At 45.1% G+C, this 461,373-nt stretch carries 398 protein-coding genes, 13 tRNA genes, 3 rRNA genes, 1 other RNA gene, 3 pseudogenes and 4 riboswitches (2 of these 422 running past the window's edge); of the genes and pseudogenes, 295 read left to right on the plus strand and 123 right to left on the minus strand.

Annotated elements, in window-relative coordinates; all coding sequences use genetic code 11:
- The 8 genes from CHL1_RS05400 to CHL1_RS05435 form a co-directional block, all read left to right on the plus strand.
- A protein-coding gene (locus CHL1_RS05400; RefSeq protein ID WP_070370156.1) for a phosphoglycerate kinase crosses the window boundary here: on the plus strand, positions 1-287 show its end. Its footprint begins 904 nt before the window's first position; the window shows 287 of its 1,191 coding nt (coding positions 905-1,191); its start codon lies off the left edge, out of view; the stop codon is at positions 285-287.
- A gap of 282 nt (positions 288-569) precedes the next feature.
- Positions 570-1,307, plus strand: a complete 738-nt coding sequence (gene tpiA, locus CHL1_RS05405) for a triose-phosphate isomerase (protein ID WP_148637531.1) — start codon at positions 570-572, stop codon at positions 1,305-1,307.
- 223 nt (positions 1,308-1,530) lie between these two features.
- On the plus strand, positions 1,531-3,066 hold the full coding sequence (gpmI, locus tag CHL1_RS05410) for a 2,3-bisphosphoglycerate-independent phosphoglycerate mutase (protein ID WP_250935129.1): 1,536 nt from the start codon (positions 1,531-1,533) through the stop codon (positions 3,064-3,066).
- Between the two features lie 125 nt (positions 3,067-3,191).
- The gene (gene secG / locus CHL1_RS05415; protein WP_070370159.1) at positions 3,192-3,422 is read left to right on the plus strand and encodes a preprotein translocase subunit SecG; all 231 of its coding nucleotides are present in this window, start codon (positions 3,192-3,194) and stop codon (positions 3,420-3,422) included.
- A gap of 49 nt (positions 3,423-3,471) precedes the next feature.
- Entirely contained in the window at positions 3,472-5,451 is a 1,980-nt protein-coding gene (locus CHL1_RS05420; RefSeq protein WP_070370160.1) for a sodium-translocating pyrophosphatase, read from the plus strand.
- Positions 5,452-5,670: 219 nt separating this feature from the next.
- On the plus strand, positions 5,671-6,321 hold the full coding sequence (locus CHL1_RS05425) for a hypothetical protein (RefSeq protein ID WP_070370161.1): 651 nt from the start codon (positions 5,671-5,673) through the stop codon (positions 6,319-6,321).
- Between the two features lie 15 nt (positions 6,322-6,336).
- Positions 6,337-8,940: an ATP-dependent chaperone ClpB gene (clpB, locus tag CHL1_RS05430; RefSeq protein WP_148637534.1), complete on the plus strand. Its 2,604-nt coding sequence runs from the start codon at positions 6,337-6,339 to the stop codon at positions 8,938-8,940.
- A 238-nt stretch (positions 8,941-9,178) separates the two neighbouring features.
- Positions 9,179-10,276 carry a glycerol dehydrogenase gene (locus CHL1_RS05435; RefSeq protein ID WP_250935131.1) on the plus strand — a complete coding sequence of 366 codons (1,098 nt, stop codon included), beginning with the start codon at positions 9,179-9,181 and terminating at the stop codon, positions 10,274-10,276.
- Between the two features lie 88 nt (positions 10,277-10,364).
- Here CHL1_RS05435 and CHL1_RS05440 read toward each other — a convergent pair whose 3' ends face one another.
- Positions 10,365-11,384: an aldo/keto reductase gene (locus CHL1_RS05440; protein ID WP_070370164.1), complete on the minus strand. Its 1,020-nt coding sequence runs from the start codon at positions 11,382-11,384 to the stop codon at positions 10,365-10,367.
- Between the two features lie 197 nt (positions 11,385-11,581).
- Between CHL1_RS05440 and CHL1_RS05445 the strand changes: the two genes are divergently transcribed.
- Together CHL1_RS05445 and CHL1_RS05450 are read left to right on the plus strand one after the other, a co-directional pair.
- Positions 11,582-12,919: a glucose-6-phosphate isomerase gene (locus tag CHL1_RS05445; RefSeq protein WP_070370165.1), complete on the plus strand. Its 1,338-nt coding sequence runs from the start codon at positions 11,582-11,584 to the stop codon at positions 12,917-12,919.
- Positions 12,920-13,108: 189 nt separating this feature from the next.
- A riboswitch (cyclic di-GMP riboswitch) is annotated at positions 13,109-13,184 on the plus strand.
- 92 nt (positions 13,185-13,276) lie between these two features.
- Positions 13,277-14,716, plus strand: a complete 1,440-nt coding sequence (locus CHL1_RS05450) for a putative bifunctional diguanylate cyclase/phosphodiesterase (RefSeq protein ID WP_250935133.1) — start codon at positions 13,277-13,279, stop codon at positions 14,714-14,716.
- Between the two features lie 41 nt (positions 14,717-14,757).
- Here CHL1_RS05450 and CHL1_RS05455 read toward each other — a convergent pair whose 3' ends face one another.
- Positions 14,758-15,216 carry a LiaF domain-containing protein gene (locus tag CHL1_RS05455; RefSeq protein ID WP_148637539.1) on the minus strand — a complete coding sequence of 153 codons (459 nt, stop codon included), beginning with the start codon at positions 15,214-15,216 and terminating at the stop codon, positions 14,758-14,760.
- 179 nt (positions 15,217-15,395) lie between these two features.
- On the opposite strand from CHL1_RS05455, the gene CHL1_RS05460 reads away from it, so the two are divergent.
- The 7 genes from CHL1_RS05460 to nifJ all read left to right on the plus strand — a co-directional run bounded on the left by CHL1_RS05460 (position 15,396) and on the right by nifJ (position 26,383).
- Positions 15,396-15,902: an HD domain-containing protein gene (locus CHL1_RS05460; RefSeq protein WP_070370168.1), complete on the plus strand. Its 507-nt coding sequence runs from the start codon at positions 15,396-15,398 to the stop codon at positions 15,900-15,902.
- 65 nt (positions 15,903-15,967) lie between these two features.
- Positions 15,968-17,161, plus strand: a complete 1,194-nt coding sequence (locus CHL1_RS05465; protein ID WP_250935135.1) for an isocitrate/isopropylmalate family dehydrogenase — start codon at positions 15,968-15,970, stop codon at positions 17,159-17,161.
- Between the two features lie 192 nt (positions 17,162-17,353).
- Positions 17,354-18,832, plus strand: a complete 1,479-nt coding sequence (gene pap / locus CHL1_RS05470) for a polyphosphate:AMP phosphotransferase (RefSeq protein WP_250935136.1) — start codon at positions 17,354-17,356, stop codon at positions 18,830-18,832.
- Positions 18,833-19,242: 410 nt separating this feature from the next.
- Positions 19,243-19,704 carry an Lrp/AsnC family transcriptional regulator gene (locus tag CHL1_RS05475; RefSeq protein ID WP_148637542.1) on the plus strand — a complete coding sequence of 154 codons (462 nt, stop codon included), beginning with the start codon at positions 19,243-19,245 and terminating at the stop codon, positions 19,702-19,704.
- A 53-nt stretch (positions 19,705-19,757) separates the two neighbouring features.
- Positions 19,758-20,873, plus strand: coding sequence for an alanine dehydrogenase (gene ald, locus CHL1_RS05480; RefSeq protein WP_250935138.1), 1,116 nt, complete (start codon positions 19,758-19,760; stop codon positions 20,871-20,873).
- Between the two features lie 202 nt (positions 20,874-21,075).
- Positions 21,076-22,497 carry an alanine/glycine:cation symporter family protein gene (locus CHL1_RS05485; protein ID WP_250935140.1) on the plus strand — a complete coding sequence of 474 codons (1,422 nt, stop codon included), beginning with the start codon at positions 21,076-21,078 and terminating at the stop codon, positions 22,495-22,497.
- 361 nt (positions 22,498-22,858) lie between these two features.
- Positions 22,859-26,383, plus strand: a complete 3,525-nt coding sequence (gene nifJ, locus CHL1_RS05490) for a pyruvate:ferredoxin (flavodoxin) oxidoreductase (RefSeq protein WP_250935142.1) — start codon at positions 22,859-22,861, stop codon at positions 26,381-26,383.
- A gap of 123 nt (positions 26,384-26,506) precedes the next feature.
- Here nifJ and CHL1_RS05495 read toward each other — a convergent pair whose 3' ends face one another.
- A complete protein-coding gene (locus CHL1_RS05495; RefSeq protein WP_070370174.1) occupies positions 26,507-26,764 on the minus strand; it encodes a hypothetical protein in 258 nt (85 codons plus the stop codon).
- A 218-nt stretch (positions 26,765-26,982) separates the two neighbouring features.
- Here CHL1_RS05495 and dnaG point away from each other — a divergent pair, with 218 nt between their 5' ends.
- From dnaG to CHL1_RS05555, 12 genes are all read left to right on the plus strand, one after another.
- Positions 26,983-28,761: a DNA primase gene (gene dnaG / locus CHL1_RS05500; protein WP_250935144.1), complete on the plus strand. Its 1,779-nt coding sequence runs from the start codon at positions 26,983-26,985 to the stop codon at positions 28,759-28,761.
- Between the two features lie 88 nt (positions 28,762-28,849).
- A complete protein-coding gene (rpoD, locus tag CHL1_RS05505) occupies positions 28,850-29,914 on the plus strand; it encodes an RNA polymerase sigma factor RpoD (protein ID WP_148637578.1) in 1,065 nt (354 codons plus the stop codon).
- Between the two features lies 1 nt (position 29,915).
- Complete coding sequence (locus CHL1_RS05510) at positions 29,916-30,617, plus strand: tRNA (adenine(22)-N(1))-methyltransferase (protein ID WP_250935146.1); 702 nt, start codon at positions 29,916-29,918, stop codon at positions 30,615-30,617.
- Positions 30,602-31,720, plus strand: a complete 1,119-nt coding sequence (locus tag CHL1_RS05515; protein ID WP_250935154.1) for a Nif3-like dinuclear metal center hexameric protein — start codon at positions 30,602-30,604, stop codon at positions 31,718-31,720. The genes CHL1_RS05510 and CHL1_RS05515 overlap by 16 nt, the downstream gene beginning before the upstream one ends.
- A gap of 56 nt (positions 31,721-31,776) precedes the next feature.
- An RNA gene (gene rnpB, locus CHL1_RS05520) (RNase P RNA component class A) lies at positions 31,777-32,116 on the plus strand.
- Positions 32,117-32,399: 283 nt separating this feature from the next.
- Complete coding sequence (locus tag CHL1_RS05525) at positions 32,400-34,247, plus strand: phosphoenolpyruvate hydrolase family protein (RefSeq protein WP_250935156.1); 1,848 nt, start codon at positions 32,400-32,402, stop codon at positions 34,245-34,247.
- A gap of 252 nt (positions 34,248-34,499) precedes the next feature.
- Positions 34,500-35,717, plus strand: a complete 1,218-nt coding sequence (locus CHL1_RS05530) for a Tm-1-like ATP-binding domain-containing protein (RefSeq protein WP_250935158.1) — start codon at positions 34,500-34,502, stop codon at positions 35,715-35,717.
- A gap of 13 nt (positions 35,718-35,730) precedes the next feature.
- Positions 35,731-36,558: a phosphoenolpyruvate hydrolase family protein gene (locus tag CHL1_RS05535; protein ID WP_070370180.1), complete on the plus strand. Its 828-nt coding sequence runs from the start codon at positions 35,731-35,733 to the stop codon at positions 36,556-36,558.
- A gap of 211 nt (positions 36,559-36,769) precedes the next feature.
- Positions 36,770-38,302: an FGGY-family carbohydrate kinase gene (locus CHL1_RS05540; RefSeq protein ID WP_250935160.1), complete on the plus strand. Its 1,533-nt coding sequence runs from the start codon at positions 36,770-36,772 to the stop codon at positions 38,300-38,302.
- Positions 38,303-38,358: 56 nt separating this feature from the next.
- Entirely contained in the window at positions 38,359-42,597 is a 4,239-nt protein-coding gene (locus CHL1_RS05545; RefSeq protein WP_250935162.1) for a 2-hydroxyacyl-CoA dehydratase, read from the plus strand.
- Between the two features lie 293 nt (positions 42,598-42,890).
- Positions 42,891-43,586: a winged helix-turn-helix domain-containing protein gene (locus tag CHL1_RS05550; RefSeq protein ID WP_276495648.1), complete on the plus strand. Its 696-nt coding sequence runs from the start codon at positions 42,891-42,893 to the stop codon at positions 43,584-43,586.
- 9 nt (positions 43,587-43,595) lie between these two features.
- A complete protein-coding gene (locus CHL1_RS05555) occupies positions 43,596-45,347 on the plus strand; it encodes a HAMP domain-containing sensor histidine kinase (protein WP_250935163.1) in 1,752 nt (583 codons plus the stop codon).
- Positions 45,348-45,376: 29 nt separating this feature from the next.
- Here CHL1_RS05555 and CHL1_RS05560 read toward each other — a convergent pair whose 3' ends face one another.
- Positions 45,377-45,910 carry a Gx transporter family protein gene (locus CHL1_RS05560; protein ID WP_250935173.1) on the minus strand — a complete coding sequence of 178 codons (534 nt, stop codon included), beginning with the start codon at positions 45,908-45,910 and terminating at the stop codon, positions 45,377-45,379.
- Positions 45,910-46,254 (minus strand): NusG domain II-containing protein, encoded by a 345-nt coding sequence (locus tag CHL1_RS05565; protein ID WP_250935175.1) that lies wholly within the window; start codon positions 46,252-46,254, stop codon positions 45,910-45,912. The genes CHL1_RS05560 and CHL1_RS05565 overlap by 1 nt, the downstream gene beginning before the upstream one ends.
- A 142-nt stretch (positions 46,255-46,396) precedes the next feature.
- On the opposite strand from CHL1_RS05565, the gene CHL1_RS05570 reads away from it, so the two are divergent.
- From CHL1_RS05570 to CHL1_RS05660, 19 genes are all read left to right on the plus strand, one after another.
- Positions 46,397-47,467, plus strand: coding sequence for an FAD:protein FMN transferase (locus CHL1_RS05570; protein WP_250935177.1), 1,071 nt, complete (start codon positions 46,397-46,399; stop codon positions 47,465-47,467).
- 69 nt (positions 47,468-47,536) lie between these two features.
- The gene (locus CHL1_RS05575) at positions 47,537-48,694 is read left to right on the plus strand and encodes a M20 metallopeptidase family protein (RefSeq protein ID WP_070370186.1); all 1,158 of its coding nucleotides are present in this window, start codon (positions 47,537-47,539) and stop codon (positions 48,692-48,694) included.
- Positions 48,695-48,709: 15 nt separating this feature from the next.
- Positions 48,710-49,375: a class I SAM-dependent DNA methyltransferase gene (locus tag CHL1_RS05580; protein ID WP_250935179.1), complete on the plus strand. Its 666-nt coding sequence runs from the start codon at positions 48,710-48,712 to the stop codon at positions 49,373-49,375.
- Positions 49,376-49,526: 151 nt separating this feature from the next.
- Positions 49,527-49,602: transfer RNA gene (locus CHL1_RS05585), tRNA-Val, on the plus strand.
- Positions 49,603-49,615: 13 nt separating this feature from the next.
- Positions 49,616-49,692 (plus strand) — tRNA-Asp (locus CHL1_RS05590).
- A 422-nt stretch (positions 49,693-50,114) separates the two neighbouring features.
- Positions 50,115-50,190, plus strand: a tRNA-Phe gene (locus CHL1_RS05595).
- A 9-nt stretch (positions 50,191-50,199) separates the two neighbouring features.
- A tRNA-Gly gene (locus tag CHL1_RS05600) sits at positions 50,200-50,274 on the plus strand.
- A 9-nt stretch (positions 50,275-50,283) separates the two neighbouring features.
- A tRNA-Cys gene (locus CHL1_RS05605) sits at positions 50,284-50,357 on the plus strand.
- A 259-nt stretch (positions 50,358-50,616) separates the two neighbouring features.
- A 16S ribosomal RNA gene (locus tag CHL1_RS05610) occupies positions 50,617-52,141 on the plus strand.
- A 104-nt stretch (positions 52,142-52,245) separates the two neighbouring features.
- Positions 52,246-52,321 (plus strand) — tRNA-Ala (locus CHL1_RS05615).
- Between the two features lie 19 nt (positions 52,322-52,340).
- Positions 52,341-52,417, plus strand: a tRNA-Ile gene (locus CHL1_RS05620).
- A gap of 216 nt (positions 52,418-52,633) precedes the next feature.
- Positions 52,634-55,498, plus strand: a 23S ribosomal RNA gene (locus CHL1_RS05625).
- An 89-nt stretch (positions 55,499-55,587) separates the two neighbouring features.
- A 5S ribosomal RNA gene (rrf, locus tag CHL1_RS05630) occupies positions 55,588-55,704 on the plus strand.
- Together the 16S, 23S and 5S rRNA genes with 13 tRNA genes alongside form the textbook arrangement of a ribosomal RNA operon.
- Positions 55,705-55,713: 9 nt before the next feature.
- Positions 55,714-55,788, plus strand: a tRNA-Asn gene (locus CHL1_RS05635).
- A gap of 55 nt (positions 55,789-55,843) precedes the next feature.
- Positions 55,844-55,918, plus strand: a tRNA-Glu gene (locus CHL1_RS05640).
- 20 nt (positions 55,919-55,938) lie between these two features.
- Positions 55,939-56,015, plus strand: a tRNA-Asp gene (locus CHL1_RS05645).
- Positions 56,016-56,315: 300 nt separating this feature from the next.
- Positions 56,316-56,391 (plus strand) — tRNA-Thr (locus CHL1_RS05650).
- 21 nt (positions 56,392-56,412) lie between these two features.
- Positions 56,413-56,497 (plus strand) — tRNA-Tyr (locus CHL1_RS05655).
- Positions 56,498-56,798: 301 nt separating this feature from the next.
- Positions 56,799-56,874 (plus strand) — tRNA-Lys (locus tag CHL1_RS05660).
- Positions 56,875-57,111: 237 nt separating this feature from the next.
- Here CHL1_RS05660 and CHL1_RS05665 read toward each other — a convergent pair.
- From CHL1_RS05665 to CHL1_RS05675, 3 genes are read right to left on the minus strand one after another with little or no spacing between them, the layout of a single operon-like run.
- The gene (locus tag CHL1_RS05665) at positions 57,112-57,378 is read right to left on the minus strand and encodes a metal-sensing transcriptional repressor (protein WP_070369748.1); all 267 of its coding nucleotides are present in this window, start codon (positions 57,376-57,378) and stop codon (positions 57,112-57,114) included.
- Positions 57,379-57,382: 4 nt separating this feature from the next.
- On the minus strand, positions 57,383-57,595 hold the full coding sequence (locus CHL1_RS05670; RefSeq protein ID WP_250935181.1) for a heavy-metal-associated domain-containing protein: 213 nt from the start codon (positions 57,593-57,595) through the stop codon (positions 57,383-57,385).
- Entirely contained in the window at positions 57,570-59,966 is a 2,397-nt protein-coding gene (locus tag CHL1_RS05675) for a heavy metal translocating P-type ATPase (RefSeq protein ID WP_250935183.1), read from the minus strand. Before CHL1_RS05675 ends, CHL1_RS05670 begins: the two co-directional genes overlap by 26 nt.
- 160 nt (positions 59,967-60,126) lie before the next feature.
- On the opposite strand from CHL1_RS05675, the gene CHL1_RS05680 reads away from it, so the two are divergent.
- The 9 genes from CHL1_RS05680 to CHL1_RS05720 are packed head-to-tail and all read left to right on the plus strand — an operon-like array spanning position 60,127 to position 68,852.
- Entirely contained in the window at positions 60,127-60,597 is a 471-nt protein-coding gene (locus CHL1_RS05680) for a hypothetical protein (protein WP_250935185.1), read from the plus strand.
- 24 nt (positions 60,598-60,621) lie between these two features.
- Positions 60,622-61,668, plus strand: a complete 1,047-nt coding sequence (locus CHL1_RS05685; protein ID WP_148637668.1) for a V-type ATPase subunit — start codon at positions 60,622-60,624, stop codon at positions 61,666-61,668.
- Positions 61,669-61,688: 20 nt separating this feature from the next.
- On the plus strand, positions 61,689-63,659 hold the full coding sequence (locus CHL1_RS05690; RefSeq protein ID WP_250935186.1) for a V-type ATP synthase subunit I: 1,971 nt from the start codon (positions 61,689-61,691) through the stop codon (positions 63,657-63,659).
- Between the two features lie 12 nt (positions 63,660-63,671).
- Positions 63,672-64,112: an ATP synthase subunit C gene (locus CHL1_RS05695; protein WP_250935188.1), complete on the plus strand. Its 441-nt coding sequence runs from the start codon at positions 63,672-63,674 to the stop codon at positions 64,110-64,112.
- Positions 64,113-64,114: 2 nt separating this feature from the next.
- Complete coding sequence (locus CHL1_RS05700) at positions 64,115-64,417, plus strand: V-type ATP synthase subunit F (RefSeq protein WP_070369753.1); 303 nt, start codon at positions 64,115-64,117, stop codon at positions 64,415-64,417.
- Positions 64,418-64,429: 12 nt separating this feature from the next.
- A complete protein-coding gene (locus tag CHL1_RS05705; RefSeq protein WP_070369754.1) occupies positions 64,430-65,047 on the plus strand; it encodes a V-type ATP synthase subunit E in 618 nt (205 codons plus the stop codon).
- The gene (locus tag CHL1_RS05710; protein WP_148637671.1) at positions 65,048-66,835 is read left to right on the plus strand and encodes a V-type ATP synthase subunit A; all 1,788 of its coding nucleotides are present in this window, start codon (positions 65,048-65,050) and stop codon (positions 66,833-66,835) included.
- Positions 66,836-66,846: 11 nt separating this feature from the next.
- Positions 66,847-68,229, plus strand: a complete 1,383-nt coding sequence (locus CHL1_RS05715) for a V-type ATP synthase subunit B (protein WP_250935190.1) — start codon at positions 66,847-66,849, stop codon at positions 68,227-68,229.
- A gap of 8 nt (positions 68,230-68,237) precedes the next feature.
- Positions 68,238-68,852: a V-type ATP synthase subunit D gene (locus tag CHL1_RS05720; protein WP_250935192.1), complete on the plus strand. Its 615-nt coding sequence runs from the start codon at positions 68,238-68,240 to the stop codon at positions 68,850-68,852.
- An 84-nt stretch (positions 68,853-68,936) separates the two neighbouring features.
- Here the strand turns inward: CHL1_RS05720 and CHL1_RS05725 are convergent, their stop codons facing one another.
- The 4 genes from CHL1_RS05725 to CHL1_RS05740 form a co-directional block, all read right to left on the minus strand.
- The gene (locus tag CHL1_RS05725) at positions 68,937-69,380 is read right to left on the minus strand and encodes an ACT domain-containing protein (RefSeq protein ID WP_250935194.1); all 444 of its coding nucleotides are present in this window, start codon (positions 69,378-69,380) and stop codon (positions 68,937-68,939) included.
- Positions 69,381-69,390: 10 nt separating this feature from the next.
- Positions 69,391-70,698 (minus strand): phenylacetate--CoA ligase family protein, encoded by a 1,308-nt coding sequence (locus tag CHL1_RS05730; protein WP_250935196.1) that lies wholly within the window; start codon positions 70,696-70,698, stop codon positions 69,391-69,393.
- 47 nt (positions 70,699-70,745) lie between these two features.
- The gene (locus CHL1_RS05735) at positions 70,746-72,416 is read right to left on the minus strand and encodes a glutamine--tRNA ligase/YqeY domain fusion protein (RefSeq protein WP_250935205.1); all 1,671 of its coding nucleotides are present in this window, start codon (positions 72,414-72,416) and stop codon (positions 70,746-70,748) included.
- An 88-nt stretch (positions 72,417-72,504) separates the two neighbouring features.
- Complete coding sequence (locus CHL1_RS05740; RefSeq protein ID WP_070369759.1) at positions 72,505-73,611, minus strand: aminopeptidase; 1,107 nt, start codon at positions 73,609-73,611, stop codon at positions 72,505-72,507.
- A 234-nt stretch (positions 73,612-73,845) separates the two neighbouring features.
- Here CHL1_RS05740 and CHL1_RS05745 point away from each other — a divergent pair, with 234 nt between their 5' ends.
- The 10 genes from CHL1_RS05745 to CHL1_RS05790 all read left to right on the plus strand — a co-directional run bounded on the left by CHL1_RS05745 (position 73,846) and on the right by CHL1_RS05790 (position 83,640).
- Positions 73,846-74,013, plus strand: a complete 168-nt coding sequence (locus CHL1_RS05745; protein ID WP_070369760.1) for a zinc-ribbon domain-containing protein — start codon at positions 73,846-73,848, stop codon at positions 74,011-74,013.
- Positions 74,014-74,163: 150 nt separating this feature from the next.
- Positions 74,164-74,427 (plus strand): GIY-YIG nuclease family protein, encoded by a 264-nt coding sequence (locus CHL1_RS05750; protein ID WP_070369761.1) that lies wholly within the window; start codon positions 74,164-74,166, stop codon positions 74,425-74,427.
- Positions 74,428-74,439: 12 nt separating this feature from the next.
- Positions 74,440-75,480, plus strand: coding sequence for a potassium channel family protein (locus CHL1_RS05755; RefSeq protein ID WP_250935207.1), 1,041 nt, complete (start codon positions 74,440-74,442; stop codon positions 75,478-75,480).
- 29 nt (positions 75,481-75,509) lie between these two features.
- Positions 75,510-76,865, plus strand: coding sequence for a Mur ligase family protein (locus CHL1_RS05760; protein WP_250935209.1), 1,356 nt, complete (start codon positions 75,510-75,512; stop codon positions 76,863-76,865).
- Entirely contained in the window at positions 76,865-77,629 is a 765-nt protein-coding gene (locus tag CHL1_RS05765; RefSeq protein WP_070369763.1) for a cobalamin biosynthesis protein CobQ, read from the plus strand. The genes CHL1_RS05760 and CHL1_RS05765 overlap by 1 nt, the downstream gene beginning before the upstream one ends.
- 23 nt (positions 77,630-77,652) lie before the next feature.
- Entirely contained in the window at positions 77,653-78,696 is a 1,044-nt protein-coding gene (gene mnmA / locus CHL1_RS05770) for a tRNA 2-thiouridine(34) synthase MnmA (RefSeq protein ID WP_070369764.1), read from the plus strand.
- Between the two features lie 73 nt (positions 78,697-78,769).
- Positions 78,770-80,107 carry a phosphoglucosamine mutase gene (gene glmM / locus CHL1_RS05775; RefSeq protein WP_070369765.1) on the plus strand — a complete coding sequence of 446 codons (1,338 nt, stop codon included), beginning with the start codon at positions 78,770-78,772 and terminating at the stop codon, positions 80,105-80,107.
- Between the two features lie 333 nt (positions 80,108-80,440).
- Positions 80,441-82,264, plus strand: a complete 1,824-nt coding sequence (gene glmS / locus CHL1_RS05780) for a glutamine--fructose-6-phosphate transaminase (isomerizing) (RefSeq protein ID WP_250935211.1) — start codon at positions 80,441-80,443, stop codon at positions 82,262-82,264.
- Positions 82,265-82,498: 234 nt separating this feature from the next.
- Positions 82,499-83,467 (plus strand): GGDEF domain-containing protein, encoded by a 969-nt coding sequence (locus CHL1_RS05785; RefSeq protein ID WP_070369768.1) that lies wholly within the window; start codon positions 82,499-82,501, stop codon positions 83,465-83,467.
- 8 nt (positions 83,468-83,475) lie between these two features.
- On the plus strand, positions 83,476-83,640 hold the full coding sequence (locus CHL1_RS05790) for a hypothetical protein (protein ID WP_175440880.1): 165 nt from the start codon (positions 83,476-83,478) through the stop codon (positions 83,638-83,640).
- 186 nt (positions 83,641-83,826) lie between these two features.
- Here CHL1_RS05790 and CHL1_RS05795 read toward each other — a convergent pair whose 3' ends face one another.
- The 3 genes from CHL1_RS05795 to CHL1_RS05805 form a co-directional block, all read right to left on the minus strand.
- Positions 83,827-84,399 (minus strand): hypothetical protein, encoded by a 573-nt coding sequence (locus CHL1_RS05795; protein WP_070369769.1) that lies wholly within the window; start codon positions 84,397-84,399, stop codon positions 83,827-83,829.
- 79 nt (positions 84,400-84,478) lie between these two features.
- On the minus strand, positions 84,479-85,096 hold the full coding sequence (locus tag CHL1_RS05800) for a GTP-binding protein (RefSeq protein ID WP_070369770.1): 618 nt from the start codon (positions 85,094-85,096) through the stop codon (positions 84,479-84,481).
- Positions 85,097-85,114: 18 nt separating this feature from the next.
- The gene (locus tag CHL1_RS05805; protein WP_250935213.1) at positions 85,115-86,665 is read right to left on the minus strand and encodes a PucR family transcriptional regulator; all 1,551 of its coding nucleotides are present in this window, start codon (positions 86,663-86,665) and stop codon (positions 85,115-85,117) included.
- 259 nt (positions 86,666-86,924) lie between these two features.
- On the opposite strand from CHL1_RS05805, the gene CHL1_RS05810 reads away from it, so the two are divergent.
- The 9 genes from CHL1_RS05810 (at position 86,925) to CHL1_RS05850 (ending at position 97,278) form a co-directional block, all read left to right on the plus strand.
- Entirely contained in the window at positions 86,925-87,911 is a 987-nt protein-coding gene (locus tag CHL1_RS05810; protein WP_070369773.1) for a uroporphyrinogen decarboxylase family protein, read from the plus strand.
- 34 nt (positions 87,912-87,945) lie between these two features.
- The gene (locus CHL1_RS05815) at positions 87,946-88,743 is read left to right on the plus strand and encodes a methyltetrahydrofolate cobalamin methyltransferase (protein ID WP_250935215.1); all 798 of its coding nucleotides are present in this window, start codon (positions 87,946-87,948) and stop codon (positions 88,741-88,743) included.
- 41 nt (positions 88,744-88,784) lie between these two features.
- On the plus strand, positions 88,785-89,414 hold the full coding sequence (locus CHL1_RS05820; protein ID WP_070369775.1) for a corrinoid protein: 630 nt from the start codon (positions 88,785-88,787) through the stop codon (positions 89,412-89,414).
- A 287-nt stretch (positions 89,415-89,701) separates the two neighbouring features.
- Positions 89,702-92,011 carry a methyl-accepting chemotaxis protein gene (locus CHL1_RS05825; RefSeq protein ID WP_070369776.1) on the plus strand — a complete coding sequence of 770 codons (2,310 nt, stop codon included), beginning with the start codon at positions 89,702-89,704 and terminating at the stop codon, positions 92,009-92,011.
- A 240-nt stretch (positions 92,012-92,251) separates the two neighbouring features.
- A complete protein-coding gene (locus CHL1_RS05830; RefSeq protein ID WP_070369777.1) occupies positions 92,252-93,151 on the plus strand; it encodes a LysR family transcriptional regulator in 900 nt (299 codons plus the stop codon).
- A complete protein-coding gene (locus CHL1_RS05835) occupies positions 93,148-94,032 on the plus strand; it encodes a LysR family transcriptional regulator (protein ID WP_070369778.1) in 885 nt (294 codons plus the stop codon). Before CHL1_RS05830 ends, CHL1_RS05835 begins: the two co-directional genes overlap by 4 nt.
- A gap of 135 nt (positions 94,033-94,167) precedes the next feature.
- Positions 94,168-94,365 carry a hypothetical protein gene (locus tag CHL1_RS05840; RefSeq protein ID WP_250935217.1) on the plus strand — a complete coding sequence of 66 codons (198 nt, stop codon included), beginning with the start codon at positions 94,168-94,170 and terminating at the stop codon, positions 94,363-94,365.
- Positions 94,289-96,217 carry an oxidoreductase gene (locus tag CHL1_RS05845; protein WP_250935218.1) on the plus strand — a complete coding sequence of 643 codons (1,929 nt, stop codon included), beginning with the start codon at positions 94,289-94,291 and terminating at the stop codon, positions 96,215-96,217. Before CHL1_RS05840 ends, CHL1_RS05845 begins: the two co-directional genes overlap by 77 nt.
- Before the next feature lie 116 nt (positions 96,218-96,333).
- Positions 96,334-97,278 (plus strand): NmrA family NAD(P)-binding protein, encoded by a 945-nt coding sequence (locus CHL1_RS05850; protein ID WP_070369780.1) that lies wholly within the window; start codon positions 96,334-96,336, stop codon positions 97,276-97,278.
- Positions 97,279-97,366: 88 nt separating this feature from the next.
- On the opposite strand, the gene CHL1_RS18485 is transcribed toward CHL1_RS05850, so the two are convergent.
- Together CHL1_RS18485 and CHL1_RS05855 are read right to left on the minus strand one after the other, a co-directional pair.
- The gene (locus tag CHL1_RS18485; RefSeq protein WP_420840493.1) at positions 97,367-97,504 is read right to left on the minus strand and encodes a helix-turn-helix domain-containing protein; all 138 of its coding nucleotides are present in this window, start codon (positions 97,502-97,504) and stop codon (positions 97,367-97,369) included.
- Positions 97,474-98,892, minus strand: a complete 1,419-nt coding sequence (locus CHL1_RS05855; RefSeq protein ID WP_250935229.1) for a CdaR family protein — start codon at positions 98,890-98,892, stop codon at positions 97,474-97,476. The genes CHL1_RS18485 and CHL1_RS05855 overlap by 31 nt, the downstream gene beginning before the upstream one ends.
- A 156-nt stretch (positions 98,893-99,048) precedes the next feature.
- Between CHL1_RS05855 and CHL1_RS05860 the strand changes: the two genes are divergently transcribed.
- The 5 genes from CHL1_RS05860 to CHL1_RS05880 all read left to right on the plus strand — a co-directional run bounded on the left by CHL1_RS05860 (position 99,049) and on the right by CHL1_RS05880 (position 105,756).
- Positions 99,049-100,377 carry an aminomethyl transferase family protein gene (locus CHL1_RS05860; RefSeq protein WP_250935231.1) on the plus strand — a complete coding sequence of 443 codons (1,329 nt, stop codon included), beginning with the start codon at positions 99,049-99,051 and terminating at the stop codon, positions 100,375-100,377.
- Positions 100,378-100,535: 158 nt separating this feature from the next.
- Positions 100,536-102,206, plus strand: a complete 1,671-nt coding sequence (locus CHL1_RS05865) for a formate--tetrahydrofolate ligase (RefSeq protein WP_070369783.1) — start codon at positions 100,536-100,538, stop codon at positions 102,204-102,206.
- A 174-nt stretch (positions 102,207-102,380) separates the two neighbouring features.
- The gene (locus CHL1_RS05870; RefSeq protein ID WP_250935233.1) at positions 102,381-102,863 is read left to right on the plus strand and encodes a nucleoside-diphosphate kinase; all 483 of its coding nucleotides are present in this window, start codon (positions 102,381-102,383) and stop codon (positions 102,861-102,863) included.
- 27 nt (positions 102,864-102,890) lie between these two features.
- Positions 102,891-103,391 (plus strand): GNAT family N-acetyltransferase, encoded by a 501-nt coding sequence (locus CHL1_RS05875; RefSeq protein WP_250935235.1) that lies wholly within the window; start codon positions 102,891-102,893, stop codon positions 103,389-103,391.
- Positions 103,392-103,479: 88 nt separating this feature from the next.
- Positions 103,480-105,756, plus strand: coding sequence for a methyl-accepting chemotaxis protein (locus CHL1_RS05880; protein ID WP_070369786.1), 2,277 nt, complete (start codon positions 103,480-103,482; stop codon positions 105,754-105,756).
- 169 nt (positions 105,757-105,925) lie between these two features.
- Here the strand turns inward: CHL1_RS05880 and CHL1_RS05885 are convergent, their stop codons facing one another.
- The gene (locus tag CHL1_RS05885; RefSeq protein WP_084633443.1) at positions 105,926-107,461 is read right to left on the minus strand and encodes a PucR family transcriptional regulator; all 1,536 of its coding nucleotides are present in this window, start codon (positions 107,459-107,461) and stop codon (positions 105,926-105,928) included.
- Between the two features lie 314 nt (positions 107,462-107,775).
- Here CHL1_RS05885 and CHL1_RS05890 point away from each other — a divergent pair, with 314 nt between their 5' ends.
- The 7 genes from CHL1_RS05890 (at position 107,776) to CHL1_RS05920 (ending at position 118,130) form a co-directional block, all read left to right on the plus strand.
- Positions 107,776-108,537 (plus strand): SDR family NAD(P)-dependent oxidoreductase, encoded by a 762-nt coding sequence (locus tag CHL1_RS05890; RefSeq protein WP_250935237.1) that lies wholly within the window; start codon positions 107,776-107,778, stop codon positions 108,535-108,537.
- A gap of 61 nt (positions 108,538-108,598) precedes the next feature.
- The gene (locus CHL1_RS05895; protein WP_250935245.1) at positions 108,599-109,096 is read left to right on the plus strand and encodes a 4Fe-4S dicluster domain-containing protein; all 498 of its coding nucleotides are present in this window, start codon (positions 108,599-108,601) and stop codon (positions 109,094-109,096) included.
- Between the two features lies 1 nt (position 109,097).
- Complete coding sequence (locus tag CHL1_RS05900) at positions 109,098-111,149, plus strand: aldehyde ferredoxin oxidoreductase N-terminal domain-containing protein (RefSeq protein WP_070369790.1); 2,052 nt, start codon at positions 109,098-109,100, stop codon at positions 111,147-111,149.
- 46 nt (positions 111,150-111,195) lie between these two features.
- Positions 111,196-112,017, plus strand: coding sequence for a formate dehydrogenase accessory sulfurtransferase FdhD (fdhD, locus tag CHL1_RS05905; protein ID WP_070369791.1), 822 nt, complete (start codon positions 111,196-111,198; stop codon positions 112,015-112,017).
- A 250-nt stretch (positions 112,018-112,267) separates the two neighbouring features.
- Positions 112,268-112,828, plus strand: coding sequence for an NADH-quinone oxidoreductase subunit NuoE (gene nuoE / locus CHL1_RS05910; RefSeq protein WP_250935247.1), 561 nt, complete (start codon positions 112,268-112,270; stop codon positions 112,826-112,828).
- Positions 112,825-114,576 (plus strand): NADH-quinone oxidoreductase subunit NuoF, encoded by a 1,752-nt coding sequence (locus tag CHL1_RS05915; RefSeq protein ID WP_276520477.1) that lies wholly within the window; start codon positions 112,825-112,827, stop codon positions 114,574-114,576. The genes nuoE and CHL1_RS05915 overlap by 4 nt, the downstream gene beginning before the upstream one ends.
- 14 nt (positions 114,577-114,590) lie before the next feature.
- Positions 114,591-118,130 (plus strand): molybdopterin-dependent oxidoreductase, encoded by a 3,540-nt coding sequence (locus tag CHL1_RS05920; RefSeq protein ID WP_250935249.1) that lies wholly within the window; start codon positions 114,591-114,593, stop codon positions 118,128-118,130.
- 307 nt (positions 118,131-118,437) lie between these two features.
- On the opposite strand, the gene CHL1_RS05925 is transcribed toward CHL1_RS05920, so the two are convergent.
- Positions 118,438-119,661 (minus strand): MFS transporter, encoded by a 1,224-nt coding sequence (locus CHL1_RS05925; RefSeq protein WP_070371239.1) that lies wholly within the window; start codon positions 119,659-119,661, stop codon positions 118,438-118,440.
- A 103-nt stretch (positions 119,662-119,764) separates the two neighbouring features.
- Positions 119,765-121,783 (minus strand): oxidoreductase, encoded by a 2,019-nt coding sequence (locus CHL1_RS05930; protein WP_070371240.1) that lies wholly within the window; start codon positions 121,781-121,783, stop codon positions 119,765-119,767.
- A gap of 183 nt (positions 121,784-121,966) precedes the next feature.
- On the opposite strand from CHL1_RS05930, the gene CHL1_RS05935 reads away from it, so the two are divergent.
- Positions 121,967-123,532 (plus strand): PucR family transcriptional regulator, encoded by a 1,566-nt coding sequence (locus CHL1_RS05935; protein WP_250935251.1) that lies wholly within the window; start codon positions 121,967-121,969, stop codon positions 123,530-123,532.
- Between the two features lie 263 nt (positions 123,533-123,795).
- Here the strand turns inward: CHL1_RS05935 and CHL1_RS05940 are convergent, their stop codons facing one another.
- Positions 123,796-124,998: an IS110 family RNA-guided transposase gene (locus CHL1_RS05940; RefSeq protein ID WP_187389181.1), complete on the minus strand. Its 1,203-nt coding sequence runs from the start codon at positions 124,996-124,998 to the stop codon at positions 123,796-123,798.
- 304 nt (positions 124,999-125,302) lie between these two features.
- On the opposite strand from CHL1_RS05940, the gene CHL1_RS05945 reads away from it, so the two are divergent.
- From CHL1_RS05945 to CHL1_RS06025, 17 genes and pseudogenes are all read left to right on the plus strand, one after another.
- Positions 125,303-126,793, plus strand: a complete 1,491-nt coding sequence (locus CHL1_RS05945; protein ID WP_250935253.1) for a DEAD/DEAH box helicase — start codon at positions 125,303-125,305, stop codon at positions 126,791-126,793.
- Between the two features lie 30 nt (positions 126,794-126,823).
- Positions 126,824-127,372, plus strand: a complete 549-nt coding sequence (locus tag CHL1_RS05950; protein WP_250935255.1) for an NUDIX hydrolase — start codon at positions 126,824-126,826, stop codon at positions 127,370-127,372.
- A gap of 56 nt (positions 127,373-127,428) precedes the next feature.
- Positions 127,429-127,971, plus strand: a complete 543-nt coding sequence (locus CHL1_RS05955) for an HD domain-containing protein (protein ID WP_070371244.1) — start codon at positions 127,429-127,431, stop codon at positions 127,969-127,971.
- A 502-nt stretch (positions 127,972-128,473) separates the two neighbouring features.
- The gene (locus CHL1_RS05960; RefSeq protein ID WP_250935264.1) at positions 128,474-130,072 is read left to right on the plus strand and encodes an ABC transporter substrate-binding protein; all 1,599 of its coding nucleotides are present in this window, start codon (positions 128,474-128,476) and stop codon (positions 130,070-130,072) included.
- Positions 130,057-131,061 (plus strand): ABC transporter permease, encoded by a 1,005-nt coding sequence (locus CHL1_RS05965; RefSeq protein ID WP_250935266.1) that lies wholly within the window; start codon positions 130,057-130,059, stop codon positions 131,059-131,061. The genes CHL1_RS05960 and CHL1_RS05965 overlap by 16 nt, the downstream gene beginning before the upstream one ends.
- Positions 131,062-131,129: 68 nt before the next feature.
- Positions 131,130-131,945, plus strand: coding sequence for an ABC transporter permease (locus CHL1_RS05970; protein WP_250936236.1), 816 nt, complete (start codon positions 131,130-131,132; stop codon positions 131,943-131,945).
- A 66-nt stretch (positions 131,946-132,011) separates the two neighbouring features.
- Positions 132,012-132,968: an ABC transporter ATP-binding protein gene (locus CHL1_RS05975; RefSeq protein ID WP_250935268.1), complete on the plus strand. Its 957-nt coding sequence runs from the start codon at positions 132,012-132,014 to the stop codon at positions 132,966-132,968.
- Positions 132,958-133,632, plus strand: coding sequence for an ABC transporter ATP-binding protein (locus CHL1_RS05980; RefSeq protein ID WP_250935270.1), 675 nt, complete (start codon positions 132,958-132,960; stop codon positions 133,630-133,632). Before CHL1_RS05975 ends, CHL1_RS05980 begins: the two co-directional genes overlap by 11 nt.
- Positions 133,633-133,856: 224 nt before the next feature.
- Positions 133,857-134,699 carry a phosphate ABC transporter substrate-binding protein gene (locus CHL1_RS05985; RefSeq protein WP_070371248.1) on the plus strand — a complete coding sequence of 281 codons (843 nt, stop codon included), beginning with the start codon at positions 133,857-133,859 and terminating at the stop codon, positions 134,697-134,699.
- Positions 134,700-134,796: 97 nt separating this feature from the next.
- Positions 134,797-135,678: a phosphate ABC transporter permease subunit PstC gene (gene pstC / locus CHL1_RS05990; protein WP_250935272.1), complete on the plus strand. Its 882-nt coding sequence runs from the start codon at positions 134,797-134,799 to the stop codon at positions 135,676-135,678.
- Positions 135,679-136,884, plus strand: a complete 1,206-nt coding sequence (gene pstA, locus CHL1_RS18405) for a phosphate ABC transporter permease PstA (protein ID WP_338078298.1) — start codon at positions 135,679-135,681, stop codon at positions 136,882-136,884.
- 8 nt (positions 136,885-136,892) lie between these two features.
- Positions 136,893-137,651, plus strand: a complete 759-nt coding sequence (gene pstB / locus CHL1_RS06000) for a phosphate ABC transporter ATP-binding protein PstB (protein WP_070371251.1) — start codon at positions 136,893-136,895, stop codon at positions 137,649-137,651.
- 88 nt (positions 137,652-137,739) lie between these two features.
- Positions 137,740-138,401, plus strand: a pseudogene (phoU, locus tag CHL1_RS06005) (phosphate signaling complex protein PhoU).
- A gap of 276 nt (positions 138,402-138,677) precedes the next feature.
- Positions 138,678-139,100, plus strand: coding sequence for a GAF domain-containing protein (locus CHL1_RS06010; protein ID WP_250935275.1), 423 nt, complete (start codon positions 138,678-138,680; stop codon positions 139,098-139,100).
- On the plus strand, positions 139,081-140,943 hold the full coding sequence (locus CHL1_RS06015) for a diguanylate cyclase (protein WP_250935277.1): 1,863 nt from the start codon (positions 139,081-139,083) through the stop codon (positions 140,941-140,943). The genes CHL1_RS06010 and CHL1_RS06015 overlap by 20 nt, the downstream gene beginning before the upstream one ends.
- A 19-nt stretch (positions 140,944-140,962) precedes the next feature.
- Positions 140,963-141,259 (plus strand): GNAT family N-acetyltransferase, encoded by a 297-nt coding sequence (locus CHL1_RS06020; protein WP_070371254.1) that lies wholly within the window; start codon positions 140,963-140,965, stop codon positions 141,257-141,259.
- Positions 141,260-141,551: 292 nt separating this feature from the next.
- A complete protein-coding gene (locus tag CHL1_RS06025) occupies positions 141,552-144,476 on the plus strand; it encodes a methyl-accepting chemotaxis protein (RefSeq protein WP_250935279.1) in 2,925 nt (974 codons plus the stop codon).
- Between the two features lie 95 nt (positions 144,477-144,571).
- Here CHL1_RS06025 and CHL1_RS06030 read toward each other — a convergent pair whose 3' ends face one another.
- Together CHL1_RS06030 and CHL1_RS06035 are read right to left on the minus strand one after the other, a co-directional pair.
- Positions 144,572-145,171: a hypothetical protein gene (locus CHL1_RS06030; RefSeq protein WP_250935281.1), complete on the minus strand. Its 600-nt coding sequence runs from the start codon at positions 145,169-145,171 to the stop codon at positions 144,572-144,574.
- A 136-nt stretch (positions 145,172-145,307) separates the two neighbouring features.
- On the minus strand, positions 145,308-145,571 hold the full coding sequence (locus CHL1_RS06035; RefSeq protein WP_228880467.1) for a hypothetical protein: 264 nt from the start codon (positions 145,569-145,571) through the stop codon (positions 145,308-145,310).
- Positions 145,572-145,965: 394 nt separating this feature from the next.
- On the opposite strand from CHL1_RS06035, the gene CHL1_RS06040 reads away from it, so the two are divergent.
- Genes CHL1_RS06040 through CHL1_RS06050 form a run of 3 tightly spaced genes read left to right on the plus strand, consistent with a single transcriptional unit; the run spans position 145,966 to position 148,028 of the window.
- Positions 145,966-147,018: a GGDEF domain-containing protein gene (locus CHL1_RS06040; RefSeq protein ID WP_228880473.1), complete on the plus strand. Its 1,053-nt coding sequence runs from the start codon at positions 145,966-145,968 to the stop codon at positions 147,016-147,018.
- Positions 147,019-147,045: 27 nt separating this feature from the next.
- Positions 147,046-147,822, plus strand: a complete 777-nt coding sequence (locus tag CHL1_RS06045; protein ID WP_070371259.1) for an HD-GYP domain-containing protein — start codon at positions 147,046-147,048, stop codon at positions 147,820-147,822.
- Complete coding sequence (locus tag CHL1_RS06050; protein WP_148637693.1) at positions 147,798-148,028, plus strand: FeoA family protein; 231 nt, start codon at positions 147,798-147,800, stop codon at positions 148,026-148,028. The genes CHL1_RS06045 and CHL1_RS06050 overlap by 25 nt, the downstream gene beginning before the upstream one ends.
- Here CHL1_RS06050 and CHL1_RS06055 read toward each other — a convergent pair.
- From CHL1_RS06055 to CHL1_RS06095, 9 genes are all read right to left on the minus strand, one after another.
- On the minus strand, positions 148,025-149,626 hold the full coding sequence (locus tag CHL1_RS06055; RefSeq protein ID WP_148637694.1) for a complex I subunit 5 family protein: 1,602 nt from the start codon (positions 149,624-149,626) through the stop codon (positions 148,025-148,027). The genes CHL1_RS06050 and CHL1_RS06055 overlap by 4 nt on opposite strands.
- A complete protein-coding gene (locus tag CHL1_RS06060; protein ID WP_250935282.1) occupies positions 149,619-149,972 on the minus strand; it encodes a sodium:proton antiporter in 354 nt (117 codons plus the stop codon). Before CHL1_RS06060 ends, CHL1_RS06055 begins: the two co-directional genes overlap by 8 nt.
- Positions 149,969-150,361, minus strand: coding sequence for an MnhB domain-containing protein (locus CHL1_RS06065; protein ID WP_250935284.1), 393 nt, complete (start codon positions 150,359-150,361; stop codon positions 149,969-149,971). Before CHL1_RS06065 ends, CHL1_RS06060 begins: the two co-directional genes overlap by 4 nt.
- A 246-nt stretch (positions 150,362-150,607) precedes the next feature.
- Positions 150,608-151,153: a Na(+)/H(+) antiporter subunit B gene (locus tag CHL1_RS06070; RefSeq protein ID WP_250935286.1), complete on the minus strand. Its 546-nt coding sequence runs from the start codon at positions 151,151-151,153 to the stop codon at positions 150,608-150,610.
- Positions 151,150-151,452 carry a monovalent cation/H(+) antiporter subunit G gene (gene mnhG / locus CHL1_RS06075; protein WP_070371266.1) on the minus strand — a complete coding sequence of 101 codons (303 nt, stop codon included), beginning with the start codon at positions 151,450-151,452 and terminating at the stop codon, positions 151,150-151,152. Before mnhG ends, CHL1_RS06070 begins: the two co-directional genes overlap by 4 nt.
- Positions 151,449-151,712, minus strand: coding sequence for an MrpF/PhaF family protein (locus CHL1_RS06080; protein ID WP_070371267.1), 264 nt, complete (start codon positions 151,710-151,712; stop codon positions 151,449-151,451). Before CHL1_RS06080 ends, mnhG begins: the two co-directional genes overlap by 4 nt.
- Positions 151,709-152,200: a Na+/H+ antiporter subunit E gene (locus CHL1_RS06085; RefSeq protein ID WP_250935288.1), complete on the minus strand. Its 492-nt coding sequence runs from the start codon at positions 152,198-152,200 to the stop codon at positions 151,709-151,711. The genes CHL1_RS06080 and CHL1_RS06085 overlap by 4 nt, the downstream gene beginning before the upstream one ends.
- Positions 152,201-152,400: 200 nt before the next feature.
- Positions 152,401-155,268 (minus strand): methyl-accepting chemotaxis protein, encoded by a 2,868-nt coding sequence (locus CHL1_RS06090; RefSeq protein ID WP_250935290.1) that lies wholly within the window; start codon positions 155,266-155,268, stop codon positions 152,401-152,403.
- Between the two features lie 276 nt (positions 155,269-155,544).
- Positions 155,545-158,562 (minus strand): methyl-accepting chemotaxis protein, encoded by a 3,018-nt coding sequence (locus CHL1_RS06095; protein WP_250935291.1) that lies wholly within the window; start codon positions 158,560-158,562, stop codon positions 155,545-155,547.
- Between the two features lie 487 nt (positions 158,563-159,049).
- On the opposite strand from CHL1_RS06095, the gene CHL1_RS06100 reads away from it, so the two are divergent.
- Together CHL1_RS06100 and CHL1_RS06105 are read left to right on the plus strand one after the other, a co-directional pair.
- Positions 159,050-159,718, plus strand: a complete 669-nt coding sequence (locus tag CHL1_RS06100) for a PspA/IM30 family protein (RefSeq protein WP_070371271.1) — start codon at positions 159,050-159,052, stop codon at positions 159,716-159,718.
- 4 nt (positions 159,719-159,722) lie between these two features.
- Positions 159,723-160,511, plus strand: coding sequence for a GIDE domain-containing protein (locus tag CHL1_RS06105; RefSeq protein WP_148637697.1), 789 nt, complete (start codon positions 159,723-159,725; stop codon positions 160,509-160,511).
- 92 nt (positions 160,512-160,603) lie between these two features.
- On the opposite strand, the gene CHL1_RS06110 is transcribed toward CHL1_RS06105, so the two are convergent.
- A complete protein-coding gene (locus CHL1_RS06110) occupies positions 160,604-161,083 on the minus strand; it encodes a YbaK/EbsC family protein (protein ID WP_250935293.1) in 480 nt (159 codons plus the stop codon).
- 406 nt (positions 161,084-161,489) lie between these two features.
- Here CHL1_RS06110 and CHL1_RS06115 point away from each other — a divergent pair, with 406 nt between their 5' ends.
- The 4 genes from CHL1_RS06115 (at position 161,490) to CHL1_RS06130 (ending at position 168,590) form a co-directional block, all read left to right on the plus strand.
- Positions 161,490-163,511 carry a S8 family serine peptidase gene (locus CHL1_RS06115; RefSeq protein ID WP_250935295.1) on the plus strand — a complete coding sequence of 674 codons (2,022 nt, stop codon included), beginning with the start codon at positions 161,490-161,492 and terminating at the stop codon, positions 163,509-163,511.
- 254 nt (positions 163,512-163,765) lie between these two features.
- Positions 163,766-166,309: a bifunctional diguanylate cyclase/phosphodiesterase gene (locus CHL1_RS06120; RefSeq protein ID WP_250935297.1), complete on the plus strand. Its 2,544-nt coding sequence runs from the start codon at positions 163,766-163,768 to the stop codon at positions 166,307-166,309.
- 479 nt (positions 166,310-166,788) lie between these two features.
- Positions 166,789-167,034 (plus strand): hypothetical protein, encoded by a 246-nt coding sequence (locus tag CHL1_RS06125; protein WP_250935299.1) that lies wholly within the window; start codon positions 166,789-166,791, stop codon positions 167,032-167,034.
- Complete coding sequence (locus CHL1_RS06130; RefSeq protein WP_250935300.1) at positions 167,025-168,590, plus strand: DUF4153 domain-containing protein; 1,566 nt, start codon at positions 167,025-167,027, stop codon at positions 168,588-168,590. The genes CHL1_RS06125 and CHL1_RS06130 overlap by 10 nt, the downstream gene beginning before the upstream one ends.
- 27 nt (positions 168,591-168,617) lie before the next feature.
- Here the strand turns inward: CHL1_RS06130 and CHL1_RS06135 are convergent, their stop codons facing one another.
- The 4 genes from CHL1_RS06135 to CHL1_RS06150 form a co-directional block, all read right to left on the minus strand.
- Entirely contained in the window at positions 168,618-169,436 is an 819-nt protein-coding gene (locus CHL1_RS06135; protein WP_243134794.1) for an EcsC family protein, read from the minus strand.
- 104 nt (positions 169,437-169,540) lie between these two features.
- On the minus strand, positions 169,541-170,386 hold the full coding sequence (locus tag CHL1_RS06140) for a MerR family transcriptional regulator (protein ID WP_250935302.1): 846 nt from the start codon (positions 170,384-170,386) through the stop codon (positions 169,541-169,543).
- A gap of 13 nt (positions 170,387-170,399) precedes the next feature.
- On the minus strand, positions 170,400-171,140 hold the full coding sequence (locus CHL1_RS06145; protein WP_070371279.1) for an ABC transporter permease: 741 nt from the start codon (positions 171,138-171,140) through the stop codon (positions 170,400-170,402).
- Complete coding sequence (locus tag CHL1_RS06150) at positions 171,137-171,859, minus strand: ABC transporter ATP-binding protein (RefSeq protein ID WP_250935304.1); 723 nt, start codon at positions 171,857-171,859, stop codon at positions 171,137-171,139. The genes CHL1_RS06145 and CHL1_RS06150 overlap by 4 nt, the downstream gene beginning before the upstream one ends.
- A 190-nt stretch (positions 171,860-172,049) precedes the next feature.
- Here CHL1_RS06150 and CHL1_RS06155 point away from each other — a divergent pair, with 190 nt between their 5' ends.
- Positions 172,050-172,253 carry a CsbD family protein gene (locus tag CHL1_RS06155; protein ID WP_070371281.1) on the plus strand — a complete coding sequence of 68 codons (204 nt, stop codon included), beginning with the start codon at positions 172,050-172,052 and terminating at the stop codon, positions 172,251-172,253.
- 64 nt (positions 172,254-172,317) lie between these two features.
- On the opposite strand, the gene CHL1_RS06160 is transcribed toward CHL1_RS06155, so the two are convergent.
- The gene (locus tag CHL1_RS06160) at positions 172,318-173,748 is read right to left on the minus strand and encodes a GBS Bsp-like repeat-containing protein (RefSeq protein WP_250935306.1); all 1,431 of its coding nucleotides are present in this window, start codon (positions 173,746-173,748) and stop codon (positions 172,318-172,320) included.
- Positions 173,749-174,171: 423 nt separating this feature from the next.
- On the opposite strand from CHL1_RS06160, the gene CHL1_RS06165 reads away from it, so the two are divergent.
- The 3 genes from CHL1_RS06165 to CHL1_RS06175 all read left to right on the plus strand — a co-directional run bounded on the left by CHL1_RS06165 (position 174,172) and on the right by CHL1_RS06175 (position 177,225).
- Positions 174,172-175,221, plus strand: coding sequence for an inorganic phosphate transporter (locus tag CHL1_RS06165; RefSeq protein ID WP_070371283.1), 1,050 nt, complete (start codon positions 174,172-174,174; stop codon positions 175,219-175,221).
- A gap of 30 nt (positions 175,222-175,251) precedes the next feature.
- The gene (locus CHL1_RS06170) at positions 175,252-175,884 is read left to right on the plus strand and encodes a DUF47 domain-containing protein (RefSeq protein ID WP_148637704.1); all 633 of its coding nucleotides are present in this window, start codon (positions 175,252-175,254) and stop codon (positions 175,882-175,884) included.
- An 864-nt stretch (positions 175,885-176,748) separates the two neighbouring features.
- Entirely contained in the window at positions 176,749-177,225 is a 477-nt protein-coding gene (locus CHL1_RS06175; protein WP_070371285.1) for a universal stress protein, read from the plus strand.
- 740 nt (positions 177,226-177,965) lie between these two features.
- Here CHL1_RS06175 and CHL1_RS06180 read toward each other — a convergent pair.
- Both CHL1_RS06180 and CHL1_RS06185 read right to left on the minus strand, forming a co-directional pair.
- Positions 177,966-179,030, minus strand: a complete 1,065-nt coding sequence (locus CHL1_RS06180; protein WP_250935307.1) for a GGDEF domain-containing protein — start codon at positions 179,028-179,030, stop codon at positions 177,966-177,968.
- A 318-nt stretch (positions 179,031-179,348) separates the two neighbouring features.
- A complete protein-coding gene (locus CHL1_RS06185) occupies positions 179,349-181,178 on the minus strand; it encodes an HD domain-containing phosphohydrolase (RefSeq protein ID WP_250935317.1) in 1,830 nt (609 codons plus the stop codon).
- Between the two features lie 303 nt (positions 181,179-181,481).
- Here CHL1_RS06185 and CHL1_RS06190 point away from each other — a divergent pair, with 303 nt between their 5' ends.
- Positions 181,482-182,309 carry a DUF4391 domain-containing protein gene (locus tag CHL1_RS06190; protein WP_250935319.1) on the plus strand — a complete coding sequence of 276 codons (828 nt, stop codon included), beginning with the start codon at positions 181,482-181,484 and terminating at the stop codon, positions 182,307-182,309.
- 175 nt (positions 182,310-182,484) lie between these two features.
- The gene (locus tag CHL1_RS06195; protein ID WP_250935321.1) at positions 182,485-182,802 is read left to right on the plus strand and encodes a hypothetical protein; all 318 of its coding nucleotides are present in this window, start codon (positions 182,485-182,487) and stop codon (positions 182,800-182,802) included.
- A gap of 2 nt (positions 182,803-182,804) precedes the next feature.
- Here CHL1_RS06195 and CHL1_RS06200 read toward each other — a convergent pair whose 3' ends face one another.
- Entirely contained in the window at positions 182,805-183,632 is an 828-nt protein-coding gene (locus CHL1_RS06200; protein WP_250935323.1) for a metallophosphoesterase, read from the minus strand.
- Between the two features lie 205 nt (positions 183,633-183,837).
- Here CHL1_RS06200 and CHL1_RS06205 point away from each other — a divergent pair, with 205 nt between their 5' ends.
- The 17 genes from CHL1_RS06205 to CHL1_RS06285 all read left to right on the plus strand — a co-directional run bounded on the left by CHL1_RS06205 (position 183,838) and on the right by CHL1_RS06285 (position 202,388).
- Positions 183,838-184,335, plus strand: a complete 498-nt coding sequence (locus CHL1_RS06205; RefSeq protein ID WP_070371291.1) for a MarR family transcriptional regulator — start codon at positions 183,838-183,840, stop codon at positions 184,333-184,335.
- An 89-nt stretch (positions 184,336-184,424) separates the two neighbouring features.
- Positions 184,425-185,591, plus strand: coding sequence for an ArsA family ATPase (locus tag CHL1_RS06210; RefSeq protein WP_250935325.1), 1,167 nt, complete (start codon positions 184,425-184,427; stop codon positions 185,589-185,591).
- Between the two features lie 23 nt (positions 185,592-185,614).
- The gene (locus CHL1_RS06215; protein ID WP_250935327.1) at positions 185,615-185,860 is read left to right on the plus strand and encodes a hypothetical protein; all 246 of its coding nucleotides are present in this window, start codon (positions 185,615-185,617) and stop codon (positions 185,858-185,860) included.
- A gap of 36 nt (positions 185,861-185,896) precedes the next feature.
- Positions 185,897-187,057, plus strand: coding sequence for an ArsA family ATPase (locus CHL1_RS06220; RefSeq protein ID WP_250935329.1), 1,161 nt, complete (start codon positions 185,897-185,899; stop codon positions 187,055-187,057).
- Positions 187,058-187,117: 60 nt separating this feature from the next.
- Complete coding sequence (buk, locus tag CHL1_RS06225; protein WP_250935331.1) at positions 187,118-188,185, plus strand: butyrate kinase; 1,068 nt, start codon at positions 187,118-187,120, stop codon at positions 188,183-188,185.
- A gap of 220 nt (positions 188,186-188,405) precedes the next feature.
- Entirely contained in the window at positions 188,406-189,635 is a 1,230-nt protein-coding gene (locus CHL1_RS06230; RefSeq protein WP_228880536.1) for an aminopeptidase, read from the plus strand.
- A 33-nt stretch (positions 189,636-189,668) separates the two neighbouring features.
- The gene (gene phnD, locus CHL1_RS06235) at positions 189,669-191,567 is read left to right on the plus strand and encodes a phosphate/phosphite/phosphonate ABC transporter substrate-binding protein (protein ID WP_250935361.1); all 1,899 of its coding nucleotides are present in this window, start codon (positions 189,669-189,671) and stop codon (positions 191,565-191,567) included.
- A 205-nt stretch (positions 191,568-191,772) separates the two neighbouring features.
- Entirely contained in the window at positions 191,773-191,991 is a 219-nt protein-coding gene (locus tag CHL1_RS06240) for a hypothetical protein (protein WP_070371298.1), read from the plus strand.
- 38 nt (positions 191,992-192,029) lie between these two features.
- Entirely contained in the window at positions 192,030-193,931 is a 1,902-nt protein-coding gene (locus CHL1_RS06245) for a lectin like domain-containing protein (RefSeq protein WP_250935363.1), read from the plus strand.
- A gap of 245 nt (positions 193,932-194,176) precedes the next feature.
- The gene (locus CHL1_RS06250) at positions 194,177-196,819 is read left to right on the plus strand and encodes a cation-translocating P-type ATPase (RefSeq protein ID WP_250935365.1); all 2,643 of its coding nucleotides are present in this window, start codon (positions 194,177-194,179) and stop codon (positions 196,817-196,819) included.
- Positions 196,820-196,986: 167 nt separating this feature from the next.
- The gene (locus CHL1_RS06255; protein WP_148637718.1) at positions 196,987-197,397 is read left to right on the plus strand and encodes a VOC family protein; all 411 of its coding nucleotides are present in this window, start codon (positions 196,987-196,989) and stop codon (positions 197,395-197,397) included.
- Positions 197,398-197,472: 75 nt separating this feature from the next.
- Positions 197,473-198,141 (plus strand): hypothetical protein, encoded by a 669-nt coding sequence (locus tag CHL1_RS06260; RefSeq protein ID WP_250935366.1) that lies wholly within the window; start codon positions 197,473-197,475, stop codon positions 198,139-198,141.
- A gap of 266 nt (positions 198,142-198,407) precedes the next feature.
- Positions 198,408-199,010 carry a hypothetical protein gene (locus tag CHL1_RS06265; RefSeq protein WP_148637720.1) on the plus strand — a complete coding sequence of 201 codons (603 nt, stop codon included), beginning with the start codon at positions 198,408-198,410 and terminating at the stop codon, positions 199,008-199,010.
- 48 nt (positions 199,011-199,058) lie between these two features.
- On the plus strand, positions 199,059-199,607 hold the full coding sequence (locus tag CHL1_RS06270; RefSeq protein WP_148637721.1) for a hypothetical protein: 549 nt from the start codon (positions 199,059-199,061) through the stop codon (positions 199,605-199,607).
- 327 nt (positions 199,608-199,934) lie between these two features.
- Entirely contained in the window at positions 199,935-200,495 is a 561-nt protein-coding gene (locus CHL1_RS06275; protein ID WP_250935368.1) for an RNA polymerase sigma factor, read from the plus strand.
- A 2-nt stretch (positions 200,496-200,497) separates the two neighbouring features.
- Entirely contained in the window at positions 200,498-200,884 is a 387-nt protein-coding gene (locus CHL1_RS06280) for a hypothetical protein (protein ID WP_070371306.1), read from the plus strand.
- Positions 200,885-201,095: 211 nt separating this feature from the next.
- Positions 201,096-202,388 (plus strand): MFS transporter, encoded by a 1,293-nt coding sequence (locus tag CHL1_RS06285; RefSeq protein ID WP_250935369.1) that lies wholly within the window; start codon positions 201,096-201,098, stop codon positions 202,386-202,388.
- 47 nt (positions 202,389-202,435) lie between these two features.
- Here the strand turns inward: CHL1_RS06285 and CHL1_RS06290 are convergent, their stop codons facing one another.
- Both CHL1_RS06290 and CHL1_RS06295 read right to left on the minus strand, forming a co-directional pair.
- Positions 202,436-205,606, minus strand: a complete 3,171-nt coding sequence (locus tag CHL1_RS06290) for a methyl-accepting chemotaxis protein (RefSeq protein ID WP_250935371.1) — start codon at positions 205,604-205,606, stop codon at positions 202,436-202,438.
- Positions 205,607-206,013: 407 nt separating this feature from the next.
- Positions 206,014-209,199 (minus strand): methyl-accepting chemotaxis protein, encoded by a 3,186-nt coding sequence (locus CHL1_RS06295; protein WP_250935373.1) that lies wholly within the window; start codon positions 209,197-209,199, stop codon positions 206,014-206,016.
- A 503-nt stretch (positions 209,200-209,702) separates the two neighbouring features.
- Here CHL1_RS06295 and CHL1_RS06300 point away from each other — a divergent pair.
- The 8 genes from CHL1_RS06300 to CHL1_RS06335 all read left to right on the plus strand — a co-directional run bounded on the left by CHL1_RS06300 (position 209,703) and on the right by CHL1_RS06335 (position 223,492).
- Complete coding sequence (locus tag CHL1_RS06300) at positions 209,703-210,827, plus strand: ABC transporter substrate-binding protein (protein ID WP_250935375.1); 1,125 nt, start codon at positions 209,703-209,705, stop codon at positions 210,825-210,827.
- Positions 210,828-210,830: 3 nt separating this feature from the next.
- A complete protein-coding gene (locus tag CHL1_RS06305) occupies positions 210,831-213,200 on the plus strand; it encodes a bifunctional diguanylate cyclase/phosphodiesterase (protein WP_250935377.1) in 2,370 nt (789 codons plus the stop codon).
- A 71-nt stretch (positions 213,201-213,271) separates the two neighbouring features.
- Complete coding sequence (pdxA, locus tag CHL1_RS06310; protein WP_250935379.1) at positions 213,272-214,276, plus strand: 4-hydroxythreonine-4-phosphate dehydrogenase PdxA; 1,005 nt, start codon at positions 213,272-213,274, stop codon at positions 214,274-214,276.
- 240 nt (positions 214,277-214,516) lie between these two features.
- A complete protein-coding gene (locus CHL1_RS06315; RefSeq protein WP_250935381.1) occupies positions 214,517-217,624 on the plus strand; it encodes an EAL domain-containing protein in 3,108 nt (1,035 codons plus the stop codon).
- Positions 217,625-217,745: 121 nt separating this feature from the next.
- Complete coding sequence (locus tag CHL1_RS06320; RefSeq protein WP_250935383.1) at positions 217,746-220,817, plus strand: EAL domain-containing protein; 3,072 nt, start codon at positions 217,746-217,748, stop codon at positions 220,815-220,817.
- 203 nt (positions 220,818-221,020) lie between these two features.
- Complete coding sequence (locus CHL1_RS06325) at positions 221,021-221,662, plus strand: ABC transporter permease (RefSeq protein WP_250935385.1); 642 nt, start codon at positions 221,021-221,023, stop codon at positions 221,660-221,662.
- Positions 221,659-222,543 carry a glycine betaine ABC transporter substrate-binding protein gene (locus CHL1_RS06330; RefSeq protein WP_250935387.1) on the plus strand — a complete coding sequence of 295 codons (885 nt, stop codon included), beginning with the start codon at positions 221,659-221,661 and terminating at the stop codon, positions 222,541-222,543. The genes CHL1_RS06325 and CHL1_RS06330 overlap by 4 nt, the downstream gene beginning before the upstream one ends.
- 4 nt (positions 222,544-222,547) lie before the next feature.
- Positions 222,548-223,492, plus strand: coding sequence for an ABC transporter ATP-binding protein (locus CHL1_RS06335; RefSeq protein ID WP_250935389.1), 945 nt, complete (start codon positions 222,548-222,550; stop codon positions 223,490-223,492).
- Positions 223,493-223,587: 95 nt separating this feature from the next.
- On the opposite strand, the gene CHL1_RS06340 is transcribed toward CHL1_RS06335, so the two are convergent.
- The 7 genes from CHL1_RS06340 to CHL1_RS06370 form a co-directional block, all read right to left on the minus strand.
- Positions 223,588-224,802 (minus strand): cation:proton antiporter, encoded by a 1,215-nt coding sequence (locus CHL1_RS06340; protein WP_242871609.1) that lies wholly within the window; start codon positions 224,800-224,802, stop codon positions 223,588-223,590.
- Positions 224,792-225,145 carry a P-II family nitrogen regulator gene (locus CHL1_RS06345; protein WP_070371315.1) on the minus strand — a complete coding sequence of 118 codons (354 nt, stop codon included), beginning with the start codon at positions 225,143-225,145 and terminating at the stop codon, positions 224,792-224,794. The genes CHL1_RS06340 and CHL1_RS06345 overlap by 11 nt, the downstream gene beginning before the upstream one ends.
- A 123-nt stretch (positions 225,146-225,268) precedes the next feature.
- A complete protein-coding gene (locus tag CHL1_RS06350; protein ID WP_148637862.1) occupies positions 225,269-225,988 on the minus strand; it encodes an amino acid ABC transporter ATP-binding protein in 720 nt (239 codons plus the stop codon).
- Between the two features lie 9 nt (positions 225,989-225,997).
- A complete protein-coding gene (locus CHL1_RS06355) occupies positions 225,998-226,678 on the minus strand; it encodes an amino acid ABC transporter permease (protein WP_070371316.1) in 681 nt (226 codons plus the stop codon).
- A 186-nt stretch (positions 226,679-226,864) separates the two neighbouring features.
- On the minus strand, positions 226,865-227,650 hold the full coding sequence (locus tag CHL1_RS06360; RefSeq protein ID WP_250935391.1) for an ABC transporter substrate-binding protein: 786 nt from the start codon (positions 227,648-227,650) through the stop codon (positions 226,865-226,867).
- 500 nt (positions 227,651-228,150) lie between these two features.
- Positions 228,151-229,020 (minus strand): CPBP family intramembrane glutamic endopeptidase, encoded by an 870-nt coding sequence (locus CHL1_RS06365; RefSeq protein WP_070371318.1) that lies wholly within the window; start codon positions 229,018-229,020, stop codon positions 228,151-228,153.
- On the minus strand, positions 229,017-230,144 hold the full coding sequence (locus CHL1_RS06370) for a helix-turn-helix domain-containing protein (protein WP_250935393.1): 1,128 nt from the start codon (positions 230,142-230,144) through the stop codon (positions 229,017-229,019). Before CHL1_RS06370 ends, CHL1_RS06365 begins: the two co-directional genes overlap by 4 nt.
- A 221-nt stretch (positions 230,145-230,365) precedes the next feature.
- On the opposite strand from CHL1_RS06370, the gene CHL1_RS06375 reads away from it, so the two are divergent.
- Positions 230,366-230,689, plus strand: coding sequence for a cupin domain-containing protein (locus tag CHL1_RS06375; protein WP_228880596.1), 324 nt, complete (start codon positions 230,366-230,368; stop codon positions 230,687-230,689).
- A gap of 61 nt (positions 230,690-230,750) precedes the next feature.
- The gene (locus tag CHL1_RS06380) at positions 230,751-231,710 is read left to right on the plus strand and encodes a D-2-hydroxyacid dehydrogenase (protein WP_250935395.1); all 960 of its coding nucleotides are present in this window, start codon (positions 230,751-230,753) and stop codon (positions 231,708-231,710) included.
- Between the two features lie 158 nt (positions 231,711-231,868).
- On the opposite strand, the gene CHL1_RS06385 is transcribed toward CHL1_RS06380, so the two are convergent.
- The 3 genes from CHL1_RS06385 to CHL1_RS06395 all read right to left on the minus strand — a co-directional run bounded on the left by CHL1_RS06385 (position 231,869) and on the right by CHL1_RS06395 (position 235,473).
- Positions 231,869-234,388 (minus strand): cation-translocating P-type ATPase, encoded by a 2,520-nt coding sequence (locus CHL1_RS06385; RefSeq protein WP_250935397.1) that lies wholly within the window; start codon positions 234,386-234,388, stop codon positions 231,869-231,871.
- A gap of 107 nt (positions 234,389-234,495) precedes the next feature.
- Positions 234,496-234,592: riboswitch (NiCo riboswitch) on the minus strand.
- Positions 234,593-234,663: 71 nt separating this feature from the next.
- A complete protein-coding gene (gene crcB, locus CHL1_RS06390; RefSeq protein WP_070371323.1) occupies positions 234,664-235,023 on the minus strand; it encodes a fluoride efflux transporter CrcB in 360 nt (119 codons plus the stop codon).
- A gap of 12 nt (positions 235,024-235,035) precedes the next feature.
- Positions 235,036-235,473, minus strand: coding sequence for a fluoride efflux transporter FluC (locus CHL1_RS06395; protein WP_250935407.1), 438 nt, complete (start codon positions 235,471-235,473; stop codon positions 235,036-235,038).
- Positions 235,474-235,573: 100 nt separating this feature from the next.
- Positions 235,574-235,633, minus strand: a riboswitch (Fluoride riboswitch).
- Between the two features lie 141 nt (positions 235,634-235,774).
- A riboswitch (Fluoride riboswitch) is annotated at positions 235,775-235,844 on the plus strand.
- Between the two features lie 88 nt (positions 235,845-235,932).
- Between CHL1_RS06395 and CHL1_RS06400 the strand changes: the two genes are divergently transcribed.
- Positions 235,933-237,612, plus strand: coding sequence for a dynamin family protein (locus CHL1_RS06400; RefSeq protein ID WP_250936237.1), 1,680 nt, complete (start codon positions 235,933-235,935; stop codon positions 237,610-237,612).
- Positions 237,613-237,719: 107 nt separating this feature from the next.
- Here the strand turns inward: CHL1_RS06400 and CHL1_RS06405 are convergent, their stop codons facing one another.
- Positions 237,720-238,001, minus strand: a complete 282-nt coding sequence (locus CHL1_RS06405; RefSeq protein ID WP_250935409.1) for a hypothetical protein — start codon at positions 237,999-238,001, stop codon at positions 237,720-237,722.
- 489 nt (positions 238,002-238,490) lie between these two features.
- Here CHL1_RS06405 and gshAB point away from each other — a divergent pair, with 489 nt between their 5' ends.
- Positions 238,491-239,480 (plus strand): bifunctional glutamate--cysteine ligase GshA/glutathione synthetase GshB, encoded by a 990-nt coding sequence (gene gshAB / locus CHL1_RS06410; RefSeq protein ID WP_250935410.1) that lies wholly within the window; start codon positions 238,491-238,493, stop codon positions 239,478-239,480.
- Positions 239,481-239,535: 55 nt separating this feature from the next.
- On the opposite strand, the gene CHL1_RS06415 is transcribed toward gshAB, so the two are convergent.
- A complete protein-coding gene (locus tag CHL1_RS06415; protein WP_250935412.1) occupies positions 239,536-239,730 on the minus strand; it encodes a type 2 periplasmic-binding domain-containing protein in 195 nt (64 codons plus the stop codon).
- Positions 239,731-240,155: 425 nt separating this feature from the next.
- On the opposite strand from CHL1_RS06415, the gene CHL1_RS06420 reads away from it, so the two are divergent.
- From CHL1_RS06420 to CHL1_RS06445, 6 genes are all read left to right on the plus strand, one after another.
- Positions 240,156-241,199, plus strand: a complete 1,044-nt coding sequence (locus CHL1_RS06420) for a GGDEF domain-containing protein (protein WP_250935414.1) — start codon at positions 240,156-240,158, stop codon at positions 241,197-241,199.
- 16 nt (positions 241,200-241,215) lie between these two features.
- On the plus strand, positions 241,216-241,878 hold the full coding sequence (locus CHL1_RS06425; protein WP_250935415.1) for a Crp/Fnr family transcriptional regulator: 663 nt from the start codon (positions 241,216-241,218) through the stop codon (positions 241,876-241,878).
- Positions 241,879-242,123: 245 nt separating this feature from the next.
- Positions 242,124-242,795, plus strand: a complete 672-nt coding sequence (locus tag CHL1_RS06430) for a uroporphyrinogen decarboxylase/cobalamine-independent methonine synthase family protein (protein WP_250935417.1) — start codon at positions 242,124-242,126, stop codon at positions 242,793-242,795.
- Positions 242,796-242,799: 4 nt separating this feature from the next.
- Positions 242,800-243,510 (plus strand): uroporphyrinogen decarboxylase/cobalamine-independent methonine synthase family protein, encoded by a 711-nt coding sequence (locus CHL1_RS06435; protein ID WP_250935418.1) that lies wholly within the window; start codon positions 242,800-242,802, stop codon positions 243,508-243,510.
- 30 nt (positions 243,511-243,540) lie between these two features.
- Entirely contained in the window at positions 243,541-244,347 is an 807-nt protein-coding gene (locus tag CHL1_RS06440; protein ID WP_250935420.1) for a methyltetrahydrofolate cobalamin methyltransferase, read from the plus strand.
- Positions 244,348-244,636: 289 nt separating this feature from the next.
- Positions 244,637-246,103 (plus strand): S41 family peptidase, encoded by a 1,467-nt coding sequence (locus CHL1_RS06445; RefSeq protein ID WP_250935422.1) that lies wholly within the window; start codon positions 244,637-244,639, stop codon positions 246,101-246,103.
- 46 nt (positions 246,104-246,149) lie between these two features.
- Here the strand turns inward: CHL1_RS06445 and CHL1_RS06450 are convergent, their stop codons facing one another.
- Positions 246,150-247,250, minus strand: coding sequence for a sensor domain-containing diguanylate cyclase (locus CHL1_RS06450; RefSeq protein WP_250935423.1), 1,101 nt, complete (start codon positions 247,248-247,250; stop codon positions 246,150-246,152).
- A gap of 436 nt (positions 247,251-247,686) precedes the next feature.
- Between CHL1_RS06450 and CHL1_RS06455 the strand changes: the two genes are divergently transcribed.
- Positions 247,687-248,244: a DJ-1 family glyoxalase III gene (locus tag CHL1_RS06455; protein ID WP_250935425.1), complete on the plus strand. Its 558-nt coding sequence runs from the start codon at positions 247,687-247,689 to the stop codon at positions 248,242-248,244.
- 151 nt (positions 248,245-248,395) lie between these two features.
- The gene (locus CHL1_RS06460; RefSeq protein WP_228880641.1) at positions 248,396-248,845 is read left to right on the plus strand and encodes an Hsp20/alpha crystallin family protein; all 450 of its coding nucleotides are present in this window, start codon (positions 248,396-248,398) and stop codon (positions 248,843-248,845) included.
- A gap of 74 nt (positions 248,846-248,919) precedes the next feature.
- On the opposite strand, the gene CHL1_RS06465 is transcribed toward CHL1_RS06460, so the two are convergent.
- Both CHL1_RS06465 and CHL1_RS06470 read right to left on the minus strand, forming a co-directional pair.
- Positions 248,920-249,531 carry a 4Fe-4S binding protein gene (locus tag CHL1_RS06465; protein ID WP_250935427.1) on the minus strand — a complete coding sequence of 204 codons (612 nt, stop codon included), beginning with the start codon at positions 249,529-249,531 and terminating at the stop codon, positions 248,920-248,922.
- Positions 249,528-249,860 carry a cupin domain-containing protein gene (locus CHL1_RS06470; protein WP_250935429.1) on the minus strand — a complete coding sequence of 111 codons (333 nt, stop codon included), beginning with the start codon at positions 249,858-249,860 and terminating at the stop codon, positions 249,528-249,530. Before CHL1_RS06470 ends, CHL1_RS06465 begins: the two co-directional genes overlap by 4 nt.
- Before the next feature lie 89 nt (positions 249,861-249,949).
- Here CHL1_RS06470 and CHL1_RS06475 point away from each other — a divergent pair, with 89 nt between their 5' ends.
- The 6 genes from CHL1_RS06475 to CHL1_RS06495 all read left to right on the plus strand — a co-directional run bounded on the left by CHL1_RS06475 (position 249,950) and on the right by CHL1_RS06495 (position 257,063).
- Positions 249,950-250,531, plus strand: a complete 582-nt coding sequence (locus CHL1_RS06475; protein ID WP_250935430.1) for a Crp/Fnr family transcriptional regulator — start codon at positions 249,950-249,952, stop codon at positions 250,529-250,531.
- On the plus strand, positions 250,480-250,605 hold the full coding sequence (locus tag CHL1_RS18490) for a helix-turn-helix domain-containing protein (RefSeq protein ID WP_420840487.1): 126 nt from the start codon (positions 250,480-250,482) through the stop codon (positions 250,603-250,605). Before CHL1_RS06475 ends, CHL1_RS18490 begins: the two co-directional genes overlap by 52 nt.
- Positions 250,606-251,021: 416 nt before the next feature.
- Positions 251,022-252,608, plus strand: coding sequence for a type I restriction-modification system subunit M (locus tag CHL1_RS06480; RefSeq protein WP_250935439.1), 1,587 nt, complete (start codon positions 251,022-251,024; stop codon positions 252,606-252,608).
- Positions 252,608-252,856: a GIY-YIG nuclease family protein gene (locus tag CHL1_RS06485; protein WP_250935441.1), complete on the plus strand. Its 249-nt coding sequence runs from the start codon at positions 252,608-252,610 to the stop codon at positions 252,854-252,856. Before CHL1_RS06480 ends, CHL1_RS06485 begins: the two co-directional genes overlap by 1 nt.
- The gene (locus CHL1_RS06490) at positions 252,853-254,034 is read left to right on the plus strand and encodes a restriction endonuclease subunit S (RefSeq protein ID WP_250935443.1); all 1,182 of its coding nucleotides are present in this window, start codon (positions 252,853-252,855) and stop codon (positions 254,032-254,034) included. Before CHL1_RS06485 ends, CHL1_RS06490 begins: the two co-directional genes overlap by 4 nt.
- Positions 254,031-257,063, plus strand: coding sequence for a type I restriction endonuclease subunit R (locus CHL1_RS06495; RefSeq protein ID WP_250935445.1), 3,033 nt, complete (start codon positions 254,031-254,033; stop codon positions 257,061-257,063). The genes CHL1_RS06490 and CHL1_RS06495 overlap by 4 nt, the downstream gene beginning before the upstream one ends.
- A gap of 185 nt (positions 257,064-257,248) precedes the next feature.
- On the opposite strand, the gene CHL1_RS06500 is transcribed toward CHL1_RS06495, so the two are convergent.
- On the minus strand, positions 257,249-257,749 hold the full coding sequence (locus CHL1_RS06500; RefSeq protein ID WP_250935447.1) for a hypothetical protein: 501 nt from the start codon (positions 257,747-257,749) through the stop codon (positions 257,249-257,251).
- A 364-nt stretch (positions 257,750-258,113) separates the two neighbouring features.
- On the opposite strand from CHL1_RS06500, the gene CHL1_RS06505 reads away from it, so the two are divergent.
- The 8 genes from CHL1_RS06505 (at position 258,114) to CHL1_RS06540 (ending at position 262,419) form a co-directional block, all read left to right on the plus strand.
- Complete coding sequence (locus CHL1_RS06505) at positions 258,114-258,368, plus strand: helix-turn-helix transcriptional regulator (protein WP_228880654.1); 255 nt, start codon at positions 258,114-258,116, stop codon at positions 258,366-258,368.
- A 22-nt stretch (positions 258,369-258,390) separates the two neighbouring features.
- Entirely contained in the window at positions 258,391-259,083 is a 693-nt protein-coding gene (locus CHL1_RS06510) for a hypothetical protein (RefSeq protein ID WP_250935457.1), read from the plus strand.
- A gap of 24 nt (positions 259,084-259,107) precedes the next feature.
- Positions 259,108-259,422 (plus strand): hypothetical protein, encoded by a 315-nt coding sequence (locus tag CHL1_RS06515; RefSeq protein WP_250935459.1) that lies wholly within the window; start codon positions 259,108-259,110, stop codon positions 259,420-259,422.
- A 181-nt stretch (positions 259,423-259,603) separates the two neighbouring features.
- Entirely contained in the window at positions 259,604-259,831 is a 228-nt protein-coding gene (locus tag CHL1_RS06520) for a DUF1659 domain-containing protein (protein ID WP_228880660.1), read from the plus strand.
- Positions 259,832-259,869: 38 nt separating this feature from the next.
- The gene (locus CHL1_RS06525) at positions 259,870-260,094 is read left to right on the plus strand and encodes a DUF2922 domain-containing protein (protein WP_228880664.1); all 225 of its coding nucleotides are present in this window, start codon (positions 259,870-259,872) and stop codon (positions 260,092-260,094) included.
- A gap of 50 nt (positions 260,095-260,144) precedes the next feature.
- Entirely contained in the window at positions 260,145-260,567 is a 423-nt protein-coding gene (locus tag CHL1_RS06530) for a phage holin family protein (RefSeq protein ID WP_338078302.1), read from the plus strand.
- Between the two features lie 17 nt (positions 260,568-260,584).
- Entirely contained in the window at positions 260,585-261,184 is a 600-nt protein-coding gene (locus CHL1_RS06535) for a D-Ala-D-Ala carboxypeptidase family metallohydrolase (protein WP_250935461.1), read from the plus strand.
- Positions 261,185-261,450: 266 nt separating this feature from the next.
- On the plus strand, positions 261,451-262,419 hold the full coding sequence (locus CHL1_RS06540) for an aromatic ring-hydroxylating oxygenase subunit alpha (RefSeq protein WP_250935463.1): 969 nt from the start codon (positions 261,451-261,453) through the stop codon (positions 262,417-262,419).
- Between the two features lie 116 nt (positions 262,420-262,535).
- Here the strand turns inward: CHL1_RS06540 and CHL1_RS06545 are convergent, their stop codons facing one another.
- Entirely contained in the window at positions 262,536-263,039 is a 504-nt protein-coding gene (locus tag CHL1_RS06545; protein ID WP_250935465.1) for a hypothetical protein, read from the minus strand.
- A 254-nt stretch (positions 263,040-263,293) separates the two neighbouring features.
- Here CHL1_RS06545 and CHL1_RS06550 point away from each other — a divergent pair, with 254 nt between their 5' ends.
- On the plus strand, positions 263,294-263,575 hold the full coding sequence (locus CHL1_RS06550) for a type II toxin-antitoxin system Phd/YefM family antitoxin (RefSeq protein WP_228880672.1): 282 nt from the start codon (positions 263,294-263,296) through the stop codon (positions 263,573-263,575).
- Position 263,576: 1 nt separating this feature from the next.
- On the plus strand, positions 263,577-263,903 hold the full coding sequence (locus CHL1_RS06555) for a type II toxin-antitoxin system RelE/ParE family toxin (RefSeq protein WP_250935467.1): 327 nt from the start codon (positions 263,577-263,579) through the stop codon (positions 263,901-263,903).
- A 65-nt stretch (positions 263,904-263,968) separates the two neighbouring features.
- On the opposite strand, the gene CHL1_RS06560 is transcribed toward CHL1_RS06555, so the two are convergent.
- The 5 genes from CHL1_RS06560 to CHL1_RS06580 form a co-directional block, all read right to left on the minus strand.
- Positions 263,969-264,217 carry a hypothetical protein gene (locus tag CHL1_RS06560; RefSeq protein ID WP_070371352.1) on the minus strand — a complete coding sequence of 83 codons (249 nt, stop codon included), beginning with the start codon at positions 264,215-264,217 and terminating at the stop codon, positions 263,969-263,971.
- Positions 264,218-264,442: 225 nt separating this feature from the next.
- Positions 264,443-265,378 carry a diacylglycerol/lipid kinase family protein gene (locus tag CHL1_RS06565; RefSeq protein WP_250935469.1) on the minus strand — a complete coding sequence of 312 codons (936 nt, stop codon included), beginning with the start codon at positions 265,376-265,378 and terminating at the stop codon, positions 264,443-264,445.
- 26 nt (positions 265,379-265,404) lie between these two features.
- Positions 265,405-266,220: a MerR family transcriptional regulator gene (locus CHL1_RS06570; protein ID WP_250935471.1), complete on the minus strand. Its 816-nt coding sequence runs from the start codon at positions 266,218-266,220 to the stop codon at positions 265,405-265,407.
- Positions 266,221-266,356: 136 nt separating this feature from the next.
- Entirely contained in the window at positions 266,357-267,127 is a 771-nt protein-coding gene (locus CHL1_RS06575; protein ID WP_250935473.1) for an FAD-dependent oxidoreductase, read from the minus strand.
- Positions 267,051-268,283: an NADH:flavin oxidoreductase gene (locus tag CHL1_RS06580; RefSeq protein ID WP_250935475.1), complete on the minus strand. Its 1,233-nt coding sequence runs from the start codon at positions 268,281-268,283 to the stop codon at positions 267,051-267,053. The genes CHL1_RS06575 and CHL1_RS06580 overlap by 77 nt, the downstream gene beginning before the upstream one ends.
- Before the next feature lie 115 nt (positions 268,284-268,398).
- Here CHL1_RS06580 and CHL1_RS06585 point away from each other — a divergent pair, with 115 nt between their 5' ends.
- The 24 genes from CHL1_RS06585 (at position 268,399) to CHL1_RS06700 (ending at position 291,052) form a co-directional block, all read left to right on the plus strand.
- Positions 268,399-268,992 carry an SLC13 family permease gene (locus tag CHL1_RS06585; protein ID WP_276520491.1) on the plus strand — a complete coding sequence of 198 codons (594 nt, stop codon included), beginning with the start codon at positions 268,399-268,401 and terminating at the stop codon, positions 268,990-268,992.
- 460 nt (positions 268,993-269,452) lie between these two features.
- The gene (locus tag CHL1_RS06590; protein ID WP_250936239.1) at positions 269,453-270,046 is read left to right on the plus strand and encodes a methylenetetrahydrofolate reductase; all 594 of its coding nucleotides are present in this window, start codon (positions 269,453-269,455) and stop codon (positions 270,044-270,046) included.
- Positions 270,047-270,560: 514 nt separating this feature from the next.
- Complete coding sequence (locus CHL1_RS06595; RefSeq protein ID WP_250935479.1) at positions 270,561-273,485, plus strand: methyl-accepting chemotaxis protein; 2,925 nt, start codon at positions 270,561-270,563, stop codon at positions 273,483-273,485.
- A 328-nt stretch (positions 273,486-273,813) separates the two neighbouring features.
- The gene (locus CHL1_RS06600) at positions 273,814-275,370 is read left to right on the plus strand and encodes a sigma 54-interacting transcriptional regulator (protein WP_250935481.1); all 1,557 of its coding nucleotides are present in this window, start codon (positions 273,814-273,816) and stop codon (positions 275,368-275,370) included.
- Positions 275,371-275,390: 20 nt separating this feature from the next.
- A complete protein-coding gene (locus CHL1_RS06605) occupies positions 275,391-275,744 on the plus strand; it encodes a helix-turn-helix domain-containing protein (RefSeq protein ID WP_476723734.1) in 354 nt (117 codons plus the stop codon).
- A gap of 219 nt (positions 275,745-275,963) precedes the next feature.
- Positions 275,964-278,099 (plus strand): acetyl-CoA decarbonylase/synthase complex subunit alpha/beta, encoded by a 2,136-nt coding sequence (gene acsB, locus CHL1_RS06610; RefSeq protein ID WP_250935484.1) that lies wholly within the window; start codon positions 275,964-275,966, stop codon positions 278,097-278,099.
- A gap of 215 nt (positions 278,100-278,314) precedes the next feature.
- Positions 278,315-278,656: an AbrB family transcriptional regulator gene (locus CHL1_RS06615; protein ID WP_070372177.1), complete on the plus strand. Its 342-nt coding sequence runs from the start codon at positions 278,315-278,317 to the stop codon at positions 278,654-278,656.
- Positions 278,657-278,658: 2 nt separating this feature from the next.
- Positions 278,659-278,952 (plus strand): type II toxin-antitoxin system RelE/ParE family toxin, encoded by a 294-nt coding sequence (locus CHL1_RS06620; RefSeq protein ID WP_070372176.1) that lies wholly within the window; start codon positions 278,659-278,661, stop codon positions 278,950-278,952.
- Positions 278,953-279,127: 175 nt separating this feature from the next.
- Positions 279,128-279,724, plus strand: a complete 597-nt coding sequence (locus CHL1_RS06625) for a GTP-binding protein (protein ID WP_070372175.1) — start codon at positions 279,128-279,130, stop codon at positions 279,722-279,724.
- A gap of 15 nt (positions 279,725-279,739) precedes the next feature.
- Positions 279,740-280,219: a hypothetical protein gene (locus CHL1_RS06630; RefSeq protein ID WP_070372174.1), complete on the plus strand. Its 480-nt coding sequence runs from the start codon at positions 279,740-279,742 to the stop codon at positions 280,217-280,219.
- Positions 280,220-280,478: 259 nt separating this feature from the next.
- Complete coding sequence (locus tag CHL1_RS06635) at positions 280,479-281,096, plus strand: cobalamin B12-binding domain-containing protein (RefSeq protein ID WP_070372173.1); 618 nt, start codon at positions 280,479-280,481, stop codon at positions 281,094-281,096.
- Complete coding sequence (locus CHL1_RS06640; RefSeq protein ID WP_242871626.1) at positions 281,093-282,217, plus strand: uroporphyrinogen decarboxylase family protein; 1,125 nt, start codon at positions 281,093-281,095, stop codon at positions 282,215-282,217. Before CHL1_RS06635 ends, CHL1_RS06640 begins: the two co-directional genes overlap by 4 nt.
- A 16-nt stretch (positions 282,218-282,233) precedes the next feature.
- A complete protein-coding gene (locus CHL1_RS06645; protein WP_070372171.1) occupies positions 282,234-283,037 on the plus strand; it encodes a dihydropteroate synthase in 804 nt (267 codons plus the stop codon).
- A 141-nt stretch (positions 283,038-283,178) separates the two neighbouring features.
- Positions 283,179-283,463 (plus strand): B12-binding domain-containing protein, encoded by a 285-nt coding sequence (locus tag CHL1_RS06650; protein WP_250935486.1) that lies wholly within the window; start codon positions 283,179-283,181, stop codon positions 283,461-283,463.
- Positions 283,372-283,827, plus strand: a complete 456-nt coding sequence (locus tag CHL1_RS06655) for a cobalamin B12-binding domain-containing protein (RefSeq protein WP_250935488.1) — start codon at positions 283,372-283,374, stop codon at positions 283,825-283,827. Before CHL1_RS06650 ends, CHL1_RS06655 begins: the two co-directional genes overlap by 92 nt.
- The gene (locus CHL1_RS06660) at positions 283,824-284,549 is read left to right on the plus strand and encodes a GntR family transcriptional regulator (RefSeq protein WP_070372169.1); all 726 of its coding nucleotides are present in this window, start codon (positions 283,824-283,826) and stop codon (positions 284,547-284,549) included. The genes CHL1_RS06655 and CHL1_RS06660 overlap by 4 nt, the downstream gene beginning before the upstream one ends.
- Positions 284,550-284,654: 105 nt before the next feature.
- The gene (locus CHL1_RS06665) at positions 284,655-285,182 is read left to right on the plus strand and encodes a DUF2284 domain-containing protein (RefSeq protein ID WP_250935497.1); all 528 of its coding nucleotides are present in this window, start codon (positions 284,655-284,657) and stop codon (positions 285,180-285,182) included.
- Positions 285,183-285,316: 134 nt separating this feature from the next.
- The gene (locus CHL1_RS06670) at positions 285,317-285,601 is read left to right on the plus strand and encodes a hypothetical protein (RefSeq protein WP_250935499.1); all 285 of its coding nucleotides are present in this window, start codon (positions 285,317-285,319) and stop codon (positions 285,599-285,601) included.
- 374 nt (positions 285,602-285,975) lie between these two features.
- The gene (locus tag CHL1_RS06675) at positions 285,976-287,178 is read left to right on the plus strand and encodes a DUF924 family protein (RefSeq protein WP_250935501.1); all 1,203 of its coding nucleotides are present in this window, start codon (positions 285,976-285,978) and stop codon (positions 287,176-287,178) included.
- A gap of 91 nt (positions 287,179-287,269) precedes the next feature.
- Entirely contained in the window at positions 287,270-288,106 is an 837-nt protein-coding gene (locus CHL1_RS06680) for a lipase family protein (protein WP_070372167.1), read from the plus strand.
- 31 nt (positions 288,107-288,137) lie between these two features.
- On the plus strand, positions 288,138-288,521 hold the full coding sequence (locus CHL1_RS06685) for a DUF3795 domain-containing protein (RefSeq protein ID WP_250935503.1): 384 nt from the start codon (positions 288,138-288,140) through the stop codon (positions 288,519-288,521).
- 9 nt (positions 288,522-288,530) lie between these two features.
- A complete protein-coding gene (locus CHL1_RS06690) occupies positions 288,531-288,674 on the plus strand; it encodes a hypothetical protein (protein ID WP_250935504.1) in 144 nt (47 codons plus the stop codon).
- Between the two features lie 206 nt (positions 288,675-288,880).
- Positions 288,881-290,869: a serine hydrolase domain-containing protein gene (locus CHL1_RS06695; RefSeq protein WP_250935506.1), complete on the plus strand. Its 1,989-nt coding sequence runs from the start codon at positions 288,881-288,883 to the stop codon at positions 290,867-290,869.
- A gap of 18 nt (positions 290,870-290,887) precedes the next feature.
- Positions 290,888-291,052 carry a hypothetical protein gene (locus tag CHL1_RS06700; protein ID WP_250935507.1) on the plus strand — a complete coding sequence of 55 codons (165 nt, stop codon included), beginning with the start codon at positions 290,888-290,890 and terminating at the stop codon, positions 291,050-291,052.
- 176 nt (positions 291,053-291,228) lie between these two features.
- On the opposite strand, the gene CHL1_RS06705 is transcribed toward CHL1_RS06700, so the two are convergent.
- Complete coding sequence (locus CHL1_RS06705; RefSeq protein WP_250935509.1) at positions 291,229-292,521, minus strand: metallophosphoesterase; 1,293 nt, start codon at positions 292,519-292,521, stop codon at positions 291,229-291,231.
- Between the two features lie 159 nt (positions 292,522-292,680).
- Here CHL1_RS06705 and CHL1_RS06710 point away from each other — a divergent pair, with 159 nt between their 5' ends.
- The 3 genes from CHL1_RS06710 (at position 292,681) to CHL1_RS06720 (ending at position 295,238) form a co-directional block, all read left to right on the plus strand.
- Positions 292,681-292,824, plus strand: a complete 144-nt coding sequence (locus tag CHL1_RS06710; protein ID WP_250935511.1) for a hypothetical protein — start codon at positions 292,681-292,683, stop codon at positions 292,822-292,824.
- Positions 292,809-293,918, plus strand: coding sequence for a GGDEF domain-containing protein (locus CHL1_RS06715; RefSeq protein ID WP_148637774.1), 1,110 nt, complete (start codon positions 292,809-292,811; stop codon positions 293,916-293,918). The genes CHL1_RS06710 and CHL1_RS06715 overlap by 16 nt, the downstream gene beginning before the upstream one ends.
- A gap of 156 nt (positions 293,919-294,074) precedes the next feature.
- Positions 294,075-295,238, plus strand: coding sequence for an MFS transporter (locus tag CHL1_RS06720; RefSeq protein WP_148637775.1), 1,164 nt, complete (start codon positions 294,075-294,077; stop codon positions 295,236-295,238).
- Between the two features lie 71 nt (positions 295,239-295,309).
- On the opposite strand, the gene CHL1_RS06725 is transcribed toward CHL1_RS06720, so the two are convergent.
- Complete coding sequence (locus tag CHL1_RS06725) at positions 295,310-295,969, minus strand: TetR/AcrR family transcriptional regulator (RefSeq protein ID WP_070372162.1); 660 nt, start codon at positions 295,967-295,969, stop codon at positions 295,310-295,312.
- Positions 295,970-296,537: 568 nt separating this feature from the next.
- Here CHL1_RS06725 and CHL1_RS06735 point away from each other — a divergent pair.
- Positions 296,538-297,728 (plus strand): MFS transporter, encoded by a 1,191-nt coding sequence (locus tag CHL1_RS06735; protein ID WP_250935513.1) that lies wholly within the window; start codon positions 296,538-296,540, stop codon positions 297,726-297,728.
- Positions 297,729-297,839: 111 nt separating this feature from the next.
- Here CHL1_RS06735 and CHL1_RS06740 read toward each other — a convergent pair whose 3' ends face one another.
- Together CHL1_RS06740 and CHL1_RS06745 are read right to left on the minus strand one after the other, a co-directional pair.
- Complete coding sequence (locus tag CHL1_RS06740) at positions 297,840-298,232, minus strand: hypothetical protein (protein WP_250935515.1); 393 nt, start codon at positions 298,230-298,232, stop codon at positions 297,840-297,842.
- 366 nt (positions 298,233-298,598) lie between these two features.
- Positions 298,599-299,336, minus strand: coding sequence for a MerR family transcriptional regulator (locus tag CHL1_RS06745; RefSeq protein WP_250935516.1), 738 nt, complete (start codon positions 299,334-299,336; stop codon positions 298,599-298,601).
- A gap of 233 nt (positions 299,337-299,569) precedes the next feature.
- On the opposite strand from CHL1_RS06745, the gene CHL1_RS06750 reads away from it, so the two are divergent.
- Together CHL1_RS06750 and CHL1_RS06755 are read left to right on the plus strand one after the other, a co-directional pair.
- On the plus strand, positions 299,570-300,856 hold the full coding sequence (locus tag CHL1_RS06750) for a 3-isopropylmalate dehydratase large subunit (protein ID WP_250935518.1): 1,287 nt from the start codon (positions 299,570-299,572) through the stop codon (positions 300,854-300,856).
- A 13-nt stretch (positions 300,857-300,869) separates the two neighbouring features.
- Complete coding sequence (locus CHL1_RS06755) at positions 300,870-301,391, plus strand: 3-isopropylmalate dehydratase small subunit (RefSeq protein WP_070372157.1); 522 nt, start codon at positions 300,870-300,872, stop codon at positions 301,389-301,391.
- Positions 301,392-301,530: 139 nt separating this feature from the next.
- On the opposite strand, the gene CHL1_RS06760 is transcribed toward CHL1_RS06755, so the two are convergent.
- Complete coding sequence (locus tag CHL1_RS06760) at positions 301,531-302,055, minus strand: DUF2284 domain-containing protein (protein WP_250935537.1); 525 nt, start codon at positions 302,053-302,055, stop codon at positions 301,531-301,533.
- 113 nt (positions 302,056-302,168) lie between these two features.
- On the minus strand, positions 302,169-303,500 hold the full coding sequence (locus tag CHL1_RS06765) for a PAS domain S-box protein (RefSeq protein ID WP_250935539.1): 1,332 nt from the start codon (positions 303,498-303,500) through the stop codon (positions 302,169-302,171).
- 300 nt (positions 303,501-303,800) lie between these two features.
- Here CHL1_RS06765 and CHL1_RS06770 point away from each other — a divergent pair, with 300 nt between their 5' ends.
- The 4 genes from CHL1_RS06770 (at position 303,801) to CHL1_RS06785 (ending at position 310,551) form a co-directional block, all read left to right on the plus strand.
- Positions 303,801-306,854 (plus strand): methyl-accepting chemotaxis protein, encoded by a 3,054-nt coding sequence (locus CHL1_RS06770; protein ID WP_250935541.1) that lies wholly within the window; start codon positions 303,801-303,803, stop codon positions 306,852-306,854.
- A gap of 142 nt (positions 306,855-306,996) precedes the next feature.
- The gene (locus CHL1_RS06775) at positions 306,997-310,233 is read left to right on the plus strand and encodes a PAS domain-containing sensor histidine kinase (RefSeq protein ID WP_250935543.1); all 3,237 of its coding nucleotides are present in this window, start codon (positions 306,997-306,999) and stop codon (positions 310,231-310,233) included.
- A complete protein-coding gene (locus CHL1_RS06780; protein WP_250935544.1) occupies positions 310,230-310,388 on the plus strand; it encodes a response regulator in 159 nt (52 codons plus the stop codon). The genes CHL1_RS06775 and CHL1_RS06780 overlap by 4 nt, the downstream gene beginning before the upstream one ends.
- On the plus strand, positions 310,360-310,551 hold the full coding sequence (locus tag CHL1_RS06785) for a hypothetical protein (protein WP_250935546.1): 192 nt from the start codon (positions 310,360-310,362) through the stop codon (positions 310,549-310,551). The genes CHL1_RS06780 and CHL1_RS06785 overlap by 29 nt, the downstream gene beginning before the upstream one ends.
- Here CHL1_RS06785 and CHL1_RS06790 read toward each other — a convergent pair.
- The gene (locus CHL1_RS06790) at positions 310,540-311,580 is read right to left on the minus strand and encodes an alpha/beta fold hydrolase (protein WP_250935547.1); all 1,041 of its coding nucleotides are present in this window, start codon (positions 311,578-311,580) and stop codon (positions 310,540-310,542) included. The two genes, CHL1_RS06785 and CHL1_RS06790, sit on opposite strands and share 12 nt — an antisense overlap.
- Positions 311,581-311,906: 326 nt before the next feature.
- Here CHL1_RS06790 and CHL1_RS06795 point away from each other — a divergent pair, with 326 nt between their 5' ends.
- The gene (locus tag CHL1_RS06795; RefSeq protein ID WP_250935549.1) at positions 311,907-313,565 is read left to right on the plus strand and encodes a sensor domain-containing diguanylate cyclase; all 1,659 of its coding nucleotides are present in this window, start codon (positions 311,907-311,909) and stop codon (positions 313,563-313,565) included.
- Positions 313,566-313,618: 53 nt separating this feature from the next.
- On the plus strand, positions 313,619-314,029 hold the full coding sequence (locus CHL1_RS06800; protein ID WP_250935559.1) for a hypothetical protein: 411 nt from the start codon (positions 313,619-313,621) through the stop codon (positions 314,027-314,029).
- Between the two features lie 150 nt (positions 314,030-314,179).
- Here the strand turns inward: CHL1_RS06800 and CHL1_RS06805 are convergent, their stop codons facing one another.
- The 5 genes from CHL1_RS06805 to CHL1_RS06825 form a co-directional block, all read right to left on the minus strand.
- Positions 314,180-314,905 (minus strand): permease, encoded by a 726-nt coding sequence (locus CHL1_RS06805; protein ID WP_250935560.1) that lies wholly within the window; start codon positions 314,903-314,905, stop codon positions 314,180-314,182.
- Positions 314,902-315,384: a permease gene (locus CHL1_RS06810; protein WP_250935562.1), complete on the minus strand. Its 483-nt coding sequence runs from the start codon at positions 315,382-315,384 to the stop codon at positions 314,902-314,904. Before CHL1_RS06810 ends, CHL1_RS06805 begins: the two co-directional genes overlap by 4 nt.
- An 817-nt stretch (positions 315,385-316,201) precedes the next feature.
- Positions 316,202-317,113 (minus strand): chitobiase/beta-hexosaminidase C-terminal domain-containing protein, encoded by a 912-nt coding sequence (locus CHL1_RS06815; RefSeq protein ID WP_250935564.1) that lies wholly within the window; start codon positions 317,111-317,113, stop codon positions 316,202-316,204.
- Positions 317,114-317,193: 80 nt separating this feature from the next.
- Positions 317,194-318,000, minus strand: a complete 807-nt coding sequence (locus CHL1_RS06820; protein WP_250935566.1) for an alpha/beta fold hydrolase — start codon at positions 317,998-318,000, stop codon at positions 317,194-317,196.
- A gap of 427 nt (positions 318,001-318,427) precedes the next feature.
- On the minus strand, positions 318,428-318,814 hold the full coding sequence (locus tag CHL1_RS06825) for a carboxymuconolactone decarboxylase family protein (protein WP_250935568.1): 387 nt from the start codon (positions 318,812-318,814) through the stop codon (positions 318,428-318,430).
- Between the two features lie 82 nt (positions 318,815-318,896).
- Between CHL1_RS06825 and CHL1_RS06830 the strand changes: the two genes are divergently transcribed.
- The 5 genes from CHL1_RS06830 to CHL1_RS06850 all read left to right on the plus strand — a co-directional run bounded on the left by CHL1_RS06830 (position 318,897) and on the right by CHL1_RS06850 (position 322,948).
- Positions 318,897-319,247, plus strand: coding sequence for a MerR family transcriptional regulator (locus tag CHL1_RS06830; RefSeq protein ID WP_338078303.1), 351 nt, complete (start codon positions 318,897-318,899; stop codon positions 319,245-319,247).
- A gap of 108 nt (positions 319,248-319,355) precedes the next feature.
- Complete coding sequence (locus tag CHL1_RS06835; RefSeq protein ID WP_250935569.1) at positions 319,356-320,819, plus strand: helix-turn-helix domain-containing protein; 1,464 nt, start codon at positions 319,356-319,358, stop codon at positions 320,817-320,819.
- 76 nt (positions 320,820-320,895) lie between these two features.
- Positions 320,896-321,528, plus strand: coding sequence for a class I SAM-dependent methyltransferase (locus CHL1_RS06840; protein ID WP_070372142.1), 633 nt, complete (start codon positions 320,896-320,898; stop codon positions 321,526-321,528).
- Positions 321,529-321,573: 45 nt separating this feature from the next.
- On the plus strand, positions 321,574-322,422 hold the full coding sequence (locus CHL1_RS06845) for a prenyltransferase/squalene oxidase repeat-containing protein (RefSeq protein ID WP_250935571.1): 849 nt from the start codon (positions 321,574-321,576) through the stop codon (positions 322,420-322,422).
- A gap of 1 nt (position 322,423) precedes the next feature.
- The gene (locus tag CHL1_RS06850) at positions 322,424-322,948 is read left to right on the plus strand and encodes a GNAT family N-acetyltransferase (protein WP_250935573.1); all 525 of its coding nucleotides are present in this window, start codon (positions 322,424-322,426) and stop codon (positions 322,946-322,948) included.
- Between the two features lie 136 nt (positions 322,949-323,084).
- Here the strand turns inward: CHL1_RS06850 and CHL1_RS06855 are convergent, their stop codons facing one another.
- From CHL1_RS06855 to CHL1_RS06885, 7 genes are all read right to left on the minus strand, one after another.
- Positions 323,085-324,203 carry a tyramine oxidase subunit B gene (locus CHL1_RS06855; protein ID WP_276520479.1) on the minus strand — a complete coding sequence of 373 codons (1,119 nt, stop codon included), beginning with the start codon at positions 324,201-324,203 and terminating at the stop codon, positions 323,085-323,087.
- A gap of 187 nt (positions 324,204-324,390) precedes the next feature.
- Positions 324,391-325,176 carry a DUF6597 domain-containing transcriptional factor gene (locus CHL1_RS06860; RefSeq protein ID WP_250935575.1) on the minus strand — a complete coding sequence of 262 codons (786 nt, stop codon included), beginning with the start codon at positions 325,174-325,176 and terminating at the stop codon, positions 324,391-324,393.
- Between the two features lie 229 nt (positions 325,177-325,405).
- Positions 325,406-326,533, minus strand: a complete 1,128-nt coding sequence (locus CHL1_RS06865; protein WP_228878762.1) for an NAD(P)/FAD-dependent oxidoreductase — start codon at positions 326,531-326,533, stop codon at positions 325,406-325,408.
- Positions 326,526-326,855: a (2Fe-2S)-binding protein gene (locus CHL1_RS06870; protein WP_070372136.1), complete on the minus strand. Its 330-nt coding sequence runs from the start codon at positions 326,853-326,855 to the stop codon at positions 326,526-326,528. Before CHL1_RS06870 ends, CHL1_RS06865 begins: the two co-directional genes overlap by 8 nt.
- A gap of 17 nt (positions 326,856-326,872) precedes the next feature.
- Positions 326,873-328,480, minus strand: a complete 1,608-nt coding sequence (locus CHL1_RS06875) for an FAD-dependent oxidoreductase (RefSeq protein WP_148637802.1) — start codon at positions 328,478-328,480, stop codon at positions 326,873-326,875.
- Complete coding sequence (locus CHL1_RS06880; protein ID WP_070372134.1) at positions 328,467-328,796, minus strand: (2Fe-2S)-binding protein; 330 nt, start codon at positions 328,794-328,796, stop codon at positions 328,467-328,469. Before CHL1_RS06880 ends, CHL1_RS06875 begins: the two co-directional genes overlap by 14 nt.
- On the minus strand, positions 328,796-329,203 hold the full coding sequence (locus tag CHL1_RS06885) for a Rid family hydrolase (protein ID WP_070372133.1): 408 nt from the start codon (positions 329,201-329,203) through the stop codon (positions 328,796-328,798). Before CHL1_RS06885 ends, CHL1_RS06880 begins: the two co-directional genes overlap by 1 nt.
- 542 nt (positions 329,204-329,745) lie before the next feature.
- Between CHL1_RS06885 and CHL1_RS06890 the strand changes: the two genes are divergently transcribed.
- From CHL1_RS06890 to ftsH, 13 genes are all read left to right on the plus strand, one after another.
- Complete coding sequence (locus CHL1_RS06890; protein WP_250935583.1) at positions 329,746-330,303, plus strand: cache domain-containing protein; 558 nt, start codon at positions 329,746-329,748, stop codon at positions 330,301-330,303.
- The gene (locus CHL1_RS06895; protein WP_250935585.1) at positions 330,231-330,641 is read left to right on the plus strand and encodes a cache domain-containing protein; all 411 of its coding nucleotides are present in this window, start codon (positions 330,231-330,233) and stop codon (positions 330,639-330,641) included. The genes CHL1_RS06890 and CHL1_RS06895 overlap by 73 nt, the downstream gene beginning before the upstream one ends.
- Positions 330,638-332,821, plus strand: a complete 2,184-nt coding sequence (locus CHL1_RS06900; protein WP_250935587.1) for a methyl-accepting chemotaxis protein — start codon at positions 330,638-330,640, stop codon at positions 332,819-332,821. The genes CHL1_RS06895 and CHL1_RS06900 overlap by 4 nt, the downstream gene beginning before the upstream one ends.
- A 144-nt stretch (positions 332,822-332,965) precedes the next feature.
- Positions 332,966-333,541 (plus strand): GDSL-type esterase/lipase family protein, encoded by a 576-nt coding sequence (locus tag CHL1_RS06905; protein WP_070372131.1) that lies wholly within the window; start codon positions 332,966-332,968, stop codon positions 333,539-333,541.
- A gap of 21 nt (positions 333,542-333,562) precedes the next feature.
- Complete coding sequence (locus CHL1_RS06910; RefSeq protein WP_250935589.1) at positions 333,563-334,891, plus strand: GNAT family N-acetyltransferase; 1,329 nt, start codon at positions 333,563-333,565, stop codon at positions 334,889-334,891.
- Positions 334,892-335,014: 123 nt separating this feature from the next.
- Positions 335,015-335,272: a hypothetical protein gene (locus tag CHL1_RS06915; RefSeq protein WP_250935591.1), complete on the plus strand. Its 258-nt coding sequence runs from the start codon at positions 335,015-335,017 to the stop codon at positions 335,270-335,272.
- 17 nt (positions 335,273-335,289) lie between these two features.
- Positions 335,290-335,577: a hypothetical protein gene (locus tag CHL1_RS06920; RefSeq protein ID WP_250935601.1), complete on the plus strand. Its 288-nt coding sequence runs from the start codon at positions 335,290-335,292 to the stop codon at positions 335,575-335,577.
- A gap of 569 nt (positions 335,578-336,146) precedes the next feature.
- Positions 336,147-337,229 carry a uroporphyrinogen decarboxylase/cobalamine-independent methonine synthase family protein gene (locus CHL1_RS06925; protein ID WP_148637807.1) on the plus strand — a complete coding sequence of 361 codons (1,083 nt, stop codon included), beginning with the start codon at positions 336,147-336,149 and terminating at the stop codon, positions 337,227-337,229.
- A 244-nt stretch (positions 337,230-337,473) separates the two neighbouring features.
- Positions 337,474-337,911, plus strand: coding sequence for a MarR family winged helix-turn-helix transcriptional regulator (locus CHL1_RS06930; protein ID WP_070372126.1), 438 nt, complete (start codon positions 337,474-337,476; stop codon positions 337,909-337,911).
- 22 nt (positions 337,912-337,933) lie between these two features.
- On the plus strand, positions 337,934-340,321 hold the full coding sequence (locus CHL1_RS06935; RefSeq protein WP_250935603.1) for an MFS transporter: 2,388 nt from the start codon (positions 337,934-337,936) through the stop codon (positions 340,319-340,321).
- 171 nt (positions 340,322-340,492) lie between these two features.
- Positions 340,493-342,049 (plus strand): ABC-F family ATP-binding cassette domain-containing protein, encoded by a 1,557-nt coding sequence (locus CHL1_RS06940; protein ID WP_070372124.1) that lies wholly within the window; start codon positions 340,493-340,495, stop codon positions 342,047-342,049.
- Positions 342,050-342,144: 95 nt separating this feature from the next.
- Positions 342,145-342,717: a TetR/AcrR family transcriptional regulator gene (locus CHL1_RS06945; RefSeq protein WP_250935605.1), complete on the plus strand. Its 573-nt coding sequence runs from the start codon at positions 342,145-342,147 to the stop codon at positions 342,715-342,717.
- A 195-nt stretch (positions 342,718-342,912) separates the two neighbouring features.
- Positions 342,913-344,727 (plus strand): ATP-dependent zinc metalloprotease FtsH, encoded by a 1,815-nt coding sequence (ftsH, locus tag CHL1_RS06950; RefSeq protein ID WP_070372122.1) that lies wholly within the window; start codon positions 342,913-342,915, stop codon positions 344,725-344,727.
- A gap of 219 nt (positions 344,728-344,946) precedes the next feature.
- On the opposite strand, the gene rsmH is transcribed toward ftsH, so the two are convergent.
- The gene (gene rsmH, locus CHL1_RS06955) at positions 344,947-345,996 is read right to left on the minus strand and encodes a 16S rRNA (cytosine(1402)-N(4))-methyltransferase RsmH (RefSeq protein WP_070372121.1); all 1,050 of its coding nucleotides are present in this window, start codon (positions 345,994-345,996) and stop codon (positions 344,947-344,949) included.
- 260 nt (positions 345,997-346,256) lie between these two features.
- On the minus strand, positions 346,257-346,391 hold the full coding sequence (locus CHL1_RS18310; RefSeq protein ID WP_276520480.1) for a hypothetical protein: 135 nt from the start codon (positions 346,389-346,391) through the stop codon (positions 346,257-346,259).
- 306 nt (positions 346,392-346,697) lie between these two features.
- On the opposite strand from CHL1_RS18310, the gene CHL1_RS06960 reads away from it, so the two are divergent.
- The 3 genes from CHL1_RS06960 to CHL1_RS06970 all read left to right on the plus strand — a co-directional run bounded on the left by CHL1_RS06960 (position 346,698) and on the right by CHL1_RS06970 (position 351,154).
- Positions 346,698-348,647: an oxidoreductase gene (locus CHL1_RS06960; protein ID WP_070372119.1), complete on the plus strand. Its 1,950-nt coding sequence runs from the start codon at positions 346,698-346,700 to the stop codon at positions 348,645-348,647.
- A gap of 278 nt (positions 348,648-348,925) precedes the next feature.
- Complete coding sequence (locus CHL1_RS06965) at positions 348,926-350,209, plus strand: carbohydrate-binding domain-containing protein (RefSeq protein ID WP_250935607.1); 1,284 nt, start codon at positions 348,926-348,928, stop codon at positions 350,207-350,209.
- A 198-nt stretch (positions 350,210-350,407) separates the two neighbouring features.
- Positions 350,408-351,154: a thymidylate synthase gene (locus CHL1_RS06970; protein ID WP_228878733.1), complete on the plus strand. Its 747-nt coding sequence runs from the start codon at positions 350,408-350,410 to the stop codon at positions 351,152-351,154.
- A gap of 88 nt (positions 351,155-351,242) precedes the next feature.
- On the opposite strand, the gene CHL1_RS06975 is transcribed toward CHL1_RS06970, so the two are convergent.
- Both CHL1_RS06975 and CHL1_RS06980 read right to left on the minus strand, forming a co-directional pair.
- Positions 351,243-351,506, minus strand: a complete 264-nt coding sequence (locus CHL1_RS06975) for a TetR/AcrR family transcriptional regulator C-terminal domain-containing protein (protein ID WP_250936241.1) — start codon at positions 351,504-351,506, stop codon at positions 351,243-351,245.
- Complete coding sequence (locus tag CHL1_RS06980) at positions 351,412-351,843, minus strand: TetR/AcrR family transcriptional regulator (protein WP_250936325.1); 432 nt, start codon at positions 351,841-351,843, stop codon at positions 351,412-351,414. The genes CHL1_RS06975 and CHL1_RS06980 overlap by 95 nt, the downstream gene beginning before the upstream one ends.
- 158 nt (positions 351,844-352,001) lie before the next feature.
- Between CHL1_RS06980 and CHL1_RS06985 the strand changes: the two genes are divergently transcribed.
- From CHL1_RS06985 to CHL1_RS07010, 6 genes are all read left to right on the plus strand, one after another.
- Complete coding sequence (locus CHL1_RS06985) at positions 352,002-352,733, plus strand: ABC transporter ATP-binding protein (protein ID WP_148637814.1); 732 nt, start codon at positions 352,002-352,004, stop codon at positions 352,731-352,733.
- Positions 352,727-353,257 carry a hypothetical protein gene (locus CHL1_RS06990; RefSeq protein ID WP_250935609.1) on the plus strand — a complete coding sequence of 177 codons (531 nt, stop codon included), beginning with the start codon at positions 352,727-352,729 and terminating at the stop codon, positions 353,255-353,257. Before CHL1_RS06985 ends, CHL1_RS06990 begins: the two co-directional genes overlap by 7 nt.
- A complete protein-coding gene (locus CHL1_RS06995; protein ID WP_250935611.1) occupies positions 353,209-353,736 on the plus strand; it encodes an ABC transporter permease in 528 nt (175 codons plus the stop codon). The genes CHL1_RS06990 and CHL1_RS06995 overlap by 49 nt, the downstream gene beginning before the upstream one ends.
- Positions 353,737-353,895: 159 nt before the next feature.
- Positions 353,896-354,153, plus strand: a complete 258-nt coding sequence (locus CHL1_RS07000; RefSeq protein ID WP_070372113.1) for a hypothetical protein — start codon at positions 353,896-353,898, stop codon at positions 354,151-354,153.
- 19 nt (positions 354,154-354,172) lie between these two features.
- Positions 354,173-354,934: an NAD(P)H-dependent oxidoreductase gene (locus CHL1_RS07005; RefSeq protein ID WP_148637816.1), complete on the plus strand. Its 762-nt coding sequence runs from the start codon at positions 354,173-354,175 to the stop codon at positions 354,932-354,934.
- A 99-nt stretch (positions 354,935-355,033) separates the two neighbouring features.
- Positions 355,034-355,444, plus strand: coding sequence for a DUF3592 domain-containing protein (locus CHL1_RS07010; protein ID WP_070372111.1), 411 nt, complete (start codon positions 355,034-355,036; stop codon positions 355,442-355,444).
- A gap of 94 nt (positions 355,445-355,538) precedes the next feature.
- Here CHL1_RS07010 and CHL1_RS07015 read toward each other — a convergent pair whose 3' ends face one another.
- The 3 genes from CHL1_RS07015 to CHL1_RS07025 form a co-directional block, all read right to left on the minus strand.
- On the minus strand, positions 355,539-356,528 hold the full coding sequence (locus tag CHL1_RS07015) for a 2-hydroxyacid dehydrogenase (protein ID WP_250935613.1): 990 nt from the start codon (positions 356,526-356,528) through the stop codon (positions 355,539-355,541).
- A 69-nt stretch (positions 356,529-356,597) separates the two neighbouring features.
- The gene (locus CHL1_RS07020; RefSeq protein ID WP_070372109.1) at positions 356,598-356,930 is read right to left on the minus strand and encodes a hypothetical protein; all 333 of its coding nucleotides are present in this window, start codon (positions 356,928-356,930) and stop codon (positions 356,598-356,600) included.
- A gap of 271 nt (positions 356,931-357,201) precedes the next feature.
- Positions 357,202-358,140 carry a CHAP domain-containing protein gene (locus tag CHL1_RS07025; RefSeq protein ID WP_250935614.1) on the minus strand — a complete coding sequence of 313 codons (939 nt, stop codon included), beginning with the start codon at positions 358,138-358,140 and terminating at the stop codon, positions 357,202-357,204.
- Between the two features lie 802 nt (positions 358,141-358,942).
- Here CHL1_RS07025 and rsmA point away from each other — a divergent pair.
- Genes rsmA through CHL1_RS07040 form a run of 3 tightly spaced genes read left to right on the plus strand, consistent with a single transcriptional unit; the run spans position 358,943 to position 361,699 of the window.
- A complete protein-coding gene (rsmA, locus tag CHL1_RS07030) occupies positions 358,943-359,836 on the plus strand; it encodes a 16S rRNA (adenine(1518)-N(6)/adenine(1519)-N(6))-dimethyltransferase RsmA (RefSeq protein WP_070372107.1) in 894 nt (297 codons plus the stop codon).
- A gap of 19 nt (positions 359,837-359,855) precedes the next feature.
- Positions 359,856-360,902: an ABC transporter ATP-binding protein gene (locus CHL1_RS07035; protein ID WP_070372106.1), complete on the plus strand. Its 1,047-nt coding sequence runs from the start codon at positions 359,856-359,858 to the stop codon at positions 360,900-360,902.
- Entirely contained in the window at positions 360,899-361,699 is an 801-nt protein-coding gene (locus CHL1_RS07040; RefSeq protein WP_070372105.1) for a hypothetical protein, read from the plus strand. The genes CHL1_RS07035 and CHL1_RS07040 overlap by 4 nt, the downstream gene beginning before the upstream one ends.
- 118 nt (positions 361,700-361,817) lie before the next feature.
- On the opposite strand, the gene CHL1_RS07045 is transcribed toward CHL1_RS07040, so the two are convergent.
- Positions 361,818-362,708, minus strand: a complete 891-nt coding sequence (locus tag CHL1_RS07045) for a fumarylacetoacetate hydrolase family protein (protein WP_250935616.1) — start codon at positions 362,706-362,708, stop codon at positions 361,818-361,820.
- Between the two features lie 385 nt (positions 362,709-363,093).
- Between CHL1_RS07045 and pyrB the strand changes: the two genes are divergently transcribed.
- The 9 genes from pyrB to CHL1_RS07090 all read left to right on the plus strand — a co-directional run bounded on the left by pyrB (position 363,094) and on the right by CHL1_RS07090 (position 369,431).
- A complete protein-coding gene (gene pyrB, locus CHL1_RS07050) occupies positions 363,094-364,020 on the plus strand; it encodes an aspartate carbamoyltransferase (RefSeq protein WP_070372103.1) in 927 nt (308 codons plus the stop codon).
- Positions 364,017-364,451, plus strand: coding sequence for an aspartate carbamoyltransferase regulatory subunit (locus CHL1_RS07055; protein WP_070372102.1), 435 nt, complete (start codon positions 364,017-364,019; stop codon positions 364,449-364,451). Before pyrB ends, CHL1_RS07055 begins: the two co-directional genes overlap by 4 nt.
- Before the next feature lie 13 nt (positions 364,452-364,464).
- Positions 364,465-364,983, plus strand: coding sequence for an amidohydrolase family protein (locus tag CHL1_RS07060; protein WP_250935618.1), 519 nt, complete (start codon positions 364,465-364,467; stop codon positions 364,981-364,983).
- On the plus strand, positions 364,934-365,638 hold the full coding sequence (locus CHL1_RS07065; RefSeq protein ID WP_250935619.1) for an amidohydrolase family protein: 705 nt from the start codon (positions 364,934-364,936) through the stop codon (positions 365,636-365,638). Before CHL1_RS07060 ends, CHL1_RS07065 begins: the two co-directional genes overlap by 50 nt.
- Complete coding sequence (pyrF, locus tag CHL1_RS07070; protein WP_084633717.1) at positions 365,613-366,473, plus strand: orotidine-5'-phosphate decarboxylase; 861 nt, start codon at positions 365,613-365,615, stop codon at positions 366,471-366,473. The genes CHL1_RS07065 and pyrF overlap by 26 nt, the downstream gene beginning before the upstream one ends.
- Positions 366,464-367,165, plus strand: coding sequence for a dihydroorotate dehydrogenase electron transfer subunit (locus CHL1_RS07075; protein WP_250935621.1), 702 nt, complete (start codon positions 366,464-366,466; stop codon positions 367,163-367,165). Before pyrF ends, CHL1_RS07075 begins: the two co-directional genes overlap by 10 nt.
- The gene (locus CHL1_RS07080) at positions 367,158-368,063 is read left to right on the plus strand and encodes a dihydroorotate dehydrogenase (protein WP_148637821.1); all 906 of its coding nucleotides are present in this window, start codon (positions 367,158-367,160) and stop codon (positions 368,061-368,063) included. The genes CHL1_RS07075 and CHL1_RS07080 overlap by 8 nt, the downstream gene beginning before the upstream one ends.
- 26 nt (positions 368,064-368,089) lie before the next feature.
- Positions 368,090-368,665 carry an orotate phosphoribosyltransferase gene (gene pyrE / locus CHL1_RS07085; RefSeq protein WP_148637822.1) on the plus strand — a complete coding sequence of 192 codons (576 nt, stop codon included), beginning with the start codon at positions 368,090-368,092 and terminating at the stop codon, positions 368,663-368,665.
- Between the two features lie 244 nt (positions 368,666-368,909).
- A complete protein-coding gene (locus CHL1_RS07090; protein ID WP_070372097.1) occupies positions 368,910-369,431 on the plus strand; it encodes a type 1 glutamine amidotransferase domain-containing protein in 522 nt (173 codons plus the stop codon).
- 123 nt (positions 369,432-369,554) lie between these two features.
- Here the strand turns inward: CHL1_RS07090 and CHL1_RS07095 are convergent, their stop codons facing one another.
- From CHL1_RS07095 to ltaE, 5 genes are all read right to left on the minus strand, one after another.
- Positions 369,555-370,928 carry a diguanylate cyclase domain-containing protein gene (locus tag CHL1_RS07095; protein ID WP_148637823.1) on the minus strand — a complete coding sequence of 458 codons (1,374 nt, stop codon included), beginning with the start codon at positions 370,926-370,928 and terminating at the stop codon, positions 369,555-369,557.
- 71 nt (positions 370,929-370,999) lie between these two features.
- Complete coding sequence (locus tag CHL1_RS07100; protein WP_250935623.1) at positions 371,000-373,264, minus strand: methyl-accepting chemotaxis protein; 2,265 nt, start codon at positions 373,262-373,264, stop codon at positions 371,000-371,002.
- Between the two features lie 25 nt (positions 373,265-373,289).
- Positions 373,290-373,622: a hypothetical protein gene (locus CHL1_RS07105; protein WP_250935625.1), complete on the minus strand. Its 333-nt coding sequence runs from the start codon at positions 373,620-373,622 to the stop codon at positions 373,290-373,292.
- 378 nt (positions 373,623-374,000) lie between these two features.
- Positions 374,001-375,119: a hypothetical protein gene (locus CHL1_RS07110; RefSeq protein ID WP_148637824.1), complete on the minus strand. Its 1,119-nt coding sequence runs from the start codon at positions 375,117-375,119 to the stop codon at positions 374,001-374,003.
- Positions 375,120-375,215: 96 nt separating this feature from the next.
- The gene (gene ltaE / locus CHL1_RS07115; RefSeq protein ID WP_250935626.1) at positions 375,216-376,247 is read right to left on the minus strand and encodes a low-specificity L-threonine aldolase; all 1,032 of its coding nucleotides are present in this window, start codon (positions 376,245-376,247) and stop codon (positions 375,216-375,218) included.
- A gap of 407 nt (positions 376,248-376,654) precedes the next feature.
- Here ltaE and CHL1_RS18410 point away from each other — a divergent pair.
- Together CHL1_RS18410 and CHL1_RS07125 are read left to right on the plus strand one after the other, a co-directional pair.
- Positions 376,655-377,596: pseudogene (locus CHL1_RS18410) on the plus strand (HD domain-containing phosphohydrolase); the annotation flags it as partial.
- Between the two features lie 183 nt (positions 377,597-377,779).
- Entirely contained in the window at positions 377,780-379,033 is a 1,254-nt protein-coding gene (locus CHL1_RS07125; protein WP_250935630.1) for an HD domain-containing phosphohydrolase, read from the plus strand.
- A 118-nt stretch (positions 379,034-379,151) separates the two neighbouring features.
- Here CHL1_RS07125 and CHL1_RS07130 read toward each other — a convergent pair whose 3' ends face one another.
- From CHL1_RS07130 to CHL1_RS07140, 3 genes are all read right to left on the minus strand, one after another.
- Complete coding sequence (locus tag CHL1_RS07130) at positions 379,152-381,872, minus strand: methyl-accepting chemotaxis protein (protein WP_250935632.1); 2,721 nt, start codon at positions 381,870-381,872, stop codon at positions 379,152-379,154.
- 544 nt (positions 381,873-382,416) lie between these two features.
- Positions 382,417-385,533 (minus strand): methyl-accepting chemotaxis protein, encoded by a 3,117-nt coding sequence (locus CHL1_RS07135; protein ID WP_250935634.1) that lies wholly within the window; start codon positions 385,531-385,533, stop codon positions 382,417-382,419.
- 289 nt (positions 385,534-385,822) lie between these two features.
- Entirely contained in the window at positions 385,823-386,395 is a 573-nt protein-coding gene (locus tag CHL1_RS07140; protein WP_250935636.1) for a GGDEF domain-containing protein, read from the minus strand.
- Positions 386,396-386,634: 239 nt separating this feature from the next.
- Between CHL1_RS07140 and CHL1_RS07145 the strand changes: the two genes are divergently transcribed.
- The 3 genes from CHL1_RS07145 to CHL1_RS07155 are packed head-to-tail and all read left to right on the plus strand — an operon-like array spanning position 386,635 to position 388,217.
- Positions 386,635-386,811 (plus strand): hypothetical protein, encoded by a 177-nt coding sequence (locus CHL1_RS07145; RefSeq protein WP_250935638.1) that lies wholly within the window; start codon positions 386,635-386,637, stop codon positions 386,809-386,811.
- A 20-nt stretch (positions 386,812-386,831) separates the two neighbouring features.
- On the plus strand, positions 386,832-387,575 hold the full coding sequence (locus tag CHL1_RS07150; RefSeq protein ID WP_250935640.1) for an EFR1 family ferrodoxin: 744 nt from the start codon (positions 386,832-386,834) through the stop codon (positions 387,573-387,575).
- Between the two features lie 39 nt (positions 387,576-387,614).
- Positions 387,615-388,217 (plus strand): protein-L-isoaspartate(D-aspartate) O-methyltransferase, encoded by a 603-nt coding sequence (locus tag CHL1_RS07155; protein WP_084633715.1) that lies wholly within the window; start codon positions 387,615-387,617, stop codon positions 388,215-388,217.
- A gap of 55 nt (positions 388,218-388,272) precedes the next feature.
- On the opposite strand, the pseudogene CHL1_RS07160 reads toward CHL1_RS07155, so the two are convergent.
- A pseudogene (locus tag CHL1_RS07160) lies at positions 388,273-390,407 on the minus strand (diguanylate cyclase domain-containing protein).
- 37 nt (positions 390,408-390,444) lie between these two features.
- Complete coding sequence (locus CHL1_RS07165; protein ID WP_070372086.1) at positions 390,445-391,143, minus strand: MBL fold metallo-hydrolase; 699 nt, start codon at positions 391,141-391,143, stop codon at positions 390,445-390,447.
- Positions 391,144-391,378: 235 nt separating this feature from the next.
- On the opposite strand from CHL1_RS07165, the gene CHL1_RS07170 reads away from it, so the two are divergent.
- The 16 genes from CHL1_RS07170 (at position 391,379) to groL (ending at position 411,515) form a co-directional block, all read left to right on the plus strand.
- Positions 391,379-395,128: a phosphoribosylformylglycinamidine synthase gene (locus CHL1_RS07170; RefSeq protein ID WP_250935644.1), complete on the plus strand. Its 3,750-nt coding sequence runs from the start codon at positions 391,379-391,381 to the stop codon at positions 395,126-395,128.
- Between the two features lie 61 nt (positions 395,129-395,189).
- Positions 395,190-395,681, plus strand: a complete 492-nt coding sequence (gene purE, locus CHL1_RS07175; RefSeq protein ID WP_250935646.1) for a 5-(carboxyamino)imidazole ribonucleotide mutase — start codon at positions 395,190-395,192, stop codon at positions 395,679-395,681.
- A 50-nt stretch (positions 395,682-395,731) separates the two neighbouring features.
- Positions 395,732-396,439: a phosphoribosylaminoimidazolesuccinocarboxamide synthase gene (gene purC, locus CHL1_RS07180; RefSeq protein ID WP_070372083.1), complete on the plus strand. Its 708-nt coding sequence runs from the start codon at positions 395,732-395,734 to the stop codon at positions 396,437-396,439.
- 73 nt (positions 396,440-396,512) lie between these two features.
- The gene (gene purF / locus CHL1_RS07185) at positions 396,513-397,901 is read left to right on the plus strand and encodes an amidophosphoribosyltransferase (protein WP_070372082.1); all 1,389 of its coding nucleotides are present in this window, start codon (positions 396,513-396,515) and stop codon (positions 397,899-397,901) included.
- Positions 397,902-397,948: 47 nt separating this feature from the next.
- Positions 397,949-398,995 carry a phosphoribosylformylglycinamidine cyclo-ligase gene (purM, locus tag CHL1_RS07190; protein ID WP_250935647.1) on the plus strand — a complete coding sequence of 349 codons (1,047 nt, stop codon included), beginning with the start codon at positions 397,949-397,951 and terminating at the stop codon, positions 398,993-398,995.
- The gene (gene purN / locus CHL1_RS07195) at positions 398,986-399,618 is read left to right on the plus strand and encodes a phosphoribosylglycinamide formyltransferase (RefSeq protein ID WP_250935649.1); all 633 of its coding nucleotides are present in this window, start codon (positions 398,986-398,988) and stop codon (positions 399,616-399,618) included. The genes purM and purN overlap by 10 nt, the downstream gene beginning before the upstream one ends.
- Before the next feature lie 53 nt (positions 399,619-399,671).
- Positions 399,672-401,201 (plus strand): bifunctional phosphoribosylaminoimidazolecarboxamide formyltransferase/IMP cyclohydrolase, encoded by a 1,530-nt coding sequence (purH, locus tag CHL1_RS07200; RefSeq protein WP_070372079.1) that lies wholly within the window; start codon positions 399,672-399,674, stop codon positions 401,199-401,201.
- 167 nt (positions 401,202-401,368) lie between these two features.
- The gene (gene purD / locus CHL1_RS07205) at positions 401,369-402,625 is read left to right on the plus strand and encodes a phosphoribosylamine--glycine ligase (protein ID WP_250935651.1); all 1,257 of its coding nucleotides are present in this window, start codon (positions 401,369-401,371) and stop codon (positions 402,623-402,625) included.
- A 270-nt stretch (positions 402,626-402,895) separates the two neighbouring features.
- The gene (proC, locus tag CHL1_RS07210) at positions 402,896-403,711 is read left to right on the plus strand and encodes a pyrroline-5-carboxylate reductase (protein ID WP_250935653.1); all 816 of its coding nucleotides are present in this window, start codon (positions 402,896-402,898) and stop codon (positions 403,709-403,711) included.
- 39 nt (positions 403,712-403,750) lie between these two features.
- Entirely contained in the window at positions 403,751-406,354 is a 2,604-nt protein-coding gene (locus CHL1_RS07215; RefSeq protein ID WP_250935655.1) for a glycoside hydrolase family 3 C-terminal domain-containing protein, read from the plus strand.
- Between the two features lie 120 nt (positions 406,355-406,474).
- A complete protein-coding gene (gene tsaB, locus CHL1_RS07220; RefSeq protein ID WP_250935657.1) occupies positions 406,475-407,161 on the plus strand; it encodes a tRNA (adenosine(37)-N6)-threonylcarbamoyltransferase complex dimerization subunit type 1 TsaB in 687 nt (228 codons plus the stop codon).
- Positions 407,158-407,601, plus strand: a complete 444-nt coding sequence (rimI, locus tag CHL1_RS07225; RefSeq protein WP_250935659.1) for a ribosomal protein S18-alanine N-acetyltransferase — start codon at positions 407,158-407,160, stop codon at positions 407,599-407,601. The genes tsaB and rimI overlap by 4 nt, the downstream gene beginning before the upstream one ends.
- Complete coding sequence (locus CHL1_RS07230; protein ID WP_250935661.1) at positions 407,594-408,301, plus strand: TIGR01906 family membrane protein; 708 nt, start codon at positions 407,594-407,596, stop codon at positions 408,299-408,301. Before rimI ends, CHL1_RS07230 begins: the two co-directional genes overlap by 8 nt.
- A 17-nt stretch (positions 408,302-408,318) precedes the next feature.
- A complete protein-coding gene (tsaD, locus tag CHL1_RS07235; RefSeq protein WP_250935663.1) occupies positions 408,319-409,332 on the plus strand; it encodes a tRNA (adenosine(37)-N6)-threonylcarbamoyltransferase complex transferase subunit TsaD in 1,014 nt (337 codons plus the stop codon).
- Positions 409,333-409,568: 236 nt separating this feature from the next.
- Positions 409,569-409,853, plus strand: coding sequence for a co-chaperone GroES (groES, locus tag CHL1_RS07240; RefSeq protein WP_070372072.1), 285 nt, complete (start codon positions 409,569-409,571; stop codon positions 409,851-409,853).
- 30 nt (positions 409,854-409,883) lie between these two features.
- Positions 409,884-411,515: a chaperonin GroEL gene (gene groL / locus CHL1_RS07245; RefSeq protein ID WP_250935665.1), complete on the plus strand. Its 1,632-nt coding sequence runs from the start codon at positions 409,884-409,886 to the stop codon at positions 411,513-411,515.
- Positions 411,516-411,616: 101 nt separating this feature from the next.
- Here the strand turns inward: groL and CHL1_RS07250 are convergent, their stop codons facing one another.
- Together CHL1_RS07250 and CHL1_RS07255 are read right to left on the minus strand one after the other, a co-directional pair.
- Positions 411,617-411,850 (minus strand): hypothetical protein, encoded by a 234-nt coding sequence (locus CHL1_RS07250; RefSeq protein ID WP_070372070.1) that lies wholly within the window; start codon positions 411,848-411,850, stop codon positions 411,617-411,619.
- 41 nt (positions 411,851-411,891) lie between these two features.
- Positions 411,892-413,820, minus strand: a complete 1,929-nt coding sequence (locus tag CHL1_RS07255; protein ID WP_250935666.1) for an ABC-F family ATP-binding cassette domain-containing protein — start codon at positions 413,818-413,820, stop codon at positions 411,892-411,894.
- Positions 413,821-413,968: 148 nt separating this feature from the next.
- Between CHL1_RS07255 and CHL1_RS07260 the strand changes: the two genes are divergently transcribed.
- The gene (locus CHL1_RS07260) at positions 413,969-414,598 is read left to right on the plus strand and encodes a redox-sensing transcriptional repressor Rex (protein ID WP_250935668.1); all 630 of its coding nucleotides are present in this window, start codon (positions 413,969-413,971) and stop codon (positions 414,596-414,598) included.
- Positions 414,599-414,774: 176 nt separating this feature from the next.
- On the opposite strand, the gene CHL1_RS07265 is transcribed toward CHL1_RS07260, so the two are convergent.
- The 5 genes from CHL1_RS07265 to CHL1_RS07285 all read right to left on the minus strand — a co-directional run bounded on the left by CHL1_RS07265 (position 414,775) and on the right by CHL1_RS07285 (position 418,719).
- Entirely contained in the window at positions 414,775-415,155 is a 381-nt protein-coding gene (locus CHL1_RS07265) for a helix-turn-helix domain-containing protein (RefSeq protein WP_026394608.1), read from the minus strand.
- A 129-nt stretch (positions 415,156-415,284) separates the two neighbouring features.
- Positions 415,285-416,115, minus strand: a complete 831-nt coding sequence (locus CHL1_RS07270; protein ID WP_250935670.1) for an FMN-binding protein — start codon at positions 416,113-416,115, stop codon at positions 415,285-415,287.
- A gap of 27 nt (positions 416,116-416,142) precedes the next feature.
- On the minus strand, positions 416,143-417,765 hold the full coding sequence (locus CHL1_RS07275; RefSeq protein WP_250935672.1) for a putative manganese-dependent inorganic diphosphatase: 1,623 nt from the start codon (positions 417,763-417,765) through the stop codon (positions 416,143-416,145).
- Positions 417,766-417,781: 16 nt separating this feature from the next.
- Positions 417,782-417,991, minus strand: coding sequence for an alpha/beta fold hydrolase (locus CHL1_RS07280; protein WP_250935674.1), 210 nt, complete (start codon positions 417,989-417,991; stop codon positions 417,782-417,784).
- Positions 417,979-418,719 carry an alpha/beta fold hydrolase gene (locus CHL1_RS07285; protein WP_250935676.1) on the minus strand — a complete coding sequence of 247 codons (741 nt, stop codon included), beginning with the start codon at positions 418,717-418,719 and terminating at the stop codon, positions 417,979-417,981. Before CHL1_RS07285 ends, CHL1_RS07280 begins: the two co-directional genes overlap by 13 nt.
- 190 nt (positions 418,720-418,909) lie before the next feature.
- Between CHL1_RS07285 and CHL1_RS07290 the strand changes: the two genes are divergently transcribed.
- Together CHL1_RS07290 and holA are read left to right on the plus strand one after the other, a co-directional pair.
- On the plus strand, positions 418,910-421,330 hold the full coding sequence (locus tag CHL1_RS07290) for a DNA internalization-related competence protein ComEC/Rec2 (RefSeq protein WP_250935678.1): 2,421 nt from the start codon (positions 418,910-418,912) through the stop codon (positions 421,328-421,330).
- A gap of 58 nt (positions 421,331-421,388) precedes the next feature.
- A complete protein-coding gene (holA, locus tag CHL1_RS07295) occupies positions 421,389-422,405 on the plus strand; it encodes a DNA polymerase III subunit delta (RefSeq protein WP_148638317.1) in 1,017 nt (338 codons plus the stop codon).
- A gap of 221 nt (positions 422,406-422,626) precedes the next feature.
- Here the strand turns inward: holA and rpsT are convergent, their stop codons facing one another.
- On the minus strand, positions 422,627-422,893 hold the full coding sequence (rpsT, locus tag CHL1_RS07300) for a 30S ribosomal protein S20 (RefSeq protein WP_070372062.1): 267 nt from the start codon (positions 422,891-422,893) through the stop codon (positions 422,627-422,629).
- Between the two features lie 176 nt (positions 422,894-423,069).
- Between rpsT and lepA the strand changes: the two genes are divergently transcribed.
- On the plus strand, positions 423,070-424,875 hold the full coding sequence (gene lepA / locus CHL1_RS07305) for a translation elongation factor 4 (protein ID WP_070372183.1): 1,806 nt from the start codon (positions 423,070-423,072) through the stop codon (positions 424,873-424,875).
- A gap of 63 nt (positions 424,876-424,938) precedes the next feature.
- Here lepA and lsrF read toward each other — a convergent pair whose 3' ends face one another.
- From lsrF to CHL1_RS07325, 4 genes are read right to left on the minus strand one after another with little or no spacing between them, the layout of a single operon-like run.
- A complete protein-coding gene (lsrF, locus tag CHL1_RS07310; protein ID WP_250935679.1) occupies positions 424,939-425,817 on the minus strand; it encodes a 3-hydroxy-5-phosphonooxypentane-2,4-dione thiolase in 879 nt (292 codons plus the stop codon).
- A gap of 2 nt (positions 425,818-425,819) precedes the next feature.
- Positions 425,820-426,818: a dihydroxyacetone kinase subunit DhaK gene (locus CHL1_RS07315; RefSeq protein WP_250935681.1), complete on the minus strand. Its 999-nt coding sequence runs from the start codon at positions 426,816-426,818 to the stop codon at positions 425,820-425,822.
- A gap of 43 nt (positions 426,819-426,861) precedes the next feature.
- Complete coding sequence (locus CHL1_RS07320) at positions 426,862-427,182, minus strand: VOC family protein (RefSeq protein WP_070372059.1); 321 nt, start codon at positions 427,180-427,182, stop codon at positions 426,862-426,864.
- A 26-nt stretch (positions 427,183-427,208) separates the two neighbouring features.
- Complete coding sequence (locus tag CHL1_RS07325) at positions 427,209-427,835, minus strand: dihydroxyacetone kinase subunit L (RefSeq protein WP_250935682.1); 627 nt, start codon at positions 427,833-427,835, stop codon at positions 427,209-427,211.
- A 206-nt stretch (positions 427,836-428,041) separates the two neighbouring features.
- On the opposite strand from CHL1_RS07325, the gene CHL1_RS07330 reads away from it, so the two are divergent.
- From CHL1_RS07330 to CHL1_RS07355, 6 genes are all read left to right on the plus strand, one after another.
- Entirely contained in the window at positions 428,042-428,965 is a 924-nt protein-coding gene (locus CHL1_RS07330) for a sugar-binding transcriptional regulator (RefSeq protein ID WP_250935684.1), read from the plus strand.
- A 176-nt stretch (positions 428,966-429,141) separates the two neighbouring features.
- Positions 429,142-429,909 (plus strand): DeoR/GlpR family DNA-binding transcription regulator, encoded by a 768-nt coding sequence (locus CHL1_RS07335; RefSeq protein ID WP_070372056.1) that lies wholly within the window; start codon positions 429,142-429,144, stop codon positions 429,907-429,909.
- 366 nt (positions 429,910-430,275) lie between these two features.
- Positions 430,276-431,430 (plus strand): uroporphyrinogen decarboxylase family protein, encoded by a 1,155-nt coding sequence (locus CHL1_RS07340; RefSeq protein WP_228879409.1) that lies wholly within the window; start codon positions 430,276-430,278, stop codon positions 431,428-431,430.
- A 28-nt stretch (positions 431,431-431,458) separates the two neighbouring features.
- Entirely contained in the window at positions 431,459-432,091 is a 633-nt protein-coding gene (locus CHL1_RS07345; protein ID WP_250935686.1) for a cobalamin B12-binding domain-containing protein, read from the plus strand.
- Positions 432,092-432,187: 96 nt separating this feature from the next.
- Positions 432,188-433,000 (plus strand): methyltetrahydrofolate cobalamin methyltransferase, encoded by an 813-nt coding sequence (locus CHL1_RS07350; protein ID WP_250935687.1) that lies wholly within the window; start codon positions 432,188-432,190, stop codon positions 432,998-433,000.
- 296 nt (positions 433,001-433,296) lie between these two features.
- Positions 433,297-434,784, plus strand: coding sequence for an FGGY family carbohydrate kinase (locus CHL1_RS07355; RefSeq protein WP_250935697.1), 1,488 nt, complete (start codon positions 433,297-433,299; stop codon positions 434,782-434,784).
- A gap of 256 nt (positions 434,785-435,040) precedes the next feature.
- On the opposite strand, the gene CHL1_RS07360 is transcribed toward CHL1_RS07355, so the two are convergent.
- Complete coding sequence (locus CHL1_RS07360; RefSeq protein ID WP_148638304.1) at positions 435,041-436,039, minus strand: dihydroxyacetone kinase subunit DhaK; 999 nt, start codon at positions 436,037-436,039, stop codon at positions 435,041-435,043.
- A gap of 276 nt (positions 436,040-436,315) precedes the next feature.
- Here CHL1_RS07360 and CHL1_RS07365 point away from each other — a divergent pair, with 276 nt between their 5' ends.
- From CHL1_RS07365 to CHL1_RS07375, 3 genes are all read left to right on the plus strand, one after another.
- Entirely contained in the window at positions 436,316-437,029 is a 714-nt protein-coding gene (locus tag CHL1_RS07365) for a LytR/AlgR family response regulator transcription factor (RefSeq protein ID WP_070372050.1), read from the plus strand.
- The gene (locus CHL1_RS07370) at positions 437,026-437,886 is read left to right on the plus strand and encodes a sensor histidine kinase (protein ID WP_070372049.1); all 861 of its coding nucleotides are present in this window, start codon (positions 437,026-437,028) and stop codon (positions 437,884-437,886) included. The genes CHL1_RS07365 and CHL1_RS07370 overlap by 4 nt, the downstream gene beginning before the upstream one ends.
- 113 nt (positions 437,887-437,999) lie before the next feature.
- On the plus strand, positions 438,000-438,932 hold the full coding sequence (locus tag CHL1_RS07375) for a sugar-binding transcriptional regulator (protein WP_250935699.1): 933 nt from the start codon (positions 438,000-438,002) through the stop codon (positions 438,930-438,932).
- 88 nt (positions 438,933-439,020) lie between these two features.
- Here CHL1_RS07375 and CHL1_RS07380 read toward each other — a convergent pair whose 3' ends face one another.
- Together CHL1_RS07380 and CHL1_RS07385 are read right to left on the minus strand one after the other, a co-directional pair.
- Positions 439,021-440,946 (minus strand): DUF2207 domain-containing protein, encoded by a 1,926-nt coding sequence (locus tag CHL1_RS07380; RefSeq protein ID WP_250935700.1) that lies wholly within the window; start codon positions 440,944-440,946, stop codon positions 439,021-439,023.
- A 95-nt stretch (positions 440,947-441,041) separates the two neighbouring features.
- Positions 441,042-441,599 (minus strand): LemA family protein, encoded by a 558-nt coding sequence (locus CHL1_RS07385; protein WP_250935702.1) that lies wholly within the window; start codon positions 441,597-441,599, stop codon positions 441,042-441,044.
- A 236-nt stretch (positions 441,600-441,835) separates the two neighbouring features.
- On the opposite strand from CHL1_RS07385, the gene CHL1_RS07390 reads away from it, so the two are divergent.
- The 3 genes from CHL1_RS07390 to rbr all read left to right on the plus strand — a co-directional run bounded on the left by CHL1_RS07390 (position 441,836) and on the right by rbr (position 444,950).
- Positions 441,836-442,489 (plus strand): HAD hydrolase-like protein, encoded by a 654-nt coding sequence (locus CHL1_RS07390; protein WP_250935704.1) that lies wholly within the window; start codon positions 441,836-441,838, stop codon positions 442,487-442,489.
- Positions 442,490-442,498: 9 nt separating this feature from the next.
- Positions 442,499-444,280 (plus strand): phosphoenolpyruvate carboxykinase (ATP), encoded by a 1,782-nt coding sequence (locus tag CHL1_RS07395; RefSeq protein ID WP_250935706.1) that lies wholly within the window; start codon positions 442,499-442,501, stop codon positions 444,278-444,280.
- A gap of 73 nt (positions 444,281-444,353) precedes the next feature.
- On the plus strand, positions 444,354-444,950 hold the full coding sequence (gene rbr, locus CHL1_RS07400; protein ID WP_250935708.1) for a rubrerythrin: 597 nt from the start codon (positions 444,354-444,356) through the stop codon (positions 444,948-444,950).
- Positions 444,951-445,023: 73 nt separating this feature from the next.
- On the opposite strand, the gene CHL1_RS07405 is transcribed toward rbr, so the two are convergent.
- Together CHL1_RS07405 and CHL1_RS07410 are read right to left on the minus strand one after the other, a co-directional pair.
- Positions 445,024-446,142, minus strand: a complete 1,119-nt coding sequence (locus tag CHL1_RS07405) for an Ldh family oxidoreductase (RefSeq protein ID WP_250935710.1) — start codon at positions 446,140-446,142, stop codon at positions 445,024-445,026.
- Between the two features lie 32 nt (positions 446,143-446,174).
- Positions 446,175-447,293 carry an alanine/ornithine racemase family PLP-dependent enzyme gene (locus CHL1_RS07410; protein ID WP_250935712.1) on the minus strand — a complete coding sequence of 373 codons (1,119 nt, stop codon included), beginning with the start codon at positions 447,291-447,293 and terminating at the stop codon, positions 446,175-446,177.
- A gap of 306 nt (positions 447,294-447,599) precedes the next feature.
- Between CHL1_RS07410 and leuS the strand changes: the two genes are divergently transcribed.
- Both leuS and CHL1_RS07420 read left to right on the plus strand, forming a co-directional pair.
- A complete protein-coding gene (gene leuS / locus CHL1_RS07415; protein WP_250935714.1) occupies positions 447,600-450,011 on the plus strand; it encodes a leucine--tRNA ligase in 2,412 nt (803 codons plus the stop codon).
- A gap of 5 nt (positions 450,012-450,016) precedes the next feature.
- Positions 450,017-450,481, plus strand: a complete 465-nt coding sequence (locus CHL1_RS07420; protein WP_228879388.1) for a ribonuclease H family protein — start codon at positions 450,017-450,019, stop codon at positions 450,479-450,481.
- A gap of 80 nt (positions 450,482-450,561) precedes the next feature.
- On the opposite strand, the gene CHL1_RS07425 is transcribed toward CHL1_RS07420, so the two are convergent.
- The 3 genes from CHL1_RS07425 to CHL1_RS07435 all read right to left on the minus strand — a co-directional run bounded on the left by CHL1_RS07425 (position 450,562) and on the right by CHL1_RS07435 (position 453,560).
- A complete protein-coding gene (locus CHL1_RS07425; protein ID WP_070372039.1) occupies positions 450,562-451,407 on the minus strand; it encodes a DegV family protein in 846 nt (281 codons plus the stop codon).
- Positions 451,408-451,547: 140 nt separating this feature from the next.
- Positions 451,548-452,684: an MGDG synthase family glycosyltransferase gene (locus tag CHL1_RS07430; protein ID WP_070372181.1), complete on the minus strand. Its 1,137-nt coding sequence runs from the start codon at positions 452,682-452,684 to the stop codon at positions 451,548-451,550.
- A 93-nt stretch (positions 452,685-452,777) separates the two neighbouring features.
- On the minus strand, positions 452,778-453,560 hold the full coding sequence (locus CHL1_RS07435; RefSeq protein ID WP_070372038.1) for a PP2C family protein-serine/threonine phosphatase: 783 nt from the start codon (positions 453,558-453,560) through the stop codon (positions 452,778-452,780).
- Between the two features lie 140 nt (positions 453,561-453,700).
- Between CHL1_RS07435 and CHL1_RS07440 the strand changes: the two genes are divergently transcribed.
- From CHL1_RS07440 to CHL1_RS07470, 7 genes are all read left to right on the plus strand, one after another.
- Entirely contained in the window at positions 453,701-454,111 is a 411-nt protein-coding gene (locus CHL1_RS07440; protein ID WP_148638290.1) for a hypothetical protein, read from the plus strand.
- Positions 454,112-454,183: 72 nt separating this feature from the next.
- Positions 454,184-455,119, plus strand: coding sequence for a tRNA modification radical SAM protein MnmL/YtqA (gene mnmL, locus CHL1_RS07445; RefSeq protein ID WP_070372036.1), 936 nt, complete (start codon positions 454,184-454,186; stop codon positions 455,117-455,119).
- Positions 455,120-455,124: 5 nt separating this feature from the next.
- Positions 455,125-455,928 carry a GTP pyrophosphokinase gene (locus tag CHL1_RS07450; RefSeq protein WP_070372035.1) on the plus strand — a complete coding sequence of 268 codons (804 nt, stop codon included), beginning with the start codon at positions 455,125-455,127 and terminating at the stop codon, positions 455,926-455,928.
- A gap of 82 nt (positions 455,929-456,010) precedes the next feature.
- Positions 456,011-456,748, plus strand: coding sequence for a YebC/PmpR family DNA-binding transcriptional regulator (locus CHL1_RS07455; protein ID WP_070372034.1), 738 nt, complete (start codon positions 456,011-456,013; stop codon positions 456,746-456,748).
- Positions 456,741-457,424, plus strand: coding sequence for a peptidoglycan-binding domain-containing protein (locus CHL1_RS07460; RefSeq protein WP_070372033.1), 684 nt, complete (start codon positions 456,741-456,743; stop codon positions 457,422-457,424). The genes CHL1_RS07455 and CHL1_RS07460 overlap by 8 nt, the downstream gene beginning before the upstream one ends.
- A 132-nt stretch (positions 457,425-457,556) precedes the next feature.
- On the plus strand, positions 457,557-459,050 hold the full coding sequence (locus CHL1_RS07465) for an NAD(P)H-hydrate dehydratase (RefSeq protein ID WP_250935715.1): 1,494 nt from the start codon (positions 457,557-457,559) through the stop codon (positions 459,048-459,050).
- Between the two features lie 191 nt (positions 459,051-459,241).
- Positions 459,242-460,435, plus strand: a complete 1,194-nt coding sequence (locus CHL1_RS07470) for a cation diffusion facilitator family transporter (protein ID WP_070372031.1) — start codon at positions 459,242-459,244, stop codon at positions 460,433-460,435.
- 429 nt (positions 460,436-460,864) lie between these two features.
- Here the strand turns inward: CHL1_RS07470 and CHL1_RS07475 are convergent, their stop codons facing one another.
- Positions 460,865-461,373 carry the end of a recombinase family protein gene (locus CHL1_RS07475; protein WP_250935717.1) on the minus strand. It continues 1,399 nt past the right edge of the window, so only the last 509 of its 1,908 coding nucleotides appear in the window; its start codon lies off the right edge, out of view; its stop codon occupies positions 460,865-460,867.

The raw sequence follows: 461,373 nt of genomic DNA on the forward strand, positions 1-461,373 counted from the left end.
CGGCGGCTAGCTTTACAAAAGCAATTCTGGGCGCTAAAACTGTGATCTGGAACGGCCCCATGGGGGTATTTGAAATGGCGGCTTTTGCCAAAGGAACCGAAGCTGTTGCCAAAGCGATGTCTGATTCTGATGCGATTACCATTATCGGCGGTGGTGATTCCGCAGCAGCAGTAAAAATCCTTGGCTATGAAGAGGGCATGAGCCATATTTCTACCGGGGGTGGTGCTTCACTGGAATTCCTGGAAGGTAAAAAACTGCCCGGAATTGAAATCTTACAGGATAAATAATCAAATAGGTAATTAATAAACTGTCGTGAGCTTCGCTGCCGGTTTGCGCGAAACAATTTCTACACTGTACGGCGAACAGTCTATCGCCTGTTCGCCTACACGTTACTAAATTGTTTTCACGAAGGCAATGAGCCAATCATAAGCTGGCTTGTAGTTGGCGACTGCCTGTGAACCAGAAGAAACTCGCATAGCGATTTCTTCTGGTTGCGAAACCGACATCAAAGCAATATTTGTTCGATTCTTTAAATTACAGCTTAAATAATCAAATCTAAGGAGAAAACGATGCGAAAACCAATTATTGCCGGAAACTGGAAAATGAATAATGATAGTTTCGAAACCGAAAAATTGATGAATACCCTGTTGCCATTGGTGGCCGGGGCTGAAGCGGAGGTGGTTTTTTGTCCCACCTATCTGGGTCTGCAAAAAGCTGTAGAAATGGCGAAGGATTCCAACGTTGGCATTGGCGCTCAAAACATGCACTTTGAAAAAAGTGGTGCTTATACGGGGGAAGTTTCTGGTGAGATGCTAAAGGCCATCGGCGTTAAATATGTCCTCATCGGCCACTCAGAACGGCGGGAATATTTTAACGAAACGGACGAAACCGTTAATAAAAAAGCCATTAAAGCTCTGAGCCTGGGGATTACCCCAATTGTCTGCTGTGGTGAAACCCTGGAAGAACGGGAGAGCGGCAAAGCGGAAGCCAAGGTGGTCGGTCAGATGGAAGAAGGACTAAAAGGCATTGATGACATCACCAAGGTGGTAGTTGCCTATGAACCAATCTGGGCCATCGGCACCGGTAAAACAGCCAGCAAGGAAGAAGCTAACGAAGCCTGCGGATGGGTTCGAAAGACGATTGCCAAAATGTTTGGCGAAGACGCTGCCCAAAAAGTCCGGATTCAGTACGGCGGTTCCGTTAATCCCGAAAACATCAAAGACCTGATGGCCATGGACAACATCGACGGCGCTCTGGTTGGCGGTGCCTCCCTTAAACCGACTTTCTCGGAGATTGTGAAGTTTTAGTTTTAAATCAATTGCGTGGTGCGGGCGATTACTAATCGCCTCGACTAACTAAAAATTTATTGCGATGCCTAACTGATACTCAAACGTCATGCATTATTTCGTAGGGGCGATCATTGATCGCCCGAAACGTCGATGAAATTTCAAACGAACGGAAGTGAACAATGATCGCTTTGATGTCAGTTTTTTATGGAGATAAACTATTTCAACCGAAAGGTGTGATCATATGAATAAAAATTTAACGGCCCTGATTATTCTGGATGGCTACGGTTTTACCAGATGTACCGAGGGCAATGCTGTTGAACAGGCCCAAACTCCGTTTCTTGACACCATCTCCCGGGACTGCCCGCATACCCTCATCACTGCCAGTGGCCTTGGCGTTGGTCTGCCCGAAGGTCAGATGGGTAATTCTGAAGTCGGTCATTTAAACCTGGGTGCTGGCCGGATCGTGTATCAGGAATTGACTCGGATTACCAAGTCCATCGAAGATGGCGATTTTTTTACCAATGAAGCGTTTCTGGCTGGGATTAAATCGGCCAAACAAAAGGGGGGTGCCCTACACCTGATGGGTCTGTTGTCTGATGGTGGGGTGCACAGTCATGAATGTCATCTCTACGCCTTATTGAATCTGGCCAAAAAACAGGGATTAGATCGGGTTTATGTTCACTGTCTGATGGATGGCCGGGATACGGCTCCTGACAGTGGCCTGGGCCATGTCAAGTCATTGGAAGCCAAGATGGCTGAATTGGGAGTCGGCAAAATTGCCACCATCATGGGTCGTTACTATGCCATGGATCGGGACAATCGCTGGGATCGGGTCGAAAAAGCCTATGATGCCATGACCGTGGGTACTGGCAACCATGCCGCCTCAGCCGTCCAAGTCATGGAAGAAACCTATGCTGCCAAGATAACTGACGAGTTTGTGCTGCCGACGATTATTGACACGGCCGAAGATAAAACCATTAAAGGCAATGATACCATCATCTTCTTTAATTTCCGCCCTGACCGGGCCAGAGAATTGACCCGGGCTTTCATCGATCCGGAGTTTAAGGAATTTGAGCGTAAAACCGGCTATCTGGGGCTTTATTATGTGACTATGACCCAATACGATAAGTCTTTTGAAAATGTCGCAATTGCTTATAAACCGGTGACGATTGACAATACCCTCGGCGAATATCTCAGTAATCTGGGTATTTCCCAACTGCGTATTGCCGAAACCGAAAAATACGCCCATGTCACCTATTTCTTCAATGGCGGTCTGGAAAAACAATATCCGCTGGAAGACCGGATTCTGGTACCGTCCCCGCACGTAGCCACCTATGATCTGCAGCCGGAGATGAGTGCCTATGAGGTAGCCGATAAAGCTGTAGCGGCCGTTGAAAGCGAGAAGTATCAGTTGATGATTCTTAACTTTGCCAATGCCGACATGGTCGGACATACTGGCATTTTTGAAGCTACCGAAAAGGCAGTGGAAGTGGTGGATGCCTGTGCCAAAAAAGTCATCGATGCGATTCTGGCAAAAGGGGGGAAGGTGATCGTCACTGCCGATCACGGCAATGCCGAAAAAATGATCGACTACGAAACCCACATGCCGTTTACGGCCCATACCTCCAACCAGGTTAAGTGTATTCTACTGGGTGATGGCGATGTTGCCTTGCGAGACGACGGTCGTCTGGCAGATGTGGCCCCGACGCTACTGGATCTGATGGGGCTGGCTAAACCGGCCCAAATGACCGGAGAAACCCTGATTAAGGAAAAATAAAGCAAAAATGCAAAAACTGTGACCGTTTACATAGGAAAAGTCTCGATTGGGACTTTTTTTATGATTGAAAATGTTTTTTGGTTATGATATTATAACGTGCACGATTATTTACGGAGGTGATACTAATGAAAGAAGCTTTACTGGTCGTTTTACTGATTTCCAGCTTGGTTCTGATTGCAGCAATACTGTTGTCGCCAGGAAAAACAGCCGGGATGTCAGGAGCCATCGCAGGTGGTGCTGAGACCTTATTTGGAAAGAAAAAAGCCAAGGGATTTGAGGGTGTTTTAGAAAAAGCAACCAAAATCTCAGGTGTTTTATTCATGTTGTCGGCATTCGTTTATTCAATCGTATCATAACAGGCATCTGAATTAGAGGGATGCAAAAACTTACAGGGGGAAATTGAGAATGGAATTATTGTTTCTGGCTCCAGCCATTGGAGTCGTGGCGTTGCTTGTTGCGCTTATTTTTGCAAAACGCGTAACTGCAGTTGACGCCGGTACAGACAGAATGAAAGAGATCGCTGGTTATATCCACGAAGGTGCGATGGCATTTTTAAAACGTGAATATAAAATGATCGCAATTTTTATCGCTGTCTTATTTATTATTTTAACCGTTACACCTGGTTTGGGGATTATGACTGCAGTCTGTTTCCTGGTTGGGGCTATTTTTTCAATCCTGGCCGGATTCTTCGGAATGCAGGTAGCCACTAAAGCCAATGTCAGAACTGCCAATGCTGCTAAAACCAGCGGGATGAATAAAGCCCTTTCAGTGGCTTTTTCCGGTGGTGCGGTTATGGGTATGTGTGTAGTTGGTCTGGGCCTTCTGGGTGTTAGTGCACTCTACTTACTATTTGGCGATGTTACTATTGTAACCGGTTTTGGTCTGGGTGCTTCTTCAATTGCATTATTCGGTCGTGTTGGCGGTGGTATCTATACCAAAGCAGCTGACGTTGGTGCGGATCTAGTTGGTAAGGTTGAAGCTGGTATTCCGGAAGATGACCCGCGTAACCCGGCAGTTATCGCTGATAACGTCGGTGACAACGTTGGTGACGTCGCTGGGATGGGATCAGATTTATTTGAATCATATGTCGGTTCAATTATCTCGGCCATCACTTTAGGTGCGTTAGCACTTGATGGTTATGATGGGATCTTATTCCCAATGCTGTTAGCCGCCGTTGGTATTTTTGCTTCAATTATTGGTTCTTTCTTTGTTCGCGGTAAAGAAGGTTCGAACCCGCAGCGTGCCCTGGACATGGGAACCTATGTCAGTGGGATTCTGGTGGTGATTGCGTCTTACTTCCTGTCGAATTATTTTACACAAGGAACTGAGTATGACAAATCATTTATTGCGATCGTTGCTGGCTTAGTGGTCGGGATTGTTATAGGTAAATTAACTGAGTATTATACTTCGGATCATTATAAACCGGTACAACACATTGCCCAGCAATCAGAAACCGGTCCAGCTACTACCATTATCAGTGGTCTGTCAGTGGGGATGAAATCCACCATGTTCCCGATCTTAGCGATGGCCGTTGGTATTTTCGTTGCTTATACTGCTGCAGGTCTGTTTGGGATTGCGTTAGCAGCAGTCGGAATGCTTTCTACTTGCGGCATGACCATTGCTGTTGATGCGTATGGCCCCATTGCCGATAATGCCGGTGGGATTGCCGAAATGGCCGAAATGCCTAAAGAAGTGCGACAGATCACCGACAAACTTGATGCCGTTGGTAACACGACTGCCGCCATCGGTAAAGGTTTTGCCATTGGTTCAGCTGCTCTGACAGCCTTGGCGCTGTTTGCATCCTATGCTCAAACCGTTGGTTTAGAGAGCATTGATATCTTAAACCCCAATGTTATCATCGGGATGTTTATCGGTGGGATGCTGCCATTTTTGTTCTCAGCCTTAACCATGGAAGCGGTTGGTTCTGCTGCCAACGAAATGATCGAAGAAGTGCGTCGTCAGTTCCGGGAATTCCCGGGCATTATGGCTGGTACTGAAAAACCGGATTATGCCAGATGCGTTGATATTTCAACTGCTGCAGCCTTAAAACAAATGATCGTACCAGGTTTAATGGCAGTGGCTGCTCCTTTGGCAATGGGTCTGATCCTGGGTGCGGACGCTTTAGGCGGTTTATTAGCCGGTGCATTGGTTACCGGGGTATTAATGGCTATCTTTATGGCGAATGCCGGTGGCGCTTGGGATAATGCCAAGAAATTCATCGAAGGCGGCGCTCATGGTGGAAAAGGCAGTGATGCTCATAAAGCCGCTGTTGTTGGCGATACCGTAGGTGATCCGTTTAAAGATACTTCAGGACCATCGATCAATATCTTAATCAAATTGATGACCATCGTATCATTAGTATTTGCTCCATTATTCCTAATCTAATAAAAAATAATCTTTCCGTAAAAAAAGAACCTGAATGCCAGACGGCATTCAGGTTCTTTTTGGGTTGGGGCTGAGGTTAAGGGTAAAATAATTGGGTATGCAGTAATAGAAATAAACTTAAATAAAGCTGAGCAAAACAAAAAAATGTAATCTGAAATACATAAATAGATTGACGAATTAAATTTATAATACTATAATTTATTTAAAAGGAGTGATGATATGATAAAAAGTGTATACAGTTTAATGCTATTCGATGAAATAGTTGAGAAGATAGATCAAATCGCCTATGAAAATAATACCAACCGCTCCCAACTGATCAATGATATCCTGGCCGAAAAAATCGGACTGGTGACCCCGGAACAAAAAATCCAGAAAATCCTGGAACAGCTGGATGAAAACTTCAGTGATACCCTGTCAGTGAGCCAAATTAATAAAAACTCCAGTATCCAATTCGGCAAAAGTCTGAAATATAAGTATCGCCCCAAGGTTCGTTACAGTTATGAATTTATCAGCAGTAAGCGGGGCAAGTATGCAGTACTGAAAATCAGCTCCCGAACCAAATCTGAAAATTTAAATGATCATTTTGACGAGTTTTTCAAGCTGATTGCTGACATTGAAAAAGCGCAGCAGGGAGATCATCGGGATTTAGTAGAAAATTTGACAAATCATAAGTTTATTCGGGCGTTTGAGGATGAGGCGGAGTTGACCCAGGATATTGAAACGGTCACTGATAACCTGACCCGTTATCTAAAAATGATCGACCGGGCGATGAACGTCTATTTTTCGAAGGTTGATGAAGCCGGGGTTAAGGATCTCACCAATCTTCTGGAGAACATATATCGTGAAGATTATAAAAAAAATAACCAATAAAAAAGAGGTACAATTATGGATATGAATTTATTCACCCAAAAATCATTAGAAGCAATCAAAACGGCAGAACTGATCGCCGGAGAATACAACCACATGGAAATCGAGCCGGAACATCTGCTGATGGGGTTGATCACTCAGGAAAACGGAGTGGTCGGACGGATCTTTGACCGGCTGGGTAAGAATTCCCACACCATTGCCGAAGAACTGCGTCGGGAAATCGGCAAAATGCCCAGTGTTTCCGGCCCCGGTCGGGAACAGGGAAAGGTCTACATCAGCAGTGACACCGATAAGGTCTTAAACGAATCGTACAAAGAAGCCAAAAAACTCGATGACCAGTATATTTCTGTGGAGTGTATCCTACTGGCGCTATACAGTCTCGGTAAAAAATCCAAGGCTGTGGAAATACTGGAACGTTATGGCATTACCAAGAAAGAAGTCGAAAATATTCTAAAAGAAGTACGAGGCGGCCAGCGGGTGGTTAACGATCATCCTGAGGTTACCTATGAAGCCCTCAGCCAATATGGGCACGATCTGGTACAGGATGCCATTGATAACAAACTTGATCCGGTTATTGGCCGGGATGCTGAAATTCGCCATGCGATTCGGATCTTAAGCCGTAAAACCAAGAACAATCCGGTATTGATTGGGGAACCGGGGGTTGGTAAAACCGCTATCGTCGAAGGTCTGGCGATGCGAATCGTTGCTGGCGATGTACCGGAAGGTCTCAAAGACAAACGAATTATTGCCCTGGATCTGGGGGCTCTAGTGGCCGGAGCCAAATACCGCGGTGAATTTGAAGAACGGCTTAAAGCGGTTTTAAAAGAGGTGGTCGACAGCAACGGCGAAATCGTCCTGTTTATTGACGAGCTTCATAATATTGTTGGTGCCGGTAAAACTGAAGGCGCCATGGATGCTGGCAATATGCTAAAGCCAATGCTGGCCCGGGGGGAACTCCATTGTATTGGGGCTACCACCCTGGACGAATACCGTCAGTATATTGAGAAAGATCCGGCGCTGGAACGCCGCTTCCAACCAGTTCTGGTGGATGAACCAACCGTCGAAGACACTATTTCAATTCTTAGAGGTTTAAAAGATACCTACGAACGTTACCATGGCGTTCAGATTCTCGACACCGCTTTGGTGGCCGCCGCCACCCTGTCCAACCGCTATATCTCGGATCGATTTTTACCGGATAAAGCCATCGATCTGATTGATGAAGCCTGCGCCAAGATCCGCACCGAAATGGACTCCATGCCGGAGGAAATGGACGAGGTGCGCCGCAAAATGATGCAGTTGGAAATTGAAGAAGTGGCCCTCAAAAAAGAAAAAGATACACTCAGCAAAGAACGGCTGGAACGACTCCAAAAAGAACTGGTGGAATATAAAGAGCGCTTTAACACCATGAGTATGCAATGGGAAAACGAAAAGCAGTCAGCCGATACGCTAAAAGCCCTCCAGGAAGAACTCAATCAGCTCACCTACGAGCGGGAAAAAGCCATTCGCGAAGGGGACTACCGCAAAGCCTCCGAATTGGAATATGGCTTAATTCCCGAAAAAGCCGCTAAAATTGAGGAGATCAAACGAAAAGCTGATGAAAAAGGCGATGAAGACAGTCTCAAGCGTGAAAAAGTTACCGAGGAAGAAATCGCTGAAATCATCTCCGATTGGACCAATATCCCCCTTAGTAAGCTGGTCTCAGGCGAGCGGGAAAAACTACTGGCTTTGGAAGATACCTTAAAACAACGGGTTATTGGTCAGGAAGAACCAATCCTGAAAGTGGTTGATGCCATTATCCGTTCCCGGGCCGGGATTAAAAACCCCAACAGCCCGATTGGCAGCTTTCTGTTTCTGGGCCCCACCGGGGTCGGGAAAACCGAGCTGGCCAAGGCGGTTGCCGCCACCCTCTTTGACAGCGAAGAAAATATGATCCGGATTGACATGAGTGAGTACATGGAAAAATTTTCGGTATCCCGCCTAATCGGGGCACCTCCGGGATATGTTGGTTATGAAGAAGGTGGACAGCTCACCGAAGCAGTTCGTCGCAAACCCTATAGTGTAATTTTGCTGGATGAGATTGAAAAAGCCCATAAAGATGTTTTTAATATCCTGCTACAGATCCTCGATGATGGCCGGATTACTGATTCCCAGGGGCGCACCGTCGATTTTAAAAACACCATCATCATCATGACCTCCAACATCGGTTCGGAATATTTACTGGAAGGGATCAATACGTCTGGTGAAATTACCGAAGAAACAGAGGCGGCTGTGATGGAATTATTAAAGAGCTATTTCCGACCGGAGTTTTTAAATCGAATTGATGAAATTGTGCTTTACAAACCACTCAACAAGAAAGCGATCAGCCAGATTGTCACCCTGCTTTTAAACGATTTGCAAAAACGACTGGAAGAACGCCGCATCACGGTTACGCTGACTAAGGAAGCGATCGATGCCGTTATCGACATGGGTTTTGACCCGGCCTATGGGGCCCGACCGCTGAAACGCTACCTGCAAAAACACATCGAAACCATGGTTGGTAAAGAAATTATCAAGGGCAATGTCCACGAAGGTCAGGCTATTACCATCGATGTCGATCCCAACGGGGAATTCTATATGGCCTAAAGTAAAAGAGATCAACTGACCCGCTTCGGGTTGGTTGGTCTTTTTTTGGTGCAGGATGCTTGATTGAAATAGTTATAGCTGGAAACAAAAAATTACCAATTGCATTAAGAACCGGTTAAAAAAATAAAATCAGACCAGAAATAGTATCAGCGCTGGCCTGTTTTTTTTAGATGATAACGAATTCATAGCTGGAATTATTTGATATAATAATAACGAAAAAAATTTTCGGAGGTAGAAAATGCAAAAGATTATTATGTCTCCCAGCCGTTATGTTCAAGGTGCCGGAGAAGTTGGTAAATTGCCGGAACATGTTGGAAAATTTGGAACATCTGCGCTTGTTTTAATGAGCGGAACCATGATGCGAACCAAAGCGGAGGAATTGAAAGCCAGTTTCGAAGCAGCGGGAATTAAATTCACACCCGAAAAGTTTAACGGTGAGTGTTCAAAGGTTGAAATTGCCCGTCTCCAGGAAATCGTCAAAGCCCAAGGTTGTGATGTGGTTGTTGGTATTGGTGGCGGAAAAACCCTGGATACAGCCAAAGCGACAGCCCATTATGAAAAACTGCCAGTCGTGATTGCACCATCCATTGCTTCCACTGATGCGCCCTGTTCAGCTTTATCCGTTATTTATACTGAAGACGGCGTGTTTGATGAATATCTGGTTCTACCTAAAAACCCTGAGATTGTCGTGATGGATACTGACATCATCAAAGCGGCTCCAGCCCGACTTTTTGTCGCTGGGATGGGAGACGCATTGGCTACCTATTTTGAAGCCCAGGCCACCGTGGATTCCAACGGAACCACCATGTCAGGCGCACATCCGACCAAATCGGCACTGGCTTTGGCAAAATTATGCTATGATATTTTAATTGAAGACGGCTTAAAAGCAAAGCTGGCGGTTGAAGCAGCAAGCTGTACTCCGGCGGTGGAAAATGTTATTGAAGCCAATACCTACCTCAGCGGGGTTGGGTTTGAAAGTGGCGGCCTGGCTGCTTGTCATGCCATACATAACGGTTTAACCGTATTACCGGAGTGCCACCATATGTATCATGGTGAAAAAGTTGCCTTCGGAACCCTGGTTCAATTGGTGATGGAAAACCGCTCCATGGAAGATATTGAAGAAGTGATTGATTTCTGTTTATCTGTTGGCTTGCCAATTACGCTGGGTGAACTCGGGTGCACCGAACCAACCCCGGAAAAAATCATGGCAGTGGCAGTTGCAGCGGCAGATCCTGCCGAAACGATTCATAATATGCCTTTTGATGTCGATGCCGACACCGTATACGCTGCGATTATGGCAGCCGATGCCTTGGGTCGCTTATACCTGTGTGACTAAGAAAGCAAAATATATGAAAATAAAAAAGGTCACAATCTCACCAGTTGGGGGATTGTGGCCTTTTTAACAGCGTTGCGGGATGGAGACACTAGAGCAGCGGGTCAAACAGGTCTCGGGTTTTTTTGAGCATATCCCGGATGGGCAGATCATAGGGACACCGGGGTTCGCATTCGCCGCACTGGATACAGTCTGACGCATTGGCAACAAAGCTGCGATAACGATCCAGGGCCCATTCCTCAAGATCGTAGCGGCGGTAATAACCTTCAACAATAAACTGCATTGGGATGTCAATGCCCTGGGGACAGGGGGCGCAATAACCGCAACGGCGACAGAAGGTTTTTCCCAGTGCCTTGGCATCGGCTTCAAGGGTTTCTCGTTCGTCATCGGTCAGCGGCACAAAATCGTTGCCGACTCGGGTATTTTTTAGAACCTGTTTGACTGAATCCATGCCAGGGATCAATACTGAAATATTGGGATTTTCAGCTACCCAGCGCAGGGCGTAATTAGCGTGGATAAAAGCGCCGCCAGCCAGTGGTTTCATAATAATGACCCCGACATTTTTTGATTTGGCTTTTTCAAAGAGCGGTGCTCCACGGTTTTCGACAATATTATAAGGAAACTGAATGGTCTCAAATTTATCCTCATCCAGAGCACGATCGAGAACTTCATAAGAGTGGGAGGTAATGCCGATATGTTTAATCAGCCCCTGTTTTTTACAGTCGACCAGCGCATCATATCCACCCCCGGGACTCATAATAGTTTCATAATCGGTCATCGTTTTGGCATTATGGAACTGATACAAATCGATGGTATCGGTTTGTAACTCGGCCAGACTGGTTTTAACATCAGCCATTACCTCATCATAGCTGAGTTTTGGGGTTTTTGTAGCCAGGTAAAAATGTTCCCGACCCCATTGTTTCAATGCTTCCCCGATCATTTCTTCACTGTTGGTGTAAGCTCTGGCAGTGTCAATAAAATTAACGCCTTCTTCAATAAGGTTTTCAACAATTTCGTCAACTTCCCATTGGTTACAGCGTTGGATTGGAATGCCACCAAAGCCAATAAGGGATACTTCTAATCCGGTTTGTCCCAGTACTCGCGTTTCCATTTTACACCTCTTCTTTTCTTGGTTTTGCCCATTTTATCATATCAAATCACAAAAGTCATCTGTTATGCGGGAATTGGCTCAAAGATCCGTTGCATTTCAACTTTCTTTCAGGTTGGTAGATGAACATTAATTGACACTCCAATCGCTGATGGTGTAAAATGAAAATATGTTAATAGTTAAGAAAGAAGGTAAGAATTATGAGTATTCGTTTCGATCTCTCTTATGCAAATATAGATTCCAGTGAGTTTGAAAGCCGCTATCAACAGTTGGCTCAAGCCAATGATGACTTGAACAATAAAACTGGAGTGGGCAATGATTTTCTGGGCTGGGTGGACTATCCGATCAAATATGATCAGGATGAATTTGTCCGGATTAAAGAGGCTGCCGAAAAAATTAAAGAGCGTTGCGATGCGTTGGTGGTGATTGGTATCGGTGGTTCCTATTTAGGCGCAAAAGCAGTCATTACAGCCCTGACCAGCCCTTTTTACAATGAAGAACCCCGAGCAGTACGAAAAGCCCCTAAAATATATTTTGCCGGTCAGAATATCAGTGGAAAATATCTGGAAAAGTTGCTGGCACTGCTTGCGGATCAGGATGTCTGTGTCAATGTTATTTCGAAATCCGGGACAACCACGGAACCGGCCATCGCCTTTCGGTTTTTCAAACAGTTTTTGGAAGATAAGTATGGCAAAGCGGGGGCACAGGAGCGGATCTTTGTGACAACGGATGCCGCCCGGGGAGCCTTAAAGTTTATGGCTGATGAAGAAGGCTACGAAACCTTCGTGATTCCCGATGATATTGGCGGTCGTTACTCCGTTTATACCGCCGTCGGTTTGCTGCCCATTGCAGCAGCGGGGATTGATATTGATGCGCTGATGGACGGCGGAAAATCTGGCTATGAGGAGTATAACAAACCGGAGTTTGAAAAAAACCCCTGTTTCCAATATGCATTATATCGGAATGTCCTTTACAGCCGCAGCAAGAATATTGAGATTTTAGTGGATTATGATCCCTCGCTGGAGTATCTGGCGGAGTGGTGGAAACAATTATTTGGCGAAAGTGACGGCAAAGATGGCAAGGGTCTTTTTCCGGCTTCGGCGCATTTTTCCACCGATCTCCATTCGCTGGGGCAGATGATTCAGGATGGTCCCAAAAACCATTTTGAAACCGTAATTGTCATCGAAGAAGATCAATCGGATCTCAAAGTTTTCCGGGACGAAAAGAATCTGGAAGGACTTAACTACCTCACCGGCTGGGAAATCGATGCCGTCAATGAAAAAGCCTTTATGGGCACCCTGCTGGCTCATGTTGATGGCGGAGTCCCCAATGGGATCATCCGACTTAAAAAACTGGATGCCTTCCATATTGGCAAACTGATTTATTTTTTCGAAAAAGCCTGTGGCTTAAATGGTTATTTACTGGGGGTTAATCCTTTTGATCAGCCCGGAGTGGAAGCCTATAAAAAGAATATGTTTGCCTTGCTGCATAAGCCTGGTTATGAAGATCTGACTGCCGAATTGGAAGAACGGCTATAGACAATCACAGCGTCCACAAAAGAATCGGCTATTCTTTGCGATAGTGGCAACGAAAGAATGAAAAATTGAATATTTAGCACACGACAGATCGTTACAATTGTGATACAATATTAAAAAAAATAATACAAATTGTCGATTAACGTTCCTGAAAAAACGCCAAAAAATATGGTTCTTCGGCATAAAAAATACTGAATTACAGGGCAAAACTGTTGTGAAATAGTGACGCAAAGCTAAAGGGACTTTCTTAAGTCAGCCAGTTACTCAAATAGATTTAACGATTTAGGAGGTAATGGTGAAGAAATATGACGAAAAAAAGTTTTTAATTCTCAGCTTTGCGTTGTTTTTTTGGTCATGATGATGGGCTTCATTAATTTTGTGGCTTTAACTCAGGAGTCTTACGAGATAATTCTGGGGACGCTTCTCTATGGTCTGGCGTTTATGGGTCTCTTTGTGATCAGTTTAAGCAGTAATCTTGCCATCGGTACCTTTAAAAAAGAAATCCAGCGGCTTAAGCAGCTCCAGGATTTTGATTTTTTAACGGGTTGCCCCAACTGGATCACGTTTAAAAAGGAGTGTGAACGAATCCTGGACACAGATAATAGCCTTGATTATGCGATGGTTATCTTTGATATCGATAAGTTTAAGGCCATCAATGACTTATACGGGCACCAGACCGGTAATGAAATCCTCACTGCTATCGCAAAAATATTAGAAAAGTATCTCAATGAAGAAGAGCTTTTTGCCCGAATGGCCACCGATAATTTTTGTATTTTAATGAACTATGAGGGCTATGGAGAGTTTTCTCAGAGGCTGGAAAATTTAATTCGCAAAATCAATAGTTACTCTCAGAAATTCATCGTCAGCATCTCTATGGGTATCTATCTGATTGGCGAAACGGAGTTGGATATTAGTGCGCTTAGTGATCGTGCCAATATGGCAAAACGGTCGATCAAAGATAATTCCCAGATTAGCTATGCATTTTATGAAGAATCCATGCGGGTTGCACTGATTCTTGAAAATGAAATTGAAAACCGAATGGAAAAAGCATTGGCAAGTGGCGAATTTGAAGTTTATCTTCAGCCCAAATATCTGTTTTCGGACGAACAGATTATTGGTGCCGAGGCGCTGGTGCGCTGGAATGATCCCGAGCGGGGGATGCTGCCACCCAATGAATTTATTCCCTTGTTTGAAAAAAATGGGTTTGTCAAAAAAATTGATACCTATATGTTTGAAGCGGTGTGCAAGCTACTGGCCAAATGGCAAAAAGAAATGGATCAACTGACCAATATGATTATTTCGGTTAATTTTTCCCGGCTTCATCTGGAAAATATGCTGTTACCGGAAGAATTGCTGGCTATTACCAATCGTTATCAGATCGATCCTAAAATGATCGAAATTGAGCTGACCGAAGGTACGATTTTTAATAATGATGTCCAGATGGTTGAGATTATGAATCATTTAAAAGATTTTGGATTTCATATTTCCATTGATGATTTTGGTCGGGCCTATTCATCTCTCAACACCTTAAAAAACCTACCAGCGGATATTTTAAAATTGGACAAGGCTTTTTTCAGCGAATCGACGGATAATGCCCGGGGAGAGAAGATCATTACCAGTATGTTGAACATGGCCAAGGATCTGGATCTGATTACCGTGGCTGAAGGGGTGGAAACCCGGGAACAGGTGGAGTTTCTTAAAGAGAAGGGGTGCGACATTGCTCAGGGATTTTTCTATGCCAAGCCCATGAATGTGTTTGAATTTGAAGATCTTGTTAAAGAAAAACTGAAATCAGCTTAGGCTGGATTTCAGTTTTTTTAAGTGTTTATCGCAGGCGATGATTATTCTGAAGGATTTTCAAAATTCAGACCACCACAGGTAATGTCGGCAAAAACCGAGAGAGCCACTGAATGATCGGGATCGATACAAACCGTGTGATCGGCAATTCCGCCAAATTTACAGGTATCAACAATTTTTAGCCGGAAGTTGTCAGGAACAATGATGTTTAGGCCACCATTAACGATGTTGATATCCATGCGATACGCATCTTTTTCGGTGATCACCTCTGAAAAATCAAGCTGCATGCCCCCAAAGAAGGCTCCGATTTTTATGTCCTGCATCGTTTGCTTTTGGTAATCTTTCATTTTTCCGCCATAGAGAACGGCTTCATCCAGCGATTTGGGACTCTTATCCAGACTGTCTTCAAATGTTTTGGCCTTTTTTATCACACCGGCGTGATAAAGCGCCACGCTGGTGGCCAAAATAACACTGGTTCCGATGAGTATGTTTTTTATCTTCATGATTGATCCTTCCTGTTCTTTTTAATCAGTTTACCATGATTTTAAGAAGAACCGTATCTTTTTTTGTTTTTTTAAAGAACATCTCCGATAATTTTAACTAAAAATAAAGGTATTATGCTATAATATTCGAAGCATCTGTTCAGCATTGCTGAATAAATAAGAGCAAATGAAAGGTCTCAATGGAAACAAAAAAGTATTATGATGAGTTTGAAACCATTGTTGGCGATATTATAACACACAGTGAATTCCAAAAATTAAGAGAAATTGATCACCATGGCAATGGTTTGTATGAACATTCAGTCGCAGTTGGATATTACTCCTATCGCGTAGCCAGATTTTTAGGTATGGATTATGCCTCCATTGCCCGGGGCGCAACCCTCCATGATTTTTTTCTGGAGTCCTGGCAGGGAAAGGTGAAAACCGGAAAGGGCTTGGATCGAATCAAAGAGATGCATGGCTTTTCGCATCCTAAAACAGCCCTGGAAAATGCCGAAAAATATTTTGATATTGATGAACGTCAGGCCGACATGATCGTCAAGCACATGTTTCCACTGACGCCTGTTCCACCAGCAAATTTGGGCAGCTGGGTTGTGACGGCAGTGGATAAATTTGTGGCTACTCACGAACTGGTTTTTAAAAACACCCAGCCCATCAAACGGCTGAAAAGTATGATGTCCAAAGCTTAAGACACTATCTGTTGCCTTAAGAATTATATATGACCCTAATAAATTGATTTGACGGAGGATAGAACTTGATCGAAGAACAAATTGAACGCGCAAAAGCCCATTTTGGAGAGCTGATTAAAGAACAACTGACCCGCATCGAAAAAATGGCGATTCAAAAGGATTTTACTGATTTTACAACAAAAGAACAGATTATCATCGGTGTTGTCGGTGGTGATGGCATTGGGCCATTTATTACAGCTGAAGCCCAACGGGTATTGGAATTTTTATTGGCCGATGACGTTAAAACGGGCAGAATTGTCTTTAAAATCATCGACGGTTTGACCATTGAAAATCGGGTCGCCTGCGGCAAAGCGATTCCGGATGAGGTTTTAGCAGAACTCAAAACCTGTGATGTAATCTTAAAAGGACCAACAACTACCCCCCGGGAGGGTGACCCCTGGCCAAATATCGAAAGTGCCAACGTGGCGATGCGTCGAGAATTGGATTTATTTGCCAACGTTCGACCCGTATCGGTACCGGAAAAGAATATTGACTGGACCTTCTATCGGGAAAACACTGAAGGAGCTTATGCTGTTGGCAGCAAGGGCATCCATGTCAATGATGATCTTGCCATTGATTTCACCGTCACGACCCAGGAAGGTTCAGAGCGAATCATCAAGGCCGCCTTTGATTTTGCGGAAAAATCCGGTAAAAATAAAGTGACCGTAGTGACGAAAGCCAACGTTATCAAAACCACTGATGGTAAATTTTTAGATACGGCTAAAGCGATTGCCAAAAACTATCCAACTGTTGAAATGGATGACTGGTACATCGATATCATGACCGCCAAACTGGTGGATGAAAAACGACGTAGTCAGTTTAAGGTGATGGTTTTACCAAACCTCTATGGTGATATCTTAACTGATGAAGCGGCTGAGTTTCAGGGTGGTGTCGGTACGGCTGGATCAGCCAATATCGGCAAACAATATGCCATGTTCGAAGCGATTCATGGATCAGCGCCACGAATGGTGGAAGAGGGTCGGGGGCAATATGCCGATCCCTGTAGCATTATTCGGGCCGCCGGGATGTTGCTGGTGCATATTGGTTACAATGAAAAAGCTGAGCAGCTTCAAAAAGCTTTGGACATTTGCGGACTGTACGAGAAAAAACTGGTGCTCACCGGACGGGAAACAGGCGCCACGGGTTCAGAGTATGCCGACTATGTCATGGAAACTTTGTCCAATCCCAACCTGGACGCAATTTATGAAAAATTTATATAACTGATGAGGGCGTCTTTTGAGACGCCCTTTTTTTTGCGGCAACGATCAGTTGGATCAACAGCGCTGCGAGCACTTAAAAAACACTCCAGAAAAACTGATACCATTGTCTGCTACTTCCATAAGCGCCTGTCACGGGGCGCTTGTGTTTGAAATGTTATCTCATACAAAATCATATTTATTTAGGAGGCTATCATGCTGGAAAAAATTGATTTAGGTGTAACAATCGACAAAGAAACCTACCGCCAGGAAAAAGAACGACTGACGGTACGGTTAGGTGAACTGCAGCGAACCCTGCACGATATGGGTATTCCTGTCTTAATTCTGTTTGAAGGCTGGGATGCAGCTGGCAAGGGAACCCTGATCAACGAATTGCTGATGCCCATGGATCCACGGTCTTTTCGGGTCCATAATTTCAAAAAGCAGGAGAGTGAGGACGAGATTTTTCGTCCGTTTTTATGGCGTTACTGGACCAAAACGCCGGAGAAAGGTCAGATCGCTATTTTTAACCGCAGTTATTACAGCGACCTGGTCTACCGCAAATCAATTGATGCCTTAAATATGCAGGGGCTGATGAAACAGGCCAATGAATTCGAGCAGGCGCTTTCGGATGATGGGATGATTATTTTTAAGTTCTTTGTTCACATCAGCAAAAAGGAACAAAAAAGACGCTTTAACAAGTTGCTGGGAAATGATGCCACAGCCTGGCGGGTAACCCCTCGGGATAAAAAAGAAAACAAGCATTATGATAAGCTCTATGAAAAGGTCAACCGGGGACTGGAGCTGACCGACAACGACTGTGCTCCCTGGGTGATTATCGAAGGCGAACAAAAAGACTATGCTCTGATCAAGGTTTTCAGTGTCCTGGAAAAACGGCTGGAAAAAGCCATCGAAACGGTCAATAAGGCCCCGGCAATTGAACTTAAACCGTTGATTCATGAAGGTGATATGCCGTTTCAGTCAAAGATTCTCGATGGCATTGTTCTTGATCAGGTCATCAGCGAAGAAGAATATCAGCGCCAGATTAAAGAAGCTCAGAAAAAAATCCGCTTGCTTCAATTCGAGCTCTATCGGCGGATTCCGCTGATTGTCGGGTTTGAAGGCTGGGATGCCGGTGGCAAAGGCGGTTGCATTAAACGACTGACCAGGAACCTTGATCCCCGGGGGTATACGGTGTATCCCACTGCCAGCCCCAGTGATCTGGAACGAAAGCATCATTATCTCTGGCGTTTCTGGCGGGATATCCCCAAAAACGGTCATTTGGGGGTATGGGATCGAACCTGGTATGGCCGGGTGATGGTGGAGCCAATTGAAGGATTTTGTACCCAGGAGGAATTTGACCGGAGTTATCGGGAAATCAATGAATTTGAAAAACAGCTCTCCGATTGGGGAGCGATTGTCATTAAATTCTGGTTGCAGATTGATCAGGATGAGCAATTAAGGCGTTTCACTGGCCGGGAAGAAAACCCTGATAAAGAGTGGAAAATAACAGATGAGGATTGGCGCAACCGTGATAAATGGGAGGTGTATAAAATAGCGGTGGATGAAATGCTGCTAAAAACATCAACGGTCAATGCACCCTGGATTATCGTCGAAGCCCAGAATAAGTATTACGCCCGGATTAAGGTGCTCAATGAAACCATTGCCGCCATCGAAAAACGCTTGAATGATTAACAGGATACCTGGTATAGCGAGAGCATAACCACAATAAATGATAAAACCTCAACCCCGTCACGCCTCTCCATGGTGATCGCTGGACAGGCGTGACAAAATTGTGACATGAAATAAAAAAATAATGAACAAAACAATTATTTATACGACTATTTGGATATTCATACTAAAATTATCCGGGCCTTGGAAATAGTTTTTTAAGTTTTTTTAAATTTTACCTCAGTTTTTCAATGGGATGCTAGAAATAATTAAAAAATTTAAGTGCGGGAACGTTTTGCAACCAGCTTTTATTAATCATTTAAAGTAATTTATTCTTATGACAAAAGGATCTATTGTTATTCATTGAAAACGTTTAATTTACTTGAAAATTCGGATATAATGAGCTCAATAATTTTAGTGGAAAGGAGTTTTAGATGGATTCAATTGATATTGAAATCCTCAAGCTACTGCAAAAAAATGCCAGAGTAACGGCTTCAGATATAGCGAATGAAGTCAGCCTGTCCGTTCCGGCAGTCAGCGAACGCATCAAAAAATTAGATTCTTCCGGCATCATTCAACAGTACACCATTATTATTTCAACCCAGCGAATGAACAAAAACCTGGTTGCCTATATGTTCATATCGCTTAAGCATCCCAACTATATTGAGGGATTTATCGAATTGGTGAAAAAGGAACATGAAATTATCGAATGTGATTATCTGGCCGGAGATTATGATTATTTAATTAAAATTATTACCAAAGATACCCAAAGTCTGGAAGCGGTGCTCAATCGCATTAAAACAGTTCCCGGGGTACAAAAAACAAAAACGATTGTAACCCTATCAACTGTTAAGAATACATACTCCATTCTTCCGACTGAAGATGCGGATGTGTAACGATTTAAAAACTCAGATCACAAATTTATATTAAAAAACAGGAGGTTTTTATCATGATTGTAGGTATTCCAAAAGAAATTAAGAACAATGAGTCTCGTGTATCCGTCACACCGGCAGGTGTTCATGCCCTGGTTAAAAGTGGCCATAAGGTGCTGGTTGAAACCAATGCTGGCTTTGAAAGCGGTATCGCCGATAGCGAATATGCAGCTGAAGGGGCCGTCATTCTGCAACAGGCCAAAGAAGTATTTGATCAATCCGATATCATTGTAAAAGTAAAAGAACCGATCGAGTCTGAATATGAACTGATGAAAGAAGGACAGACCCTATTTACCTATCTACATCTTGCTCCAAACCTGCCTTTAACCGATATACTAATGAAGAAAAAAATCACCGGGATTGCCTATGAAACCGTTCAATTACCGGATCGCTCCCTGCCATTACTGATTCCCATGAGTGAAGTGGCCGGTAGAATGTCAGTTCAAGTTGGCGCAACTATGCTGCAGCGCTATCACGGTGGCGTAGGGATGTTGTTAGGTGGTGTTACTGGCGTATTACCCGCCGAAGTCATGATTATTGGAGCCGGTACTGTCGGGATGAATGCAGCCAAAATGGCCGTTGGTCTGGGCGCTCATGTGACCGTTATTGATATCAGCAAACCCAGATTAACCTATGTGGATGATGTTTTTAATGGTCGTGTTTCCACATTAATCAGCAATCCTTACAACATGGCGGAACTGACCAAAAAATCAGATTTACTGATCAGTGGGGTTCTGGTTGCTGGAGAAAAAGCACCTAAACTGGTTACTGAAGAGATGGTAAAAAACATGAAAAAAGGCTCGGTAATTGTTGATGTCGCCATTGATCAGGGCGGATCAGTCGAAACCATTGACCACAGCACCACCCATGATAATCCCTGTTTTGAAAAACATGGCGTGATCCATTACTCCGTTGCTAACATGCCTGGCGCTGTTCCCCGAACATCGACTTATGCTCTGACCGGTTCGACGCTGCCTTATTTACTGGATATTGTCAACAAAGGACCAGAAGCGGCCATGAAGGAAGACCATGCCTTGTTGTTAGGCTTAAACACCTACAAGGGACACGTTACCTGTAAGGGTGTCGCCGAAGGTTTAAATAAAGAATACGTACCAGCCGAAGATTTACTGTAGAACGGGATAGCCGCTTTAGACTTAAATAACGGCAATAACAATTTTGGCATCAGAAATAACACGAAAAAACATGACATAAAATTTAGCTCATTGGAACAGACAATAAGGGTGACACTGTTACTGGTAATGGTGAAGCCCTTATTTAAGAAAATTCCAGACACGATGTAATCGATAACAAGCTTATAAATTTTAAGGGGGCAATATGAGTTTTTCGGATATCATTTCAGCTGTAAATAATTTTGTGTGGGGACCCGTTATGCTGGCACTGCTAATGGGAACCGGTATTTTTTTAACGGTGCGTTTAAAGTTTAAGCCATGGCTCAACCTGGGTTATGCACTAAAATCGGTTTTTGCGAAACAAGACAAGACCCATAGTGATGATTCGGGCGATATTTCACCGTTTCAATCACTGATGACAGCTCTGGCAGCCACTATCGGTACCGGGAATATTGTTGGGGTGGCTACGGCAATGGTACTGGGGGGGCCGGGCGCTCTGGTATGGATGTGGATTTCAGCTTTGTTTGGATTATCGACTAAATATGCTGAAAGTGTTCTGGCGGTTAAGTATCGGGAAACCAATGCCAAAGGTGAAATGGCCGGTGGTCCGATGTACGCCATGAAAAATGGTTTTAAGAACAAAAAAATTGGTTTGATTCTGGCATTTCTTTTTTCCTTGTTTGCCACGGTGGCATCCTTTGGAATCGGCAATATGACCCAGGCCAACTCCATTGCCGGAGCCGTTAATGGAACCTTTGGGGTGCCTACCTGGATCACCGGCCTGATTTTGATGGCATTGGCATTTATGGTTATTCTCGGCGGGATTAAGAGCATTGGTCGGGTATCCGGGGTCATTGTCCCATTCATGGCCGTCTTTTATGTGATGGCGTCAATTGTAGTTATTATCATCAATTTTGAGAATTTGCCAGCCGGAATTACTGAAATCTTTACCATGGCCTTTTCACCGACAGCAATGGCTGGTGGTGTTGGCGGTACCATTATTGCAACGATGCTGACAGCCATGCGTTGGGGAGTTGCCCGGGGTGTCTTCTCCAATGAAGCTGGTTTAGGGTCGGCACCAATCGCTGCGGCTGCCGCCAAAACCGATCATCCCTCACGACAAGGTTATATCAATATGACCGGAACTTTTTTTGATACCATCGTGGTTTGTACCATTACCGGTCTGGTAATTGCTTCATCCGGGGTGCTTGGGACATTGGATGCCAGTGGTGAAATTCTAATGGGTGCCAATCTGACCATTGCTGCCTTCCAATCGGCATTGGGACCAATTGGCGGCTATATTGTTACCGTTGGCATTACCCTGTTTGCCTTTTCAACCATATTGGGTTGGGAATATTATGGCGAAAAGTCGCTGGAGTATTTAATCAAAGCACCAATTGCGGTAACGATTTATCGGGTTCTCTATTGCCTGGTCGTTTTTGTTGGAGCCACGACGGCCTTGGAAATCGTCTGGAATTTATCGGATGCGATGAACGGCATGATGGCCATTCCCAATTTAATCAGTCTGCTCGTCTTAAGCAGTGTGGTTGCCAAGGAATGTTTTGAGTTTCAGACTGATTTTTTAATACCAGAGAAATTGGCCTTTAAAGAAGCTAAAAAGAAATAGTGAGTCAAGAGCAATTAAAAATTTAAAAAAAGTTATCAATTCACAAAAATTACTGTTGATGAACTGTTAATAAAGATTTTAACAGTTCATCCGCAGCCAATTATTGCGAAGAATTAATTTGTGAGGATAAAAGTTTTCGAATACACAATACTATCCACTTAAAAGAGATACAAACGATAAAAAGGTTAACATTAATCGTTTTCGGGCTAATAAACAAAAAAACGCTGCAAAATTCCGGCAAAAAATTACCTGTATTAAAGTGTATACACTCAAAAACTAATATGATATAATTTCATAGATAAAATTTTGCTATTTAAACCATCAATAAAAACACTTTGTTTTAATTTCAAGGAGGAAAATCATGCCTAAAAAAATGATGACAATGGATGGAAATACAGCAGCTGCTCATGTTGCCTATGCGTTTACTGAGGTTGCAGCTATTTTTCCAATTACCCCTTCATCCCCAATGGCCGAATATGCGGACGTTTGGGCTTCTCAGGGACGAAAAAATATTTTTGGTGAAACTGTCAAAGTTTCAGAAATGCAATCAGAAGGTGGTGCCGCTGGTGCGGTTCACGGTTCGCTGGCAGCTGGTGCCTTAACCACCACCTTTACTGCATCCCAGGGACTTTTACTGATGATCCCGAATATGTATAAAATTGCTGGCGAATTGTTGCCTGGCGTTTTTCATGTTACCGCCCGTACGTTGGCAGCCCAAGCTTTGTCTATTTTTGGTGATCACAGTGATGTGATGGCTTGTCGTCAAACTGGTTTTGCCTTGTTGGCATCCGGTGGTGTCCAGGAAGTAATGGATCTGGCTGCGATTGCTCATCTGGCTGCCATTAAAAGCCGGGTGCCATTTATGCACTTCTTTGATGGTTTCAGAACGTCACATGAGATTCAAAAGATTGAAGTGATCGATTATGATGTCTTTAAAAAGTTGGCCGATTTTGAAGCGATTCAAGAATTCAGAAACCGGGCCTTAAATCCCGAACACCCAGTAACTCGAGGAACCGCTCAGAATCCGGATATTTTCTTCCAGGCGAGAGAGGCTTGTAATCCGTTCTATGATAAGGTTCCAGAAATTGTTGCTGATTACATGGAAAAAATCTCGGCAGAAACCGGTCGGGAATACCACTTATTTGATTATTATGGTGCTGACGATGCCGAAAATATCATCGTTGCCATGGGTTCAGTAACCGATACGATTGAAGAAACGATCGATTATCTATTGAAACAGGGCGAAAAAATCGGCTTGATCAAGGTTCGTTTATTCAGACCGTTTGCGCCGGAATATTTACTAAAAGTATTGCCAAAAACCGTTAAGAAAATTGCCGTACTGGATCGTACCAAAGAACCAGGTTCATTAGGCGAGCCTTTATACCAAGATATCTGCACCGTCTTCTATGGCAAAGAATTCCAACCACTGATTGTTGGTGGTCGCTATGGACTCAGCTCAAAAGATACCACTCCTGCGCAAATTAAAGCCGTTTATGATAATTTAAAACTGGCACAGCCAAAAGATAAATTTACCATCGGGATTGTTGATGATGTCACCCACACCAATCTGGAACTGGGTGAAAACCTGCATACTGTTCCCGAAGGCACCAAAGGATGTAAATTCTGGGGTCTGGGATCTGACGGAACCGTTGGGGCCAATAAATCAGCCATTAAAATTATTGGGGATCATACCGATTTATATGCTCAAGGTTACTTCTCCTATGATAGTAAAAAATCCGGTGGGGTTACCGTTTCTCACCTGCGGTTTGGAAAAAAACCGATTAAGTCAACTTACTTAATTGTAAATTCTGACTTTGTTTCCTGCTCGACCCAAGCCTATGTTCACCAATATGACCTGTTAAAAGGATTGAAAAAAGGCGGAACCTTCCTGCTTAATACAGTCTGGGATGTTGCCGAATTGGATGAAAAATTACCAGCGTCATTAAAAAAATACATCGCTGATAATGACATTAATTTCTATATTATCAATGCGACTAAAATTGCGGAAGAAATTGGGCTGGGCCGTCGTACCAACATGATTATGCAATCAGCGTTCTTTAAACTGGCCGACATTATTCCAATTGAAGATGCGGTTGCCTTCTCTAAAGCGGGGATTCAAAAATCTTATGGTAAAAAAGGTCAAAAAATTGTTGATATGAACAATGCTGCTGTTGATCAGGGGATTGATGCGCTGGTTAAAGTCGATGTTCCGGCTGCCTGGAAAGAGCTTAAAGCTGACGAAGCAACTGAAGAAAATGTACCAGAATTCATCACAAAGATTTTACGTCCGATCAACCGATTGGAAGGCGATGATATTCCGGTATCAACCTTTACTGGCGTGGAAGACGGAACCTTTATGTCTGGTTCTTCAGCCTACGAAAAACGGGGTATCGCTGTTAATGTGCCAAAATGGATTCCTGAAAACTGTATCCAGTGTAATCAGTGTTCATTTGTCTGCCCACATGCTGCCATCCGTCCGGTGTTAGTGGATGCTGGTGAAAAAGCGGCAGCGCCAGAAGGCTTTACCACTGTTAAAGCGACCGGAAAACAATTTGATGGCTTAGAGTACCGAATCCAGGTCAGCACCCTTGATTGTACTGGTTGCGGTAACTGTCAGGATGCTTGTCCGGCTAAAACCAAAGCCCTGGAAATGGAACCAATCGATACGCAGGCAGATCAAATCCCAATGTGGAACTATGCGACCACGGTTACGATTAAAGATAACCTGATGAATAAGGCGACTGTTAAAGGCAGCCAGTTCTGTCAGCCATTGCTTGAGTTCTCCGGAGCCTGTGCCGGTTGTGGTGAAACACCATACATTAAAACCATTACCCAATTGTTTGGGGATCGCATGCTGGTTGCCAATGCTACCGGTTGTTCATCAATCTGGGGAGCATCGTCACCTTCTACACCTTACTGCAAAAATGCCGCAGGAAAAGGACCAGCCTGGGCCAACTCTTTATTTGAAGACAATGCCGAGTATGGCTTCGGGATGATGCTGGCAACTGAAAAAATGGCTGATACCATTGAAAACTATCTAAAAGAAATCATTGCTGGCGATGCTCCAGAAGCTGTTAAAACAGCAGCGCAAGCCTGGATTGACAGTAGAAAAGATGCGGAAGCTTCCAAAATTGCCTCAGCTAAACTGGTTGAAGTCTTAACTGCTTATACACCAAGCGAAGCACTGGCAACCTATGCCAAGTTTATTCTGGACAATCAGTCATACCTGATCAAAAAATCCCAATGGATTTTTGGTGGCGATGGCTGGGCTTACGATATCGGATACGGCGGATTGGATCATGTTTTAGCGTCACGCAAAAACATCAACGTATTCGTACTGGATACCGAAATCTACTCCAACACCGGTGGTCAGGCTTCTAAGTCAACACCAACCGCAGCAGTGGCACAATTCGCCTCCGCTGGTGAACGAATCAAGAAAAAAGACCTTGGTATGATGGCGGCAACCTACGGTTATGTTTATGTTGCTCAGGTAGCCATGGGCGCAGACAAAAATCAATTTATGAAAGCCCTTCAGGAAGCTGAAGCCTATGATGGTCCATCACTGATCATTGCGTATGCGCCTTGTATCAACCATGGTATCAAAGGTGGTATGAGCCGGACCCAAACCCACGAAGCATTTGCTGTGGAATCCGGATACTGGCATCTGTACCGATTCAATCCAACCCTGAAAGAAGAGGGTAAAAATCCATTTATCCTTGATTCCAAAGAACCGGATATGGATAAATTCACCGAATTCCTGGATTCAGAAGTTCGATACACCTCATTAAAACTGACCTTCCCGGAAGTTTCAGCAACTCTTTATGATAAAGCAAAAGAAGAAGCAATGGAACGTTACCTGGGTTACAAACAAAAAGCAGAAATGTAATTAAATTTTTGACACGAGAGACCCGCAGGGTTTTTCGTGTCGATCATAAAAAAGCTCCCGTGGGCAATCCCAGGGGAGCTTTTTTATTGGACTTACCACAAATTGTCGATCGGAAAAGGAACACTATTTGCACTTTTGTGGGGATGGGTGCCGTCTGATAAATCCGTCCAGATCATCTTCCGGGTTATGGACAGTGAGTTCCATTTTGTCCAGATCAAAATCAAAATCGAAGGTTGTGTCTGATTTTAATTCTTCCAGGACATCCATGATTAATTGACCATCTGCGACATCTTTCATACTGAGAACGGCTTTGCCATGATCATCAAAATCGGCAGCTTTTACTTGTTCATGAATGGCTTCGATAATACGTTTCTTTTCCATAAGAACACCTCTTTCTAATATTATTGTGATTATTTTTTTATTACCCAAATATTTAACTATTATCCATCGATAACGATTTTTTAAAAGACTAATGAAACTTTATTTTTGTTTAAATATAAAAATAAAGGATATTAAAACAAGGAGAATTGCATTTTACTTAGAATAGAGATAATAGACCCTTAAAAGTCAAGACTTTAATCTAAAAAAGGAAAATACAAATGACAACTTACTATTCCGAAGAATTGATACAATCTGTCATCGACGCCAATGATATTGTGGATGTGACTTCGGGTTACATGACCTTAAAAAGGGTTGGCAACTCATTCAAAGGAAAATGTCCTTTTCATAATGAAAAAACAGCGTCCTTCACGGTGTCCCGGGAAAAACAGCTTTATCATTGTTTTGGCTGTGGGGCCGGAGGTAATGTGATTACTTTTATTATGGAAATGGAAAAATTGCCTTTTATGGATGCTCTCAAATTTCTGGCTACTCGGGCAAATATGGTTTTGCCGGAAAAACAGAATCAGCAGGAAGACCACCAGGCCTATGAAAAAAAGAAGCGTCTCTATGAATTGCATCGGCAGGCAGCCAACTACTATTATAAGATTTTGAAAAAGAATCCATCGGCTCGGGAATATCTACGTCAGCGCAGGATCAGTCAGGAAACCATCCGAGAATTTGGGCTAGGTTATGCCAGTGAGGACTGGGGCCGATTGACCGATTTTCTGGCGGCCAGCGGATTTTCTCAGGAAGAAATGCTGGCTTCAGGATTGGTATTATCTTCAGAAAAAAATCGCCATTACGATCGTTTTCGCAGTCGGATTATGTTTCCCATTGTTAATCCCCGGGGACAGATTGTCGGGTTTGGCGGTCGTCTGATGGTAACCGGACAAAATGGGCCCAAGTACCTAAACTCCCCGGAAACCCCAATTTTTTCCAAAAGTTATGAGCTTTATAATCTCAATCATTGTAAGAACTTTTTGGAAGATGGGCATATCGTGATTGTGGAAGGTTACATGGATGTGATCTCTTTATATGAAAAAGGGATTAAAAATACCGTAGCAGCATTGGGAACGGCCTTTACCCCCTTTCATGGAAAAATTCTGGAGCGTTATGCCAATGAGGTGATCATTGCCTTTGATGGCGACAGTGCAGGGAAATCGGCAACAGAAAAAGCCATGAATATCTTGAAAAAGACCAACTTAAATGTTAAAATATTAAACTTGCCGAGCAATGAGGATCCTGATTCCTTTGTCCAAAAATTTGGTCAACAGGGATTTTTGGATGCGGTCACCAAGGCCTTAACCATTGTTGAATATGAATTGGGATTACTAAAAAAACACAATGATCTTTCTCAAACCGATGGACGGCTCCGCTATGGCAATGAAGCAATTAACGTACTAAAGCAGCTGGAGACATCACTGGAAGTTGATTACTACAGCAAAATGGTGGCTGGTGAAACAGGAATTAATCAGGAAGTGATAAGACGCGAGGTCATGCGCTCAAAAAAACGGCCGGATAATCCAGTTCAACTGGTTGAATCGACCCATAATGTGGTAACGCCACAAAAAATTCCCAGGGCCTACCAAAATGCTCAGGAAGTGGTGATTCGCTACTGTTTAAAAAACCCGGAAATTATCGATGACGTTCCGATTGACTTTCTGACCGACTCGTTCTATCAGGAACTGATCAGCGTTCTTTTAGAAAAGCGGAAAACCGGCAGCCGGATTGAAGTTAATCAGATGATGTCACATTTTGAAGATTCCAAAGAAGTTAAAAAATTAGTTGAGTTTATGATGAACGAGGATGAAGTCTCCCGGTCAGATTATCACGATGCTTTGGAAATAATGAATCGATTTTATAATGAAGCTCAACTCGACCGACTTTCCGAACAAATTAAGCGGGAGTCAACGACTGGTAATGACGATGAGGTGGCACGGCTCACCAATCAACTCATAGAGATTAAGAAAATGATGAAAGAAAACGGGAGGCACTAAAATGAAACTCGAGAAAGTAAAAACCGACGATGTGATCATCGATATTGACGACGACATCATTGAAATCGAAAAAGTCGCCATTGAGCTGATGCCGGAGGTGCAGCAGCTGTTAAAGCGGGGGAAATCAAAAGGAAATTTAAATAACCACGATTTTGAAGAAATTTTGGATAAGGCGGATCTTGACCCTGAAGAAATTGATTCAATCTATTTGTATCTGCAAAAAGAAGGGATCGAAATCGCTTTTACCGATCTCGAACTGGAAGCCCTGGAAGCGGCGGAACTTGAGGAAGAGAACCAGAAAGAACTTGAACTGGCAGATTCAGTCAGTGTCAATGATCCGGTTCGTTTATACTTAAAAGAAATCGGGAAGGTACCCTTACTGACCGGCGATGAAGAAATGGAATTGGCTCGCCGCATGGAAGCAGGCGATGAGATGGCCAAGAAAGAATTGGCTGAAGCCAACCTGCGACTGGTCGTCAGTATCGCCAAGCGTTATGTGGGCCGGGGTATGTCGTTTCTCGATCTGATTCAGGAAGGAAACCTCGGCTTGATCAAGGCGGTTGAGAAATTTGATTATACCAAGGGTTTTAAATTCAGTACCTATGCTACCTGGTGGATTCGCCAGGCGATTACCCGGGCCATTGCCGATCAGGCCAGAACGATCCGAATCCCGGTACACATGGTCGAGACCATCAATAAATTGATCCGGGTTTCCCGGCAATTGCTGCAGGAATACGGGCGGGAACCAACCCCCGCAGAAATCGGCAAGGAAATGGGTTTTTCTGAAGAAAAAGTTCGGGAAATTCAGAAAATTGCTCAGGATCCGGTTTCTTTGGAAACCCCGATTGGGGAAGAAGAAGACAGCCATTTGGGTGATTTTATTCCCGATGAAGAGGCCCCGGCACCAGCTGAAGCGGCATCCTATGCACTGCTGAAAGAACAGCTGATTGAAGTGTTAAATACCCTGACCGAACGTGAAGAAAAGGTGCTGCGATTACGTTTTGGTCTCGATGATGGTCGGGCTCGAACACTTGAAGAAGTCGGCAAAGAGTTTAACGTCACCCGGGAACGGATCCGACAGATTGAAGCCAAGGCGCTGCGTAAACTCAGACACCCCAGCCGCAGCAAGAAATTGAAGGATTACTTAACCTAAAATGAAGATTAAATTAAGTCCAAGGCTTGAGGTGATTGCCGGTTGTGTGACCGGGGCCTGCTCGATGGCGGATATTGGCACCGATCATGGTTACCTGCCAGCGTACCTGGTAGAAAACAAGGGTGTTTGCAGGGCCATCGCCAGCGACATTAACCAGCAACCACTGAAAAAAGCTCAAAAAATTATCGACGCCCAACAATTACAAAAACAGATCGAGACCCGACTTGGTTCGGGTCTTTCTGTGCTTAAACCTGGCGAGGTTGAGGTTGTTGTTATGGCAGGGATGGGGGGGCTCCTGATCCGGGATCTGCTAAAAGCCCAGCCAGCTGTTGCCAGAGCGGCAAAAAAACTGGTTTTGCAGCCAATGAATAATCAGGCAGTGTTACGAAGATATCTGGAAACAGCGGGGTTTTTAATTACCCGGGAAGAGCTGGCTCGGGAAGGCGATCGGGTTTATGAGATCATTGTGGCCGAGCCGGGAGCGATGATTGTTACCACCCCATTGGAATATGAATTGGGTTTTGAGTATTATAGGCATCAGCATCCTTTGCTGGGTGCTCTGATCGACCGAAAAATATTTTTGGAACAACAGATTGTAACCAGTACCCGGGGAAGAACCACGGCGGTGGCGGCCAAGCAATTTCAGGAAAGTAGTAGGTTTATCGAAAAACTGAATGAGGTGAAAAAATGTCTGTCAAACTAAATCAAATCATCCAGACCATTGAAGCCCTGGCCCCGGAAAGACTGGCTGAAAGCTGGGATAACGTCGGCCTTCAGGTCGGATCGCGGCAACAGTGTATTAACCGGATTCTGTTGACCCTGGATGTTACGGCTGATGTAGTTGATGAAGCGGTTGTAAAAAAAGCCGATCTGATTATCGCCCATCACCCATTTATTTTTAATGGCTTAAAAACCGTATCCTGTGACGGCGAAAAAGGCCAAATGATTGCCCAATTGATTATAAATGACGTCGCTGTTTATGTGGCCCATACCAATTTGGATAAGGCCGCCAAGGGGCTTAACCACTATTTGGCCGAGATTATCGGCCTTGAAAAGATTAAAACTCTGGAACCCTCAAATCCGACGAGGTATTATAAACTGGTCGTCTTTACGCCGGTGGAAGCCAGTCATAAAATCATCGAGGTATTAGGTAAAAACGGTGCCGGGGCCATCGGTGATTACGATTATTGCACCTATCGATCCTCCGGAACCGGTACTTTTCGCCCGAAGGAAGGCGCCAAACCATTTATTGGGGCGGTAGATAAGATGACCAGCGTTTCGGAAGATCGGATTGAAGCCATTGTAGCGGCGCCTGAATTAAAGAATCTGATTGCGGCCCTAAAAAGAAATCATCCCTACGAAGCGATGGCCTATGATGTGATCCCGCTGGAAAATGGGGATTTAATCAATGAAAACGGACTCGGAAAAATTGGGATATTAAGTCAGCCTATCGGAGCCGTCGATTTTATTACCGAAATAAAAAAACGGTTGGATCTCCCCACTTTAAGAGGGGCCGGTAAGGTTCCGGAGATTGTTCGTCGGGTGGCTATCTGTTCCGGCGCTGGAGCGGACATGATCGGCCTGGCCAAAGCCAAAAGAGCCGATGTGCTAATCACCGGGGATCTCAAACATCACGACGGGCAACGGGCTCTGGAAAACAACATCTGGGTGCTGGATGCTGGTCATTACGGCACTGAGAAATGGGTAACCGACTGTCTTAAACAAATGCTGACAGCCGGTTTGGAGGACGCCTGCCCGGAAATGATTGTTGCAGAGTCGTCCCGGGATTTTATTGTGAATTATTAGAGGGTATAGCAAAAAAGGCTTGAAATTTGCGCAAGGACAGTGTATACTACAGTGATTTAGTAAATCAGATAGTCGCACCCGGAGTAATCCGGTTGAGGAAAGTCCGAGCTCCACAGAGCAGGGTGCCGGGTAACACCCGGTGGAGGCGACTCTAAGGCAAGTGCAACAGAAAGTATACCGCCAGCAATGGTAAGGATGAAAGGGTGAGGTAAGAGCTCACCAGCGGTGTGGTAACACATCGGCTATGTAAACCCCACCTGGAGCAAGACCAAGAACGGACTGTAAAAGACGGCTGCTCGTCGTTGTCCTATGGTAGGTCGCTAGAATTTATTGGTAACAATAAATCGAGATAGATGACTATTTAAACAGAACTCGGCTTATAGATTTAGTAAATCACAAATGTAAGTTAAGACTATTGCAGAACTCTGCAATAGTCTTTTTGCGTTTTTTGACCGGGGATTGTATAATGAGAGTAAAGTTTTTAGGTAATTGCGAAACTACCGTGAGCTTTGCGTTCAGTTTCGCACGAAACAATTTTTACACTGTACGGCGGACAGTTCGATGAACTGTTCGCCTACACGTTACAAAATTGTTTGTGGAAAATGCACACAAAGCAATTATTGTTCGGTGTTTTTTCATTTCGCAATTACCTAAGTAAAGTTTTCAGTGGGAGAATACCATGAAGAAAAAAGAAGCCATCGAAAAAATGATCCATAATAGTTTAAAAATGAATAAACCGGTGATTGGGGTGGCGGTGGGGTCTGGTCTTTTTGCCAAGCAGGCGGTTAAGGGCGGGGCTGATTTGTTGCTGACCCTGAGTGCTGGTCGCTTTCGTTCGGCGGGCATTCCGTCGATTGGATGCATGATGCCATTTTCCAACAGCAATGAGTTGGTGTTCGATTTTTCCAGCCGGGAGATACTGCCAAAACTCAAAGATCGGGCCGTGATCTGTGGGATCAATGCCACTGACCCCAATTACTCTCATCAGGAATTGATTCAAAAAGTCCGGGATCTGGGTTTTAGCGGCGTCAATAATTTTCCTACCGTGGGATTGATTGACGGGCAATTCCGGGAATGGTTGGAGGAGAAGGGCCTGGGTTATGACCAGGAAATCGAATTTATGACAAAGGCTGTGGCCGCCGACCTCTTTACGATTGCCTTTGTCTTTAATGAAGAGCAGGCTCGGGCCATGACCCGGGCAGGGGTAGATGTTGTCTGTGCCCATTTTGGTTGGACCCGGGGTGGTGAGAAATCCGGCAAGGTTTTTTCCACCATCAATGAATGCCTGGAAATGACAGAAGCAATTTTTGCGGCCGTCGATGAGATTAATCCCCGCACCTATAAGATGATTTATGGAGGGCCCATCAATTCACCGGAGGATGCCTATTATTTTTATAAAAACTCCCAGACTATCGGTTATATTGGAGGCTCCAGCTTTGAGCGGATTCCCACTGAACTGGCGATTTCGGAAACGACCGACAAGTTTAAAAATTATTATAAATTAAAACAGGAAAATAAGCATTTAAAGAAAGAACTGCTGAAAAAGCGGGGATTTGATGAGATTGTCGGGCAAAGTGTAATCATGCAGGATATGTATGAACTGATCAATAAGGTGGCCGACAAGGATGTTAATGTGCTAATTCAGGGAGAAAGCGGAACCGGTAAAGAGCTGGTGGCCAAGGCATTGCATTTTAACAGTAAACGTTGTCTGGGTCCGCTGATCAAGGTGAATTGCGCCGCTTTGCCACCAAATTTATTGGAAAGTGAGTTGTTTGGCCATGAAAAGGGGGCTTTTACCGGGGCCGATAAACGGCGGCTGGGGAAATTTGAACTGGCCAATAATGGCACCCTGTTTCTGGATGAGATTGGGGAAATGGATGTCGATCTCCAGGCGAAGGTGCTGCGGATTATTCAGCAACAGGAGTTTGAACGGGTTGGCGGCGAAAAAACTATTTTTGTCGATGTGCGAATTGTCTGTGCCACCAATGTCGATATTAAACAGGCGGTGGCGGACAATCATTTCCGGGAGGATCTTTACTATCGGCTGAATGTGGTAGAAATCAATACCCCACCGTTACGGCGGCATACCGAGGACATTCCATTACTTTGCAATCGCTTTTTGGACGAATTCAAAATAAAGTATCAGCTGGAAGAGAAGCGACTGGCCCCGGATGCCATGGCCTATCTGATGGAATGTCCATGGCCGGGCAATGTTCGCGAACTCAAACATGTACTGGAGCGGGCGGTGATCCTCAGTGAAGGCAAATACATAAGGCGGGATGACATGGTGGTGGAAGAATTGCACAAACCAAAATCCGGAAGCAAACCCCAGTCGCTTGAAGTTCATGGGCCGGAGATGCTGTTAACCAGCAAGGAACATCTGGAAAGTAATTATATTCGGGAAATTCTTAAAGCCTGCCAATGGAACCGCACCGAAGCAGCCCAACGAATCGGTATTTCCCGACGAACCCTTTACAATAAAATCATGAAATACCATTTATCCACAGAATCGGAAGGCGCCGATTAAATGACTGGGCAATATTTACTCGATTTGAGAAAATATTGCCCAGTTGATATTTTTATGGGAAATCACTTGCCCATTGATTCATTTTTAATGGCGGCAACAGCGGATTTGAGCGTTTTAATTTTTGGCATAAACCTTGCGTATTTAATAAATTTAAATAATTTATTAAATTCAAAGCGACTTAATAAAATGAGATTTGTTCGCAGTAATAACAAGTCAAATAAGTTAAGTAAAAAATCACAAGGGGGGCATGGAATGAAAAATGTGTTAATCGTCGGAACCTTTGATACCAAGGGTCATGAATTCCAGTTTATTAAGGAATTGATTGAAAAGCAGGGCTTAAGTACCACCACGATCAACTGTGGGGTGATGGGCGAGCCGTTATTTGAGCCGGATATCACCAGTGAAGCGGTTGCTATCGCCGGGGGATCATCTTTAGATGAGTTGCAACAGCAACATGATCGCGGCTTGGGTATTGACGTGATGATGGCCGGGGCTGCAAAAATTACCAGAGAGCTGTATGACCAGGGTAAGGTTGACGGCGTCATCAGTCTGGGGGGATCAGCCGGAACCACTATTGGTACCTTTGCGATGCGAAGTTTGCCTGTAGGTGTGCCGAAGATTATGGTTTCTACCGTGGCTTCAGGTGATACCCGTCCCTATGTTGGTGAAAAAGATATCACAATGATGTATTCAGTGGTCGATATTTCCGGGATCAACAGCATCTCCAATCATATTCTGGCCAATGCCGCCAATGCCATCGCCGGGATGGCCAGCTTTGATATTCCTGAGCTAAAGGAAGAAAAACCCTTGCTGGCAGCCACCATGTTTGGGGTTACGACGCCTTGTGTTACCACGGCCAGAGAATATCTCGAAGATCAGGGCTATGAGGTGCTGGTATTCCACGCTACCGGTGCTGGTGGGATGGCCATGGAAAGCTTGATTGAAGCGGGCTTTATCAAAGGCGTATTTGATGCCACAACCACCGAGTGGTGTGATGAGGTAGCTGGCGGGGTCTTCACAGCGGGGCCAACCCGACTGGAAGCGGCTGCCAAGGCGGGAATCCCCGAGGTCGTTTCGGTGGGGGCACTCGATATGGTCAATTTTGGGGCCATTGAAACCGTTCCTGAAAAATATAAAGATCGTAACCTCTATAAACATAATGCCAGCGTTACCCTGATGCGAACCACCGTAGACGAGTGTTCTCAGATGGGCAAAATCATTGCCAGCAAGTTAAATATGGCCACCGGCCCGGTTGCTTTGTTTATTCCGCTAAAAGGAGTTTCTGCCATTGACGTGGAAGGCGCACCGTTCTATGGTCCGGAAGAAGATGCCGAACTGTTTGCCCAATTGCGGGCCAACATCGACGATCAAGTCGAACTGGTGGAAATGGATACCGATATCAACGACGAAGCCTTTGCCTTGGCAATGGCTGAGAAATTGATTACGATGATTGAAAAAAAGAACGCATAAAGGAGAAACTAACATGGCAATAAAACGAGAAGAAGTATTAAGACGGCTAAGAGAACAGGAAGCTAACGGAATTTCGGTGGTTGGCGCTGGAGCGGGAACTGGGATTTCGGCCAAATGCGCTGAGGCTGGTGGCGTGGATCTGATTATTATTTACAATTCCGGCCGGTATCGGATGGCTGGCCGGGGTTCTTTAGCCGGCCTGTTATCTTATGGCGATGCCAATGCCATTGTTATGGACATGGCCCGAGAAGTGGTGACGATTGTAAAAGATACGCCAGTTCTGGCCGGGGTCTGCGGCACCGATCCGTTTAGAGATATGGAGATGTTTTTAAAACAGGTTAAAGAAGCCGGCTTTTCCGGCGTGCAGAATTTTCCGACCGTCGGCTTAATCGATGGGGTGTTCCGGCAAAACCTGGAAGAAACCAATATGGGCTATGATCTGGAAGTGGAGATGATCAGGAAAGCCCATGAGTTGGATCTGGTCACGACTCCCTATGTTTTTAATGTCGAAGAGGCCGAAAAAATGGCCAAAGCTGGTGCCGATGTACTGGTTGCCCATATGGGACTGACCACTAAAGGGAGCATCGGGGCCGGAACTGCAAAAACCCTGGACGACTGTGTCAAGCTGACCCAGGAGATCTGTGACGCTGGCAAAGCCATTAATCCGGACATTATGGTCATTGTTCACGGTGGCCCGGTGGCTGAACCGGAAGATGCCAAGTATGTGCTTGATCGTACAACTGGCGTTTGCGGCTTCTTTGGCGCATCCAGCATCGAGCGTCTACCAACCGAAATTGCCATCACCAAACAGGTTAAGGATTTTAAAGACATCAAACTGTAAAATTAATTATAGGTAAAAGTAATTGACATTGATAAAAGAAAGCACATACTGTACATAAGCACATGATGTAACAATTGGTCGGTACGGTACTTATGCAATAAACCAGGCGTTGAATAAAAAGTAAATTCTTTTTATTCAACGCTTTTTGTTTTACACTTTCAAACTATTTGGTATAATGATACGAAATGAGTTGATGTCGGGAGAATGGATTTTGGACAACACAAAAAGCATGCAAAATAAGAATTCAGTGTTAACCATCGATTGCGGCACCCGAGGACTTCGGGGCATTATTTTTGATGAGACCGGTAATGAGTTGGCTAAAAGCGAAGAATTATTCAAGGGCTATTATTCGAAACATTTCCAATGGAAAGAAGCTGCTCCAGAAATGTTCTGGAAGGCCCTGGTTAAAGTGATTTCGGAGCTTAAGGAAAACGCACCGGGGCTGTTTTTGACCATTCGGGGAATGACGGTGTCTTGTCAGCGGGATGTGATCACGGTGGTAGATGAAAGTGGTGAGCCGCTGCGCAATTTTATCAGTTGGTTGGATCGCCGGGAATTAGCCGAACCGCTACCCTATCCCTGGCCTTATGCGCTGCTCTTTAAATGTATTGGGTTTAGCACCTACGCCAAATCCTTCAGTCAAACTGCTCATGTCAACTGGATCAAGATGCAGGAACCGGAGATCTGGGCCAAAGCCCACAAGGTCGTTTTTCTTTCGACCTATTTTTTGAGTCGATTGACTGGGAAACTAGCTGACAGTCGTTCCAACACTGCCGGTCATCTGCCCTTTGATACGAAAAAGAAACAGTGGTGTGGCAAGTATAACGTCAAAACGCAGATTCTTCAGGTTGAGCCGGAAAAATGCTATGAGCTGACCGACTCCTGCGAAATCATCGGATATCTGACGGCAACTGCCGCCGCAGTCACTGGCCTGCCAGTGGGTTTGCCGATTGTCGCTTCAGGGACGGATAAAGGCTGTGAAACTCTTGGTGTCGGGGCTTTGACACCGGAGGTCGCCAGTATTTCTCTGGGTACCCAATCAACGGTGGAGGTAACCACAAAAAAATATGTGGAGCTCTACCCCTTCTACCCTTCCTTTGCAGCGGTGGAAAATGACGCATATAATCCCGAAGTGACTATTTATCACGGATTTTGGATGGTCGATTGGTATAACCGGGAATTTCTTGATCAGTCTGATCCCCAAGCGATTCATGAGGTTTTGGAGGGCTATCTGGAGACGACCCGGCCGGGAGCGGATGGCCTGGTTCATCAGCCCTATTGGGGTCGCGAAGCCTTTCGGCCGGAAGCCCGGGGAACCTTTATCGGCTTTAGTGAGGGTCATGACAAGCGACATATTTACCGGGCCATCATTGAAGGTCTGGGCTACGCCCTGCTGGAGGGGGTAAAACGGATTGAACGCAAAACAAAAGTTCCAATTCAGGCTGTTGGGCTGTCTGGCGGGGGCTCCCGCAGTGATGGGGTGGCTCAGATCATGGCCGATATTTTTAATCGGCCGGTGTACCGGGTTCAGACCTTTGAGACAACTGGTTTAGGCGCCGCCATCGCCACCTTTGTGGGCTTAAATCATTATCCGGATATTCACACTGCCAGTGCGGCGATGATTAGAAAATCCCGAGTTTTTGAACCCAACCCGGAAAATGCAATAATCTATACAGAAATTTATAGTAAATTATATAAGCAACTATATCGTCGGGTTAAACCCTTATATCAGTCGTATGATTAAATTCAGATGAGCAAAAGATAAGAACCGACGGGTTAGAGAAGAGGTCATAAAATAAAATGAAAAGCAATTATAAAATGGGCATCGACATCGGCTCCACTACCATTAAGGTGGTGGTGATTGACACAAAAAACGAAATCATCTTTGAAGAATACCGGCGTCATTTGTCAAACATCAAGGTCACCATCATCAATCTCTTAAAAGAAACATATCAAAAACTGGGCGATTTACAGACCCGGGTTTGTGTCACCGGTTCCGGCGGGCTGATGATCTCGCAATGGCTGGGCATTCCCTTTGTTCAGGAAGTAGTCGCCAGTACGCTGGCGGTGGAACGGATTATTCCCAAAACTGAGGTGGCCATTGAGCTGGGTGGTGAAGATGCCAAGATCACTTTTTTTTCCGGTACCATTGAACAGCGGATGAATGGTACCTGTGCCGGGGGCACCGGTGCCTTTGTCGATCAGATGGCAACGCTTTTAAAAACCGACGCTGAAGGACTCAACGAATTATCCAAAACCCACACCATGATTTATCCGATTGCCTCCCGCTGTGGGGTTTTTTCGAAAACCGATATCCAGCCGCTGATCAATGAAGGGGCAGAGAAAGCCGATATTGCCGCCTCTATTTTTCAGGCGGTGGTCAATCAAACAATCAGCGGCCTGGCCTGTGGTCATCCGGTTCGTGGGAATGTGGCTTTTTTAGGGGGGCCACTCTATTTTCTCTCGGAACTGCGACAGCGCTTTATAAAAACCCTGAAACTGACTGAGGAGCAGATTATTTTTCCGGAAAAATCCAATCTCTTTGTTGCCATGGGGGCGGCTTATTCGGCAGAAAAAGAAGCGCCAATGAATTTTTCTGATCTGGTTGAAGCAGTGGAAAATCTTGATGCCGTATCAGAAAATGAAGTCGGTCGGCTGGCGCCGCTGTTTCGGTCACGGGAAGAATTGCAGCAGTTCAAAGAACGACATGATCACAACCAGGTTGCCAAAAAAAATTTGCAAGATCATTCGGGTTGCTGTTTTTTAGGAATCGATGTGGGTTCCACCACTACCAAGGCGGTTGTCATTAATGGTGACGGCGCTCTTTTGTACAGCTACTATGGTGGCAATGAGGGCAGTCCGCTGGCTCAGTCGATCAAAATTATCAAACAAGTCTACGGCTTGCTGCCAGCTGATGTCATAATCGGTAAGTCGACGGTTACCGGTTATGGTGAAAGTCTGATCAAAAAAGCCTTAAAAATCGATATCGGCGAAATTGAAACCATTGCCCACTATAAGGGAGCCAAATATTTTTGTCCCGAGGTTGATTTTATTCTCGACATCGGTGGTCAGGATATGAAGTGCATGAAGATTAAAAATGGTACCATTGACAGTATCATTCTCAATGAAGCCTGCTCATCGGGTTGTGGTTCATTCTTAGAAACCTTTGCCAAATCTCTGGATCTTGACATGCAAGCCTTTGTTGATGCTGCCTTGATGGCAGAAAACCCGGTGGATCTGGGCACCCGCTGCACCGTTTTTATGAATTCCAAGGTCAAGCAGTCCCAGAAGGAAGGGGCTGAAGTCGGAGACATCTCTGCCGGTTTGTCTTATTCGGTTATCAAGAACGCTTTGCAGAAGGTAATAAAAATTCATAACCCCAAAGAACTGGGTGAACATATCATTGTTCAGGGGGGCACCTTTAATAATCTGGCGGTGCTGCGGACTTTTGAAAAGATCACCGAAAAAGAGGTTATCCGTCCGGATATCGCGGGCCTGATGGGCGCCTTTGGTGCGGCTTTGATTGCCCGGGAGAATTATGTCGCCGGGGAACGCAGTAATCTTCTGGATTTGGAAGCGCTGGACGATTTTGCTGTGGAAGTCGGTCACAAACGCTGCGGCGGCTGCAGTAATAATTGTCTGCTGACGATTAACCGCTTTAACGACGGCAGTCGTCATATTACCGGAAACCGATGTGAGATTGGCGAAGGGAATGTTAAAAAGAATGCCGACCTGCCTAATCTTTATCAATACAAGTATCAGCGGATCTTTAATTACCCCTCGTTGTCTGAAGAGAGAGCACCCCGGGGGAGTATCGGGATCCCCCGGGTGTTAAATCTCTATGAAAATTATCCCTTCTGGCATACCTTTTTTACTCATCTGGGCTATCGGGTGGTGTTATCGCCGGAATCCAATCGCAAGATTTACGAAAAAGGCATGGAGAGTATTCCCTCGGAGTCGGTCTGTTATCCGGCAAAACTGGCCCATGGCCATATTCAGGCTCTACTGGAAGCGGGCATTGGCCTGATTTTCTACCCGTGTATTCCTTATGAGGAAAAAGAATTTGAAGATGTTGATAACTGGTACAATTGCCCAATTGTCATGTCCTATCCGGAAACCATCAAGCATAATCAGGATGATGTTCAGAAAGACGGCATTACCTTCTTGAATCCGTTTTTACCCTTTGACAATGATCAGCGTCTGGAAGAACGGCTGGCTGAAATCTTTGGTGTCTACGGCATTAATCGGCAGGAAATTGCTGTTGCTATGAAGGCGGCCATTGCTGAGAAAGAAACCTTCCGTCGGGACATGGAGAAAAAAGGTGAAGAGACCATTGCCTATTTAAAAGAAACTGGGCAAAAAGGTATTGTTTTGGCGGGTCGGCCCTATCATATCGATCCGGAGGTCAATCATGGTCTGGATCATATCATTACCGGCCTGGATATGGCGGTACTTACCGAAGATGCCATTGCCCATCTCTATCAGCCCAAAGCGGATGAGCGTTTCCGGGTGCTGGATCAGTGGAAATACCACAGCCGCTTATATAAGGCGGCCGAGGTCGTCAACCAGCATGATTTTCTAGAACTGGTGCAACTGACCTCCTTTGGCTGCGGACTGGATGCAGTGACTTCGGAGCAAACCCAGGAAATCCTCGAAAGTCATGGTAATATTTATACTCTGATTAAGATTGATGAGGTCAATAATCTGGGGGCCATTCGGATTCGGATGCGATCACTCAAAGCGGCAATGATGATTGAACGGGAGAAAAATAATATTGTGGTGGCACCAACCCCAATGAAACAGCGGGTGGTCTTTACCAAAGCGATGAAAAAGAAACATACCCTGCTGGCACCGCAGATGTCGCCAATTCACTTTGATTTTCTGGAAGAGGCGATGGAAAAATATGGCTATCATATTGAAGTCATGCCCAGTGTGGACAATGCCGCCATTGATGAAGGCTTAACCTATGTTAATAACGATGCCTGCTATCCCACCATTATTACCACCGGCCAGATTATGGCCGCCCTGAAATCGGGAAAATACGATCTTAATAATGTGTCGATATTAATGACTCAGACCGGGGGACCCTGCCGGGCCTCCAACTATGTGGCATTTATCAGAAAAGCCCTGGAATCAGCCGGGATGTCGCAAATTCCGGTTATTTCACTGAGTGCTATTGGTCTGGAAAAGAATCCCGGATTTAAACTCAGTCTGCCGCTGCTGACTCGGCTATTAGTTGGGATTGTTTATGGTGACTTGCTGCAACGGGTTGTCAGTGGCACCAGGCCCTATGAGCTCCATCCGGGATCAACCGAAGAATTGTACCAGCATTGGCGCAAAAAAATAAAAGCAGGCATGAAAAACGGAAATCTCCGGGATTTCAAAGAAAACGTCCGGGCGATTGTCAATGAATTTGATGCCCTGCCCCGAAGCGACAAAAAATTGCCCAAGGTGGCCATTGTCGGTGAAATTCTGGTGAAATACCATCCTACCGCCAACAATAACCTTCAGGCCGTGCTGGAAGCCGAAGGGGCCGAGGTGGTGATGCCAGACCTGATGGACTTTTTCCTCTACTGTTGTTACAACCAGGTCTTTAAATACGAAGAATTATCTGGTAAGCGAAAATCGATGAAGAGCGCCAAACTAATTATTCAGTTGCTGGAGTATTCCCGGAAAAATATGAAACGTGCCTTGGAAGAAAGCGCCCACTTCCATGCGCCATCAACCATTGAGAAGAAAGCAAAAAAAGCTCAGGAACTGATTTCCCTGGGGAATCAGGGTGGCGAGGGCTGGTTTTTGACGGCGGAGATGATGGAGCTGATTGATGATGGGGTCGAAAACATTGTCTGTGTCCAGCCCTTTGCCTGTTTGCCCAATCATGTCATGGGAAAAGGAATGATCAAACCGATCCGTCAAAGATACCCACTGGCAAACATTGCCCCGATCGACTACGATCCCGGTGCCAGCGAAGTCAATCAACTGAACCGCATCAAACTGATGATGGAAACGGCCAAGCGGAATCTGGATCGGAAGAGTTAGCACTAAAAAAGAGAAAGACTGGCTTGATGGCCAGTCTTAATTTTTTGCAAAAAAAAGAACCGCTTCAGAAGAAACAGCTCGTTTTTCTAAATGAAAAAGGGGAGTAATTCATTTAGCGATAAAGGATTATATGTGATAAATTCATTATATGAAGAAGGAACAAAGAATACAATCATTATTTTTTCTATAACGTTTTCAGAATTATGTAATAGTTTACAATTTAATCAAAAATTTACAGAACAGAATTTGCGGATGTGTTATAATTTCATTACACAAAAAATGAAGGAGTCATGATGAAAAAAATACTGATAATCGAAGATGAATTGAATATATATGAACTGATTAAATTTAACCTGGAAACGCATGGGTTTGAAGTCGACGGCGTTCAGGATGGCGGCGAAGCCATTGCAAAGATATTGGAAGTATTGCCGGATCTGATCATTCTGGATCTGATGTTGCCGGGAAAAGACGGCATCAGCATTTGCCGGGAGATTCGTGCCAATAACGTTATTTCCTACATTCCGATTATTATGCTGACAGCAAAAAGTGAGGAATTCGATAAAGTACTGGGGCTTGAAATTGGCGCCGATGACTATATTACCAAGCCTTTTGGGGTCAAAGAACTATGTGCCCGGGTTAAGGCGGTTTTAAGACGGACGGAGATTCTTTTATCCAAGGAGGATGAAGCCATTGTGGTAGGGGATCTTCAAATCGATCCCAAGGCGTTTGAAGTTTATCAAAATGGGGAGAAACTGGCCTTAACCCTTAAGGAATATGAACTGTTGGTTTTTTTGGCCAAACACCGGGGTCAGGTCTTGACCCGGGATCAGCTGCTGGATCAGATCTGGGGTTTTGACTATTACGGAGAAACCCGAACCGTGGATGTCCATATCCGCTATTTAAGAAAAAAAATTGAGGAACAATCTGAAGATGGCAAAAAATATATCGAAACCGTCCGGGGGGTTGGCTATCGCTTTATTGAAAAATAGGAGTCTACAATGAAGAAACGTCTGTCTATTTCACTGACTGTCATTATCATTGTCAGTATCACGATCTGTGGCTTGTTCACGACCATCAGCTATCGTCAAAGTTATTATGCCGACACTGAGAATAACATCAAAAAGAGCAGTAACTATATTATGAATTACCTGTTACCTGACTTTCTGGAAACGGGAAACAAAGAAAATTTGGATAATTTTGCTCAAAGTACCAATGTGCGGATGACAATTATTGACACCCAGGGGGATGTCATCTACGAATCCGTTCAAGGTTTGGGCGCACTGGAAAACCATAAAAATCGACCGGAAATCCATGGCGCAATGGCTGGCCAACAAACGACTGAGGTGCGATTCTCCAACACCATCAAAGACGAAATGATCTATGTCGCTACCCCTTATTTTGATGAAGATAAGGAAGTAGAGGCGGTATTACGAATATCCATGCCGGTTAATGCCATGGATGATGCCATGTTTGAAATGATCAACAATATTATTTTTGTGATCCTAACAACAATCATGGCGACGACCCTGTTGATAAATTACTTTATCAACAGGGAAATGAAACCACTGGAAGAAGCTTCCGTTTTTGCCAGAGAAATTGCCTCAGGCAAATATGGACAGCAACTGACCATGATTCGTGAAGATCAAATCGGAGAGCTGGTGGAATCGCTCAATCAGATGTCAATCCAATTGGACAACTCGTTTACTGAGATGAACCAGAAGAATGCCGAGCTTACGGCGATCTTGTCAAATATGAATCATGGGGTCATTGCAATTGATAAAAAGAACCACATTGTCCATTTAAACGAAGCGGCCCGGAAGGTCTTGCGGATTCCCAGAAACGAACATGTGATTGGACATAATATTCTGGAAGTTTATCGGGAGTCTTTTATTCTGGAACTTATGAATTATCTGGAGAACGATCCCAGTGAAAAATTAAGCTTTGAATCACGGATTCATTCAAATCAGATCTTGCGGGTTTATATTAACCATATCGAAGAAAATAATAGCATCAACGGTCATATTATTATTTTTGAGGATATCACCCTGTTGAAAAATCTCGAAAAAATGCGCCGGGATTTTGTTGCTAATGTGTCCCATGAGCTTAAAACACCGATTACCACCATCAAAGGTTTTATTGAGACCATTCAAGTCAACCACATCACTGATCCGAAAACTCTGGAACGATTTTATTCGATTATTTATGAAGAGAGTGATCGCCTCAGCCGCCTGGTCAGTGATATTCTGGTTTTATCGCAACTGGAAAACAAAGGCGGATTTGAAAGACGGTTCGAATTGCTGCATATTGATATGGAAATCAAGCAGATTTTTGATATTTTAAAGTTGAGCGCCGAAGCAAAGTCCATGGCCTTGGAACTCAACAGCCAAGAATCAATTGAATTGGAATTTGTGGCAGATGAATTCCGGCAGATGATGATCAATCTGATCGATAACGCCATTAAATATTCAGAGCCAGCCAATCGGGTGGAGGTTACCCTTTCGGAACAAGATGAAGTGGTCACTATTCAGGTGCGGGATCATGGCTACGGGATTCCGGAGAAGGATGTAGACCGGATTTTTGAGCGGTTTTACCGGGTGGATAAGAGTCGCTCCAAGGAGAAGGGCGGCACCGGTCTGGGACTGGCCATTGTTAAACACATCGTTCACAACAATCGTGGTACGATTGCTGTGTCGAGTCAGGTAGGCGAAGGAACTGAATTTAAGATTAGCTTGCCGAAATTTAAAGATTGATAAAAAAATAACCGGTCAGTTTTGATCGGCTATTTTTTTTGAGGTAGGTTCAGTTTTGAGAAGATGGTGGTTTTGCCAAGCAGACGCATCAGCTCCCGGGCGGTGACACCAATAAAAATCCCGGTGGGAATGGCCAGTACCATCAGGAATAGAAAATAAAGCAGGAGACTGGTCGTTTGCACAACAATGGCGGCCACGATGACCTGACCGAGATTGTGTGAAATGGCCCCGAAAACACTGACCAGGATAATTGAAATTTTGTCTTTAAAAAAGTGCAAAAGCAAGCTCATGACCAGCAGACTTAAGAGGCCGCCGCCCAGACTGTAGACAATCGAAAAGCCGCCAAAGAGGAAACCCGATAAAAAAATCCGGGCGATCACTACCAGCAGGGTTAGCGGCCAACCCAGAGTCAACAGCGAGACCAGGGTAATAATATTGGGCAGGCCGATTTTGGCTCCGGGAATCGGCAGTGGCAGAGGAATCAAGCTTTCAATATAACTAAGAATCAGCGCCATGGCCACATAAAGACTGAGAATAACCAGTCGGTAGGCTTTTGAAGTCATCAGGAGTCACCAGTGATGACTTCCACAACCAGTTTGTGTGGCAGACAGACAATGGTTTCACCGGGGCTGGAAATAGGATAGGTTTTGACACAAATATGGTCGGGACAGTCGGCCTCCACCATTTTGGCAGTGCCGTCAGAAATTTCAAGTGTATTAAAACCGGTTGCATCAGTAAAGATTTCGGTGCGATCTTCAGAAAGTGGGAAGATGCCAATAACCTCGCCCTGACGGGTGACTCGAACCGAAAGTGGAGAATCGGTTTTATTGATTAAATAAAAAGCGGCAATGCCGATTAAACTGACGGTAAGTAAGCCGACAATGATGATGATTTCATTTTTTTTCATGGAAACCTCGTTAATTTTTAATAAAGAACGCTCTTATTTTATCTGAAAAAAACCGGATGGTAAAGTCTTTACCATTTTTTTATGCTTTTTTTCAGAGTCTTTGGTATAATACATTTATTTGTTAAAGGAACGGGTGTGATAGATGAAGCAAATCAGCAGAAGAAATTGGGGATGGAAAATTACTGCAACAGGGATTGTTTTTTTACTTCTGGTCGGAGGTTTAACGGGCTGCGATCAGGGAAAAACAGTGTCCCGGAGTGATTTTTTGCTGGATACCTTTGTTAGTATCACCCTTTATGGGGAGTCGGATGAACAATTGCTTGATCAGCCATTTGAACGAATTGAAGCATTAAACAGCAGTCTCACTGCCTTTGAAACTGGCAGTGATCTGGGACTGATTAAAGAGAATGCCGGTATCAAGCCTGTTACTGTGTCCGAGGATACTTACCGCATCATTGAAAAGAGTCTGGAATACTCTAAAAATTCCGGTGGATATTTTGATGTGACCATCGGTCCGCTGGTTGATCTCTGGGGGATTCACTCACCAGAAACCAAAGAAGCCCCGACTCAAGAGGCAATTGACGCCGCGAAAGCCAAAACCGATTATAAGAAGATAATCTTAAGTCCAGATGATCAGTCAGTTTATTTAACCGAAGCGGGGATGGCAGTGAATCTAGGGGCGATCGCCAAAGGTTATATTGCCGATGAGGTGATGGCGGTTCTTAAATCTGAAGGGGTGAAGCATGCGATTGTTAATCTCGGTGGGAATGTGCTGGTGATGGGAGGAAAAGCTGATAACAGCGATTTCGGGGTTGGTGTTGAAGATCCCAGAAATCCAGGAAATGGATATTTGGGAGTATTATCCATCAAGGATGGATCGGTCGTTACTTCGGGGGATTATCAGCGCTATTTTGTGGATGCGGCCGGAAACAAGTACCATCATATTCTTGATCCCTTTACCGGCTATCCCGCCAACTCGGGGCTGATTCAGGTCACTGTGGTTACGAATGCCTCCATCGATGCGGATAGCCTATCGACAACGCTGTTTTTATTGGGCTTGGATGAAGGGCTGAAGAAAGTTGAAGCACTGCCGGATGTGGAGGCGATTTTTATCACCAGTGAAAATAGGATTGTGGTTACCAGTGGTTTAAAAGACAGCTTTGTGTTTGATCAAGCGAATTATGGCGATACCTACACCATCACTTTCCGCTGACCATTTTGTGAGCTTGACAGGAGTGCGATGGCGGTAGGCGTAGTAATGAATGAAAAAAGAAGGGCAAGAATGGAAGTTAGTGAGCAATTAAAAATTTATCAAGATGAAGCAAGTAAACTGCGGCGGGATCTCCATCGGATCCCCGAAGAGGGTTTTGATTTACCGAAAACTCAGGAGTATTTGATCAACTATCTGACAGACCTGGGATACCAGCCGGAGAAAGTCTGTGAAACGGGTCTTGTATTATATATTAACGGACAATGCGATGACGATGCGATTGCCTTTCGAGCCGATATGGATGCCCTTTGCATTCGGGAAGAAGCCAATCACGAATACATTTCGAAGCATCCCGGATGGATGCATGCCTGCGGACATGACGGACATATGACGATGAATCTGTTGCTGGCAAAATATTTGGCTGATTTTCCCGAGCAACGAAAAAGAAGTGTACTACTTATTTTTCAGCCCGGCGAAGAAGGGCCCGGGGGAGCAAGACCGATGATTGATGCCGGGATCTTTAACAAATATCCGGTTAAAGCCATTTTTGGTTATCATCTGTTTCCCTTTATTGAAGAAGGTAAACTGGCAACAAAAGCCGGGCCGATGATGGGTCAAAACAGTGAGTTTTTTATCACTGTGCATGGGCTCAGTGGTCATGCTGCGGAACCACAACGGTCAATGGATGCCATTGTTGCCAGTGCGTCATTAATTACCTGTTTACAGAGTATCGTCAGTCGCAACACCAATCCCATGGAAAGTGTGGTGATCTCAATTGGCTTACTCAATGGGGGAACCCGGGTAAATGTTGTGGCCGATCAGGTTAAGCTGGGCGGGACGATCCGTTCATTTAGTGAAAAAAGCCATCAGAAGCTCCATCGACGGATCGAGGAAGTTGTCAAAGGGGTTGAACTGACCCACGGCTGTCATATTGAGCTGGAGTTTGTCGAAATGTACCCGCCAGTGATTAACGATGAACGGCTTTATGAGATTTTTAAAGAGCAGATCCCCCAGGAAAACCGAGTTCGATTTCGAAAAGTCATGTTATCTGAGGATTTTTCGTTTTTTCAGAAAGAAGTGCCGGGTTTATACATCGGCTTAGGAACTGGCAACGAAGAAAAAGGATTTAACAAAAATCTGCATACAGCAGACTTCAATTTTGACGAGCAGGTCTTACTAAGGGGCCTTGACACATCACTACAAATGATCAACTACTCAAAAAAATACTAACACAGGAGAACAAAAATGTACGAAGAATTTGCACAGGTTTACGATGAATTGATGAAAGAAATTGATTATACAAAATGGTCTGATTATATTCAGCGGTTATTTTTAAACAGCAAACGTGAAATAAAAAATGTTATGGAATTTGGCTGTGGCACCGGAAATATCACCTGCAATTTGGCCCAGGCAGGGATCAATATGACAGCAGTCGATTTATCCGAAGCGATGCTGACTGTGGCAGACGAAAAAGCAGACCGCATGGGGCTCAAAAATATTCAGTTCTATTTAGGTGATATGAGCAACTTTCAAATCAATCAAACATTCGATGCAGTTATTTCCTGCTGTGATAGTGTTAATTATTTACCCGATCTGGCAGCCTTACAGAGCTTTTTTCTAAGTAGTTATGAATGTCTGGAAAATGAAGGGATTTTGCTTTTTGATGTCAATACAGTGACAAAATACAAAAAAACCATTATGGATAATACCTATGTCTATGATTTGGATGATATTTTTTGCGTTTGGGAAAACGAACCACATTTTGACGAAAATGCCATGCATTTCAATCTGACATTTTTGAAAAGAATAAGAATGGCACCTATAATCGTCATGAGGAGACCCAGATACAGTATTTCTATACCATTGAAGATATTCATCGCTGTCTGGTCAACATTGGTTTTAAAAATATGAAGTATTATGATTTTGGAACCTTTATGCAAGGCAGCAATGAAGGTGAACGGATTCAGGTGATTGCCGAAAAAAGATAAAATTAAAAAAAACGATAAAAATGGTTGACAATTAGTTTTTACTGCCGTATAATAACGCTTGTATCTCAACTGATGGTCGCATAGCTCAGCTGGGAGAGCACCTGCCTTACAAGCAGGGGGTCACAGGTTCGAGCCCTGTTGCGACCACCATTTTTATACATGCGGCCTGGTAGTTCAGTTGGTTAGAATGCCAGCCTGTCACGCTGGAGGTCGAGAGTTCGAGTCTCTTCCAGGTCGCCATAAGTATTATCCCAATTTCTTTCAGAAATTGGCCAGAAGTTGAGCACAAGCGAGACGACAGTGGTAATACTTACGCATTTTGATTGAAAACTCATCCGACTAGGATGAGAAGAGTTTTCAATTAAAATACGATCCAATAAAAAGCGAATAGCAATTCACTGCTGCCCCAAGGTTAATGGAGTTCTCCAATTATTGGGTAATTAACCACGGCGTGGCAATGTTATGCGTCGAACTTTAAACGTTTAACACAAATGAAAACAAACAACCTATCTTAATTATTTGCCCAGATAGCTCAGTCGGTATAAGTAGAGAACCAAAAATGCACGAATGTAATGAGTGGACATTTTTGTGTGAATCACTTAGTTAGGCAGACAAATGTGTTGCCGAAACGATTGAAGACGAACAAGCCTTTTTTATTACACGCCCAGATAGCTCAGTCGGTAGAGCAGGGGACTGAAAATCCCCGTGTCGGTGGTTCGATTCCGCCTCTGGGCACCACCATGATTAGCGGAAGTGGCTCAGTGGTAGAGCATCGCCTTGCCAAGGCGAGGGTCGCGGGTTCAAATCCCGTCTTCCGCTCCATTTTGATCAGGCGCCATAGCCAAGTGGTAAGGCACGGGTCTGCAACACCCTCACCCCCAGTTCAAATCTGGGTGGCGCCTCCAAAAAAAAACAAAAAAATAGCTTGACATTTAAAAGTAACGACGGTATAATTTAAAAGCTTCTTAAGTGGGAGCAACGGTCATAGAAAAGAGAATAGTACCATAAAACCTGTAAAACAGCCAAAACATCTGCGAGGGATGAATGCGGCTAAATAGAAACAGAGAGATGAACTCTATAAAACATTAACTCGGTAGAGTATAAAATACGCTTTATTCAAAATGAGACAGCATTTAAAAGCCTAACGGCTTTAAATACAAACTTTTTATTGAGAGTTTGATCCTGGCTCAGGACGAACGCTGGCGGTATGCTTAACACATGCAAGTCGAACGAGACGAGATGGAATGACCCTTCGGGGGAATGAAATCTTAGAAAGTGGCGAACGGGTGAGTAACGCGTGGGTAACCTGCCCTATGGAAAGGAATAGCCTCGGGAAACTGGGAGTAATGCCTTATAATACAGTGAAGTCGCATGGCTTAGCTGTTAAACGCTCCGGTGCCATAGGATGGACCCGCGTCCCATTAGCTAGTTGGTGAGATAACAGCCCACCAAGGCGACGATGGGTAACCGGTCTGAGAGGGCGAACGGTCACACTGGAACTGAGACACGGTCCAGACTCCTACGGGAGGCAGCAGTGGGGAATATTGCGCAATGGGGGCAACCCTGACGCAGCAATACCGCGTGAGTGAAGAAGGTTTTCGGATCGTAAAGCTCTGTTATTGGGGAAGAAAAAAAGACGGTACCCAAGAAGAAAGTCCCGGCTAACTACGTGCCAGCAGCCGCGGTAATACGTAGGGGACAAGCGTTGTCCGGATTTACTGGGCGTAAAGGGCACGCAGGCGGTTTTTTAAGTCAGATGTGAAAGGTACCGGCTCAACCGGTGACATGCATTTGAAACTGAAAGACTTGAGTATTGGAGAGGCAAGTGGAATTCCTAGTGTAGCGGTGAAATGCGTAGATATTAGGAGGAACACCGGTGGCGAAGGCGGCTTGCTGGACAAATACTGACGCTGAGGTGCGAAAGCGTGGGGAGCAAACAGGATTAGATACCCTGGTAGTCCACGCCGTAAACGATGAGTGCTAGGTGTTGGGGAGACTCAGTGCCGCAGCTAACGCAATAAGCACTCCGCCTGGGGAGTACGACCGCAAGGTTGAAACTCAAAGGAATTGACGGGGACCCGCACAAGCAGCGGAGCATGTGGTTTAATTCGAAGCAACGCGAAGAACCTTACCAGGTCTTGACATCCTCTGACAATCTGAGAGATCAGACTTTCCCTTCGGGGACAGAGAGACAGGTGGTGCATGGTTGTCGTCAGCTCGTGTCGTGAGATGTTGGGTTAAGTCCCGCAACGAGCGCAACCCCTGTGGTTAGTTGCCATCATTCAGTTGGGCACTCTAAGCAGACTGCCGTGGATAACACGGAGGAAGGTGGGGACGACGTCAAATCATCATGCCCCTTATGACCTGGGCTACACACGTGCTACAATGGTCTGAACAGAGGGCTGCGAAACCGCGAGGTGAAGCTAATCCCTTAAAACAGATCTCAGTTCGGATTGCAGGCTGCAACTCGCCTGCATGAAGTTGGAGTTGCTAGTAATCGCAGATCAGAATGCTGCGGTGAATGCGTTCCCGGGTCTTGTACACACCGCCCGTCACACCACGAGAGTTGGCAACACCCGAAGTCAGTGAGGCAACCGCAAGGAGCCAGCTGCCGAAGGTGGGGTCAGTAATTGGGGTGAAGTCGTAACAAGGTAGCCGTATCGGAAGGTGCGGCTGGATCACCTCCTTTCTAGGGAATACAGGAAGTCATGGTACTATTTTCTTTTGTATGACCATTATGGTTATACAAGACAAAAGCAGAGAGCATAAAAACTAAATAGGTTTTGAAATTGTGGGGGTGTAGCTCAGTTGGGAGAGCACCTGCCTTGCAAGCAGGGGGTCAGGAGTTCAAGTCTCCTCATCTCCACCAAATTTTAAAACAAACAGATGGGCTTGTAGCTCAGGTGGTTAGAGCGCACGCCTGATAAGCGTGAGGTCGGAGGTTCAAGTCCTCCCAAGCCCACCATAAGGATCGTATTTTTCGCCAGAATCCCTGATTGATTTATGGATGAATTCAGTCGAAAAATGCGTTAGTATTTGTACCAGTCACACGCTAACGCTTAGTGACTTACCAAATTTTTATCAAAATTTGGACAAATACGTCGATCATTGAAAACAGCATAGTGTATAAATAAAATTTTGAAATACAATTTCTTTAACACGAAAACGTAACATCAAAAAGGATCAAGAAGAAAAGAGCACAGGGTGAATGCCTTGGCAATCAGAGCCGAAGAAGGACGCGACAAGCTGCGAAAAGCTGCGGGAAGGTGCACATAACCGTTGATCCGCAGATATCCGAATGGGGAAACCCGGCTGGTAGAAGACCAGTCACTGTAACGTGAATACATAGCGTTATGGAGGGAACCCGGGGAACTGAAACATCTTAGTACCCGGAGGAAAAGAAAGAAACATCGATTCCTTGAGTAGCGGCGAGCGAAAGAGGAAGAGCCCGGATTACAACAAATTTACTTTATTAGCTGAACGGCATGGGAAGGCCGGACGCAGAGGGTGAGATCCCCGTAAGTGAAAATAGAGTGAGTGGGTAATCGACGAGTACCACGGGACACGTGAAACCCTGTGGGAAGATGGGGGGCCCACCCCCCAAGGCTAAATACTACTGATTGACCGATAGCGGAAAGTACCGTGAGGGAAAGGTGAAAAGAACCCCGGAAGGGGAGTGAAATAGAAACTGAAACCCTGTGCTTACAAGCAGCCGGAGCGCAAGTGACGGTGTGCTTTTTGTAGAACGGGCCAACGAGTTACGGTATGTAGCAAGGTTAAGTACTTCAGGTACGGAGCCGCAGGGAAACCGAGTCTGAACAGGGCGAATAGTTGCATGCTGTAGACCCGAAACCGTGTGATCTATCCATGACCAGGATGAAGCTTGGGTAAAACCAAGTGGAGGTCCGAACCAGTGTCTGTTGAAAAAGGCTTGGATGAGTTGTGGATAGGGGTGAAATTCCAATCGAACACGGAGATAGCTGGTTCTCCCCGAAATAGCTTTAGGGCTAGCGTTGTAGTAAAGAGTGATGGAGGTAGAGCACTGAATCGGCTAGGGGGCGTAAAGCTTACTGAACCGTATCAAACTCCGAATGCCATCCACTTATATACAGCAGTCAGACTGTGTGAGATAAGTCTCATAGTCGAAAGGGAAACAGCCCAGACCATCCGCTAAGGTCCCCAAGTCCAGATTAAGTGGGAAAGGATGTGCAACTGCACAAACAACCAGGATGTTGGCTTAGAAGCAGCCACACATTTAAAGAGTGCGTAATAGCTCACTGGTCGAGTGGTTGTGCGCCGAAGATGAACGGGGCTAAAATCTGGCACCGAAGCGATGGATTATGGTATTACCATAGTGGTAGGGGAGCAATGTCTTGAGGGCGAAGCTTAATCGTAAGGTTAGGTGGACACAAGACAAGAGAGAATGTTGGCATGAGTAGCGAAAGTGAAGTGAGAATCTTCACCATCGAAAGCCCAAGGTTTCCTGAGGAAGGTTCGTCCGCTCAGGGTAAGTCGGGGCCTAAGCCGAGGCGAGCAGCGTAGGCGATGGACAACAGGTTGAAATTCCTGTACCACCTTTAATTGTTTGAGAGATGGAGTGACACAGAAGGATAAGCGAACCCAGCGGTTGGAAAAGCTGGGCCAAGCGTCAAGGCTGATCAGGGAGGCAAATCCCCTTGATCTTAAGGCCAAGGCGTGACGGGGAACGAAAAATAAGTAGGGAAGTCGCTGATTTCACGCTGTCAAGAAAAGCTTCTATTGAGAGAGAAGGTGCCCGTACCGTAAACCGACACAGGTAGGCGAGGAGAGAATCCTAAGATGAGCGGGAGAAGTGTTGTTAAGGAACTCGGCAAAATGACTCCGTAACTTCGGGAGAAGGAGTGCCCCTTAAGGGGGGGCCGCAGAGAAGAGGCTCAAGCGACTGTTTAGCAAAAACATAGGTCTCTGCTAAATCGAAAGATGATGTATAGGGGCTGACGCCTGCCCGGTGCTGGAAGGTTAAGAGGAGTGCTTAGCGCAAGCGAAGGTGCGAATTTAAGCCCCAGTAAACGGCGGCCGTAACTATAACGGTCCTAAGGTAGCGAAATTCCTTGTCAGGTAAGTTCTGACCCGCACGAAAGGCGTAACGATTTGAGCGCTGTCTCGACAACACACCCGGTGAAATTGTAGTACTCGTGAAGATGCGAGTTACCCGCGACAGGACGGAAAGACCCCGTAGAGCTTTACTGCAATCTGGCATTGAGTTTTGGTAGTACACGTACAGGATAGGTGGGAGGCAAAGAATTTGGGACGCCAGTTTCGAAGGAGCCACCCTTGGGATACCACCCTTGTACTATTGGAATTCTAACGAGTGGCCGTAATCCGGTCATCGGACAGTGTCAGACGGGCAGTTTGACTGGGGCGGTCGCCTCCTAAAAAGTATCGGAGGCGCCCAAAGTTACCCTCAGGATGGTTGGAAACCATCTTTTAGAGTGCAAAGGCAAAAGGGTGATTGACTGCGAGAGAGACATCTCGAGCAGAGACGAAAGTCGGGCTTAGTGATCCGGTGGTTCCGAGTGGAAGGGCCATCGCTCAACGGATAAAAGCTACCTCGGGGATAACAGGCTTATCTCCCCCAAGAGTCCACATCGACGGGGAGGTTTGGCACCTCGATGTCGGCTCGTCTCATCCTGGGGCTGAAGCAGGTCCCAAGGGTTGGGCTGTTCGCCCATTAAAGAGGCACGCGAGCTGGGTTCAGAACGTCGTGAGACAGTTCGGTCCCTATCCGTCGTGGGCGTTAGATATTTGAGAGGAGCTGTTCCTAGTACGAGAGGACCGGAACGGACAAACCACTGGTGCACCAGTTGTTCCGCCAGGAGCATAGCTGGGTAGCTAAGTTTGGAAGGGATAAGTGCTGAAGGCATCTAAGCACGAAGCCCCCCTCAAGATAAGATATCTCACCAGAAATGGTTAAGGTTCCTGATAGACGATCAGGTAGATAGGCTGGATGTGGAAGTATGGCAACATATGGAGCTGACCAGTACTAATCGACCGAGGTCTTGATCCAAGATTTTATACACTGTGCTGTTTTGAATGATCACTGCGTGATCATAAAAGACAATTGATAAATGCAATAATAATTAAATAGTTAATTAATCTCGCGACGATGGCGGAAGGGCCACACCTGTTCCCATACCGAACACAGAAGTAAAGTCTTCCAGCGCCGAAAGTACTTGGTGGGCAACTGCCTGGGAGGATAGGACGTTGCGGGATTTTAAATAATCCTCAGTAGCTCAACGGTGGAGCACTCGGCTGTTAACCGATAGGTTGCTGGTTCGAATCCAGCCTGGGGAGCCATTAAGAAACAAAGCGGGTGTGAAGCAGACCGTTTCATATCCGCTCTTTTAAGCAAGGCCCCTTGGTCAAGCGGTTAAGACACCGCCCTTTCACGGCGGTAACAGGAGTTCGAGTCTCCTAGGGGTCACCAAATTTAATATCCATCCAAGCGGCCTGGTAGTTCAGTTGGTTAGAATGCCAGCCTGTCACGCTGGAGGTCGAGAGTTCGAGTCTCTTCCAGGTCGCCATAAGTTTTATCCCAATTTCTTTTAGAAATTGGTCGGAAGTGGAGCGTGAGCGAGACGACAGTGATAAAACAAACGCATTTTAATTGAAAACTCATCCAATCTGGATGAGAAGAGTTTTCGATTAAAATACGATCCAATTAATATGTCAATACATTTTCATTAGGCTGATGTGGCTCAATTGGCATAAGTAGAGAGCCCAAAATTGACGAGAGTAGCGAGTCAAAATTTTGGTGCGAATCACTTAGTTATCTGTAGTGTATTAGCAGTAAGTAATTCAATGTATCAATACTTTTTTATTAAGCTGATGTGGCTCAATTGGCAGAGCAGCTGATTTGTAATCAGCAGGTTAACGGTTCGAGTCCGTTCATCAGCTCCATTTTTTTGTCAAAATTCGGATGGGAGAATGCCCGAGTGGCTAAAGGGGGCGGACTGTAAATCCGTTGACGACGTCTACGATGGTTCGAATCCATCTTCTCCCACCATAAGTGAGATCCGATTTCAGGATGAAATTGGCTATGCATGTGAGCAGAGCGAATCGTGCATCATCGAACTTACGCATTTTAATTGAAAACTCATCCATATTGGATGAGAAGAGTTTTCGATTAAAATACGATTCTTAGCACAACTTAATTTAATGATCTGACCCATTAGCTCAGTTGGTATAAGCAGAGAACCAAAAATGCACGACCGTAGGGAGTGAACATTTTTGTGTGAATCGCTTAGTCAGGCAAACTTGAGTATTACACAGTCGTTTGAAGACAAACAATAACTAAATAATTTTATGACCCATTAGCTCAGTTGGTAGAGCATCTGACTTTTAATCAGGGTGTCGGGCGTTCAAGTCGCCCATGGGTCACCATTAAAAAAGCTAACCGCATTTATGCGGTTTTTTATTTTTTGTTAATAAAATGGACGGGACTAACTTGATTGTTACATTAGTAAATGAGAATCAAAATTAGAATGATAGTCAAAAGAAAATTATGCAAAAGAACATCTAATCGATCAATAAATAAAAACAAGGTTAGCCTGGGTGTGGGCAAACCTTGTTTTATGGGAATAATAGATATTTGATTAGAGATGTGCTTCAGATTTCTAATTAGCGATAATATTTATCCAGAACAAGCATGATTTCATCAATTTTAGCTTCACCATCACCTTTTTCAAAGGCATCTTTGACACAGGAATTCATGTGCTTTTTTAAAATCTCCAAATTAGTTTTTTTTAGTAGCGCCTGAACAGCCAGTATTTGTTTTGATACATCAATACAATAACGATCATTTTCCAGCATTTTAATAATGCCATCGATTTGACCCCGGGCAGTTTTTAGTAAGTTAAGCTCAGCTGAACGATCCTTAGTTTCCATAGTTTTATGCGGTGATATCAGAGGTTGGATAACCAGCTTCAGTGAGTGCTGTAGTCACTGCGTTCATATCGACATTTTCGGAAGCGGTAAAACTGGCCTGGCCTTCTTCCAGAGAAATCGATACATCTGTGATTCCTTCAAACCCATTTAAAATGCCGTCGACCCGCTTTACACAATGCTGACAACTCATGTCAGCTACTTTTAATAATTTTTTCATGTTTTTTTCCTTCTTTCGTTTCTATCATTTTATTAAGAGGCAGTTCTGCCTTGATAACAGTTTGATTCAATTCATTCTTTCTAATCGGTAAGAGTTTTACTTTAAACGTCTTAAGTGATAAAGCATTGAGAACCACCGATACGGAGCTTAAGCTCATGGCTCCTGCCGCAAACATTGGGTTTAGTTTGAGTCCAAATGGGATATACAAAGCACCAGCAGCGAGGGGAATACCGATTACGTTATAGATAAATGCCCAAAATAAATTCTGTTTGATATTTCGTAATGTTGCCTTACTTAACTGGATAGCGGCGACAATATTCATTAAATCGTTTTGCATCAGAATAACATCGGCCGATTCGATGGCAACATCGGTGCCATTGCCGATGGCAATGCCAACGTCACTTTGGGCCAGTGCCGGTGCATCATTGATGCCATCACCGACCATGATAACCTGATGTCCCTGGGACTGAAGCCGCTTGATCATCGAGGCTTTTTCATGGGGGAGAACATTTGCCACCACATTGTCAATGTTTACCATGCTACCAATCGCCTGAGCAGTACGTTCGTTGTCGCCAGTAAGCATGTAAACATCAATACCCATGGCTTTGAGTTGAGAAACAGCCTGGTAGCTGTTTTCTTTAATAACATCAGCAACGCCGATAATCCCTTTGATAGACTGATTCCAGCCGACCAGCAGGGGCGTTTTTCCCAAATCGGAAAGGCGTAAATAATCTGCCATGATTGATTCGACTGTGAGCCCATTACGCTCCATCAGCTTGATATTGCCAACCAGGATTTTCTTGTCGCCAATCTGTCCCTGTATGCCGAAACCAGAGAGTGATTCAAATGTGTCAGGATAGTCTAAGGACAACTGCCGTGTAGTGGCTTCTTTGATAATCGCTTCACTGAGGGGGTGCTCAGATTTATTTTCCAGTGAAGCAGTAAGTTGTACTAATTGATTCGAATCAATTTCCGGATCATAAAGAATGATATCAGTGACGGATGGCGAACCGATGGTCAGGGTACCGGTTTTATCAAAAACGATGGTGTTGGATTTTCCAAGAATTTCCAGTGCTGGTCCATTCTTGAATAAGATGCCTTTTTCGGCACCTTTTCCGGTTCCAACCATAATTGCGGTAGGGGTAGCAAGTCCCAACGCACAGGGGCAGGAAATAACTAAAACCGATATTGCTGCTGATAAAGCAAAGGACAACCCATAGCCGAGAATCATCCAGATCACAAAGGTGAGTAGCGAAATGCTCATCACTGCCGGTACAAAGAAACGACTGATTTCATCTGCAATCCTGGCAATCGGGGCCTTAGATGATTGGGCTTCTTCAACCAGCTGAATAATTTTGCTGAGGGTCGTGTCCTGTCCGATTTTGGTCGCTTTGAATTCGAAGGAACCGGTTTTATTGATGCTACCGGAAATCACGAAGTCGCCAACCGTTTTTTCCACTGGTAAGCTTTCACCAGTAAGCAGTGATTCGTCGACGCTGGAATGTCCGGTCAGTATTTCGCCATCAACGGGAATTCGCTCGCCGGGACGGATAATCACAATATCATTCACTTGCACGGCATCGATGGCAATTTCGACTTCAATATTGTTTCGTAAAACGCGAGCTTTATCAGGAACCAGGGCAATGAGTTTTTCGATGGCCTGGGATGTTTTTCCTTTGGCTTTTGTTTCAAGAAATTTTCCCAGGGTAATTAATACTAAGATAACGGTGGTTGATTCAAAATAGAGCTCATGCGAATAATGGTGGATCAACGCCATATTATCGTAGGAAAACCCATAGGCCAGGATGAAAAGAACGACTACCCCATAAATAAAGGAGGCGCTGGTACCAACTGCCACCAGTGAATCCATATTGGGAATTCGTTTAGCCAAGGCTTTAAAGCCATTGACGTAAAAATGGCGACACAGAAAAATGACTGGCAGGGTCAAAAACATTTGGGTTAAGGCGTTGAGCAACAAATTCTGTTCACCGGCCAGAAAACCGGGGATCGGCAAGCCGAGCATCGGACCCATCGCCAGATAAACAAGGGGCAGCGTGAAAACCAGCGAGGCGATTAAACGAAATTTGACCGCATCGATCTGACTTTGATAAGCGGGTTGGCCAGTTTCTTTTTTATTGATTGGCGCAGTTTTGTCCTGATCATCCAATTCGGCCCCGTAACCCAGGGCTTCGATGGTACTGATGATCAATGATGCCGGGGCCAGATCAGGGTCATGGTGGACAACCAGTTTTTCATTTGAAAAATTAATGACTGCGGATGTAACACCATTTATTTGACCGACCTTTCGTTCAATGGCACTGGCGCAAGCCGTACAGGTCATGCCGCTGATGTTGAATTGTATTTTGTTCATGGTGACCTCCTGAATAATACACCCCTCATGGGGTGGGGTAAATTCTATAATCATCATACACCCGAATCGGAACAATGTCAACTAAATAAGTAATTTAACGAAATTTGTAATCGGTTGCCAGAAAAAAATAGAGGTTGATAGTATTTTTTAAAGTGCTATAATGAAAATCATAATTAATGGGTATATTAATAAGAAGAAATTAGGACAAAATATTACTGAAAGGAGACTGAACATGCTACATAGTGAAGATGCTGATATTAATGTGGTCATCAGACAAGTCATCAATCTTGATACGAAGGCAGTGCGAATTAAAAAAAATGTTGTGCAACGCGCTGAGCGAATACTGGATCGTACCAAAAATGATATAAAAGAAAAAGAAAAAGCGGAGCTGGATGGCGCTCAGGAATTAGCTAAACAGAACTACCAGCAGGAAATCAACAAAGCCAGGGAAGAACGCCAGAAAATTATTGATGGAATGGAAGAGGAACTTACCAAAATCCGCTGTCGGTATGATGAAAAAAAGAAGATAAGGCCAGGGAAGTTCTGGAAATACTCTTCAAGAAAAAAGTTAGTGATGTTTAAAAGAAAAAAGATCAGCGTCAGGCTATTTTTTTCTGATTTTCTTTCTTGATTTAAAGAAAAGTGTGAGAATCGTATGTCAAAGAGTAAATATGCTTGTATAAGTGCAAAAGCACTGGCAATGAGAGCTCGGAAAATTGATGATGATGATTTTCGTGAGCTTATAAAAGCAAAGGATTTAAAAGAAGTATTTCAGTATTTACGGGACAACACCCATTATGGGGAGTTTCTAAAGAATATGAATATTGACGATCTGCACCGAACTGAGTTTGAAGCGCATTTAAATGATCTTAAGGTTTTGGAAACAGAAAAGCTGATGCATTATTTATCAGGCGATGATAAGACTTATTTTAAGGTGTTTCTGGTACGACTGGAAGTGGAAGCGCTGCGGATTTTAATCCGGGGGATTGCCCGAAATGATGACTTGGAATCTCTTCGGGAATTGATCATCTATTCGCATCAGTATTCAACCGTCCCCTTCGAAAAGTTATTTCGGGCCCGGGATTGGGACGAGTTTAAAAAACTGCTGATCAATACCGACTACTATCGAATTCTGGAAATCTATAAAGATATCAGAATCGATCAGGATTTGGTGATGGTTGAAAAGAATCTGGATCGATATTATTACGATCTGGTTAAGAACCGGCTGCTCAAATTAGATAAGAAAGCCAATCGGGATCTGATTAATGCCCAGCGTCGTAATTTTGATCTATTAAATTTGATTTGGATTTATCGGGGTAAAAAGTTTTATAAACTATCCCGGGAAGAGTTGATAGCATACTCCTTGAGAGGTGGATTGGTATTAAATGAGAAACGATTGGTGTCATTGGTTGAAGCAAAGAATTTTATCGAGATGAAAGAACGAATTGCAGATACCGATTACGCCTTTTTATTTAATCATACCAAGACAATCGATCTGTATATGGAAAGGCGGCAGGAGCGGTATCTTTATTTTATGTATCTCAAGCTTTTTAGTGAAGGAAATGGTAGTCTGGGCCGAGTTGTTGCCTATATTCGGCTGCTGGATTTTGAGATTGAAGATATTACTTCGATCATTGAAAGTAAGCGCTATCAAATGGGAGCAGATGAAACAAAAAAATATTTAATCAGACCCATTGATTAGGGTGTGAAAGGAAGTATTCTATGGCAATTGAAAATGTGATTATGATGGATGTGGTCGGAAAAATCAAGTATGTTGATAAATTCGCCAAAGACATTTTTCTTTTCAATGATATTCAAATCGTCGATGCCATGCAGGAAATTGATTCCGGGCGGTTCATTCTTCCAATACGTGAGGAAAATATGGGTGAGCTGCTGGGATTTGCACAGCTTGTATCCGGCGAGACGATGATGGATGAGAAGAATTTTGTCAAAACAGTCAATAAGTTAAATGAACTCTACAAGGGTTCGCTTAATTTAGACATGATTTCGCTGGCAAAAAGTGAGAATGATCTTGGCAAAGCGCTGGGCAAAGCCCGGGAATTTGACGGCAATCTGGTGGTGGAATACAGTGAATTAAAGCAGGTCAATGATCAGATTGAAGCTTTGGGAAAAAGTAAAATTGCTTATTCCTATCTGGATGAGTTGGATGCAAAGATGAGTGAACTGGATAGTCTGGAGAATTTTTCCTATAGTCTTGGTTCAGTCACCAAAGATAATGCCGTGCGTTTGAAGAGCATTTACAACAGTGTGACCTCGATTGTCTTTCATGTCGGCAACCAGGAAGATAATGAAGAAGTATTTATGATTGTGTCGCCCAAAGATCTGGAGATTGAATCACAGCGGATTTTGAAGGCCCTAAATTTTAAACCGATTGAAGGGTTTGATGGTAAGTATACTGAGTCGCCCAAAGAGATTCTCGAAGCAATTGATGCAGAAATCAAAGCACTGCAAGCCAGAAATGCCGAGTTACTTAAAAAACTAAATATTCATCTGGAAGAAAACCGGGCTGATGCCACCGACAGTTTTAATACTTTGAGTCTTTATGCCAATCTTAGTATTATTAAAAAGTTTATGGCTTTCAGTGATGAAAATTTTTATTTTTCGGGATGGATTTCCAAGCGTGACAAACAGAGGATGGAAGCCATTGCTGCTAAATATCCGGAGATGATTATCATGTTTTCAGACACCAATAAGGGCAGCGGCAAGCCGCCGACGAAAATGAAAAACAACTGGCTTTTTAAACCCTTTGAAAATTTGGTCAAGCTGTATGGAGTACCCTCGTTTAATGAGCTGGACCCAACCCCTTTTTTGAGTTTAACCTATATGTTCTGTTTTGGATTTATGTTTGGTGATGTCGGTCAAGGTCTGGTCTTGGCGGTCGCCGGGTTTATTCTGGGAAAAAGGGGCGTAGAGCTTGGGAAGGTTTTGTTTCGCCTGGGAATTTGCTCCACATTCTTTGGATTTATGTATGGCAGTGTTTTTGGTTTTGAAGAAGTGATCCATGCCGTCTGGCTAAGACCATTCGAGGAGATCAATTCGATATTATTTGTTGCAATTGGAATTGGCATTGGAATGCTTTTTGTGGCCTATGTCTACAGCATTATTAATAAGCTTAGACAAAAAGAAATCAAAGAAGGTGTTTTTGGTAAAAATGGCATCTGCGGTTTTGTCCTCTACGCCAGTTTACTGGCGATTGTCGGGATAAATGTCGCCGGATTTGCAGTGGCAACGGTGCTGACACCAATTTTAGCAATCTTGGCAGTGCTTTTGATTTTTATCGTATTAATAAGGGAACCACTGGCAAATTATTTGCAGAAAAATAGTCATCTTTACGAAGAAGAGCCCTCGGCTTATTATATTGAAAGTGGCTTTGAACTGTTTGAGATGTTGCTGGGGATGTTTAGTAACACCGTGTCCTTTATTCGAATTGGCGCTTTTGCCCTGGTTCATGTGGGGCTTTTCGTAGCCTTTCAGACCCTGGCTGAAATGGCTCATAATGGGGTCATCAGTGTGGGCGTTCTGATTTTTGCCAATATTTTTGTAATTGTTCTGGAAACATTGATCGTCTCGATTCAAGCATTGAGATTACAGTTTTATGAATTATTCAGTAAATATTATACCGGTGATGGGGTTGAATTTCGCCCCGTTGACCTGCAAATTAATTTATTTTAAGGAGAAACGCAAATGAATGTATTAACCTTTATAACCATTGGCACTGCCTTACTTGTTTTGGGAACCATTTCTCTGGGTGTCTATTTTAACTATCACGGATGTGATGCCAAACAGGTAAAACTAAAAAGATTTCTTAAGTTAAATCTGTCAACCTTTATTCCGATGTTGGCGGCCGCCTTGATTGTGATGGCACCTGGGATAGTTGCCGCCGCCACCGGTGGGGAACCGGGCGGAATGACGGATGCTGGACTCGGCTATATCGCAGCAGCACTCTCTACTGGGCTTGCCTGCGTAGGGGCTGGTTATGCGGTTGGTGTGGTTGGCTCGGCGGCTTTGGGGGCTGTTTCTGAAGATCCTAAAATTCTGGGTAAGACACTGATTTTTGTTGGACTGGCTGAAGGGGTCGCCATTTACGGTCTGGTTATTTCAATCATGATTATTGGAAGTCTGTAAGTATGAAATCATATGTAATCAGTGAGAATCGTGATTCCTATTTGGGAATGCAACTGGCTGGTATTGAAGGGGCATATGTAAAAACACAGGCAGAGATTGAGACAGCGTTTAAAGAAGCCTTGAAAGACAAGGAAATTGGGATAATTTTTCTGACCGAAAAAGCATCATTGATGATTACCGATTTGGTATTGGAAGCAAAAAAGAAATACTTTTCACCTTTAATTACGGTCATCCCCGACCGCCACGGCTATTTGCGTAGTGAAGGGATGATTATGAAGTATATTAAAGAATCTGTGGGATTGTAAGGATGTGATAAAATGATTTCAGTAGAAGAAAAACTCCGGGTATTTACCCAATATCTCTTAAGTAAGGAACGAAAATGGGGCAAAGATATCATCTACGATGCCAAGGATAAAAAGAAGGCGCTGCTGGCTGACTCCGAGGAAAAGATAAAAAAAGAAAAGCGGGCCATCGAGGAGCGGAGTTATCATACGATCTTCAGAGATAAAAACAAAATTATTGCCGAAGGTAAAAATAAAGCCAAAACTCTGGAATTGGAAGAAAAGAATCGAATCCTGATGGATTTTAATCAGCTGATCCGGGAAAAAGCCAGTGATTACCTGAGTCAAGAGGTCTATAACGATTATCTGCAGGATTGTGTGGCGCAGATTCATCAGGTTTTTGCCGGTAAAAATAATATTGTCGTTTTTGTCCGGGAAGGCGATTTTAAGCAGCTTAAAACCATCATAGATCAACAATTAACGGATTTTAATGTTGAATACCGGCAGGAATGCACAGATTGCATCGGCGGCTTTATTGCCGAGGATGCCGAAGGCCGACTCCATTGCGATTTTACGGTTGAAAATCTGATCAAAAGTAATTATAAACTCATCGGAATGACTCTGAACGGGTTTATGGAAAAGCAGGTGAGCTAAGTGGCAGTTAAGCAAGAAAATAAAGCAAAGGGCATCATCTCTGCCATTAACGGTCCCGTTATTAAAGGAAAAAATATGACCAGCTTTAAGATGCGGGAAATGGTTACTGTGGGGGAGCAGCGCTTAATCGGCGAAGTCATTGTTTTAGAAGGTGATATCGGGACGATCCAGGTTTACGAAGAAACGGAAGGCCTTAAAACCGGTCAGGAAATTACTCCCACTGGCAGACCGCTCAGTCTTAAATTGGGGCCGGGGATGCTTAAAAATATGTTTGACGGGATTCAGCGACCACTGGAAAAAATTCAGGAGCTTTCACCGATTTTTATCCCGGAAGGCATCGGCCTCTTATCGATCGACGATAAAAAACTTTGGTCGGCAACGCTCACCGTTAAACCGGGCGATTTGTTATTGGCGGGCAGCAGCTTTGGAACAGTTCAGGAGACGCAAGTCATTAAAAACCGCCTACTGGTACCACCGAACCTGTCGGGAACCGTTGTTTCCGTGGTGCCGGATGGCGAGTACACCATTGAAGAGGCACTGGTAACAATTCGCGATGCCAAAAACGAGCTCCATGAACTGAAGATGGCTCATGAGTGGCCAGTGCGGACGCCAAGGCCCAATGCCTATCGGCGGGAAACCCTGGTGCCGCTCATCACCGGTCAACGAGTGATCGATATTTTCTTTCCAATTGCCAAAGGCGGTACAGCGGCAATCCCCGGGGGCTTTGGAACTGGCAAAACGATGACGCAGCATCAGTTGGCCAAATGGTCCGATGCCGATATTATTGTCTATATTGGATGTGGTGAACGGGGGAATGAAATGACCGAGGTTATTGAAGATTTTCCCAAACTAATTGATCCCCGGTCTGGGAAGTCGATCATGGAACGAACGGTTCTGATTGCCAATACCTCAAATATGCCGGTAGCAGCCCGGGAAGCCAGTATTTATACCGGCATTACCATTGCCGAATATTACCGGGACATGGGCTATGCGGTGGCAATGATGGCTGACTCCACCTCCCGCTGGGCTGAAGCATTGCGGGAGATTTCCGGCCGACTGGAAGAAATGCCAGCGGAAGAAGGTTATCCGGCCTATCTGCCGTCGCGAATTGCTGAATTTTACGAACGGGCCGGGAGTATTGAAACCTTGGGCGGTGATGACGGCTCGATCACGATCATTGGCGCCGTGTCGCCAGCCGGTGGCGACTTCTCGGAACCGGTCACCGAAAATACCAAGCGTTTTGTTAATGTCTTTCTGGCCCTGGATAAAAGCCTGGCCTATGCCAGACATTATCCGGCTATTAACTGGCTGGAAAGTTACAGTGGTTATATAAAAATATTATCCGATTGGTATGAGGATAATGTCGCACCGGATTGCATCACGCTGCGAAATAAAATGCTGGAGCTGATGTACGAAGAAAACAAACTTCAGGAAATGGTCATGCTGGTTGGTGAAGATGTGCTGCCGGATGATCAGCGTTGGGTTTTAGAGATTGCCAAAATCATTAAAGTTGGTTATCTGCAGCAGAATGCCTATAATAAAGATGACACCTATGTACCGCTGGAAAAACAGTACGCCATGCTGAAGGCCATTGAATATTTATATGAACGGGGCCGGGAAGGGTTAAAGCTCGGGATTCCTACCTCACAGCTCAAAAATGTGGATATTTTCAGTCAGTTTATAAAAATGAAATACACCATTCCCAATGATGATTTAAGTGGAATTGAGACGCTAAAAGATGAGATTGACCAGTATTATGAAGTGCTCTTTAAAAAATATGAGAATTAAGGGGGAATAGCATGAAAAAAGAATATCTGCAAATCGACAAAGTCGTTGGCCCCCTGATCCAGATTTCGGATGTGGATGACGTCTTTTACGGCGAAGTGGTTGATATTGTCGAAATCAGCACCGGCAATATCAAAAAGGGAAAAGTCATTAAAATTGAAGAAAAAAATGTGATCATTCAGGTATTTCAAAATACCGCCGGTTTAGCCGCCGGAAACAGCATCATCAAGTTTACCGGGGAAGCATTTAATTTACCGATGTCCCTGGATTTGCAGGGACGGATCTTTAACGGCATTGGTCAACCGATTGATAACGGCAGTGATATCTTCAGTTTGGTTGAAGCCAACATTAATGGCCGCCCGATTAACCCGATGTCCCGGGAATATCCCCGTAATTTTATTCAAACCGGGATTTCTTCCATCGATACCCTGGCCACCTTGATTCGTGGTCAGAAGCTGCCGATCTTTTCCGGCAATGGCTTACCGCACAATGAATTGGCGGCCCAGATTGTGCGTCAGGCCAGACTGGGTGATAATGTCAACGAAGAATTTGGTGTGGTGTTTGCGGCTATCGGCGTTAAACATGATGACGAGAAGTTTTTCAGGAAGAGTTTTGATGAAGCCAATGTTATGGATCGGGTCGTCATGTTTGTCAACTATGCTGATGATCCCATCGCTGAGCGGGTCACGACACCCCGGTGTGCCCTGACAGCCGCCGAATACCTGGCCTTTGAAAAGCATATGCACATTCTGGTGGTCATGACGGATATTACCAGTTACTGCGAAGCCCTCCGGGAAATCTCATCAGCCCGGGAAGAAGTACCCAGCCGGAAAGGCTATCCTGGTTATATGTATTCGGATCTGGCCTCTCTCTATGAACGGGCCGGGATGCTAAAAGACCAGGTCGGTTCGATTACCTTCCTGCCGATATTGACGATGCCTAATGACGATATTACCCATCCGATCCCGGATTTAACCGGTTATATCACCGAAGGTCAGATTGTGCTTGGGAGAGATTTGTTCCAGCGCAGTATCTATCCGCCAGTGGCTATTTTACCCTCGCTTTCACGGCTGATGAAAGATGGAATTGGTGAAGGCTTTACCCGGGGCGATCATGCCGAGGTGGCCAACCAGTTGTTTGCCTCGTATTCCAAGGTTCAGGAAGTTAGAGATTTATCACAGATTATTGGAGAAGAAGATTTAAGCCCCACCGATAAAAAGTACATGGCATTTGGCCGGGCTTTTGAAGCACAGTTTCTTAATCAGGGTTTTAATGAAGGTCGAAATATTATTGAAAGCCTTGATCTCGGCTGGCAGCTCTTGTCACTGTTGCCGCTGACCGAACTGGATCGTCTCAGTCCCGAAAACATTGATAAGTATTTTCCCAAGAAGGCATAGGTGGTGCCATGGCCATTAAAATAACGCCGACCAAGGCGAATCTGATTAAAGCCAAGGGACGGCTGAAATTTTCAATTAAAGGGTATGAGCTACTCGATAAAAAAAGAACCATTTTAATTCAGGAAATCATGCAGCTGGTCAAGGAAGCCGAGCTGATTGAGAGAGAAATTGGGCAGATGTTTCGGGACGCCTATGAAGCCCTGCAGCAGGTCTGTATCAGCATGGGACTCAATCACCTGGAAGAGTTTGCCCTTTCGGTGCCCCCGGAGATCAGTTTTGAAATTCGGGCCAAGGGGGTCATGGGGGTAGACATTCCCGAAGTCATTTATACGGAACGGCGGGAACGAAACCTGGCCTTTGGTTTTAATGAAAATAACCCGGCCCTGGATATTGCCATCAAGAAATTCAACGATGTCAAATATTTATCTTATCAGCTGGCGCAGGTGGAAACAACGGCCTATAAACTGTCGCTGGAAATAAAAAAACCCAGAAAAGTGCCAACGCTCTGGACAAGATCCAGATACCCCCGATTAAAGGCCGAAATTAAGTACATTCAGGATACCATTGAAGAGAAAGAGCGGGAAGAGTTTTTCCGGCTTAAAAAGGTTAAAAACAGACGATAAAAAACAAAGCCGGAGCATTGCTCCGGCTTTTGCTTTGGGTGCTGAACTCCCGTATCAATCGAATGTCGGTGCAGGGTTGGGCGATCAGCCTTTCTGAACGTTATAAACGGCTTCTTTGGGAATCAGGTTAAAGTCCGAAGCACTCAGCAGGGCGATGGCTTTTTCCTGATCGTCGGCTTTAAGAATAATCAGGGGTGAACCCTGGTTATTGGGCATGACGAAGGAGTAGATATATTCGATGTTAACGTCATTTTCAGAAAGCAGGGCAAAGACATCGTGGAGGCTGCCGACCTTGTCGGAGGGATCAACCGCCAGCACATAGCTTTGCTTGACAACGTGACCAGCTTTTTTAAGCGCCTCGGCCCCTGCTTCGGGCTTATCGACGACGATCCGCAAAATACCGAATTCGGCGCTGTCAAAAACGGAAATGGCCCGAATGTCGACCTGGGCATCTTTAAGGACCCCGGTGATCTTGGCTAGATGGCCTTTTTTATTTTCAATAAAGACTGACAATTGACTAATAAGCATGGTTTGCCTCCTATAAATTTTCAGATCGCAGGTCGATGACCCGTTTGGCTTTGCCTTCGGAGCGAACCAGACTTTTGGGTTCAACCAGATGAATGCCAGCGTGAATCCCGAGGATCGTGTGCAGCTTGGTCTGGATTTCTTTATACAGCTGATCGAGCAGGGTCACTGAGACCAGCAGATCCTGATTGACCACTTCGACGTCGATCTCGATCCGATCGAGATAGCCTTTTTTAAGGACCCGAATCTGGTAGTTCGAACCGATCCCTTTAATACCCAAAAGAACGCCTTCAATTTGTGAGGGGAAGACATTGACGCCGCCGATGATTAACATATCGTCGGTCCGTCCGGTGATCTTGGCCATCCGGGCTGAGGTTCGGCCGCAATCACAAGGCGTGGTATCGAGCCTTGTGATGTCCTTGGTGCGGTAACGGATCAGTGGTAGCCCTTCTTTGGTAATCGGGGTGATGACCAGTTCGCCGACTGCGCCTTCCGGCAGCACTTCCAGGGTTTCCGGGTCGATGATTTCGGCAATAAAGTGATCCTCATTGATGTGCATCCCTTTAAAAGCCAGACACTCGCCGGAAACGCCGGGGCCGATCAATTCGCTCATGCCGTAGTTTTCAGTGGCGGTGATGCCCCAGGCTTCATTGAGTTTGGCCCGCATTTCTTCGGTGGAACCTTCGCCGCCAAAGAGGCCGTATTTAAGAAACAGCTCTTCTTTGGGATCAATCCCCATTTCCTGAGCGGCTTCGGCCAGATGCAGGGCATAGGATGGGGTACCGATCAGGACGGTGGATCGGAAATCCTGCATGATCATAATCTGTTTCTGGGTATTGCCGGCCGACATCGGAATGACCCCGGCGCCGATCTTTTCTAACCCCTGCTGAAGACCAAAGGCCCCGGTAAAGAGGCCAAAGCCAAAGGTGATCTGGGCGGTATCGTCAGCGGTGACGCCGCCCATGGTGGCGATCCGGGCGATCACTTCCCGCCACACCTTCATGTCGTGTTTGGTGTAACCGACCACGGTTGGCTTGCCGGTGGTGCCGGAAGAGGCGTGATAGCGGACAATTTTATTTTTGGGCATGGCAAAGAGCCCAAAGGGATAATTTTTGCGGAGATCTTCCTTGGTGGTCAGCGGTAGTAGCCGCATATCTTCCAGGGTGCGGATATCCACCGGTTTAACCCCGGCGGCTTTGAATTTTTCATGATAATAAGGCACGTTTTCATAAACGTGGTTCAGCGTTTTCTTTAAACGCTTAAACTGCAGTTTCCGGAGCTCGTCCCGGGACATCTTTTCTTTATCAGACCATATTTTCATAACTTCTCCCCTCATCTAATCAGCTTGCTGCCAGTATTTTATATCGTTTAGTTTGTCGGTTTCCAGGAACTTTTTAAAGAGACAATCTGGTTAAATACCGGAGCCTCCGGGGTTGAATATTTGGGATCGACGGAGAAAAATCCGTTGCGGATGAACTGAAATTTTTGATAGGGTTGCGCCTTTAATAATTCCGGTTCAATATAGGCTTTGACAATTTCCAGAGATTTCGGATTGATTCGCTCCAGAAAATTATCTTTCGTCAGGCCGGAATCATCCTCCACCAGATAGTCATAGAGGTGAAGTTCGACTTCGCTGGCATGACTGGCATCTACCCAATGGATGGTGCCTTTGACCTTCCGCTCACAGCCAGCACCGGATTTGGTGGCAGGGTCGTAGGTGCATTTCAGTTCAATGACATGGCCGTCGGCGTCTTTTATTACTTCCTGACAGGTGATAAAGTAGGCACCCCGTAGGCGAACCTCATTGCCGGGGAAGAGGCGGAAGTACTTTTTGGGTGGTATTTCCATAAAATCACTGCGATCAATCAGGATTTCCCGGCTAAATGGGGTGGTATAGGAACCCATTTGATCATTTTCCTGGTTAAGTGGTAACTCAACCCACTCAGTTTGATTTTCCGGGTAGTTGGTGATGGTTACCTTCAGGGGATCGATTACGGCCATTAAACGGGGTGCTTTAAGTTTTAAATCGTCCCGGATAAAATGTTCCAGCATGGCGATGTCGACAGTGCTATTGGTTTTAGCGACACCGATCGCTTCGCAAAAAGCCTGAATCGATTCAGGGGTAAAGCCCCGGCGGCGTAAGCCGGAGATGGTGGCCAGACGGGGATCATCCCAGCCATCGACAATTTTTTCTTCCACCAGTTGTTTTAAAAAGCGCTTGCCGACAATGGTTTTGGTCAGATTGAGCTTTGCGAATTCGATTTGCCGGGGCGGTTCTTTCTTGAAGTCGTCGATGTTGGCCAGCACCCAGTCGTAGAAGGGGCGGTGATCTTCAAATTCCAGGGTACAGAGAGAGTGGGTAATCCCTTCTAAGGCATCCTCAATCGGATGGGCGTAATCGTACATCGGATAAATATACCAGTCTTCGCTGGTGGAGTGGTGGCTGGTATGCAGAATCCGATAGATGGCCGGATCGCGCATATTCATGTTGGGGCTGGCCATATCGATTTTGGCCCGCAGAATATGGGAACCTTCCGGTAGCTCGCCAGCCTTCATTTGGGCAAACAGCTGCAGGTTTTCTTCGATCGGGCGGTTGCGGTACGGGCTTTCCTTACCGGGCTCAGTCAGGGTGCCCCGATACGCCCGCATTTCCTCGGCCGAGAGCTGGTCGACAAAAGCCAGGCCCTTACCGATCAGTTCGACGGCGTAGTCAGCCATTTTATCAAAATAGCTGGAGGCAAAAAAAAGCCGGTCATCCCAATCGATCCCCAGCCAGCTGAGATCTTCCTTGATGGAATCGACAAATTCGAGCTCCTCTTTGATGGGGTTGGTATCATCAAAGCGGAGATTGAATTTTCCATGATACTGCTTGGCAATCCGGTAATTAAGTAGTGAGGCTTTGGCATGACCTATATGTAAATAGCCGTTTGGTTCGGGGGGAAAGCGGGTGTGAACGCGATCGTTTTTATAAACCTTGTCGGCAATATCCTGATCGATGGCATTGGTGATAAAATTCGTCTTTTTTTCTATGGGCTCCATTAATTTCCTCCTGAGATTATATTTGCCAATAATACCATAAAGCCAGCTTTATTACAATAAATTGACTGGTGGTAAAGTAAAAAGCGGGCTATTTTTTTAGAAAGACACCGTTCTGATAAAAAAGCTCCCCGTCGGCATAGATTGCCCCGCCGTCTTTCATGTCACAGAGCATGTCCCAGTGAAGCATCGAATCGTTAATCGGGCCGCATTCCGGGTAGGATTTGCCCAGGGCCAGATGAATGGTGCCGCCGATTTTTTCGTCAAACAGCATGTTTTTGGTAAATTTGGTGATTCCGTAATTCGTGCCAATGGCAAACTCGCCAACATAGCGGGAGCCAGCATCGGTGTCAAGCAGGGCGTGAAGCAAGGCTTCGCCCCGTTTGGCGCTGGCCGTAACAACCCGGCCGTCCGCGAAGGTCAGTTGGATATCTTCAATTTCCTGACCACTGTAAATACCGGGAAAGGTGAAACGAATGGTTCCGTTGACGCTTTCCTTTACCGGTGCAGTAAAGACTTCGCCGCTGGGAAAATTGTGGTGACCATCGGAATTGATCCAGATCCGGTTTTCGGTACGAAGCGTCAGGTCGGTACCGTTGGCCATCACATGGAAGCTGGTTTTCGTGTTTAAATAGGTGACCATGGCTTCCTGCTCGTCATGGATTTTTTGCCAGGCGGCAATAGGATTCTCACCATTTAGGAGACAGGCAGAAAAAACGAATTCTTCATAGTCAGACAGCGACATGTTTGCTTCCTGGGCACCGCTTTCGGTGGGGTAGAGGCACAGCGTCCAATCCATTTCACCCCGGGCTACCCGGTCATTGTAAATTTTGGTAATCGGTGCACCGAAACGGCGCTGCAGTGCGATTCGTTCACTGGGAATATTTGATAACGACTTGAGGTTATGATCCCCCAGAATGTTTAGAATCTTATCGGCTTTGGCATAAACCGCCATCATCATCGGCGCATTAAACTTTAGTTGTTCGTCGCTGCCCTCTTTTAGAAGAATTTCCGAAAGACCTTCTGGGTTGAGCAGAACCGTGGGGTGGGCTCCGGCTTTCAAGACCTCCCGGTAGCACTCTCTAATCAGAGGCATGGCCAGGTCAGATCCGCGGATCACAACCCACTCATTAGGCTTAACATAAAGGGAGTAATTGACCAGGGTTTGGGCATATTTTATCAGTCGATGATCTCTCATGGTTTATCTCCTTATAATTGAAATTGTATGAGTTAAATATATCCGAAAAAAGAATTTAACTCAATAAAAAAATAAAAAAACAGGTGACAAATGTAAACGAACATTGTATAATAACGATAGTATAGTTAATGATTACAAGTTCATAAATGGTAACAACATTCAGACAAAATTGTCCATGCTCCATTTAACAAAGAATAATCAGATCCTGTACATTAAAATTAAGTGGAGGTACTCATGGAAGACAGAACTTTAGTTTGTCAAGATTGTGGCGAAGAATTTGTATTTACTGTAGGTGAACAAGAATTCTACCAGGAAAAAGGTTTTGACAATGAACCAAAAAGATGTCGTGAATGTCGAACAAAAAGAAAACAAACTAGAAGACCAAGAAACAGCAACTTCTAGGAATTTCTAAAAAAAACAATGAAGATCCCTTATAGGGATCTTTTTTTCTTGTTGATTTGGAAAGCCTGAGAATTGATCCAACCAAATGATATGAGTAGTTGATTGACGCATAAACAGATTTCCCAATGAAACGGGAAGAAAGAAAAACAAATGATAGACAAGGCTCACGTTTATATCGTAAAATGTAATGATGATACCCTTTATACTGGGTGGACCACTCACATCGAAGCGCGAATCAAGGCCCATAATGCGGGAACCGGTGCAAAATATACCCGGGGACGGTTGCCAGTCACGTTGGTTTATTGGGAAACGCTGACCACCCGTTCGGAAGCCCTCAGTCGTGAAGCAGCCATCAAGAAAATGTCAAAAGCGAAGAAATTAGAGTTGATAAAGAACCATGAATCAAAAAAGTAAAGGAGTTTTCAGATGAATCCCTTTGTCAATGAAATCCCAGTTTACGAAACCCTTGCCAATGGTAACGCCATTATTATTATCTATGATTTGTTCATTCTTCTGCTTTTTTTATTTGAATTGTTTCTGTTCTACAACAAAGAACGCATTATTTCTGAAGTGAAGCAGAACAAAACAAAAAAGATTAAACCAGTTCGCCGTTTTCTGGTAAAATTGATTGTCAATTATGAATATCAGGGAATTCTAATGGTCACTGGTGTTTTGTTGGTGATCTCGTTATTGGTGGTGTCGCTGCATCACCGAATACTGTTCAGCGAACTGATTGGAATTTTAGGAAGCTTTGCCGTTTTTATTATCATCGTATTTTTAGTGCAACACCTTTTTATGAAAATCGATCAGTTTCAGGATATTATTGTCTCCCGCTTTATGGATCTGATCTTTTATCTCGTACTGGGTCATTATTTTGTGCTGTTTGCTAACTTTATCACTCCGCCGAGCCTGCCGCTGGGTTTGTTGGGTCTTTCTTTTGCCCTGATACTCTGTTTCTCGGTGATGATCCGGGCGATCGCCAATCCTACCTTAATCCGCAGTTCCGTTTCCAAAAGGCGTAAATATCACGAAACCGCCAGTATTCTAAAAGGGATGCTGGTACTGGTTGTCAGTGAAATGAGTATCCTTTATCTGATGGTCTATAATTGTTTTAAAATCAATCCCGGTTTTTACGTAGCCAATTCAAACCGGGCCCTGGATGCCTTTGACATGCTCTATTATATGGTGATTTCCTTTGCCACTATTGGTTATGGAGATATTCATCCGGTTCGTTTTAATGGCATTATTTACGGCGAACTGGTGGCCATGGTAATTGGTTTGGCCAGTATGTTCAGCACCGCCTGCTTTGTCGGTGCGGTGGTTGCCGGAGCCGCCCAGATGAGTTGGAATCAGGGTATGGAAGGAAAAAATCAGGATAACGATGCATCATCAGATCAGGACGAACATAATGAGCGCCGAAGCATGATTTCTGTGATTCATGAAAAATTGAAAAATAAAGAGCTTTAACAGGCAATTACTAAAAAGAAAGGTTATTAATGATGAAATTTTATTTTGCATTATGGTTGGCAAAATTAATGGGGATTGCCATCAAACTTGTCAGCAAGGGGCGGGGAACCAACCTTCCCGGGGAGAAGGCGTTAGCAATCGACCCGGATTTTGTCAAACATTTTAAAAATATTGATTATTCCAAGGTCGTTTTTATTACCGGAACCAATGGGAAATCGTCGACCACCAATCTGCTAACGCATCTATTAAAGCAGAACGGTAAAAAAATTGTTTCCAATCTGGAAGGCGCCAACTTATTGGGAGGGATTGCTACAAGTCTGGCCAAAGAAGCCAGTTTATTGGGGAAACTCAAGGCCGACTACTATATTTTTGAAACCGATGAACGCTATCTGCCGTTAATTTACGCCCAATTACCAGCCGAAAATATGCTGATCACCAATCTCCAAAAAGATCAGGTCCAGAGAAATGGGGATCCGGATTTTATTATCCGCAAGTTAAAAGAGGTGGTCAATCCGAGGATGACGCTGATCCTCAATAACGAAGAACCGCGATCCCGATTTTTCGAGGAAGTCGCCCGTCGTTCGATTTATTACAGCGTTTCCCGCCATGATGAATCCTTCGTAAAGGGTGGCGATTACCCCACCCAGGCGTGTCCCAAATGCCATCACGATCTGCGTTTTGACTATTACAATGTCGACAGCATCGGCGCCTTTGCCTGCGATTTTTGTGGCTTTGCCAGCAAAAGCACACCGGACTATTTGGTTACTGCGCTTAACTTTAAAGATAATACCTTCAAATTGAAGGATGTGGTCTTTAATATGCCCTATGATCTACCGTTTATGTTTTATAATTATGCTGGCGCGCTGGCCGTTTGCGATGCGCTTTGTGGGATTACACCGGCAGCCGCAGCCCGAGCCTTTGAAAATTTTAAAAATATCGGTGGTCGCTTTGAGGTCTTGACCTACAAAAATAAAACCATTAAATATATGCGGATTAAACAGGAAAATCCCGATACCCTCCAGAGTGCCTTAAATATTATGGCATCAGACAAAAGTAAAAAAATGGTGGCTCTGGGTTTGTATGTAGTCAATGATTTTGTTCCCCATTACATCAATACCTTTTACGCCTTTGACTGTGATTTTAAACCGTTGGTAGACTCCAATGTGGAGCGATACCTGTGTTTCTCTGAGCATGTTGCTTATGATACCGCCAATCGACTGGTTTATGATGGGGTTTCAAAAGAAGTGATCACGATCATGGACAGTGACAACATCAGTGAAATATTTGCCGAAATCGACAAGGCCGAAACCGATAATATTTATTTGATCACCTGGATTTCTACCTTTGAAAAGATGAAAAAATTCATTGAAGGAGGACAGAACTAATGGAACAGACCATAAAAGTTGGCTGGCTTTTTAATAATATGTTTAACCTTCATGGCGATCGGGGTAATCTGCTGGCGATTCAGGCCGAGGCAAAAAGACGGGGCTACCAGGTTGAGGTTACCCAAATTAACTTGGACACAGAGACCTTTAACCCGCTTGATTTTGATTTTCTGTTTTGTCCACCGGGTGAAATTGAGCATTTTGAGGCGGTGGCAGCCTATCTGGAACCGCATCGAAACGAACTGATGGCCTATATTGAAACCCGACCGATGTTGGTGACCGGCACCACCGTAGCACTGTTTGGGGAAACGATAAAGCGGGATGATCAGTCCGAGATTATTGGACTGGGGATCATTGAGATTGAAGCCCGTGAGAATCACGCCGTGTACGGCGATGATCTGTATTACACCTGTCAGTACAATGGCAAGGAAATGGAAATGATCGGTAGTCAGATCCAAATGATCGATCTGGATATTAAAGAAGAGTCACCATTTGGACGGCTTAAGTATGGCTACGGCAATAACGGCAAGACGAAGTTTGAAGGGGTGATCAGCGGCAAAGGGATTTTTACCAATACCTTGGGCCCGGTTCTGGTTTGCAACCCCTGGCTCACCGAAGAAATCATCAATTTGATTGAAGTCAATAAAACCTGGCCAGTTTGGGACGAACACCGGGATAACAGCCTCGAGTTGAAGTCACAAAAAAGCAAAATGGTTCATATCAATAAAAAAGAAACCCGGCTAAAGCGCATCAGTGAACGTTAGTATAAAATCATAAGGAAAAAAGTGTGAACAGAAAAAAAGTCATTATTGGATTAAGCGGTGGCATCGACAGTGCTGCCTCCGCTTATCGGTTACAAAGTGAAGGTTACGAGGTAATTGGCGTAACCTTTAATTTTTTAAATGCCGAAACAACCATTAATGCCGCCAGAATGGTGGCGGAAAAAATGGATATTGAACACCATGTATTGGAGGCTCAAAATGAGTTCCAGAAAAAAGTGATTGATCCCTTTGTAGCGGGCTATCAACGGGGAGAAACTCCTAATCCCTGTCTGTTATGCAATCAGAACATGAAGTTTAAGCTGCTTCGTGATTTTGCTACCATTAATGGCGACGCCATGATAGCCACCGGCCATTATGCCGAAGTTCGCCAGCATGAGGGGGCATATCAGCTCTGGGCCAGTGCCAATCCCCATAAAGATCAGTCTTATTTTTTATATCATCTGGAGCAGGAAATCCTGGGGCGTTTATTATTTCCACTGAATGCGGTCACATCCAAAGAAGAAGTACGAAAAGAAATTTTGAGTTTATTGCCAGAGCTTGCCCAGGGTGCAGAAAGCCAGGGAATTTGTTTTATCCCTAAAAAGGGCCATGGTTTGTTTCTCAAGGAGGCTGTGTTTGGAAATAATCCGACAGCTCCTGGTAATTTTGTGGATAAAACGGGCAAAATACTGGGGAAGCACCCCGGCATTCATCATTTTACTCCGGGTCAAACCCGGGGATTGGGGATTAACAGCAGTCATCGGCTGGCAGTAGTAGAGGTGATCCCAGCCACCAATACAGTGGTGTTGGATGAAGAAGTGAATTTGTATCAAAACCGTATTCTGGTGGATGCGCTGGTTATCCAATCGCCCGAGGGTCTGCCGGAAACAGGCTTCACCTTTAAAACCTGCCGCTGGGGCCACGAGTATGAGGGCCGGATCGAACGACTTTCGGGAACTCAGGCCATCGTTCACAGTCAGGTTCCGGTTCGGGCTCCGGCACCCGGTCAGGCTCTGGTTTTTTTTAAGGGTCGGCAGGTTCTCGGTGGTGGCATCATAAAACGGTTTTAAAATAAGGTGCTTTAGGTTATAATGAGGCCAGCAAATTTTAAGCAAAAGAAAAAGACTAAGGAGTTTTACATAGATGGGAAAATTATTTGGTACTGATGGCGTTCGTGGTGTATATGAAAAAGAATTGACATTGGATCTGGCTTATGGATTGGGTCAGGCCGGAGCCAGCGTTCTGGGAAGAAATGCGCATCGGCCCAAAATTGTCATTGGCATGGACACCCGGGAATCCGGAAACGCTCTGGAACAGGCTCTGGCCCGGGGAATTGTAGCAGTAGGCGGTGAAGCAGTATTGGTTGGCGTTCTACCAACCCCTGCTATAGCAGTGATTACCCGAGAAATCCAAGCTGATGCTGGGGTAGTAATTTCGGCTTCCCACAACCCCTTTCAATTTAACGGGATCAAATTTTTTGATGGTCTGGGATTCAAACTGCCAGATGCAGTGGAAGACGAAATTGAAACCATCGTTCTGGAAAAACAGGCAGTTGAATTAAAAGAGGGTGGCAGGATCAGTCAACTGGAAAAACCGGAAGACCTCTATCTAAACCACATTAAACAGGCAGTAAAAAGTGATTTTTCTGGACTCAAGGTAGTGATGGACTGTGCCAATGGGGCCGCCTATGCCATCGCTCCGGCGTTTTTTCGTAGCCTTGGTGCCGATGTGGTTGTGATCGGGGATCAGCCTGATGGCAAGAATATTAATGCCGGTTGCGGATCGACCCATTTACAGCCCTTGCAGCACCGGGTAGTGGATGAAAAAGCCGATATTGGTATTGCTTTTGATGGCGATGCGGATCGCTGTCTGGCAGTTGATAATGTGGGTGCGATCATCGATGGTGACAAAATTATGAATCTGATCGGATCTTCGATGAAGGCCGCCAATACTTTGAAGAAAGACACGGTTGTGGTCACTGTGATGAGCAATATCGGCCTGGATCTGGCCTTAAATGCCGCTGGGTGTAAAACCGTCAAGACGGATGTCGGCGATCGGTATGTTCTTGAAGCGATGGTTGCTGGCGATTATAATCTGGGCGGCGAACAGTCCGGACACCTGATTCTGCTGGATCATAATACCACTGGAGATGGGATGCTTACGGCCATGATCTTATTGGAATTGTTAAAACAGGATGGCCGGGATGCCAAAGCCCTGAATAATTTAATGACGGTTTATCCTCAGATCCTGGTTAATGCCAGAGTCGAAAATAAAAAGAAACTGGATTATCTGAATGATGCGGAGATTCAAAGACGGATTCAGGAAGTGGAAGCTCATTTTCACGGGCAGGGACGGGTGCTGATTCGGCCATCAGGAACCGAACCCCTGGTACGGGTGATGATTGAGGGGCAGGATCAAAATGAATTAACCACCATCGCCAGTGAGCTGGCTGTATTAATTGAACAACGCTTAGGCTGCTGAAATTTGGTAAGAAAATATAATTAAACCGAATGATAATGTCAAAAATTGAAAATTAAAAATAATTTAAGAAATGAGGGCTTTGTCCCTCATTTCTTTGTGTTGAAAGGACTTTTATGGTAGAATAACTCAGTATGTTTTTGGGTATAAAACTAATGGACCGTAACCAAAGACAGCCAAGAAGCGCCAGAACTCAAGTGATGGTCCACACAGAAATTGAGTTGACGAGGTCAGGGAGTATCGAAAATTCGGCGGATGCCCTGGAGAATTGTCATTTAAAACCAAAGAGTGATCTTTGGGACAGAGATGGCATAAAAAAGAAATATAGGTGAAAAAATGTGTGGAATTGTAGGTTATATCGGCGATAAACAGGCACAAGAAGTGCTAATTAATGGTCTTTCCCGGTTGGAGTACCGGGGCTATGACTCGGCCGGAATTGCGACCCTGGAAAATGAAATGATCCGGGTGGAAAAGAAAAAAGGGCGGCTTAAAAACCTGGAAGATGTACTGGATAAAACACCGCTTTCCGGCCAGGTCGGTATCGGTCATACCCGTTGGGCAACCCATGGGGTTCCTTCCGATGCCAATGCCCATCCCCATTGTAGTGTCAATAAAGAAATCTCGGTGGTTCACAATGGTATCATCGAAAATTATATGACGTTGAAAGATGAGCTGCAGGCGCAAGGCCATGTCTTTATTTCGGATACTGATACCGAAGTGATTGCCCATCTGCTGAATGAACTTTATACCGGTGATCTGGTCGAAACGATTCAGATTGCCTTACAGCGGATGAGCGGCTCTTATGCCCTGGCGGTTCTGTGTGCCAACGAGCCGGATAAGATTGTGGCTGTCCGTAAAGATAGTCCCTTGATTGTCGGACTGGGTGATGGTGAAAACTTTATCGCTTCGGATATTCCGGCGATTCTTAACTATACCCGGGAAGTCTATCTGCTGGATAACGGTGAAATGGCGGTGCTGACAGCAGATCATATTCAGGTTATGAACAGCACTGGTAACACCGTTGATAAAGAAGTTTTTGTTGTTGATTGGGATCCCGGCGATGCTGAAAAAGGCGGCTACGATCACTTCATGATGAAAGAAATGGTGGAGCAACCCAAGGCGATGATGGAAGCTTTAATGAGCCGTTGCTGTGAAAATGGTGCATCCTTTGCCGGGCTCAAGCTTAATGCGGAGATGATGAAAAAGATCAATCGGATTCAGATTGTTGCTTGTGGCACCGCTTATCATGCCGGGATGGTGGGTAAGTACTATTTTGAAAAATTCGCCCGGATCAGCGTCGAAACCGAAGCAGCTTCGGAGTATCGCTATAAAAATCCGATTGTCGATGAAAATACCCTGTTGATTGTGATCAGTCAATCCGGCGAAACCGCCGATACCCTGGCGGCGATCCGCCTGGCTAAAGAACGGGGAGCCTGGGTTTTGGCGGTGACCAATGTGGTCGGCAGTTCCATTGCCCGGGAAGCCGATGACGTCATTTATACCAATGCCGGACCAGAAATCGCCGTGGCATCGACCAAGGCGTATGTCACCCAGGTTGGTTGTATGATGCTGCTGGCTTCATTTTTGGGAAATCTCAATGGCAAAATGAACAAAGTAGATGCTGCTCGGATTTGTCATGGGCTGATGATGACCCCGGGACTGATCGATAAAGCATTGGAAACCCAGGACGTGATTAAAGCATTTGCCAATAAAAATTATCAGATCAGTGATCTTTTTTATATGGGGCGAGGGGTGGATCTTTATACCAGCATGGAAGGTTCACTAAAACTTAAGGAGATCTCCTATATTCATTCTGAAGCCTATGCCGCCGGGGAACTGAAGCACGGACCGATTGCCCTGATTGAGGAGGGTACCATCGTGGTAGCCGTCTGTACCCAGGAAAATGTGTTCGAAAAAATGCTCAGCAATATTAAAGAAGTAAAGGCCCGAGGCGCCCACGTATTGGCGATTGTTCAGGCCGGTCACGAAGATATTGCTTCGGAGGTGGATGAGGTCTGGGTGATTCCGGAGATGGACGATGATATCACCGCCATTCCCACCATTGTGTATCTGCAGCTGTTGGCTTATTATCTGGCGGTTGCCCGAGGCTGCGATGTCGATAAGCCGAAAAATCTGGCTAAGAGTGTGACGGTGGAGTAAAAACAAATTTAAAAATAATTAAGGAAGGTATTTAATACTGTATGCTACGCACAAGGGAGCTTTTGCACTATAGCTTATTCGCTATTTTGCAAAAGCCCCTTTTTTCTTGAGAATCCCCGATTTTTCCCGCAACAATATTATTGCCAAATAGGTAACATCATTACATCGACTTTTTTGAATTCCTGTGCTATTGTAGGAGATAGTGCAATGTGATTATCGAAAAGGAGTAAACAGATGAATCTATTGGTTTATACCTTGCAGGCAAATATATATGCGTTGATCATTTTGAGTATTATTTTTGTGAATTTTAGAAAACGGGCTGATCTGACAAATGCCAGCAACCGGTTTTTTTTGATCATGTTAAAAGTAGTCATGGCAATTCTGATTCTGGACAGCATCGGAATTAGTCTATATGGTCTGGCGGGGCAACCGATTCATTTTTTACTGATACTATTGACACTGATTTATTATCTTTTAAATCCGCTTCCCAGTTTATTCTGGATGGCTTATGTTCATTACACAATCCACCGCAGCGAAAAGCGGTTAAAAAAACTCGTTGCTGTGGCTCTGCTACCTGTTTATCTCAATAGTATTTTATCAATCGCCAGCATTTTTACCGGATGGCTGTTTTATTTTGGTGCCGATAATGTCTATCAGCGGGGACCGCTGTTTGTAATGGTGCCAATCTGCTGTTATTTTTATATTTTTTTATCATTTGTGATGATCTTATGGAATCGCAACCGCATCCGCCAGCGGGATCTTCTGCCGTTGCTCTTTTTTGCGCTACCGCCGTTTCTGGCGGGGGTTATTCAGGCATTGATATATGGTCTGGCAATTACCTGGCCGGCGCTGACTATTTCGCTGTTGACCATTTATATTTTTATTCAGTCCCGGACTATGAATACGGATCATCTAACAGGGCTTTATAACCGACGGGAGTTCGATTACTATCTGGAAGATTGGATGAACTGGCATTCGAAGAAGAAACAACTAGCTGGATTTATGTTGGATCTGGATCGTTTTAAAGAAATAAATGACAACTTTGGTCATAATGCCGGGGATCGTGCTTTGATCAACATGAGCGAAATTTTGAGGAAGAGTTTTCGAAACACTGATTTTATCGCCCGAATCGGAGGTGATGAATTTGTAGTGGTGCTGGAAGTGGATGATCAAAAGGATTCGATGGGCTTTTGGAGCGGCTGAAGGAAAATATGGATAACTTTAATAAGCAGACGCAAGAACGCTATAAATTGAGTGTCAGCAGTGGTAGTGGGATGTTTTTTCCTGAAAGAGAACAGAATCTTAGTGAGTTTTTTGGAGAATTAGATCGTCTGATGTATGTTGAAAAGGCGATGAAGAAGAACATTAGCGTTTAAGTAATACACTTGCAGAATTGAAATGATCATATAGTGGTAGAGAAACCAAAATACGGGTATGTATTTTTTTCACGAGTCGCTAAGGAGGCTATAATGGAAGAATTGAGGCGACTGTCGGAGTTCAACAAACATACTCTTTTTCAAAAAACCATAAACACCAATAATTCAGGTGTTTATGGTTTTTTATTAATACAGTTTATTTAGTATCGTTAATACCTGATTGGCAAGATCGGCTTCATCGACAGCAAAGACAATCACGGCAAGATTCAGTATTACCTTCGGATGATAAACTTCGTTAACTTGAACCCCATCACCAGTGGTGGAAAGAATGGCGCTTTTTCCTTTTTCGGTGAGATGGGTTTTGATGTGGCCAACCAGTCCGTTCTGGCTTTCAACCCAGTCCGCCAGGCCGTTTAAACCAACAGCGATGGCTTCTTTTATTGGCAGATACTCACCGCTGATTTCACGCTCTGCGGAAATAATTATGGCATTTTCGTGGTGGGTAATTGAAAGATCACCAAGGTTAGTTTTAGGGCGCAGATGTTCATGGATTTCATGCTTGTCATGATCGTGTCCACAGATATAGGACTCTTCCTGATGGGAATGATGGTTTTGGTGTTCATGGTGATCATGGCCGCAGGAGCAGGGCTCGTCCGGGTGAGCATATTGTCTTTTGCTGTGATCATGATCTTGGTCACAGGAACAGCGTATCTCGTCTTGTTCGAGGTGGGGATGTTGGTGCTGATGTTCGTTTTTCATTTTTTTCCTTTCAACTCAATACAATGTTGAGCCATATAATTCAACAAATAGCGTTGGTTACTTTTAAAATAATCGGCTGTTATAATGCGATTAACCGCTGATCAAGTAGTCTTTCCCAGAAATCATCAGGGATCTTGATGATGGCGGAGATGGGATAGCAGGGGAGCTTTTTATTATAAGTTTGAATGCTTTCGATGACGCTCTGAACCTTTTGTTCATCCACCGTATCGACTTTATTAATCAAAACACTGCTGGCGTTTTCCAGCTGACCGGAAACAAAGGGTTCCATGGCAGCGATTAAACGGAACCATCGCTTAGCATCTATGATGGTGATAATCTCAGTTTCCACGAGAAAGGCATCTTCAATCGTTTGTTTGATCTTATCGGGATAGGCCAGTCCGGTGGCTTCGATAACCAGCCATTGGGGATCAAATTCTTTTTTCAGGTACGAAACTGTATCCTCCAACTGGACCGACGACGTACAGCAGGCACAGCCCGCAAAAAGATTTTTAACAGTCAGCCCCTGATTTTCAAGCAGCAGGTTGTCTACCCCGGAGCCGCCAATTTCATTTTCGACAATCACCACCGGAGTGGTATTCTCATTATTTAAAGATCTGGCAACCAAAAACTCAGCCAGCTGCAGTAATACACTGGTTTTGCCGGAGCCCAGAAATCCTCCTAATACAATAACTTTCACTATTTCACCACTTTCATGTTAATTTCGCTCGATAATTAGCATCGACAAACCCAGATAAAGCAGTTCGTTATTGGAATTAAAATCAATGTTAAACAGTTTTTCTATTCTTTCCAGACGGTTGAGAAAGGAACTGCGATGAATATACAGCCGTTTGGCTGCCGCTGCAGCGTTGAGTCGACAGTCAAAAAAGGTCAATAACGTTTTATAATACTCGGTATGTTTCTCGGCATCATATTGCCGGAGCGTTAAAAGTTTTTCACTGCAGACTTGATGCATGGCAAAAATACCAGGACTATTTTTGAGTAGATAATGAAAGGCATAATCATCAAACCGATACGTCCAGAACATCGGCTGGTCGCAGGTGCCGAAATCCAGGGCAATTTCAGTTTGGTGATAGGCCGCCCGCAAATCACCCATGTCCCCAAAAACCCGGCTTAATCCAGCCACCAAGAGGCTGTCTCGAAGAAAATAGGGTAATTGTCGATAAAAATTTTTATCATTGACCGAATTAAACTGATCCAGATTAATCAGCATCAGCAGTCGTTCCCTGTAATTCAGACAGACACAGCCCTGCCACTGGTTTTCAATTTCGGAACTGAGGTAATCAGTATAAACATTTTTGGCATACCGGGTATTGGATCGAAATTGCACGAGCTGCAGATTGTCCGTTGTTTTCCAGTTGTTTTCAAAGGCGACTTTCTGCCATTGTTCGTCGGAACTCTGTTCATTTTGTAGCATGTTCAGCAGTGGCTCCCGCAGGCTGTTTAGCGCTACTTCTTTTAAATTGAAGGACTGATATTTTTGGTACAGTTTATCAGCGGTGGTAAATAAATGGGCCAAAATAGTCCGGACATAGGTTTTTGCAATTTCTTCGCTGCCGTTTGACAGCTGGATGATAAACCGTCCTACATAGCCATTATGATCAAAAACATTTTTGCAGATCATTTCGTCTGTACCGGATGGCGATACCATGGCGTAGTCAAAGATATCAGGCAAATCATACAAGGACTGGAAACTGGAATCAGTGATAAAATCGTTCACCACTTCTGGGAGTGAATTTTTATTTTCATCCATAAAAGCAGCGCTGGTTAATTCCTCAATGGATTTGGAATAGGCCGTATAATGAAACTTTTTATCAATCAAAAGAATCGGTTCGGTCAGAATCGACTGGCAGCTGTCAATCAGATCCTGAAAACTGCCATTTTCATAGTAGATCTGGTTTAACCGTTCATCCCATTGATCGAATCGATTGTAGATATCTTGGAGGTAATTGAATAATGATAATGCGGAAAGGTTTGATTTTATCACCATTACGGTTCCATCAATCATCTTCAGTGACCGGTTTGGTTTTTCGGTACATAAAAAGAGCGACTCAGCGCCATGGTTCCGGCTTTCAATCAGGGATTTGAGACCGTCGGCATCAATGATAACCACGGTTCCAGCAATGTCCAGGTCTGTTTCATAGAACACGGGACGCATAAAGCCAATGTCCGGATCACTTTTTTTCTCAAAGCTAACGGCAAACTTTTTAATCAGCCAATAGTAGATTACATCCCGAGAAAGTCTCATAGGTACCTCTAATTTTAAATAAATTTTCAGAAATTTCACGATGCAGCTTCATTCTATGTCATGCATGGTCATTTTGCAAGGGGTCATTACTATTTTACCACGATATCCTACACTGTGTAGAGTATGAGCTTTGTATTATCCTCTACTATGCCGGATGTACTTTTCGTAATAATGTCGTTATAATTAAACCATGTAAACGGTTTTAATTAAAAATAACCATTGAATTGGTAAAAATCCATTAAATTCAGGAGGAAATATCATGTTAACACCAAAAGAGAATTTTTTACTGGCAGCAGTTGAACACAAAAAACCAGAGTGGGTGCCCAACGAAATGAGTGATGTCATTATGTATGGCGGAGCTTTTGAGAGCTTTGAAAACGGTCCGGCCGGCGGTGGTCTGGACGGCTTTGGGGTAACCTGGCATGCTACGGAATCAGCTGGCGGCCAGCCGGTTCCGGGCGGTAAACCCGTGCTGGATGATATTGAAAAATGGGAAAATATCGTTAAGTTCCCAAATTTGGATGAGTACGATTGGGAAGGCAGCCTTGCCATGCAGGCAGGCATTTTTGGAGCTGACCGTGATCAGCGAGTGGTTGAATATGGGATGTGGAATGGACAGTTTTTACGTTTGACGCACCTGATGGGTTTTGAAAACGCCCTCTGTGCCATGCTGGAAGAGCCGGAAGCCTGCGACGCACTGTTTGCTGCGATTACCGATTATAAAATTAAGCTGGTTGAACGAGTCGCCAAACATTTTAAACCGGATATTATTACCAGCTATGATGACATTGCTACCGAAAGAGGCCTGTTTATGTCTCCTGGAACCTATCGGTCACTGATCAAACCCCATCATAAACGGTTAAATGATGCCATTAAGGCGCATGGAATCATTCCTTTTATTCACACCTGCGGGAAATGTGAAGAGATCATTCCGGATTATGTGGAAATCGGTACGGCTGCCTGGACATCGGCTCAACCGATGAACGATATTGAAGGGATTTTGAAAAAATACGGCAGCCAAATTGCTGTGGTTGGCGGTTATGACACCAACGGCCGTCCTGGTCTGGAAGAGGCCACGAATGAAGAAATTGATGCTGACGTCAAACGTTGTATGGAAACCTATGGCCCTTATGGCAGCTATGTATTTATGGGCTTTAGATTGATGAGCGGAGCAGGTCCGGAAAGCTTTATGGAAGGTATTCTTCCGATTAATGATGCCGTTGAAAAATATAAGCATATCAAATAATTTACGCAAAGAGTAATCACTGAAGGAGAAGAACATGATCATTATTGGAGAAAAAATTAACGGCGCCATCCCCTCCAGCGCCAAAGCGATTGCGGCCAAGGATGCCGAATTTATTAAGAATCTGGCGATTAAACGGGCGGAAGCCGGAGCGGATTTCATCGATGTTTGCGCATCAGTAGACGACGACATTGAACTGGAAACCATGAAATGGCTGATTGACATTGTCCAGAATGCGGTGGACACGCCGATTGCGGTGGACAGTCCCAACGTCTACACCTGCATTGAGTCCATTAAATACTGTCATAAGCCGGGACTGTTTAATTCCGTTTCATTAGAAGGTGACAAGGTTGATGTGGCTTTTAAAGCCATCGCCGATACCAAATGGGAATGTGTGGCCTTGCTTAACAGCGACAAGGGGATTCCCAAAACCGCCAAAGACCGGCTGGACGTTTTTGCCGATCTGATGGTGAAGGTCAAAGAATATAACATCGATCCATCACGGATGCATATTGATCCCCTGATTGAAATGCTCTGCACCTCCGAAGATGGCATCACCATGGTCACCGAAGTCATCCGTGGCATTAAAGCCCAATACCCGACCATCCATGTCACCGGTGCGGTCAGCAATATTTCCTTTAACCTGCCCGCCCGCCGGATTGCCAACCAGGCATTTGCCGTATTGGCCATGAGTGCTGGCATAGACAGCTTCATCCTCGTTCCGCTCAACAAGGATATGATGGGAATGCTCTTTGCCACTGAAGCGATGATGGGTGAAGACGAATATTGTATGGAATACATCGGCGCCTTCCGCGAAGGTATTTTTGTAAAATAAGTGCATTAAATTTAAATCAAAAATAAAAGGAGAAAATCTACATGTCAAAAATAGAAGATGTAAAAGTATTAGTCGAAACTGGTAAATCAAAGAAAGTTGCTGCAGCGGTTCAGGAAGCATTGGACGCTGGCGACAAAGCACAGGATATCCTGGACGCGATGATCGCTTCCATGGGTGTAGTTGGTGATAAATTCTCATCCGGCGAAATCTTTGTCCCAGAAATGCTCATTGCCGCCAAAGCGATGTCCAAAGGGGTGGAAGTGTTAAAGCCAGTGATGGCTGGCGATGGCTCAAGCTCTTTGGGTACCTGTATTATGGGAACCGTTGCCGGTGATCTTCACGATATTGGGAAAAACCTGGTTGTGATGATGCTGGAAAGTGCTGGTTTCGATATGGTTGATTTGGGTGTTGACGTGCCAGCGGAACGATTTGTGGAAGCGGCCAAAGAAAATAACAATGTCGTTCTGATTGCCTGTTCCGGTCTGTTGACTACAACCATGCCAGCTTTGAAAGAAGCGGTTCAGACCATTAAAGCGGCAATACCTGAGATGAAAGTCATCGTCGGCGGTGCCCCTGTTACACAAGAATATGCTGACGAAATCGGTGCTGATGGTTATGCACCAGATGCCGGAAGCTCGGCAGCCAAGGCTAAGGAAATCATTGGGGCATAAGGGATAGTTTTGGCCATAAAATAATCAAAAATTAATAAATACTGTCAATAGTTAATCTTAAACCCCTATTTAAGATTGACTATTTTCGATGTTCAAAAGCATAACCAAAACTTATCAACAGCTTTGCCTTTTTGAATTATCTTTTTTTTAGAAAATTCGTTATAGTGGATAAGATTCTTTTTTAAAAGCATCGGAAATGAAAACGTTTATCAAAATTGATGCTGTTGTATCAACCAATTGAAATGTTAAAATTTCCTGAGCAAAATTATGATACGAGGTAAAAAATTATGAAGAATAACAAAAGAAAATGGATATTTCAATTAGGCATTCCAATTCTTGCGATCTATTTATTGATTACTTGTATGGCTTTAGCTATTTTTAGTCAAAATAGTTTGCCGGAGTCTTCAATGCTTAATCAGCCACTGATCATCCTGGCAATTTTGGGCATTGGTCTATGTTTAAATTTAGGTTCATTGATTATTCTGTCATCAAAATATTACAAACGTTCATCAAAAATAGCTGGCATTTTGGAACACCTCACAGACGGCGCGGGAAACCTTGAATTGAGCGCGATTGAAAATGATCCAGATGAATTAAGTCAGGTTGTTATGGCGTTGGTAAGTAAGATGCAGATATATTCAGATGCAGCAAGTCAATTAGCAACCGGAGAACTTTCGCTTGAAGCGCTGCCAATATCAAATAATGACTTATTGGGAAGAAATCTTATTTTAATTGGTGAGTCCCTCTCCATACTGGAAGCGGACACTAAAAAATTATCCGTCATGATGGATCCTGATGATGTTAAACCAGCTGCCGCGGGTCTTTCAGGAATCTACTTGTTTCTGCTTGATAATATTAGCAGAATAGTCACTCAAAATTCGGCTAAAATTGAACTGTATGAGAATGCCATGGATGCTATACCTTATCCCATGCACATTCTGGATACCAATTCCCATTGGCTGTTTTTTAATAAAACCCTGGAGAATCAACTTTTGCAGGCTGGCATTATTGAGAACCGGGAAGGTGCCTATGGCAGAAAAGCCTGTGAATTTGGGGTGGAACATTGTAATACCGTAGAATGTCCGGAAAACTGCAGTATTTATCAGTTGGTTAATAACGGCATTACTACCTTTGACTTTGAATTTTTAGGCGCATACCTGCAAAAGAATTCCCGATTAATCACCAACAAAAAAAATAAAAATATCGGTTTTCTAGAAATAACTATGGATCTGACATCAATGGTGAGTATCAATCGATACACAGAGGCCGAGGTTTCACGGCTCAAAGAAAACCTTCTGCTTCTAGCCGATGGCGATCTGAACTTTGATCTGACGATCGGTGAAGGTAATCAATACACAAATGAAATAAAAGAATATTTTGGGGCAATCAATATGAGTTTAGGTGTAGTCAAAAGGTCTGTTGGGGATCTGATTGGCGAAGCCAACATGCTGTTAGACTCCATTATTAAAGGAAAGCAGATAAAAGCTGATGAAACAAGTTTTAGAGGCTCATGGCAAACCATTATTTCCGGGATGAACAACATCCTGATGGAGATTGCCAAGCCCTTTGATGAGATTTCGACAGTAATGGATGCCATTTCGACTGGTGATTTGAGAACCAGCATCACGGGTCAATACGAAGGTGGTTTTGACCAGATGAAACAATCAGTGAACGGCACCGTTGCACAATTAAACAGTGTTATTGAAGAAATCTCAGCAGTGACTAGGGAAATTGGCAATGGCAACTTAGACATTGACGATATTCAGGCGTATAACGGCGATTTTATCGGGATCTCAAATGCCCTGAATGAGATTATCAAAACACTAAATACGCTCTTAAGTGAAATCTACACGGCGGCCTTGCAGGTCAGTTCAGGAGCCAACCAGGTGGCTGCTGGCAGTCAGTCGTTAGCTCAGGGAGCCACCGAACAGGCCAGTTCCATCGAAGAGCTAACCGCATCAATCGCTGAAATTACCGATCAGACCAGGGAAAACGCCAAAAATGCCAATAAGGCCCGGGAACTAACCGGGGTTGTTCGTGAAAATGCGGATATCGGCAACGGACAGATGGCGGAAATGCAAAACGCCATGATTGATATCAATCAATCGTCCAAAGACATTTCCAAAATCATTAAAGTCATTGACGACATTGCTTTCCAGACCAATATTCTGGCTTTAAATGCGGCTGTAGAGGCAGCCCGAGCGGGCGTTCATGGCAAGGGCTTTGCGGTGGTGGCAGAAGAGGTCCGAACCCTGGCGGCCCGCAGCGCCGAAGCGGCCAAGGAAACCACCCGGCTGATTGAAGGTTCCATCAATAAGGTTCAACATGGGACGCAAATGGCCAATGAAACCGCAACGGCGCTTAATGATATTGTCAGCGGGATTAGCGAAATCACTGATCTGATGGGGAACATCGCCTTGGCATCAAATGATCAGGCAACGGGGATCGCCCAGATTAATGCGGGTATTGACCAGGTAGCCCAGGTGGTTCAGCAAAACTCAGCAACCTCGGAGGAGAGTGCCGCTGCCAGCGAAGAACTTTCCAGCCAGGCGGAATTATTAAAAGAAACCATCCATCAGTTTACCTTAAGAAAATAAAAATCAATAAAAGTTATCTGTGCTTTGTCTGCCTGTAGACAAAGCACAGATAGCTTTTTTATTCTGTAAACTTATAATTGTTGCCAGTTCGCTATTGGAATAGCAGAAAAATCGCAATCTATGATTGAATTGAAGCAAAACCAGATGCTTCATAAATTTAGCGTTGTGTGGAAAACAAACGAATGATAAAATTGGAGCAAAGAATGCAATGATGAATGATCATCCCAGCGAGGTGGAAAAATGGATTTCAGAAAATTGGAGTATTTTATAGCAGCGGTTGAGCACGGCAGTTTTACCAAAGCGGCTCAGGAATGCTTTGTCTCCCAGACGGCCATGAGCCAACAGATGGCCGCTATGGAACAGGAACTGGATTTTCAATTGTTTGACCGATCCGGTTATCGTCCGACCTTAACCTTGGCCGGCAAAGCTTTTTATGAAGCCAGCAAGCGGATCATTGAGGATTACGAACAAGCAGTAATAAAGGCCAAGGCCTTAAAAAATGGGTTTTCAGGATCATTGCGAATCGGCGTATCCGGTCCGGTTGAAAAACGTTTTTTGCCGGAGGTGTTAAGTAAATTTGTCGCCCGTCACCCGGAAGTGAATCTGGAACTGTATGAACTCAGCTTTAGAAAATTATCTGAAAAAATAAGAAATAACGAAATTGATATCATGTTCGGACTGGCCAATGAAATTCAGACCTATCCCCAGATCGAGATCACCACCTTATTCACCAGCACCCTATGTGTCATTGTCTCGACCAGTCATCCCTGGCACGATCGTTATGAAATCTATGGCAATGAATTGAAATCTGAGAAGCTGATTATTTTTTCAAAAACCTATGGACCCAAGTATCATGACTCTTTTTTCAGGAGCTGCGAACAGGACGGTTTTGAACCGAATGTTATTAAAGAGGTTGATAATTTTGATGAGATGATTTTATTGGTCAGTGCCAATAAAGGAATTGCCATTATTTCTGAGGAAGTGCTAACCGAAGCTTCTGGGATTCACCGGATAAAACTGATCGAAACCCATCATCATTCAGAATTTTGCATGGCCCGAAATAAGAATGATGATAATCCCCTCATTGATGAATTTATGCAATTGATTATTAAAAAGAGTAAGGAGGGAGCAAGTGCTTGAATCGACAAACCCTGGAGTATTTTATCGCATTATCTGAAACTTTAAATTTCACTGAAGCTGGAAAACGCCAGTTTGTTTCACAAACGACCATCAGTCGCGCCATCAAACAATTGGAAAAAGAGATTGGTTTTGCACTTTTTGAAAGTTGCACCACAAAAGTTCAGCTCACTCCAGCGGGTAGCGATTATTTAACCAGTGTGAAATCGATACTGAAATTATACGATAAAGCGGTTGAAGATGGCGTGCGTTTAAGTTACAAAGAAAACAATGTCTTAAAAGTGGGCTTTTCTAATGATCTGGGCTTTGAGTATGTGACTGGAGTATTAAAACGATATCAGCAAAAAAATCAAAGTGTCGAAATCGTTCTGCAACAAAGTACACCGGCACAATTGCTGACCCAAATCAACGATGGCACTTTGGATATTATTTCGGTCTTTAAAGCAGAACTGCAGGATGAAAAAGGAATCAATTCATTAAATGTCTGTCAATATAATGTAAAAGTTGGTGTGGGGCCATTTCATCGGTTTGCAGGACGAGAATCGATTGAAGCAACTGAACTTAGAAATGAGAAAATTATTGTGCCCAAAAGGGAAAGCTTTCAGAAGCATTATGATTATATTCTGGATTGCTGTCGTCAGGATGGTTTTGATCCGATAGTCATTGAAGTCGATTCGTTTGAAACCCAGTTACTGTTAACTGAATTGGGAAGGGGCATTTCTTTCTATCCTGATTCAGATGGGCTGACGAAAAAATATCAGACGATCACGTTTTTGAAAATTAATCAGACGCATCATCAATATAACATTGAATTTGCCTGGAATCAGGCGAATAAAAATCCTTGTCTTAACGCATTCCTCAATACAGCGCGAGACAAAAATTAAAGAGGTCACAAAAGCCTGGTACTTATGCATTTTTAGCATAAGCATCAGGCTTTTTAATCGTTAGACAACAGTGTTAATTTTAATTACGATAGAAGCGTTGAATGCTATTATTTTATTTTGAAAGGCAGAGATTTAATGAAAAAATTTGAACAATTATTTTCGCCAGTAGTACTGGGAAACAGACAGTTTAGAAACCGGATTTTTGCAGCGCCAATTGGGTTGGAATACTATCCCGACGAGCGATTGCATCCGGGGGATGAATTTATCGCTTATTTTGAAAGAAAGGCTCAGGGCGGAGGCGGCCACCGTCAGCATTGGTTCAGCAATGGCTGATAATGCCAGAGGTGCCATCGGTCCGACCATCAGACTGGATGATCCCACCGCTTTGTCGCCTTTATACAGACTTTCTCAATGTATCAGCAGACACGGCGCTGTTGCCGATATTGAACTCCAACACTGTGGGGCAAATTCGTATCACAGCAAGTTTGGTCTGGGAAATGAGATTTTTGGTGCCTTTGATTCGGTTAATGGTTTAGGGATGGAGATTCCCCAAATGCCGGAAGAAGTTATTTTTGAAATCATCAAGAAATTTGGCGATGCGGCACAAACCGCCAAACACTGCGGTTTTGGGATGGTAACTATCCATGCCGGTCATGGCTGGATGTTCAACCAGTTTCTTGGACCCCATAACAACCGACGGGATCAGTGGGGTGGTTCCATGGAAAATCGGGCTCGCTTTGTTAATGCGGCCATTGCCGATATCAAGAAAAAATGCGGTCGTGATTTTCCGGTTTGTGTTCGGATCAGCGGAGCAGAGCTTTTTGAAGGCGGTTATGACATTGACTACGGCGTTGAGATTGCCAAACAATTAGATGGGCATGCGGATCTGATCAACGTTTCGGTAGGCGCTCACGAAGAAACTTCGGTGTTTACCATCACTTCCCCCAGTATGTTTTTAGATGACGGTGCCAATGTAAAATATGCGGCGGCAGTGAAAAAAGTCATCCGTCATTCTAAAATTGCAACGGTAGGTGCATTGGCTGAACCGGAGCTGTTGGAAGAGATCATTGCTTCAGGAAAAGCCGATGTGGTGATGTTGTGCCGTCAATTGATGGCTGATCCGGACACCCCTATTAAAGCCCAAATGGGACAGGAGAAAAAAATTCGCAAATGCATTCGTTGCTTTGAATGTTTCTCGGCGCACTTCACAAAGTTAACAAGCATTTGCGCAATCAACCCAGAAATTGGTTTTGAACGGGAAGTAAAATACAATCAGGTATTGCCTCAAAAGAAGAAAAAAGTATTGATTGCCGGGGGCGGCATCGGTGGTATGCAAGCGGCTCTGACTGCTTATGAACACGGTCATGAAGTTATTCTTTGTGAAAAGTCAAATGAATTAGGCGGTGCTTTGCGTTGTGAGAAAAAAGTGCCTTTCAAGCAGAATATGCAGCAATATCTGGATTCACAAAGTGCGCTGATAGAAGAAGCGGAAATTGATTTGCGTATGAATACCGAAGTCACGCCGGAATTAGCTAAAGTCTTAAAACCAGATGTTATCATTGCTGCCTTGGGCGCAAAAGCAGTGATGCCCAATATCCCTGGAATTAACGGCAAAAACGTTATGGATGCAGATGCGGGATATCTGGAGGCCGAGAAAGTTGGCGAAAAAGCAGTTGTTCTAGGTGGCGGATTATCCGGGATTGAACTGGCCATTTATCTTTCACAGCTAGGGAAAAAAGTGACCATTATCGAAATGTCCAACCGTTTGAACTTTTCAAACAATGTCATTCATTCAATGGCCATTAACAATGAAATCCTGAAGTATCAAATCGTGGTAGTGACTTCAACCAAAGCTGTCGAGATCACTGAAAAAGGTGTCATTGGTGAGTTTGTTGGTGACTCATTTTCAGAAGAACAATGCTGCGATACCATTACAAAAGGAATGTTGGTATCGGCTGTGACCCAGGCCAGTTTGAATCAACACTACGAAATTGGCAAACAAAGCCTTTATGAAGCGGACACGGTGATCTATGCGCTTGGGCAGAAACCACTGCGAGACCAGTCAAATGAATTGAGAAACTGCGCACCATTATTCTTTGAACTTGGCGATTGTGTTGAACCTAAAAATGTTTATACGGCCAATGCCACCGCCTATACCATTGCCCGGGATATCGGACGTTATTGATATAACATCATAAGTAAACCTGATTATCATCTTTGCTTCTTTGAATTATCTTTTTGGTCAGAGATTCGTTATACTTGTCTTAGTTAGATAAATAACAAACAAGGAGAAACGAATTAATGGGAAAAATAATAATGACCGGTGTAGACGGTAATTTTGGCGGTTATTCTGCGCGCAGTATTTTAAAAAAAGTGCCGAAAGACCAGCTGATCTTTACAACCCCAAACAAAGATGTGATTAAACAGTATCAAGAGCAGGGCGTCGAGACCCGATATGCGGATATATTTAATAAAGAGACATTATTAAAAGCCTTTGCAGGGGGAGAGGTACTACTGCTAATCTCTATGCCTTTTGTTGGTGAGCGCCGAAGAACTGCTCACAAGAACGCGATTGATGCTGCCGTTGAAGCGGGTGTGAAAAAAATTGTTTATACCTCCATTGTCGGTGCCGGCGAAGAAGACTGTGATACCTATGAAGTTTCAGATCATAAAATCACCGAAGCTTACCTGAAAAGCCTTGATATTGACTGGATCATCTTACGGGATTCCCAGTATGCCGAGGCAATGGTATCGGTGTTTGAACAAAGTGCCGCCGAAAACGGTGTAATGGCCACTAACATGGGCAATGGGCACATGGCCTTCATTTCACGGGATGATTGTGCCGAAGTCGCTGCCTGTGTGGCGGCCGGGGCTGGCGAAAACAATACCATCTACGATATCAGTGGACCGGAAGCGATGACCATTACCGAATTCTGTAAAATCGGCAGCGAAGTCACCGGCAAAACGGTTACCTATCAGGAATTGACTGACGACGAGATGTACGCCTTCTTCGATTCTATTGGTGTGCCGAGAAATACCGAAGGTGAATGGGCCGAAACAGCCAAGAACTTTCCCTTCTGTTCCGATGGGATGGTGACCTTTGGCCGGGCCATCCGCTTGGAACAGATGAACGCCTGCTCCAAGGATGTAGAAATGCTGATTGGCAGAAAACCATTATCAGTCCGGGAAATCTTCGAGGATCTGGAAAATCACCGGATTGGTAGCCGAACCTCAACTGAAAATTAACAAAGTTAGAAAAGAAAAAAACAGCATTATCCAATTAATGGAGATGCTGTTTTTTGTTTGTCTTTATAAAAGGAATACAAATGATTTCTTATTGCGGTACATTTCGCAATAAAATTCCACAGGACAAAAACAATTGAAACATCATGTCGTCCTGGAGCATCTCATAATTCAGACCCGTGAGCTTTTGAATGTTTTTTAAACGATAAACCACGGTGTGGCGATGGATCTTGAGTGAATCAGCGGTACCGCGGTAATGTTTTTGCCGTTGGCAATATAGGCTCTAAGACATAAAAGCAACTCGTGGGTATAGGGATCCTGCTGATTCAAGCTTTTAAGCTGGGGGACAATGAGCACATCGAGTTTGGTGTGGCGATCAAGAACCGTTAAAATATGATCGGCATAAATGTCATTAAAACAGATAATTTCACAAGCAGCATCATTGGCGTATTCGTTGGCTATCTGACACTGCAGATAGGCCAGATTAATTTCATAGATATCATTAAAAACCATACTCTTCGTCGCTTTGAATTCGCGTTTGGCTAAGAAATCCAGAATCAGCTCATGGAACTGTTTTTTATTTTCAGGTTCGAGATTGTAATCACAGACGAGAATCAGTGACTCAAACAAAAAAATCAGCTGATCTTTAAACAATCGGGAAAGCTGATTAGAGTAACCCTGAGTGCTGAAATCCGAATCAATAATTTTTCCGGCAGGGCTAAAGCACCATAAGGCATAAGGTTCCGCGATCTTGCGGTCTTTTAAACCTAAATGATGGGCGAGGATATGGGGATCGACGTATTTTTCTTTAATCAAACGGTAGAGATACCAGGGGGTTTCCAGATTTTTGCAAAATTCGTCATTCACCTTTAGGGCATTTTCGATTATTTGCTGAGCCAGCCACAGGTTGGCATATTCGGACTTTGTCAGCGGACTGATCAGTTCCGTCATCGCCAGTGATCCGAACAGCTGGCCATTGACAAGAATCGGCGCAATCAGGCGTTTGATGTTTCCAAACGTATCCGGGGACTGATAATAAAAGGGCTGGTGCTGGGTTCTGAACTTTTCGCTGAGATTGATACTGTCAACCTCTTTTAAAGAATAGCCTTTTTCCAGAACGTGAGCCCAGATCGCATCCAATTTATCCAGATTCATGTTACTGGTGCGCATCAGCAGCCCCTGGGAATCGTCAAACAAGGCCGCCGGGTTTTTAAGATACCGGCAGGCTTCGTCCAGGATGGCCTGGAGCGTCTGGCCGTTAAAAATCGCTTCGTTAATGTGTTCCAGCCATCGTTGATAGCGGTCAAAAATCGCCTGAACCGCGTCAAACAGCTCACCGGCATCGGTTTGCGAAGGTATGATGATAACCGACCAATGGGGGTCGAGCAGGGCTTCGTCAATCGGACCCAGACAGATAAAGGACAATGATTTTGGCGATTGCAGGTCAGCTAATTGTTTTGCATCGCTGAGATAGAGCAATTCCTCACTCAGGTCACAACCACCCTCAGGGCGATAAAAGCGGATTCCGGAGAGGTTTAATTGAATGGTTTTGCCTGAAATTAATGCAGCGTCCGGCCAGGCGAGCTGTTCAAATACAATATCAATGCTCAGTTTCATCAGGAACTCCTTTCATCTTATACAAGTTTGTATAATAATAATGATTATTTTTTTATTATATGGACAATGACTTTAAAGTGCAAGTTAAATATAATAAGGACAAATAAATATTGAGAAGGATTTCATTATCACTTCTTAATCAAAAGGAGAAATAAAATGTTAAATTCAATTAATCGCGATGCGTTTACGCTGTTTAACCAGGGAGGGAATCTGATACCTTATGAGTACACCGGGTATAAAAATGAAATTTTGGCATCAAAATCTACCGCCTGGTTTGGGACAACATTGAATAGTTCACCAATTTATGATGTTAAAGGACCGGATGCGGCAAAATTCCTGACCTCCATCTGCATCAACAGCTTTTTAAAGATGAAACCAGGCAGCATCCGCCATGCCGTTCTATGTAATGACCAGGGTTTCATTCTGACTGACGGAGTAGTCATGATGATTGCCGAAAATCACTTCCGAACCTACTGGCTTAACCCGGTGGTGGGATATTATGTATCGGTTACTGAGATGGATGTTGAAGGCGTTGATTTGTCGGGTAAAGAGTTTTTCTTCCAGCTGGCTGGACCAAAATCTCTGGAAATTCTGGAACAGGCTTCTCAAAGCGATCTCCATGATATAGCCTTTACCAAACATCGGATGGCAAAAATTGCCGGGATCGATGTACGCATTCTCAGACTGGGCATGGCCGGCACCCTGGGCTACGAAATTCATGGCGATACGAAAAATTCAGAAGCGGTTTATGACTGTATCTGGGAAGTGGCTAAAACCTTTGACGCCAAAAAGCTGGGACAGGTTGGTTATACCATGAACCATACTGAAGCCGGTTTCCCGAATATCAATATGCATTATCCATTGCCCTGGTTTGAAACGGAAGGCCTAAAAGAGTATATGGCCGCAAGACCGATGGAAGGCTTTTTTAATCTGAATAGAGCCCTGGTTGGCAGCGTGGGTGATGATTTAACGACCCGTTTTGTCACCCCCTATGATGTCGGCTGGGAATATCTGATCAAGTTTGATCATGACTTCCCGGGCAAGGCGGCATTGGAAGAAATTGCCAAAAACCCGACCAGAACCATGGTGACCCTGGAATGGAATCCCGATGACCTGGGCGAAATCTTTGCTTCACAGTTCAGAGGTCAGGACGTTGAACCTTTTGAAACCATGGACGACCGCCCGATGGATATGTATTACAACAGCGGTTTTTCGATGTATTACCACGCTGATAAGGTTCTGGCTGACGGCCGTGAAATTGGTATTTCCAGCGGTCGATTGAATAGTTATTACTATCAGCGGATGATTTCGCTGGCCTTTATCAAGCCGGAATATGCCGTTGAAGGAAAAGAATTGAAGGTTGTCTGGGGAACACCGGGAAAACCGCAAAAAGAAATCCGGGTGACGGTTGCCCGTTCGCCTTATATGAATCTGGAAAACAATAAAGAAATTGATGTGAACGAAATTCCGAGATATAACAAATAATCTATTATAAAGAAGAATACTAAAATCATCTGATAAAAAATTAATAAAGTCAGTTATAAAACGCGTTTGTTGCAAAATTTTAAGATAAACGCGTTTTATACTAAATGAGAATGAATTAGTAAACGTGGAAATTATTGAAAAAAGGAGAATTATTAAAAATGAAAACTGACGTACAAATCGCCCAGGAAGCCAATCTGAAGCCAATTTCAGAAGTGGCTGAGAAATTGGGAATAAATGCCAATGATCTGGAGCTTTATGGCAACCACAAGGCGAAGGTATCCCTTTCGGTGTTAAAGGACAATCAGGATAAGCCGGATGGTAAACTGATTCTGGTAACGGCCATCAACCCGACCCCAGCCGGGGAAGGTAAGACAACCACCAACGTGGGTCTGTCCATGGCACTGAATTACATTGGCAAGAAAACCATCACTACTTTAAGAGAACCATCTTTGGGACCCTGCTTTGGGGTCAAAGGCGGGGCTGCAGGTGGGGGATACGCCCAGGTGGTCCCGATGGATGACATCAACCTGCATTTTACCGGCGACTTTCATGCCATTACCTCAGCCCACAGCCTGCTGGCGGCGCTGCTGGATAATCACCTCCATCAGGGAAATGCCTTAAACATTGACATGGACCGGATTGTCTGGCGACGGGTAGTGGACATGAATGACCGGGCCCTGCGAAAAATTACCGTCGGCCAAGGCAGTCGCGCCAACGGCGTTGAACGGGAAACCGGCTACGACATTACCGTGGCTTCAGAAATTATGGCGATTCTCTGTCTGGCCTCCAGTCTGACCGATTTGAAAGAACGTCTGGGCCGGATGATCGTCGCCTACAATACCGCTGGCAAAGCGGTGACTGCAAGTGATCTGGAAGCCACCGGCGCCATGGCTCTGCTGTTAAAAGATGCCATCAAACCTAATCTGGTGCAAACCCTGGAAAATACCCCAGCCTTTATTCATGGCGGACCGTTTGCCAATATCGCCCACGGCTGTAACTCAGTCCTGGCCACTAAAACAGCTTTAAAATTGGCCGATTACGTGGTAACCGAAGCTGGCTTCGGCGCTGATTTGGGAGCTGAAAAGTTCTTTGATATTAAATGCCGTTATGCCGGCATCAGCCCCAGTGCCGTGGTCATCGTTGCCACTGTCCGGGCGCTGAAAATGAATGGCGGTGTGGAAAAAGCGGAATTGTCCAAAGAAAATGTCAAAGCAGTTGAAGCGGGAACGGCCAACATTGTTCAGCATCTGGATAATTTAAAGAAGTTTGAAGTACCAGTGGTGGTGGCGCTCAATAAGTTCCCAACTGATACGGCTGCCGAATTTGACGCCGTTAAAAAAGCCTGCGAAGATAAGGGTGTAAAAGTGATCTTGTCCGACGTCTTCTCTCAGGGGGGCAAAGGCGGGGTGGAGCTGGCCGAGGAAGTGGTCAGACTCTGTGATCAGAATGTGGCACCTTACAAACCCCTTTATGCCCTGGAACTGCCCCTTGAAGATAAGATTGAAACCATTGCCAAAGAGATCTACCGGGCCGATGGGGTGGAATACACCCTGGAAGCCAAGCAACAGCTGGACGAAATTGCCGCTCTGGGCTTTGATCACCTGCCGGTTTGTATGGCAAAAACCCAGTACTCGTTCTCGGATGATGCCGCCCTGTTGGGAGCACCGCGCAATTTCAACATCCATGTCAAAGAAGTCCGTCTCTCTGCCGGCGCCGGATTTGTGGTTGCCATCACCGGTGCCATCATGACCATGCCGGGTCTTCCCAAAGTGCCAGCAGCCAACGGTATGGATATTACCGAAGACGGCGAAATCATCGGGTTATCCTAATACCCTATGAAACATTAAAGCCCCATTGAAAAAACAACAAAACACTAAAATAACAAGTACATTCATACAAATAATTTAGAAATTTTAACTTCCAGGCCCATCTTCAGAAAATTTTTGTTGAAAAATGAGAAGCTTTTGAGATGGGCTCTATTTATCGAAAGGAAAGATAAAGGAATGAAAACGTATGCTTTTATCATTATGAAACCAGATGCATTGGAACGGGAACTGGTTGAAACAATTAGCCAGCGCTTTAGGAATGAAGGATTTTCGATTGAAAAGATCGGTTATCGCAATGTCGATGAACAGCTGATTCTGGCACATTATCAGGAAGTCATTAAGCGGTTCGGGGAAAGCTTTAAGGCGGCTGTGATCAGCAGTTATGTCGGTAGAGGAATGATCCCAATCCTGTTGTCTCATGAAGGTTCAGCTGCCATTGCGAACTCCCGGGCGCTCACCGGAGCAACTGATCCGTCAAAAGCGGAAAAGGGCACTATCCGAGGCGATTATGGATATGACACCCTGGAAGCAGCCAACCTTGAAAACCGCAGCTGCAATAACCTGCTGCACTGCAGCGATTCAGAAGCATCGTTGCGGGAAGAAGCGAAGCTGTGGTTTGGCGAAGCGCTGGATGTAGCGATCGATCTAAATGCCAGTTAGTGTAAGTAAATAAATTTGGAGGAAACCATGAACGTTCAATTACGAAATTTAAAACTGAATGATGCGCCCAGTATCATGAATCATGCCACTGGGCCGGTGGTAAGAAACCTGGGAAAAGTGGCTCAAAAATCGTTTGCTCTTGATGATATCCATTCGTTTATTTTAAAAGACAAGAATGTTTACCGGGTTAAGCAGATCAATAAAGCCATTATGTACGAGAACAAAATCATCGGGACAATCAGCCTGATGATTCAGGAAGATGATGGCAGTAAATCCGGTGAATTAGTCTTTTGGATTGGAGAAAGTTATTGGGGACGCGGAATTACCCAAAATGCTATTAAAGAAATGTGCCAATTGGGATTATCGGAATTTAATTTAGTGCGTATTTTTGCAGTGCCAATCTTTGAAAATATAAGAGCCAGAAAAGTTCTGGAAAAGTCAGGATTCAGGCTGGAAGGAATCATGAGAAAGAGTGTTTGTCTCAATGATCAGGTACACAATGCCTGTATGTATACACTGCTCAAGTGAGTTTAATAGATATGGCGATTAAAGACATCAAGCGTTATTGACTGTATTAAATCAAAAGCAATGGATAAAAAGAAGGAAGTTGAATAAAATGAAAAAAAGAAAAAATGAATCAGCAGCTTCAATCAGGGAATTCAGAGGAAAGTTTTCACATAAAATATCACTTCTGATTATCGCGATCGCGTTCATCGGGATTGGTTTATACGGAGTCATTTCTTATCTGCTTGTATCATCCTATCTGGCTAATTTGAAAGATCTGAATGTTGAACAGATACGTTTTGAATTTGGAATGCTTATTGCAGTGATGACACTTTCAATCATGTGTTTAAGTTTGATTGGTTCAATGATCGTAGGAAATATATTAACACGACCAATAAAAAAACTGAATGAAGTTTTCTCAAAAATGGCGCTGGGAGATGTTGACTTGGATGTAAATGATTTGAATGCATTTTCACAACGTTCAAAAGATGAATTGGGACAGATGATGGCATCATTTGTCCTAATGATTGAAAAACGAAAAGACCTGGCCGCCAAAGTTCAAAATTTGGCGGCAGGCGATTTTTCGGTGGAGTTTAAGAAAGAATCAGAGCAAGATATTTTAGGTCAGTCTTTGCTTGATATTGTCGCTCAAATCAATCAATTGTATTCTGAAATGGCAGAAAAAGCCTTTAAAACAAACGAAGGTAATTTTGAATATGAAGGAAATGAAGAAGGATTAAATGGTCAATTTCAACATTTTATGATTGGTTTTAATCAGGTTATCAGAGACCTAGTTGAACACATCAGAATGGGTGAGTCAGTTATTGGAAAGATTGGCAAAGGCGAAATACCGGATAAAATCACCAAAGAGTATGCTGGTGATTATAATCATCTCAAGGATGGCATTAATGCCTGTATTGATGGCTTAGGGGCTCTCGTAGAAGGCAACGCTGTGATGGCAAACATGCGTGTCAATGATCTGTCCCAAGTTGTTAAAGGACAGTACCAGGGAATTTATGGAGAGCTATCGGAGTCCATCAATCGTGTCCACCAACAACTGAACCTGATTGTGGCAGTAGCCAGCCGGATTGCCGCAGGTGATCTCAGTGATTTAAAAGAATTAAAACAAGTCGGGAAGTTAAGCACAGCCGATACGTTAAATCCAAGCTTGATTGCAATGATTGAAAATATTGGTAATCTGACTCAGGAAACCCAGGCAATGGCAACCATGGCTATCGAAGGAAATCTCAGTTACAGGGGGCATGTCGAAATGTTTAGTGGCGAATATGCGAAAGTCATCGCCGGTTTTAATCAAACCCTGGATGCAGTGATTGCACCCATTTCCGAAGCTTCAATTGTACTGACTGAACTATCAAAGGGGAATCTGCAGACAGCGATGAGCGGTGACTATTCAGGTGATCATGCTGAAATAAAAACTGCCATGAACAAAACAATTGCGTTTTTAAAGCGGTATGTTGCTGAAATCAGTGAGACATTGAGTGAAATCGGTCAGGGAAATCTGAATCTGGAAATTACCTCCTATTACCATGGCGATTTTCTTACCATTAAAATGGCATTAAATGACATTACCACCCATCTCAGCGAGACCATGGCAGAGATCAACACCGCTGCCGATCAGGTGAAAATGGGCGCAAGACAGATTTCCAATGGGGGTCAGGCCCTTTCACAAGGCGCAACGGAACAGGCCAGTACCATTGAAGAGCTCACCGCCTCCATCGAGGAAGTAGCCGGTGAAACAAAACAAAATGCGCACAATGCCAATGCGGTTAATGAAATTACCAGACGATTACGGGATAACGCTGAAGATGGCAATCTTCAGATGAAAAGAACAGTTGATGCTATGAATGAGATTAATCGGTCATCGACGGACATTTCAAAAATCATCAAGGTGATTGAGGATATCGCCTTCCAGACGAATATTCTGGCATTAAATGCAGCGGTTGAAGCCGCCCGGGCCGGTCAGCATGGCAAAGGTTTTGCCGTAGTGGCCGAAGAGGTCAGGACGCTTGCGGCAAGAAGTGCTGAAGCTGCAAAAGAAACAACGGTTTTAATTGAAGACTCCATTGAAAAAGTAGTATCCGGTTCGAAAATTGCCGATGAAACGTCAGAGCGTTTAAAAGAAATGCTGACTGAAATTGAAACCGTTTCGAATCTTGTCAGCAATATTGCGATATCTTCGAATGATCAGGCGTCAGAAATTGCGCAGATTACGCTGGCAATCGAACAGGTCTCTCAAGTTGTCCAGACCAACTCGGCAACGGCGGAAGAAAGTGCTGCCGCAAGTGAGGAGTTAAACAGTCAGGCTGAGTTATTAAATCAGATGATCAGGCGATTTCAGTTAAAAGAGGAAGAAAAAAAGTTTGTTTGAAAAATAGATAAAACCATTCGGGTTGTATTAAGGGAAAATCCCAGCAAATGTGTTCATACCGCTAGCTGGGAAGTCTTAATTTATGTTCTTTCAATCAGTACATTTATCTGTCAAATGTACTGATTTTTTAATAAAAGAAAGCCAAATGATTGAAGTAAAGTTTAGGGGATTAAAACGCAAGGATAAATTGAAACAGCTTAAATGAAAGCTGCAGATCAAAGATAACCTGTTGATCAGTCAGATCAATTTTACACAGCTCCTCAATTTTCTTGAGTCGATAAATAAGGGTACCCCGCTGAATGTACAAATCCTGAGATGCCTTGAGCTGCTTGCAGTTGTTATCCAGATAAGCAACAAGCGTTGGCAACAGGGCAGCCCCTTTCTTTTGATCATATGCCTGCAATTGTTTAATACAGGGGTTTAAATAACTTTCAATATCGCCGAGTTTCACAAAGGCATAAATCATGCTGCTGAGGCGATGCTCTTTAAAATTAAATAACTGGTCGTCAAGACCTAGATAATTTCCAATATCAATCGCCATCAGGGCTTGGCGGTAGAGTCTGGCAAGATCAGAAATTTTTTCTTCGCCATTGCTGACCCCGGCACACAGCTGATTTTTTTTCAGGAAGTGTGCTAAGTTTTCAGACTCCTGAGCACTGAGACTGCTTAATTGATCGTGATTGATCAAAATGACAATATGATCGTTATAAATCACCGCACAGGAACTGGTAATGAGTTTAAGGATGGCATCACTAATTTTCTTCAGCTGGGTTTTGTTTAAAAAGACATGCTGAGACTGAATTGTCAGAATAAAGAAATTCTTTTTGGGCAGCCAGTTAACGTTACGGATCCGGGCAACTAGTTCAGCATCATTTTTAAACCGTTCATCCAGAATATCGGTAATGATTAATTCTAACCGGTTGTCAGTTAGATAGCTGCGGCTGTCATGTGTTTTAAAATATAAGGCCAGCATATCACCGAAATAGCAGAGGCAGGAAAAATCACCTTCGCTGATGGGATGATTTTTTTGGATCAGACTGATGATGGCAACCCGGTTGCCGTTTAAGACCACACTTTTAGCTGATGCCCAACTGTCGCCATGCATGGGGTGGTTATAGGCGGCGTCCCGGTTATCTAATAATGTCAAGGCCCGTTTTAAAACCTGGGAAGCCTGACTATCCAGGTCGGCATAGCCTTTTTCAACAGTGAGCTTCCAAACCTCATCGTCGACAGAGTCGTCCGGAGTAAAACCGAGAACTTTCATGGAATTGTCGAGGATCATCATGGGATTGGTCAAAATCCGGTGGGCACATTCAATCAGCTGATGAATGTCCACATTTTTCATCACCAGAGACAGCAACTCATCGCCCCACTGAAAATAGCGGCGCATAACATCCCGGCAAATCTCGAATAATTGTGATAAGGAAGCAGCCGAATAAATAATCAAGGCACAGGGTGGCAGAACTTCGCTGTCGTCCGTCTCTTTTCGGGTTGCCAAAATTAACATCTCGGAAGGAATATGAACATAAGCGTCCTGGTTATAGTCGCTCCAGTCGACAATGACATAGCTGATATCGGTTGGAATTTTACTTTTCTTGGAGAAACAGACATCATCAACGTATATATTTTTGTTATAAGCGGTTCCTTTGCGGCAAAGCACGCACGATTTAAGGCCATCGTAAAGCATGGACATGGTTACTCTCATTAATAATTACCTCAGCAGATTAAAGATTCAAAAAAACAGACCGGTAGTTAATATTCATCATACAAAATGTATGGTGATTTCAATAAAATTCGCTAACAAAACAATGTTGTTAAAATATCATAATACAAAATGTATAAAAAGAAAAGCAATTTTGAAATTAATGTAGAATGTAATTTGATAAGCCAGTTGCTATAATGATAACGATTGTAATAGCGATTTAAAAATTATTGATGTGTTGAGATCGGTTTTGTTTAGACTGCAAAAAAATGCATGTTGATTTTTAAATCCAAACTAAAAATATGAAGGAGTAAAAAATGGGCAGATTAGAAAACAAGATTGCAGTAGTAACTGGAGCAACATCCGGTATTGGGGAAGCCGTTTCGTTGATGTATGTCAAAGAAGGTGCAAAAGTTGTTTGTGTCGGCAGAAATGCGGAAAAAGGAAACGAACTGGTTAAAAAAATTGAAGCAATAGGCGGCGAAGGTTCTTTTGTTCAATGCGATTTGCGTAAATTTGAAGATATCGAAAAATTAAAAGCGGCGGTTGATGAAAAATATGATCATGTTGATATTCTTTTTAATTCAGCCGGCGTTCTGGTACACAAACCGTTTTTAGAGCAAAACAAAGAAGATTTCGATTTAATTATGGAAACCAATTATCGGGCTTACGTCTGGACGATGCAGGCTTTCATCCCGGGCATGGTGGCCGCCGGCAAAGGCAGCATCATTAACGTCGCATCTATTTCGTCAATCTGGCCAGAACTGAATTCTTATTTCTATGGTGCTATGAAAGCGGCTGTTACCAACCTTTCCCGAAATGTCGCCAAGGAATTTGCCCGCCAAGGGATTCGGATCAACTGTATTTTACCAGGACCAATTAATACCGGCATGACACCGGACTTCATTAAAAACAGCAAAGAAGCGCAACAGGGAATGATTGACACAGTGTGTATGGTCGGTCGTTTGGGTGAACCAGATGATATCGCTTATCCAGCCGTGTACCTGGGATCCGATGAGTCTTCTTTTGTAACCGGAACCAATATCGTTGTTGACGGCGACGTGTGTATTAGCAACTAAGATAAAGTATCAAACAACTGAAAGAGGGCAACAAAAAATTTGATGAGGATGTAAGCGAAAAATGACGAATAATAATAGTAATCTTGGGCCAAAAGAGCTAGGCCGGCACGTCATTCAGCATGCCAAGGAATATTCAGTCTGCGTGGGCTGTAATGCCTGTGAAATTGTCTGCAGTCTGGTGCACGAGGGTGCAGCGGGGCAGATGTTGCGACGGATTTTTCTGGAACGGGATACCATCAATCTGGAGGATCATACGATTTTAACCTGCCAGCATTGTCAAGATCATCCCTGTTATGAAGCCTGTCCCAAAAAAGATCAAGCAATCTGTATTGAAGCGGATAGCGGCATTGTTTATATCAATGAAGCAGATTGTATTGGCTGTAAAAAATGCTACAAAGCCTGTCCCTATGAGCCCAAAAGAATCAATTATGACACAGTGTCAAAAAAAGCGAAAAAATGCGATTTGTGCCGCAATCGTGAAGCGGGTCCGGCCTGTATTGAGTATTGCCAGGTACAATGTCTCGCGCTGTCAGAGGCTGACTTAGGGAGGGAAAACTAAGATGAAGAGAGAATTATGCGGCTATGCCGGAAAAATCTTGCGGGTCAATCTGACAACAAAGGAAATCACCGAACAACCAATTTGGGATTATGTACCCAAATACCTGGGCGGGCGTGGAGTCGCCAACAAAATCTTCTGGGATGAGGTGAAACCGGGAGTCAAAGCCCTCGATCCGGAAAATAAGCTGATCATCATGACCGGGGCAACCACCGCCACCGGTATTCCCACTGGCGGCAGGATTGTCATTGCCGGGATTGCACCCCAATGTTATCCGGAGCAGTATGCCTGGTCCGGAATGGGCGGCTGGTTTGGCTCAGAGCTTAAATATGCCGGTTATGATGGGATTGTCCTTGAAGGTGCCCTGGAAAAACCGGGCTATCTCTTTATTGACGACCAGACGGTAGAAATCCGCGATGCCTTGGCAGCCGGCATTTGGGGGCTATATACCTATGATACCCAGATCAAACTGGAGTCTATTCATGGGAAAGATGTCAAAAGTATTGTCATTGGCCCGGCTGGCGAAAACCTGCTGCGGATGGCAATTGTGGCCACTGCCAATGAAACCGCCGCCGGCAAAGGCGGGTTCGGTGCAGTCATGGGTTCAAAGCTGTTAAAGGGCATCTGCGTCAGAGGCACCGGCAGTATCAAACCGGCAGATGTGAACAAGGTGCTGGAACTCAGAAAAACCATGGGCACCCCAGGTTTTAATACCAATCCGATTAAGGAATCACCGAAGTTTTTTGGTCATGGCCAGGAAGCAGAAGTGGAAGGGGGACTGCGAGAATACAATACCACCTGCAGTCATGGATGCAACCAGCATTGTCCCCGACTGATGATGGATATCAAGAGCACCACCTGGAAACAGGAACGGATGAATCAGGTGTCAAAATGTGTAGGTCCCTTTGCCATTGAGTGGAAATACGATTGCGCCTGGATGCCGGCCCAAACCTATGTCACCGAAAAAAACAATACTGCCGCCTGCGCCATGATGTCCGGAGCAGCACCGCCACCGGACTTTTCTGATCCTGAAATTCCGATTCTCTTTGACGAACACCAGGGTGATGAATACAATTTTTGGGGTCCGGACTACAACCGTGGGATGACCATTAATGAGCTGTGCAGTCAGTATGGCGTCAATAAGTGGGATATCATTGTCTGGCTGATGACCTGGCTGTCCATGGGTAATGCAGAAGGGGTCTTTGATGACATTGACTTTGGCATGGAAATCGATGTGGAATCGGAAGACTTCATGAAATACATGCTGGACATGATTGTCTACCGTAAAGGTTATTATGGTAATCTGTTTGCCGAAGGCATGTCCCGGGCAATACGGGAAATGGGCAAAGAAAAATTCGGCGACACTATTTATCAGCAGCGAAAGTCCCGACGATTAGGCGGTAAACAATTGGATATTCCCATCAGTTTTGAAGTAGCCTGGGGATATTCAGCCCATTGGAATGGCCGCGGTTATGAAGGAACGGTACCGTTAGATACCTGGCTGCCCATAGCTGTTGAAATGATGACCTCCACCCGGGATGCTCAGACCAACACTCATCACAAGGATACCACCGACTATATTCATGCCATGAAAACAGATCCCTATGGCAGTCTGGCGGGCCCCCAATCAGTGATCATGAATGAAACGAAGTCAGAATTGAAGGAAGCCATCACCACCTGTGACTGGCAGCTGCCGGATATGTTCTGGATGACGGCCGAAACCGAGTTATTTGAAGCGGCCACCGGGGCCGGCCTGACTCAGGAAGAGATTGAAACAGCTGCCAACCGGATCAAAAATTTATTCCGGGCCATTACCATCCGTAATTACGACCGAACCCGACAAATGGAAGTCGATGAGATTGTCCCCTTTCATCGTTATCCGGATGCTGACGGTATTTGCATTGATGAAGATGGATTTAATACTTTTGTGTCCAACTATTATCGTTTGCGCGGTTGGGATGAAAAAACCGGCTGGCCGACCCGAGAAACCTATGAAAAACTGGGATTGGGCGACGTGGCTAATGAATTGGCAGCGCTGGGTAAATGCCCACAATAAGCATTGTCTGTGAAATTTAAAAGATAAACTGAGGAGGCGAAAAGTGATGGATAAGATATTGGTATTGTCATCAGAAAAGAAGACCAGTGGCTGTTATCGGCTGGCAGAGGGGCGGTGGACGGAACAAAAGCTTTCTTTGCCGGAAGAAATGCCGCTGACGATTTTTGTCAATGGCCATGAACTGGTAACCATTCTTTGTTCGCCTTCCAGTTTGAACTTTCTGGTGATTGGCTATTTGTTTTCAGAAGGACTTATCAAAGCAGTAAATGATATTGATATTTTAAGGGTCTGCGAAAGCAGTCGGCTGGCCGATGTCCGGCTAAAAAACGAAGTCACCATCAGCACCGAAAAACGGATTCTGACCTCCGGCTGTGGCGGTGGAATGAGTCTGGGAACAGCGATGCCCAAAATCATCATCTGTTCGGATTTAAAAATTACGCCAGCGAGGATTTTTGATCTGATCCGGCAAATGGTCAAAAGCGGCTCTGCCTATCGCTTAACCGGCGGGGTACACACCACTGTGCTGTGTGATCATGACGTGATTCTGGCCATGGGGGAAGATATTGGTCGCCATAACACCCTAGATAAAGTAATTGGTAACTGCATGATGTGTGAGATCAACCCGAAAGATAAGATCTTAATGACAACCGGAAGAATTGCATCAGAGATTCTTAAAAAAGTAGTAATGCTGGAAGTGCCCATGGTTGTTTCGCTTAGTTCACCGACTGATGAGGCGGTAAACCTGGCCCGAAGCCTCGGCGTTACCTTAATTGGTTATGTTCGTGGTCAAAACATGACCGTGTATGCCAATGGGCAACGTTTGGAAGCCGGTCAGGAAACAGAGATACTTTGTGCTTCAAAAGGATAATAGCGAACAATAAAAGACACCACTATCATTGGAATTATTAAATCAATAACAATTTAGATTTGTAACAAGCGATTTAACCGGAAGTTTAAGTGGTTACTCAAATAGTTCATAAAGGAATATTGATATGGAGATAATCAGAAGACCTTGTAGATTGCTGCAAGGTTTTTGAATAATTAAAAGCTTTCTAAATGTTATGAAAACCAATAGTGTGAACACCTTAAGGACCCTGTTAAGAAAGAAAGGAAGAATAATGAGTCAAAATACAAAAATATCTGGCTGTGGCTGCCACAGTGACCAGCCCAATCCCTTTGCGGAACTTTCACCGGTGCTGGATCGTTACGCCGACATCCCCGGAAGTTTGATTACGATCCTTCAGAAAGCCCAGGAGCTCTACGGTTTTTTATCGGTTGAGCTGATGCGCCATATTGCCCTGGAAACCCACACCAGCATTGCCAAGGTTTACGGGGTGGCCACCTTCTATACCCAATTCCGCTTTGAACCGGTGGGGAAATACCTGATCATGCTCTGTCAGGGCACAGCCTGTCACGTCAACGGCTCCAAACAGGTCGAAGAAGCCGTGATGGACTACCTCGACATCAAAGAAGGCGAAACCACCTCCGACGGACTGTTCACCCTGAACAACGTGGCTTGTCTGGGCTGCTGCAGCTTATCCCCGGTGATGATGATCAACGACGACACCTATGGTCAGTTGACTAAAGACAAGGTGACGAATATTCTGGCCGAGTTAAAAGAACAGGCCGGTAACGGGACAACGGATTTCGAAAAAGCACCTCAGGAGGTGACGGCATGAAAATTGTCATTGGAGCAGGCAGCTGCGGCATTGCCGCCGGCGCCCATAAGGTGCAGACCTCCTTTGAAGCCATCATCGCTGAAAAAGGACTCGAGCTGTCCGTCGAACAAACCGGCTGCATCGGCACCTGTTACCTGGAACCGATCGTTGACGTGGTTGACGATGCCGGCAACAAGGTAACCTTTGTCAACGTCACCACGGTTGATGCCCAACGGATCATTGAAGACTATGTCGTCGCTCAGAAAGAACTGGCCGATTTACAGATTTCCCAGGATGATCTGACGATGATCGGCAAACAGAAACGGATTGTCCTGCGCAACTCCGGGATCATCGATCCCGAACGGATTGACGACTATCTGGCCGTTGACGGCTACCTGGCCGCCCGGAAATGTCTGACCGAGCTGACCCCGGAAGCCATCATCGAAACCGTCAAGATTGCCGGTTTAAAGGGCCGGGGCGGGGCCGGTTTCCCCACCTGGTTCAAATGGGACGCCGCCAAGAAATCCCCGGGAACCACCAAATATATGGTCTGTAACGCCGATGAAGGCGACCCCGGGGCCTTCATGGACCGCTCCGTCCTGGAAAGCGATCCCCATGCTCTGATCGAAGGGATGTTAATCGGCGCCCGCGCCATCGGAGCCAACGAAGGCATCGTCTACGTCCGGGCCGAATACCCCCTGGCCATCGTGCGGCTCCAGAAAGCCATTGATCAGGCCCGGGAAAAAGGCTTCTTAGGACGCGATATCTTCGGCACCGGATTCGCCTTCGATCTGCGCATCAAAGCCGGCGCCGGGGCCTTTGTCTGCGGTGAAGAAACCGCGCTGATTGCTTCATTAGAAGGGGAACGGGGGATGCCCCGATTAAAACCACCCTTTCCGGCCCAGAAAGGCTACTGGAACAAACCCACCAACATCAACAACGTCGAAACCTTTGCCAATGTCCCCTGGATCTTTAGAAATGGCGGCGACGCCTATGCCGCCCTGGGCACCAAAGAAAGCAAGGGCACCAAGGTCTTTGCCTTAACCGGCAAGGTCAAAAAAGGCGGCCTGGTGGAGATCCCCATGGGCCTGACCCTGCACGACGTCATTTTTGACATCGGCGGCGGGATTAAGCAGGACAAAGCCTTTAAAGCCGTCCAGATGGGCGGCCCTTCCGGTGGCTGTATTCCCGCCAGTCTTTTGGATACCCAGATTGACTACGCCGAAATCACCAAAACCGGTGCCATCATGGGTTCCGGCGGGATGGTCGTCATGGACGAAACCACCTGTATGGTGGACATGGCCCGTTTCTTCCTGGACTTCACCTGTAAAGAATCCTGCGGCAAATGTACCTACTGCCGGGTCGGTACCACCCGGATGCTGGAAATCCTCAACCGGATTACCCAGGGCGAAGGCCAGGACGGTGATATCGAATTGCTCGAAGAACTCTGTTACAAGATCAAAGACGGTTCCCTGTGCGGCCTCGGTCAGACCGCCCCCAACCCGGTGCTGACCACCATCAAATATTTCCGTAACGAATACGAAGATCATCTTTACAATAAAAAGTGTACCGCCAGAAGCTGCAAGCCGCTGTTAACCTACACCATTGATAAAGACAAATGCGTCGGCTGCGGTGCCTGTAAAAAGAACTGTCCCGTAGATGCGATTAGCGGCGAAAAGAAGCAGATCCATGAGATCAATCAGGACCTCTGTATCAAGTGCGGCAAATGCTTCACTGTCTGTAAATTTGATTCCGTCATCATTGACTAGAAAGGAGTGGGAGAATGAAAAAATTTAAACTGAACATCGATGGAAAAGAAGTCACCGGCATTCCCGGACAAACCATTTTAGACGTCGCCCGGGAAAATGCAATTGATATTCCCACCCTGTGCTATGACGACCGCCTGGAGATCTACGGTTCCTGCGGCCTCTGTGTGGTGGAAGTCCAGGAGATTCCCAAGATCTTAAAAGCCTGCGCCACTGAAATCAGCGACAACATGGTGGTGAGCACCCGGACCCCCCGGGTCATTGAATCCCGCAAAACCAACCTGGAGCTGCTGCTTTCAAAACATATCGGCGACTGCGTCGCCCCCTGTAAGCGGGCCTGTCCCGGCACCACCGACTGCCAGGGCTATGTCGGTTTAATCGCCAATGGCGAATTCGAAGAAGCCTTGAAGCTGATCAAAGAACAGCTGCCCCTGCCCGGGGCCATTGGCCGGGTCTGTCCCCATCCCTGTGAAGATGCCTGCCGTCGCGGCGAGGTCGATCAACCGATTGCCATTGCCTGGCTCAAACGCTTCGCCGCCGACTTTGATATGACCCATAACATGTTCATGCCCGAAATCAAGAACGCCACCGGTAAATCCATTGGCATCATCGGCGGCGGTCCCGGTGGACTCACCGCCGCCTATTATCTGATCCAATCCGGTCACGCCGTCACCATTTATGACGCCATGCCCAAAATGGGTGGGATGCTCCGTTACGGGATTCCCAAATACCGCCTGCCCAAAGGGGTCGTTGACGAAGAAGTGGGACTGATCGAAGACATGGGGGTCGTCTTTAAAAACAATACCCGCATCGGCGTCGATCTCCCTTTTGAGACCATCCGCAACACCCATGACGCCGTCTATGTGGCCCTGGGTGCCTGGACCAGTTCCGGCCTGAGATGTGACGGCATCGATGCCAAGGGCGTCATCGGCGGGATTGAGCTGCTGCAGCAGGTGGCCAATAACGAACCGATTACCCTCGGCGAAAAAATCGCCATTGTCGGCGGCGGCAACACTGCCATGGACGCCTGCCGGACTGCTATCCGGTTAGGTGCCAAGGAAGTCTACAACATCTACCGCCGCACCAAAGCCGAAATGCCGGCTGAGGAAATTGAAATCAGCGAAGCTGAAGAAGAAGGGGTGATCTTCAAGAACCTGACCAACCCCATCGAAGTCATTAAGGGTGACGACGGCCAGATTGTCAAAATCCGGCTCCAGAAAATGGCCCTGGGTGAACCCGATGCCAGCGGCAGAAGAAGTCCAGTCCCCATCGAGGGCGAAGAAGAGATCCTTGATATCGATACCCTGATTCTGGCCATTGGCCAGGGCATCAACCCGGATGGCATCGGCACAGCGAAAACAGAAGAAAACAGTGATGACAACCGTCTGGCGCTGACCAAATGGAATACCGTGCTGGCCGACGAACAGACATTTCGGACGAATCTGGATGGCGTGTTTGCCGGCGGCGACTGCATCAACAGTGGTGCCTCCATTGTCATTAAAGCCGTTGGTGATGCTAAAAAAGCCGTGCCCTTTATCGAAGGCTATTTAAACGGCGAAAGCATTGCCTACCACGAACCCTATTACGTCATAAGAGAAGCGGTCGATCAGGACTATCTCGAAAGCATCAAGAAAAACAAACGCCCGGCAATGACCCATTTAACCCCAGACGCCCGCAATGATAACTTCCTGGAAGTGGTGGAAGGCTATAATCCCCTTCAGGCCGTTGAAGAAGGCAAACGCTGTCTCGAATGTGGTTGTCAGGATTACTTTGAATGCAAGCTGGTATCCTATGCCAACGCGTATGAGGTTAAACCCGAACGCTTTAAGGGCAAGAACCCGGAAGCCAAGATTCAGGACGACCATCCCTTTGTGATCCGGGACAACAGCAAGTGCATCACCTGCGGCCTCTGTGTCCGGGTCTGCGACGAAATCGTCGGCGCCGAGGCCCTCGGCCTGGTCGACCGCGGTTTTGAAACCATCGTCGAACCAGCCCTACGCCAACCCTTAAAAGACACCGGCTGCGTCAGCTGCGGGATGTGCATCTCGGTCTGTCCCACCGGTGCTTTAAGAGAAGGGCTCACCGGGATAAAACAGATTCCCCTCGATACCAAAAAGACCGAATCCACCTGCGGCTACTGTTCCGCCGGCTGCCAGATCGTTATCGAATCCAAGGGTGATACCATCATTAAAGCGATCCCCCGGTCAAACCATCAGGACCTCAACCAGGGCGTGATGTCGTACCGCTACCGCTTTGGCACCAACCTGGTCCAGTGGGGCGATCGCATCACCACCCCGCTGATCAGAAACAAAGCCGGCGAACTGGAAGAAGCCACCTGGTATGATGCCCTGGTGACCATTGCCAAAAAATCCCAAAGCATCGCCGCCCGCTATGGTGCTGAAGCTGTGAAGATGGGCATCTCACCCAAGTATACCAATGAGGAAATTTATACCTTTGCCCGGCTGGCCGAAGTACTCCGGGCGGAAACCTTCAGCTTTTCCAACCGCAGTCACGGCGGAACAGCTGTCCTCCAGGGCGACTTTCAGATCCGGGACATGGAGGCGATTGTCAGCGCCGATACCATTCTGGTTCTGGGGATGCTGCCAGCGGACAATCCGATTGTCAAGTATAAGTTGATCCAGGCATCAAAAAATGGCGCAACAATCATGGCGATCAATCACCGCGAAAGTGGCTATGGTAAGCTGGGCCGGGAGTTTATCCTTGGTTGTGACCAGTTGCCATTTTTAGGAGAAATTACCAAACATGTGCTGGAAAACAGCAAAGTCAAAAGAGATCTTGCAAATCTGGAGCTGCTGAAAACCTCGCTTTTTGATTTTGATATCTGCGAGGACGCCAGAGCAATCGGCGAAAGCCTAATCCAGGCCAAAAATCTGGTGATGGTTATCGGGGACAAGTACGTCACCGAAGAAGCGGCGGCAATGCTCGGCAATCTGCTGGCGCTGCTGGGTAAAGCCGACGGCAAACGCAGCGGGATTTTCCCGGTGGCAACTAAAAACAACAGTCTGGGCCTCAATTATCTGGGGGTGCAAAACACGGCCGCTGTTTTAAGCGAAGCAAAAGCGTTGCTCTTATTCGGCGAAGATCCCAGTACTGATTTAAGCCGATATGATCTCCTGATGGTTCAGGATACCCACCTGACCCAGGCCGCTGAAAAAGCCGATGTGGTACTGCCGGCCCTGGCCTTCCCGGAAGTCAATGGCACCTTTGTCAATACCGAAGGACGGTTGTTAAAAGTTAAAAAAGCCGTTGAGAATCCCTTGGAATTCAGCAACATTGAGATGGCCCAGGCGATTGCCGACATTCTTTCGGCAGATCTTGGTTTGGCCTGCCCGAAAAAAATAAGAAAAGCCATTGAAAAAGATCACCCGGCATTTCGGGAGGTGGAAGCAGGGGAGCTGTTAATGCATTTTGCAGCAGAGCAACCAGGCTTGGCGCTAACTCCCTATGTCGATGGTCGGCTGTTTACGGAACTGCCGGGTACCGATTATCTGATGAATACCGTTCAGGATGAATTGAACAAGTTCGTTAAAGCCTAAAAAATTTAAATTTAAATCTAAAAAAAAAGTTTAAAAGAAATTTCCTGATTGATACATAGGTGATCAATCAGGAATATCTTTGTTAAGAGAAAAATAAAAACAATAGTAACAATTGATGTGGCAGGTCATGCACGATGTAATGATCTAAAGCCGATTATTACATCGTATTACATTTGATCGTTTCATTAAATAAGCTAAACTAATTTTAAAACTTAAAAAAACTCTGTCTCGAAAAAATCAGGATGATCTGATTTCAATCGAGATAGAGTTTTTAAAAATTAACGTTTATAGACTAGCGATTATTCACTTATGCCTGTGGTGATAGCTCAGGTTCTGAAATAATTTCAGATTTCTTTGAGCAAAGTTCTGGCAGCAGGAAAACGAGCACTGCGACGATTGCCATGCAGCCACCAGCCAGGATAAAAAAAAGCTTCATATCAGAACCGGCGATGGGTGTAATAATAAATGTTGGGATTAAAACGCCACCCATTAATTGCAAGGTTGCGGTAAAACCACCGGCGGTACCGGCGTATACTGGTCCGATTTCAGGAAGCTGAATAGGAATTGTCATTAACAAAGGAATCTGGCCAGCCAGAGCAGCACCCGTTAAAAACAGGCTGATGCCCAAAAGAAAACCAGCCGGGGCACTCCAGGCCAGAGCTGCACCGAGGGCAGAAACCATGGCCAGGATCAATAAAACGGGTTTCATTTTACCGACTTTGCTGACGATTAGGGGTGAAATCAGACAACCAACCAAACTGCCAATCAGCATAATTGAACCATAGCCGCCAGCGGCAACGGCATCAATACCGCGACCAACCAGCGCCGTTGGTAAAAAGGAACTGATGGCAATATTACAGGCGACAATTCCCATGAGACAAAATCCAACAATCCAGACCGGGCGACTTTTTGCGACCACCTTAACGGCCATTCCCAAAGTCGCCGTTTCAAAAGCTGAATCGCTGGATGCTGTTTGTTCGGGATTTTTAACCACTAGCAGCCAGAGAATCGTTCCGACAACACTAATGATTGCTGCAAAAATAAATGCACTGGTAATACTTGGGAAAAAGGCGGTTGTTCCCATCCCCAGGGTCATCGCCAAGGTTGATGATGCCAGCAGGATACTCATCATTGAGCTGATTTTTTCTGCAGGAAAATAGCTGCCGATGATTTTTGCGCCGTTTGCATTTAAGAAAGCAGCACCAAATCCAGTTAAGATCATATAAATCAATAGCGTGTTTGAATCAGTGGCAGTGACTCGTAAACAAGTCCCAATAGCTGTAACAACTAATGCGATGCCGATAACTTTCTTGATGCCAAATTTATCAACCATTAAACCGGCAATCAGACTGAATAAAATGGCTGGAATCATTGGGGCTGAAAATAAGCTGCTGAATTGGCTCATTGATAAATTGAATTGTTCAATTAATTGCGGTGCCAGGGGGGATAACTGATATTGGGTATAGCTTGGTGAAAATAATGCCAGACAGGCAATCGCCAGAACGATCCAGGAATAGTTTTTGTTTTTCATGTGTTGATCTCCTTAATGAATGGCACGAACAATACCGGAGTATTGTTTGTGCCATCTTAATAAAATTGTCAAAAATTGAATGTGCAATCAGGGGTTAATCGGTTTAATAACGGCCAATATCACAGGCCACCTGATGAGCGGCCGAGGTGGCATCGTAAATATTTTTCGGGGTGACGCAGTCGCCAATCTGATAAAATTCTGGGGCACATGTCGAAAGAGCCAGAGCATCTTCCCGGAGCGGTTTCTGTCCGATAGCATAGATAACCGTATCGGCAGGGATAGTGCGGACGCCGTCAGCATCTTCTACAGTCAGTCCAGTATCAGTGATTTCCAGAGCTTTGGTGGAAACGCAAAGCTTGATATTGGGGTGACGGGTCAGTTCATCGCCCAGCGCCACACCGTGAACCAGTGGGAAGCCGCCGGGTAATTCCATTAAGCCGCCCATCCGGTTGGAGGTGCCTTCAACCGGAGGTGGAGTGGCAATGGTGCCGGGTGCCATTTCGACAATGGTGATGTCACGGCCCAGGCTTGACAGGAAGATTGCCAGCTCCAGACCAACCAGTCCGCCACCCATAATGACGGCATGCTGGCCGACTTGTTCGGGATGATAATACACTTCTTCGGCGCCGACGGCTTTGGGGCTGTCGATGCCTTTGATATTGGGAACCAGCGGCCGGGCGCCCATGGCGGCAATGATCACGTCGGGATGGAAGGATTCGGCCAGTTCCGGGGTGATGGCGGTATTAAAATGGACTTCAATGGCAGATCGGGATACTTTTAACGCCTGGCGTTTAAGATAGGTGTCCAGATTTGATTTAAAAGGGATTTTTTCCTCACAGAGCAGCGCCCCGCCCAGACGATCGGTTTTTTCGCAGAGAATCACCCGGTGTCCCTGTTTGGATGCCGTCAGCGCTGCCTGCATCCCGCCGACACCGCCGCCGGCAACCAACACCGTCTTTTTATGAGCCGGTAATGGGGCTGTCAGACTGGCTTGCTCCCGGCCAATTTCGGGATTAGTGGCACAGTAGAAAACGCCGTCGATGGTGCTGTTGGAGAAGCAGTAAAAACAGCGCAGGCAGGGGTTGATCTCATCGGCTCGTCCCAGTCGGGCCTTGATTGGCAGATCGGGATCAGCCAGGGTTTGACGGCCCAGATTGACGACGTCCACCTGGCCGGAGGCAATCAGCTCTTCCATCATTTCGGGATCAGTCAGGGCACCAACCGTGCCAACCGGGGTTTCGACGTGCTTTTTAATTTCAGCGGCATAGGAGGTATTGCAGCCATCGGGCAAAAACATGGTGGGATGGGTTTTCATAGCTGCCGAATCGATTTCATGATGACCCACTGAAACATGAATCATTTCAACTTTACCATCTAATAGCTTAGCAATTTTAATTCCTTCATCCAGATCGTAACCATCTGGCAGACATTCGGTGGCACTCATTCTAAATTCGATGGGCATATCCGGGCCGACCCGCTTACGAATGGCTTCGATAACAGCCAGTGGAAAACGCATCCGGTTTTCTACTGAACCGCCCCACTTGTCAGTCCGTTTGTTGTCCCGGGGGGAGAGGAACTGATGCATCTGCCAGCCGTGACCGCCGTGGAGGGTGATCATGTTGTAGCCGCACTGACGGGCAAAGGAAGCCGCGTCGCAGTATTTTTGAATCATCGCATCAATCTGCTCATCCTGCATGGCGCGGATTTCCACCCCATCCTCGCGAATCCCGTCAATCGTGCCGTAAATAAAGCCGGGATTGACCGGCATTAAACCCAGGTTGGCATTTTGGCCGGCATGGCAAAGTTCAATACCGGCCACGGCACCATGGCGGGTAATGGCAGTACTGACTCGGGTCATGTTGACCTTTCCAAGGATATCGTTGCCCCGCATTTGAAAGGGGTGGCTGCGGCCATATTCACCGTCGATGATCATGTCGCCGACACAGACCGAAGCAAATCCGCCCAGAGCTTTTCGCTCATAAAAATAGGCGGCTTCTTCGGTTAAAAACCGGTCGCTGGTTAAACCGGGATAATCCTGGGGGGCAGAAAAGATCCGGTTTTTGAGAAGTGTTTTACCCAGTTTGATGGGCTCAAACAAATGTTTATACTTTAATTCTGGCATAATGACAATCTCCTTCAATTTTTATAGATAACTAAATTTTATAACAAGAACGTCATCGCAGCATCACACCAATGGCTGAAAATGCGGGCCGGAATTTCGACAATTACTTAAATGTTAAAAAATTAAAAACATGATAAAATAAAATAGATTAAAGATTTAAGAAAATACAAAGGAAGAACAAAAATGAAAATCAAAATTCCCATGATTCTGGATCAATTAAATGACGATAACTTTGAGTACGTTGAGGGTGCCGCTGGCGATCAGCTGGGGTTTTCCAGCGTCCGGTTGCTCAAATCCTCGGAACAGGGGTATAAGAAAGAGGTCTTATATCTGGGATCAGCAGCCGTAATGCAACAGATTGATTCGCGTCATCTGCCATCCCAACTGATTTGCCTGGCCGATTCGTCCCTTCAGTTTGAAAATAACAAGGTTCATAACATTGATCTGGCGCTGATCCATTCAGATTGTGATATTGAGGTATTATTGGAAAAAATCGCCGACATCATCAGCGAATATCACCAGATCTATACTGAAATGATCAGGCGGATCACCGACAACAGAGGGTTGGCTGAAATCATCAACGCGATGACTCCGATTCTCGGCAATCCGCTTTATGTGGCCGATGCAGATTTTAAGGTGTTGGCCCGAACCGACTGCGTCCTGGAGCAGCCGGATCAGTGGCGGCATATTGTTGAAAATGGCATTGAGGACGGTTATATTTCCAGCTCAGTCAATGATTTTTATTATATGAAAGACCTGGTACAAAAAACCGAGCATCAGCATGAACCGGTTTTCTTTTCCGGTAATGAACTCTATCCGCATTCTTTTTGCACCATGAATTTAACCAGCCGTAATAAAAAAATGGGCCTGGTGACAGTGTTTGAAACTGAGCGCCCATTTTCAATCGGCACCAAAGCAACCATTGAATTTTTCAGTGAGATCCTGATCATGGAAATACAGAAAAATCAGACCTTAATCAGCAATGAAGGGGTCAAATTGGGCTACCTGTTTGCCGAAATTTTATCCGGTAATCGCCATTCCGAAAATGAGCTGAGAAAAGTCGTCAATTATGTCGATATTGATTTTCCGGAAAATTTTTTTATATTGGTGTTAAAGTCCCGGCATGACAATCGCAATCGCTATGAGCTGACATTTTTAAGGAAAAAAATCATCAGTCTGGTCAAAAACACCATTTGCATTATTCATCAGAATAATATTGTCATGCTGGCCAACGAAAGCAGCAGCCAGTTTAGCGGACAGGGTTTGTCCGAAATTGAAAAATGGCTCCAGGATACACAACTAGTTCTTGGAATCAGTGATGACGGCTCTGATATTAAACAGATCCGAAAATCATATCAGGAAGCACTGACGGCAATCGAATTGGGACTGAAATCGGAACGGGAGGATGTGATCTTTTTATATGACCGTTACCGCTTTGTCCATTTGATGGATGTGCTGGCGAATCTGGAAAACAGTGAGGCGCTTGGTCATCCCGCCCTTGCTAGACTGCAGCGGTATGATCAAAAAAAAGGTGCCAATCTGTTGGAAACCCTTTACTGTTATATGAAAAACGGTCGTTCCCAGGCCCAGACCGCCAAAGAATTGCATCTGCATCGCAGCTCCCTGCAATATCGGTTGACGAAAATGGAAGAAGTTATGGGTGTGAAGTTGAATCATTATCAGACCTTTTTACATCTGCAGCTGACCTATGAGATGATGAAGCAGTTAAGCGTTGCTAAAATAGAGTAAATGACACAATAATAAAACTTGTACATTGTTTAATTTTAGTTTATAATTAAACGTCAAGTAATAAACCAGCTGTATCTTCTGTGAATTCCCAGTGGATACAGCTTTTTAAATGGATTAAAATAAGTTTATAATAAAAAAGCCTGCAAATAAAAAGTCAATAGGAAATTGAGAGCTTTGTAAAAAAAAGTATATTCAAGAAATAAGCACGACAAAAAGACCAGCAAATATCGTTGGTCTGAAGATTAGGAAATCTGTGGTAAGTGTTACGAAAGAGACAGCAGGTATTCTTTTACTCTACCATAGTAGATACGCAGAAACTTATTAGCGCCTGCAGTCATGTAAACATAGTAAGGTTTACCCTGAGCACGTTTCTTGTCGAGAAACTGATAAACAGCATCATCTTGTGGCTTGGTTTTGATAAGAGCATCCATGACCTGAAATAGCGTTTTACGCAAAGACGAAGAACCTCGTTTGGAAGTATGGACACTTTTTTGTTCATAGGTTCCAGACTGGTTAACACCTGGATCAACGCCTGCAAAGGCAGTAAGAGCACCCTTATGTGTAAACCGTGTAACATCGCCGATTTCAGCAATCAACTGAGGGCCAAGAGATGATCCAACACCTTTCATTCCCATGACGATTGAGTATTCAGGAAGTTTGGATGCGGTTTCATTCATCAGAGTACGAAGTGATTCTACAGTTTTGGAAGCAATGTTTAATTGATCGACAGCTTGTTTCACAATGAGTTTGGTCAAATGATCTTTAGGAAGTACAGGAACAAGTTCCTTTGCTGCTCCATAGATTTCTTCAGCTTTTAATTGACTGAAGTTGTACTTATTTCGCTTACACCATTTCTGATAATGGACGGTGAAAGCGTGAAGAGACATTTTACGAACACAGTCTACATGCCAGTATGCAGCAGCGAAATCAACCCATTTCTGGCTGCCATCATCACGAGCAGGGCTGTTGAAGTAAGTATTGACACCTGGATAGGTTTGATCAAGTATGCCGATAAAATTATTTTTCATAGCCGTTTTGTGCTTCATGTAAAAACCAAACTGACGGTTCATTGTTTTTAACTGATTACGTATTTCATCCATAAGATTATACTGTTTCAAATCATTCCAACTGTCAAGAGCATAACGCGCTATTTTAATAGCATCTGCTTTATCAGATTTGACTTTACGTAGAGAGTTGTCACCGAAATCTTTAATAAGCTTAGGATTTATGGCACTTACAAAAAGATTTGCCTGAGAAAGCTCACGTGCCAGTGGCTCATAATAACGACCCGTATGCTCCATAACGATGCGGGATTCGCCGTCAATGGATTGGATCTGGTTGATGAGAGAACGGATTTCTTTGGAAGTGTGGCGAATCTCAAAAGGCAAAGAAACAATCTCACCATACGGGCGGATAATAGCGATCATGCTTTTGCCCTTGGAAACATCAATACCTACTGCGTTCATGTTCATAAATTTGTCACTCCTTAAAATTATTGCAATGGATAAACACCAGTTTTACTCATTGCCTATTCAATCTACTGTGGTGTGACACGAACGTACTGTAGGACAGCAGTTCAACCTGCATAAAACGAACGCTGCGAATGAGGAGCCGGTTATCAGTCTTTTTTACGGACGCGAAGTCCAAGAAAGGCAGACGATATACCTATTGCTCTTACATTCTAACAGCTTAAGCAACAAGATGGATAATGTCCTAACTGGTTGTTAGGTACTATGACCATAAATATATTGTAGTAGAAAGCAGAAAAAAGTGATAAGTAAAAAATTTAACCAGTACCAATTAAGCGATGAGCTCCTAAAAGCCATTGAAAAACTAAATTTTGAAAACCCGACCAAGGTTCAGGAAGCCGTGATTCCGATTGCTTTGGAGAAAAAAGATATTCTTTGCAAAGCCCAAACTGGCAGCGGCAAAACGGCGGCCTTTGGGATTCCGATCTGTGAACTGCTGGACTGGGAAGAGAACAAACCTCAGGCTCTGGTGCTGACCCCGACCCGGGAACTGGCGCTGCAGGTCCACGAAGATATTTTTAACATTGGCCGCTTCAAGCGGGTGAAGGTGTCAGCCCTTTATGGAAAATCACCGATCCGCCGGCAGGAAAAAGAGCTGAAACAGAAAACCCATGTGGTGGTGGGAACCCCAGGCCGGGTTATGGATCATATTGAACGGGGAACCTTTATTACCGATGAGATCCGTTTTCTGGTCGTCGACGAAGCTGATGAGATGCTGAATATGGGTTTTATCGATCAGGTTGAGGAAATCATCAATGAAATGCCTAAAAATCGAGTCACGATGTTGTTTTCGGCGACGCTGGAAAATGAGATTCAACGGCTGTCAAAAAAATACATGAACGATCCCCAGATCATCGAGATTGAAGCCGAGGCCAAACGGACCGATGCGATAGAACAGTTTGTTTATCAAACTGGCCATGACGATAAACTGGATGTGTTAAAGGATGTGCTGGTGGTGGAAAATCCCGACAGCTGCATTATTTTTTGCAACACCCAGGAAATGGTCAATGCCATTTATAATCTGCTCGGTAAGGATAATAAGGCCTGTGAAAAGATTCACGGCGGTATGGAACAGGATGACCGCACCCTGGTCATGCAGCGTTTTAAAAAGGGTGCCTTTCGCTATCTGATTGCCACTGATGTGGCAGCTCGGGGGATTGATGTCCATGAAATTTCGCTGGTCATTAATTTTGATGTCCCCTGGGAAAAGGAAACCTATGTCCATCGTATCGGCCGGACCGGTCGTCGGGGCACCACTGGCAAAGCCATTACCCTGGTTTCGGCAAAAGAAGGCCGCTTGTTCCGGGATATTGAAAATTATACCGACAAAGAAATAATTGAAAAAGAATGTCCCACGCTTTCTACAGTCCATTCGCTAAAAGCGGCCTTTATCGAAAAGCTGCAGGAAAAACCGGAGGAAAAGCTGGACAAAGCCCATGATCTAACCCGGGAAATTACCAAGATCCATATCAATGCCGGCAAAAAGACCAAAATGCGGCCGGTCGATATTGTCGGGACGCTGTGCAATCTGGAGGGGATGACCGCCGCGGATATCGGCGTGATCACAATCCTGGATGTCTCCACCTTTGTCGAAATCCTCAATAACAAAGGCCCCCAGGTACTAAAAGAGCTGCAAACCCGGAACATCAAGGGGCGGCCGAGAAAGGTAACTCTGGCTGAAGATAAGCCGGTTACCATTGCTCGGAAAAAACCGATTCGTCGATTTTATTGATAAAAATTTAGTACTTAACGTGAGGTGTCTATGAACTATTTAACCGCCATCACTGAATTCAAACCCGGATCAGCTCAGGAACAGGCCGATCAGCAGACCTTTATCCGATTTATTCATAATAATCCGGATGTTTTGCTCCGGGACAATAAAATTGCCCATCTGACCAGTTCCGCCTTGATTTTTAATCCGGCACGGGATAAACTGTTAATGATCTACCACAATATTTATCAGTCCTGGTCCTGGACTGGAGGGCATGCCGATGGCGAAGTAGATCTGCTGCAGGTGGCAATCCGGGAAGCCAAAGAAGAAACCGGATTAAGCACGGTGACAGCGATGTCTGACAATATTATTTCATTGGATATTTTACCGGTTTTTGGTCATCTTAAAAACAATCAGCCGGTTTCAGCCCATTTACATTTATCAGTGGCCTATTTACTTTCGGCTTCTGAGGATGAACCACTGGCCATCAAACCGGATGAAAACAGCGGGGTCCGATGGATTGCCATCCCCGAACTGGCCAACTATGTCAGTGAACCCCATATGCAGGCGGTTTATGATAAAATTTTAAATAAGCGCTGATCATTACTATTTAGTTTGGAATTATTTTGATGAGCGTTAAAAATCAAGGAGGGTCTATGTCAATATCGAAAGCCATTGAATTTTCTGCCAAAGCCCACGAAGGTCATTTCCGCAAGGGTTCCCAGGTTCCCTATATCACGCATCCCTTTGAGGTCGCCAAAATTCTTAGCGAAGCCGTCGACCCGGAAGAAAACGAAGTCCTGATTATGGCTGGACTGCTCCACGATACGGTTGAAGATACCGATACCAGTCTGACGACCATCCGTCGGGAATTTGGCGATGCTGTTGCTGATCTGGTCGCCTCCGACTCGGAAAATAAAAGCTTGCCCTGGGAAGCCCGCAAGCAGCATACCATCGATTTTTTAAAAAATGAAGCAACCCGGGAGATGCAGATGCTGGCCTGTGCTGATAAGCTGGCTAACTTAAGAAGTGTTAAAGCCGATTACGAAAGAATCGGCGAAGAGGTCTGGGATATTTTTGTCAGAGGCAAGGAAAAGCAGGCCTGGTATTACCAGGGCGTGCTGGATGCATTGGCACCGCTGGAAGGCTTAGCAATGTATGCTGAATTGAAAGCACTGATACAGGAGATCTTTGACTAAAAGAAGAAATCCTGTTAGAAACAAACAACGTGAAGAGGCAGAAGTACGGAGTGTTAATTCCTTGGATTGTGTAAGGAATTATCTGGCTTGACAAAACCACTATATACAAGTATAATTCTAAACAGTTTATTAATACGTACAAGGTTACCCAATTAAACAATTAAAAGTATAACTGTGATATGAAATCACTGGAAGTCATGAATGTTGTGTGAGCACATTTATGGCTTTTTTTGCGCAATGCAACTAATGTTTAATGATCGGTAATATAGTACAATTATTTTTTTAGTCAATCGATTGGAAAATAACTGTAATTAGCAGGTATGACCGTCCCTCAAATCAAGAAAATACGCAAAATTTTTCAGCCCCTAAAAATTCACAGATAATGTGAAAATACCAACAAAAACGTAACCATGAAGGTTTTAAATTCCCCAGCGGGATGAAATTTTCATGGTTTTTTTATATACAAATCAGTGATAAAAATATGAGAAACACAGGAGAAAAGATGAAGAAAAAAATTATATGTTTAGGATTGGTCTGTCTGATGTTTGCCATGATGCTAACTGGTTGTGCCAGCAATGGTGGAACCGATAAAAAAACAGCACGGGCCGCTGACGAGTTGGTATTGGCCATTGGTGGGGAACCGGATGACGGTTTTGACCCCACCACCGGTTGGGGTCGCTATGGCTCGCCATTGTTTCAGAGTACCCTGCTGACCCGGGACAACGATCTGAATATCGTGAACGATTTGGCCACCGGTTACATCATCAGCGACGATGGGTTGACATGGACCTATCAGATCCGCAAGGATGTGAAGTTTTCTGATGGCACCCCATTAACTGCCGCCGATGTTGTATTCACCTACGAAACGACCGCCAAAAGCGGATCAGTGGTGGATTTAAGCGTGATGGCCAGTGCCAAAGCGATTGATGATTATACCGTGGAATTCAAGCTGAATAAACCCCAGTCAACCTTTCTTTATACAACCGCTGCCCTGGGGATTGTGCCAAAAGCCAGCTATAGCAGTGATTATGCCCAGAAACCAGTGGGTTCCGGTCCCTATAAATTTGTACAATGGGACAAGGGTCAACAGCTGATTGTTGAAGCCAACGCTAATTATTATGGGACTAAACCTGAATTTAAGAAGGTGACCTTCCTCTATCTCAGTGAAGAAGCGACTTTTGCCGCTGCTAAAGCTGGTGAAGTGGATATGGCGTCCATTGTTCCCTCACTGACCAGCCAGAAAGTGGATGGGATGACCCTAAAGACCGTCGATAGTGTTGACAATCGGGGGATTTCCCTGCCTTATGTCAAATCGGGTACTGCCACAGCCGAAGGTTATCCCATCGGCAATGATGTCACCTCAGACCTGGCCATTCGTAAAGCGATTAATTATGCCATTGATCGACAAAATCTGGTCGACGGGGTTTTGCTTGGCTATGGTTCTGAAGCCTACTCAGTCTGTGATGGATTACCCTGGGGCAATACGGAGACAGCAATTACCGATGGTGATAGTGAAGGGGCTAAAAAGATGCTGGCCGATGGCGGCTGGGTTGATAGTGACGGTGATGGCATTGTTGAAAAAGATGGCGTCAAAGCCGAGTTCACCCTGATCTATCCATCATCCGACAAGGTCAGACAATCATTGGCAGTATCTGTGGTGGATATGCTTGCACCAGTTGGTATTAAAGTCAATGTGGAGGGAAAAAGCTGGGATGAAATTTACAAGCTGATGTTTTCAAATGCAGTTCTATTTGGCTGGGGAAGTCACGACCCGATCGAGATGTACAATATTTACTATAGCGGCAACGCCGGTATTGAGACCAATGATCCCACCTTCTACAAAAATGATAAGGTCGATGCCTATATGAATCAGGCCCTGGCTACGACCGATGAAGCCGCTGCCAACGAACTCTGGAAAAAAGCCCAGTGGGATGGCCAAACGGGCTTCAGTACCTTGGGCGATGCTCCTTGGGCCTGGCTGGTAAATCTTGATCATCTTTACCTGGTGGATGACAGTCTGGACATCGGCCAAAATCGCACCGAGCCCCATGGTCACGGTTGGCCAATAACAGCGAATATTACCGAATGGCACCGAAAATAAAGATGAATTCGGCAAAATATGTAGCGGGCAAAGCGCTGCGAATGCTTACTTTGCTGATTGCGCTGTGTATCGTTTCGTTTATTCTGGTAAAAAACTCGCCCATCGATCCGGTTCAGGCCTATATTGGTGCCGATATGATGCGGGTTTCGGAAGAACAGCGGGAACAGATTGCTGAAAACTGGGGGCTTGATAAGCCTCCAGTTGAGCAATTTATAAGCTGGGCTGGGGCCATTGTACAGGGTGATTTTGGTACCTCAATGATCTATCGGGTGCCGGTTCTTACGGTGATTGGCAATCGCTTTACGGCCTCACTGGCTCTGATGGGGGTAGCCTGGCTGTTATCGGGAATTTTTGGATTTTTGATGGGGGTCATTGCCGGAATGAACAAGGGCAAACTGATTGATCGGGCGATCAAATGGTATTGCTTAACCCTGGCGGCAACCCCAACCTTCTGGTTGGGGTTAATTCTACTGATGATATTTTCGGTCTGGCTGGGTTGGTTTCCCATCGGACTGGGGGTACCGGTAGGGGTTCTATCTGAAAACGTGACCCTTTCTGAAAAAATCTATCATCTGATTTTGCCAGCCCTGACCTTAAGTATCGTCGGGGTTGCCAACATTGCCCTGCACACCCGGCAAAAACTACTGGATGTATTGGAAAGTGATTATATTTTGTTTGCCAGAGCCAATGGCGAGTCGGGTCTGGGTCTGGTGTGGAAGCACGGTGTAAGGAATATTATGCTACCAGCGGTAACGTTGCAATTCGCTTCTTTCAGTGAATTGTTTGGGGGATCTGTGCTGGCGGAACAAGTTTTTTCCTACCCGGGTTTAGGTCAGGCAACGGTTCAGGCCGGACTTCGGGGGGACGTTCCACTATTACTGGGGATTGTCTTAATCAGTGCGATATTTGTATTCACCGGGAATCTGATTGGCGATATTATCTGCTCGGTAGTGGATCCCCGGATTAAGGAAGGAAGAGCATCCGTATGAATGTGTTAACTGAACCAGAAAATACCATACTCGAGGGTGCGCAAAGAAATGGGATTCGCAGTTATAAACTGAACCGACGACAAAAAACCCTGATTATCACCGGATTTTGTACGGCTTTGCTCATTGGGATCATGATTGCGGCTCAGTTAATGAGCAATGCGGGGATTGCGACCAATTTTACCCAACAAAACCTGGCGCCGTCCTGGGAGCATCCATTTGGAACCGACTGGCTGGGACGGGATATGTTTACCAGAACCATTAAGGGGCTTTCCATCAGTATTCAAATTGGTCTGCTGGCATCGAGCGTTAGTGTGGTTATTGCCCTGGTGCTGGGGATGGCCGCTGCCACCATGGGTGAAAAGGTTGACGACGCCATTTCCTGGCTGGTCGATTTGTTTATGGGGGTTCCCCATCTGGTGGCCCTGATTCTGATTGCGGTGGTTCTCGGTGGTGGCGCCAAAGGCGTCATTATCGGGGTGGCGCTAACCCATTGGCCCAGTCTGACCCGGGTGATCCGGGCAGAGGTCATGCAGGTGCGTACTTCGCAATATGTGCTGGTTTCACGGCATATGGGCAAAGGTCGCTGGTGGATCGCCAGCAAACATATTCTGCCGCATTTGCTGCCCCAGTTTTTTGTCGGTCTGATTCTTATTTTTCCCCATGCCATTTTACATGAGGCATCGATTACCTTTCTGGGTTTTGGATTATCACCCCATCTGCCAGCCATCGGTGTGATTCTGTCGGAATCGATGGGTTATCTGGCGACCGGGATGTGGTGGCTGGCGTTTTTTCCGGGTCTTTCGCTGTTAGTTATTGTCCGGGCCTTTGATGTCATCGGCGATAATCTGCGTCTGTTGATGGATCCTCACAGTGCCCACGAATAGAAGGAGGGATGCGGTTAAATGAATACAAAGCAAACGAGTAAGTTTAGTCACTCAAATGCGAGTATAATGAATAGAAGCACAGAAAGTCTGGCTAATCCGGAGGAATTGCTGGTGGTAAAAAATCTGTCGGTTTCCTTTATTCAGTATGCAAAGGGCTTGAAACAGCTAAATCTGGAAGTTATTTGTGACCTTAATGTCAGTGTTAACAGCGGAGAAATTGTCGCTATTGTTGGTTCCAGTGGATCAGGAAAAAGTTTGTTGGCACATGCCATTTTAGGCATTCTCCCTACCAATGCCAAGGTTACCGGGACAATCCGCTATCAGGGTCAAGCTCTGACAACAGAACGCCAGAAAGTCTTTCGGGGCCAGGAAATCAGCCTGATTCCCCAGTCAGTCAATTACCTGGATCCACTGATGAAGGTTGGTGAACAGGTGCAAAATACCATCAGGACAAAAGATGCAAAACAGCTGCAGCAGCAGGTCTTTGAGCGCTATCATCTGTCAAAAGAAGCTGGTCTGCTCTATCCCTTTCAATTATCCGGGGGGATGGCCCGGCGGGTTTTGGTGGCGACGGCGGTCAGTGGCGGAGCCAAACTGATTATTGCCGATGAACCGACCCCGGGACTGCACCCGGAAGTGGTGGCAGAAACCCTTGCACATCTGAAAGAATTGGCCAATCAGGGTTGTGGGGTGATGATGATTACCCATGACATTGAGGCGGCCATGAAGATTGCTGATCGGATTGCCGTGTTTTATGCCGGTACAACCGTCGAAGTAGCCCCCATCGAAGATTTTAAAGAAGGGGGCGAAGCCCTGCGGCATCCCTATACCCGAGCGTTGTGGATGGCCTTGCCGGAAAATGACTTCAAACCGATTCCCGGTTTTCAACCGACGCCGACAGACTTGCCTCCGGGTTGTCTGTTTGAACCTCGCTGTCATTTAAAAACAGCGGAGTGTCAATGTAAAAAACCGGAGATGCAGGATCTCCGAGGCGGACAAGTGAGGTGTATCCATGCGACTTGAAGCAAAAAATATCGGTTTTGGTTATCATCAAAATAGGTGGATTTTTAAACACATCAGTTTAGCTGTTGAATCCGGAGAAATTGTGGCCTTGACTGGTAATAGCGGCTGCGGCAAAACGACGCTGGCCAAGGTTTTAGCTGGTTACGAGAAGCCCAGGGAAGGACGGGTAGAATTAAACGGCAAGGCGAATACTTGGGCCGGTTATAATCCGGTTCAGCTGATTTTTCAGCATCCTGAAAAATCTGTCAATCCACGCTGGCGCATCCGTGATACCGTCAACGAAGGCTGGCCAGTTGATCGGGAATTGCTGCACCGGTTGGGAATTGAAGAAGCCTGGATGAACCGCTGGCCCAATGAATTATCCGGCGGCGAGTTGCAGCGGTTTTGCGTCGCCAGAGCACTTTCTCCGAATACGCAGTTTATCATTGCAGATGAAATGACGACGATGCTGGATGCCATCACTCAGGCCCAAATCTGGGAGGTGGTGCTGGATCTGGTCAAGCAGCGGAACATGGGGATGATCATTGTCAGCCATGAAGAGAAACTGATTAAACGGATTTGTGATCGGGTCATTGATCTGGAAGCGGTACTAAATAATTGTGAGGGCGAGATAAAGAACCTTGATCTAAAGCCGGATGGTCTATTGGTTTCTCAGCTGGAATAAGCACTTAAATCGAAGTAATAAAAAAGACAAAAGCAGGCTGAATCACCAGTCTGTTTTTGTCTTTTTTTGCTTTGTAATCCTGTAATCGAAAACAAAAATTTAAACGCCATCTATTTAACAGACTGTTAACAATCTCTTTACCTCCTCAAAACCTTTTATGGTTTTTTATTTGATAAGATAGCTATGCAAACAACGAAAATCAAGGAAATTTGAAGGAGAAAAAAATGTCAAAAAAATTAAAAAGAGTTTTAGTATCACTGTTAGTTGGTGCGACCGTACTGACCCTGGCAGGATGCGGTTCATCTGGATCAACAACGACCTCAACAACGAAAGAGGCGGTTTCCGGTGAAATCAACGGTGGCGGTTCCACTTCAGTACAGAAAATTATCGATGCAGCTGGTTCAGAATTTACAGCCTTAAACCCTGATGCTAAGTTCACCTATAGCGGAACGGGTTCGTCTGATGGGATTAAAGGCGCAACCGCTGGTACCTATTCCTTTGGCTGTGCTTCCCGGGAATTGAAAACCGAAGAAAAGGGTAATTTAACGGAACTAATCTTTGCTTATGATGGAATTGCCATCGTCTTAAACCCGGCTAATACGGTTACCAACCTGACCAAAGATCAGGTAGCTAAAATCTATATGGGCGAAATTACCAACTGGAGCGAAGTTGGCGGAGCCGATGGAACTATTGTTGTCGTATCCCGGGAAGATGGATCGGGAACCCGAGATGCAGTCGAAGAACTGGTTGGCTTTAAAGAAAAATTGAAAGCCGATGCCACCATCAAAGAAGGTAACGGAAATGTTCAGACTACGGTAGCTGGAAATACCAATGCCATTGGCTATGTTTCGTTAACCTTTGTTGATAAAACCGTTAAAGCCATTGATGTTGACGGCGTAAAAGCAACCGTTGATAATGTTAAAAACAAAACCTACCCCATTTCACGACCATTTTTGGCCATGTATGACGAGTCAAAAGTTGACGATGCAACCCTGGCATTCCTTGACTTCCTGATGAGTACCGAAGGACAGGCGATCGTAGAAGAACACGGTGGTATCGCAGTTTAATACCAAAAAACTGAGACTCCTGAGAAGGAGTCTCTCTTCATTAAAATAATCCCATGACATCAGGTGACCAGCATGGGTATGAAAAGGAGCGTTTATTTTGCAGGCAATTAAACGTAAGAAACGAAAAGAGACAATCATCGAAGGCTTTTTTTTAATCTGTGCTTTCGTCGCTGTAATCAGTGTACTGGCGATTACAGTTTTCGTGTTTTTTAACGGACTTAAACCATTTATTTCGAATAGTTATCCACTATGGGATTTTTTAACCGGCGTTGAATGGCGCCCGGGTTCAAATATGTACGGGATCTTTTACATGATTGTCGGATCCATTTATGCAACCTTCGGCGCGATACTAATTGGTGTACCCATAGCAATTCTTACCGCCGTTTATATTTCGGAACTGGCTGGTTCCCGGATTGGCAAGATGATCCGTTTTGCGGTAGAACTACTGGCAGGGATCCCATCGGTTTTATATGGGGTTTTTGGCTTGGGGATTATCGTTCCCTATGTGCTCAAAATTTCCCCCATGGCTCAGGGTGAATCCTTGCTGGCAACCATCCTGGTGCTGGCAATTATGATTTTACCGACCGTGGTCAGCATCTCAGAAACGTCCATCAGCGCTGTCCCGAAAGAATATCGGGAAGGCTCTTATGCCCTGGGGGCATCAAAAATCCAGACGATTTTTAAGGTCGTGTTGCCAGCTGCCCGATCGGGAATCATGACCGGGGTGATACTGGGGATTGGCCGGGCCATCGGCGAAACCATGGCGGTGATGCTGGTTTGTGGAAATCCCATTGCGGGGATTCCCACCAGCCTGTTTGACCAGATCCGGCCGCTAACAACCAACATCGCTCTGGAAATGGGTTATGCTTCCGGAGTTCACCAGGAGCTGCTGTATTCAACCGGGGTGGTTTTATTTATTTTTATCATGATCATCAATCTGGCTGTCAATAAACTGGTTAAGGCAAAGGTAGGTAGTTAAATGGGAAGAGCAGCAAAAGATAGTTTAGTCAAAGGGCTTATTTATCTGGCCACTGGCATCACCTTAAGTGTCTTACTTTCGATTGTAGGGTTCATTTTTGTAAAAGGAATTGGTCTGGTAAACTGGGATTTCTTGACCCGGGATTATAACGAAAAGGTCGTCTACGCTTTTGTGGAGTCTGGTGAGGTACCACTGAGCATTGACGAAGAAAGCATGAAAAGCAAGCAGCCTTATGATCAACGCTATGAAACACTGCAAGAAGGCCCCATCTATGTGGAAAACATCGGCGCTGCCATTGCCAGTGTTTCTTATAAAAATCACAGTACCGAGCGGGAACAGATTGTGATTAGTTACATTGAAAAAGACTCGCCGCTTAACGGGGCCATTGATTCAACCGGAAAGGCAATCACGATTGGCACCGATTATATTCTCCAGAGCATTAACGGCACTGATTTTGGCGAGATGACGCTGGAAGAAGTGGCAGCAACGATTACTGCAGAATCGGGCGAATTGAAAATAAAAGTTGTTCAACCCGGCGGTGGGATCAAGTCGAATATTATTACCACGTTGTATATGGTCTTGCTGTCATTGATTGTGGCCTTACCGTTGGGCATATTCGGGGCGATTTATCTGACCGAATATGCCAAGCCCGGACGACTGGTGAATGCGATTCGTTTCGCCGCTGAATGTCTGGCGGGGATTCCCTCGATTATTTTTGGTCTGTTTGGGATGGCCTTCTTTGTAGTCGCAATGAATTTTCAGATCTCACTGATCTCCGGTAGTCTGACCGTGGCCATTATCCTGTTGCCGGTTATCATCCGGAGTACCGAAGAAGCCTTAAAAACCGTGCCGATGGCCTTTCGGGAAGGTTCACTGGCCCTTGGTGCCACCAAGCTGCAAACCATCTTTAAGGTGGTGTTGCCCTGTGCGGTTCCTGGAATTGCTACTGCAGTACTGCTTAGTATCGGTCGGGTAGTTGGTGAGTCGGCGGCCTTATTATTAACTGCTGGAACCGTAGCACAAATACCCGGAACCCTCTTTTCACCGGGTAGTACCCTGACGGTACAGGCCTATTATGTGGCCAAAGAAGAAGGGAACATCGAACTCGCCTGTGCGATTGGGATTGTCATAATTGTCATTGTTATTGTACTGAACATCTTGTCCCGGATCACTTCTGACAAGTTGGACGTCTTTAATAAAAAATGAGGAGTAATATGGACACAAATATAAAGTTTAATACTAAAAACCTGGATTTGTTTTATGGCGATTTTCAAGCCCTTAAATCAATCAATATGGAAATCCGCGAAAAGGAAGTGACGGCTTTCATCGGCCCTTCCGGCTGTGGTAAGTCGACTTTTTTGCGCTGTCTCAATCGGATGAATGATCTGATCGACTGCGTTAAAATAAAGGGCGAAATTCTCTTTGACGGCAAAGATATTAACGGGCCCATTGATGTCATCAATCTGCGAACCCGGGTGGGAATGGTGTTTCAAAAACCCAATCCCTTTCCGATGAGTATTTATGAAAATATCGCCTATGGTCCCAAATGCCAGGGAATGAAGGATAAAAACCAACTTGATGCCCTGGTAAAAGAAAGTCTGACAAAGGCAGCCCTTTGGGATGAAGTCAAGGATCGACTCAACAAATCGGCTCTGGGTTTATCCGGTGGTCAACAGCAACGGCTTTGTATTGCCCGGACCATTGCCATGAACCCGGAGGTGATTTTAATGGATGAGCCGACCTCGGCGCTCGATCCCATTGCCACGGCCAAGATTGAAGATCTGATGTCCAGTTTAAAGAAAGATTATACCATTATTATCGTCACCCATTCGATGCAACAGGCGGGACGAATATCGGATAAAACCGCCTTCTTTCTGATGGGCGAGGTGATCGAATTCAATGAAACACCGATCATCTTCACAAACCCCCATGATAAACGGACTGAGGATTACATCACCGGACGTTTCGGTTGATAAGGAGAATGAAATGCGAATTGAATATAATGAAGAACTGCGAATGATCAAAGATGAAATCTTACGGATGTCTGCGATGACTGAAAAAATGCTGTCTGATTCGGTAGCTGCGCTAAAATCGCAGGATTGCGAACTGGCCCGATCGGTCATCGACCGGGATGATCTGGTGGATGCCAAAGAAATTGAACTGCAGCTGGTAGTCAGTCAGGTGATTGCGACTCAGGGGCCAGTAGCCACGGATCTGCGGCGGCTGGCATCTACCTATAAGATTATCACCAATCTGGAGCGAATTGCTGATTTAGCGGTGAATATTTCCAAGCGGGTGCTGGAACTGTCGGAAGTTGTGTATATGAAACGACTGGTTGATATCCCGAGGGCTTGCGAATTGGCCGAAAAGTTGTTAAAGCTGGCTATTGCGGCCTTTGTTCATGAAGACATTAGTCGCTTAAGAGAAGTGGTGGATATGGAAGACGAGATTGATGCTCTGAATATTCAGATTCATCATGAATGTTTGGCCTATATGATGGACAATTCAAAAATATCCATCAGGGCTCGGTATTTATTTTCGTCGGTTCCTATCTGGAGCGGATTGGTGACCACGCTACCAATATTTTTGAAACAGTCTTTTATATCGTTACCGGTGACTACATTGATTTTAACGACCTGGATGAAGAGACGATTGAACAGACACTGGCTCTCCAAAAAAAATCAAGGCCATGGAACTTGAAAAATCAGCGGAATAGTTATTAAAAATCAAGCATAAAAAAGTCGGATAAATAAAACCACCGACTTTTTTTTGCAATTCAATTTATTTACCGTTAAATTTTAAATAGTTGATAAGCAGGCATCGATTTGGGTAATTAACTATGCAAACAAAATATGACTAAAACAAATGGGCAAGTTGAATAAAAATGATGGTAATTTCTGCCAGTCCTGATTATAATGATCGTAGGCAGAGAATGATTATTATTTATTTTACGAGCGTCATTTCCGGGTTGAATTTTTGCAAAGGGACTGGAAGATACTATGAATAAGAAAAAAACACAAAGCGCCACAACTGTTATCGGCGAAGATAAAGACAGCGAAGAGCGGTTAAGACGACTGGTCGATATTCTTAAGCATCCTTCAGATTCCATTCAGGAATTTCTGGATTATGCACTCACCCAGGCTATCGAACTCACTGGTAGCCAGATCGGTTATATCTACCATTACCATGAAGACCGAGAAGAATTTGTTTTAAATACCTGGTCTGAAGAGGTCATGGAAGCGTGTCATGTCGAAAAGCTGGAGACCGTCTATCACTTGGAAAAAACCGGGATCTGGGGGGAAGCCGTGCGTCAACGACGGCCAATTGTCATAAACAATTATCAACAAAAAAATCCGCTCAAAAAAGGTTATCCCAAAGGACATGTCCCGCTGAATAATTTTTTTGACCATTCCTGTTTTTAAGAATCAGGAAATTGTCGGGGTGGTGGGGTTAGCCAATAAAGCGACGGATTATGTCGAAAGAGACATATTGAACATCACCCTGTTAATGGAAAGTGTCTGGACGGTTACCGAGACGAAAAAAGCGGAACAGGCCTTAGCCCAAAGCAACGCCCGCTATGATAAGCTGGTACAGCGGATTCCTGTGGGGATCTATACCATGCGCAGAAAAAGTACTGGCGAAACCCGGTTTGAATACTGCAGTGAAAAGTTCTGCCAGATGCTGGGCTTAACGGTTGCTGAGGTATTGGCCGATACCGAGGCGGTTGATCGGGCCATTTTTCCCGATGATCGGAAATCGCTGAGAACGGCAAAAAAAGGGGCGACCAGCCGTGGTCAGAGTTTTCGCTGGGAAGGGCGTAGCCAGATTGGGGGAGCGATCCGTTGGATTCGGTTTGAATCCGAGCCAACCCCGTTGAAAAATGGTGATTGTCTTTGGAATGGTGTCCTTCTTGATATTTCAGAGCAAAAACAGGCTGAAGAAGAATTAAAACGAACATCTACCCGGCTTACCCTGGCTACTCGGGCTGGGCGGGTCGGAATTTGGGATTGGGACATTTTATCCAATCAAATGCTTTTTGATGACTTAATGCTGGAGCTTTATGATCTACCAGAAAAAAACTATTGGGTTCCGGAACAAATCTGGAAACAGGTCATTCACCCCGACGATTTAGAACAGCTAATCGCAGCGTTAGAACAGGCTATCCGGGAAAAACAAGAATACAATTTTGAGTTCCGGGTGGTCTGGCAGGATGGTTCCATTCACACCATTCGTGCTTTAGCAACGGTACAGTACGACGAAGGTGGAAACGCTGTGCGGATGATTGGTACGAATTGGGACATCTCAGAAGAAAAAGAAGCCCACGCCCGAATAATCGAAACAAATCGACGGCTCCAGGATGAAATCATTGAACGACGATATATCGAAGAAGCCCTCAGAGCCAGCGAAGAAAAATTCAAGGCTATCATTGAGACATCTCCGGATGGGATTGCAATTTCATCCATGGATGGGGTGGTAGAGTTTGCAACCGAAAAATCGTATTCAATGTGGGGCCTTGACTCCATGGCAGAATGTGTTGGGAAAAATATTTTGGAATTTATTCACGAAAGCCATCAACAGAAAGCAATTTACTATATCACCGAAATGATCAAGGGAAATCTAACTGGAGCTGCTGAATATTTGATGGTACGAAAAGACGGCAGTCATTTTTATTGCGAGGTTAATGCTAATATTCTCCGGGATAATAACAACAATCCCATTGGTGTACTTTACATGGAACGGGACGTAACGGAGCGTAAACGGTTGGAAGAAGAGTTAAAAGAGTTGGCCATTAAAGATCAACTTACCGGTCTTTATAATCGTCGTAAGATTGATGAGGTGCTAAAGCAGCAAAAGTCTGCGGCAGATGATATGGTGCGGGATTTATCGGTGATTATGGTGGATATTGATTTCTTCAAAAAAGTGAACGATCAATTTGGTCATCAGGTTGGTGATCAGGTGTTAACAGAGATCACCGAGATTCTGGCCAAAGGAATCCGGAGAAATGATGTTTTAGGTCGATGGGGCGGCGAAGAGTTTATCATTATCTCTACTGACACGGATCTGTCTGGGGCCATGGTTCTGGCCGAAAAACTTCGGGTAATGATTGAATCGCATGTGTTTAGGCAGGTGGGAAAAAAGACCTGCTCTTTTGGAGTATCCCAATTGCGTAAAAACGAAACGATTGATGCCCTCTTAATCCGCTCGGATCAGGCCCTCTACCGGGCTAAGAGTCAGGGGCGAAATCGTGTGGTCGCTGAAAGTTAAGGATAGAAGGAGGAACTAAATGGAAACCATTCATGAAGCGAAAAATAAGTTCTATATGGGCGTCAATGAAGATGAACCTGTCGGTTTATTGAGTTATCACCTTGAAGGCCAACACTTGATTATTGAGCATGTCTATGTCACCAGAGAACTCCGAGGTCAGGAACTGGGGGTTAGGCTGGTGGCTAAGGCAGTGGCGTTCGCCCGGGAAAATAAACTTAAAATTAGCTCCTATTGTTCCTATGCCGAAAAGGTGCTCAGTGAAAACCCGGACTATGGTGATGTTTTTTCAGATGACACCGATTCATGTGATAATTAATATTCGATAACCGTTTCAAGTGAAAAACAGCAAGAATATCGAAACGATCAAAAAAGGCGGATTTATTATCTGTCTTTTTATTTTTATGCCCTTGTTTTTTGCAGGTTAAAACCGTATAATAAGCGAATCGTTGTAAAAAACGATAATAATTATGGCAAAATTATGAAAAGAAACGTTTGCAAATGATAAAATGTGGTATATTATTACAGCCAGTCTGTAAAGATGCCATCAACATTGGTTGGTAAATCTCAGCGCAGCTGAGTAGTATAAAAGGGAAAAGAAAGGGGAAACGATGAAATCGATCCGATTACGTCTTATCACGTTGTTTACCGCACTGATTCTGGTGGTTACCGGTATTCTGGGGGTTATTGTGGTTAATCAGTTCACCAGCGTTTTAGAGGAAGATGCACATGAACAATTACAGAGTACGGCGGAGGTTCAGGCCCGCTATATCGAAGCGAGAATAAACAATCAGCTGAACTATATGGAAGGTTTGGCACAAAATTCACTGATTCTGGATCCGGCGGTGTCAAAAGAACAACGGGTAGCTTTTTTTGAAGGTGAAGCGGCTCGAGTCGGTTATGATGCCTTTGTTCTAGCAGATTTAAGCGGCAATGGGGTTACCCAGAGTGCTGCTGGCGATGCCGTTAATGTGGCTGATCGAAGTTATTTTAAAGGTGCTGCCGCCGGGGTGCCGACCGTCTCGGACATCACCATCAGTCGGGTTACCGGTGAACCGGTATTACTTTTTGCGACACCAGTTTATCAAAACGGAGCGATCGCCGCTGTCCTTTATGGAAGAAAAGAAGGGAAGACGCTCAGCAATATTGTTGGCGAAGTTACCTATGGTGAAACGGGTTTTGGTTCATTGATCAACAATGACGGGATTGCAGTCGGAAATGCCGATCTGGAGCTGGTTAAGCAGCAGTTTAATTTTGCCAAAGCAGACGAAGAAAATCCGGATTATGCGCAATTAGCTGAATTGGTGCGTAGTAAGATGACAACCCGGGAACCGGGATTTGGAGATTACAGTCTGGAAGGAAAGGACTTTTTAGTTGGCTATGCACCGGTTGAAAGGACGCCCTGGGTTTTATCGGTAGCGATGGATCAGATTGAACTGGATGCCCAGGTGGCAGAGGTTCGCAATACGATCATCACAGTAATTGTGCTGGCAATTATCGTCGCTGCATTTGCGGTATTTCTCATCAGTGGAACCATTTCAAAACCGATTGTGGCGACAACAGAAGAGCTTAATCGGCTGGCAGGTTTTGATTTTCGCTATGACGAACATTCCAATGCTGGCAAATATATTAATCGCCAGGATGAAATTGGAACCATGCTAAAGGCCGTTGCAACTATGCAACAGAATGTTCAGGACAATCTGATTGATAAACTTGAACATATCGCACAGGGAAATCTGGATGATGAAATTATTATGGTTGGAGATCATGATCAGGTTGGCCCGGCATTGCAGGACACGCAGGAAGCCATCAAAACCCTGATTACCGATACCAATATGTTAGTTAGCGCTGCCGTGGAAGGTCGATTGGATGAGCGGGCGGATGAAACCAAATACGATGGGGATTACCAAAAGGTGATCGCTGGGGTCAATGCGACTCTGGATGCTGTTGTTGAACCAATCAAAGAAGCTTCGGTGGTACTTGAAGCCATGGCCCAGGGTAATCTTGACCAGGATATGCAGGGGAATTATCGGGGTGAGCATGCAGTCATTAAAATTTCAGTGAATAAGACCTTTGAGAGCATTAAAATGCTGGTAAGTGACACGAATTATTTAGTAGCCGCTGCCGTCGCTGGAGAACTGGACACCCGGGCTGATACAACCAAACATCGTGGCGAATATGCCAGAATTATTTCTGGGGTCAATGCGACGTTGGATGCAATGGCAGAGCCGATTCACGAGGCATCGGTGGTACTTGAAGCGATGGCTCAGGGTAATCTTGATCAGGGAATGGAAGGCAACTATAAAGGTGAATATGCCCGGATTAAAGAGTCTGTAAACCGTACCTTTGAAAGTATTAAAATGCTGGTGGGAGACACCAATCGTCTGGTGGATTCGGCAGTGGCGGGCGATCTGAATGCCCGGGCTGACACCAATAAACACAGCGGTGAATATGCCCGGATTGTTGCCGGCATCAATGCTACCCTGGAAGCCACCGTGGCACCAATACAGGAAGCCAATCTGGTACTGGAAGAAGTAGCCAACGGCAGCTTGAAGTTACGGATGGTCGGAGACTATAAGGGTGAGCATTCAGCAATTAAAGATTCGTTAAACAGTACCCTGGACTTTTTACAGGGAATTGTTGATGAGGTGTCTGAGATTCTTGATCAGATGGCCAATTCAAATATGGCTGTTAGCATCATCGGCGATTATAAAGGCGATTTTGAACCGATTAAAACCGCCCTTAACCATATTATTGAAGCCTTTAATGGGATTTTAAAAGATATGAATGAAGCCGCCGATCAGGTATCTGCCGGTGCTTCACAGGTATCAGATGGCAGTCAGATGCTGGCCCAGGGTTCAACTGAACAGGCTGCTGCCATCCAGCAATTGAGCTCCTCCATTGATGAAATTGCTGATAAAACCAAAGATAACGCCAAACGGGCCAGCGAAGCCAACATGCTTTCAACGACAGCCCAGGAAAAAGCCCAAAAAGGGAATGATAGCATGCGCCAACTTCAGGCGTCTATGGATGAAATCAACCAGGCCTCGGGAAATATTTCAAAAATCATCAAGGTTATTGACGATATCGCTTTCCAGACCAATATCCTGTCACTGAATGCGGCCGTGGAAGCGGCCCGGGCTGGCCAACATGGCAAGGGCTTTGCGGTGGTGGCAGAAGAGGTTAGAAGCCTGGTCGCCCGAAGTGCTGAAGCAGCCAAGGAAACCACGGTTTTAATTGAAGGTTCGGTGAAAAAAACGGAGGGTGGTAATGCAATTGCTGATGAAACAGCCATTGCATTGGAAGAAATTGTCGAAGAAATTACCAAGGCTGCGCAATTGGTTCAGGAAATTGCGGAAGCCTCCAATGATCAAGCCACCAACATCACCCAGATAAATCTGGGGGTTGATCAGGTCTCCCAGGTTGTCCAGGGAAATACAGCTACAGCCGAGCAGTCAGCCGCTGCCAGTGAAGAATTATCGGGTCAATCGCAATTACTAAAAGAAATGATATCACGGTTTAAACTTAAAAGATAAGACTAAAAAAAGACAAGGAAGCATTTTTCCTTGTCTTTTTATTGATAGAGGAGCATCGCTCCAGGATAAAAAGTGTTTTTGGGGCAGATAGGATATTATTCTTCTTTGGCCCAATCATCAAAACCCTGCATAACCTTATCATAGGTTTGCTGGGAGATCTCAGGGAGTTCGCCACCAAAGGCTTTTTTGGCACTTTCAAAACCTTCTTTAAAAGCGTTTCTCAGGGTTTCGATCTTGCTTTTATCACCGCCGGAGAGGGCTTTAGCAAAATCAATAATTCGTTCGGATGTTTTGTTGACGCCAAAATAGCCGTCTTCAGAAATCGCTTCCTGAGCTGCTGCCTGGGTTTCAGAATCGACCGTGATTTGAACATCTTTTCCTTCTGCCAGATCTTTAAGAACCTGACTGACTTTTTTGCCCTGTTTTTCAATCATGGTCTCAACCATTTTTTTGAACGACTCCGTGTTACGGGCAAAATCCTGTTTGATTTCGTTGATCTTTTTACGGTCGACCGTGTAGGTTCCGATGTCTTGTGAAGTTGCTGTGCCAAGTTCAATGGAGTCGAGTTTTTGCACGACTGACTGAACCTTATCTGCAGCTTCGGGTTCAACTTTAACGTCAGCATTTTGAGTAACGCCTTTGGTTTGAATCGCTTGATTCAAGGACTTGTTGGCATCAATTGCATTTGTATTCATAACAGCCTCCTTATTTAATATAATAGTAACGAGCTTCTCTAAACTATATCGACATAATTCGGTCAAAAATAACATTTATTTTAAATATCACAGGTAAAAAATGTCCTTTCAGATTACAAGGCTGAAAGGACATTTTTTATCCGATCTGTTTTATTGACGACAAAGTGCGTAATGATTTTTCGGGGTGTTGTGATGGCACTTCATTGGTTTCATGTTTTAGTTGTTCTGTTTCACAGGAAACCAGTTTAATTTGATCCGCTGCAATGTTTTGCAGGTAGGTCACAAAGTAATCATTAATAATTGCTGTTTCATCGGGTTTATCAGGAGTGATGGTCACAAAGCCCGATAAAAATGTCAACCATGGCCGGGTGCTTGCTTTAATGTCTTGAATCCACTTCATTTGATGAACCTCCTGTTTTCCGGTAATAGTTTTTTGTAAGGGAGACGTGTTGGTCGATGTGGTTTTCATCTGAGATTATTTGAATCGTATTGATTCGTGCTTACTATTAATATCGCCATAGTTTATAATAACTTTAGGATTTATGGTTAAAGATAAGCAGACTTTTGCCAGAGAATAAAAATTATCATTTGCGGCTATCATACGTTTAATCTGAGCGATTGATAGAACCTGCATTATCATTGTTTAAACAGTTTGACGGACAATAATCAATAAAAGCGCTTGATAAAATTAAAACACAGTGATATACTGAAAAACAATAAGTTAGAAAATGCTAACTTATTGTTTTGGGCTTTGAGTTAGTCTTATCTAATAAAGAAAAATGCGGGAGTTAAGAATGGTGAATACAAAAAAGGATCAGATCTTTACTGAAATATATATGGGGATCCACTGCATACTGGTGTTAGTGGTACTGGTTTATTATTTTTTTTCTCAGATGATGACAGAAATGATGACAATCATGCTGATTGCTTATGGAATCTATATTGGTTTTGAGCTTTACCTCCTTGCCATCGGGAAAATCCTGAAACTGGAAAATTTGTTAGGTGGTTATTTTCAAAGTATTGTGGACGTTCTTTTTATTTCCATCTGCAGTATCTATCTGAACAGCTTTTTTTTCCTGGTTCTGCCGATTCTTTGCCTATTTATCCTGACGGCCAGTCTAGCCAATGATCGTACGAAAAGTATCGTTCATGGGCTGCTTGCGACGTTTGGCTATCTGTTGGTGGGAATTTTAACGAATTATTTTTCTGGAGGTGTCATTTTTATTCAGGGAGTGTTGCTGATGGGTTTTAGTTTTTTTGTTGGTGAATTGAACCAGTTAATCAGTGATGTTTACAAGCGAAACCACTATGCAATGGAAGAAATCGAATATAAAAACCAATTACTGGAGTACCGGGCGACGACCGATTTTTTGACCGACTTGTCCAATCATCAAGCTTTCTATCAGTCATTGGAAGTGATTGCCGAAAAACATGCACCAATTACCCTGATTCTTTTGGATATTGATGATTTTAAGACCGTCAATGATGTCTATGGCCATCTATCAGGAGACTATGTGATCCGGGAGGTTTCTCAGATAATAAAAAAACAGCTTCGCAGCTCAGATATTGGGGCACGATATGGCGGGGAAGAGTTTGCAATATTGTTACCGGGAACGGGGCAACCCTTGGGCCAGCGAATCGCCGAACGCATTTGTGAAACGGTTGCGAAATACCCTTTCGAATTTGACCATCAGACGATGCAAATAACCCTTTCTGCCGGGGTTTGTCATTCTACGGTGGCGTTAAACCGGGGAGAACAGACGATGCTGGTGGATCAGGCCGACGAAGCTTTATATTGTTCAAAAAGAAACGGCAAGAATCGGGTTACCAGCGCCCAATTCAAATGAGAGCCAAACCAAGGAGAGGAGAGTTAGATGACTGAAAAAAAAGCATCCCAAGACATTTATGTTTTTTCCAGGTATTTAACTGAAGTGGATCAGCGCTATCGTTTAGCTGGTAATCAGGAGATATTTAATGGAAATTTTAGAAGTTATATCAAGCGGCTGATTGCCAAACTAAAGGTGACATCTTTCAGAGATCTGGAAAAATACCGAAATCCCCGATGTGCCAGTAATTGTCTGCCGGGTCACTCAATCCGAACCGCCTTACTGGCCATGAGTCTGGGGCAGGAGCTGGGATTGAGGGAAGTGGAAATCACCGAAATTGGGGTGGGCGCTTTGCTTCATGACATTGGCAAACTTTTTCTACCACGGGAAATACTGGATAAGCCATGCAAACTCAGCGATCAGGAATTTGCAGTAATTAAAACCCATTCGGAAATTGGCTATCAGGTACTCAGTGGACAGAAATGGCTGCCCCAGGCGAGCATTGATATTGTTCATAATCATCATGAGCGATTGGATGGGAGCGGCTATCCCAGGCATCTGATTGGGGATGAGATCCATCTCTATCAGCGGATTGTCGGCGTGGCTGATGTATTTGATGCCATGACCAGTAAGCGCAATTACCGGGAGGCGTTGAGCTATGAATTGGCATTTCAGGAAATCATTAACGAATCACCCCAGCTACTGGATGGACGAATTGTGTTTTTGTTAGATGATCTCATTAAACGAAATAAGCCGACAGAAAGAGAATCATCCGAGCGATTAAAAAAGAGGAGAGAGATATGCCATTATCCATGTGTCGAATAGGTAGTACGGTTATTGTGAAAGCGTTAAGTCTGGATGAAGAACTGTCTAAAAGGCTTTACAGCATGGGGCTGATTCGGGGCGCTGTGCTTAAAGTCATTTCCACCGAGCATCAGGGCCCCATGACCATCGAGCTATTGGGGAGTCAGCTGGTCCTGGGTTATGAGATTGTTGCTAAAATTCAGGTTGAAACTGCAAAATATCGTTAAAGGGTTATTTTTAAGTAGACGACCATAAAGGCAAAAAATAAGGTGATCGAAAGACAGATTTCATTAAAACCGAGTTCAAAAGAACGGATAAAGGCTAAAGGATTTCTTTTTTTGAATAAGCTGCGGTAAATCAATAGTCCCAGCAAAATTGAGCCCACAAAAAGCAGCATTTTTTCACCATAGGATAACGGGTTTATCGTCAAACTAATATTAAAAAGGATGGCGATCAAGTCACTGCCAAAAATTCCGCCGAGAAAACACAGCATGCTTAGGGTTAATACGACGGCCTTCTCCAAAATATCGGAGTTGGCTGCTTCTTTTTTGTCGGAGTGGCCGAACAGAAGCTGACCGTATTTCATAAAAACGATGATGGTTCCCAGATTAATCAGAATCAGACCCGATTCGATCCAACTACCGCTGGCGCCAGTAGCGATCAAAAATTTGGAGATACTGCCATTAAACAGCGGTGCCCCAATGATCCCTAAAATTGATAAGATCGTTGCTACGCCGACGGCGGGCATGTGTGAATAAACACCATGGATCTCGCTGATCTTTCGAGTTTTATACTCGGAGATGATCATCCCGGCGGTGAGAAATAGTGTTGATTTAAAAATAGCGTGATTCATCAGATGATAAAGGCCACCCCAGTAAGCCGCAGGATTATTCAGACTGATGCCGATCATAATAACCCCAATCTGTGATACCGTTGAATATGCCAACAGCAGTTTAATATCCGTTTGAGCCAGAGCCAGCATAAAACCGACGACAGCGGTGATAAAACCGAGGATCACAAACAGTTCTGAGGTATCAATCAGGGGCGCAAAGGTGGTCTGCAACCGGAGGAAAACGTAAATGCCGGTTTTAACATACAGGCCGGACAGGATAGCCGAAACAACTGACGGGGCGCTGGGGGTCCCGTGAGCTTTGGGCAGCCAACTAAAAAGCGGCATCAAGGCAGCTTTTAAACTAATAGCGGTGATCATAAAGGCATACGGCAGAATCAGGCTGGCGGGATTGTTAACCTGACTGAGTGCCGCTTCCAGAGCATAAAAATCAAGAACGCCGATTTTTTTATAAAGCATCCCCAGACCCATTAAGAAAAATGACATGGCGACTACATTGATCAAAAAATACATCATCCCATCGTATACAGAAACACTTGCCTGTTTATACATAATCAATATGGTAATAATCAGGGTGGCGGCTTCAATCAGAACAAATATGTTAAATACGTCATTGGAAAGAAAAATTCCAATAATTAGGCTTTCCAGACCAAGAAAAAGAAAGAAGAAAAGGTGGTCGGCATAATTTTTGTTGTGAACAAAAATGACCATTGCCAGGAATAAAAAACAGCTTAAAAAAACCATGGCAGTGGCCAGTAAATCTGCCCTTAAAGTGATGCCGATGGTATCCGGCCAGCTTCCGATGTTTTCCAGTAGCGGACCATTTTGACGTACCTCAACAAAGATCATGGTAACGGCAGCCAATAAGGCGGTTTGAAAGAGAACCATGATTTTTTTTGCGGCTTTAATGGGCATCAGTTTTGCAGTGGTGCCAATAATGAGCGGGGATAAAATAAGCCAGTGCAGACTAATCATGGCGATTCCTTTTTTTCATGACTTTTTGCCAGTTGGTTGATCCAAAGCGATGATAGAGATGAATAAACAGTGTTAAACCCGCCGCTGTCACTCCGATGCCGATGACAATATCGGTAATCATCAAGGCCTGGGGAAGCGGGTCGGCGACCAGTAACATCTGGTTTACATCGCCAATCGGTGGGACGCTCCCAGGAGCTACATTGGTACTAACAAAGTATAATATGATCGCCACTTGCATGATACTGATAGACATGATTGATTTGATGATATTTCTGCGGGCGATCAGTCCATAAACGCCCACAAAAAAAAGTACAATACTGATGGTTTCGCCATTAAGTGCAATCATAAAATTCCTCCTTCATAAAAGGCAAATCTGAAAAAGATGATGGTAAAACCGCTGCAGACTTTTAAACCAATTAAAAAATTCATTGCGATCAGATAGATCAGGTTCATTATTTCGGTATGGTTGGCGGTGGCTGAAAACAAAAAAAAGGTCGGATAAAGGATAATACAGACAAACAGAATTTTTTCAGCGGTTTTTAGTGTTCTTAACCGGATACACCGATTCGGATCGACCAGATACCGGGTGATAAATACAGCAGCCAGCACAGCCCCGCCCTGGAATCCCCCACCGGGGCTGGCATGACCGTTTAAAATAATGTAAAAACCAAACAATAAAATAAAGGGATACAAGAGTCCGGTCATCCGGGTGATAATTTCAGAATTGTCAGTCATCACTGCGCCTCCAGGATAAATTGACAACTGCGGATACACTGACAAGCAGAATTAGGGTTTCAAAGATACTGTCAAATACCCGGTAGTTTAAATAAATTGCGGCGACGGCATTTTGGGTATGGGTATCGGCGTTGAAATGGTCAAGATAAAAACGGGCAATTTCTGGAGGCGGCAACCAGTGGGGCATCAAAATTGACAAAAAGAACCAGAGCGGCAAGGGTAGCGGCAAAAATCAGGGTTATAATTCTACGCTTCATTATCGTCTCCTTCGGTATAGCGAATCAAATGAATGTTCAGGTCGCCATGGTTTGTCAACAAATGATCTTCAAGGGCATCCAGCTGATAGTCATCGACACTGCCATAAATCCAGAATTTTTGGTCAGTTTGACAGATGGCCAGATCAAATTTATCCTGAGTCAGAATGGTCTTTATGGGTTTTTCAGAATAAATGATCTGAGGTTCCATTTCCCGTTTGACCAGAAACGATTCAAGACTGTTTAAGAACGGGGAATTATTCGTTAGATTGCGACGATTCGGATCGTTTGGATCACTACAAAAATAAATAGTGAAGATCTGATATTTTTTGAGTGCCACCAGATATAAAACGGTCGTGATGGTCGTACCGATAACCGCTTCAGCAATGGCCACATCCGGGGCACCGTAAAGCAGATAAAGAAAGGAACTGATCAGCGAGAAAACTCCCAGATAGACAACCGCCCGCCGTAATTTTTGGGTGTTCAGAGCGATGATGGCCAGAACAACCAGGGTGATCAGAAGGATGTTTGTCGTCATAGTCGGGTATCCTGATTGATGGTATAGCCACTTAAAAAAGCTGATCGGGCGATGGCATGGGTGGAAAGAGGATTGGTGATCATCACCAGTAGAGTAATCAGCATGATTTTCATAGCAGCATAGCTAAACCCCGACAAAATAATGAGACCGATCATGATGGTTAAAAAACCGACCGTTTCAATTTTGGCAGAAATAAGAATCCGGGAGTAAAAATCTTTAAAGCGAAACAGGCCAATTACCCCCAGTGCCATAAAAATAAGGGCAATGGTGACAAGCAGATAGGCCAGCAAGTCGATCATGACAGGTCTCCTTTCTTTTCAATGAATCGGGCAATCAGCACCGTACCGATAAACCCCAGCAGTGCATAAACCAGGGCTACATCCATTAAATAGGACTGATCCGTAATCAGTGCCAGGAGAACGATTGACATGATAATTTTTGCTGAAATAGTATTTAGTCCCAGCAGGCGGTCCCAAATCGTTGGCCCCAGAATAACCCGGATAAGCACCAGAACAATATAGATAGCAATAATCAATAAGGTTGTTTCTAAAAATGTCATCGATCCAAACTCCTTAATATCATTTCATAGGGAGAACAGATTTTTCCTTCGGCGATATCAGTAAAGCTCTTTTCATCGGCGAAAGCCAGAATTTTAAGCTGTCGCCCATTCTTGCCAAGAGTCACAGTGCCGGGTGTCAGGGTAATGGCATTGGCCAAAAGACAGATGCCCAGATCACTATGGATACAGGTTTCGTACTCGATGATCTTGACAGTATCCTCACACTTAAGGGTTTTTAAAATTGCGAAAAAGCCGGAGCGGTAAATCTGAAAAAATAAATAGATAGCGTAACGAAAAAGCACTTCTGATTTAACAACATAAGCACTCTGATAGTCATTTTCCAGCAAGTAACGGTTGGTGAAAAATAAGGCGACTGACGAAAAAAACAGACCCACCAGAATCTGGGATAAAGCCAGACTTTCATTTAAAATAAGCCAAAAACCAGTAAAAATAAAAAGCAGAACAAGGTTATCAATCAGTTTTTTCATACAAACTCCTTAAACGTGGCGTTATGATCAGGGGAGTCATTTTTATTATAATCAAGCTAAGCACGCACTGTCAACCACATGCTTTTATCGGACATTCTAAAAATTAGAGTCGCCGGTATCGAATTAAGAACAGTTTTGAAGGATGAAAATGAGGCCTGGTTTGGATAAAACCAGGCCTCGAAATGGTGAGGACAAAACTTTTAATACTTATCCATATCCAGATCATCAAGAATGATGCTTGGTTCTGGTGCCGGGGTGATAACCGGTTTTACCGGGGAAGCGGAAGTTGATCGTGCAGTTTTGCTGGAAGCACTCGTGGTTTTTAGCTTAAACGCTTCAACCATATGTTTTAGCATCTCAGCTTGACCAGAGAGCTCTTCACTGGCAGCGGCACTTTCTTCGGCAGTGGCGGAATTGGTTTGAACAACCTGTGAAACCTGCTCAATACCCTGGGTAATCTGGGCGATTTCAGAAGCCTGATCATTGGAGGCCCGGGCAATGGTGCCAACCAAGCCAGCAACTTTGTCAATCTGATTGAGAATTTCTTTCAGGCTTTCGGCGGTGTCATCAGCAATTTTTGTTCCGACACTAACCTTATCAATCGAGCCTTCAATTAAGCCCGTGGTCTCTTTGGCAGCTTCAGCACTTCGGGCAGCCAGGGTTCTAACTTCTTCAGCGACAACAGCAAACCCTTTACCATGCTGACCAGCCCGGGCTGCTTCCACGGCCGCATTCAAAGCCAGGATATTGGTCTGGAAAGCAATGTCATCAATTACCTTGATAATCTTCGAAATATTATTCGAGGAATCATTGATGTCACCCATCGCCCCGATCATCGTAGCCATCTGACTATTGCCTTTTTCGGCATTGGCGCGAACATTGACAGCCAGTTCGTTGGCTTCATTGGCATTCATGGCATTTCGCTTGGTTTCGCTGGCAACCTCTTCAATGGAGGCCGTCAGTTGTTGAATGGCGCTGGCCTGTTCGGTGGTACCTTGCGATAGGGCCTGTCCACCATCAGATATCTGTTTGGCCCCCATGTCAACCTGTCCGGCAGCCACGTTGATTTCGGTCATGGTGTTGCTTAGCGTACTGGTGATCTCATTTAGGGCTGCTTTAATGGCCTGGAAATCACCCAGATACTCGGTAGTAATTTGTTGATCCAGGTTGCCACGACCAATTTCTTCCAGCGTAACCGTAATTTCATCCACATACCGTTTCAGGAAGGCAATGGTTTGATTCATGTTGTCTTTAATTAAGGTATAATCACCATTATAGTGGCCAACCATTCCGGTGTTCAGGTTGCCCTGGGCCAGTTCTTTCAAGGTCGCTGATGCTTCTTGAACCGGTTCCACAACGGCATCCAAGGTAGCGTTGACGCCGTCGACGATCCGGGCAAAATCGCCCTGATGGCGGCTGGCATCAGCCCGGGTATTCAAGCGGCCGGCAATACCGGCCTCGGCCAACATGGTGGCATCACTGATCAGGTTATCCACTGAATTTTTTACTTCACCAAGGGTGTTGCCAATTTCATGGAACTGCGCACTGACTTCAGTGGTGTATTCATCGGGCTCACCAACATTCAGATCGAAGTCCAGATCGCCTGCTGATAAACGGATCAGATTGTTGCCAAGTCGTGATACTTCTGTTTTGGTATAGTCGCTAACCCGGATAATCGGGGTTAAATCGGTGACGATTTCGACGAAGCCAATGTTTTCGCCTTTTTTGTTTTTGAGATAGGCGGTATCCTGTTTATTACTTCGTCCGACCCATTCGAAATAGCTGTCATTCAAGCCTTGGTCGACCAGTCGCCGGATCCCACAGCCTTCGGTACGGCAAATATCGGCATTGGCATTGTAGCAGTCCATGCCACAGGCAGACGTACGATCCGTGATGACATTATTGGCGATCATCAGGTCTTCAAATGGCTTATTCATGAAGGTCCATTTCATATCATTATCGGTGACATGAAGCGGGAATGGAATAGCATCAACAATTGCTTCGTACCAGACCATTTTATCAACAACGGTATCCAGAGTGGCGTTAACACCTTCCACTATTTCTCTAAAACCGCCCTTAAATGCATCGGAGTCGCCACGGGTTTCCCATTGTCCGGCGATTGCTGCATTTGATAGCATAGTGGCTTCACTGATTAGACTACGGATGGTTTCAATGGTCAGTTTGAGTGCTGGTGAAAGTTCATCTTGGGCATCTTTTGGTTCCACATCCGTACTGACATCACCATTGGAAATCTGGTTCATAGTGCCAATGACAACGGTTTGAATGTCATCGGAGAAGGTATCCATGGATTCGGCCATTTCGCCGATTTCATCTTTTCGTTTCATGTTAAGGCGCATCGTGAAATGTCCCAGACTCATTTCTTTGATCATTTGATTAGCCTGTTGCAGGGGCTTGCTGATCATCGAACGGAGGATTAAACCAAAAGCAATAGCGACTGCAAAGGCCACAAGGGTGACGATAATCATGGTGGTCATCGCTGCATTGGCAGTGGCCGCATCTAACTCAGCGCCTTTTTGGGCTTCTGCCAGTTTCATCGGCACCAGCTCGTTAATTAAATCCATTTGAGCCGCTGCCGCAATTTCATAAGAACCGGTATCGGCAAGCAGGGCAAAGGCTTCAGCATCCCGATTCTGGATGGCCAGTTCTTTGACCTTTTCAAATTCCTGAGCCAAAACTTTTCGGGCTTCCACAAATTCGTCAAAGACGGCCTGCATTTCGGGGTCGACGATGGTTTCTGCAAAAGCCGCTGCCGCCTCATCAATTTCGCCGTTACGGATGATAACCTTGTCCGCATTGGACTGAATCAGCTCGGGGCTGTTTTCGATGATCATATCCCGGACGATCACCCGCATTCGCTGGTAGGAGGTGGAAATTTGACCAACCTCGGCAATTGGCAAGGTCATTTTTTCGTAGTGAATTTTGTTGGAATTTTGGAGCGTCTGCATATTCATAATACCGACGAGACCAACAACCCCAGTGATAAGGGCCACAATCAGGAAGCTTACAATCAGTTTTGTACCAATTTTTAGATTAAGAATCCATCGCATTTTTTATTCCCCCTTTATTTCGGATAAAATAATTCCTCTTTCGGGGTTTATTTACCCGAATCAGACAAACAGTAACAGCATAAGCGCATAAAATAATTAATTAAATTAAAAAGGCCGTGGGAGAATAAAAAAAGCGTTTAAAAAAGGCTTATCGCACAAAAAACCTCAGGTTGTCATGATCGGACAACCTGAGGCCTAGCTTGGGTCAGTGCCTAATTAAAGTTGGATTGCGGTTTAGCGTGAGAAAACGTTACTGGGATGATCAGATAACCGGCATCAGTATTTGTCCATTTCCATGTCATCCAGTAGGATTTGCACTGCAGGTTCGGGGACCGGGGACTCTGGTTTTAAAGGCGCAGCAGCTTTAAAGGTGGTTTGGGTGGCAGTTTTAAGTTTAAAGGCACCCACCATTTCTTTGAGCATTTCGGCCTGTCCAGTCAGCTCTTCACTGGCGGCACTTTCTTCGGCAGTAGCTGAGTTGGTCTGAACCACCTGGGAAACCTGCTCAATACCCTGGGTAATCTGGGCGATTTCGGAAGCCTGTTCGTTGGAGGCTTGGGCAATATCGCCGACCAGACCGGTTACTTTTTCGATTTCATCAAGAATTTCTTTGAGACTGATAGCGGTGTCGTCGGCGATTTTTGTGCCCAGGTTAACCTTATCGATTGAGCCTTCGATGAGTCCAGTGGTTTCCTTGGCGGCTTCTGCGCTTCGGGCGACCAGACTTCGGACTTCTTCAGCAACAACGGCAAAACCTTTACCGTGCTGACCGGCCCGGGCCGCTTCAACGGCGGCATTGAGCGCCAGAATATTAGTCTGGAAGGCGATGTCGTCGATCACCTTGATAATCTTGGAAATATCATTGGATGACATATTGATATCACTCATGGCAGCAATCATTTTTGTCATTTGCGTGTTGCCGACTTCGGCATTGGTGCGTACCTCAATGGCCCGCTCGTTGGCTTCGTTAGCCCGAATGGCGTTTTTCTTGGTTTCTCCAGCGACTTCTTCGATGGATGCGGTCAATTCCTGGATTGAGCTTGCTTGTTCAGTGGTACCCTGGGCCAGCGCCTGACCACCGTCAGAAATCTGACGGGCGCCCACTTCAACCTGACCAGCTGCCACATCGATGTCGGTCATGGTGGTGCTGAGGTTGGTATTAATATCATTAAGAGACGTTTTAATCGCCTGGAAGTCGCCCAGATAATCGCTGGTGATTTCCTGGCTCAGGTTACCTCGGCCCATTTCTTCCAAGGTGCTGGTTATTTCGCCAACGTATTGGTTTAGGAAGTTGATGGTACGGTTTAATGCTTCTTTGATCTGAGCATGGTCACCCCGGTAGTCACCGCTCATTTGGGTATGGAGATTGCCCTGGGACAATTGGGTAAGCGTCGCCGAAGCTTCTTCAATGGGGGCAATCACTGCATCCAAAGTCTGATTAAATCCGGTAACGATTTTTCCAAAGTCGCCCGGGAAGCCGGAGACATCACCGCGATTGCTTAAATTACCTTCAATGGCAATGCTGGCCATTTTTTCAGTTTCATTGACCAGGTTAAGAATATTCTGAATCATGGCCACAAGGGCGGGAATCAGCGTATCGTTGTCACTACGTTTACCGATTTTTGATAATACTTCCAGATCACACATGTTCCCATTGGCGATATTGGTAGAGATTTCAACAATTCGGGTCAGTCGGGTGTGGACATCATTAATGGAATGGCCGATTTCAGCATAAATACCCAGATAATTCGTCGGCATGGTTTCAGAATAATCATTGAGACTCATTTTACCAAGAATCCGATTGCTTTCTTTAAGGGCTCCCAGGCCGTCAATACAGGCATTGATGCTATTTTTCAGGGTATTAAAATCGCCGTTATAGGTGGCGGTGATCTTTTCGGGGATCTGTCCCTTGCCGATGCGTTCCACATAATCAGCCGCCACATTAAGAGGTCCGACAACGGCGTCGAGGGTGTTATTGACACCTACAACAATATCTTTAAAACCGCCTTTGAAAGCTTCGGTATCGCCTCGGGTTGACAATTCTCCAGCCACACCGGCCTGAGATAGCATAGTCGCTTCATTAATCAGACCCCGAATCGATTCGATGGTCTTTTTAAGCGCCGGTTTGATTTCATCCTGAGCATCGAGAACTTCGATGTCAGCTGAAACGTCGCCATCAGAGATCTGGTTCATCACCTCAATGACATCGGTCTGAAGATTATCGGCAAAATTATCCATGGCCAGTGCCATCTCACCAATTTCATCTTTGGATTCCATATTAAGGCGGGTACTCAAGTGACCGAGGCCCATTTCTTTAATCATGTGGTTGACTTTCTTAATTGGGTCGGTAATCCGTTTAGAAATTAAATAACAGAAGATCAGACTGACTGCCAAAACCATTATCGAAATCAGGACACTATTTAAAATAGCGCCTGGCAAGGCTGACAGGACTTCATCGGACTCGATGGTTTGGATAACAGTCCAATCCATACCATCAACTTTTGACGAGGCCATATAATATTCCTGATTATTCAGGGTATAGGTTGATGCAGTTGAATCCTGCTCCAGGGCCGCCCCAATGGCGGTGCTTAATTCTTTAAAATTGGCATCGGTTTCCGCCAAGGTAATGGGATTCATCTGGTTGACTACATTATCCCGATCGGGATGAGAGATGGCAGTACCGGTGGAATCGACAATGTAGGTATAACCGGTCTCGCCAAACTTCATCGAATCGGTTATATCGTTGAGAAACCAGGCGTTGGCTACCGCAACCAGGACGCCGGTGATGGCACCGTTTTCATAAATCGGTACCGAGTAGGCCATGATCAAAGCGCCATTGTCATCTGGATTGACGCTGATCACCGGGTTCATGGTACCCCGCTCACCGGCGGCGGAAGCATGAAAATAATCCCGTTTGGTAATATCAACAATTTGCCCCCGATCACCGTAACTGTCAGACAGGTAGAGGTTGCCATTGAGATCGGAAACACCAATCCGCAGGAAGCGATTGGAGCTACTGACATCATTTTTCAGGATCGCCATTTTTTCATTGATTGGGACGCTTTGGGAAAAAATTTTATCCCGGGAAGCAATCCCCTCAAGATAAATATAATTCTGTTCGTTTCGACTGCTGATGATATCCGCTGAATTTTGCGCCTGGGTCTCCAGCGATTTCTCAGCTTCGGACACCACTGCGTTCGTTAAGGCGTTTATCGAAACAAAGGTAAAGATGGCACAGACAACCAGAATCAGTCCGGAGAAATAAACCATGAGTTTTGTTCGAATGCTTTTCATATACACCACTCCTTTTAGATTAATAATCATAGATAATTGCGATAGGCTTTAACGTTTTGTTTGATTTTTGTAGTATCACAATTAGCTCCAGTAATCACCATGAATCCGATGATTAATAAAACAGGAAATTAACTACTAGTGTAACCGTTTTTATCAGGTTGATCAATGGTGAATTCGGCCAGGCTCTGTAATTTTTAAACAACAACCGGATTAATAGTTAGTATACCCAGAAATGATGCGGACATTCGCAAATTAATAGTCGAATGAACAAGCCAAAGAGGATAGGCCGATCATGAATGAGCTTTCGCAAATTAAGTGGTATTTATTTGCGCTTAATACAAAAAAGCAATAGACTTATTTTCCCCGATTTGTTAAGATAAACATACCTAAAATGGTGGTGCAATTGGAGCCAGGCGAAGGCTGGAAGCAATTGAATTACCACGGCATTTAATGCCACAAACAAAAAAACAGATAGCAGGAGGAAAAAATGGCAATTTTTGAACGTCTAAGTGACTTGTTAAAGGCGAATGTAAATGACATGCTGGATAAGGCTGAAGATCCGGAAAAAATGGTAAAGCAGATTATCATTGATATGGAAGCACAGGTTAACAGTGCCACCCAGGCTTTGGGTGCAGCGATGGGCAGTGAAAAACAGGCTTTAAAACAATTGGAATCCGCTAAAGCAGCTTCAGCAGACTGGAGCGACAAAGCAAAAACAGCATTGAAGGCTGGCAATGAAGAACTGGCAAAAAAAGCGCTGGCTCAAAAAACCAGTGTCGATGCGGATCTGGTTCAATTTCAGGCAGCTTATGACTCGATGAGCATGCAAGTTGGTCAGTTAAAAGATCAGGTGCGTCAGTTAAAAGCTAAGCTCGAAGAAGCCCGGATGAAACAGAATATGCTGATCGCCCGTTCAAAAATGGCCGATGCGCAGAAAAGTGTCAGCACGTCTTTAAACAGCACCGATAGCACCAGTGCCTTCACCAAGCTCGATAAAATGGAACAGAAGGTTAATGCCAAAGAAGCAGAAGCCCAGGCATTTACTGAAATGGCAGGCGAAAACACCAGTCTGGAAGATGAATTCGAAGCCCTGGAAAAAAATGCTGCCGTCGATGACGAATTGGCCAAGCTAAAAGCTGAATTGGGAATCGAATAAAACCATGGCTTTTATAATTGGATTACTGATTATGATTGCAGGGATTTGCTATGCTGTTTTTGTTTTGAAAAAAAGCAAAACAAAAGCTCAGGAAATCCAGTTTCAACAGACGACCTGCATCAAAGATGTTTTGGACATTGTCGGGGACTTATCCAGTTTGGATGAGAATTACCGGCATTACAGTGAGGTCAAGGGGCATCTTCACAGTGTATCAGGTGATGTGGAGGCTCCATTTTCCCAGCGGCCAGTGGCGTATTATGAGAATGAAGTATTTTCTGTTCACGAAGAAACCAGAACCGAACGGGATGATAAGGGCAATACCCGAACCATTACCGATAAGGTAGAAACTTCTTTGTCCAGCGAAAAGAGTCCGGTGGAAGTTTATCTGTCAGACAGCAGCTCCGATGAAAAAGTTTATATCGATATGGCTAGTTTTGGTGCTGATGTGGATTTAATGCCCGGCTGCAACCGGATGGAATCGGCAGATTCCAACTGGGTCAGGGATAATTTTAATTTCAGCTTTTCAAACCCCCGGGGCTCCCGTTTTCTGGGTTATCGCTTTTTTGAAGAGATACTGCCAGAAAATCAGCCGATGTATATCCTGGGTGAAATTCATAAGCGGGGCAACCGGCTTTATGTGGGGCGATCGGTGACCACAAAAAAACCATCCCACGTAACTTATAAATCAGAAGAAGAATTATTGGATGACGTTAAAAATGAAAAATTTGTAGCGTTGGCAATTGCTGTTGGCAGTGTTATTGCCGGTATTGCCGTGATGTTTTTATTCTCTTAGATTAATACAAAGCGGTACAGCAGATTATAAAACATAGGCCCCCGATGATGGACATCATCGGGGGCCTTTTTAAACGCTGAGCTTAAAAGTGGCTAAGCCTGAAGCTGCCAGTTTTTACAAACATCTGACCAGGCTACACTTTTTGAATATTTCTCCAACTCATCAATGGTCAATTCAATGGCACTGTTACTACTGCCACAGGCGGGAAAGACGGTTTCGAATCGCTTTAGGGAATGATCGAGATAAACGTCCACATCATCATTGACGGCGAAGGGGCAGACACCGCCGATACCGTGACCGATGTAGCGATCAACTTCGTCCGGAGTAAGCATTTTTGCCTTGGTTTTAAAATGAGCTTTGAATTTAGCATTATCGATTTTCGCATCGCCTGCGGTCACGACCAGCACACATTTCTCCTCCAATTTAAAGGATAAGGTTTTGGCGATCCGCTCTGGAGCGCATCCTAACGCTTGAGCTACCAGTTCCACGGTTGCCGAAGACGTCTCAAATTCCTGAATTCGAGCGTCCAAATTCCACTGACTAAAATAGTCTCGTACTTTTTCTATTGCCATTTTCTTTGCTCCTTTTCTCGCTGAGGTTTTGGTCATAATCAATTTATTTTAACATATTTTAAAGAACAAATGACAGGTTGATCAATGAATAAATCGGAAAAACACAACAAAAAAAGCAGTGATCCCGAATGGATGCGCTGCTTTTTTTATATTAGGAATGAAAAGAAAAAGGGGAGATGTTTATCTCTTAAATGAATGATACCCCTTAAACCTTTAGTGAAACTTGGAATTCAGAAATTATTAAGAAATATCAAACATGCATAAAGGATAAACATAACTATCGATTGATAAAAGCCCCCGTTACGGTTATAATTCCAGTAACAATAAAAATTCCTGAAAAGGGTTTTTCGGCAAACATTAAAAAATTGTCAGGAACGCTTATAATCGTGTTAGTCAGGTAAAAAATATGGAGAAAGCAATTGAGGTAACGTTGATGAGATTTAAAAAGGCGCTGGTCTTGCTGCTGGTTATGGTTTTAGTCGGTGGCTCCTGTCCCCTGGGGGTTCTTGCTGAAGGTCAGACCATGGTTATTCAAAGTTTGGATGAGGTCGCAAATCTTGATGCCAGTTCAGACATCACAGATCAAATTATTGTTATTTATAAAAACCAGTCCACCATTGGCAGTCTTGGCCTGACCACTCAGGATATTAAGGGTGGTGAGTCTTTAAATGCTCAGGTGGATCTTATCGAAGTGGCCGACTCGGCGGATGTCGATGCTCTGGTCGCCCAATTATCAGAAAACCCCAATGTTCTGGTAGCTGAAAAAAATTCGTATCTCCAAACTTCAGCACTACCGAATGATCCCGATTTGTCGAAGGCCTGGCAGTTCGAACGGGTTGGTGCCGATGAAACCTGGAACAAGGTCGATAATTCAGAAACCGTGGTGGTGGCGGTTATTGATACTGGTTTAAATACTCAGCATCCGGATCTTGCTGATAATGTGGTAACGGGTTATGATTATGTCGAAGGAACCACTGAGATGGTGGATTTATCGGGGCATGGCACCCTGGTTTCGGGTTGTGTGGCGGCAGTGGCAAATAATGGTATCGGCATGGCCGGAATAACTGGAACGGCCAATATCAAGGTAGCGCCCTATCGGGTCGGCGGCTTGTCGGATGGCGACAAGAATCTGGATGTCGGCTATATTTGCGCCGCCTTGTATGAAGCGGCGGCCCGAACGGATGTAAAAGTAATTAATATGAGCTTCGGCGGCTATATGGTTTCAGCAGCTTTGCGGACAGCCGTGGAAAATGCCGCCAATGCCGGAAAGGTGCTGGTTGCAGCGGCCGGAAATGAAGGCAGTAACGCCAATTACAGCGGCGAGCTGGCAGTACCGGCATCCTACAATAATGTTATTTCGGTGGGAGCTACCGATAATACCAACAACATTGCCTACTTTTCTCAACACAACAGTTTGGTTGATCTATGTGCCCCAGGTCAGAAGATTTATTCGACCACCCATGATGGTACATATGAGGAATCCTCCGGAACATCTTTTGCCAGCCCCATCACCGCCGGTGCCTGTGCGGTTTTAATGGCCGCTGATCACACCATGACAAGTCAACAGGTGGAAACCCTGCTGAAGGAAACGGCCTTGGATTTTGGGGCCAAAGGCCGAGATGATTACTATGGTTATGGGATGATTCAGTTGGATGCTGCCCTGGCGCAGGTAACTCCGAGCAATCCATTGACGATTGATGCGTTTACGGTTGATAAACCAACCGGACAAACACTGGGAACGCAGCTGACGTTAACTGCGACTGCCAGCGGTGGTGAAGGGAATTATCAATATGGATTTTATTATGAATTAAATGGTCAAACCACTACCATCCAGGATTATAGTAGCACTGCCACGGCGGTCTTTACGCCAACTGCTGCGGGAATCTACACCTTGTCGGTCCAGGTGCTGGACGAAAAGGGTAATACCGTTAAAAAATCCATTGTCAATTATGTAATCAAAGAAAAGGCCGCACCAACCATTGAATACCGCACCCATGTCCAAAATGTCGGTTGGCAGAGCGTAGTAGCTGACGGTGCCGTCAGCGGAACCGAAGGGAAGTCACTGCGGCTGGAAGCCATCGAGATCAATACCATTACAAAAAACTATGATCTGGGGGTAAAGTATAAAACCCATGTCCAGAACATTGGCTGGCAGAATTTTGTGGCTGATGGCGCTTTAAGCGGAACCGAAGGGCAATCGTTGCGGTTGGAAGCCATTGCCATCGAATTAAGCGGTAATGATGCTGATCTTTTTGATGTATACTACCAGGTACATGCCCAGAATGTTGGATGGATGGGGTGGGCCTGTAATGGCCAACCTGCCGGAACCGCCGGTTTTGGCTATCGACTGGAGGGCATTCGGATTGAGATTGTTCCTAAAGGCAGTGCGGCACCCGGTTCAACGGTTAACCCCTATATTGAAAAGTGACGAATAAAATTTTTGAGCCCGCTTAGGCTGGGCTCAGAAAGAAGACAAACCCGATTACAGGGAAGAAAAGCTGTAATCGGGTTTTATTATTGATACAAAAGGTGTATTACTGATCGCAAAACGAAATAACTCTAAAAATTTATCGTGTTTCAGATGCGTTGTCAGGTAAGTTTGCATTTATTGAAGATTAGAATGGGTATAAAAACTAATACGAGAATTCTATTATCAGTGGTGGATAATAACGGAGGGCATAAATGAAACAGGGACACTATTCGCAGCGGGGTTGGCTGGTCTGTAAAAGAGCGTTAGCAATGATGAATCTTCTCGTTTTTTTTTCGGGGGTGATTCTTTCAGGTATTTACGCCACAGGTGGTGATGAGGTGACTTCCAGGGAGAACATTTTGATTATCCATTCATACAATCAGGGATTTTCCTGGACTGATGCGCTTCATCAAGGCATTACCGAGAACCTTTCAGATACCAATTACACTATCTACACGGAGTATCTGGATGCCTATCGGGATACTCCCCTGGATCAAAACACCATTGAAAAAATTAAACATTACGCAACCAAAGACATCGCTGCCATTGTAGTTACCGATAATACGGCCTTTGAATTGATCTTATCATTAAAGGATGAATATTTTCCTGACGTTCCAGTTTTATTTGCCGGAGTAAACGGGGGGCTGCCGCTTGAGCTACCCTTTAATGACATTAAGGGTATCCTTCAGAATGTCGACTATGAAGCGTTTTTTGTATGGTTGGGTACTGCCATGCCGCAAATAAAGGATCTATTGATTTGTGGAGCAGATACCACAACGACCCGGGGCACCTATGAACAAATGGTGGCGGCTTACGATAATCTGGCGGATGATCAGCGTAGCTTCAACTTACATCTCATAAAAATAGAGGATTATGACCAGCAATTGGAAGAAATAGCCGGTTATGACAAAGCATCCACAGCCCTATATACGGCAGGTTCATTCGGGGTGTTGAATCACGATCAGTACACCAATATGTTGTCGGCAAATTCGAACTTGCCAACTTTCTGTGGCGTTTCAACATCAATCACCAACCAGGTGATTGGTGGATTTGTGGTATCTCCCTATGAGCACGGGCGTATTATTGGTGAAGATATCCTGGCATTATCGGCAGGTCGTTCCATTGAATCTATACCGATTATAAAAGAACCGGTGCAACAGAAAATTTTTAATTATTATGGCATGAAGGCGTTTAATCTCCCCGAGGAGCGTCTGCCACCCAATAATATCATCATTAATAAACCGCAGAGCAATTACGTTTTGACCTTGAATCAGGTGATTCTGATCAGCTTTATCATGATCCTGATGGCTGTCATTATTTCTGCACTGCTGATCATCATGACTATTCGAAAAAAGTCCCACCTGGCTTTGGCAAACGCCAATGAAGAATTATATCGCCGAAAAATGGAACTGGAGCAAAAAAGTGAGAAGCTGCAGATCAGTCAGGACGAGTTGACCCGGAATGTCAGTTTATTGATGAATGCCAATCAAAAAATTTCATACCTTTTGGATTACAACCAGTTAACCGGTGTGCTCAATGAAATCCGGTTTAATACGCTGCTGGAAACAAATTTTTTAAAAGATCAGGACATTACCATTATCAATTTAACCATTACCAATCTCAATGAGTTGACATATAGTCACGGCAAGGAAATTTACGCCGCTATTCTCAGAAGCATTGCTGAATTTCTAGAAGGCATTACCAAAGAGCGGGATCTGATCGGTTTGTCCAGTAATAATGACTTTTTAATTGCTACGGAAGGTATTCACAAAGAAGAATCACAGTTAATTTGCCAGATGATCAATTTCTTTGATAAGCCCCTGGTGTTAGACCTGTTTACGGTCATTATAAAATACAAAATCGGCATCGCCTACTACCCGTTACAGACCGAGTCCTACTCAGAACTGCTACAAATGAGCCGACTGGCAATTACCCCGGTGATCAATAATGTTCTGATTAATGTTTCGCACTACGATCAATCAATTATGGATAAAATCCTTCATGAAAATGCCATTAAAAATGAAATTGAAACGGCACTGGAAGCCAGAGAATTTGTGCTTTATTATCAACCCAAGTATGCCAATGATGGTACGACGATGTTGGGACTGGAGGCATTGATCCGTTGGCAGCAAAAGGATGGCTCACTTAAATCGCCGGGCTATTTCATTGATATTGCCGAACAGTCTGGTCAAATAATCAACATCGGTTTTTATGTAATCGAGCGGGTATGTCAGTCGATTGTCGAGTATAATCTGGTCAACAGAGAAATGCCGGTGGCCATCAATTTTTCCGGTCAGCATTTTGCCAGCCGGGATATTTTGTATAAGTTGCTGGACGCGGTCAACCGTTATCATATTCCTCCACACTTACTGGAGATTGAGATAACCGAGACTGCATTAATTACGAACAAAGAGTATGGTGCTGCCATTTTGTCCGAACTACGGGAACTGGGATTCCTGGTCACCCTGGATGATTTCGGCACCGGGTATGCATCCATTGATTACATCAAAAATCTGCCGATTGACCGGTTAAAGATCGACCAAAGTTATGCTAAGCGATTGGAAGATATAAAAAGTCGGAAGCTACTAAAAACAATGATCCAAATGGCTCATGAATTGTCCTTTGAGGTCACCGTGGAAGGGGTGGAAACCCGGGAACAGTTTGAAATTATCAAGACCTTTGAACCCAAAGAATTTCAGGGGTATTATTTCAAGCGCCCGGTGCCTTTGACGGAATTATTTAAAACAAACGAATAAACAAGCTGAGAAGTTCAATTGGAAGCAAACAATTAGACTTTTTTTAAGCAAAAAAATCAATCAGAATAAATGTTAAAAAGGCATTTATGAAAAGGTAGCAGATTTATTTAGTATATCTGTCCGGGAAGGGTATATAAAAAATATCATTGTCGTCGATCGTGCGAATGGTCTTTTGGATTTGTCGGGTAAGTTTATGGGTAAGTGCGAAATGAAAAAGCATCGAACAATGGTTGCTTTGAGTGCAGTTTCCACAACAATAAGAAATCGCGATGCGAATTTCTTATTGTTCGCGGGCAGTCGCCAACTACAAACCAGCTTGTGATTGGCTCATTGCCTTCACGAAAACAATTTTGTAACGTGTAGGCGAACAGTTCAGAGAACTGTCCGCCGTACAGTGTAAAAATTGTTTCGTCGAAACTGGGCGCAAAGCTCACGGCAGTATCGCAATTATCTAGGGTGAGTTTAGATTAGGAGCAGAGATGAAACTGATTGATAAAATCAACGAAAAATTAGGTGGTCTGGTTGCGGCATTATCCCGCTATCCGGTGACGGTTATTTTTTTGGTGGCAGCGGCGGTGGTTAACACCATGGCGATTGAGCAGGATGCCGATTATACCCGGTATTTACTGACCTGTTTAGTTGGTGCCTTTCTGGGGTTTACCCTCCAGGCGGTATGGGAGCGGTTTTTGATAAAACAAGTTACCGGCTGGCCGCAATGGGTTTAGGTCTGCTATTGACCCTGGGTTATTTTCTGATCGTCAGACAGGATACCAGTACCAGTATGGAAACCTGGATTCGCACATCGGTTGCACTTTTTGCCTTGTTGATGGCATATATCTGGGTTCCGGCAATTAAAAGCGAGATCAGCTTTAACCAAAGCTTTATGGCGACCTTTAAAGCCTTCTTTAATGCCTTGCTTTTTTCAGGAGTGCTGTTTGCAGGGATTACCCTGATTATCACCGCCATTGATTTACTGTTGTTTCGGGTTTCGGAAAATGCCTATCTGCATACCTTAAACATCGTTGGAATATTGTTTGCTCCTATTTATTTTCTGTCGTTGATCCCCATCTATCCAGGGGTTTCGGACAAAAACCGGTCACCGGAGCAATTGGAGTATAACCGGGAAAAGCTGGCACGATCTTGTCAGTGTCCGAGATTTTTGGAGGTGCTGATTTCTTATATCATAATCCCGCTTTTGACGGTTTACACGGTGATACTGGTTATTTATATTGCCAGAAATATTACCGGAGACTTCTGGACTGATAATCGCCTGGAACCGATGCTGGTGGGTTTCGCCATTGCAGTCATATTGATTTATATTTTAGCTAGTAATCTGGAAAATATAATTGCAAAATGGTACCGCAAAATTTTTCCTAAAATCCTGGTTCCCATCGTTATCTTTCAGATTGTCGCCTCGGCGTTGCGGATTCAGGATACCGGAATCACTCATGGTCGGTACTATGTGATTATTTTTGGTGTCTTTGCAGCTATTTCCGGGATTCTGATGTGTTTTATGCCAGTTCGTAAAAATGGGATCATCGCTGCGCTATTGATCGGCTTCTCAGTATTTTCGATTATTCCGCCGGTGGATGCTTTTACGATTAGTCGTTCCAATCAAGTTGGTCGATTGACCGAAACGCTGGTTGACAATAGCATGATCCAAGACGATACCGTTTTCCCGAACGCTTCAATATCGGAAGCAGATAAAAAAATTATTTCTGACTCAGTCAACTATCTGGCGATGATGGAATACACCAGCGAAATTTCTTTTCTTGGCAAGGATTTTGATCTTTATCAGGATTTTTATGATACTTTCGGTTTTTATCGTTATGAGGAAGGCCCACATCGATCCGAATCAATTTATCTCAATCTGAATCCACAGTCGCCGATTGATATTTCTGGGTATCAGACCTTTGTAGTGGCAAATTTCTATATGCAGGATGATAAAATGGATCCGACGATATGTAGTTTTGAGTCAAATGGAAAAAGCTATACGTTGGTTCGTGAAAAAACAGGTAGGATTGGGGAGTTGGTGCTGACAGAGACAGATGGTCAAGAACTGATGCGGATCAATATGCAAGAAGTGTTCGATCATTTTGATACATCCCAGGGTGGCAGTTACCAGGTTAGTAAAGATTATATGAATGCCGACGAAGCTATGTTTACAGTGGAAAATGATAAGGCGAAAATTTCGATGATAGCGATTTTTTTAGCCATCGAAAAATCAGAAGTTGAGACAACATATAATGCTGACTTTTATGTGCTGGTTCAGATAAAATAACGAATGGTAAGAAATTTTATTAAATAGTCAGTATTGCGTTTGGGGTGTCGTCTTTATTTTGCCAAGTAAATACCGTTTTTTATACTTGATCCGGGCGTATTTGCCGATTTTATTGATTATCAGGGGATTGACCACCCCACCGATGACGCCGACAATGGGCAATCCTTGAATAAATTTGGCGGTCAGCAGGGTATTGGAGAGCAGATCCGAGGTCTCCTTCATCACTGCATCCAGATCAATGCTTATGTGGGCGTGGGTATCGATATCCTGACCTAAGCCCTCGACTTTCTGATCGTAGGCTTTGCGCAGATCTTCTTTGGTCATGGCGGCGCAGATCAGATAAAGCAGGTAGGCTTTTTCTTCTTCCGTGGTGTATTGAAAACCATAGGACAGGGCGATTTCATTGATGGTTTTAACGATGACGCCAAGAAACAGGGGAATATCAGGCAGACCAATCCCCAACAAACCCAGAACACCGCCTTCAATGGCAGCAATGGATTCATTGATGGTTTTGGAGTGCTTTGACGATTTATCCAACTTAGTCAGATGTTTTCGATTCATATATTTTTCAATCGCATAATTATTTAAATCATATTCGATTTCAATTTTTTCTTTATTGACTATTTTTTCGATTAATGAACTGCCTTTTTCAAAGACCAGATGAAAGCCCATGTAAAAGGCCGCGTCCAGGGTTGACTGCAGCTTGGCTGGTATTTTATCCTGAATTTTATTGACCATCGGGGAAAAGTTTGATTTCATAAACGGACTGTCAGTCTGATTCAAAAACTTCTGTTCGTGTTTTTCCAGCATGGTCAGTTGTTTTGATAGGATCAGGTCTTTTTTCATTTTTGAAACTCCAATCAGTTGATTTAATAAACGCTATCTTATCCTATCATTCTATCAATTTTCTTTAATCAGAACTTAAACAAGCACTTAATATAATAAAAAGGTTAGCTGATTTTTCTGACCGGAAACTGGATTTCGGTTAGCCAGTCTTCGGCGGAATCCTTGTTCCAGAGTCCATCAATATAGGACTCCCGGGGATTGTCAATAATCTCATAGCCATTATTCTCAACCCATTTCAGCACCGCATTGTAGGCTTTGGGGAAGCCTTCATAGGGACCTTTGTGAAGGACGCAGGCAGCATGCTCGACCCGGTCGATGACTTTGAAGGTCAACATTTCCGAATCAATCTTCTTTTCTGTAACGGCTTCGCAGATTTCCACATCCACATCGGTTTCCCGGTATTCGCCATCATGATAGATATTAAAACAGTATTCCGGAACCGCACAGACACAGCCCAGCCGTTCCATTTCGGCCCCCATCGGCGGCACCACATCAAACAGGGCATCGTAGCTGGAGATCACCGTCCGCATCGAGGCCACAATCACCTCGGGTAAGTCTTTTAAGATGATGTGGTAGTCGCAAGTGTCCGCATCTTTTTTTGCCAGATAGGATTCCACCTGGGCCAGGCGCAGGGTATCGGCGGCGATTTTTTTGATGAGCTCCAGCCGCTTTTTTTGAAGCAGTTCTTTTTCCGGGATCCCGCCCTGGACTTGTTTGATTTCGTCCAGGGTAAAGCCCATATCCCGCAGGGCCAGAATCTGGTGGAGCAGGGGGAGTTGGGCTGAGGTATAATAGCGGTAGCCTGTCGTTTCTTCGATAAACGCTGGCGGCAGTAGGCCGATTTCGTCATAGTGGCGCAGCGCTTTGATGGTGACCCGGTTGATTTTAGAAAACAGTCCGATCTTATAATAGACGGTTTCAACGCGTTGACATTGATAGGTTTCGTTCATTTGTTTTCCTTTCTTATTCCCAACGGAAGAATCGGATGGATAAAATAATGCCCATGACCAGCGATCCAACTAACACCATCAGGGGAAGAAACAGGTTGGTTTCCAGTCCCAGACTGGTTGATTTCAGCAGGGCAATACCCTGAGTCAGAGGCAGAAAACTGGCCACGTTCTGGAGCGGTTGGGGAAAAATCTCAAAGGGAATGGTAGCTCCGGATAAAAACAGCATCGGGAAGTAGACAATACTGCAGACTACATTGGCGGTTTTAACGGTGCGACACAGGCTGGCAATCAGCAGCCCAAGACTGTACATCGACACCATCACCAGCAGGTAAGACCCGAAAAATGCGAGCTTTCCGCCAATGATTTCATATCCGAAGAAGGTTCGGGCGACGGCGTAAATCAGCAGTGCCGAAACAAGTGATAGCAGCATGTTGATAACGGCATGAACCCATAATAACATAGTTGGACTCACCGGTGTCACAAAAAAATGTTTGAGAATTTTCTTGTCCCGATAATCGGCGATGGTCAAGGGTATGCCCATAAAAGCCGTGGCACAGATTCCTACGGTGATCAGAGCCCCGAACGAGCTTTGAATCAGTGTGTATCCGGCATCAGTGGGAGCGGGGTTTTGTCCGACAATCAGACCGATGAGGATCATTATGCCAACCGGCATACAGACTCCGAAAAAGATGCTGTCAATACAGCGCAGCGACAGTTTGCCTTCGACTTTTAGCAAGGTAAAAAATTTTTTCATATGGCGATTTCCTCCTTCATGAACCAGAGATAGGCTTCTTCCAGCCGTTTATAGGGGCTTTTTCGAATCAGCTCGGGTACGGTGTCAGTTACCAGAGCTTCGCCCCGGTTAATGATGCAGACCCGGTCACAGAGCACCTCCACCTCGTCCATGTAATGAGAGGTGAGAAACAACGTCAGTCCTTTTTCTTTAAGCGCCGTTAAAACCTGCCAGACCTCCCGCCGGGCCTCGGTGTCGAGCCCGGTTGTGAGCTCATCCAGAAAGAGTACCTCAGGTTGGGGGATCAGGGCCAGTAGTATCGACAGTTTTTGTTTTTCGCCGCCGGAGAGTTTGGCCACCGGTTGCTTGAGGTAGTGATCCAGCTTAAACTGCGCCAATAAGTCATGGTAATCAGCAGGTGACTGGTAAAGGGCGGCGATTTCTTCACAGACTTCACCCACCCGGATATTGCCCTGATAGCTGGAGGACTGCAGCTGCACCCCGACCCGCTCAAAAAGTTGCTTGCGTTCTTTTGTCGGGTCCATCCCCAGAACCTGAACCGAGCCGTTTTCAAATAACTTCAGTCCCAGGATACAGTCGATGGTGGTCGACTTTCCGGCGCCGTTGGGCCCTAAAAGACCAAACACCTCACCTTTTTTGACAGTGAGGTTTAAATTTTTTACCACAACCCGATTGCCATAGGATTTGTTTAAATTTTTCACTTCAATACAGTTTTTCATTGCTTCCTCCAATCATTTCTTGCTACAAGTTGAAGTATAAATGCTCCTCCACGGGGAGAGTCAAGGGTGATTTTTAAGTTTTTTTCAGTAGTAAGATTTAAAACGACTGGGCCAGTTTAGCTGTTTAGATTGCTTTTATTCGGGTAAATAAGCAAATAAAATAATTACACTTTATCTTGGGAGGATAAAAATGAATAAAGACACGTTTGAAGAAAAATGGGAACAGATCAAAGAGGATGTACAGGAAAAATGGGAGAAACTGACAACTGAAGATCTGGAAGCGGTAAAAGGCAATGCTAAAGTGTTGGTTGATAAACTTCAGGAAAAATATGGCATGACCAGGGAAGCTGCCGAAAAAGCCATTGAGGATTTAAAAGAAAAATTCAAAAAATAAACGTCGCATAAGGTTTAGGATAAAAAGATAAAAGCACCTCGGCATTGAGGTGCTTTTAAGTTAATTAGCGATTACTTTGAAATGCCCGGATAGTTGATCCGGGGGCTGGGGAGCCAGCTGGAACAACCATCACTTCGATTGCTTCCAGACGATAGCCATAGCCTTCGGTACCGGAGCTACCACCATTTTTGGCCCAGTCCAACCAACCGATATTTTCAGCATGAACCCGGTAATAAACATCGTAGCGGGAAGCATCAGAACCAGTTAAACGGACTTCAATGGCTTCCAGGCGTAGGCCCTGATTAGAGGTACCACTGATTTCACCATCATGTTTCCAATCCTGCCAGCCGATATTTTGGATGTGGGTGCGATACTCAATGCCCAGATCATAGCCTTTGTTATCTACTTGAATTTCAATGGCTTCCAGGCGTTTGGATTCTCCGGAAGTACCACTGGTTTGCCCATTCATTTTCCAGCGTTGCCAGCCATAATCCTGGACATGGGTTTGGTAGGAACAGGTAATACTTTTTTGTGCAGAAACACTTAAGGCTGTGGCAGAAGTGTTTCCCGCACCATCATAAGCATAAATGTGTACGGAATAGGTTCCCAGCTCGTTATTGTGCTGGTTGTATGAAACCCGATAAGATGCGGTGTTGCCGCTAATGCTGGCCCGGTGCCAGACCAGGTCATCCTGTCCGTTGGCATCAGTCCAGGTGGGGAAAAGGACTGATGCAATACCAGAATCCGCATCAGAAACCTGACAGGTTATAGTGAAGCCTTCATCGTTGAGATCGGTTATCTGGGCATTGGCAATTGTCGGGGGGGTGGTATCACGGTCCGGTTCAGGTTCAAAGTCACCAAGATAAATATATCCCTGGAAGCCGCCAACAGAAACTGCATTTTCTGTACCAGCAGTAAAAGTGGTAGTATAAAAGTAAGAACCACTCCAAGACGACTCTGAAACAGTCACCTTATTTCCTTCAATTTTTTCGACAACCGCAACATGACCGCAGGAACTGCCGTCCCAGCAAAGAATGGCGCCGACTTTAGGGGTGGAGCCATAAGGGTAGGCACCGCTTCTGAGGTTGTAATCCCAAAACTCATTGGCGTTACCATTGCTTAAATTCGGTTTGCTGCCCAAAATTTCGTAGGCCCGGCCCCAGGCGTATGCGGTACAGTTTGGCATCCCATAGCCAGCCAGATAAAATATATTTTTGGAAAAGTAATAATCATTATCTGAAGCAGGTGCACTGAGTCGAGGTGAGAATACCGACGAACTATTTATGCCATCATTCAGGTAGGCTTCATCCGGCCAACCGGGATCGGCAGCCACATCACCGGGGAGCATTTCCCGGGTTTCAACAAATGGTTGGGCATCGATGGTCGTAACCACTGTTCCGCTATTATTGCTTTCTTCTGCCAACACAGCAACCGGGTAAATACCCAGAACTATCATTAGAACAAAACAAATAAAGACGCCACGATAAAACTTCATTTCCAGTATCCTCCCATATCTCTGTATTAATATAAATTTCGCATCGATAATGTATGTTTTAGAAATAATCGGCTTAATTTACAATAATTCCAATTAATTCGGTTACAATTCGTTACTTAAATTTTACACCCTAATTATAAATTTTGCAATGATTTACTATAAATTACAATAAAAAAAACTCAAAAAATGCAAGAATCATAAAACTGTCACATAAAGTTCGATTGTATTTCACGATCAGACATTAAAATATGGACAAAAAACGTCTTTAAAGGAGTGTCAGATTAAAAATTTGTTAAATTTATGTTAAAAGCGTTCTATTTTGGGAACTTATGGTGTAGAATGAGTACGGCAAAAAAACAGTCGAGTATGACATTCAAAAAAGACTTTTGAATGTGTAGAGAGAAACGGGGTATTCTTAAAAATATGACAATCACTTTATCGGATTTTATCAGCAGCATTGCCGGCAATCCAGCTTTGCTCATCATTGTAGTTTTAACCCTTGGGGTAATTTTGGTAAATGGTTGGACTGATGCGCCAAATGCTATCGCCACCTGCGTGTCCACCCGATCATTGGAGCCTAGAAAAGCAATTGTGATGGCGGCTGTCTTCAATTTCCTGGGGGTTTTTGTTATGACTGCCATCAATGCGACAGTGGCTCAAACGGTAGCCAACATGGTAAATTTCAGTGGTTCAGACGATGCGCTCATCGCTTTGTGTGCAGCCCTCTTTGCCATTGTGCTCTGGGCGACAGCCGCCTGGTATTTCGGGATTCCAACCAGTGAAAGCCATGCATTGATTGCTGGCATATCTGGGGCCGCCATTGCACTGCAAGGGGGAATTAGCGGGATTAACGGAGAGGCCTGGATTAAGGTCGTTTATGGGCTTGGGACATCGACACTATTAGGGTTTGGGCTAGGTTTTCTGGTCGTAAAAATAGTGATGCTGATCTGTAAACAGATGTCTCGACAGCAGACGAATGTATTTTTTAAGAATGGTCAGATTGGCGCCGGAGCGGCCATGGCTTTTATGCACGGTGCTCAGGACGGACAAAAGTTCATGGGAATTTTTATGCTGGGGATATTTCTGGCACAGGGGAATGCTGACGCCACGAATTTTGTGATTCCAGTATGGATGATGATTCTATGTTCGTTGGTTATGGCCCTGGGAACCTCCATTGGAGGAATGAAAATTATCAAAACGGTTGGCATGGACATGGTTAAGTTGGAATCTTTCCAAGGCTTCAGTGCAGATCTTGCAGCGGCAATCTGTTTATTGATTTCATCTGTTTTCGGATTGCCTGTCAGTACCACTCATACCAAAACAACAGCAATCATGGGTGTTGGTGCTGCTAAACGGTTTTCCTCGGTGAATTGGTCAACAGTTGGAGAGATGCTTTTAGCCTGGGTATTGACCTTCCCGGGGTGTGGCCTGGTCGGATTTATTATGGCCTGGGTTTTTATGCAAATATTCTAAAATAACACTATCTTAAAAAAGGGAGACATTATGTCAAAAAAAGTTAAAACAAAAGGGTATAACTATTACAAGGAATTTATTGCTGTTTCTAATTTGATTGTGAAAGCATCCGAAATGCTCAATGAAACGCTTCAGGACTATGATCTCAAAAGTTTGGAGAAGAAGCTGGTCAAACTTCACGAAGTGGAACGAACTGCAGATAACCTCAAGTATGAGATGATGGAATTTATGTACAGCGATTTTTTGCCCCCCATTGAGCGGGAAGATATTATCAATCTGGCCTGTGCGCTGGATACCATTATTGATTTAATTGAAGACATCCTCAAATATTTAGATATGTTCCAGATTGGAAAGATCACCCCGGAAATGTTTAAGTTTATGGATCTGATTGTCAGAAGTGCGACGTGTCTGCATGAAGCAATCAAAGAACTGAAATCTTTTAAGAAACCAAAAGCCTTAAATGAGGCAATTATTGCCATCAATCGATTGGAAAACGAGGGCGACGACCTCTATGTTCACTCGGTCAGACAGTTATTTATAGATAAACGGGATCATATCGAAACCATTGCTCTCATTCGTATTTATGATTATTTTGAAGAAAGCTGTGACTCTTTCGAGGATGCGGCCGATATTATTTCCAGCATTATTCTAAAAAACTCCTAAATCAGGGAAAGTATAAGCGCTTGTTTTAAGTAGCTATTTTATATACACCACCGTTTTGTTTTTGCAAAGCGGAGGGTGTATTTTTTAACCTGTGATGCCTATTTACAGGCTTGATGTGAACGTACGCAAAAACTATACAAACATTTACACTTTATCTATTTACATATTATAATAACGTGATATAATATTTTTAAATCAAAGATCATCAATCATTTTCTAATTTTAGTGATTTCGATCATTGAAAAGTAAATAATCGCACAGCTCACCAATAAAATAAAAATTACCAGACTAAAGTAACCTATTAGCAAATGGTCAATTGATTCGTTTTAATGGCAGTGGGAAAAATTTGAATGAGAAAACAGATTGCTCCGAAATGAAGAGTGGTAATAACCTTAACAACTCTTAATAGAAATAGTCAAAGATCATTGGGGATCATGAAATACCATTCGGTGAAGATGATGACGAAAAGATTTCTAAACGATTGTATTGGTTATTAATCCAATCTAAAGAGTAAGATGATTCCAAAAAGTTGGCGATATTTACAAAGATAAGTGATGAAGAAGATTTTTGATAAAATCAATAGGAGGAGTCCAAACGGATGACAACAGAGATTTTAGGCTAGGCCGGTTTTACAGATAAAAATGTAAAATCGGTCTTAGTCTTTTTTGGCTTAATACAAAGTAATGATGCTGATTATTGTAAAAAAGTTTTAAGGCCGGATCGTGGCCGGATTTAGGCGATAGGTGTTTATCGTTTTAATGACAATGCTGTTTTTTAAAAGCGAAACGGGGTATATTTAGTAACATCAGAGCACAAAATAATCGTAATTTATTGCCATGATAAAAAAAAACGGAGGATATGATCATGAAATTACTGGTACCCATTGATGGTTCCAGGGCATCCATGAACGCCCTGAAAAAAGCCATGGAGATTGCCCGAAAATATGATTTTGCGATGAAGCTGGTGACAGTTGTGGAAGAAAACCATGTAACCAGTTATGGCAGAAACCAGAACTTCTGGCATCAGGTGGATGGTTCCATCATTTCAGCCGGTGGCGTCGAAATGGAGATTATGTCACAACTGGAAGAACGGGCCGCAGAGATGCTGGACACTATTGTGGCAGAATTTGATTTTTCCGGTATTGATCTGGAAAAATTAGTAGTGACCGGAGAACCTTCCATTGAAATTCTGGAAATCGCCAGGGAGGAAGCCTTCGATCTGATTGTCATGGGTAACCGGGGGATGTCAAAAATTAAGCGCTTTTTTACCGGTTCAGTTACCCAGCGGGTGATTTCAGAAGCACCTTGTCCGGTATTATCGATTCATGAGGATCTTAAATAATGCTTAAAAAGGTGACAAACGGTTTCTGTACCTTAGCAGAGAGAATGGCTTTAAATCGGCTTTACAAATCATTTGTAATATTTATACAAACGTTTACAAAAAATCTATTTACTTATTTCAAAAAGGTGCTATAATACAATTAATCAAAGATCAACTGATCATTTAAAAGTAAATAAGATCCAAGTTGTCAATAATTATAAATGAGATAATCAGCATCAACTTAAAAATTGAGACTGATTAAATCAAATAAATTAACGGCAAAGGAAAAATTTGTTTTAAATAATTTTTAAAACAAATTGTGCTTAAATTAAAACAAGAAGGTAACCTCACAACGAATTAAATGAACGATGAATGAAAAATATCCTTGAAAAAAGAAAAGTTCTCACGGTTTCTGAAAGCCATATCCGATATTAAATTGGAAACGAGAAAATGTTCTGAAGTCAAAAATATCAAGTAAAAAATTTAGTAAATAATAATCGGGTGAGTATCAAACAAATCGAATTTTAAAAGCGAGAGCATCCTAAAAATTGGAGAAATTTACTTAAAAAGTGAAAAAAGAAGATTTTTGATAAAAAATCATAGGAGGAATCCAAACGGATGACAACAGAGATTTTGGACTAGGCCGATTCTACAGGTAAAAGCGTAGAATCGGCATTAGTCTTTTTTTGTTGCTAAAAATAGGATGTGGTTATTGGTGCCTTTGAAAGTCGGATCAATCTGACGAAGAGATAGTGCTGGAATCACGATGCACATTGAATTTGATTGCGGCCATTTTTTTTGGCCGAATACAGACTGGCATCAGCTGCTTCGAACAAGTCAGTTTTACTCATTTTAGGGGTGAACGGGGTAAAACCGATGCTCATGGTGACAACCTCATCAGGCATGGTATCAAAAACCGCCGTTTCAAGATCGGTTCGTATTCGCTCAAGAATTTCAAGACAGGCTTCCGGTGATTTTTCAGTAAAAATAACGGCAAACTCTTCGCCGCCGTAGCGGGCAGCAAAATCATTGGCTTCCAGATTATCACGAATGATAGCAGCAGCAGTGGCAATAACCTTATCACCGTTGCCATGGCCCTGGCGGTCATTAATCCCTTTGAACCGGTCAAGATCCATCAATCCCAGTGAAAGATTAAAGGGTTGTTTGCGACATTGGGCCACCAACTCATCCAGATACTCGTGAAATGTTTTATGATTGTATAAGTTTGTAGCCAAATCCATCTTTGTGAGCTTTTCCATGTAAATGTTACGGTATAAAAGTTCTTTTTCTTTTTCAACCGAGATAACCATATCGGTATAGACAACTGAAAATCGTTTTGTCAATTCCCGGGAAAGAAAATAAGCGCTCACCAGAATGGCGGAAAATGTCGTAACTTCAATTACTGACATCATTGACAGCGGGGGGAACAACAACTTCATGCCAACAAATACAGCAAGGGACAGATAAAAAGAGAAGTCAATCAGTTTGAGATCCAGAAAAAAAATCGAGATAAGCACGGGCATCAAAAAAAGCGAGAGCATTACGTAAAAAACAGGATAATGAACCATGAACAGAATCATGACAATGGCCTGACATCCAACGATGATAAAGTAAGGGGTGACAGTTGTATTTAAGCGAATCAGCTTTTTTAAAACAATAAGAATTATAACTTCAAGTAAAAGCGGGAATAGAAAGCGTTCCAGGAAAAAAGATTGGGGAGCCAGACTGGAAAAAAACAGATTAAGCAGTGTCACTGACGATGAAACGCCAATGGCAATCCATAAATATGTAATGATGTGTGTGTACCAATTCTTGTTTAAATGCAAAATGCTGGCCTCCTTTATAGATATTAACACATCCTGGTCGGGTTAACCATAAAACGATTATGGATGCAACCTTTTTTCGGAATCTGGATGATATGGCTCATATTGTAACATTTTACCGGTTTGTTTTTCAAGGTGAATAAACACGATATGGGAAAAAAGAAAAAATAACGATAAAGCATCGTTATTTTAATTTTGAGATAACTATAATTGGATAAAATTCAGAAATAGTCGAATAAAACTTAAAAAATTTTACCATTGTTAAAGAATACCCATAAGCGGACAATTGCAACGCAAGAACAATTGACGACTAATTGTCGCTTATTCGTCCATCATTTGTTCCTTCAAATACTTATACATCTGGCTGAAATCGTTGAGTTCATCCTCGGATGTTGCGCTGCGAAGGGCTTCGATTTCAACAATATTGGTCACAAAAATATCCACCAGTTTGGGTTCAAAAAATTTTCCTTTTTCTTCGAGGAGATAAGCTACAGCAGATTCCTGAGACCAGGCCTCTTTGTAGGAACGGATACTGCGAAGCGCATCGTAGACATCCGCAATCGCCGTAATCCGTGCAAAGATATGGATGTCCAGCCCTGATTTACCGCTGGGATAGCCACCGCCGCCCCACTTTTCGTGATGTTCCAGAGCTAACAGAGAAGCATAACGGAGCATTTCCCGCTCGGAGCTTTTCAGAATTTCATAACCGATATTGGTGTGATACTTCATGATTTCAAACTCCTGCTCCGAAAGGCGGCCGGGTTTATGAAGGATATTTTCACCGATCCCGATTTTTCCGACATCATGCATGGGTGATACCGCAGAGAGACTCGTCACATCACGCTCGGAGAGTCCGTACTCCCTGGCCAGATAGGCAGAAACCCGGGCGACCCGTTTGACATGGTTAGCGGTTTCGAACGAGCGGGTTTCAATGACAGCGCCCAGTTTAGAAATCAAAACCTTCTGAGTATCCACAATTTCCTGGTTCAAATCAGCGATTTCGACCGTTTTCTGGTTAAGAATATTCTTTTCACGAATGGCATAGAGGAGGAGACCAATAATGGTGATCAGTACCCCGGCGATCACAGAGAATAAAATAATCAAGTTTTTGTTTTTTTCAAAATAGGAGACCGGTTTATTGATTACAGTAGCGCCTTCCGGAACATAACTCAGTTGATATGTTTTTAGAACATTATAATCAAACATATATTGATAATGTGAACCATCCTCATAAACTAAGGGTGAAACGGATTGTCCGGCCCAGAGATCAAGCAGCGTGTTGGCGGCACTTTCGCCATATTTATAGGAAGAAGCAACGTAGCCACCAACCACTCCAGTACCAAGGTAGAAATCCCAGAGTGCATACACCGGGTTCTTGGCGTTTTTTAAAATGTACCGGGGAACTTCATCATAATGGTAGGTTATACCATTTCGATCCCGAGAATACAAGACATAGAAAAACAGATCGGTGTCACCGCTATTATCAACGATTGTTTTGAGTTCCTCCGGTGTTTTGTCAAAGTAGTGTTGACTTTCATATTCCGGGTATTTTTCGGCAAGCATGGACACGATGTCTGAGCGCATTTCGTTACTGGTGGTGGTTTCATCATAAATAAAATGCAGCGTTTTAATAGCTTTTGCTTGATTTTGTTCTAAAGCCAGCGCAACATTCTTTGACACATCCGGCCGTTCTTCGATAATGACCATACCGGGAATCCCCTGACTGTAAGGTCTCAGAGAATTGATGCCCGTACTGACAACATAAGTGGTATTGGGCCAGATTGTTTTGCCATACTGATTGTAAAACAGCAGGGCATCATCATCACAAAGGATAATACCATCCAGTGAAACCTGCTGATATTTTTGAGTCATTAGTTCAGCCAGGGCTTTAAAATTATCAGCATCTAGACTGCTTTTTGTATCTAGAAATTCATACCGGATGCGAACCTTTTCTCCTGAATCAAAAAGTACCGCTTCAATTCCTTCTTCCAAAACTCGAGTATGGTAATAATCCCGTTGATAGGACTGAACAATCAAAATCTCTTTAGTATAGATTCCCAGATCATTGGTCGTTGCGAAGACCGCTGGAGAAAGCAGATAACAAAAAAGACCAGTAAAGAATATGAACAATATGATGCGCAACTTTTTCATTGATTTAGCCTCCAGTTAACAGTCTTTGTAATATTTATACCAATAAATTTTGCTCTTAAACAAGCGGGTGCATCCATAGAAGACTAATTATTATAATTAGTAAAGGGATTTCTGGGTAAGTATAAAGCTAATTGGAGTAAAAGGCACTGAAGTTTAGATAAAAATATGCCAGGCTTGTTTTAGAGGTGTTAATCAGGTGGTGCTTCAAAAATACCTAAGTATTTTGGATGATTAGTCGATTACATAAACAGAGAAGCCATTGTCTTTAAAATCAGCACACAAAAAATTTGAGAAGGAGATGCCATGATTGACTTGCCAGGAACCACCAATGTATACAAGCGACTGCCCAAAGAATTGTTTTATAAATATTTAAATGACGACAGTGCGTCAAAAAAGATTTTCATCGATGAAATTCGTAGCATCATCTGGATCAATACACTTTCACCCGAAACAATCGCACATCCAACGGGGCAAAATGTTACAGAAATCGCCATCGTCGAAATTATTCTAAACCGTCAGGCGATCAGTTCCACGATTCTTGAAATTATCAACCGGGAAATTGATCAATATGCGGTTTTCCTGGTTCGATACGAAGAGTGGGGTCAGCTTTGGTGCTATGATCATCAGACACTTAATCCCCAAACGGGTTTGTTCAATTGCCAAAACTATCATCAGACGAATTGGATGAGCGCTGATGATTTGTCACTGAAGATTAATGGCATGAATCTGGATCAGATTTATGAGAACTTTTTTATGCAGATTGCTGGAAAAACGTTTCCAGTCTGGAGCGATAAAAGTCAGAAAAAAAATGATGAACTGATTGAAAAAGTAGAACAAGCAGGAAAGTTCGAGCAATTGGAAAGGCTGGAAGCCACCATTAAAAATCTCGAAAGTCAGATGGGAAAAGAAATGCAGTTTGGCAAACAGGTTAAACTAGCGACAGATTTAAAAACGACACGAGAGGAATTACAAAAAATTAAACGGGGAATGTCGACCCATATTGAAATCCATCAACCGGAAATTGTGACGACTCAGGAGGAAAAACCTGAAGGAGTAAGCGCTTATTTTCCCAATGTATATATGAAGATGCGGGATAATAGAAGAAACCGCTTTGATTATTCGTTAATCTAAAAAATGATTATATCAACAAACCAATATAGAAAAAGCACCCGTCGAGGGTGTTTTTTTGTAAAGCAATTCGAAGAAGGGTGGAAACAAGCAGATCAGCGAAAATGAATTGCCAGGCTTTGAAAAAAAGCTTAAAATTAAAGACAGTCAAAAAACAGGGTTGGGAAAAGGAGTAACGATGTTAAAACGGATACAGAATATTAAAGGAATCGGAAAACGAGTCAGAGACATTAATAAAGCACTGAATCAGGAAGGGTTTTATCTGCCCTGGAATGACAGTCAGATCGAATTGTACTTCAGAAGTTTAAAACAGGAAATGACCACAGTCGATTGGAATGATGAAGAAGGCAATAAAATCAGGTTGATTTTTACACCCCAGATTATTAAAGAAGATGGCTATAATACAACGATCAATGTGATTGAGGTGGAATACTATACCATTTTGCAGATTGTCGAACAGATCCGTAAACAGCTTCATGCCCAAAAGCAATCATAAATCTAAGGACTGACTTCGATTGAGACAATCTCAGGGACGTTCAGGAAGCGAAAGGGCAATTTGGTCATGCCGGTGCCTTTGGTGACAAACAGGTTGGTTTGTCCCTGGCTGCCAATCGCATACAGCCCTTTGACATATTTTTTTCCATTGGCGGGCAGAATCTTCTCGGTGAGATAGGGCAGTGAGATCTGGCCGCCATGGGTATGGCCAGCTAAAACCAGCTGAACCGCATCACTGTTCATGTCATCGACAATATCTGGCTCATGGGTCAGCAGAATATTATAAGCGCCGTCCCGAGCCGCATCAGTCAGATTCAAATCAGGATTACCCCGATAAACATCATCCAGGCCTAGCACCCGCAAATTAAGCTCAGAAATATCCAGCCAGTCATTAATGAGAACCTCAAAACCGGCAGCGTTCATCAAGTCGGAATAATTGTATTGATCCAATAAGGCATACTCATGATTTCCGATGACGGCAACCTTGCCATAGGTGGCGTGGATTTCAGCCAGACTTTGGGCAATTGTATCCGGATTGACGGTGAAATCGCCACTTGATCCAATCAAGTCACCGGTAAAGACAACCAGGTCAGCATTTTCTGCATTTATCTTTGTGACAATTTGCTCAAGCTGGCCGTTGTCGTTGAATTCACCCAGATGCGTATCACCAAAAAAAACGATTTTAAGGGGGGCCTCAAGTTTGCTGCTGACCAGTTTTTCCCGATTAACCATCAAGAGATTGGGTTCAATATATCGGGCATATGGATAACAGCCCACCAAAAGGGAGGCTAAGGTAATGGTTGTGATCAGTAAGAATTTTCCAAATTTCATCGTGACTCCTTTCGGCTCTCTGCATTATAACCCGTAAGCTTTAAAGGGTCTTTAATAATCAGGAAAAATTCTGGAGAAGGCTAAGATTGGCATGGACATTATAAGAGGCGCTCAAAAAAAGGGTTGACAACAGAGTACTTCGGATGTAGAATTAAATTAATTCGAAGAACGAAGTATTTTGCAAATATAATAAAGGAACAACCCTATGAAAAATCGTCTTAATGGCAATCTGGAAACATTGATATTTGAATACCTGGACAAAATAAAATATCTTTTGTCACCGGAGATCTGGGGCAATGAAATTTTTAATTGTTCGAAAAATGAGGTGTTTGTACTGATGCTTTTGTATCGACGAAGTGATGTGAATATGACCCAGATCGCTGACTATCTCAGTGTGCCACTGAATACGGCCACAGGGATTGTGGCCCGGATGGAAAAACGGGAGGTTGTTCTCCGCGAAAGAAGCTCAGAAGATAAACGGGTGGTCACCATTAAACTGACCGAAGTCGGCCGAGTATCAATCCAAAATATCCTCACGGAGATGATCCGTTTCGGACAATTGATAATGGATAGCTTCACTTCCGAGGAAGTCAATCTGGTATTCAAACTGGTGGATAAGGTCATCGATACCATTAACCAAGATACCGGCGCGACCGTCGAAACGCAAACCAGTTCAAAAATCAGAAAAATCATCATTGAATAAAACGGCTGCCTCCGGGCAGCATCTTTTCAGCTGAATACTTCGAACAACGAACTATTCGAAAAAGGAATTAAAATAGCAGGAGGAAACTTATGAAGAGGATATTGATCTTTACCGGCAAAGGTGGGGTGGGAAAAACCAGTGTAGCGGCAGCCCATGCCCTTAAATCAGCTCAGCAAGGCCAAAAGACGCTGATCGTCAGTACGGATATGGCCCATAATCTGGGGGATCTCTTTAATCATCCAATTGGCAAAGAAGCGGTTACAGTGGCTGACAATCTTGATGCTCTGGAAATCGATCCCAATTATGTGATGGAAACGGATTTTAAAAACCTGATGCAGGCGTTTAACAACATGATCGGCTCAATTAATCCGGATGGTGCAGAAATGGATGAGTTCACGATGATGCCAGGGATGGATGAGCTGTTCGCCTTACTTAAAATTCAGGAATTATACAATGACAGCGACTATCAGCGGATTATTGTGGACTGCGCCCCGACCGGAGAGACCCTGTCGCTGCTTAAATTCCCGGAGCTGATGTGCTGGTATATGGATAAATTCTTTCCTGTCGGCAAGGTGGCAGTACGGATTCTGTCGCCGGTTTCAAAATCATTATTTAAGATTCAATTGCCTGACCGTCATGCCATGAGTGATATTGAAACCCTCTATGTGAAGTTGATTGAGCTCCAGGAGTTGTTAAAAAATAAGGACGTATCCTCGGTCCGCTTGGTGACCATTCCGGAAAAAATGGTGGTGGCAGAAACCAAACGGAATTATATGTACATGAAGCTCTATAACTACAACGTCGATGGCATTTTTATCAACCGGATCTTGCCCCGGGAAATCGAAAATCCCTTTTTTGCAAAATGGATTACCATTCAGAAAAAGTACATTGCTGAAATTGAAGCCTGTTTTGATCAAATTCCCAAATATTATATTCCCTGGTACGACACTGATTTGCTGGGCCTGGATGCCATCAACCGGATCTGTACCGAGGTCTTCACCGACAGTTGCGACTTATTTGCGATCAAAGCGGATATTGCGGGTGAAAAATATGCGCAGACTGCGACGGGTTATGAACTGAAACTTTTCTTACCGAATATTACCAAAGATGCGGTGGCCGTTAATCTGGCCGGGTCGGATGTGATTGTCAAAATTGGTAATTACAAGCGGAATATTCCACTACCCAATAGCCTTAGAGGAATGACTGTCAGTTCGGCAAAATTTGACCAGAGTACCCTGGTCATTGCCTTTAAATAAAATTAAAAAGAGGAGGTTTAATAATGAACCGAGAATTTATTAAAAACATGATCCTGGCCAAGCAATATGAACGTGATGCGTTCTTGTCTCTGCTGTCCCCATCGATTGCCCAACATGTTTCGGTGATCGAAAAAGAAGTCAAAGGGATCGTCGTTGACCTGGCCAGGGAATGGGCGCTCGATGTGAGTTCAGCGGTGAGCACTGCTGAACAGGAAAAAACTGCAGGATCGGAGCATGACAAAAAAGTCAGAAAAGTATCTATCGATTAGTATTATTATGTGAAGATAAAAAAAAGGGGGAAGACCATGCGAATTATTTTATATACCGGCAAAGGCGGGGTCGGTAAAACCAGTGTAGCGGCGGCAACGGCGGTTAAACTGGCCAAAGACGGCAAACGCGTTTTGATTATGAGTACCGACCAAGCTCATAGTTTATCAGATTCATTTGGTGTAAAGCTAGAGAACACCCCGGTTAAGATCAGTGAGTTGCTCTGGGGGCTGGAAATTGATGCGATCCTGGAAGGGGAACGAGCCTGGGGAAATATGAAAAACTACATGAAGGAATTGTTGACGGCCCGGGCGCAGGGGGGATTGAAGCCGAGGAATTGCTGGTTTTTCCGGGGCTGGAAGAATTGTTTGCGCTGTTTAAAATTAATCGACATTTACGAGGAAAACCAGTACGACGTGTTGATAGTCGATTGTGCGCCGACCGGCGAGACCCTGTCGCTGCTGAAGTTTCCGGAAATGTTTGGCAATATGATTAAAACTGTACTGCCAATGAAAAAAAAGGCGGTTAAGGTGGCAGGCCCGATGGTTGAAAAGGTTATGAAAATTCCGATGCCCGAGGATAATGTCTTTGATGATGTGGAACAATTAAATGAAAAGCTCTATCAGCTACAGGCGTTGATGACCAATAAGGAAATCCTCAGCATCCGCATCGTCACGACCCCGGAGCGGATTGTCATCAAGGAGGCGAAACGAAATTTTACCTATCTGCATTTATACAATTATACGATCGATGCCGTGATCGTCAACAAAGTCTATCCGGCGCTGGCTCTTGACGGGTATTTCAGTAAATGGATCAGTCTTCAGGAAGAGGGGCTTCAGGAAATTCGCGAGAGTTTTACCCCGGTGCCGGTTTTTACGCTGATGCTACTTGATCGGGAATTGATCGGTGAAGCGATCCTGCATGAAGCTGCACAGCAGATTTTTGGTGAAACCGACCCGGCTGGGATTTTATTTGAAGATACCATTTTTGAAGTAAAAAAAGAAGCTGATGGCTATGCGTTTATTTTAAACCTTCCGTTTGCCCAAAAAACGGATATGAATATGGGCCAGAAAGGCAGTGAACTGATGATTCAAATAAAGAATGAAAAACGCTGTTTTACCTTACCGGACGTTCTTCGTAATAAAACGGTGCAAAGTGCCAGATATGATCAGGGTAAGCTGACGATAAAATTTGCATAAAATAAGAATTGGGTTTACAATGGAAAAAAGCAATTAAAGTGAACAGGAGAACGGCAAACGATGCATAATTTTGTAATTTTAACCATCAATCCGGGCTCAACCTCCACTAAAATCGCAGTTTTTGAAAATGAAACCGAGCTATTTAGCCAATCGGTTGAACATACCAGTACCGATCTGGAATCCTTTTTAACTGTAAATGAGCAGTTTGAATTCAGAAAAAAGACCGTTCAAAAAATTTTAAGTGCACACCGCTTTGATCTCAATCGATTGACGGCAGTGGTTGGCCGGGGTGGTTTGTTACCACCAATAGATGCTGGCGGTTACCGGATCAATCAGGCCATGAAAGAGTTGATTCTGAGTGGGCAGCTTTCGCCTCATGCCGCCAATCTTGGGGCCCTGCTGGCGGCTGGCTATTGCCGAGCCGTTGGGGATTCCTGCTTTATCTATGATGCAGTGTCGTCGGATGAAATGGCAGATGTCGCCCGGCTCACCGGGTTTCCGGAGATTCACAGAAAAAGTCTCTGCCATGTTTTAAACAGCAAAGCAATGGGCCGGAAATATGCCAGCGAAATGGGAACAAGCTATGAAAAGTTAAATCTGATCATCGCCCATCTGGGCGGGGGTATTTCGATCAGCGCACACAAACAGGGACGGATCATCGATGTGATTGCCGATGATAGCGGCCCTTTTTCGCCGGAACGGTCGGGTGGCGTTCCCTTATTGGCCTTGGTGGAGCTGATTTATGAGAAAAACTATCAAAAAGCTGAGCTGTTAAAAAAAATCCGCGGGCTGGGGGGCTTGAAAGCCCATCTGGGGACTGGGGACATCCGGGTCATTGAAAAACGGATTTTGTCCGGCGATCGGCGGGCAAAGCAGGTTTATGAAGCCCAGGCATATCAGATTGCCAAAGGCATTGGCGAAATGGCAGCTGTGTTAAAAGGCGACATCAATGGGATTATCCTCACCGGCGGGATGGCCTATCCGGAGAAACTCACCACGATGATCAAGGCATACATTGCCTTTCTGGCTCCGGTTAAATGTCTGCCGGGAGAAAACGAAATGGAAGCCCTGGCTCTGGGTGGACTGCGGCTGTTAAGAGGAGAAGAAGAACCCCGGATATATCGTTGACAAATTGTTCCCAGTGGAAGCTTGGTTTAACTGCTTTTCACAAATTTTTCTTGTTTCTTTCTCTGATGAACGTGATATAATTTTTACAGTTGTGCAAATACGGTAAAATGAGAATTTTACAAAAAAGCAGCTGGTTTTTGCAGTGACCCGAAGCTGTCAAAACCGGCTTGGATTTTTTTGTCAGGTCGCTCATAACGATATTTAAAAAGGGGGAGATCAAATGGACCATATGGAAAAACTGAGGGAATATGCCCGCCTGATTGTCCGCACCGGCGCAAACGTGCAGCCGGATCAGTTAGCGGTGATCAATTGTTCGGTTGAGAATTATGAATTTGGCCGAATGATTGTAGCAGAGGCCTATAAAGCTGGAGCCAGAGATGTAATCGTCTTCTGGAATGATGTCAAAACCAGCCGCCTGCGCTATGATCATGTCAGTCTGGAGGTATTGGGTAATATCCCTAACTGGTTGGCCGAATCCCGGAATTATTATGCCGACCAGAAAGCTGCGGTCATTTCTATTGTTGGTCATGATCCCGAAGCCTACAAAGGGGTGGCCAGCGAAAAACTGCAAACCAGCAGCAAGGCCTCGGCCAAGGCCTTCGAACCCTATTATAAAAAAATGATGAACAGTGAATTTCAGTGGTGTGTGGCGGCGGTTCCCGAAGCGAAATGGGCAAAAAAAGTTTTTCCGGAACTTTATGAACAGGAAGCCATCGTAAAACTTTGGGATGCCATCTTTGAGGCGGTACGGATCGGTTCAGGTGATGCCGTTACGGCCTGGCATGACCATAAGGTGATGCTGGCTGAAAAATGTCGAATCCTCAACCAGGCCCATTTTGATGCCCTGCGTTATAAAAATAGTCTCGGAACAGATTTTACCGTCGGTCTTCACAAAGATCACATCTGGGAAGGTGGCGGTGAGTTTACCCCGGATCAGGTTTATTTTTTTGCCAATATGCCGACCGAAGAGATTTTTACCGCCCCGGACTGTTATCGGGCAGAAGGCACGCTGGTTTCCTCGCTACCGCTTTCTTATCAGGGAAACCTGATCGAAAATTTCAGCCTGACCTTTCACGAGGGTCAGGTGATCGACTATCAGGCCGCCAAAGGGGCGGAATATCTCAAGATTCTGATTGAAACCGATGCGGGCGCCCGGCGCCTGGGTGAAGTCGCCCTGGTTCCCTACGATTCACCAATTTCCAATACCGGAATTCTTTTTTATGATACCCTTTTTGATGAAAATGCCGCCTGTCATTTTGCCCTGGGAGAATGCTACCCCACCAATATCCGGGATGGCGGAAAGATGACCAAAGATGAGCTGTTGGCATCCGGGGGCAACCAGTCCGATACCCATGTGGATTTTATGATTGGTACCAAGGATTTAGAGATAACGGGAATTACCAGCGATGGTCAGGAAATTGCGCTATTCAAAAACGGTAACTGGGCCTGAAGCGTCATCAGAATTTAAGAACGGAGATAGATCATGGATGAGATAGAAAAAAATACAAATTTGGCAGATATTCACCAGGAGGTTAAAACGATTACTCAAACCTCGGAAGAACTGAAAAGTAACATCAGGAGCCTGGAAGAAAGTTCACTGCTTTCAGTCGAAATATTAAATGAAAACAAGGCCACGATGAACAACATTTTAGAGCTGCTTAACACTATCGCAGAAAAAGACAAAACCATCGAAGACGAGGAAAAGGAAAATGTCAACAGCGAGCTTTTTTCGCTGTTGGAAACCATGGACTTTGATATCAAAAAACTGAGCTGGTTTTCCGAAGAGAATGTCAAGGTTTTTAATACCATTGTCGATCAGGCCCATGAAATCGCCAAACTCAGCGAAGAAAATGCTGCCAGTACCTATGAAATTAATTCCGAAATCAATCATTTTACCCAGGTATCCAGTAAGCTTCAGGGAAATATTGTCAGAATTGAAGAGAATTCCAGCCAGTCCGTTGCGATGCTAAGTGAAAACCGAGCCACCATCAGCAGCATTTCCGACCTGCTGCTGGATCTGATTGAGGGGGTTAATCAGGCCTCGGAAATTAATGATGAATTGGACGGTTCGTCCAAACAGATCAGCAAGTTTGTCGACTATATCAAGGATATTTCCCGTCAGACCAATCTGTTGGCGCTGAATGCCAGCATTGAAGCGGCCCGGGCTGGAGCCGCTGGCAAAGGCTTTTCGGTGGTGGCAGAAGAAATCAAGAGGCTGTCAGACAGTACGGCGACCTTTGCCACCGAAATCGAACAGATTGTCAATCAGGTGATTGTCGAAGTGGATCGCTCCAATACTGCCATTGAACGCTGTACTACCCGCACCAAAGATATTGAAGGAGCGGCTCAGAAATCCGGTGATGTTATCGAAGATATTCAGAAAGTCCTGATTGAGTTGAATCAGTCGATGAATGAAATCAAAGATATTTCAAGTGTTCAGGTGAATACCTCCCATGGTATCCAGTCATCGGTTGTCAAGGTGTCGGATGCGGTGGACACCACCCACCGGGTGACCACCAATACAATCAGCACCATTGTGACCCAGAAGTCAAAAAATATTGAATTGCTGAATTACTGTACCAAGCTTTCAGAAATGGCCAGTAGCGTCCAGAAACTGACGGCAAAGAATAAAAATAAAGATGAAATTATCTTTGGGGTCAATCCCTTTACCTCGCCGGAAAACATCAAAACAATGTACGTGCCGATCTTAAATGCAGTTTTTAAAAAAATTGGCTATAAAGTGCGCACGATGATTGTCAAGGATTATGATGCCCTTAGTGAAGGCATGAAAGAAGGCATCATTGACGTGGCCTGGTTCTCGCCATTTGCGTATGTCACCGCCCATGAAAAAATTGGCATTGAACCACTGGTAACGCCCAGAGTTTATGGCAAGGTTTCATACAATGGGTGTATCATTACCCGCAAAGATAGCGGCATTGGCAGCTTAAGCGGCTTGAGAGGCCGCAGCTTTGCCTATGTGGATGAAGGCAGTGCTTCGGGCTTTCTCTATGCTCAGCACAGCATGAAAGCAGAAGGCTTGAATCCCAAGACTCTTTTTTCCAGGACGGCTTATCTGGGCAGTCATGACAGTGTCATAAAAGCAGTCCTGTCACGGGAATACGATGCCGGGGCCACTTATAACGAGGCCATGGAAGAGGCAGAAAAAAGCGGGATCGATCTGGATGAATTCAGGATTATTGCAAAAACTCCGGATATTCCCAAGGATGCCATTGCTGCAAATCCTAAATTGCCAAAAGAATTTACCGATCGTTTGCGGCAGGCTTTTGTGGACTATGTCAAGGCACCCAATATCAAATCCCCCGTCGAAGGATTTGTTGAAAGTGATGATACCAAATACGATGTAATCCGGGAAGTGATGTAGGGTGTTAGAATAACAGATTATGGGGTATAACTTCCTAGAGTAGAATAATGGGAGGTTGATCATGATCGGATTGATTAGTAAAGCACTGGTTCTGGATCATAACAAGATAACCGCCGAAAAAACCGGCGGTTATTTTTTTAAACAGAGCGGATAAAATTATTTAAAACAGTGTCAAAATGACAAAAACCGACTGCAGGAGGAGAGAATGGAGAAAGTAACGGATATTAGAAACAAATATGCCCAGGAAATCACAGAGATTCTTTTTTTATTAAAGGAAGTGGGAAGCGGACGAATCTATGGCTTTCCCGGCAACTGTACTCCGGGAGATGACGAATTAAAGACCAACGTCGATACCCTCACCGAAAAATTCAATGATTTGCTTGATAAGATTGAGTATGGAAAGGATTTCGGAACGGGGGAGTAAACGGATTTAGATCCGACTAAATGAGGAGCGAAGCGAAGATGAAAAATAGTCTCAAAAAATTACTGTCATTACTGCTGACCAGCTTAATGCTGACGGTTTTGATCCCGGGTAGCGCCTGGGCAGAAGAAGAAATTACCGAGCCGGGTATGGCTTCATTAAATCCGGCGTTTGTTCAATACCAGGAGGATGTTAATGCGGGAACCCTCAACACATCAATCATTGATGGTCACGGTCGGGGTTATATCCCCCCACCACTAAAACGTTATGAAGGAATGGCTGATACAGAGATTACTTCGGCACAAACCCTGCCAGCCGCCTTTGACCTACGAGAGACGGGCCGGATTACAGCGGTTCGCAGTCAGGGCGATTATGGCAGTTGCTGGGCTTTTGCCAGCCTGGCTTCGTTGGAATCCTATATAAAAAAAGATACAACCGTTGATTTTTCTGAAAATAACCTGATGTGGAACAGTGGCTTTGACGGAAGCCCGGATGATGGGGGGAATTATTCCATGGCCACCGCCTATCTGGCCCGCTGGAGTGGCCCGGTGAGTGAAAGCAGTGACCCCTACGATACCCCGAAAAAAACCGGATTATCTCCGGTTTATCATGTTCAGGAAGTGAAATCGATTCCCGAACTGCCATCGGCGATCAAGCAGGCACTGATGGATGGCGGGGTGCTTTATACTTCGATGTATTCAGTACCTCTGGATGGAGAAGAGTATTACAACCCGGACACCTTTGCCTTTTATTACGATGGTACGGAAGAACCGGATCACGATGTGGCGATTGTTGGCTGGGATGACAATTACAGCCGGGATAATTTCAGTAAAAAACCGGAAGCTGATGGGGCCTGGATTATCCGTAACAGCTGGGGCGCGGATTGGGGAGATGGCGGTTATTTCTATATGTCCTATTATGATACCTATGCTGGCAGCAATGTGACCGCTTTTCATAATGCCGAAGCGACCAATAATTATAGCGCTATTTATCAGTATGATCCACTGGGTAACATCTCAGCCATGGGTTACACGGACGGAGACAACACTGCCTGGGGTGCCAATATCTTTACGGCAACAGCCAGCGACAATCTGATGGCTGTGAGTACCTATGCCTTAACCCCCGGAACGTCAGCTGAGATCAAGGTTTATACGGATGTGAATGATGGCAAGCCAAACAGTGGTACCTTACGAACCACGCAGACGGAAACCTTTGCCCGGGGCGGTTATTATACAATTGATCTGGATAATCCGGTGGGATTGATCGCTGGACAAAAGTTTGCGGTGGTAGTTAAATACCGGACCCCGGGAACGAACGATTCAGTACCGGTAGAAAGCCGATTTGAAAACTACAGCAGCGCTGTGACGGCCAACCCCGGAGAAAGCTTTACCAGTAATACCGGAACTGGCGGTTGGTATGATACGTCTAAAAAAAGCCTCAGTAATGTGTGTATCAAAGCCTTTACGCAAAGCCGGGATACCTTTGCAAATTGTCTTTATCGCACCCATGTGCAAGATCAGGGATGGCAGAACTGGCAGAGCAATGGTGGAGTCAGCGGTACCTCAGGAGAATCCTTGCGATTGGAAGGTATTGAAATAAAAATGGACACCAGGGGCTATGATCTGGGGATTGAATACGCTACCCACGTCCAGAATCAGGGCTGGCAGGAGCTAAAAAGCAATGGCGTCATGAGTGGTACCGAAGGTCAGTCGCTGCGGCTGGAAGCCATTAAGATTCAGTTAACCGGGGCTGATGCGACGCAGTTTGACGTCTATTACCGGGTTCATGCCCAGAATGTCGGTTGGATGGATTGGGCAAATAATGGTGGGGAAGCTGGCACGGCGGGCTTTGGTTACCGGTTGGAAGCCATTGAAATTCAGGTGCTGCCAAAGGGGTCACCGGCACCGGGATTGACTGGTCAACCCTTTCTTGAAAATAAGTAACAAAAAAATCCGGAGTATTATCTTGACAAAGATAATACTCCGGGGTAAAATAAAACAGTTATGAGGGAGTAATTTGCGCAATTTGCGTGATAAGTCAACATGCATGGTAGTAATACCTGGCTTATCTTAATGAGTGAGACTCATGTACAGTTTTTCTGTACTTGGGTTTATTTTTTCCAGGTGCAGAGGCATCTGGTTTTTTTATTTTTTGTATAACCAGGTGTAGATTTTTGAAGGAGGTTTGAATGAAAACGTATTTGCAGACGGCAGAAGAAGTGTTGGAGGATTTAAACTCCAGCAGTGAGGGCCTCTCCCAGGCCGAGGCCAGCAAGCGGCTGGAAAAAAATGGGAAAAACAAGTTGGATGAAGCCAAAAAAGATTCATTGGTGGTACGGCTTTTTAATCAGTTAAAAGATCCGATGATTGTGATCCTGATTGCTGCTGCCGTTATTTCGGGCATCACGGCCGCTTATTCCGGCGAATCCTTTGCTGATGTGATCATCATTATGGCGGTGGTGATCATTAATTCAGTACTGGGTGTGTATCAGGAAAGTAAGGCGGAAAAGGCCATCGAGGCGCTTCAGGCGATTTCAGCAGCCACTTCCCGGGTCAGGCGGGATGGTAAGATCTGTGAAATTAAAAGTGAAGATCTGGTCGTTGGGGATGTAATATTACTGGAAGCCGGAGATGCGGTGCCAGCTGACGCCAGATTATTGGAAAGTGCCAGTTTAAAAATTGAAGAAGCGGCTCTTACCGGAGAGAGTGTTCCGGTGGGGAAGGTAGTTTGCGCACTGAATCTGGGTGATCAAAAAGATATTTCGCTGGGTGACCGCAAAAACATGGTGTATATGGGCAGTGCCGTGGTTTATGGCCGGGGTTTAGCAACCGTAGTCGCCACCGGGATGCAAACGGAAATGGGAAAGATCGCTGATGCCATTACCCAGGCGAAGGAAAATGCCACACCACTACAAATTAAACTGAATCAATTAAGCAAGGTGCTAAGCTGGTTAGTATTGGGAATTTGTGTCTTTATCTTTGCCTTAAGTCTGGTACGTTTGTACCTGGGCGACGGCATTACCGGGATCGGTGTTCTGGATACCTTTATGGTGGCCGTATCGCTGGCGGTTGCTGCCATTCCCGAGGGGCTGGCGGCGGTGGTCACGATTGTGTTATCGCTGGGGGTGACCAACATGGCCAAAGAAAAGGCGGTCATTCGTAAGCTCACAGCTGTTGAAACCCTGGGCTGTACCCAGGTAATCTGTTCGGATAAAACGGGAACCCTGACCCAAAACAAGATGACGGTGGTCGATCACTTTGGTTTTGATGAGCATTTGTTGGGAAGAACGATGGCCTTGTGCAACGATGCCCATTTAAATGAAGAAAACAAAGCTGAAGGTGAGCCCACTGAGGCGGCTCTGGTCAACTATGGTTTTTCGTTGGGATTAAATAAGAGCAAGATGGAAGAACAAACTCCCCGGGTTGGTGAAGCACCGTTTGACTCCGGCCGTAAGCTGATGAGTACCATTCATCAAATGGCAGATGGCAGTTTTATTCAGTATATTAAGGGCGCTCCCGATGTACTGATCTCCCGTTGTACCACCTATTGGGACGGCAATACGCAGTTGCCGCTGACCGATGCTATCTGCGAAGAAATCAGACAAGCCAATAAAAGTCTGGCGGACCAGGCTCTGCGGGTGCTGGCTGGAGCCTTCCGGAACTGGAAGACCATGCCGACCGATCAGTCACCGAATTTTCTGGAGCAGGAGCTGTGTTTTGTTGGTTTAACCGGAATGATTGATCCGATCCGTCCTGAAGTCAAAGATGCCATTGCCCAGTGTAAGTCGGCCGGAATCCGAGCGGTCATGATCACGGGTGATCACCGGGATACGGCGATTGCGATTGCCAAACAATTGGGGATCATCACTGATTCCAAAGAAGCCATCACCGGAGCCCAGCTGGATGAAATCAGCGAAGACCAGCTGCAAAAAGAAATTGGCCATTACGCAGTTTATGCCCGGGTTCAACCGGAACACAAGGTAAGGATTGTCAAAGCCTGGCAGAAGCAGGGGATGATTGTCGCTATGACTGGTGACGGCGTCAACGATGCGCCATCCATTAAAACGGCTGACATCGGAGTAGGAATGGGGATCACAGGCACCGATGTGACCAAAAATGTGGCCGATATGGTACTGGCAGACGATAATTTTGCCACAATTGTCAATGCCGTTGAGGAAGGGCGGCATATCTACGATAATATCCGTAAAGCTATTCAATTTTTGCTGTCTTCTAATTTATCGGAAGTTATCGCCATTTTTGTGGCGACTCTGTTGGGTTTCACGATTCTCAAGCCAGTACACTTACTGTGGATCAACCTGATTACGGATTCCTTCCCCGCCATTGCTTTGGGCGTCGAAGGCGAAGAAGCCGACACCATGAAGCATCCGCCCCGAGTATCTCGGGAAGGTGTATTTTCCCGGGGACTGGGAGTTGATGTGATCTGGCAGGGCCTCATGGTGGCCGTGGTGACCATCGTCGCCTATTTTGTCGGGCATTATATCGAAGCCGGAGTCTGGGAAATTGCCGAAAGTGCTGATGGTATGACCATGGCCTTTTTGACCCTGTCGATGGCAGAGATGTTCCATTCGCTGAATATGCGCAGTCGTCGCCAGTCGATCTTTAAGATGCAGCACCAGAATAAATTCTTGTTTTTGGCCATGGCGGTTTCGCTGGTATTGACCACGGCAGTTATTTATATTCCCACCATCGCTGCCGCCTTTGAGTTTGAACCCATCAGTTTAATGGAATATTTTGTGGCCATGGGCCTGGCGATCGTGGTCATTCCCATTGTTGAGTTGGTTAAATTTTTCCAGCGAAAGCTGGGAGTCTAGTTTGTTATTGATTGTTATGGACAGGGGCTGTGGTGCGTTTTTATGCCGCGGCCCCTTTTTGTTTACGCCAAATAGCTGCCAGGGCGATGTTAAACGATTGTTTAGTAGGGTATATTGACTTCAAGAATCAAAATGGTTTAAGTGACCAATAACAAAGGAGAAAGAAGATGAAAATTGGACCCTACATTAATTTTCCGGGAAACTGTAAAGAAGCGGTGATGTTCTATACCGAAATATTTAAAACCGATGAACCCACAATAATGACCTTTGGAGAAATGCCGGAAGACCCCAGTTTTCCGATGCCAGATGGCATCAGGGATCTGGTGGCCAATGCCCAGATGAATATTGGAGGAAACATGATCATGTTTTCTGATGTACCACCAGGGATGCCATTTATCAAGGGCAATAACATTACTCTGATTATCACCCATGAGGATGTGGAAGAGATTAAGCGGTTGTTTGGTTTATTAAGCAAAGGCGGCACGGTTGAAATGTTGCTTCAGGAAACCTTCTGGAGCAAAGCCTATGGATCTTTAACCGACAAATTTGGAATTGGCTGGCAAATGTCGGCCGAATAATAATGAGACCAAATTGTTTACAGGGGTAATGGCTTTGGTTATAATGGTAAAAATACTGGGGGTGAGGAGAAGCAGATGAAAGCATTTAAGTACAGTACCATTGTAACCCTGATTCTGACGGTTTTTTCGGCAATCGCCATTTTTGCCATTGATGATGTGATTCCGGGTATGGTCAGTGATACAATGAAAAGGCATATCCTTGATAATATGGACAACTACAACGCCTTCTTATTCGGCATTTTTACCGGATCTCTGGTCAGCTTGATTGTCGCAATCGTGGGCTATGTCACGGAAAGAAGGCGTCTGATTGCGGAGATCTGGAACAACGCCAGAAAATTGACCATTGATTTCCGCTTGCTGTTGTTGGATAACATTGAATTTGCAGAATTGACTCATGAAAAACTTTATGCCACCATTGAAAAACAGGATTTTAATCAGCAGGTTAGAGAATGGCTGGGCTATCACAGCTCTCCTTATATGATCAACGTGATGCAGCTGGATTTTTTAATCAACCGCGGAAAAAAAGCCGCCATGCTCCGGGCTTTACAGGAAAATATCACTATTCTGCGGGCAGTTGTTGATGGCTTTATGAATGCCTTTTTAAACCGGCATTTAACAGAAAAATACGGTGATGTGGATATTGACCAGCTTTTTGATGTCATCACCAATCAGGACGAAAAACAGGTGCTCAAAACGGTTCAGAAGCTGCTTGATGAGATAGTTACCTTTTTAAATAAGAAATAAATAATAACCACCATTCGTTTTCGGTGGCAGGCGTAAGGGGACAGCTTTTACACCAGCCACTTTTTTTGATATGGTCAAATTATCGGAGCTTATAACGGCCCCCTTGTTAGGATTAAAATGAAATCTGCCGATGTTTTAAACTGTGATTTCCGGGTAAAAAAATTACAAGAACAGATCGGTGATGGTAAGCCGTCTGATCAGTCTGAGTTGATCGTTAAACAGTAGGTGTCAATGGCGTTGTTATTTTGAAAGGGAGAAAGACAGACATGAAGAAAAGGTGGTTAAAGGGGATTTGGTTTGTACTGGTTCTGACAATAATCGCATTGGTTTCAGGATGTTCAGCTGGTGGGGGGCAAAGCTCAGAAAAAGATGGGAGCAAGGATACCCAGGAAAATGACATTAGGGACAATGCCATCTTCGATCTTTATAATCAGATTGACATCAATGACAAAAAGGCAGATATTGAGAAAGATTTGGGTGCTACCGGAAACACCTCAGCCGAAGGTTCCTATGTTTATTTGGATCCGGACACCGGCTACGCCGTTAATGTGTTTTTCAACGCCAAGGATCTGGTTACCCTAAAGGTCTTGGTGCCGACTACCGGCGCCCGGGAATTGATTGAGCTGAGCAATGCCAGTGTCACAAAAGAAGTGGCCGCCAAAATTTCCCAGGGAATGACTCAGAGTAATGTTAAGAAGGCGCTAACGGGACAGGGGATTGAAATGCTGCGAATGGTCATTCCCAGCGGCGCAGACAAGGAAGCCTATGCTCTGGCCTGGATCAATGCCGATGGTTCGGTGCTGGTGGTAACCTTTGATTCCGATACCAATACCGTGCTGGCTGCAGAGTTTAAAGAAAGTTTGTTTTAAAAATGTGGATTGGTCTTAGTCATAGTTCGAAGAAGGGAGCTGAAAACCATGTTAAAGCGGGATAGATCGGTTGTTGTATTTTCCGGGATTTTGATCCTGAGTATGCTGTTAGTGCTTGCTGGTTGTAGCGCAACCAAGGATGAAGCAGACCACAACCCGGACCATTTTTACAAGCTGGTCAATTTGGGAATGGAAAAAAGTCAGGTTGAATCGACCTTGGGGGTAAAACCTGAAGAGGTGGAGGGCACCTATATTTATCGGGACGATCAAACCGGCTTTGGCGTTCAGATCAGTTACGATGCCAGTGATCTGGTTGTTTCAAAAGTATTATATCACGATCAGGACAGTAAGATTATGGGCCTCAGTGATGCCAGTGTTTCCGAAGATCAAATGGCCAGCATCACCGAAGGGATGCCCTATGAGGAGGTCAAATCACTGCTTGGATCGGAAGGAACAGAGATTATTGAAATGGCCAATCCGGCTGATCCCAATAATCCCATTGTGATGATGATCTGGTTTAATGATGATCAAACCGGATTTTACGTAACTTTTTTAGGGCATCAGGGAACGGTTAAGAGCGTTAAATTCTGGAAATAGCCAGATTCGTTAAGCACTGGTTTTGAATCAGTGCTTTTTTGCGGGTATTTTCAAAGTATTGATATAAAAAATATTTTGAGGTTGTCGAAAAACTACCGTACCGACCAATTGTTAATCTGTTGTTCGCTGCGGAATCGGACAGGCTCTGCCGTGTCCGCTCCGATGCGTAGGGTCTGACCCCTAGGTCACAACATGATGTAATAATTGTCGGTACTAGGTTATCTTTTTGACAGTCTGAAAATATTTTATAAAAATATTTATTTATGGGAAGAAAAACAGGGGCTTAAGCGTTATATAGATGTGCAGATAAAACGGAGGTGAAATTTGTTGAAGGAACATAGGGAAGAGGAGGCCGATGATGCCTTGATTAAAAAGTATATCGCAACCGGAAATTCCGAGTATTTTGAACCCCTTGTCCAGCGGTATGAGCGGTATGCCTATGTTTATGCCTATTCTCTTCTGAAGAACGAATTTGACGCACAGGATGTGGTCGCAGAAAGTTTTTTAAAAGCATTTAGCAAAATCAGACAATATCGGCAAGGCAGCAGTTTTAAAAACTGGTTTTTGAAAATCGTCCATAATACCAGCTTTGATCTCTTACGAAAAAACAAAACCATGATTTATCTGGATGATCAGGAGAATAGCGAGCGTCTCTTTACAGACGAAGCCCTGAGCTATGATAATATCGATTCTCTGGATTTTGGAGAGATTCAAAAATCACTGGATCAGTTACCACACGAGTTGAAAGGGGCGGTGATCCTCCGCTATTATTATGACTGGGATTATAAAAAAATCTGTGAGTTTTTAAATATTCCCATGGGAACCCTGTCTTCCCGGTTGAACCGGGCCTGTAAAAAACTCAAAAACCTGTATGAAGGAGGAATGTGACCATGAACGAACTGGATAAAATGATGGCCTGTCTGGGTTTTAACGAAACCGCTGTGAAAAATTATGGCAATGCCATTCCCTTTTCCAGCAAAAAGCTGGAGATTATGAAGCAGATCAATCAGGCCAGCCTGGAAAAAGCCAGAAATTCAGATTTGTTTGCCTTATTTTATATCTTGTCCATTGCCTTTTCAGTGATGGTAATGCGCTTTATTGTCTTTGCCCAAACCGGGGATGTAACCATCATGACGGTCTTCACCAGCATCGTCATCCGTTATTCGGAGGTGCTTAAGAACAGTCTTACTGCCATGTCGTTTTTAATTTCAATCGTTATTTGTGTCGGAACAGGGGTGATGATTAATTATTTAAAAAATGAGAGTCACTTCTGTTAGACTTAATAAAAAAATAGGTAATTGCGAAATGAAAAAACACCGAACAATGGTTGCTTTGTGTGCAGTTTCCACAAACAATTTTGTAAGGTGTAGGCGAACAGTTCAGAGAACTGTCCGCCGTACAGTGTAACAATTGTTTCGTGCGAAACTGGGCGCAAAGCTCACGGCAGTTTCGCAATTACCAATAAAAAAAATTTGAAGGAGAAGAAAAATGTTAAAAAGAATGAGTATGTCGTTTTTTATGATGGTGATGGTATTGCTTCTTACGGTATCCACTGCTTTTGGGGCCACCAATAGCGATATCAGGCCTTACGAAGATTCAGCGGGAAATGTAAATATTGAGGGAGCAACGGTTCCCAATACGGAATTCGCCTTTGCCGGTTCAAACATCACTGCCAATTCGGTGTTTGACACCACCACCTTTTTTGCCGGTAATGCCATCACTCTGGATGGGGAATATAACGGTGACGTTTTTGCAGCGGCAAATACGGTAACGGTCAACGGTAAAATTAACGGAAATCTCTATACCGGTGCCAACCAGGTCATCATCAATGGTGAGGTAACCCGGGATCTTTTTGCTGGCTGTTCTGATCTGACCATCAGCAAATCAGCCACTATTAACCGGGATGCCTATCTTGCGGCAGCTAATGTGAATATTGATGGAATCGTTGGTCGAAATCTTCGGGCTGGTGCTGGCAATGTCTCAATTAACGGCACGATCAACGGTTTTGTGGAAACCGATGTGGATCAGTTAACCATTAACAATGGTGCAACGATCGTCGGACCAATTAATAACCGTAGTGCCAATGAAGCGGTTGTCGCACCCGGTGCCAATGCGCCGGAAGTCAGCTGGGAAAAGGTATCGAAAGAACAGGCAGTTGAAGCAGATAAAGGACCATCTGTTGGCTCGATTCTTTTATCAATCATTACCAAACTGGCCTTTATTCTGGTTATCTGGTTGCTGATTACCTTTATGACCAAAGAATTTAACGCCAATACTTCAGTGATAGCCAAAAAGCATATTCTGGCATCGCTGGGAATCGGGGCCGGATTTTTCTTCATTACCCCATTGTTGTTGATCGTGTCCTTTATTATTTATGCGCCGTTTGGAGTTGCCATGACCTTTGGGATTATCGCATTGACGATTCTAGCGATGCCGGTGGCTGCGGTGGTTCTATCCAAACTTTTGACCCGCTTCTTTGATGATAAGATGAAACCACTGCTTAGCTCTTTTGTTTCAATCTTGATCATCGCTGCGGCAGCGATCATTCTGGGCTATATCCCCTTTATTAATTTTGTTGTCTATCTTTTCCTCTATGTTGTTGGCGTGGGCTTCATTTGTTACAATGTGCTGTTCGCCAATAAAAAACTAAAAGATGAACGGAATGACAACGACGGCGAGCTGCTTATGATTGATGAGATCATTGAGATGGAAGAAGGAACCGCAATTATTGAAGCGTCAACCGAAACCATTAGACAAGATGGTGAAGATACCCTAAAATAGTTCGATTTCAGATAAAAAACAGGCATCGCAGCGGATGCCTGTTTTTTTTAATATTTGTCCATCTCCAGATCATCCAGAACAATCTGGGGTGAAGTTTCGGCAGTGTCTTTTTGCTTCACTGGTTTTTCGACCGGTGGCCTGGGAGAGGTGTGATGGGCGGCACCTTTTTTCTTTAGTTTAAAAGCACCCACCATCTGTTTGAGCATTTGTGCCTGGCCGGACAGTTCTTCACTGGCGGCGGCACTTTCTTCAGCGGTGGCAGAGTTGGTCTGAACAACGGTGGAAACCTGTTCGATGCCCTGGGTGATCTGGGCGATTTCGGTGGCCTGATCGTTGGAGGCTCGGGCGATGTTACCGACCAGACCGGTTACTTTTTCAATTTCGTTGAGAATTTCAACGAGACTGGCGGCGGTTTCATCGGCGATTCGGGTACCGGCTTCGACCTTGTCAATTGAGCCTTCAATCAGTCCGGTGGTTTCCTTGGCCGCTTCGGCACTGCGGGCGACCAATGAGCGAACTTCTTCGGCGACGACGGCAAAGCCTTTGCCGTGGCTTCCAGCCCGGGCGGCTTCGACAGCAGCGTTGAGGGCCAGAATATTGGTCTGGAAGGCGATATCGTCAATGACCTTGATAATCTTAGAAATGCTCTTGGAGGATTCGTTGATGTCAATCATCGCTGAAACCATCTTGGTCATTTGTTCATTGCCGACTTCGGCATTGCTGCGAACCTCTAAAGCCCGTTCGTTGGCTTCATTGGCATTGGTAGCGTTTTTCTTGGTTTCACCGGCTACTTCTTCGATGGAGGCGTTGAGCTGCTGGATGGCGCTGGCCTGTTCAGTGGTGCCCTGAGACAGGGCCTGTCCGCCATCGGAAATCTGGCGGGCACCGGCTTCAACCTGACCGGCGGCTTCATTGATTTCGGACATGGTTTCGCTGAGGGTGGCGGCAATGCCGTTGAGACCGGTTTTAATGGCCAGGAAATCGCCGAGATAGTCGGTGGTGATTTCGATATCGAGATTACCCTGACCCATTTCCAGTAGGGTTTTGGCGATCTCATCGACATAGTTCTTCAGGAAGGCAACGGTCTGGTTCATGTCATTTTTAATACGGGTGTAATCGCCGTTATAATTGCCAACCATGCCGGTGTTCAGATTGCCTTTGGCAAGATCCTGGAGGGTATCAGACGCTTCCTTGACCGGAGCAACAACGGCATCCAGAGTGGCGTTGACGCCATTGACAATTTTGGCAAAGTCGCCTTGATGTCGACTGGCATCGGCCCGGGTACTGAGTTTGCCATCAATACCGGCCTGGGCCAGCATGCTGGCATCATCAATCAGATTGCCCACCGATTGCTTAACCTCGGCCAGGGTATCACCGATTTTGTGGAATTGAATACTCACTTCTGCGGTATATTCATCCGGCTCGCCGACATTGATATCAAAGTTGAGATCGCCTTGAGCCAGGCTGCTGAGATTATTTTCGAGCCGGGTGACCTCATTTTTAGTATAGTCACTAACCCGGATAATCGGAGTTAAATCGGTGACAACTTCCACGAAACCAATGTTCTCACCTTTCTTGTTTTTAAGATAAGCAGTATCCTGCTTATTACTTCGGCCAACCCATTCAAAGTAGCTGTCGGTTAAGCCCTGATCGACCAGACGGCGGATTCCACAGCCTTCAGTTCGACAGATATCGGCATTGGCGTTGTAGCAATCCATACCGCAGGCAGAATTTCGATCCTTAATGACACCATTGGCAATCATCAAATCTTCAAACGGTTTATTCATAAAGGTCCATTTCATATCGTTGTCGGTAACATGAAGGGGGAAGGGGATGGCATCGATGATTGCTTCGTACCAGACCATCTGATCCACTACCGTATCGAGGGTGGCGTTGACCCCCTGAACGATTTCTCTAAAACCACCCTTAAAGGCATCGGCATCGCCCCGGGTTTCCCATTGACCAGCAATAGCGGCCTGAGACAGCATGGTGGCCTCGGAGATCAAACCACGGATGGTTTCGATGGTCAGTTTAAGGGCTGGGGCAATTTCATCCCGGGAATCCCGCAATTCAATATCGGCAGACACATCGCCGTTGGAAATCTGGTTCATGGTGGCAATAACCACATTTTGGAGGTCATCTGCTAGTTGATTCATCGAAGATGTCATTTCTCCGACCTCGTCCCGGGATGCCACTTCCAGACGGTCACTAAGATGTCCCTGGGTCATTTCTTTAATCATCTGGTTTAATGATACAATTGGGTTGGAAATTTTTCGGGCCAGAATAAAGGTGGCCACACCACCGGCCAGCAAAATGATCAAGGCGGCAATCAGAATGACATTTCGCAGATGATTGATCGGGGCCAGGACATCATCCTCAAATTTAGTGACGATGAGAGTCCAGTTGGTTCCGGGGATCGGGGCATTGTAGGCCAATTTCTGATCACCCTTGTAATTATAGGCGATACTGCCCGTTTGTCCGGTTCCCAATTCCTGGATCGCCAGACCAAACTCTTTAAGTGGTCCATTGGCCTCTATTTCATCAAAGACATTGGTCTGATCCAAGATTAATTGTTCGTTGGGATGGGCCATGACGGCACCATTTTCGTTAATAACCATGCCGTATTTGCGCTCGCCATCGCCCATGGCATTGGTGATGTCAAGCATAAAGGTGGGATCTCTGCGACCGACCAGAAGGCCAACCACTTGACCGTTGTTTTTGATCGGTGCTACTTCAAAGACCACTGGCTCGTTGGTGACCTTACTGATGGCGACATCGGAAATCGAGTTATTGCCAGCAAAACCGTCTTCGTACCAGAATTGACCTTCTGATTTAAATTCGTCGCCGCCGATGATATAGCGGGCATTACCATTCATATCCATGACGGCAATATCCTGATAGCCTAAACGTTCCACGTCCCCGGCAATCGAGGCCACCTGGGTGTTCCAGTCCATCGTGGCAGTTCGGGCCCGGAGGGCGATTTCATCCAGTTTTCCTAAATTACCGGAAACGATGGCGCCGATATGACCGGCACCTTCAGTAACAAAGGCCTCTTCCTGGGTACTGGATTCACTGGTCAGGGCGGCTGATCCCAGATTGATGGCGATCAGTCCCAGGGTGATTACCGCCACCGCCAGAATCAGGGTGGTGAAGGCTGTTAATTTGGTGGATAAACGGATTTTTACCGTTGTTGGATGGGGATCTTGTGCTGATTTCATGATGATGCTCCTTTCTGGATGGTACATTAAAAAAACAATTGCTTTCACAGTAAACGATTACTTCATGTTTATATATCGACATATTCGCATATAAGTTTAAAAGCGGGAGAAGATTTAAGCTAATTTTAGGTATAATCGTTTGTCAGTCATCTTAATTAAACAGGCACCTATGGGGGTGCCGTTGAGGTTGGCACTAAACTACCGTACCGACTAATTGTAAATCTGTTGTATGCGCACAATTCCTACAGTTGCAATTAAATATTCGGCTAATTATAGCCGTTTTAGCGCAACTGTTCGCCTCGAGGCACACAACATGATATTACAATTGTCGGTACTGGGTTAGCTTTTTTGACAGTCTGAAGAGGCACCTATAAGGGTGCCTGGTTGCTGTAGGAACGGGTGAGGTATCAGTATTTATCCATGTCCATATCGCCCAGGTCGATGCTGGGTGTGGGGACTGGTTTTATGGTTTCTTGAACTTCTTTAACGGCAGGGGTTGCAGCGGCATAGGATTTCCCTTTGCTGCGGAGCTTAAAGGTGTCAACCAGCTGTTTAAGCAGCTCGGCCTGGCCGGACAGCTCTTCACTGGCAGCGGCGCTTTCTTCGGCAGTGGCGGAGTTTTGCTGAACGACATGGGCCACCTGTTCCACACCGGTGTCAATTTGGGCAATTCCCGAAGCCTGCTCATTGGAAGCGACGGCAATATTACCAATTAAGGTAGTGACCTTTTCGATACCGGCGACGATGTCATCCAGAGCGGCGGCAGTATCATCGGCAATTTTGGTTCCTTCCTGAACCTTGTCGATGGAGCCTTCAATTAAAGCGGTGGTTTCCTTGGCGGCGTCGGCGCTACGGGCGACCAGGCTACGAACTTCTTCGGCAACGACGGCAAAGCCTTTACCATGTTGACCAGCCCGGGCGGCTTCGACAGCGGCGTTGAGGGCCAGAATATTGGTCTGGAAGGCAATGTCATCAATGACCTTGATAATTTTGGAAATGTCTTCCGATGACTGATTGATGGCGACCATCGAGTTCTGCATTTGTGACATCTGGGCATTGCCTTTGGCGGCGTGGTCTTTGACGGTATCAGCCAGTTCTCTGGCTTTATTGGCATCGACGGCGTTGTTTTTGGTCTGATCGGCAATTTCGGCAATCGAGGCGGTAAGCTCCTGAACCGAGCTGGCCTGTTCGGTGGAGCCTTGGGCCAGGGACTGACTGCCAGCGGAGACTTGACCGGAGCCGGAGGCAACTTGCTCTGCAGCCACGTTGATATCACCCATAACATCATTCAGCGATTGAATAATGACATTAATGGCATTTGAAATGGTAATCCAATCGCCCCGGAATTCCCGGGCGTTTTCGATATTAAGATTCCCTTTGGATAGCTGTTCGATTTTTTCAGTAATTTCACTAACAACTGCTTCCAGACGACTGGCAGTAGTGTTAACCGTTTGTTTCAGAGCATCCACATCACCGCTGTAATTACCAGTGATACGCTCATGGAGATTACCGTTTGATATGGCATCCATTACGACCATGACCTCGCCCAGTGGTTTGTTGATTTCGTCCAGAATGGCATTCATGCCGCCGACCAGATCTTGCCAGGCACCTTTGAATTTTGCGGCATCAGCTCGGGTTTGAAGATTTCCATCAATTACGGCGTTGGAAATCATCGAGGCACCTTCAATCATGTCACCGATGGAAGTTTTAACGGCCGTTAAGCTATGACTGATTTCGTTAAACTGAACGCTGACCTCACTGGTGTATTCGTCAGCTTCACTGATATTCATATCAAAGTCCAGATTTCCCTGGGCTAACCGCATCAGGTTATCGCCCAGACGGGTAACCTCAGCATGGGTATAATCACTGACCCGGATAATTGGAGTTAAATCGGTGACGATTTCGACAAAGCCAATGTTTTCACCTTTTTTATTTTTGAGATAAGCGGTATCCTGCTTATTATTGCGTCCAACCCATTCAAAGTAGGAGTCGGCCAGACCCTGATCAACCAGACGGCGGATTCCACAGCCTTCAGTCTGACAGATATTGGCACCAGCATTGTAGCAATCCATACCGCAGGCGGAAACCCGATCTTTGATAACGCCGTTTTTGATCATCAGATCTTCAAAGGCCCGGTTCATAAAGGTCCATTTCATATCCATGTCGGTGACGTGAACCGGGAAGGGGATACCATCAATGATTGCTTCATACCAGAACATATTGTCAACAACCGTATCCAGGGTCTGGTTGACACCGGCAATAACCTTGGCATAGTCGCCAGCATGGTTGCTAACCTCTGCCCGTTTGGTAAAATCACCACGAATGGCCGAATCGGACAACATGATGGTATCGGCAACCAGATTGCCGATGGCATTTTTTATCGAAACCATACTGTTACCCAGAACATCCTGATCAGACTTGGGTTGAATATCAATGGATAAATTTCCCTGGGCCATGTTTTGGGCCGCTTCAGCCTGATCCCGGATATTTTCGGCCATGTTGACAAAGGATTTGGTCAGTTCACCGATTTCATCGGCTTTGGCATCATTGGCCATGCTATAGTCGATGTCAACGGCACCCAGGGCCAGTTGATCGGCGGCTTCGGCTAGTTTGGTAATCGGCCGGATAAAGCTGCGGGTGGATAGGACAATCAGGCCGATGATAACCAGCAGACCGAGTCCAAAGATCACCAGCATCATTGTTTGGATGGTTGCAAAAGACTGATTGAATTCGGCAGTGGGTAGACCGGTGGCCAGGACCCAGCCGGTATCCCCGATTTCGGTAACATAACCCTGGCTGGCAGTGCCCGCCGAATCATAGGCAATGGGGCCAGCGGTCTTATCAGTCAGGGCAGCGATGATGTTCTCCGAGAGATCGGTGTCACTGAGGGGGCCGTTGATAAAATCTGGGTTGGGATGATCAAAAACCATTCCGCTGTTGGTGGAAACCACGAAGAAGCCGGTTTCGCCAATTTTATTTTCAGCGATGATTTCTTTTATCCGATCAATGGAGACATCCACACAGGTGGCACCGATGAGATCCTGGGTACCGGGCTTAAAGACGGGTGCTACCACACTGACAATAATTTCATTGGTGACTACATCCAGATAGGGCTCGGAGATGAAGACCTCTTTTTTTTCCACCAGCTCCTGATACCAGGGCCGGGCGTTGATGTCGTAGGTTCCGTCGGATGAGGAACCATCGGATTGGGTAAACTGACTGGAGTCGACATCGGCTACCCAGGCTACCCGGATATTTTCCGGATCGGTGGCAACCACATTGTCCAGGGTTTGCTTAATTTCAGGAAAATTGGGGGTGGTGGTAATGCCAACGCCCGGAGAGACCTGTTCAAAATAGCTGCGAATCTCGGGGTTGGTCGACAACTGGTTGGCCGTTTCCAGATAGGTAGTAAAATAGCTTTCAATTTCGTTTGAAACTGCCTGCGACCGGGCCGATAGCTCATTGACAGTGATCCGGGTGATAGCCTGATTCACGACATACAGCGATATCCCTGCCACAATGGCAAAAATAATCGCAACTGGCAAGCCGATGGACAGTAACATTTTTACAAGTAATCCTTTTTTCTGGTTCATTTTATTTCTCCTTTGACTCATCATCACTGATGAAAAAATTGATCGTCGTTGATAAAACAGAGTAGCCCTAGTTTAGCTTAAAACAGACATCAGATCAAGCGATAAGAAAGCAACTTGTTGATCAGATTTTTACCCAGGGATTAAAAATATAAACAGCTTGAGCGGGGCTAAATATAAATTTTTACTGAGCTTCTGGTAGATTTTAAAAACGCCTTGAACCAGCCGAGAAAAATAACCATAAGCTTGACAATTTATCACTTGTTCTGGATCGAAAAATGGTCTAAGATAATTCTTAAAAACTTTTCCCGGAATAATCGCAAGTCGGATCTGGGCATGATGCGGTAGTCGAACCCGTCAGGGGAGAGTGTGTAAAAATTTAGCAGGTATGACCAGCATAACAGGTTTGTAGGAGACAAATAAGGGTATACTGATAGCAATCACTTTTTTAGTAATTGATCGGGTTAAAAACCTGCATCAGCGAATACCCAAAGGAGGTCCTGTCCATGAAATCAAAGAAGCTCTTTTCAACACTGGTGCTGTTGAGCGTCACTGTTTTATGTCTGAGCTCGTGTCTTGCACAAAAACCAGTGTTGATTGGTTTTGTAGCCAGTCTTACGGGCAGCACCTCGGAGCTGGGGGTAAACGGACGCAATGGCCTTTTGATGGCAGTGGAAGAAGTAAATGCGGCCGGGGGCGTTAATGGCAAGGCAGTGGAAGTGGTAATTAAGGATGATCAGAATAACCCGGAAGTGGGCCTGGCGGTTGATCGGGAACTTCAGGAAGCCGGGATTTCTTTTATCGTTGGTCATATGACCAGCAACATGGCGACCTTGAGTGTGCCCTTTGTCAACAGTCAGGATATGTTGATGATTAATCCGACCATGAGTGCAACCACCCTGTTTGGTCAGGACGACCATGTCATCGGTGTTATTTCACCAAACAGTGATCAGGCGGCAGTCATCAAAGAGAGTATGGTAAAAGATAGCGTCGGGAAGAAGGTAGCAGTGATTTATGAATCTCAGAATCTGGCATACACCAAAACAGTAAAAGACCGAATTGCTCAGGAAATAGCACCCGTGGGTGGGCAAATTATTTATGAAGAAGCCTTTTTAGCGAGTAACAGCACCAACTACCTGGATATTGCTAAGCGGGTTTTAAGCACGCAGTCCGATAGCATTGTGATTCTGGTCTCATCGTTTGATGCCGCCATGTTTTGTCAGCAGTTTTATAAGCTGAATAATCAGACACCGATTTATCTGGCGGCCTGGTCGATGAATAATGATCTGCTCTTACAGGGGGGCGCAGCAGTTGAAGGGGTCACAATCACCAGCCTCATTGATCTGGAATCGCAGGCCCCGGCCTACATGGCTTTCCGGGACAACTATTTAAAAAAGTATGGTGCGGAACCGACCTTTGCAGCGGTATACACCTATGAAGCCACCATGTTACTGCTTAACACCGTAGCAGAAACCGCTAATCCCAACCCGGAAACGGTCAAACAAGCAATCCTGCAAAAAGGCATCTATCCGGGGCTGCAGAACGAAATAACCATTGATGGCTACGGTGATGCCAGCCGGACTATTTATGAATACATCGTTAAGAATGGTCAATTTACAAAGGCGGAGTAGCAAATGAAGCGAATTAAGAAACTGCGAGATTTTATTCTGATTAACAACATGCTGTCCATCATCATCCCGCTGATTCTTGTGGGGTTATTGGCGACGCCGATAATTTATGATTATCTACGGAAAGATATGGATCAAAAAAACACCATGATTGCAGCAACTATCGCTCAACGGATGGCTGATTTTATGGATGATTCATTTCAGGAGCTGGAACAGATTAATGATTTGCTCGATGATGGCACACTAAAGGATGAGACAACCATCCAGCGTTATTTAAACGGAATGCTGGAAAATTCGGACTCCATTGAGGGCTTTGAAATTTTAGATGGCCAGGGAATTGTCAAAAACACGGCCCCCCAAAACGCCAATATTCTGGGGGCCAATCGTACTGGACAGCCATTTTTTACCGAACCCAAAGCAACGGGGAAACCCTTTGTATCGTCTTCCTTCATTTCGCAACAAACGGGACAGCCCACCATTACCATTGCCATTCCACACGGTGATGGGGTTCTGGTGGCTTATTTAAATCTGGAAGAAATCAGCATGCTGTCTGGAAATCATATCCGAACCTTTGGGGATACGGTAACCGTCGCCATTACCGACGGCAATGGAGTTTTTATTTCCCATCCGGATATCACCAAGGTTTTCCAGCGGGAAATTGAAGCCAATTATCAGGCCATTCATCCGGAGGCAAAAACCGGCGATCAGATTCATGCCTTTACCTACGAAGGCAAAACCGCCATGGTCAGTCATGCGGATGTTATCAATGCCGACTGGCATGTCTTCGTTTATGAATCCTATGATTCAATTTATGGTGCCCTGCGATCGTTTGTCGGAATGATGCTGTTGTTCACCTTGTTGCTGGTCTTGTTATCACGGTTTGTTGCCCGTCTGGTGTTTAAAGACATTAACCATTCCTTTGGGGAACTGAACCGCCAGACAAAGGAAATTGCCGCTGGCGATTATCATCCCATTGATACCGATAATCGTTTTGACGAATTTGATCAGTTGACGACTAATTTTAACGGCATGGTGGCCTCGGTGAAGGAGCGGGATGATGCCCTAAAGGTGCTGGCTTATTATGATCCTCAGACCAGACTGCCCAATGCTGCCTATCTGACGGAGCAGCTTAGCCAATTGATTCAGAATAATGAGGGGAAGATTGCGGTGATCTGTTTTGACATCCATAATTTTAAGCGGATCAATGATACCTATGGCCCTTCCTTTGGCGATAAGATTCTGGAAATGATGGGGGCCCGGCTGCTGGCCTTAAACTGTGCCCATGGCTTTGTGGCTCGGATTAATGGTTCCAATTTTATCCGGGTACTAACGGAGCTGGAACAAGCAGACGATGCCCTGGTCGAGATTGAAAGACTTCAGGGGGTTTTAAACCAGGCTATGACCTATCATGAGAATAATGTCTATCTCCGTTTTCACGTTGGCATCGCAATTTATCCTGATGATGCCCTGGATGTTGAAGAACTCTTGCAATATGCCAATACTGCGGCAGATATTGCCAAACAGCAGGGACGCCGCTCCCAGCATGCTTTTTTTGAAAGTGCCATGAAGCAAAATCTGATTCGGAATATGACCCTGGAGAATTCGATGCGGTCAGCGCTTACAAATAACGAGTTTTTTCTGCAATACCAGCCGCAAATCGATGTCAGGAATAAAAAAATTCGGGGTTTTGAAGCCTTGATCCGCTGGGATCATCCTCAGCTGGGGCGGGTTTCACCGCTGGAATTTATTCATATTGCCGAAACCACTGGCATGATTGTCCCGATTGGGGCCTGGGTACTGGAAACTGCCTGTCGTCAGATCGTGGCGATCAACCAGAAAATGGCCACGGAGCTGATGATTTCGGTTAACGTTTCTCCGGTTCAATTAAGTCAGGAAAATTTTCCGGCAATGGTCGCTGAGGTTTTGAAACGCTGTAAGCTGGAACCGAGCTTACTGGAGCTGGAAATTACCGAAAATCTCTTTATCAATTCCTTTGAAGAGGCCAGCAGTATTTTCAAAAGCCTCAAGGCCATCGGCATCCGGATGTCACTGGATGATTTTGGTACCGGCTATTCGTCGCTGGCTTATCTTAAAAATCTGCCGATTGACACCTTAAAAATTGATCAGGCATTTACCCGGGATCTGCTTATCAGGAAGTCCAATGAGAATTTAATGGAGTCGATTATTATGATGGCCCATATCCTTCACATGGATGTGATCGTGGAAGGAGTTGAAGAATTGGAACAATTGGATTGTTTAAAAATCTATCAATGTGATCACGTTCAGGGTTACTATTTTTCCCGGCCCATCGATGAAAGCCAGCTGGAAGCACTGCTGAACCAGCTGATTGATGCTCAGGCCCAGGATCTCGATTAAAAAACTGTTGATGAACGTTTCACAAAAACAGGCCAGAATTTGATAAGTGACCTGGCAGTAAGGAGAATACGATGGATAAACCAATACTGGTCATTCCAATGGGGGATGCCGCTGGCATCGGCCCGGAAATAACCGTCAAAGCATTGGCAAATAAAGCTGTAAACGAAATGGCCCACCTGGTTGTGGTGGGGGATGGACAGGTGCTTAAGCAAGCTCTGAGGTATTCACAGGTCGAGCTGACCATCAATTGTATTAACGAGCCCCGGGAGGGCAACTTTTTCCCCGGGGTTCTTAATCTGATTGATCTGGGTAATATAGAGCTTAGTCAATTAAAACTGGGGGCGGTGCAGGCGATGACGGGAAAGGCTGCCTATGAATACATTGAAGTAGCCACCAGGCTTTGTCTTGATAAAAAAGCCCAGGTCTTGGTGACCACTGCGATTAACAAGGAATCGCTGCAAGCGGCAAAGGTGCCCTACATTGGCCATACCGAGATAATCGGGGCCCTCACGGGAACCAAAAATCCCCTGACGCTATTTCAGGTTCATAACCTGCGGGTGTTTTTTCTCAGCCGCCATGTTTCATTGCGTCAGGCCTGCGACCTGGTTACCCAGGAAAATCTGGCGGCTTTTATCGACCAGAGTGTCATCGCCCTTAAGCGGCTGGGGGTGACAAATCCCCGGCTGGCGGTGGCCGGTCTGAATCCCCATAGTGGTGAACATGGTCTGTTTGGCCGGGAAGAGGTGGAGGCTGTGATTCCAGCCGTAGCAGCGGCCCGTCGCGGTGGCATCGATGTGGAGGGTCCCATTGGTGCCGACAGCGTTTTTTATTTGGCATTAAAAGGCAAATACGATGCGGTTTTGTCGCTGTATCACGATCAGGGCCACATTGCCACCAAAATGGTGGACTTTGAAAAAACAATTTCCATTACCATCGGCATGCCCTTTCTGCGTACCTCAGTGGATCATGGAACGGCCCTGGATATTGCCGGAAAGGGTCTTGCCAGCCCGGTGAGCCTGATTGAAGCGATCCGGCTGGGGGCTTTGTATGCGCCGTTTTTTAAACAGTCCCAGTGAGTTTTGCTCGGAGTGGCGGAGCAGACCGAATTACGATGTGTTTAAACTAGGTATTAATTTGGATTTTAATGGCCTCCAGACGCTGGAGGCCATTTTTCTATTCGTTTGAATCCATTTAAATTCCAGTCAGTAAAATAAGTGCTGATTACCGCAATAAATGAATATCCAATTGATTATTCGACTATATATATAGTATAATTAGAAAAATTAGCGTTGATCAATTATTTTTAAGGAGGACAAATGACACTTCAGAATAGCATCTCCATGACTCTCTATCTGACATTTGTCATCTATGTGGTTTTGGGCACCTATACTTTAACCCTCAATAAGGACGCCCGGCTGAACCGGGTCTTTGCGGCCTTGTGTTTTTGTTATGCCCTCTGGAGTTTGACCGGAGCTGCCACCAACTCGGCAGCGACAGCTGCCGAAGCGTTGTTCTGGCGGCGTTTCTCGGTACTTGGTTGGGGGGTGGCTTACAGTATTTTTCTGCACGTCATTATTCTTCTTAGAAATGCTCCCTGGAGTCAAGCCGATAAAAAAGGGTTGTTGTTAGCGGTGCTCTATATCCCGGCTTTGATTAATCTTATCGCTTTTTTGATTTATAGCATGCCGGAATATGGTCACATCGCGATGGTTAAAACCGATGGCGGATGGATTTCCACGACAGATGCGCAATGGTTTAATCTGATGTTTCTTTGTTATTATCTCAGTTTTACCTATGTTTCGATGCTGTTACTGGTTCGCTGGTATAAAAAACGAAAGAATTCTGCGGATCGAACCAAAGCCATGCTTCTGATGGTTTCTTTTGGTGGGGCCTTTTTTTTAGGAACTATCACCGATTTTGTGTTGGCCAGCCAGCCAGACCGCTGGATTCCGTCGCTGGCTCCGGTGGAGGTGATTTTTCCAGTGGCGGCAATCTTTTATCTGATCCATAAATATGGAATGATATCAGCCCCAGACAGTCACAATGATGCCCAGCAGGAAGGCATGATTCTGACAGCGTTTAGCCGCTCCAGGCTCTACAAGTACATCAGCTTTGTATTGATTGTCGGCAGTGTCCTGAATTTTTATGGCCGGATCGCCAATGGTGATACCCGGATTACCGGTATGTTTTTAAATTTTTTACTGGTGATGATGGGGGCGGTTGTGATGGCCATTCCCTATTTTCTTACATCCATCACGGCGCAGGAGAATGCCTTAGGTTTGATGGTGGGGTTTATGATGCCTGTGGTGATGCTGCTGCATTTTAATGCAGAATTCAGCAATATTATCTGGCCGGTTCCAATCTTTTTTATGATGCTCACGGTGATTTTCAATAACCGGAATATATTTTTGGGTCTGGGATTCTTAACACTGCTACTGGAACTGATATTCTGGCTACTGCTACCGGATTATGGGATCCTTGTGGATCAGCGGCTCTATTGTTACCGGCTCTTGTTCTACATGATTGGCGTCGGACTGACCGCTATTATTACTCAGATTTATGTGTTACGACTAAAGGAAAACAGCCGACAGGATGCCTTTCAAAAAATGATTGCAAAGCTGTCGGCCGATTTTGTAACCACAAACCGTGATAATTTTGAAGAGAAAGTCAATCAACTGCTTGAGCAGAGCGGTCTTTTTACCGGAACGGATCGGGTTTATCTGGGACGCTTCTCTCCGCCTGACAATATCGTTGTATATTCCCATGAATGGTTAGGCGATGGCATCAAATCTCTGAAGGGTTCGGTTGAACACGCCCAAGGGGAAGAACAGTTATCCTGGAGTGTCAGTCAAATCTTAAAGAATGACATCGTCTATATTCCCAGTGTTGATCGGCTACCAGCTGAAGCGGAGGCAGAGCAGTTGGCGCTTAAACAGCAAAAAGTCCGATCCCGGATTCTGGTACCGATTCAGAGTAATCACCGTATTATCGGGTTACTGGGTTTTGATGTACTGGATGGCCGCAAGGGTCTGAGGGGGATTAATCGGGATTGGTTGCAGCTGTTGGCTAATATTCTCGCTGACGCCATTGCCAAAGTTGATGCTGAGAATGATATGAATTATTTGGCTTACTACGATCCGCTCACCGGTATCCCGAATCGGTCGTTGTTTTTTAGGCGGCTGGAACAGGCTATCGATCTGGCCCGAAAAACCCAAAAGAGCTTGGGCGTAATATTTTTTGATCTGGATGGTTTTAAGGAAATCAACGATACCCTGGGCCATGACTGGGGAGACCAGTTACTATCCCGGATTGGCAAACGCCTGACGGACTGTCTTGGACACGTTGATCTGGTGGGGCGGTTTGGTGGCGATGAATTTTTGATTATGGTTCCGCAGATTTCAAAGCCCAGTGAACTGGAAAGAATGGCTGAGCAGGTGATGTCGATTTTTCATCGGCCGATGCTGGTAGCTGAACAGGAACTGTACCTCTCCGGTAGTGGCGGGATCGCTGTTTATCCTCAGGATGGTGAAACGGTTCATACCCTGATAAAAAATGCCGATCTGGCCATGTACGCCGCTAAAAAAAGCGGCAAGGGTCGGATTGCCTACTGTTCCGGGACGATGAAAGCAGCAGTTTTGGAAAAGATGACACTGACGACCAGTCTTCATCAGGCGCTGGCAAAAGGAGAGCTGTTGTTGCATTATCAACCGCAGATTTGTGCCAGTACCCTGGAAATAAACGGATTTGAAGCGCTGTTGCGGTGGCAGCATCCTGAGCGGGGACTGATTTCCCCGGAGGTGTTTATTCCGCTGGCGGAGCAAAGTGGACTCATTAGCGGTATCGGTGAATGGGTTTTAAAAACCGCCTGTGCTCAGAACAAGTTGTGGCAGGATCAGGGCCACAAGCCAGTGCGGATGGGGGTGAATTTATCGGTGGAGCAGTTTCGCAGTTCCAATCTGGAGCGGATTATTAAGAATTGTCTGGCTGAAACTGGGCTTAAACCCCAATATCTGGAACTGGAAATCACTGAAGGGGTTGCCATGAGAAGCTCCCAGTACGTTATCCGGCAACTGCAAGCCTTAAAAAAGCTGGGCTTGGATCTCAGTATTGATGATTTTGGCACGGCTTTTTCATCGATGAACCGACTCAAGAATCTGCCGGTTGATCGGATTAAGATTGATCGTCAATTTGTCTGGGGAATCGGGGTGAAGCCCCGGGATGAAGTGTTGGTCACGGTCATGATCGATCTGGCCCGGGAATTGGGCTTGGCCGTCACTGCCGAAGGGGTGGAAACAGCCGAACAGCTGGCTTTTCTTCAGGCGCATGGATGTGATGAAATCCAGGGATTTTATTTCTCCAAGCCGGTATCGGCGGCAGCAATTGAAGCAGAAATTTATGCCAGGCAGTTTGCCGGGATAAACTAACGGTAAGCGATGGGGCGAGTAGGCTCGTTTGTCAGGAAGTGCGGCTGGCGCAAGAAAAATTTGCGTAAACGGCTAGCCAGGCCCGGTTGCAAGTACATAAAAAAGAGCGTAAGGGGATAAAATGCAGCAAACCCAAATTTCTATTTTATTCTATTTGATATTTATTCTATATAGCTGCCTGGGATTTTTCTGTTTGTTTCTCAACAAAAAAGAACAGCTCAATCAGGTTTTTTTCTGGTTATGCATGAGCTATGCGGTATGGGCCTTTGGCTTTGCCATTTCAAATACCCTAAGTGATGTCCAGAGTGTGCTGATCTGGCGGCGGATTGCGGCCCTGGGCTGGGGTGTTGCCTTTAGTGTGATGCTCCATTTTATGTTGATTTTAACCGAACACCAGCAGTGGTTGGGTAATCTTAAGATTCGAATTGCCATTTATCTGCCAGCAGTGATCACGATTGCAGTTTTTGCCCTGTTTCCCCAGCTGGCTGATGCCCAGTACAATCTGGTTCAAACCCCAATGGGATGGGGAAATATTCCTGTCAACAATTTCTGGGATATCTTTTACAATCTTTATTACCTGAGTTTTTCGTTGCTGACGCTGGGACTTTTGTTTCAGTGGTACCGGAGCACTCCAGACCGCCGAAAACAACAACAGGCCTTCTGGCTATTACTGGCCTTTGCCATTGCGATTGCTTTGGGTACGCTCACCGAAATGATGGCAAACAACCTGCTGGCTTACCCGATTCCCTCGGTGGCACCGATTATTATACTGATTCCGGTGACGGCCTTTACCTTTGATATCAAGAAGTATAAACTGATGGTTCCCGAAAATTCAGACAAAAAAATAGAGTTCAGTGAAATTCTCAGCGATGACACCCATCGGGGCCTGTTTCGATCAATAGCGATGATTTTTGTGGTGATCAGCGTGATCAGTTTTGGAAATGCTTGTTTCTACCCAGTCCAATTATGGCGCTTGATGGTGATCAGCACCATCAATCTGCTTTTGGGTCTGGGGATTTACAGCCTGCCTTTTTCGGGACTGTCAATTGCCAATCAGGATCGGATGATCACGGCGTTGATGGCGGTGGCCATTCCGCTGTCACTTTTTCGCCCCGGTACCTATCTGACCAATGTAGTGTGGGCAGTGCCTCTGATTTTTTTATCAGTAACCATCGTTTTTAAACAAAAGAGAATGTTTATACTGTTGGCGACCGTGACCGTTATTAGTGGTCTGGTGATCGTCTTATGGAAACCGGATCAATGGGTCAATGTGGGCACCCGGGAATACCTGGCCAGACTTTTTATCTGCCTGGTGGCAATTCTCTTGGCGGGTTATACCAATCGCATTTATATTGCCAGACTGACCGAGAATAACCGCCAGATCAGTTTTCAAAAGATGATCTCCCAGGTCACGACTCAATTTGTGTCGGTGTCTGCCAGCAACTTTGACGAGAAGGTCCAGTATTTATTAAAAACCAGTGGTGAAATTATGAATGCCGACCGGGTTTTTGTGGGACGTTTTTTTCAGGATTCGGGTGAACTGCGCTGCACCAATGAGTGGCTGGCCGAGCCCTACTTTCCGTCGGTGAATCTTAACGAAGATATCCGGCAGACTAAGTTCCCCTGGTTTACCAAAACAATTTTTAATAATCAATTGGTTTATCTGCGATCCTGCGATGAACTACCGGCTGAAGCCCAACCGGAAAAAGCGATGATGGTGCAGCAGGGAATCACCGCAATGCTACTGATTCCGATTCAGAGCCGGGAAACAATCATTGGCTTTCTGGGCTTTGACAAAATCGGAAAAGCCAAAGTGCCAGCGCTGACGGATCCGGAATTGTTGCGCGTCTTGGCGAATACGCTGGCTGATGCCATCGGTAAGGTTGAGAATGAAAACGAAATTCACTGCCGGGCTTATTATGATACGCTGACGGGTTTACCCAATCGGGTGTTTTTTCATGAACAACTGGAAAAATCAATGGCTGCTATGAAGTCAAACGGTAGTCAGCTGGGTGTTATTTTTGTGGATCTTGACGGATTCAAGGAAGTCAATGATACCATGGGGCATGACTGGGGCGATCACCTACTTAACCATATCGGCCAACGGTTGTCAGACAATATGCGTAAAGGCGATTCTCTGGCCCGGTTTGGCGGAGATGAATTTTTGATCATGGTTTCACAGCTGAATCATAAGAATGAGCTGCTTGATGTGGCAAGGCAACTGATGGCAGTTTTTAAAGAGCCCGTGTGTCTGGGGGAGCAGGAGTTTTATATTTCGGCAAGTGGCGGAATCGCTGTCTTTCCAGAAGATGGGGAGACGGTTTCGGCACTGATCAAACATGCCGATTTGGCTATGTATGATGCCAAAAAAAATGGCAAGGGACAAGTAGTGTTTTGTTCTGAGGAGATGAAAAATTGTATCCGGGAAAAAATGATCTTGACCAACAGTCTCCATCGGGCTCTGGAGCGGCAGCAACTAGCGCTTTACTATCAGCCCAAATTTGATGTAAGCAGCCAAACGATGGTTGGCTATGAGGCTCTGCTACGGTGGCAACATCCGGAACTGGGAATGATTCTTCCGGGGGTATTTATTCCGATTGCCGAGCAAAAAGGGTTGATGAGTGAAATTGGCCAATGGGTATTTAAGACTGCCTGCGCCCAAAACAAAGCCTGGCAGGCGCAGGGATTTAGGCCATTGCCGGTAGCGGTCAATCTGTCGGCGGCGCAATTTGACAATGATCTGACTGCTATTGTTGAGAAATGCCTGACCGAAACCGGCCTGGCTGGCCAATATCTGGAGCTGGAAATCACCGAGACCATCGCCATGGCCGAATCTTGTGGGGTGATTCTGACCCTCCACCAGCTTAAGGCACTGGGGTTGGGCATTAGCATTGATGATTTTGGTACCGAGTTTTCGTCCTTGAGCCGCTTAAACGACCTACCGGTGGATCGCATCAAAATCGATGGTTCCTTCATCTGGGGCATTGGAATCAATCCCAAGGATGAATCGATTATTTCAGTGATGATCCATCTGGCCCAGAAGTTGGGGCTTCAGGTGGTAGCCGAAGGTGTGGAAAGCCAGGCACAGCTGGCTTTTCTAAAAGAAAAAGGCTGTCATGAGGCTCAGGGCTATTACTGGGGCGAACCGATGACTGCAGCTGACTTTGAGAAGCAGCTGAGCCGAGTACATTAAGCTATAAAGCGACCTCCACTGATGTGGAGGTCGTTGGTGTTTTAGGGGACCAGAGTGAAGTCTTGTTTCCGCAATCTGGAGTGTTGCTTGAATCTTATTTTTGGGGGTATCAATGATAACGTATCAACATAATTTTTGTTATAATCTAATTGCTTAGATGCGTACCTAAGGAAAGAAAATAATCAGAAGGAGACGGACACTACATGGAATTCATTAAAAATTTAGGCGAATTGCTTAAGACCCGCAGCGACTTTTTTATTGAACTGCTGCTCCAGCATCTGGTGCTGAGTCTGATTGCGATTGTGATTATTACGGTAGTGGGGGTGACCACCGGGGTTCTGATTGCCAAATCACAAAAAGCGGCTAGCGTGGTGATTGGCCTGACTAACGTGCTTTATACCATTCCCTCTATTGCCATGTTCGGTTTTTTTGTCTCAATCACCGGCATCGGCAATACCACAGCGATCATCGCCCTGGTGATTTACGGGCTGCTGCCAGTAATCCGCAATACCTATGTGGGGCTCACTGAAGTAGATGATCAGATTCTTGAGGCGGCAGGTGGGAATGGGCAGCACCCCTGGCAGTTGCTGTCAAAGATTCAATTTCCCCTGGCCTTACCGGTGATTATCGCTGGGATCCGCAACATGGTGGTGATGACCATCGCTCTGGCCGGGATTGCTTCCTTTATCGGTGCCGGGGGCCTGGGGGTGGCGATCTGGCGGGGGATTACCACGAATTTTGATGAAATGACGGTGGCTGGCAGTCTGCTGGTAGCTCTTTTGGCCTTTGTAGCTGATGGCATATTGGGAATAATTGAAAAAAGATTATTAAGGAGGACAAAATGAAAAAGTGGATGGGTTTAGTATTACTCGTCATGCTGGTATTGTTAGCAGCCGGTTGTCAAAATCAGGAAAAGAAAGTAGTTATTGCGTCAAAACCGATGGCGGAAAGCTATATCATTGCTGAAATGATGGGCCAGCTGATCGAAGCCAATTCTGATATTAAGGTGGAATATAAAATGGGCATTGGCGGCGGAACCTCCAATATTCAACCGGCCATGGAAGCTGGCGAAATCGATATGTACCCGGAATATACCGGCACCGGCTGGCTGTTTGTGTTAAAAAATGAGCTGGTGACCGATCCGGAAACCCTGTATGAAGGGGTTAAGAGCCAGTATCAGGAAAAATATAATTTTGCCTGGCTGGATCGCTACGGTTTTAATGACACCTACGCCCTGGCCATGGATAAAAGCAAAGCTGATAGCATGGGGATTAATACCTTCTCGGATCTGGCGGCCCAGAGCAATAACCTGAGCCTGGGAGCGGAGTATGATTTTTACGAACGCGAAGACGGTTATCCCGGACTGGTTACGGCCTATGGTTTTAATTTCAAGGAAACCAAAGAACTGGATATCGGTCTGAAATACAAGGCCATCGGCGAGGGTCAGGTGGATGTGATCAATAACTTTTCCACCGACGGACTGCTGGCCGAATATGACTTAAAGGTGCTAAAAGATGATAAGGGCTTCTTCCCGGCCTACGAAGCCGCCACCGTGATCCGCCAGGAAACCCTGGACAAGTACCCGGAACTGGAAGGGATTCTTAATAAGCTGGCAGGACAGATCAGTGACGAGGAAATGCAGCAGATGAATTATTATGTGGAAAAAGAGAACCGCGATGCCGGCGACGTTGCCGCTGAATTCCTGAAAGCCAAGGGCTTGTTATAAACCGATGATCGAGTTTCGTGATGTCAGCCAGCAGTATCAAGCCGGGAAACCAATTATCCGGCATTTGAGCCTGACCGTTTCACAAGGCGAGTTTGTGGTGCTGATCGGCCCTTCCGGCTGCGGCAAAACGACCCTGTTAAAGATGATGAACGGCCTGATCAAGCCCGACAGCGGGGAAATCCGGATTAAGGGAAAAGAGCTCAAAGCGTGGGATCCGATAACCCTGAAGCGGAACATCGGTTATGTCATTCAGCAGGTGGGGCTGTTTCCCCATCTGACCATTGAAAAAAATATTGCCTATGCCCTGGATATTCAAAAGGTCAGCGAAACGGTAAAAAGGGAACGGGCCCGGGAGCTGATTAAGCTGGTCGGCCTGGAAGAAGATTATCTGCCCAAATACCCCAAGGAATTAAGCGGCGACCAGAAACAGCGGGTCGGCATTGCCCGGGCTCTGGCGGCCGATCCGGAGATTATTTTGATGGACGAGCCACTGGGTGCTGTGGATCAGATTAATCGGGGGGGGCTCCAGGATGAAATCATCCGGATTTATCAAACCCTGAATAAAACCATCGTCTTTGTCACCCACGACATTGAGGAAGCCATCAAGCTGGGGACTAAAATTGTAGTAATGAATCAGGGCGAAATCATGGAAATGGGTTCCCGGGATGCCATTGTCTTTCACAGCAAGAGCCATTTTGCCGATGATTTTATCGGTAACAAGGGCTTTCTATCCTATTTGAATATTGTCAAAATCGCTCAGGTGGTTTGTCCCTTTAACGGCAATGTCTCCGAAAAGGAGATAACCCTGTGGGTCAGCGCCGCTGATCCGCTGATTGTCGGGATCCGGATCTGTCTGGAAAACGGCGTCAATCAGATTGGCGTCCGGGATGGCGCCGGCCAAGTCGTGGGCGCCTTTGACCTGGGCTGTTTGTCGCGGCTGAAGTTTTAAAAAGGGCGTCAGCGCTTAGTGGCACCATGGCGTGGGAAATAAATTAATAATGGCGATGCTTCCGGTTATTTAAAGGAAGCATCGCCACTACTGGTTTAGGAATGAATTTTTTTAGGGGAAACCGGTCTGGTTTCGGGCAGTGTGATTTCACCGGCTTTGATCAGGGCATATTTGGCGGCAATCGGGCCGACCACCGAATAGATAAAGGTGGAACATAAAATAACGACCTGAATCTGTTCGGCATAAAGCGGCACAACCTTGGCGGCTACGACCACCAGTCCTAAAGCGACGCCAGCCTGGGGCATCAGGGTTGGTCCCATATATTTGCAGATATTTTCGTCCTGATGGGTGATTTTTCCGCCAAACCAGGCCCCGGCCATTTTGCCGATAACCCGGACGACCACATAGATGATCCCGATCAGTCCAATTGCGGGTAAGGCGGAAATCTGAAAGCCAGCCCCGGAGATGACAAAAAAGACCATAAAAATTGGTGGGGTAAAGGCATCGATGGTTTTCATCAGGGCATCAATATGATCGCGGTAAATGTTGACCAGGACACCGCCCAGGGCCATACAAGCCAGCAATGGGGAACCGTGAAGCAAATCAGCGACCCAGTAGGTCAGCAGAATCATCGCGATGACAATACAAATCTGATTGGAGGGTTTCTTGAAAAACCGAAAAAACAGCTTCATAACGATTCCGGCGACGGCACCCAGGATAAATGAAATCAGGATCTCATAAAAGGGGGCCAGAATCGAGAGGAGCAGATTGGTTTCGACCGCTGAATTCATGGCATTGACAATGGTTGCGGCAAAACCAAAGGTGATCAGAGCAATCGCATCATCAATCGCGACGACGCTCATCAGCATCGAAGTCAGCGGGCCTTTGGCATCATATTGCTTGATCACCATAATGGTCTGGGCCGGGGCGGTGGCGGCGGCAATGGCCCCCAGCATGATCGCAAGCTTGGGATCAAAACCGAAAAGCATCAGTACCAGGGTGACCAGAATTACCGCCATCAGGGCTTCCGCCGTGGCAATCACAACCGGAGCAATCCCGACCTTTTTAAAATAGTTGAGGTCAAACTGGCTGCCAATTGAAAAGGCGACAAAACCCAGGGCAATATCCGAGATCACCACAAAACCGCTGACCATATCCATCGAGATGAGATTGAGAAACGAAGGGCCCAAAATAAGTCCGGCAAACAGGTATCCGGTGACATTGGGCATTTTGAATTGTTTGGCCAATCGTCCCAGCAGAATTCCGGCTAACAGCATGATTGCAATTTCGATGATGATTTTAGTTTCCAATTGAACACAGACCTTTCGCGAAGTCGACGGGGATGGTAAAGACAATCCCTGAATCCGGTTCATCCAGATTGGCGACCGTGGCTTCAATCACGTCGATAACCTGGCCTATTTTTTCGTCCTCGAGAATCACAAAAATAACATTGCCTTGGGCCACATCCGGATTGAGAAAGGATCTTAACGAACCGAGAATCGGGATTTCATCGGCATCGTGGAGATGACTGAGGTGTCGGGCCATGCCCCGGCTTTCCAGCACTGTGGCTCCGCATATTTGTTTGGACGCCAAGGCTGCCAGCAGTGGATCCAGTTTATCCGGCTGGCTTAAGACATATACAAATAACTTCATTGATTTCCTCCTGTACTGACTGTGGATTAAAATTTGTCGTATCAACAGTATAGCACTTCAGCATAGCTAAATCAAAAGAGATTGATGCGGAGACTGGTACTTTGGTTCAGGCAAAATTGTCGGTTAGACTAAAATTTGCCCCAGAAAGTTCTGCAGTCGTTCGTTTTCCGGGCGATCAAAAATATCTTCCGGGGTACCTTCTTCAGCAATTAGACCTTCATGAATAAAGATGACCCGATCCGCCACCTCTTTGGCAAAGCCCATTTCATGGGTCACAATAATCATCGTTCGGCCTTCTTTAGCAAGGTCATTCATGACGCCCAGGACCTCGCCAACCAGCTCCGGATCGAGGGCCGAGGTCGGTTCGTCAAAAAGAATCACCTTGGGTTCCATCGCCAGCGAGCGGGCAATGGCCACCCGCTGCTGCTGTCCACCGGAGAGCATGGCCGGGTATTCGTTGGCCTTATCCAACAGGTTGACCTTTTCAAGCAATGTCATGGCCAGCTCCCGGGCTTTCTTCCGATCCATTTTTTTAACCGTAATGGGACCTTCCATCACATTTTGCAGCACCGTCATATGGGGAAAAAGGTTAAAGCGCTGAAAAACCATGCCCACCTTCTGGCGGATTTCGTTGATCTCTTTGGCCGTTACCATTTGCCCATCAATAAAAATTTCACCCTCGTTTTTTTCTTCCAGGAAATTGATACAGCGCAGCAGGGTGCTTTTTCCCGATCCACTGGAACCAATCAGACAGACGACCTCACTTTCGGAAACGGTTAAATCAATACCCCGGAGTACTTCCAGTTCACCAAAATATTTGTGTAAGTTTTTAATTTCAATCATGCTCATTGTTTACCTCTCATTCACTTTTAACTTTAATTCGACCTGACTGAGAACTTTGGTCAGTCCCATGGTAATAATCAGGTAGTACACTCCGGCGGTGAAATAAATCGGGAAGACATTAAAGGTGGCGGCGCTAAACTGACGGGCCAACAGCATTGTTTCGGTGATCGTGATCACACTGGCAAGGGAAGAGTCCTTGACGGCAATGATAAACTGATTTCCCAAAGCCGGGACTGATCGCTTAAACGCCTGGGGTAGCACCACCCGTTTCATGGCCTGCCATTTGGTCATTCCCAGCGAGCGGGCGGCTTCCCGCTGGCCGTAGTCGATGGATTCGATGGAACCCCGGAAGATTTCACTGATATAGGCGCCGTTGTGCAGGGCCAGAGCAATGATTGCTGATGGGAAAGCGTCAATCATAATACCCAGGCTGGGGAGTCCATAAAAGATAAAATACAGCTGCAGCAATAGGGGGGTTCCCCGGACGATGGTGATATAGACGTCCATGGTTTTTTTTAACCACTTATATTTGGTCAGTTTTAATACGGCCACCACCAGACCGATAATCATCCCCAGAATGATGGAAAAGAACGCCAGTTGCAGGGTTAAGATGACACCGGGGATAAACTTCGGCGCAAACTCCACCACGGTTTTAAAAAATTCAATACTATTGTTGATGACAGCATCCATGGGATACCTCCTTTTTTTGAATGAGTAGAAATTAGAATAACCATAAAATGATGACATCCGTGTCGTCTCGATAAAAAGACACGGATGTCACAGTTTTAGATTTTTTTCATTCAGATCCACCCGGATCCGAGTTTAAAGGGGTTCAGGCAGTTCGGTTAAAATCCGGACTGCCTGAATGCATAACGGTTATTTTTCGAGAATATTGATGCCAAACCAGCGGTTGCTGATTTCGGCGTAGGTGCCATCAGCAATGATCGCCTCCAAAGCCTTGTTGACGGCTTCCAGCAGCTCCTTATCATCCTGACGGATCGCGATGGCGATATTTTCGGTATACAGCAGATCACCGACGGGTTCAATGGCAACGCCATAATCAATCGGGGCTCGGGCGCCAACGACCTTGCTGGTCACCAGCCCATCAGAACGGCCCTGATCGACACTTTTGAAATTATCGACGTCACTCTGGAATTGAAGAATTTCGGCAATATTTGTCATGCCATCCAGGTATTCATGAAAGGTGGTACCGGTAACGACGCCAACCTTACCATTTTCCAGTTCATTGATGCTATTTAATCCCGAACCGGCTTTGGCAAAAAACTGTGCCCCGTCATAGTAGTAGGGATCGGTGAAACTAACCTGTTTCAGACGTTCCTCTGTCACCGCCATACTGCCGATGATCATATCAAAACGATTACCGGTCAGACCGCCGATGATACCGTCCCATTCGACGGTAATGGGCTTGGCCGTAACCCCCATTTTTTCGGCGATGGCAGCAGCAATTTCAATATCAAATCCGGCCAGTTCACCATTTTCATTGATATAGTTAAACGGGGGATAAGCTCCGGTCATAGCAAAGGTCATCTCACCTTTTTCGATAATCTTTGAATAGGTGGTTTCGTCAGCAGATGCTCCGGAACAGCCACTTAAAATACCGACCAACAGCACCCCTAAAATCATCATCATTAACTTTTTCATTTCTTCCTCCTGAATAAAATTAGTAAATTTATATAAACTTGATTTAATCCTTTCTCGATTGAGTGATTAAAATCAAGGAAAAGCAATAGCTACCGAGTTCGTCGAGAAATCCAAAATTTTAAAGGAAAAATTTATAAAAAAAAGGGCACTCCAACTCTGTAAATACAGAGTTAGAGTGCCCTAGCTTCGCTATAAAAAATAACTCACAATATACCATTTGTGACAAAAATGTCCAATAGTATAGTGTATGACCTCTCGATCCTACACAAGCCCCAGTTCCATAAAATGTTTTTCTGTACAGGTTTCATTTATTAAGCTCCCAGCTTACACATTTCCACGTTTCTCAACACGTAAACAAGCTCACCAGGAAAACTACTCAAAGTACATACTTCACAACTTTATTGGACATATTATATCAAAGCTATATCATTATGTCAACCTAAAATCATTTTCATATTAAAAGCCAAGAATGATTGTTTGTTTTTTGGTGTTTTTTATAATTAATCAATGGTATTTTTACTGCCCACCCGGACAAACGATAAAATCCCGACAACAATGAACCCGAGCCCGCCGATGATCCCCACCGGCAGCGGCCCGATAAAGGGACTGGGGGTGCCCAGGGCAAAAAAGAGGGAGATCCCGGCCATACCATTTAAAGAGCCATGAGCGATGGCAGCGGGCAGAAAGCTCTTGGTGCGGATCGCCAGCAATGAGAAAAAGGCGCCCACTACCACACAGAAGATCACCATCGCCACAATCCCGCCCCAGGGCGCAGTGGGATAGCCGGTGCCGTAATTATGCCCCATGGCAATAATCGGGGCATGCCACAGACCCCAGATCACTCCGGAAATAACGATCGAAACCCGGGGGCTGTAGTGTTCCATCAGCTTGGGCAGCAGATAACCCCGCCAGCCGATTTCTTCACCGGAGGTGGTGATGATATTAAGCAACGGGCTGAGAAAAATCCCCAAGAGCAGCTGAGAAATAAAGATGGCTGTCATGCTTCCATCGGGCAGCGTGATGCCCTGGGCGGCATATTGAGCAGTAATCTGGCTCATGGAGGGGTCGAACTGGGCCGGAAAGATCAAAAAATAGAGGATCGCCCCGAAAATAATCAGTAGCGCCGGACCAAACCAGGCAGCCAGATAATAGCGGACATTGCCTTTAAAATGGGGCTTAAGTCCAAAATCCTGAAAGCCTTCCCGGGTAATCAGCCGGGTGGCCACCACCCCCAGAGCGGGCATCAGCATCACGGCTGACAGCACCGCAATGGCGTAGCTGTTTCCCAGCCCGCCATTGGCCATTAAGGCAAATTCCAGGGCCCAGGTCAGTAAGAAAGTGATGCCTAAAAAAATTCCAATTCGTTTCATTGTTTGTCTCCTTCATCAATTAAATGTGCTTCCAATTTTTTGATCAGATCCACAAAGCGGCGATCCTCTTTGAGAAAATCAAACAGGGGATTGGCCACCAGGCCGTCGAGCATGCTTTGTTTAATGACGTCTTCGCTGCGGGGCGGGCCGACGCCCAGATCAAAGGTCTCAAACCAGGGCTGGATGGTGTCAAAATAGTCATCACCGTGAAGGGCGTAGGGAAAAAAGTCAGAAACGCAGACCTCGGTATAATCCGCCAGAAAGGCCAGGGTGGTGTCAGCGTCCTGATGAATGGCATAGACCTGAGCGGCGGCGTGATAAACCTGCGCCATGGTATTGGGATGCAGGGCATCGAGATCATAAAGCTTGGCGACCCCCAGGGTGCGGGCCAGAATCGTTTCGACCTGGTCAAGATCACTGGCATTTAGTATCAGATAGGCGGAAGCCGTCGAAACCAGAAACAGCAGATGCTGGTAGCTGCTGATCTGCAGAACCTGCCGGGCCTTATCGGGGTTGCTGGCCATCTGATAGGCCTGAGCCAGCATTTCGGTATCGGTGGGGAAGGGCCGGACATCTTCGCCCAGCAGATCCATCACCTGAGCCGGTTGACCCAGCATCAGATAGCAGGTGCCTTCAATGGAGATCGCATCCCGGGTGAGCGTCCGGTCATCGCCTTCGGCTCTGATCCGCTGACAGAGCGTGACGGCCTGATCCAGAATCGTCCTGGCGCTTTCCGGATCGGCGGCCAGCATATGATGATTGGCCAGCAGCACGGCCATTTGCAACAGCAGCGGAAAACAGGAATAGTATTTCTTAATGATGAGCTGGCATTCGGCCAGAACCTCAGCAAAGGGTTTGCTGGCAAAGTCATCGGCCAGCCGATGATAAAGGGCCTTGATCGCTGCCGGGGTCAGCTGGGGGGAATAACCCATCAGTTCATCGATGGAAATATTAAAATAGGCGCTAAGATGGGGCAGTAAGGTTATATCCGGGTAGCTTAGCCCGGTTTCCCATTTGGATACCGAGGCCTTGGACACTCCCAGATAATGAGCCAGATCTTCCTGGGTCAGGCCCTTTTCCCGGCGTTTGGTTACGATCGTTTTGCCAATATTCAGTTCTTTCATTTCATCACCTCAACCTGATTATAGGATTTTTCAAGAAAAAGCACAATGGATTTGCAGTTGATTTTGGTTGAATAAATCAACTAACAGGTGATTTAACCAAGCTTAATCGTAAAAAATAATAAGATCTGATATTTGCGTTTTTAAACCCGTTAAATATGGGTATAAAAAATACATCGTATCATTTGAATGATAAAAGCAGCGTAAAGAAAAGGAGAAAGACAATGGTTGAGCAGATATTTAAACTGACAGGCGGCAATGACAAGGTCGTTGAAAAGGTGATTCTCGATGAAAACCTTCATTATATGCATGTGATTATTAATCAGAGTGACGGTTTCCCCGAACACTTTACCAATGCGGTGGTCTATATGACAGTGGTCCGGGGGATTGTCTCGCTGCAGCTCGATGATCAGGATTATTATGCCTATCCGGCGGGGACGGTATTAAAAATTCCCGGTAATACCAAAATGGTGCTGAATAACTTTAACCCGGAAACCCTGGAACTGATTCTGATCAAGGCGCCACCACCAGCTGAGTTGCCAGAGTAACGAAAGAAATAAGATTGCAATGAAGATATACCAAAAATTACGCAGAAACTAGGTGACAGAAATGAAGATAGTTGTTTTGGATGGATATGCCCTGAATCCCGGCGATCTCAGTTGGGAGAGTCTGGAAAAATTGGGAATGGTGATGGTTTATGACCGTACCGCCGAAGCCGAGGTGGCAAAACGGATTGGCGATGCCGAGATGGTTCTGACCAATAAAACCCCGATCACCTGCGAAACCCTGAACCGCTGCCCAAAGCTTAATTACATTGGGGTGCTGGCGACCGGCTATAACATCGTGGATGTGGCAGCGGCCAGTGAGCGGGGGATTACCGTTACCAATATTCCTAGCTATGGCACCAATGCAGTGTCCCAGTTTGCCATTGCCCTGCTGATGGAATTATGTCACCGGATTGGTGATCATGCTCATTCGGTGCTGGCCGGGGATTGGGCCAATAACCAGGACTGGTGTTACTGGAACTATCCGTTGATTGAACTCAGCGGAAAAACCATGGGGATCATCGGCTTTGGAAAAATCGGTCAGCGCACTGGTCACATTGCTCAGGCCCTGGGGATGAAGGTACTGGCCTATGATGTGATGAAATACCCGGAGTTGGAATCAGAGACCTGCCACTATGTGAGTCTCGATGAATTGTATCAGGAAGCTGATGTGATTGTGCTGCACGTGCCACTTTTTTCATACACCCGGGAGATGATCAATGCCGAAAGTATCCGCAAGATGAAGGATGGGGTGCTGATTATTAACAACTCCCGGGGCCAGCTGATTGCTGAAGCGGATCTTCGGGATGCCCTTAACAGCGGCAAGGTCGGCGGGGCAGCGGTGGATGTGGTCTCCACTGAGCCCATCAAACTGACCAACCCGCTGCTGCAGGCCAAAAACATCATTATTACGCCCCATATTTCCTGGGCTCCCCGGGAAAGCCGGCAGCGGCTATTAGACATTGCCGTTGACAATTTGCTTTGCTACTTAAAAGGTGAGCAGCGCAATGTGGTGAGCGGTTGATAAAATTAAAATACAAAAAACACGAAATAAAAAATTTCAAAACAAAGAGACGCCTACCATCCACGTAAAAGTAGATAGTGGGGAGCCTCTTTTTTAAAGCGATTATTAGGTCAGGGATGGTTGGTGAGCAAAACTAAAGAAGTAATGCGGTAGTGGCATTACTTTTTAAGTTTATTGATCAGCTTAACCAGCTCATACCAAAGCACCGAGATCCCGGCAATGACAAAGACGATAAGAAATTGGAAAAGAGTGAGCGGAGCAAATTTCAAAAAGGCATTTAAGGGTGTATACAGGATCACAAAGAGCCCCACCAGCGTGCCAATACTTACAGTCCACATTACTTTATCGGTTGCCAGCCGTTTCATTGACTGAAAAGCAAAATCATGATCGGAGCTATTGACTTGGACCAGGAAGAGATTCGCCAGCATAATAATGGCAAAACCCATGGTTCGGGCCAGCTCTGGGCTACCCGGATTCTGATTCAGCATATAAAGATAGGTGCCGAAGGAGGCGGCAAACAGAACCAGACCCTGGCTGACGCTTTTTAACAGGATTTTAGCATTGAGTAGTTTTTCCTTGGGATTTCGGGGCGGTCGCTCCATAATATCGGTTTCGGCGGGTTGGCGTTCCAGTACAATCGAGCAGGTGGGATCGATAATCAGCTCCAGCAAGACCACGTGCAGTGGCAATAACAGCAGGCTGGCCGGGGCAATTCCCATCAGTGGGGCCAGCAAGGCGGCAAAGGCAATCGGGATATGAATGGTAAAGACGTAGCCCACCGCTTTGCGGATATTGTCAAAAATCCGGCGGCCGTCCGCAACGGTATCGACAATGGTCGAGAAATTATCGTCCATTAAAATCAGATCGGCGGCCTCCCGGGAGACCTCGGAGCCCCGTTTGCCCATAGCAATCCCGATATCAGCATATTTCAGGGCCGGGGCATCATTGACACCGTCACCAGTCATGGCGACAATTTCGCCGTTTGCTTTAAAGGCTTTGACAATCCGCATCTTGTGTTCGGGAATAACCCGGGAAAAAATACTGACATCTTTAACTTTTTCGCAAAGTTGGGCATCAGTCATCTGATTTAGCATGTCCCCGGTGATGATATGATCACAGTTTGGCATGCCGATTTTTCTGGCGATGCTGGCAGCGGTGATGCCGTTGTCACCGGTAATCATTACCACCCGAATACCGGCCTGATTACAGCTGGCAATATCGGCTTTGACCGATTCCCGGGGGGGATCGGCCAACCCAATCAGACCACATAGGGTCAGCTGGCAATCTTCAATTGTCTCGGGAATATCAGCTTCGGTTTTGGGCTTCATCATACCGACGGCAATCACCCGCAGTCCTTGTTCGGACATGGCCCGGATTTTTTCATCTACCCGAGTCCGCTCGCTGGCCGTGAGCGTTGCGATCGTCAGAATTCGTTCCGGTGAGCCCTTGGCGGCAATGATAATCTCATCGTCGTGGAACCAGACGTGGCCCATCATTTTGAGTTCATTGGTAAAGGCATATTCGCTGATCAAACGTCCGCCAAAAAGGTGATCCCGGGAAATGCCAGCGGCTTCACAGTGGTTGAGCATCGCTTTTTCCATCGGGTCGTAGGCTTCGGTTTCACAGCCCAGGCCCATGATTTCACATAAGGTATCGAGATTACCATCAAGCGCCCAGGTCTCCTGGACAGTCATCTGATTCATGGTGATGGTGCCGGTTTTATCAACGCAGAGCACCGATACCGCTCCCAACGTTTCGACTGACGGCAGTTTACGCACCAATGATTGCTTTTTAGCCAGCCGCCAGGCGCCCATCGACAGAAAGACGGTTAGAATTACCGGGAATTCTTCGGGAATCATTGCCATCGCCAGGGTAATCCCCGACAGGATGCTTTCAATCAGCCGGTCGCCTAGAGCGTGGTCGGGAATATTGATATAGGTAATCACGCCAACCAGGGCACAGAGGACGGCGGCAATGCCGGCGCAGAGTTTCACCAGGCTGCCAGTCTGCTTCTGGAGCGGTGTCGGTTCATCCGGCGCTTGCGCGACGTGGATCCCAATTTTTCCGTATTCGGTGGTGGGGCCAATTTTATCGACCTGAACCAGAGCCGTCCCCTGGGTCACCAGGGTACCGGCATAGCAATAATCGTTGCGCCAGTGATCTGAAGTGGGATTGGTATTGCGGGTGGCAATTTTCCAGACGCCCTCGGCTTCTCCGGTTAATGACGATTCATCAATACAACAATCATTGCAGCGAATCACATAGCCGTCAGCCGGGATTTTAACGCCTTCATGGATCATCATCAGATCGCCGGGCACTAGATCGACGCTGGCGATGGTGACTTCCTGTCCGTCCCGAATGACTTTGACATGGGGCGCCGATAAATCTTTCAGGGCATTGAGGGTTTTGTCGGTTTTCCATTCCTGGATCACATCGATGCTGATGATGCCGATGACAAAGATCAGCATGATGGCACCATCTCGGGGTTCTCCGAGGACAAAATAGATGGCAGCTGCCACCAGCAGTAGCACAAACATCGGCTCGCTGATAATGTGCAGTAGTTTGTGAAAAAAGCTTTCTTTTTTCTGAGGGGCCAATTCGTTTTTGCCATACTGCTGTTGTCGCAGGGCGGCTTCTTTGGTGGTCAGTCCCACCGGGTTATTTGAGTTTTCGGTCATAAGGTTCCTCCATTTTCTGTTTTGCCTGATTATAAAAACTCTCAGCACTCAGGAGATGGTCTTATCTGTTCTCAAAAAGGTATAAAAAAAACACCCATGGAACAAAATTCTGTCCCACAGATGCGAAAAATCAAATCTGCTGCCGCTGTAGCGGTACTCGGCTCCAAAAACACGTATGTTGATGGCCTGATCAGGTTGTACTGTCGATTAATATGCAGTGCAAAGAGATACGTTTATTTTAAGGCCGGGAATCGCATTTGTCAAGCGTAAATTATCTAGCCGATCAGGGTGTTTGCCATCAGGAAACCGCCATAAAAGGCGCCAAAGCTGAGTACGAGGGTGGCCACCACATAAAAGATGGCACTGAGGATGCGGTTGTTCTTTAGTAGCACAAAGTCTTCAAACATAAAGGTCGAAAAAGTGGTATAGGCCCCCAGAAAGCCTTCGGCAAAGAGACCATAAAGCAGGGTTGAAATATCAAAACCGGTGACAACACCAAGTAGAAAGGCGCCGGAAACATTAATCACGAAGGTGCCGATCGGGAGGTGTTGATGCCGTGTGGCAAAGCGTTTGCCCAGATAAAAACGGGTGGTACTACCCAAAGCTCCGCCTATAATAACGCATAAAGTTTCCATCAGGTGTTTTCCTTAATTGCTATCAAGGCTGAATCGGATTGCCAAATTTTTTCCCACTGGGTGAAAAATATGATGGCCGAGCAGATGGCCAAGGTAAACCGCACCGACTCCGAGGATAATGGAGGCCGCTACATAGGTACAGAAAAACCGCAGATAACCGGCATCCAGAATATTAAGGCTTTCTTTGCAGAAGGTGGAGTAGGTGGTAAAAGCGCCCACCAGTCCGGCGGTTAGGCCAAGCTTTAAATCGGTGCTGATCCGTTCGGTTTTAGAAAAAACGGCATTGAGCGATCCCAGAATCAGACAGCCAAACAGGTTGATGACCAGAATGGTTAAGGCCAGATTAATCAGTGGATCAGAGAATTGGAACAGGTTGGGGGAGCTTTTCAGCTCAAACCGCAGCAGCGCACCCAGGGCACCGCCTGCGGCGATAAAGTAGTATTTTTTCATGACAGTCCTCCTGACTTAAGTGACAAAACATTTCGACACGAAGGGATTAAAATTTTGTGAGGTGGGTTATTTTAGACAATAAAAAACCTGCAGCATTACAAATCCTGCAGGAGTCATCAGCTGATAAGCAATTTTGGTGAACTCCATCACCTTCTATGAAATAATGTTATCATGAGGAAATAATCGTGTCAATAAAAGGTGGTGCTGAAATCGAAATCAAAAATAAAACCGAAATAAGTGTGGTCAGATTTGAAGGTTTTTTTCAATAAATAATTGAGATTTTCATTTTGATCGATTAAACTATAAAACAGGTGATGAAGTTCGCCCTGGCAACCGCCAAAATGCGTTAAGCTGATGACTTCTGTTAAAATACAGAATCGTTGGCTTTTTTTGATTGCCGCAGCATTTTTTGCGGCCCATGTTTTTATCAGAGATCCAACCAGGAGAGGTAGTGTGAATATGAGTAAAGATGAGACTATCACCGCCATCGATGAGGTGGCTGCTTTACTCCGGGCCACCGGGGTTTGCGAAGAAGACACCATAAAAATTGGGAATTTAAAAGAAAAAATTAAAAACCGGGAGCTGGTCATATCGGTCATCGGTCAGTTTAAGCGGGGAAAGACCACCTTTATTAACGGCGTCCTCGATGCTGAGGTGCTGCCGGTGGGGATTATTCCGGTCACCTCGGTGGCCACTAAAATTCAGTACGGCGATGCCTTGGCCGAGGTTTATTTTAAAAGTGGGGCGCATCAACCGATACCGCTTACACAGTTGGTCGGGTATATTGCTGAGCAGCAGAATCCCAATAACCAGAAAGGGGTGTCATTTGTCAACCTGTTTTTGCCTAATCCCTTTTTAAAGGATGGGCTGATTCTGGTGGATACCCCGGGGGTTGGGTCGATTCATCAGAACAATACGGATGAAGCCTATGCCTTGATGAAAGACAGCGATGCAATTGTCTTTATGCTGTCGGTGGACAGTCCGATTAACGAAATCGAGCGGGAATTCCTTAGTCAAGCCCGCAACTACGCCGCCAAGTTTTATTTTACAATCAATAAGATCGACACCATCAGCCCGGCCGATTTGAGCGCCTATCTGGGTTATTGTCATGATATTCTCTGTCAGATCATGGAGGTGGAAGCGATTGAACTATTTGCCATTAGTGCCCGAACCAAAGCTGGAATGGCTGCGCTTTTTGATAAAATCACCGGGGACATGGCGGTTTCGGCCGACCGGATTATTCTTGATTCGGTCCAGATTAAGTTTCGGGAGTCGCTGGCAGCGGCGCTGTCCCATCTTATGCTATACCGCCAGGCTTATAGTATGCCACTGGACAATCTGGAAGAAAAACGCTGCGAACTGGAAGAAAAACTGAGAAGTCTGGATCAGTTTACCAAAGATGCCAGCTTTTATCTGCTACGCAACATTGACGAGCTGCTGGAGCAGATTCGGGCAGTGCTGCAGGATGGCGCCAGGGAGATTGGGAAGAAGCTGGCTGAGGAATTGGCGGCAGCCTATCAGCAGCATCAGCAGAATAAAACAAGAGATCTTGAGAGCGTGCTGATGGCGCTGCTCGATACCTGCCTGACCCAGCATCTTAGCGACCTCAGCGAGACCGGGCTTAACAGCCTGTCCCGGGGTTATGAGCATCTGGCGGCAATTCTCAATCAACAGATTGATGATCTCAAAGCGTTTCTGGGTCAGGTGGTGGCGGAACTCTTCGGCATAAACTATCAGGTTGATACCACTGTGCATACCTTGTCCTCGCGGGATGATTTCTATGTCAAGGTCAATCAGAAACCGGCGGCTTTTTTGGTGGATATCAATGATCTGGTTTACCTGTTGCCCCGGGGTTACGCCAATAAAAAAATCTACGCCCGTTATCAGCAGAAGATGGCCACCGATACTGAGCATAATGTCAACAACATGATTTATAATTATCAGTATAAGATCCGCGAGAGCGTCCGGGATTTTACGGCCGCACTGGAACAGGAGTCAAATGCACTGAAAAAGGATCTTACAGCGTTGGTCAATCGGGTCATTGTCGATAAAGAAGATGCCTCAAAACAGCTGGGGGATAAAATCCGGGAGTTGGACGATACTTGTGAGCGGTTGACGTTGTTTTTAAATGAGCTTTGATTTTTTTGGATTGAATCGGAAGTCATAAATTCTGGGGTGTCTTCAGCAACAAATAAAAAAATCAGTCTTAGTTGGACAGCAAGATGTCATGCGATATGGGTTACAACTTACCGGTCAGATTCTGAAAGTCTGATCAGATTTTGAAGGCATAAAGTCGAACGTTGAAGACAGAGTAAGGCTTTTTCGACCTTGGCTTCGACACACTTTTGGAAAAATTCACAGTCAGAGCAGAGCGTTTCGGTTTCCAGTTTTTGATTTGATAATTGAGAAGTGGCTGCCAACTGGGAACGGGACACATTTGCATGACTGTCGAGTGAACTGATCAGAGCGGTGATGTCATAGGTTTCCGGATGGTTTTGGTAGTAGGTTGAAAATCGTGATCGGATCATGGTTAATTCCTTTCAAAATAAAGTGATTGAGGTAAAACAAGGGAACTTTTTTTAAAATAACAGGCTCATCGGAATAAAATATTAGGAATGACTAACAATGGCGTTAAAAAAATTGGCCGCAAAAAAAATTGCCGCTGGTCTTCACATGATTTTTAAATGGTCGTGTTTTTGAGTTTACTGATAAATCCTGGAAGCAGAAATTCCAGGATTTATCGCAAGAGAAGAAGTTTGGAGAGGTCGCCATAGTTAGAGCTGACTAACTATGGCGATAATAGCACGCACAGGAAATATTGTCAAGTAGAATGTGATTGGCTTATATTTTTCAAGGTATTTGAGGGTGGGGCTTACGTCGCAAGTTGAGTGGTTGGGTGATGAAACGGTAAGAAAGTTGTGAAAATAAATTCTAAAAAAAACACTGTTCCTGAGGGCGGGATCAGGTTATACTGATAGAAAATATTTCAACAATAATTGGCTAAGGAGACGATCACGATGTTTAATAATCAAAATGACGGCCTGGAATTATCAACGGCAATGCTGATCGCTGCAGCAAAGAAGCGGGGCATTACTGTTGAGATTCTGGATGCTGAGGATAATTTTATCCGGCTTACAAAAGGCGAAAAAACCGAATACGTCAAGCAGGCGACACGGACTTCAAAGGATACCTATATTGCGCCGCTGATTATGGAGAATAAAGAAGTCACCAAACTGGTACTCCGGGAACAAGGGATTAACGTTCCGGCGGGAATTAGGGTTAAATCTGCCGATGAAGCGATGGCTCATTTTGAGAACTTTCGGGGCCAGGATGTTGTGGTGAAGCCCAAGTCCACCAATTTTGGTCTGGGAATCGCGATTTTTAAAAATCTCCAGTGTGCAGGTTGTTTTCAACAGGCGGTGGTTCAGGCCTTTGAGTATGATACAACAGTGCTGATTGAAACATTTGTCCCCGGCAAAGAATACCGTTTTCTGGTGATTGGCGAGCAAGTGGCGGGGATTCTTCACCGGGTACCGGCCAATGTGGTGGGGGATGGGGTTTCTACCATTGCCGAGCTGGTGGCCGAAAAAAACCGCAATCCGCTGCGGGGCAAGGGCTATGTGACGCCGCTGGAGAAGCTTACGCTGGATGATACCGAAATTGCTTTTCTTGGCGAACAGCATAAAACGGTTGCGACCATTCCCAAAGCGGGCGAAACCGTTTATCTGCGGGAAAACTCCAATATCAGCACTGGCGGCGACAGCATCGATTTTACCGATGCGATTCGTGAGGACTATAAGGCCATAGCGGTGGCAGCTGCCAAAGCGGTGGGGGCCAACATCTGCGGCGCCGATATCATTATTTCAGATATCAAGGCCAAACCGGATGCCTCCAACTACAGTATTATTGAGCTAAACTTTAATCCGGCCCTGCACATTCACAATTACCCCTTTGTCGGGCAGAACCGCCACGTCGATGACAAGGTTCTTGATCTGCTGGGGTTTTAAGCGAATAAAACCCTAAAACCAGTCGTTTGAAAAGAAGCGGCTGGTTTTTTGGCAGCTAACTCAGCTGGCCCGATGGAATAGTTGTCACACTGCCGGTGTTGTCATAGTTTCGGGCAACCTCCATAAAATCGGACATGGCCGGGCTTAGATGCTTGTCTTTATGATAAACCAGATCGAAGGTGCGATTCCAGATCGAGTCCTGATGTCTGAAGGCATAAAGCTCACCAGCCTGGACTTCTTCGGCAATCAATCGGATTGATATGGCGGCCAGACACTTATTTTGTATGACAATGGTTTTTTAAGTCTGCAATCAACGAAGGCAGCAAACAAACTATGAATAAAATAGTCAATTTTTACTTAGACAATGGTTTGCCACGGGAGCGGTTGGCCCAGACGATTGAGCGGATCGGCTTTGCTGCGGTTGAAAGGATCTTATTAAACGATGAAATCTGAGATAGCCGGATTAAAAGGCTGGCAGAAGCAAAACAATTGGCAGAAATTTTATAAAAGATGGCTAATTAAAATGACTCGGGGTAAGAATATGAAATAACAGCAAATTACAAAAAAACGAGGGCAAAAGTTCAGCTTCATTATTTTCTGGATCCAATATTTGCGTTGACAGATAAACAAGAAACAGATACGATGAATGATAGAAAACTGAGGAAAAAAAAGACGATGGATAGTAATCGTACACTAATTTATAAAATTGTTCAATTGGTCTGCGTTGTTATTTTAGGGATAGTGTTGTTTAACATTTTCCAGCTGGTGGATATTATTCAGGGAACCGGTCGGGTGATCAACTATACCGGGATTATTCGGGGGGGCACCCAGCGCCTGGTCAAGCTGGAAACCAACGGTATCCCCAAGGAAGATCTGATGCTGTATCTGGACGCAATACTCACTGAGCTCCAGACCGGGAAAGGACACTACAATCTCGACAAACTGGATGATACGCCCTATCTTGAAAAGCTCACACTTCTTAATGATTATTGGGATGATTTGCAGGCCGAAATTCTGATTTACCGCAACGATCCCGGCAACCACGGGAAAGTCATCCAGATGAGTGAGACCTATTTTAATATGGCCAACGATGTCGTCGGAACGGCAGAATTCTATCTGGAACAGAAAACAAAAATGCTCGCCACCCTGGAATTGGTGATGGTGATACTATTGGGGCTGATAATTGTGATTACTTTGCAGCAGGCGATGACAGAAATTCAGTTGCTCAGAAAAAATAAAGAGCTGGCGACCGCTGCTTATTTTGATAAACCAACCGGGCTGCCCGGGCGGCTCAGCTGTGAAGAGCAGATCTGGACTCCCATGGATCGTAAAGATGCTCCTTATTGTATGGTAATGTTTGATCTCAACAACCTGAAATATATTAATGACCGCTACGGTCATAGCGCCGGAGATGTGCTGATCAAGGCTTTTGCGGATATCTTGAATCATTTAACCAATGAAAACGTCTTTGTTGGGCGTTATGGTGGGGATGAATTTATTATGATTGTTAAAAAGCACACTGAGGAACAAATCGGGCAGTTGTTAAAGGAGATTGAACTGGCTGTGATCCGGTATAATAAAAAGTCAGAGCAACTAAAAATCAAATATGCAGTTGGCTATGAATATGGTGGCGACTCCCTCCCTCAGATGCTGGAAAAAGCCGATGAAAAAATGTATTTAAATAAAACTGCAGTTAAAGCTGACACCAATGATTTGTAGATGAAAGGCAGGCGCAATGGAGCTGCAATATTATTTTGCCGATGATTTTTCGGCGTTTGAAGATTATTTCGCCGGGATTAAAAAAACGGTTCGACGCTACCTTAAAAACGAGCCGGTTAACGGCTTCGGCGAGCCCCTCGATGAGATGTACTACATTACCTCCGGAACCATGTCGGGCTCCTTTATTCATGAATCCGGGAACGTCAAGACGTCATCGTTTTATGGTAAGGGTTATCTGGCGCCGCTGTATTTTCCGGGCGAGATTGAGATGATGCGGTCTTTTGCCTTTACGGCAGTCACCGATCTGGAAGTGTTTGTCTTTAATCGGATCGGCTTTGAGCGGTATGTTAATTCCAATCCGGATCTGAATATGGCGATGTATCGGGCCTATATCAAACTTGTCTCGCTCAATGGCCAGGAACTGGCCAACCAGTTATTTTCCACCGGCATGGAGAAGATCTGCAATTTTTTTTATATCTATTTAAAAAACACCAATGAGCATGATCAGCGGATTCCCTTTTCCCAGCAGGCGATTGCCGAATTCGTGGGACTGAATCGGGCCAATGTGGCCAAGTATTTAAAGATTCTCCGGGAGGAGCAGATCATTGATACCCGGCGAAACCAGATTTTTATTATAAATATGGAAAAATTACGACAATTCTGCTCACAAAACATTTAGATAATCTTAAAAATATAAAAGTTTACAAAAAAAACCGCCCTTATGTCTTTTGCGAGACAGAAGGGCGGTTTAGATTTTGCTATGATGTCGCTAACGATATAAACCTTTAACGGTTAATCAGGCAACCCGTCACAAAATTACTTTTGATTAAAAAAAGGTGGCGATTAGTAAACTGAACCCGAAGTGGCCGTTGTATGATGCTTGTACGTCTGGTAATCTAAAATTAATTTACATGGAGGAATAAAATGAGTGATGTTTTAGCCTTGCAACAAAAACGCAGTCAACTGTACCGTGATTTCTATGCCAATACCATTCCCGAGCGGATGCCAATTGGGATCACGCTGCCCCAGCATCTGGTGGCTGAATATGGTGGTCAGAATCTTTTTGATTTTCAGTTTAACTATGCGCTTTTGGCCGATCCGGCCCGCGACCTGTGCAAAAAAATCTATTCGGATTCCTGTCTGGTGGCACCGGCTAATTTTTTATTGTCCCGGACACCGTCGATGTATCAGCTCTATGGTTCCCAGTCTTTTGTGATGGGCAATGGCGGTTTTGTCCAACATCCGGAGGTGGTTGGGATGCTGGATGATGAGTATCCCCAGTTGATTGACAACCCCTTTGATTTTCTGGTTGAGACGGTGATTCCCCGACAGCATAAAAATCTTGATCCTCAGAATCCCCTGATCATGGCGACTGCCATTCAGATGGGGAAGCAGGCGCTTACAAATGACGAAATGGCCTTTCTGCCGACATTTTTTGAACTGATCCAGACTCATGGCTATTATCCCGGCAGTCCGCTTGGCTCCTTTAATTTTACTGAAGCTCCACTGGACTTTATAGCCGATCAGCTGCGCAGCTTTTCCGGCATCAGCATGGATGTCCGCCGACATAGAACTCAGCTTCAGGAAGGCGGCTGACGCCGTGATGCCACTGCTCTTTCATTGGGGATTGCCGGGGAATATCGATCCCCAGGGCTCGGTTTTTATTCCGCTTCATATGCCGACCTTTATGCGTGAAAAGGATTTTGTTGAGATCTATTTACCTTCTTATAAAAATATGCTTAAGCAGTATGCAGCAGTGGGGGCCCGTCCCAATATGTTCTGCGAGCACGACTGGAGCCGTTATCTTGATATTCTAGAGTCAGAAATTCCGGCGGGTTGCCAACTGGCTTTTGAATATGGTGACCCTCAGACGATTAAAGACAAGCTGGGCAAAAAATTCCTGTTGACTGGCTTATTCCCCAGCGCCTCACTCAAGACCGATACCCCAGCCCAGATTGTTGATCGGGCCAAGGCGTTTTTGGATATCATGCTGCCTGGCGGCGGTTATATTTTTGGTTTTGATAAAAACCCGCTGACCTTAAAGGAAGTAAACCTCGACACCCTGGCGGCCCTGACCGAATTTATCCGGGATTATGCGACCTATAAAAACCCTGGGGATGCCTTTGGCACACCGCTTAATAATGAAGGTTTTGTTTTTGATGAGAACCAGGTACCAAAACCGCGGTCACGCTACCTGTTTGATTGGGACAGCTTTAAACAAAAATATCCGTTGACCCCGGATTTTGCCCGGGCCAATTTTGAACGGTTTAGCAAGGAAACCTTTGATTTTTACATGAATCTGCTGATATAATGAGGAAAACAGACAAAAAGGAGAAATGCAGTGATTATTATCGGAGAAAAAATTAACGGGAGCATTCCGGTGGTGAAGGCAGCCATCGAAAAACGGGATGCCGCTTTTATCGCTGATCGGGCCATCAAGCAGGCCGAAGCGGGAGCGGATTTTATTGATATATGTGCCAGCACTGCGCCGGAAGAGGAGATCAAAACGCTACAGTGGCTGATAGCGGTGGTGCAGGATGCGGTGGACACGCCGCTGTGTATTGACAGCCCCAATCCCCGGGCCATTGAAGCCGTATTTAAAGATGCCAACAAACCGGGGATGATCAATTCGATTTCCGAAGAAGGAGACAAGTGCGAGATCCTGTTGCCTTTGCTGGCCGGAAATAGTTGGGAAGTGGTTGGCTTAACCTGTGACAACAAGGGAATTCCCTGTGATCTGGAAACCAAGCTGGCAATCACCGGCCGGATGGTGGAAAAGGCTGATAAACTGGGGATCACCCCGGATCGGATTCATATTGATCCCTGCGTGATGGCCCTGTCCACCGATAACAATGCCCTGGTCAACCTGGGCAACGAAATCAGAGCCATCAAGGCACTTTATCCGACCATCCACGTTACCGGGGCGATCAGTAATATTTCCTTTGGTTTACCGGTACGACCGCTACTGAATAAAACGGCCATGGCCTTTGCCATGGAAGCGGGGATGGATTCGGCGGTGCTGGATCCGACAAACCGGGAAATGATGGGCACCATCTTCGCCACCTATGCCCTGATGGGACAGGATAAGCACTGTCGCAAATACAGCAAAGCCTATCGGGCCGGGATCATCGGGCCGGTGGGGCAGTAGCACTAACCGATAAAAAAATACCGGATCGTGGCTAAACGCCGCAATCCGGTATTTTTTTAACCCGACGATCAGCAAGCGGATTAAATTTATTGGATAAATGACTTAAAGTGTTATATAATAACCTTAATTTAAACTCGGCGGAAAAACCTGTAATCGCAAAATGAGTGAGCTTTATTATCGTAACAGGGCTCGTGGCTCGTCGGTTAAAAAAAGAAACCGTCAAGCGCTGAAATTTTGCTGTTGATGGCAGAAGTCTCGGGGATTTCCGCAAGCTTTGAAAGGAGTTCTTATGCAAACCAGGGAAATAAAAAAACTACTTGCGATTCTTTGTATCCTCGTCGTCGTTGCCGGGGTTCTTGCCTATTTTGACCGGCTACCGACCCAATCGGAGGCAACCAACGATTTTAGTGATCTCAGCTGGACAGCAGCCTTTGAAGCGCTACACGAAACCCTCGCGCAGGAATATGCCTTCACAGAATGGAAGGGAATTGATTGGAACTCCCTTTATGACACTTATGCACCCCAGATTGCCGCCGCCCAAAGCAGTCAGGATTTTAAAGGCTACTATTTGACGCTGCGGGCTTATCTCAATGAAATACCCGATGGCCATGTCCGGGTCAACAATCTTAAAGAAATTGATGATTTATTTATTGGTGGCGGCTATGGGCTGGCACTTGCAAACAGCAGTGATCATAACATCATCATCAGTTGGGTTGATCCTGCGTCGCAGGCCTTTGCAGCCGGGCTGCGACCCGGTACGGAAGTGGTTTCCTGGAATGGTCAGCCGATCCGGACGGCGCTGGATCAAACCGAAACGCTGCTTTGTGGAACATCGGCCACCACCGAATATCTGAATCTGAAAAAGCTGGCCTATCTGGTTCGGGCTCCGATTGGCCAGCCGGTTGAGATCGGCTATCTGGGGGCTGATGGGGTAACCCTGGCAACGTTGGTTGCTTTTGATGATGGGGGCCAATCGCTTCGCAAAAACTATCCGGATGCAGTAGTTTCCAATAAACTTAGGGATATGTTTGTCGGGGTCGATAACCCGGATCCGGTGCCAACGGCGATGGTGGAAAGCCAAACGGTGGCTGATACGATCAGTTATGTAAAAATTCAGGGAGAACTCGATGCTGATCTTCAGGAAACCGGAAAAACGCAGTCAACCCTGGAGCTGCTTCGTGATGCCATTGCTTCTGCGAAACAAAATGGTAGTCAGGGGCTGATTATCGATCTTAGGAATAATATTGGCGGACTGGATCAGATGGCGGCGGATATGCTGGGATTTTTTTATGATCAGCCAGCCTTTTATGAATACCAGAATCTCTATAATCCGGCAACAGGGGCATTTGAAATTCAAGAAAATGAAGACGGCAGTGTTGGTCTGACCATTGCGCCGACCCAACCGCATTATGGGGGAGCGGTGATTGTCTTGATCAATCCCAAGTGCGTCAGTTCCGGAGAAGGGCTGGCGATGGGGCTTCAGAAACTGCCCAATGTCAGAACGCTGGGTTTTTATGGCACCAATGGATCATTTGGCCTGGCTGGCGCTGAAGCCTTGATGCCCGGTTCACTGACGGTCCACTGGCCATCGGGTCAGTCGCTGGACGAACAGAAAAACATCCAGCTGGACAGTCGTAATGGCAGTGGCGGGGTTCGGCCGGATCTGGTCATCCCGATGACGGCGGAAAATGCCATCCGGATTGCCAATGGGGAAGATGTCGAGTTGGCCGAGGCCATCCGGCTACTGCAAAACTAAGAAGACTACTTTCGTTCTCAGCGGGTGGTTGTTTGAGAGTCCAGGTCTAGCCCAACTGCACCTGGTTGCGACCGGCCTTCTTGGCGGCGTACATGGCGTCATCGGCCCGGGCAAGCAGGTCAATTAGGGTGCCCCGGCCCTGATAAACCGCCACCCCCAGACTGGCAGTGATGTGGGTCGGATTGGTAAAGGGGTGTCTGGCAATCTTTAACCGGATTTTTTCACCAAAAAGCAGGGCTCCGGTGGCATCGGTATCGGGCAGAATAAAAACGAATTCTTCGCCGCCCCAGCGCCCGACCCGATCCGTCTGGCGGATGTTGTCAAGCAGTACCGTCGACAACTCATTGAGGATCAGATCCCCGGCCTGATGGCCAAAACGATCATTGACCCACTTGAAATGATCGACATCCAGAAAGATGACGGCAAAGGTCGAATCCGTGCGGTTGGCCCATTTATACTCATCCTCCAGCAGATCCTCGATCCGGGAACGATTGTAAAGCTGGGTCAGTTTATCAGTTTGCGAAAGCCGGATGATTTCCTCCCGCAGCCGCACCTGCTCGGTGATATCCCGGGATACGCCCAGCAATCCTTTGAGCTGATCCTGATCATCATAAACCCCGGTTAGAACCGTGTCGGTCCAGAAGGCCTGGCCATTTTTGGTATATTGCATCTGTTCAAAACGAACCGAATCAAAGCGTTGGCCCCGGGCAATTGTCTGTCTGACCAGGGCCATGGTGCGTTCCATGACCTTTAAGGTTTCCGGCAAAAAATAGTTGATTTCAAGAAAATGATGGGTGACCTCGTCCACCGTGTAGCCGGTCATCCGCTCCACCGAAGGGCTGATATAGGTAAATTCACCATCGAGGTTGATAGTGCTGATAATGTCGCTGGCGTTTTCAATCAGCAGCCGATGATGTTCTTCACTTTCCTTAAGCTTTTTCTTGAGGGCGATCAACTCATCCAGATCACAGATGTCGCCGGTATCCGTTTTTTGGGCCTCACTAACAAATGCCTCGATGTGTCCAAGCTTCCCAATCAGCAAAAGAAAATCGGGGTCATCGGCGTAACCGGCTGGTAGCGGTGGCTTTTTTCCATCCAGCAGGGCATTGAGATAAGCAATCAGGGCGTGGCTATTTTCTGTTGACATAATTGTCTCCTTCATCATCGGGGAATTGCTAAAATTAAGACCCAGTGTCTGGCAATATTGTCAGTAGCTTTATACCCAATTGCCAGGTGATCATGCAAGGTGCTTTACTTAAATTAGTGTTTGCTTAAAACTTAATGATACCACATCCCGATCACTAAAGAAGGGTTAAATAAAAAATTTGTCGGGCTTTTAAATAGTCGTTGTTATTTAACCTGCTTGGGAATAGAATAAGATAAACGCATAGGTAATAGTGAAATTAAAAAACATCGAACAATGGTTGCTTTGGGTGCAGTTTCCACAAACGATTTCGTAACGTGTAGGCGAACTGGCGATAGCCTGTCCGCCGTACAGTGTAGAAATTGTTTCGTGCGAAACTGGGCCCAAAGCGTACGGCAGTTTTGCAAATGACTATTTAAGCTCGTAAAGGAGGAGAAAGATGAAGGTAATTGTTTTTTTAGCACCGGGATTTGAGGAAGTGGAGGCTTTAACGGTTGTCGATTATTTGCGCCGCATCAGCTCGCTGACGGTTGAGATGATCAGCATTGCAGAGGGGCTGATGGTGACGGGCAGCCATCAGATTGAAGTCAAGGCCGACCAGCATATTGATGAGCTGAGTGACCTTGATAGTTATGAGGCCGTCGTGATTCCCGGCGGAATGCCCGGGGCGGCCAACTTAAGAGATGACCCGCGGGTGATTGGCGTGGTCAGAGCGATGGATGAGGCCGAAAAAATAGTGGCCGCCATCTGTGCCGGACCAATTGTGCTGGCCCAGGCGGGGATCGTCACTGGCAGAAATGTGACCTCCTATCCCGGCTTTGAAGATGCCTTTCCGGATTCTTGCTACCAGCAGGCAGCGGTGGTGCGGGACGGCCGTATCATTACGTCCCGGGGGCCGGGAAAAGCGGTGGACTTTGCCCTGGAACTGGTGACTGTTCTGGCAGGGGCGGAAGCGGCCGAAACCTTGCGTAAAAATATTCTCTATGACCGGAAGTAAAAACCCAACGTCGGATTAACTGACCGCCTTAAAAATAACTTAAAAGGCTTTACAGAAGTATTGACAGATAAAAAAAAAGATGGTATAAAATAACCATAGTTAGCACTCGCTAAGTGAGAGTGCTAACAAAATACAATGTAAAGGAGTAGTTATGATGACAGCACTGATTCCGTTTAACAGAAAACGAAATGATTTGATGAATACCGGTTTTAATGATTTCCAGAATATGCTTGACGACTTTTTTGCAGAAGGTTGGCCGATGCGAAGAAGCTTAGCGGGTGACACCTTTAAAATTGACCTCCAGGACAATGAAAAAGAGTATATTGTTGAGGCCGAGCTCCCCGGCTTCCAGAAAAATGAAATCAGTCTATCCCTGGAAGAGGGTCGACTTCAGATAGCCGTCAAGAAGGAAGAAACAAAAGAAGAAACGGATAAAAACTATGTTCATCGGGAACGAAAATTCACGGCCATGACCCGCAACGTCTTTCTAGCCGATGCGGCCTCGGACGACATCAAAGCCAAGCTAACTGATGGGGTTCTGACCATCACGGTGCCCAAGCAGGCCAAGCCGGAGCTGACCAAACAAATTGAAATTGAATAAAGCAAGAAACGCCCTATTTGCAGCAGATAGCCCGCAAATAGGGCGTTTTTATTTTGTATCGGTGGTTTTAGCCATTAGTGATAGCGGATGGCTTTCTGGTGGCAGCTTTGCTGACACTTCAGGCAAACCAGGCAGTGGTGCTTGACAATCTGATGTTTAGATTGCTTTTTTATCGCTCCTGCCGGACAGGCTTTTTGACAGGCTCCACAGTTGTTGCATTTTTCCGGGTCGATGACCATGGCATGGCGGGCTTTCATTCCACTGAGACTTAAGATCGTCCCATAGGGACATAAAAAACGATGCCACAGCTCCGCCGGAAAGAAAAGAGTGAGGATCACACCGCCAGCAAAGAGCAGCGGCAGAATCGGCAGTTTTTGGCCAGTCACGATCACAAAGATAAAGACCAGCAAAAATAGCAACAGGATCACCAGGGGCAGCCAGGGTTTTGACAGCCAGCGGGGAATTTTAAAGCTCTTGATATGGGCTTTCTGTTTCACAAAGGTGATCCCTTCCATCACCGTGTTGATCGGACAGATAAAGCCACAGTAAAGGCGGCTCCAGAACAGCGAAACCAGCAGCCCCAGCCCAAAAACGCCCATCCACAGCTGAATCTTAGCAGTCGCCAGCAGGGCCACGAACAGGCCTAGAAAAGTTAGCTGGATGACCCGGCGCCAGACGGTTGTCATTGCTGGTCCGGCTGATAAAAGGCCGGGCTGGGGGCTTTGATCACAAAAATTTCTAGAATTTCGGGATCTCGGTTATTGACATTCATTTTGACGTGGTAGGGAATATTGATGATCGCTCCGGCTTGATAGCGGTGCGCTTCCTGGTCAGCCAGTTGTAGAGTAAGTGTCCCTTTAATGACAATCATATAGACATTGGAATTGGAAAAGTGTTCTTTTAAACCTTCGCCTTCCGGGAAAATCATGTGATTGATCATCACCGGCTGGTCATCGATAATTTTTTCGATCCGTTTTTCGCTGCCACGGGTAAATGCATAAATTTTTTCTAACATGATAATATCTCCTTTTACTTCAAGATATAATCGAGTATAATCGAAAAATAAAAGAAAAGGTGTTACTATGGTAACACAAGGGGATAAAAATGAAAAATAATGAGATCTTGCGCTTATTGACCAGCGCCAATTATTTTAGTGGCTTTTGTGAAGCTGAGCTGGCAGAAATAATCCATTCTCCAAAAACGAAGATCGGAGAATATCTTAAGGATCAGGTCATTCATTTAAAAGATGAACCTTGTCAATGGATGGACGTGATTCTGTCGGGCCGGGTGGCGGTTTTGAATCTGGATGAAAATGGCAACATGCTGGTTGTCAACGTCTTTGGCGTCGGGGAAAGTATTGGCGAAAATCTGCTCTTTGCCGTCAGAAACAGTTATCCAATGACGGTGATGGCGGCCACCCAAGTCATGATGCTGCATCTAGAACCGGAACTGGTTCTGTCCCTCTGCCAGAAAAATGCCGACTTTCTTAAAGGCTTGCTGCAGTCGATTTCGGAAAAGACGATGATTCTGACAGATAAGCTGACGGTAATTTCCTTAAAAACCGTGCGCCAGCGGATTAACGATTACCTCAGTCATCAATACCAGCTCCAACAAAGCCCGGTGATCACCCTGGGATGTTCCAAAAAGAATTGGCAGAACGGCTGGGCGTGCAGCGGACTTCCCTGAGCCGGGAACTGGCCAAAATGAAAAAAGCCGGATTGCTGGATTTTGATGCCAAAACGATTACGATTAAAGCTTAGGCGTGTCTATCACCCGGCCGATATGGCAGGTTTGGATGAAAACGTCAAAAAAATGTCATGGAGGATGAAATTATTTTGTATGAAAGAGAAAAGTCGGAACCATCGAATACCAGAAAAATCATGAATCAGGAAGCACAGTCAATTGATGATGATTTTGATTTGTGGGAAGAACAGGAGTAATAAAAACGCAATAGACGATCAGCCAATCCCAGCGGGAGTGCCGGGATTGGCTATTTTTATGAGGGGTTTATTTTTACTGCCGTGTCGCTGGTCATGCTGGCCTTTCATTCACTTTTATAAAGAGCAGTTGCGATTTTCTGATGGCTGAGTTAAAATGATACCGTATGACCGTCAGCGCCTGGCACTGATCGGACAAAATGCGAAGCGACAAAAAAAGCAGAGATGGAGAAGAACACATGGCTGATAATAAAAAAGAACAACAACGGGCGGAACTGCACCGGACCATCTGGAATATTGCCAATGACCTGCGTGGCAGTGTTGACGGCTGGGATTTTAAGCAGTATGTGCTGGGGATGCTCTTTTACCGCTATATCTCGGAAAATCTGACCGACTACATTAACCGCGGCGAGCACGAAGCCGGTAACAGCGGTTTTGATTACGCCCAACTATCGGACGCCGACGCTGAAGAAGCCCGGGCCGATCTGGTTTTGACCCGGGGTTTTTTTATCCTCCCCAGTGAGCTGTTTGAAAACGTTAGGAGCCGCGCCGCGGATGAGAACCTCAATGAAACCCTGGAGCAGGCCTTCCGCAATATTGAAAGCTCGGCCCAGGGCAGCATCAGCGAAGATGATTTTAAAGGCCTGTTTGATGATATTGACGTCAATAGCAACAAGCTCGGCGGCACCGTTGCCAAGCGCAACGAAATGCTCGTCAAGCTCTTAGACGGCATCGGCGACATGAATCTCGGCGGCTATCAGGACAACACCATTGATGCCTTTGGTGACGCCTACGAATACCTGATGGGGATGTACGCCTCCAATGCCGGCAAAAGCGGCGGCGAATACTACACCCCCCAGGAAGTCAGCGAACTGTTGACCCGGATCACCCTGGTCGGTAAAACGGAGGTCAATAAGGTCTATGACCCGGCCTGCGGCTCCGGCTCGCTGCTGTTAAATTATGCCAAGATTCTCGGCAAAGAAAACGTCCGCCAGGGCTTCTATGGTCAGGAAATCAACATCACCACCTATAATCTCTGCCGCATCAATATGTTTCTCCACGATATTGACTACGACAAGTTTGATATCGGCCATGGCGACACCCTGACCGACCCGATGCACTGGGATGATGAACCTTTTGAAGCGATTGTCTCCAATCCGCCTTACTCCATCCGCTGGGATGGCGATGCCAATCCGCTGCTGATCAACGATCCCCGTTTTTCCCCGGCCGGGGTGCTGGCACCCAAGTCCAAGGCCGACCTGGCCTTTATTTTGCATTCTCTGGCCTGGCTGGCAACCTCCGGGACGGCAGCAATTGTCTGTTTTCCGGGGGTGATGTATCGGGGCGGCGCCGAGCAGAAGATCCGCAAATACCTGATCGACAACAACTACATTGACTGCGTCATCCAATTGCCGGGGAATCTCTTCTTTGGCACCAGCATTGCCACCTGCATCATGGTGTTAAAAAAGTCCAAAAGTGAAAACAGCACCCTGTTTATTGATGCCGCCAAAGAATGCGTCAAGGTTACCAATAACAACAAACTGACTCCGGCCAATATCGAGGCGATTATCAGCGCCTATAAAAACCGGGCCGACCGTGAGCATTTTGCCCGGCTGGTGCCCAATGCCGAGATCGCCGCCCAGGATTATAACCTGTCAGTGTCGTCTTACGTCGAGCCGCCGGATCTGCGGGAAGTGATTGATATCACCGTTCTTAATGCCGAGATTGAAGCGATTGTCGCCCGGGAGCAGCTGCTGCGGGACGAGATTGCCAGGATTATTGCCGAGATTGACCTGCCTGCCGGCAGGCAGGGGTGGATTGACTAATGAAGAATTGGTTTGTCTATGTAATTCTTTGCGATGATGGTTCTTTATATAAAGGCCATACCGACAATTTAGAACGACGATACAAAGAACACTGCAGCGGAAATGGGGCACAGCACTCGAGATGGCATAAGCCGATTAAAATGGTTTATTACGAGCGGTTAGATACGCTTGAAGAAGCGGTAAAACGGGAAAAATATCTAAAAACAGGTGTTGGCCGGGAGTGGTTAAAGAAGGAGGTAAACCCATGAGCAGGCTGGAGGCGTTGATGGCGGAGCTGTGCCCGGATGGGGTGGAGGTTAAAGAACTTTCACAAGTGCTGACAATTAAAAATGGCAAAGATTATAAGGGGTTTGATAAAGGCGATATACCGGTTTATGGTACCGGCGGTATTATGACTTTCATCGACCGTGCTGCTTTTGAAAAACCTTCGGTACTAATACCACGTAAAGGTTCAATTGATAAATTGTATTACGTGGATGTACCGTTCTGGACAGTAGACACAATTTTTTATACTGATATAAATACTGATATAATTGAACCTAAATATGTTTTTTACTATTTGCAAGCCCAACATCTTGAAAGACTCAATACAGCTGGTGGTGTGCCAAGCCTGACGCAAGCTGTTCTTAACTCTGTTAAAATCCCCCTCCCGCCGCTGCCGGTGCAGGGTGAAATTGTCCGGATTCTGGACAATTTCACGGAGCTTACAGCGGAGCTTACAGCGGAGCTGTCAGCTCGGAAAAAGCAATATGAGTATTATAGCAAAGAATTGTTGTCATTTAGTGACGCTCAGTATTACGCACTTGCAGATTTATGCGACATTGTCGATTACCGAGGTAAAACCCCAAAAAAGGTGGAAAACGGAGTCTTTCTTGTTACGGCAAAAAACATCAGAAAAGGTTATATTGATTATGAAAAATCAAAAGAGTACATTGCGCCAGAAGATTATGAGATTGTTATGCGACGCGGTTATCCTCAGCAAGGTGATGTATTGATTACAACAGAAGCGCCTTGTGGCAATATCGCCCAAATTGACAACGAAGATATAGCTTTAGCACAGCGAGTAATTAAGTATAGACCAAAAACCGATGCACTTAATAGCACTTTTTTGAAATATATACTTCTTGGGAATGAATTCCAAGATAAACTTTTAGCAACCGCTACCGGTGGTACCGTAAAAGGAATCAAAGGCAGCAAATTGCACAAGCTTACAATCCCTGTCCCACCCCTCGAAGTCCAAGCCCGGATCGTTGCCATCCTCGACCGCTTCGACACCCTCTGCAACGACCTGACCAGCGGCCTGCCCGCTGAAATCACCGCCCGGCAGCAGCAATACGAATACTACCGCGACCAGCTGTTGACTTTTAAGGCTTGCCCTGCGAACAAGCAGGTCAGCCGGACCGATGGCCAGGAGGTGAGTGCATGAGCCTTTATAACGTTGTTGTGGCTTCCAACGAAAGCACCGTCGTGGCCGAATACCGGGCCGATTACAGCCGCTCGGATGCCTACCAGAGCGAGGCCGAGCTGGAGCGGGAACTGCTCCGCCTGCTTCAGGCCCAGGGTTATCAGACCCTTGCGATTCACGATGAAGCCGCCCTGGTGGCCAATCTGCGCCGCCAGCTGGAAGCCCTCAATGACTATAGCTTTTCGGATTCTGAATGGGACTGGTTTTTTAAAAAATGCGTGGTTGGTGCCAATGACGGGATTTTAGAGAAAACCCGTCGAATCCAGACCGACCATGTCCAGAACCTAAAGCGTGACGACGGCACCACCAAAAATATCAGTCTGATCGACAAGAAAAATATTCACAACAACCGCCTGCAGGTGATCAACCAGTATCAGGAAACCGGCGGAACTCACCAGACCCGTTATGACGTCACCATTCTGGTCAATGGTCTGCCGCTGGTTCATATCGAACTGAAGCGCCGGGGCGTCGCCATCCGGGAAGCCTTTAATCAGATTAAACGCTATCAGCGGGACAGCTTCTGGGCCGCCAGCGGGCTGTTTGAATATGTCCAGATTTTTATCATTTCCAATGGTACCCACACCAAGTATTATTCCAATACCACCCGGGCCAGCCACGTCAAGGAAACTGCCGCCGGGGAACGCAAAAAGAGTAAGAAGACCAGCAACAGTTTTGAATTCACCTCCTACTGGGCCGACTTAAGCAACACCGCCATTGCCGACCTGGTCGACTTCACCCGGACTTTTCTGGCTAAACACTCGCTCTTAAACGTCCTGACCAAATATTGTGTCTTTACCACCGAAGCGCTGCTATTGGTGATGCGGCCCTACCAGATTGCCGCCACCGAGCAGATCCTCTCACGGATCGAAATTTCCCATAACTATAAGCAAACCGGCACGCTGGCTGCTGGCGGCTATATCTGGCATACCACTGGCAGCGGCAAAACCCTGACCTCCTTTAAGACCGCCCAGCTGGCCACGGCTCTGCCCTATATCGATAAGGTGCTGTTTGTGGTCGACCGGAAAGACCTGGACTACCAGACCATCAAGGAATACGACCGTTTCCAGAAGGGCGCCGCCGACAGCAATACCTCCACCCGAATTCTTAAGCAGCAGCTGGCTGACAGCAGTTCTAAGATCATCATCACGACGATTCAGAAGCTTGATGTCTTTGTTTCCAAAAACAAGGGTCATGCGGCCTTTAAAAAACATTTTGTGATCATCTTTGATGAATGCCACCGGTCTCAGTTTGGTGATATGCATAAAAAAATCGTCACCGCCTTTAAGCACTATCACATTTTTGGTTTTACCGGAACGCCGATTTTTGCCACCAATGCTGGCAGCGGCGGCAACCCGGCCATGCGCACCACCCCCCAGGCCTTTGGCGACAAGCTGCATACCTATACCATTGTCAATGCCATCAATGACGGCAACGTGCTGCCCTTTCGGATTGACTATATCAACACCGTCAAGATGAAAGATGGGCTGGCGGATAAAGCGGTGGCCGCCATTGATACCGAAGCAGCCCTGGCCGACCCGGCCCGGATCCGGGCGGTTGTCACTTATCTGCTGGAGCATTTTGACCAGAAGACCAAGCGCAACCATTTCTATTCGCTTAAGGGTCAGCGGGTCGCCGGCTTTAACTCGATTTTGGCAGTCAGCTCGATCCCGGTGGCCAAAAAATATTATCTCGAACTGAAAAAACAGCTAACCGAGCAGGGCCGGGCCCTTAATGTGGCCACCATTTTCAGCTTTTCCGCCAACGAAGCCGATCCCGAGGATGTTTTTCCCGACGAGGATTTTGATACCGAAAGCCTCGATCAATCCTCCCGGGATTTTCTGGAAGCGGCCATTGCCGATTATAACCGCGACTTTAATACTAACTATGATACCTCGGCCGACAAGTTTCAAAACTATTATAAAGACCTGTCGCTGCGGATGAAAAACCGGGAGGTCGATCTGCTGATTGTTGTGAATATGTTTTTAACCGGCTTTGATGCCACCACCCTCAACACCCTGTGGGTCGATAAAAACCTCAAGCAGCACGGCCTGATTCAGGCCTTCTCGCGGACCAACCGGATCCTTAATGCCGTTAAAACTTATGGCAACATCGTCTGTTTCCGGGATTTACAGGAGCAAACCGATGCCGCCATCGCCCTGTTTGGCGATAAGGATGCCGGCAGCATCGTGCTGCTGAAAAACTTTGACAGCTATTATTATGGCTTTGACGAAGATGGCCAGCATCACCCCGGCTACACCGAATTGATTGCCCAGCTTAGTCAAAAATTTCCGCTGGGGCTGGCGATCATCGGCGAACAGAACCAGAAGGACTTTATCCGGCTGTTTGGGGCAATCCTGCGGCTTAAGAATATCCTGACTGCCTTTGACAACTTTTCCGGCCAGGAAATTCTGACCAACCGGGATTTTCAGGACTACCAGAGTCTTTATCTGGATCTCTATCACGACTTTGTTGATGATCACAAGGCTGACAAGGAACGGATCAACGACGACCTCGTCTTTGAAATTGAACTGATCCGCCAGGTCGAAATCAACATCGATTATATCCTGATGCTGGTGGCCCAATACCATGCCTCCAACTGTGAGGACAAGAGTATCCTGGTGGCGATTGATAAGGCCATCGGCGCCAGTATTGAGCTGCGCAGCAAGAAGGTCCTGATTGAACACTTTATTGAGACAGTCAATGCGTCAACCAAGGTGGACGAGGCGTGGCGCCGCTTTGTCGATGAGCAGAAAGAGAGCGACCTGGAGGAACTGATCAGTGCCGAAAAACTCAAACCGGAGGAAACCAGAAAATTTATCGATAACGCCTTCCGTGATGGGGCGCTGAAAACTAGCGGCACCGACATCGATAAAATCATGCCGCCAGTATCACGCTTTGGAGGTGGCAACCGGGCCGCCAAAAAGCAAAGTGTCGGCGACAAGCTGATGAAATTCTTTGAAAAGTATTTCGGGCTGGTGTCGGAAGAATAGTCAAAAGCGCCGCTGCTAAACATTTTAGGAGGTAGCGCTACGAAATAGCGAACAAGGAGAATTAAGAAGATGGATTTAGCCAAAGCCGATATAAAGCTCGATACAAAGCTAGTTGGTAGCGTTGCAGGTAAATTTTATATTTCCTCATATCAAAGAGGATCTGCGTCATCCGCGTCCCGTAAACCTCAGTAGGGGAATGCAAAAAGTGTAAGAAGACCGGAAAAAATGCCCCCACTATCATAAAAATAGCTTTCAGCACCAGAAACGCCCCTCCCACGGGCGTTTCTTTTTTTGCGCTGCCACCCACGCCACCACCAAGCATTAAATCCGTCTATCAAGCATCCGCCCCCCAGCCCACCGCCGCCAATGCCGCCGCTGATTTGAGCTGGTAGAAGGTGATTCCCTGGTGGGTAAAAGACAGTTCCAGTGGATAATCTGGGCAGTTGCGCTGTTTTATGGTCAGGGTTTGACCGGCGTACCGCAGCCAAAACGCCGATCCCCTCATGAACATGGACACCGCAGTCATGGCCACAGAGCACAATTTGCTGGCAGTGGCTTAGCGCCGTCAATTCCTTTTTAGCGGCGACCAGACGGCAAAGATAAGTGCTGACAGGTTCCGGAAGCGCCGGATGGCCCTTGCCATGGGGTTTCAGGTGGTTACTCATTACCGGATTATGATGATTCATCGTTATTTTTTCCCTTCGTTTTAAAATTTGCTAGCGGCTCAACTTTTCCTGATTATAACACCGTCGCCGGACCAGGTAAACGGGTTTGGCCGAAAAAATCCATTTCAGTAGAAAGTCGACGGTCAGCCGCTGGATTTGATCGAACGTTGCTCATCAACCGTACAAATTGTACTGAAATAGAATAAGTACATTGGAAACGCTTGCAATTGGCAATAGATCGGCTATAATTATTCTAAAATGGACAGCGAAAGGAGCGCTGACTATTTTGACCCTTGTCGGCCATGTCGGGTTTGATTTACTGAGTCGATGACAGTCATAAGAACAGACCAAAAGAATTTTAAAAAATTTGAGGAGGAAACTTGTTATGATGCGGAAAGAAAGACAAAAAATTATCGGTCAGCGGTTAATGATGCTGCGGGGGGAGCGCACCCAGAAAGAGGTGGCTGAGGCCCTGGGGATCAGTGAGTGTTGTTTTCGACATTATGAATCGGGTCGCTGCGGTCCCAAGGATCCGCTAAAAAAACCCATTGCGGACTACTTCAACGTGGAGATCAGCGCCTTGTTTTTTATCTTTGACCAGCCCTTTGAGCTACCGGAAGAATCGGTCGGGTCACGATGAACGTAAAGTTGACAGGTGTAAAATGCAGGTAAATTTTATTGTGGAAGTGACCAGTTTTTACCGTCTGGTTAAGCATCAGCATCTGGGGACCAATGCCCAGCTGCTCTGGTTTCATCTGTTTTGTCTCTGGAACGAGGCCGGTTTTCCCGACTGGCTGCAGGTGGATATGCTGCGGATGATGAGTATGATTCAGGTCAATAACAAAAATACCCTGATTCGGGCCCGGGCGGAGCTTCTTGAAGCGGGTCTGCTGTTGAGCCGGCGGGGTGTGAACCGCCAACCCAATCTCTACCAGCTGCAACCGGTGCCACGGCAATCCGGCTGTGGGATGCCCAAAAACAATGGTTTTGAGGCCTCGGGTGGGGCGCAGACGGTACCGCCGTTGGTACCGCAAACGACACATGAAACGACACTTGAAACGGGTCACTTATTTAAACCAGACCAGACCAAACCAACGGTTCAAAAAGAGAAAAGCACCTTTGGCCAGTATGGCAATGTCTTATTGACCGGGGCAGAACTTGATAAACTGCAACAGCAATTCCCCGAGACCTGGGAGGAGTGGATCAGACGGTTGGATACCGGTAAGGAAGCAAAGGGTTACCAATACGTAAGCGACTATGCCGCTATTTTAAACTGGTTTGAAAAGGACGAGAACGATGCCCGGGATAAGGCCTTTGCCGAGCTGATGAAAGAAACCCAGCTGTTGTTGGGCTGATTAATGAATGCGATGGAGGAAAAGATGACCCAAGAACTATTTATTGAAAATAACGGTGAGCTGATTCAGAATACCCTGGTGAAAGGGGACCTGGTTAAAGCCGAAGAGCAGATGCTAAAAGGGCTCAAGGAACAGCTAAGGACCAATATGGAAAAGGCTGGCCTCGACCGGATCGTAACCAATGGTTTTAAAATTGTGATCGTCGGCGAAACCAGAAACACCGGCATTAATATCCGGGCGATGGAAAAGGCCGAACCGGAGCTCTATGTGCGGCTGCTAAACGACTACCTCAAGGTCAGCAGTCGCAAGAGCTATCTCAAAGTGGAATCTCTGTCCTGATGGTTAAAAGGGCGGGGCGAACCGTACAAAAGTTACTGAAATTAAATATTATAGAAATAAATACATAATTAGTAATTATTTATGTTATAATAGTTCTATCAGATCAACAACCAAAGAGCGATGATGGTTTTAGCCCACGTGCGTCGTTGTTGCCGCTGAAATAAGAAAAAGGAGGTAAACCATGGCAACAGTCAGTGAAACCTATTCAGTCAAAATGGTGACCCGTCTGAATTACGGCCTGGTAAACGGCAAGGAAGTCATAAAAAATAAAACCTACAACGACATCAGTCCGGATGCCACCATCGCCGCAATGCACACCGTGGCTACGGCCATCACCGGATTGCAGGTGCCCGCAATGGAGGAAATGTTTCGGATTCAGCAGGATGCGATTTTCGACGACGGCCTGTAAGCTCAGTAATTTCAAAATAAAACCGAAAGGAGAAACCGATGCAAGAATATAAAGTTGTGATGGTCTTTAAAGATGCCAACAATAAAAACCGATCGATGCAGTTTTCTGATATCCGTCCCGATGTTACCCAGGCCGAAGCCAATGCGGCAATGGACACCATTCTGGCGGCCAATATCTTTAAACCGGATGGCGTAAACCTCGTCGCCAAAGTCGACTGCAAGAAGGTTGCGACCACCGAGACCGACTTCTATGATGCACCATAAACCGGGAGCCGTAACGGCTCCCACAAAAGACTGTAGCGGTCAGGCTTTCGATGGCTGAGCTGAAACTGATGCTCCTGACTGCCCTGGGGTTACTGGGCAGTGGCCTGGCGAGTCTGTTGGGGGGCTGGGATGCCGGGCTCTCGTCGCTTCTTATTTTTATGGCAGTGGATTATCTGACCGGCTTGGTGCTGGCCGGGGTTTTTCACAAAAGCCAAAAATCACAGCAGGGCGCCCTGGAAAGTCGGGCTGCCTGGAAGGGGCTGCTTCGCAAAGCCGTCACCCTCGGGGTGGTGCTGGTCGCCTGCCGGCTGGATTTGATCCTCGGGACCACCATCATTCGTGATGCCACCGTGATTGCCTGCTGCGGCAATGAGCTGTTATCAATTACCGAAAACATCGGCCTGATGGGGGTGCCCCTACCCAGTCCAATCATCCGGGCGATTGACGTCCTTCAGGAAAAGAACGAAAAATAAAGAAAAGGGAGGTCTGTGTGAACGACTATGTAAAATGGGTTCAGGAAACCTTGAAGGTGCTGGGTTACGATCCTGGCCAACTGGATGGCCGGGATGGTGAGCGTACGGCGGCGGTGCTTAGCTTCCAGCAGGATAATTGTCTGGCCGCTGACGGGCTGGTTGGGGAGGCCACTAATAATGCCCTGCTATTGGCCTTAAACGAACGGATCGGGGCCAGCCTGATTAATGATTCCCTTGCTACCAGCCAGAACCAGGATGTTTTGGCCCTTAAAAACTTCAGGCCCGAGGAATTTGCCTGTCGCTGCGGTTGCGGTCTGGATCTGGTTATGCCGCTTAAACACTTTGCCCAGGAGCTCCGGGACGCCTTCGGCTGGCCGCTGACGATCTCCTCCGGCGCCCGCTGCCCCCCGGTAAACCAGGATGACGGCGGTGTTCCCGATTCCTGTCACTTAAGCGGCGAAGCCTTTGACGGCTACTTCGCCGGACAGATGAATGCCGAGGTGATGGCTGCAATGGCCGATTTTGCCGTCGCCCGGAGCTTCGGAGTAATTCGTTATCCCCGTGAACTGTTCTGTCATTTTCAAATTTATCCCCGTAATTCAATTGTCTATTCGTAAAGCAAAAACCCCGCCACTATGGCGGGGTTTTTTGCTTATCAGAACAGAACGGAATTCAGGGATCTGCCGGTTTGACAGCTTGATTACATCAATAAAGGGAAAATTTATGCAAGTGGTGATGATTTTTGGCGATTCTCTCTACCTGAGCTTGGATTTCTGCTAGAATAGAAGTCAGATGCGCGTAATAAGCAGTGCCGCTTGCTCTGCGGCTATATAACTCGGTTCATAACAAAACTGCAGGTTACCAAAATGGAAAGGAAGAAGCGATGATCAATAATCAATGGTATGCCATTTTGCCATCGAAGGCAGTGAAAAAAGAAGCGGTTGTCAGCGTTAAACGGCTGAATCAGGAACTCGTGTTGTTCCGCAACCGGGACGGAGAACTTGGCTGTGTGGTCGATCAGTGTACCCACCGCGGAGGCGCCTTGAGCCGCGGGAAGCTACAGGGGGAATGTCTCCAGTGTCCCTTTCATGGTCTGGAGTTTAACCCCCAAGGCCACTGCACTTTTGTCCCGGCCAACGGGAGAGCCTCCATCGCAGATTTAAGCCGGTTTAACGTCAAGGCTTATGGGGTGCGGGAAAGCCATGGCATCATTTATCTATGGTATGGGGAACCGGAAAAACAGACTGAGGAATTGCCGTTTTTTGACGGCGATATCGATGATTCTTTTGTTTGTAGCGAAATTGAAGATCATTGGCCGACCCACTATTCCCGCTGTATTGAAAACCAGCTGGATGTGATTCACCTGCCATTTGTCCACCACAACACCATCGGACGGGGCAACAAGACCCTAGTCAACGGACCCAAAATTGAGTTTGTCCCCGGGGGCCTGGTAACCAGTGCCAATAATGAAACAGATGTCGGACAAACTCCCAAAGCGGCGGATGATTGCGTCATTAAAGCCACCTATCTGAAATTCCTGTTTCCAAACATCTGGATGAACCATATCAGTGAAGCCACCAAAGTTATTATTTATTTTGCGCCGGTGGATGATGAAAACACGATCCTGTACCTTCGTTTCTATTGCCGGTCAACCAGCCTCAGGCCAGTTAATGCTCTGATTGCCTGGTTCGGAAAATTTGGCAACCGGATTATCGAGCGCCAGGACAGGCGGGTGGTGATCACCCAAAAACCCAAAGCTTCGGCGTTTATCTCCAAGGAAAACCTGCTGTCCGGGGACGGGCCGGTGATCCAGTATCGGCGCATCCGGGACGAGTTGAAGCGCCGGAAATAACGGGAGCACCGCCATCGATCGTAAAATGCGAAGAAAATGATCACAAAAAAAGATAAAGAGCAGCGCTTTTTAGCAAACGGATTTAGCGTTTCGGTAACTGACCGTCGGTTGACAGATTAAAGTTTGCGACTATCATAGGCCCAGTGTAGCAGGGCCTGTCGCTGTTTTTGGCGACAGCTTTGATCCATTTTTTCGCAATTCTTTTTAATCGCACCAATATGGCGCACCATCGCCTTCCAGCGTTTGATCTGGCGACGGTCTTCGTCAGGAACTCGGCGACCATAATAATAACGGCAATACCATTGAAACCAGCCCCGGGGATCGATGGGATTGATCCAGCCATTGGCCTGCCAGACTTTAAGCGGCTGTGAGGCATCGACCTGATAATAATTTAAAGAAATATCTTTTCGGGTCGGCGAGAGTTTGGCATGGTCAAACCAATCCTCCGGAAATTCGGACCGGCAATCAGTCATGTACTTGCCTCCGAAAAGGCCCAAAGCTAATAGCTCTTTGGGTGAGAGCTCCGGTTTGAAATCAGGATCAAAATTTGCGCCCATCGCTTCGCTTAAGTAATAAGAGCCTTTTTGCATGGTGTCGCTGATGATTATTTTTTTCATCACAATCGATTCCCTCCCCAATATAATGACGGTTATTAAATGAATACCCTCTCTGGCACATTTTAAAAAGATTTGGTCAATATTTTCAGAATGAACGTCACAATCCGTTGACAACCATGTGAAAGCTGATATGTTAACTACATAAATGCTAATTGAACAAATAGTAAGTGTACGATTAGCAAGGAGGAAGATCGTGAACTTTGACAGATCAGTCTTAATATAGTATCATATAGGTACTGAAACGAGGAGGTGTGCCCGTGAATATAAATCTCAAAGAAGACATTCGACCCATTTCATATATCAAAACCCATGCTGCAGATATGCTCAAGTATATCAATGACAATAAGAATCCCATCATTGTGACCCAAAACGGTGAGGCTCGAGGCGTTTTGCTGGACGTGGAATCGTATCAAAATATGATTAATGCCTTGTCATTAATGAAGCTGATCCAGATTTCGGAGAATTCCATCGGTGAAGGAGAGCTTCATCAGAACAAAGATGTTTTTGCTGAGCTGCGAAAGAATATCGAAGCGATCTGAAATGGAAGAATTTACAATTCTATGGTCGGATCAGGCCAAAATGGATTTGTTTGAAATCATTGAATACATTGCCTTTGAGGATAAAGCCCTGGCGGTGAAGATTCTCGAGAAAATTGAAGCGCAGGTAACACGACTGGAGCAGTTGCCCGAAAGCGGCCGATTTGTGCCGGAGTTAAAAGCCTTTGATTTGTTGACTTACCGGGAAATTGTCTATTCACCCTGGCGCATCATCTATAAGGTCGAGAAGCAACGGGTTCTGATCTTGGCCGTTCTCGACAATCGCCGCAACCTTGAAGATTTGCTGTTAAAAAAACTGCTGTTAAAATAAAAGACACGCTGTCAATGGAACAACAAACCATTGACAGCGTGTTTTTTAGGGCTTAAAAAAGTTGGTCAACAGAGCTGCGACGCATCGATAACCACATAGCTGCCATCGGCCCACTGATCCAGGGCGATTTGGATCACCGGCGAGCCGTCGGTATCGATAAAAGCCTGGACAATTTCGTCATCCATTTGCGATTCGATGGCGACTTCGGTAATCCCATTAAAAGAAAAGCCCTCGAATGCTTTAATAATATCCCGCCAGATATCCCGGGAACCATCAATTTTTTTCAGGTTCTTGATCACTTGTTCAATATTCATTCTCTTCACCTCCCCAATATAATGACGGTTATTAAATGAATACCCCTTTGCATCCGGTTTAAAATATTAATTAGTCATTTTTAAGAATTTGGATCTATAGCGCGCAACAATCATTAAATAAATACCAAATCATCCGCCACTGTTAAATTCAAAATGAATTATTTAGAATCACGCCTAACAGGCCCCAGGCGGTTCCCAGCATCGCACCATCAAGCCAGACCCGGCTTATTGCCCTTCATGTGACGCAGTCGCTCCAACCATGACTGACAAAGCCTGTGGCTGGACTTTGATACGCACTGACCCCTCGCCTAAACTGATACCATCGGCCATTACCGCCATGGCCGGTTCGGTGTCGATGACCATTTCACGGACCTGATAGTGCATAATCCGGGGATCTTCGGGGTTATCGGTGCCGACGCCAGTCAGAATATAATTGATTAAATCGAGTTTGGATAGATCGGCAAAAAACATCACATCCAGTAAGCCGTCATGATAGGCATCGGGTGCACCGACTTTATAATTACGACCGATATAGGGCATATTGGAAATTAATGCGGCATGACCCAATTCGCTGATTTCCTGATTATCGTCCAGAAAAAGATGGATGTCTGAGGGCGGAGCAGTCGTCAGAATGCCAAGAAAATCACCGATCCGGGTGATGTTACCGTGCTGAATGTCATCCCCGGCGGGGAACAGGGTCGAAAATAATCCCACCGAACAAAGTTCGATAAATGGTGTACTGACACCGTTGCAAATGACCAGGCCGAGATCTATTTTTAAACGCTGTCCTTCGCTGAGGATGGCGACGGCCGCCGCAATATCGGTGGGGATACCGAGACTCAAGGCGATATTGTTGCGGGTTCCGGTGGGAACAATGCCAAGCGTCGCCGCTGAACCGTAGAGCGCCTTGGTGACCGAAGAAACGGTGCCGTCGCCGCCACACACCACAAACAGCTCAATGCCCTGGGCAATGGCCTCATCGACCACTTCCTGCAAGTTACTGTCGGGTTCAATCAAATAAAGTTCCGGTATTAACTGCCGGGCCTGCATTTCTTTAACGACGGCCATAATCTGCAGCGGGGATTCGTCATTGGCGCCAGAACCGGGATTAAAAATAAGTTTAACGCGCTGCGGCAGCTGGTTGGTTTTTAAAGTTTCCATCGCTTAGTCCTCCATTTTTTTGGTTTTTATTTCCTGACTGGGATCGTATACTCAATATAACGGTGCATTTTTCCATCGGCATGGACCCGAGTCAGGATTTTGCCGATGATATCACCTTCCGGCACAATGCCGTGGTCGCGGATATAGGTCACCAGCGGGTCAAACTGGCGTAAGGTTAAATTGCCATAGTCGCCCAGATCCATCACCGTACACAAACATAAACTCGCCGGTCGGATCTGCACCTCCGCGTTCAGCGGCAGATTTAACAGCGCGGCGTCAGCGCTTTCGACACACAGCCCCCAGGCATCGCGGTCGATGCAGGGGTCGGCGATGTCAGCAAAGGAAATGTGATGGGTAAACTCGACAAAGGGAATCTGCTTGAGCCAGTTGGCAAATAAGGGCTTTTCTTCGACCTCACCATAATGATCACCGTCTTCGCGTCGGACATAGGTAAAATAACGATACTCGGGGGTATTGACGAACCAATAGCAGCCGACATTATAGGGCAGACTTGCCAGTTTATCCTTGTAGGCGGAAATCTTGCGCTCCAGCATCTGATAATAGCGCAGTTTTTCATCGATGACCTGTTGTTTAAAGCCAATCCGCTCGACAAAAAAGTCCAGCGAATCATTATGAAGCATCTTGGAAATATCTTTTAACGAAATGTCAAAGCTGCGGTAGCGCATGCATTCCATCAGAAAAAAGATATCCCAGGTTTCATAGGTGCGGTAGTCACTGTTTTCCTGACGTTTGGGCGCAATAATCTGCTCTTTTTCATAATAGCGGATGGTCTCCACCGGCAGACCCAAGAGTTTGGAGACTTCCCCAATGCGATATGCCATGATTTTCCTCCCTATAGTGGCTTCAGGTTTTTTTCATTGTATCACATTAATATACTAAGACAAATAAAAAAGGATAGGGCTTTTATAAGCACCGATCCTTTTTTTATCTTTAATTGTTAGCAGTGAACGGGATTTTTTACAGCGATAAGCCCGCATTAAAGCCGTCATTGATCGCTACCATGGCATTGCTGGTTTTAACAGCCCCGCCAATAACGATGACATTACCGTGTACGGCTGATAATGCTTCGGCCAGATGGTTGTTGGGACGGTAGCCTAAAGCGATGACGACGGTATCGGCAGGCAGGGTCTGCTGGCCCTGGCTGTTTTCGATGATTACCCCATCATCCAAAATTTCGACCACTTTGGTTTGGGTCATTTGGTTGACCTCATATTCGCAGAGAATTTTCATCAGATTGAACTTGTTGACGCCATCGAGATCGCTGCAGATCTTGGGTAGCATTTCGATGATGGTCACATCCCGTTGCTGCATCGCCAGATGCGCCGCCGTTTCCGAACCGACCTCACCGCCGCCAGCGACAACGATCTGATCACCGGTGGCCACGTTACCCAGTAGGGCATCCTCCGCAGTGACAACCAGGGCCTTGTCGATCCCTTTGATGGCGGGTTTGCAGGGGGTTCCGCCGGTGGCGACGATAACGGTATCGGGTTTTTCAGCGGCGACCAGTTCTTTGGTCACTTGGCTGTTGAGATGAATCGTTACGCCCAACTGATCCAGTTCGCTCGTGATCCAGTTGGTATAAGTGGCCAACTCACCTTTGCAGGGGGGATAAGCGGCTGATTTAAACTGACCGCCTAAAAAGCTGCCCTTTTCATAAAGCGTGACCTCGTGGCCTTTGATCGCCGCTGCCCGAGCCGCTTCCAGGCCACCGGGTCCGCACGCCGGCAATCAGGACTTTTTTTGGTGTGGTGGCTTTGCTGTAATCCAACTGATATTCTTGACCCAGGGAGGGATTGACCAGACAGGTGATGGCTTCACCCACCAGTAATTTACCAACGCAGCCCTGCATACACCCGATGCAGTAGCGGATCGAGGTTAAATCGCCAGCCTTGGCCTTGTTCGGCAGATCGGGATCGGCCAAAGAGCCCCGGCCCATTCCGATGAAATCGGCTTTGCCCATTTCCAGCAGACCATCAGCCATGCGGGGATCATTGATGCGGTTGACCGTAAAGACCGGGATATCGACGAGCTGTTTGATCTCGGCAGCAAAATCGACAGTCCAGGCATGGGAGACATACATCGGCGAAACAATCCCCTTATTATGATCGCCATAGGCACCACTGGAAACATGCAGGGCATCAAAGCCCCATTCGGCAAATAATTTGGCCAGGACCCGGGATTCAGAAATGTCGCGGCCACCCTGAACCACTTCGTCAGCCGAAAAACGGATCATGACCGGGAAATCGTCGCCGACCTTGCTGCGGATATTGGTATAGATTTCTTTGATGAAGCGTAAGCGATTATCCAGACAACCGCCGTATTTATCAGTACGTTTGTTGACGTAGGTGGACATGAATTCGGCAATTAAATAGCCATGTCCGGCATGCACTTCGATGCCATCAAAGCCAGCCTGTTTAGCCCGTAAGGCACAGTCGCCAAAATCTTCAACAATCTGTTCAATCTCCGGAATGGTCAGCTCCCGGGGCAGTTGCCGCAACCATGGACAGGGGATTGCTGATGGGGCCACCGGCTGAACGCCGCCATTAACGAAGCTGGCACTTTGTCGGCCGGCATGATAGATCTGGGCAAAGATTTTGGAATCATACTGATGAATGGTATCGGTCAGTTTTTTATGACTGGCAATCTGATCATCATTCCACAGCCCGGCAATAAACTGATAGCCCATGGCATGCTCGCTAACGGCATAATCTTCGGTAATAATCAGGCCCCAGCCGCCCTTGGCTTTGGCTTCGTGATAAGCAATATAACGATCGGTGGCGGTGCCGTCCTCATTGCAGTAGTTGGCCACCATGGCGGTGACTGCCAGACGATTGGGAATCTCACACTGATTGATTTTCTTGGGCGTAAATAATTTAGTAAACATCTTGTACCTCGTTTTCATATTTGGATTTACTGATAGGATAAACCCTCAAGTCACTTCAAGGTCAAGCTGTTAATTATAAAATTAACAAAGAATTTCTTTTGCTTATTCTATCATCATTGCTGCGGTGATGATGCTGTTCTGGATGATGAGCTCGTTTTTTCCGCTTATCGAGGTGGCCGTGGTCTCACTTTTTGGTTGTACCTTGTTCTTTCTGCCCGAAATCAGGATTCTCACCTGGGAACAGTACATGAAAGCTGTTAGCTGGACCTCCTTTATTCTGATCGGGACAGTCTTATGTATTGCCAATACCATTGTCGCCAATGGCGTCAGTGAGTGGTTTGTCACTTATGTACTGCCCTCCTCACTGTCACTTTCGACCATGGGAGGGGTCTTTTTTGTTGCCGTGATGATTTTTGTGATCATGCTGGTTGTTCCGGTGGCTCCGGCCCTGATCGGGGTGCTGACACCAGTAATTGTCAGCTTGGCGGCCACCATGGGAATCAACCCGGCTCTGTTGATCATTACCCTGGGCTTATGCGCCGGTAACTGTTATCTGTTTCCCATCGATACGATTCCACTGATCACCTACACCGCTGGCTATTACAAAATGACCGATATGCCCAAGGCGACTATCTGGATGCAGCTGGCTTTTATTATCTTAGCGACCTTGTGGCTGCCATTGGCCGGATTGATTTCTGGACTCGTCTAACAAAATGGTTATCAAAGCAAGCGGTGAACAGATCAGTGCACGACCCATTGATCCCGGTTTTTAAAATTAAATAAAAAACAATCAAGCGACAAGATGGCTATTTTGTCGCTTTTCTATTATAATGGAACGAATATCGATAATAACAAAAGAGCGGTGCGATGTTTAATAGGGGCATTGTAAACCATGAACACACGGGGACGCTGATGATTGAATCGCTGAAAATAGAATGCAGAGAGCGAGATGAAAAAGATGGTTATTTCATTTGAAATAAGTCCGATACAAAGTATCCAGAAGATTCAGAGTCAAAAAAAGAAAATTGATCAACTTTGTTCATTTAATCCGAACTATATCAGCTGTAGTATCAGTGGGATAAAAGATGTAAGTTTTGAGCGTAATTTAGAAATGTGCAAACTACTGAAGTTGGATAAACGAACGGTTCCGATGACACACTTTGCAATTGGTGGTAAGAAAAAAAGAACTGACGGATCGTCTAAAAACTTATGTTTCAATTGGGATTGAGCATTATTTTGTTATAAGGGGGGATTCCAAGTACCATTCGCAAAGAAGCGACGCCTTCCCCAATAGGTTTAGCTTTATTAAGACAATAAAAAAGCTAAACCCCGATATGCATGTCTCAGTTGCGGGATATCCGGAAACTCACATTTTGGCTGATTCGGTTAAAACCGATATCAAGCATTTAAAATTAAAGCAGGAGTTTGGGGCTGATAAGATCATTACTCAAATATGTTTTGATGGATGTGCGATTGCGGACTGGTTGGATCTTTGTCAGAAAAATGATATTCATGTACCTGTTGACATTAGCATTTTACCGGTTACGAATAAGAATAGCATATTACAAATCAGTTTTGCAAATGGCATCTCGATACCAAAAGAATTGTCAAAAATTATTGGGCGTTATGGTGATGATCCCCAGGACTTTAAAAAAGCTGGGATCGACTACACAATTAAGCAAATTGATGCGTTGAAAAAACTGGGGATCAATGGATTTCATTTTTGGGTGGCAATAATACAAGCACAATCTCAGAGGTATTAAATATGGCTTCGTTGGCCAATAACAATTAGATTTAAAATCATTATGGTAACGGTATGCGATATGAAGTTAGCGAAGTATTGAATTAAGTATGCAAATTTTGCCCCTTTTTCCCATTGGTGATTAACCTCGTTAATGCGACAACAACTTTACTTTCCTAAAGTATTGGGGTGAAAGGGGGGCGGAAACTGTTATCTGTTTCCCATCGATACAATTCCGCTAATCACCTACACCATTGGTTATTACAAAATGACCGATATGCCTAAGGCAACCATCTGGATGCAACTGGCCTTTATTATCTTAGCGACCTTGTGGTTGCCACTGGCCGGATTGATTACTAGCATTGTTTAACTGAACCATTGCAAATGATAATCAATTGTAGATAATTGGGCTTACCAATATTTTCTGAACGCATTTCCGCAAACTCCATCAATTAAGTAAAAACTGAATTATTGGCATGAAAATTGCTTATCATAACGTTTGAACTTAAAAATTGGAGAAGAGGAAAAGGTTAATAATGGAAGAGAAAAAACGAAAATCGATTAAGCGAAAACTGCTGGTTGTACCCTTATGTTCGGTACTGGTGGGGGTGTTTGTCATTGGGGCCATTTCGGCTTATCTGACCCGGGAAAGTCTGCTGGCTGAAATGCGAGCCAACGGTTTTGCTACCTCCTTGCAGTTTGTTGAGCGGTTGGAAGACAACAGTGAAGCTCTCGCCGCCATGAACCTCATGATCGAGGAACAGATCCGCAGCATTGGTAACATTGTTATTGCCAATCGTGGGGCTATCAGTGATCCCTATCTGACGGCCCTGGCCCAGCAGTCGGGGATCAATCAGATTTACTGGTTTAATGCGGCCGGTGAAATAGTTAGTGCGGTCAACGGCGAGTACGTCGGCTGGAAGGCGGAGCCAGGCGATCCCATCCATAATTTTATGGTCAGTGGCAAGGATGAGTATATGGAGGCGATCCGTAAAAGCACCGAAACTGATGAGACCTTTAAATTTGGCTACATCAAAACCAACACCGGTGAATTTGTTCAGGCCGGTGTTACTGCCGATCGGATCACCGATCTGACCGAACGCTTTGGGTATCAGGCCCTGATTGACGAATTGTCAGCCAATGACCAGATTGTCTACGCCGGGTTTATCGATCAGGATTTGATGGTCGTGGCCGATACTCATCCGGAGGATCTGGGCGTCAGTTATGCCGAAGATGAAGCGGTGAAGGCGGCAGCCATTGATGGTCAGTCATCAGCTTCCGAATATTATTACGAGGCGGGTCAGGCCCGGGTCTACGATGTGCTGTATCCGGTAGTCATCAATGGCGAACTGAAGGGGGCCCTGAACATCGGCTACGCCACGGATGCCATTGAGGCGGCGATCTTTAACAATATTCTGATGGTATCGGTGGTCGGACTGCTGGTTTTTCTGGTGCTGGCCCTGATCCTTTACCGGGTGTCCACATCGATCACCACGCCGATTGCCAGCATCAGTGGGATGATTAAAGAAATGAGCCGGGGGCATCTGGGCCAGCGGCTGGGCCTTGACAGCGACGATGAAATCGGCGAAATGGCTGCCGCCATGGATTCCTTTGCCGAGGATCTGCAAAAAGTGGTGATCGGCACGATGATTTCGATTGCTGATGGCGATGTTTCGGCGATGATCGAGGTAAAGGATGATGCGGATGAAATTTCCCCGGCGCTCAAGCGGACCATTGCCTCGATCCGGGGGCTGATTGACGAGGTCACCCGGCTGTCCCGGGCTGGTGTAGCCGGGCAACTGCAGGTGCGTGGTAACAGCGACCAGTTTAAGGGCGGCTTTCGGGATATTGTCAAAGGGGTTAATGATACTCTGGATGCGGTAGTGGGTCCCATCAATATGGCGGCGGATTATGTAAAACGGATTGGTGCCGGAGATCTTCCGGCACCCATTACTGCCACCTATCAGGGGGACTTTGAGACCCTGAAAGACAGTATAAACGCCTGTATTGAGGGCTTAGGAGCCCTGGAAGAAGGCAACCGGATTCTCGGTTTAATGAGTCATCACGACTTCGGAGAGGCCATGGATGGTCAGTATCGAGGCATTTATGCGGAGTTGGCCCAGTCCATCAATAGCCTGAATCAGCGGCTTAACGAAGTCATTGCGGTGGTTAATCATATTGCCATCGGAAACCTTAAGGATCTTGATGCGCTTCGTCAACTGGGGAAACAAAGCACCAATGATCATTTGGTGCCAAGCCTAATCGGGATGATTGAAACGATTGAGCTGTTAATCGCCGAAGCCAACGAAATGGCCCGGATTGCCGTATCCGGGAACACCGGCAATCGTGGTGATGTCAGTCGTTTCCCTGGGGAATACGCCAAGGTGGTTGCTGGCTTTAACAAAACCCTGGATGCCCTGGTGGGGCCGATGATGGAGGCATCGGCGGCCCTGGAAGAACTGGCCCGGGGCAATCTCAGCGCAGCTATGAGTGGCGATTATCAGGGTGATTATGCCCTGATCCGGGACAACATGAATCAGACCATTGCCTTTTTAAAACACTATGTCGATGAAATTACCGCAGTTTTGGAGGCAGTCGGTCAGGGCAATCTCAATCAGGAAATAACGGCTGACTATCGGGGCGATTTTCGGGCCATTAAAAATGCCCTCAACCAGATCACAAGCAATCTCAGCCAGACCATGACGGCCATCAATATGGCGGCCACTCAGGTGGAAATGGGGGCCCGACAGATTGCCGATGGCGGCCAGGCCCTGTCTCAGGGCACCATGGAGCAGGCCAGCTCGATTCAACAGCTGACAGCTTCCATCGAAGAGGTAACCGCCGAGACTAAACGCAATGCCAGCAATGCCAAGCAAGCCAATGTCCGGGCCCTGGAGGTTCGTAGCAATGCGGAAATCGGCAACCGGCAAATGGAGGAAATGGTCACTGCGATGGTGGAAATTAATGAGTCGTCCAGTAACATTTCTAAAATTATCAAGGTCATTGACGATATCGCCTTCCAGACCAATATTCTGGCCCTGAATGCGGCGGTAGAAGCAGCCCGGGCCGGAAGCCATGGCAAGGGTTTTGCAGTTGTTGCTGAAGAAGTCCGAACTTTGGCGGCCCGGAGTGCCGAAGCGGCCAAAGAAACCACCAGCCTGATCGAAGGGTCAATTGACAAGGTCGAAGTGGGATCAAAACTGGCCGATGAAACGGCTGCCAGCCTCAAAGAAATTCTGGCAGAAATAAAAAAGGTTTCTGATCTGGTGGCCACTATTGCCCGGGCCTCCGGCGATCAGGCGGTGGAAATTACCCAGATTAATAAAGGCATCGAACAGGTATCCCAGGTGGTGCAGACCAATTCAGCCACCGCCGAAGAAAGTGCGGCGGCCAGTGAGGAACTGACTGGTCAGGCCGAACTGCTAAAAAAAATGGTTGGAGAATTCGTTTTAAAAGGCTGACAGCCAGTGTTTAAGCGACCATGGTGGCAATGAGACCCAAATGCACGTATGGCTAAAAGTTGGTTTGGCAAAAGCGGGACGCAAAAATGACGACATGCAAAAAAAGATTGTTTTGCTAAACAGTCGCCAATTGAGCCGGGAATCGGCATCAGCCAGCTAGAGCCAGCGACCGATCTGCATAATCTTTTGCGCCCCGGGTCAGGATGCCAGGCGCTGGCTTAAAAAAATAAATATAAAATATAAAAAACAATTACGGCGACTGGATGGCTATTCAGTCGCTTTTGCATTATAATAGAGCTATTCTCGATGATCTAAAAGGAGCGGTGCGATGTTTAATAACGGCATTGTGAACTACGAAAATTATAACCACGTTGAAAAAAATTTAAAAAATGTCCTGAATCTGGCCAATAGCAGTGGGGCCTCCAAGGCAGTTGAGGAAGAAATTTATTATAATACAGCCAAAAATGTTGGCCGCAGCCTCAATGTTACTGATTATAACAGTTTAGCGGAAAAGATCATGGCCCTGGGGATTGGCCAGATTGTGATGACCAACATGTCCGATAACAAAATTGTTTTTCGGCTCTACGACTGTTTTACCTGCAGTGACATGGAAAACATCGGCAAACCGGTCTGTTATTTTGAAGCTGGGATTCTGGCCGGGGCCGTCAGTATTATCAGCAATCAGGATATGGATGCCGAGGAAGTGCGGTGCAACGCTCTGGGTGACGACTATTGTGAATTTGAAATCACCCCGGCCAAGGGCAATAAAAAGAACTTTCAGGCCGTCGGCGATGATGAAAAACCCGATATCAACATGCTTTATCTGACCATCAATTCACTCAAGCTGGCTAAAAGCAAAAATCAGATCCAATCCCAAAGTCAGCGCTCCAGCTGGGCCAATAAACAACTCAATGATGCCCTGGAAAATGCCCTGGAAGCCGATAATTTTAATCAGAACATCATCGACAGCATTCCCAACTATCTGGCGGTAATCGACAGCTCTGGGATGGTGGTGCGGATCAACAAAAAGTATCAGGAATTTTTGTCGCTGGCCTTTGAAAAAGACACCAGCATTATTTCGCTGGCCTGGGAAACAAAGTATACCGAGGTGCTAGCGACCGGCAAACCGGCCATCTGGCAGCAGATAATTTCCGGCAAGGAGCACATTGTTTTTGAAAGCCCGATTCTAAAATCCCAGGCAGTCCTGCGGCAGGTGATTCCGGTGGAATCGGATTTTATTAAACTGCTGCTTGATAAAATATCCGACCTGGAAGAGCGGATTGACAGCAACAAAAAAGCCAGCCAGCAGCAGCTTAAACTCAAAGATGATCGTGTTGTTGTGGTCAGCGATGTGATGATCAGTCAGGTAAACTACATCCGGAAAGTTGCTAAAACCGATGCCTCGATCTTAATCCGAGGCGAAAGCGGCACCGGCAAAACGCTGTTTGCCGAGGTGGTTCATCAGGAAAGTCCCCGTCGTCATAAGCCTTTTATCTACATTGACTGCACTACCATTCCCAAGAATTTTTTGAAAACCGAATTGTTTGGCTACACTCCCGGGGCCTTTACCGGCGCCAGCAGAAACGGCAAAGCCGGTAAACTGGAAATGGCTCAGGGCGGGACGGTTTTCTTAGATGAAATCGCCGAGATTCCCATTGAAATCCAGTCAAAGTTACTACGTTTTCTGCAGGAAAAGAAGTTTGAAAAAATGGGCGCCGTCAAAACCCAGCAGGTTGACACCCGGGTCATTGCCGCCACCAGTCAAAACCTCGAAGCGATGATCCGGGATGGCTTATTTCGCAAGGATCTTTACTACCGCCTCAATGTGATCAATATTGTTCTCTGCCGCCGCTGCGACAGCGGCGGGATGAAATCCCGGTCTTAGCCGCAAAGATTCTTAGTCAGATCAGTGAAGAAAGCAAAACCGGGCTTAAACGGATTGATGCGTCTGGCCTTCAGGCGCTGATGGGCTATGATTGGCCCGGCAATATCCGGGAGCTGGAAAATCTACTCAAGCGCCTTACCTTTCTGGTCGATGACGGAGTGATTACAAGCCAGGCGATAATGATGGAGCTGCATACGGCGGCGACCTTAAATGGCGGGGTCGGGGGCGCTGCCAGTGAAATCCGGGAAAATGAACGTGAGCTGATCATCCGGGTGTTGGAAAACTGCCATTATAACAAGTCGGCGGCAGCCGAAAAACTCGGCATCACCCGCCAGACCCTTTATAATAAGATTAAAAAGTATCAGATTAGTTAGACAGCCGGTGGCCGGGACGAGTGTCAAGTGATGTCAAAAAGTGTCAACTGTATTTTGACAGTGTCAAAATAATAGACACTATCAAATCGGGGCAGGCGGATAAAAATCCCATCAAACCGGGCTTGGCGGCATTTTATGGGGTTGGCACAAAACTTGCAATAATAAATTGGTAGTATGATTAATAAAAAATATTTCTTTGAAAAGGAAGAGTGAAAAATTATGAGTTTGACAGATTTAATTTACGCCGGTTCCAATGCAGTTGCCGGATTAACCGAAGGCGCAGTGAATGACGCCATTGAAAAATTTGGTGCGGATCATGCCGTGGGTTATCCCGATACCGCTTATTGTTTGCCGATTATCTACGCCGCTACCGGGGTTAAAATTAAGACCCTGGGCGATTTACCAGCGGCTGTGGGCATTCTTAAAAGCCTGATCACCAACAAGGAAGATCTGGGCGAGGCTTTAAATGCCGGTCTGGCGACCGCTGTTGGGGCCGAAATTATTGAAGCGATCCGCTATCTGGATGGTGACCCCTATGCCAATGATTCCGGCATCGGTTTTGTGCCGGATCCGATTATCCGATCATTGGGTGTGCCTCTGGTAACCGGTGATATCCCCGGGATTGCCGTCCTGCTGGGCGAAGCTGCTGATCCTGCGGCTCTGGCTGCGATTGTTAAGGACTATCAGGAAAAAGGACTGCTGACCTTTATGGTTGGTAACATTATTGAGCAGGCCTTAGAAGGCGGCGTCAAGATGGGGCTGGATTATCGGGTGATCCCGTTGGGTCATGAAGTGACCTCTGTTATTCACGTGGTCTCCGTGGCGATTCGGGCGGCTCTGATTTTTGGCGGCATCGAACCGGGCAAACTGCCGGAGTTTTTAACTTACACCAAAGAACGGGTACCGGCCTTTGTCAATACCTTTGGTGAACTCAACGAAGTGATTGTCTCCGTAGGTGCGGGTGCCATTGCGCTTGGTTTCCCAGTCATTGCTGATGTACCTGTACCTGAAGTTCCTGGAGCCCTGATGACTCAGGCCGACCACGCCAAAACCGTCGAATTTTCTCTGGAAGCCCGGGAAATTAAAATTAAAGTCACCAAAATCGATGTACCGGTTTCCGTGGCCTCGGCTTTTGAAGGGGAACGTGTTCGGAAAGACACCATGTTTGCTGAATTTGGCGGCAACAAAACCGAGTGTTGGGAACTGGTCACTACCGGTGATCCGGCAACCATGGAAGATCACAAAATCACTGTTATCGGACCGGATATCGATGATCCGAGCTTTGCCGACGCCGATGTCGTCCGTCTGCCACTGGGGATTGTTGTTACGGTTGGCGGTAAAGCTATGCAAAAAGATTTCGAAACCGTTCTGGAACGTCGTATCCACTATTTCACTAACTACATCGATGGAGCCATGCATGTGGGCCAACGTAACATCGCCTGGATTCGTCTGACCAAAGAAGCCTTTACAAAAGGATTCCGCTTAAAACACATCGGTGAAGTGCTGTATGCCAAAATGCGTTCTGATTTTGAAAAGGTGGTTGATAAATGTGAAATCACCATCTACACAAACGCTGACGACGTTAAACGTTTGGGCGAAGAAATGGTTAAACCGATTTACGCCGAGCGGGATGCCCGAATGAATGCCCTGACCGATGAGAGTGTTGATGAATTCTATACCTGTTTATTATGTCAGTCTTTTGCGCCCAGCCATGTCTGCATCGTGACCCCGGAACGTCTGGGTCTGTGTGGCGCGGTTTCCTGGTTGGATGCCAAGGCGACCAAAGAACTCGATCCCGAAGGACCTAATCAGCCGGTCATCAAAGGAACTGCCAGTGATGAACGGGTTGGTCGTTGGGATTCGGTTAACAAGGCTGTTGCCAGCGCATCACAAGGCGCAGTTGAAAGCGTCACTCTGTATTCAATCCTTGAAGATCCAATGACTTCCTGTGGTTGCTTTGAATGTATCTGTGGAATCATGCCTGAAGCCAATGGCGTTATCATTGTCAACCGTGAATTCAGTCAGACTTCTCCGGTTGGGATGACCTTTGGCGAGTTGGCCTCCATGACCGGTGGTGGTGTGCAGACCCCCGGCTTTATGGGTCACGGTCGGTTCCTGATTGGTTCTAAAAAGTTTATGTCGGCTGAAGGCGGACTACAACGAATTGTCTGGATGCCCAAAGAATTAAAAGACGATGTGGCTGACCGCTTGAACAAAGCCGTTGTAGCCATGGGTGGACCGGAAAACTTTGCCGACATGGTTTGTGATGAAACCATTGCCACCGACTCCGAAGCGGTTCTGGAATTCCTGGAAACCAAAAACCATCCCGCTTTGGCGATGGATCCGATTATGTAGGCATTTTACCAATACATTTATTTAAAAAAGACAAGCAAAAACGCATCTCATTTTGAGGTGCGTTTTTTTGATTCGGATCCTTGTGATATGATATTAATGTTGATGATGGCTAAGTGGTGATAATCAATTGCAGCTGACTGGAATCCGTGATATAATAAAATCAAAGAAACTAGGAAATTATTTAAAAATTGCTTAAGAGGATAGGAGGCGCCAAAATGGAACGAAAAACCATTCGCATTTCAGGAAAGCGACAGATTACAATCCCGCAAAAATATTTTGAAGCACTGGGGTTTGGCAAAGAAGCGGAATGTATTCTTCAGAATAATATGATTTTAATTAAGCCGGTTAGAGAAAATAGCGGCGGAGAATTTGCTGAGCAGATTTTGGCCGATCTGATTGCACAGGGATACAGCGGGGAGACATTACTCAAAAAATTTAAGGAAGAACAAAAAAAGGTTCGTCCCGCTGTTGAAAAAATGATGGAAAAAGCAAAAGAGGCAGCCGAAGGAAAAGGCGAGTTTTACACATACGATGAAATTTTTGGCCCAGAGGAATAAGTATGGCAAAACTGATTATTCTGCTACCCGCAGCCAGGTATTTAAAAAAATTAAACGATAAGCATTTAAAGCTGGCTTATCAAAAAGCAATGGACCAGCTTTTAATTGATCACACCCTGGGCACGGCAAAAACAGGTGATTTGTCTGGCATATTTGGTTATGATATTTATTATAACCAAACGAATTATGAACTTGCCTATCGGATCGAGTATCAAGATGATAAAATAATTATTGTGATCATGGCCGGTACCCGTGAAAATTTCTATCAACAGCTCAAACGTTACATGAAAAAGTAAGAAATAACGCCATCAGAAACGATTGTTTTGATGGCGTTATTTAATGCGAAATTTTTCAATCAACCCATATTGTAAATAAAAACAAATTTGCGAAAGTAGCTTGACAAAACGTTTACAGTGGTTTATATTAAATCCATACTTACTTGTACGTATAAGTTAAGAATGGAGAATGATCATGGATGGACCCAAAATCGTTTTATTTACCGGATTTCTTGGTTCCGGCAAAACGTCGCTATTGTTACGCTGTGCAAAAAACCTGGCTGAAACAAAAAAACGCAGTGCCATCATTGTCAATGAGGTGGGCGAGATTGGTATTGACAATCTGCAAATGAAAAAAATGGGGTATGCAGTCTGGGAAATATTTGGCGGCTGTATCTGCTGTACCCTGGCCATCAGTTTGGAAGATACCCTCACTCAGTTAATGGCGAATTATGAACTGGATTATATCTTAATTGAACCCTCGGGAGCAGCCGATCCTGCGGCAATCTATCCGGCCCTTTCCCACAGTGGTTTTTCAAAAGAGCAAATCAGAAACGTGATGATTCTTGATCCGACGCGAATTGAGATGTTTGAAGCGGTGTTGGAACCGTATTTGGCGGCGTCGGTACCGCTGGCAGATTTTGCCGTTATCAACAAAATTGATGTCGCTGCGGCAGATGAAATCAAAAAAACAGAAGAGGTGATCAAACAGTATCACCAGGATCTGCCGACGGTGCAAATTAATGTGAAGCACTTAGTTAATGAACAGATCCAAAAAATCATTGGTGGGTAAAAAAGGAGAACGACGATGTATCAGAATATTTTTGAAACACTGGCCATTGAGACAACGCTGACGTTACGACAGGCGGGGTCGAGTAAAAAATGGCAGGAAATCGGCTGCTTTTTTTTAGAAAATTATCTTGAGCAGTTAAGCAAGACCGAAAATTTCATGATTGGACATATCAAAGCGATTATTGAATTGGGAGATGATCGTTTTATTCGTCTCAGCAGTGTCGCTTTGAATAAACCGGTAAACTGTGAGTTCAATGGAACCGACAGACAAAATAGCAAAGGCCACCTGACCTTTAATGCCATTGTATCCGGGGTCGATAAAAAAAGGAATCTGCAAAATTTTCATCTGGCCCTGGCACGAACCTGTAGTGTGTATGAAATGCTGACTGACTATCGGGAAAGCAATCAACCTGAAGCAACAAACCATAGCTGTGGTGAAGTTGACTGTCCGGTTTGTCACGACAATCATGAACATGATGAGGCCTGTGGGCATTAGCATAATAATCGAGTAACATCGATGTTATAAATTAAAACAGGAGGTAGATGCGATGTCAAAAAAACAAAAGACTCCTTAATTCCAGGCATACAGGGATTGCGGCCCTTAATTGGTATTCACGGAAAAAAGGAGATCTCATCAGAATTTTACCATAAATCTGAGTAAATGATAATAGATTTTTTACTTGTATATAACGATTGTATTTTGATGGGTATTCTCCAAAGATTATTGATTCAAAAATAGTTGGAGGAATGTAAAAATGGCAAAGATAAGTGAATTGCTGGCAAATCTGGAAATGGATGAACTGATGGAAAGCGTACAGCTTGATTTGGACAATGGACGGGATCCGGTCGAGATTCTAAAGGAGTGCGAAGCCGGAATGGTTAAAGTTGGGGAGATGTTTAGTGCCGGGGACTATTTTGTTTCTGATCTAATGATGTCCGGCGAAATGTTTAAAGAAGTGGGCATAATGCTGGAACCGCATCTGTCGGGCAAAACCGGTGATGTTTTGGGCAAGGTCGTATTGGGCACAGTTGAAGGCGATATCCACGATATCGGTAAAGATCTGGTCTATGTCATGCTTAAATCCGGCGGCTTTGATGTCATTGATGTGGGGGTGGACGCCAAACCGGAAGTTTTTGTGGACGCCTTAAAGGAATCCGGAGCGCCGATTCTGGCATTATCCTGTTTATTAACCACCGCTTATGATTCCATCTCAAACACCGTCAAAGCCGTTGAAGAAGCCGGATTCAGAGATAAGGTCAAAATTATCATCGGTGGCGGACCCACCGACGAATCGGTGGTCAGATACACCGGCGCAGATGCAGTTGGCGACGATGCCCAGTCAGCCGTAAGATTATGTAAGGAGATGTTATGATGAAAACGAACCCAATATATGATGAACGATTAAAAAAAGTTCAAGCGTGTATAAATCATGAAAACGAACATGTTGTTGGCTGCTATATGGGGCAAGCGGTACCGCCAACCTATTCTGATATTTCATTGGCTAAATATATGTCAGATACAGAAGTTGGTTTAAAATATTATATAGAATTTGTAAATCGTATAAATACTATTGCACCGGTTGATTGTATTAATTTTGCTTATCCAGGTGCGCATCAAGCGGCTTTAAGCCTAATATGGTGGTCTAAAGTTAAAATGCCAGGTGAGGAATTAGGTGAAAATGATATCTGGCAGGTTGATGAGAAAAAATTAATACAAGATGGCGATTACGAACTCATCATTAAAGAAGGATCAGCAGCGGTAATGAATCGCATTTTACCTCAAATCATTGATATGAAAAAGATTGAACAATTCTTTGAATATCATGCAAAAGATGAAATGATAGCGCAACAATATATTGATGCTGGCTATCCGGTTTTAAATAGTGGATTAATCTGTCCTCCGTTTGAAACGTTATGTGGTGGACGTTCGATGACAGCTTTTTTTATGGATTGCTATAAAAAACCGGACTTAATCAAAGAAGCACAAAATGTCATGCTGGAAGAACAGTTGAAAATGATCGCCACACGACCTGATCGGGATTATGTCATCGGTGAATGGATTGGCGGATGGCGGGGTGCTTCAGGACTCGTCAGTCCTAAAATTTGGGATAATTTGGTATGGCCTTACATGTATAAACTTGCGTTAGCTTTAATTGAACGTGGAATTACACCGATTTTACATTTAGACCAGAATTGGGATCGCGATTTAGAACGATTTTTAGAATTGCCGGAAAATAAATGTATCATCAATACAGATGGTATGACTGACTTAAGAAAAGCCCGGAAAGTTTTAGGTAATCACGTTGCATTTATGGGAGATGTTCCGTCACAAATGTTAACCGTATCCACTCCTGATGAAGTCAAGGATTATATTCGTCGATTACTCGATGACATTGGTGTGAAAGGGGTGATTTTAGCAGCAGGTTGTGATGCTCCGACTGGTTCAAAGTTTGAAAATCTTGTGGCAATACACGAGGTTGCGCAAGAATATTAAAAATTAAGGAGATCCTATGATATTTATCGGAGAAAAAATAAACGGCACCCGCAAAGCCATCCAGGAAGCTATCTTAAACCGGGATGCCGACTTCATCAAAAAAACAGCCCTGGATCAGGCCAATGCCGGGGCTGACTATCTGGATGTGAACGCCGGCACCGACCCCTCCCGGGAGCAAGAGGACATGCTGTGGCTGCTGGAGGTCGTCCAGTCCGTCACGGATACTCCCATCTGCATTGACAGTTCAACCCCGGAAGTGATCAAAGAAGCCATTCACGTTGTTAACAAGACGCCAATGATTAATTCCATCAATGGTGATCCTGCTCGTCTGAAGAGTTTTATTCCGTTTATTCGGGAACGGGATTGCGATGTCATCGCACTGGCATTGGATGAATCACAATCCGGGATGCCAAAAACCGTGGCCGAACGGATGGCAGTTTTGGAACGGATTTTTGAGGCCACCCGGGCAGCCGGGATCGCCGATGATAAAGTCTATGTCGATCCGTTGATTATGGCCGTGGCCACCGATCAGCAGGCGGGTCTGGTGGCCTTTGAATCGATCCGGGCCATCCGGGAAACCTATCCGCAAGCGCATATCACCGGGGGGCTGAGCAATATTTCCTTTGGTCTGCCCAACCGGGCCCTGATCAATCGCACCTTTTTGACTCTGGCGGTAGCCGCTGGCATGAACTCGGCGGTGGTCAACCCGGAAAACGTGGCACTGATCGAATCGCTAAAAGCGACCGAACTGCTGCTGGGTCGGGATCGTTTCTGCCGACACTACACCATTGCAGCAAAAGTTGAATTCAGTAAAAAATAAATAGGCAGAGCCTGGCCCTTTTCCTGGTTACAGGAAGAGGGCCAAACTGCTTAAGCGGGCCAGCAAATGCCGGTAGGCTGATAAAAGTAAATGTGATATAATCATGAATACAAAGTGGAACAGAAGCGTTGAGGGGAAGAAATGAAGGAAAAACTGATTGAACTGATTGCCGACTTAAAACTAAATGAGGCCGAAGAGCTGGCTGACCAACTGATCAAAGAGGGGATTGCCGTCCAGGAGCTATATGATCTGGTGATGGAAGGTCTGGCTGAAATCGGAAAGAAGTATGAAAATGGTGAATGTTATATTGCCGATCTGATTGTTTCGGGGATGATTGCCAAAAATATTTTTGGCGGCGAATCTCAAGCAGGGGACCGGTCCAGCAGACAAATCGCTGGGCACGGTTCTGTTTGGAACGATTTTTGACGACATCCACGACATTGGCAAGGATCTGATGATCGATGCCCTGGAAAACCGGAGTATTCACGTTATCGATCTGGGGGTCGATGTGCGGGTGTCAAAATTTGTGGAAGCAGTCAAACGGCATCAGCCGGATATCATTGCCGTCAGCTGCGTCATGACTAATTCGATCCCCTATCTGCAGGAGTTGGGCAAGGCCCTGGAAGCGGAAAACCTGCTTGCCAATCGTCGGTTTTTGTTGGGCGGAGCGGTGGTCAATCAGGATTATGTCAAAATTCCGCAGATTGATTTCATGACCAATAACTTCTATGAGGGCATCCAGTATTGTGAGGTCTACCTGAAGGCGAAAAAGGGAGCGATGGAGGTATGAGTGATGTTTTGTATCTGGCGATCGTGGCCAGTTTAAAAGACAAAATTTTAAAAAGTCAGCTCAAACCGGGTGACATGCTCAATTCCGAAACAGCCCTGATGCAGGAATATTCGGCCAGTCGGATGACCATCCGCAAAAGCCTGTCACTGCTTTCCAACGAAGGTTATATTTATTCGGTTCCCGGCAAGGGTAATTTTGTCTGTAAGCCGGAAGTGGATATTTTTCAGTTCAAGTTCAACAAGTACGATGGCCTCAATATCCACATTGACAATGTCAAGCTGATTTCGGTTAAGGTGCTGCTGCCAGCCAAACAGATCGACCGGATTTTGAAGCTGGAGGACAATCAGAAAGCGGTGGAAGTTAAGCGGATACTCTATTCGGATGACCGGGAAATTGCCATGGAGATTATTTACCTGCCCTACGTTCATCACCAGCCGGTTATTGAAGACATGCTGAAATTTGCCAATTATATGAAGCCGGTGGAAGAAAAGCTGGCCTTCGTGCTGGATAAATCCCTTGACATCACCGTGGTTATGCCTAGTGACGAAGTCCGGGAAACCCTGAATCTGGGGCAAAATGAACCGGTCTTTGAAATCACGGAGCTGATTCGCAATGAGGCGACCCAGCAAATGTTGCAGTATGCCTGGTTTTATGTGAGTCCCCGATACTTGAGCATCAAGGCGGCTACTCCCAAAGACAGCGAAGACAAACGGATATTTTAGGCAGTATCAGCAACTGGCTGCGGCCACATGCTGGCCAGTAGCCTGGCCTACGCTTTAAATGCGGCAAATACGGCAGTAATTTAGAATCGAATCAGGAGAAATGAAATGAAAGAATATCTTAAACAGGGTGAATTTACTGAAATTGCAGCACTGAGAGATCGGGGTGACATTCAGATCACTGAAGAGGTCCGGGATCGCTGTGCCGACAATTACTGCGGGTTTTACGGCAAAAACCACATGTGTCCGCCAGCAGTGGGCGATCTTGATTATTACCGCCAGCTGATTGCCAGCTACGACCAGGGACTGGTCTTTTCCAAAGCCTATCCGGTGATGTCCCGAAACGATTACCAGGGGATGCTGGCTGCCGGGATGGCCTTTCGGGAGATCATTCAGGATATTAACCGGCAAGCTAAAGCCGATCATCAGGATTGTCTTTTTTTAAACGGCGGAACCTGCGGTATCTGTAAAAAATGTGCCATCCTCGATGACAAACCCTGTCGGTTCCCGGATCAGGCCATTCCCTCGCTGGAAGCGGCCGGAATTGATGTGGTGGGACTGAGTCGGGATCTGGGGATGAAGTATAATAACGGCGCCGACAAGGTGACCTATTTCGGCCTGGTTTTGTATCGGTAGCGGGAACTTTGACTGGCGGGATCACGCCCCAGTCTTTTGTAGAGGCCCTGAGCCGTCAGGCTGACGACGAAAATGATTGATAAAACTAAAAAACCATGCGATGATAAGCCTAGTAAAAGGATGGAGGAAAAACTATGAGTAAATCAAAAGCAATTCTTTTGGGCCTTGTCTTAGCCCTGGGTCTGGTCATCTTTGCCGGTTGTGAATCGATGGGACGCGACATCAAAACGACCCAATCAGAATGGGTCGGCGGACTCGACCGTCATATTTCCGTATATTCTGAAAATGGGACACTACTAGCCGAATATGATGGAAAAGTGGATATTGAGGATAATGAGTACGGCAATAAAGTTTTGTTCGATTTAAACGGAAAAAGAACAATTGTCTATAATGCGGTAGTCATTATTCAGGAAAAATAAGAATATTTGATTACGAAAAAGCAAGAAAGATCTGGTTTAACCGGGTCTTTCTTGCTTTTTTGTGATCGTTTGATGATGAGGTGGTTTGAAGGATCAGTGGCTCAGCTTTGTTCATGATATGATTTAGTATAATCGATATAAATAAGAAAAGCTGTTACCATGGTAACACAGTTGGGATGAAAATAAGAAAAAATGACACACTTGACTTATTATCCAGCCCCGTCAGATTTTGATGTCCGGTTCGTTACAAAATACTGCGACCGTGATATAATAAGAATTAAATTTTGTTAAACGTTATAAAGCTCGACAGTGCGCAAATCTGGCGAAGGGATTCAAAAGGATAACGCTCAGGTTACGAGCGAGGGGAGAAAAAGATGTATAAAATAAGCGAGTTAACAGTCGACGATTATCTGAAAAAAATGGCAGTGTGTGATTTCCCGGGGCCAGCAGCCGGGAGTGCGGCGGCAACGGCCGTGGCCATGGCAGCAGCCCTGCTGGAAATGTCTTGTGATGGCAGTCTCAGAAAAAACGGCGATAATCCGCTGCTGGCAGAATCCATTGCCCTGGCGGCCGAGCTTCGTCAGGCTGGTTTAAACTTGGCTGATGTGGATATGGCCGCTTATGGCCGGGTGATCACCGCCGCCAAAAATAAAGCCACTGACCGGGAAGCTTATGAAACGGCCATGAAAGGCGCCACCGAGCCCTTCATGGCGATTCTCAGGCACTGTCACCGCCTCCTCAGGCAGATTGAAAAAGTGATCAAAGGCAGTTTTTCCAGAGTGCTGGGGGATTTGGTTGGCGGGGCCTATCTGGCTGAGGCGGCAGCAGCAGCATCCAAGTCAGGCATTGATGTCAATCTGATGCTGATTGGTGATCGCGCCTATCAAAGCCGCTATCAGACTGAAGCGAAAGCTCTTTATCAGGCCTGTGTCAGCCTGAAAGTGGAGATTCTTGGTCAGGTTTTTTCAGGGTCTTCGGCAGACCTTCAGCCTGAGGCCAAAGCGGTGCTGGATTTCTGGTTTGACCCCGCCAATCAGCCCTACTGGTTTTTGAAAAATGAGGCCTTCGATATGGTGATCAGAAGGCAGTTTTACGATTGTTGGGTGGCGGCTGGTAAGGGTCTTTTAGCGGACTGGCGGGACACCATCGAGGGACGGCTGGCCGAGATTATCCTGCTGGATCAGTTTTCCAGAAACTTAAACCGTGACGATTCCAGGGCCTTTGCCCAGGATGCCATGGCCCTGACGCTGGCCCAGGAAGCCGTCCGCCATCCGGATTATCAGCGACTGGATCCGCTCCGGCAGCGGTTTGTGCTGATGCCCTTTATGCATTCGGAGTCGGCTGGCATTCATCAGCTGGGGCTGCCGCGCTCTTTGAAGCCCTGGGCGATCCCGAAACTCTGGAATATGAAATCCGGCATCAGCAGATCATTGCTCAGTTTGGTCGTTATCCCCATCGCAATGAGGTCCTTAAACGGGAGTCTACAGCGGCTGAAATGGCCTTCCTCAAACAACCAGGCAGCAGTTTTTAGGCGCTTTAGCGGATCAGCTATTAGCAGCGGTCGCACCCCGCTGTGATTTAGCCAATGACAAAAATAGATGGCACTAATTCCAGGCCATTTTGACAATTACGATGCTGCGAAAAATAGCGGCGGAATGGAGAATATTTATGAAGCAATGCGATTTACCTGAAATTTACAGTAATCAGGATGCGATTTTAATGGCCGGTTTTTGTTACCAGACCTACCTTTTTTATGATCAACAGCAACTGGTGCTGCCAGTTGGTTTTGAACTGCGATCTTCATTTAAGGGGATGGCTGGCGTGACGGAAAAAACGCAAGAGAATTTTGGTTATATTGCGGAGTCGAAAGACTCCTTAGTGCTGGCTTTTCGGGGAACCGATTCAACCCCCAACCTGGATTCTGATCTGGATCTTTTTCAGATTCCCTTTCCTTATGTAAAAAATGCCGGACTCTGTCACCGGGGGATCACCCGGATCTATCAGTCACTCCGGGAGGAAGTGCTTGACCAGCTCAGCCAATTGCCTCAGGACAAAAAATTCTATATCACCGGCCATAGTCTGGGTGGTGATCTGGCCATTATGGCGGCCCTGGACTTGGCTGTCAATAGCAACCGAAAGGCCATCATTGCCTATACTTATGCCGCTGGCAGACCGGGTGATCGGGATTTTGCAGCGGCTTACAAGGCTCAGGTTAAAAACAGTTTCCGGATTTATAATGTCCATGATTTTATCCCAACCCTGCCAGCAGCCGAATATCCGCCGCCCTTTACCGAAACCGGTCTGGTTTATGAGCACGTGGATGTTGCAGTGCCGATTGCTTTCCAGATGAACAATCTGTTTTTAAATCATCGGATCAATTATTATTTCCAGAAGCTGGGCGAACAGGATCACAATTATTTCCGGCAACTGCAAAGCAGCAGCCCGGGTTTTGGTCCGGAGGCCATTGACTTGTCGGCATTGGCTGCGGCAATGGCTAATAATTAGGATAAGGCTTTAAAAAGGAAGGGAAAAACACATGCAGGATCGAATTACCTTATGCGGTGATAATTGTACCTATTGTCCCCGCTTCAATGCTGATACCGAAGAAGAACTGAAGCAGGTGGCCGAACTGTGGCATTACCTGGGATGGCGGGACCGGGTGGTTCCAGCCGCGGAAATGAAATGTCCGGGTTGCAATCCCGACAAACAATGTGCCTACGGTCTCATCGACTGTACCTGGGAACATGGGGTCAGACACTGCCAGCAGTGTGTAGAGTACCCCTGTCAGAAGATTGAAGCGATGCTGACAAAATCCCGAAAATACAAAACCATCTGTCAGGAAATTTGCAATGATCAGGAATACGCTGTGCTGGAAAAAGCCTTTTTCAAAAAGCACATCAATTTAAGTAAAAAAGGATAGAGAATAGCGATGTCTATTGATATTCTTCCAGATTGGTGGCATGCCACCAATTTCAGTCTTTATCACTCCCGCAGTAATGTCATGACCTTTATAACCGAAGCGCCTCTGACCGCCATCGAGGATCAATTGGAGCTGTTGGCCCGACAGCTTTAAGAGCCGATTCAGTTTGCCCAATTCTCCATTGCTACAAAAGCCCATATTGATGTTATTTTACCGACAGTTACATCAATATGGAAATATGGGCACCCCATTTATTACTAGCCAATAAAAATGGGAATGCCTGCTTAAAATAATCTCAGGGGGTATGTTTATAAGGTCAAAATGAAAGTCACGCCCGTTTGACTTTACAGGAGGTTAAGATGATGAAAAAAAGCTTGGCTGTTGTTGTCCTTGGTTTATTGCTTGTTCTGTTTTCAGGATGTGTTAATCATTCAGCCCAGAACCAGACCTATGAAAAAACCATTGCCACCGCCCGGACTGAAATCTGGAAAGAAATCAGCGGTCGGGGGGCTGCCAGTGCGACCATTGCGATTATGGAAAATGGCAAAATTGTTTATGAAGAAGGTTTTTCCAAGGCCAATCGCCTGGCAGCCAAAGATGTTGATGCCCATACCCAATATAATATTGGTTCTGTCAGCAAGGTCTTTACCGCAGCAGCGATCATGCAGCTGGTGGAATCCGGGCAGCTGGAGCTCGACAAACCAGTGGTCGATTACCTGCCGGAATTTACCATGAAGGATGACCGCTATCGTCAGATCACCGTGCGGATGCTGCTCAATCACACCTCGGGTCTGCCGGGAACGATGCTCGCAAACGGCTTTGCAACAGAAAAAGATCCCGATTTTTTGACGAACTTCATGGCCTATCTGGCTAACAGCCAGTTAAAGGATGATCCCGGGCTGGTCAGTGTTTACTGTAATGATGGGTTTACTCTGGCAGAGGTGCTGATTGAAAAAATTTCCGGCCAACGCTATGCCGATTATCTTGAACGCCATTTCTTTTCAAAAGCTGGTATGGATGACAGCACTTGTTCCTTTCAGGACGGCAATGAAAATGTTGCTTTAAAGTATAATAACGATGATGGCACTGCCCTGCCGCCAGAAATTATCAATCTGCTGGGAACCGGGGGGATTTCCTCCACCGCCGCCGATTTGTGCCGTTTTGGCAATGGTCTGCTTAGTGGCAAACTACTCAGCGCGGCGTCCTTTAAGGAGTACACCAGTCCCCAGTATGGTCCCGAAACGATGCCCTCGGGAATGCCCATTGATAACTACGGTCTGGGTTGGGATATGGTGGCGGTGCCGACCTTTGCCGAACAGAGGGTCACGGTGGTTGGTAAAAACGGGGCGACCTTACAGTATGCGTCCCAACTTTATCTGATCCCCGAGGCCGATCTTTCGATCGCTCTGATTTTTGCCGGTACCGCCAATGTCGCCGGGATTGCCGATAAGATTACCCAGGCGCTGCTGGAAGAAAAAGGGATCATTCCGGCGGCTGAGGCCACTGCCAAAACCATCACCCCGACAGCCATTCCCAATGACATACTCGGTTTTGCCGGCTACTATGGGGCCAGTGGCAGTATCATCAAAATTGACTTTGATCAGCAGACAAACGCCTTGGTTTATCAGCAATTTGATGGTCAGTCCTTTGTGACTGCGGCAACCTATCCCTATCTGGGAGATGGTTATTTTGATATGGATTATGATCAGTGGTTGTCATTTTCGGAAGGCTTTGGTAAAAAACTGTTGCTCCAGTCGACGGCTCACACCACCTATGGGACGGTGATCGGCGAGGACATCAAGGCCAATAATCCCATTGACACCAGCCGTTTTGAAGGCAAGAGCTGGCTGCCGGTAAGTCTCAGTGCCACCGATTTTACCGTATTCTCGGCATCAACCGGGAGTATTCCGGAACTCCCCGGGACGATTTATTTCGGCAGTGACGGCAGTTATACCCCCTATCCCCTGAAAGATCAAAATAGCGGCTTTATGAATCTGGCCTATGCCCGGGATCTTTGTGAACCGATCATCACAACAGAAAACGGTAAAACGACGTTGACAGCGATGAGCCATACCTTAATTGATGTCGCTGAGATTCCCAGTCTTCAAAAGGGTGAGACAATCAGCATTGACAAAAGCGGTGAAAACATCATCAGGCGGCTGGATGCTGATGGCCGCTTCGGAATCAGCTTACCCGAGAATAGTCGTCTGATCATCTATGATCCAACGTTAGCAGTTGTCTATGATACGCTCTACGGTGAGATTAAAGATGTCCCGGTAACGGCCGGTTCCTATGTGATGTTTATTGGTGCGGTAGGTGCAAGATTCCCTTATGACTACGGCGTTTAAAGAGCAGTGGGGATAAAATTGCAAATCACAAGGGATGAAGTCGCGGAAGAAACCAGGAAGAATGCCCAAAATGCCAACCGGATCAGTCAACCGGCTTCGGTAAATCCTCCGGATACACAGGCAACAGTTTCCCATCAATTGACCAAACCGAGGATTATCCTGGATGAGGGGGACAAATATTAACTGAGCATGAACGGTTTTTCTTAGGAGCTGGGACATCAAAAACGCCGCAACAAATGATAATTAATTAAAACCGCCCATGGTGCTGCTTTGCGCGCCATGGGCGGTTTTTATTCACTGGCTGTATCGTTTTAACCCCGGGGCTTAAAACGATACGCTGCCGATCTAAAGTAACCAGTTTACGGCTGGCTGATATCGGTAATCGTCCCATCGGCAGCATATTGCATCAGACGAACGGCTGAGGTATCTTTACCGGATTCAATCACCACAAAGGTCATATCGGCCCCCAGCAGATTTTTATCAATCCAGGTGCCGCTGTTAACATAGGTTTTCTCCCGGTTGTACCCTTGGCTAAAGGTGTTGTACACCGGCACATGGGTGTGTCCAAAGACAACGATATCAACCGTAGGATCGACATTGAAATACTGGGTCACCGCCTGCTCATCACAGAAGGTGGGATCCTGAGCCCGGGCAGTAGCTTCGGCATAGGGGAGTTTGACGGCAACGCCGTTGGCATCCTGGAGGGCATCCCAGCGTCGTTGAACGTTGGCGTATAAAGCGGCACTGATGGTGCCGTCAGCCTGAAGCGTTGGCAGCAAATCGGAAAGGGCAAAGCTGTCGTTGTAGCCATCGACATCAAGGTTGATAACCGGCTCAGTAAAACCGGCGTTGATCGGGAAGGTTTCGATGGTACCAGCCCAGGTCTGGTAATAGGCATAGGCACCCAGCTGATCAATGTTATCAGATGCTGGTTTTGCTACCTCGGGCAGCGTAAGCTGGGGAGCGGACTTACCTTCGGCTACCGAGGTGGCAGCGACCCGGGTAAAGAAATAGCCTGGTGGCAGAATCGAGGGATAAGAACCGGTGAATTCTTTATTGGACAGGGTATCCGGGGCACAGAAGGTGTTATAGCGGTGGCCATGCTCAATGACAATTTCCGAACGGGCGCCGGTTCGATAGGTGCCAAGACCAGCCACATCCCGGATCTGTTTAATCCCGGGGATCAGTTCGGCCAGCAGTTCATCGGTTAACAGCAGGTCGTGATTGCCGGGAACATAGGTCACCGTGACGCCGCTCTTGATCAGTGTTTCGAGGGCAGCAACGATCTCAGCATTATTTTCGGCAACTTTTTTAAAGAAGGCCTTCAGTTCGGTGGGGCCGGTATAGCTTACCGGAACAAACCACTGATCAAAAAGGTCGCCATCAATGACCAGTTCATCAATCTCGCTGCTGTTTAATTGTCCCAGAAAGGACACCAGCGCCGCTTTGTTTTTGGTTGTTTCAGAAAAGCTGTCATCAATCCCCAGATGGAGATCGCTGATGACGACAACCCGGCTGGCGGTATGGGCGGCATCATTCTCCCAGAGGGGCAGCGAATCAGTCTGATTAGTGGGTTTGGCGGCACAGGCGACCAGTGACACAATCAGCACAGGAACAAGGGACAGTAACAGTCCGGACTTTAATGATTTCATAAAGAATTCTCCCTTTTTTATTTTGCATCCTCTTCGCTCATTGCTCTTAAAATATAAACCCCGGCAGCGAAAAATACGCAATTGTTTGTTGAATTATAACAGAAATGGGAACAGTTGAAAAGTCATTGATTGTTATATCGAGCCAGGTTGTTTACGATCATGTCACCGGAATTAAAGAGAAAAGCCGTAAAAGCAGTAGCCCTTGTTTGGCTGTTGCGCTATAATACGGATAAAGGTGCGTTTTACAATGCCATAATGGCAGACATCAAGGAAGGCGGAGTAACACAATGGGAGGATTTTTAAAACTAGAGGGTAAGGCCCGGGATGATTTTTATCAGGCCAAGTACGATTATTACAAACGGTTCAATTTGGGAGTATTGTTTGCCTCGGCCTTTATGTTTCTGATTCTGTTTGTGGCCGACTGGCAGGTTGATGGGGCGGCATTGGGGCGTTCTTTCCTGATTCGCAGCTCGGTGGTGGTGCCGATGTTGGTTGTTTTTTGGGCCTATCAGAAAATTAACAACTACAAAATTATGGGGATACTGACCTACCTGATGGTTCATGCGATGATCTGGGGCAACATCTGGGCGGGGTCGTATCTGGCGGATCAGTCCTATGTCAATGAGGGCTTTCTGATCATGAGTCTGGTGCTACTACTGGTCTCTTTTGCGGCACCGCCATTTGTGGCTATCATTGGCCAGCTGGGGCTGATCGGGGATATTTTGCTGGCAGATCATCTCTATCATTTTGAAAACATCAATGCCATTTTGACCTTTAATATCCAGGTCATTGTGCTGCTCTGTCTGGTTGATTTTATCATTGCAGGTTTTTATTACGACCACTACATCACCCAGCGCAAGCTGGAATTTGCCCTTTTTCACGATCCCTTAACCCAGGTCTTCAACCGCCGTCAGTTACACAAGATTATGGGAGAAGGTCATGATCTGACCTTTTTGAGTGACGCCATTGCAATCCTGATTATGGATATTGATCATTTCAAACTGGTCAATGACCGCTACGGCCATGACGAGGGAGATCGAATTTTGCAGTTTGTGGCGGACTGTATCCGTAACAGTTTGCGGGGGCCGGATATGGTGATGCGTTGGGGCGGCGAAGAATTTGTGGTGATTCTGTTTGACTGTCCGGCTGATCAGGCGATGGCGGTGGCGGAGCGGATTCGCAAGTCGGTGGAAAAATCGGTCAATGGTGTTTGTGCCATTACCATTTCCTTAGGGGTGGCCATCTATGCCGGGGGTGACTGCTTTGAGACCATTAAGCAAGCTGACAGTGCCCTTTATGTTGCCAAGCGACAGGGTCGTAATCAGGTGGTCAGCTATGAAGCACTGGATGAAAAACTGCGTCAGGAAGTGGCAAGAGCCCGGCAGAATGAGGTCTGAACGAACTTTATTGCCGTCTTGGTGCTGAAAGCGTTGACACAAAAATCAGGATGTAATATAATACACTAAATTTAACCGGTAAAGTTTTTAGATTCTTAATTTAATTTGCGAGAATAAAAAGCTGCGGATAAAAAGAAAAGAGTGTAGGAGAGCGTCTTGGAAAAGAAAAGAATTAAAATTGCGATTTTGTCGATATCATCACTATTGATGATATCGATGACTGCTTCAGCCATTCTGGCCGATATTCAGGCCTACTTTGTGGGGGTCGATCCATCCCTGATTTCTATGGTATTGACCATTCCCGCCTTGATGGGCCTGGTGTTTGCCTTTGCATCAGGGCCCTTGTCGTTGCGACTGCCCAAGAAAAGCCTGGTCATTTTTGGTCTGGTCTGCGGCCTGGCTGGCGGGATGATTGCTCTGCTGTTCGGGTCAACCAGTATTTATGTACTCTTGGCTTGCAGTTTGCTGCTGGGGATCGCTCAGGGGATGAACTCGACCATGTCGATGGCCCTGATTGCCGATTATTTTGTGGCCGAGGAAAGTGGTGCGTTGATGGGGCTGCAATCAGCCTTTGTAAATGGTGGTAGCATGGTGCTGCTGTTTAGCTCGGGGATGCTGGCCGGAATTTCCTGGCAGATGTCCTATCTGGTTTATCTGGTTTTTATACCGGTCATTGTGATTGTCATGAAAAATCTGCCCCGGGATCATGCTCCGGCACATACTGCCGACACCCATCAGGAAAAAAGTGCCAGGCTGAATGGCCGGGTCTATTTTACGGCGCTGACCATGTTTTTGTTTGGGGTTTTCCTTTTTGTGTTTCAAACCAATGTGGCCATGTTTGTGGTCGGGAATGGGTTGGGGGATGCTTCTACCAGTGGACTGATCAACACCGCCATGTCAGCTGCCGGAATGCTCACCGGAATTTTGTTTGGCCGGATGCAGCGGGTACTTAAAAAACTGGTTATTCCGGTATCCTTACTGGTTGGCGGTTTGGGGATGCTGTTAATCTTTATGCTGGGTAGTCTGCCATCGCTGTTTATTGGTGCCATGTGCTGTGGTTTTTGTCTGGCTACCATTAATCCGGCGGGAACCTTTCAGGCCGCCAACGCCGTCCATCCCTCCATCAGTTCGCTGGCCATTGCCGTCGTCACGGCATCCACTAGTGTCGGCATTTTTGTCTCGCCGATTCTGTCCAATGGGGTGGCCAATCTGACTGGCGGTGGCATTGAGATCAAGTTTTTGCTGGCGGCTGTCGGGCTGGCGGCAGTGGGATTGATGTCGTTTGTTGGCAATGCGATCATGGATAAAAAAGAAGCCTAAGTAACGTTCATAGTGACCATAAAAACCTCCTGGATTTGATTGTTAATCCAGGAGGTTTTTGTTGTGTAACATTATTCAATTTGGAAATAAGGTTTAAAGGTAAAGGGCACCTGTTTGAGCACTTCTTTACTTTCGGCCAGAATGGCATCGATACGTTCTTTATCTACATTCATCAGGACAAAATTGAGCCGTGCGATATAATCCAGACAGTCTTCCTGGGTACAATTAAATTCGCCCCGGTCATAGGCCCACAAAACGGAAAAAGAGGCACCTCTGGCTGCATTGGCAATCATTGCCAGTTCATCCGTATCGGCATTAACGTTCAGATGATAACGGCGATCATGGATTTTATAGAGGCGGATACTTTCCTGACTGAAGAGATCTTCATATTTGTCATCGGCTAATTCTTTTAAAAAGCGCATCGCTTTGGGATCGGCCAGAAACATCTGGTTATAGAGCCGAATTTCTACGGCGGTGCTGACCTGCAGATCTGCTTTTCGTTCTTTAAAATAGTCGGTATAAAGTTTCAGAGCCACTTTATTCTTAAGTTCAAAGAGAAAGGTATCGCTGACGGCCCGGGCCAGACTGGATTTCGATTTATAGTAATAGGAAATCAGGGGCTTGGTAATTTCACAGATTGCGGCAATCTGATCCAGATAGGTTTTTTTATAGCCCTGTTCATAAAATAACTGGCTGGCTACCTGGAGGATCTGTTCTTTTTGGTTATTCATGGTCATCTCTTTCATAATGGTATTTTGGGGTATCATTTTATTTTAACACTTTTAATAAATAGATGCAAATAAATTATATTTAACCAGTTAAAATTAAATAAATGTAAAATGTATTGACTTTTCGTAAAAAACCGATTACAATACATTTATTGAACCGGTTAAATCAAACGATCTGGGACGGTAAGTCTTATAAAAACATCATTAACATGAGATGGAAGCCGTTATTATGCGTTTCGACAGAAATGATTAGATTGTTATAAAAACGGCCAAAATTATTCAGATCTGCTTATTTCGTAAGAACATTGAATTCATTTAACGGGAGGAAGGGAGATGTTAAGGTGATTGTGGGTGTGCCCCGGTTACACCGGAAGAGGCTGTTGACGTTGGTGCTGATGGTTACGCTCCGGATGCTGACAGTGCCGCTGCAAAAGAAAAAGAACTGGTAACAGCATAACGTTCACCGACAAAATAGATTTCAGTCAAGTTGACATCACGGAAATCGTAAACACGTAAATTTGTGGTTTTTTTAATCACTTGAATCACAAATAAAATTAAAAGGAGGAAAAAAATGAAACAACAAGTAAAACCAATCTCTACCTTTACAATTTTGGCCATGGCGTTTTTCGGAATGGGTGTCGGAACCATTACTCCGGCTCTGAATGCAATTTTTGTACAATTCTCAGATCTTCCGATTACCACGCTTTTGCTGGTATCAACACTGCCCTCATTAACCGTAATTCCCGCAACCCTGATTGCTGGGTCGGTCGCTGGTAGCAAGGTTAAATACCGAACCCTGGCAGTACTGGGGATGACACTCTTCGTCCTCGGTGGGGTCGCCCCCTATTTTGCCACCGACTTCTCCGTTATCCTGATTGAGCGGGCCGTCTTTGGGATCGGTCTGGGGATCATGTCACCACTGGCCAATTCACTGGTTATGGGTGTTTATGAAGGCGATAAGGTCGCAACCATGACGGGTATGGTCACCCTGGCCATGAATATCGGCGGGATGGTACTTCAATTTATGGGCGGCTATTTTGCCGGGATTGGATGGAATTACAGCTTCCTGCCTCATGCGCTGGGTATAATCTCACTACTGCTGGTTATTTTTTTCCTGCCAGAGCCTGCGCAAGCACCGGTTACCGCGGAAACCCAGAAAGCACCTAAAGAAAAACTGCCGGTTAAATTGTTTATTATCGTTCTGGTATATGGGATCTATACCCTGTCAGTTTATCCGATGCTGGTTAACATGTCGACTTTGATTGTTGAACGTGGTATGGGTACGACTGCCACCGCCGGTATTGTTCTGGCCCTTCTGACGATTGGCGGCATGGTCGCTGGTTCAGTTTTTGGCAAAGTGTTTAAAATCTCCGGCCGCTTTATCATGGCGGTTGGTTATGCCCTGGCAGCGATCGGTTTCGCCCTGGTTGTTTTTGCCAGCAATATTGCGCTGCTGTCAGTCGGTGTTTTCATTGAAGGATTTGCCATGTCAACGTTGATTCCTGCCAGTATGATGCTGATCTCGATGACTGTTAAACCATCGCAGATGGCTTTGGGAGTATCCTTCTTTATGGCCGGGATGAACCTCTTCGGTTTCCTGTCAACCTATTGGATTGGTGCCATTGCGGGTATTACCGGTGATGCGGTAACAGCGCCAATTGCCGTGAGTGTCGTTGTGGCAACCTTATTCTTTGTGATCTTCATGATTGTCAATCCATTAAAAGGTGGGGCACCAATGCCTGAGGCACCGCAACAGTCCTGAGACAAGTCAAAACAATTAGCTGAGTCAAATAAGAGCCACTCATTTCGATTATGAAATGGGTGGCTCTTTTAAAGTCGTTGAAGATCGTATCAAACGCCTGGATCAAGGCGTTTATAAATAGTGATTGTAGCCGGAATAGGTACCCTTAATGGTGTCGTCGGCAAAGTCATTCATGGCCAGATTGTAGTTGGAAAGAAACAGCTGCTCATAGGTTGATAGTTTATTTTTGCTGGTATTGAGACATACCCGGCACTGTTTGTCGAGGGTTTCGGGAATCTCAATATCCGCCGATTTGTGAACCTGACTAAAATCGATACTGGTCAAATTACAGTGGTTTTCGATGTTGATATCTGACCAGATGCTCTTCAAAAACTTCAGGCATGTTTTCTGGGGTTGTTCAAAAACGTACTTAAGCTGGGCGGGGTTAATATACTGAGCGACTTTGGTCATTGTCTTTTCCAGATCGGACAAGGTAAAAGTGTTATTTAAAGTTAATTGGTTCATAGTATTCTCCTAAAATATTTGATTAAGCGATTGGTCGATCAGGTTAAGGGATGCACTGATCGGCCAACGGCCAATTTGGGTTTATTTCATCAATCATCAGCAACACCGAATTGTTTATTTGCTTGATTGATTATCTTAATAATAGCAGATGAATATGAACTTTATGTTAACAACAGATTACGATTTTATGAAGATTTAAGCGGCAACCAGAATGTGTTGCAAAAAAATTAAGTACGCCAGATTATTGGCGAGCAAAGTGGTTAGCGATAAGGCATAAACAAAAGAACCATTTGGAAGCAATTGGGTAGATTATCCCAAAATGGTTCTATAATATGTTAAATAATAATATAAAATGGGGACTATTCCCTATTTATTGGTAAAAATCGCAATGGCGTCGCTCATGAACTGGGCCAGGCCCTCGGCATGGCTGTCGATGTTTTCTTTGAAGCGCTCATCGTGAACATACATCAGCCCCAATCCAGCCAGGATTTCTTTTGTACAGTCATAGTAGTGTCGGGTAATGTTGTCTTGCCACTGGGCAACCAGCTCCTGAACCACCGGGTCAGCGGCATCTTTATTCATATTGGCAACAAAGCCGGCATAGATGGCTTCTGTTTCATTGTGGATGGCTTCCCACTGATCCGGGCTATAGCCATTGGTTTTCTGCTGGCTTTGGCGGTAGGCGTCTGTTTTGCCCCAACGTGTTTTTACCTCGGTTTCGTATTGTTTCTTGTTCGCTTCAATTTCACTCATATCAAATGGTTTAAAATTCATGGTTTTTTCTCCTTCTAATTTTTGATCCAGTAAGGCAATCAGTTTGTCCAGACGGTTTCGTTTGAGCAGCAGCAGGTGGCGTTGCTTTTTAAAGGCATCCATTTCGTCATAGTTGGGGTCGGCCAGAATCCCTTTGATTTCCTGGATCGAAAAATCCAGTTCCCGTAAGAACAGAATATTCTGGAGCTGGGCCAGATTGGCCGCGTCATAGTATCGATACTTATTTTCGGTGATCTCACAGGGAATCAGAATTCCTTCACGATGGTAGTAGTGAAGGGTGCGCACACTGACCCCGGTAAGCGTCGCCACTTCCTTAACCGTCATTTTCATTTACTTCTCCTTGCTGTATCGTTTTTGGTCCGGTTTTCCTGACCTGCTTCTATCATAAGCTATGACCTAAGGTTAGAGTCAAGCGGGAAATAAAAAAAGTTTTCGTCAGTCTGAAAATATTTGCAACCAGTGAGATTGATTGTATCTGGTTTATTGATCTATTTACAGCTTTATGTCATAATAGAGAAGAGTTTATTGAGATTAAGAAAGTGACAAAAAAGAAGGAGATTAAAATGGGTAAGACAATAGCTGAAAAAATATTTGATGCACATCGGGTAGACGAACCGTTTCCGGATACACATGTGTTAAAACTGGATCGGGTTTTCTGTCATGAAATCACCACACCAATTGCCATCACCGATCTGATGGCCCGGGGGATGGATCGGGTTTTCGATCCCGAAAAGATCAAGGCCGTGATTGACCATGTCACCCCCGCCAAGGATTCCAAAACCGCCGAACAGGGTAAAATCCTCCGGGATTGGGCCCGGCGACATAATATAAAGGACTTCTTTGATGTGGGCAGAAACGGCGTCTGTCACGCCATCTTCCCGGAAAAGGGATTTGTCCGACCCGGCTACACCATCATCATGGGGGATTCACACACCTGTACCCATGGGGCTTTTGGGGCTTTTGCCGCCGGAATCGGCACCACCGATCTGGAAGTCGGGATTTTAAAAGGGGTCTGCGCCTTTCATTTTCCTAAAACGATAAAAGTTGTGCTGACCGGTGAACTGCAACCGGGCGTTTACGCCAAGGATCTGATCCTCTTTATCATTAAAGAGCTGACGGTGAACGGTGCCACCAACATGGTCATTGAATTTACCGGTCCCGTTGTCGATGCGATGTCGATGGAATCCCGGATGACTTTGTGCAATATGGCCATTGAAGCCGGTGGTACCTGCGGAATCTGCTACCCGGATATGACCACCGTCGATTATCTCTGGGATTTTATTCAGGACGAATTTGTAACCAAAGAAGACGCCCTGGCTGACTATTCAAAATGGGTTTCCGATGCGGATGCCGAATACGAACGGGTACTTACATACAATGTCTCGGCCCTGCAACCAATGGTTACGGTCGGTTACAAACCCGATCAGGTTCGCACCGTGGCCGAAGTGTCCGGCACCAAAGTTGATCAGATCTATATCGGCAGCTGCACCAACGGCCGGATTGAAGATTTGCGGATCGCGGCTGAAGTCCTCAAGGGCAAAAAAATCAGCGATACTGTCCGCGCCATTGTCAGCCCGGCGACCCCGGCTATTTATTCACAGGCATTAAAAGAAGGCATCATCGAAATCTTCCAGGATGCCGGTTTCTGTGTGACCAACCCGACCTGCGGCGCCTGTCTGGGGATGAGCAACGGGGTCCTGGCTGAAGGCGAAGTCTGTGCCTCCACCACCAACCGTAATTTCAACGGCCGGATGGGTAAGGGCGGCATGGTTCATTTGATGAGTCCGGCCTCGGCAGCAGCGGCAGCCATTTCCGGCACGATTGTAAATTCAGAATTATTTAAGGCTTAGAGGGGAGATTGAGATGAAGACATTTAAAGGTAACGTACTATTTTTAGATCGCAGCGATATTAACACCGATGAGATCATCCCGGCCAAATATCTGACCGAAATTACCAAAGAGGCCTTAAAGCCCAATCTGCTGGAGGATCTGGTCTTGCCCGGCTTTTCCCGGGCTGATACCGAGGATAAGGCGGTCATTGTGACCCGGGAAAACTTTGGTTGCGGTTCGTCCCGTGAACATGCCCCCTGGGCCCTGGAAGTCAATGGCATCAACGTCGTGATTGCCGAAAGTTTTGCCCGGATTTTTAGACAGAACATGTATAATTGTGGGATGTTTGCCATTGAATTACCCAAAGCAACCATCGATGGACTCTTTAAAGACTATGCCGGGAAAGCCGTGACCATGGAAATTGATGTCGATGGCAGCCAAATTGTGATCCAGGCTGATGGCAAATCCGAAACCATTGATTTTGCCGTCGGCGAATTTGACAAAACCCTGGTCAAAGAAGGCGGCTGGGTTGGTTACGCCGATAAGAATTACTAGAATCAGCCGGTATTAAATTAAAAAAAAGTTTCATAGAAAATAATAAAAGACTGCCAAACCTTTGGGTTAGCAGTCTTTTTTGTGGTTAGTTACAAATTGATTAACAGTGAATGGCAGCTCTTAATGTAAGTTGCTTAAATTAATAAAGCACCATCATAAAGAAACCGACTTTTTTGTCGCCACCGTTATAGGTCATTCCCAGCTTTCTTGACATTGTCACAATATCCATTCCGCTACCCTCAAAAGAATAACGTCGCTTGTCCGGAAAACGGCAGTCTTCGCCAGTTTTAGCCGAACATTCGGCACAGAGATTACAGCCGCCGGGACCGGCAATCATCACCGGTTCGTTCTCCAGTTTATCCCGGAGCTGATCAAGTAAGGCCAGAACCGCAAGGGTACTCGCTTCCATTTGCTCATAATATTCCCCCAGAAACATAATTTTATTGAGGATAATGGCATGGTCGTATTTTAAAAAGCGGGCTTTATTTTCGTTCATGTCGCCGGAAAGCGGGGGACAGGAGTAATTCTGGCCATAATTACCACAGGTATTGGCCTGGCAGCTGGCAAAAACGGCATCAGCAAAAATTATGTCGGACGCGGGAATCTCTCGATACTCATCAAAGCCGGCTTCATTGATGGCGTTGATAATTTTGTCTTTTAACATTGTTCCTCCACAGATTATTTAGGATTAAAAATTGAATAGCTTGTTAAAAATGAATTACATTTAAATTGTTAATGCAATTTTATTACAAACCTTTCCTGTTGGCTATAAATAAGTCAATTATTTTTAAAAAAAGGCTGATAGTAAATATTTTTGTCTGAAGCCCGGAGCTTGTCCTGATCATGACATTGTTGATAAAGATTCATAATGGCAGCATTAGGAGGTTGGTTCAACTCTGATTGGAGCAGAGCTTTCAGATGCTGATAATGTTTCATGAAGGCATCATTATTTTTCTCGAAAATATAAATTTTTAAAAGCATTTCATGGTAGGTTTCGTTAAGAATGTCTAAATCGATGAGTTTGAAAATGATGCGACGGCAGGATGGGTAGTCATGAATTAAAAAATAATAGCGAGCCAGGGTATATAAAGTTCTTTCAAAAAGAGCACGGTAGTCAGCCCGTTGGGCAGCAGCCCAGAGATAATCATTTTCCTCAAGAAAATCCCCCCGATAAAGACGGATGCCAGCTTCGATTTTGCGAATTGATTTCTTGCTGAGTGATTCCACTACGTCTATCGTTTCCAACACCTGAACGATTTTTAGGACGTTCTGGGGGGTGACTTCCATCTTGATCATCGCCTTATATTCTTGTAGATCAGAAGAATAATCCGGAAGAGAAAAGCAATACGACCCATTGATCAGTTGCCAATCAAAGGCGATGTCATGAGCTTTGAGGTCCTTTTTTAAATTATAGAGGGTGGTATGCAGATATTTGGCAGCTTTATCGCCATCAGTTTCTAGCCAGAGGGCATCGATAATACTATTTCGGGAAACACATAGCTGATCATTTTGTAGCAGAAAAGCAAGCAGTTCTTCAGTTTTGGTGGTTCGCCATTTGACTGGAAGGGTAGAGCCGCGCAGAGTGACCAAGAATTTACCGAAAAAATGAATGATTAGTGCCGGCTGGGTATGTTGGCTCTCTTCCAATTCTCTGATCTTTCCCTGTTGGGTTAAGATAACGTTAAGAAGGTGGTTTTCATAATTTTTTCGTTTTGTTATATCCCGGGTAATACCGACGACTATCGCTCCAGATTGTTCATCGTCGCAGACAAGGTGGGTTGAAATTTCCACGGGAATGATGGAGCCGTCTTTGCAGTATTGTTCATACTCCCCCAGACTACTGACAATTTCAGGTCGACGGTCACCGGTGATGAAATGATGGTAGCGTTTAATTTCTTCATTCATTAGTTTCTGTAAACTTTTCGGGGAAAAGATCTTGTCAATTGGCAGCCTCATCACCTCGTCGACGGTCCAGCCCAGTTGGGTGAAAACGGCCGGGCTGACATAAATAAAACGGGTCGTTGTGATATCAACTACCCAGAAACAGTCAAAGGGGTTGTCCAATAGAAATTTCAGCTTTTCAATGTTAAATGGTGGTGAATTATTCAAAATTTTATCCTCCATTGATTATTCGATAAATGACCAAAGTTGCTGTTGAGAATTTGTTGAGTCATCTATAGTATAATGCCATTTGCAATGGCTTTCAAGTGTAAATCGGAATTAATCCTAAAAATATTATTTTACTAACATTTTCCGAAGAATGGTCGAAAAGAGTATTAACAGGAATTGTCGTAGAATTTATTTGCGTTTATATTAAGCTTATCTGCAAAACAACTACTCAAGAGAATTGTTAATTTTATCATGGGTCAATTATTAATGCTGAAAAATCTTTTTAAAAGGAGCAAAAAAATGAAGACAAAAAATCAAACACCAACAAACAATCACGATGGCCAAGCAAACTTCGTCGTAAAAACGCGCCTGTCAGTCAAGTTGATTCTAATGACGGTTCTGATTCTGACAGCAGCCATTATCACCCTGGCTATCCTGGTCATTAATACCGGGGCCAAGATCATTGACCAGGGTACCGAAGCTGATGCTCTGGAATACGTGGAAGAAGCGGCCAATCACATTGGCCAGGCCATTGCTGGCAATCTGGCCACCTTAAATGAGGTTGCCCGACGCGAATCGATTACCAGTATGGACTTTGCCACTCAGGCGGCAGCCCTTGCCGATAGTATCGAACGGCTGGGTTACCAGGATATTGCCGTTATGGATTTAAACGGCCATGCCAAATATCTGGTCGGCGGCGGCGAGTTTGATTCCTGGGGCGAATTCTGGTATGAAGAAGGGTTTAAAGGCAACAACAGCGTCTCCGATGTGGCCATCAGCAAGGTCACCAAGGAACCGGTAGTTTTTGATGTTGCCCCCATTATCAAAAATGGTCAGGTGGCCGGACTACTGGTTGGTCGCCGGGATCCTACCTTTCTTAAAAATATCGTCAATAATCTGGGCGACGGAACCAATAAATATGGGATGGTGATCAGTGAGAGCGGCCTTATGATGGCCCATCCTAATGATCAACTGATATTGGATCAGACCAATGTTTTTGACAACATCGAAAAAGATGGCCCCAACGCCATGGGCGCCCGGCTCAAAGAAATAGCACCCCAAAGTGTGACCCATATCAGTTATGACTTTAATGGCGATACAAAGCTGGCCTACGTGGCCCCAGTGCCGGGAACCAGCTGGAACCTGCTGGTGACCGAATCGGAAGCGGTGATGTTGGCGCCGATTAATCAGCTACGCAACACCATAATTATTTTAGGGCTGCTGATCATGGTGGCGGGAGCGGCGGTTGCATTTGTTATTTCAAAACGGATCGTTAAACCAGTCCTGGCCGCCAACGGCTTGATCAAAGAAATTTATGACGGCCACCTCAGTCAACGTTTGGAGATCACGTCACAAGACGAAGTAGGCGAGATGACAGATTCCCTCAATCAGCTGGCGGACACCCTGCAGTTTGGGATTATGGGCCTGATGAAAAAAATCGCTGACGGAGATCTGTCGGCCGATATCATGGTAACAGATCCCCTGGATGAAGTGAAACCAGTATTAAAGCAAACCGTTGAAACCATTCGGGCCTTGATTGCCGAAGCGACCATGCTTTCAAGAGCAGCTTTAGCAGGTGACTGGAAAACCAGGGGAAATGCCGATGCTTTTAAGGGCGGCTTTAAAGAAATTGTCGAAGGGGTCAATAACACCCTCGATGCAGTCGTTGGCCCTTTGAATGTGGCGGCGGATTATGTGGATCAGATTGGTAAAGGACAAATTCCGGAAAAAATTACGGAAACTTATAATGGCGATTTTAATACCCTCAAAAACAGTATTAATGCCTGTATCGATGGCCTGGGGGCTTTAGTGGAAAGTAATCGGGTCTTGGCAAAAATGAGCCTCAACGACTATTCTGAAACCATGTCCACCAACTATCAGGGCATCTTTGCTGAAATTGGCCATTCCATCAATGATGTCCATACCCGCTTAACCCGGATCGTGGAAATTTCGACCAATATTGCCAATGGCGATATGCGGGATCTGGAAGTCTTGTCAAAAGTTGGCAAACGCAGTGACAATGATACGTTAATTCCGGCCCTGGTAGGGATGATTCAGAACATTATCAACCTGGTTGATGAAACCGAAAAAATGGCCAGGATTGCCATTGAAGGTAATTTAAGCAACCGTGGTGATGTCTCCGGATTCCCTGGCGAATATGGGAAAATAGTCACCGGCTTTAACCAGACTCTAGATGCCGTCATTGCTCCCATTGAAGAAGCCTCGGCAACCCTTACCCAATTGTCCCAGGGGAATTTGCATACCAAAATGCAAGGTGATTATCGTGGTGATCATGCTCAAATAAAAGAAGCATTAAATGGAACGATCACATTTTTAAGTGAATATGTTGAAGAAATAACGCATACGCTTGAGCAGATCGGTCAGGGTAATCTGGATCTGGAAATTACCAATGAGTATCTGGGAGATTTCCAGGCTATCAAAAGCGCCCTTAACGATATTACCAGCAGTCTCAGTACAACCATGTCTGACATCAATGATGCCGCTGGTCAGGTCGAAGCAGGAGCAACCCAGATATCCGATGGTGGCCAGGCTTTGGCTCAGGGAACAACTGAACAAGCCAGCTCGATTCAGGAACTGACCGCATCGATGGAAGAAGTGGCTGGGGAAACCAAGCAAAATGCCAAGTTTGCCAATCAAGCCAATGAGTTGGCAAATGATGTCAAAGCAAAAGCTGAGATCGGCAACAGCCAGATGACCAATATGGTAGCGGCCATGGTCGAAATCAACGAGGCTTCCAGCAATATCTCAAAAATTATCAAGGTTATTGACGACATCGCCTTCCAGACCAATATTCTGGCCTTAAATGCGGCGGTGGAAGCCGCCCGGGCTGGCCAACATGGCAAGGGCTTTGCCGTAGTGGCCGAAGAAGTCCGGACCCTGGCTGCCCGCAGCGCTGAAGCTGCCAAAGAAACTACGGCTCTGATTGAAGGCTCGATCAGCAAGACCGACGCCGGTACTAAAATTGCCGATGAAACAGCCGAAAGTCTGAAAGAAATTCTCAGTGAGGTGGAAACAGTCACCAGTCTAGTGGGCAATATTGCCCAAGCCTCTAACGATCAGGCTTCCGAAATTGCCCAGATCAATTTGGGAATTGAGCAGGTTTCGCAGGTGGTTCAAACCAACTCGGCCACAGCGGAAGAAAGTGCCGCTGCCAGCGAGGAACTTTCTGGCCAGGCCGAATTGCTAAAACAAAAGGTTGGCGCCTTCCGTTTAAAAAGAAACAACCGAGTTAGTCAACGAACCGTGACTATGACAACCACTAAAAAGTCAAAACCGACCACCGAACCACCAATCGATATCATCCTTGATGATTTTAATATGGATAAATATTGATTATTGGGGTATTATGAGACTAACACAGAAATTAAAATCTGGGAGCTGATCCTTCCAGATTTTTTTGTCTATCAGCAGATCAGATAAAAAATGTGGGAGTTTCACAAGTTAGAGCGCGAATCAGAAAAAGGGGGACCAGGATATGACAGAAAAAAACAAGCAATTATTCATTGGGCTGATCATCATGTATGCGATTGCCTATCTGTTGACTTTCGCATTGGAATACCAGCAACTGATGATACTTCTGAAACCCGGAGCCAGCCTTTTGGCCTGGGCATCGATGCACTATTTCACCACGATGATGAAAGACAATCAGGTTGTCAAAAAGCTGATTGCCTATGCTTTTATGGCCTGGTTTATCGCCGACGTCATCGCGATGGTAGGGGAACTCATTATTTTTTCAGAAGCTTATAATCTCGTCAGTTTTTACAACCTGGAAGTCGTCCTATATGCTATCAGCCGGGTTCTGATCCTGATAACCATTGCTGCCTTATACAGCTTTGTGACCAAAAAAACCAGCCAATTTCAGGTAATGGCAGATTTAATGACCTTGATCGCCTGTATGGGAATTACCGTCTGGTTAGTTTTTTTCAAACCAGCCCTCCAGCAGCAGTGGGCACTGATGATAGCTGGCGATCTGATCACGATATTTTCTTTTTTCTTTATCAGCCTCAGCCTCTTTGTGCATGGCCTCCTGCTGCTAAACTGGTTGTACTTTAAAGAACGGGCGATTACCCTGGGTCATAAGATCGCATTGTCGGGTTTGGCCATTGTGATCCTGACGGATTTGATCTGCGCTATCAATCCCAGCCTGCTTTACCAGGGCAATTCCATCGATCTGGCTTATAAGATCGGCATTTTGATGATTGCTCTTGGCGGCGTTTACTTTAATCAAAAAGCGGTTACTCAGTTAAAAAACAAAAAAATAAAGAAACCCAATGAAACCTGGAAGAACGGTTTTTATTTCCTGGCCTATCCCTTGCTGGCCTGGCATATCATCGGCTTGGATATCGATCTGATGATTTATCTGCTGGTGATTGCATTTTACATGGTCAGTTGCTTATATACCAGGCAGATTGATGTGACCAAAGCAATGCTGGAGAAGGAAATCGCTTATAACAAAAAACTACGGAACCAGCATTATTTTACCAGCCAATTACTGGATGCCATGCCTGGTGGGATCTTTTATGTTTCCCGGGATGATCAGCTGCTGGGCATGAACAGTAAGCTTTCGCAGCACTATGGCGTCGATACTGCCGCCTATCTCAATTGCAAACTGGCTGAATTTCCGCCACTGACCGATGCTGATTTACAGGAGTATGCCCGGATGAAGGAAGAAGCGCTGATAACCAGAAAGCCCTGTGTCCGGCAGTCCACATTTCACGGTGCCAACGGCAAGGCCAGGGTGGCCCTTTACAGCCTCAACGTTTATTATCTGGCTGATGGTTCGGTGGGTGGTTTTTTGGGAGTTTTTACGGACATCACCGAGCTCAAAGCAAAAGAAAAAGAACTGGAGGTGGCGCTGAAAAATGCCAATGCCGCCACCGAGGCCAAGTCACAATTTTTGGCCAATATGAGTCACGAAATCAGAACTCCGATGAACGCTATTCTGGGGATGTCCCATTTGGCGATGCAAACCCAGTTGGATGCCAGGCAGGCGGACTATCTCCGTAAAATACATGGTGCCGCCACGGCACTGTTGGGCATAATCAATGACATTCTGGATTTTTCTAAGATTGAATCCGGTAAGCTGGAAATGGAAACCATCGATTTTGACATTGAAAAGGTCGTTAATGATGCGATTCAGTTGTTTACTGAAAGCGCAGCCCAAAAAAATCTGGAATTCGCAGTCACACTGCCTCCAGCTTTGCCGCAATGGTTCCGGGGTGATCCGCTGCGATTGGGGCAGGTGCTGACCAACCTGGTCGGAAATGCCGTTAAATTTACCAAATCCGGAAAAATTACCGTCGCCATTGAGCTGGGAAAAAGCCGCAATAAGCAGATCCAGCTGAAGTTTACAGTAACGGATACGGGCATTGGCATTGTCCAGAAAAATTTGGAACGGCTCTTTGAACCCTTTACCCAGAATGACAATTCGACAACCCGCCACTATGGCGGAACGGGACTGGGGTTAACCATCAGCCGTAATCTCGTCGAGCTGATGGGCGGCGAGATATGGGCCGAAAGTCAATTAGGGGTGGGCAGTACCTTTAGCTTTACAGTCTGGCTGGAAAAATCGTTCAAGGCACTAACAGCAGCAGAGCCCTTTTATACTCCGTTTGACCAGCAGCAGAGGCCACTTGCGAGCCTACGGATTCTGGTTGCTGAGGATGACCCTGTCAATCGTCAGATTGCTGAAGAATTTTTAATTCAGGCAGGCGCCCAGGTGGACACTGTGGAAAACGGGGAAGTCGCCCTCCAGCGGATGATTGAGGCCGTATCAAGAAACCATTATGATCTTATTCTGATGGATTTACAGATGCCGGTAATGGATGGTTATGAAGCCACCCGGAAAATCCGGATTATTGATCCGAATATTCCCATTCTGGCGATGACCGCCCGAACCACTGTCGATGAGCGCGAGGAATGCCTCATAAATGGGATGAATGACCATATTTCCAAGCCGATTGACCCCCGACTTTTGTATCATATGATTCAGCAATATGCAAAACCACAAAGAGTCAATGATCCGGCCGTCGACGCTGTGAAAATGACTGATCAAGACAAGGAGAAATTGACAATAATGAAAAGACCAGAATTAATCCTCAGTGAAGCAGAAAAAATCAGTCAAATCGACTGGGAAAAGCTGCAAACCCGGCTGGGTAAGAATCCGGATATCATCATAACGCTGCTGACCGTATTTGGCGAAACCCATACTGACATGGCGTCCGAGATGGTCCGGGCTTATGATAACCAAAATGAAGATTTACTGAAGCGAAAACTTCACACGGCCAAGGGCGTTCTCGGTAATATCGACGCTACCGGCTTATATCAACAGGTCTGTAAAATCGAAAGCCACTTGCGGGAAGTGGGCCTGGATGAGCAGGTGGTTCAAGGATTAGCGGCTTTCAAGGCCGATTTTGACAACTTCTATACAGCGATCATCACATTTATTAATGACCAGGCGGTGGAACCACCAGAACCACAGGCTAAAGTCGATTTGGCAAGCTGGCATAAAAAGTTTGTCGAACTGTTGGAGCTGGTTCAGGAAGGGGATGCCGAAGCGCTGGGTTATTTTGAAGAAAACCGGCAGATCTTTAGCAGGATGCTCAAGCCCGATCAATTTACGGAGCTGGCAGACCTGCTGCGTGGCTACGCCTTTGATGAAGCGTTAACCCTGCTCACAGCCATCGGTAAGGAAAGAGGTGAAGACGTATGACTCGTGAAAAACAAACGGTTCTGGTAGTTGATGATAACCCCGACAATATCGTCCTGATCAATGGCCTGCTGCGGCAGCTCTATCAGGTTAAGGTAGCCATTAATGGCGCCAAAGCCATCGCCATGATTGCTAAAAACCAGCCAACGGGTCTATAAACAGGCCGTCTCCCACGAAGAAGCAGTGGCGATTATAAAAGCAGAAGCCGGCCGGCATTTTGACCCGGCAGTGGTGGCGGCGTTTATCCAGGTTCACGAAAAATTTAAAGCGATTGCCCGCAAATACCGGGAGCCCGGTACCGCTGTTGCTCTAGGCGATTAGCGCCTTTAAAATTTTCAGGACCGCCTCCGGTTCTTCAAAAATGGGACTATGGGCGGAATCTTCAAAAAGATAAAAGTGTTTTTGGGGGGCTTTTATATCCTCGAGAAAGATTTCTGACAAGTGATGGTTGACGGTATAATCGTAGGCCCCGGAAAAAAACAGGACAGGAAGATCAAGCCGGGTAATCAGATCACTGAGATTGGCCTGCCGGAATTCCTCGTTCAGTGGTGAGCTTTTGGAAAAAGCCTTGCCCTGCCAGACCTGGAACTTTTCTTTGAGGGTATACTCGCGGTGCTTCATCACCGCCAGGAAGATACCAGTAATCACCGAATACATGGTGTGGGTGGTGCCAATTCCGGCCTCATGCATCATCTGATCTCTGATCCGCTCGTAGGCGGCGGTACCATAGGGGGCTTTTTCAAGAAGCTCCCGATTTTTTTTATCCTCATGATAAAATTCCAGCATCCATTGATAGGCCAGTTCTTCGGACAGTGCCAGGTTGACCGACTGGGCCACTCCGATATAGGCGTGGTAGAGTTGTGGTGCCTGAACGGCCGCCTGAATACCAATATAGGTGCCAAAGGAGTGGCCCATCAGATAGATCTTATCCTGGCGAAAACGCTGACACAGATACCGGCTTACCGAGATGGTATCAGACACCAACTGCGCCGTGGTCATCGTCTCCGTCGGGATCTTACTGTTGTAGGACAGCCCGGCTCCGCGCTGATCCCACCAGACCACCGTAAAGACTTCGTCCAGGTGGGCGGGATAGCTTGCGTTAAGCCAATATTCAGGCATTCCCGGACCGCCATGGACAAACAGCAGCACTGGTTTTCTGATATCCCGGGATTTAATAATCATCCCCATTTCGACGCCGTTGATAGTGACCCAGGATTTTTCGGCTAAGCTGGCCGGCAGCACCTGGCCGCTGGCATCGGTGTAGGGAATCATTTTGCCAGATAATACAACCAGCAGCAGGGTACTGATGATACTGATCAAACCCAGTAGTACAACAAAAAATAATGCCATGATGGTGTCCTTTCCCAACTGAATACGATGCAGAACAGCATACGGCGAACTGCAATTTTAATGAATCAACTGGCTCGATTATATCGAATCAATCTGATCGCGTCAAGCGCCAAGGGTGGTTTGTGTGGGTGGCTGTCAATTGATGGGATCCCTCAGGCGAGACTGAAACATGTGTTAATATCTGCTTATCAAAGGGTAAGATTGATGGTATAATAAATCAAGAATTATCGACACTGAATCAAAAGATCTTTCGTTTGCAACTATGGTGATACCGCTTGATTGGTGCCAGGAGTTGCAACAGACAATCCATGGTCAGGAGAATGCCAATGGAACCCTTGCGAAAAAAATACCGACAGATCCTGGTAATCATTATTTTAATCCTTGGCGGGCTTAGCAGCCTGGCCTTTTTGATGTTGTCCTGGCAGATGGAAAATACCTACGAGAAAAATTTTGAAACCAGTATTATCGAAGTAAAAAAAACCTTTTTAAAGGATAATGTCGACAACCTGATTCTTACGATTGATCAGGAGCGCCAGGCCCAGGAGACCCTCTTTGCCAGACTCAATCAGTTGGCCGAAATTGCCCTGGATGGATATAACAACTATACTCCTGAGTCTTTTCTGGAGCAGGCCATTCTTTATTTTGAGGACCCGACCCGGCAGACTTATTTTACCGTCCTGATCGCTGATTCCAGTACCGGCAGACTTATTTATTCAGAAAATATCAGTGATGTCGACCAGAGCTTATCATTTTCACAGAATACCGAACAGCTATCCCCCTTGATGACATCATTCGTCAAAAAGGACTACCGGGATTACCAGGTTTTCTTCGGTGTTCGCCAAAGCCGGGTGGCGGAAATTGTGGAACAGAGTATTCGCGACCATATTCACGCCTCCCGTTATTCCAATGACGCTTATTTCTGGGTCAATCAGGTGGTCAATTTTGAAGGTGGGGACAATTATGCGATCCGTCTTATTCATCCCAATTTAAAAGATACCGAAGGTCAGTCCTTGTCCACCGCCATGACCGATATTCAAGGCAACTTCCCCTATCTGGAAGAGTTGGAAGGGGTAAAAGCTACGGGTGAGATTTTTTACAGATACTTCTTTAAAAAAATGAATTCGGATGTGGTATCCGAAAAGCTGACCTATGCCAGGTTGTATCCCGAGTATAACTGGATTGTCGCCATGGGTGTTCATCTGGACGATATCAGCACCTATGTAAATGACACCACCGCGGAAAGTCGCGAAAATTCGCTGTGGATGCTGATTGGTCTGATAGGCTTTATTCTCAGCCTGATTGTGATTTTATCGATGGTCACCAATCGGATTGAAGCCTGGTATTATCGGAATTCCGAGCAGGAATTAAAGGCAGCAGTCTACAAGGATACCTTAACCCAAACCTATAACCGCCGGGCCGGCAATGAATGTCTGGCAAAGAACTTTAAAAACTTTAAAAACAGTGGCGCAAGCCCGGCCCTGATCATGATCGATATTGATGATTTTAAAAAGGTTAATGATGACTGCGGTCACGATGTTGGCGATAAGGTGCTGATCAAGCTGGCAACGGTTATCAACCAGCATATCCGCAGTAATGACAAACTTTTCCGCTGGGGTGGCGAAGAATTTTTGCTGGTTTGTCAGGGGCTCAAAGAGGTAGATATAGATGCTTTTACCGCAAAACTATTGGATACAGCCGCATCTTTTAATTATGACTGTTGCGGCAAATCCGGAAAGATTACCATTTCCATGGGAGTTTCTTATTTCATTCCTGGTGATGTCGACGAAAAAGAAGCCATTAAACGGGCGGATCAAGGACTCTACGAAGCAAAAAAACCGGTAAGAACCGTAGTTGTTATATTCCCACCTAGGTTTGTCGGTATTAATGGTTTCCGATCGAATCTCGTCGGTGGATTTCGCGAATGGCTGGTTTTCATCGTGAACTGCGATTGTACTCGGTTGATGAATGGGTTAAACTTTCTATAGAAGTGCTTTTTAATAGGCGCCGTAACCATTTCAATTAGCAGAGGAGTACAATAATGGGATTTTTTGATAAGTTTAAACAGGGTTCTAAAGATATGATTAAAAGCTACGATAAGGTCAAACTCAATCAAAAACTGAGTTATGAAGAACTGCACGAGATTATGAAGGCAGGAACCTATCCCTGTGGGGAACCCCAACTGACCGGAAAAGGGATTATGCATTGCATTCAGTTTCCACCGGTAGACAAATATGTTATCCAGGTGGCTTTAAGCGGAACCACCGTGACGATCACCAAAATCTACAATGGCGTCGGCGGCATCCTCAAAGAAACCGTCGGCGATGCGGTGACCGGTGGCTGGTATGACGTCCTCAATGGCGAAAATATTGACCTTAATCAGATGACCCGGATCATTGGCGAAGAGCTGACCAGACTGTGCGGTGAAAAAGGATTGCTAAAAACCGCGTAAGTGGTCAGGGCTTGTGAAAACAGCCAGTAAATAGTGTCGTTACAATCAAGGCAAAGCGCCATCCACGGTTTTGATATACATGGATGATTGCAGCCGATAAAAACATTAAAATCCCCCTGCTGCCAAAAGAACGGTAGCAGAGGGATTTTTTTAGCGATAAAACCGGATAATCTGAGCGGGACATTTTGCCACGGCATCCTTGATGGCCAGGCCGTCCCCGGGCGATAAAGTCTGGCTGATGACGGTCGCTTTTTTGTCGACCATCTTGAAATGGCTGGGGGCAATTTTGGCGCACTGGCCGCAACCAATACAATAGTCCGCATTCAGAGCAAGGGGACCATCTGTAGCGGCTTCATCATCGGCGGGAAGATCCTCCGGTTTGACAAAACGGGAGGTGATATAGCCCATCAGAAAAATCGCCAGGGTGGTCAGAATCCAGCGGACGAGCATGAATTCGGGTCCCAGAAATTTGCTTTCAGTGATCAGCATCGGGATTTTGATCACCGCCCAGGTCGACAGGATGATGACGATGTTGGCAATACTGGCGCCCTTGTTCAATAACATTTTACAGACCGGAAAGGCGGCGTAAATGGGACCGGCTGAAAAACTGCCCAGTAAAAAAGCGAACAGCGAACCCTTAAGACCCGAGTTTTTACCAAAGGCATTTTCGATGGTTTCTTTGGGCACCCAGGCGGATATCAGCGAGGTTAACAGCAGTATCACCGGCATGATCATCAGCATTTCCTTGACATAATACCAGGTGTTACCCAGGGATGGTAGAAATTTGTCTGGAGCAAAAATGCCGACGGCCACATAAGCCAGGATCACGATCATCAGAAAGCGGTTGTTTTTGAGTTGGCTTTTTAAAAATGTCATAGGATCACCCCCATCGCCAGGGCAATCATCAGGGCAAAAGCAAAGCTCAGCGAGTTGCGGATCAGCGTGAATTTCAGACCGAATTCTCGTTTCTCAAGCGGAAAGGTCACCACCCCCACCATCGTCAGCGTGGTTAGAAAAGCGACAATCGGAACAATGCTGGCGCCGGCATCCACCAGCGAGGCCACCAGTGGAAAGGCGACAAAGGCGGGGATCAGGGTGATGCTTCCCAGCAGTGCAAACAGCACCGTCGTAACAACCTCGTTGCCCTGACCGATGGTGGCTTTAATCGTTTCCGGCGGCACAAAGGTGAGGATCAGACCAATCAACAACAAGATGCCGAGGATATCCCCAGCGATCCCTTTCATCATTCCCCCGGACATTTTTATGGCCTTCAGGGTTTTGCCCTTGTCTTTTTTCAGTGAAAACCCCAGCCATACCAGGGTAATCACCCAGAAAATCAGTGTAAAAATATCCATCTGTTAACCTCCAAGTTGATTATGCGAATCTCAGTTTCAAAATTCGAATTTTCTTATAGTATACTGTAGATCAGCGGAATAAAAAGTTACCACGGTCACACATCAGGAGGTTATTTTAGAATCATCGGGATTTTATGACAATTTTATCCAGCCACAGCCTTTTTTCAAATTTTTCAGACGAAGCCAGAATCAGATTTTCAGAGCTCCTTTTAACCCAAAAAAGAACTAGAACCGATTCCGCCATTTAACCTGCGAAACCGGTCTAGTCCACAATCTCAGTCGTCATCCGTTTGGACTCCTTCTTCTGATTTTATCAAAAACCTTCTTTTTCACTTTTCAGTTTTACATTACTCACTTATAAGGGGATATCCGGCAATTAAGAAGATTTCGCTTTTTAATCGTTGGAAGATCTGACTTGTTGCAGATTGTTTTCCCGGCTTGTATATCAATTATTTCATCATGGTCAAATTTTCACCTTCAACCTCGGGTCGGTACATTGATATCAGTGCCAGCGTCATAATTGTTATTGAGTGGTTGTCACTAGGATTCTTTCACTCGTTCCTGAAAATGATTGAGTTGATCTTTGATATGACCTTATTATATCACCATTTATCAGGAAGTAAATAGACAAACTGTAAACGTTTGTATAGTAATCGTATACGATAATATAAAAATTTACATCCGCTTTTGTTTGCAATGGGTCACAGCCCAAAAGGCTGCAATTTGATAGCTAAGTTTCGACAGTAACTTGTCAAAGCGAGATAATTCTGCGTTATTGCCGTTACGGTAGACGGAAACATCATATTCGTCGCCGCGATCAGGGAACATAACTGCAATAATAGCCATCAATATAAATACCGTTGTCGCCCATCGGGTTGCAATCAATATTAAGCTGATGATCACCAGAGTAAACGGTGCCGACGGTTCCATTGCTACCGGTGGAGACGGTTGATCGGTAACTGTCATAATAGTAGTCGCTGCCGCCGTCAGTAATCAGTAACATCCCGCCACTGAATTGATAGTAGAGGGTGAAGCCACTGCTATCGGTCCACTTCCAGGTGCCGTTGATGTTGTTCTCAAATTGCTGCCATTCACTGGAAGCCGGGTCTGTGGTCGCTGCTGGGGTGGTTGTCGCCGGTTGTGGGGTAGCGGCCTGTTGGGGGAGGTTGATTACATAGGTAGCCGTTTTGATGCCGCTATGATTGCCGTTTTTGTCTACCGCAATGCTTTTTAGGGTGGTGGTGGCATTTAAAACAATCGGACTGCTATAAACGCTGGCACTGACCGAAGGGTCGCTACCATCCAGGGTAAAATAGACGACGATATCCTCGCCGGTGGGTTTGTTGATTTCAACTTGTTGGGTGGCGGTGTAACTCCCTTCATTAAGCGAATAGGAGGGCGGCTCAATTATCACGGATGTGGCCGTGTTCAGGCCATTAGGCTTGCTGACAAGCCCCCCGGAAAGATTGAACCAGATCAGCGTGCCGCCACCGATTAAAAATAGCGCACCCAATACCGCGGCTAAAATGATGATCGCCGTTTTCTGAGAGCCAGCCGGTTTTGCTTGTGGCGATGGGCTCAAGACCGGGGGGGCTACGGGGTCCGTTGCCGGGTTCTCGTGTGGATCTGTTGAAACTGGCGCTTCGGTATCATAACCGCATTGGCCGCAAAAGCGCTCATCCGGTTCAAGTTTGGTGCCACATTGCGGGCAAAAATGAAGGCGTTCCATAAATCTCATCTCCCTTCTATGGGTAATCTGTTTACGGTCTTTATACCCATTTGATGCGGCGTCTATCATCATTGCGTTTGTTAAAGCAGCTGATGGCTGTCCAGAAAATCCTCAACCACGGCATTAAAAACAACCGGATTATCGACATTGGCATTATGGCCGGCGGCCGGGATGATTTTCAGCGGATAGCCGGTTTTGGCCGCCCAGGCCCAATTGTATTGGGGGACCTTGCCGAAACGGTCATATTCGCCCAGGGTCAGCAGCACCGGGAACTCAAACACCGCATCGCGGTTTTCGCGGAGAAAGCTGGCATAGGCAAGCCCCATGATCCGGCACAGTTCCGTCTTGCCATAGGGCGCCAGCATCGTTATCATGTTGTCAAAGCCCCGTTTGGTATGGGTAGCCCCTTTAGCAATCGCCGTCACCAGTTTCTCATGGCGGTAACAGCGGGACAGCCACTCCACCTGTCGCACCCAGAAGCGGTCCGAACGGGAATAATAGGAACGGCCAAAGGGCGAGGTGCCGACCCCGACAAAAGCCAGCACCTTGTCCGGGAAATCGAGGGCATACTGCTGACAGGGATAGCCCCCCAGCGACTGGCCGATCAGCACCGCCGCGGGAATATTTTCCTGAATCAGGATGGCATCCAGATCGGCGGCGGCATGGTGAAAGGAAAAATCCGCATAGGGACGGGAAGCCCCGTGGAGCGGCAGATCCCAGCTGATGACGGTGTAATGCTTTCTAAAATAAGCAACCTGGTGGTCAAACATCCGATGATTGGCAGTAAGCCCATGGGTAAAAACCAGACAAATAGCCTGGGGATCCCGATGTCGGGCGATCCAGTAGTAAACGGTGCCCCGGGGAGATGTGATTTTTTTTTCCAGCACGACGATGACCTTCTTTCGCAGATTAGCCCATTCTTGGTGGAATGGGTCTTTTTTAAAGTGTACCGATAAAAAGGAGGTTCGTCAATGGCAGAATTGTTAAGGATGGCCGAAAGAACGTGATTTACATAGCCATTTTTCATTAAAAGGCGTATAATGATAGGTAAACGAAAAGAGGCTAAGCAATGCATTTAAAAGATGTTTTTAATTAATACAGTCAGGATTACGATGCCAATCACCGCATCTCCTTTAATCAAACCGCCCCGCTCAATGACCAGATGGCCTGGCTCCTTGCAGAAGGTTTTTCCAAAGCTGATTGTATTTTCAAATATTTAAACTTTGCGGTCTTTTTTGCCGTAAAATAAAGCTTATAAGAAGACGTCATTTCAGTCGCCTCAAAAACGGTTATAGCTCAGCTCATGCCAGTAGTCTACTGGTTATGGGCGTCACGTACGGCAAAGACCTCTTTGGCAACGGCAACGGCGTTTAAAACTTTTGGAAATCCGGTGTAGGGGATACATTGAATAAAGGCTTCAATAATTTTCTCTGGCAAAATCCCGACATTCAAAGCGCCATTGATATGAACATCCAATTGCGGTTCGCAGCCACCGGTGGTCAATAGGCTGGTGATGGTGATTAGTTCCCGTTCCTGAAGGGAGAGACCTTCCCGGGGGTAGATATCGCCAAAAGCAAATTCAATAATGTAGTTGCCCAAGTCGGGAGCGATTGTTTTCAGCGATTCGATCACCTTTTCGCCGCCAACCCCATCAATTTTTTTTAACTGTGCGACACCAATTTGATAACGTGTTTGATCCATTTGTGATTACCTCCAAATTCTTTATAATCCCAGTATAGTGCTTAGACTATGGTCTAAGTCAACCCTATTTTTGAAAGGTTTTATGATGATTATTAGCGAAATGGCCCAACTGACTCAGATCAGTGAATATACCCTGAGATACTATGAAAAGAAGGAATTGATTGCCGTTTCCCGTGATGCCCGGGGGCGACGTAACTACGACGAAAACGATATTGAATGGATTCGTTTCATCCAGCGATTGAAAGAGACCGGGATGCCATTGCGGAATATTAAAAAATACGCCGATTTGAGAGCCAAAGGCGATCAGACCGTCCACGAACGACTGGAAATGCTTGAAGCCCACCGCATATTCGTTGTTGCGGAACAGCAGAAATGGGCCCAAAATCTTTATAACCTTGATGCCAAAATCGAGTATTATCGAAAAAAAGATTAAGGCTGGTTCAAGTCGTATTGCCTTGGGGAAAATTATTTGTGTTCGGAAAAAGAAAGTTTAGATTAAAAATTAACTTTATCAGCTTAAAAAGATTAAGGAGCGTTTAGCATGTTATTATTTGCGCAAAGAATAGAAGAATTGATTGTCGATAGCGGCGAAACGGTACAGGCTTTGGCGGAGATCGGCAAGATCGACCGGACAACCCTGCAGCGGGTAAAATCTGGCGAGCGCCTGCCTTCTAAAAAGATTTTTAGTGGCCTGTGCAAAGCGTTACGGCTGTCGGCAGCGGAAGAAGAGGAACTGAAAAATGTCCTGGAAATGGAAACCATTGGCCAACGAAACTATTATAACCGGAAAGCCATCGTCGACCTGATCGAAACGATTGCTGAACTAACCGAACATACCATTCCCTTTTCTAAAGAAATCGGTTTAAAAAATGGTGCAGTTGTAAAAAGTTCGTTAATCGATGGCATGGAGATTGTGAGTGGACATGCCAATGTACTACGACTGGTGGAAAGCGCCATTGACTGCGAAATTTTTGCCAGTTCGACGCCACAAATCCGGCAGGTCATTCCCTATGACTGGGATGTCGTCTATGATTACATTTTTCAGCAAATGATGGGCTCCGGAAAAAATCTGGTGTTACAGGATATCGTTAGTTTCCCCAAAAATTGTAGTCAATCGGAGGCCGATCAAAGTCTGCTGGCCTTTAAAAAACTGGCGGCGCTTTCGCTGCTTGACAATGTCGATTACCAATCCCGTTTCTATTACCGACCATCCGACTGGCATCCAGTTGATGGTGGGGTGTTCCCGTATTATCTGCTAACCTCAAATCGATTGATCACCCTGTCAAAGGATCTCGCCACCGCAGTTGTATACCAGGATGCGGGGCTTTATCAGGTCTATGATGGATATTTTTCAGATCTTTTAGACAATAGTGCTCCGTTTATTCATGGCAGTCGGGATCTCTTTGAGATATACGCCCTGGAGGATGCCCTTCCCACCAAACTTGTGATGCAACCGATCCCCTGTTTTTCCCGTTATTTCACCGATGAGATGATCGAAAAACAGCTAAACCGTGATTTCTCTTATTTTGAGGCCCTGCTTGCGGCGGTGCTTCCTTTTTATGATAAATTCCGGGCCGATAATAAGGGGATGGTGGATGTCTTTTCCCTGAAATATTTGCGGCAATTCATGGAGGATGGCTACATCTATCTGCCGGAAGAGATGGTTTACCCTTTTGCGCCTGCAGAAAGGCTGCAGCTGATTAAGCAACTGCATGCTGATTTGGTTGCCAGTGAAAGAAAATGCTATGCCATCAACGAGGACCGGCTGTTTATGAATTCGGCAGTGGAATTTTCCAATGAAGACCCGACGCTCCGGCTGATTCTTCATTATCAACGGGGTAACGAAACCATCTTTAAGCACCTGGCAATTAACGAAGTCAACATCATCAATGCCTTTGAAGAGTTCTTTAACAGTCTGCCCACCAGCGATTATGTTCTTGGCAGAGAGGAAACCATTGCCGGGATCGAGTCCATAATCAGGGATTACAGCAGCGATGAAAGTTGATGAAGTGAAACATAAAAAAACTGCTTGACTGTGTCAGTTAGGCAGAACACATACTTGTGAATGAAAGTGAGAAAAAATGGGGGCAGATGAAAACTACCAATTTAATGCGAAGGTCTACGATATATTAGATCGGACTTACTTTAGAAAGGCGGCCTCCAGTCCCCGCAATGCTGTCATTTCCGTATTAGGAGAAGAACCATTAAAAGTTCTGGACATGTGTACCGGCACCGGGACTAATGCCTTTGCCATTGCCGGGGCCAGAAGAAATGCCAAAGTGATCGGGATTGATCTTTCGACTGCGATGCTTAAAAAAGCCGTAGCAAAATGGGAGCAAGCAGAGATATCCAACGTCAAGCTACTTCAGATGGATGCGGCCAACCTGCAATTTTCAAACGAGGAATTTGATGTGGTGCTGATATCGCTGGTGCTACACGAGTTAAGCCTGGCTCTGGCGGGCAAGCTGCTTGGGGAGGCCAGAAGAGTCTTGAAAAATACCGGAAAACTGATTGTCGTGGAATGGGAGGAACCAGTCAGCCTGGTTCAACGGATTTTGTTTTATCTCGTTAAAAAAACGGAACCCGCAGGCTTTGAGGATTTTCTTAAAACTGAGATGGATCAGTATCTTTTTCGCTTTGGTTTTGAAATGATACAAACAATTCATTGTGATTACAGTCAGGTAATGGTATTGAGCAAGAATGAGCACATTTAAAATAAAACTTAGCTCTAAAATCATAATTAGAAGGAGAGTCCAGCGATGATAAATAAAAATAAAAGTCAAACGGATTGGGAGCAGATCCTGGCCACCCGCCATGATAATGGCGCCGATTTCTGGGCAACCCCGGACGGCCGCCTGGGGATTGAAAAACCGATCAGTACCCTGACCGCACTGATGATCATCAGTGAACTTAACGTGCCTCGGGATCATGAAGCCCTGCAAGGGACGGCGGAGCTGGTTCTGAAAGCCATAAGAGCCGACGGTCGGGTGCGGATTGCCCCCAAAGGTGCAATCTATCCCTGTCATACCGCCCATGGGGTGGCCGGTCTGTGTCGCAATGGTTACGCCAGTCATCCCCGGGTTCAGGACGCACTGAATTATCTGCTTGCTGACCGCTACGATGACGGTGGCTGGCGCTGCAACAAATTTATCTATGGTCATGGCCCCGAAACTGATGCGTCAAATCCTAATGTGACTCTGCTGGCCTTGGATGCTTTTCGTCTGGCCGGTTTTCATGCGGGAGCGGCTCGCATCGTTGATCTTGACCGGGCAGTTGAAACCCTGCTGGATCACTGGACTGTGAAGATGCCGGTGGGGCCCTGTCACTATGGCATTGGCAAATTATTTATGCAGGTGGAATATCCGTTTTTGCGCTACAACCTGTTTTATTATGTCTATGTGTTGTCTTTTTACGAAAAAGCCCGGCAAGACAAATGCTTTAGCGAAGCCTTGGTAGCGTTACAGCAGAAGCTGGATAGTCAGGGCCGGATGATTGTCGAGCGTCCCAATCGCAAACTGAGGGGGCTTACGATCTGTCAAAAAGGCAAACCATCGGAAGCTGCCACGGCACGATATCAAGAGATTATTAAAAATATGGAGTTGGACTAAAATGAATTACATTATTACCAAAAACCTGAAATTGCGACCGTTAACCATGGCTGACACAGATGATGTTTTTACTTATTCAAAAAGCCCGAATGTTGGCCCGCGGGCTGGCTGGAAGCCGCATGATACTATCGAAGAAACAAAGGAGATCATGAAGACGATCTTTGTCGGCCAGGAAAATATCTGGGGAATTGAAAAAGACTACCAGATTATCGGCTCAATCGGATTAATCGAGGACCCTCATCGTCAGAATGACCAGACCCGGATGCTCGGCTACGCGCTCAGTGAGGATTTCTGGGGGCAGGGCATCATGACCGAAGCGGCCAGAGCCGTGCTGGCCTATGGCTTTGATACCCTGGGTCTGGGTCTGATCTCAGTGGTGCATTATCCGGAAAACTTCGGATCCCAGCGGGTGATTGAAAAATGTGGTTTTCATTATGAAGGAACAATCCGGCAGGCGGACAAGATCTACACCGGTGAAATCCTGGATGTCAAAGCTTATTCGATCACCAGAGCAGAATTCCGGTAACGCCAGTGCTACGGTAACGCCAGTGCTGACAATTTATCGACGAACGAAAACCCTTTACCAATTATAAGCAAATGGTAAAGGGTTTATTTATATGCTTAGGTGTTTTGTCCAGTCGAGATTCGGGATCGTTTTGATCTTAGTATAAAGATGGTTTATCCCAAAGATTCAGATTAACCCCGATATTATGCTTACGGGCATAGTCATAAACCTCTTTACCCCAGGCGACATCTTCCACCGGCATCCCACCGACCGAGTAGAGGATAATCTGGTCGTCGCTTTCCCGGCCGGGCACCTTGCCGTTTAAGATGGCTCCTAAATCGTGGATATCGGTTTTGGCCAGTTTGCCATCATGGATCATGTCCATAAATTTGGAACCGAGGATATAAACGATATTATAGGTCGGGTAGGGATATTCTTCGGCCCAGGCTTCATATAGGGAAATGTTGTCAACCACCAGCTTGGTTTTATCGCTTTGGATAAATTCATCGGTAAAATCAGCCGCTCCAGGCAGACAGAACAGGGCACCGGGCTTAATCCACTCGGCATCTACAAAAGGATAGGCCGAAGGACCAGCACCCATTGGAGTTGAGGTGGCAAAGCTAAGAATATCAGATCCCCGAACACATTCTTCCAGGGTTTCGCAAACTATAATTTCGGTAAACTGCGGGCATTTTTCCTTAACGAATTCAATACAACGGTCGATGGAGGCCTGGCCCCGGCCTTTTATTTTAAGGGTCGTCAGACTTGGTCGTAGGGCGGCAAAGGTTTCGATGGCAGTGGAGTTGATGACGCCCGGACCGATAATTGCCAGCACTTTGGCATCTTTAAGGGCCAGATTTTTGACGCCGACACCAGGAACGGCCGCAGTCCGGTAAGCACTGAGCAGGTTGGCGGACATTAAGGCCAGTGGTGCGCTGGTGTCCTTATCGTTAAGCATCATCATCAAAATCGAACGGGGCAGATTTTTATCCCGGTTCGCTACATTGGAACCGTACCATTTCATTCCGGCGACGTCAAACTTGCCGCCGACATAGGCGGGCATCGCCATAAAGCGACGGTCTGGGCCGTTCTTTGGCATATTGGGGAATTCGGGATCTTCCGGGAAGGTAATCATACAACCGTGGGAGTTGCCATTGTCACCACCCATCCGGTAGTCACCCATATCGAGCAGCTTTAACAACTCTTCCATACAGTCAGTACAGGCCACAACATTGTTGACCCCCGCCTTAATCATATCGGCTTCATTTAAATACAAAAATCAATTCCTGGTAATGTCATAATATAAACCTCCAAATAATTTTTATTTTTATGTTCTTGAATAAACAGGATGAATAAAGTTTTTTGTTCAAATTCGGATAGCAGTGCCTTTAGTCAGGGATTTACGGTAATTTCCGGGAGAGATTCCCGTGAATTGTTTAAATTCCTTAAGCAGGTGGGACTGATCAAAATAACCCATATCTGCGGCAGATGGTTGAAATATGCTGATCTTTCCCCAGCGCCAGTAATACATTCTGAAAACGGATAATTTTTGAGAAGGTTTTTGGCGGCAAGCCAATCTCCTTATTAAAAAGCTGGTTGATATAACGGGGCGTATAGCCGACTTTTTGGCTTAATTCATTAACATTGATAATCCCGACGACCTTGGTGATCTCATCCACCATGCGATAACTGAAAGGACGAACGCCCGGGCTGTAATAGTTCTGATAGTCGGGAATATAGGCATCAAGAAACAACTCAATCTGTTCTTTAAAATCGTTGCTGCAGGTGATTCCTTCCATCATGGCCTGATTATCACAGATTTCCGGGAGTGGCACAGAGCTCTCAGTCAGGCTGCCAATCGGATAGCCCTTAGGTAAAAACGCTTTGCCAGGTAGAAAGCGGATGCCAAAAATAGTATCGTTGAGATGAAAAACCGAAGCATACTCAATCGAGTGCATTTTTAAAACGGCGCCGTAGCAGGTTGCATCCAGATGATCCTGGCCGCAGCGGAAGACAATGTCGACGGTGCCATCAGGAACGATGGTGGCGGTTTCTAACATTTCCTGGGTAACCTGGAAGCGATAAAAGTGGGAGATGCCATAAGCCCGGTAGTCAAAGTACTCATAACCCTGGGCGTGCTTGACCATCAAGGGTTGTTTTGGGATGATGATACTTTCCTTTTCTTGTGGGGATGATGCATAAGAGCCATACCGTTGCAATAGATCAATCATAGCTAAAACCGCAAGCATACGCTTTCCTTTCTGAACAAAATGGATAATTGGCACGAACCGGCATAAAAAAACAAGGACGCCGAAATTTCGATTTCGACATCCTTGTCTGAGTAGTTGTTGGTTCACTGCTTATTATGTATACAATATACCATAGTTCGAAAGAAAAGAATAGTAAAAATCGGCACTAAATTACATTTGCAATCATAGTTAAGAAAATTCTAATTTTCGTATTGAGCCTAGTCCAGGCTTATTGTTTGGGTTGAAAGCGGTCGTATCGGAGGGCTGACAAATCGATAGTGGAGTGACCGTCAGCAATCATTTCGGCGACGTTGTAGCCCACCGCCGGAGCAATCCCAAAGCCGTGGCCAGAAAAAGCGCAGGCGATATACAAACCGGGCACTTCTGCCACCGGGCTGATCACAGGAACATGGTCGGCACAGTCATCCAGCCAGCCAGCCCAGGCCCGGACGATTTTGGCATCGGCAAGTGCAGGGAAGTATTTAATAATCCCCCGGCAGGTACAGGAGGCGCCGATGCTACTGGAAATGGGGCTGCCATTGTCTTTGTTGAGGTGTTCAAAACCAGAGGATCCACCAAAAACAAAGGAACCATGCTTGGACTGATGGCCGTAAAAATCGGCATCAGCTGTCCCCAGCATTTGCAGAAACATCGGCGGTTCGGCTTCGGTAACCAGACATTCCATTTTAAGCGGCATCATTGGCACATCGATGCCGACAGTCGCTAATATTTTGCGGCTGTCAAAACCGGCCGCCACCAGCACCTTGTCGGCTTCATAGATGGCATCCGGGGTGACAACCTGACGGATCACACCCTTAATTTTTCGCAGTTCGAAACAGGGTGCTTCGGTAATAAAGCGGACGCCCAATTCCCGGGCTTTTTTATAGTAACCGAGGGTTGCTGTCAGCGGATTGGCATGGCCGTCGGTGGGACACCAGCTGGCACAGGTGACTTCGTCGGAAAGGTAGGGATTAATGGCCCGAATTTCATCGCCGTTGATCATCCGGACATCCAACCCGCAGGCTACGGCCTTATCCGTTAAGCCCTGAAGAATTTTTTGATGGGCCTCCGTTTTCCCCAGTCGCAGATTACCTTTTTGGGTGTATTCCACATCCACACCCAGTTCTTCGGACAGTCCCGGCCAGAGGTTTTTAATCCCCCACATCGCCAGCGGCAGTTCCCGGGTATCCCGGCCGGACTGGCGGACACCGCCACCATTTCGGGACGAACCACCAATGCCAATATCCTTGCTGGCTTCAAGAACCGTCACCGACAGGCCTTTTTTAGCCAGGTAGTAGGCGGTGGCATTACCGATGATACCGGCGCCAATAATAATCACGTCAGTATGTTTAGACATGGGTCACCTCTTCATTTCCTAATACTTTCATTTCCACCGGTCGCATGGGTGATCGGCTGGTGGCCGGATCCAATTGATCGGGGATGACGCAAAGCTCCCGGGCAATCAGGTTTTTAACCAGCTTACCGCAGGTTTGGCCCTGACAAAGCCCCATCCCAGCCCGCAGGTAACGCCGGATTTCATTAACGGTAAACATTCCGTCGTGAATCGCCTGCCGAATTTCGCCTTTGGTGATTTCTTCGCAGCGGCAGATGATGATGGTGTCGTCAGCCTGGGAAACGAAGGAACCGATATTTTGTGAACGATCATTAATAGATTTCATAGTCGTTTCTCCTTTTCTTATTGTCCGGCCGCATGGGTTGCGGGTTTAAAAAACCGGGCGGTCATGGCTTGCGCTACAGGTACCTTGATGGTGACAAGGGTGGTGTGGTCAAAGGCCTTGGCACTGCGAACATCGATGATTTCGGCGGTACCCAGTGGTTGACCGCTGCGGCTCAGGGCTGTTCCCAGTTGGCCCTTTTGGGGCAGGGGTAAAAATTCATAGGGTAGGGTTATGCTGGCGTAGCCCGGAGCGTAGTCTTCATCAACCAGAAAGATGGCCTGACCGGAACAGGAAGCGATACACAGACCACAGCCGGTGCAGATGCTGTTCGCATCAATTCGGGGCAGGGCGGTGATTGTTTTACCAATTTTTATGCAACCCTTGGTACAGGCATCCTGACAGGGATTGCAGGGAATGTTCTGAGTACATTCGATCACCGGACGGATGCCGGATTTTTTATCAGTTTGATCAGATCGATGAAAAAAGCGCTCAAGATCAGTATCATCAAGATAGCCTTTTTTAAGCAGACTCTGAGAAACGGCAATCCCTTCGTCGGTTTTGGCAAAGGTTTGGCCCTTGCTGCCGGGGGCGAACATGCCCTGGTGCAGGCTATCGAGGGCGATTTCCAGGTCAGCCAGACGCTTATCTTTATCCTGCTCACTGAGAAAGCCCAGATAAGCTGCAGCTGCCAGACCGGACATCCGGCCACCAATCATGGCTGAGCTGGCTTCTTCGATGCCAGAAACATCCCCAGCAGCAAAGAGACCGGGAATTGAGGTTTCGCCATTTTCAGAAACCAAGGGTACCTGACCGCCGCGCCGGGGATCATCAACCATATTGCAACCAGCCATTTTCAGTAGCTGCGACATTGGCGAGAGACCGACGGCCAGACAGATGGTATCCACATCAAAGTGTTTCTCGGTGCCGGGGATCGGAGTGAACGCTTCATCAACCTCGGCAATCGTCACGCCTGTGACGCAATCAGTCCCATCAGCTTTAGTAATGGTATGAGATAGATAAAAAGGCACCCCACAGCGGGCGATTTTGGCGGCGTGAACGCCATAGCCGCCTATCCTGGGAGCAGCATCCACCAGGGCCACTACTTCACAGCCAGCCTGCATCAGCTGGAAGCTGACCACCAGACCGACATTGCCGCTGCCCAGCATCAGTACCCGTTGACCGGGCTTGATGCCGTAAAGATTCATCATCGTCTGGGCGGCTCCGGCACCAATCACCCCAGGTAGGGTCCAGCCATCAAAGGTGACCATGTTTTCCGCTGCCCCAGTAGCGATAATGATGGTATCAGCCTTGAAGTGCGTCATTGCTTCACCGATTTGAACCAGCACTTCTTTGTCCAGATAAATGCCTGCGACGGTGGCATTGAGAAATACTTCAACCCCGGATTCATCAGCCTCGGCGAGTAGTGTTTCACCAATTTTGTAACCGCGAATCTTGGCCTGGTGTTCTTTTGAACCGAAAAATTTATGGATTTGCTTAAATAATTGTCCGCCGGGTTTGGCATTTTCATCAAAAACGGCAACCTTCATGCCGCATCGGGCGGCTTCAATAGCCGCTGAGAGTCCGGCAGGACCGGCTCCCACGACGATTAAATCATAACGTTTCATCGCTTACCTCCAGTGCTGTGACCCCATCCTGGGTCTGAATCTGCATCCCGGAAACTAATGGGGTAATACAGGTGCGGATATTGGGCACACCATCAACGATCATGACACAGTCGGTGCAGCGGCCAATGGCACAAAAAATCCCCCGGGGCTCATGATTTTTCTGGGTGTAGCGGTGAGTCATCACGCCGGCGGCTTTCAGGGCGACGGCAATGGGTTCACCAGCATAACCTTCCATCGGCTTGCCATCCATATAAAAGGACACCAGCTGGCCTTTTTCAGGTTCGCCAAGAATGGGATGTTCGTTGATCCGGTTCATCACTCACACCCACCTTCATCGGAAATGATAATCGCCGTCATTTCAATCTCACATAGTTGGGTGGGGCGGTTGAGCTCCGTTGTTCCCACTGCGGTAAAAAGCGGCCGATACTCTTTAAAAAACTCCGAATAAGCCCGGCCAATTTCACCGCAATCGGACATCCGGGTAGCATAACACATGACTTTGACAACATCGGCTGGGCTTGCGCCAGCCTGTTCTAAGAGTTTAACGTGTTTTTCAAAAATGTATTTGGCCTGTGCATAGGGATCGCCTTCGCCGTAAACACTGCCGTCCGGCTGAACCGAGGTGGTGCCACCGATCATAATCAGATTGCCGATTTTTACCATCCGTGAATAGCCGACTTTTTCTTCTAAAGGTGCTCCTGATGAATAATTAATTCGTGACATGGTATTACTTCCTTTCGCAATGAATTCAAATAGATTTTTTGTCTTGCCTTCAAAAAATGACAAAGACGCCGAAGATTTTTTTCGACGTCTTTGTCTCGATTTTTCTGTGGTTTTTCTAGGTTAAACATAATATATCACAGCAAAACAAACAGAAATAGTAACAATCGGAACAATTTACAGCGATTTTCAGGGAAATAATTTGCAGTTCATTGGTGGTCTGTCGTCTGGCTCTGGCAAAAAGTTTAGTTGCCTTTTTATTTGATCTGTTATAGAATAAGTTCAATAAAATAATAACCGACATTAGATGAGTGCGATGAAGCCGTTAACGCGGCTTTGTTGCGCTCATTTTTGTCTTTTTTGAAAGGAACTGGAAGAAATAAATCGAGTAAATGTTAAATGGATGTAAAAAATGTTTGGAGAAGAATCAACCCTTCAATTTTATGGTAACATCATGACAAAAGGTTTTAGGTCGGTCACACTACAAAAATATATCAACTAAGAAAGGACGAAAATGATATCGAGGATATCATAAGGAAAAGTGTATGAATCATAAGAGAGGTTTACTTGTTCGGATGCTAATGGGAATAGGAGTGCCAGTTGCGGTTATTTTCGCAGTTGTCGCTGGGATTGCCCTGTATGTGGTGGATCAGTCGATTGCAGAAATTAAGGTTAATGAATTATCAGCCCGGTCTGAATCGGTTTCCAATCAAATCGAAACATATTTTACAAAATATCTGGTGGATGCCAGTCAATTGTCAGCAAGTCCGGAAATTCAGAGTCTGTTCAATCAGGTCACACCGGGGGTGGGCATTACTTCAACAGCCAATTTTCCGGAAATCAAGCAGCATCTGATCAACGTTGCAGCGTCAGATCCCCAAAATATTCAGGTGGCCTGGATTGCTGACGTCGACTCCAGTCAGTTTACCCAGTCTGACGGAGTCGTGTCTGACCCATCCTATGACATTAATGCCCGGCCCTGGTTTAAAGAACTGGTAGCGCAAAAAAAGTTTTTATCTCGGAACCATACGTGGATATCACAACCCAGAAGATCATTGTCAGTGTGGTTGCCCCGGTATTTAAACCAGGAACTCAGGAACTGATGGGGGCCACCTGTGTGGATGTTTCCATTGACCGGATCAAAGAGATCATCGCTGAAAATAAAATTGGCGAAGACGGATTTTTTGTGGTTTCAACCAATAGCGGGATGGTTTTTGATCATCCCAATAAAGAGTACAGCAATGGCATGCTTGCCGATACGGATATGTCAGAAAATATCATTGCGGCACTGATGGATAAGACCACCGGCCCGATCACCTATACAACAGGGGGCATCGAAAGCCGGGGGTATGTCACCGAAATCGGTAATACCGGTTGGGTACTGGGACTGGGCTTCCAACGTCAGAGTTTAGTAAAACCTTCTCAGGAATTCGTACAATGATGTTACTGATTTTTGGTCTGGGACTGATCGTGATTCTGGCAATCATGGTGGTTTCTACCCGAAATTTCATCCGGCCGATTACCCGGCTGGTGGCAGCGGCTGACTGTCTGGCGTTGGGTGACGTCAATATTGATAAAACCATGGCTGAAGGTGCCAAAGATGATGAAATTGGTGAGCTGACCCGTTCCTTTGTAAATATGGCTGAGAACATCAAGGAACAGTCTGAGACAGCCCAAGCGATTGCCAAAGGCGATTTATCGATTAACATCCAGCCAAAATCCTCAGAAGATGTGCTGGGTAGCAGCATGGTTTCAATTAAGGAATCGATCGGCAACCTGGTTTCTGATACTATTATGCTCTCCGACGCAGCCATCCAGGGAGATTTCACCCGGCGGGCAAGGGTGGAAAATCACTCCGGCGAGTATGCACAGGTGATTGCTGGTGTTAATCAGACTCTGGACACGGTTGTAGACAAGATGTTCTGGTATGAGGCGATCATCGATGGGATTCCCATTCCGGTTCACGTCACAGACAACGACATGAAATGGACCTTTATGAATCATGCATTTGAAGAGCTGATGATTAAAAATGGGGTAATTAAGGATCGAAATTCGGCGTGTGGGATGGATTGTTTCAATGCCGGAACCAGTATTTGTCAGTCTCAAGGCTGTGGAATCCGGCAACTGGTGGATCAGAGCGACTCCGAAAGCTATTCTGAATGGGTTGGTCGCAGCAATAAACAGGCGACTGCCTACTTAAAAAACAAAAATGGTGAGAACATTGGTTTTATCGAAGTGATCACGGATATCACACCGATGATTCGCGTCAGTGACTATACCAAAGCGGAAGTCACCCGTCTTGGTGCCAATCTGATGCGATTGGCCGAAGGTGATCTTGATTTTGATATGAATTGTATCGCCGCTGATGAATATACCAAAGAAGTCAGCGCTCAGTTTAGTGAGATCAATAACAGCCTGATGTTGGTTAAGGAATCCATTGGTACCCTTATTGATGATGCCAATATGATTACCAATGCTGTCATTGATGGAAATCTTCAGGCCAGAGCCGATGCCACCACCTTCCAGGGCGCATGGCGGGAAGTGGTTGGCGGCATGAATGCCATTCTCGAAGAATTAAACAAACCCTTGGGCGAAGTGAGAGACATCATGTCAGCAATTTCCAATGGAAATCTGCGGGTTCGAATCAGTGGTGATTATCGTGGCGATGTGGCCTTACTTAAGCAGAGTGTCAATTCCACGGCCACACTACTGGAGGAGGTTGTTGGCGAAATCACTGAGAAGATCGAACAATTGTCGCTGGGAAATCTGGATATTGCAAATGCCCAAGCCTTCCGAGGCGATTTTGTAACCATTTCCAATGCCCTTAATGTGATTATCGATTCACTCAATGCGGTCATGGGTGACATAAACATCGCCGCTGACCAGGTCAATGTTGGCGCCAATCAGGTGTCTGACAGCAGTCAGGCATTGGCTCAGGGCTCCACCGAACAGGCCAGCTCGATACAGGAACTGACCGCTTCAATTGCCGAAATTGCCGATCAGACCAAGAATAACGCCGTGGATGCCAACAAGGCCAGAGAATTGGCTGCTGATGTGATGGGCAATGCTGAAAAAGGCAATCAACAGATGACCGAGATGCAGCGTTCAATGGTGGAAATCAATAAATCATCTGAGGATATTTCTAAAATTATCAAAGTCATTGATGACATTGCGTTTCAGACCAATATCCTGGCCCTTAACGCCGCCGTCGAAGCCGCCCGGGCTGGCCAGCATGGCAAGGGTTTTGCGGTGGTAGCCGAAGAAGTTCGAACCCTGGCCGCCAGAAGTGCCGAAGCTGCCAAAGAGACGACCATTCTGATAGAAAGTTCAATTAGTAATGTCCAGGAGGGCACCAAAATAGCCAATGATACCGCTGGAGCACTGGACGAAATCGTCACCGGCATCGGCAAGGTTACCAGCTTAATTGGGAATATTGCTGGTGCTTCCAATGAACAGGCCACAGGTATTGCCCAAATTAACACCGGGGTTGAACAGATTGCTCAGGTTGTTTCGCAGAATTCGGCTACCGCCGAACAAAGTGCGGCTGCCAGTCAGGAGCTTTCCGGACAATCCGTGTTACTGAAACAGATGATTGATCAATTTAAAATCAGGAAGGTTTAGCAAAATAGTTATATCGTCAATCAAATAATAAATCCTTAGAGACCACCTGGAAAAAGGTGGTCTCTGTAATTGTAAAACCGATTGCGCTGTGATAAACTGAGTCTATAACAACTGCAAGAGCAGTACGCGGCTAAGGAGAAAATGGTGAAGATAATATGTTTTGGTGACAGCCTGACCTTTGGCTATCAGGTGTCCCGGGAAGATAAATGGCATGTGATCGCAGCAACAAAGACGGGAATTCAACTGGTCAATCGGGGCGTCAGTGGCGATACCACCGTCGGAATGCTAAAACGGATTCAACGACAGGTATTTCAGGCAAAACCCGATGGGATGATCCTGATGGGTGGCTATAACGATATCTTTTTTAACCGTAGTTGGGAACAGGCGGCTGAGAATTTGGCCGCCATGGTTGATCAGTCCAGAGCGAAGGGGATTCAGGTTTTTGTGGCGATACCACCACCGATTCATCTGCCGGTAACCTTTAAAGAAGGCGGGGAGATGGTTGACTTTGAAAAAGCTGCGGTGATGATCGCAGACTATTGTCAGTGGTTGCGGGATTATACCACCTCGTCCCAACTTTTCACCCTGGATTTCAGTGCTGCTGGCGACTGGCGTGACAACGATCTGTATCTGGATGGAATTCACCAGAGTCCGGCCGGGCACCGTCTCATGGCGGATCAGGTCATTGATTTTTTAGATAAAACAGGCATCGCAAAATAAATACGGAACAAGGAGAGCAATATGCTGGGTGCAATTATCGGGGACATTGTCGGTTCCCGTTTTGAATTTAATAATCATCGGAGCAAGGACTTTGACCTGTTTACCAGAGCCTGTGAGGTTACTGACGATAGCATCATGACGTTGGCGGTTGCCAAAGCGATCATGGAAGCAGGTCAAGCTGGCTGTTTCCCCCTGGATAATGGGCTGGGAAATCGCGAATACTATCAGTGGGTAGAACGATTAACCGTGCAATGGATGCAGAAAATTGGTCAGAAATACCCTCATTGTGGTTATGGTGGTCGATTTGGGCAATGGGTTTTTTGTGATAATCCCCAGCCCTACAACAGTTATGGTAACGGTGCCGCCATGCGGATCAGTCCGGCGGCCTTTGCGGCGCGATCCGAAACCGAAGCCCGGATACTTGCGGAAGTAATTACCCGGGTTACCCATAATCATCCGGAAGGTTTAAAAGGTGCGGAAGCGACTGTTTTAGCCATTTACATGGCCCGCAATGGAGCCAGCAAAGCAGCCATTCGGGAACGGATTGATGGTTATTTCTATCACTGGAATTTTACCATTGATGAAATTCGGGACAGCTACCAGTTTAATGAAACCTGTCAGGAAACGGTGCCTCAGGCTATTCAGGCTTTTTTGGAATCCGCATCTTTTGAGGATGCCATCCGGACGGCCATCTCCGTCGGGGGAGACAGTGACACCCTGGCTGCGATCACCGGGGCCATTGCAGAAGCATATTATGGGGTGCCCCATGCGCTTAAAGAAAAGGCGCTTACCTATTTGGATGCAGAGCTTTGTCAGATTTATGATGAGTGGCAAGCTTATCTTAAAACCGGACCCCGACAGATGATAATCCGGGAAGCAACCGAAGCGGAGCGGACGCTATTATTCAAAGAAGCCTACCAGATCTGGCATAAAAATAGAACCCTGGCAGAGTACATTCATGACAACGCTAAAGAAGATGCTTTTGGAAAACGCTATGTCATCGATCGTGAGGGTGATTTGGTCAGTTCATTGATTGTTCTGACGCTGGAACCCGTGCTGGGGATTTCTACCTATGGCCTAGGTTCGGTGTTGACACCCGAGCCGCACACCAGTAAGGGCTATGCCGGGATTCTGCTAAAAAGATGTATTCAACAGCTTGAAAAAGACGGTGAGGTGTTCATCTTCCTCTTTTCAGATATTAATCCTGATTTTTATAAAAAAATGGGATTCCGACTACTCCCGGAACATCTCCAGAAAAGTCTTACAAGCCCCTGCATGGTCAAGTGCGGTGAGGCCAGCTGGGAGCAACTAAAGGACGTTTCGGTAGCACTGCTTCCAGATTACTTTTGACGGTACGGTTCAGTACGCAAAATCACAATCGAGGTTATTGCAAAACTGGGCGTAAAACAATGCAGTGTTCGATGTTTTTTCATTACGCAATTACCTAAAGTCACAATCACAAGGGAGGGTACGATGAAATTCAACAGAAAAACGGCGGGTAAAGGCATTATTATTCTGAATCTGTTTACAATTGCGGTATTTTTACTCGTCATTCTCAAAATTCTACCTTATGAATCAATCAGCGGCGGTCAGCTGGATAGCTATGAAGCGGCGGTTCGCACGGCGACTACCAGCATTGTCATGATAATCTATGGCATTCCGGTAGTTGCGGTACCGCTTCCGGGCTGGTTCGGGTCAAAGCCTATAAAAAATTTTATATCGGCTGGTTGATTTTTGCACTGATCTTAATGGCAGTACTCTTTTTTGAAGCGTCGATCATCGGCGTGATTGTGGTAAGCTTTGGCTTACCGTTAATTGCTGTAGCTGCAGGGGTGATTGAATATCGGCAGTTTAATTTGGCTTCAAAAATATATCTCTGGCTGTCTTTTTTCTTTGCTTGTTTAAATACCCTGGGTAATCTATTCGGAAGCACCTGGTTTGAAAAAATCATTATGGGTCTGGTCACCCTGATTCAGGCGATGCTTTATTTTTATCTGGCCCGAAGTAACCCTAAACGCAAGCATCGAAAAGGGTAGTGAACTGTAACTACCGGTAAAATCAAATCGTTGAATCAATTGTCAGTTGATTAGTAAGTTCGTTGGTCAGAAGATCACAGTTGGGAACAGCAGCAATCAAAATACCGAAAAGAAAAAATGCAGTAGTTGTCGTTACGGCCGAGGTAACGGCAACTATTTTTTATATAAATTTAATTAATATTATAGCTTGCAAAAAAAATAGTAAAGAAAAGTATTATTAATAATATTACGAATAAAACAGAATTAATAGGAAATATATTGACATTAAAATCGTAAAATTATACAATGATATAAATTTAACCGGTTAAGTTACAAAATAATTAAACGCATTCAATTAGATTTTAAAGATGAATTACCAACTGAGGTAGTAGTTATTATACGAGTATTTCGTAAACTCGGCACCATGATGACGACACTCAGGTAGGTTTGTTTGCTGTGAAAACGTTTATTACCCTTCTTATCATCATGATCTTCGCAAGAAAGCTAATCGTTTGGCGCATCACTCAACATCCCGAACCGGGTAAAATTAATGACAATAAAATTTATTAGAAACTGGAGGCAAAATAACAATGAATAAAATACCATTTGATTCGAAAGAACTGCAGGTTGTTGCAGAAATACCAAATTTCTTTGGTACCACAGACCCCGTTTACAATTCGCCAGTATCGATGAAAGAAAATTACTTACGAACCATGAAAAAAGAACCGGTCTGGGAAAGTCTGGGAAACGAGTCGGCCTTGTTTTGTCCCAGTGTAATCCCGGATAATATTGCCAGAGCCTTTGTATTTGAAGCGAATATGATGCCGCCTCAGGATGGTATTGACATGTTCGGGATACCATGGGAATATGTTCCTGATGCCCAGGGTTCCATGGTGAGACCCGGAAATCATATTTTAAACGATGCCAACGACTGGAAAGAAGTATTACAGTTTCCCGACATTGATAGCTGGGATTGGGAAGGCAGTGCCAAAGCTAACAATGGTACTTTTTTGAATGGCAACGGGTTTGTGCTGGCATGGCAGATTAACGGATGGTGGTTTGAACGACTTATTTCGTTTATGGGATTTGAAAGAGCGGCAGAAGCTCTGATTGATGAAGATCAGACAGAGGCCGTCAAAGAGATTTTTGAGGCGACCACTGATCTGGCGTGTCGCATTGTGGATAAATTTGTAGAATATTATGATCACATTGATGGTTTTACCGTACATGATGATTGGGGGTCACAACGATCGCCGTTTTTTTCTGAAGCAACCGCTCAGGAAATGATTGTTCCTTACATGAGAAAACTGACTGACCATATTCATGCGAAAGGACTGTGGGCTGATCTTCATAGCTGTGGTCATATCGAATCCCGCATTCAGTGTATTCTTGATGCCGGATGGGACTCATGGAGTCCACAAAACATGAATGATACCCTACAGCTTTTTGAAAAGTATGGTGATCGGATATGTTTAGGAATGATACCAGAAATTTTTGATCCAGCCACAACCAGCGAGGATAAACAGCGGGAATATGCAAGAACATTTGCAGACAAAGTATGTATACCGGGTAAATCCTCGTTTATCAGTGTTTATGCAGTTTTGGGTGGGATCATGACACCAACGTTTAGAGAAGAATTATATAAACATTCTCGAATTCTTTATAGCAACTAAATGGGATCATGCTCCTTCTACAGTGTGGTGATTAAATTATTAATCATAACGCTGTGGAAGGAGTATTTTTATTTTAGAAATGGATATCTAAAGGATTCTTTGTAAAACACATACTTGAAATGATAGATAATGATTTGAAAAATGGAATCATCTTATCGTTGACAGGCTCAGGTTATTGTGTTAATATAGTTGCCAATTCAACAGTTGCAACGACAACAGATTAAATATCTGAGTGAGGTAATCAATGTTAATGAACAATCTTTCGATCATCGTGCGTCATAGCAAGGTGTTTTGTGAACGGCGCTTGCATAATTCTGGGGTGGGTTTTCCTGAACAGGTAATTCTGATGTATTTAGCTTCAAACAATGGGGTTAATCAGGATGCCATTGCCCAGCATTTTATGCTGGATAAAGGCGCAATCGCCAAAACTTTGCGAAAACTGGAGGAGAAAGGCCTGATTGAGCGCCATCAGAATCCTGAGAATAAACGGGAAAACCTGATATCGATTGCCCCGGCGGGGCAAAGTATCCTGGGAGAAATGGGAGCAGCACTGGAGGAGTGGAATCAGTCTTTTTTTGAAGGCTTAAGTGATGAAGAAATTCAACAATATCGCAGGATCACAAAAAAAATCGCTGACAATGTGGCCAGGATTAATGAAAAAGACTCGATCGACCACCAGTAAAAAAGGAAGGACTGCAAATCAAATGACAAATCAGAATAAAAAAATCAGCTACGGCATGGTCATGGTCGTATATCTTTTGGGGATTTTTATGGGCGCCCTGGATACCGGCATTGTTACCCCGGCCAGAACGGTGATTCAAACCAACTTAATGGTCGACGATAAAACCGGAATCTGGATGATAACGATATATACACTGGCTTATGCGGCCAGTATCCCGGTAATGGGCAAGCTGGCTGACCGTTTTGGCAGAAAATACATTTATCTTCTCAGTATCTTGCTTTTTGGTCTGGGTTCATTATTTTGTGGTTTAGCTCAGAATTTCGCCAGTTTTCCGATGCTGCTGGTGGCGAGAGCAGTTCAGGCCATCGGTGGTGGTGGCATCGTCCCGGTGGCAACTGCCGAATTTGGCACCACCTTTCCCAAAGAGAAGCGGGGCATGGCCTTAGGTTTGGTTGGTGGCGTTTATGGGATTGCCAATATATTTGGTGCATCCGCTGGCAGTGCCATTCTGGATTTGGCTGGAACTACCAACTGGCAGTATATTTTTTATATTAATGTACCGATTACGATTTTTATTTTGGCGGCAGGACTCATTTGTCTGCCAAATACCCGGATTGAAAATGTCAAAAAAATCGATATCGGCGGAATCACCATCGTCACCATCATGGTTCTCTGTGTCCTTTATGGTTTGAAGAACATCGATTTCTTTGATTTTGCCAATACCTTTCTCAGCACGGCAGTCTATCCATTCTTGATCATTTTTATGCTGTTGCTGCCGATTTTTATTCTGGTGGAGAAAAAAGCTGAAGATCCGGTCATCAACTTAGCCTATTTTAAAAACAGCAATATTCTGATCACCCTGGTCTTGTCATTTATCACCGGGATGGTTATCATGGGGATGATTTTTGTTCCCCAGTTTTGTGAAAATGCGATGAAAACACCAGCTGGAAAAGGTGGTTACTATGTCATTATTCTCGGTCTTTTTGCTGGCGTCGGGGCTCCGTTCTCGGGCAAGCTTATCGATAAATTTGGAGTAAAAATAACCCTCGGATTTGGTTTTCTGGTTTCATGTATCGGTTCACTTTTTTTGATTTTTGTGACAACTAATTATCCCAGCATCCTGACGGTGGTGGTCAGTCTGATTTTGATGGGGTTGGGGATTGGCTTTACCATGGGAACCCCGATTAACTATATGATGCTGGACAACACCGAAGCGGCGGAGGCCAATTCGGCGCTGGCCACAGTCTCATTGATCCGATCGATTGGAACGGCAGTGGCCCCGGCGATTATGGTCGGTTTTATTGCCCATGCCGGGTTGTCGGTGCAGTCAAACGTCATGAATCTATTGCCAACGGAGGTGAGCGTACCAACCTTACCCTATGCTCAGGAGCTAACAGATGAATTTAATCAGCTAAAAAGCAACGAAAATATTGGTGATCAGCTGGCGACTGTAAGCTTGCCGGATTTAACGGCCAAGCAAACGATTGAAATCAATATGAATGAAAACAGTGGTAACGATATTCCTGAGGAGCTGGTGGCCCTGATGAAGGAGTCGGACGTCACCACCATTACCGAAAACAGCAAAACCTTTGCAGCCCGGATGTTTGCAATTATGATGCCGGATACCATTGCCGAGATTAATAGCGGCATCGACAATGGCATCAATGGGCTTAATACCGGGATTACTCAACTGGATGGCAACATTGCCGAACTGCGAACTGGTTATGATGGCATTAGCGCTGGCATCGATGGCATGGAAGCGGCGCTTGCGGCCCAGCAAGAGGCCCTTCACCAGCTCGAAAGTCTGCGTGTGACGATGGCAGAAATGATGGCCGCAGCAGCGGCGCAAATGGCAGTGTCGACACCAGCCGGGATGCCACCAGGAGTGGCCGGTCCGCCACCAGCAGCAACCATGAGTGCAGCTCCGATGGATGTGGTCAGCATGATTCCGGAAAGTGTACGCAACCAGCTACCGCAAACTGTACTGGATGAGCTCAGCGACGTAAAAACCATTGACGATCTTGATGGCAAGATCTGGGTGTTGGAGAGCGCCATTGCGAGCTTGTCAGAGCAACGCGATTCGGCTCAGGCAAATCAGGCTCAGATGGGAATAGCCATTGATGCGATGGCGGATGTAAAAAACCAGTTAACGACCATGGTAAATCAGATGACAATCATGAAGAACGCCGTGCCGGAAGCCTTTGAAAGTTCAAAGAATGGTTATCTGGCAGCGATTGACAGCAAAAAAACGGAGCTTGAAAATGAGTTTCAGAAAACCCTCAATTATGGCTTCAAACAGGTGTACTGGACCGTTGCCATTGCTTCGGTGCTGGCATTGATGCTACTGGGATTTTATCAAAAAAAGTCGATGCCTGAGGAAGTTCAATGGGAATCCGTTGTTGAACTTTAAAATTTTTCAGAAAATATTTTAGAGATGAGAACAATATTTTCAACTATGGAATAATAAAGACGATTATGTTATACTTATAAAGTTAGAATCTAAGGATAAATATCAACACTTCCTGATCGCAACACACATCTGGAAGTGTTTTTAATTGCGAAAAAAAGAAATGGAGAATGAATGAGTATTTTAAATGTCGAGAATCTTTCTCATGGATTTGGCGACCGGGCGATTTTTAATCAGGTCTCGTTCCGGTTGTTAAAGGGAGAGCACATCGGTTTGATTGGGCCAAACGGCGAAGGCAAGTCAACCTTCATGAATATTGTTACGAATCGGCTGATGCCGGATGAGGGCAAGGTGGAATGGGCCAAAAATGTCCGGATTGGATACCTCGATCAACATGCCGTGTTACAGCCGGGGATGACCGTTCGGGATGTGTTGACCTCAGCTTTCGATTTTCTGCTGGAGATTGAAAGCCGGATCGGTTTGCTTTATGAAAAAATGGCGGAAGACAGCCCCGAAGAAGTGGAAAAAAGTCTGGAAGAGGTGGGCGATCTTCAGGACTTACTGGAATTTCATGACTTTTATCTGGTTGATTCCAAGGTGGAAGAAGTGGGAAATGCTCTGGGTCTTAACGATATTGGCATGGACAAGGATATCACTGAGCTCAGTGGCGGTCAGCGTACTAAGGTACTGTTAGGTAAGCTGTTGCTGGAAAAACCGGATATTCTGTTATTGGATGAGCCGACAAATTACCTCGATGAACAGCACATTGAATGGTTAAAGCGTTATCTTAATGAGTATGAAAATGCCTTTATTCTGATTTCTCACGATCTGCCCTTCGTTGATTCAGTTATTAATCTGATTTATCATATGGATAATCAGAAGCTGACCCGCTATGTAGGAAATTATGCCAAATTCCAGGAAGTACTGGAAGCAAAAAAAGCCCAGGAACAGGCCGCTTACAATAAACAGCAAAATGAAATTGCTGAGCTTAAAGATTTTGTCGCTCGAAACAAAGCCCGGGTGGCCACCCGGAACATGGCCATGTCACGTCAGAAAAAACTGGATAAGATGGATATCATTGAGCTGGCCTCGGAAAAGCCAAAACCCCGCTTCCATTTTAAAGAAGCCGGAGCTACTGGCCGCCGGGTGTTTGAAACTGAAGATCTGGTTATCGGTTATGATGAACCACTGTCCAAGCCTCTGAATCTGGTGATGGAGCGGAAACAGAAAATCGTCTTAAAGGGTACTAACGGCATCGGTAAAACGACGCTGTTAAAAAGCATTCTGGGCTTGATTCCTCCAGTTGCCGGAACCGTTGAACAGGGTGAAAAACTGAAAATTGGCTATTTTGAACAGGAAATGGATCAGGACATCCGCACCAGCTGCATTGAAGAGGTCTGGAACGAGTTTCCGTCGCTGAATCAGAACGAAGTGCGTTCAGCCCTGGCCCAATGTGGTCTGACCCGTAAGCATATCGAAAGCATGGTCAAGGTCTTAAGTGGTGGCGAACAGGCCAAGGTTCGCCTCTGTAAACTGATTAACCGGGAAACCAATATCCTGGTATTGGATGAGCCCACCAATCATCTTGATGCCGATGCCAAGGCCGAGTTGCAGCGGGCACTAGCAGCTTATAACGGCGGGATTCTGATGGTTTGTCATGAACCGGAATTCTATCAGAGCTTTGTCAATGAAGTCTGGGATTGTTCCCAGTGGACCACCAAAACAATTTAATTTAAAAGAAAATTAATTTTTTAAATCTCTGTGTAATAAGATTGACAATAGCCGAATGGTCATTTACTATTAAAACAGTCTGGAGGAGGTGGCACTTGCGAAAAAGAGATGATGAAAAAGAGAAAAGCATTAAGGAGGCGGTCGTAAAACTCACGTTAGAGGAGGGGTTTCATGGGACGTCGATTTCGAAAATTGCCAAGGCAGCCGGAGTTTCACCAGCGACGGTCTATACTTATTTTGACAGCAAGGAAATAATGCTTCAGGTGATTTACCGGGAATATGCCGAAGAAATCTGTCGCTTTGTCTTAAGTCGGGTTCATTATGGAATGAGCAATCATCAACTCATTGAAGGACTAATTGGAAGCTATTATGCCTATATTGAGGCCAATCAGGAAATTTTCAGTTTTGTTGACCAGTTTTCCAATTCACCATCATTAGTGGGGAGTTGTTCAGAAATCGATGGTTACACAAAAATTAAGCAGTTGGTTGCCGACTTGAAGCATCGGGAAATTATAAAAGATTATCACCATGAAAATATTTTGGCGATGATTGTCCAGCCAGTCAAGGCGATTGCAACAAATAATAATATAACCAGAACGGAACGAGCTGAACTGTTACAGGAAATGATTGAAATGATCAAGAGCACCTTATTAGTAAACGAAAAATAAAAAAGAAGCGTGATTGTTGACAATACTACAGTAACAATTGCGCTATTTCTTAAAAATTAATTAAATGATCAATCATTTAAAAATAAAGAAAGCAGGTCAAACGAAAGTGAAGTTTCAGGGAAATACGAAAAATGATCGCATCAGTTTAATCGTCAAAAGGTCGTTGATGACAATCAGATTAATGGAGGCTGAACGTTGAAATATCTTAAAAAACAAGGCATATTTTTGATTGTTTTTACGATTATTGCCGGATTAATTGTTTTTAGCACCGTGAAAAATGAACCTCAAAGCATGAGTTATTCAGAGTTGTTGACAGAAATTCAAGCGGGCAATGTCGGTAGTATTGTATTAGAAGGGGAGATGGCTAAAGTTCAGCTCAATGCAGCTGTAGATGAAAACAGCGGCGTCACTACTTATGAGGTCGTTGTTCCACCGGACATCACTTCAGCCTCCGAACGATTTACCCAGGCATTGGATGCACAACTGATCCAGTCATTTAGTATTTCAAAGCCAATGGAAATCCCTTGGTGGTTTTCAGCCGTGACGACCATTGGCTTGGTACTTCTGATGGTAATCTGGTTCGGGGTAAATCAGCGGCAGCAAGGTGGAATGGGTGGCAATCGGGTGACAGCAATGGGAAAGAGTCGGGCTAAATTGCTTGAGGATGATCATAAAAACGTCAATTTTACTTGTGTTGCTGGCGCTGATGAAGTCAAGGAAGAATTGGAGGAAATTGTGGAATTTCTTAAGGCTCCGGAACGATTTGTTGATTTGGGAGCCAGAATTCCCAAAGGAGTGTTGCTAATCGGACCGCCGGGTACCGGTAAAACGCTTTTGGCAAAAGCCATATCTGGGGAAGCCAAGGTACCGTTTTTTAGTATCAGTGGTTCAGATTTTGTCGAAATTTATGTCGGCGTTGGGGCATCCCGGGTTCGTGATTTGTTTGCACAGGCAAAAAAACATGCACCCTGTATTGTCTTCATAGACGAAATTGATGCAGTTGGCAGGCAGCGTGGGGCTAACGTCGGTGGCGGAAATGATGAGCGTGAGCAGACCTTAAATCAGTTGCTGGTCGAAATGGATGGTTTTGGCATCAACGAAGGGGTGATTATCCTGGCGGCTACCAACCGACCGGATGTACTTGATCCGGCGCTTTTGCGACCCGGCCGATTTGATCGGCGGGTAACAGTTGGCTTACCGGATATTAACGGCAGAGAACAGATTCTCAATGTCCATGCTAAAGGTAAACCGCTGGCAGAAGATGTGAAGTTGGGTGAAGTGGCCAGACTGACTCCGGGCTTTACCGGTGCTGATCTGGAAAACCTGCTCAATGAAGCGGCCTTGTTAACTGCCAGAGGTCACCAAAAAAAGATTGGCAATGAGGCCATTAAGGAAGCGGCTTTCAAGGTGATGATGGGGCCGGAAAAGAAAAGCCATGTGATGAGTGACCGTGACAAAAAAGTAACGGCTTATCACGAGGCAGGGCATGCCATTGCCATCAAGCTGGTTTCTTCAAGTCGAAATGTTGATCGGGTTACAATTATTCCATCGGGAATGGCTGGTGGCTATACCGCCAGCAGACCAACGGAAGATCAGAGCTATCACACCAAGTCGCAACTGCTCGAGGAAATTATCATCGCTTTAGGTGGTCGTGCTGCGGAAGAAATTGTTCTGAATGAGATCAGCACCGGTGCGTCTAATGATTTGAAACGGGTGAATCAGATTGCGCGGAATATGATAACCAAATATGGGATGAGTGAAAAGCTAACCAATATGATTTTTGAAAATGATGGGGCCTATGATGGCCAGGATTATGGCTCAAAAAATTGCAGCAATGAGATAGCCAGCATTATTGACACTGAAGTCAAAGAGATTATTGATCACGCTTATCAGCGAACCCTGATGCTGCTTAATGAAAATATTACCAAGCTAAACCGGCTGGGTGAAGTGCTGCTTGAGAAAGAAAAAGTTGATGGTCCGGAATTTGAGTCGATTTTCCAGGCGGCCTAGATAAAATTATGCGTCGAAAGACCTTGTCTGACAGTTGTGTCCGGCAGGGTCTTGTTATTTTTGCAGTAATTTAAGCCAAAACAGCTCATTAAGACGGTTTAGCGTTATGCCGAAAAAATTAAATTTTACTTATCCCACAACTTAAAACCCCAGTTATAATCTGAAGCGTGATTATAACTGGGGTAAATTTTTTTAAACAAACCAGGCCAGATTCATAAACTACGCTTTAATAGCCCACCGCAATTTTGCTGAACGGGCGCGGCTATTGGTATTGCACTCTACAGCAGATGGTCGAATTGGACCGGGAGCGACTTCACGATAGATCCCTTCACGAAAAAGACGTTGAAAGGATTTTTTAACGAGGCGATCTTCGCCGGAATGAAAAGCAAGAATGGCCACCCGTCCACCTGGTGCCAGCACCGAAGGAAGTTTTTCTAAAAATTCATATAATACTTCATATTCATCATTAACATCAATCCGTAAGGCTTGAAAGCAGCGTTGACAGGACTTTTTTATGGCATCTTTGCTGTTACTACCGGGAATGAACTTCACGGCATCTTTGATAATTTCCTGGAGTTGAGTTGTTGTTCTGATGTCGATGCCTTTGTTCCGTTGGGAAATAACAGCTTGTGCGATTGCTGCGGCATTGGGTTCGTCAGCGTTTTCAATAAACATACCTTCCAGTTCATATTCAGAAATGGTTTTTAGTCGATCGGCGGCAGAAATACCTTTTTCAGGATTCAGGCGTAGATCCAGCGGCCCTTCGAACTTAAATGAAAAGCCTCGTTCCGGATTATCGATTTGCATCGATGAAACCCCTAAATCGGCCAAAACAAAATCTATGGGCCCTGATTCTAAAGCAATTTGATCAATACCGGAGAAATTCATTTGCCGGACGGTTAGAAGCTCGGAACCGTAACCCAGGTCTTCCAGACGCTTTTGGGTGCGGGGCAATTCAATGGGATCCACATCCAGGGCATATAAATGTCCCTTACCACCTAAACATCTAAGCATTGCCTGGGTATGACCGCCAAAACCAAGGGTTGCATCCAATCCCGTTTGACCGGGAGTAATTTGTAGGAAATCCAATATTTCATCAACACAAATGGAGCGATGCATTCCAGCCGGGGTGCTGCCCTTTTGCATTACTTTTTCGATTGTATCTGCGTATTTCTCGGGCTGCAGCTCTTTATACTTATCTCTATATGCTTTTGGGTGTGTACCTTTATAGCGCGGTCGTCGCTGATGTTTCGGTTCTTGACTATCCATGGAGTACTCCTAAAATCATTAATTTAAAAACTTTGATCGTGTAAACGGTGGCTCCAACGAATATACGTTTTCTTCATCATCGGGAGTCTGAGGGATTTCTGGTCGGATATGATACAGTTTCCGAATCAGGTCGTTATAAACCCATTCCAGATTATCCAGAGCTTCCAACAGGGTTAGCGTATCGGCGATGATCTCCGTTGCCTGGCAATATTCCGGGACTTTTGAAAGTCGATCATATTCTTTTTTGCTGATGCCACCACTTACTTTAATTGTTTGAGATTCAGCTTTTTGGCGGCGGCATACATTTTAATTCCTTTTGCAAAGCTCTCTTGAGAAAGACCGTCGAGGTCTTTACAGAGCTTACGGATTTTTTCTAGCATTTGTTCTGGGATCATAAGGCGCCTCGTTTCGTTTTTTTAATGATACCCATCTTTACAGTAAACGTCAAGGATAAAACGTTGTGATTTTGGCGCAGATCCGAGCAAAGTTGATTTATTTGGGTAGGAATGATCATATGGCTATTAAACTGATAGTTAACAGCTATCGATCGGCAACGTTTACACACAATTAAAATAAATGTATCTTAAACATGTAAATACTTACATGATTTTATTGACATCAGCAAAAGATCATGTTAAAATTTTATCAAATTGACCGCTTATTGTTGACGGAACCAACGAAAAATTAAAGGAGAACTGACAATGCAACGAAAATATCCAAATCTTTGTAAACCAATTAAAATTGGTAATGTAACTTTCAGAAACAGAATGTTTGGCGCACCCATGGGAGGCACTGATATAACTGCCGATTGTACCATTGGCCCTAAATCAAAAGCTTTTTATGAACTGCGGGCTAAAGGCGGTGCGGCTACCGTCACAGTCAGCGAATGCGTGGTTCATCCTGAAACCGAAGGATCCCATATGTATCATCTTGATCTGCAAACGGTTGATTCACTGGCCAGCTTTACTTATACAGCCGATGCAATCCGCCGTCATGGGGCCATTCCCAGTGTCGAATTATCTCATTCCGGACAGTATGCTGGCACCTATCTGACTGACAAGGATAAAAAAGGCGGTATGGCCCAATGGGGACCCAGCGCTGGAACCCGTCCGGATGGGAAACCGGTTAAAGAACTGACCCAGGAACTGATTGATGATATTGTTGCCGCTTACGGACGGGTAGCTGGGCTAGCTAAACGAGCCGGGTTTGAAATGATCATGGTTCATGGTGGTCACGGCTGGCTGTTGAACCAGTTTTTGTCGCCCTTTTTCAACCACCGAACTGACAAATACGGCGGCCCATTAGAAAATCGGGCCCGTCTGGCCTTAGAAGTGCTGGACAGTGTCCGTGCAGCAGTTGGGCCCGGTTTCCCGATCGAATTCCGTATGAGTGGCTCAGAATTCTTTGAAGGTGGCTACACCCTGGAAGATGGGGTGGAAATTGCCAAGATGGTCGAATCAAAGGTTGATTTACTGCACATAACCGCTGGCACCTATCAAACCGGCTTTGGCCTGACCCATCCATCCATGTTTGAACCCCATGGCCGAAATGTTTATCTGGCGGCTGAAATCAAGAAACATGTCTCGGTTCCGGTAGCAACCCTGGGAGGACTGAATGACCCTGCAATGATGGAAGAAATTATTGCCTCTGGTCAGGCTGATATCGTTGAAATGGCTCGGGCACTGCTGGCAGATCCCTTCCTGCCAAGAAAAGTTATGAGCAATCAGGATGCTGATATTATTAAATGTCTCCGATGCTTCACCTGTATGGCGGAACGGGCCGTGACATCAACTCGACGTTGTACGGTTAATCCTCTAATTGGTCGGGAAATGGATGGGACTGAAATTATTCCCACCGCCAATCCGGTAAAAGTATTGGTCGCCGGTGGTGGACCAGCCGGACTGGAAGCAGCGCTAACGGCAGCTAAACGTGGCCACCAGGTTATTCTTTGCGAGAAAGGCGATGCCTTGGGTGGAATCCTCAAAGGCGAACAGGCGATCCCATTCAAATATGAAATGTACGAACTGGGTGTTACCCTGGAAAAATTGGCCAGAGACGCTGGCGTTGAAATTCGTTTAAACACGCCGGTAAGCAAAGACTATGTCGATCAGCAAAATGTTGATGCTCTGATAGTCGCTGTGGGTTCGGAACCGATCGTGCCAGCTATTCCCGGTCTGGATGGCGATAATGTGATTATCGTTAACGACTACTATAAGAAAAAAGATCAGGTTGGCGAGTCCGTGGTTGTTTTAGGTGGTGGTCTGGCTGGTTGTGAAGCGGCGATCCATTTTGCCCGGGAAGGTAAACCGGTTCATCTGGTGGAAATGCGTTCAGAACTGGCACCGGATGCTAATCTTCGTCATCGTCCGCTGATGATGAACGAAATCGAAAAATGCGGCATTACCGTTCATACCGAATTAAAAGGGCTAAAAGTTACTGATCAGGGTGTTGTCTGTGAAGATCTTGCTGGTAAGGAAGTACTGGTTCCCGGAACAACCGTGATCTGTGCGCTGGGCCAAAAACCGCTCCGCAATCTTGCCGAAAGCCTGGTTGACTGTGCCCCCTATGTTATTGAAATTGGTGATTGCGTTAAGGCCTCCACCATCACAACGGCTATTTATCAGGGCTACCACGCAGCGCTGGATATCTAATTCGACCAGACTTGAACAAAGAACCCAAGCGTAAACAAAATAAAGTTGCATCTGATATTAAGAAAAACCGCCATTTGGCGGTTTTTTGCATTTATTATAAATAAGATAGCAGTTGCCATGGAAGAAAGTTGGAATAATTTATCGACATTATTCTTGGGTTGTGTTATCTTAATCATATCTGATGATGTAAACGACTATAAAGAAGAACTGAGTAACAGTTGTTTTAAGGAACGCTGCTAATCGCAAACGAACATCACAGTTAGAAATGGAGAATAATAATGAAGCGAATATCAAAGTTCTTATCGTTGCTGATGGTAGTGGCGATGGTGTCGATGCTGATTCCGGTTTCTGCTATGGCTGCTGGAGAAGCTGTCGATGATCAAGAATCAGCCAACGAATTAAGTTTGGTTTTAGTAACAACGCAAGAGGCTGATACGGAGACCGCTTTATCAGAAAAAATGGTGATTAATACTGATACTGTTGCGTTGCCGGTTACTGAAGAAATAATAGTACCGATTGATAATCGTTTGGAAACCGAGGTTGTTTCAGAACAGCCGGTTATCTCAACGATTGAACCGGAAACAATTGAAACTCAGGCAGCTACATATTTGTGCTTAATTCAGAATGGTGTGATCATCGATGTTCTGGCCACCAATACTGGATCGGATTATGCATATGATGTAGCCGCCAACGAATTGACTTTAAATAATTTTATAGGCGAAAAGCTGGATGTCAAATCAGCAGCAGTTCCGTTTAAATTGGTCCTGGTGGGTACTAATCGTATTAAAACTGATAATGGTTTTGCTGTTAAAGTGGAAGGTGACATGAATGCCAGTGGGACTGGCACGCTGATTGCCGAAGGACAGGCGACCCCTGATTTAATGGGCGGCGGGATCAACGTGGTTGGAAATCTGGTCATTGACAGTGGGACCTATGATATTGCAGCAGTCGGATATGAAAAATCCAGCTCTGCAGTTGGAATTCTGGCCGGTGATAATGCTGAAGTTATGACAATGGGTAATCTCAGCATTAACGGCGGGAACATCGATGTGACCGCTTATAATAGTGATTATGCCGGGGCTTTTGGTTTATTTGCTTTTGGCGATCTGGTCGTTAATGGTGGAAATATTAGAGCTTTTACTGATAGTCCAACGAGTTACAGCCGTGGTATCGGAGCTTATGATAAACTGATCTTTAATGGCGGCTATACAGTCGTCGAGTCGATTGCTGATCATGGTGATGCCGGTGCATTGTTCTCCTATAATAAGATTATTTTAAACAATGGCATTCTTGATTTATGCACATCCGGAGCGGTTGCCAAGGCACTTGTGGCCGAAGGCAGCATTGATATCAGTGCAATTTATGGGGATGTTGACCGTGATGCAGCCTGTTTATATCTCGAACCACTTTCGACGCAAACATTCAAAAAACATCATGTCGGTTCAACCAATCCCAAAACCGGGGTGGATGCCACCGCATCGGAAGCGGCAGTGGCGGGAGCAGCCCTGATCATGCTGATCGGACTTGCTTGGACGGTAAGCAAACGTGGGGCACAGGCCTGAAATTTTGTGGGGTGACGACTGAAGTTGCAATAAATTATCAGCGGTTTGGCGACTCAAATTTGACTTTGCCAGGATGATATTTGTTTCAAAATATGATATGATCATTTTTGCAACCGTTAAACGATGACGTTGTTATTATAATGAAAGGATCTCGTGTCAGCAGTTTCAGATTTAATGATTAGCTGATGCGATGTGAAAATGATGGTTACTTACATTCACGAAACCGAACTGCATAAGGGCATTGAGGCGGCAATGAAGGCTTTAAATCAAGCTGATGTCGTCATTGGGAAGAATCAGGATCGGGAAGACAGTTTAAAAGAAATTCACCTACTGATGGATATCGACAGCGTCCAGGATATAAAAATTACCATGGCGATGCCAACTGGGCTGGAAACCCTGGTGGACTACGTCCTGGAAATAGTTGAAGGCACCAAAGATTTTGAAAAGGACATGTATGGTTATACCTATCATGATCTGTTTTCCCAAAACATTGACTTTGTGATCAATAAACTAAAAGAAGATCCGGGAACCAGACAGGCGACGCTGCATGTCGCCAACCAGGAGGCCGCCAGACTCAATCATCCGCCCTGTCTGCAGCTGATTCATTATACTGTTAAGGACGGCAAATTAAATACCGATGTGGTATTTAGAAGTAATGATGGGGTTAAGGCCGTCGCTATGAATATTTTTGCTCTGATTGAACTCTCAAGAATGATTGCCCGAGAAGCCGGGATCAACGAACTGGGTTCCTATACCCATCATGCCTTGAGTTTTCATGCCTACAGCCGGGATTGGAAAGCCCTGGAAGGTTACTGTAAATCTTTTGATGACCGTGATTGTACCATCGATTATGAAGATTATCTGGAAGCCTATGACGACTATGCGGACGAATGCCGAGAAAAAAGTATTGAACTGAAAGTAGCTCAGGCGAAAAAGAATCATTAGTACAGTTGAAAAATATATTAAAGCAAAAGCTCTTAATGAGTCGATGACTCGTTAAGAGCTTTAAATAATTAAAAGGAGTTGGGTTTATTCAACGCCGGTATTTTGATAGCTCGCATTGAACGCCGTTGGTCGTCACGGCCAGAAGCAATTCCAGAAATTGTTCCGTTGGCAGGTCTTTGTCATTGGCATACCATTTGGCAATCATACTGAGCATGGCCGCACTCTGGTATTCCATTAAATAGCTTACCTCCAGCAGTTCATGTGGGGATAGTTTTTTGTACATTGACAGCACTGTCGGAGTGAGTTTCTTTAAGACTTTTTGCCTGAAGTGGGGATCGCCGTTTTCTCCCAGTAAAACCGGAAGATAGGTTTTGTTTTTTTTCAAAAAATTCAAGAATTGATTTCAGAATGGCTTTTTTACGATGATCACGAAATAGATTGCCATAAAAAAGGTTCTTAATCACAATGCTTCTAAAATCCTCAACCGTAATGGTCTGTTCTTCAATTTCTTCTAAAATTTCATAGACATCGTTAAAATACACATAAAAAGTTGAGCGATTGTAGCCCGCAATTTCACAGATTTCCTTGACAGTAATCTTTTCAATGTTCTTTTGGCAATATAACAGCCAAAAGGAATCGATCAGGTTCTGGCGGGTCACTGTAGCAGTTGCTGATAAAGTCGTATTCATATTGGTTACCTCATTGTCGTAATCAGTCTTCTTGATTATATCCGAAGCCACTGGGATTAACAAGAAAATCCAACAGGTTACGGAACTCTGTTGGTTGAAATAAACAGGAATCGGGATTAAAATGAGAATAATCAAATACAATAAAGAGGGAATTAAAAATGGAAATAATCGTCTGTGAAGTGAGTAAATCATTTAAACAACAGCAGGTTCTCAATCAGATCAGTTTGACAATTGAGGCGGGCCGGATCTTCTGTCTGCTGGGTGCATCCGGTTCAGGCAAGACCACCTTGTTACGCATCATGATGGGGGCTATCCCCGCTGATGGCGGGAGCGTAACAATCGGCGGCATTGCCGTACCAAATCGCCAACTGTTGGCGCTGATCGGCTATATGCCGCAAAATGAAGCATTATATGAAGAGTTGTCAGTCTGGGAAAATCTGAAATTTTTTTCGGGTTTGCAACGGCTAAACTGGAAAACATTTGCTGCCGAAGCCGAAGCACTGCTCCAGATTGTTGATATGGCAGCGTGTAAAAATAAGTTGGTGCGTGACTGCTCCGGCGGGATGAAAAAAAGAATCTCATTGGCAGTAGCGCTGATTCATAAACCCAAGCTCCTGTTACTGGATGAACCAACAGTGGGAGTTGACCCGGTGCTGCGGCGTAAAATATGGCTTTATCTCAAGCAGCTGCGAAATCAGGGCACGACCATTTTGGTGACCACCCATGTCATGGATGAGGTTTCTCAATGTGACGATGCCGCTTTGCTTCGTAATGGTCATATCATTGCGAAGGATACAGTTAAGAATTTGATCGATCAGACTCCCGATGGTAATATTGAAGAATTATTTTTTATGGATAAGCATCCTGAAAAGGAGGTCATATCATGTTAAGCATTATTAAACGGATCCTTGGTCAGATGAAAAATGATAAGCGATCATTGGGACTACTCTTATTTGCACCACTGCTGATTCTAACCCTGCTATTTTTTATTCTCGGAGATTCAAATTATATACCGCAAATTGCTGTATACGATATGAATGAAAAATTTGTTGCTGAGCTTGAGAACCATGCCACAGTTATTTTAGAAACCGAAAAACCAGAGGCTGCAGATTATCTGGAGGCCAATGATGTCGATGCGTTGATCTGGGCTGACAGTGCGGGGACACACATTGAATTGCTGGAGAAAAATTCCAAATCCGTTGCTGCTCTGGAAGCCATTCAGGATACCACTCAAGCCTTGCAACCAACGCAAAATGAGTTGATTGTTGACTATGTATATGAAACAGCTGGGGATAATCAACTGGATTCGCTTTCCTATGTTTTTTTGGGCGTGATTTCATTTTTTTTGTCTTTATTCTTTCGGGAATGTCATTTGTCCGGGAGCGGTTTGGGCAGACTTTGGAGCGGATGCTGATGACTCCGATCAGACGAGTCGATGTCATTGGGGGCTATACCCTGGGGTATGGTTTGCTGGCTGCAGTTCAAAGTGTGGTGATTATCCTGTACGCAGTGTATGTGCTGCAGCTTCAGGTGGAAGGATCGGTGGCGCTATGTACCTTTGTTATGATCCTAATGGCTTTTTCGGCAGTTTCGGTGGGGGCGTTGGTATCGATTTTTGCCAACAATGAATTACAATTGGTTCAATTTATTCCGGTAATCATCATTCCGCAGATCTTTTTCTCAGGGCTGATCCCGATTGACACCATTCCCTTTGGGCTGGGAAACCTGTGTTACCTGACGCCAATTTACTATGGTTGCACGGCCCTGGAAATGATTATGATTCAGGGTAAGGGGGTTGTCGAGATATGGCCCTGGTTAGCGGGCTCAGTCGTTTTTATTGGGGTGCTTTTTTTAGCAAATGTGACTGCGCTAAAGAAATATCGCCGACTCTAAATTGGTGACAAGCGTATCAAAGCTGAGTTTGATACGCTTTTTTTAATGGGAGAGTTCGATTTAGTTCACAACCATCCTGATTTTATGATATCATTCACGTGTAATAGTTTTAAATAGCATTATATAACAACCCAAAATAAAATCAGAAAGAAGAATAGTATGTTAAATCAGGAATACATTGAAGCACAAACGATTATGAATCAGGCCAAAAAAGAGCTGGAATCCATTTTTGACCAGGCTAAACCACAAACACCAGAAGACCAGGAAGCGCATCACAGTTTATTAAAGCTGATTGATCAATTAAAAAGCATGGATGCGTACTATAATCATTTAAAAACAGCAAAAATCGAAGCCTTGTCTCCAAATGAAAAACTGTTTGTCAATCTGATCAAGAAAAACAAAGAAAACTTAAAATAAGATTGGAAGTGAGATCAGCATGAAAGTTATTGCAATTATGGGAAGTCCCCACAAAGGGAAGGGTTTTGAGATTGTGCGGAAGATTGAGGCTGAGCTCTCTCGTTTGGATTCGGTTGAATTTTCATATGTTTTTTTAAAGGACGCAGATTTAAAACTCTGTCGGGGTTGTTTTGCCTGCATTGGCAAAGGGGAGCAGCTATGTCCCCTTAAGGATGATAAAAACAGCATTGAAGCAGAAATATTAAGTGCCGACGGTGTCATTCTCAGTACCCCGGGTTATGCCATGAATGTCAGTGCGCTGATGAAAAATTTTATTGATCGTTTTGCCCACAGTTTGCATCGACCGAAGTTTTTTAATCAATCCCTGATGCTGGTTGCAAATGGCGGCTCTGGTTTGTCCAAGGTTAATGCATCCATGGGGATGACCTTGGGCGGCAGCAACAAGGTTTGCGAATTAAAAATCACCACCACCCCATGGGAAACCACAAAATCTTATGAGGAGCGGGTACAAAACGATATTGAAAAAGCTGCTGATCGTCTCTATCGATCGATGAAGAATAAAAAGCTTGCTTCACCATCGCTGGGGAACCTGATCTGGTTCCGGATGTTTAAAAAAATGGCCAGTCTTTCTGAGCAGAACCTGCCAGCAGATTACGAATATTATCGAACAAAAACCAATTATTTTTATCCAACTCGAGTGAATCCCATAAAAAACGGTGTGGCAGGGATTATCGCCAATATGGGGGTGGCCACCATGAAAAAGCAGGTCGAATTTAAATAGGTGTTAATGCGGAAAGATTAAATCGCTAGTAACGATGGACAATGCATTTATCCTATCGCAAGAATCCCCGAACTAGTGGATGAAAGGTTGTGACGTTCAATGATATCACTGATCTTGGTAATTATTAGAATTGTGGGAATTGTGCTCATTATTTTTTCAATCCTAAAACTTATGAAATTGAAAATAATTGAAAAGAGTGGAATTCAAGTTGAAGCGGTGGTAGTAGGAATGCGCGAAAATAAGGTGCGTACTGGACGGCAGGTATATGATGAGTATACTCCAATTCTGGAATACATGATTGCTGAAAAAGTGTATCGAACGGCCGCATTGGCTTCTCAGGGGGATAAGCGCTATGATTTGGGAGACATCGTCAAAATCCGTTACAAATCGGATAGGCCTGAAGAAATTATGATTCCTGGTGATCATCGCTATTATTTTAATCCGGCTTTATTTGGTATCGCAGGAATTATGATCGAAATTCTGGTTTTATTGACACAGCGATTTCTTTAAAAACTAGATATCGTTTAAGAAACTGAAGATCGGGTGATTTCTATATGAACAGGTCGTCAGGACATTTGATGACGACCTGTTCATTTTGCATGGATTATAAACCATTAACAATATTTATTGGGCAGGTTCCTTTTGAAACGGCTAGAATATTCGCCCAGACCGTTTTATGCATTTTTTCAAAAGCCGGTTTAGTGGTTCCGCCAATATGTGGGCTAAATAGCAGTTTATAATGACAGCTTTCCGGCAGATTAAGCAGTGGGTTATCCAACATTACCGGTTCCGGGTACAGGGTATCAAGACCAGCCCCGGCGATCTGCCCAGCTGCTAATGCAGCAACCAGATCTTCTTGAACGACCAGCTCGCCCCGGGCTGTGTTGATAAGTAGGGTGGTCGGTTTCATCAGAGACAGCAGGTCTGCATTGATCAGACCAGTGGTTTCCGGAGTTACCGGCAAATGGAGACTGATAATATCGCACTGCTTGCAGAGTTCTTCCAGCGGCAGATAGCAAAGGCCTAATTCGTTCTCAACCGTGCTTTTTCGGGAACGATTGAAATAACTGAGCTGCGCACCAAATGGCTGTAACCGTTTGGCTGTTTCAAGGGCAATGGAACCCATACCGACCAGTCCCACATGACAGGAACCCAGTTCCGGAATACCATCGAGAATAAACGAACCTTTGGCCTGGATCTGCTGACCACTACGTACCAGCTGATCGCCTTCCAGAAGCCTTCGCTGCAGGCCTAATATTAGTAGAATCGTTTGCTCTGCCACCGCAGCAGAGTTGGCGGCGGTATTGTTACAGACATAGATGCTTTTTTCTTTAGCGGCCAGGATGTCGATTTTATTATATCCCACACCTTCGGAATGGATAAGTTTGAGATTCGGCATGTTATCGATCAGGGTTTTGCTGACTTCCCGGACAGCATCCGCAAAAATAAAATCAGCATCACTGGCAACGTTTAGTATTGCATCATCGGTATTCAGGCTTTCACCGAAAACGAATTCCCAGTCTTTGGGGAGGACAGATAAATCAGAAAATTTTTCGACACGCTTTGTTGATGTCAGGATCAGAATCTTGGTCACAGGGATACCTCCGTTGGATAAATTATCTTCATTATATAATGACAGCGATTTAAGTACAACCAAGTTTGTTTAGATATATTTAAATTTTATGGCTTTCATTTGATTGTCAAAGTAGAAATCACCAGCAGCAGCAACTATTTCTGTCCAATCCAGATACTGGCTGTTTTGCTGAACCCAGGCATTCATTGTAGAAAGTGGAATCTGTTCAAAATCCTGCTGGGTGGCAACTAAAAATCCAGCTGATTGTAAGAAGTCATCAAGGCAGGAGAAAACGGTGTGTGTTTTCATAAATGCAGGCGTAAAATAATTTCTGATCAAATCAAGATCATCTTGAATACCAATCACCGAACCGTCATCATTAAGAAGATTTGAATGGCCAAATTGAGTTTCAAGGGTTTTCATATACGACCTCCTGGAATTTTAGTATGGTTGAATATTATCTTAATAGCTCTATCTTATATTGTTTTAACCAATGTGACAAGAAAAATTCCAATAATTAAAAAGATTACCGATCACGACAACGATTTCCCCTAAATGCGGCAGAAAAAATTTTGTATGATGGGGTGGTGAACCGCAAACGTCCCTGAAAAGTTGCTGCTTAGATTGAAATCAAAAAAGCCTTCCATTGACGTTTAAACGTCGATTGGAAGGCTTTTTTGATGGATGTAATTAACTAGCTTTCAAGAGCAACTTTGCCCAGACTGGTAAAGGTATCGGCCTTCGTGATGGTGGTACCAGTCATCGTGTAGTGACCGGCATTATCGTAAGCATAAATATGGACATTGTAGTCGCCAAGTTCAGTGTTGTGATCACTGTATGGAATATAACAGCTGGCCACATTGCCGTCAACAGTTCCTTCATGCCAGATTAAATCATCCTGTCCGTTGTTTTCGGTCCAGACTGGAAAGTAAACCGATCCGATTCCGCTAAGGTCATCTGAAACCAGCGCAGTGACCTTGATTCCTTCATCCTGATAGTCAGTAACCAGTACATCTGACAAGGATGGGGGGGTTACGTCTGATGCGGCATCAATATAATCACCGATGTAGATATAACCCTGAAAGCCGCCGACCGAGGTGGCATCTTCAGCTCCAATTGTATAGGTGTAATTTTGAAAGTAGATGCCACTATAGGTGGATTCTGAGAGCGTAACCGTATCACCATTGATCGCCTCAACGATTGCCACATGTCCATCTGAACTGCCACCCCAACAGATTACAGCGCCAAGTTTTGGTGTGGAACCTGAGGGATAATAACCAGTGTTTTGATTATAAGCCCACCAGGAATTTGCATTGCCCATTGCTAAATTTGGCGTGGTTCCTAAAATTTCGTACGCTCGGCCAAAGGCATAGGCGGTACAGTTAGGTAGTCCATATCCACCTTGGGAATATGGATTGCTGGCAAAGAAATAGGTGTTATCAGCACCTGGTGCAGTAGTTCTGGCTGTGAATAAGCTGGGCAGAGCTGTCGAGGTTTCAGTTGTTTCCACAGCCTGAGCGATTTCTGTTAAATCGAGCTCGGCTTCTTCAGCCATTACAGTTCCTGGTAATAGGCCCAGGCATAATGCCAAGGCAAGACTTACGCAAGTATTTTTTATTGAGTTTTTTTTCATTTGACCTCCAATGTCAAAACATGATGGTGTCACGGTGTTGTGTGTGACTGAAATGCATCATTGATAGTTGCAAATTATTTACAAATTGGCAAAGCGTATAATACATGATGGTTTGATATTTAGCAAGGGTCTGATAAAAACCATTTAAGAAATCTTTGGAGTCAGCTCAGATAAATAAAAGTAAGACGAGAATAAATGGCTTTAAATACAGGGATTTTCATGACAATGAGCAGTTCGAAGTAAATTGACATTGAAATTAACTGCAAATACGATTAATTTTAATTTAAGTTAAAATGAAATAGCTTCCTAAAAAGTAAAATTAAGGTCTGAGAATGAGTCGTGATTGCGTTTTCTTTTTTATGCAAATGCCATTTTTTTCCGGGCCAACAGAAATAAAAAACGATAGTTTTCAGAAAAGTTGCCGCTTAGATAGCCTAAAATGGGGTGAAGAAGCATCTCCGGCAATAAAGTAAAACAAATGGGTTGACTACGTTTAGAAGCCCAAAAGTAAGTAGATGTGAATATGAAATTTACATAGCGCCTTTTGATTCAATAAAAATTTCTTGATAATGCGAATTCAGCAGCTTAATTCAATAGAAACAGCATATCACGTATCTGCCTATTTAGAAAATTCTGGTCAGCTCTGATAAAAGATTCAAAATAACAGGGAGGGAGAGTTTTAATTCGAAACCGAGATAAGGTCTTCCCGCGGGATTAAATAAAGTGTATAATAGTTAAGTTATAGATGGAACATTAAAGATTCACATATAAGCCTAAATAGTTGCAAAATGGAAGGATATGAATGGAAAAATTAACATCACCACGGGTCATCGAAGCACTGTTAAAAAAGTATGATCTTCACTTCAATAAACGATTTGGACAGAATTTTTTAATTGATGAGAATATTGTTCAAAAAATTGTTAAAGCCGGAGACGTGAGCGAAAGGGACTTGGTGCTGGAAATCGGACCGGGGATTGGCACCATGACGCAGGCTCTCAGTGATCATGCTGGCAAGGTTATTTCAGTAGAAATCGATAAAAAACTGATACCGGTTCTTCATGAAACCCTGAATGACTGTGACAATGTTGAGATTGTCCAGGGTGACATCTTAAAAACCAACGTCCGGGAGATTCTGGGAGATCAACTTGTCACAATGCCGCTTAAGATTGTGGCAAACTTACCCTATTATATTACTACCCCCATCATTATGGGGTTTCTGGAATCGGATCTGCCGATTGAAAGCATGACTTTCTTAATTCAAAAAGAGGTGGGCGAGCGTCTATGTGGCGTTCCAGGGACCAAAGCTTACGGATCACTGAGTATCGTGGCACAATTTTATGCGGATATTTCGATTGATTTCGAAGTGCCAGCGCATGTATTTATTCCCAAGCCTAAGGTTGACTCGATTGTAGTCACCCTAAAAAAACTGACGGTGCCCAAAATAGCACTGGAAAACAAGGAATTGTTTTTGTCAGTTGTGAAAGCCAGTTTTCTAAATCGACGAAAAACGCTGATCAATGGGCTGACCATGAACACCCCATTTGATAAAGCGGTTTTAATGGAGGTTCTGGAGGTGTGTAATATTGCACCGGGAATCCGCGGAGAAACCCTCACCGGATCAGATTTTGGCCGAATCGCCAATGAATTGAACAGCCGGATCAGCCAATCAGTTGAATCCGAAGCAATGAACGAATAAGGTTTTTAAGGAGAAAAAAATGATTGAATTAAAGGACGTAACCCTTAAATATTCAAGCACGAAAGGTATTTTCAACTTAAATTTTAGCGTTGAAAAAGGCCAGGTTTTCGGATACGTTGGACCAAACGATGCCGGGAAAACGACCACCATTCGGATGCTGATGGGACTGATCAGGGCTGGACGTGGTAGCGCCACCATCGATGGATTAAATTGCTTTTCCAGAGCATCTGCGATTCAAAAAAATACCGGATATGTGCCCGAAGATGTCGCTCTTTTTGAAAACATGCGGGTCAAAGAGTATTTGAACTTCGTTACTCAAATGCGGGGGATTTTTGGTCAGAAGAATACCAGACTCAGAGATATGCTGATTGAACGCTTTGAGGTTGAAACCCGGGGAAAAATCGAAAATATGTCAAGTGGCATGAAAAAAAGACTGACCATTGTCACAGCTTTGATGCATGATCCCCAAACGCTGGTATTGGACGAACCCACCAGTGGATTGGATCCCCTGATGCAGTCCCGGTTTCTCGATCTTATTTTGGAGGAGAAACGGCGGGGTAAAACGGTACTGTTATCAACGCATAAGTTTGAGGAAGTGGAAAGAACCTGTGATCGTGTCGGGGTGCTAAGAGAAGGCCGTCTCGTGGAAAATATGGATATTGTCAGTCTTCGAGCCGAAGAAACCAAGGCCTATCTGGTTAAATTTGCGGCTCCCCCGAATCTGGAACAGATAAAAAAATATGGTTTCGGCTATCAGCAGTTTTCGCAGAGCGATTATGAGATCTTCTCACCGGGTGATCGGATTGATGTGCTGATGAAAGTTTTATCCCATGAAAAAGTATTAGTGTTTAATTCGAAAAATCAATCGTTGGAAGAAATTTTCCAACAGCATTATAAAAAAGAAATAAAACAGACGGAATTTAAAAATGAAGAAAACAACACCCAGGAAAACGAAGGTAAAATAAAAAGAAGCGAAAGAAAGCCGAAATTAATGCCTAAAAAAACGGAGAAGAATAGAACCCTGCCGGATCCGGAAGAAACAGTAAGAGAGGTGAAAAAAGCATGAGTATTCCATTGTTTTTGAAGAATATTAAAAATAATACCTTGCTGTTGCTGGTTTTTGCAGCGTTGATGTCTATTTATTTAGCGGTTATTATCTATATCTATGATCCTAATGGGATTGGCGCAATGGTCGATATGATGTCGATCCTGCCGACCAAACTGGTTAATGCCCTGGGCTTTGGCACCATTGACAGCGGACTGACCGGATTTATTGCCAGCTTGTTTTACGGTTTTCTGATTTATCTGTTTCCGATGGTATATTGCATCATTCTGGCCAATCGTCTGGTGGCCAAGTGGGTCTATGAAGGCTCATTTACCAGCCTGCTGTGCACCCCCAATAGTCGTATAAAAATCATTGTAACCCAGGGAATTTATCTGCTGGCGTCGATTGGGGTTTTGTTTACGATTCTCTTTTTGGTTGGGTACGGCATGAGTGAACATTTTTTTCCGGGAATGCTGGATGTTAAAGTGTTTTTAAAACTGAATTTAGGGGCTTGCCTGATGACAATGACCATCGGGATGTTTTGCTTTTTCTTTTCCTGTTTGTTCAACAGTACCAAGCCAGCACTATTTTTTGGAGCCCTGATTCCAGTCGGCTTCTTTATCTTGAATACCCTCAGCAAGTTATCTGAACGAACTGCTTTTTTAGGAAAGTTTTCGCTGTATAATGCCTTTGATGGTTTGGCCATTGTCACAGGGCAGAGCAGTATCAGTTTAATCAGTGGTGGTTTTGCAGTCTTTATTGGATTATTGTTTGCGGCGGCGGTTGGGGTATTCAGTCTGAAACGGTTGCCAGTTTAAACGCTCATCATCGTGATGCACATCGGATTTTGCGTTATTGGACTAAATCGTAATATTTTAACGTTAAAAAAGCCAGAATGGTCTTGGGTTAGATCCCAAGATAATTCTGGCTTTTTGATTATTCGATGGTATTTCGTAGGACTCCGATTTTTTCAATTTCCGCTTCAATCTGATCCCCGTGTTTTAGGAATTGTGGCGGATCCAGGGCAAAGCCTACCCCGGCAGGGGTTCCGGTGAGAATAATATCGCCTGGTAATAGGGTCATCCCCTGAGATAGATCACTGATAATGGATGGAATGTCAAAAATCATCCGACCAGTTTTAGAGTGTTGCCGAACTTCACCGTTGACTCGACAGGTGATATCCAGATCAAAGGGAATTCTTAAATCGTTTTTGTGCAGAATCCGAGGACCAGGGACAAAAAGTGTCAAGAGATTTACCCTTGTACCATTGAGAATGCTTTTTTGGAGATCCCGGGCGGTTATATCGTTGGCAATGGTGTAGCCAAAAATATAATCTTCAGCGTCTTCTTTGGGAATATCGGCACCTTCTTTGCCAATCACAATGGCCAGCTCCACTTCATAGTCGATCTGCTTGGTGGCCTTGGCATGGGAAAGAATTACCGTATCTGGTCCAGTAACTGAGGTGGGCAGTTTGGAAAAATAGATCGGATTTTCTGGGACGTCGCCCATGGTGGGGATATTCTTGATTTCCTTGGCGTGATCCGCATAGTTTTTCCCCAGACAGAAAATATTTCTTGGGGGTTTGGGAATCGGCGCCAACAGCTTGACCAGATCCAGATTGATACCCAGGTTCTGATGTTCAGCCATGACTTGTTTGATGTCGGCCAGCAATTCATCGGTTGCCAGAGGAATAAAATCGATCAGACGTTCGGGAAATTTGAGACCCATTAGTTTACCGATGGTTGTAATTGGTAAAACCCTGGTTTCATCGGCGGTCAAAATGCCACCTTCGCTAAATGCGTTATATTGATAAGTTACGAAATACATAAAAATCCCTCCCTTTAAATAATATAAGTATTGAAAATTACAAAACTGATCTTAATACTGGTGTCATTTTTGCAATTATTTATGTTAACATCATACCATTATCTGCTTCGAAATTCCAGTCAAATCATTCAGCATGATCCTGTCGATCTTTAAGCTCAAATATTATCTTAAGATAACGGTTTCTTTTAATCAAAGTCCATTGACAATTAGGTCTAATTAAATTATGATTATCATAATTAAGTATGCGAGCTTTAGTAAGCGAGGCATAAAGGTGCAAAAGGAACGATACATTTAATGAGGGAAGATGCCTGTTAGAAAGTATGCCGCTATTTTATAAAGCGGCTTGTTTTTTGCCCATAATTGTGTTTATGATAGGAGGAACATTATGTTAAAAGGAAGACATTTAATCGAGCCTGGAGACTTTCAACTAAATGAAATTGAATCGATTATGCAGCTGGCTGATAATATTATTGCAGACCCCGAGGGTTATTCTTTGGTTTGCAAGGGAAAATTATTGGCCAGCCTTTTTTATGAGCCTTCCACACGGACACGGTTCAGTTTTGAAGCTGCCATGCTTCGTTTAGGGGGAGAAATCATCGGGTTTGATGATCCCAATAACTCCTCGGTGTCCAAGGGGGAAAGCCTGGGTGATACGATCCGGACCATCGAGTGCTATTCGGATATCGCTGTGATCCGGCATCCCCGAGAGGGAACCGCCCGGCTGGTTTCCAAATTTGCCAACGAAATGCCGATTATCAATGCCGGGGACGGCGGTCATGAGCACCCCACCCAGACTCTGACCGATTTGCTGACGATCAGGAAGTTCAAGGGTGGCTGTGATAACCATGTGGTGGGCGTATGCGGCGATTTACTTTTTGGTCGAACCATCCATTCGCTGGTTAAAACTCTGAGCCGTTATCAGGGCATCCGGTTTGTATTTATATCGCCCACTGAGCTAAAAATGCCAGCCCATATTCTTAATCAACTGGATCCGCAAACCTATAAGGAAACGACCAGTCTGGATGAGGTCATTGGTGAATTGGATATTCTTTATATGTCCCGGGTTCAACGGGAGCGGTTTGTCAGTGAGGAAGAGTATCTGCGATTGAAAAACTATTATATTCTGGATAAAAAGAAAATGAAGGGCGCCAAACCGGATATGATTGTCATGCATCCTTTGCCGCGGGTTAATGAAATCGCCACCGAGGTGGACGAGGATCCCCGGGCAGTTTATTTTGCCCAGGCTAAATATGGGATGTATGTTCGGATGGCTCTGATTGCCAAACTTCTGGGAGTGGAGGATAAAAAATGATCAACGTATCGAAATTGAAAAAGGGTATCATCATCGACCACATTGAAGCGGGACATGGTTTTGAAATTTACAAGGAACTCCATCTCAATGATATTGACGATGTGGTGGTGTTACTTAAGAACATTCCCAGTAAAAAAATGAAACAGAAAGATTTAATTAAAATTGAAACCGATTTGCAGATTGATATGACCGTTCTGGGTCTGATTGATCCCAATGTGACCATTAACTTTGTCAAGAATGGTGAGTTGTACAAAAAAATAAGCTTGACCCTACCAACAGTTGTTAATGGCATTATGACCTGCAAAAATCCCCGTTGTATTACCCAATATGAGGATGTGAAGGATATTAAATTCTTTTTGGTCAATGAAGAGAAAAAACAATACCGCTGTGAGTACTGCGACGCCTACACCACTTTTATTGACGAAGAATAACAAAGGAGGAACGATGAAAACCTTAATCAAGAACGTTGAAATGGTAGATGCCGAGGGAAGCCGGTTTGGCAAGGTATTAATTGAAGACGGAAAAATAAAAAAAGTCTATAAAGAAAAAGGGAATGTCAAGTCTGAATATGATCAGGAAATCGATGGTCAGGGTTATTTGTTGATGCCAGGATTTATTGATATGCACTGTCATTTGCGGGATCCGGGCTTTGAATATAAAGAAACCATGGAAACTGGGATGCAGGCGGCACTTAAAGGCGGCTTTACGACTTTGGTGGCGATGGCCAATACTAATCCGTTGATGGACGAGGCGGCGCTTGTCAAAGCGAATCTGGATAAAGCCGAGGCGCTAAAGCTCTGTAACCTGATCCAGGTCGCGGCACTGACTAAAGAGTTTAATGATTCGAATCTAGTCGAGGTTCAATCCTTGGGTACCGCTGACCAATGTCTTTTCCAACGACGGGGTTTCAATTGTGAATCCAGACATTATGGTAGCAGGGCTAAAGGCTTCAACCGCACATGATTTTATTCTTTTAACCCATTGCCAGCCAGAAACTGAACTGGTGCAGCGCGATGTAGACCTACTGGAAGAAATCGGCGGTCATCTGCATATCTGCCATATCAGCAAAAAAGATACTCTGGATCTGATTGTGGAAGCTAAAGCAAAGGGCCTTGATATCACCTGCGAAGTAACTCCCCATCACATCTTTGCCTCGGCGATGGACTACAAGGTCAATCCGCCGTTCCGGACTTATCCCGACCGCCGCGCCTTAATCGAAGGGATTAAAGCTGGCATCATTGATATGTGTGGCACCGATCATGCCCCCCATTCTGAAGCTGACAAACAAAAAGGGGCTCCGGGAATCAATAACTTCGAAATGGCTTTTGCCATGTATTATACGGTTTTTGAACAGAACGGCATCAGCCTGGAAAAGCTCAGCGAGATGCTTAGCGACGCTCCGGCTAAACGCCTGGGCATAAAGGCGGGACTCATCAAAGAACGATATCCGGCGGATCTGGTTCTGGTGGATCCAAACTGGGAAGGGAAAATCAATCCCAAAGAATTCGTTTCAAAAAGTAAAAACAATCCCTTTGGCGGCGAGACCCTAAAAGGAAAAGTAATGATGACCATGGTGAAGGGAGAAATTAAATATGATAATAATGGACCGGCTCTATAATGAAGCTGTAAAAAAAGGACCGATTTGCGTAGGTCTGGATACAACCTTGAAATTTTTACCAAAATACCTGCTTGATAAGGACTGGTCTGATGGTGAGAAAATAACCGAATTCAATAAAAAAATTATCGATGCCACCGAGGATCTGGCAGCTGCCTACAAGGTGCAAATTGCCTGCTATGAGTCACTGGGACTGGACGGCATGAAAGCCTATAGCGAAACGGTTAAATATGCCCGGAGTAAAGGCATTGTCGTGATTGGTGATGTCAAGCGGGGCGACATTTCGTCCACTGGCGACCAGTATGCCAAGGGTCATTTCACAGGTGATTTCGAAGTCGATATCATGACCGTTAACGCTTATATGGGTGAAGATGCGGTATCACCTTACTATCAATATATTAAAGAAAACAACAAGGGTATTTTTATCCTGCAACGCACATCCAACCCGTCAGCGGTGGATCTCCAGAATCTGGAGGTTGGGGCTGACACCATTTACGAAATTATGGGCGATAAAATCGAAGGCTGGGGCAGTGCTTTCCGGGGTGAAAATGGCTTTTCGGCTATCGGATCGGTAGTCGGACTGACCCGTCCGGATGAATTCGAAGCGATTCGGGCCCGTTGCCCCCATACCTTCTTTTTAGTGCCAGGTTACGGTGCCCAGGGCGGAACTGGCGAAGATATCGCAAATATTCTCAAAAAATCCCGGTGTGCGGTGGTTAACTCATCCCGGGGACTGATCACCGGTCATCAAAAGGCTGGCTGTGAAGATGAGGGCTTTGCTGAGCATATCCGAAAGGCCACTCTGGCAATGCAGGAGGATATTCTTAAATGGCTGTAATCCTAAGTAATTCTCTTGTGTCAGCAGGGATTTTTAAAATGACTGTGGCGTTTACCGGCGACGTTAAGCCAGGTCAATTCTTTATGCTGCGTGCCTGGGACAAAGACCCGCTACTGTCCCGACCGATCAGTGTTCACAATTACGAAGCCGGTCAACTCACCTTTTTATACCAGGTGGTGGGAAAAGGGACCGAAATTTTAGCGCGACTGCAGGTTGATGATGAGGTGACCATCCAGGGTCCCTACGGCAATGGTTTTCCGGAAATCACCGGTGACCTCTGCGTGGTTGGCGGCGGTATCGGAACAGCGCCGCTTTATTATTTGCTGCGACACTATCGTGACCAGAACCCCACCGGTAAGTGTCGGGTCTATTTGGGTTTTCGGGATATCGCCTACGGTGTTGAGGCTTTTGCCGCCCTAGCCGATGAAGTGGTGCTTGATGTCGGGGGCATTATCACTGACAAACTTTCGGTTATACCCAGCGAAACGGTGGTAACCTGCGGGCCGGAAATTATGATGGCCGCGGTGGCTAGTGCCGTACCGACTGAAAATACCGTCTACGTTTCGCTGGAAGCCCATATGGCCTGCGGGATTGGTGCTTGTCTGGGTTGTACCTGCGAAACCCGTTCCGGTAATAAAAAAGTCTGTAAAGATGGCCCGGTGTTTCTTCGGGAGGAGGTCTTTAATGTCTAATTATCTGGAAACAAAATTTAATGACATCCGCTTTAAAAACCCGGTGATTCCGGCTTCCGGAACCTTTGGTTTTGGCCGGGAGTATGAAGCCTTTTATGATCTGGCTAAACTGGGCGGCCTCTGCTCCAAGGGGCTGACCTTAGAACCAAAATCGGGAAATACTGGGATGCGACTCTGGGAAACACCGGCTGGGTTGATGAACAGCATCGGTCTGGAAAATCCGGGAATCGATGCCTTTATCGAAAATGAATGGCCCCATCTAAAAGCAATTGATACGGTAACGATTGTTAACGTCGGTGGCAAAGATGAAGAATCATATCTCACCGCCATTGAAAAACTCAACGCCATTGATGCCCAGCTGATTGAGCTCAACATTTCCTGTCCCAATGTTAAAGCGGGGGGCATGGCCTATGGGATCAAAGCTGAAACCGCCGGGGAGATCACCAGAAAAGTGGTGGAAATCTCCCGTCATCCGATTATGGTCAAATTGTCGCCCAATGGTGAAGCAGTCGCCGATATTGCCCGGGCCTGCGAGGATGCAGGGGCCCAGGGCATTTCACTGATCAATACGCTTCAAGGAATGGCCATTGATTACAGAAAAAAAGCGGTTGTTTTTGACAACCTCTATGCTGGCCTTTCCGGTCCGGCGGTAAAACCGATTGCTCTGCGGATGACCCATCAGGTATGTCAGGCGGTAAAAATACCGGTGATGGCCATGGGTGGCATCAGTGACTGGAAAGATGCCCTGGAATTTATTATGGCTGGGGCTACCTGTATTCAAATCGGTACCATCAACTTCAATAACCCGCTGGCGCCGCTTGAGATCATCGCTGGCTTGGAAGCCTATTGCATTAACGAAGGACTGACCAATATCTGCGAAGTCAGGGGAATTATTTAATTTAAAATATAGAAATGAGGAATAATATGAGTCAGGAAGTATTAGAAGTATTAAAAGAAACCGATGCTTTTTTGGAAGGACATTTTTTACTATCATCCGGTAAACACAGCGATCAGTATGTTCAATGCGCCAAAGTGCTGCGTTTTCCTGATGCTGCCGCCAAGGTTCTGGCACCGGTAGTTGAACAGTTAAAAACGCTGAAAATTGACAAGGTGGTCGGCCCGGCCATGGGCGGCGTCATCGTTTCCTACGAAATCGGCCGACAATTGGGCAAAGAATCTATTTTTACCGAACGTAAAGACGGCCTGATGGAACTGCGCCGCGGCTTTGAAATCAAACCCGGCGAACGGGTCATTATCACCGAAGATGTCGTCACTACCGGAAAATCCACCATTGAAACAAAAAAAGTGCTCGAAGAGCTGGGCGCTGTCGTCCTCGGCGTGGCCTGTATCGCTGACCGCCGGGCAGCCGGGGTTGAAATCAACATGCCCATCTATTCATCCATCAAACTGGAAATCACCGCCTGGGACCCCGACGACTGTCCCGTCTGCAAAGCCGGTCAAGTCGCCCTGGTTAAACCCGGTTCCAGAGGGAATGCCTAGCATTTGAAAAAATGCTTTGAAATATATTAATTTAGGTACCGATATCTTTATTCGAAGTAAGTGTGAAATAAACAGACGTAGTACCGACAATTGTTACATCATGTTGTGTGCATCAAGGCGGACACGGCGTAGCCTGTCCGAGCTTGCAGCATACAACAGATTAACAATTGGTCGGTACGGAACTTAGATGAAAAACTGAGGTACCGTATAGTTAGTTTACAATTAAAAACAGGAGGAAAACAAGATGAAAAACAAAAAGATTATCGCGTTAATCAGTAATGATTTTGAGGATCTTGAATTATGGTACCCCGTGCTGCGCCTGCGGGAAGAAGGGGTTACCGTTCATGTTGTAGGGGAGATTGCTAACAAAAAGTACATCGGTAAATACGGTGTACCCTGTGTCTCCGACCTGGCCTATACTGACATCAATCCTGACGATTATGACGGGATTCTGGTTCCCGGCGGTTGGGCGCCCGATGCGATCCGTCGTTTCCCGGTGGTGCTGGAGATGATCCGCAACCTCGACAAACGAAAACGGGTCATTGGCCAAATCTGCCATGCCGGTTGGGTCCTGATTTCTGCTGGCATCCTCAAAGGCAAAAACGTCACCAGTACCCCTGGTATCAAAGATGACATGACCAACGCCGGGGCCATCTGGCATGATACACCTTCGATTATCGACGGCCATATTGTTTCCAGTCGTCGGCCCCCGGATCTGCCAGAATATATGATTGATTATATTAAAGTTCTGAAAGCTCAGGATTGATCAGACCTGTAAAATAAGAATAACCGACATTTGTCCATCACTTAGTAAGATAGGCTACAGCGGACAGATGTCGGTATTTTTTGTAAAAAAATGACCGCAGTGAACATAAACTGCGGTCATTGATTAAAGATAAGGCCCCATGGCTTCAATATCCTCATGCCAGACTGCTATCCGGTTTCTCCCGGTTTCTTTGGCCTGATAAAGGGCTTCATCAGCACGGTGCAACAGGCTGTCAAAGGAGTTCTCATCCATTGGATTAGAAGAAACAACCCCGACTGATATAGTAACCATATCATTAACAGGAGAGGACTCATGAGGAATGTTCAAATTCAGAATTGCGTTGCGCAGCGATTCGGCAACGTTTTGAGCTCCGTGAGTATTGGTGTTGGGGAGCAAACAGGCGAATTCTTCGCCACCCCAGCGGGCAGCCAGATCTTTAGGACGCTTAAGTGTAACCGATAGAGCGCTAGCCACCTTTCTAAGACAAGCATCCCCTTCCAAATGACCATAGGTATCGTTATAAAACTTAAAATGATCAATGTCAAGCAAAAGCACAGATAAAATGGTGCCCGTTCGCTTGGCTTTTTTAATTTCCAGGGTCATGGTATCATCGAAACGTCGGCGGTTGGCGATCTGGGTCAATTGATCAACATCCGTATTGATTTTTAGGGTGTCCTGATAGTATTTTACAGCCAGATGGTTTTTGATCTTGGCTTTAATAATCGGGATGCTGAAGGGTTTAGTAATATAATCGATGGCACCCAGAGTTAAGCCGAACTCGATATCTCTGGCAGCTGTGAGAGAGGTAAGAAAGATCACCGGTATATCTTTAGTTTTTGTACCCCTGCTAAGTCGTCGGCAGATTTCATAGCCATCAATTTCAGGCATAATAATATCCAACAGGATAAGATCTGGGGGATCATTGGAATTACAAATAGACAGGGCTTCTTTACCACTGTGAGATATCAGCACATCGTAATCTTCAATCAGTGCACTTTCCATTATTTTGGTGTTAAGGGGTGAGTCATCAACCACTAGGATTTTCTGACGAATCGGACAAAGGTCTTCCAGATCGTTTTGAAGCTGGTGCTTATTGAGCTGTCCACGAAGTTCTTTCAGGCCAGCTGCAGAGAGTTTTGTGTGGGTGATGTCGGTTCCCGCCACATAGGCGTAGTTATCATGGCAATTAAATTCCCAGTCGACGTATCGGTAGTTGCCGTCTTTGGATCGGAAACGATTCGAAAAGGTGAGTCGATGGTTAGTGTGTAACAATTCTGAAAAAACAAAGGTGGTAGCGTCCCGGTCATCGGGATGCGCATAATCAATAATGTTGGTATCGAGTAATTCTGCCGCACTGTAACCAAAGGTTTTTTCCCAGGTATAATTGACTTTTTCAATACGTCCATCCGTGTGGAGGATGCATAAAAGGCCAAGATTCAGGGAAAAAATGCGGTTGAGAATTTGTTGCGAGGTATTGGTGGCGAAAAATTCTTCCATGGGTAATGATTCCAATCGATAAGTAAATTTGTTTAATTATAACATGCATTACTCAAAGGTGGATAAAAAAATTAATAATTATCTGTTTCTCGATCATCAAGATCAATTATCGGTTCCATGCTTTCAAATTCCGTCTTTTCAAAAGCGGGGTAGCTTGAGCCAAGGCGGGAATCAGTGTTAATGGGAGTGGTAGAAAGCTGCTTCAGTTTAAAAGCTTCCATCATTTCTTTAAGCATTTCGGCCTGGCTGGACAGTTCCTGACTGGCGGCTGCGCTTTCTTCGGCGGTGGCAGAATTTGCCTGAACGACCTGCGAAACCTGATCAAGTCCCATGGTAATCTGGGCGATTTCTGAGGCCTGGTCATTGGAGGCCCGGGCAATATTGGCAACCAGATCGGAGACCTTTTCAATTTGATTGAGAATTTCCTTTAATCCCTCAGCGGTCTCATCCGCAATTTTTGTTCCAGCTTCCACTTTGCTTATGGAGCCTTCAATCAGGAAGGTCGTTTCTTTGGCGGCTTCGGCGCTTCGGGCTACCAGGGTGCGAACTTCCTCGGCGACGACGGCAAAACCTTTACCGTGCTGACCAGCCCGGGCAGCTTCAACCGCGGCATTTAAAGCCAGTATATTCGTCTGGAAGGCGATGTCATCAATAACCTTGATGACTTTTGAAATATTGTGGGATGAGGCATTGATGTCGGACATGGAGGTGACCATTTTTTGTATCTGTTCATTGCCGATCTGGGCATTACTTCGCACCTCAATGGCCCGGTCATTGGCTTCATTGGCATTAACGGCATTCTGTTTTGTTTCAGCCGCCACTTCTTCGATGGAAGAACTGAGCTCCTCAATGGAACTGGCCTGTTCAGTGGTACCATGGGATAACTGCTGACCGCCGTCAGAGATATGTCGGGAACCAGAATCCACCTGATCGGCAGCTTCGATAATTTCCCGCATCACGGTGCTGAGATGGCTGGTAATATCGTTGATAGCGTATTTAATAGCAATAAAATCACCGAGATAGTGATTCGTGATTTCCTGAGTCAGATCACCCTGGCCAATTTTTTCCAGGGTGGCAGTGATTTCATCAACATATTGTTTGAGGAAGTCAATGGTACGGTTCATGTCATCTTTGATTTTTCCGTGTTGTCCTTTGAAATCGCCAGCCATGGTAACCTTTAGATTTCCCTGGGCTAATTGGTTTAAGGTTGTTGAAGCAGCACGAATCGGGTCGATTACCGCATCAAGCGTATTATTGAAACCTTCAATGACCCGGGCGTATTCGCCAGGGAATTTAGAAGCGTCACCCCGATGATCAAGATCTCCTTCAACGGCAATTTGCGTCATCGACTGAGTTTCGTCAACGAGTAATACAATATTCTCAATCATTCCAATCAGACTGGGAATTAACTGATCGTTATCACTGCGTTTGCCGGTGGATTTCAGGTCAGCCAGATCACTCATATCACCGTTTGCGATCCGATTGACGATATCCATGATGTGAATCATTTTGTTATTGATGCGGTTGATGGAGTGAGAAATTTCGCTAAATATACCGCAACAGCTTTCATCAATAGTTTGTGAGAAGTCATTGACACTCATGCGGGCCAGAACCCGATTACCATCTTCCAGCGCCCCGAGACCATCGATACAGGAATTGATATTGTTCTTGATGGTATTGAAATCACCGTGATAGGTATCAGTAATCTGCGGGGGAATTTCACCATGGCCAATGCGTTGGATATAATCGGCAGCCACATTGAGGGGTAGGATAACGGCATTCAGCGTTTCATTGACACCTTGTACGATTTCTTTAAATCCACCCTGAAAGTTCTCGGCATTTCCCCGGGTTTCCAGACGCCCCTCGATGGCCGCTGCCGAGAGAAAATTAGCCTCGGCAATCAGGTGACGAATGTTCTCAATGGTCTGTTTGAGAGCCGGTGTGATTTCATCCCGATCCCCCTGAGATTGAATTTCGGCAGAAAGATCACCAGCCGCTATTTGGTTCAGGGTTTTGATCAAAACAAATTGGAGGTTGTCAGCGAAGTTATCAAGGGCAACAGCCATTTCACCAATCTCATTGCTTTCTTTCATATTCAACCGGGTACCCAGATAACCCTGGTTCATTTCCTGAATCATCTGATTGACGTTTGTGATGGGCTTGGTAATTGATAGTGAAATTCGATAGAGGATCAATGCCAGAATTACGAAAATCAGTAAGCCAACACCGGCAATCAACAGGATATTGTTGGTAACCGCAGCATAAACATTTTCCATAGAGTAGCCAATGTCAATTGCGCCAACCAGTTCGCCATTAATTGTCAGCGGATAGAGCACATCATAAACGGTTACATCCTTTAATTCATAGTAGTATTCTGAGGCGGAGGCAATGCCTTCCTGAGCTGGCAGCCTTCATTGTTTCGTCGTCAGAATAATCGTTACCGATGTCTTCGGCAATACTGTCAGCGATGTCGATGACATTTTTGTCAATGATGGCGATATAGACTATGTTTTCATCATTGGCCATTTTATCAATCTGGGCTTGATAGCTGAATTCATCTTTAATTTCTTTACTTTCTTGGGATGTTGCCCCAGCAGTAGCTTCAGTCAGGGCTTCAATGGCATTGGCGTTGTTTTCCAGTTGTGTTACAAATCGTTGAGAAGTTGTATAGCCATGATCTTTTAATTGATCCAAGAGGCTGTTTCGGATCAAATACGAAGAAATTAGACCAATGGCAAAAATGCCCAAAAAACGCAGAAAAGGGGCATAATCAGTAGTTTAAAACGTATCGAATCGGTTTTTTTGGTTTGCGTCCTTTGATTATTCATTCTCATGATGCTCCTTTAATTATGGGCGTTTGGATTTGAAAAACTAGACACTTAATTCTGGTTGCCTGGATTAGCTTAATTATACAGGCAGGTTTCTTTTAAGTCAAAATAATTATTCTGTCAAATATAGTCCAATCAATAGAAAAAAGCAATCGTTGCGAACGTCCGATCAGGAGGAAGTTGCAAACAATTGCTTTTAATGGCGTAAACAGACTTGTATAATGGTGGAACGCTATCAGGTGCTTTATTGTTCCACAAAATCTACGATGATTTCAATGAGATCCATGGCTAATTGATTATAATGATCTCCGGTAAGGTCATCAGTACCTGAATAAATTAATACAAAGGACTTGGCATTGAGTCCAACCCCTATTTTTATCCGGGGTTTATCTTTGAAAGCGATGGGAATATTATCGTTTCGCAGAGTAATATACATTTTCTCTTTGTCAGCAAAAAGTTTTACCAGGGTTCGTCCATCTTCGGCTTTGATGCTGTAAGAACCATTAAAGGTGATAACCTTGCTGGTGGTGAGCCGATCTCCCAAGGATACTAAAAACTCCTCCAGATTCAATTTCAAATCCGGGTGCCACTGATCCAAAACAATGGTTCGAATGGTCGGGTCATTATTGCTGGAGCCGGTTTCTGCAGGCAGATGTAAGACATTGTCTTTCGACAGGGCATAATATCCTTTTTGGGGATCAACCAGGTTCTGCTCTTCAAGCATGGCAAACGAAATTAAACCAAAGGATTGTTTTTCGGCCCGCCAACCGCTGACGCCGATGGGGGGTAAAAAGTTGGCATTTTTAAAGGGCTGGATATCAACCGGATCATTAGTCAGAGCAACAAATAAAAAATCCGGATTGTATCCGAATTTATCAATACAGAGTTTGATCATGACGGGTTTTTTAAGTACCTTGGGGACATCGTGGTAGAGCTTGTATGCTTCATCCACATCTTCAATAAATCCGCCATCTTTTTGATAATGATAAGCTTTGGCCAAACGATACATTAGAGCCAGTCGGATATTCAGCTTGTCGCCAATGTCTTTGTATTTATTGGGAAATAGTTTTATATTTAATTTTTCTGATGCATCATCATAGGCCGAAATTTTTGATTCAACAAAAATAACATGCCGCTGGAGGCTTTTTTCTTCGGCTATAATGATCAGATTGGGCCTGCCAAACTGTCCCAGTGACGGTTCGATAATAAAAGTAATTTTGACAATATCCGGCAGCCACTCTGGCTTGAAGTCATCAGTAAATTTAATAGTGTTTAAAAATCTCAATTGTTTTTCAAAATCGGTTTCCATATCGAGTATGATGCTGTTCACAACACCTTGGTTACCGTAGAATGTGGTTGTCATAAAGAATCCTCCATTTTTAGTGAGTTTAGTATACCACGTCAAGCCCAACTATAAAAGGATTTTGATGCATGAGTCCGTGAAAATCAGGGGTAAAAATCAGGAATAATGGGAAACAAGGGTCTTCATACTTTCAATGACCCAGTCGATGTCATCAGAGTTGACACCATAATTGGTTACAAAACGGTACTCACCATTTTCTGTTCCACTAATTTTAATATTCTTTTTTAGCAGACCTTCAATAAGCGCAGATTCAGTTATCACAGATTCTGGAAGGGTAAAAAAGACCATGTTGATATCCAAACGGTTTCTAAGAACCGAGCAGGAATCGATCTCTTCCAGCCGGGTGGCCAGATAGCGGGCATTCCGGTGGTCTTCTTCCAGCCGGGAGATCATTTCCGTCAGACTGATAATCCCGGCCGCGGCCAGGATTCCGGCCTGTCGGAGGCCACCGCCCATCAGTTTTCTGTTTTTACGGGCTTTTTTTATAAATATTTCGGTTCCCAGTAGTAACGACCCCACCGGTGCACAGAGGCCTTTGGACAGACAGACGTTTACTGAATCCCCTTGGGCGGCAATTTCTTTGACATCAACCCCTAATGCAAGAGCGGCATTAAATATTCGGGCGCCATCAATGTGCACTGGGATGTTTTGGGATTGGGCCAGGGTATAAACCGCTTCCATATTGGCCAAGGGAACAGTTTTTCCCGATGACTGGGCGTTTTCCATACAGATCAGTCCGGTATCCGGGAAATGAATGTCTTCACCCCGGAGCATCAGCGCCAGTTTTTCCACATCGACGCCGTCATCGAGAACCGGAAAGGTTCTGATTTGAACGCCCGAAAGGACCGCGGCTGCGCCGACCTCATGCATCAGGATATGGCAATCATCACCGACCAGGACTTCATTTCCTCTTGTCGTGTGGGTCATGATCGCCAGTTGATTGCCAAAAGTACCGGAGGGTACAAACAGAGCCGCTTCCTTGCCTAAAAGTTCAGCAGCTAGCTTTTCTAACTGGTTGACAGTTGGGTCATCCCCGTAGACATCATCACCCACGGTTGCATTGGCCATAGCGGTTCGCATGGTTTGGGTTGGTTGGGTTACAGTATCACTTCTTAAGTCGATCAACATAATTAAAACTCCTTTGATTGTTTTAATAATTATTTCAGTTTTCATTATTATAGCGCGAAAAGATCTGATCGACAAATAAGTTTTTGATCGGGAAAAGATCTAAATGTATTTATGCAAGGCTTATTACAGAACGACTGATGAGATTGTAAAAATATAAAAATTTGTCAATAAATGAGATTTAAATTAGAGCACTGTCTTAATTGTATAAATATACAGTAAGATAATGGTTAATTACGATAAAAAATAGTTGAAATAAATCGAGGTCATGTTATAATTTGCCCATATGTGAAAGTATGGGGGAATAGTTTTGGAGAAGATTCAAATTACCATCAATTTCTAAAAAGCGTGAGAGATGGTATTATCGTTGTTGACCTAGACAATATGAAGAAGCCCGGGAAAGATTTGAGGATGGGTCTCAATATCCACTTTCTATTATTATGGGAGATGTAAACGGATTAAAGATGACAAATGATGCATTCGGACATCTGGCCGGTGATTCATTATTGATAGCAGCCAGTCAGGTTCTGACTCATTGTTGTCGTTCCACCGATGTGGTCGTGCGATGGGGCGGTGATGAATTTGTTATGCTCCGCCCAAATACCGATGAAGAAACCGTTAAAAAACGGATGAGCAATATGATCGATGCAGTGGTGTCTTGTAAAGTTGACCAAGGGATTCTATCGATATCATTTGGATGGGCAACTAAGCATTCAAAGACAGAACCATTTACTGAATTGTTTAAAAAAGCAGAAAGCATGATGTATAAAAATAAACTAAAAATGAAATCTGAAGTTCGACAAAATACAATTCAGTCAATTATGTATACTTTATATGAAAAAAGCGCAGTTGAAAAAATTCATGCGGAGCGGGTTTGTTATTATTGTATGCGTATTGCTAAAGAAATGAATATGAAAGAAATAGAATTAGAACAGCTCAGGTGGACAGGAATGCTTCATGACATCGGCAAAGTAACAATCGATAAAGAAATTCTTGAAAAAAAGGGAGAATTAACCCCGGAGGAATGGAATGTAATAAAAAAGCATCCAGAAACAGGCTATCATATTATCAATTCAGCCCCTGAAATGGTTGGAATTGCTACCGCAATTTTGTGTCATCATGAACGGTGGGATGGAAAAGGGTATCCAAAAGGCCTGGTAGGTGAAGAGATTCCGATTTTATCAAGAATTATGGCGGTTGGAGCGTCTTATGATACGATATTATCTGAACGAACCTATAAAAAAGCAAAAACCAAAAGCGAAGCGCTGCAGGAGCTTCAGAATTATGCTGGAACCCAATTTGATCCCCAGATTGTATCACTTTTTGTGAATCGGGTGGCAAACACATTATAAAAAAATCGATCATCAGCAAAGTCAAATTTTGTGATGGTCTTTTTCATTTCAGTCCCAAATTATAAAAAAAACCCCTAAAGTCAAAAAGTGCGATGAGATTGTGTTACAATGCTAACAAAAGTATGGTATCATAACAAAATAATTATGAGTAACTCATGTCTTATGTGGAAAGGAAAAGAAAAGATGGTCTCTTTATTAGAGTTAACTCTCCAACTATCAAGAGCTTCGGATATGGTAAGCCCGGAACTGAATCATCATCAACGTCTTGTCGCCTATATTACCAACAACCTAGGGGAAGAGTTGAACTTTGATGAAAAGAAACTAAATGAAGTCTGTGTCGCCGCTGTGCTGCATGATATTGGTGGTTTAAGTATGCAGGAACGAATCAATGTGCTGAAGTTTGAAGCCATTAATCCCCATCAGCATGCCCGAATTGGTTGGCTGCTTCTGAAAGATTACCGAGAATTCAAAAATATAGCCAGAATCATCAAATTTCATCATGTGGATTGGAACGATGGGGAAGGTCTCAGATTTTTGGGGGAAACGGTCATGTCCGAAAGTCATCTCATCCACTTGGCTGACCGGATTGCTACCCTCATCTCTCGGGACGATAAGATGATCAATCAAAAAGACCGAATTTTTGAAAAAATAGTAAGTGCCTCGGGACGAAAATTTAACCCTGAGTTCATCAAAGCTTTTGAACGCTTAAAAGAAAAAGAGTTTTTCTGGTATGATCTGGAGTCTATTTCCAATGGTCGGCGATATTATAAAAAAATAAAATTCCAGGACCAGAGACTGGATATCGACGAATTAATCGGAATTACCAAACTGTTTGCCCGGGTCATTGATTTTCGGAGCAACTTTACTGCAGTTCACAGCGAAGGAGTTTCAGCAGTAGCCAAACGGTTGGCACAGCATTTAAAATGTGATGAGCTGACCTGTAAGAAAATTCAGGCCGCTGGCTACATCCATGATATTGGCAAACTGACAGTTTCCACGGAAATCCTGGAGAAACCGGCGGGACTTACCCAAGCCGAATTTGCTGTCATGAAAGAGCATACCTATCATACTTATGTGTTGTTGTTTCAGATTGCCGGTTTTGAAGAAATAAATGAATTTGCCTCGATGCATCATGAACGGCTGGATGGAACCGGCTATCCCTTTAAAAAGACAGCGTCAGAGCTTTCGCTGGGAGCCAAGATCATGGCGGTGGCAGATATTTTTACCGCAGTATCTGAGAATAGACCCTATCGTAAGGGAATGGAAAAAGAAAAAGTGATCGAGATTTTAAAGCAAATGGTGACGGATCATAAAATTGATCCACACATTGTAGAAATTCTAATTTCGAATTATCAAGATGTAAACAAAGTCCGGATCAGGGCCCAGAAAAAGGCAAGAATACGGTACAATGATTTTGCTAAACTATTGACATCATAAAAGCTATTCAGGTTTTAGGTTTTTGTGAAAAAATGGAAGTGTAAAGAAATTAATAAAAAAATAGTACAATAAAAATCCAGGCTGAATATTTCTGTTCAGCCTGGATTTTTTAGAACGCTTAATATTTGTCAAAATCCAGATTATCAAGGATTATTTCTGATTGAGGAAGTACCAATGACTCTGAATAATCGGTAACAGGTCTGGCAGGCTGATTTTTTGTGTTCTTGAGTTTAAAGGCATCAACCATTTGTTTAAGCATCTCGGCTTGTCCGGAAAGTTCTTCACTGGCAGCAGCGCTTTGTTCGGCTGTTGCTGAATTCGTTTGAACTACTTGGGAAACGGCTTCAATGCCTTGATTGATCTGGGCAATTTCTGAAGCCTGGTCATTGGAGGCCCGGGCAATTCGACCGACCAGATCGGTAACTTTTTCAATTTGCTTAAGAATTTCGGCAAGCCCCAGAGCGGTTTCATCAGCGATTTTAGTGCCGACTTCTACCTTATCGATGGAGCCTTCAATCAGCCCGGTGGTTTCCTTGGCAGCTTCAGCACTGCGGGCAGCCAGAGTACGGACTTCTTCAGCAACGACGGCAAAACCTTTGCCGTGCTGACCAGCCCGGGCTGCTTCCACAGCGGCATTAAGAGCCAGAATATTAGTCTGAAAGGCAATGTCATCAATGACTTTAATGATTTTAGAAATATTGTGTGAGGAGTCGTTGATTTCGCTCATCGCAGCGACCATCTTAACCATTTGAGAATTGCCAACTTCAGCATTAGAACGAACATTGATGGCCAGTTCATTCGCTTCATTGGCATTTTGGGCGTTGCGCTTTGTTTCGGCAGCGACTTCTTCAATGGATGCTGTCAACTCCTGAATCGAGCTGGCCTGTTCAGTAGTTCCATGTGATAATGCTTGACCACTATCAGAAATTTGTTGAGCACCGATATCCACCTGACTGGCAGCGACATTGATGTCGTAAAGGGTAGTGCTTAAGCTGGCAGCAATTTGATTTAGGGCTTTTTTGATTGCCAGGAAATCGCCACAGTAGAGGTTGGTAATCTCCAGGTCAAAATTTCCCCGACTCATTTCTTCCAGAGTGTGAGTGATTTCTTCCACGTAGGCTCTTAAAAATTCAATGGTCTGGTTCATATCATGTTTGATTTTTCCATGTTGACCTTTGAAATCACCGTCCATGGTAATTTTGAGATTTCCCTCAGCCAGTTCATTGAGCGTGGCCGAAGCAGCTTGAATCGGATCAATGATCGCATCCAGGGTCTGGTTGAATCCTTCAATGACGGTGGCATATTCACCTTGGAACTTTGTTACATCGCCACGGTTGTTGAGATCTCCGGAAATGGCGATCTGAGCCATGTTTCTGGTTTCTTCAACCAGCATCAAAATCGTTTCGGTCATGCCCAGCAGTGCTGGTACCAGACGGTCGTTCTCACTGCGTTTGCCAATGCTGCGAAGAAAGTCCAGATCATTTAGATCACCGTTACGGATATTGGTGGAAATACTGACAATCCGACCAAGCTGGGCATGAACCCCATTGATGGATCGGGCAATTTCACCGAAAATACCGTCAAAATCGCCGTCAATAGCTTGAGTTAAATCGTTTTTATTCATCAATTTCAAAGTGTGGTCAGCCACCGATAAGGCACCTAATCCATCCAGGCAGGCATTAAGATTATTTTTAATTTCGCGGAAGTCGCCATAATATTCATCAGTAATCTTCGGTGGAATTTCACCCTTGCCAATTCGCTCAATGTATTCGGCAGCGACGTTAAGGGGACCGACAACGGCATCCAGAGTACTGTTTACACCGGCAACGATTTCCCGAAAACCACCGCTGAATGCATCAGCATGGCCCCGGGTGTCCAGACGTCCTTCGACGGCTGCCTGAGACAGTGCATTTGCCTCGGTAATCAGGGCTCGGATGGTTTCGATGGTTTTTTTCAGCGCGGGCCCGATTTCATCCTGGGGATCGGTGATTTCCACATTCATGGAAACATCCCCTTCAGAAATGCGGTTGATTGTGCCAATAACCAGAAACTGGAGAGAATCAGCCATTTTGTCCATGGTTGTCGCCATTTCGCCGACCTCGTCGGTGGTATCAATATTAAGACGGTTGCTCAGGTGACCTTTACTCATTTCCTGGATCATATGGTTAGCCTTGCGGAGTGGCCCACAGATCAGGGAGGTCAGTACTAATCCCAAAGCGACAGCGATAATCATACTAATAATCATGATAATGGTCATTGTGGTGGTGACACCAGCCGCCTGGGCAAAATTTTCTTCAGATTTGGTCAAACCATCGGCAAGTTTTAAGTCAGAGAGATTATCGATTGCCGTTTGCAGGGCGGCCGTGGCTTTCCCGGCAGCACCATCTGGACTCATTAAGTTAAACGCTTCAGTGTCCTGGTTTAGGGCAGCTTGGGTCTTCACCGCGTCAAGATGTTTGTTGTATTCTGTCCGAGCAGCTTCAAAGCTGTCAAAGGCTTCTTGCATTTCATCGGTTTGAATCGTTTTCTGGTAATCGTCAGCCAAGGTATCGATTTTTTGTTGGTCTTCAGCAATGCTCTTTTCAATCGACTGAATCAGGGCAGGATCGTTGGCTAGAATCATGTCCCGCAGGTTTACACGCATCTTCTGAAAGGTGGTTGACATTTGACCAACTTGGGAGATGGGCACTGTCATGTTTTCATATAACTCCTGATCAGACTCTTGTAGCGACCAGGTATTTATGATACCAATGAAACCAACAACGCCAACAAGCAGAGCAATAAGAATAAACGATGTCAGCAGTTTCGTTTTAATTTTTAAATTTTTAAACCAATTCAAGTTAGACCTCCGTTAGTTTAATCTGAGGGGGCAAATTGCGGACGGTGTCCTTACTCACCAGTATTGATGCAAAAAAAGTCTTATGAGATTAGCTTATCGCTGCGGAATAAATAATTGCTATTCTGGTGATTGGACGGATTGATGCGGGATTTATTTTCTGAAACACCACCTGACTGAATGAATAGATAGTCATTCAAATTAATATAATTTCATTTTTTAATTTCCTGTAAATTATAAGGGATAATCTTGTAAAATGAAACAAAAAAATAACATAATATCGCATTATTTTCTAAAAAGTGCTCCAAATATAGTATAACTCGATCAAAATTTTAATCAAATGTCAATAATGTTAGCAGAAATAGAAAATAGACAGTTGTTTATTGTTATATTCTGGACGATAATGAATCGATATTGACATCCGTTATAAAATCGTAAAATGAAAGAATACATGAGTATTCAAAAAAATCCTGAAGACAATCGGATTTGACTGTCTTCAGGATTTTTACTTAGAGCATGGAGTATATGGATATGACTTGTTTAGATATCAGTACTTATCACGTTCTGAATCATCCAAAGTGATCCGGGGTTCAGGTTGGGGTGGTGCGACAAAGGGAACCGCAGATACCTTTTTGTTAATCGGCATTGTTCTTTCGACATCGTTGCTGTATTGGTTTTTGAGTTTGAAAGTGCGCATCATCTGTTTAAGAACCTCAGCCTGGCCGGAAAGCTCCTGGCTGGAAGCTGCACTTTCTTCGGCAGTAGCTGAGTTGGTTTGGACTACATTGGAAACTTGTTCAATACCCTTGGTGATTTGTGCAATTTCTGAAGCCTGATCATTGGAGGCCCGGGCGATATTGCCAACCAATCCGGTTACTTTTTCAATCTCATTAAGAATTTCAACCAGACTTTCAGCGGTTTCATCAGCAATCTTGGTGCCAGCTGCAACCTTATCAATCGAGCCTTCAATGAGACCCGTGGTTTCCTTGGCGGCTTCGGCACTGCGGGCTGCCAGGGTTCGCACTTCTTCAGCAACGACGGCAAAGCCTTTGCCATGTTGTCCGGCCCGGGCGGCTTCGACAGCCGCATTAAGAGCGAGAATATTGGTTTGGAAGGCGATGTCATCAATGACCTTGATAATCTTTGAAATATTGTTTGACGATTCGTTGATTTCAACCATGGCAGTGACCATTTTTGACATCTGAGAATTACCTACTTCAGCATTGGTTCGCACTTCAATGGCCCGTTCATTGGCTTCATTGGCGTTTTGGGCGTTTCGCTTGGTTTCTGCGGCCACTTCTTCAATGGAAGCGGTAAGTTCCTGGATGGCACTAGCCTGTTCGGTTGTACCTTGTGATAAGGCTTGACCGCCGTCAGAGATTTGAATGGCACCGGCTTCGACTTGTCCGGCAGCGTCATCAATTTCTTTCATGACTTCACTTAAATGGGTAGTGATCCCATTAATAGCCAGTTTAATGGCGACAAAATCGCCATGATAATAGGTTTTAATTTCCTGGCTGAGGTCGCCCTCTCCAATGCGTTGGAGGGTGATTGTGATTTCGTCAACATAGTTTTTGAGGAAATCAATGGTTCGGTTCATATCCTCTTTTATTTTTCCGTGCTGGCCTTTGTAATCACCATCCATATACGTCTTCAGGTTACCTTTGGCCAGCTCGTCCAAGGCGGTAGAAGCTGCCTGGATCGGCTCAATGACAGCATCCAGGGTTTGGTTAAAGCCAGCAATAACTTTGGCATACTCGCCTTTGAATTTAGCAGGGTCACCCCGATGATCAAGATCGCCTTCAACAGCCAGCCGGGTCATTTCATCGGCTTCGCTAACCAGGGAATGGATATTTTCAATCATTTGAATCAGGCTGGGAATAAATTCATCCGCTTCACTTCGTTTTCCGATGTTAACCAGTTCATCGTAATCACTCATATTGCCGTTGGCAACATTATTGACAATGGCATGGATGTAGTTTAATTTCCAGTGAATTTCATTGACAGAGGTTGCCAAATCGCCAAAGACGCCTAAATAGGTTCCCTCCATTTGGGCCGTAAAATCATTGATAAATAGTCGATGAAGCACTTCACCAGTCTCGGTTAAAGCCCCTAAACCATCGATGCAGGCGTTGATATTATTTTTCAGATCATTAAAATCACCCTTGTATTCAGTGGTGATTTTAGGCGGGATCACGCCGTTGCCAATCCGTTCAATGGCTTTATTGGCAACTTTGAGGGGTTTGACAAAGGTGTTGATCACATTGTTTAAAGAAATGATCATATTTTTGTAGGCCCCGGCGTATTCATTGGTATTTCCCCGGTAGTTAAGTTGTCCAGCTAAAGCAGCGTTTCCAAATTTTACAATGGCATCATGGATTCTGTTCATTTCTGTTAAAACAGCAACCATGGAATAGGCGATTACATCATCGTCAGAACGGGGGATGATTGCAACGTCAAAATCACCCTTTGACATCTGTTGAGCCGCTTCGGAGAGACTTTTGTTGTTTTGAATCATGGTTTCAAAAGATCGCATCAAATCGCCAATCTCGTCATGGGTGGTGATTTCAATGTTTACATCCACCTTGCCCACAGCCACCTGATCGGCGATTTCTTTAAGTTTTACAATCGGTTTCGACAGCTTTTGGGCCATTATAAAGGCTGCAGCACCGCCAATCAGGAGAATAAACAATGAAATCATGATAATCAGATTGCGGAGATTATTGATCGGAGCTAGTACATCATCTTCATATTGGGCGACAATCAGGGTCCAGTTTGTACCAGGAATGGGAGCTGTGGAACCAATTTTGGTTTCTCCGTTTAAAGTATAGGTTAACATCCCGGTGGTTTGGGTTCCCAGTTTCTTTAACGCTAAACCAAAACTCTTCCAAATGCCATCGTTGTCGATAGCGTCAAAGACGTTAACCTGATCCAATATCATCTGATCATCGGGATGGGCCATCATCGCTCCAGTTTCATTGACAACAAAACCGAACTGGCGGTCGCCATCGCCCATGGCATTGATGATATCCTTTAAGAAGGTTGGATCTCTTCGGCCAACCAATAAGCCAACAACCTGACCGTTGCTTTTTATCGGTGCGACGTCAAATACCACGGGTTCTTTGGTAACTTTACTGATGGCAACATCAGAAATAGATAATTCACCCTTGAAGCCGTTTTCATACCAAAATTCTCCCCAAGAATCAAACTCGCCACCGCCTTTGATATATTTGGCATGACCGTCCTGGTTCATTACGGCAATGTCCTGATAACCCAATCGTTCCACATCGCCAGCAATGGCATCAACTTGAGTTTGCCAGTCCATGGTGGTTACCCGGGCCCGGGAAGCCACTTCACTAAGGGTCGATAAGTTACCATCAATGATGGCGCCAACATGGGAAGCGCCTTCCGTGGTGTACTTTTGAGCATCGGTATTGGCCTGGTTGGTTAACGCAGCAGCACCCAGGTTAACTGTGATGATTCCCAGAGAAAACACGGCCAAGGCCATAAGGACAACTGTAAACAACAGCAGTTTGGTGGATATTCGGGATTTGCGAATGGCTTTATCCGGGATATAGTCAGCTGTATTTGCAGCAGTTTGTGGTGTCAGATCGGTTTGCTTGGTTGGTTCCAGATCCAGCAGCGGTTCTAGATTTTTGTTCATAATAACCCCTTTCAAATATCGTTTTGCAGGTTATCCAGAAAATCAGGGGCCAAGATACGGCCGCAATGATTTTAGCAGGATGTAAGTTGATTTAGGACAAGTGCATACTGACATCGCAAAAGACACCAGTGTTATCATTATATAACTATTTATAACAAAAATCTACCACTTCATAACTAATAATTATCATTGCCGAACAGGTTGTGGCTGGTTGCAGCTTGGTTGCTGTCTGTTAGTTTAATCGCTAAAAACATGCAATATAAATTAAAACCAGACAGAGTGCCTGGTTTTAATTTATATTGATAACAATTTGGTTTTGGCCCATTGCATCGGCTGCCGACAGGGCCTGAGTTACTTTTTTAATCAGTATTTCGTAGGAAATATCATCAGTGAGAATGGCAGTAACCACACCAATGGAAACTGTGTAATAGCAAATCTGGGGAGTGGTTGCGTGGAAAAAAGCGGTGTTTAAGATTTTTCGTCTGAATTTTTCAGCCATTTCTGCAGCACCGGCGGGATCCGTATCTGAGAGAATACAGGCGAATGTGCAATCATCCCATTGGGTAACCAGATCCCCGGAACGTTTCAAGGTTTTATTCAGTATGGTGGCAATCCGGCGATGACAGTCAGTGTTGGATAATTGTTCTTGACAACGAGTAGGTTTCTCTAAAGTGTTAAATTTGATCAGAAGGATTGATAGATAACGTACGGTAGTCTTTGCTTTGTTGATGGCCTCAACGAGCATTGAATCAAATTCTTGACGATTGCCAATTGGAGTAGGGATATCCGTGACGCAGCCGTATCGCTTAGAAACGTATTCATTTGCAAAAGCGTCATCTGGGGGAACGCAAAATTTACTCATTTTCAGAATTCCTTTCTGATCATAAAAAATATTGACCTGATAGTATTTTATACTTGATTTGGGCGGAATGTAAAGCTTTTTAATCAAAATCAAGCGCTCGTGAATATGTTTATAATTAACAATAAAGGGTAAAATATGGTAGAACGAAGACCTGCAAATTGACAAAGACAGCCACAATAATCATACGCATTTGATTATTGAAAGAATGGAGAACGGGTAATAAAAATAAGGTGTACAGATTGAGCGACATTCAAATTCAAAAAGCAATAGACAACTGTACGGTTAGTGAGGAAAGAATGGATTTTAAAAACGCAAATCTGGTGTATTTTACAGGTACTGGAGGAACAGCTCGAGTTGCTGATGCGTTCGAACATTCGTTAAAAAAAGAGCAATTGCGGTTCAACGCACCGAGTTAAGGGGTATAACTGAGCCAGTTGTGTTTGGCGATGTATTGGTGCTGTTGTTTCCGGTGTATGCATTTAATGCACCAAAACCCATTACGGAGTGGTTAAAAAAAATTCCGCCTGCCAAAGATCGACCGGCGGTGGTCATTTCTGTTTCAGGTGGAGGCGAAATTTCGCCCAATACAGCGTGTCGATGGGCAACAATTCGTCATCTTGAAAGAAAAGGTTATGATGTAATATACGAAAAAATGATGGTTATGCCATCTAATTTTTTGATCGGTTACGATGAAAGCCTTTGCGCCATGGTTCTTCATGCAACACCAGTAATTGTTGAAAAGGTGGTGACTGAAATTATGGTAGGAGAACGGCATCGAACGCAGCCCTATGGCATCGATCGAATCGCATCAAAACTGGGATATTTTGAGATGATTGGGGGAAGGATTTTTGGTCGGCGACTTAAAGTCAACGAGAAATGTATTGAATGCGGATTGTGTGAAAAATTGTGTCCTCAAGAAAATATTAAAATTAGTGAAGGTAGGCACCATTTTGGCAATGAGTGCGTCATCTGTATGCGTTGTATTTATGGCTGCCCTCAAAAGGCTATTGAACCGGGAATTGGAAAATTTGTGGTGCTTTCAGAAGGCTTTGATTTGAATAAAGTCGAAGACCGCATGGATCATCTGACCGTATATCCCCGTATCAGCAGTGCCACCAGCCATTCGTCACTTCGAGGTGTACGGGATTATCTGATTGAAAGTGATTGTTTTAGACAATAAAAGAATTGGGTGTTAAGGAATTGAAAGTGAGAAACAGCAATGGATTATCAGGAACTCAGTGATTTTTTTGTGCATCTGGATCGTTCTTATTTTATTGACAATGAAATGAAAGAATTTGCAGATCGGGATCAACCCCTGTCAATCGGTTATGAACAAACAATTTCTCAACCTTCTCTGGTGCTTGAAATGACTCAGATTCTCGCCCCAGAGAAAAACAGTTGTGTGTTGGAAATTGGAACGGGTTCAGGTTACCAAACAGCACTTCTGGCTAGATTTTCGAAAATGGTTTATACGATTGAACGAATTCCGGAATTATCGGAAACAGCCCAAAAGAGACTTAATAATTTGGGTTACAAAAATATTGTTTATAAAATTGGCGATGGCAGTGAGGGATGGGCTGAATTTGCCCCCTTCAATCGAATAATCGTCACGGCAGCAGCAGAGAGAATTCCCAAGGAACTCATTGATCAGTTGGCCAGAGGTGGAAAAATGATTATCCCTGTGGGGCCGCCGGAATTACAGGAGTTAAAGCTTATATGTAAAGATGATGATGGGCAGCTTAGGCAGCAGACCGTTGATCTGGTACGTTTTGTTGAAATGAAAGGGAAATATGGTTGGAAAAATAAAGCAGCAGTTAAATAGGATGTTTTTAAAACCCCTGAACCCTTTTTTAAAAGAGGATAGGGGTTTTAAATTTTTAGTCGTTATGGAATACAAAAAGCTGGTTGCGACCGGCTTTTTTGGCTCTGATTAGAGCGGTTTCCGAGCGGGTGAAAAGGGTCGTTAAGGAGTTTTCGGAAGTGCTTTTGTCTAAATGAACGCCGGTAGCCACTCCCAGTGATAAAGTGATGATTGTATTAATTGGTGAGGTTTGGTGAGGAATGCTCAAATTTACTACAGTTTTTCTGATGATTTCAGCGATATGGGCGGCTCCCTTTAAATTAGTGTCCGGGAGTAGACAGATAAATTCCTCACCTTCCCAGCGGGCGGCCAGATCACCGGCACGTTTTAATGTTTTTTTGATTGTACCGGCAACTTCCTGGAGACAAGCATCCCCTTCAGCGCGCCATAAGTCTCATTATATAATTTAAAATAATCAATATCAATTCTGATCATCGAGAGTGGGGTGTTATTTCGTCTGGCTTTGCGAATTTCGATAGTCAGCATTTCTTCGAAACGGCGACGGTTGGCGAGTTGGGTTAAAGCGTCGGTATCGGTTGTGTTACTGAGAATTTCCCGATAATGCTTGAGCGCCAGCTGGTATTTTATTTTTTGCTCGACATTGGGCAGATCAAAGGGCTTGGAAATAAAATCAACAGCACCAGTTTGGGCGCCATGGGCTTTGTTTTCTTTGTCACTCAGAGTCGTTAAAAAAATGATCGGAATACCCATCGTACTTTCTTCCAGCTGAATTTGTTTACTGACTTCAAAGCCATTCATTTCCGGCATACTGAGATCCAACAGAATTAAGTCGGGGACAGGTTTTTGTGTAGCCATAGCTAAGGCAGCTTTTCCGCTGTTGGCAACAGTGATATCATATTTTTCTACCAGAGCCTCAGCAAGCATTTGGGTGTTCTTGGTTGAATCATCAACCACCAGGATTTTCGGTCTCTGATCTAGAACGCCAGAGCTGGTTAATTGAGTCTGATCATTTACGATTTGCTCTAATGCTGTTAGTTCGTCATCTTTGAGGCTAAGGTTTTTATTATACATCGGTAATATATGTTGGGACACACTACGTCCGTTTTTGAGTTTCTGAGACTCATCTCTGAGCAAGAGAACATGAAATGAAAAATCATAGTTGTTCTCATTGTCCCAGGCAGCAGAAAATTTGCCGTTCATGGTTTCAACCAGCGTTTTCACTAGTTCCAGGCCAAAACTGAGATTGTTTGCCATTGTGACGCCGGTGGCATCGGTAAATAAAAAGGGGTCTGCCAAGCCATTTTTTAAGGGCGAAATTCCAGACGTTTTAACATCAAAATAAATCTTAAAAACTGATTTGTCGGTATTTTCCGGGGTAGCTTCAAGGAAAATCTTACCTTGCTCCAGGCATTTCATGGCGTTAAGAATTAAATAGGAGATGATTTGCTTGAGTCGTTGAGGATCACCAACGACAGTCGTTGGAATCTTGGGATGAATTGACAATTCGATGGCAATGTTATGACGCTTGGCGCTGGCGATCAAGGGGATGATTGCATCCTCGACGGTAGTGTGAAAATCAAAAACAATCACATCATGGCCAGTCTTGCTATCGTTTGTCAGAAGCCCATCAATCAGATTTCCCAGAAGTGAAGAGGAAAGATGGATATTCTCCAGACAGGTTTTCTGATCTGATCTGGAATTGGCTTTGCTCATTAACTCAAAAAACAGGAACAGACTTTCCAGAGGTTCCTTTAGTTCATTTGATAAAATCGATATCAATTGATTTTTTAAAAAGTTGGCGCTCTCAGCATCTTTTTTTGCCTGATAGAGTTCAGTCAAATCTTTACCACAACAAAAGATAAGTCCATCGACCCATTTAAACTGCCAGGTTACAAAAAGATAGGAGTCAAAATTGGAGTGTAGACGAGTGGTAAGCGTCAGTGATTCCTTTTCTCCAGTCAATTTTTTTAGGCCAAGAATCAAGTTGGGCACATCGTTGGGATGAACAAGATCAATGAGATTTTTGTCATAAAGATCTGGATTCAGGTAGCCCAGCTTCGTTTCCCAAACCTGATTTGTTTGTAAAATAGCCCCTCGTTCATCGGCAATGCAAAGAAATTCTGTACTGATGGTAAAAAATAAGTCAAGGAGTTGACGACTTTGTTTACTAAGCGAAAATAGATTGTTCATAGCAATACTCCTTCAGCAAGTAAGAAGATTCGATAATTCAGACGCCAGGTGACCAGGTGTTTTTGATTTTGACATTCCGTTCTTTAAATTCAGGAATAATCGTTTTGGTGTTCCCGATTTTGTCTTTGAAACGCTGGATAATTTCGAAATCATCACGAAAATGCATGGGAATGAGTACCTTGGGATGAAAGGTTTCGATAAAATATTCGCCCGCTTTGTAGAAGGAGTCGCCCAGACGGGGATCCACCGGAACAAAGGCGAATTCCATGGGCAGGTTCTTCATTTTTTCCAGTTCAGCTTTATAGTCCTTTTCTTCCTGTATCGGATCGATATTTGGTTTTTCATTGGTGTCCCAGTCCCACCAATTGAGATCCCCGGCGTGGAAAATCCGATGGGAATTGGTAGCAATATAAAATGAGATACCTTGATCAGTGGAACCAAAAGTTTTGATGTCCATCCCACCCAGCGACATGTGCTGGTAGGGGCCAATAGTATGGGTTTTATGAGTAGAGGCTTTGGGGATATCATCACTTAATATATAGGTAGGGTGATAAACCCGTTCGGTTGAAAAAATATCAGCGGTGTAGTGGTCGCCGTGACCATGAGACACAAAAAAATAATGAGGAAGTCCCTTGCGAAGGAGACTGGTTGGGATATGGGTAAAACAATCAAAGATCAGTGTTTTATCTGCTAATTGAATTAAAAAGCCGCTATGATGCAAATGGAAAATTTTCATATGTTACCTCTCTTGGATCTTTTTTATATCGAGTAATTGGTTAGTACTATATTACCCAAATATAATGCAATTATACTTCAAATTATACCGGAATCGATTAAAAATTTGAAAATAAACGGATAAACTTGAAAAATATTCGGGAAAATAAAAAAATAATCCGAACGTTTTAAATTCTATTGATATTATTGTTCGGAAATAGTAAAATAAGTTTATCATTTAAAAAGGTGGAAAAATTGTGATAAAACGAATTTTTGTAGAAAAAAAAGACGAATTTGAAGTAGAAGCCAAGTCGTTGACACATACCTTTCAACGGATTCTAAAGATTCAAAAGCTTGAATCCATGCGTATAGTATATCGATATGATGTCCAAGACGTGGCAGATGAGTTGTTTGATCAGATTATTAGCACTATTTTATCCGAACCCAATGTTGATCAGGTATTTGAAGACTGTCTTGAAACGAGAGTTGATGAAAAAATATTTGGAATTTCGTATCTACCTGGGCAATACGATCAGCATGCCGATTCCGCGATTCAGTGCATTCAGATCGTATCCGGTGAACGGGCTTTAGTTAAAGTCGCAAAAATTGTTGTACTCACAGGGGAATTAACTCAAAATGAATTTGAGAGTATTAAGCACTACATGATTAATCCAGTGGATTCTCAGGAAGCCAGTTTAGAACCTTTTACAACCCTGGCTGATGAGGTTCGTGAGCCAAATGATATCAAACCGCTGGATCGTTTTATCACGCTAAATGGTGATCAATTAGAAGCGTTTCGTCTGGATCACGGATTTGCCATGACAACTGAGGACATTATATTTGTTCAGAATTATTTTAATAAAGAAGAACAGCGGAATCCGACCATTACGGAATTAAAGGTAATTGATACCTATTGGTCGGATCATTGTCGTCATACGACTTTTTTAACTCAGATTAAGCAGGTGCAGTTTCTGGGCGATGACCCCATTTCACAGGCGATGAAACGGGCCTATGCTGATTATTGTCAGGCCAGAACGGATCTATACGGCGAAAATTCCGAACGACCAATGAGTCTGATGGATCTGGCGGTTATTGGTACCAAAGCACTTAAAAAAGCGGGGCGGATTCCAGATCTGGATGAATCAGAAGAAATCAATGCCTGTAGCATCAACATGGTTGTCGATCATGATGGTGTCGACGAAGAATGGCTACTGATGTTTAAAAATGAAACCCATAACCATCCCACCGAAATCGAACCGTTTGGCGGGGCTGCGACTTGTCTGGGTGGGGCTATCCGGGATCCACTTTCCGGTCGAAGTTATGTTTATCAGGCAATGCGGGTAACTGGTGCCTGGGATCCCCGGGCGACCATTGAAGATACCTTACCGGGCAAATTGCCGCAACGTAAAATTTCGACGGAAGCGGCCCATGGATACAGTTCATATGGGAATCAGATCGGTTTGGCAACTGGTCAGGTAACGGAAGTTTATGATCCCGGTTTTCTGGCCAAGCGGATGGAAGTCGGGGCCGTGATTGCTGCGGCACCCAAAGAAAATGTCATCCGGGAACGCCCAGCTCCTGGCGATGTGGTGTTGCTAGTTGGTGGTCGGACTGGCCGGGATGGTTGCGGTGGTGCCACCGGTTCATCTAAGGCCCATACTGAAGAATCGATTCTGGAAAGTGGGGCTGAGGTTCAAAAAGGAAATCCCGTCGAAGAAAGAAAAATCCAACGCTTATTCCGCAGTAAAGAACTGGCGAATCTCATTAAACGTTGTAACGACTTTGGTGCTGGCGGGGTATCGGTGGCCATTGGCGAACTGGCAGATAGTCTGGAAATCGATTTGGATAAGGTGCCAAAAAAATATGAAGGCTTGGATGGCACCGAACTGGCCATTTCTGAATCCCAGGAACGAATGGCTGTGGTGGTCGATCCTAAAGATGTGGATACCTTTATTTCTATGGGAAAAGCTGAAAACCTGGAGATTACCCCAGTTGCCGTTGTCACCGATTCAGGTCGGTTGATCATGAAATGGCGGGGTGCAGAAATCTTGAATATTTCCCGATCCTTTCTTGAAACCAACGGTGCACCACAATTTATTGATGTGGTAGTTGAGTCACCAATAGAAATAGATAGCGCAATAAAAACAGCGGATCAAGACCCGAAAAAAGATGAACAATTCGATTTTATCAATCAAATGAAAGAGACGCTAAAAGATCTGAATGTAGCCAGTCAGCGAGGTATGGTGGAAATGTTTGACTCAACCATTGGCGCTGGCACTGTGGCGATGCCCTATGGCGGCAAAAACGCTTTGTCACCAATGGACGGGATGATCGCCAAGATTCCGATGATTCATGGCGACACTACCACCTGCAGCATGATGACCTTTGGTTACAATCCGACCATCGCCAAAAGCAGTCCCTTTCTAGGCGGGATGATGGGAGTGCTTGAATCGCTGTCCAAACTGGTTGCGATGGGGGGCGATTATAAAAAGGCCCGCCTCAGTTTTCAGGAATATTTTGAACGGTTGGGCAAAGAACCAATTAAATGGGGCCGCCCTTTTGCGGCGCTCTTAGGGGCCCATCAGGTTCAGACAGCCATGGGAACGCCAGCCATTGGTGGCAAGGATAGTATGTCAGGCAGCTTTGGCGAACTGACCGTTCCACCAACCCTGATTTCTTTTGCAGTGGTGACAACTCACGTGGAATCAGTGATAACCAGTGAACTCAAGTCCAGTGAGTCATTGTTACAATTGTTTAGTTTACCGTTAGATAAAAATGGAGTACCGGACTTAGTTGCGGTGAAAGCTGTTTATGATGTCATCATTAAAGCGAATCGGGAAGGCAAAATATTGAGCGCCAAAACAATCGGTTATGGCGGTTTGGCTGAAGCAGTGACAAAAATGGCATTTGGTAACGGCATCGGGGTTGACATCAATGATCGGATCGATCCCGCCTTCTTGTTTAAACCACTGTATGGCAGTATCTTGATCGAAAGTTTTGAAATTCTGGAGGGCTCAACCCCCATTGGCAAGACCACTGATAATAATAAAATTGTATTTGGCAGTGATGCCATCGCAATTAATGAATTGATCGAAGTCTGGGAAGCACCACTGCGGTCAGTTTATCCTGAAAAAGCAGAAATCAGTGGGGCCGTGGAAACCTTAAGCTTTAAGGTCACACCGATTGTATACCACAAAGATAAACTAGCCAAACCTCAGGTATTTATCCCGGTCTTCCCGGGAACTAACTGTGAATACGACTCGGTCAAAGCCTTTGAGAATGCCGGTGCAAAAGCGGTGACGACGATTTTCAGAAATCAGTCAGCGCAGGATATAATCAACTCCATTGACGAAATGGCGGCGCAGATCAGAGCATCCCAGATGATAATGATTCCTGGTGGGTTTAGTGCTGGGGATCAACCGAACGGTTCCGGTAAATTTATTGCCTCGGTTTTTAGAAATCCCAAGATGATGGATGCCGTCATGGATTTGCTCAATAACCGGGATGGGTTGGTATTGGGGATCTGTAATGGCTTCCAGGCCCTGATTAAGCTGGGACTGGTTCCCAATGGTGAAATCTGTGAAATTACCGAGGAGATGCCGACCTTAACCTTTAACACCATCGGCCGCCATGTGTCCACCATTCCGATGACTCGAATCAGCTCCAATCTGTCGCCCTGGTTGGCCAATACCAAGGTCGGGGATATTCATCGGATGCCCATGTCGCATGGCGAAGGTCGTTTTGTCGCCAGTGATGCGGTGCTGAAAATCCTCATCGAAAACGGTCAGATTGCTACCCAATATGTGGATTTTGAGGGTGCCGCCACCCTTGATGGCCGCTTCAATCCCAACGGTTCTGTTTATGCGGTTGAAGGCATCACCAGCCAGGATGGCCGGGTCCTTGGGAAAATGGGTCACTCCGAACGAATCGGCAAGAATCTCTATAAAAATATTCCCGGCAATATGGATCAGCAGATCTTTAAAGCTGGCGTCAATTATTTTAAATAAATTATAAATAAGAAAACTAGTGTTAGAAAATTTAAGAAGCAAACACGAAGGAGATTAAAAAATGAGTACACCAAAAGTTGCGGTTATCATGGGCAGTGATTCTGATTTTGAGATTGTCAAAAAATGTCTGATTGCGCTGGAGAAATTTGGCATTGAATATGATGTTCAGGTTATCTCAGCCCACCGCAATCCCCACAAAATCTTTGACTATGCCACTACTGCCGAAGATCGGGGGATTGAAGTTTTCATTGCGGCAGCGGGAAAAGCGGCCCACTTGCCGGGAGTTATCGCTGGGATCACACCACTTCCGGTCATTGGCATTCCGATTCAAACCTCTTTTCAAGGTGGACTGGATTCGCTCTTGTCAATCGTTCAGATGCCATCCGGCGTACCAGTGGCCACAGTCGCTGTCAATGGCGCCGAAAACGCCGGGATTTTAGCTCAGATGCTGTCAATCAAATACCCGGAGATCCGCGAAAAAATGAAGGCTTTCAAAATTCAGTTAAACGACGAAGTAATTGCGAAAAATGAAAAGGTTCAGGAAATCTTATAAGACATTTACAAGCACAGCATTGATTTAAATCAAATTTTAAGGAGATTAAAATGGAAAAATTAGAACAGTTATACGAAGGTAAAGCCAAGAAAGTTTTTAAAACCGATAATCCCAACGAATTTATTATTGAGTATAAGGATGACGCGACTGCTTTTAACGGCGAGGTTAAAGGTAGCATTGGCGGTAAAGGGGTCATCAATAATAAAATGACCGGTGTTATCTTTACAATGTTGGAAGAAAAAGGTATCCCCACTCATTTTGTCAAAGTTCTCTCCGAAAACGAACAATTGGTTAAAGCGGTGACGATTTTTCCATTGGAAGTGATTATCCGTAACACCGCCGCTGGTTCTATTTGTAAACGCCTTGGTCTGGAAGAAGGTTTGAAATTAAAATCACCGATTTTTGAATTCTGCTATAAAAATGATGATTTTGGCGATCCGGTTATCAACGATGATCACGCCATCGCCATGGAATTGGCCACCGCTGATGAAATTGCAGTGATTCGCGACATGACCTTTAAAATTAATGAGATCTTAAAAGCGTATTTTCTGGAAAGAGGGATCAACCTGGTCGACTTTAAAATTGAGTTTGGTAAAACCAACGACGGACAAATTGTTCTGGCTGATGAAATCTCACCTGATACCTGTCGTTTTTGGGATGTAAAAACCAATGAAAAACTGGATAAAGACCGCTTCCGTAGAAACCTTGGCCATATCGAAGAAGCCTACGAAGAAATGCTAAAACGGGTTCAGGCATAAAAAATCACTCGTATCATATAAAAATTCAAGTGCGGGAAAAATAAAATCAAATACCTGGAGGATACACACACCAATGATAAATGACAAGTTTCGCGATGAATGTGGAATAATGGGGGCCTATCTCAAATCGAAAGAGAATAATTGTTCTTCCTATATCTATTATGGACTTTATGCGCTTCAGCACCGCGGTCAGGAAAGCGCTGGTATATCAGTTAACAAAGACGGAAAGATTTCGACCCACAAAGAAACGGGCCTGGTCTGTGATGCATTTAAAGGCAACGTATTAAAACAGCTTAAAGGTAATATCGGAATCGGTCACGTTCGTTATTCCACTTCAGGCGAAGATGGGGTCACAAATGCTCAACCATTAACGGTTAATCACAGTATGGGCCAAATAGCTTTGGCACATAATGGAAATCTCATCAATGATAGTGCTTTACGGAACATGCTGGAAGACTCTGGCGTTGTTTTTCAGACGACTATTGATACCGAGGTAATGGTCAACATTTTAGCCAGAGGCCTGCGCCACGGGATGATTGAAGCGATTCAACGAATGGTCGAAATCATCAAGGGGGCCTATGCTCTGGTAATCACGGTTGGCGATAAACTGGTGGGCGTTCGTGATCCCTATGGTTTGCGGCCGCTTTGTATTGGTAAGAAGGATGAAGATTATTTTCTGACATCGGAAAGCTGTGCCCTGGATGCGATTGGGGCGGAACTGGTTCGCGATGTTGAACCCGGCGAAATTGTTGTCATTGACGAAAATGGCTTAACCAGTTATGGCCAAAACAACTGGGTTAAAAAGAAAGCCTGTATTTTCGAGTTGATTTATTTTGCCCGTCCCGATTCGGTGATGGATGAAACATCTGTTTATGCGGCTCGTCATAAAGCTGGCGAAATTCTTGCCAAAGAGTCACCAGTTGAAGCCGATGTAGTCATTGGGGTGCCGGATTCAGGAATTGGCGCAGCCATCGGTTATGCTGAAGCATCAGGGATTCCCTATGGTGTCGGCTTGATTAAAAATAAATACATTGGCCGAACCTTTATTCAACCCAATCAGAAGTTGCGGGAAGAAGGGGTACGGATAAAACTCAACCCATTAAAAGAAACCATTAAAGGCAAACGGGTTATTATTATCGACGATTCCATCGTTCGGGGGACTACCTCCAAACGTCTGGTTGAGATTTTAAGACAGGCTGGCGCAACCGAGGTTCATTTCCGGGTTACCAGTCCGCCAGTCGCCCATACTTGTCACTTTGGAATTGATACACCGCGGCGAAAATACTTGATTGGTGCCAAGAAAACGGTCGAAGAAATCAGAGAAATTCTCGGTGCCGATTCGCTGGCCTATATTTCATTGGAGGGCTTAACCGAATCTGTCGGCGGTAAAACAACCTTCTGCCGGGCCTGCTTTGACGGGGAATATCCGATGGAAGTGCCAATTTTAAATGCCAACGACTAATTGGCAAGTGATGCTAGAAACTGGAACTAAAAATAGATGGAGGAAACATGTCAGAAAATCAGATAAAAACAGATGCCTATCGACAAGCCGGAGTGGACGTTGAAGCGGGTTACGAATCGGTTAAACTAATGAAGGCCGATGTCAAGCGGACCTTTAACGATCGGGTTCTTTCGCACCTGGGCGGATTTGGCGGGCTGTTCGAACTGCCCGCAGGTTATCAGAAACCAGTCCTGGTTTCCGGAACCGATGGCGTTGGTACCAAACTACGGCTGGCCTTTATGATGGATCGCCATGATACCATTGGCATCGACTGTGTGGCGATGTGTGTTAATGATATCTTGTGTCAGGGCGCCCAACCAATGTTCTTTTTGGACTACATTGCCTGCGGCAAAAACTATCCGCAAAAAATTGCCACCATTGTTAAAGGGATTGCTGAAGGTTGTATTCAGGGGAATATGGCCTTAATCGGTGGCGAAACGGCGGAAATGCCTGACATGTATGGCCTGGATGAGTATGATCTGGCCGGTTTTGCGGTGGGCATTGTTGAAAAAGATGATATTGTCACTGGTGCGAATATTGCTGAAGGGGATGTGTTGGTGGGGCTACCATCCTCCGGGGTTCACAGTAATGGTTTTTCGCTGGTTCGAAAGGTTTTATTCAAAGATCTGTCGCTGGACATCAATACCTATGTGGAGGATCTCGGTATGACCCTGGGTGAAGCCCTGCTGACACCGACCCGAATTTATGTAAAAGCCTTGGCCGATCTGATCAAACCATGCAAAATTAAGGGCATGAGCCATATCACTGGCGGCGGTTTCTATGAAAACATACCCCGGATGATTCCTGATGGACTTTGCGCCAAGGTCGATGCCAGTGTAATCGAAACCCTGCCGATTTTTAAATTTATCCAGGAAGCGGGAAAAATTGCCGCTGAAAGCATGTATGCCACCTTTAATATGGGGATTGGCCTGGTGGCTGTTCTGCCAGCTGACCAGGTTGAAGCCTTTCTATCCGGTTTAACTGCCAAGGGCGAAAAGCCGGTTATTCTCGGTTCCATTGTAAAAGGAGAGGAAAAAATCGAGCTATGTCTGTAAAAGCTTTAAAAAAAATCGGTGTGCTGGTTTCCGGTGGCGGAACAAATTTTCAGTCTCTGATTGATACCATTCATCACAAATATGGTGAAATTGTGGTCGTTATTTCCAATAACCGCCATGCCTTTGGTCTGGAACGGGGAGAAGCCGCCGGGATTCCGGCAGTGGCCGTCAATCCCAAGGGTTATCCCAGTAATGAAGCCTTTGATCAAAAAATTGTCGAGATTTTAAGAGGCTATGATGTCGATCTGGTGGTGCTGGCCGGCTATATGAAAATTATTACCCCGGCCTTTGTGGAAGCTTACCCCAATGCCATTATTAACATTCATCCGGCCCTGATTCCATCTTTTTGCGGAGCCGGGTTTTATGGGATGCGTGTTCATCAAGCCGTCATCGATTATGGCGTGAAGGTCACCGGGGCAACGGTTCACTTTGTTAACAAAGTGGCAGATGGCGACCCGGTAATTATGCAGGAAACTGTTATTGTTGCCGAAGACGACACCCCGGAATCGATCCAGCAGAAAGTTCTCAAAATTGAACACGAGCTTTTACCAAAAGCGGTGAAGGCGTTTTGTCTTGATCAATTGTCAGTGACAGGCCGAATTGTCAAAAATAAAACAGTATAGATTTGATAAAAAACACAGGGAACTTATTAGAGTTATAAATTTGGAGGAATAAAATGAGAGCATTGTTAAGTGTATCGGATAAACGTGGGATTGTCGAATTTGCAAAAAAACTGGCAGAAATGGGATGGGAAATCCTGTCTACCGGGGGAACCGCCAAAGCTCTACGAGAAGCAGGATTGACAATTACCGGCGTTTCCGAAGTGACCGGCTTTCCGGAATGTCTGGACGGACGGGTCAAAACCCTGCATCCGAAGATCCACGGTGGGATTCTGGGTATCCGCAATAATCCCGATCATCAGAAACAGATGGCAGAGCTTGAGATTACTCCCATTGATCTGTTGGTCATTAACCTCTACCCATTTAAGAATACGATTCTGAAAGAAGGGGTTGCCTTTGAAGATGCGGTCGAAAACATCGATATCGGCGGACCAACGATGTTGCGCTCGGCAGCCAAAAACTTCAATGACGTAACTGTCGTAGTCGATCCGGAAGACTATGCTGTAGTGCTCGCAGAACTGGAAGCAAACGGTCAAACAAACTATCAAACCCGCTATAAGCTGGCCTTAAAAGTGTTTGAAACGACCTCCAACTATGATACGATGATTGCTGACTACTTAAGAAAACGAATCGACGGGGAAGTCTTACAAGACACCATCACGATGACCTTTGAGAAGGTTCAGGATCTGCGATACGGTGAAAATCCCCACCAAAAAGCTGCTTTCTATGGCGAAGTCGTGCCGGTTAAAGGCGCCCTCACCGCCGCCAAACAACTCCAGGGCAAAGAACTTTCCTATAATAATATCAACGACACCAATGGGGCTCTGGAAATCCTAAAGGAATATGGGGATGAACCCACCATTGTCGCAGTAAAACATGCCAATCCCTGTGGCATTGCCAGTGACGAAAAAATTGCGGTGGCTTACAAAAAAGCCCATGACAGCGATCCGGTTTCGATTTTTGGTGGCATTATTGCCTCGAATCGCTTGATTGATGAGGCCGCCGCCAAAGAAATGGTGGAAACATTCCTGGAAGTAATCGTTGCACCGGGATTTACACCAGAAGCTTTGACAGTGCTGGCCGCGAAACCAAATCTGCGCTTATTGGAGCTGGCCGACATCATTCACAACGAACCCAGCTATGAAGTCAAAAAAGTGATGGGTGGTCTGCTGGTTCAGGAACGTGATACCAGCTTGTATGATGAGTTAAAAGTCGTCACCAAACGTCAGCCCAGCGAAGCCGAAATGGCCGAATTACTGTTTGCCTGGAAAGCGGTTAAAAACACCAAATCCAACGCCATCAGTCTGACTAAAAATAAATGTCTGATTGCCAACGGACCGGGCCAGGTCAATCGGGTCGGCGCTCTGGAAAACGCCATCCGTCAGGCCGGTGAAAACGTCAGAGGCGCAGTGATGGCATCGGACGCCTTCTTCCCCTTTGACGACAGTGTCAAGGCTGCCGCCGCAGCCGGTATTACCGCCATCATCCAACCCGGTGGGGCTGGAAAAGATGCAGATTCAATCAAAGCCTGTGATGAGGCGGGGATTGCGATGGTGTTTACTGGCATGCGCCACTTCAAACACTAGTTTTGCATCGATAATTGCCCGACTTCTGCGTTGGAGACGGTTTTGGCCTTGGTCACGTATTAATAGATACGCTCCCGTCGGCCAAAACCGTCTCCGCCTTGAATTCGAACAATTCTCTTTGCAAAACGAGGTGTTATAAAAAATGAAAGCAAAACGAGGAGAGACAGATGAAAATATTAATGATTGGATCCGGTGGTCGGGAGCATGTGTTGACATGGAAGCTTGCCCAAAGCCCCCGGGTTGAAAAAATATATGCCGCCCCGGGCAACGGCGGCATGGCAGAATTGGCCGAATGTGTGGATTTGTCGGTGGAAGATATTCCCGGCTGTTTGGCTTTTGCCAAAGAACATCAGATTGATCTTACCGTTGTCGGTCCCGAAGTCCCCCTAGTTATGGGAATGGTCGACGCTTTTGAAGCGGCTGGTTTAAAAGTTTTTGGTCCTAACAAACATTGTGCTCAGTTTGAGGGCAGCAAAGCCTTTACCAAGGAATTTTTATTCCGTCACAATATTCCCACGGCGGCCTATAAAGAATATACCGATTTTGATGAAATTATCAAAGATCTGGGTGTTTATGGCTATCCAATGGTAATCAAGGCTGATGGTCTGGCCGCCGGTAAAGGGGTACTGATCCCCGAAAATGAAACCGATGCCCGAGCCGGCATGGAAATGATCATGAAAAAAAGGGAATTCGGAGAAGCTGGCGATAAGGTCGTGATCGAAGAATTCTTAACCGGACAGGAAGCCTCGATGCTCTGTTTTGTCGATGGTAAAACGATTGTCCCGATGGAAAGTGCTCAGGACTACAAACGGGCCTATGACAATGATGAAGGCTTAAATACCGGCGGCATGGGAACCTATTCCCCCAATGTGCTGTTTGCCGATGAAACCCTGAACAAGCGCATCAAAGCAGAGATTCTGGATCCGATTATCAATGGTTTTATTGCCGATGGGATGGATTTTAAAGGTGTTCTGTTTATTGGCCTGATGATTGATAATGGTGTCCCGAAGGTTCTTGAATTTAACGTTCGCTTTGGTGATCCTGAAGCCCAGAGCGTTCTGATGCGGTTGGAATCGGATCTGGTCGAAATCATGGAAGCTGTCATTGATGGCAAGCTGGCTGATTGTGAGATCAAATGGAGTAGTAAAGAAGCTGTTTGCGTAGTCATCGCTTCCGGCGGCTACCCCGGCACTTACGAAAAAGGCAAGGTTATCACCGGCATTGAAGATATGCAAGACTGCGTCGTTTTCCACGCCGGAACCAAGCTGGTCAACGGCGAACTACAAACCAACGGCGGCCGGGTCCTCTGTGTCACAGCGCTGGGCGAAACTCGTGAAGCCGCCAGAAAAACCGTTTACGCCAACATCGGCAAAATCCACTTTGAAGGCGCCCAATACCGAACTGATATTGCAAAGTTTAACTAGCGGAAATTCATACTAAATTTGAAACTGAGCATAGTGACTTGGTTATGGATAATCCAACCCATTAATTTAAGAATTAGTGGGTTTTTCCATTTTAGGTTTGCACTGGGTTGAATTAAAGTCTAAAATAGAGGGTATAAAATTAAAAAATCCTGGTACAAAAAAATCAATCAGCTTAGCGTTGGTTGGCACGACGACTCCGATCATTTGAAGATGAACCGGTCGCTCGCAGCTGATAAACACAGCTGATTAGCATAAGCATGAGGAGTTAACGTGAAAAATAATATTAGTTTTATCGGTTGCGGAAACATGGCAAAGGCTATGATTGGTGGTTTGGTAAAGGGTGAATTATTCCGGCCGGAAAATATTCACTGTTATGATCCTGAAGACGCCGCCAGAGCTCAGGTGGCGGAAGAATATGGGGTTACGATTCAGGATTCCAATATAGCCGTGGCAGCCCAGGCAGACTATCTGGTTTTGGCAGTGAAACCCTTTTTATATGGCAAGGTGCTGGCGGAAATTGCCGGGAGTATCAAACCGTCGGTAATTATCGTCTCGATTGCAGTCGGTGTTGGCTTTGATGACATCAAGGAATTTTTGGGCAGCGATGTTAAAGTAATCAGAACCCAGCCTAGCACTCCGGCATTTGTCGGAGAATCCGATTCAACTCTGTGTCCAGATGATATCATGACGCAAGAGGACATTCAGGATATCATCACGATTTTTGAGAGCTTTGGTAAAGCTGAAATTATCAGTGAGAAGCTGATGGACGTGGTGCCCGGAATCGCCAGCTCAGCACCGGCCTATACGATGCTGCTGATTGAGGCCATGGCCGATGGTGGGGTTCTTCATGGCTTCCCCCGGGATCAGGCCTATCGCTTGTCAGCCCAGGCAGTTTACGGTGCTGCCAAACTGGTTCTGGAATCTGGCGAACATCCCGGAAAACTCAAAGATCAGATCTGTACCCCCGGAGGCACCACCATCGAAGCCGTCCGGGTTCTGGAAGCCAAAGGCTTCAGGGACGCTATAATTTCAGCCGTAGATGCCTGCGCCAGAAAATCATTGGCAATGAGTAAAAAGAAAGCATAACTTTTAGATTTGGTTAATCCATTAAGGAGATGATTTATCATGGATGAAGGATTAATTAAAAAAATACGAAGAAATATGAGTCTCGAAGAAATGGTATCCCTCTGTTCGGGCCGAACCGACTGGGAAACCGTGGGCTATTCCAAATACGGCATCGAGCCGGTATTTATGGCTGACGGCCCCCATGGCATGCGGGTGATTGAGAATGACGGAGCCCTGGGGATTCCCCAGGGTAAACCGGCCACCTGTTTTCCGCCAGCAGTACTATCGGCCTGTTCCTGGGACGAAGGACTGCTTGAATTTGTGGGCCGCACCATTGCGCTGGAGGCCCGGAGCATGGGCGTTGATCTAATTTTGGGGCCCGGCATCAATATTAAGCGATCGCCTTTGTGCGGACGTAATTTTGAATATTTTTCAGAAGATCCGCTGTTGTCAGGCCGGTTGGGGAAAAGTTTTATTCTCGGCGCAAAAGATCATGGCGTAGGAACGACAGTCAAGCATTATCTGGCCAACAATCAGGAAACCCGGCGTATGACGGTGGATGAAAAGATTGATATCCGGGCGCTGCGGGAAATTTATTTAAAACCCTTTGAGATCGCCATCAAAGAAGGAAAACCGATGGCGGTGATGTGTTCCTATAACAGCATCAATGGCAAGTTTGTCTCCCAGAGCAATTATTTTCTGACCCAACTGCTTCGCAATGAGTGGGGGTTCGATGGGATCGTCATCTCCGATTGGGGGGCTGTCTATGATCGGGTTCGAGGGGTATTGGCGGGAATGGATCTGGAAATGCCCGGCAATGGCGGTGTCAATAATCAAAAGATATTTGACCGGATCAAAGAAGGGAAACTGAAAGTCACCATTCTCAATGAGATGGTGGAACGGCTGATTCGGTTTTCCTTTCAGGCTAAGGAAAACCGTCGCAATTATGCTACTAATCTGGAAATTGAACCAAAAGGTCATCACAAAATCGCCCAACTGGCGGCGGTTGAAAGTATGGTGCTGCTTAAAAATGAAGCGTGTATTCTGCCCATTGATCGGACCAAAATCAAGAAGCTGGCGATTATCGGAAGCATGGCTTTTGATCCCCGCTATCAGGGCAGCGGCAGCTCAAAAATAAATCCCTACCATATCGATTCACCTTATGAACGGATTAAAAAATTGGTGGGCGATGAAATCCAGTTGTTCCCCCATCAGGGCTATATTCATGATGAGGTGGTGGAGCAGATTCATTTGGCCGAGCAGGCGGAGGAAGTCGCAAAAAACTCCGAAATGGCCTTGTTATTCGTGGGTTTGCCGGATCACGATGAGTCAGAAGGTTATGACCGGACCCATTTGCATCTGCCCCAAAAACAGCTTGCCCTGATCCGTAAGATCTGCAAGGTTCAACCTAAGACGGTGGTGATTGTTCAGAATGGCGGCGTTGTTGATATGAGCTGGGAACACCAACCCCAGGCCATCGTCGAGATGTTTTTAGGCGGTCAGGCGGGCGGTGATGCCATTGCCAAGCTTTTATTTGGCGAAAATAATTTCTGCGGCAAGCTGGCGGAAACCATTCCAATGCGGCTGGAAGACACCCCAGCTTATATTAATTTTCCGGGAATCCATGATGAGGTTGTTTACGGCGAAAGTATTTTTGTCGGCTACCGTTATTACGACTTTACGAAGAAGAAGGTCCGTTTTCCCTTTGGATTTGGGCTCAGCTACACCGATTTTAACTATGAACCGATTGATGAGCCAGCGTTAACAATCGATGCAGAAAAAATGGTTACCGTTAGATGCCGTGTTACCAATTCCGGCGTAATGAACGGTAAGGAAATTGTTCAGTTATACACGGGAAAATCAGATACCGCCATCCTGCGGCCACTGCGGGAACTGCGGGCCTTTAAAAAAGTCTTCATCCCGGCGGGGCGTTCGGCCGAGGTCAGCTTTGAGTTGGGACTCAGTGATTTTTGCTATTATAATCCCACCACCAAATCCTGGGAACATGAGTCGGGCAGTCACCAGATCTATATCGGGTCATCCAGCCGGGATTTGCCGATTGTCTATGCGGTTCAGATTACCAAAGATCTGATCCATCCGATCAACCCCTTATCCTATCTCAGCGATTTTGAAAAAACCGAGCGGGGACAGACGATCTTAAAACTACTGCTCTCGGGCTTTGAAGAAATCATGGGGGATGACCAGACCAGAGAAGATGACTTTTTTATGACGATGCTGGCCAACACCCCCTTGCGCAAACTGGTTGAGTTTTCCAATGGCATCTTCACCGAAGAATGTATTGATAAGATTATTGAACTGGTCAATTCAGATCAGTCACTGGAAGGGATTACCTTCGAAAAGTTGGTTAATTGCACCGAAAAGAAAAAGGGTTTTTTCAAAAGTCTTTTCGGTGGTAATGAGGAAGAGTACCTCTGTATCCATTCTAAAGTTCGGGATCTGGTCGAGGATGAGGATGTTATGCAGATTCTCCGAAATTATTTTGGTGACGAAACTTTTGAAAGTGACTATCTGCAAATGGCCATCAAAATGGGAATCTGCTTTGATAAGGCTCAGAAATTACTGCCCGATGACTTTTTCTCCGATGAAAAGCTTAAGGATATCGATCGGGATCTCAAAGCACTGGCAAAGCTAAAAAAGAAGTAAGATGATTAACGAGAAAGCGTACCGATTTGTTTTGATCCATAATCGGTACCTTCTCTTTGTCAGGCTGGGGTATTAGTTTAAAATAGTTCAGCAAATAATAATTAAGAAGGAAAGCAAAAGATGAATACACTCACCATTGATACATCCACCATGGTGGCAACGGTTGCCATATTAAACGAAGAAAAATTAGTCGGCGAAATGATTATCAATCATCAAAAAAAACATTCCGAGAAACTGATGATTGCTATTGATCATTTGCTCAGTGATGGGGGTCTTTCGATTCAGGATATTGATGTTTTCGGCATTGTTTCCGGTCCCGGTTCCTTTACCGGCTTGCGCATTGGTATGGCGACCGTCAAGGGCTTTGCTCAGGCTCTGAATAAACCGGTAGTAGGAGTATCCACCCTGGAAAGCCTGGCCATGAATATTCCCTTTGCCAATGGTCTGATCTGTCCGATTCTGGATGCCCAGCGTAACCAGACCTATACTGGTGTTTTTCATTTTGAAGACGGCCAACTGGTTCAGGATCTGGCCGATGCGGTGATGGAAATTGATAAGCTCATTACTTTTTTACAAGGGCGAAAAGAGACCATCTATTTCTTGGGTGATGGCTTACCCCGCTTTTCACAAATCCTGCAGGGAGCGATTCCTACCGCCCGGATCGTTCCCAATTATCTCAACATGAACCGAGCCTCGTCAGCCGCTGCCCTGGTCCTTAAGCGGGCCTTAAAGGGGGCGACCAGCCATTATCGGGAAGTGGAACCCTTTTATATTCGGCCTTCCTACGCCGAAGAGCATAAAAAATGATGATCCATTATCGACTGATGGAGTCCCGGGATGTCCCCGGCGTTTTTAAGGTGGATCAGGCCTGCTTTTCACACAATTGGACCGAGGATTCCTATAAGGCAGAAACTAACAATATCCTCTCCAATTATATTGTCGCTGAATTAGATGGCGAAATTATTGGTTTTGGTGGCTTCTGGCAGGTGATTGATGAAGCCCACATTACCAATATCGCAGTACTGGAAGCCTATCGCCAGACCGGGGTGGGGCAAAATATTATCAATGCAATGCTGGCCCTGGCACTGGAGCAAGGTTGTGTGGCGATGACCCTGGAGGTACGAGGGGATAATCAGCCGGCTATCAATTTTTATTTAAAAAACCAATTTACCCGGCAAGGACGACGCAAAGATTACTATGGCACGGGAATGGACGGAATCATCATGTGGAGGTACAAACTTGAATAAAACCATCAAAATAGTTACAGTGTTGCTGGGAATCCTTTTTCCGGTTATTATTTTTATCAGCGGCATTGAAGCAGCGGTGTTTGACAAAGCGTTTTACATGGATCAGATGGAAAAAAATCAGGTCACTGATAACACTGGTATCTATCCCCCAGATATGGAACTGGTGGTCGATGAAATCATCAGCTACCTCAAGGGCGACCGGAAGGATTTTGACATCCAGGCCCGTTTAGCCATTGGAAGTGCCAAAAACGTTGTCGACAGTGTTTCAATTTTTAATGACAAAGAAATCACCCATATGGACGATGTCAGAGACTTGTTGCTTTTCTTTCTCGGTCTTCGGGACGCCGCTCTGATTCTGGCGCTGATCGCTTTTCTGGTGCTGTTAAAATACGATCGCCAGGCCATTATCAAGGCCTTGTTCTATGGATCGGCCACGTTTATGGTGATCTTGCTGATTGTTGGTGCGAGTTTTATTTTTAATTTCAATAACACCTTTATCCTCTTCCATCAGTTATTTTTTTCCAACGACTTATGGATTATGGATCCTTCCACCGACCGACTGATCTGGATTGTCCCCGAGCCCTTCTTCTTCGCCATGATCGGTCGAATGGTCATCTATATTCTAATGCCCCTGGGACTCACCACCCTGGGAATGGGGCTGGTTTTGAAAAAGAAAAACATAAAAATAAATAACGAGTAATTCTAATCGAGGTAAACATGAAAATTCTTAGTATTGAGACATCCTGTGACGAAACATCCGTGGCCATTGTTGAAGATGGCCGGAACATATTGACCAACCGGATTTATTCCCAGATTGATATTCATCAGAAATATGGGGGCGTGGTACCAGAGATTGCCTCCCGCAACCATGTCACCAAACTGCCCTACATTATCGACGAAGCCCTGGCAGAAAGTAAACTATCTCTGGCCGAGGTGGACGCCATTGCCGTGACCAACGGTCCCGGTCTGGTGGGAGCGCTGCTGATTGGGCTCTCCACAGCCAAAGCAATGGCTTACAGTCTCGGAAAACCGTTAATCGGGGTACACCATATTGAAGGCCATATTGCCGCTAATTTTTTGCAGTTTCCGGAGCTTGCACCGCCATTTTTGACATTGGTGGTATCCGGCGACCACAGTCATCTGGTCCTGGTGGAAGATTATCAGACCTTCAAGGTACTGGGTCGAACCATCGATGATGCGGCCGGAGAAGCCTTTGACAAAATTTCCCGGGTTTTGGGCTTGGGATATCCCGGCGGTCCGGCCATTGATGCTGCGGCCAAAAATGGCAACCCCGAGGCGATCGCTTTTCCCAGGGTGATGCTGGATAAAACTGAGTATAATTTTAGCTTCAGCGGTTTGAAATCGGCGGTGCTCAATTACCTCAACGGCAAGAAAATGAAAAATGAGGCGGTCAATCCCGATGATGTGGCCGCATCGTTTCAGCTGGCCGTTATCGAGGTGCTGGTCAGCAAAACCATTGCCTGTGCCAACAGTATTGGCATGAAGAGTATCTGCATGGCGGGCGGGGTGTCCTGTAATTCGTTGCTGCGAAAAATGATGGGACAGGCAGCCGCTGATGCGGGCATGACCTTGTACTATCCAGATCCTATTCTCTGTACCGATAACGCCGCTATGATCGGTTCGATGGCTTACTATAATTATATCAATGGGGAAGAGAGCGACCTAAGTCTCAATGGCATTCCGGGTTTAAAAATCGGAACCCGTCAATAAAGGCAGACAGGAAATACGGCCTGTCGACAAAAGGGTAGACACGTTTATATAAAGAGAAGTGTACCATCTTTAAAAATTAAAACAATCTTAAAAAAAATTAAGATGAACGAAAAGGGAAAAAATACTTGCAATCAATCTGCAAATCATTTAAAATACTATTAGCACTCAAGATGAATGAGTGCTAATAAATGAAATAAAAGGTACAGCGTACCCAATATAATCAAATGGAGGAAAAAATGAGTTTAAGACCTTTAGGTGACAAAGTAGTAATTAAAGTTAAAGCTGAAGAAGTAAAAACTGTTGGTGGAATTGTTTTACCAGGATCAGCCCAGGAAAAACCACAGCAGGGTAAAGTAGTGGCTGTCGGAACTGGCGAAATTATCGATGGTAAAAAGGTGCCATTGGATGTTAAGGTAGATGATGAAGTTATCTATTCCAAATATTCCGGCAATGAAGTAAAAATTGGCGATGAAGAGTTTTTAATCATCCGTCAGGCTGATATTTTAGCAATTGTAGAATAATAAAATTTAGAAAAACAGGAGGAAAATAATATGGCTAAAGAGATTAAATTTCGTGAAGACGCCAGAGCATCTCTGATCACTGGTGTAGATAAATTAGCAAATACTGTTAAGGTGACATTAGGACCAAAAGGAAGAAATGTTATTTTAGCTAAATCATACGGTTCACCAACTATCACCAATGATGGGGTAACCATTGCCAAAGAAATTGAGCTGGAAGATGCCTTTGAAAACATGGGTGCTCAACTGGTTAAGGAAGTTGCTACTAAAACAAATGACGTCGCAGGGGACGGAACAACCACAGCTACTTTATTGGCTCAGGCAATTGTTCGTGAAGGTAACCGTAACGTTGTTGCCGGTGCAAACCCAATGGTTCTTAAAAAAGGGATTGAAAAAGCAGTTGCGACTGTTGTCGAAGAATTAAAAGCAAACAGTAAAAAAATTGAAAGCAAAGAAGCAATCGCTCAGGTTGCATCCATTTCGGCAGCCGATGCCGAAATTGGAAAACTGATTTCCGAAGCGATGGACAAAGTCGGTGATGACGGCGTTATCACCGTTGAAGAAGGCAAAGGAATGGGTACTGAACTGGAATTTACCGAAGGGATGCAATTCGACCGGGGCTACTTATCAGCTTATATGGTCACTGACACCGAAAAAATGGTTGCCATCCTGGATAATCCCTATATCTTAATCACCGACAAAAAAATCTCCAACATCCAGGAAATTTTACCAGTTTTAGAACAAATTGTTCAAACCGGCAGCAAGCTGTTAATCATTGCTGAAGATGTAGAAGGAGAAGCTCTGGCAACATTGGTTGTTAATAAATTACGGGGAACCTTTAACTGTGTCGCAGTAAAAGCTCCTGGCTTTGGCGATCGTCGTAAAGCAATGCTGGCTGATATTGCCGCATTAACTGGTGGAGAAGTGATCTCGGACGAATTAGGCTTAGAATTAAAAACCACAACCATTGAACAATTAGGCCGTGCCCGTCAGGTAAAAGTTGACAAAGAAGATACCATTATTGTTGAAGGTAGCGGAAATAAAGAGGCTGTTGAAGAACGAATCCGTCAGATCAAAGCGCAGATTCCAGAAACTTCTTCCGAATATGATAAAGAAAAACTTCAGGAACGTTTGGCTAAATTATCCGGCGGCGTAGCAGTTATCCAAGTTGGTGCAGCCACTGAAACTGAACTGAAAGAAATCAAATACCGTATCGAAGATGCATTAAATGCGACTCGGGCAGCGGTTGAAGAAGGCGTTGTATCCGGTGGCGGTACCGCTTATATTAATGCGATTCCAAAGGTTGACGCTTTAATTGAAACCCTGGAAGGCGACGAAAAAACCGGCGCTGGTATCATCCGTCGGGCGATTGAAGAACCAATGCGACAAATTGCTGAAAATGCTGGTCTTGAAGGATCGGTTATTGTTTCACAAATGGCTGGTAAAGCTGTTGGCGTTGGCTATGATGCTTCTAAAGGCGAATTTGTTGATATGTTCAAAGCGGGCATTATTGACCCGACCAAGGTTACCCGTTCAGCGATTCAAAATGCCGCCAGTGTTTCGGCAATGTTCTTAACCACTGAAGTAGCGGTTGCTGATCTTCCAAGCGAAGATGCCAGTATGGGCGGAATGCCAGGTGGCATGGGCGGAATGCCAATGATGTAAGCCTCCGGCTGCATCAGTAGATAAACTAAAATAATTAATATAAGCAACCAAAAAGGCAGTCTCTCGCGAGGCTGCCTTTTTAATTGCGGTTTTAGAAGCATTTAGTCGACATTGTAGGGGATCCCGGCGAATAGCACTTCCATCTCCGGTTGTTCCAGCTCTGCCAGTTTGATAATGAGACCATTGATTAAAGTGATCAGGGCTTGGGCATCGGGAGATTCATCATCGATCGGTTTGGCAGCATAAAGGGCAACCAGCATGGTGTTGCGGGTGGTTCCTTTCACTTCTTTAAACAGGGTATTTAATACCTTTTTTTCATTTTTAGTCAGTTCCATTTCTTCCTCCAATAATATATTATTGCTTTATTAAACGATTGTTACTCGGTTTCCAGAGCCAGTAAGGCGACTTCCCAGGAATCCGTTAACTCAGATAATTGCTGTTTGAGTGCTTCATAGGACAGATTGATCTCAGCTGCCAAAGCCAGGTTATCATAGAAATCCGGAGCACACATGGCAGTTTCAATGGATTCGATTTTCTGTTCAGTCACTAGTATGGTTTCTTCAATTTCCTTAACCTGCTTCTTCAAGAGCCGAATACGGGCTTCTTCTTCTTTTTGCTTTTTGCGATCCGTTCGCTGCTGTGTTTTGGTTACAATTGTTTTATTCTCTTCGGCCAGAACAGCTGCCCGGGCGGAAGCATCCGCCTTTTGTTTTAAATAGTCATCATAGTTGCCCAGATGGATTTCCATCCCATCAGCTGAGAACTGGTAGATCTGGGTTGAAATTCGATTTAAAAAATACCGGTCATGGGAGATAAACAGTAAGGTGCCCTCATATTGGCTCAAGGCATTTTCAAGGATTTCTTTGGTGTCCATGTCAATGTGATTGGTCGGCTCATCCATCAATAAGAAGTTGGACTGAGAAATCATCAAGCGGGCCAACAGCAACCGGGCCTTTTCACCGCCAGATAGGGTGCCAATCGGTTTAAAGACCTCATCGCCGACAAATAAAAAGGCCGCCAGGATATTGCGCAATTCGCCTTCAGTCAGTTTCGAATCGACATCCCACAGGGCTTCCAGCAGATTTTCATTGTAGAATTGCTTCAGAGCCTGATGTTCCTGATCGAAATAACCGATATGGACCTTCTGACCCAGTCGGATTTCGCCGGCATCGGCGACCAACTTTTTCTGCAAAATGCGAAAAAGGGTTGTTTTTCCGGCACCATTGGGTCCAATGATGCCGATTTTATCACCGCGATGAATTTCAAAATTCATATTCTGAAAAAGCAGACGATCGCCAAAGGATTTTTTAATCCCTGTCACCGCCAAAACGTCATTGCCGCTTTTAACCCGGGGGACAAAGCTGAAATGGCTGTTATGAGCAGTTTCGACCTTGTCGAGCAACTCAATCTTACTGAGGGCTTTTTCCCGGCTTGAAGCCCGTTTTGAGCTTTTGATGGAGTTATAAGCCCGGAACCGGTCGATGACTTCCTGCTGGTGTTTGATTTCTTTAAGTTGTTGTTGATACTGATGATTTTGTTCCATCATATCCTGTCGCTTTTTTAGTGCATACTGGGTATAATTGCCTTGATATTCTTTGATGTTTTTCTGGGATACTTCGATAATTGAAGTACAGACTTTATCGATAAAATAGCGGTCATGAGACACGATGACAAAAGTACCGGGGTAATTTTTAAGATATTGTTCCAACCACTGCAGGGCATCGATATCGAGGTAGTTGGTGGGCTCATCCAATAAGAGCAGTTCCGGTTCCTGAAGTAGGATCTGGCCCAACGTAGCACGGGTTTTTTCACCGCCGCTAAGCATCGAGAAGGCTTTAGTTTGATCTTCGGGCTTAAAACCGAGGCCATTGATGACACCCCGAATTCGGCTGGGGTATTCATAACCGTGTTGTTCGGCAAAACTTTCTTGCAATTCCCCAAACTCCAGCATCAGTTTTTCCTGCTCTGCCCCGGTGCTGTCGGCAATGGCAGCGCCAATTTGTTTGATTCGCTTTTCCATGTCGATCAGCGGTTTAAATACATCAGTGAGCATTTCGAGTAGGGTTGTGTTCTCGGCAATTGTGGACTCCTGAGATAAATAGCTGATGGTTAGTCCGTTTTTTTTGCTGATTCGTCCGGTATCAGGGATCAGTTCGCCAGTAATCAGCTTAAGCAGCGTCGATTTTCCGGTACCATTGCGGCCGACCAGACCGATTTGTTTTTTTTCATTAATGGATAGATTAAGATTATTAAAAATTTCATGAATGCCATAACTAAAATGCAAATTTTCGATATTGATTAACATTATTTCACCTGTTTTCGTTTTTGTTCAGTCATTTGAGTTCACTTTTACTATTCTATCAAAAAAAACGGCAAATTAAAATGAATAATTTGACGTAATTGGTTCATATTGATATAATTAGTTGACTATCCGAAAGAAAGGAGAAGTAATCATGCATCGCTTCTCAAAAAAAGTATCAATGACCGTCGTAAAACGGTTACCGAAATATTATCAATATTTAAGTGATTTACAACTCAATGATATCGAAAAAATATCATCCCGGGAATTAGCAAGTCTGATGGGTCTGACAGCTTCTCAAATTAGACAGGATTTGAATTCTTTCGGGGGGTATGGACAACAGGGGTACGGCTATAATGTGGGAGAATTAAAGGAGGCTATCAAGGAAATTTTGGGTCTTGATAGTGAATATAATTGTATTATCATTGGTGGCGGGAATATGGGTCATGCCATCGCAAACTACGAACGATTTAAGCGGGAAGGTGTGATTTTAAAAGGCGTCTTCGATGTTGATCCATTGACTGTAGGTACAGTCGTTGGCAGTGTAGTAGTAAAACATATGGATGAACTTGATGAATTTGTCAAAGCGAATGAAATTGACATCGCCATTTTGTGTGTGCCCCGGGAAGTCGGTCAGAAAGTTGCAACCCGGATTACAGAACTGGGTGTGAAAGGTATCCTCAATTTTAGCCCATTGGATTTGGATGTTCCCAGTGATGTAGTGGTTGAGAATGTTAACATTACAGATAGTTTATTCACGTTAACTTATCTGCTGGGTGAGTAAAAGATTAGTTGTAGAGTATGGGAAGAGTTTGATTTTCTTTAATCAGGCTCTTTATATTTTGCTCAAAAAAGAAAACACAACTGCGGATATATCGGTGAATTAAAAAAGAAACACTTTCTTTGTGTTTCTTTTGTTTTATAACAAGTTATTTAAACATGATTTTCGTAGTTTTTGATTTACTTCCCACTGGAGCTCTTAAAATTAATAAAATCCAGAACCTCTTGCTTATAGCTTTCCGGGAAAGAGAAGTACGAAGAAAAAGAATCCACTTCTTCGTTGGAAAAAACGTAAGATTTCAAAAATTCTTCACATGTCATCGGTTTCGGGTTGCTTGGTAAAAGCTTTGGCTGATCGGTTCTACATAATAAATAGTCCACAGAAACTTCAAAGAAATCTGCAATTTTTATCAGTAATTGGTTTTCAGGTAAGTTTTTATCTTTTTCATACTTGGAGATAGAGCTTTTATTTAGATAGAAAAGATTGGCAAAATTCTCCTGTGTTAATCGTTTTGAAATCCGCAACGCTTTTAATCGGCTGCCAAAAGTATTGTTTTCCATTTTTTCACCTTCTTTCAGTTTAGAATTGTTGGCATAAATGCACTGCCTATAGCGTAATTATACCACGTCTTTAACATTTGTCAAGATTTACGGTTGAATTAAAGGAATAAATCTTAAAGGGATAAAGCATCAAAAAGGCGCTCTTGCTTCTCTTAAGAGTCGTAGACATTCTCCGTATTTGACTTTTTCTGGAGATGCTTCATTGGCTGGAAATGGACTTTCCAGAGACTGACTGCTAAGTGCCGTCTCAGTTATTGTGTCAAATAATGCATTAAAGTCCGTATTGGCAGGAGGATCAGTTGATTTGCGTTTTGATTTTCCGTCTTCGGTTATAATTTCATCGTAACTCAGAGTGACGAGCGTTGATCCGTTAAAGGTTGCCTGAAGAAATCCCTGATAGCCATCATGGTCGGGGTTGCTGGTGATTGAATAAGTATCGAGGGTGTCAATTTTTATTGGTTCATGATCACCTTTGCTGGCCAGATCCAGAATTGCCTTGGACAAACTGATAAATTTTTCGGATGTTTGTGTCGCACCGGATATAGCGTCAGTTTCATCAGGATTTTGCGACATCAGCAATTCGCTATAAAGGCGGAGATAGAGAGCACTTAAATTTGCCACAGCCAGATTGGGCCAGGTTTTGTCAGAACCCTCGACAGACAGGCGATCAGACTTGTTTTTGTCGATTTCGTTTAAGGTTACCCGTGTAATTAGGCCGTTTTTTATTAAAATGTTCAATTGTTGGCCATAGCCCCGAGTGTCATAATATTTTGTGCTTGCGGAATACTGACCATCGATCAGGGCGCCAGAAATATCTGCCGAAAAAATTGAACCAGTTGCGGGATCATTGATCAGTTCTTTTTCAACGCAGCCAGTCAATAAAAGCGATAGCAAACCTGAGACCAGGAGGATGATCACCAGCCGCAGGCCGATATGATTTTTGGATTCGTTCTTTTGCATCTTTCTCACCAATGTTTGGATTTGCATTTAATAAGCCGAAGCGTTCATCAGTGGCGGAACAATCTGTTTTTTTCGGGAGAAAACGCCATTCATGTATTTACTGAATTCTCCCGGCTGAAAGCCAAAAGCCAGTTGAGCAAGGTTTTTAGCCTCACCAGCGATGATCAGTTCGGAGCCTCCCAATATAATATCGGTAACCATTAAAATCGCCAGATCCAGGCTCTCTTCTTCACACAATTTATTCATTTCCAGCAGAACCCCATCCAGCTTGTCAAAGATACCCCGGAAATCTCCAGTATTGATTTGTGAAACCCCAATTTTATAGGCTCCCATGGTGAATAGCTTCCGATCGGTGGAGATAATTTCAAAGGGGTGCATTTCTTTTAAATTACTGCCAGCCACTAACATTTTTTCGCCGTAACTCTTAACATCGAGATTCAAAATTTTCCCTAATTCCAGGGCAATAACCCGGTCTTCTTCAGTGCAGGTGGGAGAATTAAAAAGCAGCGTATCCGAGATAATTGCGCTGAGCATCAGTCCGGCCATATCTTTGGGGATGGCAACCTGATGCTCATGGTACATTTTGGCGACAATGGTGGCGGTGCAGCCAACTGGTTCAATTCGCAGATACAGTGGTGTAGCAGTTTGGATTTCAGCGACCCGATGATGGTCAATCACTTCAATGATTTCAGCTTCTTCAACGCCAACGATCGACTGGTTGCGTTCGTTGTGGTCGACCAGAATCACTTTTTTCCGGCTAAAGTCAATCAGGTTGCTACGGGAAATGGTTGAAAGAACCCTTCCGTCGACATCCACCACGGGGAAACGCTCATGATCTGAGGTTAGCATGTTTTTTTTGACATCATCGATGGTTTCGTAAGGCATGAAATATTCCAGATGGTGTTTCTGGTAATATTTTTTGATCGGAATTCCCTGACAGAGTAACCGGATGACTTCGAAGGGACCAAAGGCGACAATCAATACGGCCCCCTGGTAATTTTTGGGAATATCAAAAACGATATCTGGAGATGCATTGGAAACAATAATAATTCCGGCACCAGTGGCAAAGGCCCGGTTGAGATAGATATCCTGTGAAACGGTAACTAAAATGTCTCGACTGCTTAAGGTTTGACCATCCTCGATTTCGGTAATGGTATAAACATCGCCCCGCACTAGTTCGGATTTGATTGAGCCATAAACCTGAGCTTCAAGTAAATCAATGATGTTATCCAGTGGGGTTTCGCTGTCCCGCAGCAGCGATTTTGAAAAAGCATCGGTGTAGGCGGGAATAATATCGGACAGGGAAACCATCCCAATGAGCTGCTCTTCATCGCTGATTACAGGTAAGGAGCGGCCAGGATGATCAATAATCTGGCCCATGGTTTTTGAAACGGAGTCTTTTTCATAGGCCATCGAAAAATCAGTCAGCACCAGGTCTGAAACCTGGGGTTTGACATCTTTGATCAGTTCGGGTAAGCTGACGCCAAAGGTATCGAGAACAAACTGGGTCTCCTTATTAACGGGGCCCAGCCGGGCGGGAAAGACCAGAGTATGTCCCAGGGTTTGTTTTAAATGAGCATAGGCAATGGCTGAACAGATGGAATCGGTATCCGGATTGCGGTGTCCGAAGACATATATTTTTGGGGTCATCGGTGGATCTCCTTATTTATTTAGATAATGAATGCGTATTTAAAAATCGTAGGATATCTTTATAGACTAATTCTCGTTTATCTTCGTTTAGAATTTCATGTCGCATCAGCGGATAGAGAATCGACTCGACGTTTGCGACACCGAGTTTTTTTAGCTGCTGAGTTAGCTGCATTACTTCTTTGCCCATGCCGCCAACGGGGTCATCCCGGCCAGCTAAAAAAAGCAAGGGAAATTCGCTGGGAATTTTTTGAGATTCGACGTTTTGGTGGTGTAATCAAGACCATAAAACAAATCTCGGTAAAACCCGGCACTACAGGTAAAACCACAGAGATCATCGCTTAAATAGGCATCGACGTTGGATTTACTCAGGGAGATCCAATCATATTCAGTTCGGTTGGGTTTAAACTTTTTATTATAGCTACCAAAGGATAGCTTGGATAATAGTTTAGAGGGGGTGGTTTCACCATTTTTGCGGATCTCCCGGCGGGCAATGATGCTGGCGGTTTTGCGCATTAAGTTGTTGATACCGACAGTTGTGCCGATGATGATTGCCCCTTCATATAATTCTGAATAATCAATGATGGTTGTGCGGGTAACCACCGACCCCATACTATGACCAGTGATAAACAGCGGCAGTTCTGGATAGGCTTCTTTAAGCGCTCCAGAAATTTCTTTGACATCGGAAACAACCCGCTCCCAGCCGTTGCCACTGGAAAAAAAGCCCAGGTTACCAGCGTCTTTGCCGGTTTGGCCATGGCCCCTTTGATCGTGTGTCACTGCCAGGTAGTGATTGTGAAATAAAAAATTCATTAACTCATGATAGCGTTGGGCATGTTCAGCCATGCCATGAACAATCTGAACAATACCCTTTGGTTTTGCGGGGCAGGGGGTTTCGTAATAGGTCAGTTTGACCTCATCAGATGCATAAAAACCATTGGTTGTTAAATCAATCATTTGCGATCCCTTCTTTCATTTGGTCTTCTTAAATCTATTGTCACATTATAACAAAATACCTTAAAAAAAACAGGTTTCCCGTACTAAAAAAGCGGTAATCAGTGTATAATTGAGATAATATCATGGGATAAGGGGTATTGACAATGAAATTAACGGTACTGAGCACGAATAGACGACTCAGCCAGAATCGATGAAACGACCGTTATTATGGGGCTTTTTTACCCTGAGCCTGGGCATTATTGGGGTTTTTGACCACTGGCCAGTGTGGTTGTTGCTTGGCGCAGCTGTTTTGCTGGCAATAATGCCGTTTTTGCTTAAAGATACCAAAATAAGCCAGGTGGCATTTGTTCTTGGCTTGTTCGGTTTTGGGGTAGTTTTGGGCTCCGGAGCCTTCCCGGAGACGGATATTCTAGGCAGCTTTTATGAACGGGAGGTGTCCCTGATCGGAGTCGTTAATGATTACCCGATTCGCACCGAAAATCGGTTAACGATCAATCTGACAGCTCGTGAAATAGTAGATGCTGACGATGAAAACAATCGTTTTGACAAGACTGCTGGGATCAGAGCAACCGTCTACTATCAAAGTGATGAAGATACCGCAGAGGAGCATGTTTCATTAACGACCAACGAAGAGCCGCAATTCGATCTGGCACCTGGAGATCTGGTGTTAATGAAGGGGAAATTATCTCAACCATCAGGTCAAAGAAACCCAGGCGGATTTGATTATGGACTCTATCTTAAAGCCCTGTCAATTGAGGGATTGCTGACGGTTAAACCGGAAAATATCCGCCAAATTGGTCATCAAGTGCGTCTGTATGATCGAATCTTGGGTATTAAACACCACCTGGAACACCAGGCGGAGCTCAATTTTTCAAACGATGTGGCAGATTTGCTCAAGGGCGTTGTTTTTGGTGAGAAAAATATCAATGAGGAACTTGGCCAGAGCTTTCAGGACGCTGGAGTGACCCATGTTTTATCGGTTTCCGGACTCCATGTGGGCTATGTGTTCTTGATGCTTTCTTCTCTGCTGTTCATTTTGAAGATTAAAAAGCAGTACTGGATTTTATTTTTAGTTCCTGCTTTGTTATTTTATGTTGCCCTCACCGGTTTTGCGGCACCGGTGATCCGAGCTGCCATCATGCTTCTTTGTCTCACTGGCGGCCAGAGACTGCACCGAGAGCGGGATGCCCTGAATCAGCTGTGTTTGGCGGGAATAATAATTCTTTTTATCTGGCCTGCCCAGCTTTTTCAGGCCGGGTTTCAACTTTCCATGGGTGCAATGTTGGGGATCATTCTTTTTTATCTCCCGTTGTTGTATGCTTATGAAAAACACCGAAATAAAAAACGGGTTAACCCAAAAATCAAAGCGGGACCGGTGATTCAAGGTCTGGTGCTGACTTTTTGCGCCACGGTGGGAACCCTGCCGATTGTGCTTTACCACTTTAAGAGCTTTACACTGATGAGTTTCTTGTCTAATTTGCTGGTGGTGCCGCTGGTTGGTGCGTTTTTGTTGGTGGGGATGGTTTTTTTGGCAATCGTTGCGATTGTTCCCGGGTTAGCCCCCATCATATCAGTGCCGATCGAATTTTTAGGGGAATCCATCGTAGTGGTGCTCAAAGGAATTAATGATCTGGGAAATGCCGTAAATTTTGTGAGAATCAGTCGGGGCGGATTATCCCTGGCTGAAATGGCACTGGCGTTGTTGCTGGTCTTTCTGTTTTCCGGCTATTTTTATCTCCGGCAACCCTATGTTCGAAATACAGTGTTAAGTTTTGCACTGGTGTTGGTGCTGATTGTGGCAGCAGCACCGCTGTTGCCCAGAAATCTGGTCGTTACTGTTTTGGATGTGGGTCAGGGCGACAGCATTTTAATTGAGACTCCGGGTGGTCAGAATTATCTGGTTGATGGGGGCGGCTATCTTTTTGAACGAAGCAATCGGGTCGCAGATCGGGTACTCTACCCGGTTCTTTATGCTAAAAACATCAGGGGACTGGATGCCATCTTTTTAACGCATAACCATGTTGATCATAGTCAGGGGGTTGAAGAATTGATCTTTGACGGTTATCCGGTCGAGAATCTCTTTATGAGTGTCCAGACCAACAATGACGAACTTCTCAATCAACAGCTGGTTCCAGTGTCCTTATTAAAAAAAGGATCAGTGGTAAAAGGGCGTGACGGCGTAACCATTACGGTGTATAATCCAGACGGTTCGATCCGTCCGGTAGCAGATGAAGAGCAGAATAACGCGTCGCTGGTGATGGCTCTTTCCTATCAAAATTTTAATCTATTATTGTGTGGAGATGTAGAAACCGAGGTCGAAAAACAGTTGATTGCCGAATTGCAGGCCGAAAGCGATGAACGGGACTTTCAAGTGATCAAAATTCCTCACCATGGCAGTAAAACCTCATCTTCGCTGGCTTTTTTACAGGTGGTGGAGCCGGAAACTGCAGTGATTTCAGTGGGTGCCAATAATTCCTTTAATCATCCCAGTGATGAAGTAATGAATCGTTTGGAGGAAGAAGCTATCGCAGCACTGCGAACCGATCAAAAGGGCGCTGTGGAAATTACCAGCAATGGTGAATTCATTCGCATTAAAAGCTATATAAATTAAAAAGTATAAAACAATTATAAAAAAAGCAAAACTCAACCTAAATTATTGGAGAAACAATGTGAATTACAAAGAACTTAATAAAAGCTTAAAAAATAAAGAAATCAGTTCAGTCTATCTGTTTACCGGTCCAGAACAGTACATTGGCCATATGATGGAAAAAACACTGATCGGAACAGAATTGGCCAAGGGCTTGGAGCCCTTGAATTTGACCACCTATAGCGATAAAAATCTGGATGTCTCAGAATTGTTGGCTACCTGTGAAACCCTGCCGATGATGAGCAATAAGCGGATGGTGATTGTCCGGGAAGAGGCCCAGTTGGATAAGATTTCCGATAAAAAGGATTTGGATCGGATCGCAGCCTACCTGGAGAAACCCTGTCCATCGACACTCTTAATTATCTACTGGGAACAACCGGATAAGCGTAAAAAACTGTATAAAAGTCTGATCAAGACAGGTACCCTGGTGGTGTTTGAAAAACTGGATGCCAGCGACCTTAAGGCCTGGATTACCCGGCGGGTTAAAAATGCCAATAAAAAAATCAGTCGCAGTGAATTGGAGCTGTTTATTCAGCGTTCGATGTATTTGATGAATGAGAAAAAAACCATGGAGATGGTCGACAATGAACTCAACAGTCTGATTGACTATGCTGGGGATCGCAATGAAATCACAAAAGAAGATATCCTGCTGATCTTACCGCAGTCGATTGAAGAGGGGATTTTCAAATTGATTGACTATGCCGTCAGCGGGCAAAAAGATCAAGCCCTGCTGATGTTGAATCACTTTTATCTGGAAGGGGAATCCCCTTTTGGTGTCTTTAGTCTATTGCTTCGGCAAATTCGGATGCTGCTGATGGTTAAAATATACAGTACCCGGGGATTGCCGGCCAAAACAGTGGCGACAGAAATGAAGTTGGCCCCATTTATTGTCAATAAGCTGTTAAAAAACGGAAAAAATTATCCAATCGACAATTTATGGGAAATTATGCTACTTGGAGCAGACCTTGATGCTCAGATGAAACTGGGGGAAATCGATCAAAATTTTGCCCTGGAATTATTTTTAATGAAGATTGGATAAAACCCAAACGCTTCGTACCGATGCGTTGGCGTATTAAAAGGAAAGATGAGTACCACCAATACCCCTTGGTCGTTGGTGGTAGGGTAGGATTGCAATAAGCGCTTGTTTTGCACCGACAGGAAGTTTGGTTGTTTTTAAACAATAAAAAAGATGTACCTGAGTAAGTACATCTTTGGATAGACCCTAGAGACACGGGTTTTGGGAATATATAAATGAGGTAATTAAGCAGTCATCTTGTTTAAGATTCTAGCCAAAGTACTTTTTTTACGCGCTGCTGTGTTTTTATGTAAAACACCTTTTGTAACAGCCATATCAAATTTCTTTGTTGCTAAACGAAAAGCTTCCTGCGCTGCTTCGACGTTACCTTCAGTAACTGCAAGTTCAAATTTTTTCACGGTTGTCTTAAGATTAGTTTTCACCATCTTATTTCGCAGACGACTGATTTCATTTGTTTTAGCTCGTTTCATAGCCGATTTAATGTTAGCCATGGGTTCACCCCCCTCATTTATTTATAACATAGCAATTCTAACACATTTACAGCGACTTATCAAGAAAAAACGTGACAAAAAAAATATTTCTTGATAGAATATTGATCTAGGCATAAAAATCAGGAATTAAAATATAATTTAACGATTGATATAGATTGAAAGTTGAGGACAAAAAATTGACAAACAAACAAAAACATACTCGAAATTTTTCGATTATTGCCCATATTGATCACGGCAAGTCAACTCTGGCGGATCGGCTGATTGAAGACACTGGGCTGATGAGCAAACGGGATATGGAAGAACAGTTTCTGGATAATATGGATATTGAGCGGGAGCGGGGCATCACCATCAAGCTGCAGGCTGTCCGCTTGCTGTATACTGCTGATGATGGTGAAGAGTATATTTTAAACCTGATTGATACTCCTGGTCATGTGGATTTCACCTACGAGGTGTCCCGTAGTCTGGCTGCCTGTGAAGGGGCCTTGCTGATTGTCGACGGTTCCCAGGGCATTGAAGCCCAAACCATTGCCAATGTTTATCTGGCCATGGAGAATAATCTGGAGGTCATCCCGGTTATCAATAAGATCGACCTGCTCAGTGCTGACCCGCAGCGGGTTAAGGACGAGATTGAACATGTAATTGGCATCGAAGCCCAGGATGCTCCATTGATTTCAGCTAAAGCGGGTCTTAACATCCGGGAAGTGCTGGAAGCAATCGTTAAAAAAGTGCCACCACCAGATGGTGATGTCGATGCACCGTTGCAAGCGCTGATTTTTGACTCCTATTATGACCAGTATCTGGGGGTTATTGCCTCGGTTCGGGTCGTTCAGGGGAAAATCCGCAAAGGCATGAAAATTGATATGATGGCTGTCGGTAAAAGCTTTGAAGTTAATGAGGTTGGCGTCTTTGGAAAAGGTCTGTTTCCCATGGATGAGCTTTGTGCTGGTGATGTTGGTTATGTCAACGCTGGGATTAAAAATGTCCGGGACACCCGGGTAGGGGATACCATCACCGAAACTAATAATCGGGCCAAGGAACCCTTGCCGGGTTACAAAAAAGTAACCTCCATGGTTTTCTGTGGAATTTATCCGGCTGACGGCTCCCGTTATGAAGATTTAAAAGAGGCCCTGGCTAAGCTACAGCTTAACGATGCCTCACTGCTTTATGAGGCCGAAACCTCAATGGCTCTTGGGTTTGGCTTTCGTTGCGGATTCCTCGGATTGCTGCATATGGAAATTATCCAGGAACGACTGGAACGGGAATTCAATCTGGATCTGGTGACGACGGCCCCCAGTGTTATTTACAAGGTCATCAAAACCGACGGCACTGAGTTATGGGTGGATAATCCCACCAACCTGCCCAATCCGGTTGAGATTAAAACCATGGAAGAACCGATTGTCAATGCTGACATCATGGTGCCCTCTGAATACCTGGGAGCGATTATGGAATTGTGTCAGGAACGTCGGGGTGTTTATCTGACTATGGATTATGTTGAAGAAAACCGGGTGATCCTGAAATATGAACTGCCCCTGAATGAAATCATTTATGATTTCTTTGATGCCCTGAAATCCCGAACCCGGGGCTATGCTTCTTTTGACTATGACATCAAGGAATATCGCCCCTCAGATCTGGTTAAACTGGATATTCTGTTGAATGGTGAACTGGTGGATGCCCTGTCCTTTATTGTCCATCGGGACAAGGCGGCGAACCGGGGACGGGGAATTGCCAAAAAATTAAAAGAAGAAATCCCCCGACAGATGTTTGAAATTCCAGTACAGGCGGCCATTGGTACCAAGGTGGTGGCCCGGGAAACGATTCGGGCGATGCGTAAAGATGTTCTGGCCAAGTGCTATGGCGGCGATATCAGCCGGAAACGAAAACTGCTGGAAAAACAAAAAGAAGGTAAGAAGCGGATGCGTCAGGTGGGTAATGTGGAAGTACCGCAGGAAGCCTTTATGGCGGTTCTTAAACTGGATTCCTGATTTAATGAAAGAAAAACCGGATTGGATGAAGAGCTCGTCCAATCCGGTTTTTTTAAATTTTTGTCAACGGGAAGAAAGATCACGATAGAATTCAAAGGCTTCGGTGCCAGTGAACTTTTCGTGAACAACCTTGCGGATGCTCTGAATCATCGCCACCGGGTTGTCGGCCTGGAAGACGTTTCGGCCCATATCCACCCCAGCAGCGCCTTTTTGAAGGGCTTGGTAGGTTATTTCCAGAGCTTCCTGCTCGGGAACCTTTTTGCCGCCGGCGATAACAATCGGAACCGGACAGGTAGCAGTCACTTCTTCAAAATTATCGCAGTAGTAGACTTTGACAATCTGAACCCCGAATTCTGCCAGCATCCGGGTGGCCAGGGAAAAGTATTTGGTGGTGCGTTCCATCTCTTTGCCCACCGCCACGACGCCCAGGGTCGGGATGCCATAACGGTTGCCGGCATCGACAGTTCTGATGATGTTTTCAATGCTCTGGCATTCATGTTCCGATCCGATAAAGGCCTGTATCGCCATGCAGGTGGCGTTCATCCGAATCGCCTCTTCGATATTAACACCGATGATTTCTTTACTCATATCTTCTTTGAGCACTGAACTACCAGCGGAACAGCGCAGGGCAATGGCTTTGTTATGATCCGGTCGGATACAGGTACGCAGGGCTCCCCGGGTGGCCATCAGCACGTCCGCATAGTCCTGTAGAGGGGGGATGGCCAGGTCCATTCGCTCCAATCCCTGAGTGGGGCCCATGATATAGCCATGATCGAAGGCCAGCATGACGGTATGACTGCTGACAGGATCAAAAATTTTTGATAGCCGGGTTTTCATCCCCCAGTCGACATCGTCCATCCCTTTAACGTGGAAACTCCGTTTTTCCATGGGGTGGTCAAAACCAAAATCTTTGGCCTTTTTGATTGAATCCTGATCTGCCATAGTTATCGACTCAAATAAGGCGTTTTAGCCGGAGCTTCCCAAAAGGCAAGTTTTTCCGGATCCATCCGGGCAAAGAAAAGCTGGAAACCGGCCTGTTCCTGAACCGTTAAAACCTCTTCAACCCAGCTGGCCACAATCTTGATACCTTTTTCGCTGAGGTATTTGTGAACCCGTCGGAAGACCAGTAGCATTTCCATGATGGTGGTGGCGCCGGTACCGTTAACGATCACCATCACCTCTTCTCCCGCTTTCAGATCGAGATCGTTAAGGAGGGCATCGGCCATGATCACCGCAGTTTCATCAGCGCTGGCCATTTTTTGGCGACCGCCGCCGCCTTCACCATGCTGACCCATCCCAACTTCCATTTCATCCTCGCCGAGATCCGCAAAGGATGCGCCGTTTTGGGGATGGGTAGCCGTTTTGCAGGCCACCGCAATGGTCGCCATATTGTCGGCAAAATCCTGGGCAATGGCGGCTACCTCGGCTAGTGATTTTCCCTGGGCGGCAGCAGCGCCACAGATTTTATAAAGCGGCACACAGCCGACCAGGCCACGACGGTTGGCGGCGTCAGAGCGGGGGGCATTGGCAATATCTTCCTGGGTGACCACTTTAATAACATTTAGTCCCAGTTTTTCGACCTCTTTCATGGTTCGGTCACCGGCTAGCATATCACCGGCATGGTTTAAGACCACCAACAGCACGCCTTTGCCCTTGTCAGCCAGTTTTAAGGCTTCCACCACGGCTTTATAACCGGGGGCCGCAAAAATATCGCCAACAACCGAGATATCGATCATCCCTTCGCCGACAAAGCCTTCCAGAGCTGGTTCATGACCGGCGCCACCGATGGTGACAATGGTAAACCGATCGGCAGTGGCCAGTCCTTTGTTGATGATCAGATTGTAGTCAGTCACCTCAAGAATGCTGGGGTTTGCCAGGGCCAGGCCCTCTAATAATTCTGCCGTAATGTTATCCGGATTGTTAATAAATTTTTTCATCGTCATGGTTTTTCCCCCTTATTTACTAAAATTTGGTGAGTGAGAATGGTTATTTCATTTCCATCAGTTCAAGAACGGTACCGTTAACTTTGACAAAAGCAATATCCAGATGGTCATCAACCGTCATCCGTTCATTTAGAACAGTCGCCTGGTGATCCTTGATAAAAGCATCGATGTTGGGGACTTTATAGGCGATGTGGGTAAAATTAACCACATCCGGATGAAACGGAGTACCCTCTTCAAATCGCAGATATTCAAACTTGAAAGGATTGTTATCCGGTCCGGAGATGTGAACCTTTAAACCCTCGGCATAAAACTCCTCTAAAACCGGTTCCTTAACGGGAACCCCGACGTGCATGATTTCGTACATTTTTTTCTCCCTTCAGATAATAAATATTATACTAAATATCCTGTGGCCAGTCCCTCATAAAAATAGGCGAAGGTGACTGAGCCGGGATCTTTATGACCTAAACAACGGTCGCCGATATAGCGGGCGCGTCCATATTTAGCCAGCATTCCGGCGGTGTTATCAGAACCGCTTCGGGCTGCCCGGGCAGCTTCTTCCAGTGTTGTTTTCATATCGGTAGTGGAATTGCGGATCACTTCAGTAGCCGGGTCGATGGCATCCATCATCGTTTTATCCCCAACGACTGCCTTCGAAGTTGCGAAGAACTCGTCATAGGCACCAAGTAGAATCTGCTTGATAAAATCATCGGTAGTTGGCGCATCAGAATCAGCAGCTTCTGCCATGCCATAGACAAAAGCTGAAAACAATGGCCCAGCGGAACCACCGCTGACATCTTCCAGGGCATCTGTGAGGGATCTTAGGCCATCTTTTAGGTTGGTGGTTTCATTCCAGGGCTCAATCTGGTCAAACATCACCTGGGTCAGCTTTTTCATGGTCGTGCCATGATCCCCATCGCCCAGAGCACAGTCCAGATCAGTGAGGATATCAACATGATCGGTGATTTCCCGGGCGGCAGTAAGGAGCATTTTTTTTATTTTCAAGGGTTCAAGCGGCATTCGTTCACCTCCACAAACGTTTACATCTTCGCCATCAGTATAACAAGTGTCAGTAGGGAAGTCAAATAAAATTGACATATGCTAGCTAAAAAATAGATAAATATTTAAAAAATCAAACAAAATTGAAATATGTTGACAGATGATATCTATTGTTATATATTAAACAATATGAAATCTGACATTTGTAAAGAAAGTGGAGCAACGAGATGAAAGAGAAAGAGTTATTGCGACTGATCCAAATTTCAAAGTTATACTACGAAGAGAATAAAACTCAGGCGGAAATCGCCAGAATTATAAATATTTCCCGACCGTCTGTGAGTAATTTATTAACGAAGGCCAGAAAAGCAGGGGTCGTGAAGATTGATATCATGTCCTATGATCACTCCCAAATGGGCTTGAGTCAGTCACTGTGTCAACGATTCAATCTGAAAACCTGTCATGTAATGGAGTCTGGCGAAGATTTTCACCAAACGGCAGCAAGGGTCTTGATGGAGTATCTTGCTAATGCCAGAGTGTTGGGTTTGGGATGGGGTTATAACATCAATAGAGTGATCGAGGCTTTGCCCCAGGCAAAGACTGGCGAAACCGCCCAGGGTATCGTCTGTCCGCTGATAGGAACAGCAACAGTTCCGCATCGCGGTTATCACCCCAATGAATTGGCCACCGATTTGTCTCGTAAGACTGGGTTTCAGGCGGAATACCTGATCAGCCCAGCCTTTCCCACCACAGAACAAGATCAGGAATTATTTATGAATACCACGAATTATCATACTATTCTTGAGCGGTGGCGAAAAACCGATACCGCCATTATTACCCTGGGCAGTTTTCCTCTGGTACCAGATCATGGAACAGCGCTGCGGTTTGGCAAGAAACTGACGCAAGAGAAAGCGGTCGGGAGTCTGCTGTCTTACTTTTTTAATTTGCAGGGCGAGCGGATCGAAGGGGATGATGATTACGCCATCCAGATTCCCTTACGGCTTTTGGCTCGGATCAAACATGTTATTGGCATTGTTCCGCCGGAGTCCAACACCAGTGCGGTCATCAGCTGCTTGCGAACTGGCTACATCAAACATCTGGTGATTGCTGAGCAAACTGCCAAGGACGTGATCGATCAAAATCAAAGCAATTGATAAGGTCAATTCTAATAGGTTAGTCTTGCAATAATGAGGATTTGTGGGTACAATTTAGTATAGAGATCAATTTTCGAATTTGATTTCAGATAAATTTTGAGAAATGTGTTCTCGATGATCAGAATAACCATGAGCTTGATAAATATAAAAAAGAACACATATGAGGAGAAACTGAGATGTTGCATATTGATCGTAGAAAAGAAATTTTAAATACAATTATGAACAAAGGTTCGGTTAAAGTTGCCAGTCTTTCGGAGAAGTATGGTGTGGGTGAGGCGACAATCCGTCGGGATTTAAAATATCTGGCCGAGGAATATGGGATTACATTATCTTATGGCGGTGCTTTCAGAAAAGAAAAAATAAACTATCAGACGACATCAGAAATGGATATTTATAAAAAACGGACCCAGAATATTGAAGAGAAGCGGTTAATTGCTCAAAAAGCGGCAAAAATCATTGATAATGGCGACACCATTGCACTTAATGCCGGAAGCACAGTGGAGCTGATTCTTGACTATATCGAAGATATTCAGGATGTCAATTTGATTACGCTTTCACTGAATGTGGCCTTAAAAGCCTCGGCCATTTCTGGAATAACAGTCTATATGCCGGGAGGAAAGCTACGTAGTTTTTCTGGTGCCTTTTATGGGAAAGAGGCAAATGAGTTCCTAAAAACATTTAATATTGATAAGGCTTTTATGGGCGTCATGGCAGTATCGATTGACAAGGGGATTACCCATGGGGCGTTTGAAGAGGTAGAAATCAATCAAACTATTTATGAAATCAGTAGTAAATGTTATCTTTTGGCAGATTATTCGAAGTTTGATAAGGTTGCATTGACAAAAATGGTTGATTTAAATGTATTTGACGGTTTTATTCTTGACGATAAAACTCCGGAGATTTATCGGGAATATTGTAAGAGCAATAACATCGAAATTATATAAAGATAATAGTTTCAATTATGGTATTGTATTAATACTTTGGGACGCATCGAAAATGACGATGCGTTTTTTTGTTTGATGAAAGGATTTTTGGAAAACGACAGTCAAATAAGATGCTATAAATTCGTAAAAAATAAACATTGAATTAATTAAAAAAAGCATATTTGTTCGATTAAATCAAACATATTAACATAAAGTTACTATAATGTTAACACAAAACTATCATAAAATATTGACAAGAAGATGATGTCGTGTTATATTGTAGTTGAAATAAGCGGTAAAGTAAAATATTTTACGAAATAAAAAATCGAGGCCTCGAAAATATCTAAGAAAACTGCGAATTAATTATGTGTAGAAAGAGAGGAAATAATGAATTCAAGAGAAAGAGTGATGGCAGCAGCCAATCACCAGGAACCAGACCGGGTGCCAGTTGATATGGTACTGACGATTGATGTGTACCGCGATATGAAAAAGCTATTGGATATGGAATATTTGCCAGAGAACCCCAGGATGGGTCGATGGACTGAAGTTCAGATGCCAATTGAGATGATCAAAAAACTCGGGATTGATATGTATTACATTTCCCCGCGATCCGGTGTTTCGGTTCATACCAAGAGTTTTGAAGACGGCAGTTTTACTGATGAATGGGGTTGTTACTGGAAAAAAACTGCCATTGATGGCGGACATTTCTACTTTGAACTGGTCAATCCACCATTGGCACATGCAACATCTATTGAAGACTTGGAGAACTATGTCTGGCCGGATCCGGAAGATCCTAAACGTTACGCCGGACTAAAGGAAGAAATGAACGAGGTTCGGGAAACGACGGATCTCGCAATTCTGGCAAAATTTGCCGGAGCGGTCTTTGAACTTGCAACCTATATGCGGGGCCACGAGCTTTGGTATCGGGATATCGTCAATAATCAGGAATTCGCCCATGCTCTAATGGATAAAATCTGTCAGATTCAAAAACGCACCAATGAAGTTATTATGGCTGAGGTCGGTGAATACGTTGACATTTTAAGACTCAGCGGAGAAGATCTGGGGATGCAGGATCGTCCACTGATGTCGCCAAAAACATTTAAAAAAGTTGTAAAACCCCATTTAAAAGAACATTTTGAACATGCCAAAAAGACCTTGCATCAATACAATCCGCAAGCCAAGATTATGCTGCATTCCTGTGGAGCTATCAAACCATTTATCGCAGATTTGATTGATTGCGGTGTGGATGTGCTTGACCCGGTTCAACCAGCAGCAGCTAATATGAATCGTTATGAATTGAAAAAGGAATTTGGGAACGACATTGTTTTTCATGGCAATATTGATATTCAAAAGATTTTGCCTTTTGGTACAAAAGAAGAGATTACCCATGAGGTTCGTGATGCGATTAAAGCTTTAGCACCTGGCGGTGGATTTTTATTATCCCCGGCGCACAATGTACAGGGTGATGTCAGTGCAGAAAATCTGGTTCACATGGTAAAATGTGTTCATAAATTCGGAAATTACCCCATCAATTTAGAATAAAACGTATAAAAAAGGACAGGTGAAAAAATTGGAGATTTTAAAAAAAATTGCAGAGACGCTTTATGACGGCGACGAACGGGCCATGCTGGGTTTAGTTCAGGAAGCCATTGATGCCGGTTGCGATGCTCAGGAAGTTCTTGATGCGATGATGGCGGGGATGGCGATTGTTGGCGAAGAATTCAGTCGTGATGAACTTTATATCCCGGAAGTATTGTGTTCATGTCATGCGATGATGGAAGGATCGAAAGTATTAAAACCTTTATTAACCGATCAGGACTCGAAGTCGCTGGGAACTGTTATTCTGGGCAGTGTTCAGGGAGATATGCATGATATCGGGAAAAACCTGGTGGGGATGATGCTCGAAGGTAGGGGCTTAAAAGTAATTGACATCGGCATTGATGTGCCAGCCGAAAAATTTGTTGAAGCGGCCATTGAGCATCACGCTGACATTGTCGCCTGTTCGATCTTGCTCACCACTACCATGCCAGAAACTCCAAAGGTTGTTAAAGCGTTTGTCGATGCGGGCATTCGCGACAATGTCAAAATTATGATTGGTGGCGCACCCATCACACAGGATTTCTGTGATCGAATGGGATGTGATGCCTTTGCGAAGGATGCTGGTGGTGCAGCTGCTCTGGCTGTTGAACTGTGCCTAAAATAACAACTAGCTAAATCAGAATAAAGAAAACCAATTGTGGTTGTTGCATAAATCACTTTTGTAAAGTAAAAATGCAACAACCAGTACACAGGAGAAGACATGATAATTATCGGAGAAAAAATTAACGGAACCATTCCGTTGGTCAAAGACGCTATTGAAAAAAGAGATTCCGCTTTTATCGCAAACCTGGCGATCACGCAGGCAGAGGCGGGTGCAGATTATCTTGATGTTTGTGCCAGTACCACACCGGAACTGGAGATCGAAGCCCTGAAATGGCTCATGGATGTTGTTCAGGAGGCCACTGAGACACCACTGTGCATTGACAGCCCCAACCCCCGGGTTATTGAAGCTGTTTTTAAATATGCGAAACAACCAGGATTGCTGAATTCAATTTCGGGGGAGGGAGATAAATGTGACGTGTTGTTGCCGTTGCTGGCAGGAACCGCATGGGAAATCGTCGGTTTAACCTGCGATGACTATGGGATTCCTAAAGATGCTGAAACGAAGGTGAAGATCACCGAAATCATGGTTGAAAAAGCGGCAAAATACGGCATTACACCCGATCGGATTCATCTTGATCCCTGCTTATTGGCGCTGGCAACAGAGAACGGATCATTCTTAAATTTTGTTGAGGAAATCAGTGCAATCAGAGAACTGTACCCGGATATTCACATTACCTCGGGTTTGAGTAATATTTCCTTTGGATTACCAGGGCGGGCTCAGGTTAATCGAACCTTTATGGCACTGGCCATTCAAGCTGGGATGGATTCGGCAGTGATGAATCCCACCAACAGAGATATGATGGGAACGATTTTTGCAACCTATGCACTACTTGGGCAAGACCGAAATTGCCGTAAGTATAGCAAAGCGTTTCGCGCCGGGATTATTGATTCAAATAAAAAGAAAGTCTGACGGACGTACGTTTTAACGAAATGAATCATGTCAATCTCTGAAGTTGCCTTGGAATAGATTGGATGCTAAAAATCAAAGTGTTAATTCAGTTAGCCCATGCCCTCCAATTTATTTGTTTGCATTCCCTATTTTGCAATCAAAACAAACATTATTTTTCATTCTAAGACAACGTCAGGGATTGACTTATCGAAACGAAGATGTAAACGTTTGTTTGTGATTAGGACCAATGAATACACACAGACATTTTAGTAAATCATGTTAGGAATTACATAAATTAAATTTTAAAGGAGTAAGAAATGGAAAAGTATGTACTCGTCATTGATGAAGGAACCACCGGTACGCGAGCTTTGATTTTCAATCAAAAACTGCAAATTGTAGCTCAGAGTTATGAAGAATTCACCCAGTACACCCCCAGTGAAGACAAGGTCGAGCATGACGCCGTGGAAATTTACGAAAAAAGCGTGGCTATGTGTCAAAAGGCGATTGGCGAGGCCATGATTTCACCGGAAGAAATTGCCTGCATCGGGATTACCAATCAGCGGGCAACATGTTTGGTATGGGATAAGCTAACCGGTGAACCCTTATACAATGCCATCGTTTGGCAGGATACCCGAACCGCCGCCTTCTGTCAGGAATTAAATGCTGGCGAATGGGGCGAAAAAGCAAGAAAGACCACCGGTTGGACATTGGGACCGGTTTATTCTTCGATGATGCTGAATTGGTACATTAATAATGTGCCTCTGATCAAAGAAAAAATTGCGACTGGCGAAGCCCTCTTTGGTACCATCGATACCTGGCTGATCTGGAAATTAACCGGTGGAAAAAAACATGCCGTCAGTTATTCCAATGCCTCGGTTATGGGCAGCCTTGATTTAAGAACCGGGAAATGGTATGAGGAATTCCTTGCTTTTCTTGGCATTGATACAAAAATATTTCCAGAAATCATTACGGACTCCGGAGATTATGGAGTCGTGCAGAAAGATATTCTGGGTGCAGAAATTCCGATTACCGGTGTGATTGCTGACCAACATGCGGCCTTATTTGCCCAGGGATGCCGAACGGCAGGCACCGGAAAAATCACCAATGGTACGGGCTCATTTTTGGATATCAACGTTGGTACCGAATGCGTCATTTCTGATCAGGGACTGAATACGGTTATTGCCTGGAAACTTGGAAATGTGATGACGTATGCCCTGGAAGGATATGAATCGGTGACTGGTTCTGCCGTTCAATGGTTGAGAGATGGCTTGGAAGTGATTGCCGAGTCCAGTGATACTGAAGCCCTGGCCCGATCCGTAGAAGATACCAATGGGGTGTACTTTGTTCCAGCCCTGGCAGGATTGAGCGCTCCTTATCATGATCCTTTTGCCCGGGGAACGATATTTGGCATCACCCGGGGAACGAAGAAAGCCCATCTGATCCGTGCCACCCTGGAAGGGATCGCCTTTAGACTAAAAGATATTATGGATGTTGTGGCTAATGAAGCGGGCATAAAGATGAAAGCGATACGGATTGACGGCGGAGCCTCAAAAAACAACCTATTGGCGCAAATGATGGCGGATATGATGGATGTTCAGGTAGACCGTCCATTCTCGGTAGAGGCAACCAGTTTAGGTGCGGCAGAAATGGCAGGACTTTATGTTGGGTTATGGAAAGAAGCAGATTTTGATGCAGCCCTGACGATTGAAGCAAGCTTTACCCCGGAAATCGTTGCTGAGAAACGCAACAAAGCATATGATGGATGGCAGGAAGCCATTAAGCGTTCAATGAACTGGAACTACTAGGGGTAATCAAAATAGCATCATGACAGAAGGTTTATGGTTAGTCTTACTGATCGGAACATAATGATTTGATGTTTGTTCCAAAAAAAATAGAGTATTATGAAATCATAGCTCCTGCAAATTCAGATAATTTGCAGGGGCTAATTTTGATTAAGACACCGATTGATAAAAAAGTGGGAGACAAAAATGAAATTATTTTCTGTGAACGATTAACAATCGCAAAGTTCGCTGTGGGTACTTCTAGTAGAATACATATCGGCTATCGCACCAAATAGGGCGTGCGTGCCGGGGCGTTCCAATATTCGAGGTACTGTTCATTCATGCGAGCAAAAAATAACTGAAAGCCTGCTTGTTCCTGAACCGTCAGAACTTCTTCAACCCAATTGGCCACAATCCGGATGCCCTTGGAGCTCAGATATTTGTGCACACATCTGAAAATAATCAACATTTCCATAACGGTGGTGGCTCCGGTTCCATTGACAATAACCATGATCTCTTCACCAGCACATAGGCTTAAATCGTCAATCAGTAAATCTGTCATCAGGATGGCTGTTTCATCGGCAGTTTTCATTTTGTGTCGACCACCGCCGCCTTCGCCATGCTGGCCCATCCCAATTTCCATTTCATCGGTACCGAGGATGGCAAAAGCTGAACCATTTTGGGGATGGGTCGCAGTTTTATTGGCTACCGCAATGGTTGCCATGTTATCGGCAAAATCCTGAGCAATAGCGGTAATCTCATGGAGTGATTTTCCCAGAGCAGCAGCAGCACCAACAATTTTATAAAGTGGGACACAGCCCACCAGCCCCCGGCGTCTGTCGGCATCACAACGTGGTGCATAGGCCACGTCTTCTCGGGTTACAACCATTGATACCTTCATACCGATTCTGTTTGCCTCTTCCATGGTACGGGTGCCAACCAGCATGTCGGCGGCATGATTTAACACAACTAAAAGAGTCCCCTTGCCCTTGTCTGCAAGTTGAAGCGCCTCGAGGACTGCCTTATGCCCTGGTGCTGCAAAAATATCGCCAACAACAGCAATGTCAATCATTCCTTCACCAACAAATCCCTCCAGTGCCGGCTCATTACCCGATCCTCCCAAGGCGACGATGGTAACCCGGTTAGCGGTTTTTAGGCCCTTGTTGATAACAAGGTTATTTGGTTTTACCTCAAGTAGAAAGGGATTGGCAAGAGCAAGGCCTTCAAGTAATTCGGAAGTGATATTTTCTGGTTTATTAATAAACTTTTTCAGATTCATGACAGAGGTTCCTTTATTAGAGTTTGAATGGTGGTGCCCCAAAACTGATCTTGTGTAAGTGTCGGGAACTGGGATAAAATCAGCACGGTATTAGATTGATAAAATATTAGCAAATATTGTTGATTAAAACAATATCGATGTCATGAAAACTAAATCTAATGTCACCAAAATCAAAACTATGGTTTAAATGAACGTAAAAGATTGTAACCCGGACGGTTATAAGATATAATATATTAATTAATTAAGATAAGATTATGGATAGAAAAAGGTGAAAGAATGTTGAAAATTGCGATTTGCGAAGATGAGGAACAACATAAAAAAATTCTGGTAGATTTAATTGGACGGTATCCATTTGAAGCAGAGTATTGTTTGACCACATTTAAGCATGGCTATGAACTTGTTGAAGCCAATCGCACGGGCATAAAATTTGACATTATTTTTCTTGATATGCGGTTGGATAACGAGGATGGAATAGATGTTGCTAATGAAATCAGAAAAACCAATGCAACAGTGCGGATTATTATTACAACCTCATTAATTGAATATGCCATCCAAGGCTATTCGGTTAATGCCAGTGATTTTTTATTAAAGCCACTGCCGGAAGAAAAGGTGTTTCATGTTTTGGAGAAACTTGAGCATGATATCAGGTTGTCAAAGAATAATTATCATGAAATCGAAATAAATAATGAACGCGTATTTATAAAATGTGATGAGATTTTATATTTTGAGAGTCTCGGTCGAAAAATTAAAGTAGCAACCTTCGAGTCCGAATATGAATACTATTATACGATTTCAGCACTGGAAAAAGAATTGGATTCGTTGCGGTTTGTCTTGTGCCACCGATCTTATATTATTCATTTGAAAAATGTCAAGAGCATCAAAACAAAAACTGCAATTTTGAAAAATGGTACGATGATTCCGATTAGTCCCAAACGAAATCAGAAAGTATACGATGCTTTTACCCGGTACATGGCAGGATTAATCGAATGAAAGCTTCATTAATCATTCGGAATATGATGCTCTTTAGTATTCCGTTTATCAGTTTCATTATCGGTTTGAATCTCTACTTTATTGATGTTCATGCTGATAACCGGCATCTGCTGGGGATTGTTTCTCTAGGGGCCCTGGTCTACATCAACGTCGTTATTTTTGTGATCTTAAATGTTCTCGAGCATGAATCGGAAAAGATCAATCAATATAAAAATGCTAATGCCCAATTGGAACTGCAACAGAAGCACTACAAAGAAATGCTCGAAAAGAACCACGAAGTACGGGGATTGTGGCATGATATGAATAATCATCTGATTACGCTGGAGTATTTGATCAAAAACCATGCCAGTGATGAAATTGAAAATTATCTGCGGCAATTTCACGAACTGCTCCAAAATTCTGCAGATCTGAACCGATCAGGAAATCATGTGGTGGATGCACTGCTGAATTATAAGATTAAGGTTGCCGCCGATCATCAGATTAATTTTGTCCACTACATTGCCATTCCAGAAAAACTGAAGATTAACAGCATTGATTTATCCATCATTTTGGGAAATCTCCTCGATAATGCCATTGAGGGGTGTATGCGGGATTGCCGACGGAATCAGGAAAAAATCATTAAGTTTAATATGTATTATAAGCGGGAGAGCTTACTGATTGATATCGAAAACACGGTTGATGAAAAAACGATTCAAAAGTCAGGAAACAATATTGTAAGCAGCAAGCGGAATGACGCAGATCATTATGGATACGGGATTTCTAATGTTAAACAAGTCTTAAAAAGTTACCAAGGAAATATGGTTTATCAAATTCTTGATGACCGCTTTAAATGCACAATTCTGATTCCGTTGGATTAGTGCACGCTGATCACAACCATACAGCAGTGAAAAATGGGGTTTGTAAAATTGACAAAATCGAGAGGATGCGATATATTATACAGGCATTTATAGCGTTAGGTTGAGGTGGTTTGTTGAAAGAAAAAGAATTGTCCCGTTTAATCCATGTCGCTCAATTGTATTATGAGCAAAATAAAACCCAGTCGGAGATTGCCAACGAATTGGCGATATCCCGACCTGCGGTTAGCTATCTTCTGAATAAGGCCAGAAAAGCAGGTATTGTAAAAATTGATGTCTTATCCTACTATCGTACAATCAGAGGACTCGGTAATGAGTTGTGTGACCGTTTTAATCTGAAAAGCTGTCACGTAGTCTCACTTCCAGAGGATCTTTATCAAACTGGTGCTGAAGTTTTACTGGAATTCTTACCCAAAGCGAAACTGTTGGGGCTGGGTTGGGGTTATAATACCAACAAAGTAATTTCTGCTTTACCCCAGCAAAAACGTGGAGGAATCAGTGTTGGAATAATCTGCCCATTAATCGGTGCAATAACGGCACCGCAACAGGGATATCATCCGGATGAACTGGTCAAAGAGCTTGCCGATAAAACCGGCTATCACGGGGAGTTTCTTAATTGTCCGGCAATCCCTGCCACGGCAAAGGAGCAACTGGAAGTGATGGAGTCGGACGATTTTAAACAAGTTGAGGATTATTGGCGACGACTTACGACGGCGTTTATAACCCTGGGCAGCTATCCTTCCGTACCGGATCATGGGTCGGCGATGCGGTTTGGAAAAAAACTGATCGATGAAAAAGCGGTGGGCTGCCTGCTTTCATATTTTTTTAATCCCCAGGGGAAACAGATACGGAGTGATGAGGACTATGCGATCCAAATTCCGCTTGATCTGTTGGCCCGAGTACGCGATGTGATTGGATTTGTACCCCAGGAAGCCAACGTTTTTTCAGTAATCAGTGGTTTAAAAACTGGGTATATTAAGCATTTGGTGATCACTGAAGCGTTGGCAAGTGACGTAATCAAACAAATGGATGAACAAAAAAACGTCTAATACAAAAAACGCCGGAGCAATGTGATATGCTCTGGCGTTTTTTTAAAGCATGATATTTTGTTGATTATACTCGGTGAAAGAAAGCGCCTTACCAGCTGCCGCCGCCACCGCCGCCACCACCACCGCCGGAGAAACCACCGCCGCCGGAAAAGCCGCCACTGCCAAATCCTCCAGATCCAGAGTTGGGCGGAACAATAATATCCGATGTGATCGTGTTCATGCTTCGCATTAAACTCGATACGAATAACACTGAAGTAAAATTGTTGCCGTAAGTGGTGCCATAATACCAGTTGGGCTGCTCAATGGCAATTGACTCAAAATTTTTGGCCCATTTGTCGGTTACCCCCAATACATAGGCGTAGGGCAAAATATTGAAAAAATACTGGGGGTTTTCATTGACCAGGGCCAGAATCCGGTCTTTTTCAGCTTTCTCAATAAAGTTTTTAAAACCAAGTACCTGACCCAACCATAACCGACCCGTTTCTGTTCGCTGGGTAGCAATAATTTGAAAAAAGGCGGTGCCGAAGGTAGCTCCAAGTGCCAACAGTGCTGGCAGAAGTGAATTGTATTCCAAGAGAAAATTAACAACGAGTAACAGGAGCATCGCTACAAACAGGATTATAATTCCCAGGATCAGGCGTCCCACTGTTTTTTTTCGGGCTACACCCTTGCGATTGCGTAGGGCAGAGGTGATAATATTAGCGCCGACAATCGTAGGAGCAGCGGCAAAACAGGCGACAATCCCGATAAAAATCAGACCTTCAAAAAATGAGGTCAGCATGCCAAGTTTATAGGCGCCATTAATGACATAAGCTAAAAGCGGCAGCGTCATAAAAATACTGATGACCGCCAGACCGATTTTTGAAGCTGGAGTAAAGATTTGATGATCAGGGAGATCAAAATAACTTTTAATCTGTTCTTTGGTGGCCACGATTGTGTCGTAAAAACTGGCTGGAACACTGACGGTTGAAAAACTGTCTTTTTGATCAAAAAGATTATTGAACAAGGTATGCTCAAAATCTTCAGCGTTTTCGGGAAGATTTTTAACCTTATGGAAGATGAATTTTTTCTTGTCAACCTGTTCAATGGTCATATAACCCTTATCGGCCCAATACATTAGTAGAGACATAACCTCTGGTTTATCCAGGGCACCATCGACAATAAAACCGATTTGGGAGGGGGTAAAATTCTGTGGGGGATAGAATTCTACGGTTTCCACCGGTTTTTTATCCCGTCCGGTGAAGAGCCAAATCAAGGCACCGCCAAGCAGGGACAGGCCAAAAATAAGATACATAAAGGGGAGAAACTCATCGCCTGTAAAGGCACCGACAAAATATCCGTTTGGCAGATTGATTTTAAGGGTGACTCCTTGATAATTGGAAAGGGGCCGGTTTAAAGTGCCCTCAATGGTGTTTCCGCTGACGGTAAAATCAACAGCATCGGTGATGGTGCTGCCGTAGCCGCCGGAGATAAATTCTACCTGAGTTGGATCAAAGGGTTTTGGCATAATAATTTTGAAATGGGCGTTTTCAATGCTGGTATCCCAATTCTGGGGAATAATGTTAAAGTACACATCATCCATACTGTCAATTTTGTCATCGCCGGGATTCCAGACGTAGGAAATCGGATACGTTTGGGTGCCGCTGACATATTTGTCGCCATCCCCAATTTGAATCACGACATTGCCATTTTCTGTGGAGGTCTCATAATTGAAATTGTCCACAGTGACATCAGTTAACCGGGCATTGTAGGATGTTTCTACCGGCTGTCCGTTGATCTCCCGATAAAACGTCCCGTTATAAGGAATATAGCGATAGATGCCGTGGCGGGGCTCTGTAAAGGTGACCGTGATGTTTTCCTGAACCTGATAGGCATGGTTTTCCAAAACGTTCATGGTGACATCATACTGGTTGATATCAAAATATTCCTGGGCAAAGGTGCTTCCGGGAAAAAGAATTCCTAAAAGAAGAAAGCCAAGAAGTGTAAGAATGATCGGTTTGCGTTGCTTTTTCACATGGTTTACCTCCCAAATATTTGTATAGACGGCACCGTAACAGCGCCGTCTATTTTTGTTGTATAAAATAGATATCCCGATGATTCAGAGCTAAATCAGTTAAATTTAACCTGAACGTTTTCCCGTTCGGAAGCAGACCCGACTTCAAAGAAGGGTTGTTTTTTGAATCCAAAGATACTGGCAACCAGATTACTGGGGAAGGATTCAACCTTGGTGTTCATGGTGCGGACAACGGCATTATAGTATTTTCGTGAGTTGGCAATTTCATCTTCCAGCATTTTTAACTGCTGTTGTAAATCCAGAAAATTGCTGTTTGCCTGCAGTTGGGGATAGGCTTCAGCAACTGCGAAAAGGCTTTTTAAGGAGCCGGATAACGCATTTTCATTGGCAATTTTTTCATCAATGCTGGTTGAATTCATGGCGGCTGTTCGGGCTGCCGTTACCTTGGTGAAGGTTTCTGATTCATGGGTGGCATAACCTTTAACCGTTTCGACCAGGTTGGGAATCAGATCATATCTCTTTTTAAGATAAACATCCATGGTGGAAAAGGCTTCTTCCACCTGATTTTTAATACTGACAAAGCTATTTCGTGATAAAATAAGCCATAGACCGATGATCACAATAAGACCGAGAATAATTGGAATAGCAATCATTTTTTATAATCCTCCTTAAACAATTTTACAGGTATTATTATATCACGTCACCATACGGGCCACAATATAATTAAGGGATACTTTTGATTGGGGAGAAAGTCGTTAAATAGTATCCTTCTTTGACGATTTTATCCAGTTTAGAGTAATATTTTGCCTTGTTGGAAGGTAGCTTCTATATTATAATTAATACGAACAAAAATTCTGGATGAATTATAAAAGGTTGACAAGGAGAAACGATGAGTTATTCACATATACTATTCGATCTGGATGGAACCCTGATCGATTCGAAAGAAACAATCCGTTGTTCGTTTGAATATGCCCTGAAAAAAATGAATGTTCCTGATCCGAAAGTAACAAATGTTGATGCATTGATTGGTCCGCCGATGCTTAAGACGTTTCAGGACATTTATGGTTTTTCATTGGATGAAGCCAGGAAGGGTTACGAATTTTACTTGGAAGAATATGTAGGTAACGGTCAGATGTACCAGGCCGAGCTTTATCAGGGTGTTAAAGAGACCATTGCCACACTCTGCCAGAAAGGCTGTTTCCTGGCCGTAGCGACAACAAAAAACGAAACCAATGCCCGGAAAATCGTTGAGCGTTTGAAGCTTGATATTTCAATTAATCGGGTTTATGGAACATATAATGATGGAACCCGTAGCAATAAAAAAGAAATCATTACGAATCTTTTAGACGACAATGGTATTAAGGATTTAGCCGATGTAGTGATGGTTGGGGATCGTCACTTTGACATCATTGGTGCCAAAGAAGTAGGAATTGATTCAGTGGGGGTTACTTATGGTTGCGGCAGTGAAGATGAACTACGACAGGCTGGAGCCACCCACCTGGTTAGCAGTATTATCGAACTATTGGAGATAGTAAATATCTAGGAGGAAAACATGGAATCAAAAAATATTAATTTGAAACGGACTGCATTAATTAAGGGTGATCTCAAATTCACCAATTTTGGCCAGATTATTAAGTCTACCCTGTTCAAAAAATTGGTCAAGACATTCATTGATGAACTGACTGTAAAAAAGTCCTATCTATTGCAAACACTGGAGCCTTTTAAAAATGGCAAGGGCGAGTTTAATGAAACGGCCTTCATTGATTTTGTTTATCTGCTGAATATTAATTCTCTGGATGAGATTATCCAATCCGGATATTTTGAGATTCAATTTACCTATGAAGAATATTCCCAGCTATTTCTGGGATTTCTGGAAGGATTTTACAACTACTGGCGGAGTATTCAACGTTTTATGATTAAAACCGATGTGTATAGTCCGGATGAAAATACCAAACGGTCCAAAGCTTATTCCCTGGCATCCAACAATGACGCCTTCAAAAAAATGGTGTTGGATCTTTATCGCAATATCCACTTCAATGTCACCGGGAAAAGCGTCAGTATTTATCGGCAGTTGCCCAGTGGTGCTCAGGTAGCTTTTCTAACCGACAAATTTGAGTTTGATCGGGGGGTTAAGAGCAAAAACGATTCACTGTACAAGGTACCCTACGTCTGGGAGGCAATTTTTGAACCACCAGTGATTTTTTATACGCAGTCCAGCAAGCGTGATGGGATTTTTCCGGTGAAGGATAAACGAATTTTACAAAAATTCTACCTGGATTGCGATGAATGGTTCGCCATTCCCGTTAAGGTCGGTCGTTTATTGTCGATTGTTTATGTTCAAAAAGAATTTTTAGCCCTGGGAGCAGGCTTATTCAATCTGTTTGAAATGGCTACACCAGAAGAATTTACCAAACAAAAACCAGATGCAGTGGTATTTTTTGGATTGGACGGAGCGCTTTTTGAGGATGATGAAAAATTGGGCTTTGTCGTAAAAGAAGATGATGTGTATTATGGACTCTTGCCAGATACTGCAGAGATAGACTACTTTGGTTATATGAAAAAAATGATGCTGACTCTCCATAATGTTATTCAGATTGAAAAGAAGGCGATGCCGGTTCATGGCGCATTTGCCAAGATCCGGGTTGGTGGCCGGAAATCGGCCAACATCATGCTGATTGGCGATAGTGGGGCCGGCAAATCAGAAACTCTGGAAGCTATCAATAAACTTCCGAAAGAATTGGCGTGTGATTTTGATATTCTGATCGATGATATGGGCTCCCTTCATTTTAGTAAAGAAGGCGAGCTGATGGCCGTAGGCACCGAAATAGGCGCATTTGTGCGACTCGATGACCTTCAGCCGGGGTATGCCTATAGCACTATGGATCGCAGTATCTTCATGAATCCCAACATTGTCAATGCCCGGGTTATTGTGCCGCAGATGTCCTATGAAGAAATTTCGAAATCCACCCGGGTAGACTTTATCTTTTACATTAATAACTATGAAGAAATCAGTGATACTGCTCCACCGATTGAACTGTTTAATGATTTGGATGAAGCTTATGCAGTCTTTTCTGAGGGCAAGCGGATGGCCAAGGGTACCACTGGAGAAGTAGGGATTACGACGACCTACTTTGCAAACCCCTTTGGGGCGGTGCAGTTAAAAGACGAACATGAAAGAATTGCCAAGAAAACATTTAAAAAAATGCAGGAAACGGGGGTGCAAATTGGGATGATCCGGACCCAGTTGGGCATTCCTGGCTATGAACAGAATGGTCCTTTCCAGGCTGCTCAGGCATTGATTCAGTTTATTGATAAAATAAATAAATCAGAATAATTAATATGTTTCATTTCGGCAAAATCTGGTATATAATTAGAGTAAGTTTATAATCATTATAAGGGAGGAAAAAATGGGTAAATTACAAGGAACACAGACGTTAGTTAATTTAATGACATCTTTTGCAGGTGAATCTCAGGCAAGAATGCGTTATACGTATTTTGCATCCATCGCCAAAAAAGAAGGTTATGTTCAAATCAGTGAGATCTTCACAGAAACAGCCAACAATGAAAAGGAACATGGTGAGTTGTTCTACAAACACATTGCGACCAATGAATACACATTGGGCAATGCAGTTGAAATTCCGGTGAGTGCTACTTTTCCGGTAGCCCTGGGGGATACCAAAAACAATTTATTGCATGCAGCTTCCGGTGAAAATGAAGAATGGAATGAACTTTATCCGAAATTTGCGGAAATCGCCAAACAGGAAGGCTTTGACGAAATAGCCGAAACTTGGCTCCAGGTTTGTGTCGCTGAAAAGGCCCATGAAACCCGTTATCTGAAACTGGCGGCGAACATTGAGTTAGGCCGTACTTTCAAACGGTTCAGTGATGTCAAATGGAAATGCGGCAACTGTGGTTATATTTATGAAGGTGCTGAAGCACCTGATGAATGTCCAGCCTGCAAACATGCCCAGGCCTATTTTGAATTGTTTGTCGAAACCTATTAAAAATATAAGTGTAAAAGTAAAAAGAAACGGGGTTTAATCCGTTTCTTTTTGCTTTCTATTAAGAGAGCTTTCGTTATTTTTCAAATGGGAAGTGGTATTGTTCAAGTCCCAATTCGGCTTTAATATCGAGAATGTCTTTAATCAGAGCTTCATTTACCGGGGTACCTTTGTCTTTGCGATCCAGCCAGGCTTCATACTCCTTTTCACCGGCGGTATAGATTCGTTCCTGACCGGGCATTTTTTCTGAGGCCCGCAGGTCTCTTAAAATGTCGCCGGTGATTTTTTTGAAGGATTCCGGTTCGGTAAAGTTCTCGATATTGATGGCAATAAAGAAATGGCCCAGATGATAGGGTTGCGCCTTACCGTTGGCGTCGAAGCCGAGCAAGCCTTTTAAGAAGGAGCCACTTTGCAGAGCTGCCGAAAGGATTTCCACGAAGGTGGCATAACCATAACCCTTATAGCCACCGGTGTCTTCACCGATGCCGCCCAGCGGCGTCAGGGCAGCCTCACCTTTGACTAAATCAATCAGGATCTGTTTGGTATCGGTGCGGCTTCGCCCCTGACGGTCAATAACCCAGCCATCGGGGAGATCCTTGTTTTCGCGGTCATAAACTTCAATTTTACCTCGTTGGGAAACTGAGGTGGCGCAGTCCAGCACAAAAGGGAAGGGCTCATCACTGGGAACCCCAACGGTGATGGGGTTGGTGCCCAACATGTTTTCGACCCCAAAGGTCGGTGCAATCGATGGGCGGGCATTGGTGCCGGTCATCCCGATCATATTGTTTTCGATGGCCATCAGTGGGTAATAACCGGCAAAACCATAATGGGTGGAATTCCGGACCACGGTCATACCCATGCCATAGACCTTGGCTTTATCAATCGCCATCTGCATGGCTTTTTTGGCAATCACATGGCCCATGCCATCGTGACCGTCAATGACAGCGGTGGTAAAGGTGTCTTTGACGACTTCAAATTCGGTCACCGGATTCTGGATGCCCTGTTTGATCCGGTCGTAGTAGATCGGTTTTAAACGGCCGATGCCGTGGGAATCAATCCCCCGTTTATCGGAAGTGATCAGGATGTCGGCACAGATCTTGGCGTCTTCTTCGGGCACACCGATCCCTTTTAAGGCGTCGGTCATGAATGCTTCCAGAATGTCAAAGGGGATGCGGTAGGTGGTTTCGTCTTTCATTAATAATTCTCCTTGTCTAATTCGCTATATATTTATTGGGTGATAACAATTTTGTCAACGTAAGATGAGGTGGCAGCGTGAAGCGCCCCGACGTAATCGCAGCGCAGGCTGATGATGTCGCCGACCTGATAGGTGTTTTTGGCATCGCTGACGTCAATCACCAGATGATCGGAACTGGAACCTTCGATGGTCAGTCCCGGCAAAAGGGGAAAGATATGGTCGGTATCGGTGTCCTGGCGACCCAGACCGCAGATGGCTCGACGACGGATTCCTTTATCCTCAAAGGTCGGGATTTCGCCGAAGGCATTGCGCCCGATTTCACCAACGGGATAGGTGGGTTTATCCTGCAACTCAAGGATCTCAACATCCAGAATAAAGGCATCCTGATGGAGATAATCATAGCAGTGATAATAGGCCGACTCCCGTCCAAACAGGATCACATCGCCCAGTCGCAGGTTGTTGATTTCCCCAGGAAGCGTTTCATTGTCGACCAGATAATAGGCGCTGGAATTCCCACCGGAAACAATCTCGCAGGGAAGCTGATAATTTTCTTCAATCCGGGCTTTAACCTTAAAAAAAGCCCCAAAGGTTTGGGGAGTGGGGATGGTGGCACCAACGCAGGTGGCATTGGTGGCAATACCACGGAGTTTGATATTTTTCATAGCAGCAATTTCTTTAATATCCTGATCCAGTTTCGCAAAAGCGGCTGCGATCAAGGCTTCAATTTCTGGTTTAGCGGGATTTCCGTCGCCAATAAATAGACCTTCACGCAGATCCCCCAGGTCAAGCATGTAGAGGATGCCATGGATTTTGCCCTGAGCCTGGGCCGCCTGATTTAACAGCCGGATGGTTGTTATTTCGCTGTTTAAAGATAGTGTCGCATAGGCAACGGCATGATTAACCTCACTGGGCATCGGCACCCGGATCAGCCATTTTTCACAGGGTAGTGGGGCCAAATTTTTAAGGTTTTTTATCCGGGAATCACCGATTGTGGTGGCGCCTCCATCCAGAAAAGCCTGGGCAATTTCCAGGTTGCCGCCGGTACATTTAGTGACAGCAGTGACAGCGACCCCTAATTTATTGGTGCGCTGGATAATGGCTTGCGTATTTTCAACTATTTTTTGCTTATTGATTTTAAGTAAGGGATACATAAATGCTCCTTTGCAGTTTTCTGGAGTTTAGTATATCATAAGCGAAAAAAAAGCACAAATGATTGACAGCTGTTCCGCCCTTATTTATAATGAGGGTTGAAGATCATTAGGAGACCGGAAAAAGTTCGTCCCTTTTCGGGGGAGCGGATTTTTTTTCGCAGCGGCATGGATAAAATAAAGGATTTTTTATCTTTTAAAGATGTTTAATAGGCTATTGAACAGGTCGTCAAAAATAATAAAAGCAAAAGCTTACTGTTGTTCTGATTTAAGCAGGGAGATACAGGCAGGCGAGTAAATGGAGGAAATATGTCAACATACGAGCATAAAAGAATAGAAGAGCGCTGGCAGAAGCATTGGGAAGAAAATGAAACCTTCCGGATGGAAGAAAACTCAGATAAGGAAAAATTTTACGGACTGGTTGAATTTCCCTATCCCTCTGGCGTCGGGCTTCACGTCGGTCACGTACGTGCCTACACATCCCTGGAAGTGATTGCCCGAAAACGTCGGATGGAAGGCTTTAACGTCCTCTTTCCGATTGGCTGGGATGCCTTTGGCTTACCGACTGAAAACTATGCCATTCAAACCGGCCGTCATCCCCGGGAAGTGACTGATGAGAATATTGCAGTCTTTACCAATCAGTTAAAACGGATTGGCTATGCCTTTGACTGGGATAAAGAAATTGATACCACTGATCCCAGCTATTATAAATGGACGCAATGGATTTTTTTACAATTGTTTAAACATGGCCTGGCTTTTCGGGATCGAACCTATGTCAATTTCTGCAATGGTTGCAAGGTGGTACTGGCCAATGAAGATTTCCGTGACGGTAAATGCGATCGCTGTGGCAGTGAAGTGGTGCAATTGGAGAAAGACGTCTGGTTTTTAAAAATCAGAAACTATGCCGAAGAATTGCTAAAAGGTTTGGATGACGTCGATTATCTGCCACGGATTCGCCTCGAACAGGAAAATTGGATTGGTAAATCGGTGGGTGCTGAAGTTGACTTTACCATCGCCGGTTATGACAAAGCACTGCGGGTCTTTACCACCCGGCCAGACACCCTGTTTGGTGCCACCTTTATGGTTATTGCGCCCGAACATCCACTGATTAACGAGCTGTTCGAAGCGATTACCAATATGGATGAGCTGGTTGATTATCAGGAACAGGCTAAACGCAAAACTGAATTTGAACGGGTGCAGTTGGCTAAGGATAAAACTGGGGTGCGGATCCTGGGCATCCAGGCGATCAATCCGGTGACAAATACTGAGATCCCGATTTTTATTGCCGACTATGTCATGATGGGCTACGGTACCGGTGCGATCATGGCTGTGCCTGGCCATGATACAAGAGACTGGGATTTTGCCAGAAAATTTAAGCTGCCAATTATTGAAGTTATCAAAGGTGGCGATGTTACCGAAGCGGCATATACCAATACCGATTCGGGCGAAATGGTTAACTCCGGCTTTTTAAACGGCTTGGAAGTCAAAGAGGCGATCCAGAAAACCATCGACTTCCTGGAAAAGGAAAAATTGGGTAAACGCACCATCAATTATAAAATGAAGGACTGGGCTTTTAACCGACAACGTTATTGGGGTGAACCGATACCGATTGTCCACTGTCCCAAATGCGGAATGGTACCGGTGCCTGAAGATCAGCTGCCGTTGGAATTGCCGATGGTGGAAAGTTATACCCCCACTGATACCGGTAAGTCGCCACTGGCCAATATCCCCGAATGGTATCAAACCACTTGTCCCGAGTGTGGTGGCCCGGCTGAACGGGAAACCGATACCATGCCCCAGTGGGCCGGTTCCAGTTGGTATTTCCTGCGTTATTTTGATAACAAGAACGATGAAGCCTTTGCCTCCCCGGAAAAACTGAAATACTGGATGCCGGTGGACTGGTATAACGGCGGGATGGAACACGTTACAAGACATTTGCTTTACTCACGCTTCTGGCATCAGTTTTTGTTTGACATTGGCTGTGTACCGGTGCGGGAGCCCTATACCAAACGAACCGCTCAAGGGTTGATTCTTGGCAACGATGGTGAAAAAATGTCCAAATCCAAGGGCAACGTGGTCAACCCCAATGTTATCATTGAGGAGTTTGGGGCCGATACCCTGAGAACCTACATTATGTTTATCGGGGATTATGAAAAAGCGGCGCCCTGGTCCGATAATGGTGCAAAAGGCTGTCGCCGCTTTCTTGATCGGGTCTGGAAACTTCAGGAGATTGTGACTGATGAAGCGGGCTATGGTCAGGTGTTGGAAACAGCCATTCATAAAACCATTAAAAAAGTCAGCGATGATTATGAAGAAATGAAATACAATACCGCGATTGCGGCGTTGATGACCCTGCTTAATGAATTCAACCGGGAAGGTTCAATTACCCGCGACGCCTTTAAGACTTTTCTGCAATTGCTCTATCCGGTCGCGCCCCATATCACTTCGGAAATCTGGCAGATTATGGACTTCGGTGGAACTCTTGATGATGCCGTCTGGCCGCAATATGATGAAGCTAAAACGGTCGATGATGTCATTGAAATGGCAGTTCAGATCAATGGCAAGGTGCGGGGAACGATTACCATTCCAGTGGCTGCCGATAAAGACGAAGCCAAAGCGATTGCTCTGGCTCAGGAAAATATCCAGGCGTATACCCAGGGGAAAACGGTTGTCAAAGAGATTTACGTACCCGGAAAAATTTTCAACATCGTGGTAAAATAGCAACGATGAAAGTGATTCATCTCTATACCGATGGGGGTTGCCGGGGTAATGGCAAGGAAGGTGAGAATCTGGGCGCCATTGGCGGGGTGCTGATTTATCCCGAAAAGAATGTGACCAAAGAGTATAAGCAGGCCTATGAAAACACCACCAACAATCAGATGGAGTTGTTGGCGGTGATTGAAGGCCTGAAACTATTAAAGGAGTCCTGTGAGGTACATATTTACAGCGATTCGGCCTATGTTGTCAATGCCTATCTGCAGAACTGGATTGGCAGCTGGAAGGCTAAGAACTGGACCCGGGGTAAAGCCGGGGCGTTAAAAAACCGGGAAATCTGGATCGAACTGGATCAGTTGGTCAACCGCCATAAGGTCATTTTTCACAAAGTTAAAGGCCATGCTGACAATCCCTACAACAACCGGGCTGATTTGCTGGTAAATCAGGCCATGGATGAGTACCGACTGACGGAATAATGCTAATAATTTAGTTAAAAATAAAGGACTTAAACCAAATCTGGCTTAAGTCCTTTTATTTATGTGATTTTAAGCGTTTATTAAAAAGCCATGAGCAGGCCTTTATCGTTGGAATAGTAGGTGGTTAAGCCGTGCATCGGAAAGATGTAAATTTCTTTGAGATCAAAGCGTTTTTCCAGCAGATCCTTGAGAATTTCAGCCTGACTGAGATTATTGCAATGGGTAATGACCACCGGAAACTGGGGTTGGGTCTTGATTTTTTCTTCAACCATGCTGGCAAGACTGGACAGGGCTTTTTTGATGCCCCGGGCCTTAGTGACCAGCTGAATTTCGCCTTTATCATCAGATCTGAAAATGGGCATGATTGAGAGTGCTGAAGCGACTGCGCCAGCCACTCGATTCATCCGGCCGCTCTTAACCAGATTAGAAAGATCCTGGAGTAAAAACCGTAGATTCAGAGTCTCCAGATAAAGGGATAATTTTTCACTGATGGTGTCAAAATCCATATCGCCGGTTTTGATCAGATCCCGGAGTTTCATCACCATTAAAATCATCACCGGGGAGGTGGCGTGGGTATCGAAGAGGCTGATTTTTAGGGAATCATCTTCTTCAAGAACCATATTTTTAGCAACCCGGGCACTGTTGTAGGTGCCGCTTAATCCAGAAGTCATGGTAATCACATAACTTTCCTTATTTTTTCGCAGTTCAGCCGCAAAATCCTCGGGGGAGGGGCATGACGAGGAGGTCGCTGTTTTTTCAGCTTTCATTGCGGCAATCAGTTCTTTGGGATTGAGGGTTTCATCATCGATAAATTCGTGATTGCCAACGATTATTTTTAAAGGAACCAGCGAAAAATCAATCCCGTCCTTTTCCAGAAAATCTTTAGGTAAATCACATGAGCTATCACTGATTATTCGTGGTTTCACATTTAATTCCTCTTTTCAATCATTTATCTTTAGAGATTTATCTTTACGATGCTGATCAGCAGAGCAGCTAAAGTTCACATTCACCTGTCAGTAAACAAGCCAATGGTAAACGAATATGCTTAAAAAGAGCTTTCGTTAGTTTAAATGGATTCTGTCAGATATGGAACGCCATCTGCTAGTGTTAACTGAGTTAGAACGTCCTGGGTGATCAGGTTGGCTGCATGACCATAATAAATTTTGCTCAGACTGTTTTTTATTGAAAAACGTTTAATTTCGTTTTCCTTGAGTGCATCAATGGCAAGGATCAGTTCATTAAAATTATTGGCAACAACTGCGGCCCCCTGTCGTTTAAACCAACAGGCATTTTCGCCTTCCTGACCAGGGGTGGGATTATAAAGAATAACCGGAATTTTTTTGGCTACCACCTCACTCAGGGTGATGCCGCCAGGTTTGGTGACCATCAGATCACCAGCAGTATAAAATTCATGGATATCCGGAACAAAACCGAAGATCCGGGTATTTTGCAGGTTTTCCATTTCAAGTTCCCGTTGGAGATGTTGATTTTTGCCGCAGATGACAATGGTCTGGAGATTATTCATCCGATCAGTCCGTTGACAAATTTCCTTGATGTTTTTCAGTACCCCATAGGTTCCAGCAAAAATGATCAGGATTTTTTTATGGGGATTGAGATTATATTTTTTTAGAATGGCCTGACGGTTTTCCCTGGCATAGAAAGCGTCCCGGATGGGAATCCCGGTTTTTAAGATTCTTTCCCGAGGAATGCTCTCGCCGATCAGCGTCTCTTCAACGTTTTCGCAGGCGACATAATAACGATCGGTTTCCTGATGAATCCAGGGTTTAGGAATACAAAAATCAGTGACAACGGTAAAAAGCTTGATATGGGGGTAATTATCTTTTTTTAGAATGGCTGAGATGGTATAGCCATAAGTATTGATAATACAGTCCGGTTTAAATGCGTCAACCATTTTTAATAAGGCTTTGCTGGTAAAATTCCAGAGGTTGTACATCAGTTTATTATGGGCATATTCTTCGACATCGTAATAAACCCGTTCGTAAAAGCTGCTACCAATCGAATAGGAAAGCAGATAGGATTTTTCAATCATCCGGTTGAGCGTGGGATTGGTTTTATCGAACAGATCCTCAACCGAGACAAGATGACCCCGGGCTTCAAAGCTTTCTTTAAGGGTTTGGGCTACCATTTTATGGCCCGACCCGTGGGAGCAGGTTAAGATTAATATTCGTTTAGGTTCTAACATGGTAATCCGTCCTTTCATGAGATTTTTGGCGAAAACCTCCAAATAACGTATACCATTAGTTTAGTCAGAAAGGATTAGATTTCCATTAGAAAACTAGTCATCGACCTCGATCCCTAAAATGCAGATATCATCGGATGGGGGCTGACCCTGTTTGAATTTGGCACAGGCATCAATGATATGGCTGCCCAGAAGGTTGATCGGCAGATCCGGGTTCTGTTTGACAACTGAGATGATCCGGTCCATTGAGAACTCTTCCCGCTCAGGATTTTTGGCATCGACGAGACCGTCGGTAAAGAGCAGCAGTTTATCGTTTCGGGAAAAATTGATGCGCATATCAAAATAGTGCATGGTTTTCATAAATTGCTGCAATCCCAGCATCGGCAGGTTGGGTTTAAGCAGCTCGATCTTGTGATTGGCTTTTAAAAGCACTGCATCGGGATGTCCAGCGTTGGCAAAATATAAAACCTCTTCACTGGGATCCAAGACCAGAGCGATGGCGGTAAAGAAGGTGTTGTCCATTTGCTGGCTGATATCGGACTCAATCTGCTTTAACACCAGGCTGGGAGACTGGTTGATGCGACTGTCTTTCATGGTATAGGAATAGCTGAGTTTGATCATGCTGGTAATCATTGCCGCATCGATACCGTGACCGGTGGCATCAGCGATTAAAAGACTGATCTTGCCATTATCCATAAAATGAAAATCATAGAAATCCCCACCGACTTTGCGAAAGGGTTTTAAATAACTGTAAAAATGATAGTGATCGGACACAAATGAGCCCGGGGACGGAATAATCTTCTTTTGTAGGTTTTGTGCAAATTGTAATTGTTTATCAAAAAGTGACACAAGCGATTCATAGTGATCTGAGGTATTCAAACGGTGACCTCCGTAAGGTTCAATTTTTTTTTATTATAGCATATTATTTTGAAATGTTATGCTGATTTCTTTAAAAATGATTGAAATTATTGATACTTACCCTTATAATGAAGTTATCAATATGAAATGAGGTGTCTAAAATGATTGAATTTGTATACGGTTCAAAAGGAAGCGGCAAAACAAAAAAAATGATTGACATGGCAAACACTGCGCTGGAGACCTGCGAAGGGGATATCATTTTTCTTAATGACAGAGACAAATATCGAGTAAAAGTAGATACTAAAATCAGATTCACAAACCTGGAGGAGTTTGGCATCGTTGGAACAGATCAGCTTTTTGGCTTCATTAGCGGGGTTATTGCTGAGAATTATGATGTGAAAATTGTTTTTATTGATAATACCTTACGGCTGATTAATTATCAGTCATCAGAGGACATTTGTAAAATTGTTCAAAAAATTCAACAACTTACAGAAAAACATGATATAAAATTCGTTCTCAGCTTAAGCTGTGAAAAAGAAGAACTGCCAGAATGTGTCACTAAATTAATATAAACGTTTCAGACGAACCTGATTAGCAATAAAACGGTTCGTCTGTTTAATCTTATTGAGGAAATATATAAACCCATGACAGACTATCGGTATAACATCTATTCGATTTGGCTCAAAGAACGCTATGGCGAAAAAGTATATAAGATTCCGATCAATATCCCGGTGACCTGCCCCAACCGCGACGGTACCCGGGGGAGCGGTGGCTGTGTCTATTGCGGTGCCAAGGGTGGAGGCAACGAAACCTTGTCGGATCAGTTGTCCGTCAGCGAACAGCTGGAAAAAAATATTGCCTATATTGGCAAACGCTATCACGCAAAAAAGTTTATAGCCTATTTTCAGAGCTTTTCAAACACCTATTGTGAATTTTCAGACTTTAAGAAATGGATTCTGGCAGCGCTTCGCCCGGATGTAGTGGAGATTTCGGTTTCAACCCGGCCGGATTGTATCACCGACGAGCAGCTTTATTTTCTGGAAACAGTTAAAGCCGAACAGGGCGTTGAGGTAACAATTGAGTTGGGATTGCAGAGCGCTAACGAAGAAACCCTGAAAATCATTAAGCGGGGGCATACCCTGGCTGACTACGAACAGGCCATCGATCGGATTAAAGCAGCCGGTCTGTTAACCTGCACCCATATGATTCTGGATTTACCCTGGGATAGCGAAGCTGATGTGATCAGCGGTGCGAAGCTTTTATCCCGCAAAAAAACTGATTTTGTTAAGTGTCATAGTTTATACATCGAAAAAGACACGCTATTGGAACAGTGGTATCAAGACAGAAAGCTGACACTTCTCCCGAAGGATGACTATATCACCCGGGGAATTTTATTTTTGGAGTATCTTGACCCCAAAATTGTGGTACAGCGGCTAATTGGCCGGGTGCCCAAAGAGGACTCTGTTATTACCAACTGGAATACCAGCTGGTGGAAAATTAAAGATGAGCTTGACGCTCGCATGGAGCAGGAAAATAATTACCAGGGACGAAAATTCTCTGGGAAAAATAAAAAGAGGTAAAGTCCTTGGGAACAAAATATTGGCAAGAATTTCTCATCCCTTATCATCAGGCAGTGGATGAGATCGTATTAAAATTCACAAGTTTAAAAGAGCAGTATGAGAAAATTGGTGAATACTCCCCGATTGAATCGGTTTATGGCCGGGTTAAGAGCGTGGCCAGTATTCTGGAAAAAATTAATAAGTATGGCGTTGATATTGAAGCCCTGGAGGAAACCATTCAGGACATTGCCGGTATTCGTATTATGTGCCAGTTTGAAGAAGACATTTACGAGGTCGTTGAGTTGATTCGCAAACGGACAAACTGCGATATGGATGTTGTCAAGGTTAAGGATTATCTGAACGAAGCCAAGCCAAGCGGCTATAAAAGCTATCATCTGATTATCCGTTACCCGGTTTTTTGTGTGTCCGGTAAGCAGTCCATCCTCGTGGAAATTCAGATTCGTACCTTGGCCATGAACTTCTGGTCGATCATCGAGCATTCCTTAAACTATAAATATAAAGAAAACATCCCGGAAGCCATTAAAATGCGGCTAATCAATGCGGCCAATGCCGTCAACGAAGTGGATCGGGAAATGTCATCGATCCGTGAGGAGATCCAAAGTGCCCAGCGGCTGTTTGGTATTAAATCCAGTCTGGTTACCAGCATACTCGATAATATTGGCCATTTATACAAACTCAATCATGGTGATAAGGCCTCCCACTACGAAAAAATATTTGATGACCTGTTTGCTCAGGAGGACATTATCCAGTTGATCTTACTGCGAAAAGAACTGGAGTCGGAAGTCAATAAGATTGAGGCAGAGGTTTAAGAATCAAAAAACATGCTTGTTAAAAAAGAACAGTATGTTATAATAACACATTGTAAAACATATATAAACGAGGAGGTTGTCGATGTCTGGACATTCAAAATGGTCGACTATTAAACACAAAAAAGGAAAAGCAGACGCGAAACGCGGTCAAATCTTTACCAAGTTAGCAAAATATATTGCGGTGGCATCCCGGGAGGGTGGCAGCGATCCGGATATGAATGCAAAATTAAAAGAAGCCATCGCCAAAGCGAAGGCTGCCAATATGCCCAATGACAACATTGACCGGGCGATCAAAAAAGGTGCCGGTGAATTGCAGGGTAGTGTCTATGAAGAAATTACCTATGAAGGTTACGGACCGGGTGGCGTTGCGGTGATTGTTGAGACCCTAACGGACAACAAAAACCGGACTGCTGGCGATGTTCGTCATGCCTTTGATAAAAATGGCGGAAATCTCGGTACCAGTGGTTGTGTGGGTTTTCTGTTTACTAAAAAAGGCCAGATCATGATCGAAAAAGCTGATGGTCTGGATGAAGAGGCACTGATGATGCTGGCTCTTGATGCCGGTGCCGAAGATATTGAAACTGCTGAAGAAGGTTATGAAATCAGCACCGAGCCGGTGGATTTTGGCCAGGTTTGTGATGCCCTGAAACAGGAAGGCTACGAATTGGCTTCGGCTGAAATTGCCATGATCCCATCCACCGAAGTCGAACTGATCGATGCCACTGAAATTAAAAAAATGTTAAAAATGATCGATATGTTTGATGATAATGAAGATGTTCAGGCAGTTTGGCATAACTGGACAGGTGAGGAAGATGAATAAAAATACCCCGTTCAAACGATTTAAAGATGTTTTTCTTTATATCGTGATGACCATATTTTTGATTTTTTTGACTTCATCCTTTGTGATTGAGGATGTCTATTCGGCTGCGGATCAGTTGACCATGACCGAAAAGGGGATTTCTGATGTTTATTCCATTGCCGTCGGGATGGAACCCGAAATGCTGACCATCAATAATGGTGAAGCGGAGAGCGAAGATAAGACAACAGAAATTAAAACCGACGATGGTACTACCATCGTTATAACCGAATACACGTTGGGTGATAAAAATGAAGAGATTCTTGAATATCAACAGATCTTATATTCACTGGGTTTTCTGATCAGTCAACCCTCCAGTGAGCTGACAGAAGAGGTGCAGACGGCGATTAAAACCTATCAGGCGATGAAGGGTCTGGAGCAAACCGGGAAGCTGGATCGCTCCACCATTATCTCTTTGGTTGCCGAAGACGTTAAATTTGAAAAAGGCGACAGCGGAAAAGTGCTGCAAACCTATCAGCAGATTTTAGTGGCCCAGAAATATCTGGCCGCCGAGTCGGCCACGGGAACCTTTGATGACGCCACTGAGACGGCGGTGAAGGCTTTCCAAAAAGCTAATGGGCTCACCGAAACCGGAAAAATTGATGCTAAAACCATCAAAGCACTGGATGCATTAAGATAAAATTAAATAGGATTATCATAAAGCCGTCAGAATTGGCGGCTTTATTCGTTTGATGGTTTACAAAAACCGTCTATTTGATATAATGACAATACACATAGGATTATTTTTCATGGATGGGAAAAGAGGAAAGAAATGAAAGTTGTCACACCAAAAGAAATGGCGGTTATGGATCGCCATGCCGTAGCTGCCGGGACACCCAGCATTGAATTGATGGAACGGGCGGGGCATGCTTGCGCCGAAGTTATCAAGGTAGATCTTGATGAAAAGGCTCAGATTATCATTTTGTGCGGACCAGGCAACAACGGTGGTGATGGACTGGTCATCGGCCGGTCATTGATTGAGGATGGTTATACCGTCCATTTATTCTTGACTGCAGATCGGGAAAAATTGTCGGAAGACAGTCAGATCAGTCTTAAGCGGCTGGAAGATAAAAATATTCCCATCCGCACCCTGCAGGATGACGCTGATTTGGAAGATCTGAGTCTGATTATGAAACGGGCTACCCATGTGGTTGATGCCATCTTTGGTACTGGCCTGGTGGATAAAGAAATTCCGGCCAGTTACAATCGCATCTTTGATCTGGTTAATGATTTTGATCGGGAGAAAATTGCCATTGATATTCCGTCTGGCCTCAGGGGCGATATTGGTTTGACCATTGGAAATGGGATTTTTGCCGATAAGACCATTGTGATCCAGAATTATAAAACCGGTTGTCTGTTAAATGATGGACCTGATTATACTGGTGATACCATTCTGATTGATATCGGGATTGATGAAAACAGCATTCCCAATGAAAAATACTATACTCAGGAAAGTGATCTTAAATTTCCGCAGAAACGAAAAAAGAATACCCATAAATACGATTACGGCTCAGTGGTTGTGATTGCCGGTTCCAAGGGGATGAGCGGGGCTGGAATCCTCTCAATCGAAGGGGCCCTGAAAAGCGGTGGCGGTCTGGTGACTTGCTATGTGCCCCAGGATATTTATATTCCGGTGGTGGCCCGGGCCCCGGCTGAAGCTTTGATTAAGACCTATGACTGTAATATTACCTCGGACGACATCAAGCATGACCGCAAAAAGGTAATTTTAATTGGACCGGGGATTGGCCGGGCCAAGAATTATAGCTTTATTCTGGAGCATTTACTGGAAGGCAGTCTGCCGGTGGTGATTGATGCCGATGGGATTCATCATCTGGCCGTGGTGGTGGATTCTTTAAAAGAATCAAAAACTCCGGTGGTTATTACCCCTCATTTTGCTGAGTTTTCCAAGCTTATTGACGTGCCTCGGGAAGACATTTTAAAAGATCCGATTGGTTACGGGCAGAAGTTTGCCATGGAATATCAGGTCGTGGTGGTATTAAAAGGCTATCGGACGATGGTGTTTGGAACCAATGGCGAAATCTGGTTTAATTCCACAGGAAATCCGGGAATGGCCACGGGTGGCAGTGGCGATGTTCTGGCCGGGATGATTGCCGGAATTGCCGGACAAAACGTCAATCTTTTTGAAGCTGCCCGGGCTGGCGTTTTTTATCACGGCAAGGCTGGGGACTATTATGCCGAGCATTTTGGCCAGAGTACCCTAACCGCACATAGCATTATTGAATCCTTAAAATATGTTTTAAAGTAAGTTGTTCAAAATCCCGGAATTACCGGGATTTTTTCTCTTTGTTTGGTGATTTGAAGATTTTGGGTTATAATAATCAGATGAAGTTAATGGCTAAATTTACCAGTTTTTTAAAAACGTGGCCAGGAATTTAGTGGTATCGGATAATTGAATTTGGGATAACTGGAGTGAATGATCTGGGAAGGAATAGCGTTGTGACAAATATATTAGTAAGAAAGCTGATCAAAAATTATGAGAATACCGGAAATTCCCGGGTGCGGGAAAACTACGGAAAATTGGCCAGTATCATGGGGATTGCTTCAAATCTGTTGCTATTTTTCATTAAAATAACTATCGGACTGGTTTTTAACAGCATTTCGATCACCGCCGATGCGGTCAACAATCTGTCCGACTCCGGCTCATCACTGGTGACCCTGCTGGGTTTTAAACTGTCCGGCAAACCGGCCGATGCCGACCATCCCTTTGGTCATCAGCGGATGGAATATATTTCCGGATTGGTGGTTTCCTTTATTATTCTTTTTTTAGGGTTACAGCTGATTGAGAGTTCGTTTGATAAAATTCTCCATCCGGAATTGCCCCAGTTTAGCATGATTACGGTGGTGGTTTTGATCATTGCGATTTTGATTAAGCTGTGGCAATGCCTGTTTTATCGAAAAATCGGGAAAACCATCAACTCGCTGACGCTGATGGCGACTGCCATTGACAGCCGCAACGATATTCTGGCAACCTCGGCCGTATTGGTGGCAACCATCATTACCTATTTGACCGGCTTTGACCTCGATGGTTATATGGGGGTGGTGGTGGCCATTTTCATTATCATCAGTGGCATCAATCTGGTTCGTGAAACCATCAGCCCGCTTCTGGGCACAGCGCCGTCGAATGAACTGGTCGATCAGATTTATGAAAAAATCCGTAGTTACGAACACATCATTGGTCTTCATGATCTGATGATTCATAGCTATGGGGAAACCCAAACCTATGCCTCAGTTCACTGTGAGGTACCGGCGGAACTCGACTGCTTGATCAGCCACAGTGTCATCGATCAGATTGAACGGGATTTTCTTAAAGATCTGAACATTCATCTGATTATTCATCTTGATCCGGTTATAACTAACGATGAAAAAACGACGGCGCTGAAAGAACAGGTGGAACAGACCATTGCCGGACTTTCACCCGAGATTCACATCCACGATTTTCGAGTGGTGTGGGGGTATAACCATTCCAACCTGATTTTTGATGTGGTGGTTCCCTACGATGCACCGTGGAGTGATGAGGAGCTGAGCATGATGATTGCCAATGAAATATACAAAATAAACCCGACCTATCACGCCGTGATTACGGTTGATTATAATCACTATGTCCCCAATCAGGACGAGTTTTGTGTTTAAATCGGTAGCCGGGCAAGCAAGTCCCGATTAATTTATTCAGATAGGTAATTGAGAAATAAAAAGCACTGAACAATGGTTGCTTTGGGTGCAGTTTCCACAAACAATTTTGTAACGTGTAGGCGAACAGTTCAGAGAACTGTCCGCCGTACAGTGTAAAAATTGTTTCGTGCGAAACTGGGCGCAAAGCTCACGGCAGTTTCGCAATTGCCTAATTTATTCAGATCTTAGGAGAAACAAAATAGCATGAGCAAGAAAAAACCTGCACAACGAATCTTAAACAATGCGTCCCGCAGTTTTCGTATTTTTACCTTCGGATGCGCAAAAGTAATTCTAAATACAGATAGCTTTTAGCCTGTTTTATGGCATAGCGCTGGCGTTTAAAGCGGTTTTTGAAAATTTTTAAATTGAGAGGTCGGGGCCTCTCTTTTTTTAATTTTGTGCCTTTGGAAGGGTATATCGCTTATTTTTTCCGTCTTTTATCAGAATAATTTCTTTTTTCCGGAGTAATGACCGGATGGCTGTTTCTGACTCTGTTGAACCGGCCCCGGTTATTTCACGAATGGTTTTTCGGTCGATGGTTCCGTGCTTCTCGACATAGTTGATAATTTTGTCTCGGTTGGCGTAAAGGAATAAATCGACATTCGAGATGATTCTACTTGATGAATTCATCTTGTAATTAAATCGGTGAACAATTCCGTTTTTAAAGATAATCGACTGAACCATGTTGTTTTTCACTGTGATCTTTAATATTAAATCATGTACGATTTGATATAGCATTTCAGTCCCGATGTTTTTCATTAGACCTTCATGAGTTACTGGAAATTTAGATTCAAATAGTGCTTTGAGCATAACGATGTTTTTAAGATACATTTCGTGATTAATGCTTGACTGAATTTCAGGTTCATTCACACTGTTTTTGTCTTCAGATTTCAAATCCG

Origin of the sequence: Acetobacterium wieringae (assembly GCF_023700225.1) — a bacterium.
Lineage (GTDB): Bacteria > Bacillota > Clostridia > Eubacteriales > Eubacteriaceae > Acetobacterium > Acetobacterium wieringae.

Excerpts from the sequence above, each read along its gene's own strand:
- tpiA (WP_148637531.1), top strand. The coding sequence starts at position 570 with ATGCGAAAACCAATTATTGCCGGAAACTGGAAAATGAATAATGATAGT.
- gpmI (WP_250935129.1), top strand. The coding sequence starts at position 1,531 with ATGAATAAAAATTTAACGGCCCTGATTATTCTGGATGGCTACGGTTTT.
- secG (WP_070370159.1), top strand. The coding sequence starts at position 3,192 with ATGAAAGAAGCTTTACTGGTCGTTTTACTGATTTCCAGCTTGGTTCTG.
- CHL1_RS05420 (WP_070370160.1), top strand. The coding sequence starts at position 3,472 with ATGGAATTATTGTTTCTGGCTCCAGCCATTGGAGTCGTGGCGTTGCTT.
- CHL1_RS05425 (WP_070370161.1), top strand. The coding sequence starts at position 5,671 with ATGATAAAAAGTGTATACAGTTTAATGCTATTCGATGAAATAGTTGAG.
- clpB (WP_148637534.1), top strand. The coding sequence starts at position 6,337 with ATGGATATGAATTTATTCACCCAAAAATCATTAGAAGCAATCAAAACG.
- CHL1_RS05435 (WP_250935131.1), top strand. The coding sequence starts at position 9,179 with ATGCAAAAGATTATTATGTCTCCCAGCCGTTATGTTCAAGGTGCCGGA.
- CHL1_RS05440 (WP_070370164.1), bottom strand. The coding sequence starts at position 11,384 with ATGGAAACGCGAGTACTGGGACAAACCGGATTAGAAGTATCCCTTATT.
- CHL1_RS05445 (WP_070370165.1), top strand. The coding sequence starts at position 11,582 with ATGAGTATTCGTTTCGATCTCTCTTATGCAAATATAGATTCCAGTGAG.
- CHL1_RS05450 (WP_250935133.1), top strand. The coding sequence starts at position 13,277 with ATGGGCTTCATTAATTTTGTGGCTTTAACTCAGGAGTCTTACGAGATA.
- CHL1_RS05455 (WP_148637539.1), bottom strand. The coding sequence starts at position 15,216 with ATGAAGATAAAAAACATACTCATCGGAACCAGTGTTATTTTGGCCACC.
- CHL1_RS05460 (WP_070370168.1), top strand. The coding sequence starts at position 15,396 with ATGGAAACAAAAAAGTATTATGATGAGTTTGAAACCATTGTTGGCGAT.
- pap (WP_250935136.1), top strand. The coding sequence starts at position 17,354 with ATGCTGGAAAAAATTGATTTAGGTGTAACAATCGACAAAGAAACCTAC.
- CHL1_RS05475 (WP_148637542.1), top strand. The coding sequence starts at position 19,243 with ATGGATTCAATTGATATTGAAATCCTCAAGCTACTGCAAAAAAATGCC.
- ald (WP_250935138.1), top strand. The coding sequence starts at position 19,758 with ATGATTGTAGGTATTCCAAAAGAAATTAAGAACAATGAGTCTCGTGTA.
- CHL1_RS05485 (WP_250935140.1), top strand. The coding sequence starts at position 21,076 with ATGAGTTTTTCGGATATCATTTCAGCTGTAAATAATTTTGTGTGGGGA.
- nifJ (WP_250935142.1), top strand. The coding sequence starts at position 22,859 with ATGCCTAAAAAAATGATGACAATGGATGGAAATACAGCAGCTGCTCAT.
- CHL1_RS05495 (WP_070370174.1), bottom strand. The coding sequence starts at position 26,764 with ATGGAAAAGAAACGTATTATCGAAGCCATTCATGAACAAGTAAAAGCT.
- dnaG (WP_250935144.1), top strand. The coding sequence starts at position 26,983 with ATGACAACTTACTATTCCGAAGAATTGATACAATCTGTCATCGACGCC.
- rpoD (WP_148637578.1), top strand. The coding sequence starts at position 28,850 with ATGCCGGAGGTGCAGCAGCTGTTAAAGCGGGGGAAATCAAAAGGAAAT.
- CHL1_RS05510 (WP_250935146.1), top strand. The coding sequence starts at position 29,916 with ATGAAGATTAAATTAAGTCCAAGGCTTGAGGTGATTGCCGGTTGTGTG.
- CHL1_RS05515 (WP_250935154.1), top strand. The coding sequence starts at position 30,602 with ATGTCTGTCAAACTAAATCAAATCATCCAGACCATTGAAGCCCTGGCC.
- CHL1_RS05525 (WP_250935156.1), top strand. The coding sequence starts at position 32,400 with ATGAAGAAAAAAGAAGCCATCGAAAAAATGATCCATAATAGTTTAAAA.
- CHL1_RS05530 (WP_250935158.1), top strand. The coding sequence starts at position 34,500 with ATGAAAAATGTGTTAATCGTCGGAACCTTTGATACCAAGGGTCATGAA.
- CHL1_RS05535 (WP_070370180.1), top strand. The coding sequence starts at position 35,731 with ATGGCAATAAAACGAGAAGAAGTATTAAGACGGCTAAGAGAACAGGAA.
- CHL1_RS05545 (WP_250935162.1), top strand. The coding sequence starts at position 38,359 with ATGAAAAGCAATTATAAAATGGGCATCGACATCGGCTCCACTACCATT.
- CHL1_RS05550 (WP_276495648.1), top strand. The coding sequence starts at position 42,891 with ATGAAAAAAATACTGATAATCGAAGATGAATTGAATATATATGAACTG.
- CHL1_RS05555 (WP_250935163.1), top strand. The coding sequence starts at position 43,596 with ATGAAGAAACGTCTGTCTATTTCACTGACTGTCATTATCATTGTCAGT.
- CHL1_RS05560 (WP_250935173.1), bottom strand. The coding sequence starts at position 45,910 with ATGACTTCAAAAGCCTACCGACTGGTTATTCTCAGTCTTTATGTGGCC.
- CHL1_RS05565 (WP_250935175.1), bottom strand. The coding sequence starts at position 46,254 with ATGAAAAAAAATGAAATCATCATCATTGTCGGCTTACTTACCGTCAGT.
- CHL1_RS05570 (WP_250935177.1), top strand. The coding sequence starts at position 46,397 with ATGAAGCAAATCAGCAGAAGAAATTGGGGATGGAAAATTACTGCAACA.
- CHL1_RS05575 (WP_070370186.1), top strand. The coding sequence starts at position 47,537 with ATGGAAGTTAGTGAGCAATTAAAAATTTATCAAGATGAAGCAAGTAAA.
- CHL1_RS05580 (WP_250935179.1), top strand. The coding sequence starts at position 48,710 with ATGTACGAAGAATTTGCACAGGTTTACGATGAATTGATGAAAGAAATT.
- CHL1_RS05665 (WP_070369748.1), bottom strand. The coding sequence starts at position 57,378 with ATGGAAACTAAGGATCGTTCAGCTGAGCTTAACTTACTAAAAACTGCC.
- CHL1_RS05670 (WP_250935181.1), bottom strand. The coding sequence starts at position 57,595 with ATGAAAAAATTATTAAAAGTAGCTGACATGAGTTGTCAGCATTGTGTA.
- CHL1_RS05675 (WP_250935183.1), bottom strand. The coding sequence starts at position 59,966 with ATGAACAAAATACAATTCAACATCAGCGGCATGACCTGTACGGCTTGC.
- CHL1_RS05680 (WP_250935185.1), top strand. The coding sequence starts at position 60,127 with ATGAAAATCATAATTAATGGGTATATTAATAAGAAGAAATTAGGACAA.
- CHL1_RS05685 (WP_148637668.1), top strand. The coding sequence starts at position 60,622 with ATGTCAAAGAGTAAATATGCTTGTATAAGTGCAAAAGCACTGGCAATG.
- CHL1_RS05690 (WP_250935186.1), top strand. The coding sequence starts at position 61,689 with ATGGCAATTGAAAATGTGATTATGATGGATGTGGTCGGAAAAATCAAG.
- CHL1_RS05695 (WP_250935188.1), top strand. The coding sequence starts at position 63,672 with ATGAATGTATTAACCTTTATAACCATTGGCACTGCCTTACTTGTTTTG.
- CHL1_RS05700 (WP_070369753.1), top strand. The coding sequence starts at position 64,115 with ATGAAATCATATGTAATCAGTGAGAATCGTGATTCCTATTTGGGAATG.
- CHL1_RS05705 (WP_070369754.1), top strand. The coding sequence starts at position 64,430 with ATGATTTCAGTAGAAGAAAAACTCCGGGTATTTACCCAATATCTCTTA.
- CHL1_RS05715 (WP_250935190.1), top strand. The coding sequence starts at position 66,847 with ATGAAAAAAGAATATCTGCAAATCGACAAAGTCGTTGGCCCCCTGATC.
- CHL1_RS05720 (WP_250935192.1), top strand. The coding sequence starts at position 68,238 with ATGGCCATTAAAATAACGCCGACCAAGGCGAATCTGATTAAAGCCAAG.
- CHL1_RS05725 (WP_250935194.1), bottom strand. The coding sequence starts at position 69,380 with ATGCTTATTAGTCAATTGTCAGTCTTTATTGAAAATAAAAAAGGCCAT.
- CHL1_RS05730 (WP_250935196.1), bottom strand. The coding sequence starts at position 70,698 with ATGAAAATATGGTCTGATAAAGAAAAGATGTCCCGGGACGAGCTCCGG.
- CHL1_RS05735 (WP_250935205.1), bottom strand. The coding sequence starts at position 72,416 with ATGGAGCCCATAGAAAAAAAGACGAATTTTATCACCAATGCCATCGAT.
- CHL1_RS05740 (WP_070369759.1), bottom strand. The coding sequence starts at position 73,611 with ATGAGAGATCATCGACTGATAAAATATGCCCAAACCCTGGTCAATTAC.
- CHL1_RS05745 (WP_070369760.1), top strand. The coding sequence starts at position 73,846 with ATGGAAGACAGAACTTTAGTTTGTCAAGATTGTGGCGAAGAATTTGTA.
- CHL1_RS05750 (WP_070369761.1), top strand. The coding sequence starts at position 74,164 with ATGATAGACAAGGCTCACGTTTATATCGTAAAATGTAATGATGATACC.
- CHL1_RS05755 (WP_250935207.1), top strand. The coding sequence starts at position 74,440 with ATGAATCCCTTTGTCAATGAAATCCCAGTTTACGAAACCCTTGCCAAT.
- CHL1_RS05760 (WP_250935209.1), top strand. The coding sequence starts at position 75,510 with ATGATGAAATTTTATTTTGCATTATGGTTGGCAAAATTAATGGGGATT.
- CHL1_RS05765 (WP_070369763.1), top strand. The coding sequence starts at position 76,865 with ATGGAACAGACCATAAAAGTTGGCTGGCTTTTTAATAATATGTTTAAC.
- glmM (WP_070369765.1), top strand. The coding sequence starts at position 78,770 with ATGGGAAAATTATTTGGTACTGATGGCGTTCGTGGTGTATATGAAAAA.
- glmS (WP_250935211.1), top strand. The coding sequence starts at position 80,441 with ATGTGTGGAATTGTAGGTTATATCGGCGATAAACAGGCACAAGAAGTG.
- CHL1_RS05785 (WP_070369768.1), top strand. The coding sequence starts at position 82,499 with ATGAATCTATTGGTTTATACCTTGCAGGCAAATATATATGCGTTGATC.
- CHL1_RS05790 (WP_175440880.1), top strand. The coding sequence starts at position 83,476 with ATGGATAACTTTAATAAGCAGACGCAAGAACGCTATAAATTGAGTGTC.
- CHL1_RS05795 (WP_070369769.1), bottom strand. The coding sequence starts at position 84,399 with ATGAAAAACGAACATCAGCACCAACATCCCCACCTCGAACAAGACGAG.
- CHL1_RS05805 (WP_250935213.1), bottom strand. The coding sequence starts at position 86,665 with ATGAGACTTTCTCGGGATGTAATCTACTATTGGCTGATTAAAAAGTTT.
- CHL1_RS05810 (WP_070369773.1), top strand. The coding sequence starts at position 86,925 with ATGTTAACACCAAAAGAGAATTTTTTACTGGCAGCAGTTGAACACAAA.
- CHL1_RS05815 (WP_250935215.1), top strand. The coding sequence starts at position 87,946 with ATGATCATTATTGGAGAAAAAATTAACGGCGCCATCCCCTCCAGCGCC.
- CHL1_RS05820 (WP_070369775.1), top strand. The coding sequence starts at position 88,785 with ATGTCAAAAATAGAAGATGTAAAAGTATTAGTCGAAACTGGTAAATCA.
- CHL1_RS05825 (WP_070369776.1), top strand. The coding sequence starts at position 89,702 with ATGAAGAATAACAAAAGAAAATGGATATTTCAATTAGGCATTCCAATT.
- CHL1_RS05830 (WP_070369777.1), top strand. The coding sequence starts at position 92,252 with ATGGATTTCAGAAAATTGGAGTATTTTATAGCAGCGGTTGAGCACGGC.
- CHL1_RS05840 (WP_250935217.1), top strand. The coding sequence starts at position 94,168 with ATGAAAAAATTTGAACAATTATTTTCGCCAGTAGTACTGGGAAACAGA.
- CHL1_RS05845 (WP_250935218.1), top strand. The coding sequence starts at position 94,289 with ATGAATTTATCGCTTATTTTGAAAGAAAGGCTCAGGGCGGAGGCGGCC.
- CHL1_RS05850 (WP_070369780.1), top strand. The coding sequence starts at position 96,334 with ATGGGAAAAATAATAATGACCGGTGTAGACGGTAATTTTGGCGGTTAT.
- CHL1_RS05855 (WP_250935229.1), bottom strand. The coding sequence starts at position 98,892 with ATGAAACTGAGCATTGATATTGTATTTGAACAGCTCGCCTGGCCGGAC.
- CHL1_RS05860 (WP_250935231.1), top strand. The coding sequence starts at position 99,049 with ATGTTAAATTCAATTAATCGCGATGCGTTTACGCTGTTTAACCAGGGA.
- CHL1_RS05865 (WP_070369783.1), top strand. The coding sequence starts at position 100,536 with ATGAAAACTGACGTACAAATCGCCCAGGAAGCCAATCTGAAGCCAATT.
- CHL1_RS05870 (WP_250935233.1), top strand. The coding sequence starts at position 102,381 with ATGAAAACGTATGCTTTTATCATTATGAAACCAGATGCATTGGAACGG.
- CHL1_RS05875 (WP_250935235.1), top strand. The coding sequence starts at position 102,891 with ATGAACGTTCAATTACGAAATTTAAAACTGAATGATGCGCCCAGTATC.
- CHL1_RS05880 (WP_070369786.1), top strand. The coding sequence starts at position 103,480 with ATGAAAAAAAGAAAAAATGAATCAGCAGCTTCAATCAGGGAATTCAGA.
- CHL1_RS05885 (WP_084633443.1), bottom strand. The coding sequence starts at position 107,461 with ATGAGAGTAACCATGTCCATGCTTTACGATGGCCTTAAATCGTGCGTG.
- CHL1_RS05890 (WP_250935237.1), top strand. The coding sequence starts at position 107,776 with ATGGGCAGATTAGAAAACAAGATTGCAGTAGTAACTGGAGCAACATCC.
- CHL1_RS05895 (WP_250935245.1), top strand. The coding sequence starts at position 108,599 with ATGACGAATAATAATAGTAATCTTGGGCCAAAAGAGCTAGGCCGGCAC.
- CHL1_RS05900 (WP_070369790.1), top strand. The coding sequence starts at position 109,098 with ATGAAGAGAGAATTATGCGGCTATGCCGGAAAAATCTTGCGGGTCAAT.
- fdhD (WP_070369791.1), top strand. The coding sequence starts at position 111,196 with ATGGATAAGATATTGGTATTGTCATCAGAAAAGAAGACCAGTGGCTGT.
- nuoE (WP_250935247.1), top strand. The coding sequence starts at position 112,268 with ATGAGTCAAAATACAAAAATATCTGGCTGTGGCTGCCACAGTGACCAG.
- CHL1_RS05915 (WP_276520477.1), top strand. The coding sequence starts at position 112,825 with ATGAAAATTGTCATTGGAGCAGGCAGCTGCGGCATTGCCGCCGGCGCC.
- CHL1_RS05920 (WP_250935249.1), top strand. The coding sequence starts at position 114,591 with ATGAAAAAATTTAAACTGAACATCGATGGAAAAGAAGTCACCGGCATT.
- CHL1_RS05925 (WP_070371239.1), bottom strand. The coding sequence starts at position 119,661 with ATGAAAAACAAAAACTATTCCTGGATCGTTCTGGCGATTGCCTGTCTG.
- CHL1_RS05930 (WP_070371240.1), bottom strand. The coding sequence starts at position 121,783 with ATGCCAGAATTAAAGTATAAACATTTGTTTGAGCCCATCAAACTGGGT.
- CHL1_RS05935 (WP_250935251.1), top strand. The coding sequence starts at position 121,967 with ATGAAAATCAAAATTCCCATGATTCTGGATCAATTAAATGACGATAAC.
- CHL1_RS05940 (WP_187389181.1), bottom strand. The coding sequence starts at position 124,998 with ATGAACGCAGTAGGTATTGATGTTTCCAAGGGCAAAAGCATGATCGCT.
- CHL1_RS05950 (WP_250935255.1), top strand. The coding sequence starts at position 126,824 with ATGAACTATTTAACCGCCATCACTGAATTCAAACCCGGATCAGCTCAG.
- CHL1_RS05955 (WP_070371244.1), top strand. The coding sequence starts at position 127,429 with ATGTCAATATCGAAAGCCATTGAATTTTCTGCCAAAGCCCACGAAGGT.
- CHL1_RS05960 (WP_250935264.1), top strand. The coding sequence starts at position 128,474 with ATGAAGAAAAAAATTATATGTTTAGGATTGGTCTGTCTGATGTTTGCC.
- CHL1_RS05965 (WP_250935266.1), top strand. The coding sequence starts at position 130,057 with ATGGCACCGAAAATAAAGATGAATTCGGCAAAATATGTAGCGGGCAAA.
- CHL1_RS05975 (WP_250935268.1), top strand. The coding sequence starts at position 132,012 with ATGAATAGAAGCACAGAAAGTCTGGCTAATCCGGAGGAATTGCTGGTG.
- CHL1_RS05980 (WP_250935270.1), top strand. The coding sequence starts at position 132,958 with ATGCGACTTGAAGCAAAAAATATCGGTTTTGGTTATCATCAAAATAGG.
- CHL1_RS05985 (WP_070371248.1), top strand. The coding sequence starts at position 133,857 with ATGTCAAAAAAATTAAAAAGAGTTTTAGTATCACTGTTAGTTGGTGCG.
- pstA (WP_338078298.1), top strand. The coding sequence starts at position 135,679 with ATGGGAAGAGCAGCAAAAGATAGTTTAGTCAAAGGGCTTATTTATCTG.
- pstB (WP_070371251.1), top strand. The coding sequence starts at position 136,893 with ATGGACACAAATATAAAGTTTAATACTAAAAACCTGGATTTGTTTTAT.
- CHL1_RS06010 (WP_250935275.1), top strand. The coding sequence starts at position 138,678 with ATGAATAAGAAAAAAACACAAAGCGCCACAACTGTTATCGGCGAAGAT.
- CHL1_RS06020 (WP_070371254.1), top strand. The coding sequence starts at position 140,963 with ATGGAAACCATTCATGAAGCGAAAAATAAGTTCTATATGGGCGTCAAT.
- CHL1_RS06025 (WP_250935279.1), top strand. The coding sequence starts at position 141,552 with ATGAAATCGATCCGATTACGTCTTATCACGTTGTTTACCGCACTGATT.
- CHL1_RS06030 (WP_250935281.1), bottom strand. The coding sequence starts at position 145,171 with ATGAATACAAATGCAATTGATGCCAACAAGTCCTTGAATCAAGCGATT.
- CHL1_RS06035 (WP_228880467.1), bottom strand. The coding sequence starts at position 145,571 with ATGAAGTGGATTCAAGACATTAAAGCAAGCACCCGGCCATGGTTGACA.
- CHL1_RS06040 (WP_228880473.1), top strand. The coding sequence starts at position 145,966 with ATGGTGAATACAAAAAAGGATCAGATCTTTACTGAAATATATATGGGG.
- CHL1_RS06045 (WP_070371259.1), top strand. The coding sequence starts at position 147,046 with ATGACTGAAAAAAAAGCATCCCAAGACATTTATGTTTTTTCCAGGTAT.
- CHL1_RS06050 (WP_148637693.1), top strand. The coding sequence starts at position 147,798 with ATGCCATTATCCATGTGTCGAATAGGTAGTACGGTTATTGTGAAAGCG.
- CHL1_RS06055 (WP_148637694.1), bottom strand. The coding sequence starts at position 149,626 with ATGATTAGTCTGCACTGGCTTATTTTATCCCCGCTCATTATTGGCACC.
- CHL1_RS06060 (WP_250935282.1), bottom strand. The coding sequence starts at position 149,972 with ATGATTGCACTTAATGGCGAAACCATCAGTATTGTACTTTTTTTTGTG.
- CHL1_RS06065 (WP_250935284.1), bottom strand. The coding sequence starts at position 150,361 with ATGACTGACAATTCTGAAATTATCACCCGGATGACCGGACTCTTGTAT.
- CHL1_RS06070 (WP_250935286.1), bottom strand. The coding sequence starts at position 151,153 with ATGACGACAAACATCCTTCTGATCACCCTGGTTGTTCTGGCCATCATC.
- mnhG (WP_070371266.1), bottom strand. The coding sequence starts at position 151,452 with ATGATCGACTTGCTGGCCTATCTGCTTGTCACCATTGCCCTTATTTTT.
- CHL1_RS06080 (WP_070371267.1), bottom strand. The coding sequence starts at position 151,712 with ATGACATTTTTAGAAACAACCTTATTGATTATTGCTATCTATATTGTT.
- CHL1_RS06085 (WP_250935288.1), bottom strand. The coding sequence starts at position 152,200 with ATGAAAAAACTGATTGATAACCTTGTTCTGCTTTTTATTTTTACTGGT.
- CHL1_RS06090 (WP_250935290.1), bottom strand. The coding sequence starts at position 155,268 with ATGCGATGGATTCTTAATCTAAAAATTGGTACAAAACTGATTGTAAGC.
- CHL1_RS06095 (WP_250935291.1), bottom strand. The coding sequence starts at position 158,562 with ATGAAAAGCATTCGAACAAAACTCATGGTTTATTTCTCCGGACTGATT.
- CHL1_RS06100 (WP_070371271.1), top strand. The coding sequence starts at position 159,050 with ATGGCAATTTTTGAACGTCTAAGTGACTTGTTAAAGGCGAATGTAAAT.
- CHL1_RS06105 (WP_148637697.1), top strand. The coding sequence starts at position 159,723 with ATGGCTTTTATAATTGGATTACTGATTATGATTGCAGGGATTTGCTAT.
- CHL1_RS06110 (WP_250935293.1), bottom strand. The coding sequence starts at position 161,083 with ATGGCAATAGAAAAAGTACGAGACTATTTTAGTCAGTGGAATTTGGAC.
- CHL1_RS06115 (WP_250935295.1), top strand. The coding sequence starts at position 161,490 with ATGGAGAAAGCAATTGAGGTAACGTTGATGAGATTTAAAAAGGCGCTG.
- CHL1_RS06120 (WP_250935297.1), top strand. The coding sequence starts at position 163,766 with ATGAAACAGGGACACTATTCGCAGCGGGGTTGGCTGGTCTGTAAAAGA.
- CHL1_RS06125 (WP_250935299.1), top strand. The coding sequence starts at position 166,789 with ATGAAACTGATTGATAAAATCAACGAAAAATTAGGTGGTCTGGTTGCG.
- CHL1_RS06130 (WP_250935300.1), top strand. The coding sequence starts at position 167,025 with ATGGGTTTAGGTCTGCTATTGACCCTGGGTTATTTTCTGATCGTCAGA.
- CHL1_RS06135 (WP_243134794.1), bottom strand. The coding sequence starts at position 169,436 with ATGAAAAAAGACCTGATCCTATCAAAACAACTGACCATGCTGGAAAAA.
- CHL1_RS06140 (WP_250935302.1), bottom strand. The coding sequence starts at position 170,386 with ATGAACGAAACCTATCAATGTCAACGCGTTGAAACCGTCTATTATAAG.
- CHL1_RS06145 (WP_070371279.1), bottom strand. The coding sequence starts at position 171,140 with ATGAAAAAATTTTTTACCTTGCTAAAAGTCGAAGGCAAACTGTCGCTG.
- CHL1_RS06150 (WP_250935304.1), bottom strand. The coding sequence starts at position 171,859 with ATGAAAAACTGTATTGAAGTGAAAAATTTAAACAAATCCTATGGCAAT.
- CHL1_RS06155 (WP_070371281.1), top strand. The coding sequence starts at position 172,050 with ATGAATAAAGACACGTTTGAAGAAAAATGGGAACAGATCAAAGAGGAT.
- CHL1_RS06160 (WP_250935306.1), bottom strand. The coding sequence starts at position 173,748 with ATGAAGTTTTATCGTGGCGTCTTTATTTGTTTTGTTCTAATGATAGTT.
- CHL1_RS06165 (WP_070371283.1), top strand. The coding sequence starts at position 174,172 with ATGACAATCACTTTATCGGATTTTATCAGCAGCATTGCCGGCAATCCA.
- CHL1_RS06170 (WP_148637704.1), top strand. The coding sequence starts at position 175,252 with ATGTCAAAAAAAGTTAAAACAAAAGGGTATAACTATTACAAGGAATTT.
- CHL1_RS06175 (WP_070371285.1), top strand. The coding sequence starts at position 176,749 with ATGAAATTACTGGTACCCATTGATGGTTCCAGGGCATCCATGAACGCC.
- CHL1_RS06185 (WP_250935317.1), bottom strand. The coding sequence starts at position 181,178 with ATGAAAAAGTTGCGCATCATATTGTTCATATTCTTTACTGGTCTTTTT.
- CHL1_RS06190 (WP_250935319.1), top strand. The coding sequence starts at position 181,482 with ATGATTGACTTGCCAGGAACCACCAATGTATACAAGCGACTGCCCAAA.
- CHL1_RS06195 (WP_250935321.1), top strand. The coding sequence starts at position 182,485 with ATGTTAAAACGGATACAGAATATTAAAGGAATCGGAAAACGAGTCAGA.
- CHL1_RS06200 (WP_250935323.1), bottom strand. The coding sequence starts at position 183,632 with ATGAAATTTGGAAAATTCTTACTGATCACAACCATTACCTTAGCCTCC.
- CHL1_RS06205 (WP_070371291.1), top strand. The coding sequence starts at position 183,838 with ATGAAAAATCGTCTTAATGGCAATCTGGAAACATTGATATTTGAATAC.
- CHL1_RS06210 (WP_250935325.1), top strand. The coding sequence starts at position 184,425 with ATGAAGAGGATATTGATCTTTACCGGCAAAGGTGGGGTGGGAAAAACC.
- CHL1_RS06215 (WP_250935327.1), top strand. The coding sequence starts at position 185,615 with ATGAACCGAGAATTTATTAAAAACATGATCCTGGCCAAGCAATATGAA.
- CHL1_RS06220 (WP_250935329.1), top strand. The coding sequence starts at position 185,897 with ATGCGAATTATTTTATATACCGGCAAAGGCGGGGTCGGTAAAACCAGT.
- buk (WP_250935331.1), top strand. The coding sequence starts at position 187,118 with ATGCATAATTTTGTAATTTTAACCATCAATCCGGGCTCAACCTCCACT.
- CHL1_RS06230 (WP_228880536.1), top strand. The coding sequence starts at position 188,406 with ATGGACCATATGGAAAAACTGAGGGAATATGCCCGCCTGATTGTCCGC.
- phnD (WP_250935361.1), top strand. The coding sequence starts at position 189,669 with ATGGATGAGATAGAAAAAAATACAAATTTGGCAGATATTCACCAGGAG.
- CHL1_RS06240 (WP_070371298.1), top strand. The coding sequence starts at position 191,773 with ATGGAGAAAGTAACGGATATTAGAAACAAATATGCCCAGGAAATCACA.
- CHL1_RS06245 (WP_250935363.1), top strand. The coding sequence starts at position 192,030 with ATGAAAAATAGTCTCAAAAAATTACTGTCATTACTGCTGACCAGCTTA.
- CHL1_RS06250 (WP_250935365.1), top strand. The coding sequence starts at position 194,177 with ATGAAAACGTATTTGCAGACGGCAGAAGAAGTGTTGGAGGATTTAAAC.
- CHL1_RS06255 (WP_148637718.1), top strand. The coding sequence starts at position 196,987 with ATGAAAATTGGACCCTACATTAATTTTCCGGGAAACTGTAAAGAAGCG.
- CHL1_RS06260 (WP_250935366.1), top strand. The coding sequence starts at position 197,473 with ATGAAAGCATTTAAGTACAGTACCATTGTAACCCTGATTCTGACGGTT.
- CHL1_RS06265 (WP_148637720.1), top strand. The coding sequence starts at position 198,408 with ATGAAGAAAAGGTGGTTAAAGGGGATTTGGTTTGTACTGGTTCTGACA.
- CHL1_RS06270 (WP_148637721.1), top strand. The coding sequence starts at position 199,059 with ATGTTAAAGCGGGATAGATCGGTTGTTGTATTTTCCGGGATTTTGATC.
- CHL1_RS06280 (WP_070371306.1), top strand. The coding sequence starts at position 200,498 with ATGAACGAACTGGATAAAATGATGGCCTGTCTGGGTTTTAACGAAACC.
- CHL1_RS06285 (WP_250935369.1), top strand. The coding sequence starts at position 201,096 with ATGTTAAAAAGAATGAGTATGTCGTTTTTTATGATGGTGATGGTATTG.
- CHL1_RS06290 (WP_250935371.1), bottom strand. The coding sequence starts at position 205,606 with ATGAAATCAGCACAAGATCCCCATCCAACAACGGTAAAAATCCGTTTA.
- CHL1_RS06295 (WP_250935373.1), bottom strand. The coding sequence starts at position 209,199 with ATGAACCAGAAAAAAGGATTACTTGTAAAAATGTTACTGTCCATCGGC.
- CHL1_RS06300 (WP_250935375.1), top strand. The coding sequence starts at position 209,703 with ATGAAATCAAAGAAGCTCTTTTCAACACTGGTGCTGTTGAGCGTCACT.
- CHL1_RS06305 (WP_250935377.1), top strand. The coding sequence starts at position 210,831 with ATGAAGCGAATTAAGAAACTGCGAGATTTTATTCTGATTAACAACATG.
- pdxA (WP_250935379.1), top strand. The coding sequence starts at position 213,272 with ATGGATAAACCAATACTGGTCATTCCAATGGGGGATGCCGCTGGCATC.
- CHL1_RS06315 (WP_250935381.1), top strand. The coding sequence starts at position 214,517 with ATGACACTTCAGAATAGCATCTCCATGACTCTCTATCTGACATTTGTC.
- CHL1_RS06320 (WP_250935383.1), top strand. The coding sequence starts at position 217,746 with ATGCAGCAAACCCAAATTTCTATTTTATTCTATTTGATATTTATTCTA.
- CHL1_RS06325 (WP_250935385.1), top strand. The coding sequence starts at position 221,021 with ATGGAATTCATTAAAAATTTAGGCGAATTGCTTAAGACCCGCAGCGAC.
- CHL1_RS06330 (WP_250935387.1), top strand. The coding sequence starts at position 221,659 with ATGAAAAAGTGGATGGGTTTAGTATTACTCGTCATGCTGGTATTGTTA.
- CHL1_RS06335 (WP_250935389.1), top strand. The coding sequence starts at position 222,548 with ATGATCGAGTTTCGTGATGTCAGCCAGCAGTATCAAGCCGGGAAACCA.
- CHL1_RS06345 (WP_070371315.1), bottom strand. The coding sequence starts at position 225,145 with ATGAAGTTATTTGTATATGTCTTAAGCCAGCCGGATAAACTGGATCCA.
- CHL1_RS06350 (WP_148637862.1), bottom strand. The coding sequence starts at position 225,988 with ATGATTGAAATTAAAAACTTACACAAATATTTTGGTGAACTGGAAGTA.
- CHL1_RS06355 (WP_070371316.1), bottom strand. The coding sequence starts at position 226,678 with ATGGATGCTGTCATCAACAATAGTATTGAATTTTTTAAAACCGTGGTG.
- CHL1_RS06360 (WP_250935391.1), bottom strand. The coding sequence starts at position 227,650 with ATGAAAAAGTTAATGATGATGATTTTAGGGGTGCTGTTGGTCGGTATT.
- CHL1_RS06365 (WP_070371318.1), bottom strand. The coding sequence starts at position 229,020 with ATGAAACGAATTGGAATTTTTTTAGGCATCACTTTCTTACTGACCTGG.
- CHL1_RS06370 (WP_250935393.1), bottom strand. The coding sequence starts at position 230,144 with ATGAAAGAACTGAATATTGGCAAAACGATCGTAACCAAACGCCGGGAA.
- CHL1_RS06375 (WP_228880596.1), top strand. The coding sequence starts at position 230,366 with ATGGTTGAGCAGATATTTAAACTGACAGGCGGCAATGACAAGGTCGTT.
- CHL1_RS06380 (WP_250935395.1), top strand. The coding sequence starts at position 230,751 with ATGAAGATAGTTGTTTTGGATGGATATGCCCTGAATCCCGGCGATCTC.
- CHL1_RS06385 (WP_250935397.1), bottom strand. The coding sequence starts at position 234,388 with ATGACCGAAAACTCAAATAACCCGGTGGGACTGACCACCAAAGAAGCC.
- crcB (WP_070371323.1), bottom strand. The coding sequence starts at position 235,023 with ATGGAAACTTTATGCGTTATTATAGGCGGAGCTTTGGGTAGTACCACC.
- CHL1_RS06395 (WP_250935407.1), bottom strand. The coding sequence starts at position 235,473 with ATGAAAAAATACTACTTTATCGCCGCAGGCGGTGCCCTGGGTGCGCTG.
- CHL1_RS06400 (WP_250936237.1), top strand. The coding sequence starts at position 235,933 with ATGAGTAAAGATGAGACTATCACCGCCATCGATGAGGTGGCTGCTTTA.
- CHL1_RS06405 (WP_250935409.1), bottom strand. The coding sequence starts at position 238,001 with ATGATCCGATCACGATTTTCAACCTACTACCAAAACCATCCGGAAACC.
- gshAB (WP_250935410.1), top strand. The coding sequence starts at position 238,491 with ATGTTTAATAATCAAAATGACGGCCTGGAATTATCAACGGCAATGCTG.
- CHL1_RS06420 (WP_250935414.1), top strand. The coding sequence starts at position 240,156 with ATGGATAGTAATCGTACACTAATTTATAAAATTGTTCAATTGGTCTGC.
- CHL1_RS06425 (WP_250935415.1), top strand. The coding sequence starts at position 241,216 with ATGGAGCTGCAATATTATTTTGCCGATGATTTTTCGGCGTTTGAAGAT.
- CHL1_RS06430 (WP_250935417.1), top strand. The coding sequence starts at position 242,124 with ATGAGTGATGTTTTAGCCTTGCAACAAAAACGCAGTCAACTGTACCGT.
- CHL1_RS06445 (WP_250935422.1), top strand. The coding sequence starts at position 244,637 with ATGCAAACCAGGGAAATAAAAAAACTACTTGCGATTCTTTGTATCCTC.
- CHL1_RS06450 (WP_250935423.1), bottom strand. The coding sequence starts at position 247,250 with ATGTCAACAGAAAATAGCCACGCCCTGATTGCTTATCTCAATGCCCTG.
- CHL1_RS06455 (WP_250935425.1), top strand. The coding sequence starts at position 247,687 with ATGAAGGTAATTGTTTTTTTAGCACCGGGATTTGAGGAAGTGGAGGCT.
- CHL1_RS06460 (WP_228880641.1), top strand. The coding sequence starts at position 248,396 with ATGATGACAGCACTGATTCCGTTTAACAGAAAACGAAATGATTTGATG.
- CHL1_RS06465 (WP_250935427.1), bottom strand. The coding sequence starts at position 249,531 with ATGACAACCGTCTGGCGCCGGGTCATCCAGCTAACTTTTCTAGGCCTG.
- CHL1_RS06470 (WP_250935429.1), bottom strand. The coding sequence starts at position 249,860 with ATGTTAGAAAAAATTTATGCATTTACCCGTGGCAGCGAAAAACGGATC.
- CHL1_RS06475 (WP_250935430.1), top strand. The coding sequence starts at position 249,950 with ATGAAAAATAATGAGATCTTGCGCTTATTGACCAGCGCCAATTATTTT.
- CHL1_RS18490 (WP_420840487.1), top strand. The coding sequence starts at position 250,480 with ATGTTCCAAAAAGAATTGGCAGAACGGCTGGGCGTGCAGCGGACTTCC.
- CHL1_RS06480 (WP_250935439.1), top strand. The coding sequence starts at position 251,022 with ATGGCTGATAATAAAAAAGAACAACAACGGGCGGAACTGCACCGGACC.
- CHL1_RS06485 (WP_250935441.1), top strand. The coding sequence starts at position 252,608 with ATGAAGAATTGGTTTGTCTATGTAATTCTTTGCGATGATGGTTCTTTA.
- CHL1_RS06490 (WP_250935443.1), top strand. The coding sequence starts at position 252,853 with ATGAGCAGGCTGGAGGCGTTGATGGCGGAGCTGTGCCCGGATGGGGTG.
- CHL1_RS06495 (WP_250935445.1), top strand. The coding sequence starts at position 254,031 with ATGAGCCTTTATAACGTTGTTGTGGCTTCCAACGAAAGCACCGTCGTG.
- CHL1_RS06500 (WP_250935447.1), bottom strand. The coding sequence starts at position 257,749 with ATGAATCATCATAATCCGGTAATGAGTAACCACCTGAAACCCCATGGC.
- CHL1_RS06505 (WP_228880654.1), top strand. The coding sequence starts at position 258,114 with ATGATGCGGAAAGAAAGACAAAAAATTATCGGTCAGCGGTTAATGATG.
- CHL1_RS06510 (WP_250935457.1), top strand. The coding sequence starts at position 258,391 with ATGCAGGTAAATTTTATTGTGGAAGTGACCAGTTTTTACCGTCTGGTT.
- CHL1_RS06515 (WP_250935459.1), top strand. The coding sequence starts at position 259,108 with ATGACCCAAGAACTATTTATTGAAAATAACGGTGAGCTGATTCAGAAT.
- CHL1_RS06520 (WP_228880660.1), top strand. The coding sequence starts at position 259,604 with ATGGCAACAGTCAGTGAAACCTATTCAGTCAAAATGGTGACCCGTCTG.
- CHL1_RS06525 (WP_228880664.1), top strand. The coding sequence starts at position 259,870 with ATGCAAGAATATAAAGTTGTGATGGTCTTTAAAGATGCCAACAATAAA.
- CHL1_RS06530 (WP_338078302.1), top strand. The coding sequence starts at position 260,145 with ATGGCTGAGCTGAAACTGATGCTCCTGACTGCCCTGGGGTTACTGGGC.
- CHL1_RS06540 (WP_250935463.1), top strand. The coding sequence starts at position 261,451 with ATGATCAATAATCAATGGTATGCCATTTTGCCATCGAAGGCAGTGAAA.
- CHL1_RS06555 (WP_250935467.1), top strand. The coding sequence starts at position 263,577 with ATGGAAGAATTTACAATTCTATGGTCGGATCAGGCCAAAATGGATTTG.
- CHL1_RS06560 (WP_070371352.1), bottom strand. The coding sequence starts at position 264,217 with ATGAATATTGAACAAGTGATCAAGAACCTGAAAAAAATTGATGGTTCC.
- CHL1_RS06565 (WP_250935469.1), bottom strand. The coding sequence starts at position 265,378 with ATGGAAACTTTAAAAACCAACCAGCTGCCGCAGCGCGTTAAACTTATT.
- CHL1_RS06570 (WP_250935471.1), bottom strand. The coding sequence starts at position 266,220 with ATGGCATATCGCATTGGGGAAGTCTCCAAACTCTTGGGTCTGCCGGTG.
- CHL1_RS06580 (WP_250935475.1), bottom strand. The coding sequence starts at position 268,283 with ATGTTTACTAAATTATTTACGCCCAAGAAAATCAATCAGTGTGAGATT.
- CHL1_RS06595 (WP_250935479.1), top strand. The coding sequence starts at position 270,561 with ATGGAAGAGAAAAAACGAAAATCGATTAAGCGAAAACTGCTGGTTGTA.
- CHL1_RS06600 (WP_250935481.1), top strand. The coding sequence starts at position 273,814 with ATGTTTAATAACGGCATTGTGAACTACGAAAATTATAACCACGTTGAA.
- acsB (WP_250935484.1), top strand. The coding sequence starts at position 275,964 with ATGAGTTTGACAGATTTAATTTACGCCGGTTCCAATGCAGTTGCCGGA.
- CHL1_RS06615 (WP_070372177.1), top strand. The coding sequence starts at position 278,315 with ATGGAACGAAAAACCATTCGCATTTCAGGAAAGCGACAGATTACAATC.
- CHL1_RS06620 (WP_070372176.1), top strand. The coding sequence starts at position 278,659 with ATGGCAAAACTGATTATTCTGCTACCCGCAGCCAGGTATTTAAAAAAA.
- CHL1_RS06625 (WP_070372175.1), top strand. The coding sequence starts at position 279,128 with ATGGATGGACCCAAAATCGTTTTATTTACCGGATTTCTTGGTTCCGGC.
- CHL1_RS06630 (WP_070372174.1), top strand. The coding sequence starts at position 279,740 with ATGTATCAGAATATTTTTGAAACACTGGCCATTGAGACAACGCTGACG.
- CHL1_RS06635 (WP_070372173.1), top strand. The coding sequence starts at position 280,479 with ATGGCAAAGATAAGTGAATTGCTGGCAAATCTGGAAATGGATGAACTG.
- CHL1_RS06640 (WP_242871626.1), top strand. The coding sequence starts at position 281,093 with ATGATGAAAACGAACCCAATATATGATGAACGATTAAAAAAAGTTCAA.
- CHL1_RS06645 (WP_070372171.1), top strand. The coding sequence starts at position 282,234 with ATGATATTTATCGGAGAAAAAATAAACGGCACCCGCAAAGCCATCCAG.
- CHL1_RS06650 (WP_250935486.1), top strand. The coding sequence starts at position 283,179 with ATGAAGGAAAAACTGATTGAACTGATTGCCGACTTAAAACTAAATGAG.
- CHL1_RS06660 (WP_070372169.1), top strand. The coding sequence starts at position 283,824 with ATGAGTGATGTTTTGTATCTGGCGATCGTGGCCAGTTTAAAAGACAAA.
- CHL1_RS06665 (WP_250935497.1), top strand. The coding sequence starts at position 284,655 with ATGAAAGAATATCTTAAACAGGGTGAATTTACTGAAATTGCAGCACTG.
- CHL1_RS06670 (WP_250935499.1), top strand. The coding sequence starts at position 285,317 with ATGAGTAAATCAAAAGCAATTCTTTTGGGCCTTGTCTTAGCCCTGGGT.
- CHL1_RS06675 (WP_250935501.1), top strand. The coding sequence starts at position 285,976 with ATGTATAAAATAAGCGAGTTAACAGTCGACGATTATCTGAAAAAAATG.
- CHL1_RS06680 (WP_070372167.1), top strand. The coding sequence starts at position 287,270 with ATGAAGCAATGCGATTTACCTGAAATTTACAGTAATCAGGATGCGATT.
- CHL1_RS06685 (WP_250935503.1), top strand. The coding sequence starts at position 288,138 with ATGCAGGATCGAATTACCTTATGCGGTGATAATTGTACCTATTGTCCC.
- CHL1_RS06690 (WP_250935504.1), top strand. The coding sequence starts at position 288,531 with ATGTCTATTGATATTCTTCCAGATTGGTGGCATGCCACCAATTTCAGT.
- CHL1_RS06695 (WP_250935506.1), top strand. The coding sequence starts at position 288,881 with ATGATGAAAAAAAGCTTGGCTGTTGTTGTCCTTGGTTTATTGCTTGTT.
- CHL1_RS06705 (WP_250935509.1), bottom strand. The coding sequence starts at position 292,521 with ATGAAATCATTAAAGTCCGGACTGTTACTGTCCCTTGTTCCTGTGCTG.
- CHL1_RS06710 (WP_250935511.1), top strand. The coding sequence starts at position 292,681 with ATGTCACCGGAATTAAAGAGAAAAGCCGTAAAAGCAGTAGCCCTTGTT.
- CHL1_RS06715 (WP_148637774.1), top strand. The coding sequence starts at position 292,809 with ATGGGAGGATTTTTAAAACTAGAGGGTAAGGCCCGGGATGATTTTTAT.
- CHL1_RS06725 (WP_070372162.1), bottom strand. The coding sequence starts at position 295,969 with ATGAATAACCAAAAAGAACAGATCCTCCAGGTAGCCAGCCAGTTATTT.
- CHL1_RS06735 (WP_250935513.1), top strand. The coding sequence starts at position 296,538 with ATGAAACAACAAGTAAAACCAATCTCTACCTTTACAATTTTGGCCATG.
- CHL1_RS06740 (WP_250935515.1), bottom strand. The coding sequence starts at position 298,232 with ATGAACCAATTAACTTTAAATAACACTTTTACCTTGTCCGATCTGGAA.
- CHL1_RS06745 (WP_250935516.1), bottom strand. The coding sequence starts at position 299,336 with ATGAAAATGACGGTTAAGGAAGTGGCGACGCTTACCGGGGTCAGTGTG.
- CHL1_RS06750 (WP_250935518.1), top strand. The coding sequence starts at position 299,570 with ATGGGTAAGACAATAGCTGAAAAAATATTTGATGCACATCGGGTAGAC.
- CHL1_RS06755 (WP_070372157.1), top strand. The coding sequence starts at position 300,870 with ATGAAGACATTTAAAGGTAACGTACTATTTTTAGATCGCAGCGATATT.
- CHL1_RS06760 (WP_250935537.1), bottom strand. The coding sequence starts at position 302,055 with ATGTTAAAAGACAAAATTATCAACGCCATCAATGAAGCCGGCTTTGAT.
- CHL1_RS06770 (WP_250935541.1), top strand. The coding sequence starts at position 303,801 with ATGAAGACAAAAAATCAAACACCAACAAACAATCACGATGGCCAAGCA.
- CHL1_RS06775 (WP_250935543.1), top strand. The coding sequence starts at position 306,997 with ATGACAGAAAAAAACAAGCAATTATTCATTGGGCTGATCATCATGTAT.
- CHL1_RS06780 (WP_250935544.1), top strand. The coding sequence starts at position 310,230 with ATGACTCGTGAAAAACAAACGGTTCTGGTAGTTGATGATAACCCCGAC.
- CHL1_RS06790 (WP_250935547.1), bottom strand. The coding sequence starts at position 311,580 with ATGGCATTATTTTTTGTTGTACTACTGGGTTTGATCAGTATCATCAGT.
- CHL1_RS06795 (WP_250935549.1), top strand. The coding sequence starts at position 311,907 with ATGGAACCCTTGCGAAAAAAATACCGACAGATCCTGGTAATCATTATT.
- CHL1_RS06800 (WP_250935559.1), top strand. The coding sequence starts at position 313,619 with ATGGGATTTTTTGATAAGTTTAAACAGGGTTCTAAAGATATGATTAAA.
- CHL1_RS06805 (WP_250935560.1), bottom strand. The coding sequence starts at position 314,905 with ATGACATTTTTAAAAAGCCAACTCAAAAACAACCGCTTTCTGATGATC.
- CHL1_RS06810 (WP_250935562.1), bottom strand. The coding sequence starts at position 315,384 with ATGGATATTTTTACACTGATTTTCTGGGTGATTACCCTGGTATGGCTG.
- CHL1_RS06815 (WP_250935564.1), bottom strand. The coding sequence starts at position 317,113 with ATGGAACGCCTTCATTTTTGCCCGCAATGTGGCACCAAACTTGAACCG.
- CHL1_RS06825 (WP_250935568.1), bottom strand. The coding sequence starts at position 318,814 with ATGGATCAAACACGTTATCAAATTGGTGTCGCACAGTTAAAAAAAATT.
- CHL1_RS06830 (WP_338078303.1), top strand. The coding sequence starts at position 318,897 with ATGATGATTATTAGCGAAATGGCCCAACTGACTCAGATCAGTGAATAT.
- CHL1_RS06835 (WP_250935569.1), top strand. The coding sequence starts at position 319,356 with ATGTTATTATTTGCGCAAAGAATAGAAGAATTGATTGTCGATAGCGGC.
- CHL1_RS06840 (WP_070372142.1), top strand. The coding sequence starts at position 320,896 with ATGGGGGCAGATGAAAACTACCAATTTAATGCGAAGGTCTACGATATA.
- CHL1_RS06845 (WP_250935571.1), top strand. The coding sequence starts at position 321,574 with ATGATAAATAAAAATAAAAGTCAAACGGATTGGGAGCAGATCCTGGCC.
- CHL1_RS06850 (WP_250935573.1), top strand. The coding sequence starts at position 322,424 with ATGAATTACATTATTACCAAAAACCTGAAATTGCGACCGTTAACCATG.
- CHL1_RS06860 (WP_250935575.1), bottom strand. The coding sequence starts at position 325,176 with ATGCTTGCGGTTTTAGCTATGATTGATCTATTGCAACGGTATGGCTCT.
- CHL1_RS06865 (WP_228878762.1), bottom strand. The coding sequence starts at position 326,533 with ATGTCTAAACATACTGACGTGATTATTATTGGCGCCGGTATCATCGGT.
- CHL1_RS06870 (WP_070372136.1), bottom strand. The coding sequence starts at position 326,855 with ATGAAATCTATTAATGATCGTTCACAAAATATCGGTTCCTTCGTTTCC.
- CHL1_RS06875 (WP_148637802.1), bottom strand. The coding sequence starts at position 328,480 with ATGAAACGTTATGATTTAATCGTCGTGGGAGCCGGTCCTGCCGGACTC.
- CHL1_RS06880 (WP_070372134.1), bottom strand. The coding sequence starts at position 328,796 with ATGAACCGGATCAACGAACATCCCATTCTTGGCGAACCTGAAAAAGGC.
- CHL1_RS06885 (WP_070372133.1), bottom strand. The coding sequence starts at position 329,203 with ATGTCACGAATTAATTATTCATCAGGAGCACCTTTAGAAGAAAAAGTC.
- CHL1_RS06890 (WP_250935583.1), top strand. The coding sequence starts at position 329,746 with ATGAATCATAAGAGAGGTTTACTTGTTCGGATGCTAATGGGAATAGGA.
- CHL1_RS06900 (WP_250935587.1), top strand. The coding sequence starts at position 330,638 with ATGATGTTACTGATTTTTGGTCTGGGACTGATCGTGATTCTGGCAATC.
- CHL1_RS06910 (WP_250935589.1), top strand. The coding sequence starts at position 333,563 with ATGCTGGGTGCAATTATCGGGGACATTGTCGGTTCCCGTTTTGAATTT.
- CHL1_RS06915 (WP_250935591.1), top strand. The coding sequence starts at position 335,015 with ATGAAATTCAACAGAAAAACGGCGGGTAAAGGCATTATTATTCTGAAT.
- CHL1_RS06920 (WP_250935601.1), top strand. The coding sequence starts at position 335,290 with ATGGCAGTACTCTTTTTTGAAGCGTCGATCATCGGCGTGATTGTGGTA.
- CHL1_RS06925 (WP_148637807.1), top strand. The coding sequence starts at position 336,147 with ATGAATAAAATACCATTTGATTCGAAAGAACTGCAGGTTGTTGCAGAA.
- CHL1_RS06930 (WP_070372126.1), top strand. The coding sequence starts at position 337,474 with ATGTTAATGAACAATCTTTCGATCATCGTGCGTCATAGCAAGGTGTTT.
- CHL1_RS06935 (WP_250935603.1), top strand. The coding sequence starts at position 337,934 with ATGACAAATCAGAATAAAAAAATCAGCTACGGCATGGTCATGGTCGTA.
- CHL1_RS06940 (WP_070372124.1), top strand. The coding sequence starts at position 340,493 with ATGAGTATTTTAAATGTCGAGAATCTTTCTCATGGATTTGGCGACCGG.
- rsmH (WP_070372121.1), bottom strand. The coding sequence starts at position 345,996 with ATGGATAGTCAAGAACCGAAACATCAGCGACGACCGCGCTATAAAGGT.
- CHL1_RS18310 (WP_276520480.1), bottom strand. The coding sequence starts at position 346,391 with ATGATCCCAGAACAAATGCTAGAAAAAATCCGTAAGCTCTGTAAAGAC.
- CHL1_RS06960 (WP_070372119.1), top strand. The coding sequence starts at position 346,698 with ATGCAACGAAAATATCCAAATCTTTGTAAACCAATTAAAATTGGTAAT.
- CHL1_RS06965 (WP_250935607.1), top strand. The coding sequence starts at position 348,926 with ATGAAGCGAATATCAAAGTTCTTATCGTTGCTGATGGTAGTGGCGATG.
- CHL1_RS06970 (WP_228878733.1), top strand. The coding sequence starts at position 350,408 with ATGATGGTTACTTACATTCACGAAACCGAACTGCATAAGGGCATTGAG.
- CHL1_RS06980 (WP_250936325.1), bottom strand. The coding sequence starts at position 351,843 with ATGAATACGACTTTATCAGCAACTGCTACAGTGACCCGCCAGAACCTG.
- CHL1_RS06985 (WP_148637814.1), top strand. The coding sequence starts at position 352,002 with ATGGAAATAATCGTCTGTGAAGTGAGTAAATCATTTAAACAACAGCAG.
- CHL1_RS06990 (WP_250935609.1), top strand. The coding sequence starts at position 352,727 with ATGTTAAGCATTATTAAACGGATCCTTGGTCAGATGAAAAATGATAAG.
- CHL1_RS06995 (WP_250935611.1), top strand. The coding sequence starts at position 353,209 with ATGTCATTTGTCCGGGAGCGGTTTGGGCAGACTTTGGAGCGGATGCTG.
- CHL1_RS07000 (WP_070372113.1), top strand. The coding sequence starts at position 353,896 with ATGTTAAATCAGGAATACATTGAAGCACAAACGATTATGAATCAGGCC.
- CHL1_RS07005 (WP_148637816.1), top strand. The coding sequence starts at position 354,173 with ATGAAAGTTATTGCAATTATGGGAAGTCCCCACAAAGGGAAGGGTTTT.
- CHL1_RS07010 (WP_070372111.1), top strand. The coding sequence starts at position 355,034 with ATGATATCACTGATCTTGGTAATTATTAGAATTGTGGGAATTGTGCTC.
- CHL1_RS07020 (WP_070372109.1), bottom strand. The coding sequence starts at position 356,930 with ATGAAAACCCTTGAAACTCAATTTGGCCATTCAAATCTTCTTAATGAT.
- CHL1_RS07025 (WP_250935614.1), bottom strand. The coding sequence starts at position 358,140 with ATGAAAAAAAACTCAATAAAAAATACTTGCGTAAGTCTTGCCTTGGCA.
- rsmA (WP_070372107.1), top strand. The coding sequence starts at position 358,943 with ATGGAAAAATTAACATCACCACGGGTCATCGAAGCACTGTTAAAAAAG.
- CHL1_RS07035 (WP_070372106.1), top strand. The coding sequence starts at position 359,856 with ATGATTGAATTAAAGGACGTAACCCTTAAATATTCAAGCACGAAAGGT.
- CHL1_RS07040 (WP_070372105.1), top strand. The coding sequence starts at position 360,899 with ATGAGTATTCCATTGTTTTTGAAGAATATTAAAAATAATACCTTGCTG.
- CHL1_RS07045 (WP_250935616.1), bottom strand. The coding sequence starts at position 362,708 with ATGTATTTCGTAACTTATCAATATAACGCATTTAGCGAAGGTGGCATT.
- pyrB (WP_070372103.1), top strand. The coding sequence starts at position 363,094 with ATGTTAAAAGGAAGACATTTAATCGAGCCTGGAGACTTTCAACTAAAT.
- CHL1_RS07055 (WP_070372102.1), top strand. The coding sequence starts at position 364,017 with ATGATCAACGTATCGAAATTGAAAAAGGGTATCATCATCGACCACATT.
- CHL1_RS07060 (WP_250935618.1), top strand. The coding sequence starts at position 364,465 with ATGAAAACCTTAATCAAGAACGTTGAAATGGTAGATGCCGAGGGAAGC.
- pyrF (WP_084633717.1), top strand. The coding sequence starts at position 365,613 with ATGATAATAATGGACCGGCTCTATAATGAAGCTGTAAAAAAAGGACCG.
- CHL1_RS07075 (WP_250935621.1), top strand. The coding sequence starts at position 366,464 with ATGGCTGTAATCCTAAGTAATTCTCTTGTGTCAGCAGGGATTTTTAAA.
- CHL1_RS07080 (WP_148637821.1), top strand. The coding sequence starts at position 367,158 with ATGTCTAATTATCTGGAAACAAAATTTAATGACATCCGCTTTAAAAAC.
- pyrE (WP_148637822.1), top strand. The coding sequence starts at position 368,090 with ATGAGTCAGGAAGTATTAGAAGTATTAAAAGAAACCGATGCTTTTTTG.
- CHL1_RS07090 (WP_070372097.1), top strand. The coding sequence starts at position 368,910 with ATGAAAAACAAAAAGATTATCGCGTTAATCAGTAATGATTTTGAGGAT.
- CHL1_RS07095 (WP_148637823.1), bottom strand. The coding sequence starts at position 370,928 with ATGGAAGAATTTTTCGCCACCAATACCTCGCAACAAATTCTCAACCGC.
- CHL1_RS07110 (WP_148637824.1), bottom strand. The coding sequence starts at position 375,119 with ATGACAACCACATTCTACGGTAACCAAGGTGTTGTGAACAGCATCATA.
- ltaE (WP_250935626.1), bottom strand. The coding sequence starts at position 376,247 with ATGTTGATCGACTTAAGAAGTGATACTGTAACCCAACCAACCCAAACC.
- CHL1_RS07125 (WP_250935630.1), top strand. The coding sequence starts at position 377,780 with ATGGTCTCTTTATTAGAGTTAACTCTCCAACTATCAAGAGCTTCGGAT.
- CHL1_RS07135 (WP_250935634.1), bottom strand. The coding sequence starts at position 385,533 with ATGAACAAAAATCTAGAACCGCTGCTGGATCTGGAACCAACCAAGCAA.
- CHL1_RS07140 (WP_250935636.1), bottom strand. The coding sequence starts at position 386,395 with ATGAGTAAATTTTGCGTTCCCCCAGATGACGCTTTTGCAAATGAATAC.
- CHL1_RS07155 (WP_084633715.1), top strand. The coding sequence starts at position 387,615 with ATGGATTATCAGGAACTCAGTGATTTTTTTGTGCATCTGGATCGTTCT.
- CHL1_RS07165 (WP_070372086.1), bottom strand. The coding sequence starts at position 391,143 with ATGAAAATTTTCCATTTGCATCATAGCGGCTTTTTAATTCAATTAGCA.
- purE (WP_250935646.1), top strand. The coding sequence starts at position 395,190 with ATGAGTACACCAAAAGTTGCGGTTATCATGGGCAGTGATTCTGATTTT.
- purC (WP_070372083.1), top strand. The coding sequence starts at position 395,732 with ATGGAAAAATTAGAACAGTTATACGAAGGTAAAGCCAAGAAAGTTTTT.
- purF (WP_070372082.1), top strand. The coding sequence starts at position 396,513 with ATGATAAATGACAAGTTTCGCGATGAATGTGGAATAATGGGGGCCTAT.
- purM (WP_250935647.1), top strand. The coding sequence starts at position 397,949 with ATGTCAGAAAATCAGATAAAAACAGATGCCTATCGACAAGCCGGAGTG.
- purN (WP_250935649.1), top strand. The coding sequence starts at position 398,986 with ATGTCTGTAAAAGCTTTAAAAAAAATCGGTGTGCTGGTTTCCGGTGGC.
- purH (WP_070372079.1), top strand. The coding sequence starts at position 399,672 with ATGAGAGCATTGTTAAGTGTATCGGATAAACGTGGGATTGTCGAATTT.
- purD (WP_250935651.1), top strand. The coding sequence starts at position 401,369 with ATGAAAATATTAATGATTGGATCCGGTGGTCGGGAGCATGTGTTGACA.
- CHL1_RS07215 (WP_250935655.1), top strand. The coding sequence starts at position 403,751 with ATGGATGAAGGATTAATTAAAAAAATACGAAGAAATATGAGTCTCGAA.
- tsaB (WP_250935657.1), top strand. The coding sequence starts at position 406,475 with ATGAATACACTCACCATTGATACATCCACCATGGTGGCAACGGTTGCC.
- rimI (WP_250935659.1), top strand. The coding sequence starts at position 407,158 with ATGATGATCCATTATCGACTGATGGAGTCCCGGGATGTCCCCGGCGTT.
- tsaD (WP_250935663.1), top strand. The coding sequence starts at position 408,319 with ATGAAAATTCTTAGTATTGAGACATCCTGTGACGAAACATCCGTGGCC.
- groES (WP_070372072.1), top strand. The coding sequence starts at position 409,569 with ATGAGTTTAAGACCTTTAGGTGACAAAGTAGTAATTAAAGTTAAAGCT.
- groL (WP_250935665.1), top strand. The coding sequence starts at position 409,884 with ATGGCTAAAGAGATTAAATTTCGTGAAGACGCCAGAGCATCTCTGATC.
- CHL1_RS07250 (WP_070372070.1), bottom strand. The coding sequence starts at position 411,850 with ATGGAACTGACTAAAAATGAAAAAAAGGTATTAAATACCCTGTTTAAA.
- CHL1_RS07255 (WP_250935666.1), bottom strand. The coding sequence starts at position 413,820 with ATGTTAATCAATATCGAAAATTTGCATTTTAGTTATGGCATTCATGAA.
- CHL1_RS07260 (WP_250935668.1), top strand. The coding sequence starts at position 413,969 with ATGCATCGCTTCTCAAAAAAAGTATCAATGACCGTCGTAAAACGGTTA.
- CHL1_RS07265 (WP_026394608.1), bottom strand. The coding sequence starts at position 415,155 with ATGGAAAACAATACTTTTGGCAGCCGATTAAAAGCGTTGCGGATTTCA.
- CHL1_RS07270 (WP_250935670.1), bottom strand. The coding sequence starts at position 416,115 with ATGCAAAAGAACGAATCCAAAAATCATATCGGCCTGCGGCTGGTGATC.
- CHL1_RS07275 (WP_250935672.1), bottom strand. The coding sequence starts at position 417,765 with ATGACCCCAAAAATATATGTCTTCGGACACCGCAATCCGGATACCGAT.
- CHL1_RS07285 (WP_250935676.1), bottom strand. The coding sequence starts at position 418,719 with ATGATTGATTTAACAACCAATGGTTTTTATGCATCTGATGAGGTCAAA.
- CHL1_RS07290 (WP_250935678.1), top strand. The coding sequence starts at position 418,910 with ATGAAACGACCGTTATTATGGGGCTTTTTTACCCTGAGCCTGGGCATT.
- rpsT (WP_070372062.1), bottom strand. The coding sequence starts at position 422,893 with ATGGCTAACATTAAATCGGCTATGAAACGAGCTAAAACAAATGAAATC.
- lsrF (WP_250935679.1), bottom strand. The coding sequence starts at position 425,817 with ATGGCAGATCAGGATTCAATCAAAAAGGCCAAAGATTTTGGTTTTGAC.
- CHL1_RS07315 (WP_250935681.1), bottom strand. The coding sequence starts at position 426,818 with ATGACGATGAAAAAATTTATTAACAATCCGGATAACATTACGGCAGAA.
- CHL1_RS07320 (WP_070372059.1), bottom strand. The coding sequence starts at position 427,182 with ATGTACGAAATCATGCACGTCGGGGTTCCCGTTAAGGAACCGGTTTTA.
- CHL1_RS07325 (WP_250935682.1), bottom strand. The coding sequence starts at position 427,835 with ATGCCGCTTGAACCCTTGAAAATAAAAAAAATGCTCCTTACTGCCGCC.
- CHL1_RS07330 (WP_250935684.1), top strand. The coding sequence starts at position 428,042 with ATGAAAGAGAAAGAGTTATTGCGACTGATCCAAATTTCAAAGTTATAC.
- CHL1_RS07335 (WP_070372056.1), top strand. The coding sequence starts at position 429,142 with ATGTTGCATATTGATCGTAGAAAAGAAATTTTAAATACAATTATGAAC.
- CHL1_RS07340 (WP_228879409.1), top strand. The coding sequence starts at position 430,276 with ATGAATTCAAGAGAAAGAGTGATGGCAGCAGCCAATCACCAGGAACCA.
- CHL1_RS07350 (WP_250935687.1), top strand. The coding sequence starts at position 432,188 with ATGATAATTATCGGAGAAAAAATTAACGGAACCATTCCGTTGGTCAAA.
- CHL1_RS07355 (WP_250935697.1), top strand. The coding sequence starts at position 433,297 with ATGGAAAAGTATGTACTCGTCATTGATGAAGGAACCACCGGTACGCGA.
- CHL1_RS07360 (WP_148638304.1), bottom strand. The coding sequence starts at position 436,039 with ATGAATCTGAAAAAGTTTATTAATAAACCAGAAAATATCACTTCCGAA.
- CHL1_RS07365 (WP_070372050.1), top strand. The coding sequence starts at position 436,316 with ATGTTGAAAATTGCGATTTGCGAAGATGAGGAACAACATAAAAAAATT.
- CHL1_RS07370 (WP_070372049.1), top strand. The coding sequence starts at position 437,026 with ATGAAAGCTTCATTAATCATTCGGAATATGATGCTCTTTAGTATTCCG.
- CHL1_RS07385 (WP_250935702.1), bottom strand. The coding sequence starts at position 441,599 with ATGATTGCTATTCCAATTATTCTCGGTCTTATTGTGATCATCGGTCTA.
- CHL1_RS07390 (WP_250935704.1), top strand. The coding sequence starts at position 441,836 with ATGAGTTATTCACATATACTATTCGATCTGGATGGAACCCTGATCGAT.
- CHL1_RS07395 (WP_250935706.1), top strand. The coding sequence starts at position 442,499 with ATGGAATCAAAAAATATTAATTTGAAACGGACTGCATTAATTAAGGGT.
- rbr (WP_250935708.1), top strand. The coding sequence starts at position 444,354 with ATGGGTAAATTACAAGGAACACAGACGTTAGTTAATTTAATGACATCT.
- CHL1_RS07405 (WP_250935710.1), bottom strand. The coding sequence starts at position 446,142 with ATGAAAGACGAAACCACCTACCGCATCCCCTTTGACATTCTGGAAGCA.
- CHL1_RS07410 (WP_250935712.1), bottom strand. The coding sequence starts at position 447,293 with ATGTATCCCTTACTTAAAATCAATAAGCAAAAAATAGTTGAAAATACG.
- leuS (WP_250935714.1), top strand. The coding sequence starts at position 447,600 with ATGTCAACATACGAGCATAAAAGAATAGAAGAGCGCTGGCAGAAGCAT.
- CHL1_RS07420 (WP_228879388.1), top strand. The coding sequence starts at position 450,017 with ATGAAAGTGATTCATCTCTATACCGATGGGGGTTGCCGGGGTAATGGC.
- CHL1_RS07430 (WP_070372181.1), bottom strand. The coding sequence starts at position 452,684 with ATGTTAGAACCTAAACGAATATTAATCTTAACCTGCTCCCACGGGTCG.
- CHL1_RS07440 (WP_148638290.1), top strand. The coding sequence starts at position 453,701 with ATGATTGAATTTGTATACGGTTCAAAAGGAAGCGGCAAAACAAAAAAA.
- mnmL (WP_070372036.1), top strand. The coding sequence starts at position 454,184 with ATGACAGACTATCGGTATAACATCTATTCGATTTGGCTCAAAGAACGC.
- CHL1_RS07455 (WP_070372034.1), top strand. The coding sequence starts at position 456,011 with ATGTCTGGACATTCAAAATGGTCGACTATTAAACACAAAAAAGGAAAA.
- CHL1_RS07460 (WP_070372033.1), top strand. The coding sequence starts at position 456,741 with ATGAATAAAAATACCCCGTTCAAACGATTTAAAGATGTTTTTCTTTAT.
- CHL1_RS07465 (WP_250935715.1), top strand. The coding sequence starts at position 457,557 with ATGAAAGTTGTCACACCAAAAGAAATGGCGGTTATGGATCGCCATGCC.